Annotated in this window: 438 protein-coding genes, 3 tRNA genes, 2 other RNA genes, 7 pseudogenes and 4 riboswitches (1 of these 454 only partly in view); of the genes and pseudogenes, 372 read left to right on the plus strand and 78 right to left on the minus strand. The window is 41.2% G+C overall.

The features are described 5' to 3' along the window. The 8 genes from ATE34_RS00005 to recA form a co-directional block, all read left to right on the plus strand. Positions 1–845: Cna B-type domain-containing protein (locus ATE34_RS00005; protein WP_084910493.1), on the plus strand; the 845-nt coding region annotated here is incomplete at its 5' end. A gap of 352 nt (positions 846–1,197) precedes the next feature. Continuing rightward, positions 1,198–1,617: a nucleoside-diphosphate kinase gene (gene ndk, locus ATE34_RS00010; protein WP_000438307.1), complete on the plus strand. Its 420-nt coding sequence runs from the start codon at positions 1,198–1,200 to the stop codon at positions 1,615–1,617. Between the two features lie 136 nt (positions 1,618–1,753). Next, positions 1,754–2,377 carry a hypothetical protein gene (locus ATE34_RS00015; RefSeq protein ID WP_084910495.1) on the plus strand — a complete coding sequence of 208 codons (624 nt, stop codon included), beginning with the start codon at positions 1,754–1,756 and terminating at the stop codon, positions 2,375–2,377. A gap of 85 nt (positions 2,378–2,462) precedes the next feature. Next, the gene (tsaE, locus tag ATE34_RS00020) at positions 2,463–2,906 is read left to right on the plus strand and encodes a tRNA (adenosine(37)-N6)-threonylcarbamoyltransferase complex ATPase subunit type 1 TsaE (RefSeq protein WP_000288252.1); all 444 of its coding nucleotides are present in this window, start codon (positions 2,463–2,465) and stop codon (positions 2,904–2,906) included. Beyond that, the gene (locus tag ATE34_RS00025) at positions 2,896–3,417 is read left to right on the plus strand and encodes a GNAT family N-acetyltransferase (protein ID WP_000455522.1); all 522 of its coding nucleotides are present in this window, start codon (positions 2,896–2,898) and stop codon (positions 3,415–3,417) included. Before tsaE ends, ATE34_RS00025 begins: the two co-directional genes overlap by 11 nt. Positions 3,418–3,421: 4 nt before the next feature. Continuing rightward, complete coding sequence (gene lytR / locus ATE34_RS00030) at positions 3,422–4,462, plus strand: glycopolymer--peptidoglycan transferase LytR (protein ID WP_000592173.1); 1,041 nt, start codon at positions 3,422–3,424, stop codon at positions 4,460–4,462. 73 nt (positions 4,463–4,535) lie between these two features. Continuing rightward, positions 4,536–5,792: a competence/damage-inducible protein A gene (locus ATE34_RS00035; protein WP_084910497.1), complete on the plus strand. Its 1,257-nt coding sequence runs from the start codon at positions 4,536–4,538 to the stop codon at positions 5,790–5,792. A gap of 54 nt (positions 5,793–5,846) precedes the next feature. Next, complete coding sequence (gene recA, locus ATE34_RS00040; protein ID WP_084910499.1) at positions 5,847–6,995, plus strand: recombinase RecA; 1,149 nt, start codon at positions 5,847–5,849, stop codon at positions 6,993–6,995. Between the two features lie 56 nt (positions 6,996–7,051). On the opposite strand, the gene ATE34_RS00045 is transcribed toward recA, so the two are convergent. After that, positions 7,052–7,606, minus strand: a complete 555-nt coding sequence (locus tag ATE34_RS00045; protein WP_084910501.1) for a GNAT family N-acetyltransferase — start codon at positions 7,604–7,606, stop codon at positions 7,052–7,054. A 109-nt stretch (positions 7,607–7,715) separates the two neighbouring features. Between ATE34_RS00045 and ATE34_RS00050 the strand changes: the two genes are divergently transcribed. Both ATE34_RS00050 and ATE34_RS00055 read left to right on the plus strand, forming a co-directional pair. Next, on the plus strand, positions 7,716–9,086 hold the full coding sequence (locus ATE34_RS00050) for an MATE family efflux transporter (RefSeq protein ID WP_084910503.1): 1,371 nt from the start codon (positions 7,716–7,718) through the stop codon (positions 9,084–9,086). A 96-nt stretch (positions 9,087–9,182) separates the two neighbouring features. Beyond that, positions 9,183–9,899 (plus strand): YebC/PmpR family DNA-binding transcriptional regulator, encoded by a 717-nt coding sequence (locus tag ATE34_RS00055; protein WP_084910505.1) that lies wholly within the window; start codon positions 9,183–9,185, stop codon positions 9,897–9,899. A 47-nt stretch (positions 9,900–9,946) separates the two neighbouring features. Here the strand turns inward: ATE34_RS00055 and ATE34_RS00060 are convergent, their stop codons facing one another. Beyond that, entirely contained in the window at positions 9,947–10,636 is a 690-nt protein-coding gene (locus ATE34_RS00060; protein ID WP_084910507.1) for a DUF308 domain-containing protein, read from the minus strand. Positions 10,637–10,829: 193 nt separating this feature from the next. Between ATE34_RS00060 and ATE34_RS00065 the strand changes: the two genes are divergently transcribed. The 37 genes from ATE34_RS00065 (at position 10,830) to mobP2 (ending at position 38,259) form a co-directional block, all read left to right on the plus strand. After that, complete coding sequence (locus tag ATE34_RS00065; protein WP_084910509.1) at positions 10,830–11,291, plus strand: MarR family winged helix-turn-helix transcriptional regulator; 462 nt, start codon at positions 10,830–10,832, stop codon at positions 11,289–11,291. Beyond that, positions 11,275–13,044 (plus strand): ABC transporter ATP-binding protein, encoded by a 1,770-nt coding sequence (locus ATE34_RS00070; protein WP_084910511.1) that lies wholly within the window; start codon positions 11,275–11,277, stop codon positions 13,042–13,044. The genes ATE34_RS00065 and ATE34_RS00070 overlap by 17 nt, the downstream gene beginning before the upstream one ends. Beyond that, on the plus strand, positions 13,034–14,794 hold the full coding sequence (locus tag ATE34_RS00075) for an ABC transporter ATP-binding protein (protein WP_084875929.1): 1,761 nt from the start codon (positions 13,034–13,036) through the stop codon (positions 14,792–14,794). The genes ATE34_RS00070 and ATE34_RS00075 overlap by 11 nt, the downstream gene beginning before the upstream one ends. A 97-nt stretch (positions 14,795–14,891) precedes the next feature. Continuing rightward, positions 14,892–15,395 (plus strand): phosphatase PAP2 family protein, encoded by a 504-nt coding sequence (locus tag ATE34_RS00080; protein WP_084875927.1) that lies wholly within the window; start codon positions 14,892–14,894, stop codon positions 15,393–15,395. 113 nt (positions 15,396–15,508) lie between these two features. Then, positions 15,509–15,955 carry a LytTR family DNA-binding domain-containing protein gene (locus ATE34_RS00085; protein WP_000776582.1) on the plus strand — a complete coding sequence of 149 codons (447 nt, stop codon included), beginning with the start codon at positions 15,509–15,511 and terminating at the stop codon, positions 15,953–15,955. A gap of 5 nt (positions 15,956–15,960) precedes the next feature. Next, positions 15,961–16,635 (plus strand): LiaF transmembrane domain-containing protein, encoded by a 675-nt coding sequence (locus ATE34_RS00090; RefSeq protein ID WP_084910514.1) that lies wholly within the window; start codon positions 15,961–15,963, stop codon positions 16,633–16,635. A gap of 104 nt (positions 16,636–16,739) precedes the next feature. Further along, entirely contained in the window at positions 16,740–16,928 is a 189-nt protein-coding gene (rpmB, locus tag ATE34_RS00095) for a 50S ribosomal protein L28 (protein ID WP_001140948.1), read from the plus strand. Between the two features lie 258 nt (positions 16,929–17,186). Beyond that, entirely contained in the window at positions 17,187–17,552 is a 366-nt protein-coding gene (locus tag ATE34_RS00100; protein ID WP_000216435.1) for an Asp23/Gls24 family envelope stress response protein, read from the plus strand. A gap of 2 nt (positions 17,553–17,554) precedes the next feature. After that, positions 17,555–19,222: a DAK2 domain-containing protein gene (locus tag ATE34_RS00105; RefSeq protein ID WP_084910516.1), complete on the plus strand. Its 1,668-nt coding sequence runs from the start codon at positions 17,555–17,557 to the stop codon at positions 19,220–19,222. Between the two features lie 123 nt (positions 19,223–19,345). Further along, the gene (locus tag ATE34_RS00110) at positions 19,346–19,552 is read left to right on the plus strand and encodes a hypothetical protein (RefSeq protein ID WP_084910518.1); all 207 of its coding nucleotides are present in this window, start codon (positions 19,346–19,348) and stop codon (positions 19,550–19,552) included. Continuing rightward, positions 19,549–19,743 (plus strand): hypothetical protein, encoded by a 195-nt coding sequence (locus tag ATE34_RS00115; RefSeq protein ID WP_084910520.1) that lies wholly within the window; start codon positions 19,549–19,551, stop codon positions 19,741–19,743. The genes ATE34_RS00110 and ATE34_RS00115 overlap by 4 nt, the downstream gene beginning before the upstream one ends. Further along, the gene (locus tag ATE34_RS00120) at positions 19,730–20,605 is read left to right on the plus strand and encodes an ABC transporter ATP-binding protein (RefSeq protein WP_084910522.1); all 876 of its coding nucleotides are present in this window, start codon (positions 19,730–19,732) and stop codon (positions 20,603–20,605) included. Before ATE34_RS00115 ends, ATE34_RS00120 begins: the two co-directional genes overlap by 14 nt. Before the next feature lie 12 nt (positions 20,606–20,617). Then, a complete protein-coding gene (locus ATE34_RS00125; RefSeq protein ID WP_000794227.1) occupies positions 20,618–21,352 on the plus strand; it encodes an ABC transporter permease in 735 nt (244 codons plus the stop codon). A gap of 4 nt (positions 21,353–21,356) precedes the next feature. After that, positions 21,357–22,454: a sensor histidine kinase gene (locus tag ATE34_RS00130; RefSeq protein ID WP_084910524.1), complete on the plus strand. Its 1,098-nt coding sequence runs from the start codon at positions 21,357–21,359 to the stop codon at positions 22,452–22,454. A gap of 1 nt (position 22,455) precedes the next feature. Next, the gene (locus ATE34_RS00135; protein ID WP_084910526.1) at positions 22,456–23,055 is read left to right on the plus strand and encodes a response regulator transcription factor; all 600 of its coding nucleotides are present in this window, start codon (positions 22,456–22,458) and stop codon (positions 23,053–23,055) included. A gap of 412 nt (positions 23,056–23,467) precedes the next feature. After that, the gene (locus ATE34_RS00140; RefSeq protein WP_084910528.1) at positions 23,468–23,968 is read left to right on the plus strand and encodes a modification methylase Sau96I; all 501 of its coding nucleotides are present in this window, start codon (positions 23,468–23,470) and stop codon (positions 23,966–23,968) included. A 3-nt stretch (positions 23,969–23,971) separates the two neighbouring features. After that, positions 23,972–24,433, plus strand: coding sequence for a hypothetical protein (locus ATE34_RS00145; protein WP_084910530.1), 462 nt, complete (start codon positions 23,972–23,974; stop codon positions 24,431–24,433). Position 24,434: 1 nt separating this feature from the next. After that, complete coding sequence (locus ATE34_RS00150) at positions 24,435–25,106, plus strand: DUF2786 domain-containing protein (protein ID WP_025172836.1); 672 nt, start codon at positions 24,435–24,437, stop codon at positions 25,104–25,106. Between the two features lie 24 nt (positions 25,107–25,130). Beyond that, complete coding sequence (locus ATE34_RS00155) at positions 25,131–25,430, plus strand: hypothetical protein (protein ID WP_084910532.1); 300 nt, start codon at positions 25,131–25,133, stop codon at positions 25,428–25,430. Between the two features lie 302 nt (positions 25,431–25,732). After that, complete coding sequence (locus ATE34_RS00165; RefSeq protein WP_084910536.1) at positions 25,733–26,851, plus strand: hypothetical protein; 1,119 nt, start codon at positions 25,733–25,735, stop codon at positions 26,849–26,851. A gap of 94 nt (positions 26,852–26,945) precedes the next feature. Continuing rightward, complete coding sequence (locus ATE34_RS00170; RefSeq protein ID WP_084911136.1) at positions 26,946–28,448, plus strand: primase C-terminal domain-containing protein; 1,503 nt, start codon at positions 26,946–26,948, stop codon at positions 28,446–28,448. An 88-nt stretch (positions 28,449–28,536) separates the two neighbouring features. After that, positions 28,537–28,698, plus strand: coding sequence for a hypothetical protein (locus ATE34_RS11040; RefSeq protein WP_180382655.1), 162 nt, complete (start codon positions 28,537–28,539; stop codon positions 28,696–28,698). 8 nt (positions 28,699–28,706) lie between these two features. Next, positions 28,707–28,910 (plus strand): hypothetical protein, encoded by a 204-nt coding sequence (locus ATE34_RS00175; protein ID WP_000878299.1) that lies wholly within the window; start codon positions 28,707–28,709, stop codon positions 28,908–28,910. Between the two features lie 15 nt (positions 28,911–28,925). Then, positions 28,926–29,348 carry a hypothetical protein gene (locus ATE34_RS00180; protein ID WP_001292118.1) on the plus strand — a complete coding sequence of 141 codons (423 nt, stop codon included), beginning with the start codon at positions 28,926–28,928 and terminating at the stop codon, positions 29,346–29,348. Continuing rightward, positions 29,345–29,791 (plus strand): thioredoxin domain-containing protein, encoded by a 447-nt coding sequence (locus ATE34_RS00185; protein ID WP_084910538.1) that lies wholly within the window; start codon positions 29,345–29,347, stop codon positions 29,789–29,791. The genes ATE34_RS00180 and ATE34_RS00185 overlap by 4 nt, the downstream gene beginning before the upstream one ends. Next, positions 29,784–30,014 carry a hypothetical protein gene (locus ATE34_RS00190; RefSeq protein WP_000167064.1) on the plus strand — a complete coding sequence of 77 codons (231 nt, stop codon included), beginning with the start codon at positions 29,784–29,786 and terminating at the stop codon, positions 30,012–30,014. The genes ATE34_RS00185 and ATE34_RS00190 overlap by 8 nt, the downstream gene beginning before the upstream one ends. A gap of 9 nt (positions 30,015–30,023) precedes the next feature. Beyond that, a complete protein-coding gene (locus tag ATE34_RS00195; RefSeq protein WP_000284343.1) occupies positions 30,024–30,245 on the plus strand; it encodes a hypothetical protein in 222 nt (73 codons plus the stop codon). Beyond that, entirely contained in the window at positions 30,232–30,717 is a 486-nt protein-coding gene (locus ATE34_RS00200) for a hypothetical protein (protein WP_084910540.1), read from the plus strand. Before ATE34_RS00195 ends, ATE34_RS00200 begins: the two co-directional genes overlap by 14 nt. Before the next feature lies 1 nt (position 30,718). Continuing rightward, positions 30,719–31,729, plus strand: coding sequence for a hypothetical protein (locus tag ATE34_RS00205; protein WP_084910542.1), 1,011 nt, complete (start codon positions 30,719–30,721; stop codon positions 31,727–31,729). Between the two features lie 16 nt (positions 31,730–31,745). Next, positions 31,746–32,570 carry a hypothetical protein gene (locus tag ATE34_RS00210; RefSeq protein ID WP_084850971.1) on the plus strand — a complete coding sequence of 275 codons (825 nt, stop codon included), beginning with the start codon at positions 31,746–31,748 and terminating at the stop codon, positions 32,568–32,570. A 121-nt stretch (positions 32,571–32,691) separates the two neighbouring features. After that, positions 32,692–32,979, plus strand: coding sequence for a hypothetical protein (locus tag ATE34_RS00215; protein ID WP_084850974.1), 288 nt, complete (start codon positions 32,692–32,694; stop codon positions 32,977–32,979). 412 nt (positions 32,980–33,391) lie between these two features. Beyond that, on the plus strand, positions 33,392–33,709 hold the full coding sequence (locus ATE34_RS00220) for a hypothetical protein (RefSeq protein ID WP_084910545.1): 318 nt from the start codon (positions 33,392–33,394) through the stop codon (positions 33,707–33,709). Continuing rightward, positions 33,702–34,049: a hypothetical protein gene (locus ATE34_RS00225; RefSeq protein WP_084910547.1), complete on the plus strand. Its 348-nt coding sequence runs from the start codon at positions 33,702–33,704 to the stop codon at positions 34,047–34,049. The genes ATE34_RS00220 and ATE34_RS00225 overlap by 8 nt, the downstream gene beginning before the upstream one ends. A gap of 2 nt (positions 34,050–34,051) precedes the next feature. Continuing rightward, positions 34,052–34,840 carry a DNA/RNA non-specific endonuclease gene (locus ATE34_RS00230; RefSeq protein WP_084910549.1) on the plus strand — a complete coding sequence of 263 codons (789 nt, stop codon included), beginning with the start codon at positions 34,052–34,054 and terminating at the stop codon, positions 34,838–34,840. A 10-nt stretch (positions 34,841–34,850) separates the two neighbouring features. Next, positions 34,851–35,300: a hypothetical protein gene (locus tag ATE34_RS00235; protein WP_084910552.1), complete on the plus strand. Its 450-nt coding sequence runs from the start codon at positions 34,851–34,853 to the stop codon at positions 35,298–35,300. Between the two features lie 10 nt (positions 35,301–35,310). Continuing rightward, positions 35,311–35,871, plus strand: a complete 561-nt coding sequence (locus ATE34_RS00240) for a hypothetical protein (protein WP_084910554.1) — start codon at positions 35,311–35,313, stop codon at positions 35,869–35,871. Between the two features lie 18 nt (positions 35,872–35,889). After that, complete coding sequence (gene mobP2, locus ATE34_RS00245) at positions 35,890–38,259, plus strand: MobP2 family relaxase (protein WP_084910556.1); 2,370 nt, start codon at positions 35,890–35,892, stop codon at positions 38,257–38,259. A gap of 49 nt (positions 38,260–38,308) precedes the next feature. On the opposite strand, the gene ATE34_RS00250 is transcribed toward mobP2, so the two are convergent. Genes ATE34_RS00250 through ATE34_RS00265 form a run of 4 tightly spaced genes read right to left on the minus strand, consistent with a single transcriptional unit; the run spans position 38,309 to position 39,556 of the window. After that, positions 38,309–38,728: a hypothetical protein gene (locus tag ATE34_RS00250; protein ID WP_084910558.1), complete on the minus strand. Its 420-nt coding sequence runs from the start codon at positions 38,726–38,728 to the stop codon at positions 38,309–38,311. After that, entirely contained in the window at positions 38,718–38,921 is a 204-nt protein-coding gene (locus tag ATE34_RS00255; RefSeq protein WP_084910560.1) for a hypothetical protein, read from the minus strand. The genes ATE34_RS00250 and ATE34_RS00255 overlap by 11 nt, the downstream gene beginning before the upstream one ends. 27 nt (positions 38,922–38,948) lie before the next feature. Continuing rightward, positions 38,949–39,221, minus strand: coding sequence for a hypothetical protein (locus ATE34_RS00260; protein ID WP_042902900.1), 273 nt, complete (start codon positions 39,219–39,221; stop codon positions 38,949–38,951). A gap of 41 nt (positions 39,222–39,262) precedes the next feature. Further along, entirely contained in the window at positions 39,263–39,556 is a 294-nt protein-coding gene (locus tag ATE34_RS00265; protein WP_084910563.1) for a hypothetical protein, read from the minus strand. A 195-nt stretch (positions 39,557–39,751) separates the two neighbouring features. Here ATE34_RS00265 and ATE34_RS00270 point away from each other — a divergent pair, with 195 nt between their 5' ends. The 34 genes and pseudogenes from ATE34_RS00270 to ATE34_RS00445 all read left to right on the plus strand — a co-directional run bounded on the left by ATE34_RS00270 (position 39,752) and on the right by ATE34_RS00445 (position 81,889). Beyond that, positions 39,752–40,012, plus strand: a complete 261-nt coding sequence (locus tag ATE34_RS00270) for a hypothetical protein (protein WP_000770569.1) — start codon at positions 39,752–39,754, stop codon at positions 40,010–40,012. An 11-nt stretch (positions 40,013–40,023) separates the two neighbouring features. Further along, the gene (locus tag ATE34_RS11195) at positions 40,024–45,903 is read left to right on the plus strand and encodes a PBECR4 domain-containing protein (RefSeq protein WP_241500520.1); all 5,880 of its coding nucleotides are present in this window, start codon (positions 40,024–40,026) and stop codon (positions 45,901–45,903) included. Between the two features lie 162 nt (positions 45,904–46,065). Continuing rightward, a complete protein-coding gene (locus ATE34_RS00285) occupies positions 46,066–47,811 on the plus strand; it encodes a type IA DNA topoisomerase (RefSeq protein WP_084910564.1) in 1,746 nt (581 codons plus the stop codon). 2 nt (positions 47,812–47,813) lie between these two features. Next, positions 47,814–49,664 (plus strand): AAA family ATPase, encoded by a 1,851-nt coding sequence (locus tag ATE34_RS00290; RefSeq protein ID WP_084910566.1) that lies wholly within the window; start codon positions 47,814–47,816, stop codon positions 49,662–49,664. 92 nt (positions 49,665–49,756) lie between these two features. Then, complete coding sequence (locus ATE34_RS00295; protein ID WP_061409490.1) at positions 49,757–50,095, plus strand: hypothetical protein; 339 nt, start codon at positions 49,757–49,759, stop codon at positions 50,093–50,095. 13 nt (positions 50,096–50,108) lie between these two features. Continuing rightward, positions 50,109–51,182: a hypothetical protein gene (locus ATE34_RS00300; protein ID WP_084910568.1), complete on the plus strand. Its 1,074-nt coding sequence runs from the start codon at positions 50,109–50,111 to the stop codon at positions 51,180–51,182. A 16-nt stretch (positions 51,183–51,198) separates the two neighbouring features. Beyond that, positions 51,199–52,014, plus strand: coding sequence for an LPXTG cell wall anchor domain-containing protein (locus ATE34_RS00305; protein WP_061409494.1), 816 nt, complete (start codon positions 51,199–51,201; stop codon positions 52,012–52,014). Between the two features lie 21 nt (positions 52,015–52,035). Then, complete coding sequence (locus ATE34_RS00310) at positions 52,036–55,740, plus strand: SspB-related isopeptide-forming adhesin (RefSeq protein ID WP_084910570.1); 3,705 nt, start codon at positions 52,036–52,038, stop codon at positions 55,738–55,740. Positions 55,741–55,816: 76 nt separating this feature from the next. After that, positions 55,817–56,254, plus strand: a complete 438-nt coding sequence (locus ATE34_RS00315; protein WP_084910572.1) for a single-stranded DNA-binding protein — start codon at positions 55,817–55,819, stop codon at positions 56,252–56,254. Positions 56,255–56,413: 159 nt separating this feature from the next. Further along, a complete protein-coding gene (locus ATE34_RS00320; protein ID WP_000113750.1) occupies positions 56,414–56,659 on the plus strand; it encodes a hypothetical protein in 246 nt (81 codons plus the stop codon). Between the two features lie 4 nt (positions 56,660–56,663). Further along, positions 56,664–59,792 carry a VirD4-like conjugal transfer protein, CD1115 family gene (locus ATE34_RS00325; protein WP_084910574.1) on the plus strand — a complete coding sequence of 1,043 codons (3,129 nt, stop codon included), beginning with the start codon at positions 56,664–56,666 and terminating at the stop codon, positions 59,790–59,792. 83 nt (positions 59,793–59,875) lie between these two features. Continuing rightward, the gene (locus tag ATE34_RS00330) at positions 59,876–60,376 is read left to right on the plus strand and encodes a hypothetical protein (protein WP_084910576.1); all 501 of its coding nucleotides are present in this window, start codon (positions 59,876–59,878) and stop codon (positions 60,374–60,376) included. A gap of 123 nt (positions 60,377–60,499) precedes the next feature. Further along, positions 60,500–62,536 carry a pLS20_p028 family conjugation system transmembrane protein gene (locus tag ATE34_RS00335; RefSeq protein WP_084910578.1) on the plus strand — a complete coding sequence of 679 codons (2,037 nt, stop codon included), beginning with the start codon at positions 60,500–60,502 and terminating at the stop codon, positions 62,534–62,536. Positions 62,537–62,544: 8 nt separating this feature from the next. Beyond that, positions 62,545–62,826 (plus strand): BRCT domain-containing protein, encoded by a 282-nt coding sequence (locus ATE34_RS00340; RefSeq protein WP_009730726.1) that lies wholly within the window; start codon positions 62,545–62,547, stop codon positions 62,824–62,826. A 147-nt stretch (positions 62,827–62,973) separates the two neighbouring features. Next, positions 62,974–63,282, plus strand: coding sequence for a DUF5592 family protein (locus ATE34_RS00345; RefSeq protein ID WP_084910580.1), 309 nt, complete (start codon positions 62,974–62,976; stop codon positions 63,280–63,282). Then, a complete protein-coding gene (locus ATE34_RS00350) occupies positions 63,282–63,929 on the plus strand; it encodes a hypothetical protein (RefSeq protein WP_084910582.1) in 648 nt (215 codons plus the stop codon). The genes ATE34_RS00345 and ATE34_RS00350 overlap by 1 nt, the downstream gene beginning before the upstream one ends. Before the next feature lie 10 nt (positions 63,930–63,939). After that, entirely contained in the window at positions 63,940–65,886 is a 1,947-nt protein-coding gene (locus tag ATE34_RS00355) for a virulence factor (protein ID WP_084910584.1), read from the plus strand. 19 nt (positions 65,887–65,905) lie between these two features. Then, positions 65,906–66,157: a hypothetical protein gene (locus tag ATE34_RS00360; protein WP_001107251.1), complete on the plus strand. Its 252-nt coding sequence runs from the start codon at positions 65,906–65,908 to the stop codon at positions 66,155–66,157. Positions 66,158–66,172: 15 nt separating this feature from the next. Then, positions 66,173–67,513, plus strand: a complete 1,341-nt coding sequence (locus ATE34_RS00365) for a CHAP domain-containing protein (RefSeq protein WP_084910586.1) — start codon at positions 66,173–66,175, stop codon at positions 67,511–67,513. 14 nt (positions 67,514–67,527) lie between these two features. After that, positions 67,528–68,118, plus strand: coding sequence for a hypothetical protein (locus ATE34_RS00370; protein ID WP_006154511.1), 591 nt, complete (start codon positions 67,528–67,530; stop codon positions 68,116–68,118). A gap of 123 nt (positions 68,119–68,241) precedes the next feature. Next, positions 68,242–69,060: a ParA family protein gene (locus ATE34_RS00375; RefSeq protein ID WP_000701737.1), complete on the plus strand. Its 819-nt coding sequence runs from the start codon at positions 68,242–68,244 to the stop codon at positions 69,058–69,060. After that, the gene (locus tag ATE34_RS00380; RefSeq protein ID WP_061865052.1) at positions 69,057–69,329 is read left to right on the plus strand and encodes a hypothetical protein; all 273 of its coding nucleotides are present in this window, start codon (positions 69,057–69,059) and stop codon (positions 69,327–69,329) included. The genes ATE34_RS00375 and ATE34_RS00380 overlap by 4 nt, the downstream gene beginning before the upstream one ends. Before the next feature lie 25 nt (positions 69,330–69,354). Beyond that, positions 69,355–70,086 (plus strand): hypothetical protein, encoded by a 732-nt coding sequence (locus ATE34_RS00385; protein WP_084910588.1) that lies wholly within the window; start codon positions 69,355–69,357, stop codon positions 70,084–70,086. A 28-nt stretch (positions 70,087–70,114) separates the two neighbouring features. Beyond that, positions 70,115–70,444: a hypothetical protein gene (locus ATE34_RS00390; RefSeq protein WP_000972579.1), complete on the plus strand. Its 330-nt coding sequence runs from the start codon at positions 70,115–70,117 to the stop codon at positions 70,442–70,444. A 109-nt stretch (positions 70,445–70,553) separates the two neighbouring features. Next, a pseudogene (locus tag ATE34_RS00395) lies at positions 70,554–71,891 on the plus strand (ISLre2 family transposase). 521 nt (positions 71,892–72,412) lie between these two features. Continuing rightward, positions 72,413–72,826: a 30S ribosomal protein S12 gene (rpsL, locus tag ATE34_RS00405; protein WP_001142332.1), complete on the plus strand. Its 414-nt coding sequence runs from the start codon at positions 72,413–72,415 to the stop codon at positions 72,824–72,826. A gap of 19 nt (positions 72,827–72,845) precedes the next feature. Beyond that, positions 72,846–73,316 (plus strand): 30S ribosomal protein S7, encoded by a 471-nt coding sequence (gene rpsG, locus ATE34_RS00410; RefSeq protein WP_000087873.1) that lies wholly within the window; start codon positions 72,846–72,848, stop codon positions 73,314–73,316. A 279-nt stretch (positions 73,317–73,595) separates the two neighbouring features. Continuing rightward, positions 73,596–75,677, plus strand: coding sequence for an elongation factor G (gene fusA, locus ATE34_RS00415; RefSeq protein ID WP_000090342.1), 2,082 nt, complete (start codon positions 73,596–73,598; stop codon positions 75,675–75,677). Positions 75,678–76,000: 323 nt separating this feature from the next. After that, on the plus strand, positions 76,001–77,701 hold the full coding sequence (locus ATE34_RS00420) for an acetolactate synthase large subunit (RefSeq protein WP_061598048.1): 1,701 nt from the start codon (positions 76,001–76,003) through the stop codon (positions 77,699–77,701). Next, complete coding sequence (ilvN, locus tag ATE34_RS00425; RefSeq protein ID WP_001253806.1) at positions 77,694–78,170, plus strand: acetolactate synthase small subunit; 477 nt, start codon at positions 77,694–77,696, stop codon at positions 78,168–78,170. The genes ATE34_RS00420 and ilvN overlap by 8 nt, the downstream gene beginning before the upstream one ends. Before the next feature lie 65 nt (positions 78,171–78,235). After that, positions 78,236–79,258 carry a ketol-acid reductoisomerase gene (gene ilvC, locus ATE34_RS00430; RefSeq protein WP_000290683.1) on the plus strand — a complete coding sequence of 341 codons (1,023 nt, stop codon included), beginning with the start codon at positions 78,236–78,238 and terminating at the stop codon, positions 79,256–79,258. 79 nt (positions 79,259–79,337) lie between these two features. Then, complete coding sequence (gene ilvA, locus ATE34_RS00435; RefSeq protein ID WP_061598047.1) at positions 79,338–80,588, plus strand: threonine ammonia-lyase IlvA; 1,251 nt, start codon at positions 79,338–79,340, stop codon at positions 80,586–80,588. Between the two features lie 82 nt (positions 80,589–80,670). After that, positions 80,671–81,567 (plus strand): SPFH domain-containing protein, encoded by an 897-nt coding sequence (locus tag ATE34_RS00440; protein WP_061598046.1) that lies wholly within the window; start codon positions 80,671–80,673, stop codon positions 81,565–81,567. A 106-nt stretch (positions 81,568–81,673) separates the two neighbouring features. Then, entirely contained in the window at positions 81,674–81,889 is a 216-nt protein-coding gene (locus tag ATE34_RS00445) for a capsule biosynthesis transcriptional regulator (RefSeq protein WP_000241003.1), read from the plus strand. A gap of 92 nt (positions 81,890–81,981) precedes the next feature. On the opposite strand, the gene ATE34_RS00450 is transcribed toward ATE34_RS00445, so the two are convergent. Further along, entirely contained in the window at positions 81,982–82,722 is a 741-nt protein-coding gene (locus tag ATE34_RS00450) for an amino acid ABC transporter ATP-binding protein (protein ID WP_000193353.1), read from the minus strand. Then, positions 82,719–84,287 carry an ABC transporter substrate-binding protein/permease gene (locus tag ATE34_RS00455; RefSeq protein ID WP_061598045.1) on the minus strand — a complete coding sequence of 523 codons (1,569 nt, stop codon included), beginning with the start codon at positions 84,285–84,287 and terminating at the stop codon, positions 82,719–82,721. Before ATE34_RS00455 ends, ATE34_RS00450 begins: the two co-directional genes overlap by 4 nt. A 134-nt stretch (positions 84,288–84,421) precedes the next feature. On the opposite strand from ATE34_RS00455, the gene ATE34_RS00460 reads away from it, so the two are divergent. Next, positions 84,422–86,311 carry a DUF2207 domain-containing protein gene (locus ATE34_RS00460; protein ID WP_084910590.1) on the plus strand — a complete coding sequence of 630 codons (1,890 nt, stop codon included), beginning with the start codon at positions 84,422–84,424 and terminating at the stop codon, positions 86,309–86,311. A gap of 59 nt (positions 86,312–86,370) precedes the next feature. Continuing rightward, a complete protein-coding gene (locus tag ATE34_RS00465; RefSeq protein WP_061598043.1) occupies positions 86,371–87,216 on the plus strand; it encodes an undecaprenyl-diphosphate phosphatase in 846 nt (281 codons plus the stop codon). 33 nt (positions 87,217–87,249) lie between these two features. Here the strand turns inward: ATE34_RS00465 and dinB are convergent, their stop codons facing one another. Continuing rightward, positions 87,250–88,311, minus strand: coding sequence for a DNA polymerase IV (gene dinB / locus ATE34_RS00470; protein WP_084910592.1), 1,062 nt, complete (start codon positions 88,309–88,311; stop codon positions 87,250–87,252). A gap of 236 nt (positions 88,312–88,547) precedes the next feature. On the opposite strand from dinB, the gene pflB reads away from it, so the two are divergent. Beyond that, entirely contained in the window at positions 88,548–90,863 is a 2,316-nt protein-coding gene (gene pflB / locus ATE34_RS00475) for a formate C-acetyltransferase (RefSeq protein ID WP_033583856.1), read from the plus strand. A gap of 394 nt (positions 90,864–91,257) precedes the next feature. Continuing rightward, complete coding sequence (locus ATE34_RS00480) at positions 91,258–93,363, plus strand: ATP-dependent Clp protease ATP-binding subunit (protein ID WP_084910594.1); 2,106 nt, start codon at positions 91,258–91,260, stop codon at positions 93,361–93,363. Between the two features lie 59 nt (positions 93,364–93,422). Here the strand turns inward: ATE34_RS00480 and ATE34_RS00485 are convergent, their stop codons facing one another. Continuing rightward, positions 93,423–93,905, minus strand: coding sequence for an S-ribosylhomocysteine lyase (locus ATE34_RS00485; protein ID WP_000032556.1), 483 nt, complete (start codon positions 93,903–93,905; stop codon positions 93,423–93,425). A 286-nt stretch (positions 93,906–94,191) separates the two neighbouring features. On the opposite strand from ATE34_RS00485, the gene ATE34_RS00490 reads away from it, so the two are divergent. The 5 genes from ATE34_RS00490 to ATE34_RS00510 are packed head-to-tail and all read left to right on the plus strand — an operon-like array spanning position 94,192 to position 98,120. Next, positions 94,192–94,899, plus strand: coding sequence for an ABC transporter ATP-binding protein (locus ATE34_RS00490; protein ID WP_084910596.1), 708 nt, complete (start codon positions 94,192–94,194; stop codon positions 94,897–94,899). A gap of 1 nt (position 94,900) precedes the next feature. After that, positions 94,901–95,689: an ABC transporter permease gene (locus tag ATE34_RS00495; protein ID WP_084910598.1), complete on the plus strand. Its 789-nt coding sequence runs from the start codon at positions 94,901–94,903 to the stop codon at positions 95,687–95,689. Next, complete coding sequence (locus ATE34_RS00500; RefSeq protein ID WP_084910600.1) at positions 95,689–96,411, plus strand: lantibiotic ABC transporter permease; 723 nt, start codon at positions 95,689–95,691, stop codon at positions 96,409–96,411. The genes ATE34_RS00495 and ATE34_RS00500 overlap by 1 nt, the downstream gene beginning before the upstream one ends. 12 nt (positions 96,412–96,423) lie before the next feature. Then, positions 96,424–97,122 (plus strand): response regulator transcription factor, encoded by a 699-nt coding sequence (locus tag ATE34_RS00505; protein WP_084910602.1) that lies wholly within the window; start codon positions 96,424–96,426, stop codon positions 97,120–97,122. Continuing rightward, the gene (locus tag ATE34_RS00510) at positions 97,089–98,120 is read left to right on the plus strand and encodes a sensor histidine kinase (RefSeq protein ID WP_084910604.1); all 1,032 of its coding nucleotides are present in this window, start codon (positions 97,089–97,091) and stop codon (positions 98,118–98,120) included. The genes ATE34_RS00505 and ATE34_RS00510 overlap by 34 nt, the downstream gene beginning before the upstream one ends. 134 nt (positions 98,121–98,254) lie before the next feature. Here the strand turns inward: ATE34_RS00510 and ATE34_RS00515 are convergent, their stop codons facing one another. Further along, the gene (locus tag ATE34_RS00515) at positions 98,255–99,739 is read right to left on the minus strand and encodes a DUF1846 domain-containing protein (protein WP_084910606.1); all 1,485 of its coding nucleotides are present in this window, start codon (positions 99,737–99,739) and stop codon (positions 98,255–98,257) included. 152 nt (positions 99,740–99,891) lie between these two features. Here ATE34_RS00515 and ATE34_RS00520 point away from each other — a divergent pair, with 152 nt between their 5' ends. The 21 genes from ATE34_RS00520 to rfbB all read left to right on the plus strand — a co-directional run bounded on the left by ATE34_RS00520 (position 99,892) and on the right by rfbB (position 125,379). Continuing rightward, positions 99,892–101,502 (plus strand): glycoside hydrolase family 13 protein, encoded by a 1,611-nt coding sequence (locus tag ATE34_RS00520; protein WP_084910608.1) that lies wholly within the window; start codon positions 99,892–99,894, stop codon positions 101,500–101,502. A gap of 169 nt (positions 101,503–101,671) precedes the next feature. Continuing rightward, positions 101,672–103,639, plus strand: coding sequence for a peptide ABC transporter substrate-binding protein (locus ATE34_RS00525; RefSeq protein ID WP_084910610.1), 1,968 nt, complete (start codon positions 101,672–101,674; stop codon positions 103,637–103,639). A 149-nt stretch (positions 103,640–103,788) separates the two neighbouring features. Further along, positions 103,789–105,750, plus strand: a complete 1,962-nt coding sequence (locus ATE34_RS00530; RefSeq protein ID WP_084910612.1) for a peptide ABC transporter substrate-binding protein — start codon at positions 103,789–103,791, stop codon at positions 105,748–105,750. Between the two features lie 191 nt (positions 105,751–105,941). Further along, the gene (gene cpsA, locus ATE34_RS00535) at positions 105,942–107,387 is read left to right on the plus strand and encodes an LCP family glycopolymer transferase CpsA (RefSeq protein ID WP_084910614.1); all 1,446 of its coding nucleotides are present in this window, start codon (positions 105,942–105,944) and stop codon (positions 107,385–107,387) included. 1 nt (position 107,388) lies between these two features. Next, positions 107,389–108,120: a capsular polysaccharide biosynthesis protein Cps4B gene (gene cps4B, locus ATE34_RS00540; protein ID WP_084910616.1), complete on the plus strand. Its 732-nt coding sequence runs from the start codon at positions 107,389–107,391 to the stop codon at positions 108,118–108,120. Positions 108,121–108,128: 8 nt separating this feature from the next. Beyond that, positions 108,129–108,821, plus strand: coding sequence for a capsular polysaccharide biosynthesis protein CpsC (gene cpsC, locus ATE34_RS00545; RefSeq protein ID WP_084910618.1), 693 nt, complete (start codon positions 108,129–108,131; stop codon positions 108,819–108,821). Positions 108,822–108,830: 9 nt separating this feature from the next. Further along, positions 108,831–109,514: a tyrosine-protein kinase gene (locus tag ATE34_RS00550; protein WP_084910620.1), complete on the plus strand. Its 684-nt coding sequence runs from the start codon at positions 108,831–108,833 to the stop codon at positions 109,512–109,514. A 22-nt stretch (positions 109,515–109,536) separates the two neighbouring features. Beyond that, positions 109,537–110,904 (plus strand): sugar transferase, encoded by a 1,368-nt coding sequence (locus tag ATE34_RS00555; RefSeq protein WP_084910622.1) that lies wholly within the window; start codon positions 109,537–109,539, stop codon positions 110,902–110,904. A 30-nt stretch (positions 110,905–110,934) separates the two neighbouring features. Next, on the plus strand, positions 110,935–112,107 hold the full coding sequence (gene cps2T / locus ATE34_RS00560; protein WP_084910624.1) for a beta 1-4 rhamnosyltransferase Cps2T: 1,173 nt from the start codon (positions 110,935–110,937) through the stop codon (positions 112,105–112,107). Then, positions 112,104–113,369, plus strand: coding sequence for a glycosyltransferase (locus ATE34_RS00565; protein ID WP_084910626.1), 1,266 nt, complete (start codon positions 112,104–112,106; stop codon positions 113,367–113,369). Before cps2T ends, ATE34_RS00565 begins: the two co-directional genes overlap by 4 nt. A gap of 167 nt (positions 113,370–113,536) precedes the next feature. Next, positions 113,537–114,535, plus strand: coding sequence for a Stealth CR1 domain-containing protein (locus tag ATE34_RS00570; protein ID WP_084910628.1), 999 nt, complete (start codon positions 113,537–113,539; stop codon positions 114,533–114,535). A gap of 15 nt (positions 114,536–114,550) precedes the next feature. Beyond that, positions 114,551–115,528, plus strand: coding sequence for a glycosyltransferase family 2 protein (locus ATE34_RS00575; RefSeq protein ID WP_084910630.1), 978 nt, complete (start codon positions 114,551–114,553; stop codon positions 115,526–115,528). 13 nt (positions 115,529–115,541) lie between these two features. Next, positions 115,542–116,570 (plus strand): glycosyltransferase family 2 protein, encoded by a 1,029-nt coding sequence (locus ATE34_RS00580; RefSeq protein WP_084910633.1) that lies wholly within the window; start codon positions 115,542–115,544, stop codon positions 116,568–116,570. Positions 116,571–116,694: 124 nt separating this feature from the next. Further along, on the plus strand, positions 116,695–117,861 hold the full coding sequence (locus ATE34_RS00585) for a polymerase (RefSeq protein ID WP_084910635.1): 1,167 nt from the start codon (positions 116,695–116,697) through the stop codon (positions 117,859–117,861). A gap of 51 nt (positions 117,862–117,912) precedes the next feature. Then, positions 117,913–119,328 carry a flippase gene (locus tag ATE34_RS00590; protein ID WP_084910636.1) on the plus strand — a complete coding sequence of 472 codons (1,416 nt, stop codon included), beginning with the start codon at positions 117,913–117,915 and terminating at the stop codon, positions 119,326–119,328. Between the two features lies 1 nt (position 119,329). Continuing rightward, entirely contained in the window at positions 119,330–120,328 is a 999-nt protein-coding gene (locus ATE34_RS00595; RefSeq protein ID WP_084910638.1) for an acyltransferase, read from the plus strand. Between the two features lie 13 nt (positions 120,329–120,341). After that, positions 120,342–121,442: a UDP-galactopyranose mutase gene (gene glf, locus ATE34_RS00600; RefSeq protein ID WP_084910641.1), complete on the plus strand. Its 1,101-nt coding sequence runs from the start codon at positions 120,342–120,344 to the stop codon at positions 121,440–121,442. 27 nt (positions 121,443–121,469) lie between these two features. Then, positions 121,470–122,339 (plus strand): glucose-1-phosphate thymidylyltransferase RfbA, encoded by an 870-nt coding sequence (gene rfbA, locus ATE34_RS00605; RefSeq protein ID WP_084910643.1) that lies wholly within the window; start codon positions 121,470–121,472, stop codon positions 122,337–122,339. Then, on the plus strand, positions 122,340–122,933 hold the full coding sequence (locus tag ATE34_RS00610) for a dTDP-4-dehydrorhamnose 3,5-epimerase family protein (protein ID WP_084910645.1): 594 nt from the start codon (positions 122,340–122,342) through the stop codon (positions 122,931–122,933). Between the two features lie 3 nt (positions 122,934–122,936). Then, on the plus strand, positions 122,937–124,262 hold the full coding sequence (locus ATE34_RS00615) for a hypothetical protein (protein WP_084910647.1): 1,326 nt from the start codon (positions 122,937–122,939) through the stop codon (positions 124,260–124,262). A 70-nt stretch (positions 124,263–124,332) separates the two neighbouring features. Continuing rightward, a complete protein-coding gene (rfbB, locus tag ATE34_RS00620) occupies positions 124,333–125,379 on the plus strand; it encodes a dTDP-glucose 4,6-dehydratase (RefSeq protein ID WP_084910649.1) in 1,047 nt (348 codons plus the stop codon). A 60-nt stretch (positions 125,380–125,439) separates the two neighbouring features. Here rfbB and rfbD read toward each other — a convergent pair whose 3' ends face one another. Further along, entirely contained in the window at positions 125,440–126,294 is an 855-nt protein-coding gene (rfbD, locus tag ATE34_RS00625; RefSeq protein ID WP_084852694.1) for a dTDP-4-dehydrorhamnose reductase, read from the minus strand. Positions 126,295–126,543: 249 nt separating this feature from the next. Between rfbD and ATE34_RS00630 the strand changes: the two genes are divergently transcribed. The 3 genes from ATE34_RS00630 to ATE34_RS00640 all read left to right on the plus strand — a co-directional run bounded on the left by ATE34_RS00630 (position 126,544) and on the right by ATE34_RS00640 (position 143,653). Continuing rightward, positions 126,544–128,526, plus strand: a complete 1,983-nt coding sequence (locus ATE34_RS00630) for a peptide ABC transporter substrate-binding protein (protein WP_000842598.1) — start codon at positions 126,544–126,546, stop codon at positions 128,524–128,526. 269 nt (positions 128,527–128,795) lie between these two features. Continuing rightward, entirely contained in the window at positions 128,796–135,263 is a 6,468-nt protein-coding gene (locus tag ATE34_RS00635) for a SpGH101 family endo-alpha-N-acetylgalactosaminidase (RefSeq protein WP_000360686.1), read from the plus strand. A gap of 140 nt (positions 135,264–135,403) precedes the next feature. Further along, positions 135,404–143,653 (plus strand): SIALI-17 repeat-containing surface protein, encoded by an 8,250-nt coding sequence (locus tag ATE34_RS00640; protein ID WP_084910651.1) that lies wholly within the window; start codon positions 135,404–135,406, stop codon positions 143,651–143,653. A gap of 167 nt (positions 143,654–143,820) precedes the next feature. Here ATE34_RS00640 and pbp1a read toward each other — a convergent pair whose 3' ends face one another. After that, positions 143,821–145,995 carry a penicillin-binding protein PBP1A gene (pbp1a, locus tag ATE34_RS00645; protein WP_001041851.1) on the minus strand — a complete coding sequence of 725 codons (2,175 nt, stop codon included), beginning with the start codon at positions 145,993–145,995 and terminating at the stop codon, positions 143,821–143,823. Continuing rightward, positions 145,992–146,588 (minus strand): Holliday junction resolvase RecU, encoded by a 597-nt coding sequence (recU, locus tag ATE34_RS00650; RefSeq protein ID WP_000248754.1) that lies wholly within the window; start codon positions 146,586–146,588, stop codon positions 145,992–145,994. Before recU ends, pbp1a begins: the two co-directional genes overlap by 4 nt. A gap of 66 nt (positions 146,589–146,654) precedes the next feature. On the opposite strand from recU, the gene ATE34_RS00655 reads away from it, so the two are divergent. The 17 genes from ATE34_RS00655 (at position 146,655) to tig (ending at position 162,391) form a co-directional block, all read left to right on the plus strand. Beyond that, positions 146,655–147,182, plus strand: coding sequence for an SLOG family protein (locus tag ATE34_RS00655; protein ID WP_084910653.1), 528 nt, complete (start codon positions 146,655–146,657; stop codon positions 147,180–147,182). Between the two features lie 69 nt (positions 147,183–147,251). Then, positions 147,252–147,578, plus strand: a complete 327-nt coding sequence (gene gpsB / locus ATE34_RS00660; protein ID WP_000146528.1) for a cell division regulator GpsB — start codon at positions 147,252–147,254, stop codon at positions 147,576–147,578. A 23-nt stretch (positions 147,579–147,601) separates the two neighbouring features. Next, positions 147,602–147,983, plus strand: an RNA gene (rnpB, locus tag ATE34_RS00665) — RNase P RNA component class B. 83 nt (positions 147,984–148,066) lie between these two features. Further along, a complete protein-coding gene (locus ATE34_RS00670) occupies positions 148,067–149,224 on the plus strand; it encodes a THUMP domain-containing class I SAM-dependent RNA methyltransferase (RefSeq protein WP_000662903.1) in 1,158 nt (385 codons plus the stop codon). A 12-nt stretch (positions 149,225–149,236) separates the two neighbouring features. Further along, positions 149,237–150,661 carry a cell division site-positioning protein MapZ gene (gene mapZ / locus ATE34_RS00675; protein WP_000039113.1) on the plus strand — a complete coding sequence of 475 codons (1,425 nt, stop codon included), beginning with the start codon at positions 149,237–149,239 and terminating at the stop codon, positions 150,659–150,661. A gap of 75 nt (positions 150,662–150,736) precedes the next feature. Beyond that, on the plus strand, positions 150,737–152,161 hold the full coding sequence (gndA, locus tag ATE34_RS00680; protein WP_000158772.1) for an NADP-dependent phosphogluconate dehydrogenase: 1,425 nt from the start codon (positions 150,737–150,739) through the stop codon (positions 152,159–152,161). A gap of 11 nt (positions 152,162–152,172) precedes the next feature. Next, a complete protein-coding gene (locus ATE34_RS00685) occupies positions 152,173–152,862 on the plus strand; it encodes a response regulator transcription factor (RefSeq protein ID WP_000518005.1) in 690 nt (229 codons plus the stop codon). A 98-nt stretch (positions 152,863–152,960) separates the two neighbouring features. Next, on the plus strand, positions 152,961–153,998 hold the full coding sequence (gene cbpF / locus ATE34_RS00690) for a choline-binding protein CbpF (protein WP_000713619.1): 1,038 nt from the start codon (positions 152,961–152,963) through the stop codon (positions 153,996–153,998). Positions 153,999–154,114: 116 nt separating this feature from the next. Further along, on the plus strand, positions 154,115–154,993 hold the full coding sequence (gene mvk / locus ATE34_RS00695) for a mevalonate kinase (protein WP_000163309.1): 879 nt from the start codon (positions 154,115–154,117) through the stop codon (positions 154,991–154,993). Beyond that, entirely contained in the window at positions 154,975–155,928 is a 954-nt protein-coding gene (gene mvaD / locus ATE34_RS00700) for a diphosphomevalonate decarboxylase (protein WP_084910655.1), read from the plus strand. The genes mvk and mvaD overlap by 19 nt, the downstream gene beginning before the upstream one ends. Continuing rightward, entirely contained in the window at positions 155,915–156,922 is a 1,008-nt protein-coding gene (locus tag ATE34_RS00705; protein ID WP_084910657.1) for a phosphomevalonate kinase, read from the plus strand. The genes mvaD and ATE34_RS00705 overlap by 14 nt, the downstream gene beginning before the upstream one ends. Continuing rightward, entirely contained in the window at positions 156,906–157,907 is a 1,002-nt protein-coding gene (fni, locus tag ATE34_RS00710; protein ID WP_084910660.1) for a type 2 isopentenyl-diphosphate Delta-isomerase, read from the plus strand. The genes ATE34_RS00705 and fni overlap by 17 nt, the downstream gene beginning before the upstream one ends. 116 nt (positions 157,908–158,023) lie before the next feature. Next, a complete protein-coding gene (gene liaF, locus ATE34_RS00715) occupies positions 158,024–158,722 on the plus strand; it encodes a cell wall-active antibiotics response protein LiaF (RefSeq protein ID WP_084910662.1) in 699 nt (232 codons plus the stop codon). Next, a complete protein-coding gene (locus ATE34_RS00720; protein ID WP_084910664.1) occupies positions 158,719–159,717 on the plus strand; it encodes an envelope stress sensor histidine kinase LiaS in 999 nt (332 codons plus the stop codon). The genes liaF and ATE34_RS00720 overlap by 4 nt, the downstream gene beginning before the upstream one ends. A gap of 10 nt (positions 159,718–159,727) precedes the next feature. Further along, positions 159,728–160,360, plus strand: a complete 633-nt coding sequence (locus tag ATE34_RS00725) for a response regulator transcription factor (RefSeq protein WP_084910666.1) — start codon at positions 159,728–159,730, stop codon at positions 160,358–160,360. Then, positions 160,361–161,017, plus strand: coding sequence for a DNA alkylation repair protein (locus tag ATE34_RS00730; protein WP_084910668.1), 657 nt, complete (start codon positions 160,361–160,363; stop codon positions 161,015–161,017). A gap of 90 nt (positions 161,018–161,107) precedes the next feature. Further along, positions 161,108–162,391 carry a trigger factor gene (gene tig / locus ATE34_RS00735; protein WP_084910670.1) on the plus strand — a complete coding sequence of 428 codons (1,284 nt, stop codon included), beginning with the start codon at positions 161,108–161,110 and terminating at the stop codon, positions 162,389–162,391. Between the two features lie 47 nt (positions 162,392–162,438). Here the strand turns inward: tig and recD2 are convergent, their stop codons facing one another. The 3 genes from recD2 to rnhC form a co-directional block, all read right to left on the minus strand. Continuing rightward, positions 162,439–164,808 carry an SF1B family DNA helicase RecD2 gene (gene recD2, locus ATE34_RS00740; RefSeq protein ID WP_084910672.1) on the minus strand — a complete coding sequence of 790 codons (2,370 nt, stop codon included), beginning with the start codon at positions 164,806–164,808 and terminating at the stop codon, positions 162,439–162,441. A gap of 128 nt (positions 164,809–164,936) precedes the next feature. Next, positions 164,937–165,551, minus strand: a complete 615-nt coding sequence (gene lepB, locus ATE34_RS00745; RefSeq protein ID WP_001083994.1) for a signal peptidase I — start codon at positions 165,549–165,551, stop codon at positions 164,937–164,939. Between the two features lie 3 nt (positions 165,552–165,554). Next, complete coding sequence (gene rnhC, locus ATE34_RS00750) at positions 165,555–166,436, minus strand: ribonuclease HIII (RefSeq protein WP_084910674.1); 882 nt, start codon at positions 166,434–166,436, stop codon at positions 165,555–165,557. Positions 166,437–166,522: 86 nt separating this feature from the next. Between rnhC and zapA the strand changes: the two genes are divergently transcribed. The 6 genes from zapA to ATE34_RS00780 all read left to right on the plus strand — a co-directional run bounded on the left by zapA (position 166,523) and on the right by ATE34_RS00780 (position 173,178). Next, the gene (zapA, locus tag ATE34_RS00755) at positions 166,523–166,825 is read left to right on the plus strand and encodes a cell division protein ZapA (RefSeq protein ID WP_000002028.1); all 303 of its coding nucleotides are present in this window, start codon (positions 166,523–166,525) and stop codon (positions 166,823–166,825) included. Continuing rightward, a complete protein-coding gene (locus ATE34_RS00760) occupies positions 166,822–167,370 on the plus strand; it encodes a CvpA family protein (RefSeq protein WP_084910676.1) in 549 nt (182 codons plus the stop codon). Before zapA ends, ATE34_RS00760 begins: the two co-directional genes overlap by 4 nt. A 113-nt stretch (positions 167,371–167,483) precedes the next feature. Beyond that, complete coding sequence (locus ATE34_RS00765) at positions 167,484–169,820, plus strand: endonuclease MutS2 (RefSeq protein WP_084910678.1); 2,337 nt, start codon at positions 167,484–167,486, stop codon at positions 169,818–169,820. Between the two features lie 168 nt (positions 169,821–169,988). Beyond that, positions 169,989–170,077, plus strand: a riboswitch (glycine riboswitch). A gap of 89 nt (positions 170,078–170,166) precedes the next feature. After that, positions 170,167–171,489 carry an alanine/glycine:cation symporter family protein gene (locus ATE34_RS00770; protein ID WP_061597993.1) on the plus strand — a complete coding sequence of 441 codons (1,323 nt, stop codon included), beginning with the start codon at positions 170,167–170,169 and terminating at the stop codon, positions 171,487–171,489. A gap of 131 nt (positions 171,490–171,620) precedes the next feature. Then, a complete protein-coding gene (locus ATE34_RS00775) occupies positions 171,621–172,169 on the plus strand; it encodes a carboxymuconolactone decarboxylase family protein (RefSeq protein WP_061597992.1) in 549 nt (182 codons plus the stop codon). A gap of 109 nt (positions 172,170–172,278) precedes the next feature. After that, a complete protein-coding gene (locus tag ATE34_RS00780) occupies positions 172,279–173,178 on the plus strand; it encodes a TDT family transporter (protein WP_061597991.1) in 900 nt (299 codons plus the stop codon). A 23-nt stretch (positions 173,179–173,201) separates the two neighbouring features. On the opposite strand, the gene serS is transcribed toward ATE34_RS00780, so the two are convergent. From serS to ATE34_RS00795, 3 genes are all read right to left on the minus strand, one after another. Continuing rightward, positions 173,202–174,476 carry a serine--tRNA ligase gene (gene serS, locus ATE34_RS00785; protein WP_061597990.1) on the minus strand — a complete coding sequence of 425 codons (1,275 nt, stop codon included), beginning with the start codon at positions 174,474–174,476 and terminating at the stop codon, positions 173,202–173,204. A gap of 213 nt (positions 174,477–174,689) precedes the next feature. Next, complete coding sequence (locus ATE34_RS00790; RefSeq protein WP_061597989.1) at positions 174,690–175,061, minus strand: DUF956 family protein; 372 nt, start codon at positions 175,059–175,061, stop codon at positions 174,690–174,692. A gap of 2 nt (positions 175,062–175,063) precedes the next feature. Further along, positions 175,064–176,428, minus strand: coding sequence for an aspartate kinase (locus tag ATE34_RS00795; protein WP_061597988.1), 1,365 nt, complete (start codon positions 176,426–176,428; stop codon positions 175,064–175,066). A 282-nt stretch (positions 176,429–176,710) separates the two neighbouring features. Here ATE34_RS00795 and ATE34_RS00800 point away from each other — a divergent pair, with 282 nt between their 5' ends. The 15 genes from ATE34_RS00800 (at position 176,711) to ATE34_RS00870 (ending at position 188,358) form a co-directional block, all read left to right on the plus strand. Beyond that, positions 176,711–177,496: an enoyl-CoA hydratase gene (locus ATE34_RS00800; protein ID WP_001015589.1), complete on the plus strand. Its 786-nt coding sequence runs from the start codon at positions 176,711–176,713 to the stop codon at positions 177,494–177,496. Positions 177,497–177,586: 90 nt separating this feature from the next. Further along, on the plus strand, positions 177,587–178,021 hold the full coding sequence (fabT, locus tag ATE34_RS00805; protein ID WP_049484270.1) for a fatty acid biosynthesis transcriptional regulator FabT: 435 nt from the start codon (positions 177,587–177,589) through the stop codon (positions 178,019–178,021). Continuing rightward, positions 178,021–178,995, plus strand: coding sequence for a beta-ketoacyl-ACP synthase III (locus ATE34_RS00810; RefSeq protein ID WP_061597987.1), 975 nt, complete (start codon positions 178,021–178,023; stop codon positions 178,993–178,995). The genes fabT and ATE34_RS00810 overlap by 1 nt, the downstream gene beginning before the upstream one ends. A gap of 56 nt (positions 178,996–179,051) precedes the next feature. Beyond that, a complete protein-coding gene (locus ATE34_RS00815; RefSeq protein WP_000257840.1) occupies positions 179,052–179,276 on the plus strand; it encodes an acyl carrier protein in 225 nt (74 codons plus the stop codon). Between the two features lie 117 nt (positions 179,277–179,393). Then, complete coding sequence (gene fabK / locus ATE34_RS00820; protein WP_061597986.1) at positions 179,394–180,368, plus strand: enoyl-[acyl-carrier-protein] reductase FabK; 975 nt, start codon at positions 179,394–179,396, stop codon at positions 180,366–180,368. Then, on the plus strand, positions 180,361–181,281 hold the full coding sequence (fabD, locus tag ATE34_RS00825; RefSeq protein ID WP_084910680.1) for an ACP S-malonyltransferase: 921 nt from the start codon (positions 180,361–180,363) through the stop codon (positions 181,279–181,281). The genes fabK and fabD overlap by 8 nt, the downstream gene beginning before the upstream one ends. Positions 181,282–181,327: 46 nt before the next feature. Beyond that, positions 181,328–182,059 (plus strand): 3-oxoacyl-[acyl-carrier-protein] reductase, encoded by a 732-nt coding sequence (gene fabG / locus ATE34_RS00830; protein ID WP_061597984.1) that lies wholly within the window; start codon positions 181,328–181,330, stop codon positions 182,057–182,059. 25 nt (positions 182,060–182,084) lie between these two features. After that, positions 182,085–183,320 carry a beta-ketoacyl-ACP synthase II gene (gene fabF, locus ATE34_RS00835; protein WP_061597983.1) on the plus strand — a complete coding sequence of 412 codons (1,236 nt, stop codon included), beginning with the start codon at positions 182,085–182,087 and terminating at the stop codon, positions 183,318–183,320. Between the two features lie 2 nt (positions 183,321–183,322). Beyond that, complete coding sequence (gene accB / locus ATE34_RS00840) at positions 183,323–183,811, plus strand: acetyl-CoA carboxylase biotin carboxyl carrier protein (protein ID WP_061597982.1); 489 nt, start codon at positions 183,323–183,325, stop codon at positions 183,809–183,811. After that, positions 183,808–184,230 carry a 3-hydroxyacyl-ACP dehydratase FabZ gene (gene fabZ, locus ATE34_RS00845; protein ID WP_000565515.1) on the plus strand — a complete coding sequence of 141 codons (423 nt, stop codon included), beginning with the start codon at positions 183,808–183,810 and terminating at the stop codon, positions 184,228–184,230. Before accB ends, fabZ begins: the two co-directional genes overlap by 4 nt. An 11-nt stretch (positions 184,231–184,241) precedes the next feature. Then, positions 184,242–185,609, plus strand: a complete 1,368-nt coding sequence (gene accC, locus ATE34_RS00850; protein ID WP_061597981.1) for an acetyl-CoA carboxylase biotin carboxylase subunit — start codon at positions 184,242–184,244, stop codon at positions 185,607–185,609. Between the two features lie 35 nt (positions 185,610–185,644). Next, positions 185,645–186,511, plus strand: coding sequence for an acetyl-CoA carboxylase, carboxyltransferase subunit beta (accD, locus tag ATE34_RS00855; protein ID WP_001173374.1), 867 nt, complete (start codon positions 185,645–185,647; stop codon positions 186,509–186,511). Further along, positions 186,508–187,275 (plus strand): acetyl-CoA carboxylase carboxyl transferase subunit alpha, encoded by a 768-nt coding sequence (locus ATE34_RS00860; RefSeq protein WP_061597980.1) that lies wholly within the window; start codon positions 186,508–186,510, stop codon positions 187,273–187,275. The genes accD and ATE34_RS00860 overlap by 4 nt, the downstream gene beginning before the upstream one ends. Before the next feature lie 156 nt (positions 187,276–187,431). Continuing rightward, positions 187,432–187,617, plus strand: coding sequence for a biofilm-regulating peptide BriC (gene briC, locus ATE34_RS00865; protein ID WP_061598073.1), 186 nt, complete (start codon positions 187,432–187,434; stop codon positions 187,615–187,617). Between the two features lie 18 nt (positions 187,618–187,635). Further along, positions 187,636–188,358 carry a CPBP family intramembrane glutamic endopeptidase gene (locus tag ATE34_RS00870; RefSeq protein WP_061597979.1) on the plus strand — a complete coding sequence of 241 codons (723 nt, stop codon included), beginning with the start codon at positions 187,636–187,638 and terminating at the stop codon, positions 188,356–188,358. A 49-nt stretch (positions 188,359–188,407) separates the two neighbouring features. Here ATE34_RS00870 and nusB read toward each other — a convergent pair whose 3' ends face one another. The 9 genes from nusB to gatC form a co-directional block, all read right to left on the minus strand. Next, a complete protein-coding gene (nusB, locus tag ATE34_RS00875; RefSeq protein ID WP_000203656.1) occupies positions 188,408–188,830 on the minus strand; it encodes a transcription antitermination factor NusB in 423 nt (140 codons plus the stop codon). Next, positions 188,823–189,212, minus strand: coding sequence for an Asp23/Gls24 family envelope stress response protein (locus ATE34_RS00880; protein ID WP_084910682.1), 390 nt, complete (start codon positions 189,210–189,212; stop codon positions 188,823–188,825). Before ATE34_RS00880 ends, nusB begins: the two co-directional genes overlap by 8 nt. Positions 189,213–189,233: 21 nt before the next feature. Further along, positions 189,234–189,794 (minus strand): elongation factor P, encoded by a 561-nt coding sequence (gene efp / locus ATE34_RS00885; protein ID WP_000568640.1) that lies wholly within the window; start codon positions 189,792–189,794, stop codon positions 189,234–189,236. Between the two features lie 81 nt (positions 189,795–189,875). Then, on the minus strand, positions 189,876–191,003 hold the full coding sequence (locus tag ATE34_RS00890; protein ID WP_084910684.1) for an SPFH domain-containing protein: 1,128 nt from the start codon (positions 191,001–191,003) through the stop codon (positions 189,876–189,878). Positions 191,004–191,011: 8 nt separating this feature from the next. Then, positions 191,012–191,968 carry a zinc-ribbon domain-containing transport protein gene (locus ATE34_RS00895; RefSeq protein WP_061597976.1) on the minus strand — a complete coding sequence of 319 codons (957 nt, stop codon included), beginning with the start codon at positions 191,966–191,968 and terminating at the stop codon, positions 191,012–191,014. Positions 191,969–192,090: 122 nt separating this feature from the next. Then, a complete protein-coding gene (locus ATE34_RS00900; RefSeq protein ID WP_061597975.1) occupies positions 192,091–192,471 on the minus strand; it encodes an Asp23/Gls24 family envelope stress response protein in 381 nt (126 codons plus the stop codon). Between the two features lie 58 nt (positions 192,472–192,529). Beyond that, positions 192,530–193,975 (minus strand): Asp-tRNA(Asn)/Glu-tRNA(Gln) amidotransferase subunit GatB, encoded by a 1,446-nt coding sequence (gatB, locus tag ATE34_RS00905; RefSeq protein WP_061597974.1) that lies wholly within the window; start codon positions 193,973–193,975, stop codon positions 192,530–192,532. Then, positions 193,975–195,441 carry an Asp-tRNA(Asn)/Glu-tRNA(Gln) amidotransferase subunit GatA gene (gatA, locus tag ATE34_RS00910; RefSeq protein ID WP_061597973.1) on the minus strand — a complete coding sequence of 489 codons (1,467 nt, stop codon included), beginning with the start codon at positions 195,439–195,441 and terminating at the stop codon, positions 193,975–193,977. The genes gatB and gatA overlap by 1 nt, the downstream gene beginning before the upstream one ends. Next, on the minus strand, positions 195,441–195,743 hold the full coding sequence (gene gatC, locus ATE34_RS00915) for an Asp-tRNA(Asn)/Glu-tRNA(Gln) amidotransferase subunit GatC (protein WP_000705420.1): 303 nt from the start codon (positions 195,741–195,743) through the stop codon (positions 195,441–195,443). The genes gatA and gatC overlap by 1 nt, the downstream gene beginning before the upstream one ends. 165 nt (positions 195,744–195,908) lie before the next feature. Here gatC and ATE34_RS00920 point away from each other — a divergent pair, with 165 nt between their 5' ends. From ATE34_RS00920 to ATE34_RS10920, 3 genes are all read left to right on the plus strand, one after another. Next, positions 195,909–196,601, plus strand: coding sequence for a YwaF family protein (locus tag ATE34_RS00920; RefSeq protein WP_084910688.1), 693 nt, complete (start codon positions 195,909–195,911; stop codon positions 196,599–196,601). Between the two features lie 143 nt (positions 196,602–196,744). After that, entirely contained in the window at positions 196,745–198,289 is a 1,545-nt protein-coding gene (locus tag ATE34_RS00925) for a peptide chain release factor 3 (protein ID WP_000155103.1), read from the plus strand. Between the two features lie 10 nt (positions 198,290–198,299). Continuing rightward, complete coding sequence (locus tag ATE34_RS10920) at positions 198,300–198,503, plus strand: hypothetical protein (protein ID WP_142357475.1); 204 nt, start codon at positions 198,300–198,302, stop codon at positions 198,501–198,503. A gap of 190 nt (positions 198,504–198,693) precedes the next feature. Here ATE34_RS10920 and ATE34_RS00930 read toward each other — a convergent pair whose 3' ends face one another. Further along, positions 198,694–199,647 carry an aromatic acid exporter family protein gene (locus ATE34_RS00930; protein ID WP_084910690.1) on the minus strand — a complete coding sequence of 318 codons (954 nt, stop codon included), beginning with the start codon at positions 199,645–199,647 and terminating at the stop codon, positions 198,694–198,696. A 49-nt stretch (positions 199,648–199,696) separates the two neighbouring features. After that, positions 199,697–200,908, minus strand: a complete 1,212-nt coding sequence (gene sstT / locus ATE34_RS00935) for a serine/threonine transporter SstT (RefSeq protein ID WP_084910692.1) — start codon at positions 200,906–200,908, stop codon at positions 199,697–199,699. 150 nt (positions 200,909–201,058) lie between these two features. Between sstT and ATE34_RS00940 the strand changes: the two genes are divergently transcribed. The 29 genes and pseudogenes from ATE34_RS00940 (at position 201,059) to ATE34_RS01080 (ending at position 225,422) form a co-directional block, all read left to right on the plus strand. Then, positions 201,059–201,619, plus strand: a complete 561-nt coding sequence (locus ATE34_RS00940) for a mechanosensitive ion channel family protein (RefSeq protein WP_084910694.1) — start codon at positions 201,059–201,061, stop codon at positions 201,617–201,619. A 57-nt stretch (positions 201,620–201,676) separates the two neighbouring features. Continuing rightward, entirely contained in the window at positions 201,677–202,585 is a 909-nt protein-coding gene (locus tag ATE34_RS00945; protein ID WP_000899718.1) for a magnesium transporter CorA family protein, read from the plus strand. Positions 202,586–202,602: 17 nt separating this feature from the next. Continuing rightward, positions 202,603–203,130, plus strand: a complete 528-nt coding sequence (locus tag ATE34_RS00950) for a YqeG family HAD IIIA-type phosphatase (RefSeq protein ID WP_084910696.1) — start codon at positions 202,603–202,605, stop codon at positions 203,128–203,130. Between the two features lie 2 nt (positions 203,131–203,132). Continuing rightward, the gene (yqeH, locus tag ATE34_RS00955) at positions 203,133–204,239 is read left to right on the plus strand and encodes a ribosome biogenesis GTPase YqeH (protein ID WP_061597969.1); all 1,107 of its coding nucleotides are present in this window, start codon (positions 203,133–203,135) and stop codon (positions 204,237–204,239) included. 211 nt (positions 204,240–204,450) lie between these two features. Beyond that, positions 204,451–204,762, plus strand: a complete 312-nt coding sequence (gene yhbY / locus ATE34_RS00960; RefSeq protein WP_061597968.1) for a ribosome assembly RNA-binding protein YhbY — start codon at positions 204,451–204,453, stop codon at positions 204,760–204,762. A gap of 52 nt (positions 204,763–204,814) precedes the next feature. Beyond that, on the plus strand, positions 204,815–205,444 hold the full coding sequence (locus ATE34_RS00965) for a nicotinate-nucleotide adenylyltransferase (protein WP_061597967.1): 630 nt from the start codon (positions 204,815–204,817) through the stop codon (positions 205,442–205,444). After that, the gene (gene yqeK, locus ATE34_RS00970; RefSeq protein WP_084910698.1) at positions 205,444–206,037 is read left to right on the plus strand and encodes a bis(5'-nucleosyl)-tetraphosphatase (symmetrical) YqeK; all 594 of its coding nucleotides are present in this window, start codon (positions 205,444–205,446) and stop codon (positions 206,035–206,037) included. Before ATE34_RS00965 ends, yqeK begins: the two co-directional genes overlap by 1 nt. Beyond that, the gene (locus tag ATE34_RS00975) at positions 206,038–206,538 is read left to right on the plus strand and encodes a cysteine hydrolase family protein (RefSeq protein WP_061597965.1); all 501 of its coding nucleotides are present in this window, start codon (positions 206,038–206,040) and stop codon (positions 206,536–206,538) included. Between the two features lie 12 nt (positions 206,539–206,550). Further along, positions 206,551–206,904, plus strand: a complete 354-nt coding sequence (rsfS, locus tag ATE34_RS00980; RefSeq protein ID WP_001003021.1) for a ribosome silencing factor — start codon at positions 206,551–206,553, stop codon at positions 206,902–206,904. 111 nt (positions 206,905–207,015) lie between these two features. Then, positions 207,016–207,756, plus strand: a complete 741-nt coding sequence (locus tag ATE34_RS00985; RefSeq protein ID WP_084910700.1) for a class I SAM-dependent DNA methyltransferase — start codon at positions 207,016–207,018, stop codon at positions 207,754–207,756. 9 nt (positions 207,757–207,765) lie between these two features. Beyond that, positions 207,766–208,863, plus strand: coding sequence for a nucleotidyltransferase (locus ATE34_RS00990; RefSeq protein WP_084910702.1), 1,098 nt, complete (start codon positions 207,766–207,768; stop codon positions 208,861–208,863). Positions 208,864–208,995: 132 nt separating this feature from the next. Next, positions 208,996–209,250, plus strand: a complete 255-nt coding sequence (locus ATE34_RS00995) for a type II toxin-antitoxin system Phd/YefM family antitoxin (protein WP_000388572.1) — start codon at positions 208,996–208,998, stop codon at positions 209,248–209,250. A gap of 3 nt (positions 209,251–209,253) precedes the next feature. After that, positions 209,254–209,508: a Txe/YoeB family addiction module toxin gene (locus ATE34_RS01000; RefSeq protein ID WP_084910704.1), complete on the plus strand. Its 255-nt coding sequence runs from the start codon at positions 209,254–209,256 to the stop codon at positions 209,506–209,508. Between the two features lie 209 nt (positions 209,509–209,717). Then, positions 209,718–209,852, plus strand: coding sequence for a type I restriction endonuclease (locus ATE34_RS01005; RefSeq protein WP_001815749.1), 135 nt, complete (start codon positions 209,718–209,720; stop codon positions 209,850–209,852). Then, positions 209,849–210,139, plus strand: a pseudogene (locus ATE34_RS10925) (KilA-N domain-containing protein); the annotation flags it as partial. The gene ATE34_RS01005 and the pseudogene ATE34_RS10925, both read left to right, overlap by 4 nt. A gap of 109 nt (positions 210,140–210,248) precedes the next feature. After that, positions 210,249–211,013, plus strand: coding sequence for a DUF6994 family protein (locus ATE34_RS01015; RefSeq protein WP_084910706.1), 765 nt, complete (start codon positions 210,249–210,251; stop codon positions 211,011–211,013). Positions 211,014–211,163: 150 nt separating this feature from the next. After that, positions 211,164–211,412, plus strand: a pseudogene (locus ATE34_RS01020) (recombinase family protein); the annotation flags it as partial. 81 nt (positions 211,413–211,493) lie between these two features. Continuing rightward, the gene (locus ATE34_RS01025) at positions 211,494–213,107 is read left to right on the plus strand and encodes a ribonuclease Y (RefSeq protein ID WP_084910710.1); all 1,614 of its coding nucleotides are present in this window, start codon (positions 211,494–211,496) and stop codon (positions 213,105–213,107) included. 134 nt (positions 213,108–213,241) lie between these two features. After that, positions 213,242–213,868 carry a guanylate kinase gene (gene gmk / locus ATE34_RS01030; RefSeq protein ID WP_000775041.1) on the plus strand — a complete coding sequence of 209 codons (627 nt, stop codon included), beginning with the start codon at positions 213,242–213,244 and terminating at the stop codon, positions 213,866–213,868. A gap of 24 nt (positions 213,869–213,892) precedes the next feature. Further along, positions 213,893–214,207, plus strand: a complete 315-nt coding sequence (gene rpoZ, locus ATE34_RS01035; RefSeq protein WP_002874282.1) for a DNA-directed RNA polymerase subunit omega — start codon at positions 213,893–213,895, stop codon at positions 214,205–214,207. Positions 214,208–214,272: 65 nt separating this feature from the next. Continuing rightward, positions 214,273–216,669, plus strand: a complete 2,397-nt coding sequence (locus ATE34_RS01040) for a primosomal protein N' (RefSeq protein ID WP_084910712.1) — start codon at positions 214,273–214,275, stop codon at positions 216,667–216,669. A 12-nt stretch (positions 216,670–216,681) separates the two neighbouring features. Further along, positions 216,682–217,617 carry a methionyl-tRNA formyltransferase gene (fmt, locus tag ATE34_RS01045; protein WP_061597960.1) on the plus strand — a complete coding sequence of 312 codons (936 nt, stop codon included), beginning with the start codon at positions 216,682–216,684 and terminating at the stop codon, positions 217,615–217,617. Next, entirely contained in the window at positions 217,610–218,923 is a 1,314-nt protein-coding gene (rsmB, locus tag ATE34_RS01050; RefSeq protein WP_009729849.1) for a 16S rRNA (cytosine(967)-C(5))-methyltransferase RsmB, read from the plus strand. Before fmt ends, rsmB begins: the two co-directional genes overlap by 8 nt. A 15-nt stretch (positions 218,924–218,938) precedes the next feature. Beyond that, a complete protein-coding gene (locus tag ATE34_RS01055) occupies positions 218,939–219,679 on the plus strand; it encodes a Stp1/IreP family PP2C-type Ser/Thr phosphatase (RefSeq protein WP_084910714.1) in 741 nt (246 codons plus the stop codon). Then, positions 219,676–221,556, plus strand: coding sequence for a Stk1 family PASTA domain-containing Ser/Thr kinase (pknB, locus tag ATE34_RS01060; protein ID WP_084910716.1), 1,881 nt, complete (start codon positions 219,676–219,678; stop codon positions 221,554–221,556). The genes ATE34_RS01055 and pknB overlap by 4 nt, the downstream gene beginning before the upstream one ends. Positions 221,557–221,641: 85 nt before the next feature. Then, the gene (locus ATE34_RS01065) at positions 221,642–222,400 is read left to right on the plus strand and encodes a threonine/serine exporter family protein (RefSeq protein ID WP_000344546.1); all 759 of its coding nucleotides are present in this window, start codon (positions 221,642–221,644) and stop codon (positions 222,398–222,400) included. Position 222,401: 1 nt separating this feature from the next. Next, positions 222,402–222,857 carry a threonine/serine exporter family protein gene (locus ATE34_RS01070; RefSeq protein ID WP_000176910.1) on the plus strand — a complete coding sequence of 152 codons (456 nt, stop codon included), beginning with the start codon at positions 222,402–222,404 and terminating at the stop codon, positions 222,855–222,857. A 118-nt stretch (positions 222,858–222,975) separates the two neighbouring features. Continuing rightward, positions 222,976–224,148, plus strand: coding sequence for a hydroxymethylglutaryl-CoA synthase (locus ATE34_RS01075; RefSeq protein ID WP_180382656.1), 1,173 nt, complete (start codon positions 222,976–222,978; stop codon positions 224,146–224,148). Then, positions 224,148–225,422, plus strand: a complete 1,275-nt coding sequence (locus ATE34_RS01080; RefSeq protein WP_084910721.1) for a hydroxymethylglutaryl-CoA reductase, degradative — start codon at positions 224,148–224,150, stop codon at positions 225,420–225,422. Before ATE34_RS01075 ends, ATE34_RS01080 begins: the two co-directional genes overlap by 1 nt. Positions 225,423–225,610: 188 nt before the next feature. Here the strand turns inward: ATE34_RS01080 and ATE34_RS01090 are convergent, their stop codons facing one another. Then, on the minus strand, positions 225,611–226,576 hold the full coding sequence (locus ATE34_RS01090) for a LacI family DNA-binding transcriptional regulator (RefSeq protein WP_000225986.1): 966 nt from the start codon (positions 226,574–226,576) through the stop codon (positions 225,611–225,613). Beyond that, the gene (locus ATE34_RS01095; RefSeq protein WP_084910723.1) at positions 226,557–228,011 is read right to left on the minus strand and encodes a sucrose-6-phosphate hydrolase; all 1,455 of its coding nucleotides are present in this window, start codon (positions 228,009–228,011) and stop codon (positions 226,557–226,559) included. The genes ATE34_RS01090 and ATE34_RS01095 overlap by 20 nt, the downstream gene beginning before the upstream one ends. Before the next feature lie 376 nt (positions 228,012–228,387). Between ATE34_RS01095 and ATE34_RS01100 the strand changes: the two genes are divergently transcribed. Further along, entirely contained in the window at positions 228,388–230,325 is a 1,938-nt protein-coding gene (locus tag ATE34_RS01100; protein ID WP_084910725.1) for a sucrose-specific PTS transporter subunit IIBC, read from the plus strand. Between the two features lie 157 nt (positions 230,326–230,482). Next, positions 230,483–231,370 carry a fructokinase ScrK gene (gene scrK / locus ATE34_RS01105; protein WP_061597954.1) on the plus strand — a complete coding sequence of 296 codons (888 nt, stop codon included), beginning with the start codon at positions 230,483–230,485 and terminating at the stop codon, positions 231,368–231,370. Positions 231,371–231,416: 46 nt separating this feature from the next. Here the strand turns inward: scrK and ATE34_RS01110 are convergent, their stop codons facing one another. Further along, positions 231,417–232,034, minus strand: a complete 618-nt coding sequence (locus ATE34_RS01110) for a TVP38/TMEM64 family protein (RefSeq protein WP_084910727.1) — start codon at positions 232,032–232,034, stop codon at positions 231,417–231,419. A gap of 132 nt (positions 232,035–232,166) precedes the next feature. Here ATE34_RS01110 and ATE34_RS01115 point away from each other — a divergent pair, with 132 nt between their 5' ends. The 23 genes from ATE34_RS01115 (at position 232,167) to dtd (ending at position 260,712) form a co-directional block, all read left to right on the plus strand. After that, a complete protein-coding gene (locus ATE34_RS01115; protein ID WP_084910729.1) occupies positions 232,167–234,800 on the plus strand; it encodes a DEAD/DEAH box helicase family protein in 2,634 nt (877 codons plus the stop codon). A 130-nt stretch (positions 234,801–234,930) separates the two neighbouring features. Next, positions 234,931–237,993 carry a type I restriction endonuclease gene (locus ATE34_RS01120; RefSeq protein ID WP_061597951.1) on the plus strand — a complete coding sequence of 1,021 codons (3,063 nt, stop codon included), beginning with the start codon at positions 234,931–234,933 and terminating at the stop codon, positions 237,991–237,993. Continuing rightward, positions 237,993–239,597 carry an HsdM family class I SAM-dependent methyltransferase gene (locus ATE34_RS01125; RefSeq protein ID WP_061597950.1) on the plus strand — a complete coding sequence of 535 codons (1,605 nt, stop codon included), beginning with the start codon at positions 237,993–237,995 and terminating at the stop codon, positions 239,595–239,597. Before ATE34_RS01120 ends, ATE34_RS01125 begins: the two co-directional genes overlap by 1 nt. Then, positions 239,590–240,852 carry a restriction endonuclease subunit S gene (locus tag ATE34_RS01130; RefSeq protein WP_061597949.1) on the plus strand — a complete coding sequence of 421 codons (1,263 nt, stop codon included), beginning with the start codon at positions 239,590–239,592 and terminating at the stop codon, positions 240,850–240,852. The genes ATE34_RS01125 and ATE34_RS01130 overlap by 8 nt, the downstream gene beginning before the upstream one ends. A gap of 20 nt (positions 240,853–240,872) precedes the next feature. Then, positions 240,873–241,502, plus strand: coding sequence for a hypothetical protein (locus tag ATE34_RS01135; protein ID WP_061597948.1), 630 nt, complete (start codon positions 240,873–240,875; stop codon positions 241,500–241,502). Next, positions 241,489–242,496 carry a hypothetical protein gene (locus ATE34_RS01140; RefSeq protein ID WP_084910731.1) on the plus strand — a complete coding sequence of 336 codons (1,008 nt, stop codon included), beginning with the start codon at positions 241,489–241,491 and terminating at the stop codon, positions 242,494–242,496. The genes ATE34_RS01135 and ATE34_RS01140 overlap by 14 nt, the downstream gene beginning before the upstream one ends. 135 nt (positions 242,497–242,631) lie before the next feature. Further along, complete coding sequence (locus tag ATE34_RS01145; protein ID WP_061597946.1) at positions 242,632–242,970, plus strand: type II toxin-antitoxin system RelE/ParE family toxin; 339 nt, start codon at positions 242,632–242,634, stop codon at positions 242,968–242,970. Continuing rightward, complete coding sequence (locus tag ATE34_RS01150; protein WP_061597945.1) at positions 242,963–244,048, plus strand: HigA family addiction module antitoxin; 1,086 nt, start codon at positions 242,963–242,965, stop codon at positions 244,046–244,048. Before ATE34_RS01145 ends, ATE34_RS01150 begins: the two co-directional genes overlap by 8 nt. A gap of 142 nt (positions 244,049–244,190) precedes the next feature. Beyond that, positions 244,191–244,595, plus strand: coding sequence for a YbgA family protein (locus ATE34_RS01155; protein ID WP_061597944.1), 405 nt, complete (start codon positions 244,191–244,193; stop codon positions 244,593–244,595). After that, a complete protein-coding gene (locus ATE34_RS01160) occupies positions 244,579–244,944 on the plus strand; it encodes a TIGR02328 family protein (RefSeq protein WP_061597943.1) in 366 nt (121 codons plus the stop codon). Before ATE34_RS01155 ends, ATE34_RS01160 begins: the two co-directional genes overlap by 17 nt. A 188-nt stretch (positions 244,945–245,132) precedes the next feature. Next, positions 245,133–245,426, plus strand: a complete 294-nt coding sequence (locus tag ATE34_RS01165; protein ID WP_061597942.1) for a helix-turn-helix domain-containing protein — start codon at positions 245,133–245,135, stop codon at positions 245,424–245,426. A gap of 259 nt (positions 245,427–245,685) precedes the next feature. Then, the gene (metE, locus tag ATE34_RS01170) at positions 245,686–247,935 is read left to right on the plus strand and encodes a 5-methyltetrahydropteroyltriglutamate--homocysteine S-methyltransferase (protein ID WP_061597941.1); all 2,250 of its coding nucleotides are present in this window, start codon (positions 245,686–245,688) and stop codon (positions 247,933–247,935) included. 93 nt (positions 247,936–248,028) lie between these two features. Then, complete coding sequence (gene metF, locus ATE34_RS01175; RefSeq protein WP_025168823.1) at positions 248,029–248,895, plus strand: methylenetetrahydrofolate reductase [NAD(P)H]; 867 nt, start codon at positions 248,029–248,031, stop codon at positions 248,893–248,895. A gap of 609 nt (positions 248,896–249,504) precedes the next feature. Next, a complete protein-coding gene (gene pnp, locus ATE34_RS01185; protein ID WP_061597940.1) occupies positions 249,505–251,718 on the plus strand; it encodes a polyribonucleotide nucleotidyltransferase in 2,214 nt (737 codons plus the stop codon). Positions 251,719–251,733: 15 nt separating this feature from the next. Beyond that, entirely contained in the window at positions 251,734–252,351 is a 618-nt protein-coding gene (gene cysE, locus ATE34_RS01190) for a serine O-acetyltransferase (RefSeq protein WP_061597939.1), read from the plus strand. A gap of 11 nt (positions 252,352–252,362) precedes the next feature. Further along, complete coding sequence (locus ATE34_RS01195) at positions 252,363–253,229, plus strand: GNAT family N-acetyltransferase (protein WP_061597938.1); 867 nt, start codon at positions 252,363–252,365, stop codon at positions 253,227–253,229. A 4-nt stretch (positions 253,230–253,233) separates the two neighbouring features. After that, the gene (locus ATE34_RS01200) at positions 253,234–253,995 is read left to right on the plus strand and encodes a nucleoside phosphorylase (RefSeq protein WP_084910733.1); all 762 of its coding nucleotides are present in this window, start codon (positions 253,234–253,236) and stop codon (positions 253,993–253,995) included. Between the two features lie 43 nt (positions 253,996–254,038). Beyond that, entirely contained in the window at positions 254,039–255,382 is a 1,344-nt protein-coding gene (cysS, locus tag ATE34_RS01205) for a cysteine--tRNA ligase (protein WP_084910735.1), read from the plus strand. Beyond that, on the plus strand, positions 255,375–255,761 hold the full coding sequence (locus ATE34_RS01210; RefSeq protein ID WP_061597935.1) for a Mini-ribonuclease 3: 387 nt from the start codon (positions 255,375–255,377) through the stop codon (positions 255,759–255,761). Before cysS ends, ATE34_RS01210 begins: the two co-directional genes overlap by 8 nt. 3 nt (positions 255,762–255,764) lie before the next feature. Beyond that, positions 255,765–256,634: a helix-turn-helix domain-containing protein gene (locus ATE34_RS01215; RefSeq protein ID WP_061597934.1), complete on the plus strand. Its 870-nt coding sequence runs from the start codon at positions 255,765–255,767 to the stop codon at positions 256,632–256,634. A gap of 113 nt (positions 256,635–256,747) precedes the next feature. After that, positions 256,748–257,878, plus strand: a complete 1,131-nt coding sequence (locus tag ATE34_RS01220) for an ABC transporter ATP-binding protein (RefSeq protein WP_084910736.1) — start codon at positions 256,748–256,750, stop codon at positions 257,876–257,878. A 144-nt stretch (positions 257,879–258,022) separates the two neighbouring features. Next, a complete protein-coding gene (locus tag ATE34_RS01225; protein ID WP_084910737.1) occupies positions 258,023–260,239 on the plus strand; it encodes a RelA/SpoT family protein in 2,217 nt (738 codons plus the stop codon). Between the two features lie 29 nt (positions 260,240–260,268). Beyond that, positions 260,269–260,712 carry a D-aminoacyl-tRNA deacylase gene (gene dtd / locus ATE34_RS01230; protein ID WP_061597931.1) on the plus strand — a complete coding sequence of 148 codons (444 nt, stop codon included), beginning with the start codon at positions 260,269–260,271 and terminating at the stop codon, positions 260,710–260,712. A gap of 30 nt (positions 260,713–260,742) precedes the next feature. On the opposite strand, the gene ATE34_RS01235 is transcribed toward dtd, so the two are convergent. From ATE34_RS01235 to ATE34_RS01265, 6 genes are all read right to left on the minus strand, one after another. Further along, positions 260,743–261,156, minus strand: a complete 414-nt coding sequence (locus ATE34_RS01235) for a hypothetical protein (protein ID WP_061597930.1) — start codon at positions 261,154–261,156, stop codon at positions 260,743–260,745. Between the two features lie 107 nt (positions 261,157–261,263). Further along, the gene (locus tag ATE34_RS01240; protein WP_033583450.1) at positions 261,264–261,914 is read right to left on the minus strand and encodes a metal-dependent transcriptional regulator; all 651 of its coding nucleotides are present in this window, start codon (positions 261,912–261,914) and stop codon (positions 261,264–261,266) included. Between the two features lie 83 nt (positions 261,915–261,997). After that, positions 261,998–262,492 (minus strand): thiol peroxidase, encoded by a 495-nt coding sequence (gene tpx, locus ATE34_RS01245; protein WP_061597928.1) that lies wholly within the window; start codon positions 262,490–262,492, stop codon positions 261,998–262,000. 229 nt (positions 262,493–262,721) lie between these two features. Beyond that, on the minus strand, positions 262,722–263,651 hold the full coding sequence (locus ATE34_RS01255; RefSeq protein WP_084910739.1) for a metal ABC transporter substrate-binding protein: 930 nt from the start codon (positions 263,649–263,651) through the stop codon (positions 262,722–262,724). Positions 263,652–263,677: 26 nt separating this feature from the next. Next, on the minus strand, positions 263,678–264,526 hold the full coding sequence (locus ATE34_RS01260; RefSeq protein WP_000559800.1) for a metal ABC transporter permease: 849 nt from the start codon (positions 264,524–264,526) through the stop codon (positions 263,678–263,680). After that, positions 264,523–265,245, minus strand: a complete 723-nt coding sequence (locus ATE34_RS01265) for a metal ABC transporter ATP-binding protein (protein ID WP_000618098.1) — start codon at positions 265,243–265,245, stop codon at positions 264,523–264,525. Before ATE34_RS01265 ends, ATE34_RS01260 begins: the two co-directional genes overlap by 4 nt. A gap of 178 nt (positions 265,246–265,423) precedes the next feature. Here ATE34_RS01265 and ATE34_RS01270 point away from each other — a divergent pair, with 178 nt between their 5' ends. Then, on the plus strand, positions 265,424–267,316 hold the full coding sequence (locus tag ATE34_RS01270) for a M13 family metallopeptidase (RefSeq protein ID WP_084911137.1): 1,893 nt from the start codon (positions 265,424–265,426) through the stop codon (positions 267,314–267,316). Between the two features lie 38 nt (positions 267,317–267,354). Here the strand turns inward: ATE34_RS01270 and ATE34_RS01275 are convergent, their stop codons facing one another. After that, entirely contained in the window at positions 267,355–267,984 is a 630-nt protein-coding gene (locus tag ATE34_RS01275; protein WP_084910741.1) for an MBL fold metallo-hydrolase, read from the minus strand. Positions 267,985–268,047: 63 nt separating this feature from the next. Beyond that, positions 268,048–269,142: a DUF2974 domain-containing protein gene (locus tag ATE34_RS01280; RefSeq protein WP_001273846.1), complete on the minus strand. Its 1,095-nt coding sequence runs from the start codon at positions 269,140–269,142 to the stop codon at positions 268,048–268,050. A gap of 156 nt (positions 269,143–269,298) precedes the next feature. Here ATE34_RS01280 and ATE34_RS01285 point away from each other — a divergent pair, with 156 nt between their 5' ends. The 4 genes and pseudogenes from ATE34_RS01285 to ATE34_RS01300 all read left to right on the plus strand — a co-directional run bounded on the left by ATE34_RS01285 (position 269,299) and on the right by ATE34_RS01300 (position 272,490). Then, on the plus strand, positions 269,299–269,976 hold the full coding sequence (locus ATE34_RS01285; protein ID WP_000548986.1) for a response regulator transcription factor: 678 nt from the start codon (positions 269,299–269,301) through the stop codon (positions 269,974–269,976). Beyond that, on the plus strand, positions 269,969–270,943 hold the full coding sequence (locus ATE34_RS01290) for a sensor histidine kinase (RefSeq protein ID WP_000887936.1): 975 nt from the start codon (positions 269,969–269,971) through the stop codon (positions 270,941–270,943). The genes ATE34_RS01285 and ATE34_RS01290 overlap by 8 nt, the downstream gene beginning before the upstream one ends. A gap of 75 nt (positions 270,944–271,018) precedes the next feature. Then, positions 271,019–271,297, plus strand: a pseudogene (locus tag ATE34_RS01295) (ABC transporter permease); the annotation flags it as partial. Between the two features lie 143 nt (positions 271,298–271,440). Then, positions 271,441–272,490, plus strand: a complete 1,050-nt coding sequence (locus ATE34_RS01300) for a DUF389 domain-containing protein (RefSeq protein WP_084910743.1) — start codon at positions 271,441–271,443, stop codon at positions 272,488–272,490. 214 nt (positions 272,491–272,704) lie between these two features. Here the strand turns inward: ATE34_RS01300 and thrS are convergent, their stop codons facing one another. From thrS to ATE34_RS11045, 3 genes and pseudogenes are all read right to left on the minus strand, one after another. Beyond that, complete coding sequence (thrS, locus tag ATE34_RS01305) at positions 272,705–274,648, minus strand: threonine--tRNA ligase (RefSeq protein WP_084910746.1); 1,944 nt, start codon at positions 274,646–274,648, stop codon at positions 272,705–272,707. 10 nt (positions 274,649–274,658) lie between these two features. Next, a pseudogene (locus ATE34_RS01310) lies at positions 274,659–275,260 on the minus strand (AAA family ATPase). Between the two features lie 262 nt (positions 275,261–275,522). Then, entirely contained in the window at positions 275,523–275,897 is a 375-nt protein-coding gene (locus ATE34_RS11045) for a hypothetical protein (protein ID WP_084910747.1), read from the minus strand. 197 nt (positions 275,898–276,094) lie between these two features. On the opposite strand from ATE34_RS11045, the gene ATE34_RS01320 reads away from it, so the two are divergent. From ATE34_RS01320 to ATE34_RS01330, 3 genes are all read left to right on the plus strand, one after another. After that, positions 276,095–276,937 (plus strand): metallophosphoesterase family protein, encoded by an 843-nt coding sequence (locus tag ATE34_RS01320; RefSeq protein ID WP_084910749.1) that lies wholly within the window; start codon positions 276,095–276,097, stop codon positions 276,935–276,937. Between the two features lie 72 nt (positions 276,938–277,009). Next, the gene (locus ATE34_RS01325) at positions 277,010–277,447 is read left to right on the plus strand and encodes an Rrf2 family transcriptional regulator (protein ID WP_084910752.1); all 438 of its coding nucleotides are present in this window, start codon (positions 277,010–277,012) and stop codon (positions 277,445–277,447) included. A gap of 67 nt (positions 277,448–277,514) precedes the next feature. Next, entirely contained in the window at positions 277,515–278,537 is a 1,023-nt protein-coding gene (locus tag ATE34_RS01330) for a YdcF family protein (protein WP_084910755.1), read from the plus strand. Between the two features lie 288 nt (positions 278,538–278,825). Here the strand turns inward: ATE34_RS01330 and ATE34_RS01335 are convergent, their stop codons facing one another. From ATE34_RS01335 to ATE34_RS01355, 5 genes are all read right to left on the minus strand, one after another. Continuing rightward, positions 278,826–279,608 carry a DUF4037 domain-containing protein gene (locus ATE34_RS01335; protein ID WP_084910758.1) on the minus strand — a complete coding sequence of 261 codons (783 nt, stop codon included), beginning with the start codon at positions 279,606–279,608 and terminating at the stop codon, positions 278,826–278,828. Between the two features lie 129 nt (positions 279,609–279,737). Next, positions 279,738–280,397: an amino acid ABC transporter permease gene (locus ATE34_RS01340; RefSeq protein WP_084910760.1), complete on the minus strand. Its 660-nt coding sequence runs from the start codon at positions 280,395–280,397 to the stop codon at positions 279,738–279,740. Between the two features lie 9 nt (positions 280,398–280,406). Continuing rightward, the gene (locus ATE34_RS01345; RefSeq protein WP_042902756.1) at positions 280,407–281,084 is read right to left on the minus strand and encodes an amino acid ABC transporter permease; all 678 of its coding nucleotides are present in this window, start codon (positions 281,082–281,084) and stop codon (positions 280,407–280,409) included. A 12-nt stretch (positions 281,085–281,096) separates the two neighbouring features. Next, positions 281,097–281,891, minus strand: a complete 795-nt coding sequence (locus ATE34_RS01350; RefSeq protein ID WP_084910763.1) for a transporter substrate-binding domain-containing protein — start codon at positions 281,889–281,891, stop codon at positions 281,097–281,099. A gap of 10 nt (positions 281,892–281,901) precedes the next feature. After that, complete coding sequence (locus tag ATE34_RS01355; protein ID WP_001229577.1) at positions 281,902–282,660, minus strand: amino acid ABC transporter ATP-binding protein; 759 nt, start codon at positions 282,658–282,660, stop codon at positions 281,902–281,904. 176 nt (positions 282,661–282,836) lie between these two features. On the opposite strand from ATE34_RS01355, the gene recJ reads away from it, so the two are divergent. The 32 genes from recJ to ATE34_RS01520 all read left to right on the plus strand — a co-directional run bounded on the left by recJ (position 282,837) and on the right by ATE34_RS01520 (position 313,824). Further along, positions 282,837–285,059 (plus strand): single-stranded-DNA-specific exonuclease RecJ, encoded by a 2,223-nt coding sequence (recJ, locus tag ATE34_RS01360; protein WP_180382657.1) that lies wholly within the window; start codon positions 282,837–282,839, stop codon positions 285,057–285,059. Between the two features lie 173 nt (positions 285,060–285,232). Next, the gene (locus ATE34_RS01365) at positions 285,233–286,894 is read left to right on the plus strand and encodes a ribonuclease J (protein WP_061597914.1); all 1,662 of its coding nucleotides are present in this window, start codon (positions 285,233–285,235) and stop codon (positions 286,892–286,894) included. 68 nt (positions 286,895–286,962) lie between these two features. Beyond that, on the plus strand, positions 286,963–287,742 hold the full coding sequence (locus ATE34_RS01370; RefSeq protein ID WP_084910769.1) for an alpha/beta hydrolase: 780 nt from the start codon (positions 286,963–286,965) through the stop codon (positions 287,740–287,742). 106 nt (positions 287,743–287,848) lie between these two features. Next, positions 287,849–288,550, plus strand: coding sequence for a M57 family metalloprotease (locus ATE34_RS01375; protein ID WP_061597912.1), 702 nt, complete (start codon positions 287,849–287,851; stop codon positions 288,548–288,550). Between the two features lie 101 nt (positions 288,551–288,651). Continuing rightward, the gene (gene uvrC / locus ATE34_RS01380) at positions 288,652–290,475 is read left to right on the plus strand and encodes an excinuclease ABC subunit UvrC (RefSeq protein ID WP_061597911.1); all 1,824 of its coding nucleotides are present in this window, start codon (positions 288,652–288,654) and stop codon (positions 290,473–290,475) included. Positions 290,476–290,499: 24 nt separating this feature from the next. Further along, positions 290,500–291,105, plus strand: a complete 606-nt coding sequence (locus tag ATE34_RS01385) for a hypothetical protein (RefSeq protein WP_084910771.1) — start codon at positions 290,500–290,502, stop codon at positions 291,103–291,105. Beyond that, on the plus strand, positions 291,102–291,941 hold the full coding sequence (locus tag ATE34_RS01390) for a metallophosphoesterase family protein (protein WP_084910773.1): 840 nt from the start codon (positions 291,102–291,104) through the stop codon (positions 291,939–291,941). The genes ATE34_RS01385 and ATE34_RS01390 overlap by 4 nt, the downstream gene beginning before the upstream one ends. A 158-nt stretch (positions 291,942–292,099) precedes the next feature. Beyond that, complete coding sequence (locus tag ATE34_RS01395; protein ID WP_000720912.1) at positions 292,100–292,624, plus strand: hypothetical protein; 525 nt, start codon at positions 292,100–292,102, stop codon at positions 292,622–292,624. A gap of 185 nt (positions 292,625–292,809) precedes the next feature. Beyond that, positions 292,810–293,415, plus strand: coding sequence for a nitroreductase family protein (locus ATE34_RS01400; protein WP_000670154.1), 606 nt, complete (start codon positions 292,810–292,812; stop codon positions 293,413–293,415). A gap of 13 nt (positions 293,416–293,428) precedes the next feature. Next, complete coding sequence (gene pepV / locus ATE34_RS01405; protein ID WP_084910775.1) at positions 293,429–294,829, plus strand: dipeptidase PepV; 1,401 nt, start codon at positions 293,429–293,431, stop codon at positions 294,827–294,829. 53 nt (positions 294,830–294,882) lie between these two features. After that, positions 294,883–295,461 carry a uracil-DNA glycosylase family protein gene (locus ATE34_RS01410; protein ID WP_084910777.1) on the plus strand — a complete coding sequence of 193 codons (579 nt, stop codon included), beginning with the start codon at positions 294,883–294,885 and terminating at the stop codon, positions 295,459–295,461. Positions 295,462–295,575: 114 nt separating this feature from the next. Further along, entirely contained in the window at positions 295,576–295,863 is a 288-nt protein-coding gene (locus ATE34_RS01420; RefSeq protein WP_084910779.1) for a rhodanese-like domain-containing protein, read from the plus strand. Positions 295,864–296,034: 171 nt separating this feature from the next. Then, a complete protein-coding gene (brnQ, locus tag ATE34_RS01425) occupies positions 296,035–297,360 on the plus strand; it encodes a branched-chain amino acid transport system II carrier protein (RefSeq protein ID WP_061597903.1) in 1,326 nt (441 codons plus the stop codon). A 101-nt stretch (positions 297,361–297,461) separates the two neighbouring features. Further along, complete coding sequence (locus ATE34_RS01430) at positions 297,462–298,499, plus strand: M42 family metallopeptidase (protein WP_061597902.1); 1,038 nt, start codon at positions 297,462–297,464, stop codon at positions 298,497–298,499. 1 nt (position 298,500) lies between these two features. Next, positions 298,501–298,962 carry an HIT family protein gene (locus ATE34_RS01435; RefSeq protein ID WP_061597901.1) on the plus strand — a complete coding sequence of 154 codons (462 nt, stop codon included), beginning with the start codon at positions 298,501–298,503 and terminating at the stop codon, positions 298,960–298,962. Positions 298,963–298,977: 15 nt separating this feature from the next. Next, complete coding sequence (ldcB, locus tag ATE34_RS01440) at positions 298,978–299,694, plus strand: LD-carboxypeptidase LdcB/DacB (RefSeq protein ID WP_061597900.1); 717 nt, start codon at positions 298,978–298,980, stop codon at positions 299,692–299,694. Between the two features lie 122 nt (positions 299,695–299,816). Further along, the gene (gene rplK, locus ATE34_RS01445) at positions 299,817–300,242 is read left to right on the plus strand and encodes a 50S ribosomal protein L11 (RefSeq protein WP_001085808.1); all 426 of its coding nucleotides are present in this window, start codon (positions 299,817–299,819) and stop codon (positions 300,240–300,242) included. Positions 300,243–300,449: 207 nt separating this feature from the next. Beyond that, positions 300,450–301,139: a 50S ribosomal protein L1 gene (gene rplA, locus ATE34_RS01450; protein WP_084910781.1), complete on the plus strand. Its 690-nt coding sequence runs from the start codon at positions 300,450–300,452 to the stop codon at positions 301,137–301,139. Positions 301,140–301,212: 73 nt separating this feature from the next. After that, positions 301,213–301,650 carry a GNAT family N-acetyltransferase gene (locus tag ATE34_RS01455; RefSeq protein WP_084910783.1) on the plus strand — a complete coding sequence of 146 codons (438 nt, stop codon included), beginning with the start codon at positions 301,213–301,215 and terminating at the stop codon, positions 301,648–301,650. 118 nt (positions 301,651–301,768) lie between these two features. Beyond that, positions 301,769–302,281 (plus strand): adenine phosphoribosyltransferase, encoded by a 513-nt coding sequence (locus ATE34_RS01460; RefSeq protein ID WP_001049316.1) that lies wholly within the window; start codon positions 301,769–301,771, stop codon positions 302,279–302,281. A 181-nt stretch (positions 302,282–302,462) separates the two neighbouring features. After that, positions 302,463–303,407 (plus strand): homoserine O-acetyltransferase MetA, encoded by a 945-nt coding sequence (gene metA, locus ATE34_RS01465; RefSeq protein WP_061597898.1) that lies wholly within the window; start codon positions 302,463–302,465, stop codon positions 303,405–303,407. Positions 303,408–303,415: 8 nt separating this feature from the next. After that, entirely contained in the window at positions 303,416–304,093 is a 678-nt protein-coding gene (locus ATE34_RS01470) for a DnaD domain-containing protein (RefSeq protein WP_084910785.1), read from the plus strand. Between the two features lie 96 nt (positions 304,094–304,189). After that, positions 304,190–304,948, plus strand: a complete 759-nt coding sequence (gene tpiA / locus ATE34_RS01475) for a triose-phosphate isomerase (RefSeq protein WP_000087900.1) — start codon at positions 304,190–304,192, stop codon at positions 304,946–304,948. A gap of 180 nt (positions 304,949–305,128) precedes the next feature. Beyond that, on the plus strand, positions 305,129–306,865 hold the full coding sequence (locus ATE34_RS01480; RefSeq protein WP_084910787.1) for an ABC transporter ATP-binding protein: 1,737 nt from the start codon (positions 305,129–305,131) through the stop codon (positions 306,863–306,865). Between the two features lie 8 nt (positions 306,866–306,873). Then, positions 306,874–308,655, plus strand: coding sequence for an ABC transporter ATP-binding protein (locus tag ATE34_RS01485; RefSeq protein WP_084910789.1), 1,782 nt, complete (start codon positions 306,874–306,876; stop codon positions 308,653–308,655). 149 nt (positions 308,656–308,804) lie between these two features. Next, complete coding sequence (locus ATE34_RS01490; protein ID WP_084910791.1) at positions 308,805–309,335, plus strand: Dps family protein; 531 nt, start codon at positions 308,805–308,807, stop codon at positions 309,333–309,335. Between the two features lie 209 nt (positions 309,336–309,544). Further along, positions 309,545–309,883 (plus strand): zinc ribbon domain-containing protein YjdM, encoded by a 339-nt coding sequence (locus ATE34_RS01495; protein ID WP_001061598.1) that lies wholly within the window; start codon positions 309,545–309,547, stop codon positions 309,881–309,883. A gap of 2 nt (positions 309,884–309,885) precedes the next feature. Next, a complete protein-coding gene (locus tag ATE34_RS01500; protein ID WP_084910792.1) occupies positions 309,886–310,509 on the plus strand; it encodes a Pr6Pr family membrane protein in 624 nt (207 codons plus the stop codon). 112 nt (positions 310,510–310,621) lie between these two features. Further along, positions 310,622–311,773, plus strand: a complete 1,152-nt coding sequence (locus ATE34_RS01505; RefSeq protein WP_084910794.1) for an MFS transporter — start codon at positions 310,622–310,624, stop codon at positions 311,771–311,773. A 99-nt stretch (positions 311,774–311,872) separates the two neighbouring features. Next, positions 311,873–312,622: a tRNA pseudouridine(38-40) synthase TruA gene (gene truA, locus ATE34_RS01510; protein WP_084910796.1), complete on the plus strand. Its 750-nt coding sequence runs from the start codon at positions 311,873–311,875 to the stop codon at positions 312,620–312,622. Next, positions 312,612–313,361 carry a bifunctional hydroxymethylpyrimidine kinase/phosphomethylpyrimidine kinase gene (locus tag ATE34_RS01515; RefSeq protein ID WP_061597890.1) on the plus strand — a complete coding sequence of 250 codons (750 nt, stop codon included), beginning with the start codon at positions 312,612–312,614 and terminating at the stop codon, positions 313,359–313,361. Before truA ends, ATE34_RS01515 begins: the two co-directional genes overlap by 11 nt. Before the next feature lies 1 nt (position 313,362). Beyond that, complete coding sequence (locus ATE34_RS01520; RefSeq protein ID WP_084910798.1) at positions 313,363–313,824, plus strand: ECF transporter S component; 462 nt, start codon at positions 313,363–313,365, stop codon at positions 313,822–313,824. Between the two features lie 206 nt (positions 313,825–314,030). Here ATE34_RS01520 and ATE34_RS01530 read toward each other — a convergent pair whose 3' ends face one another. The 5 genes from ATE34_RS01530 to ATE34_RS01550 form a co-directional block, all read right to left on the minus strand. Continuing rightward, positions 314,031–315,113, minus strand: a complete 1,083-nt coding sequence (locus ATE34_RS01530; RefSeq protein WP_084910800.1) for a M24 family metallopeptidase — start codon at positions 315,111–315,113, stop codon at positions 314,031–314,033. 127 nt (positions 315,114–315,240) lie between these two features. Continuing rightward, the gene (gene gatD, locus ATE34_RS01535) at positions 315,241–316,023 is read right to left on the minus strand and encodes a lipid II isoglutaminyl synthase subunit GatD (protein ID WP_061597887.1); all 783 of its coding nucleotides are present in this window, start codon (positions 316,021–316,023) and stop codon (positions 315,241–315,243) included. Continuing rightward, positions 316,023–317,366: a lipid II isoglutaminyl synthase subunit MurT gene (gene murT / locus ATE34_RS01540; RefSeq protein ID WP_084910802.1), complete on the minus strand. Its 1,344-nt coding sequence runs from the start codon at positions 317,364–317,366 to the stop codon at positions 316,023–316,025. Before murT ends, gatD begins: the two co-directional genes overlap by 1 nt. A gap of 83 nt (positions 317,367–317,449) precedes the next feature. Further along, a complete protein-coding gene (locus tag ATE34_RS01545; RefSeq protein WP_084910804.1) occupies positions 317,450–318,655 on the minus strand; it encodes a hypothetical protein in 1,206 nt (401 codons plus the stop codon). 164 nt (positions 318,656–318,819) lie between these two features. Further along, positions 318,820–320,136: an FAD-containing oxidoreductase gene (locus ATE34_RS01550; protein ID WP_061597884.1), complete on the minus strand. Its 1,317-nt coding sequence runs from the start codon at positions 320,134–320,136 to the stop codon at positions 318,820–318,822. Positions 320,137–320,476: 340 nt separating this feature from the next. On the opposite strand from ATE34_RS01550, the gene ATE34_RS01555 reads away from it, so the two are divergent. From ATE34_RS01555 to ATE34_RS01640, 17 genes and pseudogenes are all read left to right on the plus strand, one after another. Next, positions 320,477–322,054: a DEAD/DEAH box helicase gene (locus tag ATE34_RS01555; protein ID WP_084910806.1), complete on the plus strand. Its 1,578-nt coding sequence runs from the start codon at positions 320,477–320,479 to the stop codon at positions 322,052–322,054. A 281-nt stretch (positions 322,055–322,335) separates the two neighbouring features. Continuing rightward, entirely contained in the window at positions 322,336–323,124 is a 789-nt protein-coding gene (codY, locus tag ATE34_RS01560) for a GTP-sensing pleiotropic transcriptional regulator CodY (protein ID WP_000940727.1), read from the plus strand. Beyond that, complete coding sequence (locus tag ATE34_RS01565; RefSeq protein ID WP_001029652.1) at positions 323,124–323,699, plus strand: cysteine hydrolase family protein; 576 nt, start codon at positions 323,124–323,126, stop codon at positions 323,697–323,699. The genes codY and ATE34_RS01565 overlap by 1 nt, the downstream gene beginning before the upstream one ends. Positions 323,700–323,779: 80 nt before the next feature. Next, a tRNA-Leu gene (locus ATE34_RS01570) sits at positions 323,780–323,865 on the plus strand. Positions 323,866–324,136: 271 nt separating this feature from the next. Further along, positions 324,137–324,747 (plus strand): annotated as a pseudogene (locus ATE34_RS01575) (CPBP family intramembrane glutamic endopeptidase). Between the two features lie 134 nt (positions 324,748–324,881). Beyond that, positions 324,882–326,159: an ABC transporter permease gene (locus tag ATE34_RS01580; RefSeq protein ID WP_084910808.1), complete on the plus strand. Its 1,278-nt coding sequence runs from the start codon at positions 324,882–324,884 to the stop codon at positions 326,157–326,159. Positions 326,160–326,171: 12 nt separating this feature from the next. Continuing rightward, positions 326,172–326,819, plus strand: coding sequence for an ABC transporter ATP-binding subunit Vex2 (gene vex2 / locus ATE34_RS01585; RefSeq protein ID WP_000173735.1), 648 nt, complete (start codon positions 326,172–326,174; stop codon positions 326,817–326,819). A gap of 50 nt (positions 326,820–326,869) precedes the next feature. After that, entirely contained in the window at positions 326,870–328,249 is a 1,380-nt protein-coding gene (gene vex3 / locus ATE34_RS01590) for an ABC transporter permease subunit Vex3 (protein WP_000903002.1), read from the plus strand. A 141-nt stretch (positions 328,250–328,390) separates the two neighbouring features. Next, positions 328,391–329,047, plus strand: coding sequence for a response regulator transcription factor VncR (gene vncR, locus ATE34_RS01595; RefSeq protein ID WP_084910810.1), 657 nt, complete (start codon positions 328,391–328,393; stop codon positions 329,045–329,047). Beyond that, positions 329,044–330,372: a sensor histidine kinase VncS gene (gene vncS, locus ATE34_RS01600; protein ID WP_084910812.1), complete on the plus strand. Its 1,329-nt coding sequence runs from the start codon at positions 329,044–329,046 to the stop codon at positions 330,370–330,372. Before vncR ends, vncS begins: the two co-directional genes overlap by 4 nt. A gap of 141 nt (positions 330,373–330,513) precedes the next feature. After that, positions 330,514–331,395: a class II fructose-bisphosphate aldolase gene (locus tag ATE34_RS01605; protein ID WP_001019007.1), complete on the plus strand. Its 882-nt coding sequence runs from the start codon at positions 330,514–330,516 to the stop codon at positions 331,393–331,395. A gap of 284 nt (positions 331,396–331,679) precedes the next feature. Continuing rightward, complete coding sequence (locus tag ATE34_RS01615; protein WP_084910814.1) at positions 331,680–332,672, plus strand: ABC transporter ATP-binding protein; 993 nt, start codon at positions 331,680–331,682, stop codon at positions 332,670–332,672. A gap of 1 nt (position 332,673) precedes the next feature. Next, on the plus strand, positions 332,674–333,492 hold the full coding sequence (locus ATE34_RS01620) for an ABC transporter permease (RefSeq protein WP_061597877.1): 819 nt from the start codon (positions 332,674–332,676) through the stop codon (positions 333,490–333,492). A gap of 1 nt (position 333,493) precedes the next feature. Continuing rightward, positions 333,494–334,279, plus strand: coding sequence for an ABC transporter permease (locus ATE34_RS01625; RefSeq protein ID WP_061597876.1), 786 nt, complete (start codon positions 333,494–333,496; stop codon positions 334,277–334,279). Positions 334,280–334,378: 99 nt separating this feature from the next. After that, a tRNA-Thr gene (locus tag ATE34_RS01630) sits at positions 334,379–334,451 on the plus strand. A 301-nt stretch (positions 334,452–334,752) separates the two neighbouring features. Next, positions 334,753–335,652 carry a DUF6287 domain-containing protein gene (locus ATE34_RS01635; RefSeq protein ID WP_001034435.1) on the plus strand — a complete coding sequence of 300 codons (900 nt, stop codon included), beginning with the start codon at positions 334,753–334,755 and terminating at the stop codon, positions 335,650–335,652. A 225-nt stretch (positions 335,653–335,877) separates the two neighbouring features. Further along, entirely contained in the window at positions 335,878–336,186 is a 309-nt protein-coding gene (locus ATE34_RS01640) for a hypothetical protein (RefSeq protein ID WP_084910816.1), read from the plus strand. Between the two features lie 37 nt (positions 336,187–336,223). Here ATE34_RS01640 and ATE34_RS01645 read toward each other — a convergent pair whose 3' ends face one another. Continuing rightward, positions 336,224–338,023, minus strand: a complete 1,800-nt coding sequence (locus tag ATE34_RS01645) for an N-acetylmuramoyl-L-alanine amidase (protein WP_084910818.1) — start codon at positions 338,021–338,023, stop codon at positions 336,224–336,226. A 30-nt stretch (positions 338,024–338,053) separates the two neighbouring features. Next, positions 338,054–338,962 carry a LysR family transcriptional regulator gene (locus ATE34_RS01650; RefSeq protein ID WP_061597873.1) on the minus strand — a complete coding sequence of 303 codons (909 nt, stop codon included), beginning with the start codon at positions 338,960–338,962 and terminating at the stop codon, positions 338,054–338,056. 102 nt (positions 338,963–339,064) lie between these two features. On the opposite strand from ATE34_RS01650, the gene ATE34_RS01655 reads away from it, so the two are divergent. The 3 genes from ATE34_RS01655 to ATE34_RS01665 all read left to right on the plus strand — a co-directional run bounded on the left by ATE34_RS01655 (position 339,065) and on the right by ATE34_RS01665 (position 340,022). Next, a complete protein-coding gene (locus ATE34_RS01655) occupies positions 339,065–339,298 on the plus strand; it encodes a YqgQ family protein (RefSeq protein ID WP_000646473.1) in 234 nt (77 codons plus the stop codon). Continuing rightward, complete coding sequence (locus ATE34_RS01660) at positions 339,295–339,675, plus strand: rhodanese-like domain-containing protein (protein ID WP_061597872.1); 381 nt, start codon at positions 339,295–339,297, stop codon at positions 339,673–339,675. Before ATE34_RS01655 ends, ATE34_RS01660 begins: the two co-directional genes overlap by 4 nt. Positions 339,676–339,761: 86 nt before the next feature. Continuing rightward, positions 339,762–340,022, plus strand: coding sequence for a hypothetical protein (locus ATE34_RS01665; protein WP_001088136.1), 261 nt, complete (start codon positions 339,762–339,764; stop codon positions 340,020–340,022). A gap of 40 nt (positions 340,023–340,062) precedes the next feature. Here ATE34_RS01665 and ATE34_RS01670 read toward each other — a convergent pair whose 3' ends face one another. Further along, positions 340,063–340,788, minus strand: a complete 726-nt coding sequence (locus tag ATE34_RS01670) for a 16S rRNA pseudouridine(516) synthase (protein ID WP_084910821.1) — start codon at positions 340,786–340,788, stop codon at positions 340,063–340,065. Positions 340,789–340,948: 160 nt separating this feature from the next. Here ATE34_RS01670 and typA point away from each other — a divergent pair, with 160 nt between their 5' ends. The 7 genes from typA to pyrE all read left to right on the plus strand — a co-directional run bounded on the left by typA (position 340,949) and on the right by pyrE (position 348,371). Next, positions 340,949–342,790 carry a translational GTPase TypA gene (gene typA / locus ATE34_RS01675; protein WP_084910823.1) on the plus strand — a complete coding sequence of 614 codons (1,842 nt, stop codon included), beginning with the start codon at positions 340,949–340,951 and terminating at the stop codon, positions 342,788–342,790. Between the two features lie 19 nt (positions 342,791–342,809). After that, entirely contained in the window at positions 342,810–343,064 is a 255-nt protein-coding gene (locus tag ATE34_RS01680) for a DUF3165 family protein (protein WP_000262662.1), read from the plus strand. 117 nt (positions 343,065–343,181) lie between these two features. Continuing rightward, positions 343,182–344,534 (plus strand): UDP-N-acetylmuramoyl-L-alanine--D-glutamate ligase, encoded by a 1,353-nt coding sequence (murD, locus tag ATE34_RS01685; protein WP_084910825.1) that lies wholly within the window; start codon positions 343,182–343,184, stop codon positions 344,532–344,534. Position 344,535: 1 nt separating this feature from the next. Beyond that, the gene (locus ATE34_RS01690) at positions 344,536–345,594 is read left to right on the plus strand and encodes a UDP-N-acetylglucosamine--N-acetylmuramyl-(pentapeptide) pyrophosphoryl-undecaprenol N-acetylglucosamine transferase (protein WP_000724793.1); all 1,059 of its coding nucleotides are present in this window, start codon (positions 344,536–344,538) and stop codon (positions 345,592–345,594) included. A 9-nt stretch (positions 345,595–345,603) separates the two neighbouring features. Continuing rightward, on the plus strand, positions 345,604–346,758 hold the full coding sequence (locus tag ATE34_RS01695) for a cell division protein FtsQ/DivIB (protein ID WP_084910827.1): 1,155 nt from the start codon (positions 345,604–345,606) through the stop codon (positions 346,756–346,758). Between the two features lie 245 nt (positions 346,759–347,003). Further along, entirely contained in the window at positions 347,004–347,705 is a 702-nt protein-coding gene (gene pyrF, locus ATE34_RS01700; RefSeq protein ID WP_084910828.1) for an orotidine-5'-phosphate decarboxylase, read from the plus strand. Between the two features lie 33 nt (positions 347,706–347,738). Beyond that, a complete protein-coding gene (pyrE, locus tag ATE34_RS01705; RefSeq protein ID WP_061597863.1) occupies positions 347,739–348,371 on the plus strand; it encodes an orotate phosphoribosyltransferase in 633 nt (210 codons plus the stop codon). 50 nt (positions 348,372–348,421) lie between these two features. Here pyrE and ATE34_RS01710 read toward each other — a convergent pair whose 3' ends face one another. Beyond that, the gene (locus ATE34_RS01710) at positions 348,422–349,045 is read right to left on the minus strand and encodes a cysteine hydrolase family protein (protein WP_033605931.1); all 624 of its coding nucleotides are present in this window, start codon (positions 349,043–349,045) and stop codon (positions 348,422–348,424) included. A gap of 252 nt (positions 349,046–349,297) precedes the next feature. On the opposite strand from ATE34_RS01710, the gene ATE34_RS01715 reads away from it, so the two are divergent. The 14 genes from ATE34_RS01715 (at position 349,298) to thiE (ATE34_RS01780) (ending at position 360,349) form a co-directional block, all read left to right on the plus strand. Beyond that, positions 349,298–349,858, plus strand: a complete 561-nt coding sequence (locus ATE34_RS01715; protein WP_033605930.1) for a TetR/AcrR family transcriptional regulator — start codon at positions 349,298–349,300, stop codon at positions 349,856–349,858. Between the two features lie 197 nt (positions 349,859–350,055). After that, positions 350,056–350,346, plus strand: a complete 291-nt coding sequence (locus ATE34_RS11285) for a hypothetical protein (RefSeq protein WP_258010505.1) — start codon at positions 350,056–350,058, stop codon at positions 350,344–350,346. A gap of 20 nt (positions 350,347–350,366) precedes the next feature. Further along, a complete protein-coding gene (locus tag ATE34_RS11290) occupies positions 350,367–350,672 on the plus strand; it encodes a hypothetical protein (protein ID WP_162838149.1) in 306 nt (101 codons plus the stop codon). 160 nt (positions 350,673–350,832) lie between these two features. After that, the gene (gene lctO / locus ATE34_RS01730) at positions 350,833–351,969 is read left to right on the plus strand and encodes an L-lactate oxidase (RefSeq protein WP_000120723.1); all 1,137 of its coding nucleotides are present in this window, start codon (positions 350,833–350,835) and stop codon (positions 351,967–351,969) included. A 148-nt stretch (positions 351,970–352,117) separates the two neighbouring features. Then, positions 352,118–352,206, plus strand: a riboswitch (TPP riboswitch). Between the two features lie 215 nt (positions 352,207–352,421). After that, entirely contained in the window at positions 352,422–353,090 is a 669-nt protein-coding gene (locus ATE34_RS01735) for a TenA family protein (protein WP_033605928.1), read from the plus strand. Positions 353,091–353,217: 127 nt separating this feature from the next. Then, on the plus strand, positions 353,218–354,000 hold the full coding sequence (thiM, locus tag ATE34_RS01740) for a hydroxyethylthiazole kinase (protein ID WP_033605927.1): 783 nt from the start codon (positions 353,218–353,220) through the stop codon (positions 353,998–354,000). A gap of 1 nt (position 354,001) precedes the next feature. Next, on the plus strand, positions 354,002–354,631 hold the full coding sequence (thiE, locus tag ATE34_RS01745) for a thiamine phosphate synthase (protein WP_033605926.1): 630 nt from the start codon (positions 354,002–354,004) through the stop codon (positions 354,629–354,631). Between the two features lie 213 nt (positions 354,632–354,844). After that, a riboswitch (TPP riboswitch) is annotated at positions 354,845–354,933 on the plus strand. Positions 354,934–355,091: 158 nt separating this feature from the next. Then, on the plus strand, positions 355,092–355,652 hold the full coding sequence (locus ATE34_RS01750) for an ECF transporter S component (RefSeq protein WP_000915272.1): 561 nt from the start codon (positions 355,092–355,094) through the stop codon (positions 355,650–355,652). Beyond that, entirely contained in the window at positions 355,653–357,038 is a 1,386-nt protein-coding gene (locus ATE34_RS01755; RefSeq protein WP_084910830.1) for an ATP-binding cassette domain-containing protein, read from the plus strand. It abuts the gene before it with no gap. Position 357,039: 1 nt separating this feature from the next. Beyond that, the gene (locus tag ATE34_RS01760; RefSeq protein ID WP_084910832.1) at positions 357,040–357,690 is read left to right on the plus strand and encodes an energy-coupling factor transporter transmembrane component T; all 651 of its coding nucleotides are present in this window, start codon (positions 357,040–357,042) and stop codon (positions 357,688–357,690) included. 10 nt (positions 357,691–357,700) lie between these two features. Next, positions 357,701–358,393 (plus strand): thiaminase II, encoded by a 693-nt coding sequence (tenA, locus tag ATE34_RS01765; protein WP_084910833.1) that lies wholly within the window; start codon positions 357,701–357,703, stop codon positions 358,391–358,393. Between the two features lie 3 nt (positions 358,394–358,396). Further along, positions 358,397–358,921, plus strand: coding sequence for an energy coupling factor transporter S component ThiW (gene thiW, locus ATE34_RS01770; protein ID WP_001244057.1), 525 nt, complete (start codon positions 358,397–358,399; stop codon positions 358,919–358,921). Next, complete coding sequence (gene thiM, locus ATE34_RS01775) at positions 358,921–359,724, plus strand: hydroxyethylthiazole kinase (RefSeq protein ID WP_033588965.1); 804 nt, start codon at positions 358,921–358,923, stop codon at positions 359,722–359,724. Before thiW ends, thiM (ATE34_RS01775) begins: the two co-directional genes overlap by 1 nt. Next, the gene (gene thiE / locus ATE34_RS01780; protein WP_084910835.1) at positions 359,717–360,349 is read left to right on the plus strand and encodes a thiamine phosphate synthase; all 633 of its coding nucleotides are present in this window, start codon (positions 359,717–359,719) and stop codon (positions 360,347–360,349) included. The genes thiM (ATE34_RS01775) and thiE (ATE34_RS01780) overlap by 8 nt, the downstream gene beginning before the upstream one ends. 47 nt (positions 360,350–360,396) lie before the next feature. Here the strand turns inward: thiE (ATE34_RS01780) and thiD are convergent, their stop codons facing one another. Continuing rightward, positions 360,397–361,188 carry a bifunctional hydroxymethylpyrimidine kinase/phosphomethylpyrimidine kinase gene (thiD, locus tag ATE34_RS01785; protein WP_084910837.1) on the minus strand — a complete coding sequence of 264 codons (792 nt, stop codon included), beginning with the start codon at positions 361,186–361,188 and terminating at the stop codon, positions 360,397–360,399. An 84-nt stretch (positions 361,189–361,272) separates the two neighbouring features. Beyond that, positions 361,273–361,371: riboswitch (TPP riboswitch) on the minus strand. Positions 361,372–361,554: 183 nt separating this feature from the next. Here thiD and ATE34_RS01790 point away from each other — a divergent pair. The 9 genes from ATE34_RS01790 (at position 361,555) to ATE34_RS01830 (ending at position 371,065) form a co-directional block, all read left to right on the plus strand. Next, positions 361,555–361,950, plus strand: a complete 396-nt coding sequence (locus ATE34_RS01790) for a CopY/TcrY family copper transport repressor (RefSeq protein WP_001167184.1) — start codon at positions 361,555–361,557, stop codon at positions 361,948–361,950. A gap of 10 nt (positions 361,951–361,960) precedes the next feature. Next, positions 361,961–362,332: a cupredoxin domain-containing protein gene (locus ATE34_RS01795; protein WP_000935075.1), complete on the plus strand. Its 372-nt coding sequence runs from the start codon at positions 361,961–361,963 to the stop codon at positions 362,330–362,332. Positions 362,333–362,341: 9 nt separating this feature from the next. Next, positions 362,342–364,585 carry a heavy metal translocating P-type ATPase gene (locus ATE34_RS01800; protein ID WP_084910839.1) on the plus strand — a complete coding sequence of 748 codons (2,244 nt, stop codon included), beginning with the start codon at positions 362,342–362,344 and terminating at the stop codon, positions 364,583–364,585. Positions 364,586–364,797: 212 nt separating this feature from the next. Then, on the plus strand, positions 364,798–366,573 hold the full coding sequence (gene spxB, locus ATE34_RS01805; RefSeq protein WP_084910841.1) for a pyruvate oxidase: 1,776 nt from the start codon (positions 364,798–364,800) through the stop codon (positions 366,571–366,573). Positions 366,574–366,683: 110 nt separating this feature from the next. Continuing rightward, positions 366,684–367,031, plus strand: a complete 348-nt coding sequence (locus tag ATE34_RS01810; protein WP_084910843.1) for a VOC family protein — start codon at positions 366,684–366,686, stop codon at positions 367,029–367,031. A 204-nt stretch (positions 367,032–367,235) separates the two neighbouring features. Next, positions 367,236–367,496 carry a SemiSWEET family transporter gene (locus tag ATE34_RS01815; protein ID WP_084910845.1) on the plus strand — a complete coding sequence of 87 codons (261 nt, stop codon included), beginning with the start codon at positions 367,236–367,238 and terminating at the stop codon, positions 367,494–367,496. A gap of 130 nt (positions 367,497–367,626) precedes the next feature. Continuing rightward, positions 367,627–369,066: a 6-phospho-beta-glucosidase gene (locus tag ATE34_RS01820; protein ID WP_084910847.1), complete on the plus strand. Its 1,440-nt coding sequence runs from the start codon at positions 367,627–367,629 to the stop codon at positions 369,064–369,066. A 119-nt stretch (positions 369,067–369,185) separates the two neighbouring features. Beyond that, entirely contained in the window at positions 369,186–370,130 is a 945-nt protein-coding gene (gene manA, locus ATE34_RS01825) for a mannose-6-phosphate isomerase, class I (RefSeq protein WP_084910849.1), read from the plus strand. Between the two features lie 194 nt (positions 370,131–370,324). Then, complete coding sequence (locus tag ATE34_RS01830; RefSeq protein ID WP_061597850.1) at positions 370,325–371,065, plus strand: MerR family transcriptional regulator; 741 nt, start codon at positions 370,325–370,327, stop codon at positions 371,063–371,065. Positions 371,066–371,099: 34 nt separating this feature from the next. On the opposite strand, the gene ATE34_RS01835 is transcribed toward ATE34_RS01830, so the two are convergent. The 3 genes from ATE34_RS01835 to ATE34_RS01845 are packed head-to-tail and all read right to left on the minus strand — an operon-like array spanning position 371,100 to position 373,653. Beyond that, positions 371,100–371,555, minus strand: coding sequence for an 8-oxo-dGTP diphosphatase (locus tag ATE34_RS01835; protein ID WP_061597849.1), 456 nt, complete (start codon positions 371,553–371,555; stop codon positions 371,100–371,102). Between the two features lie 19 nt (positions 371,556–371,574). Next, positions 371,575–372,750: a BaiN/RdsA family NAD(P)/FAD-dependent oxidoreductase gene (locus ATE34_RS01840; RefSeq protein ID WP_061598067.1), complete on the minus strand. Its 1,176-nt coding sequence runs from the start codon at positions 372,748–372,750 to the stop codon at positions 371,575–371,577. A 57-nt stretch (positions 372,751–372,807) separates the two neighbouring features. Further along, a complete protein-coding gene (locus tag ATE34_RS01845) occupies positions 372,808–373,653 on the minus strand; it encodes a DegV family protein (protein ID WP_061597848.1) in 846 nt (281 codons plus the stop codon). A gap of 124 nt (positions 373,654–373,777) precedes the next feature. Between ATE34_RS01845 and ATE34_RS01850 the strand changes: the two genes are divergently transcribed. The 19 genes from ATE34_RS01850 (at position 373,778) to metK (ending at position 391,673) form a co-directional block, all read left to right on the plus strand. Next, positions 373,778–374,335 carry a TetR/AcrR family transcriptional regulator gene (locus ATE34_RS01850; protein WP_084910851.1) on the plus strand — a complete coding sequence of 186 codons (558 nt, stop codon included), beginning with the start codon at positions 373,778–373,780 and terminating at the stop codon, positions 374,333–374,335. Between the two features lie 18 nt (positions 374,336–374,353). Then, positions 374,354–374,821 (plus strand): deoxycytidylate deaminase, encoded by a 468-nt coding sequence (locus ATE34_RS01855; RefSeq protein WP_061597846.1) that lies wholly within the window; start codon positions 374,354–374,356, stop codon positions 374,819–374,821. Positions 374,822–374,909: 88 nt separating this feature from the next. Next, positions 374,910–375,539 carry a uracil phosphoribosyltransferase gene (gene upp, locus ATE34_RS01860; RefSeq protein ID WP_000515974.1) on the plus strand — a complete coding sequence of 210 codons (630 nt, stop codon included), beginning with the start codon at positions 374,910–374,912 and terminating at the stop codon, positions 375,537–375,539. 23 nt (positions 375,540–375,562) lie between these two features. Beyond that, positions 375,563–375,883, plus strand: a complete 321-nt coding sequence (locus ATE34_RS01865) for a hypothetical protein (protein WP_049518960.1) — start codon at positions 375,563–375,565, stop codon at positions 375,881–375,883. A gap of 120 nt (positions 375,884–376,003) precedes the next feature. After that, complete coding sequence (gene clpP / locus ATE34_RS01870) at positions 376,004–376,594, plus strand: ATP-dependent Clp protease proteolytic subunit ClpP (protein WP_061597845.1); 591 nt, start codon at positions 376,004–376,006, stop codon at positions 376,592–376,594. A gap of 79 nt (positions 376,595–376,673) precedes the next feature. Continuing rightward, positions 376,674–376,943 carry a YlbG family protein gene (locus ATE34_RS01875; RefSeq protein ID WP_061597844.1) on the plus strand — a complete coding sequence of 90 codons (270 nt, stop codon included), beginning with the start codon at positions 376,674–376,676 and terminating at the stop codon, positions 376,941–376,943. Between the two features lie 87 nt (positions 376,944–377,030). Continuing rightward, positions 377,031–378,191 (plus strand): ABC transporter substrate-binding protein, encoded by a 1,161-nt coding sequence (locus tag ATE34_RS01880; protein WP_061597843.1) that lies wholly within the window; start codon positions 377,031–377,033, stop codon positions 378,189–378,191. A 120-nt stretch (positions 378,192–378,311) separates the two neighbouring features. Beyond that, entirely contained in the window at positions 378,312–379,181 is an 870-nt protein-coding gene (locus ATE34_RS01885; RefSeq protein ID WP_084910853.1) for a branched-chain amino acid ABC transporter permease, read from the plus strand. Positions 379,182–379,184: 3 nt separating this feature from the next. Continuing rightward, positions 379,185–380,141 carry a branched-chain amino acid ABC transporter permease gene (locus tag ATE34_RS01890; protein ID WP_000856262.1) on the plus strand — a complete coding sequence of 319 codons (957 nt, stop codon included), beginning with the start codon at positions 379,185–379,187 and terminating at the stop codon, positions 380,139–380,141. Beyond that, entirely contained in the window at positions 380,141–380,905 is a 765-nt protein-coding gene (locus tag ATE34_RS01895; protein ID WP_001186016.1) for an ABC transporter ATP-binding protein, read from the plus strand. Before ATE34_RS01890 ends, ATE34_RS01895 begins: the two co-directional genes overlap by 1 nt. Next, positions 380,905–381,615 carry an ABC transporter ATP-binding protein gene (locus ATE34_RS01900; protein ID WP_000062209.1) on the plus strand — a complete coding sequence of 237 codons (711 nt, stop codon included), beginning with the start codon at positions 380,905–380,907 and terminating at the stop codon, positions 381,613–381,615. The genes ATE34_RS01895 and ATE34_RS01900 overlap by 1 nt, the downstream gene beginning before the upstream one ends. Positions 381,616–382,060: 445 nt before the next feature. After that, positions 382,061–382,717, plus strand: coding sequence for a CBS domain-containing protein (locus ATE34_RS01905; RefSeq protein WP_084910855.1), 657 nt, complete (start codon positions 382,061–382,063; stop codon positions 382,715–382,717). A 110-nt stretch (positions 382,718–382,827) separates the two neighbouring features. Further along, positions 382,828–383,923, plus strand: a protein-coding gene (gene prfB, locus ATE34_RS01915; RefSeq protein WP_142357476.1) for a peptide chain release factor 2 whose coding sequence is annotated in 2 segments (ribosomal slippage) — positions 382,828–382,899 and positions 382,901–383,923 — 1,095 coding nt in all. Because the reading frame shifts where the segments join, the coding sequence is not laid out codon by codon here. 17 nt (positions 383,924–383,940) lie between these two features. Continuing rightward, positions 383,941–384,633 (plus strand): cell division ATP-binding protein FtsE, encoded by a 693-nt coding sequence (gene ftsE, locus ATE34_RS01920; RefSeq protein ID WP_000022271.1) that lies wholly within the window; start codon positions 383,941–383,943, stop codon positions 384,631–384,633. Next, positions 384,626–385,552 carry a permease-like cell division protein FtsX gene (gene ftsX / locus ATE34_RS01925; RefSeq protein ID WP_000625557.1) on the plus strand — a complete coding sequence of 309 codons (927 nt, stop codon included), beginning with the start codon at positions 384,626–384,628 and terminating at the stop codon, positions 385,550–385,552. Before ftsE ends, ftsX begins: the two co-directional genes overlap by 8 nt. A 218-nt stretch (positions 385,553–385,770) precedes the next feature. Continuing rightward, positions 385,771–387,957: a PTS transporter subunit IIBC gene (locus ATE34_RS01930; RefSeq protein ID WP_000974084.1), complete on the plus strand. Its 2,187-nt coding sequence runs from the start codon at positions 385,771–385,773 to the stop codon at positions 387,955–387,957. A gap of 51 nt (positions 387,958–388,008) precedes the next feature. Further along, the gene (locus tag ATE34_RS01935; protein WP_000670866.1) at positions 388,009–388,824 is read left to right on the plus strand and encodes an endonuclease/exonuclease/phosphatase family protein; all 816 of its coding nucleotides are present in this window, start codon (positions 388,009–388,011) and stop codon (positions 388,822–388,824) included. 131 nt (positions 388,825–388,955) lie between these two features. Further along, entirely contained in the window at positions 388,956–390,299 is a 1,344-nt protein-coding gene (locus ATE34_RS01940; protein WP_084910859.1) for a DEAD/DEAH box helicase, read from the plus strand. 180 nt (positions 390,300–390,479) lie between these two features. After that, a complete protein-coding gene (gene metK / locus ATE34_RS01945; RefSeq protein ID WP_084910861.1) occupies positions 390,480–391,673 on the plus strand; it encodes a methionine adenosyltransferase in 1,194 nt (397 codons plus the stop codon). Between the two features lie 108 nt (positions 391,674–391,781). Here the strand turns inward: metK and ATE34_RS01950 are convergent, their stop codons facing one another. The 4 genes from ATE34_RS01950 to ATE34_RS01965 form a co-directional block, all read right to left on the minus strand. Beyond that, positions 391,782–392,081 (minus strand): DUF1827 family protein, encoded by a 300-nt coding sequence (locus ATE34_RS01950; RefSeq protein WP_000767205.1) that lies wholly within the window; start codon positions 392,079–392,081, stop codon positions 391,782–391,784. A 58-nt stretch (positions 392,082–392,139) separates the two neighbouring features. Continuing rightward, the gene (locus ATE34_RS01955) at positions 392,140–392,592 is read right to left on the minus strand and encodes an NUDIX hydrolase (RefSeq protein WP_084910863.1); all 453 of its coding nucleotides are present in this window, start codon (positions 392,590–392,592) and stop codon (positions 392,140–392,142) included. A 130-nt stretch (positions 392,593–392,722) separates the two neighbouring features. Then, positions 392,723–394,984 carry an ATP-dependent Clp protease ATP-binding subunit gene (locus ATE34_RS01960; protein WP_084910865.1) on the minus strand — a complete coding sequence of 754 codons (2,262 nt, stop codon included), beginning with the start codon at positions 394,982–394,984 and terminating at the stop codon, positions 392,723–392,725. 238 nt (positions 394,985–395,222) lie between these two features. Then, positions 395,223–395,453 carry a DUF1797 family protein gene (locus ATE34_RS01965; RefSeq protein ID WP_000443577.1) on the minus strand — a complete coding sequence of 77 codons (231 nt, stop codon included), beginning with the start codon at positions 395,451–395,453 and terminating at the stop codon, positions 395,223–395,225. Positions 395,454–395,644: 191 nt separating this feature from the next. Here ATE34_RS01965 and ATE34_RS01970 point away from each other — a divergent pair, with 191 nt between their 5' ends. The 21 genes from ATE34_RS01970 (at position 395,645) to ATE34_RS02070 (ending at position 423,023) form a co-directional block, all read left to right on the plus strand. Continuing rightward, positions 395,645–396,328 (plus strand): amino acid ABC transporter permease, encoded by a 684-nt coding sequence (locus tag ATE34_RS01970; RefSeq protein WP_061597838.1) that lies wholly within the window; start codon positions 395,645–395,647, stop codon positions 396,326–396,328. Then, positions 396,328–397,062 (plus strand): amino acid ABC transporter ATP-binding protein, encoded by a 735-nt coding sequence (locus ATE34_RS01975; RefSeq protein ID WP_084860136.1) that lies wholly within the window; start codon positions 396,328–396,330, stop codon positions 397,060–397,062. Before ATE34_RS01970 ends, ATE34_RS01975 begins: the two co-directional genes overlap by 1 nt. A gap of 33 nt (positions 397,063–397,095) precedes the next feature. Then, positions 397,096–397,416, plus strand: coding sequence for a TfoX/Sxy family protein (locus tag ATE34_RS01980; RefSeq protein ID WP_084910867.1), 321 nt, complete (start codon positions 397,096–397,098; stop codon positions 397,414–397,416). A 149-nt stretch (positions 397,417–397,565) separates the two neighbouring features. Beyond that, positions 397,566–398,423, plus strand: a complete 858-nt coding sequence (locus tag ATE34_RS01985) for a bifunctional methylenetetrahydrofolate dehydrogenase/methenyltetrahydrofolate cyclohydrolase (protein ID WP_142357477.1) — start codon at positions 397,566–397,568, stop codon at positions 398,421–398,423. A 4-nt stretch (positions 398,424–398,427) separates the two neighbouring features. Continuing rightward, positions 398,428–399,201 carry an HAD hydrolase family protein gene (locus ATE34_RS01990; protein WP_061597834.1) on the plus strand — a complete coding sequence of 258 codons (774 nt, stop codon included), beginning with the start codon at positions 398,428–398,430 and terminating at the stop codon, positions 399,199–399,201. A gap of 53 nt (positions 399,202–399,254) precedes the next feature. Then, the gene (locus ATE34_RS01995) at positions 399,255–400,076 is read left to right on the plus strand and encodes a hypothetical protein (RefSeq protein WP_061597833.1); all 822 of its coding nucleotides are present in this window, start codon (positions 399,255–399,257) and stop codon (positions 400,074–400,076) included. 14 nt (positions 400,077–400,090) lie between these two features. Continuing rightward, entirely contained in the window at positions 400,091–400,942 is an 852-nt protein-coding gene (locus ATE34_RS02000; RefSeq protein ID WP_084910871.1) for an NAD(P)H-hydrate dehydratase, read from the plus strand. A 199-nt stretch (positions 400,943–401,141) separates the two neighbouring features. Next, positions 401,142–403,631 carry a bifunctional DnaQ family exonuclease/ATP-dependent helicase gene (locus ATE34_RS02005; RefSeq protein WP_394335036.1) on the plus strand — a complete coding sequence of 830 codons (2,490 nt, stop codon included), beginning with the start codon at positions 401,142–401,144 and terminating at the stop codon, positions 403,629–403,631. Positions 403,632–403,636: 5 nt separating this feature from the next. Further along, on the plus strand, positions 403,637–404,860 hold the full coding sequence (locus ATE34_RS02010; protein ID WP_084910875.1) for an FtsW/RodA/SpoVE family cell cycle protein: 1,224 nt from the start codon (positions 403,637–403,639) through the stop codon (positions 404,858–404,860). Between the two features lie 10 nt (positions 404,861–404,870). Beyond that, on the plus strand, positions 404,871–405,425 hold the full coding sequence (locus tag ATE34_RS02015) for a DJ-1 family glyoxalase III (RefSeq protein WP_084910877.1): 555 nt from the start codon (positions 404,871–404,873) through the stop codon (positions 405,423–405,425). Positions 405,426–405,508: 83 nt separating this feature from the next. Then, positions 405,509–406,072: an HAD-IA family hydrolase gene (locus ATE34_RS02020; RefSeq protein ID WP_318836558.1), complete on the plus strand. Its 564-nt coding sequence runs from the start codon at positions 405,509–405,511 to the stop codon at positions 406,070–406,072. Between the two features lie 13 nt (positions 406,073–406,085). Next, positions 406,086–408,032 carry a DNA topoisomerase (ATP-hydrolyzing) subunit B gene (gene gyrB, locus ATE34_RS02025; protein WP_084875527.1) on the plus strand — a complete coding sequence of 649 codons (1,947 nt, stop codon included), beginning with the start codon at positions 406,086–406,088 and terminating at the stop codon, positions 408,030–408,032. An 80-nt stretch (positions 408,033–408,112) separates the two neighbouring features. Then, the gene (ezrA, locus tag ATE34_RS02030; protein WP_084910881.1) at positions 408,113–409,840 is read left to right on the plus strand and encodes a septation ring formation regulator EzrA; all 1,728 of its coding nucleotides are present in this window, start codon (positions 408,113–408,115) and stop codon (positions 409,838–409,840) included. Positions 409,841–409,944: 104 nt separating this feature from the next. Then, positions 409,945–411,333: a peptidoglycan-N-acetylglucosamine deacetylase PgdA gene (gene pgdA, locus ATE34_RS02035; protein ID WP_084910883.1), complete on the plus strand. Its 1,389-nt coding sequence runs from the start codon at positions 409,945–409,947 to the stop codon at positions 411,331–411,333. Positions 411,334–411,414: 81 nt separating this feature from the next. Beyond that, positions 411,415–412,257, plus strand: a complete 843-nt coding sequence (locus ATE34_RS02040; RefSeq protein ID WP_084910885.1) for an aldo/keto reductase — start codon at positions 411,415–411,417, stop codon at positions 412,255–412,257. A 288-nt stretch (positions 412,258–412,545) separates the two neighbouring features. Continuing rightward, positions 412,546–417,057: a S8 family serine peptidase gene (locus tag ATE34_RS02045; protein WP_084910887.1), complete on the plus strand. Its 4,512-nt coding sequence runs from the start codon at positions 412,546–412,548 to the stop codon at positions 417,055–417,057. Between the two features lie 302 nt (positions 417,058–417,359). Then, the gene (locus ATE34_RS02050) at positions 417,360–418,553 is read left to right on the plus strand and encodes an AAA family ATPase (protein ID WP_061587564.1); all 1,194 of its coding nucleotides are present in this window, start codon (positions 417,360–417,362) and stop codon (positions 418,551–418,553) included. Then, a complete protein-coding gene (locus ATE34_RS02055) occupies positions 418,553–419,242 on the plus strand; it encodes a hypothetical protein (RefSeq protein ID WP_061587565.1) in 690 nt (229 codons plus the stop codon). Before ATE34_RS02050 ends, ATE34_RS02055 begins: the two co-directional genes overlap by 1 nt. Positions 419,243–419,555: 313 nt before the next feature. Then, positions 419,556–420,473 (plus strand): glycine--tRNA ligase subunit alpha, encoded by a 918-nt coding sequence (gene glyQ / locus ATE34_RS02060; protein ID WP_000038733.1) that lies wholly within the window; start codon positions 419,556–419,558, stop codon positions 420,471–420,473. Between the two features lie 211 nt (positions 420,474–420,684). Further along, a complete protein-coding gene (glyS, locus tag ATE34_RS02065) occupies positions 420,685–422,721 on the plus strand; it encodes a glycine--tRNA ligase subunit beta (protein WP_084910888.1) in 2,037 nt (678 codons plus the stop codon). A gap of 44 nt (positions 422,722–422,765) precedes the next feature. After that, positions 422,766–423,023, plus strand: coding sequence for a DUF896 family protein (locus tag ATE34_RS02070; RefSeq protein ID WP_000377481.1), 258 nt, complete (start codon positions 422,766–422,768; stop codon positions 423,021–423,023). 82 nt (positions 423,024–423,105) lie between these two features. Here ATE34_RS02070 and ATE34_RS02075 read toward each other — a convergent pair whose 3' ends face one another. Genes ATE34_RS02075 through ATE34_RS02085 form a run of 3 tightly spaced genes read right to left on the minus strand, consistent with a single transcriptional unit; the run spans position 423,106 to position 425,921 of the window. Then, entirely contained in the window at positions 423,106–424,350 is a 1,245-nt protein-coding gene (locus ATE34_RS02075; protein ID WP_000673667.1) for an NAD(P)H-dependent oxidoreductase, read from the minus strand. 17 nt (positions 424,351–424,367) lie between these two features. Beyond that, positions 424,368–424,973, minus strand: coding sequence for an NADPH-dependent FMN reductase (locus ATE34_RS02080; RefSeq protein WP_000915933.1), 606 nt, complete (start codon positions 424,971–424,973; stop codon positions 424,368–424,370). An 18-nt stretch (positions 424,974–424,991) separates the two neighbouring features. Beyond that, positions 424,992–425,921, minus strand: coding sequence for an FAD:protein FMN transferase (locus ATE34_RS02085; protein WP_084911138.1), 930 nt, complete (start codon positions 425,919–425,921; stop codon positions 424,992–424,994). A gap of 306 nt (positions 425,922–426,227) precedes the next feature. Between ATE34_RS02085 and nox the strand changes: the two genes are divergently transcribed. From nox to pdxT, 3 genes are all read left to right on the plus strand, one after another. Further along, the gene (gene nox / locus ATE34_RS02090) at positions 426,228–427,607 is read left to right on the plus strand and encodes a H2O-forming NADH oxidase (protein ID WP_084851628.1); all 1,380 of its coding nucleotides are present in this window, start codon (positions 426,228–426,230) and stop codon (positions 427,605–427,607) included. A 152-nt stretch (positions 427,608–427,759) separates the two neighbouring features. Further along, positions 427,760–428,635, plus strand: coding sequence for a pyridoxal 5'-phosphate synthase lyase subunit PdxS (pdxS, locus tag ATE34_RS02095; RefSeq protein ID WP_084910890.1), 876 nt, complete (start codon positions 427,760–427,762; stop codon positions 428,633–428,635). Then, a complete protein-coding gene (gene pdxT / locus ATE34_RS02100) occupies positions 428,636–429,217 on the plus strand; it encodes a pyridoxal 5'-phosphate synthase glutaminase subunit PdxT (protein WP_084910892.1) in 582 nt (193 codons plus the stop codon). A gap of 19 nt (positions 429,218–429,236) precedes the next feature. On the opposite strand, the gene trhA is transcribed toward pdxT, so the two are convergent. Further along, on the minus strand, positions 429,237–429,884 hold the full coding sequence (gene trhA / locus ATE34_RS02105; RefSeq protein ID WP_001097972.1) for a PAQR family membrane homeostasis protein TrhA: 648 nt from the start codon (positions 429,882–429,884) through the stop codon (positions 429,237–429,239). Beyond that, positions 429,881–430,327: a DUF1836 domain-containing protein gene (locus tag ATE34_RS02110; RefSeq protein WP_061597824.1), complete on the minus strand. Its 447-nt coding sequence runs from the start codon at positions 430,325–430,327 to the stop codon at positions 429,881–429,883. Before ATE34_RS02110 ends, trhA begins: the two co-directional genes overlap by 4 nt. Before the next feature lie 134 nt (positions 430,328–430,461). Here ATE34_RS02110 and ATE34_RS02115 point away from each other — a divergent pair, with 134 nt between their 5' ends. The 7 genes from ATE34_RS02115 (at position 430,462) to trxB (ending at position 434,816) form a co-directional block, all read left to right on the plus strand. After that, entirely contained in the window at positions 430,462–430,956 is a 495-nt protein-coding gene (locus tag ATE34_RS02115) for a GNAT family N-acetyltransferase (protein ID WP_061597823.1), read from the plus strand. Next, positions 430,953–431,468 (plus strand): methylated-DNA--[protein]-cysteine S-methyltransferase, encoded by a 516-nt coding sequence (locus ATE34_RS02120; protein WP_061597822.1) that lies wholly within the window; start codon positions 430,953–430,955, stop codon positions 431,466–431,468. Before ATE34_RS02115 ends, ATE34_RS02120 begins: the two co-directional genes overlap by 4 nt. A 12-nt stretch (positions 431,469–431,480) precedes the next feature. Then, positions 431,481–431,837 (plus strand): arsenate reductase family protein, encoded by a 357-nt coding sequence (locus ATE34_RS02125; protein ID WP_061597821.1) that lies wholly within the window; start codon positions 431,481–431,483, stop codon positions 431,835–431,837. A 156-nt stretch (positions 431,838–431,993) separates the two neighbouring features. Then, positions 431,994–432,794 carry an amino acid ABC transporter permease gene (locus tag ATE34_RS02130; RefSeq protein ID WP_061597820.1) on the plus strand — a complete coding sequence of 267 codons (801 nt, stop codon included), beginning with the start codon at positions 431,994–431,996 and terminating at the stop codon, positions 432,792–432,794. Further along, positions 432,794–433,537: an amino acid ABC transporter ATP-binding protein gene (locus ATE34_RS02135; protein WP_061597819.1), complete on the plus strand. Its 744-nt coding sequence runs from the start codon at positions 432,794–432,796 to the stop codon at positions 433,535–433,537. Before ATE34_RS02130 ends, ATE34_RS02135 begins: the two co-directional genes overlap by 1 nt. 77 nt (positions 433,538–433,614) lie before the next feature. Then, positions 433,615–433,839 (plus strand): DUF4059 family protein, encoded by a 225-nt coding sequence (locus ATE34_RS02140; protein WP_000926603.1) that lies wholly within the window; start codon positions 433,615–433,617, stop codon positions 433,837–433,839. A gap of 65 nt (positions 433,840–433,904) precedes the next feature. Further along, a complete protein-coding gene (trxB, locus tag ATE34_RS02145; RefSeq protein ID WP_061597818.1) occupies positions 433,905–434,816 on the plus strand; it encodes a thioredoxin-disulfide reductase in 912 nt (303 codons plus the stop codon). A gap of 36 nt (positions 434,817–434,852) precedes the next feature. Here the strand turns inward: trxB and rlmB are convergent, their stop codons facing one another. After that, the gene (gene rlmB / locus ATE34_RS02150; RefSeq protein WP_000855723.1) at positions 434,853–435,581 is read right to left on the minus strand and encodes a 23S rRNA (guanosine(2251)-2'-O)-methyltransferase RlmB; all 729 of its coding nucleotides are present in this window, start codon (positions 435,579–435,581) and stop codon (positions 434,853–434,855) included. Positions 435,582–435,625: 44 nt separating this feature from the next. After that, positions 435,626–436,237 (minus strand): peptide deformylase, encoded by a 612-nt coding sequence (def, locus tag ATE34_RS02155; protein WP_084910894.1) that lies wholly within the window; start codon positions 436,235–436,237, stop codon positions 435,626–435,628. Between the two features lie 155 nt (positions 436,238–436,392). On the opposite strand from def, the gene ATE34_RS02160 reads away from it, so the two are divergent. From ATE34_RS02160 to ssrA, 4 genes are all read left to right on the plus strand, one after another. After that, positions 436,393–437,700, plus strand: a complete 1,308-nt coding sequence (locus tag ATE34_RS02160; RefSeq protein ID WP_084910896.1) for a CapA family protein — start codon at positions 436,393–436,395, stop codon at positions 437,698–437,700. Positions 437,701–437,723: 23 nt separating this feature from the next. After that, positions 437,724–438,551, plus strand: a complete 828-nt coding sequence (locus tag ATE34_RS02165) for a Cof-type HAD-IIB family hydrolase (protein ID WP_061597816.1) — start codon at positions 437,724–437,726, stop codon at positions 438,549–438,551. A gap of 1 nt (position 438,552) precedes the next feature. Continuing rightward, the gene (locus ATE34_RS02170; protein WP_061597815.1) at positions 438,553–439,188 is read left to right on the plus strand and encodes an SGNH/GDSL hydrolase family protein; all 636 of its coding nucleotides are present in this window, start codon (positions 438,553–438,555) and stop codon (positions 439,186–439,188) included. Between the two features lie 60 nt (positions 439,189–439,248). Next, positions 439,249–439,596: a transfer-messenger RNA gene (gene ssrA, locus ATE34_RS02175) on the plus strand. A gap of 144 nt (positions 439,597–439,740) precedes the next feature. Here ssrA and ATE34_RS02180 read toward each other — a convergent pair. Beyond that, positions 439,741–439,828: transfer RNA gene (locus ATE34_RS02180), tRNA-Ser, on the minus strand. Between the two features lie 161 nt (positions 439,829–439,989). Between ATE34_RS02180 and ATE34_RS02185 the strand changes: the two genes are divergently transcribed. The 5 genes from ATE34_RS02185 to ATE34_RS02205 all read left to right on the plus strand — a co-directional run bounded on the left by ATE34_RS02185 (position 439,990) and on the right by ATE34_RS02205 (position 446,977). Beyond that, positions 439,990–440,730, plus strand: a complete 741-nt coding sequence (locus tag ATE34_RS02185; protein ID WP_084910898.1) for a DeoR/GlpR family DNA-binding transcription regulator — start codon at positions 439,990–439,992, stop codon at positions 440,728–440,730. After that, entirely contained in the window at positions 440,727–441,638 is a 912-nt protein-coding gene (gene pfkB, locus ATE34_RS02190) for a 1-phosphofructokinase (RefSeq protein WP_084910901.1), read from the plus strand. The genes ATE34_RS02185 and pfkB overlap by 4 nt, the downstream gene beginning before the upstream one ends. Continuing rightward, the gene (locus ATE34_RS02195; protein ID WP_084910903.1) at positions 441,635–443,590 is read left to right on the plus strand and encodes a PTS fructose transporter subunit IIABC; all 1,956 of its coding nucleotides are present in this window, start codon (positions 441,635–441,637) and stop codon (positions 443,588–443,590) included. The genes pfkB and ATE34_RS02195 overlap by 4 nt, the downstream gene beginning before the upstream one ends. 160 nt (positions 443,591–443,750) lie before the next feature. Continuing rightward, positions 443,751–444,539 carry a HEAT repeat domain-containing protein gene (locus ATE34_RS02200; RefSeq protein WP_061597812.1) on the plus strand — a complete coding sequence of 263 codons (789 nt, stop codon included), beginning with the start codon at positions 443,751–443,753 and terminating at the stop codon, positions 444,537–444,539. A 131-nt stretch (positions 444,540–444,670) separates the two neighbouring features. Continuing rightward, the gene (locus ATE34_RS02205; RefSeq protein ID WP_084910905.1) at positions 444,671–446,977 is read left to right on the plus strand and encodes a DNA translocase FtsK; all 2,307 of its coding nucleotides are present in this window, start codon (positions 444,671–444,673) and stop codon (positions 446,975–446,977) included. Between the two features lie 44 nt (positions 446,978–447,021). Here ATE34_RS02205 and ATE34_RS02210 read toward each other — a convergent pair whose 3' ends face one another. Then, positions 447,022–447,447: a DUF6556 family protein gene (locus ATE34_RS02210; RefSeq protein ID WP_000073837.1), complete on the minus strand. Its 426-nt coding sequence runs from the start codon at positions 447,445–447,447 to the stop codon at positions 447,022–447,024. Between the two features lie 137 nt (positions 447,448–447,584). On the opposite strand from ATE34_RS02210, the gene ATE34_RS02215 reads away from it, so the two are divergent. The 9 genes from ATE34_RS02215 (at position 447,585) to ATE34_RS02255 (ending at position 456,572) form a co-directional block, all read left to right on the plus strand. Continuing rightward, positions 447,585–448,727, plus strand: a complete 1,143-nt coding sequence (locus ATE34_RS02215; protein ID WP_084910907.1) for a cysteine desulfurase family protein — start codon at positions 447,585–447,587, stop codon at positions 448,725–448,727. Between the two features lie 8 nt (positions 448,728–448,735). Continuing rightward, positions 448,736–449,950, plus strand: a complete 1,215-nt coding sequence (gene thiI / locus ATE34_RS02220) for a tRNA uracil 4-sulfurtransferase ThiI (protein WP_084910909.1) — start codon at positions 448,736–448,738, stop codon at positions 449,948–449,950. A 135-nt stretch (positions 449,951–450,085) separates the two neighbouring features. Then, on the plus strand, positions 450,086–450,910 hold the full coding sequence (locus tag ATE34_RS02225; RefSeq protein WP_001016815.1) for an alpha/beta hydrolase: 825 nt from the start codon (positions 450,086–450,088) through the stop codon (positions 450,908–450,910). A gap of 20 nt (positions 450,911–450,930) precedes the next feature. Next, positions 450,931–451,671: an esterase family protein gene (locus tag ATE34_RS02230; RefSeq protein ID WP_084910910.1), complete on the plus strand. Its 741-nt coding sequence runs from the start codon at positions 450,931–450,933 to the stop codon at positions 451,669–451,671. 12 nt (positions 451,672–451,683) lie between these two features. Beyond that, on the plus strand, positions 451,684–452,850 hold the full coding sequence (locus tag ATE34_RS02235; RefSeq protein ID WP_084910912.1) for an ATP-grasp domain-containing protein: 1,167 nt from the start codon (positions 451,684–451,686) through the stop codon (positions 452,848–452,850). A gap of 158 nt (positions 452,851–453,008) precedes the next feature. Further along, positions 453,009–453,878, plus strand: a complete 870-nt coding sequence (gla, locus tag ATE34_RS02240) for an aquaglyceroporin Gla (protein WP_084910914.1) — start codon at positions 453,009–453,011, stop codon at positions 453,876–453,878. Between the two features lie 122 nt (positions 453,879–454,000). Next, on the plus strand, positions 454,001–454,726 hold the full coding sequence (locus ATE34_RS02245; protein ID WP_084910917.1) for a CppA N-terminal domain-containing protein: 726 nt from the start codon (positions 454,001–454,003) through the stop codon (positions 454,724–454,726). Then, a complete protein-coding gene (locus ATE34_RS02250) occupies positions 454,723–455,658 on the plus strand; it encodes a serine hydrolase domain-containing protein (RefSeq protein ID WP_084910919.1) in 936 nt (311 codons plus the stop codon). Before ATE34_RS02245 ends, ATE34_RS02250 begins: the two co-directional genes overlap by 4 nt. Positions 455,659–455,666: 8 nt before the next feature. Then, a complete protein-coding gene (locus ATE34_RS02255; protein WP_084910921.1) occupies positions 455,667–456,572 on the plus strand; it encodes a DMT family transporter in 906 nt (301 codons plus the stop codon). Positions 456,573–456,616: 44 nt separating this feature from the next. On the opposite strand, the gene ATE34_RS02260 is transcribed toward ATE34_RS02255, so the two are convergent. Both ATE34_RS02260 and rsmG read right to left on the minus strand, forming a co-directional pair. Beyond that, on the minus strand, positions 456,617–457,900 hold the full coding sequence (locus ATE34_RS02260; protein WP_162279571.1) for a uracil-xanthine permease family protein: 1,284 nt from the start codon (positions 457,898–457,900) through the stop codon (positions 456,617–456,619). 271 nt (positions 457,901–458,171) lie between these two features. Beyond that, a complete protein-coding gene (gene rsmG, locus ATE34_RS02265; RefSeq protein WP_000801951.1) occupies positions 458,172–458,885 on the minus strand; it encodes a 16S rRNA (guanine(527)-N(7))-methyltransferase RsmG in 714 nt (237 codons plus the stop codon). Between the two features lie 93 nt (positions 458,886–458,978). On the opposite strand from rsmG, the gene ATE34_RS02270 reads away from it, so the two are divergent. The 5 genes and pseudogenes from ATE34_RS02270 to ATE34_RS02290 form a co-directional block, all read left to right on the plus strand. Further along, entirely contained in the window at positions 458,979–459,539 is a 561-nt protein-coding gene (locus ATE34_RS02270; RefSeq protein ID WP_084910925.1) for a LemA family protein, read from the plus strand. Between the two features lies 1 nt (position 459,540). Then, on the plus strand, positions 459,541–460,440 hold the full coding sequence (htpX, locus tag ATE34_RS02275; RefSeq protein WP_084910927.1) for a zinc metalloprotease HtpX: 900 nt from the start codon (positions 459,541–459,543) through the stop codon (positions 460,438–460,440). Between the two features lie 60 nt (positions 460,441–460,500). Continuing rightward, a pseudogene (locus ATE34_RS02280) lies at positions 460,501–460,862 on the plus strand (RNA polymerase sigma factor). Positions 460,863–460,977: 115 nt separating this feature from the next. After that, the gene (locus ATE34_RS02285; RefSeq protein ID WP_001025497.1) at positions 460,978–461,358 is read left to right on the plus strand and encodes a GntR family transcriptional regulator; all 381 of its coding nucleotides are present in this window, start codon (positions 460,978–460,980) and stop codon (positions 461,356–461,358) included. Beyond that, positions 461,351–461,373, plus strand: partial view of an ABC transporter ATP-binding protein gene (locus ATE34_RS02290; protein WP_000049613.1) — the 5' portion only. The gene runs 826 nt beyond the window's last position; 23 of the gene's 849 nt are visible here — the first part of the coding sequence; it begins with the start codon at positions 461,351–461,353; its stop codon lies beyond the right edge, outside the window. The genes ATE34_RS02285 and ATE34_RS02290 overlap by 8 nt, the downstream gene beginning before the upstream one ends.

Consider the following 461,373-nt stretch of genomic DNA (forward strand, 5'->3'; position numbering starts at 1 on the left):
GAGATGTCAAGGTAACAAAAGAATGGGAAGATTCAGCTGGTAACGATGTATCTGCGCCTGTAGATAGTGTCAAAGTAGAACTCTACAAAGACGGCGTAGCCACAGGTCAGGTACAAGAGTTGAAGTCAGCCAATAACTGGACAGCCACCTTTGAGCAATTACCAGTATCCGCGACTTTGGGTGGAGCAGCTCATGAGTACACCATCAAAGAAGTTGGCGAAACGTTAAACAACATTTCACTTGCAGGCAAGTGGTATGGAGTCGGTTACGCAGGAAGCATGAAAGAAGGCTTCACGATCGCCAATAAGGAAAAGACTCCATGGGCTCCAATGATTCCACCAACCCGAGATGTTAAGGTAACAAAAGAATGGAAAGATTCAGCTGGTAACGATGTATCTGCGCCTGTAGATAGTGTCAAAGTAGAACTCTACAAAGACGGCGTAGCCACAGGTCAGGTACAAGAGTTGAAGTCAGCCAATAACTGGACAGCCACCTTTGAGCAATTACCAGTATCCGCGACTTTGGGTGGAGAAGCCCATCAGTACACCATCAAAGAAGTTGGCGAAATTTCAAACAACATTCAGCTTGCAGGCAAATGGTATGGCGTCCGTTATGAGGGAAGCATGAAAGAAGGCTTCACGATCACCAACCAAGAAAAGACTCCAACAAAACCTTCTACACCAAATAATCCAGAATCGAATAAACCAGAGGTACCAAATACAAGTAATAACAAGACATTACCTAATACAGGAGATGGAAGCAACGTATCCCAATATGTATGGATAATGTTAACCTCAGGAGTATTACTGATGCTAATAGGATATAGACGTAAAAATCAAGGATAGTAGAAATAAGGAATAACTTCACTACTGTAAAGGATAGTGCTTAGAAGTCATGGGCAACTGTAGTGGGGAACATATAACTAAGTACGAGAGAGAATCAGATTGGTTCTCTCTTTTTGATATTCAAAGCAATGAGAATTCTAGTTTTAAAGTTGTCAAAGTTCTTCAAGTTTTGTGTCAGGTTATGGATGAAACTTAACGTTAAGGCTCTTATTATCGGCAGGCTTCTTCAGGCAATTTGAATATTAAGATTTACCTACTTTAGAAATGATAGAGCTTGCTAATTTCAGAAAATTTCCCCACTTTTTCATAAAGTGTGGTAGAATAGAAGAACTAAAATGACAAGGGGATTTATATGGAACAAACATTCTTTATCATTAAGCCAGATGGTGTGAAGAGAGGTCTAGTTGGCGAGGTTTTGAAAAGAATTGAGCGACGTGGTTTCAAACTCGAAAAATTAGAGTTACGTTCAACAGTTTCAGAAGATTTGATTGACCAACACTATCGCGACTTAGTTGGAAAAAGTTTTTATCCTCCTATCCGCCAATTTATGACCTCAGGTCCAATAATTGTGGGAATCATTTCAGGTCCCAAGGTAATTGAAAGCTGGCGTGACATGATGGGAGCTACTCGTCCAGAAGAGGCTCTTTCGGGGACAATCCGGGGAGATTTTGCTAAGGCGGCAGGAGAAAATCAAGCCATTCAAAACGTCGTACATGGATCAGATTCAGAAGAGTCAGCTAAACGAGAAATCGCCCTATGGTTTAAGGATTAGATTAGAAGAGAACAGTTCTGTGAATGACGGAACTGTTTTTTGTACCGTTCAGCGTCCTAATGTGACATTTCGGAAGTCATTTATCATTTTCTAATCCTGTCAGAGTATAATTTCTTATACGGAGGAAGAAAAGGAAATGATGAAATCAATTCGTGTTTTATTATTATTAGCTGTCGCTCAAATTTTATTTGGAAGTTGTTTATTGTGGGAGGAATCATTTTTATCCTTAAGAGAAGGAAATGTCTATTTTTTAATTCTCATAGTGGGAGTTTCTGGCTTTTGTGCTGGGATTAATTATTTCCATACCTTGGGTCAGAAAAGTCATAGTATTTTGCATTCTGCAGAGAAAGTAAAGCTTATCCATAATCTTCTTTTAATCATCAATCTTTTAGCCAGCTGTTTCATTTTATCAGAAAGTATCCAAGTTGGTACTGAGCTTCAGCAGGATCTAGTTGACCTCTTTTTGCCTTCATTCTTTTTCTTGCTGGGAGTAGATCTATGGATTTTCTTACCTTTTGATAAATATATTCGGGATATGGACAACCATCTCAACAAGAAGAGAACGGTTGTGATTTCCGTTTTAGGCACGATTATTTTCTTGAGAAATCCCGTAACGATCTCCTCCATTCTCCTTTATATCGGTCTCGGTTTTTTATGTGCGCGTTTCCTCTTTCCAAAATCCGTGCAAAGGGAAATTTCATTTTACGGACATGTGATTCGCGATGTTTTATTTGTTATTTGTATTTTTACCTTTTTCTGAGAAAGGCAAGGAGAACTATAAATTTAGAATAGTAAGTCTATAAAGAAAATTCACACAAAAGAAAACTTTTTGGTATAATAGTAACATGTACACAAAAAATGAAGAAGAGCTTCGAGCTCTCGGAGAAAGATTAGGTCATTTGCTTCAAAAAGACGATGTTCTGATCTTGACGGGAGAGTTGGGTGCGGGTAAAACAACCTTTACAAAAGGCCTTGCCAAGGGTTTGGATATCCGTCAGATGATTAAAAGTCCAACTTATACTATCGTGAGAGAGTATGAAGGGCGTCTGCCACTTTACCACTTGGATGTCTACCGTATCGAAGGAGACGCTGATTCTATTGACTTGGATGAGTTTCTCTTTGGTGGCGGTGTGACTGTTATTGAGTGGGGGCATCTTTTGGGTGAGGATTTACCAGATTCCTATTTGGAATTGGAAATTTTGAAAGAAGCAGAGGGTCGTTGTCTTCATTTTACGGCTCATGGCCCTCGGGCTGAACAACTCATCAAGGAGCTTCATGATGGAGTATGAGTTGTGCATTCGTGAGGCAGAGACTTCAGATGCTACAGCTTTGATTGCATTTTTAGATTGTGTCGGTCAAGAGACAGACCTCACTAGCCTAGATGAAAATGGTATCATGATGACAGCGTCTGAAATGGCTCTTTTTATCGAAAAACAAGCTGCATCGGAGAATCAAATTACTCTTCTCGCCTTACTGAATGATGAGATTGCAGGTATCTTAAATATCACAGCGGATCAACATTTAAGAGTTCGGCATATTGGAGATGTTTTTCTAGCAGTTCGCAAGAAATTTTGGAACCAAGGCTTGGCGACAATACTCCTAGAAGAAGGCATCGAGTGGGCTAAAGCCAGTGGTGTCTTGCGCCGTTTGCAACTTAGTGTACAAAAACGAAATGAGGCTGCTATCCACCTCTATTCAAAAATGGGATTTATCATAGAAGGCTTGCAAGAAAGAGGAGCCTATTTAGCAGAAGGGATATTTTTAGATGTTTGTCTGATGGGCAAATTGATAGATGAATAACAAGATGATTAAAAAATTAATTGGAATGGTTCTAGGTTTCCTAGCAGTAACAGTTTTAGGTGTAGCGGTTTATGGCTATACCATCTACCAACAGGGAACAGAAACCCTAAGTAAAAAGACTTACAAAAAAATCGGGGAAGAAACCAACGTTATCGAAGCGACGGAGCCACTGACTATCCTCTTGATGGGGGTAGATACGGGAAATTCGGAACGTACAGATCCGTGGGCAGGGAATAGTGATTCTATGATACTCCTGACGGTTAATCCCAAAACAAAGAAAACCACTATGATGAGTTTGGAACGGGATATTTTGACTAAGATCGAGAATGAAAATGGCCAAGTTCAGGAAGCCAAACTCAATGCGGCCTATGCTAATGGTGGTGCGGAACTTGCAATTTCTACTATTCAAAAGATGATGAATATCCACATTGACCGCTATGTAATGGTCAACATGCAAGGCCTTCAACAATTGGTGGATGCAGTTGGTGGGATCACCGTCAACAATACACTTGGTTTTCCAATTTCTATCACTGACCAAGAAGAGTTTAATAAGATTTCCATTGGTGTTGGGGAACAAAACTTGAATGGTGAGGAAGCCTTGGTGTATTCGCGGATGCGTTACCAAGACCCTGAAGGAGACTACGGCCGTCAAAAGCGTCAACGTGAAGTCATTCAAAAAATCGTTGAGAAGGTTTTGAGCCTAAACAGTGTGAGTCATTATCAAGGTATCCTCAAAGCTTTGAGTGATAACATGCAGACCAATGTGGACTTATCAGCTAAGAGCATTCCACAATTGCTCGGCTATCAAGATTCTTTCAAGAATATCGAAACGCATCAATTGCGTGGGGAAGATGCTGAGCTGCAAGGAATCTCCTATCAGATTGTCACTTCAGAACATATGCTCGAGATGCAGAATCTCTTGCGTAGTTCACTGGGTAAAGAGCCAGTGACAGAATTGGAAACCAATGCGGTACTGTACGAAACAGCCTTTGGCCGGACAGCGCCTTCAACCAGTACTAGTGTTTCAAACGAAGAGGTAGAATAAAACAAAGAATCAAATCGTAGGAAATTTCCTGCGATTTTTTCAAAAAAATTCGAATAGATAAATAGGAGGAAAAATGAAAGCAGAAATTATTGCTGTCGGAACAGAAATTTTAACAGGGCAGATCGTCAATACCAATGCTCAGTTTTTATCAGAGAAGTTAGCCGAAATCGGGGTAGATGTTTATTTTCAAACAGCTGTCGGAGACAATGAAGCTCGTCTCATGTCCTTGCTAGAGATTGCGAGCTCGCGTAGCAGTCTAGTCATTTTGACAGGGGGTTTAGGGCCAACTGAGGATGATTTAACCAAACAAACTCTGGCAAAATTTTTTGGGAAAGCCTTGGTGTTTGATCCTCAAGCTCAGGAAAAACTTGATCACTTTTTTGCTCAAAGGCCAGACTATGCTCGGACACCGAATAATGAGCGCCAAGCCCAAATTGTAGAAGGGGCGACTCCACTGCCAAATGAGACAGGCTTAGCGGTAGGAGGGGTATCGGAAGTAGATGGCGTGACCTACGTAGTCCTCCCAGGACCGCCAAGTGAGTTGAAACCTATGGTCTTAAATCAGCTCTTACCTAAGTTAATGACTGGTGCCAAGTTGTACTCACGAGTGCTCCGTTTCTTTGGGATTGGTGAAAGTCAGTTGGTGACCATTTTGGCGGATTTGATTAACAATCAAACAGATCCGACCTTAGCTCCTTATGCCAAAACGGGAGAGGTGACCTTGCGCTTGTCTACAAAAGCAGTCAGTCAAGAAAAGGCTGATCAAGCATTGGACATCTTGGAAAATCAAATCTTAGATTGCCAGACTTTCGAGGAACTTTCTCTGCGAGACATCTGTTATGGATATGGGGAGGAGACCAGCCTAGCAAGTGTCGTTGTAGAAGAGCTAAAGAAGAGACAGAAAAGCATTACTGCAGCAGAGAGCTTGACGGCAGGCCTTTTTCAAGCGACATTAGCAGACTTTTCAGGCGTTTCTGCCATTTTTAATGGCGGTTTTGTCACATACAGTTTAGAAGAAAAGTCCAAGATGCTGGATATTTCCGAGCAAGAGCTGAAAGAACACGGGGTCGTTTCAGAGTTTACGGCTAAAAAAATGGCAGAGCAGGCACGGCTCAAGACTCAGTCTGACTACGGAGTTAGTTTGACAGGTGTGGCTGGGCCAGATAGCCTAGAGGGTCATCCAGCTGGGACAGTCTTTATCGGCTTGGCACATGCAAAAGGGACAGAAGTTATCAAGGCTAATATCGCAGGGCGGAGCCGAGCAGATGTTCGTCAGATTGCGGTCATGCATGCCTTTAACCTAGTTCGCAAGGCTTTATTAAGTGACTAACTTTTGATATAATAGTAGATAGGTCTTAGGACTATTAGAATACAGGAGAATAGAATGGCGAAAAAACCAAAAAAATTAGATGAAATTTCAAAAAAATTTGGAGCGGATCGTGAAAAAGCCTTGAACGATGCTCTTAAACTGATTGAAAAAGACTTCGGTAAAGGCTCAATCATGCGTTTGGGCGAGCGTGCGGAGCAAAAAGTGCAAGTCATGAGTTCAGGGTCCTTGGCTCTTGACATTGCTCTTGGTTCAGGTGGTTATCCTAAGGGACGTATCATCGAAATCTACGGACCAGAGTCTTCTGGTAAGACAACGGTTGCCCTTCACGCTGTCGCACAGGCACAAAAAGAAGGTGGTATTGCAGCCTTTATCGATGCGGAACATGCTCTTGACCCAGCCTATGCTGCGGCCCTTGGTGTAAACATTGATGAGTTGCTCTTGTCACAACCAGACTCAGGTGAGCAAGGTCTTGAAATTGCAGGGAAATTGATTGACTCAGGTGCAGTTGACCTCGTCGTTATCGACTCAGTTGCAGCCCTTGTACCTCGTGCGGAAATTGATGGAGATATCGGAGATAGCCACGTTGGTTTGCAGGCTCGTATGATGAGCCAGGCCATGCGTAAACTTGGTGCTTCTATCAATAAAACCAAAACAATTGCCATCTTCATCAACCAATTGCGTGAAAAAGTTGGGGTCATGTTTGGAAATCCAGAAACAACACCTGGTGGGCGTGCTCTGAAATTCTACGCTTCAGTCCGTTTGGATGTTCGTGGAAGCACACAAATCAAAGGAACTGGTGACCAAAAAGATACCAATGTTGGTAAGGAAACCAAGATCAAGGTTGTTAAAAATAAGGTGGCTCCACCGTTCAAGGAGGCCTTTGTTGAAATCATGTATGGAGAAGGGATTTCTAAAACTGGTGAGCTCTTGAAGATTGCAAGTGACCTTGATATCATCCAAAAAGCAGGAGCATGGTACTCTTACAAGGGTGAAAAAATCGGGCAAGGATCTGAGAATGCTAAGAAATACTTGGCAGATCATCCGGAAATCTTTGATGCTATTGACCATCAGGTTCGTGTTCAATACGGTTTGATTGAAGATGAAGAAGGAACAACTCCTACTTCTGTCGTTGAAGATCTAGCACCTAACCAAGAAGTGACACTTGACCTAGGCGATGGACTTGAAATCGAAATTGAAGAATAACATAAAAAGTAGCAGATAGGAACTGCTACTTTTTATGTTTATTTCAGATGAAAGAACTAATGATCACTAAAACGACGGTATTCGATGTGAAAGTCAAAATAATGTTCATCCTGTAACTTTTGGAAGATGTCGCGATAGGCTTCTTCGTCAAAATGGTCGCCACGGTAGAGAATTTCAAAACTCAAACCATCGTACTCTAGAAAAGCGTTGGCTGTTTTAAAGCCATTTTGGCGATAGAAATCCATGCGAGCCTTTCTCTGCTCCAAATTATCGCATTCTTCATCCAATCGCTCGACTTCCAGCAACATGGTTCGCTGGTAAAAATCAGTCAGCTTTTCGATGATTTCCTTTCCGTACCCGTGGCTTCTCAGGTGGGGCATGATGGCAAAAAAGCTGATATAAAAGGCTTTTTGATTGGAGATGGAGAAGGCAAAGCCGACAAACTCTTCTTGGTTATAAAAGGCAAAGAAGTGGGCGTCATCACGGTCCTGATAGCGCAAAAATTCAGAAAGAGGGACCCTCTCTTCCTCGGGGAAAGCTTCGTTATTTAGCTTTTCAACTTTATCAAGATCTGGAAACACATCGGTTATTAATTGACTGGTCAAACTCATAAATGACCTCCTTTTCTTGATTATAGCAAATTGTCTCTCTGTAAGCAATTGATTTCAGGATTCGTTAAAGAATCTTGTCGGTCCCCTGGAAAGCTGATATAATATCTTTATGAATAAAAAACGAACAGTGGACCTGATTCATGGCTCCATTCTTCCCTCACTTTTGAGCTTCGCCCTTCCAATTCTGTTGTCCAATATCTTCCAACAACTATATAATACAGCTGACGTCTTGATTGTAGGGCGGTTCCTTGGACAAAAATCCCTAGCAGCAGTAGGAGCAACGACGGCTATCTTTGATCTGATTATCGGCTTTGCCCTCGGAGTTGGAAATGGGATGGGAGTTGTCATCGCTCGTCTTTACGGTGCTCGTAATTTTGCTAAGATTAAAGAAGCTGTTGCAGCAACTTGGATTCTGGGTGCCATCCTGAGTGCTCTTGTCATGCTGATAGGCTTCTTCGGTCTTTATCCACTCTTGCAATATTTAGAGACACCTGTAGAAATCCTTCCTCAATCCTATGAGTACATCTCCATGATTGTTACCTGTGTAGGGGTTAGTTTTGCTTACAATCTTTTTGCAGGCTTACTGCGCTCGATTGGCGATAGCCTTGCGGCTCTTGCATTTCTTATCTTTTCAGCTATCGTTAATGTGATCTTGGATTTGTATTTTATTACGCAACTGCATCTGGGAGTTCAGTCTGCGGGTCTTGCAACCATTATCTCGCAGGGTTTGTCAGCAATCCTCTGTTATTTTTATATTCGTAAGAGTGTTCCAGAACTTCTTCCGGGTCTCAAACATTTCAAATGGAATAAGGCTCTCTATGTGGATCTCTTGGAGCAGGGACTAGCCATGGGTCTGATGGGGTCAATCGTCTCTATCGGAAGTGTCATTTTGCAATCCTCTGTCAATAGTTTTGGTGCAGTCATTATCAGTGCTCAAACGGCAGCACGGCGAATCATGGCCTTTGCCTTATTACCAATGACAGCTATTTCAGCATCGATGACGACTTTTATCTCTCAAAACTTTGGAGCGAAACGTCCCGAACGTATTGTTCAAGGTCTTCGTTTAGGGAGCTATTTGAGTATGTCTTGGGCAGCCCTTGCCTGTATTTTCCTATTTTTTGCCAGTCCTAGCCTAGTTTCTTTCCTAGCAAGTTCGACAGACAGCTACTTGGTAGAAAACGGGACCTTGTACTTACGTATCAGTTCTGTATTTTATCCATTTTTAAGTCTTTTATTGATTTATAGAAATAGCTTGCAGGGACTAGGCCAAAAACTTTTGCCCCTCGTATCTAGCTTTATCGAGTTGTTTGGAAAAATTATTTTCGTAGCTTGGATTATTCCTTGGACAGGCTACACAGGTGTTATTCTCTGTGAACCGCTACTCTGGGTTGTGATGACTGTCCAACTTTACTTCTCCCTTTCCCGACACCCTTGGATAAAAGAAGGCAAGAAAATCGTGGCAGTCGGAGGGAAATCCTAGCTTGCTTTGCAAAAGAAAATCCATTTCCTCTAGTGAAAATCAGCTAGACTTGTGTTATAATAAGAAAGATTAAAATGTGAAAAAAGGAGATTCCTAATGGGACGTAAATGGGCCAATATCGTAGCCAAGAAAACGGCTAAAGATGGAGCTAACTCTAAAGTATATGCAAAATTTGGTGTAGAAATCTATGTAGCAGCTAAAAAAGGGGAACCAGATCCAGAATCAAACACTGCTTTGAAATTCGTTATCGATCGTGCTAAACAAGCGCAGGTGCCGAAACACGTTATCGATAAAGCGATTGATAAAGCAAAAGGAAACACAGACGAAACCTTTACAGAAGGACGTTACGAAGGATTTGGACCAAATGGTTCTATGCTGATTGTGGATACCTTGACTTCAAACGTCAACCGTACCGCAGCTAATGTTCGTGCAGCTTTTGGAAAAAACGGCGGAAACATGGGTGCTTCAGGTTCGGTTTCATACCTCTTTGACAATAAGGGTGTTATCGTATTTGCAGGTGAAGATGCGGATGCTATCTTTGAGCTTTTGCTTGAAGCAGACATTGATGTGGATGATGTAGAAGCAGAAGAAGGAACAATCACTGTTTACACAGCTCCAACTGACCTTCACAAGGCTATCGTTGCCCTTCGTGAGTCAGGTATCCAAGAATTCCAAGTGACTGAATTGGAAATGATTCCTCAGTCTGAAGTAGAATTGTCAGGTGAAGATTTGGAAACCTTTGAAAAACTTTACAGCGTTCTTGAGGATGATGAGGACGTCCAAAAGATCTACACAAATGTCGATGGATTCTAATAAAAAAGCGAACAGACTTGCTAGCTGTTCGCTTTTTATATTTGAGATTAGATTCTGGAACCAGAATCTCTTTGCTGCTGGCTTTTTCCTAGGCCTACAGCTATTTTATGAACTAGTAAGAGTTGACCATTATCCTGTTTTACAAAGGTTAGAGTAACGGTCTTGATTCTATCATCAATGCCAATATAGGTAATTTTCTTTGTGTCGTAGCCCTCAATAGTGGAATCAAACTCGGAGTCTGGCAGTCCGTGTTTTTTGATAATATCCTTGTAGTTGGTACCACCTTTTCCTTTGTTATCAAGGTCACCTTCAATTAAAGCGTCGAACTGTTCTTGTGTCCAAGTGAAGGTATCGTCTTCTTCCTCATCTTCGGGGAGTGAATCAATGGTATCATCTGTCAAGTCGCGTTCCATTGAGGAGCTAGCTTCTCTATAGGAACGGTTAAACTCTCTGATAAAATCTTTGTAGACATTAGCGTACAGTATCTGGGTCGTAAAGAAAAGTACAACAGAAGCAACTGCGAGAGATGTTCCGATAATGGCCATTGTTTTCCGTTTTTTGAGATTGGCAATAAGTCCGATAATACCTAAGATCAACGCGACAATAGCGATGAAAAACGATAGATAGTTAATAAACGGGATCCAGGACCCTAAAAGTGCGATGGCTCCAAAAATGGTTGCTAAAATCCCTAAAACTTTTTGTTCTTCTGGTTTCATTTGAACGTTTTCTCCCTTCATCAAGTGAATGGATTCCTATCCACAGTAGCTAGTGCTTATTATAGAGAAAAAATTCTCCAATGTCAATTCAGACTAAAATAGTTCTCTAGGAAACTTTTTTCTTGACATCTCTTCTGAAAGTGATAAAATAGTTCTCATGGAAACTTAATTAGTTCTCCTGAGAACTATATTCAATCGTGAGAAAGGAGCAATCATGGACAAGCCGATGTTGATGTTTAAACGCTTTGGGCACCAGGTTCACCTGATGGTACAGAAAGAAGCCAAGCGTTGTGGCATTGAATTTATGGGTGGACCGCAAGGGCAAGTTCTGCGTTTTTTAGATCATTGTGAGCAAAAAGAGGAACTGGTCTTGATTAAGGATATCGAGCAGGAACTCAATATTACTAAATCTGTGGCGAGTAATTTAGTCAAGCGCATGGTACAAAATGGTTTGGTTGAGCTAGAGGCCAGCCCGAGCGATAAGCGGGCAAAGTTTGTTCGCTTGACGGAGAAATCGCGTTCGCAGATGCAAGAAGTTAAGGCTTTTTTTGATCGGATTGATCAGAGTCTGCTAGACGGGGTTTCAAAGTCAGACTTGGCAATTTTTGAAAAGGTTCTCGGTCAGTTGCAAGAAAATGTTGAGAAGATAGGAGGAGAGGATGAAGAAACTCGCTAAACGTATTACAGGAAAAGAGTGGGGGATGATCGTTCTTACGATTCTATTCACTTGTTTCTCGGTCTATCTCGAGTTAGAGGTGCCGACCTATATTTCACAAATTACAGAATTACTCGGAACGCCCGGAACGCAATTGGGTGAGCTCTGGTCACCAGCTGCGAAGATGATTGGTTTGTCTTTATTGGCTTTCTTTTCATCTGTTATGGTTGGTTTCTTTGCCGCTCGCGTTGCAGCATCCTATACAACCCATCTACGCACTGATGTATTTCATCAGGTTTTGGATTTTTCGCAGACAGAGATCAAACGTTTTTCAATCCCAAGTCTTTTGACTCGGACGACCAATGATATCACTCAGATTCAAATGCTTTTTACTATGGGACTCCAGGTGGTCACACGTGGACCTATCATGGCTATTTGGGCCATCGGTAAAATCCTTGGCAAGTCGGAATACTGGCTCTGGGCAGTCGTTGTGGCTGTTATTGTGAATGTCTTGATGACCACTATTCTCATGACTCTGGCCTTTCCAAAACAATCTGTCATCCAAAAATTGACAGATAAACTCAATAGCATCACTCGTGAAAGCTTGACTGGGATTCGAGTTGTTCGTGCATACAATGCGGAAGATTACCAAGATGAAAAATTTGAAGCAGCCAATGATGAAGTGACGCGTCTCAATCTCTTTGTCAATCGATTGATGGCGATTATGAACCCGATCATGATGGCCATTTCAAGTGGACTAAGTTTAGCCATTTACTGGATTGGTGCCTATATCATCAACGACGCAAGTTTGGCAGAACGTTTGCCACTCTTTAGTGATATGGTGGTCTTCATGTCCTATGCTATGCAGGTCGTGATGGGCTTCCTTCTCATGGGAGCACTCTTTATCGTTCTTCCTCGTACCTTGGTTTCGGCAGGACGTATCAATCAAGTATTGGATCTGCATCCTTCTATTGAAAATCCTAGTCATGCACAGACGGCGGATCCTTTAATTCAAGGACAAGTGGAATTCCGTGATGTGACTTTCCGCTACTCTAAAAATTCTGAAGCAGTCGTGGAACATGTCACTTTCAAAGCAGAAGCGGGTCAAACCGTAGCCTTCATTGGATCGACTGGATCAGGTAAGTCCACCCTAGTCAACCTCTTACCTCGTTTTTACGACGTTTCAGATGGAGAAATCCTAGTGGACGAAGTTAATGTTCAAGACTATGACTTGGAAGATTTGCGCAACAAGGTTGGTTATATTCCTCAAAAAGCTGTGCTCTTTTCTGGAGATGTCAAGGAGAACTTAGATTTTGGTAAGAGCAAAGAAACTCCTCTAAGCGAAGCTACTATGTGGCAAGCCCTTGAATTGGCCCAGTCTAAAAGCTTCATAGAGGATAAGGAAGCAGGTCTTGCATCAGAAGTAGCCCAAGGTGGAACCAACTTCTCAGGAGGTCAAAGACAGCGTTTGGCCATTGCGCGTGCCTTGGCTCGTAAACCAGAGATTCTCATCTTTGATGACTCTTTCTCAGCCTTGGACTACAAGACAGATCGTGTCCTTCGCCAAGAGCTAGCTGAGAAAACAAAATCCATGACCAAGCTCATCGTAGCGCAACGGATTTCTACTATTATGGACGCCGACCTGATCTTAGTTTTGGATCAAGGTAAAGTCGTGGGACAAGGCACCCACAAGGAACTTCTTGCAACCAACGAAGTCTACCAAGAAATTGCCTACTCACAACTATCGAAGGAGGAATTGGAACATGGAAAATAAAAAAGTTTCGGTCTGGAAACAGTGCAAACCTTATATGGCAGGCCTCCAACTCCCTCTCCTAATAGCAGTTGTGGCTGCAGTCATTTCAAGTATCATTACCGTTTATGGTCCAACTAAGATTAAAGAAATTACTAACTTGATTTCAGATGGCTTGATGACAGGAATTGATTTAGAGGCTGTGTCAAGTATTGCTAGCTTTTTAGTGATTCTCTATGTATTTGGCGCCATCCTTAACTATACACAGGCCTATATCTTTTCAACGAGTATCCAACATTTTTCAAAACGCTTGCGGACGGCTATCGCTGAAAAGATTAATCGTTTGCCACTTGGCTATTTTGACCGTCATTCACAAGGAGATACCCTTTCGCGCGTGACCAATGATGTGGATACAGCAGCGCAATCTCTCAACCAAAGTCTAGGGACAGTTCTTTCAGCTAGTTTCTTGTTGATTGCTGTCTTGGTGACCATGTTTGGGATGAACTGGATTTTGGCATTGGTAACCGTTGTATCAACCCTTGTTGGTTTTGCAGCGGTTTCCGTAATCATGGCCAAGTCACAGGGTTATTTTAAAGCTCAACAAAATAATCTAGCAGCCGTCAATGGTTATGTGGAAGAGATGTACTCTGGACACAATGTAGTGACCAGCTACAACGCAGTAGATACCTCCAAAGCGAGATTTGCTGGTTTAAACCAAGACTTGCATGACAGTATCTGGAAATCTCAATTTATCTCTGGTATCATGATGCCAGCCATGATTTTTGTTGGGAACTTTAGTTATGTATTAGTCATCATCGTTGGGGCCGCGCTGGCGTTAGAAGGGCATATCACTATAGGGATTATCGTAGCCTTTATGATTTACGTACGGACCTTCTCTCAACCTCTGTCACAGATTGCCCAAGGGATTACGAGCTTGCAACAAGCGAGTGCAGCCATGACTCGTGTATTAGAATTTTTGGCTGAAGCAGAGATGCAAGATGAATCTCATAAGGAAAGACAATTGAGCAACATGAAAGGGGAAGTAGTCTTTGATCACGTGTCCTTTGGCTATACACCAGAGCGCACCATCATCCATGACTTTTCTGCGACAGCTCATGCAGGTCAAAAGGTCGCAATCGTTGGACCGACTGGAGCTGGTAAGACAACCATTGTCAATCTTTTGATGAAGTTCTATGAGATTGATGAGGGAAGCATCCGTATTGATGGTGTTGATACCAAGGACATGAAGCGCTCGGAAGTACACGATGCCTTTTCTATGGTCTTGCAAGACACTTGGCTCTTTGAGGGAACGATTCGAGAGAACCTGATCTATAATCAGACAGACATCAGTGATGAGCGGATGATGGAAGCCAGCAAGGCTGTGGGAATCCACCACTTTATCATGACCTTGCCAGACGGTTACGACACTATCTTGGACGATACCGTGACCTTGTCTGTCGGACAAAAACAACTCTTAACCATTGCTCGTGCTTTGTTGAAAGATGCACCGCTCTTGATTTTGGATGAAGCGACATCCTCAGTCGACACACGTACAGAGGAGTTGATTCAAAAAGCTATGGACCGTTTGATGGAGGGTCGAACTTCCTTTGTCATCGCCCACCGCTTGTCAACTATTCGTAATGCCGACTTGATTCTTGTCATGAAAGATGGCAATATCATTGAGCAAGGAAACCATGAGGAGTTGATGGCGCAAGGTGGCTTCTACGCTGACTTGTACAATAGTCAATTTACAGAAGACGAAGCAGAAGAATAAATCTAAAGAAGGCTTGACGGCCTTCTTTTTCTGCACTATACTAGAAGACAAATGCCTCACCGGTAGACAAAAACAAGGTAATGAATGAGAAGTATAAATGAAAAATTATCAAGAATGGTATCGAAATATCAGCTCCAGGCTCACCAGTCATCCCACCCTTCTATTTCTGTTACGCAGTTTTAATCGCTTGATGACAGTCACCATGCCCCTGGTCTATCTGATTTTGCTAGTCACCACTTACCTGAAACTAGGACTGGGTCAGCAAGTTGGGATTTATTTGTTTATCCCTGCCTCGGGCTTTGTGATTTTGTCTCTTTTTCGTAAGAAAATCAACCACCCGCGACCTTATGAAACTTGGGACATCAGTCCTCTGCTTGAAAAGGATAGTTCGGGACAGTCGATGCCCAGTCGCCATGTCTTTTCGGCAACTATTATCTCCATGGCCTGTCTGCATGCTAGTCTACCTGTTGGCTTAGCATGCCTGCTCTTTTCAGCTTTGCTGGGATTGGTGAGGGTTTTAGGGGGTGTGCATTATCCAAAGGACGTCTTGGTTGGCTATATTTGCGGTCTGGTGTGGGGGTTCCTTTTCTTCCCATTCTGACATGTAAGTTAAGCTAGTCCTACAACCACTTACTGCTTCATATTGACCACTTGCTTTTTTACCCTTGTATTCCTAACTTAGCTTTGATATAGTAGAGTCAGAAAGGAGATGTGATGAAGTTACGAATTGAGATTGACGGCAATTTAGAGGAGACTGAAATTGTCATCAAGACCCCTGCTTTGACAGATGAAATTGCAGACTTGCAACGGCTCTTGCAAGAGTCAAAGGCTCCGAGGTTAACTTTTTACAAGGGAACAGGTGAATATTATCTAGACCTGTCAGAAATTCTCTTCTTTGAAACAGAAGGGAGCAAGATCTACGCTCATAACCAGAAGGAAGCTTATGAGGTTCGCCTCAAGCTCTATGAGTTGGAGTCTATCTTGCCTCGCTATTTCAGTCGGGTATCCAAGTCGACCATTGCAAACATCCGTCAGATTTACTCAGTGGACAAGTCCTTTTCAGGAACGGGCACCATTTCCTTTTATCAGACGCACAAGGAGGTTCATGTCTCACGACATTACCAGTCCCTCCTAAAAGAAAATCTAAGAAACATGAGGTAAAAAACATGAAAAAGAAAGCATTTGGTATTGTTTTATTGGTTTTAGCAGCTTGGATCTTGCTGCAAGGAAATTTTGGCATTCCTTCTTTGGATGGTAAGATATGGCCTTTGCTAGGAATTGTTTTTTTTGCTTATAAGTCCATTGAGTCCATCCTTAGACGCCATCTAACTGCGGCAGTTTTTACAGGTTTACTGGCACTCATCATTGCAAATTACGCTTATGACTTGTTGCCAGTTACAAATCATTCTCTCATCTGGGCTAGCATCTTAGTGGTACTCGGTGTTGGTTATCTGACACATTCAAGTAAGTTCTGGTATGGCAAAAAATGGTGGTACAACGGTGAACGAACAGTCGTCACGGATAAGGAAGTCGCTTTTGGTAGTGGAACCTTTTATAAACAAGATCAAGATCTTGTAGACGACCAAGTGGAAGTCGCTTTTGGGGACGCTAAAATCTACTATGATAATGCGGAGATGTTAGGTGATTTTGCAACTTTAAATATTGAAGTGGCCTTCGGGAATGCAACCGTCTATGTTCCACAACACTGGCGTGTCGATTTGAAAGTAGAAACCTCCTTTGGTGCAGCTAAGGCAGATGCTCCTGTAGCGCCAACAAACAAAACCTTGATTATCCGTGGGGAAGTCGCTTTTGGTAAACTTGGAGTTGTTTACGTTAAATAAAAAAATAGTTTAGGCCCTTGATAAATTCGAGAAAGTGTGATAACATAGTACGGTATGTGGTGCTAGCACATCCGCTATATTAGATCTAATAGGAGGAAAACACAATGGCTAAAGTATGTTACTTTACAGGTCGTAAGACTGTATCAGGAAACAACCGTTCACACGCGATGAACCAAACAAAACGTGCCGTAAAACCAAACCTTCAAAAAGTTACTGTTCTTATCGATGGTAAACCTAAAAAAGTTTGGGCTTCAGCTCGTGCTTTGAAATCAGGTAAAGTTGAACGCGTTTAATAAAAATGAAAAGACCGCTTAGGTCTTTTTCTTTTGCTCTAGAGATAAAACCATTTGAAAAATAGAGCAGTACTCTTCGAAAATCAAATTCAAACTACGTCAGCTTCGCCTTGCTGTACTCAAGTACTGTCTGTGGCTAGCTTCCTAGTTTGCTTTTTGATTTTCATTGAGTATAAATATCCGCCGATACAGCATTCTGCTTTTACACTTGGGCTGAAATATGATAAAATAGAGTATCAACTAGTTGAGGTAAAAAAAATGACTGTAAAAATTAATACAAAAGATGGTCAAATCGAACTGACAGATGAAGTGATTGCAACCGTAGTAGGTGGTGCCGCAACTGAGATTTTTGGAGTGGTCGGTATGGCTAGTAAAAATGCCCTCAAAGACAATTTCCAAGCCCTCCTTGGTAAGGAAAATTATTCTAAGGGTGTTGTCGTGAAGGCAGCCGAAGATGGTAGCATCGCAGTTGATGTTTATACCGTGTTGAGCTACGGAATAAAGATAAGCGAAGTGTCAAAAAACATTCAAGAGCGTGTTCGTTTTAGTCTAGAAAATCAACTAGGAATTACTGCTCAGACTGTGAATGTCTACATTCAAAATATCAAAGTTGTAGGAGAATAATCGTGTCAAAAATTACTACCAGTTTATTCCAAGAGATGGTGCAGGCTGCATCAACTCGTTTGAATAAGCAAGCAGAATATGTCAATTCATTGAACGTCTTTCCAGTTCCAGATGGAGATACTGGGACAAACATGGGAATGACCATTGAAAATGGTGCGAAAGAAGTAGCAGACAAGCCTGCTTCTACAGTTGGAGAAGTAGCGAGCATTCTTGCCAAAGGGCTCTTGATGGGGGCGCGTGGGAACTCAGGGGTTATCACTTCTCAGCTCTTCCGTGGCTTCTCCCAAGCTATCAAGGGAAAGGATGAATTAACAGGTCAAGACTTGGCTCTTGCCTTCCAATCTGGTGTCGAAGTAGCTTATAAAGCGGTTATGAAACCAGTTGAAGGAACTATTTTGACTGTTTCTCGCGGAGCAGCTATTGGGGCTAAGAAAAAAGCCGAGGAGACAGATGATGCTGTTGAGGTCATGCGTGCAGCCTTGGAAGGCGCAAAAGCAGCTTTGGCTAAGACACCAGAAATGCTTCCAGTCCTTAAGGAAGTTGGTGTGGTAGACTCAGGTGGTCAAGGTTTGGTCTTCATCTACGAAGGATTCCTTTCAGCTCTTACTGGTGAATACAGTGCTTCTGAAGACTTTGTAGCGACTCCTGCCAACATGAGTGAAATGATCAATGCAGAGCACCACAAGTCTGTAGCAGGTCATGTGGCAACTGAGGATATTACCTTCGGTTACTGTACGGAGATTATGGTAGCTCTCAAACAAGGTCCAACTTATTCTAAGGACTTTGACTACGATGAATTCCGTAACTACTTGAATGAACTCGGTGACTCGCTCCTTGTTGTCAATGATGATGAAATCGTCAAAGTTCACGTCCATACAGAAGATCCAGGTCTTGTCATGCAAGAAGGTCTCAAATATGGTAGCTTGATCAAGGTAAAAGTGGACAACATGCGTAACCAACACGAAGCGCAAGTTGAAAAAGAAGCAACTCAAGGCAACAAGCCTGCTGAAACAAAAGAGTATGCCCTTATCGCAGTAGTAGCTGGTCAAGGTTTAGCAGATATCTTCCGTGCCCAAGGTGTGGATTATGTCATCGAAGGTGGTCAAACAATGAACCCTTCAACAGAAGACTTTATCAAGGCTGTTGAACAGGTCAATGCTCGCAACATTATCTTCTTGCCAAACAACAAAAATATCTTTATGGCAGCTCAATCTGCGGCTGAAGTGCTTGAACAACCTGCTGTTGTGGTAGAAGCACGCACAATTCCTCAAGGTTTGACCAGTCTTCTTGCCTTTGATCCAAGCAAATCAATCGAAGAAAACAAAGAACGTATGACTGCAGCCCTCGGTGATGTTATCAGCGGTAGTGTAACAACAGCCGTTCGTGATACAACTATCGATGGATTAGCAATTCATGAAAATGACAATCTTGGTATGGTAGATGGGAAAATCCTCGTGTCAAATCCTGACATGCATCAAACCTTGACAGAAACCTTGAAACATATGTTGGACGAAGATAGTGAAATCGTGACTTTCTATGTCGGTGAAGATGGAAGCGAAGAACTTGCCAATGAAATTGCCCAAGAAATCGCAGAAGAATTTGAAGATGTTGAAGTAGAGATTCACCAAGGTCAACAACCTGTATATCCATATCTTTTCAGTGTGGAATAAAATTTAATAGATAAAAAAGAAAGTTGATTTTGCAACTTTCTTTTTTTATGACATTTGTCATATTTCCTAGTGACAGAAGCATCTAGCTCCGTTAACTTCAAAGGACTATAATTGAAGTATGAAATGGAGGAAGAAGAAATGAAAAATAAAATGATTGTCGCAGTGAGTTTAGTAGCAGCAGGAGTTATGACCTATCTCATGTTTTCAGGATTGGACGCGGGTTTCTATCATTTTCCTTGGGAGCTATTTGCTGGCTTTGGAATGATGTCTTGGCTTGTCAGAGAAGGTTTGAAATTATTCAGAGATGTGAAAAAGGAGTTTGAGGAATGAAAAAAGCAATCATCTATTTCTTTATCGGCCTGTCACTCTTGGTATGGTTAGTGGAAATGTTTACTGGTTGGTTTGACCAAACCTTGCTTCGCCAATGCATTCGTGGTGCTTGGGGTTTTGGATTTATGGTTTTCGTTGTTTTCCCTTTGGGAATGAAGTGGTTGAAAGGAGAATCTCATGACTGTGATTAAGGTTGAGAAATTGAGTAAGAAAATAAAAGACAAGGAAATCCTGCGGAACATCTCCTTTGAAATCAACGATGGTGAATGTGTCGCCTTGATCGGGCCTAACGGAGCAGGAAAAACAACCTTGATTGATTGCCTCTTGGGCGACAAGTTCATGAGCTCAGGTCAGGTCGCCATTCAAGGGTTTGCACCAACAGATCCTCGATTAAAGCAGCTTATGTCTGTCTTACCCCAAGAAAATGCAGTTGTCGAAAGCTTGAAAGTGAAAGAACTTCTATCATTTTTCAAGTCACTTTATCCCGACAGTCTTTCAGACAAAGAAATTGATGACTTGCTTAGATTCTCATACAAGCAGAAAAATCAGCTAGCGGGCAAGTTGTCTGGTGGGCAAAAACGCTTGTTCTCTTTTGTGTTGGCACTAATAGGTCGTCCGAAAATTCTATTTTTAGATGAGCCAACTGCTGCCATGGATACCTCGACACGTCAGCATTTTTGGGAAATTGTTAATCAGTTAAAGAAAAATGGTGTCACCATTGTCTATTCTTCTCACTATATCGAAGAGGTAGAGCATACGGCTGACCGCATTTTGGTGCTCCACAAGGGAGAATTGATTCGCGATACGACGCCTTATGCCATGCGTGGTGAAGAACAAGAAAAACACTTTACTGTACCTTTAATTTATCAGGAAGTTATCAGCACTTTGGACCAGATTCAAGGGCTTGAAATCAAGCAAAATGCTCTTTCCTTCACAACCAAAGAAGCCAGCCAGGTATGGAAAGTCTTGCAAGAACAGGGCTGCATGATCGAAGAAATTGAAGTTCGCAATCGAACTCTCTTAGACAGTATCTTCGAAACGACTCAAGACTAAAGGAGATTGACGATGAAAAATATGACAAGTCTCATGAAAGTGGAAATCATTCTGATGAAACGGCAAGCAGTCTACTACTTGCTATCCATCGGACTTCCAAGTGTGTTTTACCTTATCTTTTCTGGTATGATGTCAGGGTCAGATATTCCAGAAATTGCTCTTCAAGCCTATCTTTTTGCCATGACGCTCTTTAGTATCATGTCAAGTGCTTTTTTCAGTATCCCAAGCACACTCGAGTCTGATAAGACAAACAACTGGCAAAAATTGATTCAACATTCTCCCGTATCTATGGTAGAATATTATGTATCAAAACTGTTCAGTACCCTACTGACTTTCTTGTTATCAATTACAGTTGTCTTTTCAGTTGGTCATTTTGTCCGTGGAGTGACTCTGCCTTGGCTTGACTGGATGGTAATTGGTGCTATTTTGCTGATCGGAAGCGTGGTCTTTATCAGCATGGGGGTCTTGGTGAGCTTGCTACCCAGTGCTCAACTGATGACGGTTGTTGGAAATATTGCCTATATCGCTTTGGCTGTTCTAGGTGGACTGTGGTTCCCCTTGGATTCCTTCCCAGAATGGCTCCAATCTATTGGAAAGCTGACTCCAACCTATCAACTGATGCAGGTCGTCTCTACTTATTTGGAACACCATGAATTTAATATTCTTTCTGCCTTGGTTGTGCTAGGCTATACAGTTTTCTTTGGTGTACTGGTAATCCAGCTGAAAAAAAGGATTGAGGTAAAATAAATCTATGTTGGAAAAATTTAAAAACATTCATTATATGTTTCATATTTCAATTGTGTTTATCATCTTTCCTATAGCGGGTGTCATCGTTGGAGATTACCCGCTTTTAACCTTGCTATGGACTTTACTATTTGTCCTAGCTTTTTATTCGGTTTTAGTCAGTCAAAATCGCACTGTGCAGTGGTTAGCTTGGTGGATCTTGCTTGCCTACATTTTTTACAGTTCCATCTGGCTGAATGGGAGCTTCGCTTGGTTTATCTTTTATTTATCCAATCTTCTTATTTACCAACTGGATGAGATATCTTTTCACTCTTGGCGTTTTGTTAGTTTTATTGTCTTGCAACCGTTGATTTTGACAGGGATCTATATGGTCGATCAAGTTAGTCCCTGGCAACTGCTCTTTTTCTTGGTGACTTTTGTCTTTTCTGATGCCTTGACTTTTGGTCTCTATCGAATTCGGATAGCAGAAGAGTTAAAAGAAGAAAAGATGAAACAAAATGCCAAGCTTAATCTTTTCTTGGCTGAAAACGAACGCAGTCGTATCGGTCAGGATCTTCATGACAGTCTAGGCCATACCTTTGCCATGTTGAGTGTGAAGACGGACCTTGCCCTCCAGCTTCTCCAAATGCAGGCCTATCCTCAAGTGGAAAAAGAATTAAAAGAAATTCATCAGATCAGTAAAGAATCCATGAATGAAGTTCGTACAATTATCGAAAATCTTAAAACAAGAACCCTTGCTTCCGAATTTGCGACTGTTAAAAAAATGCTGGAAATTGCAGGAATTGAAACGGAAGTCGATCACCAACTAGATACAGCTAGCCTAACTCAGGAGTTAGAATCAACGGCCTCCATGATTTTACTTGAGTTAGTGACCAACATCATCAAACATGCCAAAGCATCGAAAGCTTACTTGAAATTAGAACGAACTGAGAAAGAACTCATTCTAACAGTGAGAGACGATGGCTGTGGCTTTGCTTCTCTAAAAGGGGATGAGCTCCATACCGTTCGAGACCGTGTCCTTCCTTTTTCAGGAGAAGTAAAAGTGATCAGTCAGAAACATCCGACTGAAGTGCAGGTTCGACTACCTTATAAGGAGAGAAACTAAGATGAAACTACTTGTTGCAGAAGATCAAAGTATGTTGCGAGATGCCATGTGCCAGTTGCTTACCTTTCAACCAGATGTAGAGTCTGTCCTACAAGCCAAGGATGGCCAAGAAGCAATCCAACTTTTAGAAAAAGAGTCTGTCCATATCGCCATTCTTGATGTAGAAATGCCTGTTAAGACAGGCCTCGAAGTCTTGGAGTGGATACGAGCAGAAAAGCCAGAAACAAAGGTGGTTGTGGTGACGACCTTCAAACGCCCTGGCTATTTTGAACGTGCGGTCAAGGCTGGAGTGAATGCTTATGTCTTAAAAGAAAGAAGCATTGCAGACCTCATGCAGACCTTGCACACTGTTCTCGAAGGACGCAAGGAATATTCGCCTGAATTGATGGAAGTGGTGATGACGCACCCCAATCCGTTAACAGAGCAAGAAATCGCTGTTTTAAAGGGAATCGCTCAGGGCTTGTCTAATCAAGAAATCGCAGATCAGCTTTATCTATCAAATGGAACCGTCCGAAACTATGTCACCAATATTCTTTCGAAACTAGATGCTGGTAATCGAACAGAGGCAGCCAACATTGCAAAAGAATCTGGTTGGCTTTGATAAGAAGGGTTAAAAAATTCCGAAACGATAACTTGAATCGAAGGAAATCCATACTAGAAAGGAGGAGGCAAATTGCCTCCTTTTCTGGTTTAGAAAAGCGGTGAAAGCTAGTGTCAAAGAGTTAAAAGATCAGAATAAAAATGAAGTAAGTGGTAAGAGTTTTTAGAAAATCAAATAATTCAATATTTTTAGGAGAACAGAGAAATCTGTTCTCTTTTTTGTTCGCTTAAAATTCTATTTGAAAGGAGTTCAACGATGGTAGGATTAGAGATTGTAATGAATTTAGACACGTTAGAAATCTTTGACGTTATCGATCATGATAAGAATGGAAACAGCGAACAAGCACCTACAACCATCCAGTTAAGCTTATTTGACTCAATGACGTGCATTTGACAGAAGGAGATACATTAGGATGGACAGAGAAGCGCTATACAATGAATTAATTCAAAGCGAACCATTAGGTTTCATTGAACCCTTTTCTGACCTTGGCGAATTCGATCCTCTTCAGCTGAAATTTAAACAACCCGTAAAGGATTTAGTGAATCGATATTCAGGGCAGCCTTACAGTTTGGCCTGGCAACATAAAATTATGGAAATGCGGAAGTTGTTTATTGATTATCAGATAGCATTAAATGAAGAAGATAAGCAGATTAACTTTCAGCGAAGAACAAGAAGCGAAGAGTCCAAAGAACATGCTACAACTATTGTAACAACCTACTTGAAATTGGGATTTAGTTTTAAAGAGATTGAGAAGCGTGTTTCTTTATCTTACAAACAACTTCGTCGAGGATGGAAAAGAAGTGATCACATAATGACACATCCTCCTGAATTTTATAGTAAAGGAGACTTATCTGAAGGTTACTGTTTACCGAGTAAAAAGTTACCTAAAAGTATGAGAATAAACGAGGGATAGAAAATGGAAACTGGGATTTGTAGAAGATGTGGTTGTAAGTGGAATACAGCCTGCGTTGATGAAATGTATGGTTCTTGTTGGTGGGTAGATAAAAATAGAACGCTGTGTAGTCACTGTTTTTATGGTTTTAATGATGAATCTTGTCAGACAAAAGTTTATTACAGACCAGGGCATGATTGGCTTGAGAGAGATTGGGAATTTGCTTGGGAAATACTGACAAATTCAAGAAGTCATTGGGTATATGATATGGAACATGATGTGTTGTGTGTTGTTGGTTTAGGAGATCATATTGGAGCCGTTAGATTTATTGTAAGGAACTTTTATGGACTTAATCGCATTTATCGTGAGGATATTCCTAAATGGCAAGAAATTATTGGGAATAATATGATTTTTTATAATGCAAAGGTCAATGATTCAAAACATTACGCTAGTTGTTTGCCTAGAAAGTATAAAAATGAGGATTGAAATGAACAGTAAAATTATTGACAAGATACAAAATCTTTTAGAGTTAGCTTATGATGCACCAAACGATGAAGAGGGACAGACTGCCCTTCTGATGGCTCAAAGACTTATGGTGAAGCATAATCTTTCTATGAATGATTTAACGAATAGTACAACTCATAAAGATATTGGTGAAACAATAGGAACATGGGAATATAGACTTCCATGGTGGCAAGAAAAGTTGGCTGCTATTTTAGGTGAAAATTTTAGATGTAAAACGATAAGAAGACGACTTCCTGAAGATGGCATCACACAGATAATTTTCTTTGGATATCAATCCGATGCTGAACTTTGTAGTAAGGTTTACGAAGGTGCACTCTTATACCTTAAATATCGGCTGAAACGACTTTTCCCTACAGTCTCCAGGGCAAGATGGAAAGACTATAAGAAATCGTACTTACTCGGTTTCTTAAACGGAGTAGATCAACGTTTTCAGGAACAGGTTCAATCATCAGAAGAATTTGGTTTGATGGTAAAAATCCCAGCAGAAGTTTTGGAAGAACAACGACTTCGTATGGGGAAATTAGAAAGTAGAAGCCTAAAAATCGAAATTGAAGTTGATTATGAGGCTTATATTGCTGGTTTTGAACACGCAAAAGAGACCAGGTTGTTATCAGAAGAATTGTTGAATAAATGAGGATGAACATAGGAGGAAAGAAATATGAAAAATGCAGAAACAAATAAAGATTTTACGAATTTTGATTTTAAAAGCGTGGAAAGCGCTTTTGGGATGCCGATGCGTTACGCAAACAATTCATCGCATTTGGTAGCTTGCTTGGAGAAAAGTAAGCTGATGTTAGATGACATTTTTCAAGAGAAAATAAATTTTCTCTTAAACGGTCTGTTTTACGCAGACGGAGAGGTGAAAAAGAGCTTGTTTATCGAAGAAAATATGAGCGTTTTTTTCGAGTTGAAAAAGTGTGTTTATGATGCACACATTAAGAGCTTAAATAAAATTTAAGTGTTAAAATAAAAAACCTCAGAAGAGGGTAGGAGGAAATTATATGATTTTGTTGTTTATTGTATTGTTTGTTGTAGGAGTGTGCATTTCGTTCAGTGGAGTACTTATCATAGCTAAAAATACAGACATCAGACTTGACTTCAGTGGTAGGAAAGATTTCTTTTTGTCTCTAAGTCCTGGGGAATGGATGTTAAGTATATTTTTAATTTTGGTAGGAGGGATAATGATTTACTTCTCATCTATTGAGTTAACGCCATATATTATAAGTACATTTGAGTTGAAGTTGAAATAGGAGGTATAGTATGACAGTATTAAATCTACATAAAAAGGAGTGCCTAGAGATTGCTAAAAGGATTTTGGATTGGAATTTTATCAATCCAATTTTAGTCAAAACAAACTCACGCAGTCACATGGATACTCTAATGATTATAGACGGAAAAAAACTAGCTGAAAATCTAGAGTTGGAAATCAAGAGCAGTCTGGAAAGGAGTGACTTATCGAATAGCTATCTTGTAGAGTTTGATTTTGATAACCCAAATTTACAAAGCGATAGCTTATTCTTTGAGAAAATAATTGAATCAGCAGTTTTTTATCAAGTTCCAGAAAGTATTTCTGAAGCTAATAAGGATTTACAATGGTTCAAAAAAGTTATCTATGAGAACGGATATTCTAAAGAGGAATTGAGGAAAGAGTTTGGAATTGGTGAAGTCAACCCAAAATTGAACATGGAATTTTTAGACTTAACAATCGCATCACCGATTGGAGTGGAAACTGTTTTCCTAAGACAGACAACAGGAACTGAGGTTGGGCGATTTCAGCAGTATATATTACCACATGAAAGAGGTTTTGAACCATCTGTCGAAATTAGAAAACATTATATAACAAAACAGTTTGAGCAAAAACTCCCAGTTCAAATTCTTTCAACAAAAACAATTACAACAAAAAAGATGTTATCTAATGGATACACTTCCAATAACTTTATTGTCAAGGCGATCCTTGAACGTATTTTAAAGGAAATCGAGAACACTATTGAATATCAGACAATGGCTGGATTGACTGAAGAGCAATACGACTTTGTGAATTGGGCAATGCAGATTACAAAAACAGTAGATGAACGTATCCGTCAGTTTGATAATTTGTGTTATACGAAGGAAGAGCTAAAGGATATGACCGATATAACTAGTAGCATGATAGATAAAGTAGAATATGTTTATATGATTGAGTTTGACGGTATCTACAATCGCTTAGTAAAAGCTGAACGCTTGCAGAAAATCCTTGCTGACGGTAGCCTTTTAGGTCAAAAAGAAGAGATTGAACTGAAAGAAACAAGCACTGGTCTGGAAGTGAAAGATACAGACATTGAACGCTTAGAACTATCTTATCAAGCCTTGACTATCAACGCAGTACCACTCTATCACTAGAATAATAACAGATTAGCGCTTCTGGAAAAATATTTTATAAGTGTATTTGACTTCAAACTATAACTAGTGAAGGAATATGAGAGACCTAAAAATCATGAAAAAGATTGATTTATTAAAATGCTTATCCATCATCACAAAAGACGGATTAAGAACACAAAAATTTAAGAATAGTCATCTACAGCTCATCTCTTCAGCTGAAGAAGGAAGACGAGGATCTGTATTTGCATATCGTTCAAAAGCAAATATGGTGAAGGCACGTGGTGTTGTTTTAACCTCTGTCGAATCATTGCTGGAGAACCAGGATCAATTTACACACTGGACTCCTAACGTCTATTGCTATGGAAGCTATAGTGATGCTGGTCGACGGTTTACACGTGGCCACTCTGAAGATAATCTTAGACAGATTAACACCTTCTACATTGACTTTGATATTACCTCTTCAGCTGAAGAAATGACGACAGGAGATATTTTAACTGCTTCCTTGGAGTTAGGTTTTATGCCGACGTTGATCCTAAAATCAGATAAAGGATTTCAAGCCTATTTTGTCCTCTCAGAATCAGCCTATGTTACAGCTCATTCTCAATTTCGAGTGGTGAAGGTGGCCAAAGCTATCTCTCAAAATTTGAGAAATTACTTTGCTCAAACTTTACCAGTAGACTTGACTTGTAACCATTTTGGGATTGCTCGGATTCCTCGAACTGATAATGTTGAATTCTTTGATGCTGACTATACCTATTCGTTCCAGGAGTGGTTAGATTGGTCGATGAAGCAATCAGATTTTCCCTTCCTAAGTAAAAAGCCCAATTTGACGGTTATTTCAGGTTCTGAAGGGGTGAAACAGATTGATGAACCTTGGTATCAATTGCTGATGAGAGAGGGAAATATCAAAGGTGGAAAAGCCTTGATGGGAAGAAACAACGTTCTTTTCACGCTGGCTTTAGCCAACTTCTCTTCAGGAATCGATCAGGAAGAGTGTGAGGAGGTTCTTTCTAACTTTAATGCAAGTTTAGACGAACCACTCTCTTCATCCGAATATCATAAGATTATCACAAGCGCTTATTCAGGAAAATATGAAGCTGCTAGTCGTGACTATGTAATGACTTTATGTAGAGCGTGGGTCAATCAGGAACTCAAGGCTTCAGATCTCTTTGTGAAGCAACGTTGGTACAAGTTTAAGAAGAAACGTGCGGACAGAAAGAATAGTCATCTCTATGAATGGAAAACAGACGTAATGGCCTATTTAGAAGGTTTCTATCAATCCGAGGATCCATTTATCCAGACGACGAAAAAAGAGATACGAGAGAAGTTGAACATCCCTGAGCGCTCATTGGATAAAGTATTGAAAGTTCTCAAAGCAGAACAAAAGATCTTCTTCACAGTCAAACACGGCCGTGGAGGAGGCATCAGATTAGCCTCTATCAAAGCAATCTTGCTTTCCCTTATCAAGGTGAAGAAAGAACGTCAGGAGGCTTATATGGCCAATATTGCTGCTTTCTTTGAAGAAAGTATAGAGTTCACTCAGAGAGTGATAGAAAGGGTTAAAGATGGCTTTAAACAAACACAACAACTATCTCTATTTGAGCTTGATATTGGATAATTTTTAAAACCCGCAGACTGCCTTACATTTATATCTACGATTAATACTAAGATATAAATGTATATAAAATAAACTATGGAGGAATGATATGATTTTGATTTTAGCTGGAGTATTTAGTCTTATATTTGTTGGAGGATCTTTATTAGTTTTCTCACTTATAGGGATTCGTCAACGAGTTCGTTTAGAAAACGGATATGATTTTGAATTAGAGACAGATCTGTTGGCAATGGTTGGCGAAAATAGAAAGTGAGAAGAAGAATGAAGTATGTAATTTTCAGTTTTGAATTAGGTGATTATATTTGTAATGGTGAGAATAAAGTTTTAGTTTTTGATACTTTGGGACTAGCGTTTCAGTATCTTCAAAAACATTATCGAAAACCACTTCCTGAACAAAGAAAAAAGAGATTGATTCACTATCCTGATGTGTATCAAGCTCCGTTTAGACTTCTAAAAGTTTGTTAGGAAGGAGACAGGTCGATGTCAGAGTTATTCAAAATTATCCGTGGATACTACCTAACAGGAGTTGGACAGGAACCATTGGCTTATTATTTTAAACTTTCATCGGATAACTTAAAATTTGAGTCTGTTTCTGCGGGGGATGTAGCTTTAACTTTTTATCAAAACGAGGAGAGTATTTCTAGCATTCCAGCGATTATTAGAGTAGATAGTGTTATCTCGAATGATAAAATGATTTCAGATTACCTGCAGGAGGAGCTGAGAGATCATTATCCAATGTTACCAATTGTCCGTGTATTGGATTCCGAGGAATTTGATCCTTTGCTTTTTCAAGAAGTGATGACAACGTTCACTAACTTGAAATCAGAAATAAAAGAATTAGCCAAGATTGATTATGTTCAAGGATCCATATTTGATTTTATGGATGAGGAGGAAATAGGATGAGAGAGCTTTTAAGACACATTAAGTTAGCTTTAGGGGCTATTCTTGTCATTTTAGTTGTGAGTCTCGCAGTTCTAGGGGGGTATAGGGTGTATAAAGATCATTTTATCTTAGATTATGATCCTCACCTTACTCAGAAGGAATACCAGAATACTGTACTTGATCAAAATGTAAATCTAGTATTTTATAAAAAAGATTGTCCTTACTGTCAGGTTGGAAAAAGTGTAGTTGTAGATGCAGCCAATAAAGGTTCTTATCCTACATTTTACATTGACACTCAGACAGAAGAAGGTCAAAAGTTGGTAGAAAAATACCAGGTTGAAAAAGCTGCAACTATCATCAAAATTCGTAAGGGAAAAATAAAGAAATATCTATATGCTTCGAGGGATTCAGAGGAAAAGATTGTAGCAGATGAGAAAAGTATCCAGGAGGCCATAAATGACTAAAAGGGTAAAGCTAAGTAAATGGGCCGAGACAGCTTTTCAAAATGATTGGGAACTGTGGCGTACTAGGACAAATGAAGGAATGGTTGTTTTAGGAAAATTATCAGATGGAACGTTTACCCTACATCGTTTTAATGATGAGGGAGGACAACTAACGCATATTTCGCATGATGAAGCTCTTTGGCTAACATTGGATTTGGCACCTGAAAAGTTAGGCTGTATTTAAGGAGGTAGTATGTATCAAATTTTAAATGCCATTGCGCATGGCGTGGTTGGAACTGTCTTGATTGCGATCTGGTTCGTACCGCTCTTCAGGATAACCATATGTGATAACTTTGGAAATGAAATCAAAACGAAAAGGCTGCCATTAGCGTTCTTAATGTTACTAAAAAGTGTTTGGCCGAAAAGTAAGGTTTCATTTATTTGGAAAGGATATAAGAAGCATGAGAAGAACTAAATCATCTACTTTGAAGCAGAAAAGAGCTAACAAACATTTAAGAGGTATAAAAGATTACACGCTATCGAGTGAACAAAAAAGTTTCGACGATGTATCAACTTTTGATATGTTGTTTGCAACAAATGTGAGGTATCGAGTTTTTGCAATTTTAGGAGGCGTATCTGGTTTTATTTCGCTAGTTTTAGTATCAGTAAATCTCTTTTTAGGATTTAATGCGTATGTAATTGTAAATTTAGTTAATATGAGTCCAACTTTTCTAAAATTAGTAGGTGCAAAAGAAGTTTCTTTTATGACAGTATTTGAATTATTTTATTTTGGAAGTGTCGAGTTAATGAGAGATATGTTTGCAACTATTTTTGTAGCTATTATAGTTTTTTCTTTATCATTATTTATAATTTGGGCTACTGAAAAAAAGACAGATATAAACTCTTTAACAAATCAGTTTTATGAAAAAATCAGGAAGGAGAAATAAAATGTCTACTTTAATTGAAATATTCAAACGCTGGATTGAAAAGATAAAATCTAGCCCAATTTTGAAACCATTTATTAAGATTAAAGTTTGGTTTCAAGAGAATATTATTAAGAGAAAACTAGTCATTTTCTCAATGTTGTTTGTGACTTGGTTAAGTCTCTTGATGGGAGCGATTTTCTCACCACAAAGACAAACATATACTTCAGAACAACTTAAAACAAAGCAGATTTTTGCGAATGGCAGTGGTGAGATGAAACTGGTCAGCCAGGAATATTCACCAGATACTGGAATTATTGTTTTACAATTTGAGACGAAAGATGCTACGACTTCGATAGATCGGGGTATCGATGCCAAACGATTGAAATGGAAACTCTATGCGCAACATAAAGACTCAAAAATAGAGATGGATGTTGTGCCAATCATTGATAATAAAGTATCAGTTATTATTAAAGGAGTTCCGAAAAATTTTGGTGCATTTGCGATCGATGTGACGAATCAGACAGTCTCTTCTAGCTCAATTGATGTGAATATTTCATCGCCATCCAGTGATTCTAAAAAGGTTTCTCAGAAGAAATCTGGAGAAGAGGACACTGTACAATTCTTTGTAACTCCTCAAAATCCTCAGCTTGAAATCAAAGCTATTGAAGTTGTCTCCAGAGAAGAGTTTACTCTTCAGGAAATCGAAAAAGAGATCAATTTCCAGAATGAACAGTCTCAAAAATTGACAACATCAATTTCTCAATTGAAGGAATCTATTGAAGATGATAACTCACGAAAAGCGAGTCTTCAAGCAGAAGCAAAATATCTAACAGGTGATGATCTCGAAGCCAATCAAAAGAATATTGCTACGCTGGATACAAACATTGAAACGAAGAATAGAACCATCGAAACAGCCTATAAAAACATTGAAAAGTTGAAGGCTAAATTGGAGTCTTTGGACAAGAAAAAAGAAGCTGTTAAAGATGGAACATTTGAATTTTCAAACCCTATTGAAACTGTAGAAATGAATTAAAGTGAGGTAAAATAAAATGAAAAATTTAATTAAAATGGTAAAAGAAACTGATAAATTGGGATATAAATTATCTGCAATTTGTGGAGTGAATTGGCTTATTAGACAAGCCTTTAAATGGCAATCTTTAGTATTTGAAATGATAGCGTGTGCCGTTCTGATTAGAAAAATTTCAGCAGTACTTGAAATTAGTCCAAATTATTTAGGATTTTTGATGTTTATTTTTATCTTAGCCGTTCCTTTTTCAAAATTGCGTTTTGGTGTTGAGAGATTTATTTTTTCATTTTTTGAAAGTGTTGTGTTAGGCTTGATTTTTTCAATCGCAGTGGATTTTCCATTTCAAGAAAATGAATCATTGTTCTGGCTTTTAGCCACAATCTTTAGTATTGGTATTTATTATTTCATGAAGTGGTTTCAAGCAAAACTTTTTCAGCGTTATCTGTTCAAAAATATCTTAAACAAGGACTACCTTGGAATCCGAAAATTAAAAGATGAGTTACCTCCTAAAATCAATCTTTTTACGGATGCTGATGAAGGTGATGCAAACCAACGAATGATTACGATTAATCAGCGAGCAGTGAAAAAGGATTATCAAGATATTGTAGAATTAAGTTTTTTGAATAGAGAAAAACAGACAGGTATTTCCTATTACAGAAATGCATGGAATGGCTCTGAAGCTCCTCTTGAAAGAAAATTTATAGATTTTGAAGAATCTTATCATCCAGTATTTAGTGTCTTCCCGTTTGGGAAAAATCATGATTTTTATTTCAAGTTGATTCAATTTGATGTAAGTAAAAAGGATGCGTTTACTATGAAAGGTGAGTTTACGTTTACCAACAAATAGCAGTCAAAAATCTCCTTAATTTTTGAATTAAGGGGATTTATTTTTTATGATTGTCCCTTTAAAAAATAATTTGAAATTTTCGATTACAATTGGATTAATTAAATAAAAAGGAGAAGTAATCATGGCTAAAAATGATTTAAAAAAAATTGATAATCAACTTGAAGAGGCAAGGAAAAAAGTTGCCCTTTTGGAACAGGAACGTAAAGAAGCAGAAGAGAATCTTCAAAAACAAATTGGTAAAATTTATGTTCAAATTCAATTGAAGAAAAATAAGAATCAGTCGTATGAATCGATTTTTGAAGAGTTAAAAATGGAATTAAACCTCATCAAAGAAGATGAAAAAGAACAACGTTTAGCAGCTAAGAAAAATCGTGAAGAAGGAAACTTCCCAGCTGAAAATCAGTCTTAATTTTTGAGTTTTGAATTTCCAAACAAAACCAAAAACGGTGTAAGTAAAAGTATGTAAAGAAGAAAAACAGTGTAAGTATAACACCTATAAAGTGTGTAAAGGTAAGTATAGTATGTATGTGTAAGTAGGTGAAACCGAGAAAATTGATATCATTGGAAACGTTGATACTATCAACATATCACGGCACGTGATATCAGTTTCCCTTATGCTCTTTTCTACCACAACACACCTAAAAAGGACCTTAGTCCCTCTGTGTGTGTTAGTGTGTTGAAAAACCGCAAAAATAGAACCGTGATGGTTCGTGATGTTGCGAGGTTGAAGTTTTCTTTTTTGCTTCTTTTTGCTTTTGCTTCGACAAAAGAAAAAAGAAGTCCTGCTTTTGGGACAATAAATAATAAGATGGAGGATACAGATGAACCTTCTCATTAGAGGATTAACACAGGAAGAGGTTAGCTATCTAAAAGCTCTTGCAAAAAAAAATAAAGCCAAATCATTAAATGATTTTCTGCTCTCAATCTGTCGTGAAAAAATTGAGTACGGAAAATTTAATCGTGCTCAAGATTTGTATGTGGCTCATTTAGAAAATATGAAATTAGCTTCTGACCATGTTCTGGAACAAATGAAAAAACAGACAAGCATACTCTCAGAACTTGAAGAAAAAATGGATTGTTATGGCGATCATATTTCACGTTGGTTAGAGTATCAGGGGGAGGTGGAAAGTGATGACTAAAAATTTTTTAATTAGAAATGTTCCTGATGATATGTTTGAACAACTTCAGGCTATTTCAAAAAAATATAACTATCCAAGTTTTAATGAGTTTATGTTATCGCAAGTTCAAAATATCGTAATGAATGACGGATTGAATTTGTACAATAATCAATTTGCGGAAACATTATCCGATATCAAAAAGCAACAAAGTCAGATTTTAGAATTGATGTTGAAGAATGACATTTCTCTTTCTGCTTTAAATGTTAAACAAGATATTGTAAATGAACTAACCACAAATTGGTTACATTTTATGGATGATGTATCTGCACTTGAAGCTGAACGACGGTCAGGTGGTGTTTGAAAATGAAGAAGAATAAATCTCTGTTCATCATTCTCATTTTTCTTGCGATCTTTATCGTACAACCTAACAATTTTAATGCTATCAAATCTGGCTTGACACAAAATGATATTCCGAATCAATTGAACATAGCCGATTCAGCTGAAGAAAAAAATCCCAACTCAAATTTGAATTCTACTCTAAAAAATGATGATTTGAAATCGAAGGAGTATGATGGAAAAAATCAAGTGATTGTTGTCAATGAAAAATCACAATTTACAAAAAGCGAATTGAGTTTAGAAAATGGCAGCTGGGAAAAATATTCTGATCTAGATTTTTTAAATCGTGTAGGAATTGCTGAAGCAATGTTGGGAAAAGAATTGATGCCAACGGAAGATAGAGAATCTATTTCGTCTATCACACCAACAGGATGGAAAAATAAAAAAATAATTTTCAACGGGAAAGAAGATTATTTATATAATCGTTCTCACTTAATCGGTTTTCAATTAAGTGGAGAGAATGCGAATGCTAAAAATTTATTTACAGGTACACGTGCTTTAAATGCAAATTTTGAAGATGAACAATCATCAATGGTTTACTATGAAAATAAGATTGCTAACTACATAAAAAATACGAACCATCATGTTCGCTATCGAGTAACTCCCATTTTTAGAAATGTGGAGTTAGTTGCTAGAGGAGTTCGTATGGAAGCACAGAGTATTGAAGATGATGAGATCTCATTTGATGTATATATCTTTAATATTCAACCAGGATATAAAATCAATTATTTGACAGGATCATCTCAGAAAAATTGAGGAGGGAAAAATGAATCCAAGACTTAGCTTATATTTTAGCGAAGAAACACATGAAAAATTTAAGGAAATAAAATCCTACTTGAAAGAATCGTCTGCTTTGCAGAAACAGTATCGAAATAATTCGGCAACGCTCGTCACTTTGATTGAAGTTTTTTATAAACTTTTTATTGAATTAGGAGAAGGAAAAAATTTCTATGAGCGACTGACTCAGCTGGAAAAAAATTGGGGGGATGCCTTTGATTCTGGAAATGACAATAAGGCAATTCATCGTCAACTTGATCAAATTCTTTATCTAGCATTGACTAACTTTCATGCTATTACGAAAGATGATTTTGATGTTCAAGAATTGGAATCTATTCATTCACGATTGGATCCTACACAGCATGAATTAATGGCAAGAATTAATGATGTCATTCAAGAAGATATTGCACGTGGTCAAACAATCAAACATTCTCATTGAGGTACAGTAAATGGTAGATGTTGTTGAGATCTATTTAGAAACAGGAGATTTTCATGAAGCGGTGAGACAGTCAGGGTTGCCTACTCATATAGCTCATTTGAAATTGATTAAGAGTGGTTGTCTGAAAATTCAAGATAAAATTCAGTATGGTTCTAGGACAGCTAAGCTCGGGGGAATGGCCGAGGAGCTTTTTCAAAAGTATGTTCCAGATGCAACGGATGCGAATAAGTATTTCAAGAAAAATAATCCAGTATATGATTTTTGGCTAGATGGTCTAACGATTGATGTAAAATACAGCTCATTGTATAAAAGGAAAAACGGGAACTCCCATCACTGGCAATTGAGAACAAAAGGAAATCAAGATTTTATTGTCGCCTTTTTAGAACGAGAAAGTGGTTCAGAGTTAGAAAAACCAAATATCTTATTGATTCCCATGCAATTTATTGAAGAGCAAAAAGAATTACATATTTCTCAATCAGGACGGTGGATCAATGATTTTCAAGTTGAACCTGAAGAATTACAACCGTTATTAAAAGACTATGCTCTTTTAAGAAAAAATGGACTATTTTAATTCAAAGAGAGGGGAATAATGAACGTATCTTCTAGTCCAAGTATTACCTTCATGCTGCAATATACAGAAGCAAATAGTGGGTTTGTAGACTACACAAATAGAGACGAAGCTGTCGAGGTTGATAATGAATTAAATTTAGAAACACACAGACAAAATATTGAGTCTCTAACTGAAGATGAACTACAAAAAATCCAAGCTGAAGTCCCAGAAACAAAACTTAATTTCCAGGAGTACATCGATTATATGAATCGTTCTTATGCTACTGAAAATCAAAGTGAAGAGATGACAGCGATTTTTACAAAAGAGGCCAATTACTTGCAGCGTAGCAAAGTAACTGAATTGAAAAGTAAGTTAGAACAGGCTTATCAAAATGGCTCTCTTCTATGGCAGGGTGTTATCTCTTTTGATAATGATTTTTTGGCCAAAGAGGGATTATATGATCTGGAAACTGGGAAAGTCGATCAGCAAGCTATCAAGTCTGTCATACGTGAAGCATTGCCAAGGTTGATTGAAAAAGAAGGCTTATCTGATTCATCATTTTGGTGGGCTAACATTCACTTGAACACGGACAATATTCATGTGCATTTTGGTTTATCTGAAGTTGAATCTGCAAGAGATAAATTTTTCTATCGACCTCGTGGAAGAATGGAATATAGAGGTAACTTTTCCCAGAAAACCATTGAGCGTTTTAAAAGTGATGTTTTTCATGGTCTGTTGAATGAACAGACTAGAGGAATGATTGTTCGACGAGAACAAATCTTGGCGAATATCAGAAGTGAGTTGATCAATTCTGTATTTAGAGATCAGAAGGTTCGTTCTTCGGCTGAAAAAAATTTTTTGGAGCAGGCTTACAACCATTTGCCTATGGATAAAAAATGGCGCTATGGCTCAAATGCAAGAGATTTTGCAGTCAGTAAATTCTTCATTGATCGCTATCTGGATTCCTATTTAGAAAATGATGGGAAAGAGCTCTATCAAGAATTCCTGAAAGAAACGAAGGACTTCCTAGAAACCTATAGAGGAGCTTATTCGGCTGGAAAAAAATCAACCTACGAAAAGATTCGGAAACTTGATGGTCGTGTTGAGAAAACACAACAGGAGGCTGCAGGCTATCATCTGCAGCAATTAATAGCAAATCGAGAGAAGGAGTTGAGAGAACGATTAGCAAATAGAATCTTGCACCTATTTCGTGAGAATGCTCCTGAAATAGCTGACGTTCGGCTGGAAAAAAATTTGGCCAATTTCTCAGTAAAGAATCAAAAATTAATTTTAGCCCAGGATCCTAACGCAAGTGTCATCAAAACACTAGATGCCTGGAAAAAACTGGGTTATGATTTGAAAGATGGAGCAAAATCTATTGAAATCACAAAACCAGTCTATGCTGCTTATGATAAACACGGAACAGGTTTGGGACGTCCTGAATATGTTAGGGAATTAGTTTATGATGTAAGTCAAATGAAAGAAGACTTACTGGAGAAGCAACTTAGTTTAAGAGACTTGTCGCTATTTTCTTCAGCTGATTTGAAGGATCTTGTAGAAGCGGCGAAAAAGAAAAGTGATCGATCATTAAAAGATCGTCAAGAGTTGGGAACGTTTCGCTATGCTTTAAAATTGAGTTTATTGGAGGAAAAACAGAGTAGCTTATTAGTTCGTAAAACTCTTTTTGATCAAATTCAACCACTTGAAACCGATAAGCCATTTGTTGAATTGAAAAAGAAAGAAATTCAACAAAGACTGAAGCTGACTGAATTGCAACTGACTCCAAATTATAAACTAAGTGAAGCAGACCAATCTCTAAAACAATCTCTTGCTAACCAGTTTGAAGATAGTGTTTCCTTTTCAGTAGAAAAGGCTGATTCATTAGCAATTCAATCACCTATCAAACGTTTGAAGGGAGAATTAGAGACAGTTCAACCTCTTCAAGATGAAGGAGTCCTGACTATTCTAAAGGGATATCATGTGACGAAAGATAGCTATATAGAAGAGCTACAGACCCATATCTCAATTTTTCAGCTGAAACATCAGATTTACAGTCGAAATAAGGAAATTTCACAAACGACTGATCAAGCGACTATTCAAAAATTAAAACAGGAGAATGCGAAAGGATTTTCTGAACTCAAATCACTCTATCAAAAAATATTGCCAGAGGAAGAAAGCAATCAGAAAAGTCAGTTAGCTCAAGCTGTTTCACATAAAATGCAAGAAAGGAAAAACCTGCAAAGAAAAAACGCCCAACAATCTCAAGGTAAAGCAATCATCAATACAGATTTCATGAGAAATCTGACCAATTCTCTTCAAAGGGCTCAACGTGCAAATAAAAAAGCCCTTATGGAACGTGAGAGAAGCGATGAGAGACAAGAACTTGAAGAAAAAGGACACAGTATATAAAGGGATGTGTTTGGAGCCAAAAAAAAGCCGTGATTTTTTCACGGCTTTTTTACAATTCATTATCTGCTTTCATTTCAGCAAGCACTGAGCTAGTCAAGACTTTTTCTGCAAGATCTCCCTGCTCAATCTCTTCAGCAGTATAGTAGTAGTCAATGATAGGACATTTTTCTAGCAATTCAATATAGTCTCCTCTCACGATATAGAGATATTCGTCTGTTGATCCCTCTAGCATGTCATTTTCTAGTTCCTGGATCAGATCGCTGTAATCATAGCTAAAACGATAGTTACCAGCATCTATCCATGCTTGAACCCTCATAGCGACCTCAAGACTTAACTTATTAAAGTCTTTCTTGCCATTTCTCAAGAGAGAAATAGAACTCTCTTGGATATCTATTTCTTTGCTCAAACGATAGGCTGAGACAGCCTTGTTCATCAAGACCGCCTCAACTTGTGATGTGTTAATACGCATATATCACCCCGTTATCTACGTGACCTACTTCTTTAACCCCTTCGACTGGTTTCATTCCACGGGCCTCTATTAAAATTCTATCATCTTTATCAACCCAAAAGTCCAGACGGTCAGCAAATTCTTCAAAAGTTGTTTCTTCTTTGAACTCTTCGTAGAGGTCAACAAGAGCTTCTTTTAATTGTTCTTCAGTCATTTTTATTACCTCTTTCTATTTATATTTTTATTTTACGCTTGCCATAATTTCGGCAAGTTCTCTAACTTTTTTAGCTTCATCAATATGATGTTGAACATTTTCTGGTTCAATTTTAATGATTGTGCTTTCTTCATACTTGCGACCAAATTTTTGGATGATTTTATAAACATCTCCGGTTGAAATTCTCACAAGGTCTGTTGCTAGTTTTTCTGCTTTATCCGAAAATACTTCGTTGCGGATAGCTTGCGCTTGTTCTTTTTGTTTTCTCAACGCTTCTTTATGTTCTTTGTAAGTTGCCATTTTGTTTTACCATAAGAGTTTTTTGCTCTCTCTTTCTTTTTTTATTTGCTTTCTTGTGCTTTCTTTAAATCTTCGATAGCTTTAGTGACCTCATCCCAAGTGGCATCCCAATTCGCATCTCCATCAGTGAAATCAAATTCGATGTCTAGTTCTTCGAGGATGCCCTCATAAAAACTGCGGTCAAAGTCATCCCAAAAATTTGAGTTCTCTACTAACTCATATTTTTCCAGAAGTGTCGGTTCTCTGAAACCTTCAGGCCAATCCCTCCCTTCTGTCCCTACAACTTCTAATTCTAAAAGCGGTTTATCCGCGTCTTCGATATAATAACGCATCATTTTGTTTTACCGTGAGAACTTTGTTCTCCCTTTCTTTATCTTGATTATATTATATCAAAATACTTGACGAACGTCAAGGGTTTTAGTGAAGATAATTGCTTTTTTTGTTTAAAAATGGAATTGTATTGTCCCTTTAACTGGAATTTCTTGGATATTGCATAGAATAGAAAGATAAAAAGAGAAAGGAGAAGAAAAATGAAGCTATTATTTCCAGATGTCGCAGTTGAAGACTTTGATTTCTCAGCCGAATGGTTAATTACGGCAATGAATGCTGATAGCAAGCAAGTGCATTTTGAGGGTCAAGGAAGAAATTCTGATTTAGAAATGGTTCTAGATTTTAAGGAAAATTCTGAGCTATTTGAATCTTTTTCAGTAGGGGAATTGGTTCACTTAGATCCAGAAACGTTTCTACAAGCAGAGAAAGAGCCGTATAAACCACAGTATGAAGGATTTTAAGGAGATTTTATATGACAGAACAAGAATCAAGACGTGGGAAAACTCGTAGAGAACGTGTTGAATTTGCACGTTCTAGAGATATTTTGGATGTTGCAAACGAGCTCCAGATGGAGCTGGTTCGATCTGGACGAGACTATCGATGGAAAGAACATGATAGCCTAGTTATATCGCCTGATAAGAATTTATGGAAATGGTTCTCCAGAAATACAGGAGGAGATGCGATTTCTTTAGTTGAAACGATAAAGGAAGTGGATTTTAACCAATCTGTAGATTTTTTAAATGATGGAAATTTTAAAGAGTTTCAAATGGTTGAAAGAGCTCAAGAAGATTTTAAATACTATCTTGAAAAATATGAGCAGCCGTTTTCAGCTGGAAGAGATTATCTACGGAATCAACGTGGGCTATCAGACGAAACGATAGATTATTTTTTGGAACAGGGTGTTTTAGCCCAAGCTAATGCCAAACTTGACTACTTTGTGGAAGGTAATGGCGGAAATTCAACAAATGCGATTGAACCAGTTATTGTATTCAAGTCCCTTTCTTCTTCAGGTGAAGTTGTTGGAGCCTCTTTACAAGGAATCCAGGAGAATTGGGAGAAGTGGCCAAAACATGGATATGCTAAAGTGATTATGAAAAACTCCGATCCTATGACTGGTATTCATGTTGATATTGGCAGTCCAAAACGATTGATTTTTACTGAGAGTCCAATTGATTTAATGTCCTACTATGAATTGCACAAAGATAGTCTTCAGGACGTCAGATTAGTTTCTATGGATGGTTTGAAAGAATCAACTATAGGCCGTCATCTATCTCAAATTCAAGCTGAAATATCAGGAAAACAGCTAAGATGGACACCTGAACAATTAGCGGACGGACTTCAAGTAGCTATTGATCATCACTTTTTTGAAGATGGGAAAAATGCGGATTTGATTACTCTAGCTTTAGATAATGATGAAGCAGGTAGAACATTCATTCAAGAATTGGAGGCAAAAGGAGCTGTTATCAATTCAGATCTACCAGAACTAAAACCAGGACAAGATAAAACGGACTGGAATGATGTTCTAAAGAATCAACAGGAAGAAAAGCCTGACAACAGTCGTCTTGCCCAGGCACGTCGAAAATTGGAACGACTAAGGGGTGAACAAGACGAGGCTATTTCAAGGGCTTATTCCCACCAAGCGCTAACAAATGGGCAACCCATGAATGATAAGCGAGGAGGTGCTAGCTTTAAACGTAAGCAAGAACAAATAGAAGATCAAGTCTTTTCAAAGATGGATGAGATTAGGCAACAGGAAGAGCGAGTAGAGCGCCTGGAGCACCAACAACATTTGAAAGAAATGGGGTTGAATCGTCAGGGAAGTGGTCTGGAGATGAGTGTTCAAAATATACCTAGAATCCGTGAAGAGTTAGAAAAAGCTAAACGTGGGGAGTCGTTCTTTACCAAAGCTACTCTCAAACGCTATCAAGAAGAGTTGACTAGACTTGAAGCCATATCTGAACAAATGGGTAAAACGAGCATTCAACCAGCAACTCAAGCCTTAATTGATGAGGGGCTAGTGAACCAGTGGCAAAAACAACCAAATACGTATTTTGTAAAAGGGTTACGAAGAGTTGCCCTGGAGTTGACTGAAGAAGGAGAGTTTCAATTATCTTCACAAACTAAGTATCATCCGAAAACAGATGAGGAAAGACTGAAGGTGGATGAATTACTTGCCAAACAAGGGCAAGAAAATGTAGGATTAACGCCCTCGAATCAGGAAAAAACAATCTCACCACAACCAGAGCCTATTGAAAAAAATCAAGGCGAAGCAGGGTGGTTAGAAAAAAATTGGGACAATCTCACGTTTTCGATAGAAAATAAAAAAACAGTCGTCATTGATCCGACTAGTATAGATGAGATGGTTGAAGAAAAACAAACTCCAGAAAATCAAGAATCTATTGTCAATACAGAGGAGAATGCTGTGAGATTGATGAGCTATGAAGAGGTAAAACAGGAAAACGAAGCATTAACAAAGAGTTTAAATAATCGGATTCAATCTGGAGAATTATCAATTGAATTTGCCCCAGATTTCTATCTATATGATGTCTTTGCGAAGTTAGGAAATAGCCATCCTACTAAATACCTCAACGCTAAACGAATGGAAGTGTTGTCTCCTATTCATTCACTTTTGACCTCTCTTGATGATCAAACGACTGATTTATACAAGAAAAAAGGGACTCCTGAGCAAGATTCCTTGTATCAAGCATTGAAACCTCATCAGAGAACTTTGGGAGTAGATATTTCAACCCGATTTATTGGTGAACTTGCAATAGCAGCCTACAATACTAACAAGCAGATAGAAAGCCTTTCTAGTAACAGTTTTGGCGTCTATTATGATGAAAGAACCCTTGATAATCTATCACAATCGATTGAGCGAATGCTGGAGTATCCATTGATTGAATCGGGTAAAAGAGACTTTACCTATGGTTTTGTGACAACACCAAATACACTGTACCACTATCTGGAAGAACAAGAGGGAGAAGTGGTTTTAAACCGTGAATTATTGGATAACTTGATGTCACGTCTTGAGACTCATCCTATTAAGATAATGGAGGATTCAGAAGAAGTGGAGCCAGTTAGACCAGTGATTGTTCTAAAACAAGATGAGCTATACAGCGATTATTGGCGTGTTTATCAAAGCGACGGTGAGCTTGAATTCTATTTATTTGAGGATGGTCAGTTTGGCTATCGCCAATATGGTTCACTTAGCCAGAAAGAAGATAATATTGTTTTTAAATACCATTCAGAACCAGGTAAAACGGAGTTTCTAGCTACTCAAATGGGTTATGATAGTTTAAAATACATTGTTGTTAAAGATTGGGAGTCTCTTTTTGATGAAAATAAAGCGTTACTGCGAGAAAACTACGTTTTTGACGACTTAGAGAACTTCTTGAAAAAGTCGAATTATTTTGAACTAGATTACTGGACTTTCAATAGTGGATTGAAAGAAGATGAAGAGTTTTTAAACGAGATTACAAAAAAAGCTCATGATCAAAATCAAGAGCTTTCTAATAACACTGGGGGCGAACTATTGAATCGCAATTCCAGTTTTTTAGGAGTGGAAACTCCAGGGACAGCACCGCAGCCCGTTGAGAAAAATTCTCAACCTGATTTTCCTGCCAATGTTCATCTTCATTTTACCATCGATGAGGATCGAATGTCAAATAAAATATTCAGAAAAAACATGCGGACGTTAAATTTATACGCAAACGCAATGAGAGACTCGGCTCAATGGTATCTAAAAGAAATGTCAGGGACAAGTATCCATTATGTTTATAAGAATCCAGAAGAAAAGCAATTCCAAATTCTAAATGTTAAATTTGACAAGAAAAATTGGATGCACTTAACTGGAGTAACACCTGTATATAATGAGTGGGTAGAACATTTGTCTGAGTCATTTGTTGAAGATGTTGCAGCTGGAAAAGGGCATTTCAAAGATTTAAAATTTGCGCAGGGAATGTCGGATAAACTAAAAGTTTTGAACTTATTACCTGAGGTGATAGAGTCAGACTCCTTTGTGTTTAACGATCTTTCATCTGTAAAGAAATTTAATAATCTGGATCTTTCAAAAGCAATTAGACCAGAAGATACTGATTTGTTATTATTATTCAAAGAAAAGGAATTTACTCATGTCCCTGCATCTTTAATGAGAGTGAAGGGTGATTTAAGTAAGCAACTGGAAGATATAGATACTGGCACAATTCTCGGTGTCTATAGAGAAAGAGATGGTCACATTGAGCAACTGTCAATTAATGAGGAATATGTTAAAGATGGTGGCGAGGAAATGTTATCTGTCTTAAAAAATAAACAGTATGAGGAGGTTTCTGAAGAACCTGAACCACCAGCTCCAGAGAATACACTGAATAAAACCTCACTTGATTCAGCTACCTTTACTCAAGTCTTAGATACTGTCTATAATTTAGGTGTGCCTAGTGATATCTCAAAAACGCCAGACGAATTTCATCAAGCCTGGAATCAATATCTTGACTATGCGAAGAAATACAATGATGAATTTGATCAGATTGTCACAGCAGCTGGAGAAGATCATCTTCTAAATACAAATTCAGATTTTTATAAAGAATGGCAACAAGATCATATCTATAAGGAAAACTACCATGTACGTCTCCAATGGTCTGAGAATCGCCCAGGTGGGCCGAAATTGCCATTTAAAGAGACCGAGCTGATATCTTATCAAGATTTCGCTAGGGAGCTATATAAGGCCAATCAGGACTTTTATCCAATTCATCAAGAAGGAATGAAACAAGTAACTGCAGGCAATACTGAAGACTATATCCCTCCTACCAAAATTAAGTTTGATGTCTATGCTCCAGGTGGTGAAGTGATTAAGGAGGGAATTCGTTATGATATTGGAGATGAGACTACACCAATTTCACAAATGCTAGGGTTAGGATATCGTCGACTCAATGGTCAATCTGAACTAGCATCGATGGATGAAGAAATTCTTTCTCAGCTGGAAAATAGAGTGGTGAATAAGGAAATTTCCCAGGAAGCAAATGAATCGTCTCGATTGATAGAAGAAGGAGAAGGTCAAACTCCTGACACTAGAAAAACGGTAGCTTTTCAATCTTCTAAGCAAGAAACTAAAACTAATTTGCTTCAGCGTGTAGAGGAGATTCTGAAAGAGGAACCTATTTCGGATTTGGAGACTCCTGAAGTAAATTCAAGTAGTATTGATTATGCTAGTTTAACACCGCATGAATTGAGTGAGGTTGCTTTTCAAAAAGTGAGAGAGTACACAGAAACACCAGAACGGTTAGAAGAGTATCTGAATTTTATGAGTAAGTTTCCAGAGCTGTCACCTAGAAATGTAGCGTTGATTCAGGAACAGTGGCCAGGAGCGAATGCAGTCGCAACCTATAATCAATGGCAATCGATGGGGGAAGTTCTTGGGATTACTTCAGATCAGGTATTTGAAACTAGAAATACCTATATCAATAAAAAAACAGGTCGAACAAGAGAAGTTGTTCATAACAATCTTTCGGTTAAGACAGGAGAAAAATCACATATTACCTTGTTTAGACCTATGATGGTTGAAATGATTCCTGTATTGGATGAAAATGGGAACCAGGTAAAAAATGGAAAAGGTAATCCAAAATATAAAAGACTTTCTGAAGCGACACCTGAAGAAAAAGCTTTAAAGAAGGAAGGGAAATTGAAATCTCGCTTCTTCCAGGAAAGAGATTCAAATACAGGCTTAGCTAAATTCGCTACGTATAAAGTATTTGAGTTATCCCAAACAACCTTGAAGCCTGAATTTTATCCAAAAGCGATGCCAAATCGTCACTATGATTTTAATTTGGATCATGTTCGTACGAAAGAGGTGCTTGAAGGACTTTCCGATTATGCAAATAGTATCGGTGTAACCATCTATCAAGATGATGCAAAAGAGTTGAGAAGTGCGAAAGGATCTTTTTATCCAGATGAACAAAAGATACTTTTGAATCCAGATAATACTCCTGGAGAAGTCATTGCAACCACCATTCACGAGTTGGCGCATGCTAGTCTACATAATCCTAAATTTGCTAACTCGTATAAGGAGGATGTCTCAAAAGATCGTAGAGAACTTGAAGCTGAGATGACAAGTTATCTCGTTTCTAAGCATTTTGGGTTAGATACCTCTGAGAAAGCCATTCGCTATATGGCAATTTGGACTGATAATTTGACCTCTCTTGACGATCAACAACTAGCGCAATCTATGAAACGGATTCATGGAACAGTATCTAAGATTGTAAAAAGTGTTGAACAACATACAAAGCCTTACCAGTTAAACAGACAGGTGGTACAAAATCAAAATTTTATCCAAAGCCCAAAGAAGGGGCTTAAAGTCTAGAAAGAGTGCTCTTTAAGAGCCTCTTTTTTTGTATATAAAGTTATATAACTTTTTGTGCTTTTTTTTGATATCAACTCACTCTATTCTTTGTCGATGTCCCTTTACAAAAGATTTTTTAATTATAGCTTACAATGACAGAAAATGAAGTAGAAGGAGAATGATATGGTTATAGTTATTCTGGCTGAAAAAGAGAAACAGGCAGAAGCTTATGCTACAGCTTTGGGACAATTTAGTAAAAAGAAAGGTGTCTATGTCATTAGGCAGTCACTCTATTTTCCAGCTGAAGTACATGTGGTGGCTGCTGAAGGGCACCTATTTGAATACAGTGAACCAGACAACTGGTCACTTGATAAATTACCCCTAACAAATGTTTCATTTAAGCAACATCTGAAAGAGGACAAGGATTCGAGAGAAAAATTTAAGAGAATCTATGATGAAGTGGTAGCAGCGGATCAAGTGATTATTGGGACGGATGCTGATAGAGAAGGAGAGCGAATTGCGTATTCTATTTTATCGCATATACCAGGAGGGAAGGAGAAAATTTGGAAACGTCTTTGGGGAAGCTCCATGACAAAGAAAGCTCTTCAAAAAGCTTTTCAGGAATTGAAGGAACCTTCAGAGACCTATAATTACTATTTGGAAGCTGAAGCACGTGCACAAAGTGATTGGTTGGTAGGAATGAACTTATCACCTCTTGCAACACTTGATCTTCAAGCAAGAGGACAACTCCCTCGAACAAAAGGTAGCAGTCTATCGGTTGGCCGAGTGCAAACACCAGCGGTCAGACTAGTTTGTGAGAATGATTTAGAGATTCGCAACTTTACTCCAGAAAAATATTGGAAGCTTCAGCTGGAGGATAAGAAAAATGGGGTATTCTTTACTACCAAAGATAAAACTAAAGATAGTGAGGCTATTTTAGCCTCTTCAAGGGAGTTATCAACCACTTCTGTTATTTCTTCAGTTGAGGTAGAAAATCAACAGAAATCCGCTCCACAACTATTTACCTTGTCTGCATTACAAAGTTTTGCAGCAAGTACCTGGAAATTTGACTCAGATAAAACAGAGAGCATTGTTGAGGGACTGTATTTGGAAGGATTTCTCTCCTATCCACGACCAGATTCAGAATACATCAATCAATTTGAGTTTGACGATTTAAAAGAAAATCTATCTGCCTATCAAAAAGCTATTAATTGTCATTTTGAGCCAGCGTTTTTGGAGCCTAGAGAAGATTATGTCAATGATGAAAAAGTGTCTGGTACGAGCCACTCAGCCTTGATTCCGACTGAAAGAATTCCAAACCTTTCAAATTTAAAAACTGACCAACGATTGATTTATGAAGCAGTTGTGAAGCAGGCAATCTTGATGTTTGCGGATGATTGTTATTATTCAACCAAAACAATTGAAGTAGAAAATAATGGTCTTGTTTTTAAAACAAAGGGTAGAACGCTTCATAAATTAGGATGGGCTGAATGGAGTTCTCGAAAGGTACGAGGTTCTGTTGAAGTTCCTGATTATCAAGTAGGAGATAGAATTGAGACACAAGTCCAGATTGTAGGGGGTGAAACAAAACCACCTAAAAGACTAACTGAAAGCCAATTGATTGGCCAAATATTTCCTAAATATGGCTTAGGAACACAAGCCACTAGAGGAGAAATCATTAAAAAAATTCAGAGCAAGGGCTATGTTGTCAAAGATAAAAAAACAGGCCAACTAACTCCTACCAACAAGGCCTATCTACTGATCAATTATCTCTATGACAATGAGTTCTCTGATCCAGAGACAACAGGAGGCTGGGAAATGTTTCTATCTCAGATTGGAGAAGGGACAATCAATCCACGAGAATTTGTGGATGCGATAAAAGATAAGCTCACTCTTCAAATCAAGGAAGTAAAAGAAAGAGGTGATTAAGTGTGACTACTGAAGAAAAGAAAAAAACACCCTATTTAGATCGTTATACAGATAATTTGACAGAAAAAGTTTCAAAAAAAGCGGAAGATTATCAGGTGTACGGACGTGATAAAGAAGTAGAAGCTGTTCAGACCACTCTTCTCAGACGAACTAAGAATAATCCCATTTTGGTAGGAGAAGCTGGAGTTGGAAAAACAGCTATTGTTGAAGGATTTGCTTTAGCCATTTTAAGAAACCAGGTATCTCCCAAATTAAAAAACTTGACCGTGCGCTCTCTGGAACTATCTAGTTTAATGTCAGATGAGGATGGAGGATTTATTGTTAAGTTTAAAAAAATTATTGAGGAGATGGTAGAAACCAAAGGAGAGAATCTTCTCTTTATTGATGAATTTCATACTATTGTTGGTGCTGGTGGTTCAGATAAGGGCGCTTTGGATGCTGGAAATATTATTAAACCAGTTTTGTCACGTGGTGAGATGCAATTGATTGGCGCAACTACTTTAGATGAATTTCATGAATATATTGAAACGGACCGAGCGCTTGAGCGAAGGATGCAGCCAATTAGGGTTTCTGAACCAACAACTACTCAAGCGATTGAAATTCTTGAGCAAGCTAAAACTATTTACGAAAATTTTCACCAGGTGTCTATTAGTTCTGATGCTGTAAAACAAGCTGTACTTCTATCTGTCCGCTACATACCTGATCAATTTTTACCTGATAAAGCCTTTGACTTAATAGATGAAGCAGCAACAATTTGTTCTACAAATGGATTAGGCGATGTCAGGAAGCAAGAAATTGCAGAGGTGCTGAAAAATAAAACAGGTATTCCTGTCACGACGATTTTGAAAGGTAACAAGGAAAGACTAGATGGTTTAAAAGAAAAGCTGTCACGACGTGTTAAAGGCCAAGATGAGGCTGTAGATGCTGTTGTGGATTCTATAACTGTTGCACAAGCTGGTTTACAGGATCAAAGAAAGCCTCTATCCTCCTTTATGTTTCTAGGAACTTCTGGGGTTGGAAAAACAGAGCTTGCCTTGGCACTAGCAGAGGGAATATTTGATGATGAAGAGGCAATCATTCGCTTTGATATGTCTGAGTATAAACAAAAGGGAGATATCACAAAGCTGATTGGCGATCGCCAAACTAGAACGAAAGGACAATTGACTGAGAAAGTTAAACAAAAACCTTATAGCGTTATTTTGATCGATGAGGTGGAGAAAGCACACTCAGAAGTTGTAGATTTATTTTTGCAGGTGCTTGATGCAGGGCGCTTGACTGATTCAACTGGAAGGCAAGTAAGTTTTAAGAATACGATTGTCATTATTACTACGAATATTGGTTCGCAAAAAATTATTAATCAGTATGAATTGAAAGGAAATTTTAAAAAACTAACAGATAGGGATAAAGTACAGTTTGAAAAGAGCATGACGTTGGAGTTAGAGACTAAATTTCGACCAGAATTTCTCAATCGAATTGAATATAAATTGATTTTTAACATGTTAGACGAGGAAGTGAATAAGGAAATTATTGTCAAACAACTATCAGAAATTCAAGAAAGAATGAAGAATCAACAGTTGACTCTCTCTTATGAAGAAAGTTTGGTTACTTATTTATTGGATGTAGGAACCAATATAAAGGATGGGGCACGGCCACTGGAAAGAGTGATTAAACATAAAGTTCTCCCTTTAATTTCTAAAGAGTTTTTGAACTTATCTGATCACAATCAAGAGTATCATTTTCATCTTTGGGTAGAAGGTGATGCACCAGATGAGAATCACCGTGAAGATAAAAGAAAAATATTATTCGATGTTGAAACTGAAAAGACGTCATTTGGTGAAGCATTATTTTCTTAAAATTCACCTTAAAAAAAATGATTGTCCCTTTAAAAAATTTTTTTCAATTATCTATTATACTAACGTTGTCAAAAAAACAAAGGAGGATTTCTATGAAAAATTATTTGACAAGACAACTTCAGCAAGTAAAAACAAAATCACAGATGTTTTTATTGAGCCTTTCCCTGTTTCTAACAGGATCTACAGCCTATGCGGACGATCCATTTGCTAAGTCGGATAACTTGGCGAAACAAGGAATTACAAAAGTTCAGTTAGTCAGTGTTGCGCTATTTGGTCTAGCTGCCGTTGTCACTTCGCTCATTTATGCATTTGGTGGACGAGAGTTAAAAGCCTCAATGAAAAAAAATTGGATTTCAATTGCAATTGCAATTATTGGTGTTTCTGCAGGTCCAAGTATCATTGAATGGATTTTTGATTTTGTGAAAAATTAAGGGGTGGTGATATATGGCTTTTGCGCTCTTTAATAAAGGTCGCTGTACGATTACAGATGACTTATTTCTAGAAATCACCTGGGAAGATGGAAGAGGTCCAGAGGATGATAGTGAGTTGTTTGATATCCTCGAGGGATTGGATCATCTTTCTGATTTTTCTCAGCCGATTGCAAAAAGTTTGCCCTACCTAACATTTCAACAAGCCGAATTGTTATTTAAAGAGTTAAAACAGGCGTATGGTCAGTTTCAGCTGAAAAAAGTAGCAATTGCCCATCTGGAAGGAAAAAGCGTGGTGACAGAAGGGGAGGTTTATGCTAGTCCGTTCCTTATTACTGAAGACTATGAAAACCTCTTGCTTCCCCTCATTCAATCGATACTTACTCGCTCTGAATTTGGGAATTACAGCTATCAAGAAAAAAGGGAGTATTTTGAGAACCAGATTTATCCTGTATATAAACAAAGTTTGGGATTATCCGATTCTTCTCTTCCGCTTTTTCCAGCTGAAGGTGAGACAGAGGCTGTTTCACAACCAAATCGCTTGCCGCCTGTTCCAAATGCAAGGGATCAAACAGATGTTGCGGCTCCCGTATCTCAAAAGCGGTCAACTTCTCTGAAGAAATTTTATCTATTTTTAGGTGTTTTTGGAGTGTTGTCAGTAATAAATATCATTTGCATATTTTTTACTTTCGCTCAACTATCAAACCAGTCAGAAAAAGTAAATTTCTTATATCAGGAACAAAAAAATACTCAACTTATCATTTCAACGAAAAATGAAGTTGATGTATTTAGCCGTTATTTCTTACCTTCTTATTACTCGGGCAAAAAAGAAAACCTAGTAGATTTTCTTTCTGAAGGTGATGCAAAATTTACCAAACCAAAAGAAGGTATTTTACAGTCCGTTATTTTAGAGAAATTGAATTATGATTCAGAAACTCAAAAATATACGGTTTCCTATATCCTGTCTGTCAAAAGAGGGGATAAATCATCTAGCGTTAGATTAACTTTTGATATAAAAGCTTCTGATTCTTCAAAATATGGATTTGTTGTAGAAACAGAACCAAAGGAATCAAATTATCTTAAAAATTAGAAAAGGAAAAATCAAAATGAACAAGAACAAAAACCAAGTATTAGCTACACTCGCGCTATCAACACTCGTACTTTTACAAGCTGGCGGATTTGCATCGGCAGACGAACTTGCGCCAATTGATTCCTCTGCTCCAACAACGGAAGTGGTTACGCCAACAGCGCCAAGTGCTTCAACAGAAACAGAGGCTCCAGCAAATAAGTCAACAGAGCCTTCAGTTACTCCAGTTGATCCAACAGCTCCATCAGACAAGGATAACGCAGGAAGCCTTGACGGAGTGCCAGCTGATAAACCAGCACCTTCAGATAAGGCGCAAGACAAGGATAATGCAGGTAGTCTCGATGGTGTTCCGACACCATCAGATAAACCACAAGACAAAGACAACGCAGGAAGTCTTGACGGAGTGCCAGCTGATAAACCAGCACCTTCAGATAAGGCGCAAGACAAGGATAATGCAGGAAGCCTCGATGGTGTTCCAGATGAACAGCCAAAAACTACTGATCAAGCGAACCAACAAGGGAAGTCACAAATTGGAACCACTTCAAGCTCAACAGGACAAGTCGTCCATGATGTGACAAAAGCACCTGTTCAAACCAGCACAGGTGATTCCATTGTCAGCACTCAAAACGGAAATCTTGTCCTTGAAGATGGTTCTGTAGTTGCTCCTGAAGCACTTGGAGCTGTTACAAATGAAGACAAGACTATCAGTGTTTCGACTGCGGATGGTAAAATGGTAACTTTGCCAAACACAGGAACAAAACAAAGTTTCCTAGCTGTAATCGGTGGCATGTTGTTTACTGCGGTTGGCTACTTCTACAAGAAGAAATTATTTTAATTAAGTGAAGGAGAAAGAAATATGACAGAAAAAACAAAAGGACACGGATATTTCCGTAAGAAAAAATGGGCTAAAGGTTTAGCATCATGTATTGCAATCGCAGGTTTTGTAGCCTTCTCTGCAGGTTCAGCATTTGCGGATGAAGCAGTACAGCCTGAAAGCAAAAACGACAACAACGCATACGCTACACAGGCTGGTAAAACAACAGGAAGCCAGTCTGTAGCGATTGATAATGGAGCAGTGACAAAGGCAGCTGACAAGGCTAAAAAAGCTGGAGTAGTTGTATCTGAAACACCAAGCATTGATAAGGGGACAGATACCACTGCTCCAAAACTTGAACAGTCTAAGTCTGAGATTAAACAAGATCAGGATAAACAAGTTCAGGAACTTGAAGCCACAACTACAAAACAAGTTCAAAACAACGAAGCTTTCAAGGAAGCACAGGAAGCTATTCACGCTAACAATCAATTTGTAGCTGATGAAAAAGCCAAGCATGAAGGGGCAACAACTGTCACAGTGACGAATGACGGTTCGACTGCCACAGATGGGACAGCAGACCAAAACAAGAAAGCTACTCAAACAGCTAAACAGGTCTTGTCAGAGAACCAACAAGCTGTCTCAACCTACCTGGAAGAAAAAGGGAAGTACGAAGCTACTGTCAAACAAGCTACAATTTTGAATCAGGCTGTAGAAGCCGCTACTACAGACTTGAAGAAACAGGGCGTAACGGTTGATGCAGTGACACGTACAGTTTCTTCAGTCGCAGAAGTAGAAGCATTGAAGAAAGCAAATGACCAGGCTATTGCGGCCGCAAAAAGAAAAGTTGTGCTCAACAAGGCTCTTCTTGATGCCTACTCAGAAAGCCAAACTGCTAGTCAAGAAGTCAATCAAGATGCTGATCGCAAATCAACTGAACTGAAAAACTCTGGTGTACTTTTAACTTCTAAAACACAGGAAGTTTCTTCAGCTGATGAAGCGAAGCAAATTGGGAAACAAAACCAAGCGTCTTATGATCAAGCTAAGAAAGCCCAAGCAGACTGGCAGAAGAAGTACGATGAGCTTCGAGCTAAGACAAGCACGGAGGGATATACCAAAGAAGTGGTCTTGCAAGCCCTCAGCGTTGCGACCGCAAATCCTGAGGCAACAGTGGAGTCCTCTGCTTCAGGAGCGCAGGTAACTACTAAAGATTACATTGCTTCATCAAATGGAACATCAGGCTATACTCGTGTTCTTGACTCGACTAAAGTCTTGAAATACAAGGATGTTGGCACTGGATGGAAAACGGAGGTTGACTACACAAATCTGAAAGGTTTGACTGTTTCAACTGCAGATGGTAAAAAGCATGATATTTCTCGTATCCATCGAAAATTCGAGATTCTTAATCAAGGGAAGACAGGGTTAAACGATGTATATGTATTGAATGATCCGACTGAGGGCTTTGTAGTCGCTCGTAACGATGGAGCTGGTGGAGCTGCAGACTACATGAATTTCTTGGTTACGGATACCTACTACTACAATGTGGATGGGAAAGAAGTAGCCTTCCAAGCAAGTGAAAAAACTCCTGCTACACTAACCTATTCTTCACTCAATCACAATCGTATTGGTTGGGAAGGTGCGAAAGCCATTAACGGAACTCATGTTGAAATTAATGGCTCCACTGTTACAGAAAACAAAGATTATGGCTATGTCTATGCAGAAGACTATAACCGTCAGGAAGATGTGGGGCATCTTTGGGATACATCTGATTCACCTTACCAATACAAGGGCGCTGCACTTGGTGTCTTTAAGGAAGGGACAGCCTTCACAACCGAATTTATTCAATGGGATGGACCAGAAAGTCCAAATGGCCAAACCTATTGGTTCGCTTTGAATACAAAGGTTGTAACGCCAGTCGTTGAAGTTCCAGCTACTGCAACTATCACAAAAACAACTGTGAAACCTGTCAAACCTGATTCAATCAGTGCTAACCTGGTCAATGCGAAAAATCCAGCAAAACCAACTTTAGAGCTTAAAACTATTTCTGAGACGAAAAATCAGAAATTATCAGCAAGTTATCACGGCTACAAGTTACAATATAAGCCAGTTGTCAGCAAATCTGTAGCAGATACAGACAAGACCAATACAAACGGTCAAACAGTTGCTAAAAACGCTACGCAGCTCTACACATTGACCCATGACAATATCTATGCGAACCTGAAAAAAGGGGACAAGATTACCATCATTGATCCACTCGAAGCTGGAGCAGTTCCTGATGTGGCTGTGACGAAAGCAGCTGCAGAGAAAGCTGGATGGGGCGTTGCTTACGATGCAGGAAAGAATACTTACACCTTTACTGCAACCTACGAAGGGAAGCGCTTGGAAGCTCCTGTGATTACCTGGAAGCCAATCTATGATAAGGGCTTCTATGACAACACTTATAAAGTGTTAGTGAATAACTACGAGGTTTACTCTAATCCAGTCACAAACTACACACCACCAGCCCCAAAACCAGTTAAAGCGGTTCTAGATCGTGCTGGTAAGGACATCAATGGTGCTACAACATTTGATCGCAACGTGACCTTCCGCTTGATGACTGACTACAGTCCTTATACCAAAACACTTGCTTCAAAACAAGCGATTGGTAAGAAGTTTGGAATCTTTGATGATGTTCAAGACAAAGCCTTCACAGTTGACCACAGTAAGATCAAGATGACTGCTGCAGGTAAAGATGTAAAAGACTTGTTTGACATGTATCACGTCCTTTCAGACAAAGGGCGTACAGATGCAATCAATAAGATTCTGAAAGAATTGAACTTGAATCCTAAAGGTGAGTTTTATCTTTGGGTAGCGAAGGATTCTAAGAGTTTTTATTACAACTATGTGAAGCAAAATAAAAAGGTGACGATTGATCTCCCAGCTAAGCTCCTGGTTAAAGCAGGGGAGAAAGTCGAAAACGATCTAAAACAAATCGACTTTGGCAATGGATATCAATCAAACCTTGTCACTATCTCGGTTCCTGATGTGAATCCAGAGAAACACGTCTTGGATCAAAAGGATAATAAAAAAGTCTTGGACGGCCAAGAAGTACAGATTGGTCAATACATCCGCTATCTACTTGACGGTGTAACCGTTCCTACTAAACACGACAGCCTCTTCCAATATGATGGTAGTGATCAGTTGGATGTGGTTCATGATCGATTCACAGGTAAGTGGTCAGGGATTTTCAAGGGAACGGAATACACAGCTGAGAAAGACTTGGTTCTTCCTCATGACGTCATCCTGAAGGATGGAAAAGTAGTCAAAGCTGGTGAGAAGGTCGTCAAAGGTACACCTTATGCCTTCTTGTTTGAAGTGAACCAAGATACGGATCCTAACTTCCTTAAGAAAATTGTGACCGTTAAATGGAACGAAAAGGAAGGCAAATGGTCGTATGTTATTAACCAGGATTTCCTAAATTCTTTAGGTGTAAAAGGCACGTTCGATGCAGACTTCTATCTAGAAGTCGAACGCATCAAGGCTGGTAAGGTTGAAAATACCTTTATCAATACAGTCAATTTACAAGAGATGACGGCTAAAGTTACAACAACAACGCCGGAACCTCCAAAACCAGAGCCTAAAGAACCAGGCAAGCCACAACCTCAGCCGTCACTACCAAACACAGGAACAGCAGCAAGCATGCTTCCAGTTGTGGGAATGATTTTGGGATTGTTGAGTCTTGTAGGTCTTCGTAAGTCGAAAGAAAACTAAATTGACGAACTAAAATGAAATGATGACCACAAGTTGAATAAAGACTCTCTTGTGGTCTTTATTGAAAGGAGAAAAAATGCAAGTATTTATCGCTACTGGACGTGTTGCATTCATCCCAAGTGATGCAGTAGGTCAAACTAAAAATGGTCATGCCAGTTTCAAATTTGAGTTTGTTTGTGATTCTAGTATGACTGATGATACAAATAAACCAATTTCTAGTTTCTTCCATGTGCAAGTATACGGAAAACAAGCAGAATTGATGGCTCAGAGCCTATCTAAAGGCTCTCCAATCCTCTTAAAAGGAGAAATTATCCAACGTCCTTATAATGATGAACAAGGTCAACGTCGGACGTATCAGTTTATTTCCCCAAATCAACAAGGAGGAATTACTTTCCTTGAAAATAAGGAAGCATCTAACCGACGTAAGCAGGAACAACAGGGCTTTTCTCAGCCGATACCAAGTTCTATTCCTCCATCTTATCCTGAACCAATGGATGTAGAATCCCCATTCTAAAGGGATTGAAAGCATACAAGAACACTTGTGTGCTTTTTTGTTGTACAAAAAGTTATATAACTTATGATATAACAATATCTTTTGTCCCTTTAACAAAGAATTTGATATTATCCCTTAGAATAGAGGGGAATTAAGAAATAATAAGAAAGGAGTGCAACAATGGCAAGACAAAAATACAATTATCTGTCTGATGAATTGATTGCAGAATCTCTTCAGGTGACCAATTACTTAGAACAAAGTCGATCTAGTCGATTGAATGTTCTTCAGTTGGATGGGGAGAAATGGTTAGAAAATTACTTTAACCGTTATGAGAAAGCCTCTCCAAGGCTACAGTTTCACATATTTCTCTTTTCGAGCTTCTATACTCGAAAAATGGAATGGTTCTTGGAAGGTGTAAGGGGGTAGTCGTTTGTTTGAGTTATTTGAAGTAGTATTTTATACCCTTATCCAACTGATTCGAGCCAGTTGGCTCAATACCTTCCTTTTTCTAGGGGTAGCAGGTTATTACCTATTCAAACTCTTCCAGCCGTATTTTTTAAGAAGCTATCAAAGGTTATTAGCAGGAAAGAGTAGTCTAAGGCAAGCAATAAAAAGAGGTTGGAAAAATCGTAAAGGAATTGATTGGAAACAAGTATGGTTCAAATCAGTTAGAGGGCTGCTCAATGGAATGACGTCATTCTTACCTAAAATCTTTGCGCTTGTCTCTCTCATTCTTTGGAATGTTTTCTTCAGGATATTCTATACCCTCCCTTTTGTTAAACGAGAACGGAAACGTTTTGATAAAGAAATGAAACCCATTCTTTATTTTAAAAGTTACCGCAGCTTCGTTTATATGGGATTAGGTTTTAGCTTTATTGCTTTTATCTTAACCAATTACCTGGTTACCGTTTTGAGATCTACAATCCGCTTTCTCTATTTTAGTATTTGGTCGTTTAAAGATGCTAGTAAGGCCGTAAACTTTGACTTAAACAGCCTCTTGTTTCAAAGTTTATTGAATGTAAAAGTCTTTTGGATTGCCCCGATTTTAGCTTTTCCTCTCTTTCTGATGGGTCTATTCCTTGCTTGGAAATCTGCTTGGATCAACTTTGAGCAGTTTCGTGACTACAACCATAATGAGGAGGGGGATGACCGTTTTGTGACAGTTGATGAAATTCGTCGTCAATACAAAAAGATTCCTAATAAAGCTTTAACTTATCCAGGTGAAGGTGGGGCTCCAGTATTTCATGAACTGACTCATGATTTGGCAGGGCAAACACTTCGAACGCAAATGTTATGGCAAAATAAGACAATCAGTCGATACGTGACCAATGCGGAGCGCATTTTGGGCATGCAATCTTTTCCTTCGGGATATTATTACATTGAAGATAAGCCGACGAATTTGTTAGGGATTGGGATGACTCGTTCAGGTAAGGGGGAAGGTCAGATCACGACAACGATTGATATCAACAGTCGTGCGGAGTTGCAGCCATCGCTGGTTCTGGGAGACCCGAAAGGAGAACACTACCAAGCCTCTTACAAAATGATGAGGCAACGTGGCTATGAAGTTGATGTGCTTTCTTTCCAAAATATGGATTGGTCTATGTCCTACAATCCTTTGGCTCTAGCTATTGCAGCCGCCAAGAAAGGTTACTATGAGAAAACGCAAACCTATGTCAACGCAGTCGCAGAATCCATTTTTCCCAAACAAAAAGGTGGTGAGAAGGGGAATGCGGAATATTTTCGTAAGTCTTCTATATCCTTGTTTAACGCCCTTACAATGGCTTTGATGGATCGGGCTAATGAAACCGTTCAAAATGGTGAAGAGGATGCCTGGGATACCATTACAATCCCTAACGTTGCGAAATTCTTGGCGACAATGGGATCAGAAGAAGTCTTTGTGGATGGTGCTGGAGAAATCGTCGAAAATCCAAGCAGAGAACAACAAGTGTCGAAGAAGTCAAAAATTACAGTCTATTTTGATAATTTGAGACAGGTCAATCAAAAACAATTCTCAAAATTTAGACAAATGGCGGATATCGAATTTCGTGCTTCAGACTTTGGTGGTGATGAGACTAAAGGGAATGTCTACTCTAGCATGATGACAGGAATCAACCTGTTCTTGCAAGACAACGTAGCGAAGCTCACTTCCAAAAACTCGATTGATTTAGAGTCTTTTGCCTTCCCACGTCGATTGTCTGTTAAGTTTAGATCAAGCACCAACAGTCAATTAAAAAATGAGTTCAAGCATAAGACTGCTAAAGTAACTATTACAGGCTTGAAGAAATGGGGCAAAGTTGAAAAGCAAGTCGACTATGTGAAGCAAGCGACAGCTCTTATTGATGGAGAAGGCTATCTGACTTATGCCATCGAACCTAAACTTCCAGATCAGTTTACGGTTACGATTGATTTTAATCATAAGAAAAATGGTAAGTCTCCAGTTCGGGATCGGGTCTTCCAATTCTCAGCTGAGAAAGTCTATCGAAAAGATGGAGATAATCTAGAACTCGATGAGTATACCAAGAAACCGATTTTAGATCATATCGATATCACCGTCTTAAAGAATAAAGAAGATACCCAAAATCTTCTTCAGGAGTCGGATATTGAACTGATTTATTCAGATAAACCCAAGGTCATCTACCTGGTAACACCGCCAAACCGAACAGAGTATAATGGGATTGTTTCTTTGTTCTTGGATCAGTTGTACAATGCCAACTATGATCTTGCCCTATCAAATGGGCGGAAATGTATCAATCGTATTCTCCATATCTTGGATGAGTTTACAAATATTCCAGCTATTCCTCACATGGATACGAAAATTTCTATCGGATTGGGGCAAAATATTCTCTATTATCTTTGGGTTCAAAACTTGGAACAATTGGTTAATGTCTATGGTGAAAATGTTGCGCAAACGATTCTGGATAACTGTTCATTGAAAGTTTACGTCAAAACGACGTCTCCAGATACCAATAAGAGATTTAGTGGAGAGCTGGGTACACGTACCATCACCAGAAGACGGCGCTCCAGCAATATCCTGGACGAAGCCAATCCAAATGTAGCTGTCGAGAATCCAAAACAAGAGTTGTTGACACCAACGCAATTGGCCAAACTTCAGGAGGGAGAAGCGGTTATCTTACGTGGGGTTAAAGGACGGGATAATGTTGGACGTAAGGTTACAACGGATCCAATCTTCGCACATGATAAGAACAGCTTCCCTTACAAGTACATGTTTTTACAAGAGGAGTTTGATACATCGATGACTCTTGCGGATATTCCAGTCGAAAGTGCACACCGTGAGCTAGAGCTTCAAGAAATAGCAGTTGATGCAGGTACAGCCTTCAACAACATCATAGACTGGAGGCAACGTTTGACCATGCCTCTCCTCAGCAACAATGGCGAAACTCCTAAACTATCAGGCCGTCACAGTAAAGGGCAAAAGGTACAATCCCAATCCTTCACTTCCACAGATGAATTATTCCAGGCAGCTGCAGCTAGTGTTATTCACGGTGACTATGATTATTATGATGACGGAGACGACTTCTTTGCGGATGAAGTTATCTAAAAAGATGTACAATAAGTTATATAAACACTTGCAAGAAAAAATGATGTTTGTTATAATGAGGTAAATAATGATTAGGAGAAAAAATGATGAAAGCAAAGCACTTTTTAAGAATTGTTTTAGTAGGGTTAGCCTTGATTTTACTAGGGGCATGTGGTCAAAAATCACCTGAAAGTCTCTCTAAAAATGTGTTAAAAGATAGCTATACGGGCTTTTCACCAGAACATGGTTATGAGAGTAGTGATTTTAAGGGTGGAGTAGGAACTACCTTAAAGTTTGATAAAGAAAAACGAACCATCTCAAATAACGACGGTGAAAGCATCAATTATAGTGTTCTTTCAGAAGAACAAGTGAAGAGAATCCCAGCTGATTTCAGAGGCACTCTAGTTAGTCTAGAGAGTCAGCTGAAAGGAAAGGATAACTTTACAATCGCTGTTGACTATAAAGATATAGATAAACCTGAAGAAGCTCGCTCTTATTATCAAGTCGTCTTGACCGAGGGTGGTAAAAAAATCCGAATCATTGAACTCCGCCGTGGCTATAAAGAAGACAATGCTTTCTATGATTTCAACGGAACCGCAGATTAACTTACAAAAGTCTCAATTACTTGAGGCTTTTTTTTGTTGTCAGAATTTCATTGTCCCTTTAAAAACGATTTTGCCATTATCGAATATGATAGGGGTATCTTAAAAAGAAAGAAGGTATCTTTAGTGCACTATCAAACCTTTTCAGATTTGGTGAATGAGATCAAGAATCTTGATGGTGAGATTACAGGCGAGAATGCAAAAAAGCTGGCAGAGTTTTATTCCTATTGGAATAACTATTTAGAACCGACTCCTGCATTTATGGCATTTCTCACCTATTTACCAGGAGGGATTGCCAAGGCTCTTTATCAAATCACTTCCAGCCTAGAACATGTTTTTAATAATATGTTCAAGCTCTTTGGTCTCTTCGGTTATCTAGGCGACCAGAAGACGATTATAGGCCAGTTCTTTTACTGGTTTCAGCTATTGGGGACGTCCTTGTTCACCCTGATTTTGGTCGTGTCGGCCGTCGCAGGAGTTTTTACAAAGCCAGTCAAATACAAAGGAGTCATCACGAATTTCCTTTTGGTAACGGCTGTAACTGCCGTATTGCCACTAGCTTTGACCACTATATCAACAGCAGTAGCACAGGATGCCATGTCTATCCAGACAGTCTCCAGTGAAGCGCCATCTGGCAGTCAACCGACTTCCTCCCTGGCTCTTCAACCCATGAAAAATAATGTGGTAGACTTAAAAGTCTTGATCTACAAGGATTTTTCTACGGAGTTGTTTCCAATGGATGATTATGGCTTTATCAAGCCTGTTCAAGAGGGATCTACCCCTGTCAATAATATCACGGATAGTCCTGAACAGCGGGACACGACTGATTTTGCGACCAAGATTGATTTTGGGGCAAACTATGGTACAACGAATCCAAAAATGATACAGGATATAGAGAAACATGATAAAATACCAGGGATTAAAGGCTTGTTCCTCCATAAGTTGAATTCCAATAATACTGGAGTTGAAAGCATTACAGAACACCGAGTCATTAATCAATTGAGTGCTTTTGAATCAGTTTACATGCGCTATAAAGTCAACTGGATAGGGATGTTCCTCCAGTATATTATCCTGATTGTTCTTTTGGTTAGCATGATCATTAAGCTCGTTAAATCAATCTTTGATATTCTGATTGAAGCAATGATTTCTCCAATTCTTGGTTATAGCTCTCTATCAAACTCAAAGAAATATAAGGAGCTGCTAAGAACGATTGGCGGTGCTTTAGCAGGAATCTTCTTTGAAGTCATCATTATGCGTGTAACGCTTGAGATTTTCAGAGATTTACCAATCCTTTCTGTTTCAGCTGTATCTAAGCTTTCTGGCGGATTCTTTGATGGACTCAATATGTGGGAACAGTGTCTCGCAGCTGCCTTTGTCTATGTTGGAGTATTCTTTGCAGCCATGCAAGGAGTAGCCATGATCGAGCGCTGGCTTGGAGTCTCAACAGGTCATAGTGAAACAGCTCAACAACTGCTGGGTGCTATGATGATGGGGAATGCCTTTGCGGCTGGAGCAGGCGGTCTCTTTAATGGCAGTATGGCACTTGGTCAATTTGGTATGGATATGGCTAAAAAAGCTCCAGATGCCTTGTCTAAAGGAAGTCAGATTCTAGGAAATAGCCTAGCCAGAACTGGAGGAGGTATTCAAGGTGCTTTGAACTCTGTAAAAGACCAGGGCTTGATGAATGCGGCCAAAGGTGGTGTAAGCAATATGGTTGATTTGGCAGAATGGAAAGCTTTTGAAGCCATGCAAAATACGAAAGGGGCAGTTGGTAGCGCTTTAGATAAGCTGGATGATAAGGCTGTCTCTGCTCAAAATGCGACCTACAACGCTCTGAAAAATAATGCTGTTCCTGGAATTGATCAGCCTGGACCAATTGACATTCCTGAGCCTCCAGTTGATCCAGGAACAACCGAAGCACCTATTGTCGATCCAACTTCTTCAGCTGAAGGAGTGGAGTCCCCAATTCAAGATCCAAATCCACCTGCAGATGCACCAGTTTCAGAATCACAACCACCAGCACAGCCTGATTCTTCTCAACAAAAATTTCAAAAGAGCATGAATCAAATGAATTACATGAACCAACAAATGCAACAAGCAGGACAGCGTATGCAGGGAGGTCGTCATATCACAGGTGCTGAGAGTGAGGACGAAGAAGAATAGGCTGAACTATGGATTTAACAGGAAAGAACATTGTTATCACAGGAAGTCTACGTCCTCTAACTCGAGAAGAAGCCATACGCTTTTTAGAAAGTAAAGGAGCTGTCGTTCAAAACTATATATCTTCAAGGACAGATATATTGGTTTTAGGACACAAGCAGTTGAATCTTTTTGATCTAGATAAAAGGTCTAAAAAGCATGATGAAGCGCTTAGACGAATATCAGACGGTCAATTCATCACTTTCCTTTCTGAAGAATCATTCTTTGATCTAGTTAAGAAGTCTCAAGATTGAGGCTTCTTTTATTGTTCAAAAAAGTATATAACTTTTTATACAATTCTTTCCTGAAAGACAATGGCAAAAATGCTATTGTCCCTTTAAAAGATATTTTCGATTATTCATTATAATGTGAGTGTCAAAACAAATGTAAAGGAGAAACTAATGTACAGTGAAAAATACGGTGTACCTAGAGATATCTATGCCAAAATCAAGATTATAGGCCTTCTTATCCTAGATATTGTTTTTGTAGGAATTACTGGAGTAATCGCTTTGAGCGTTGGCCTAAAGATCTTTCCTAAAAGCCAGTGGATACAGATGTTCGCATTCATTTTGTTGACACCAGTTATGAGTTTATATCTGGTGTTACCAGCTAACGGTGGCAAAAAGAATTGGCACAGCATGTTTCTTTTCTTCAGACGAAGAAGAAAACGTTATATCAGCTTGAACTATATCAGAAGGAGAAAACCATAATGGCGATTAAACAAACTAAATCCCCCAAAAATGAGAAACGTCCGCTGGGACGTATTCAAGAAACGAAGAAACAAACGCAGGAATATTTTGATTTGCATTCTTGCGTTGAGTTGTTAGATGTAAAATCAATTATTCCAAACAGCCAGGCTTATATCCAGTTAGTTGATTATGGCTACTTGCAGCTGATGGAGATACCAGGTAAAGATTTAGGATCGATGTCTTATAACGAAGTTATGAGAACCATTGAAAATTTTGAAACCTGGTTGACTAGATTTGGACCGAATATCCAAGTGGAGACGACCACTTTGCCAACAAATACAGATACGCAAATTTCTGACTTGCGCCATCATTTGGATTTAGTGCGACAAGATATGTCTAAGTTATCAGTAAACGATAGACGTTTTTTACAACTCAAGGATCGTGAAATTTGGCTTCAAAGCCAAATTAAGGTTGAAGAAAGCATCCGACAAGAAGTCTATAATACAGAGTTCATTCTGTGGCTATTTGCGCCTACAACAACCGAATTGGACGAATTGGTTCGGAAGGCTAAAACCTATGGAAATAATGATTTTGTTCCACAAGATATCAGCTACAGGAAGAAAATTCAGATTATAAAGCAATACAACAATATGAATGAGAAAGTGTAGGAGAGATAGCATGCCTGATTTATCAAAACGTAGACAAAGACAATTAAAGAATGAAGGATATGACCTTGCTTTCCTTAGCCAGATTCAACCGCAAGGAAATATTGATTTTAAAAAGGATGATCGTTTCTGGATAAGTGGAGATGGATGCCATACGGTCTTACACTATTATGAGTATCCAACTGAAGGAATGGATCGTTTTTGGCTTTCTGAATTGTTGTTGCTTCCTGGAACACGTTCCTTCCTGTCACTGTACAAGGAGGATAATAGACAGCTTCAAAAAGAGATTGAGGACTCTATTGAAGAGAAGTCAACACGGATTACAAACAATAGCAAACTAACCAATAATCGGAAAGAACTAGATGAGATTGATAATCTTAATAAACTAAGCCGTGAAATTGATAAGCGGAATATAGCTATGTATGGGATGTATATTCGTGTCTTTGTGTTTGCATCAATCAAAGAAGAATTATTCAAGAAGGTTGAAGAGGTCAAAGACAAAACGTCGAAATTCAAATCCACTATTCTGTCTGGAGAATTAGATTTTGAATACCATGCTCCATTTATTCCAGCCGAATATCAGATTGATTTGCCCAATCATCGAAGAGGAATACCGACTCCAGCTCACTCAATAGCTGGTGGATATTTCTTTAATCATACGAAACTAGAAGATGAGAAGGGTTTTTATCTGGGTTGGACTCCAACAAATGGAGCGGTAAATTTCAATTTTCTAGAACGTGACGAGAAAAGAACACGCTCCTTTATGATCCTATCTGGAAATCCAAAGATGGGACAGCGATCTTTTCTTATGAAACACACAGACGGTCTCTATGCGAAGGGGCATTATATTCGTAACTTTGATGCTACTGGCCAGTTTCTTGATCAGACACGAAAACAACATGGATTGATTCTTGATTTATCAGGTGAGGCTAACCGTATCAATATCTTCCAGGTATTTCCAACAGTGACCAATGAAGCAGGAACTGAAATCGATAAGAAAAAATCTTACAACCTTCATATCGAAAAACTGAAGAGTATCTATAAACTTCTGAATAATGAAGTGACAGGAGACGATTTAATCACATTTGGAACCCTCTTGAATGAGTTCTATATTGAAGAAGAATTGTGGGCTCGAAATCCTTCATTGAATCCAGAAAAACTGAAAGCGACGGATATTGTGAAGGAAGAGTATCCTATTCTGTCTGATTTTATTTTGTTTGTTGATGCCTACAAACGTCGACTGGAACAAACTAGTGCGGATAAAGCCGAACACAAGGCTGTTAAGCGTATTTACAATACGTTTAACGAACTATTGACAACAAACGCAGAAATTTTCGAGGGAACAACCGAATTTCAAGATATTTCTTCAGAGCAAGTTGTAACATTTGACTTCTCAGGGTTGAAGAACGCCCCTCATTTGTTAAATGTTCAGATATTCTCTGTTCTTTCACTTGTCTCAGCTGATATTGTCAATAACGGAAAACGCTGTAAGCAATTACTGAAGAGACGTCCTGACTTAACGGAGATGGATATGCAGCACTATATTGTCAATATTAGTGGGGCACAGACACTCATTGACCCTAAGCATGAAAGTAGTGTCAACCTTCTGGCTGATATGATTGATACAATGGGCGAAAACTTTGCTGGTGTTGTATTGTCTGTTAATTCACTACGAGGGATTCTGTTTGAGACAGGGATTGGCACTCATAAGGATCCGTACGTAACGGCAGTCCAGAGGATTTTTGGTCTGATGCAATATAGAGTTTTTGCTCAGACGGACGAAACCAGTGTTCCTCTACTAGCTAACGCCTTATCTGGATCAATGAACCAGTCTGAACTAGAGACTTTGCCTCGTCTGGCGAAAGGACAGTTATTCATGAATATTGCAGGGGTAGGAAATCTGGTCTTTAACCAACAGCTGTTAGCCCCTGAAGTTGAGCGCTATGGCGGTATTGAGTAAGAAAGGAAGGTAAACCAGAATGGCCAAAAACAAACTAGGAATGATTGCCAGGACTAAGCAGAGATTTGATCAATACGTATTGATTCGTAAATATCGCATGCAACAAGAAAGAGATTATTTCGCTTCAGAGGGAGAATCTGATCCAAAACGCCTGGAAGCACAAAAAGAACGAGATAAGGAGTTTTTGAACGGTCTCAAGAAGATTGGAATAGGATTTATTGTATTTTTAGTTTTTTATGGAATTTTGCGAACAATATTAGGATTATGGTAAATAAGCGAGGTATCCATGAAAAAAATATTTAAACTGAAGATCCTCATTCCTTTTGTGGCTCTCCTATTAATTATCAATGTTGGGATAACCATGTTAGTTGGGATAATGGGAGCTGTAACCAATAATGGAAGAAATGATTGTGGTGCTGTAGAAACAACATCTTCAACTGGCGACTCCACAGTTTCTTCAGCTGATGGTTCCATCGATGACTTTGTAAAAAAGCACAAGGAAGCCTATATCCTGTCTTGGAAGGCAGGAGGTTTCCTACCTTCAGCTTCTATCACTCAAACGATGATAGAGAATGGGTTCAATTTTACGAATCCTAATGGTACTTCCTTCTGGAAAGCTCACAATATGGGAGGTGTTAAAACCTCTAGTAAAAGTAATTTTCCAGTTACTCTTGCGACGTATGGTGAAGATAGTGTTGATTTAAGTGGGACAAAGCCTGGAGCGAATGTCGGAGACGGTACAGGAGGAGCTTATACTTGGTTCTCTAGCTACGATGCAGGGATCGTAGGGAAAGCTGAGTTTATGGCTCACCAGACACTCTATAAAGGGGCTATAAACAATACAAATGGTATTGCTAGCCTATCCGCTATAGCAGATGGTGGATGGGCCACAGATGGCACTTATAAGAGCAAACTAACTGATATGTACCAAAAACTAGGTACGAAGTATCAGTGGCTTGATAAGGAAGCTATTGCTGCTCATGGTGAGAAGCCATATGAAGGATCCAGTACACAAGATGTCAGTTCTTCGGATAGTGCGGTGTCTTCTTCAGCTGAAAAAAGTGGATGTGGTGAGTCAGGTAGCAGCACCGATGGAACGGGAACTGTCCCTTCAGATGCGACTGCATGGGGGTATAAACCAGAAGACTTACCAGATAGCTTGAAACCATTCATTATTGATCCTAAGAGCTTAGGCATGGATTATGCCAAGTCTACAGGATGGTATAATCCTGGAAGTGACGAGTATGCTGGACAATGTGTGAATCTTACAATTAGCATGGGAAATCACTTATGGGGCCATTCTGGCTCAGTACAGGGAGATGGGAAAGATCAGGCAGCAGCTTGGGCTGCAATATTTGGAAATTCAGTTAAGACTACACCCAAAAGAGGCGCTATTTTTTCTTCACAGGTAGGAGGCGGAGGATATGGTCATACTGGAATTGTATGTCATGTTTTCGAGAATGGCTCTATCTTATTTGTAGAACAAAATACACCTCTGAGTGGTTGGGATCAGTTCAAAACCCCATATACATGGAATTATCGTATTTGGACTAAATCACAACAACAAGAACAGGTAATCTCTTTTGCTTATCCAGATGACAGAGAAGCTAAATTAAGTTCAAATTAAAAGGAGGATATAAGATGATTGATTGGATAAAAGAGAATATGGTTGTATCGATTGTAGTAGGTATTCTATTGATTTTGGCAGGAATAGGGATTGTATCGAGTTTCAGGCCATCTCAACAAACTAAAATAGAAGAAGCTGCCCAGGTGAGTTCTTCAGGAACCACTCAAAACGAGCCGTCTTCCAAAGAGGAAACAGCAGACGAGAAGAATTATCGCACAGCTAAGCTAAAACTAGAACGCCCCTATGTAGAGGCAAGCTCAGAAGACAAAAAAGAAGTGTTAAAAGCCTTTGAAGAAGCAGTAGCAGATATAAAAAAGACGAATTTTCTGCCAAATGTCAAGGGAACAATCGAGAATCATTTATCTATGACACAGAATGCGATGGTTCAAACCTTTGCGATGGCTCTTCTGACGAATCAGTATGATTTTCAACCTAAACAATTGGAAGTGATGCCAACTGAATCAGATGACGTGATTCAATTTTTAGTTGTTCTAACTAAAAACGGAGAAGAGAACAGCTATTTCGTTGGAAATTTCAATACTACGGTTCAACAAATCCAGCTAAAAGCCTATGTTGGCGGAAATATAGGTGGTACATACGGATAACAAGTTGCACAAAAAGTTATATAACTTTTTGTGCTTTTATATTGACAAATAAAATTGTTTTAGGTATAATTAAGTATATAAAAAGTTATATAACAAAATATACAATTATCCAAGGAGGGAATCATGAAGATTCAGACTACAAACTTAGGAAAAGGTGGCGGTGGAAAGACTACAGATACCTTTAATGAAGGGGATTGGTTGGCACGTGTTAAGGGACTTAGAACACTACTCATTGATGGAGCTTGGGAATGTAATTTGACAAGAACATTTGATGTAAAATGTGAGAAAACTGTCTATGATATATTTACGACTGGAGAGTATGAAATTGTTCCAATATCAGAAAATCTTAGTTTGATTTGTGGTGATGAGCGTTTGACAGATGAGCAGTTAGATCTTGCTAGTCGAAACAACAAATATCTCCAGTTGTTTATGTGGTTTAGCGAACATTACGAAGAGTTAGAAGCGCAATTTGATGTCATTCTAATTGATACGCACAATGATGAGAGTTTAGTTACAGCAAATTTTATAGCTGTATCAGATATTGTCTTGGCTGTTTCTGATGCCTCTCTTAATGGTTTTCGTGCCTGGTTATCTTTGAAAAATTTTGTAGATTTCATTAAGAGCGAAGCTATCGAAGTTATTACTAAGAAAAGCTATGTTAAAGCAGAACCTTATCTTATTGGAAATAAGATTAAGTACGTTGGAAACAATGTAACAGACACCTGTAAACAATTTTTAGAAGTTGTTGAAGAAGATCAGGCTTACCTGGGATCTATCCAGGAGAAAGAGCTCATGGCCAAGAGTCTTGTGATCAGTCAGAGTGTCTTTGAGCAGCATGAAGAGATGACAGCTAACCAACAAGAGACACATCAAAAGTTTTATGATAATATAAACTACGTATATGAAAATATTTTGAGTGTGTTAGAAGGAGAGGTAGCATGACAGAGAATCGATTCGCACAAGTAAAACAAACATTCCAAAGTACACCAAAGAGAGAAAAGACTTCTTCATCTAGGAAACAAAACCAGGAGGCTAGAAAGTCTCCTGAAAGCTATAACAAAAAGCAACGTTTTCCTTTTTCTCTACATCATAATGTTCGATATGATATGTTAGATTCTTTAGTAGAGTATCACGGTGAAAAATCAGCTTCATCTTATATTGAGAATCTGATTATAAGAGAATGGGAAAAGATGGAGCGAAAGAAAAAATAGCGTTCCATAAGAAAGGAAATGTAGCATGGTTTTTACAGGGATGCCGTATTCTAGTTGGAAAAGACAATCACAATATAACGAAGAACAGGAGCGGATTTTTTGGGAAAAAGAGTCAATGAAGAGAAAGCGAGAAAATGATTTCATCCAAGAGCGTATAAAGTGTGATTTAGAGTTTGCAAAGAAACACTATCAGACAACTGGGAATATTACTTATAGTATTCCTGTTAATGATTTACCAAAAGATTTCAATACTCTTGAAGTGATTATTGAAGTGAATCTGTACGACCTCGTTCATTATATTTATTCTGATAATTTGAGATTTTTTTATAAGACATCTCAAATTAGTTTCATTCCAAATTTGGAGGATGTTCTTAATATTCCTGAAGATATTGCTTTACAAGTCTGTTCTTTGTTGTCAGACGAAGAGTATATTTTTAAATCACTTCACGAAAGTTGGTTTAGATTATATGAATTATATGAGTATAACAAACTATTCAAATCCAAATATGGATCTTACGCCCCATTTTATAAGATGGCTAACAATTCCCTTTTGGGAGAAATTGAAAAGTTGAAATCAAAGAGTAGTTTTATAAAAAGCTGGAGGAATAATCGTTTTTGGAAAAAGAAAGGATTATCTCGAAAAAGTATTTCAAAATTGTACTCGCTTGTAGGTTTTTTCTACTTAGAACATGATTGGGATAGAGTGTCTTATCAAAAATTATTTGGTATCCAGACACGAGGAGACAATAAATTTTAAAATATTACTGATGAAGTAGGAGGAATCTATGATGATTTTCATTGATATTAAAAGACTTGTTCAACTGTTCTTTATTTTTATCGGAGCTATAGCAATCTATGTGTTCTATAAAACATTTGGACTTAGTATGGTGTTTATAATTGTTTTAGGGTTGGCCGTTTTAAAATTCGCTCCAGCTTTCCTTCCAGTTGTATTATTACTGTATTTGGGACTTCACTTTACAGGTGGTTTTTCCTTTATTGCAGATGGAATTGTGACGGTTTTATGGAGTATTATTTTGATTCCTATGGGGATAGCTACTATTGAAATGAGCAAATCCTATTTTAGTAAGAAAGAGAAACCCTGGTATGATAAGTAAGAGTTTATCTGAAAAGATAGGCTCTTTTTTTGTCAGAACAAAGGATTATTTGAACATTCAGGTCAAAATTTATTAAAATAAGCGTAATTTTAATAAGGGAGGATTCTGAATGGCTTTCTTTGATGAGAGAGAACTAAAAAATAAATTGCTGTTTCAAAATGCAAAAGAATTTTATAACTTTGTTTCTAGGTATGATGAGGAGATGATTCCAGTCATGAAAGCAAAGGGCTATACCTGTATTCATTCAATGGAGCGAACCGTCGCTTTTACATTTGGAGAGTTTACTTTCAGAAGAAGACGTTGGAAAAAGGGAGATCATTGGGTCATTCCAGTAGATGAAAAGTTAGGGCTTCAGAAGAACGTCCGCTTCTCCTGGGAATTTATGTATCAGGTGGCCAAATTATCTACTTTAATGCCATATGATAAAGTAACTCAGGTGATCCAATTGACTTATCACATCTCTATCACAAAACCAATTGTAGTAAAAGCCGTAAAAATTTGTGAGAAGTTATTGGAGGAAAGAGAAGGCTATTGATATTATGAGGAGAATAAAGAAGTTAGCAAAAGAAAAGCCCAGGTTATTTATATTGAGGGTGATGGTGTGATGGTTAAAGCACGTGACACACAAAAGGATAATAAACATTATGATTTATCCCATTTTGTAGTCCATACGGGAAGCCAGAAAGTTGGCAGCAATCGATTTGAACTCCAGGATAAAAAAGAATTTATTGGCCTTGACAACCGCTTAGTGAGGGAGCAGGTGATCGATTATTTGTTCAATAATTACGAAATTACGAATCAGACTTTATTGATTACGAACTCTGATGGAGGTCATGGATATACACCCTATGTTTTCAAAGAGATTGCGAAGGTTTTGCGAATTAAACGCCACGAACATTTCTGGGATGAGTATCATGTAAATAAGGAGTTGAAGAATTATTTAAAATTTTACTCTGAGGATCTATTAGAGAGAGCTTTCCAGGCGATTAAGCAACATGATAAGCAGTTAATGAGAACTGTCCTAGATACGACCGAAAGTTATATCGATACAGAAGAAGAACAAGAGTTGTTTGAGAAGTTCAAGAGTAAAATATTGAGAAATTTCCAATATACCAAACCAGCCGAACAGAGAGGATTCAGTCATGCAGGAATCGGGATAATGGAGAGTCAGCATCGTAAGGTCACTTATAGAATGAAAAAAAGAGGAATGTATTGGACTCTTGCTGGAGCCGAAACGATGAGTCGAATTATTGTTTTGAATTATGAGGATTCCTTGAGAGAATTATTCTTTGGGAACTGGAGAGAGGATTATGAAAAATTTATTTCTTTAGAGGAAGTTTCTGCTTATACCATTAAAAAAAGAATGAGTAAAACGGAAAAAGAAAATACATCTAGATATCAATGTTACCCTGATAGTAAAAGATTATCCTACTTCCGAAAACAATAGAGGTACATAATAAAGTATATAAAAAGTTATATAACAATAACCTTTGTAAAAGAAGGTCTTTTTGTGCTACAATTAAACATAAAATGCTTGCACGGTATGTAAAAATGTGTTATAATTTACTTAAATTAATCGAATAAAAAAAGACGAAAAGTGCGCTAACACTTCTCGCCTTACCGAGTAAGAACTCGTCCTTCTTACTCAGTCTTTAATTAATGATACCTGATAAGTGTATCAATGTCAAGACTGAGCAAGAAATTTGTTCAGTCTTTTTTTAAAACTCGGTGATGTTCTCCTAAAAATTGTATGAATTTAGGCGTTCTAAAAAATTCTACCGCATACAAAAATGAAAAATATCTTGACAATGAAGGAAAAATTGTGTTACAATAATAGGCGGTACTTTTTACTTTTGGTCTCTCAAAAGTGTACAGGGACGTGCTGACAAATGTTGCAAAAGTACACACAGATGGTAGCTGTCACCAAGTGTATCATCACCAAAAATAAAAAAACACAGGAGAATGTAGATGCCTACAATTAACCAATTGGTTCGCAAACCGCGTAAATCAAAAGTAGAAAAATCTAAATCACCAGCTTTGAACGTTGGTTACAACAGTCATAAAAAAGTTCAAACAAACGTTTCTTCACCACAAAAACGTGGTGTTGCAACTCGTGTTGGAACAATGACACCTAAAAAACCTAACTCAGCCCTTCGTAAATTCGCTCGTGTACGTTTGAGCAACCTTATCGAAGTTACTGCCTACATCCCAGGTATCGGACACAACTTGCAAGAGCACAGCGTGGTGCTTCTTCGTGGTGGACGTGTAAAAGACCTTCCAGGGGTACGTTACCATATCGTCCGTGGTGCACTTGATACTGCAGGTGTTAACGATCGTAAACAAGGCCGTTCTAAATACGGTACTAAACGTCCAAAAGCATAAGGAAAGGGGATAAAGAGAAATGAGTCGTAAAAATAGAGCTCCAAAACGTGACGTATTGCCAGATCCGCTTTACAATTCACAACTAGTTACTCGTCTTATCAACCGCGTTATGCTTGATGGTAAACGTGGTACAGCTGCTTCAATCGTTTACGGTGCTTTTGAGCAAATCAAAGAAGCTACTGGCAACGATGCACTTGAAGTATTTGAAACAGCAATGGAAAACATCATGCCTGTACTTGAAGTACGTGCACGTCGTGTTGGTGGATCTAACTACCAAGTCCCAGTTGAAGTTCGCCCAGAACGTCGTACAACACTTGGACTTCGTTGGTTGGTAACAATCGCTCGTCTTCGTGGTGAACACACAATGCAAGACCGTCTTGCAAAAGAAATCTTGGATGCTGCGAACAACACTGGTGCAGCAGTTAAGAAACGTGAAGACACTCACCGTATGGCTGAAGCTAACCGTGCATTCGCACACTTCCGTTGGTAATAAAATGATACTAAGAGCGGCAAAGGCACAAGGCAAAAATAGGAAACTGATGCAGTGTTCCGTGAACACAAAGCAGTTTATCTTTTTTGCACCGGGCCTCGCTCGGATTCAAATCAGCTAACTTGAGCTTTTAGCCCGAGTTCAATTCAACTTGTCTACAAGTTGAAACCAACAAAAACAAGATAAACATTGAGAACGGGTAGGTCCTGCCTATCCGTTTTTATTAAAATCGTGTTATAATAGAATAGAAATTAAAAATAAATAGGAGAAACAAACCTCATGGCACGCGAATTTTCACTTGAAAAAACTCGTAATATCGGTATCATGGCTCACGTCGATGCCGGTAAAACAACAACTACTGAGCGTATTCTTTACTACACTGGTAAAATCCACAAAATCGGTGAAACTCACGAAGGTGCGTCACAAATGGACTGGATGGAGCAAGAGCAAGAACGTGGTATCACTATCACATCTGCTGCGACAACAGCTCAATGGAACAACCACCGCGTAAACATCATCGACACACCAGGGCACGTGGACTTCACAATCGAAGTACAACGTTCTCTTCGTGTATTGGACGGTGCGGTTACCGTTCTTGACTCACAATCAGGTGTTGAGCCTCAAACTGAAACAGTTTGGCGTCAAGCAACTGAGTACGGAGTTCCACGTATCGTATTTGCCAACAAGATGGACAAAATCGGTGCTGACTTCCTTTACTCAGTAAGCACACTTCATGACCGTCTTCAAGCAAATGCACACCCAATCCAATTGCCAATCGGTGCTGAAGATGATTTCCGTGGTATCATCGACTTGATCAAGATGAAAGCTGAAATCTATACAAACGACCTTGGTACAGATATCCTTGAAGAGGATATTCCAGCTGAATATCTTGAACAAGCACAAGAATACCGTGAAAAATTGATCGAAGCAGTTGCTGAAACTGATGAAGATTTGATGATGAAATACCTCGAAGGTGAAGAAATCACTAACGAAGAATTGAAAGCGGGTATCCGTAAAGCTACTATCAATGTTGAATTCTTCCCAGTATTGTGTGGTTCTGCCTTCAAAAACAAAGGTGTTCAATTGATGCTTGATGCGGTTATCGACTACCTTCCAAGCCCACTTGACATCCCAGCAATCAAAGGTGTTAACCCAGATACAGATGAAGAAGAAACTCGTCCAGCATCTGATGAAGAGCCATTTGCAGCTCTTGCCTTCAAGATCATGACAGACCCATTCGTAGGTCGTTTGACATTCTTCCGTGTTTACTCAGGTGTTCTTCAATCAGGTTCATACGTATTGAATACTTCTAAAGGTAAACGTGAACGTATCGGACGTATCCTTCAAATGCACGCTAACAGCCGTAAAGAAATCGACACTGTTTACTCAGGTGATATCGCTGCTGCCGTTGGTTTGAAAGATACGACAACTGGTGACTCATTGACTGATGAAAAAGCTAAAATCATCCTTGAATCAATCGACGTTCCAGAACCAGTTATCCAATTGATGGTTGAGCCAAAATCTAAAGCAGACCAAGACAAGATGGGTATCGCTCTTCAAAAATTGGCTGAAGAAGATCCAACATTCCGTGTTGAAACAAACGTTGAAACTGGTGAAACAGTTATCTCTGGTATGGGTGAGCTTCACCTTGATGTCCTTGTTGACCGTATGCGTCGTGAGTTCAAAGTTGAAGCGAACGTAGGTGCTCCTCAAGTATCTTACCGTGAAACATTCCGCGCTTCTACTCAAGCACGTGGATTCTTCAAACGTCAGTCTGGTGGTAAAGGTCAATTTGGTGATGTATGGATTGAATTTACTCCAAACGAAGAAGGTAAAGGATTCGAATTCGAAAACGCAATCGTCGGTGGTGTGGTTCCTCGTGAATTTATCCCAGCGGTTGAAAAAGGACTTGTAGAAGCAATGGCTAACGGTGTCCTTGCAGGTTACCCAATTGTTGACGTTAAAGCTAAACTTTACGATGGTTCATACCACGATGTAGACTCATCTGAAACTGCCTTCAAGATTGCTGCATCTCTTGCACTTAAAGAAGCTGCTAAGACTGCACAACCAGCTATCCTTGAACCAATGATGCTTGTAACCATCACTGTTCCAGAAGAAAACCTTGGTGATGTTATGGGTCACGTAACTGCTCGTCGTGGACGTGTAGATGGTATGGAAGCACACGGTAACAGCCAAATCGTTCGTGCTTACGTTCCACTTGCTGAAATGTTCGGTTACGCAACAGTTCTTCGTTCTGCATCTCAAGGACGTGGTACATTCATGATGGTATTTGACCACTACGAAGATGTACCTAAGTCAGTACAAGAAGAAATCATTAAGAAAAACAAAGGTGAAGAATAATCTGTCTTCGCAATAGAAGGAAGTCACTTGGTGGCTTCCTTTTTTTGTCTTTAACTATTCATTTTTGCTGAATATAGTATACAAATTTGGTCGCTAAGTGAGAGAGTTACTAATTTTATCCAGAAAGAAAATATTCTAATTTGATAAATTAAAGTAAATAAAGGTTCCTAATTCCGTAGAAAAGTTAATAAAAATTAGAAAAACATTCATAAATACACTCTTAGATAGAAAATTCAGAAAATTGATACTTTTGCCTTGAAAATATTTGAAAAAATGGTATGATAGTAACAAGCTATTTTTTTAAGAGAAGAGAAAGGGGAACAATGGAGAAAATCAGTTTAGAATCTCCTAAGACGGGGTCGGACCTGGTTTTGGAAACACTTCGAGACTTAGGGATTGATACCATTTTTGGTTATCCTGGTGGTGCAGTCTTACCTTTGTATGATGCGATATACAATTTTAAAGGTATTCGCCACATCTTGGGTCGTCATGAGCAAGGTTGTTTGCACGAAGCTGAAGGTTATGCCAAATCAACTGGAAAGTTGGGTGTCGCAGTCGTCACAAGTGGACCGGGAGCTACAAATGCCATTACAGGGATTGCAGATGCCATGAGTGATAGCGTTCCCCTTTTGGTCTTTACAGGTCAGGTGGCGCGTGCAGGGATTGGGAAGGATGCCTTTCAGGAGGCAGACATCGTGGGCATTACCATGCCAATCACTAAGTACAATTACCAAGTTCGTGAGACGGCAGATATTCCTCGCATCATTACGGAAGCTGTCCATATCGCAACGACAGGTCGTCCAGGGCCCGTCGTGATTGACCTACCAAAAGACGTATCTGCCTTAGAGACAGATTTCATCTATTCACCCGAAGTGAATTTGCCAAGTTATCAACCGACTCTAGAGCCAAATGACATGCAAATCAAGAAAATCTTGAAGCAATTGTCAAAAGCCAAGAAACCTGTTTTATTGGCAGGTGGTGGAGTTAGTTATGCAGAAGCAGCTACAGAACTCAATGAGTTTGCTGAACGTTACCAAATTCCAGTCGTGACCAGTCTTTTAGGGCAAGGTACGATTGCGACGAGTCATCCGCTCTTTCTTGGAATGGGAGGCATGCACGGGTCTTTCGCAGCTAATATTGCCATGACGGAAGCCGACTTTATGATTAGTATTGGTTGTCGTTTCGATGACCGCTTGACTGGAAATCCTAAGACCTTTGCTAAAAATGCCAAGGTTGCTCATATCGACATTGATCCAGCCGAGATTGGTAAGATTATCAGTACAGATATTCCAGTGGTGGGCGATGCTAAGAAAGCCTTGCAGATGCTACTAGCAGAACCAACTGTTCATAACAATACTGAAAAGTGGATTGAAAAAGTCACCAAGGACAAGAATCGAGTTCGTTCTTATGATAAGAAAGAACGTGTGGTTCAGCCTCAGGCCGTTATTGAACGCATCGGTGAGTTGACGAATGGAGATGCCATTGTTGTCACAGACGTAGGTCAACACCAAATGTGGACAGCTCAGTATTATCCTTACCAAAATGAGCGTCAGTTAGTCACTTCAGGTGGTTTGGGTACCATGGGCTTCGGAGTTCCTGCAGCAATCGGTGCTAAAATTGCAAACCCAGACAAAGAAGTTATCCTTTTTGTCGGTGATGGTGGCTTCCAGATGACCAACCAGGAACTAGCTATTTTGAACATTTACAAGGTACCGATTAAGGTAGTCATGCTGAATAACCACTCACTAGGAATGGTTCGTCAGTGGCAGGAGTCCTTCTATGAGGGTAGAACTTCAGAGTCAGTCTTTGACACTCTTCCTGACTTCCAGCTGATGGCACAGGCCTACGGCATCAAAAACTATAAATTTGATAATCCAGAGACGATAGAGAAGGATCTAGAAGTTATTCTGGAGAATGTGCCGATGTTTATCGAGGTGGATATTTCTCGTAAGGAACAGGTTTTACCAATGGTACCAGCTGGTAAGAGTAATCATGAGATGTTGGGGGTGAAGTTCCATGCGTAGAATGTTAACGGCAAAACTACAAAATCGTTCAGGAGTCCTCAATCGCTTTACAGGTGTCCTTTCTCGTCGTCAGGTCAATATAGAGAGTATCTCAGTTGGTGCGACGGAGAATCCTGATGTATCACGGATTACTATCATTATTGATGTAGCTTCACATGATGAAGTGGAACAAATTATCAAGCAACTCAACCGTCAGATCGATGTGATTCGCATTCGGGATATTACAGATAAGCCACACTTGGAAAGAGAAGTTATCTTGGTGAAGGTATCTGCTCCTGCTGAAAAGCGTGCAGAAATCTTGGCTATTATTCAACCTTTCCGTGCAACGGTGGTGGATGTGGCTCCAAGCTCGATTACGATCCAGATGACTGGGAATGCTGAAAAGAGTGAGGCTTTATTGCGAGTGATTCGACCATACGGTATTAAAAATATCGCTCGTACGGGTGCGACTGGATTTACCCGCGATTAAAAATCCAACTTAAATTTGTTAAACCAGCCTAAAAGGCAATAAATAATAGAAAAGAGAGAAAAACTATGGCAGTACAAATGGAATACGAAAAAGATGTAAAAGTAGCAGCGCTTGACGGCAAAAAAATCGCCGTAATCGGTTATGGTTCACAAGGACATGCGCATGCGCAAAACTTGCGTGACTCAGGTCGTGATGTCATCATTGGTGTACGTCCTGGTAAGTCTTTTGACAAAGCAAAAGAAGATGGTTTTGACACATACACAGTAGCAGAAGCGACTAAATTGGCTGATGTGATCATGATCTTGGCTCCAGACGAAATCCAACAAGAATTGTACGAGGCAGAAATTGCTCCAAACTTGGAAGCTGGAAATGCAGTTGGATTTGCTCATGGTTTCAATATCCACTTTGAATTTATCAAAGTACCTGCGGATGTAGATGTCTTCATGTGTGCTCCTAAGGGACCAGGACACTTGGTACGTCGTACTTACGAAGAAGGATTTGGTGTTCCAGCTCTTTATGCAGTTTACCAAGATGCTACAGGAAATGCGAAAAACATTGCTATGGACTGGTGTAAAGGTGTTGGAGCAGCTCGTGTTGGTTTGCTTGAAACAACTTACAAAGAAGAAACTGAAGAAGATTTGTTTGGTGAACAAGCCGTACTTTGTGGTGGTTTGACTGCCCTTATCGAAGCAGGTTTTGAAGTCTTGACAGAAGCAGGCTATGCCCCAGAATTGGCTTACTTTGAAGTTCTTCATGAAATGAAATTGATCGTTGACTTGATCTATGAAGGTGGATTCAAGAAAATGCGTCAATCTATTTCAAACACTGCTGAATATGGTGACTATGTATCAGGTCCACGCGTGATTACGGAGCAAGTTAAAGAAAATATGAAAGCTGTTTTGGCAGACATTCAAAATGGTAAATTTGCCAATGACTTTGTAAATGACTACAAAGCTGGTCGTCCAAAATTAACTGCTTACCGTGAACAAGCAGCTAACCTTGAAATTGAAAAAGTTGGTGCTGAATTGCGTAAAGCAATGCCTTTCGTTGGTAAAAACGACGATGACGCATTCAAAATCTACAACTAATTCTTGTGAAGAAAAACAGAAGGCGAGTTGGGGGTACCTAACTCGCTTTTTATCTTAAAAAGTATTTGAGGAGGAGACAATGCTAAGTGCAAAAGACGTGGTGAAAGCCCACAAAGTATTGAGTGGTGTAGTAGTCAATACTCCACTTGATTATGATCATTATTTATCGGAGAAGTATGGTGCTAAGATTTATTTGAAGAAGGAGAATGCCCAGCGTGTTCGTTCCTTTAAGATTCGCGGAGCCTATTATGCCATTTCTCAATTAACAAAAGAAGAACGTGAGCGTGGTGTAGTCTGTGCCTCTGCAGGAAATCACGCCCAAGGTGTCGCCTATACTTGTAATGAGATGAAAATTCCTGCAACCATCTTTATGCCCATCACAACACCGCAACAAAAGATTGGACAGGTCCGCTTTTTTGGTGGTGATTTTGTGACAATTAAGTTAGTTGGGGATACCTTTGATGCTTCTGCTAAGGCAGCACAAGAATTTACAGTTTCTGAAAACCGCACCTTCATTGATCCTTTTGATGATGCGCATGTTCAGGCTGGTCAAGGGACTGTCGCTTATGAGATTCTTGAAGAAGCCCGTAAAGAGTCTATTGATTTTGATACAGTACTTGTACCAGTAGGCGGTGGTGGATTGATTGCCGGTGTTTCAACTTACATCAAGGAAACCAACCCGACTATTGAAGTGATTGGGGTAGAAGCCAATGGAGCCCGCTCTATGAAAGCTGCCTTTGAGGCTGGGGGACCAGTTAAACTCAAAGAAATTGATAAGTTTGCTGATGGGATAGCTGTACAGAAGGTTGGACAGTTGACCTATGAAGCGACTCGTAAGAATGTTGAAACGCTGATTGGAGTGGATGAGGGCTTGATTTCTGAAACCTTGATTGATCTCTACTCCAAACAAGGAATAGTAGCAGAACCAGCCGGGGCTGCTAGTGTTGCAGCCTTGGAAGTTTTATCAGACTATATCAAAGGCAAGACGATTTGTTGCATCATTTCTGGAGGAAATAACGATATCAACCGTATGCCAGAGATGGAAGAACGTGCCTTGATTTACGATGGAATCAAGCATTACTTTGTAGTGAATTTCCCACAACGTCCAGGAGCTCTACGAGAGTTTGTAAATGATATTTTGGGGCCAAATGATGACATCACTCGTTTTGAATACATCAAACGAGCAAGCAAGGGGACGGGCCCTGTATTGATTGGGGTAGCCCTTGCCAATAAGCATGACTATGCTGGATTGATTCATCGTATGGAAAAGTTTGACCCGTCTTATATTAATTTGAATGGAAACGAAACATTGTATAACATGTTAGTTTAAACTAAAATAAAATTATTATCATATTATTTGCGTAATGATAACGATGGTGTTATAATGAGGGTGATGAAAGGGGGAGATTCCCATGGTTTTACGAATTTTATTTGTTGTATTGATTTTAGTGGTGATTGCATCAGTGATTACGATTAGTTCTGTATATGTGGTACGACAACAATCTGTCGCTATCATAGAACGCTTTGGTAAATACCAAAAGTTGAGCAATAGTGGTATTCATTTGCGGGCTCCCTTTGGGATTGATAGAATTGCAGCAAGAGTACAACTACGTTTGTTGCAGAGTGAAATCGTTGTAGAGACAAAGACGCAAGATAATGTATTTGTGACGATGAATGTAGCGACTCAGTATCGAGTAAATGAAAACAATGTCACAGATGCCTATTATAAATTGATGCGTCCAGAAGCCCAAATTAAATCCTATATTGAAGATGCTTTGCGTTCATCTGTACCAAAGCTAACCCTAGATGAGTTGTTTGAGAAGAAGGATGAAATCGCCTTAGAAGTTCAAAAACAAGTGGCTGAAGAAATGTCTACGTATGGGTATATCATTGTCAAAACGCTGATTACTAAAGTTGAACCTGATGCTGAAGTAAAACAATCAATGAATGAAATCAATGCAGCTCAACGTAAGAGAGTTGCAGCGCAAGAACTTGCTGAAGCAGATAAGATTAAGATCGTGACCGCGGCAGAAGCAGAAGCAGAAAAAGATCGCCTACATGGTGTAGGGATTGCAGAACAGCGTAAAGCGATTGTTGACGGACTGGCTGATTCTATCAAAGAGTTAAAGGGAGCTAATGTTGAGCTAACTGAAGAACAAATCATGTCTATCCTATTAACGAACCAGTATTTAGACACATTGAATAATTTTGCAGAAAAAGAAGGAAATAATACAATCTTCCTACCAGCAAATCCTAATGGAGTTGAAGATATAAGAACTCATATATTATCGGCTTTAAAAGCCAAATAAAAATATGCAGAATAATATAGTTGTGACGAATATATGTTTTTTTATTGACAGATAAAATAAAAACGTATACAATTAGGAATTGTAAAGAATAATTCAGGAGAAGAACATGGTTAAGTCAAACTTTGAAAAGGTAGAAGCAGTTGTTGGCTGGGTTCGTGATAAGAAGATCACAGGTTACCGTATCTCTAAAGAAACGAATGCGCGTGAAATGTCTATCATTGCCCTAGCGCAAGGACGCGCAAAAGTTAAAAATATTTCATTTGAAACAGCTCTTAGTTTAATCGATTTCTATGAAAAAAATCATGAAAAATTTGAAGATTGAACTGTGGTTACAGGCAGATTTCTGAATCGAGTCTGCCTTTCCTTTACAATTACAAACTAAAAAGACTGCATTCTGTATGCAGTCTTTATTTATTAATTGAGATAACGCTGAAGGAATTCTTTTGTCCGTTCTTCTTTAGGGTTCGTGAAGAGTTCTTCAGGTTTACCTTCTTCTGCAATGATTCCCTTGTCCATGAAGATGACACGATGGGAGACGTCGCGAGCAAATTCCATTTCGTGGGTTACAACAATCATGGTCAAGCCTTCTTGAGCTAGGTCCTGCATAATTTTGAGGACTTCTCCGACCATTTCGGGGTCAAGGGCAGATGTTGGTTCGTCGAAGAGAATGGCGTCAGGATTCATGGAGAGTGCACGAGCGATAGCTACACGTTGCTTTTGTCCACCTGAAAGTTGCTTCGGCTTGGCTTGCCAGTAACGTTCTCCCATACCAACTTTTTCAAGATTCTCTTTGGCAATTTTTTCAGCTTCAGAGTGGTCACGTTTGAGTACTGTCGTTTGGGCGACGATGGTATTTTCGAGGACATTCAGATTTTCAAAGAGATTGAAAGATTGGAAAACCATACCGAGCTTTTCACGATAATGGGTGAGGTTATAGCCTTTTTCCAGGACATTTTCTCCGCGATAGAGAATCTCTCCTCCTGTAGGTGTTTCTAGTAAATTAATCGAACGAAGGAAGGTTGATTTTCCGCTTCCCGAGCTTCCGATGATGGAAATAACCTCTCCTTTATGGACGGTGAGAGAAATGTCTTTTAGCACTTCATTTTGTCCATAGGATTTTTTTAGGTGTTTGATTTCAAGGATTGGTTGTGTCATTTTTTCAAATCCCCCGTTTGCATTTGGTTAGCACCTGTAGTGTAAGTGTCCATGTCCATATAGCGTTCGATAAAACGTAGGACACGGGTCACAGTGAAGGTGAGGACAAAGTAAATCACTGCAATGATGGTAAAGGTCTGGAAGTATTGATAGGTTTGAGTCGCTACAGTATTTCCTGAGAAATAAAGCTCGACAACTGAAATAACGTTCAATACAGAGGTATCTTTGATATTGATGACAAACTCATTACCAGTAGCAGGTAGAATATTACGGACAACCTGAGGAAGGACAATCTTACGCATGGTTTGATTGTGGGTCATACCAAGAGCAGTTGCAGCTTCGAACTGTCCCTTGTCAACTGCTAGAATACCACCACGAACGATTTCTGTCATGTAGGCACCCGTGTTGATTGAGACGATAAAGATAGCAGCCAGTGTCCGGTCGAGATTGATACCGAAAGCTTGAGCAGTCCCATAGTAGATAACCATGGATTGAACAATCATCGGTGTACCACGGAAGATTTCAATATAGACATTGAGAATCCAACCGACTAGTTTTTGTAGGCCGTAAATGGCTTTGTTTTCAGAGAGAGGAGCCGTACGGAAGACACCAATGGCAAGACCGATAATGAGACCTACGATAGTTCCGATGATTGAGATTAAAAGAGTGACCCCTGCACCACGCAAGAGCTGTTGCCAGTTTTCAGAAAGAATTTTAGCAACTTGGCTGAAGAAATTACTGCTACTTTCTTCAGTTGCTGTGGCTTCGGCAGGTTGCTCCTGAATCATACGATCCATCAGTGCAACTTGTTCATCTTTGGAGATGGTTTCAATACTAGCATTAATTTGGCTGATACGACTGTCATCTTTACGAAGTCCAATGGCAATAGCAGTATCTTCTTCTCCAGTCTTGAAACCTGGTTCTACTTGGACCATCTGAAACTTAGAGTTAGCGGCTTCGGCAGTCAGTGCTTCAGGGCGTTCCGAAACATAGGCATCAATAACACCAGCCTCAAGAGCTTGGCGCATTTGGGCAAAGTCGCCCATAGCTGTTTCTTTCTTGACACCAGGGATTTGGGAAATCAAATCATAAAGGTAAACACCTTGTTGAGAAGTGATTTTTGCTCCGCTAAAGTCCTCTAAAGATTTGGCATTGGCATAGGCAGAGTCTTTTTTGACCAATAGAACTGGCTCGCTAGTATAGTAACTGCTTGAAAAAGCAATTTCTTGTTTGCGTTCAGCGGTTGGGCTCATACCGGCAATGATCATATCGATTTTGCCAGAAGTAAGGGCTGGAACAAGTCCTTCCCACTTGGTTTTCACGACCAAAGGTTCCTTACCCAGATCTTTGGCAATCTTTTTAGCGATTTGAACATCATAGCCGTTGGCATATTGGTTGGTACCGTCGATTTTGACAGCACCATTACTATCATCGTCTTGGGTCCAGTTGAAGGGAGCGTAAGCTGCCTCCATTCCGATGCGTAAATATTCGTCGGCTTGGACTTGGCTAGCTAGTCCTAATGTAAGGGCTAGGCTAGCAAGAATAGATAAGCATAATTTTTTCATGTTTTCTCCTATTTCTAGTCTAAAAAATGACTTCTCTCTATTGTATCTAAAAATGGTGAGATTTTCAATACGAATAAGCCTTTACTTATAAAAAATGATATAATGATAGCAAAGATAAAAAGGGGGATTGTGTTGTGAAAAAGACTTTTTTCGTGCTTTTATTTAGCTTGTTTTGTATTTTACCACTCTCTGTTTTTGCGGTTGATTTTAAGATTCGCTCTTATCAAGGTGATTTGTATATTCATGCAGATAATACGGCAGAATTTAGGGAGAAAGTAGTCTATTATTTTGATGAAGACTTTAATGGACAACTAGTAGGACTTGGCCGTTCTGGTAAGATGCCAAAGGGCTTTGAAATAGATCCCAGTCCGAAGGTTCAGGTATGGAAAAATGCTAGCGCCATTGAGAATGTCAATAGTGAAGTGATAGAAGAATCGGAAGGTTATACTGTAAAAGTGTATAATCCAGGCCAAGAAGGGGATACCGTTGAAGTGGTAATCACATGGCAACTAAAAAACCTCCTATTTCTATATGATGATATCGCGGAACTTAATTGGCAACCCTTGACAGATAGTTCAGAACCTATCGAAAATTTTGCGTTTCGGGTAACAGGCTTTAATGGAGCTGAAAAACTTTTCTTTCATACAGGGAAACTCTTTACAGAGGGCAAGGTAGAGAAGACAGGTGGTGATTATCGTGTTCATTTGCAGAACCTACCTCGTCAGCGTGGGGTTGAATTGCATGCCTATTGGCCTAGAAAAGATTTTGGAACTGATTTGGATCAGGGATTGAAGGGCAATCGTTTAGCAGAATTTGAAAAAATAGAGGAGTCCATTGTTGCTGAAAAAGCTCAAAGCAAAGCTCTGGTTACGTGGGTTATCCCTTTTCTACTCTCGCTTTCTTTAGTCTTTAGTGTCATTTTCTATCGCATTTACCGAAGAAAAACCTCCCCATCGAAGAAACATGCTAAAAATCACCGTCTCTACGAACCGCCAATGGACTTAGAACCGATGGTTTTATCGGAATCTGTTTACTCCACTTCTTTAGAGGAAGTCAGCCCCTTGACCAAGGGAGGAGGGAAGTTCACCTTTGACCAACTCGTTCAGGCAACCTTGTTGGATGTGATTGACCGTGGAAATGTTTCAATCATCTCAAATGGAGATGAGGTCCGTCTAAAAGTCGTAAAAGAAAAAGGATTAGCCAGTTTTGAAAAGGATTGCCTTAATTTGGCCTTTTCAGGAAGAGAAGAAGTGCTTGTTTCAGATTTGTTTGCAGATTACCAAGTGTCAACTAGTCTTTACCAAGGTGCAAAAGCAGCTGATGAAAAACGAATTCAGAAAACAGGACGTAAACTTAAGTCGTCTTTTGAGCAAGCTCTGAAGCAGATGCAGGATGGAGTGAGAAAGCGGGTTTCCTCTTTGCAACTTCCAGATTATTATCGTCCACTGAGTAATGGCGAAAAAATCTTGCGATTGACGATAGGTGTCTCTACGCTTCTACCTGCTTTCGTTGGTTTTGGCTGGTTCTTGTACAGTTTGGATGCTCACGGGTATCTTTCCCTGCCACTTCCTATCCTTGGGTTTGTGAGCTTGATGTTAGCTGCCGTCTATTATTGGACAACCCGATTTGATACTCGTGATGGTGTTTTAAACGAAGAAGGACTAGAAGCGTACTATCTCTGGACTAGTTTTGAAAACATGCTTCGCGATATCGCCCATCTAGACAAGGCAGAATTAGAGAGTATTGTTCTTTGGAATCGCCTCCTTGTCTATGCTACTTTATTTGGTTATGCGGACAAGGTGAGTCATTTGATGAAATCTTATCAGATTCAAGTTGAGAATCCAGATATCAATCTTTATGTAGCTTATGGCTGGCACAGCATGTTTTATCATTCAACTGCTCAAATGAGTCACTATGCTAGTATTGCAAACACAGCAAGTACCTACTCCGTCTCTTCTGGAAGTGGTTCTTCAGGTGGAGGATTCTCAGGAGGCGGAGGTGGTGGTAGCATCGGTGCCTTCTAAAAAACCTATCGCAGAATCCGAAATTATGCTATAATAGAGGACAGAAAAAGGAGTAATACATGTATCTTATTGAAATTTTGAAGTCGATCTTTTTTGGGATTGTTGAAGGAATTACAGAATGGTTGCCCATTTCAAGTACGGGTCACTTGATCTTGGTTGAAGAATTTGTACAATACAAGGACCAAAATGAAGCCTTCATGTCCATGTTTAATGTTGTCATTCAGCTCGGTGCTATCTTAGCGGTTATGGTGATTTACTTTAACAAGCTCAATCCCTTCAAACCTGGTAAAAATAAGGTGGAAGTCCGTCGAACTTGGCAATTGTGGTCAAAAGTCCTCGTTGCGACCTTGCCTTTATTGTTAGTCTTTAAGCTGGATGATTGGTTTGACACTCATTTTCATAATATGGTATCAGTTGCTATTATGTTGATTATCTATGGGGTTGCCTTTATCTATCTCGAAAAACGAAATAAGGCGCAAGCCATTGAACCAATAGTAACAGAGCTAGACAAGTTGCCTTATAAAACAGCTCTTTACATCGGACTCTTCCAAGTCCTCGCCCTCTTCCCAGGAACGAGCCGTTCTGGTGCAACTATCGTTGGTGGTTTGTTAAATGGAACGAGTCGCTCTGTCGTAACAGAGTTTACCTTCTATCTCGGAATTCCTGTTATGTTTGGGGCTAGTGCTTTAAAGATTTTCAAATTTATAAAAGCAGGTCAACTCTTGAGTTTTGGACAACTGTTCTTGCTTTTGGTTGCTATGGGAGTAGCCTTCGCGGTCAGCATGGTTGCTATTCGCTTCTTGACTGGCTATGTGAAGAAGCACGACTTTACCCTCTTTGGTAAATACCGTATCGTACTCGGTAGTGTCTTGTTGCTCTATAGTTTTGTGCGTTTATTTGTATAAGAAAAAGCTTGAGGGAATCTTCCTTCAAGCTTTTTAAAATCCTGTTACTGTGACTCCTAGCAAACGAATGCCTTTTTCTTTTTCAGCTAGTTCTTCGTAGAGTTGAAGGGCAGTTTGAGAAATCTGACTAGTATCCTGTGTTGCTTGTGGGAGGCTTTTTCGTCTAGTTAGAGTAGAGAAGTCAGCATATCGTATTTTTAGGATAATGATTTTTCCAGCTTTGCCTTGTTGGCTGAGATTGTGAGCTACCTTTTCTGAGAGAAGAGTCAGCTCTTTTTTGATGTCTTCTTCTACTTGCAGGATTTTTCCGTAGGTTTTTTCCTTGCCAATGGACTTGCGAATACGATTGGCCTTGACCGGTGAATTATGAATGCCCCTAGCCTTTCGATAAAGATCAAAACCGAGTCTGCCAAACCGATCGATTAAAGTGACTTCAGAAACAGCCAATAAGTCTTCACCAGTATAAATGCTCATTTCATGAAGGCGTTCAACTGTTTTTTTGCCCACACCGTGAAATTTAGCAATGTCCATTTGTTTGAGAAAATCCTCAGCCTGATCTGGGAGGATAACTGTCAAACCATGTGGCTTTTGATAGTCACTAGCCATTTTAGCTAAGAATTTGTTATAAGAGACGCCTGCAGAAGCAGTCAGGTGTAGTTCCTGCCAGATATCCTCTTGGATAAGGCGGGCTATTTTGACGGCTGACTTGATACCGAGTTTATTTTCCGTTACATCCAAGTATGCCTCGTCAATACTCATAGGTTCGATCAAATCAGTGTAGCGTTTAAAAATAGCACGAATCTCAAGTCCCACAGTTTTGTATTTTTCATAATTTCCGGAGATAAAGATGGCTTGAGGACAACGCTCATAAGCTTCTTTAGAACTCATGGCAGAGTGAATGCCAAAGGCTCGCGCCTCGTAGCTACAGGTAGAAACGACACCACGCCCACCTGTTTGTCTGGGGTCGCTCCCAATGATGACAGGTTTTCCTTTTAACTTAGGATTGTCTCTTATTTCCACCGCAGCAAAAAAGGCATCCATGTCGATATGGATGATTTTTCTGGACAAATCATTTATCAATGGAAATATGAGCATTCCAATCCCTTTCTAGAGTCATTTTCTATTTATTATACCCTTTTTTCTGAAAAAATGGGAAAGTTCAACCTGACTTTCAAAAATATAATACAGATTAGAGCAAAAAAGGGGCTGTAGTATAAAAGAAAGCGCCTAAAATGCCGGTTTTCTCTTGTTGAAATCGGTTACTGTGTGGTATACTTGATTTATGAATGTAACAGATAGTTGTTACTAGAAAGAAAAATGAGGACATTAACATGGTTGTTAAGACAGTTGTTGAAGCGCAAGATATTTTTGATAAAGCTTGGGAAGGCTTCAAAGGCGTAGATTGGAAAGAAAAAGCAAGTATTTCTCGCTTCGTTCAAGCTAACTACACACCTTACGATGGAGATGAAAGCTTCCTTGCTGGACCAACAGAACGTTCACTTCACATCAAAAAGATTGTAGAAGAAACAAAAGCACACTACGAAGAAACTCGTTTCCCAATGGACACTCGTCCAACATCTATTGCTGATATTCCTGCTGGATTTATCGACAAAGAAAACGAATTGATCTTTGGTATCCAAAACGATGAACTCTTCAAATTGAACTTCATGCCAAAAGGTGGTATCCGTATGGCTGAAACGACTTTGAAAGAAAATGGATACGAACCAGATCCAGCTGTTCACGAAATCTTCACTAAATATGTAACAACAGTTAACGACGGTATCTTCCGTGCTTACACTTCAAACATCCGTCGTGCTCGTCACGCTCACACTGTAACTGGTCTTCCAGATGCTTACTCACGTGGACGTATCATCGGTGTTTACGCACGTCTTGCTCTTTACGGTGCAGACTACTTGATGCAAGAAAAAGTAAACGACTGGAATGCAATTAAAGAAATTGATGAAGAAACAATCCGTCTTCGCGAAGAAGTAAACCTTCAATACCAAGCATTGCAACAAGTTGTTCGCTTGGGTGACCTTTACGGTGTTGACGTTCGCAAACCAGCGATGAACGTCAAAGAAGCTATCCAATGGGTGAACATCGCCTTCATGGCTGTCTGCCGTGTTATCAACGGTGCTGCTACATCTCTAGGTCGTGTACCAATCGTGCTTGACATCTTTGCAGAACGTGACCTTGCTCGGGGTACATTTACTGAATCAGAAATCCAAGAATTCGTTGATGATTTCGTTATGAAACTTCGTACAGTTAAATTTGCTCGTACAAAAGCTTATGACCAATTGTACTCAGGTGACCCAACCTTCATCACAACTTCTATGGCTGGTATGGGTAACGACGGTCGTCACCGTGTTACTAAGATGGACTACCGTTTCTTGAACACTCTTGACAACATCGGTAACTCTCCAGAGCCAAACTTGACAGTTCTTTGGACTGACAAATTACCTTATAGCTTCCGTCGCTACTGTATGCACATGAGCCATAAACACTCTTCTATCCAATACGAAGGTGTAACAACAATGGCTAAAGACGGATATGGTGAAATGAGCTGTATTTCATGCTGTGTGTCACCACTTGACCCAGAAAATGAAGAACAACGTCACAATATCCAGTACTTCGGTGCTCGTGTTAACGTATTGAAAGCCCTTCTTACTGGTTTGAACGGTGGTTACGACGATGTTCACAAAGACTACAAGGTATTTGACATAGAACCAATCCGTGACGAAGTTCTTGAATTCGAATCAGTTAAAGCGAACTTTGAAAAATCTCTTGACTGGTTGACTGACACTTACGTAGATGCTTTGAACATCATCCACTACATGACTGATAAGTACAACTACGAAGCTGTTCAAATGGCCTTCTTGCCAACTAAACAACGTGCAAACATGGGATTCGGTATCTGTGGATTTGCTAACACTGTTGATACATTGTCAGCGATTAAATACGCTACCGTTAAACCAATCCGTGATGAAGATGGCTACATCTACGATTATGAAACAATCGGTGAATACCCACGTTGGGGTGAAGATGACCCACGTTCAAACGAATTGGCAGAATGGTTGATCGAAGCTTACACAACTCGTCTACGTAGCCACAAACTCTACAAGAACGCAGAAGCTACAGTATCACTTTTGACTATCACATCTAACGTTGCTTACTCTAAACAAACTGGTAACTCACCAGTCCACAAAGGTGTATACCTCAACGAAGATGGTTCTGTGAACTTGTCTAAACTTGAATTCTTCTCACCAGGTGCTAACCCATCTAACAAAGCTAAAGGTGGATGGTTGCAAAACTTGAACTCACTTGCTAGCCTTGACTTTGGTTATGCAGCTGATGGTATCTCATTGACAACTCAAGTTTCACCTCGTGCTCTTGGTAAAACTCGTGACGAACAAGTGGATAACTTAGTAACAATCCTTGATGGTTACTTCGAAAACGGTGGACAACACTGTAACTTGAACGTAATGGACTTGAAAGATGTTTATGACAAGATTATGAATGGCGAAGATGTCATCGTTCGTATCTCAGGATACTGTGTAAACACCAAATACCTCACTCCAGAGCAAAAAACTGAATTGACACAACGTGTCTTCCACGAAGTTCTTTCAATGGATGATGCCTTGAGCTAATATTCAATTAGAATAGAAAGAAAGCCAGTTAATCTAACTGGTTTTCTTGTGTTTTAAAAACTTTTTAAAAAATAGTCAAATTTGGTCAAAAAAGTTATTGACTTTTACTGACCAAAGTGATATAGTAGAAACATAAGGAAAATGAATTCCTTAAAAAGCTCATTTTCAACGAATTAGTCTTTGAGAATGAGGTATAGAATCCCGAGAAAGGGGTGAGGCCTATGTTGAATCTAACAGACCTTGAAAAGAAGATTATAGAAGGCTCATTTAAGAAAGAAAAACCAGAAATTATACGTAGGGTAGCTAGTTAGCTAGTCTAAAATTTTTAAAACAAAGGTCAAAGATAGTCAATATCAGATATCGCAAATAATTAACAATAAACGAGGTAAAGAATATGAACAACAACTTTAATAACTTTAACAACATGGATGATTTATTTAACCAATTGATGGGTGGTATGCGAGGATATAGTTCTGAAAACCGTCGCTACTTGATTAATGGACGAGAAGTGACACCTGAGGAATTTGCTCATTATCGTGCAACTGGTCAATTACCAGGAAATGCAGAATCTGATGCGCAAATGCAACAACACGCTTCAGGTATGAAACAAGACGGTGTCCTTGCTAAGCTAGGTCGTAACTTGACGGCGGAAGCTCGTGAGGGCAAGTTGGATCCTGTTATCGGACGAAATAAGGAAATTCAAGAAACATCTGAAATCCTCTCACGTCGTACCAAGAACAATCCTGTACTTGTCGGAGATGCAGGTGTTGGTAAGACAGCCGTTGTCGAAGGTCTAGCACAAGCTATTGTGAACGGAGATGTTCCAGCTGCTATTAAGAACAAGGAAATCATTTCTATTGATATCTCAGGTCTTGAGGCTGGTACTCAATACCGTGGTAGCTTTGAAGAAAATGTTCAAAACTTGGTCAATGAAGTAAAAGAGGCAGGAAATATTATCCTCTTCTTTGATGAAATCCACCAAATCCTTGGTGCTGGTAGCACTGGTGGAGACAGTGGTTCTAAGGGGCTTGCGGACATTCTCAAGCCAGCCCTCTCTCGTGGTGAATTGACCGTTATTGGAGCGACAACTCAGGATGAATACCGTAACACCATCTTGAAAAATGCAGCTCTTGCTCGTCGTTTCAACGAAGTGAAGGTCAATGCTCCTTCAGCAGAGGATACCTTTAAAATCCTTCAAGGGATTCGTGACCTCTATCAACAACACCACAATGTCATCTTGCCAGACGAAGTCTTGAAAGCAGCAGTGGATTATTCTGTCCAATACATTCCTCAACGCAGCTTGCCAGATAAGGCTATTGATCTTGTCGATGTAACGGCAGCTCACTTGGCAGCTCAACATCCAGTAACAGATGTTCATGCTGTCGAACGGGAAATCGAGGCAGAAAAGGACAAGCAAGAAAAAGCAGTTGAGGCAGAAGATTTCGAAGCAGCTCTTAATGCTAAAACACGTATTGCAGAATTAGAGAAAAAAGTCGAAAACCACACAGAAGATATGAAGGTGACTGCAAGTGTCAACGATGTGGCTGAATCTGTGGAACGAATGACAGGTATTCCAGTGTCTCAAATGGGAGCATCTGATATCGAACGTTTGAAGGATATGGCTCATCGCTTGGAACACAAGGTTATCGGCCAAGATAAGGCAGTAGAAGCTGTAGCTCGTGCTATCCGTCGTAACCGAGCAGGATTTGATGAAGGCAATCGCCCAATCGGTAGCTTCCTCTTTGTAGGGCCTACTGGGGTTGGTAAGACAGAGCTTGCTAAGCAATTGGCATTGGATATGTTTGGAACCAAGGATGCGATTATCCGTTTGGATATGTCTGAATACAGTGACCGCACAGCCGTTTCTAAGCTAATCGGTACAACAGCAGGTTATGTGGGGTATGATGATAATAGCAATACCTTGACAGAACGTGTTCGTCGCAATCCTTACTCTATCATTCTCTTGGACGAAATTGAAAAGGCTGATCCTCAAGTAATCACCCTTCTCCTCCAAGTTTTGGATGATGGTCGTTTGACTGATGGTCAAGGAAATACAGTGAACTTCAAGAACACTGTCATTATCGCAACATCAAATGCTGGATTTGGCTATGAAGCTAACTTGACAGAAGATGCGGATAAACCAGAATTGATGGATCGTTTGAAACCCTTCTTCCGTCCAGAATTCCTTAACCGCTTTAACGCAGTTATCGAGTTTTCACACTTGAATAAGGAAGACCTTTCTAAGATTGTGGACTTGATGTTGGCTGAAGTTAACCAAACCTTGGCTAAGAAAGACATTGATTTGGAAGTTAGCCAAGCAGCTAAGGACTTTATCACAGAAGAAGGCTATGACGAAGTTATGGGTGTTCGTCCGCTCCGTCGCGTGGTGGAACAACAAATCCGTGATAAGGTGACGGACTTCCACTTGGATCATCTAGATGCTAAACATTTGGAAGCAGATATGGAAGATGGCGTTTTGGTTATTCGTGAAAAAGCCTAACTCAAGATTTTGAGAATAAAAAAAGAAGGAACTAGCTAAAAAGCTAGTTCCTTTTGTGTTTAGATGATATGGCGCTCAAAGGCATCGTCTGAGATTCCTTGTTCCAGGATGAGTTTCGCCCATTCTTTGGCAGAAAAGAGGCTGTGGTCCTTGTAGTTTCCGCAAGATTCGATGGTTGTTCCAGGGACATCTTCCCAAGTAGTGGTTTCAGCAATTTCTTTGAGCGAATCCTTGATAACGGCCGCAATTTCAGCGCTAGTATGGCGTCCCCACATAATCATGTGGAAGCCTGTGCGGCAACCAAATGGTGAGCAGTCAATCATGCCGTCAATGCGGGTACGGATGAGTTTTGCCAAGAGGTGTTCGATAGTGTGAAGGCCAGCGGTAGGGATAGAGTCCTCATTTGGCTGTACCAAGCGAATATCAAAGTTGGAGATGACATCTCCCTTTGGCCCTGTTTCTTCCCCAATCAAGCGAACATAGGGTGCTTTAACAATAGTGTGGTCAAGTTCAAAACTTTCAACAATAACTTCTTTTGACATGGTAGTTCCTTTCAGTTTTCTTTTTTCATTATATCATAAAGGGTGCTGTTGATGGAGTTTGATAAATAACTTTTTGAGACTAGAATGATAATAAAGTCTCTATACATAAACCTCAGAATTATAAAAAAGAATGGAGTAAAGGAAAAGAAAAACTGAGTTCTTTCTAATGAAGCTAGAGCGACTTTTGAAAAGTGGATCAACTTTTTCTGAAATTTCTGTTTAATCTCTGAACTAATTCTGAACTAGATTGGGTATACTGGAGAAAATAAAGATAAAGGAGTTCAGTATGGAACATATGGTGAAAATAGAAGGCGTCTGCAAAAAGCATGGCAGCAAGCAGATTTTAGAAGATATTTCTTTTACAGCTAGAAGCGGTCGGATTACAGCTTTTCTAGGCCCAAATGGTGCGGGGAAAAGTTCGACCTTGAGGATTCTCTTGGGGTTAGATTGGGCGACAGCAGGGACTGCAACTTTTGATGGGCAAACCTATCAATCAATGACCTATCCGCTCAGAACGGTAGGTGCAGCCTTTGATGGCATTGGCGGTCTGCCAAATCGAAAGGTCTATGACCACTTGAGGATTATTGCGGCAAGTAATGCTATTCCCAAGTCTCGGATCGATGAGGTTTTGGAGATGACTGGAATCGCTCATAAGAGGAAGGATCTCTTGTCAAGCCTGTCTCTGGGGGAAGGTCAACGCTTAGGTTTGGCAGCAGCTTTGCTGGGTGATCCTCAGTTTCTTATATTAGATGAACCGACCAATGGGCTGGATCCAAGTGGGATTAAGTGGTTTAGAAAGTTCATCCGTCAGCAGGCTGATTTAGGGAAAACGGTACTTCTATCTTCCCATATCCTATCAGAGGTGCAAATGGTGACAGATGATGTAGTCTTGATTCATCATGGGCGAATTATTGAGCAAGGACGATTGGAAGAGGTGCTGCAAGATTCAGAAAGTCTAGAAGATCTCTTCTTTGATTTGACAGAGGAGGTTTAAGATGAAAGAAACGATGTCTTTATTGCATTCAGAATGGTTGAAAATCCGATCAATCAAGGCTTTCAAAGTGAGTGTGGCCTTCATGCTACTATTGGTGCCTGTCGTATCTTGGCTGGAGGGTAGACAGTATTTGTCTATCGGCTTGGATGCTACACCTGAGACGGTTCCTAATCTGATAAACGCCATTGATCCGCTGGAATATCTAGGTCTCAACGGGGCTTCTATGGCGGTCATGGTTTTGGTCATTTTAGCTGGAATTTTGGGAGCTATGGAATTTCAGTCTCATAGCTTGAGAACCAGTCTCTTGACCTGTAATAACCGCCTGAAGTTGCTTGTGGGGAAACTCATGACCTTTGCTTGCTTTTCTCTTGCCACTAGCTTTTTATCAATCTACTTTAGTTATATGGTCATGCATCTGGCTTTAGGAAAGGAAGGGCTTGATCCGATTTTGCTCAATCAGGCAGCTTGGAGTTTGATTTTGTGGAAAACCTTATCTCTAACCTTATTAGGAATCCTTTCATTTTTGTTAGGTTTATTGGCTCGGACCATGCTAGTTCCTCTGCTTTTTCTCGTACCCCAAATCTATAATTTAGGAAACTACCTAGCTGCTCACACGAGTTGGGGGACTTATTTGCCACAGCCAGCAGGAGAGTTGTTTGCTGCAACGCCAACTTCCCAATATGCTAACAATCCCTTGCAAGGGCTGTTGATACTTGGTGCATGGTTGCTAGTCATCGGCGGCATGGCTTCTCTGCGCTTTTTGAAGACGGATTTAGGAGGGCGATACTGATGATAAAAGCTCTGCTTAGAAGTGAATGGATTAAGTTTCGTTCTTACTATCTCGTTCTTGGTGCCGCCTTGGTGGCTCTGGTAGTCGTTCCTTTTTTTCTGATGAATCTTGACTATAGTCAGACAGCAGTTGGCCAGACAAAGGCTCTGAGTGAGGCTTTACATGCTCTCTATCTGGCACAGCCTGTTGTCGTTATCTTCACTTCTCTCTATTTTGCCCAGGAGTTTGTCAAGTCTGGGATGCGAACGAATTTTCTAACTGTATCAAATAGAAAGGCTTGGTTGGCTGGGAAAATCCTTTTTCTGGTCTTACTGCTCTTGGCTCTCTACAGTGTCATGGTAGGCAGCTGTTTCTTTGTTATGCTGGCTCGTTTTGACCTAAGCTTTAGCTGGTCCTTACTGGGGAAATTCCTCTATTACAGCTCTTTTGGTCTTCTCAGCAATATTTTTCTGGCTTTTTTAACTGCTGGCCTCGCTTTGCTCTTTCAATCTTGGGTTGTGCCGGTGTCGGTGCTCTTTCCTCTCTTGATTGGTCTCAGCCGTTTATTGGCAACGTTCATCAAGGAGGCAAAGTACCTGCCCGATCTGGCTACGCTAAATCTTTTTGAGTATGAAGGGCTTCAGCATTCAATAGATCTCTCAGGGCTGGGAATACAGCTGTTATGGTTAACTTTGGTTTGGAGCTCTGCTATATTTTTAACCTTGAAACGAGATGTTCGCTAGAGGTATGCTATAATGGAACTCATGAGACAGTATCGTATTTTGGTGGTTGATGACGACCAGAGCATTTTGAAGCTGGTGAAAAACGTCCTAGAGCTAGATGCTTATGATGTGACGACGCTTGATCGGATAGAAGACCTAGAGCTGACGTATTTTGTCGGATATGACTTGATTCTGCTGGATGTGATGATGGAGCCTGTTAATGGTTTTGAGCTGTGTTCCTATATTCGTCCTCATCTTTCGTGTCCAATCATCTTTCTGACGGCTAAGGAGTTGGAGGCGGACAAGGTGGAAGGGCTCTTTCGCGGAGCAGATGACTATATTGTCAAGCCTTTTGGGACCAAAGAATTGCTGGCGCGTGTCAGAGCTCATCTTCGGCGGGAGGAAAGACGTGAGGAGCGATACTCTGAAATTGCTTCTTGTCAATTTTATCCAGAGCGCTATGAAGTTGCCTGTTTTGGTAAAGTCTTGAAATTTTCAGAGCGAGAGTTTAAGTTGCTACATTTACTAGCTAGTAATCCCAAGCAGACCTTTTCAGCTGAACGCCTGCATACCTTGCTTTACCCAGAAAGCTCAGAAACACAGCTTCGCTCTATCTCAGAATACGTATATCAGATTCGCCAAAAATGCAAACAAGAAGGGCTGCAAGCAATCGCAACAGTTAGAGGAGTAGGCTATAGATGGCAATTAGAACCCGAAATTTCAAAAGCCTAGTCTGGACAACTAGCTTGAAAATCGTCTTTTTCCATGTTTTGATTTTTGTGCTTATAGGTTATGAATTTACGCAAGGAAGTGATCACGTTCTTTTCGCCTTGTTCTTCTGGGCAGGGAGCTTGCTGCTGATTACTTTTTATCATATTTTGAAATTGCTCCGAAAAATCGACAGGGAAATAAAAATGCTAACGAGCGAGAAGTTTTTAGAAGAAAATCAAAGCCAGCTTTTTCGGATTGAGGAAATGCTAGAAGTCTATAGCGATTTACGGAGCAGCCACCAAGAAAATGCTCGTCTTCTAGAAAAAGAGCAGCAGCATAATCAGGAGTTGATTTTACAGCTATCAGCGACATCGCACGATTTGAAGACGCCCCTAACTGTGATTAAGGGAAATGCTGAGCTCTTGGAGTTGGCGCAGTTGGGCCAGCCACAGGCAGACTATGCTGCTGAGATTTTGCAGGCTTGTCACAAGATGGAAGAGTATTGTGGCTCTTTGATTGATTACGCTAAGACTTTTCAGATTGATTCTAATCAGTTCAGTCAGCTTTCCTTAGGGGACTTTTTGGCTTATCTCCAGGACGACTGGGCACTGTTCAGTAAACAGGAAAGCTATCGTTTTTATCTCCAAGAAGATTGTGATCTTAGTCTGATTTTGTCGATTCATTTGGACTATCTTAAACGGGCTTTGCTCAATATTTTACTGAATGCGCTTGAACATGCAGACCAGGATCAAAAGGAAGTCAAGCTAACGGTATCAGTGCAGCAGGACCAGTTGGTTTTTGCTATCTGGAACAACGGCCCTTCATTTTCAGAGGAGATGCTGCTGGGAGCGGAACGGCTCTTTTACCAGAGTGACCAAAGTCGCAATTCAACTAATCCCCATCATGGTATCGGCTTAGCCTTTTCTAAGCAGGTAGCTCTCTTGCACGGTGGTCGTCTGACCCTGCTCAATCCAGCCCAAGGAGGAGCTTGTGTTGAGTTGACAATTTCATTGAAATAAATGAGAATGGAAAATCATAAAAACGCATAATACCAAGTGTCCAAAAGACTTGATATTATGCGTTTGATTTTTTTATTATGTAAAGATTTACTGGATTTTTCTCTCAAATTGAGTTTTTGTCCAGCCTTGTTTATTTACTTCCGATACAAGCGGTCGTATTGGTAGTATGGGTCAAAGGTTACGTTGATGCCTAGTTTGCGAAGGACATTCTTGTCTTCATCGGTCAAGATGATGGTAGAGTGTGCTTCGCTACCTTTGAGGTTACCAAGTTCTTCCATGGCACGCGCAGCATCAGGATTTTCCATAGCTGTGATTGCAAGGGCAATCAGGATTTCATTTGAATGCAGGCGTGGATTGCGACTACCGAGATGGTTGATTTTAAGGCCTTGGATTGGTTTGACGACTTCAGGCTCGATTAGTTTTACTTCTTTAGCGATATCAGCTGATTTCTTAATGGCGTTGATCAAGGCGGCAGCTGTAGGGCCAAAGAGTTCTGAGTTTTTACCAGTGACAATGTCACCAGATGGCAATTCGAGAGCAAGGGCAGGCCCACCGGTTTCTTCTGCCTTTTGGCGTGCTGCGACAGCAACCTTACGGTCTGCAGGTGTGATACCGAGGTCGTTCATGAGCAACTCGATTTTCTTGACAGCAGATTCCCCGACTTTTTCAGCCTTGAAGTCAAGAACTGTTTGATAGTAACGGCGGATGATTTCTTGTTTAGAGGCTTCGATAGCAGCTTCATCATCTGTAATAGCGAAACCAACCATGTTGACACCCATGTCTGTTGGTGAAGCGTATGGAGATTCACCGAGAATGCGTTCCAGCATACGTTTGAGCACTGGGAAGATTTCGATATCACGGTTGTAATTGACAGTGGTTTCTCCGTAGGTTTGGAGATGGAAAGGGTCAATCATGTTGACATCATCTAGGTCTGCTGTAGCAGCCTCGTAGGCCAAGTTGACAGGGTGATGAAGGGGCAGATTCCAGACTGGGAAGGTTTCAAATTTAGCGTAGCCAGACTTGATACCATTGATTTGGTCATGGTACATGTTTGACATACAAGTTGCCAATTTTCCAGAACCAGGTCCAGGAGCGGTTACGACAATCAAGTTGCGACTAGTTTTGATGTAGTCATTTTTCCCCATACCTTCAGGAGAAATAATGTGGTCCATATCCGTCGGATATCCTTTGATTGGATAATGAAGGTAAGAATCAATCCCGTTTTTCTCAAGCTGGTTGCGGAAAGCATCTGCAGCGGGTTGACCAGCGTATTGTGTGATAACAACGGAGCCGACAAAAATCCCCAATTCATTGAATTTATCAATCAAACGAAGAACTTCTTGGTCATAAGAAATGCCTAGGTCGCCACGTGCTTTGGAATGTTCGATGTTGTTAGCATTAATGGCAATCACAACCTCAACCTGCTCTTTCAATTCTTGCAAGAGCTTGATTTTATTGTCAGGCTCATAACCAGGAAGTACACGAGCAGCGTGGAAATCTTCTAACATTTTGCCACCAAACTCCAAATAGAGCTTGCCATCAAATTGGTTAATGCGCTCCAAAATGTGGTCGCGCTGTAGATTCAGATATTGTTCAGAACTAAAAGCTTGTTTTTTCATTTTTTTACCTCTGACCTCTATTATAATAAAAAATTGGAAGTTAGGAAACTACGGAGCTAAAAAAGAAATTAAAAAGATTAAGCAAACGCTTGCACAAAATTTTAAAAAGCGCTATCATAGACTATAGATTATTAAAATAATGAGGTAAACAGATGCAAGAAAAATGGTGGCACAATGCCGTAGTCTATCAAGTCTATCCAAAGAGTTTCATGGACAGTAACGGAGATGGAATTGGCGATTTGCCAGGAATTACTAGTAAGTTGGACTATCTAGCCAAGTTAGGAATCACAGCGATTTGGCTTTCTCCCGTTTATGACAGTCCTATGGATGATAATGGCTATGATATTGCTGATTATCAAGCGATTGCAGCTATTTTCGGGACTATGGAGAACATGAACCAACTCATCGCAGAAGCTAAGAAGCGGGATATTCGAATTATCATGGACTTGGTGGTCAATCATACCTCGGATGAGCATGCTTGGTTTGTCGAGGCCTGTGAAAATCCTGGCAGCCCCGAGCGAGACTACTATATCTGGCGGGATGAGCCCAATGATTTGGAGTCTATCTTTAGTGGGTCTGCCTGGGAATACGATGAAAAATCGGGTCAGTACTATCTCCACTTTTTCAGCAAGAAACAGCCTGATCTCAACTGGGAGAATGAAAAACTTCGCCAGAAAATCTATGAGATGATGAACTTCTGGATTGATAAGGGCATCGGTGGTTTCCGTATGGATGTCATTGACATGATTGGCAAGATTCCTGATGAGAAAGTAGTCAATAATGGTCCCATGCTCCATCCCTATCTCAAGGAGATGAACCAAGCAACCTTTGGAGATAAGAATCTCTTGACAGTAGGAGAGACCTGGGGAGCAACGCCAGAGATTGCTAAACTGTACTCTGATCCCAAGGGACAAGAATTGTCTATGGTCTTCCAGTTTGAGCACATTTGTCTTCAATATCAGGAAGGGCAACCTAAATGGCACTATCAAAAAGAGCTGAATATCAGTAAGTTAAAAGAAATCTTCAACAAATGGCAGACAGAGTTAGGAGTTGAAGACGGCTGGAATTCCCTCTTCTGGAACAACCATGACCTTCCTCGTATCGTCTCTATCTGGGGAAATGACCAAGAATACCGTGAGAAATCTGCCAAAGCCTTTGCAATCCTACTTCATCTTATGAGAGGGACTCCTTATATCTACCAAGGTGAGGAGATTGGGATGACCAACTATCCATTTGAAACACTGGACCAAGTAGAAGATATTGAATCCCTCAACTATGCGCGTGAAGCTCTTGAGAAAGGCGTTTCTATAGAGGAAATCATGGACAGCATCCGTGTCATCGGTCGTGATAATGCCCGTACCCCGATGCAATGGGATGAAAGCAAAAATGCTGGTTTCTCAACAGGTCAACCTTGGTTGGCAGTTAATCCAAACTACGAAGAAATCAACGTTCAAGAAGCACTGGCAAATCCAGATTCTATTTTCTATACCTATCAGAAGTTGGTTCAAATCCGTAAGGAGAACAGCTGGCTGATTCGAGCTGACTTTGAATTGCTTGATACAGCTGACAAGATCTTTGCTTATATCCGTAAGGACGGTGACCGTCGTTTCTTAGTTGTGGCTAACTTGTCCAATGAAAAACAAAACTTTTCAGTAGAAGGAAAAGTTAAATCTGTCTTGATTGAAAACACTACTGCTAAAAAAGCAGTTGAGAAACAGACCTTGGCACCATGGGATGCTTTCTGTGTTGAAATGACTGATTAAAATAAGTGAACCTCAAGCCTTTGATGCTTGAGGTTCTTTTACTAAAAAATATGTAGAAAAGTCTTTAAAAAATATTTGTTAGAATTTTCTAAAAAATCTGGCGAAAGTCCTTGCTTTTATGAGAAAATAGGGTATAATGGTGAAAACACTATCTTTAAGGAGATTACTTATGAGATCGAAAAAGTGGCTCTTAGGAGCAGGTGCCGTCCTGAGCACAGCCCTTCTTTTGACTGCTTGTGGGCAAAGTGAAAAGAAGGCTGATGCACCCAAGACATTCTCTTATGTCTATGCTATGGATCCATCATCTTTGGACTACAGTGTGACGAGCAAGAGTTCAACTTCTGACGTTATAGCGAACGTTGTCGATGGCCTTTTGGAAAATGATAAGTATGGAAACTTAATTCCATCACTTGCAGAAGACTGGTCCGTTTCTAAAGATGGTTTGACTTACACCTACAAACTTCGTAAGGGTGTAAAATGGTATACTTCTGAGGGAGAAGAGTATGCTGAAGTCAAGGCTCAGGATTTTGTTACTGGTCTAAAACACGCAGCTGATGGAAAATCAGATGGTCTTACTTTGATTCAAGATTCTATCAAAGGATTGGCTGCCTACATCAGTGGAGAAAGCAATGACTTTTCTACAGTAGGAGTCAAGGCTGTTGACGATTACACAGTAGAATATACGCTCAACAAGCCAGAAAGTTTCTGGAACTCTAAAGTCACAACTGCGACCATGCTTCCAGTAAATGAAGAGTTTTTGAATTCTAAAGGGAGCGACTACGGTGCGCCAACACCATCAAGTATTCTTTATAACGGTCCTTATTTCTTGAAATCATTGACTTCAAAATCAGTCATCGAATATGAAAAGAATCCGAACTACTGGGATAAGGACAATGTTAAGATTGACAACATTAAACTAACTTTCTACGATGGATCAGACCAAGAATCTTTGATTCGTAGTTTTACGCAGGGTGCTTATACAACAGCTCGTCTCTTCCCAACAAGCTCAAATTTTGAGTCAACTAAAAAAGAATACGGCGATAAGATTGTCTACAGTCCACAAGAAGCAACAAGCTACTACCTCACTGTTAACGTAAATCGCCAGTCTTACAATAAAACAGCTAAAACAGACGAAGCTCAAAAAACATCAACAAAAGAAGCTCTTCTTAATAAGAACTTCCGTCAGGCGCTGAACTTTGCCCTTGACCGTCATTCTTACACTGCTCAGTTGAATGGTGAAGAAGGTGCGGACAAAATTATCCGTAACAGTCTAGTGCCTCATGACTACGTTCAAGTAGGTGAAAAAACTTTTGGAGAATTGGCACAGGCGGAGCTCGTTTCGTATGGAGACCAGTGGAAAGATGTAGCCCTTACAGATGGCAAGGATACGATTTACAGTCCTGCAAAAGCTAAGGCAGCCTTTGCTAAAGCTAAGGAAGAATTGCAGGCCAAGGGTGTTACTTTCCCAATCCATTTGGATATCCCAGTTGAACAAACAGATGTAATCGCCGTTCAGCAAACCAATTCACTCAAGCAGTCAATCGAATCATCACTTGGTACTGAAAATGTCATTGTCGATGTCCTTCAAATGACCGATAATGAAAAAATGAGCATCACGTCTCAAGCCAAGGTGCCATCCCAAAAAGATTATGACTTGAACGGAACTGGTTGGGGACCAGACTATCAAGACCCAGCTACCTACCTCAACATCCTTGATGCCAAGAAGGGTTCAGCCCTTAAACACTTGGGGATCACTCGCGGAAAAGATCCAGAAGTGATGGCTCAAGTTGGTCTGGATGAATACAAGAAACTCTTGGATGATGCTGCATCTGAAACAAGCGACCTCAATAAGCGTTATGAGAAATATGCTAAAGCTCAAGCTTGGGTGTCTGATAGCTCACTCTTAATCCCAGTTGCTTCTTCAGGTGGTTCTCCAACTGTTAGCCGTACTGTACCATTCACCAAAGCCTACTCTCAAGTCGGAATCAAGGGAGACCCATTTGTGTTCAAAGGATTGGAGTTGCAAAATGATGTTGTGACTGCAAAAGAATACGAAGAAGCCTTCAAGAAATGGCAACAAGAAAAAATCGAAACAAATGCCAAATACCAAAAAGAACTTGAAAAACATGTCAAGTAATCTATAAACAGAAAAGGGAAGTTGCAGGAAACTGTGCTTCCTTTTTTTGTTTTGAGACACCAGTTGTCATAAAAGCAGTAACTTTACATTTTTGAATAAATTTGATAAAATATGGTTATGTTATAAAAGGTGACATAAAGGAGTGAATGATGATCAAAATGAAAAAAAGACTAATCGAGACAGGTCTTGTCTTAGCGACAGGGATTTTGCTTTCGGCGTGTGGACAGTTCAACACAAATACTAGCACTTATTCATCAACATTTAGTGCGAATCCAACAACTTTTAACTATCTTCTAGATTATTATGCAGATAATACTGCCGTTATTACCAATCTCGTAGATGGTTTGCTAGAAAATGATAGCTATGGCAACCTAACGCCAGCTCTAGCTGAGGATTGGTCTGTTTCAGCAGATGGTTTGACCTATACCTACAAGCTTAGAAAGGATGCCAAGTGGTACACGGCTGATGGTGAGGAATATGCTTCAGTCAAGGCTCAGGATTTTGTCACTGGGATCAAATATGCCGCTGACAACAAGGGGCAAGCCATGGATCTGATCCAAAATTCAATCAAGGGATTGAATGACTATGTGACGGGTGTGACCAATGACTTTTCGACTGTTGGTGTCAAAGCCTTGGATGATTACACAGTCGAGTACACTTTGACTCGACCAGAACCGTATTGGAATTCAAAGACAACCAATAGTATCCTTTTTCCAGTCAACGAAGAGTTCTTGAAATCAAAGGATAAAGATTTCGGTACCTTGACGCCAGACAGCATCCTTTATAATGGTCCATATTTGTTAAAAGATTTCACATCAAAATCTTCGATCGAGTATGTGAAGAATCCACACTATTATGACCATGATAAAGTGACCATTGAAAAAGTTAAGTTAGCCTACTTTGATGGGTCAGATCAGGAGATGACGATTCGAAACTTTGAAAGTGGTGCCTACTCACTTGCGGGAGTCTATCCAAATAGTTCGAACTATACTAAGACAAAAGAAAAATACCAAGACAATATCGTTTATAGCTTACAAGACAAGACATCTTGGTACTTTAACTTTAACGTCAACCGTAAGACCTATAATCATACTGCTAAAACAACGGACGAACAAAAGAAATCAACTCAAACAGCTATTTTAAATAAAAACTTCCGTCAGGCTATCAACTTTGGTATTGTTCGAACAGCCTACTCTGCTCAATCTAATGGTGAAGAAGCAGCAAGCAAGACCCTTCGTAATACTCTAGTTCCACCAACATTTGTCCAGGTGGGAGATAAGACCTTTGGAGAAGTAACAGCTTCTAAGCTTGTGAACTACGGGACTGAGTGGTCAGGCATCAATTTGGCAGACGCTCAAGATGCCTACTTTAACAAGGAAAAGGCCCAAGCAAAATTTGCAGAAGCTAAAAAGGAATTGGAAGCCCAAGGCGTGACTTTCCCAATTCATTTGGATGTTACTGTTGATCAGACGAATAAAAATGCGGTTTCTGGTATGAACTCGGTTAAACAAACCCTTGAAACAGTACTAGGTTCTGACAATATCGTCATTGATGTTCAACAGCTTTCTACAGATGACTTTGGAAATGTTGCCTTCCTAGCACCAAATCCAGCAGCTCGTGACTACGACCTAAACTTTGATGGTTGGGTTGGTGATTACCAGGATCCATCAACTTATCTAGACCCCTTCAATGCTGAAACCGGCTTCTATCTCAAGATTTTTGGCCTTGATGCCAAGGAAGACCAAGAACTCATTAAGAGTCTAGGGTTAGATACCTATACACAACTACTGAAAGAAGCAGATGCCGAGAACAAAGATGTCGCTAAGCGTTATGAAAAATACGCTGAAGCTCAAGCTTGGATGATTGACAATTCTCTAGTCATGTCTGCTATGTCAAATGGTGGTACAGCCTCTGTAACTAAAGTAACTCCGTTTACACGTGCCTACTCCCTAGTAGGTATCAAGGGTGACGGAAATAATTACAAGTACATGAGATTGCAAAAAGACCCTGTTACCAAGAAACAATTTGATGAAGCCAAGGCTAAGTGGGAAGCAGAAAGTAAAAAGGCTATTGAAAAGAGCCAAAAAGAGTTTGAAAATCATATCAAATAAAAACAGAAATGGGGCCTCATAATAAGGGGCCTTGTTTTTGTTTTATCAAGGATTCCGTTAATGGAAGTCATAAATTCAAAATATAGCTAAGAAAAAATGAATGAAAACGCTGATAATAGCAGGAATGGATGGAATTTCTTTCATGATTGTGATATAATAATTATAATTATTAACGTGTATAGGGGATTACCATGAGTAGACGTTCAAAGAGAAATCGTTCAGGAAATGTGAAGCGAAGTATTAATATAGCTTTATTAGCCATTTATTTATTATTGAGTGGCTCTTTGTTGTTCTTAATTTTTAGACATAATATCCTAGCCTTTAGGCATCTCAATATCTTAGCTACAGTTGTAGTTTTACTATCTGCTATCGCAGCTCTACTTTTGATAGTATATAAGAAAGCCGAAAAGTTCACGATTTTCTTTTTGGTACTTGCGGTGTTGACTAGTTCGGTTTCGCTATTTGCTTTGCACCAATTTGTGGGTTTGACCAATCACATCAATGCGACATCAAATTACTCAGAGTATTCGATGAGTGTTGTGGTTTTAAAAGATAGTGAAATCAACAACGTTACCCAGTTGGATAGTGTGACAGGTCCGACTGAAACGGATAATGACAATATCCAAAAATTGATAGCGGATATTAAGACGACTCAGAGCAAAGACTTGGCGGTTGAACAAAGTGTATCTTACTTAGCAGCCTATAAGAGCTTGATTTCAGGTGATGCGAAAGCGATTGTCTTGAACAGTGTCTTTGAAAACATCATTGAAGCAGAGTATCCAGATTATGCTTCGAAGATTAAGAAAATCTATACGAAAAAACTAACCAAGGATGTTGCGGCACCAAAGGTATCTAAAAATCAATCCTTTAATATTTATATCAGTGGTATTGATACTTACGGACCCATCAGTTCAGTTTCACGTTCAGACGTCAACATCTTGATGACTGTAAATCGAGATACTAAGAAAATCCTTCTCACCACAACACCTCGAGATTCTTATGTTCCGATCGCGGACGGAGGAAATAATCAAAAGGATAAATTGACTCACGCGGGGATTTATGGGGTGGACTCATCGATTCATACCTTGGAAAACCTATATGGAGTTGATATTAACTACTATGTTCGTTTGAATTTTACCTCTTTCTTGAAATTGATTGACCTTCTAGGTGGTGTGGATGTTTATAATGACCAAGATTTCACTTCTTTGCATGGGCAGTACCATTTTCCTGTTGGGAATGTCCATCTAGACTCTGAAAAAGCCCTTGGTTTTGTCCGCGAACGCTACTCTCTAGCAGATGGAGACCGCGACCGCGGTCGGAACCAGCAAAAAGTCATTGTTGCCATCATTCAGAAGTTAACATCAACAGATGCTTTAAAGAATTATGACAATATTATTCAAGGATTGCAAGATTCTCTTCAAACCAATATGCCTTTGGAAACCATGATGGACTTGGTTAATACACAGTTGGATAGTGGCGGTCAGTATAAGGTCAATTCCCAAGACTTAAAAGGAACTGGTAGAACGGATCTTCCATCCTACGCTATGCCAGATAGCAACCTCTATATGATGGAAATTGATGAAAGTAGCTTGGCTGCAGCCAAGGCAGCTATCAAAGATGTGATGGAGGGCAAGTAGCATGATAGACATCCATTCACACATCGTTTTTGATGTGGATGATGGTCCAAAGTCGATAGAGGAGAGTAAAAACCTTTTAAGAGAAGCCTATAGTCAAGGGGTTAGGACCATTGTTTCCACGTCTCATCGTCGGAAAGGGATGTTTGAGACACCAGAAGAGAAGATAGCAACTAACTTTTTGAAAGTTCGCGAAATGGCCAAGGAAGTTGCTGATGACCTAATCATTGCCTATGGGGCTGAAATCTACTATACGCCGGATGTCGTTGAGAAGTTAGAAAAGAAATTAATTCCCACGCTCAACGATAGTCGCTATGCTTTGATTGAGTTTAGCATGAATACACCTTATCGAGATATACATAAGGGATTGAGTGATATTCTAATGCTGGGTATTACTCCAGTCATTGCCCATATTGAACGCTATGATGCTTTAGAAAATAATGAAAAGCGCGTGCAAGAGCTGATTGACATGGGATGTTATACTCAAGTCAATAGTTCTCATGTCTTGAAACCGAAACTCTTCGGAGAAACTTATAAATTCATGAAAAAGAGAGCTCAGTATTTTTTAGATCGTGACCTCGTTCATGTAATCGCTAGTGATATGCACAACTTGGATCGTAGACCTCCTCATATGGAAGAAGCCTATGATATTATTGCCAAAAAATATGGTGAAAACAAGGCCAAGGAACTCTTTAAAGAGAACCCAAGAAAAATCATAATGGATCAACTAATTTAGGAGAAACAATGAAAGAACAAAATATGATGGAAATTGATGTATTTCAATTACTTAAAATCCTTTGGAAACGAAAAGTTCTGATTGCATTGGTAGCAATCGTAACAGGGGTAGTAGCCTTTGCCTACAGTAGCTTTATCGTAAAACCTGAATATACCAGTACGACACGTATCTATGTAGTTAATCGTAATCAGGGAGATAAGCCTGGATTGACAAACCAAGATTTACAAGCGGGATCTTACTTGGTTAAAGACTATCGTGAAATTATTCTTTCGCAAGACGTTTTGGAGAAGGTCACAACGGATTTGAAACTGGATCTTCCTTCAAAAGGTTTGGCTAGTAAAATCAAAGTGACCGTACCGGCTGATACACGTATCGTATCTATCTCTGTTACAGATCGTGCGCCTGAAGAAGCAAGTCGTATCGCCAACTCATTGAGAGAGGTTGCAGCTCAAAAGATTATCAGTGTTACACGGGTTTCGGATGTGACAACACTCGAAGAGGCTCGTCCAGCAACATCACCATCTTCACCAAACATTCGTCGTAATACCATGATTGGATTTCTCGCTGGAGCGGTTGTGATGATTGTCACGGTTCTCCTCATTGAACTCCTAGACACACGCGTTAAACGACCAGAAGACGTTGAGGATGTTATGCAAATTGCATTATTAGGAGTTGTTCCAAATTTGGATAAGTTAAAATAGGAGAGAAAAATGCCAACGTTAGAAATCACACATAAAAAATTGGATCCGGCAATAAAAGCAGAGGAATATTACAATGCGCTTCGTACCAATATACAATTGAGCGGAAATAACTTAAAAGTTATTTCGATTACATCAGTAAAACCAGGGGAAGGGAAGTCAACTACTTCTACTAATATTGCTTGGGCTTTTGCGCGTGCAGGTTATAAGACCTTGTTAGTAGATGCTGATATTCGTAATTCTGTCATGTCAGGTGTTTTTAAGTCGCGTGAAAAGATTACGGGATTAACAGAATTCTTATCTGGGACAACAGATTTATCACAAGGGCTATGTGATACCAATGTTGAAAACTTGTTTGTTATTCAAGCGGGTTCTGTATCACCAAACCCAACAGCTTTGCTGCAAAGTGAAAATTTTGCAACCATGCTTGATACCTTGCGCAAGTACTTTGATTATATTATTGTGGACACCGCTCCTATCGGAGTTGTGATTGATGCGGCTATCATCACTCAGAAATGTGATGCTTCGATTCTGGTGACTGCAGCTGGTGAAACAAATCGCCGTGATATCCAAAAAGCCAAAGAACAATTGGAACAAACAAGTAAACCATTCTTGGGGATTGTATTAAATAAGTTGAATACCTCGGTTGAAAAATATGGATCATATGGAGCTTATGGCTCTTACGGGAAAAAATAAGAGATAGCTTAGGAAAGATATTATGGAAGAAAAAGGATTGAAGATTACTTTGGCGGTAATCCAGAGTTTTCTTGTCATTATGTTAGCTTATTTACTTAGTTTTGTTAAGGAAACAGAGATTGTAAATACTTCTGTTATCATCTTGTTCATTCTGCATTTTGTTGTTTTTAACATTAGTGATTATGAGCGTGATTTTTTTAAAAGGGGTTATTTGACTGAGTTTATCAGCACTACAAAATATATCGTTTTCTTTGCTTTAGCCATCAGTATTTCAAACTTCTTTTTAGAAGATCGTTTTAGTATCTCTAGACGAGGCATGATTTATTTTTTGACAATACACTCCATTCTGTTGTATTTGTTGAATCTGTGCATTAAACGCTATAAGAGACGTATCTTTCCAAATTTGAAGGGGAGTAAAAAGATATTCTTGATAACAGCTACTTCCAGAGTTGAGAAAGTTGTAGATAGACTGATAGAGTCGGGAGATATTTTTTGGGAATTGGTGGCGGTCAGTGTTTTGGATCAGCCTAATTTTCAGCATGCATCCGTAACCGTTGTACCTGCAGAGAACATCTTAGACTTTGCTACCCATGAAGTTGTTGATGAAGTTTTTATCAATTTACCAAGTGAAGAGTATGACATCGGGGAGTTCATCTCTCTTTTTGAAACAATGGGAATTGACGTGACAGTTAACCTGAATGCTTTCAATAACTATCTAGGTAGCGATAAAAAGATTCGCGGAATGGCAGGCTTGAATGTCATTACGTTTTCTACAAAATTTTATAAGACAAGCCATGTAATTGCTAAACGCTTCATTGATATCATAGGTTCGATTATCGGATTGTTTATTTGTGGATTGGTCAGTATTGTTTTGGTTCCGGTGATTCGAAAAGATGGTGGACCCGCTATTTTTTCTCAAACTCGTATCGGAAAAAATGGTCGACATTTCACTTTTTATAAATTTAGATCTATGTGCGTGGATGCTGAGAAAAAGAAACAAGAGCTCCTTGCACAAAATACCATGCAAGGTGGAATGTTTAAGGTGGATGATGACCCACGTATCACGAAAGTTGGTCGTTTTATAAGGAAGACTAGCTTGGACGAGTTGCCACAATTTTACAATGTTCTAAAGGGAGATATGAGTTTAGTTGGTACACGACCACCAACAGTGGACGAGTATGAACAATATACACCTGAGCAGAAACGTCGTCTTAGCTTCCGACCAGGAATCACAGGTCTCTGGCAAGTTAGTGGACGAAGTGAAATAACGAATTTCGATGATGTGGTCAAACTTGACGTAGAGTATATTGATGACTGGACAATCTGGAAAGATATTGAAATTTTATTGAAGACCGTTAAAGTAGTATTTATGAGAGATGGGGCAAAGTAATTTCTGCCCCTCAGTCTTGTTAGGAGAGAAATGAAACAGTCAGTTTATATCATTGGTTCAAAGGGGATTCCTGCCAAGTATGGAGGATTTGAAACCTTTGTTGAAAAATTAACCGAATACCAAAAAGACAGCAACATACAATACTATGTTGCTTGTATGCGTGAAAACTCAGCTAAATCTGGTATCACGGATGATCAGTTTGAGCACAATGGCGCCATTTGTTTCAACATTGATGTGCCTAATATTGGCCCGGCTCGTGCTATTGCTTACGATATTGCAGCGGTCAATAAGGCTATTGAATTGGCTAAGGAAAACAAGGACGAGGCTCCCATTTTTTACATTTTAGCTTGTCGCATTGGGCCCTTTATTTCTGGACTCAAGAAAAAAATTCGTGCGATCGGTGGCCGGATGCTGGTAAATCCAGATGGACATGAATGGCTACGAGCAAAATGGAGCTTACCAGTTCGTAAGTACTGGAAATTCTCAGAGAAACTCATGGTCAAGCATGCCGATTTATTGGTATGTGATAGCAAAAATATCGAACAATATATCCAAGAGGACTATAAGCAGTATCAACCAAAGACCACCTATATTGCCTATGGGACAGATACTGCTCCTTCAAGCCTGAAGGCAGAAGATACCAAGGTCCGGAACTGGTATCATGAAAAAGGTGTTAGCGAAAATGGCTATTATCTAGTGGTGGGACGATTCGTCCCTGAAAACAACTACGAAACCATGATTCGTGAATTTATCAAGTCTAAGTCCAAGAAAGACTTTGTACTTATTACAAATGTGGAGCAGAATAAATTTTACGACCAGTTGTTACAGGATACTGGTTTTGACAAAGATCCTAGGGTTAAATTTGTTGGTACGGTCTATGACCAAGAATTGCTCAAGTACATTCGTGAAAATGCTTTTGCCTATTTCCATGGGCATGAGGTTGGGGGAACCAACCCCTCTTTACTAGAAGCCCTTGCCTCAACAAAACTAAATTTGTTACTGGATGTTGGTTTTAACCGTGAAGTTGGTGAGGATGGAGCCATTTACTGGAAAAAAGAAGAGTTAGCGCATGTAATCGAAGAAGTGGAACGATTTGATGAAGATGCTATTTCGGAATTAGACGAAAAGTCTAGCCAACGAATTGTAGATGCATTTACGTGGGAAAAGATTGTGTCGGATTATGAGGAAGTGTTCATTGTATGAAAATTTTGCATTATACTTTAGGCTTTCAACCATCACGTACAGGTGGTCTTGTCAAGTACGCTGAGGATTTGATGACTCAGCAAGCTATAGATGGACATGAAGTAATTGCATTATATCCAGGAGAAATCTCTTTTATATTTAGGCAAGTTAGAATAAAAAAAGCAGAGAATCGAAAATTCCAATGCTACAAAATAATAAATAGCTTGCCCTTGGCTCTATTTGGTGGTATTTCAGAACCAGATAAATTTATGAAGAGCTGTGATAAAGTTTCTTATAGGAAATTTTTGAAAAGCATCAAGGTAGATGTGATTCATATTCACTCGCTTATAGGCTTACATAAGGAATTTCTTGAAGTTGCAAAAGAATTAGGGATTAAAACTGTATTTACAAGCCATGATTATTATGGTTTGGCGCCAGTTCCGCATTTCTATTTTAACGGAGTAGATTATAGTAGTAATAATACTAATTTAGCATGGAATGTTATGTCCTCCAACGCTCTCAGTGTAAAGAAACTTCGACTCTTTCAAGTCCCTTTTTACCCAACAATTCGGAAATTGCTGAAAATACTTGGGAAAAATCCAAAATCCAAGAAAAACTTAGTAATTCGTGAGGTCACAGAGGCTATTGACTACAGTGGTCTCCGTTCATATTATAAAGCAATGTTTAGGTTGATAGATGCTTACCTTTTCAATAGTCAGTTAGCTAAGGAAGTTTATGAAGCTAATCAGATAACCCCTAAAAATAATAGCATAGTTTCCATTTCTAACAGCTCAATAACTAAGCATAATATTCTTTCTAATTCTCGGGAGAAAACAGTGGTAGCTTATATTGGGCCTGATGAGGAATATAAGGGGTATTTTGATTTTCTAAATATAGTTGATGATTTAGATCTGGAAAAGTATGATATTAAAACATATGGGCATTTTCCAAATGAAGATTGCCCATCCTATATCCAACAGAATGGTTATTTTACAAAAGAAACTATCGATAGGATATACGCTGATATAGATATTCTTATCGTACCTAGTAAATGGAAGGAGACATTTGGTTTCATCACGATGGAGGCGTTATCTTATGGTGTTAATGTATTTGTTAGTGAAAATGTGGGTTCAAAAGACTTAGTTTCTCAAAATCATATATTTTATGACAAACAAGACCTACTTGATAAATTGAATAGTGTCCAGCGTGAGACAGTTAAACTTAAAACTTTGAAAGATCACGTAATAGAGATTATAGAATATTATTCAAGAGTTAGAATGTAAGAAACAATGCTAATTAGATGAATTAATATCAGTTGTTTTGCACTTGGTCATTAAGGATAAACAATTGCAATTTGGTAGACATCTATAATACGGCAGGTAGAATTATTTTTGGATAGTTATATTAAGAACTTCTTGGAATTATATAAAATAGATAGAAAAGATTAGTTATGAATAAAATAGATTTTGTTGTTACTTGGGTAGATGGTGGAGATCCTATTTGGCAAGCCAAGAAGGCTAAATATTCTGGAGCTGTGGATACTTCTAAAAACAGTATGAATTCTGTGAAAGCCTACCGTGATTGGGGAACCTTTAAATACTGGTTTAGAGGGGTTGAAAAGTTTGCCCCTTGGGTCAATAAGGTCTACCTCGTGACCGACCAGCAAAAGCCAAGCTGGTTAGATATAAACAGTGAAAAATTGGTCTTGGTAGATCACACAGAGATTATATGCAATGACTACCTACCAGTTTTTTCTTCTAATGCAATTGAAGCAAATCTTCATAAGATTTCTGGTTTAAGTGAGCACTTTGTGGTTTTCAATGACGATATGTATTTGACGGCTCCAGTTGAACCAACAGATTTTTTCTCAGAGGATGGTTTGCCCAAATATAATACGGCACTTTCACCGATTATTCCTGAAAGATATGGAACAGGAAATTTTCAGATAAATGACATGGAGATTGTCACCAGCTATTTCAGTCGAAATGAAATTTTGAAAAATGGCCAATTCTTTGATCCGAAGCAGGGATTAAAAAGTATTGTTAAGTCGCTATTATACAGAAATAGTCAATTTATCTGTGGTTTCTGGGAGAGTCACCTGCCCTACCCCCTATTAAAATCAACGATGAACTTGGTATGGGAAAAGGAAAAAGCAGTCTTGGAGAGAACATCAGCGAGTCGTTTCAGGAATCCCTCTGATACCAATGTTTGGCTTTTTAAATATTGGCAAATTGCCAGTGGTCAATACGCTATCGGAAATCCTAAGTTAGGAGGCCTCTTTTCTTTGGATAATGCTGGACCAGATTTTTGGAAGCTACTGAATTCTGGCAAATACCAAATTATGTGTATCAATGATGGATTTGATATCAATGATGAAGAGAAAGTGATGCATGAATTTATTACGACAATGGAAAAGTTGTTACCTGAGAAAAGTGTATTTGAATTATAAAAAAGGAGTGAGACTATGCCAACTGTTTGTGCTCTAGTTGTTACATACAATCGTTCAAAATATCTTCAAAAGGCTTTAGAAGGTATTTTAAATCAACAGCAGGAAATTTCAGGAGTTTTAATTTATAACAATAATGCTACAGATAATACTGAAGAAACTCTTATTAAATTAGGTTATGTTGACTCAAAAGGTGATAAGATAAAAGAAAATTATCTTTATTCGACCGAAAAAGATGGAAAGCACTTTTACTATTACCATAATGACGAAAACCTAGGAGGTGCTGGGGGCTTTGCAAATGGAATTCGATTAATTTCAGAGCTTAATTATGATTATGTTTGGATTATGGATGATGATGTCTATCCGGAACCTAATTGTTTAGCTGAAATCATGAAACAAATGGGTGCCCAGAATGTACAGGTAGGTATTCCAAATCGTACGGATGAAAATTTTGATGATCGCGCTATTATCGGTTTTGATTTTGATGATTATCATAAGTTTTGGACAGAAATGAGGAAGACAGTAACTTATGGTCCGTTTAATGATGATGCTATAAAAGTTGTTGATATGCCATTCGAAGGTCCAGTTGTTGAAATGTCGTTACTTCGTAAAGTTGGTATACCTGATAGTGGTTTTTTTATTGAATATGATGATTCAGATTTTGCACAACGTCTACAAAAATATTCAGAAATTATTTTTGTTACAAAGGCGCAGTTGCATAGACAACTTGCTGTAAAGGTTGATCCTTCTGTTGTAAAAAAGGAAGAGCCATATAATTGGCGAAATTACTATAAAATTAGAAATAACATTATTTTTGATAAGCGTTATGGAAAAAATTGGAAAGTTCGTCAACTTAGTCCTATAATTTTAATTGCTCACCATATTGTCTTAGCAAATCGTCGGGGTCATTTAAAACAAAATCTCCCGATTATATGGAAAGCTTTTTGGGATGGGGTTTTCCAACGTATGGGGAAACGTGTAGACCCTAATTATTAGTAAGGAGAGAAAAATGTCTGAATTGCTGTTGAGTTTTATAATGCCGACATATAATTCCTCACTATACATTGAGGAAACATTAGACAGTCTTTTTAGATCCATAGGCGACTACTCTGATATTACTGAAGTTATTTGTGTTGATGATGGCTCCTCGGATAATACGATTGAGATAATTGAACGTTATCAGAGATTATTTCCAAATTTATATTTATTTAAAAATTCTCACGGTGGAGTGAGTTCTGCTAGAAATACTGCATTAGAACAGGTGAGTGGTAAGTTTTTAACTTTTGTAGATAGTGATGATTTGTTCTCAAGTGATTTTGTTGAATATTTTATGAACTTAGAACAAAATTTTGATTTGTTATTTACAGATGTGAAAAATACAGGAGGGGTTGTCAGTTATACTTCCGTGTCCCCAAATGATAAACTTGGTATATTTAAAGCTAATTTTGGAATTGGTAAGTATACAATACATCCCGGAATTGCTGGAAAATTTTTCAGAAGTCAATTTGTTCAAGATAACCAAATTAGATTTAATGAAAAGCTGTCGTTTGCTGAGGATATTCTATTTAATTTTTCGGCATTAACTATAGCTAACAATGTTCTACTTGATGATAAAGAATTCTATTATGTTAATGGTACTCATAGTTTGATGTACTACAATGAAAAAAATCTTACTGGTCAGCTTGAATTTGTTAAGGAAATTCGTTTACTTTTGAAACAATATCCAGAGAGTGACTCTAAAGATTTAATTGAAAGAATGGTTGTTCTTAAGGCAATGACAGTTTATATTGACCGTTACTTTGGTCCACTATGGTTAAATGGAACGTATACCTTAAACGAGGCTTCAGAACAACTTAAAGACGTAATTGAGAAACATCATTTTCAAAAAGTTTTCAAATTTAGGGATTTAGATAGTCAAATTGGAAAACGTTATGTTGTGTTTAGGAAATTATTGAGATTCAAACAATATAAGTTATGCCTGATATATAATCGGGTAATGGATAAAATTAAGGGATATGAGAGGTTTAGGAAACATTGATTGGTGATTTCTGTTTACAAAAATTATAGAAATAACATGTCTAATAGATATTATTACTATATATCTCTGTCAAAATTATTTTGCTTCATTTTAACACAACAATCGAAAGGTATGGTGAGTACTTGTGAATAACAATCGCTCTATTTCAGAAAAAATCTATTTATCTACTCTTTTTTTGTGGGTTATTGTCACTTCACTAGTAACAACCACTTATTTTGTTCGATTAGATGGTTTTCTATTCTTGTATAGGATGCTTCTCTATTTTACTATTATCATGATTTTGATAAAAGAGTTTATCACTCTTCCGAAGACCTTGTATTACTTTAGGTTTCACTGGAAATCGCTGTTAATAGCACTTGCATTCCTCTTTTCGATGTTGATAGTTTCAAAAAATCGTGATGGTTTACTTGACATAAACGTTTTATTATTAGTTTTTTCAGCTAGAGATATTGATTTTAGGAAATTGTTAGGAACGTTTTCTTTAGCGACATTCCTGGTACTTTGTTTGACAATTTATGCCAGTCAAAAAGGTATGATTGACAATATGTTTATGAATGCAGATGGTGGCTACCGTTTTAGTCTAGGATTTAACTATGTATCCTTTGCGTCACAGAGACTGTTTTTTGCCCTGTGTACTTATCTGATGTTTCGGGGCAAAAGAATTTCTTACCTTGAATTGTTGGGCCTACTCTTGGCTACCATTTATATGTATCAACAGACTTCGACATCTAGTCCGTTTTACTTAAGCATTTTGATACTAACCTATGCTTTGTTGAGTATTAAAATCTTTAAAAAAGAGTTTATCATTGGAAACTTCTGGACAAAGACACTTGTGCACTACGGTTTTATTTTAGCTTTAGTGATTATCTTGTATTTTTGTTTTTATTCATCTGGGAATTTATTTCACTTAGTCGATCAATTTACGCATAATCGCTTGCGTCTCAGTGTCAATGGTTTTCAAAATTTTGGAGTATCTTGGTTAGGGCAACCAATTTCCTTTACAACTCTTGATATATTTGGAAATTTCACTAGTAATTACAATTATATTGATAGCTCTTTTGTTCAATTATTGGTTATTGATGGCTTGATTGTCAGTGCATTTATGTTGTTTGCATTGACAAAAGTGATGCGTTATTTTGTGTCCATTCAAAAAGATATCGTACTGGCTTGCTTAGGGATTATGATTATCCATGGTATGTTTGATCCTCAGATGTTAGTTCTTCGTTATTCTCCATTAATCTTATTTATTAGTCGCCTATTTATTGTGAATGAGGATGCGAAAATTGAATAAAGAAGAGTATTCGTCAAATTCAAAGGAAGGCTAAAACAAGTTATTGTACTTATGAAAGTTTTAAAAAATTACGCCTATAATCTTTCCTACCAGCTGCTGGTGATTATTCTACCGATTATCACCACCCCGTATGTCACTCGGGTATTTAGCTCTGAAGATTTAGGAACTTACGGCTATTTCAACTCCATTATCACTTATTTTATCCTCCTAGCAACGCTAGGAGTTGCCAACTATGGTACCAAAGTCATTTCAGGACATCGCAAGGAAATTGAAAAAAACTTTTGGGGAATCTACTCTCTGCAATTAGGTGCAACAGTTCTTTCTCTGTCCTTGTATGCTCTTCTTTGTCTGAATCTTCCCTTTATGCAAAATCCGGTAGCCTACATTCTAGGCTTGAGTTTAGTTTCAAAAGGTTTAGACATTTCCTGGCTTTTTCAAGGGTTGGAGGATTTTCGAAAGATTACTGTTCGAAATATCACGGTCAAGCTCGTTGGAGTCATTTCAATCTTCCTCTTTGTCAAATCTGCAAATGACCTATATCTCTATGTTTTTTTGCTAACCATATTTGAACTTTTGGGGCAATTAAGTTTGTGGTTACCTGCTAGGGAGTTTATCGGCAGACCGCATTTTGATATAAAATATGCTAGGCATCATTTGAAGCCTGTCATATTATTATTCCTTCCGCAAGTGGCAATTTCCTTGTATGTTACGTTAGATCGTACCATGCTTGGAGCACTGGCTTCTACAAAAGATGTCGGGATTTACGACCAGGCATTAAAACTCGTCAATATTTTGTTGACCTTGGTGACGTCTCTGGGAAGTGTCATGTTGCCTCGTGTATCTAGTCTTTTGTCCTCTGGAGACCACAAGGCTGTCAACAAGATGCACCAAATGTCCTTTTTGATTTATAATTTGGTCATTTTCCCCATCATTGCTGGCATGCTGATTGTCAATGACGATTTTGTTCAGTTTTTCCTTGGTCAAGATTTTCAGGATGCACGTTATGCAATCGCCATTATGATTTTCCGTATGTTCTTTATCGGTTGGACTAATATTATGGGGATTCAAATATTGATTCCACACAATAAGAATAAGGAATTTATGATATCAACAACAGCTCCCGCAATTATCAGTGTAGGTTTGAATTTACTATTCCTTCCCAAACTTGGATATATCGGAGCAGCCATTGTTTCTGTATTGACAGAGGCGTTAGTATGGGCGATACAATTATACTTTACTCGCAGATATCTAAAAGAAGTTCCTGTTATCGGATCTATGACAAAAATTGTTCTAGCATCAGCTATCATGTACGGCATTCTGCTAGGTTCAAAAACAGTTATACATTTTTCACCAACTATGAATGTTCTAGCCTTTGCAGTGCTTGGTGGAATCATTTATCTTTTTGCAATTCTATCTCTGAAAGTGGTAGATGTAAAAGAATTAAAACAAATGATTAGGAAAAATTAGAATGCGCAAATATCGAAATATTAACTTAGATCTACTAAAAGTACTTGCATGTGTTGGGGTTGTTCTACTCCATACAGCGATGGGTGGATTTAAAGAGACAGGTTCATTGAATTTTTCGACATATTTATACTACTTAGGAACCTATTCTATCCCTTTATTTTTTATGGTTAATGGTTATTTATTGTTAGGAAAGAGAGAGATTACCTATTCCTATATACTGCAGAAAGTAAAATGGATTCTAATAACAGTATCGTCATGGTCCGTAATCATTTGGCTTTTTAAACGAGATTTTACAGTTAATCCAATTAAAAAAATTGTAGGTTCTTTGATACAAAAGGGGTATTTCTTCCAGTTTTGGTTTTTTGGTGCACTCATAATTATTTATATATGTTTGCCTGTTTTGAAAAAATTCCTTAATTCAAAAAGAAGTTATTTATACATCCTATCTGTATTGCTAGTTGTTGGTTTGATTTTTGAGTTGGCCAATATTGTACTTCAAATGCCAATTCAAACATATGTTATACAAACTTTTAGATTATGGACATGGTTATTCTATTATCTTTTAGGTGGTTTTATAGCTCAATTTGATAAAGATATTATCAAAAATAGGTTTAAGAGATGGATGAAAGCAGTTGTGGTACTGTTGTTATTGATTTCACCGGTAATATTATTTTTCATAGCGAAGACCACTTATCATAATCTTTTTGCTGAATATTTTTATGATACTTTATTTGTAAAAGTTGTAAGCTTGGGAATTTTTCTAACTATACTCACGCTTACTTTGAATGAAAAACGGAGCGAGTGTATTGTTTCCCTTTCTAATCAAACTATGGGAGTTTTTATAATACACACATATATTATGAAGGTATGGGAAAAATTATTTGGTTTTAGTTTCGTAGGATCATATTTACTTTTTGCTATATTTACTTTAAGTGTTAGTTTTATTATTGTTGGAATATTAATGAAACTTCCTTATTTCAATCGAATTGTCAAATTATAAGAAGGAGAATGATATGTACGACTATCTAATCGTCGGAGCTGGTTTATCTGGAGCGATTTTTGCTCATGAGGCAACCAAGCGTGGTAAAAAGGTAAAAGTGATTGATAAACGTGATCACATCGGTGGGAACATCTACTGTGAGAATGTAGAAGGTATCAATGTTCATAAATATGGTGCCCATATCTTTCATACCTCTAATAAAAAAGTTTGGGACTATATCAATCAATTCGCTGAATTTAACAACTATATCAACTCACCTGTCGCAAACTATAAGGGAAGTCTTTATAATCTTCCTTTCAATATGAATACCTTCTATGCTATGTGGGGCACAAAAACTCCACAGGAAGTAAAAGATAAGATTGCTGAGCAGACAGCTGATATGAAGGATGTTGAGCCGAAAAATCTTGAAGAGCAAGCTATCAAGTTGATTGGTCCAGATATCTACGAAAAGTTGATTAAGGGTTATACTGAAAAGCAGTGGGGGCGCTCAGCAACGGAACTTCCTCCATTTATCATTAAACGCCTTCCAGTTCGTCTAACATTTGATAATAACTATTTTAATGACCGTTACCAAGGGATTCCTATTGGTGGTTACAATGTCATTATTGAAAATATGCTTAAAGACGTTGAAGTTGAGCTTGGTGTTGATTTCTTTGCTCACCGTGAAGAGTTAGAAGCATCAGCTGAAAAAGTTGTCTTCACAGGAATGATCGACCAATATTTTGACTACAAACACGGAGAGTTAGAATACCGTAGCCTTCGCTTTGAGCATGAAATTTTGGACGAGGAAAATTATCAAGGGAATGCTGTGGTGAACTATACAGAGCGTGAGATCCCTTATACTCGTATCATCGAACACAAACATTTTGAATATGGAACGCAGCCAAAGACAGTTATCACGCGTGAATATCCAGCTGACTGGAAGCGTGGGGACGAGCCTTACTATCCGATCAACGATGAGAAAAATAATGCTATGTTTGCTAAGTACCAAGAGGAAGCTTCAAAGAATGATAAGGTTATTTTCTGTGGGCGCTTAGCAGATTATAAATATTACGATATGCATGTGGTGATTGAACGAGCGCTTGAGGTTGTGGAGAAAGAATTTAGTAATTGAAAAACAACGAAGAAAGGTTGCTTCACTATGAAAGGTATTATTCTTGCAGGTGGTTCGGGGACACGTTTGTATCCTTTGACTCGGGCTGCGTCAAAACAGCTGATGCCGGTTTATGATAAACCCATGATTTACTACCCTTTGTCAACCCTGATGTTGGCTGGGATTAAGGATATTTTGATTATCTCAACACCACAGGATTTACCCCGCTTTAAGGATCTGCTCTTGGATGGTTCCGAATTTGGGATTAAACTTTCTTATGCGGAACAGCCAAGTCCAGATGGACTTGCTCAGGCTTTTCTTATTGGTGAAGAATTTATCGGTGACGATAGTGTTGCCTTGATTTTAGGCGATAATATCTATCATGGACCTGGTTTGAGCAGAATGCTTCAAAAGGCAGCCAAGAAAGAGAAGGGTGCGACTGTTTTTGGTTATCAAGTGAAGGACCCAGAGCGTTTTGGTGTGGTCGAGTTTGATGAAGACATGAATGCCATTTCCATAGAAGAAAAACCGGAGCATCCTCGCTCCAACTATGCTGTGACGGGTCTTTATTTCTATGATAATGATGTTGTCGAAATTGCCAAGAGTATCAAACCAAGTCCTCGTGGCGAGTTGGAAATCACAGATGTTAACAATGCTTATTTGAAACGTGGGGATTTGTCTGTTGAGGTTATGGGGCGTGGTTTCGCCTGGTTAGATACAGGGACGCATGAGAGTCTATTAGAGGCTTCCCAATATATCGAAACGGTTCAACGGATGCAAAATGTTCAGGTTGCTAATCTGGAAGAAATTGCCTACCGAATGGGTTATATCAGCCGTGAAGATGTGCTGAAGTTGGCGCAACCTCTCAAGAAGAATGAATACGGGCAATACTTGCTCCGTTTGATTGGAGAAATCTAGATGACAGATAATTTTTTCGGCAAAACACTTGCAGTGCACAAGATTGATGCCATTCCAGGTTTGTTAGAGTTTGACATTCCGGTTCATGGTGACAATCGTGGCTGGTTTAAGGAAAATTTTCAGAAGGAAAAGATGCTACCACTTGGCTTCCCTGAAAGCTTCTTTGCTGAAGGGAAACTACAAAACAACGTCAGCTTTTCTCGTAAAAATGTTCTTAGAGGACTCCATGCTGAGCCTTGGGACAAGTATATCTCAGTAGCAGATGGTGGTAAGGTGCTAGGATCTTGGGTAGACCTGCGTGAAGGTGAGACCTTTGGCAACACTTACCAGACGGTGATTGATGCCAGCAAGGGGATTTTTGTGCCACGTGGCGTCGCCAATGGTTTCCAAGTCCTCTCGGATACAGTTTCCTATAGCTATCTGGTCAATGACTACTGGGCACTTGAACTCAAGCCTAAATATGCTTTTGTCAACTATGCAGACCCAGCCTTGGGAATTGAGTGGGACAATCTTGCAGAAGCAGAGGTCTCAGAAGCAGATAAACACCATCCATTACTTAAGGATGTAAAACCTTTGAAAAAAGAGGATTTATAAAGTATGAAGTATTCGTTATTTGATATTAATCAGATTGAAAATTTAGAAATTAGAAGTTATTTTTGTGAAGTAATCAGTTGTTATGAAAATCAGAATTATCGTGCTGCTATCCAAGTACTATATACTGTCGTACTTTACGATTTAACCTATAAACTTGAAGAACTGCGAGATGAGTATGAGGATTCAAATGCAAAGCAACTATTAGAAGAAGTTCGTAATAAAATGAATTCCTCAGGTGACAAGAGTTCATGGGAAAATTTTTTATTAGATAAATTGCATGAGATTAAGGATTTCGAAATTGTTGATGATAATTTGTGGTCGACTATTCAAGCAGTAAAATTAAAAAGAAATTTGAGCGCTCATCCGTCATTTGATATAGAACAACAAATTTATCAACCTACAAGAGAATTGACACTTGGGTTTATAAAGGAAATTTATGAAACTTTATTAACTAAATCAGCGCATTTCATGTCTCGTGGACTTGAACGAGTTTTTGAGTCTTTTGACGAAAAGAAATCGCATTTTAGTATTCGTAATTTTTATGAGAATAGTGAGGATAATAATTATGAATATAATTACTTTTATAATCGTTTTTATTCACGAATGAGTATGCCACTAAAAAAGAAATTCTTTAAAAATGTTTGGGCGTTGACTTTTGAAAAGAATAATGAAGAGCTGGAAAATAATTATTTAAATCTATTCGTTATAATCAAAGTTTTAGAACAAGATGAACAACTTTTCAAAGATTTTATTGAGGGTAAACTAAAGTCAGATAAGATTAAAGATATTATTGATTTAGATATTCCTATCAATAAATTTATCTTATTTTTAAACTTTTATCCTCATTATTACAACTATCTGTATCCAGATGTTCAGGAAAGAATAGAGAAAAAATTTAAAGAAATCAATCATTACCTCTATATCTGGTATACAAAGGAGAATATACCAGAGTATATAGAGATGATTATGGCTGATGATATAGAAGATTTAGACGGAATATCGTCCGACCAAATTAAACTCTTTAATTTTATTTGTAAAGAAAAAGGAATTATTGAAGTATTTAATAAATTTATATTAAAAATACTAGAGAAGTATGTTCCTTATTGGTCTGGATTTGATGACGCGAACATAATTATGAATAAATTTATTATACCTTATTTAAATGACTTTAAAGAAGGGGATTATTTTGAGTATGCCCGAATTAGAAAGGCAAACAATCAAATTTACGCTAGAGATAGAGATTCAGAGGACAATCGTATTTTAATTAGTAAAATGCAAGAACAGGAATTAGACTATCATGAGTTTGAAGAACTATTAAAATTTAAATAAAATAGACTGATTTAATTATTCTTGTAATATTCTTTACAATAGAATATTATCTAACAAAGGAAGATTTAATATGACTGAATACAAAAATATCATCGTGACAGGTGGAGCTGGTTTTATCGGTTCTAACTTTGTCCACTATGTTTATAATAACTTTCCAGATGTTCATGTTACAGTGCTGGACAAACTGACTTATGCAGGTAATCGTGCTAATATTGAAGAAATTTTAGGCGACCGCGTTGAGTTGGTTGTTGGAGATATTGCTGATGCAGTCTTGGTAGACAAGCTGGCAGCTGAAGCGGATGCGATCGTTCACTATGCGGCAGAAAGTCATAATGACAACTCGCTCAATGACCCGAGCCCCTTTATCTACACTAACTTCATCGGGACCTACACTCTATTGGAAGCAGCTCGTAAATATGATCTTCGTTTCCACCATGTGTCGACTGACGAAGTCTATGGGGATCTGCCTCTGCGTGAAGATTTGCCAGGTCATGGAGAAGGTCCAGGTGAGAAGTTTACAGCTGAAACCAAGTACAATCCAAGCTCGCCTTACTCATCAACAAAGGCAGCTTCAGACTTGATTGTCAAAGCATGGGTGCGCTCTTTTGGTGTGAAAGCGACGATTTCTAACTGTTCAAACAACTATGGTCCTTACCAGCATATTGAGAAGTTCATTCCGCGCCAAATCACCAATATCTTGAGTGGAATCAAGCCAAAACTCTATGGTGAAGGTAAGAATGTCCGTGACTGGATCCATACCAATGACCATTCTTCAGGTGTTTGGACAATTTTGACAAAGGGTCAAATTGGCGAAACTTACTTGATTGGTGCGGATGGCGAGAAGAACAATAAAGAAGTGCTGGAACTCATTCTCAAGGAAATGGGACAGCCAGCTGACGCTTATGATCATGTGACCGACCGTGCTGGCCACGACTTGCGTTATGCTATTGATGCCAGCAAACTTCGTGATGAGCTAGGCTGGAAGCCAGAGTTCACCAACTTTGAAGCAGGTCTCAAAGAGACCATCAAGTGGTACACGGATAACCAAGACTGGTGGAAATCAGAAAAAGAAGCAGTCGAAGCTAACTATGCTAAGACACAACAAGTGATTAAATAAATGCATACAAAAAAGCAAGAGAACTCAAAGTCTCTTGCTTTTTATGTATGTCGTAATCTTTTATTTTCTTACTTCTTGTTTATAAAATTCTTTGAGGGCATCTTGCCATGTTGGAATGACGAAACCTGTTGCCTTCGCTTTGGCTAAACTCATGGTTGAGTTGAGGGGACGTTTAGCCTTAGCAGGGAACTTGCTGGAGTCTACTGGTACTACTTCAACATCACTGTCCTTAAGAATTTCGACAGCAAAGTCATACCAAGTGGTATCTTCAGTGGAGTCATTTGATAAGTGGTAGTAGCCAAATTCTTTTTGATTTTCAGTCAAGTAGGTCATGAACTCAGCCAAGGTACGTGTCCAAGTTGGGCGACCGTGTTGGTCGTTAACTACAGTGAGAGTTTTATGGGTTTTGGCAAGATTTTTCATGGTAAAGACAAAGTTTTTGCCATAATTTCCAAAGACCCAAGCAGTACGGATGATATAATGTTGTGACGTAAGATTTTCAACGAGTTCTTCACCCATTCGCTTGGTACGCCCGTACTCTGTCTGCGGATCAGGTAGATCACCGACTTCCCATTCTTGTCCAACGGGTTTTTTCCCATCAAAGACATAGTCTGTCGAGATATAGACAAGGGTAGCTCCGTATTTCTCAGAGGCCTTGGCTACATTTTCCGTTCCAGTTACGTTTATGGCAAAATCCAGTTCTTTCCCCTCGTCTTCAGCCGCATCCACAGCAGTGTAGGCTGCACAATGATAGACTAGAGTTGGCTTGACCTCAGCAAAGACTTTCTCAACCATTTCAGCATTAGTGATATCCATTTCGGCCACATCCACTGCAACATAGTCCACATTTCGTTCATCTAGTAAATAACGCAGTTCGGTACCGAGCTGACCATTCGCACCTGTAATTAATATCATTGTCTCCTCCTCAGCTTTTCTTCTATGTTAATCATAGCAAAAAAATGATAAAAAATCTGATTTTTACCTTTGGTTTGACCGTTTGTATTTTGGAAATCGTAAGTTATACAAATTGGAATTTAATACTATGGCTATCTATCAAAAAAATTTTTTCAGAAAATGCTAAAATCATTCAAAAATTCTGAAAATTCTGTTGACAACTTTCTGAAAAGGGTCTATAATGGGATGTAAATTTTAAAGGAGAAAATGATGAAAAGTTCAAAATTACTTGCCCTTGCGGGTGTGACATTATTGGCAGCTGGTACTCTGGCTGCGTGCTCTGGATCAAGTTCAAGTGCTAAAGGTGAGAAGACATTCTCATACATTTATGAAACGGATCCTGATAACCTAAACTATTTGACAACTGGTAAGGCAGCTACAGCAAATATTACGAGCAACGTTATCGATGGCTTGCTCGAAAATGACCGCTATGGTAACTTTGTACCATCTATGGCTGAGGATTGGTCTGTATCTAAGGACGGCTTGACTTACACATATACGCTTCGTAAGGATGCAAAATGGTATACCTCTGAAGGTGAGGAATACGCAGAAGTCAAAGCTCAAGACTTTGTAACAGGACTTAAATATGCTGCTGATAAAAAATCTGATGGTCTTTATTTAGTTCAAGAATCAATCAAAGGATTGGACGCCTATGTGAAAGGAGAAATTACAGACTTCTCTCAAGTAGGAATCAAGGCACTTGATGATTATACAGTTCAGTACACATTGAACAAGCCAGAAAGCTTCTGGAATTCTAAGACAACGATGGGAGTTTTGGCTCCAGTAAATGAAGAGTTCTTGAACTCTAAAGGGGATGACTTCGCTAAGGGAACTGATTCAAGCAGTATTCTCTACAATGGTCCGTTCTTACTCAAATCAATTGTTGCTAAATCTTCTGTCGAATTTGCGAAAAATCCTAACTACTGGGATAAGGACAATGTCCATATCGATAAGGTTAAATTATCATTCTGGGATGGACAAGATACCAACAAACCAACTGAAGCTTTCAAAGACGGTAGCTTTACAATGGCTCGTCTCTTCCCAACAAGCGCTAGCTACACAGAGACTGAAAAGGCATTTAAAGACAATATCGTTTATACACAACAAGACTCTACTACTTATTTAGTCGGTACGAATATCGATCGTCAGTCTTATAAGTACACTTCTAAGACAACCGATGAAGAAAAAACATCAACCAAGAAAGCTCTTCTAAACAAGGACTTCCGTCAAGCTCTTGCTTTTGGTTTCGATAGAACGGCCTATGCTTCTCAAGTAAATGGTGCAAGCGGGGCAACTAAACTGCTTCGTAACTTGTTTGTTCCTCCTACATTTGTACAGGCAGATGGAAAGAACTTTGGCGAAATGGTCAAAGAAAAATTGGTGACTTATGGTGACGAGTGGAGCAACGTGAACTTGGATGATGCTCAAGATGGACTCTACAACCCAGATAAGGCCAAAGCAGAGTTTGCTAAAGCTAAGACAGCTCTTCAAGCGGAAGGTGTGAAATTCCCAATCCACTTGGATATGCCTGTAGACCAAACCAATACAACAAAAGTTCAACGTGTCCAATCTTTTAAACAGTCAGTTGAAGAAAACTTAGGATCTGATAATGTGGTTGTCGATATCCAACAACTTCAAAAAGACGATGTCTTGAACATCACTTACTTTGCTGAAACTGCGGCTGGAGAAGACTGGGATATCTCAGATAACGTGGGTTGGTCTCCAGACTTTGCAGACCCTTCTACCTACCTTGATATTATCAAACCATCTGTAGGGGAAAATACAAAGACTTACCTAGGATTTGACTCAGGAACAAACAACGCTGCTGCCAAGCAAGTTGGTTTGGAAGACTACGAAAAAATGGTTGTGGAAGCTGGGGAAGAAACTACTGACGTTTCAAAACGTTATGAAAAATATGCTGCTGCCCAAGCTTGGTTGACAGACAGTGCCTTGCTCATCCCAACAACTTCTCAAACTGGTCGTCCAATGTTGTCTAAGATGGTACCATTTACACTTCCGTTTGCATACTCTGGTAACAAGGGTATGAGCGAAGCCCTCTTGTATAAATACCTAGATGTACAAGATAAGGCGGTAACAACAGAAGAGTACCAAAAAGCTCAAGAAAACTGGTTGAAAGAAAAAGAAGAGTCTAATAAGAAGGCTCAAGAAGACCTCGCAAACCATGTGAAATAAATTTTACAGGATATGAGAAAGGATTTAGTATTCCTCTTGGATGCTAAGTCCTTTTTATATCTTTAAAGCGAGCTTTTAAATTTGGGGTGTCTTGAGAAATTTTTGCGAATTTTCCTTTTTCCTATTGCTTTCTTAGATATTATTTGTTATATTAAAAGCATAATTATTTTTTTATTTATGACAGTTAAGCACGGTACTTTCAAAGAAAGGAGTATTTTTAAAAAAAGAAATGTAAACGCTTACTGTTAAGTGAAAGGATTAAGGAGTTTATGGATAAACAATTTTTTGAAAAACGCTGTAAGTTTAGTATTCGTAAGTTTACGCTTGGGGTAGCTTCGGTGATGATTGGAGCGACTTTCTTTGCGACTGCCCCAGTATTGGCTGATCAAGCAAGGGTTGGTTCAACAGATAATTTGCCAAGTGAATTGGCTGATTTGGATAAGAAGGCTAGTGATGAGGGGCACGATTTCGACAAGGAAGCTGCCGCTCAGAATCCTGGTTCAGCTGAAACCACTGAAGGCCCTCAAACAGAAGAAGAGTTGTTGGCTCAAGAAAAAGAAAAGTCTGAAAAGCCAAGCAATTTGCCAAAAGAATTAGAAGATAAGTTGGAGAAAGCTGAAGACAATGGGCGCGAAGTTGACAAGGATCAGTTGGCCCAAGATACTGGGAAACTCGTCCCAGAAGATGTGGCTAAGACTACCAATGGGGAATTAAACTACGGCGCGACTGTTAAGATTAAGACGCCATCAGGAGAAGGTAGCGGTATTGTCGTTGCTAAAGACCTTGTCTTGACGGTGTCTCATAACTTTATCAAGGACAGCCAAGACGGCAATATCCGTAAGGTTGTGGATAATGACCAAGGGGATGGAGATATCTATAGCATCTCATATCCAGGATTACCAGATGTCAAGTTTAGCAAGAAAGATATCATTCATTGGGATCGTGAAGGCTACCTGAAGGGCTTCAAAAATGATTTGGCCCTAGTGAGATTGCGTACAGTTCTCGAAAATACTCCTGTTGAAGTAACCAAAAAGCCAGTAGTTAAGAAAATCGGAGATAAACTCCATGTCTTTGGTTATCCAGAAGGGAAATTGAATCCGATTGTCAATACTACAGTTGATTTTGCGGAACCATACGGAGAAGGTGCCCAAGGGATTGGTTACCAAGGAGGGAAACCAGGCGCTAGTGGTGGCGGTATCTTTGATACAGAAGGCAAACTAGTCGGTGTTCACCAAAATGGTGTAGTTGGAAAACGGAGCGGAGGCATTCTCTTCTCACCAGCTCAACTAAAATGGATCCAAGACCACATGCAGGGGATTTCAAGTGTGAAACCAGCAGACTTGGAAGAGAAAGAAAAACCGGCTGAAGAAAAACCAAAAGAGGATAAACCTGCAGCTGCTAAACCTGAAACACCTAAGACAGTAACCCCTGAATGGCAAACAGTAGCGAATAAAGAACAACAGGGAACAGTTACGGTTCGTGAAGAAAAAGGTGTCCGCTACAATCAATTGTCTTCAACTGCACAGAACGACAATGGCGATAAACCAGCCTTGTTTGAAAAACAAGGATTGACAGTTGATGCTAATGGAAATGCGACGGTTGATTTAACCTTCAAAGATGATTCTGAAAAGGGCAAATCACGCTTTGGTGTCTTCTTGAAATTTAAAGATACCAAGAACAATGTTTTTGTTGGTTATGACAAAGATGGCTGGTTCTGGGAGTATAAATCTCCAACCGATAGCACCTGGTATAAGGGGGGGCGTGTAGCGGCGCCTGAGACAGGATCAATTAACCGCCTATCAATTACCCTCAAGTCAGATGGACAACTCAATGCAACGAATAATGATGAGAAACTCTTTGATACGGTCACTTTGCCAGCAGCTGTTAATGAAACTCTCAAAAATGAGAAGAAAATCGTCCTAAAAGCTGGTTCCTATGGCAATGAGCGTACAGTTGTCAGCGTTAAAACAGACAATCAAGAAGGCGTGAAAGCAGATGATACTCCTGCCCAGAAAGAAACAGGTCCAGTTGTTGACGATAGCAAGGTGACTTATGATACGATTCAGTCTAAGGTCCTCAAGGCAGTAATCGACCAAGCCTTCCCACGTATTAAAGAATATAGTTTGAATGGTCATACTTTGCCAGGACAGGTGCAACAGTTCAATAAAGTATTTATCAACAAACACGAAGTCACCCCTGAAGTTACCTACAAAAAAATCAATGAGACAACAGCAGAGTACTTGATGAAGCTTCGCGATGATGCTAATCTTATCAATGCGGAAATGACAGTACGCTTGCAAGTTGTGGACAATCAATTGCACTTTGATGTGACCAAGATTGTCAACCACAATCAAGTCACTCCAGGTCAAAAGATTGATGATGAAAGAAAACTGCTTTCTTCCATTAGTTTCCTTGGCAATGCTTTAGTGTCTGTTTCGAGTGATCAAGCTGGGGCTAAGTTTGACGGGGCAACCATGTCAAACAATACCCATGTCAGCGGAGATGATCATATCGATGTAACCAATCCAATGAAGGATTTGGCTAAGGGTTACATGTATGGATTTGTTTCTACAGATAAGCTTGCTGCAGGTGTTTGGAGCAACTCTCAAAACAGCTACGGTGGTGGTTCGTATGATTGGACTCGTTTGACAGCCTATAAAGAAACAGTCGGAAATGCCAACTATGTCGGAATTCATAGCTCTGAATGGCAATGGGAAAAGGCATATAAGGGCATTGTCTTCCCAGAATACACGAAGGAACTTCCAAGTGCCAAGGTTGTTATCACCGAAGATGCCAATGCTGACAACAAAGTCGACTGGCAAGATGGTGCCATTGCTTATCGTAGCATCATGAACAACCCTCAAGGTTGGGAAAAGGTTAAGGATATCACAGCTTATCGTATCGCGATGAACTTTGGTTCACAAGCCCAAAACCCATTCCTCATGACCTTGGATGGTATCAAGAAGATCAATCTCCACACAGATGGTCTTGGGCAAGGTGTTCTCCTTAAAGGATATGGTAGTGAAGGTCATGACTCTGGTCACTTGAACTATGCTGATATTGGTAAACGTATCGGTGGTGTTGAAGACTTCAAGACCTTGATTGCGAAAGCGAAGAAATATGGAGCTCATCTAGGTATCCACGTTAACGCTTCTGAAACTTATCCTGAGTCTAAGTACTTCAATGAAAAAATCCTCCGTAAGAATCCAGATGGTAGCTACAGCTATGGTTGGAACTGGCTGGACCAAGGTATCAACATTGATGCTGCTTATGACCTAGCACATGGACGCTTGGCTCGCTGGGAAGACTTGAAGAAAAAACTTGGTGAAGGTCTCGACTTTATCTATGTGGACGTTTGGGGCAATGGTCAATCTGGTGATAACGGTGCCTGGGCTACCCACGTTCTTGCAAAAGAAATCAACAAACAAGGCTGGCGCTTTGCGATTGAGTGGGGCCATGGTGGTGAGTACGACTCTACCTTCCATCACTGGGCAGCTGACTTGACCTATGGTGGCTACACCAATAAAGGTATCAACAGTGCCATCACGCGCTTTATCCGCAACCATCAAAAAGATGCTTGGGTAGGGGACTATAGAAGTTATGGTGGTGCAGCAGATTACCCACTTCTAGGTGGCTACAGCATGAAAGATTTTGAAGGATGGCAAGGACGGAGTGATTACAATGGCTATGTAACCAACTTATTTGCCCATGACGTCATGACTAAGTACTTCCAACACTTCACTGTAAGTAAATGGGAAAATGGTACGCCAGTTACCATGACCGATAATGGTAGCACCTATAAATGGACTCCAGAAATGAAGGTTGAGCTAGTCGATGCAGCAGGTAACAAGGTTGTTGTGACTCGTAAGTCAAATGATGTCAATAGCCCGCAATATCGCGAACGTACAGTAACGCTCAATGGACGTGTCATCCAAGATGGCTCAGCTTACTTGACTCCTTGGAACTGGGATGCAAATGGTAAGAAACTTCCTACTGATAAGGAAAAAATGTACTACTTCAATACGCAAGCTGGTGCAACAACTTGGACACTTCCAAGCGATTGGGCAAATAGCAAGGTTTACCTTTACAAGCTAACTGACCAAGGTAAGACAGAAGAGCAAGAACTAACTGTAAAAGATGGCAAGATTACCCTAGACCTTCTAGCAAATCAACCATACGTTCTCTACCGTTCAAAACAAACCAATCCTGAAATGTCATGGAGCGAAGGCATGCACATCTATGACCAGGGATTTAACAGCGGTACCTTGAAACACTGGACCATTTCTGGTGATGCTTCTAAGGCAGAAATTGTCAAATCACAAGGCGCAAATGAAATGCTTCGTATCCAAGGCAATAAGAGCAAGGTCAGCCTTACTCAGAAACTGACTGGCTTGAAACCAAATACCAAGTATGCGGTTTATGTCGGTGTTGATAACCGTAGTAATGCTAAGGCAAGTATCACAGTGAATACTGGCGAAAAAGAAGTGACTACTTATACCAATAAGTCACTCGCTCTCAACTATATCAAAGCTTATGCTCATAACAATCGTCGTGAAAATGCTACAGTTGACGATACAAGTTATTTCCAAAATATGTACGCCTTCTTTACAACTGGATCGGACGTATCAAATGTTACTTTGACATTGAGTCGTGAAGCTGGTGATGAAGCAACTTACTTTGATGAAATTCGTACCTTTGAAAACAATTCAAGCATGTACGGAGACAAGCATGATACAGGTCAAGGAACCTTCAAACAAGACTTTGAAAATGTAGCTCAAGGAATCTTCCCATTTGTAGTGGGCGGTGTCGAAGGTGTCGAAGACAACCGCACTCACTTGTCTGAAAAACACGATCCATATACACAGCGTGGTTGGAATGGTAAGAAAGTCGATGATGTTATCGAAGGAAATTGGTCATTGAAGACAAATGGACTAGTGAGCCGTCGTAACTTGGTTTACCAAACTATTCCGCAAAACTTCCGTTTTGAAGCTGGTAAGACTTACCGTGTAACCTTTGAATACGAAGCAGGCTCTGACAATACCTATGCCTTTGTAGTCGGTAAGGGAGAATTCCAGTCAGGTCGTCGTGGTACTCAAGCTAGCGACTTGGAAATGCATGAATTGCCAAATACTTGGACGGATTCTAAGAAAGCCAAGAAGGCAACCTTCCTCGTGACAGGTGCAGAAACAGGCGATACTTGGGTAGGTATCTACTCAACTGGAAACGCAAGCAATACTCGTGGAGATTCTGGCGGAAATGCCAACTTCCGTGGTTACAACGACTTCATGATGGACAATCTTCACATCGAGGAAATTACGCTAACAGGTAAGATGTTGACAGAAAATGCTCTCAAGAACTACTTGCCAACGGTTGCCATGACCAACTACACGAAAGAGTCTATGGATGCTTTGAAAGAGGCGGTCTTTAACCTCAGTCAGGCAGATGATGACATTAGCGTGGAAGAAGCGCGTGCTGAAATTGCCAAGATTGAAGCTCTGAAGAATGCTTTGGTTCAAAAGAAGACAGCCTTGGTAGCAGAAGACTTTGAAAGTTTGGATGCGCCAGCTCAACCAGGTGAAGGTATTGAGAATGTCTTTGATGGCAATGTGTCTAGTCTATGGCATACATCTTGGAATGGTGGAGATGTAGGCAAGCCTGCAACCATGGTCTTGAAAGAACCAACTGAAATCACTGGACTTCGCTATGTTCCACGTGGCTCAGGATCGAATGGTAACTTGCGTGATGTGAAACTGGTTGTCACAGATGAGTCTGGTAAAGAACATACCTTCACCGTGACAGATTGGCCAGATAACAACAAGCCAAAAGACATTGACTTTGGCAAGACAATCAAGGCTAAGAAAATTGTCCTTACAGGTACCAAGACTTACGGAGATGGTGGCGATAAATACCAATCTGCAGCGGAACTCATCTTTACCCGTCCACAGGTAGCAGAAACACCGCTTGACATGTCTGGCTATGAAGCAGCTTTGGCTAAGGCGCAGAAATTAACAGACAAGGACAATCAAGAGGAAGTGGCTAGCGTTCAGGCGAGCATGAAATATGCGACGGATAACCATCTCTTGACGGAAAGAATGGTGGCCTACTTCGCAGACTATCTCAACCAATTAAAAGATTCTGCTACGAAACCAGACGCTCCAACAAGTAGCAAGGGGGAAGAACAACCACCAGTTCTTGATGTACCTGAGTTCAAAGGCGGCGTCAATGCAGCAGAAGCAGCTGTCAATGAAGTCCCAGAGTTTAAGGGCGGTGTTAATGCAGCAGAAGCAGCTGTACATGAGGTTCCAGAATACAAAGGTGGCATCAATGCAGCAGAAGCAGCTGTACATGAAGTTCCTGAGTTCAAGGGAGGAGTTAATGCGGCAGAGGCAGCTGTACATGAAGTCCCTGAGTTCAAGGGTGGGGTTAATGCAGTTGAAGCAGCTGTCAATGAAGCCCCAGAGTTTAAGGGCGGCGTCAATGCGGTTCAAGCCTTGGTAAACGAGAAACCAGCCTACACAGGTGTATTGGCTACCGCTGGAGATCAAGCAGCTCCAACAGTTGAAAAACCTGAGTACCCGCTCACTCCAAGCCCAGTATCTGATACCCAAACTCTGGAAGATAAAGAAGAGAAACTTCCTGCTACAGGAGAACATGGTTCAGAAGCTGCCCTCTTCTTAGCAAGTGTGAGTATCGCTTTATCTGCTGCGGTCCTTGCGTCAAAACGTAAAGAAGATTAATGGGATTTGATTTCAGCTGTTCAAAGCAACTCGAATCAAAAAGGAACAAACAGCCGGAGAGGACCTCTTGGTTCTCTCCTTTTTCAAAGGAGAAATGATACCGCTTACCCATGTATGCGGATGAAAGGAATAGGAGAAAGATGGATAGACATTTTTTTGAGAAACGCTGTCACTATAGTATAAGAAAATTTGCAATCGGTGCAGCCTCCGTTATGATTGGTGCTAGTATCTTTGGCGCCAATATGGTTCAGGCGGCAGAAACAGCAACACCTTCAGAGACAGAGGGAAGTATTACTCATGTTCAAGCCTTGGATAAGTTACCAGATGATTTAGCCGCTGCGCTTGAAAAGGCGGATGCAGAAGCTACAACAGAAACAAGTCATGAAGAAACTCCAGCGACTGATGAGGGAACCAATCCTGCAGCAAGTGAAGAGGCAAAACCAGAGACAAGTCCTGCAAGTCCCAAGCCAGCAGAAACGCCCAAACCGGTTGAAACACCAAAGGCAGACAATCAACCTGCGGAAACCACTACACCAGCAGAAAAACCAGCTGAAAAGACAATCGAAGATAGAGAAGATGTCAACCATCTCGAGGGTGCTACTGCCCAGGTGAGCAACCATGAGACTGGGACAAACTTTACTGCAGATAAGGCCATTGATGGAGATGACAATACTCGTTGGGCAACAGATAGAGATGTACCAAAACCAACCTTCGAATTAACTCTTCCAAAAACTACCCTCATCAAGCATGTAGAAATAGACTGGGATCGTCGTCTTCGTAATGGGCAAAATGATCCCAATATCAAATCTTGGAGTCTCTACTACGCAGGTCAAGAAGACGTGGGCGCTAACGGAGAAAAACAATGGAAACTCGCTCATACCAAAACCGGAGAACCTGTTTTAGACGAGAAAGTTGACCTAGCTGACAGTATCCAAGCTAAGTACCTCAAATTGGAGGTCAATGATTACCAAGCTGGCACAATGGGTTGGAGAAATGTTGGAATCCAAGAAATTCGAGCTTATTCAAACGTTCCGGACCATAGTAAGGTAACGGATATCCGCCAAGTAACCGAACTAACAGTAGCAGAAGACGGACAGTCGCTTGTTCTACCAACTTTACCAGGGAAAGTTAGCCTTATAGGAAGCAACAAGCAAGGTGTGATTGACCTTCAAAATCACATCTATAAGCCTTTGACAGACCAACGCGTTAAGGTTATGGTGCAGCAAATCAAAGACAGCCATACTTTCACTAAGGAATTTGAAGTAGTCATCAAGGGTCTACATCAGGACGAGGGTGTAGGTGTCAAACCAAAAGTAGCACCAGCTGTTCAACAATGGTATGGGAAAGAAGGCCAATCTTCTATCACTTCAGATACAGTCCTTGCGACAGGAGATTCAGGATTTGATCAGGCAGCAACCTTCTACCAGTCAGACCTTGCCAGCCGTGGATTGGAACTAGCAACAGGTGACAAGCAAGCTCAAAAACGAATCGAATTTAAAAAGGTTGAAAACAAGGGTTATGGTAAAGAAGGGTATGGCATCACTATCCAAAATGATGTGATTACCATCGAAGCTGCCACAAACACAGGAGCCTTCTACGCCACTCGTACTCTTCTTCAAATGGGAGAAAGTAACCTCCAAAATGGCGAAATTCGTGATTTCCCAAGCTTCAGTCACCGTGGCTTTATGCTAGATACAGGTCGTAAATTTATCCCTTATGACACCCTTGTAGACATCATGCTCAACATGGCTTACTACAAGATGAATGACTTGCAGTTGCACCTCAACGATAACTATATCTTCCTAAAGGAACACTTGGCAGGTAAGAATCTAACACAAGAAGAAGAGCTTAAGTATGTTCTAGAACATGCTAAGACAGGTTTCCGTGTGGAGACAGACATTGTCGGTAAGAATGGACAAAAACTGACATCAGACGAGCATTATACCAAGGAAGAAATGCAAAATCTGATTAAACTTGCTAAGGCCTTGCATATCAACCTAGTTCCAGAAATTGACACGCCAGGTCATGCTTTATCATTTGTCAAAGTCCGTCCAGATCTCATGTATCAAGGTAGTCTGAGCGATTACAGAGGTAAACATAACGTAGAACGCGTAGCCATGCTCGACCTAGATAATAAATACGATGAAACGCTAGCTTTTGTCAAATCAGTTTATGACAAACTCCTCGATGGTCCAGATGCACCACTTCATGGGGTATCCACTGTTCATATCGGAACGGATGAATACTATGGCAGCAGAGAAAGTTATCGTCGCTATGTCAATGACCTTATCAAATACATTAAAGGAAAAGGCTATACCCCTCGTATCTGGGGTTCGCTCAGTGCGAAACGAGGGAACACCCCTGTTGATTGGAACGGAGTAGAAGTTGATATCTGGAGCATCGGATGGCAACGACCAAATGAAGCCATTGCTCAGGGAGCTAAGATTATCAATATCACGGATGTACCGACCTATAGTGTGCCAAGTGGAAGCAATAGTCAAGCAGCCTACGGGGACTATGCTAACTACGAACGTCAGTACAATAGCTGGACACCAAATGATTTTAGAACAGGTGGAGGTCCACTTCTACCAGCTTCTCATCCAAGTATCCTTGGTGGTGGTCACGCAGTTTGGAATGATAATATCGACCTTCATGAGACAGGTTTGACCTCTTATGATATCTTCAAACGCTTCTTCAAGAGCATGCAAACCACTGCAGAACGCACCTGGGGATCTGACCGTGCAGCTGCGACCTTTGCAGAACGCACCCTACCAACGAGCCCTTATGCGCCACAGTCAAATCCTGATAAAGAGATTGATCAAAGCGACTTGTTTACCATCAATTCTGAAACAGTCAAGAACTATGCAAGTAAGAAAGTGAAGGCAAGCGAACAGGGATTGGCTTTTGAGAAAGATAGCAGTATCGAAGGCTTGGCTGGTGATGTTGGTCCAAGTCACGTCTTGAAGTTTGATGTAACTGTCACTGGAGACGGGGAACAAACCTTCTCAACAAGTGGGGACAATCGTATCTATCTAGCTGATAAAGATGGTTATCTTGCTTATCAATTTGAACAGTTCCATATTCAATTCAATAAAAAACTTGAAAAGAACAAACGTTATCAAATCTCTATCGTGACCAAACCACAATCAACCGAAGTCTATGTGGATGGTGAAAAGATTGAGCGTATTGCAAATCCAGCCCACCCTCGCTTTGCCCACAATAGCTTGGTACTACCGCTTGAAAGCATCGGTGGTTTCAAAGGAATCTTGCATAATGCAGAGTTGTCAGACAAACCATTTGTAAATCCTCGTTTGATTTCAAATGATAAGATTACAGCAACCGCAAGCAGTCAGCAACTTCCAGGAAGCGCGACTGAAGGCGCTGTTGAAAAGGCCTTTGACAATGATCCAAATACCTTCTGGCATACTAAATGGACTGGTGACACTGCGCCATACACTCTTACTATGACCTTGAAAGAAGCAGAAAAAGTCAATGGCTTGACTTATCTCCCACGCCCAGGTGGTGGAAATGGTGTTGTGACGCGCTACGAAATCTACGCACAAAAAGATGGCCAAATGGTCAAGGTTTCAGAAGGAAACTGGGACAACAACGCCCAAGAAAAAACAGTCAACTTTGCGGCGGTAGATACCAATAAGATTGAGTTGAAAGTATTGGAAGGCGTTGGTGGTTTTGCAAGTGCAGCTGAAGTTCATCTATTAAAACCTGTGAAAGAAGAGCAAGAAACGCCTGCACCAAGTCAACCAGAAAAACCAACTACACCTGAAAAACCAAATGTAGACCAAACTGGTGATGGAACAGTTGAATTGGCAGCTCAATTCACTGCAAGTAAACCAGCTAGCGAAGACAGCATTGTGGCTGCCAGCAAGAGCGCAGACTATCTCAAGAAAGAGTACAAGGTCTTCCCAACTCCACAAAAAGTAACCTATGGCGAAGGTGTTACAGCCCTTCGCAAGCAAGTCAATCTGGTCATGGGCGATCAACTCGATATCTATACTCGCAATCGCTTGAAGAGTGTCTTGCAGGACAATCAAGTATCTTATACAACTGGTAAGGCAGCAATCGCTGGTGCAACCAATATCTATCTTGGAGTGCACGGACAAGGTTCACAAGCAGAGCAAAACTTGTCCAATGTTTCAGCAGGTCTCTTTGACAAGATTGACGCCTATGTCTTGAGCATCAAGGATAACTCGATTTCCATCGTCGGAAAAGATACAGATGCGGTCTTCTATGGTTTGACAACCTTGAAACACATGCTCAAGGAAAGCCAAGTGCCAGTCCTTCGCAATGTGACAGTAGAAGATTACGCAGAGCTCAAGAACCGTGGTTTCATAGAAGGTTACTATGGAAATCCATGGTCGAATGCCGATCGTGCAGAGCTCATGCGTTACGGCGGCGATTTGAAATTGAACCAATACTTCTTTGCACCAAAAGATGATCCATACCACAACAAGAAATGGCGTGAACTCTATCCAGAAGAAAAACTAGCTGAAATCCGTGAACTTGCTCGTGTCGGAAATCAAAGTAAAACTCGCTATGTCTGGACTATCCATCCATTCATGAACAACCGCATCCGCTTTGGCAATGAAGCGCATTACCAAGAAGATTTGGCAACCATCAAGGCTAAATTTACCCAGTTGATGAAAGTGGGTGTCCGCGAATTTGGTATCCTTGCAGATGATGCTCCAAGCCCAGTCGGAGGCTACAATAGCTACAACCGCTTGATGCAAGATATGACCAAGTGGTTGACTGAAATGCAGGGAACTTACAGCGGTCTTCGTAAAGAAATGATCTTTGTTCCTGGCCAGTATTGGGGTAATGGACGTGAGGATGAGTTGAAATCCCTCAATGAAAATCTCCCAAGTTCAACATCTATGACCTTGACGGGTGGTAAGATTTGGGGTGAAGTCTCTGAAAGCTTCCTTTCAACTCTCAAGAACAATCTATCCGCAGGTGGCAAGACTTATCGCCCAGTTTCACTTTGGATTAACTGGCCTGTAACAGATAACTCTAAACAACACTTGATTCTAGGTGGTGGTGAGAAATTCCTTCATCCAAATGTAGATCCAAGCTTGCTATCTGGTATCATGTTGAACCCAATGCAACAGTCTGAACCATCTAAGATTGCCCTCTTTTCAGGAGCTCAATACTCGTGGAAACAGTGGAAATCAGAAGAAGAAGCTAAGAAAATCAATGACATTGCCTTCAACTTTGTAGAAAATGGTCATTTTGAAGATAGCAAGGTATCAGCAGCCTTCCGCGAACTTGGTAAGCACATGATCAATCAAAACATGGATAATCGTGTCGTCAAACTGGAAGAATCAGTTGAATTGGCTCCAAAATTGACAGACTTCATGACCAAGCTCAAAGCAGGTAAGGATGTGACTGCCGAACGTACAGCCTTGCGTGCAGAATTTGCCAAGATTAAAGAAGCAGCCGAACTCTATAAAGCATCAGGCGATAAAAAAATGGTCGCCCAAATCCATTATTGGTTGGATAATGCAATCGATCAAATGAATGCTCTCGATGCCTTCCTTACAGGAACTGAAGCCATGGCTACAAACGATGCAGCCAAACTTTGGGATAGCTACTATAAAGGTTTGAAATTGTACGAACAGTCTCAAACTCACACTTTCCATTATGTAGACCATATGGAAAAAGCTGAATTGGGTGTTCAACATATTCGTCCATTTATCCTATCCTTGAAAGAAGTTCTAGCGTCTGAAGTTCAAAAAGTCTTGCATCCAGACCAAATCATCAGCACCTTTATCACCAATCGAACAGGTGTAGAAGGTGGTTTGGCAGAAGTGACGGATGGCGACTTGGCAACCCATGCGATTATTAAATCACCAAACAGTATCAAGACAGGTGATTATATCGGTATGAAATTCAACAAGCCGGTATCAATCCAAACCTTGACCTTTGCAATGGGAACGCAGGCAAATCCACGTGATACCTTTAGTAAGGCAGAAGTGCAGTATCAAGATGAAAATGACAATTGGGTAACCTTGAAAGAGCCAAGTTATGTCGGAAATGAATCCCTTCTTAAGTTTGAAAATCTCAATATCAAGGCTAAGGCAGTTCGCATGATTGCGACAGAGAATCGCGAGAACACCTGGTTTGCAGTTCAGGAAATTGCAGTTAACCGTCCAGTTGAAAAAGCTCGTAGCCAACAAGCAACGACAGTTAGTCTAAGCTCAAACTTAGTTTACAAACTAAATACCTCAGCCCGTCAAATCACTGATGGCAAGGACAATACAGAAGCCATGATGGCAAACGCTGACGGTAGCAATACCACTCCAGTAGATGCTTGGGCACAACTTGACCTCGGTGAAGTCAAGTCAGTCACTAAAGTTCGCCTTCGCCAAGGAACGGGTGATAAGCTTGCTGCAGGTGTACTTGAGTACTCTACAGATGGAACTGCATGGCAAGAGTTGGATCGCCTATCAGGAGAGCAAACCAAGGAAGTGACCAGAGCGATCAATGCTCGTTACATCCGAGTCCGCAATACCAAGGCTCTCGACCTCTGGTGGCGTATCCAGAACTTCTCTGTTGAGACACGCTCTGGAAATAGTGAGTTAACAGACACCAACGTGGAATCATTGAAGGAAACGCCGGTAGTGGATAGCTTAGGCAGTTACGAGCTTCAAATTCCAGCTGGAACCAAACTCCCTGCTCATAGCTATCTAGGTATGAAGCTTGACCGTATCCATCAGATCAAGAGCATCCAGCACCAAGGCCAAGTCAATCCAGCTCTTAGCCTTGAGTACTCTGCAAATGCGCAAGAATGGACGCCGGCTAGCCAGTTGACAGACAGAACTGTCGCAACCCACTTGGTTCGTTATGTGCGTCTGGTCAATAAAACAGATCAGGAACAAGCTGTGACAGCCACTTCTTTCCTTGTGACAACCAAAGAAGTGCAACCGACCAAACTAGAATCTACAACTATGGGAATTCACCCAACATACGGAAGCAATGATGTTCGTAAACTGAACAACCTAGATCAACTATTTGACGGTGTTTACAACAACTTCGTTGAGTTTTCAGACTACGCCCATAAAGATGGTCACGTAACCTTGAAACTTGGTAGCGAACGTACCATCAAGAAGATTAGAGCTTACATCCAAGACGGAACTCAAAACTATCTTCGTGATGGTAAGATTCAAGTCAGCCAAGATGGTAAAACTTGGACAGATGTCGTGACAGTAGGAGATGGTGTGGCCAATAGCCAACACGATGATTCATTGACAGATGGTTGGACACATGATTCTAAGATGCCAGGAAATCGCTACATCGAAGGTGAATTGACGACACCAGTCAAAGCTAACTATCTCCGTGTCCTCTATACGGCAGACTATGATGCCCGTTTTGTAGGTTTTACAGAATTGGTCATCAACGATGGTGAATTTGTCAAACCAAACAATGATCCAACAGTAGAAGGAAGTAGTGGAGAAAGCCAAGGCAACCTTTATAATAATCTTGTAGACGGCAAAGTCTTGACCAGCTACAAGTCTGAAAAAGACAAGGGCGAATTGGTGTATCACTTGTCTGAGCCAACTAATGCCAACCATCTTCGTCTTGTCTCTAGTCTTCCTGAAGGAGCGAAAGCACGCATTCTTGCTAGAACACTCAAGGATGGTCAAGACAGCTGGACAGACCTTGGTGCCATTACATCTAGTCTCCAAACCTTCGCTATCCGAAATGGTGGCTCTCTTCTAGACGTCAAATTAGCCTGGGAAGGTGGCAAGGCCGAGTTTTATGAATTGGCGAGCTTCTATCAAGAATTAACAGAAGAACCGGTTCAATCAAGTAAGGGTGAAGAGCCAGCACCCGTTCTTGAGGTTCCTGAATTCACAGGTGGTGTGAATGCGGTTGAAGCGGCAGTGCATGAGGTACCAGAATACACAGGCCCACTTGGAACAGCCGGAGACCAAGCCGCTCCAACTGTAGAGAAACCTGAGTTCAAGGGCGGTGTCAATGCAGTTCAAGCCTTGGTACATGAGCTTCCAGAGTACACGGACCCAGTAGCAACAGTAGGCGACCAACCCGCTCCGACAGTAGAGAAGCCTGAGTTTAAGGGTGGTGTCAATGCAGCTGAAGCCTTGGTACATGAGCTTCCAGAGTACACAGGACCATTATCGACAGTAGGCGATCAAGCCGCTCCAACTGTAGAGAAACCTGAGTTTAAACTTAGCTCTTTAGCTTCCGATCAAGGTAAGACGCCAGATTATAAGCAAGAAATAGCTAGACCAGAAACAGCTGAACAAATCTTGCCAGCAACTGGTGAGAGTCAATCTGATTCGGCCCTCTTCCTAGCAGGTGTTAGCCTAGCCCTATCCGCTCTCTTTGTAGCAAAAACAAAGAAAGACTAGTATTCAACAAAACCTCTTAACAAGATTACAAAATCAGTTTCTCATCTTTTCCAATGAGGTTTATAGTACGCAGAAAGCCTGAGAAGATTTCTTCTCAGGCTTTTGCTAATCATATAAATACGATACTGCTATGAAAAAATCACCCAGAATACTCTGGGTAATAAATGTTATGGTTGTGCTGGTTGCGGATTCTGGTTTTGTTGGCCAGGGGTTGTATTTGATTGTTGCGTATTATTGTTAGGATTGGTAGTCGTACTATTATTTGTGCTTGTATTTGTGCTTGGAGTAGTTGAGCTTGACTGAGAAGTCGAGCTCTCAGATGTTGAGCTAGAACTTTCAGGTGTTGGGGCTTGCTGTGGAGCAGGTGTAGTCCATGTAGAACGAGCACCATTTTTAAAGACAAATTCTCCACCTCTGTAGAGTCCTTCTGGCATAGTCCAGTCACCAGGATGATCATCTTCAGATAGATAAGTTATCATCGAACGGTAAACCTTAGCAGCAACATAGAAGCCATCACCAACGATAGGAGTAAGGCGGTTCGAGTAACCAGTCCAAACGGCCATTGAATATTTACGAGTATAGCCAACGAACATTTCGTCCGGAGCTACATAACCCGTATTTTTAATGTAGTTTTCAATCTCATCATCTGTATAGTTTGACGTACCAGTTTTACCAGCTTGTGGTAGCCAAGGGAGGTAGGCTCCTCGACCAGTTCCGTATGCCAAAACGGTTTTCATCATATCTGTCATCATATAGGCTGTCGTTTCTTTCATAGCACGTGTACCAGAATCAGAGAATTCTTTTGAACTGCCATCACTAAAGACAATCTTATTGATATACATAGGTTTGCGGTAGATACCGCCATTGGCAAAAGCAGCATAAGCCGCAGCCATCTTCTCGCTGCTTGCTCCATACTTTTTGTCAGATTCGGTTGTATTACTTGAAATAGCATTAGCATAGTGTATGCTTGGGTAGTCAATACCGAGTCCATTTAGAAACGTCTTGGCACGATCGAGCCCTACTTTCTCTAGCGTTTCTACAGCCGGTACATTCCGTGATTGCTGGAGAGCATACTGGAGTGTTATGTTTCCAAAGTAACTCTTATCCCAGTCATAGACAGGGGTAGAGGTTCCGGGGTAATTATAAGGACTATCGTGAACAATCGAAGCAGTTGAATCATAAACGCCGTATTCCAAAGCAGGAGCATAGTCTGTAATAGGCTTCATGGTAGAACCCCAGTCACGGTTAGTTTCTACAGCCTGGTTTATTCCAAAGGAAACGTTACTTGATTGGTGGCGAGCACCTAATTGGGCAATGACTTTCCCGTTTGTGACATCAACGATAGTAGAGGCCACCTGTAACTCATCATCTGGATAGTTGACATACTCGTCCGTATTGTAAATATCCCAGAGACGTTGTTGGACCTTAGAATCAACGTTTGTGTAGACTTCCATACCCGTAGTTAAAAGGTTGTAACCTGTTTCCTGTTCAACTTGGTCAATCACCTCTTTGAGGTAATTATCCATGTATGGAGGATAACTGTTAGCTGATTTTAGGCTTTGAAGTCCATCTGTAATCGGAGTATTAATCGCTTTTTCGTATTGTTCGGCTGTAATGTAACCTTGCCCCTTCATCTCAGAGAGGACGAGATTACGGCGTTCTTGGGCGGCTTCCGGATGCGAGTATGGATCATACTGGTTTGGAGCCTGAGGCATTCCGGCAAGGAGGGCCAATTGAGGGATACTCAAATCTTTGAGGTCTTTGCCATAGTAACTTTGAGCAGCCGTTTGCATTCCGTAGTTCCCGTTTGACATGTAAACCTTGTTGATGTAGTAGGTCAAGATTTCTTGTTTAGTCGCTTTTTGTTCTAGCTGGACGGCGAGCCATGCTTCCTGAGCCTTACGAGAAAGGGTTTGGTCAGAAGTTGACGTAGAGAAATAGGTTAACTTGATCAACTGCTGCGTCAAAGTTGAAGCTCCTTGAAGGCCTCCGCCACCACGAAGATTTCGTAGGGTAGCACCTAGGATACGGATAGTATCGATTCCTCGGTGATTAAAGAAGCGATGGTCTTCAATCGAAACAATAGCGTTGACCAAATCGGTCGGTATTTCGTTTGCTTGCGCATTGACTCGACGTTCTGATCCAAGATCAGCGATGAGTTCATCGTTATTGTCATAAATTTTGCTGGACGTTGTAGCGACCAGTTTACTTTCAGATAGGGCTGGAGCATTGCTAACATAGTAGAGAAAGAGACCTCCGCCCAGCATAATAGCTGCGATAAATACAGTTAAGAAGCAGATACTGATATATTTAGCTATTCGCAGGATAGTTTGTTTGTTCATCTTGTTTTACCACCTAGTAAATGTTCTTTGATAATATCGAGATAGGGAATCTGGGGAAAGGCACCCAGCTCAATCCTGTATCCATTTTCTCGAATATATCCAAGTGGCATTGACTTTTGTCCCTTATCTTGATGATAGAAACGAATCAGGTCAACAGCCGGCAATAAATAAGTTTCTTGCTGAGAAGCAAAGTGAAGAAGGACAAAGCAGATTCCTCGCTGGGCAAGGACCTGTTCCATATGCTGAATCTGATGGTGATGGAAATTCTTCATCGGAATCGCATGTTTTTGCCTAGTTTCCTTTGCTTCAAAGTCGATGTAATATCCATCATAAACCCCTGAATAGTCTGTGGTTGAAGCTTGTCTGAAGTAGGCTTCAACGATCTTGGCTCGACTTCGTTGGGGATAATCGACACGTACGATTTGGATGGGAGTCGGTTTCTTGTGAATCACTGCTAACCCATGCGACAAGTAATAATCGTTCGTAGCATTAATCATCTTTTCAAAAGACATTCCCCGATTTGCGAAATTTTTAGTTTGTGACGGGGGAGCTAGTCTCTTCTGTGATGAAATTTTATGTGGATAGTTGACCATAATTCTCCTTATTGGTACAATAACATCACTCTATTATATCATAAATTTACAAAGAAAGGGTTAAAAATGACAACAGCCTTGATTTCAGGTTATTCTGCCTTCGACCTTGGTCTCTTTAATGACAAGGATATTCGCGTTGATATTATCAAAACAGCTATTCGGAGAGACCTGGAGCGTCTAGCAGAGGAAGGGGTGACCTGGCTTGTCTTTACTGGGGCTCTGGGCTTTGAGTACGGGGTACTTCAGGTGGCGAAAGACATGAAAATAGACTATGGATTTCAGCTGGCGACCATTTTTGATTTTGAAACCCATGGTAGTAACTGGAATGAAGCCAATCAAGTGAAGTTGAGCGAATTCAAGCAAGTTGATTTTGTTAAATATGCCTATCCACAATATGAACACAAGGGACAACTACGTGATTATCAGAAATTTTTACTGGAGAACACAGATATTTGCTATCTTTTTTATGATGAAGAAAACAAAACTAAGTTACAATATTTTTACCAAATGATGAAAAATCAAGCGGACTATGTTACAAGGCAATTAACATTTGAGGACTTGAATGAACTAGCAGAAAATTTTTCTGAAAAGTAACCCTTTGACCTTGATTTTTACTTGTCTTTTTTTATATAATAATACTAGTAACCCAGAATGGAGAGAGACATGGCAAGTATTATATTTTCAGCGAAAGATATTTTTGAACAAGAATTTGGACGTGAAGTACGTGGATACAGCAAAGCAGAGGTAGATGAATTCCTCGATGATGTGATTAAGGATTATGAAACCTACGCAGCTTTGGTCAAATCCCTTCGTCAAGAGATTGCCGATTTGAAGGAAGAATTATCTCGTAAACCACAGGTGGCTCCAACTCAACCAGACTCTATTGAAGTAACAGCTTCTACTTCAATGACAAACTTTGATATTTTGAAACGCTTAAATCGTCTCGAAAAAGAAGTATTTGGTAAGCAAATCTTAGACAACCAAGATTGATAATTGACTAAGGAATGAGTGCAATTTTTGGATAATCGCGTGAAGAGGTTCTCTTTTCATGAGGAAAGTCCATGCTAGCACAGGCTGTGATGCCTGTAGTGTTTGTGCTAGGCGAATCCATAAGCCTAGGGACGAGTGATCGTTACGGCAGTCGAAATGGCTAAGTCTTCGGATAGGTCAGAATAGGCTTGAAAGTGCCACAGTGACGGAGTCTTTCTGGAAACGGAGAGAGTGGAACGCGGTAAACCCCTCAAGCTAGCAACCCAAATTTTGGTCGGGGCATGGAGTGCACGGAAACGAACGTAGTACTCTGACTGCTGGCAGCTTCATGCTGTTAGCGGTAGACAGATGATTATCGAAGGAAGTGGTCCTAGTCACTTCTGGAACAAAACATGGCTTATAGAAAATTGCATATAGGTTGGGGCTGAGAAATCTTTCTCAACCTCATTTTTTAAAGTGAACAAGAGAAAGGTCTTGCAAGACTAGAAATGAAAGAACAATTTAATTTAATCGCAACTGCTGCGGCGGGTCTTGAGGCTGTCGTTGGACGTGAGGTGCGAGATCTTGGTTATGATTGTCAGGTTGAAAATGGGCGTGTCCGCTTCCAAGGAGATGTGAAGGCAATCATTGAGACCAATCTTTGGCTTCGCGCAGCGGATCGCATCAAGATTGTAGTCGGAAGTTTTCCAGCTAAGACTTTTGAAGAGCTTTTTCAAGGCGTTTTTGCTCTAGATTGGGAAAACTATCTCCCGTTAGGAGCACGTTTCCCGATTTCAAAGGCCAAATGTGTTAAGTCTAAACTTCATAACGAGCCCAGTGTTCAGGCTATTTCTAAGAAAGCTGTCGTGAAGAAATTACAAAAACACTATGCCCGCCCAGAAGGAATTCCCTTGATGGAAACTGGTCCTGAGTTTAAGATTGAGGTATCTATTCTGAAAGATGTGGCAACTGTCATGATTGACACGACAGGTTCTAGCCTTTTTAAACGAGGTTATCGTACGGAAAAGGGTGGAGCGCCAATCAAGGAAAATATGGCAGCGGCCATTTTACAACTATCTAACTGGTATCCAGACAAGCCCTTGATTGATCCGACCTGTGGTTCAGGAACTTTCTGTATCGAGGCGGCTATGATTGCCAGAAAGATGGCACCAGGCCTTCGCTGTTCCTTTGCTTTTGAGGAATGGAACTGGGTCAGCAATCGGTTAATCCAAGAGGTCCGTACTGATGCTGCTAAGAAAATTAATTGTGAGATAGAACTGGATATCATGGGCTGTGATATTGATGCTCGTATGGTAGAAATTGCCAAGGCAAATGCCCAAGCAGCAGGTGTTGCAGGAGATATCACCTTTAAACAAATGCGGGTACAAGATTTGCGCACTGACAAGATCAATGGCGTTATCATTTCCAATCCACCATATGGGGAGCGTTTGTCCGATGATGCAGGAGTTACGAAACTTTATGCTGAGATGGGACAGGTCTTTGCACCACTGAAAACCTGGAGTAAGTTTATCCTGACGAGTGATGAAGCTTTTGAAAGTAAGTACGGAAGTCCAGCGGATAAAAAGCGAAAACTCTATAACGGGACCTTAAAAGTAGATTTGTATCAATACTTTGGTCAGCGTGTGAAACGCCAAGAGGTAAAATAGAAAGGTAAAGTCATGAGCAAGAAAAGACATGATCGTCATAAAAAAGAACAGCAAGAGCCACAATTCGACTTTGACGAAGCAAAAGATTTGACTGTTGGTCAAGCAATTCGTAAGAATGAGGAGGTTGAGGCTGGAGTATTGCCTGAAGACAATATCTTGGACAAATACATCAAACAGCACCGCGAAGAGATCGAGGCAGATAAGTTCGAAACTCGTCAGTTTGAAAAAGAAGAGTTGGCTTCTACTCAAAACTTAGAGGAATTGATCCAAGAAGTTCGTGAAACAAGTGAACTTTCTGGAGAGGTAGAAGAGTCAGATGTAGTTATTGAGAAATCTATTGAAGAGATAGACAATGAAGAAACTACTCAGTTTGTTCCCCCACTTCAAGATGAAGAAAGTGCTGAAATAGAGCCTCTTATTTTAACAGAAACAGCATCCAAGGAAATGAATGAGGAAAATGAGGAACAAGAAGAAACCTATACTTCCCTATCACGATCAGTACAGACGGAACCTGAAACAGGCCCTAAAAAGAAACGTGTGATTACCATCGTTTCTGTGGTAGCTGCAATTCTTGTTCTTGCTGGGACGTATTATGTTTACCGTCAGGTATCTCGTTCGAACCAAGAAATCCAGTCTTCTCAATCATCCTCAGGAAATCAAGAATCGCAAGAGTTCAATACGCTTTATGATTCCTTCTATACGGATGCCAATAAGACTGCTTTAAAAAATAGCCAGTTCGATAAGTTGAGCCAGCTAAAAATCTTGCTAGATAAGTTAGAAGGTAGCCGTGATTACACACTAGCTAAGTCAAAATACGATAGCCTAGCAACTCAAATCAAGGCCATTCAAGATGTCAATGCCCTCTTTGAAAGTCCAGCTATTACTGATGGTGTCTTGGATACCAATGCTAAAGCCAAGGCGGATGCTAAGTTCACGGAAGTTAAAACGGGAAATACAGAGCTTGATAAACTGTTAGCTCAGGCGATTAGCCTTGGTAAGAGTCAACAAACAGCTCCTTCAAGTTCTAGCACGAGTCAAGCAAGCTCAAGTTCAGCTACAGAAAGCAGTGCAAGTAGTACGACACCTTCAACAAGTACCACAGCACCAGCTAGAGATACAAATGGTGGTTTATCTGGCGATGGGGTTAATCTTCAAAGAAGTGTTAGTCGTGTACCCTACAACCAATCAGCTGTAGACGATAGCAATAACCCTGCTTGGACGTTTGCAGATGGTGTATTGGAACAAATCCTAGCAACCTCACGTGCTCGTGGCTATATCACTGGCAACCAATACATTCTCGAACGTGTCAATATTGTAAACGGAAACGGCTATTACAACCTTTACAAACCAGATGGAACCTATCTTTTCACTCTTAACTGTAAGACTGGATACTTTGTCGGTAATGGAGCTGGTCACGCAGATGATTTGGATTACTAGGAGTCCGTTACAAAATTCTTTCCTTTCATAGGTAAAAATGATAAAATAAAACATATTAAACAAGAGGAGTGTCACATGACAAAAGCTAACTTTGGTGTCGTTGGTATGGCCGTAATGGGTCGTAACCTTGCCCTAAATATCGAATCTCGTGGTTATACAGTTGCCATTTACAACCGTAGTAAAGAAAAAACAGAAGACGTAATTGCCTGCCATCCTGAAAAGAACTTTGTGCCAAGCTATGACGTTGAAAGCTTTGTAAACTCAATCGAAAAACCTCGTCGTATCATGCTGATGGTTCAAGCTGGACCTGGTACAGATGCAACTATCCAAGCTCTTCTTCCACACCTTGATAAGGGTGATATCTTGATTGATGGAGGAAACACTTTCTACAAAGATACCATCCGTCGTAATGAAGAACTAGCAAACTCAGGGATCAACTTTATCGGTACTGGAGTTTCTGGTGGTGAAAAAGGTGCCCTTGAAGGTCCTTCTATCATGCCTGGTGGACAAAAAGAAGCCTACGAATTGGTTGCGGATGTTCTTGAAGAAATCTCAGCTAAAGCACCAGAAGATGGCAAACCATGTGTGACTTACATCGGTCCTGATGGAGCTGGTCACTATGTGAAAATGGTCCACAACGGTATCGAGTATGGTGACATGCAATTGATCGCAGAAAGCTATGACTTGATGCAACACTTGCTTGGCCTTTCTGCAGAAGACATGGCTGAAATCTTTACTGAGTGGAACAAAGGTGAATTGGACAGCTACTTGATCGAAATCACAGCTGATATCTTGAGCCGTAAAGATGATGAAGGTCAAGATGGACCAATCGTAGACTATATCCTTGATGCTGCAGGAAACAAAGGAACTGGTAAATGGACTAGCCAATCAGCACTTGACCTTGGTGTGCCATTGTCACTGATCACTGAGTCAGTATTTGCCCGCTACATCTCTACATACAAAGAAGAGCGTGTACATGCTAGCAAGGTCCTTCCAAAACCAGCTGCCTTCAAGTTTGAAGGTGACAAGGCGGAGTTGATCGAAAAGATCCGTCAAGCCCTTTACTTCTCAAAAATCATCTCATACGCACAAGGTTTCGCCCAATTGCGTGTAGCTTCTAAAGAAAATAACTGGAACTTGCCATTTGCGGACATCGCATCTATCTGGCGTGATGGCTGTATCATCCGTTCTCGTTTCTTGCAAAAGATCACAGACGCCTACAACCGTGATGCAGACCTTGCAAACCTTCTCTTGGATGAGTACTTCTTGGATGTTACTGCTAAGTACCAACAAGCAGTGCGTGATATCGTAGCTCTTGCTGTTCAAGCAGGTGTACCAGTGCCAACCTTCTCAGCAGCCATCACTTACTTTGATAGCTACCGTTCAGCTGACCTTCCTGCTAACTTGATCCAAGCACAACGTGACTACTTTGGTGCCCACACTTACCAACGTAAAGACAAAGAAGGAACATTCCACTACTCTTGGTATGACGAAAAATAAGTAGGTCTGCCATGGGGAAACGGATTTTATTACTTGAGAAAGAACGAAATCTAGCTCATTTTCTCAGTCTGGAACTTCAAAAAGAGCAATACCGAGTCGATTTGGTAGAGGAGGGGCAAAAAGCCCTCTCCATGGCTCTCCAGACAGATTATGACTTGATTTTACTGAATGCTCGTCTGGGGGATATGACAGCCCAGGATTTTGCAGAGAGGCTTAGTCGGACAAAACCAGCCTCAGTGATCATGGTCTTGGACCATCGCGAAGAATTGCAAGACCAGATTGAGACAATCCAGCGCTTCGCCGTTTCTTACATCTATAAGCCAGTGATTATTGATCAGCTGGTGGCTCGTATTTCAGCGATTTTCCGAGGTCGGGACTTCATTGACCAACACTGTAGTCAGATGAAGGTCCCAACGTCTTACCGCAATTTGCGTATGGATGTAGAACATCATACCGTTTATCGTGGCGAGGAGATGATTGCTCTGACGCGCCGTGAGTATGACCTTTTGGCCACTCTCATGGGAAGCAAGAAGGTCTTGACTCGTGAGCAGTTGTTGGAAAGTGTTTGGAAGTACGAAAGTGCGACAGAGACCAATATCGTGGATGTTTATATCCGTTATCTACGTAGCAAGCTTGATGTAAAAGGTCAAAAAAGCTACATTAAAACCGTGCGTGGTGTCGGTTACACCATGCAAGAATAGAAAGCAGTTGCAGTTTTGTAACTGCTTTTTTTGAGAAGTTTCTATATATTGACATACAATAAAGTCTTTGCTACAATCAGTTATGGAGGAAAGATCTAATGAAAAAATTTAAAATAATGATGCAAGTTGGACTAGCCGTCTTTTTCTTTGCTTTGCTGGCGACAAGCACAGTATTGGCGGATGATGCTTATTCAGAAGGCTGGCAATTTGTCCAAGAAAATGGTAGAACCTACTACAAGAAGGGGGAACTCAAAGAAACCTACTGGCGAGTGATTGATGGTAAGACCTATTATTTCGATCATGTATCAGGAGAGATGGTTGTCGGCTGGCAATATATCCCGTTTCCATCTAAAGGTAGTACAATTGGTCCTTACCCAAATGGTTTAAGATTAGAATATATGCCAATGCCAAAATGGTATTACTTTGGTCAAGATGGGGTACTACAAGAATTTGTTGGCAAGCAAGTTTTAGAAGCAAAAACTGCTACAAATACCAACAAACATCATGGGGAACAATATGATAGTCCAGCAGAGAAACGAGTCTATTATTTTGAAGATCAGCGTAGCTATCACACTTTAAAAACCGGTTGGATTTATGACGAGGGTCATTGGTATTATTTACAGAAGAGTGGTGGCTTTGATGCTCGTATCAACAGTTTAACGGTTGGGGAGCCAGTGCGTGGTTGGGCCAAGGATTATTCTCTTCTATATGATGAAGAGGAAATAAAAGCGGCTCCATGGTACTACCTAGACCCAGAAACTGGCATTATGCAAACGGGTTGGAAACAACTTGGCAATAAGTGGTACTACCTCCGTTCATCAGGAGCCATGGCAACTGGTTGGTACCAGGAAGGCTCAACTTGGTATTATTTAGACGAGCCAAATGGCGATATGAAAACGGGCTGGCAATACCTTGGGAACAAGTGGTACTATCTCCGTTCATCAGGATCTATGGCAACTGGTTGGTATCAGGAAGGTTCGACTTGGTACTACTTACATGCAAGTAATGGAGATATGAAGACAGGCTGGTTCCAGGTCAATGGCAAATGGTACTACGCTTACAGCTCAGGTGCTTTAGCAGTGAATACGACCGTAGAAGGCTATTCGGTCAACTATAATGGCGAGTGGGTTCAATAATGAAAGAGGCGATTGTGAAGGAAACAATCGCTTTTTTTGTGAAAATATAATAAAATAGATAGGAGAAATACTACTGTATGAAATGAGACGGTCTTTTCGTCTGGTTAAAGGAAAACATGACAAAAAAAGTTGGTGTCGGTCAGGCACATAGTAAGATTATTTTAATAGGGGAGCATGCGGTCGTATACGGCTATCCTGCCATTTCCCTGCCTCTCTTAGAGGTGGAGGTGACATGTAAGGTGGTCCCTGCTGAAAGTCCGTGGCGTCTCTATGAGGAGGATACCTTGTCCATGGCGGTTTATGCTTCGCTGGAGTATTTGGATATCAAAGAAGCCTGCATTCGATGTGTGATTGACTCGGCTATCCCTGAAAAACGGGGAATGGGTTCGTCAGCGGCTATCAGCATAGCAGCCATTCGAGCTGTTTTTGACTACTATCAAGCCGACCTGCCTCATGATGTACTAGAAATCTTGGTCAATCGGGCTGAGATGATTGCCCATATGAATCCAAGCGGTTTGGATGCTAAGACCTGTCTCAGTGACCAGCCCATTCGCTTTATCAAGAATGTTGGTTTTACAGAACTTGAGATGAACCTATCTGCCTATTTGGTGATTGCAGATACAGGTGTGTATGGTCATACTCGTGAAGCCATCCAAGTGGTTCAAAGCAAGGGGAAGGATGCTCTGCCGTTTTTGCATGCCCTGGGAGAATTGACCCAGCAGGCAGAAGAGGCAATTAGACGAAAAGATGCTGAGGGACTGGGACAAATCTTCAGTCAAGCGCATTTACATTTAAAAGAAATTGGTGTTAGTAGCCCTGAGGCAGACTCCCTCGTTGAAACGGCTCTGAGCCAGGGTGCTCTAGGTGCCAAGATGAGTGGTGGTGGGCTAGGAGGCTGTATCATAGCCTTGGCAACCAATTTGACTCAAGCTCAAGAACTAGCAGAAAGATTAGAAGAGAAAGGAGCTGTTCAGACATGGATCGAAAGCCTGTAACAGTACGTTCCTACGCAAATATTGCCATTGTCAAATATTGGGGAAAGAAAAAAGAAAAAGAGATGGTTCCTGCTACTAGCAGTATCTCTTTGACTTTGGAAAATATGTACACAGAGACGACTTTGTCGCCTTTACCGACGGATGCGACTGCTGATGCCTTTTATATCAATGGTCAACTTCAGAGTGAGGATGAGCATGCCAAAATGAGCAAAATCATTGACCGTTACCGCCCAGAAGGTGAGGGCTTTGTCCGTATTGATACCCAAAACAACATGCCGACCGCAGCGGGCTTTTCCTCAAGTTCTAGCGGTTTGTCCGCCTTAGTTAAGGCTTGCAATGCCTATTTCAAACTTGGATTGGATAGAAGCCAGTTAGCACAGGAGGCTAAGTTTGCTTCAGGTTCTTCCTCTCGTAGTTTTTATGGACCACTGGGTGCCTGGGACAAGGATAGTGGGGAAATTTACCCCGTTGAGACAGACTTGAAACTAGCTATGATCATGTTGGTGCTAGAAGACAAGAAAAAACCAATCTCTAGCCGAGATGGAATGAAACTTTGTGTGGAAACATCGACGACTTTTGACGACTGGGTGCGTCAGTCTGAGAAGGATTATCAGGAGATGCTGGTTTATCTCAAAGAGAATAACTTTGCCAAGGTTGGGGAATTAACGGAGAGAAATGCCCTTGCTATGCACGCTACGACCAAGACTGCTAGTCCAGCCTTTTCTTATCTAACGGATGCGACTTATGAAGCTATGGACTTTGTCCGCCAGCTTCGTGAGCAAGGGGAAGCCTGCTACTTTACCATGGATGCTGGTCCCAATGTCAAGGTCCTCTGTCAAGAGGAAGACTTGGAGCATTTATCAGAAATCTTCGGTCAACGTTATCGCTTGATTGTGTCGAAAACAAAGGATTTGAGTCAAGATGATTGCTGTTAAAACTTGCGGAAAACTCTATTGGGCGGGTGAGTATGCTATTTTAGAACCAGGTCAGTTGGCCTTAATAAAGGCCATTCCCATCTATATGAGGGGAGAGATTGCCTTTTCTGATAGCTACCGTATTTACTCAGATATGTTTGATTTCGCAGTGGACTTGACGCCAAATCCTGCCTACAGTTTGATTCAAGAAACAATTGCTTTGGTGAATGACTTCCTCGCCGATCGTGGTCAGACTTTGCGACCTTTTTCCCTAGAAATTCATGGCAAAATGGAACGAGAAGGGAAAAAGTTTGGTCTAGGCTCTAGTGGCAGCGTCGTTGTCTTGGTTGTCAAGGCTCTGCTGGCTCTGTATCATCTTTCAATTGATCAGGATCTCTTGTTCAAGCTGGCTAGCGCGGTCTTGCTCAAGCGAGGAGACAATGGCTCTATGGGAGACCTTGCCTGTATTGTGGCGGAGGATTTGGTTCTCTACCAGTCTTTTAATCGCCAGAAGGTGACTATGTGGTTGAAAGAAGAAAACGTGGCGACAGTTTTAGAGCGTGATTGGGGCTTTTCTATCTCGCAAGTGCAACCAGCTCTAGAATGTGATTTCCTAGTGGGATGGACCAAGGAAGTGGCTGTATCAAGTCAAATGGTCCAGCAAATCAAGCAAAACATAGACCAGAATTTTTTAGCTTCCTCAAAAGCAACGGTGTCTGCTTTGGTAGAAGCCTTGGAGCAGGGGAATGCAGAAGAAATCATCAAGCAGGTAGAAACAGCCAGTCAACTTTTAGAAGGTTTGAGCCCAGATATTTACACGCCTTCGCTGAGAGAGTTAAAAATGGCCAGCCAAGGTTTGCAGGCTGTTGCTAAGAGTAGCGGTGCTGGTGGTGGTGACTGTGGTATTGCCTTGAGTTTTGATGAGCAATCAACTGAAACCTTAAAAAACCGTTGGGCCGATCTGGGGATTGAGCTCTTATACCAAGAAAGGATAGGACATGACGACAAATCGTAAGGACGAGCATATCCGCTATGCCCTTGAGCAAAAAAGTTCCTATAATAGCTTTGATGAGGTGGAGTTGATTCATTCTTCCCTGCCTCTTTATGACCTGGATGAGATTGATTTGTCTACAGAATTTGCAGGTCGAAAGTGGGACTTTCCTTTTTATATCAATGCCATGACGGGTGGGAGCGAAAAAGGTAAAGAAATCAATCAAAAACTGGCTCAGGTGGCAGAAGCCTGTGGGATTTTATTTGTGACGGGATCTTATAGCGCAGCCCTCAAAGATCCAACAGATGACTCTTTTTCTGTCAAATCTAGCCATCCAAATCTCCTCCTAGGAACCAATATTGGCTTGGACAAGCCTGTTGAGTTGGGACTTCAGACTGTAGAAGCGATGAATCCTCTTCTCCTCCAAGTGCATGTTAATGTCATGCAGGAATTACTCATGCCTGAGGGAGAAAGGAAGTTCAGAAGTTGGTATTCGCATCTGGCAGACTACAGCAAGCAAATCCCTGTTCCCATTGTCTTAAAAGAAGTAGGCTTTGGAATGGATGTAAAGACCATCGAGAGAGCCTATGAACTGGGTGTTCGAACGGTTGACCTGTCAGGTCGTGGTGGCACCAGCTTTGCCTATATTGAAAACCGTCGCAGTGGCCAGCGTGATTACCTCAATCAATGGGGCCAGTCCACCATGCAAGCCCTCCTCAATGCCCAAGACTGGAAAGACAAGGTCGAACTCTTAGTCAGTGGAGGTGTTCGGAACCCGCTTGATATGATTAAGTGCCTGGTCTTTGGAGCCAAGGCTGTGGGACTGTCACGTACCGTTCTAGAGTTGATTGAAACCTACTCCGTCGAGGAAGTGATTAGCATCATCCAAGGCTGGAAAGAAGATCTACGTTTGATCATGTGTGCCCTTAATTGTGCTACCATAGCTGATCTGAAAAACGTAGACTACATTTTATATGGAAAACTCAAAGAAGCTAAAGATCAGATGTAGAGATGTCGGGACAAGAATTCCGACCTTTTTTGTATCTCTTTGTCAACCACTTTTTTCCACCCTCAGACCGAGGTGACTTTTTTGAATTGTGATAAAATAGAAAAGAGAGGATGCCTATGAAAAAATTTCAAATCTTTTTATTTATTGAAGCCTGTCTATTGACGGGAGCTCTGATTTTGATGGTATCAGAGCATTTTTCGCGTTTTCTGCTGATTCTATTCCTCTTTTTGCTCTTGCTCCGCTATTATACAGGTAAAGAGGGCAACAACGTTTTCCTCCTTGTGGCGACCATTCTTTTCTTTTTCATCGTCATGCTCAATCCCTTTGTGATATTAGCTATCTTTGTAGCAGTTATCTATAGTCTCTTTCTTCTCTATCCGATGATGAATCAAGAAAGAGAGGAGACGGACTTGGTCTTTGAAGAGGTGGTAACGGTTAAAAATGAACACAATCCTTGGTTTTGCAATCTCCATCATTTCTCTAGTCACCAGATCTGCCAATTTGACGATATCAACCTCTTTCGCCTCATGGGCAAGGACACCATTCATCTAGAAAGAGTTATCCTAACCAATCATGACAATGTCATTATCCTTAGAAAGATGGTGGGAACGACTAGGATTATCGTACCTGTAGATGTGGAAATCAGCCTCAGTGTCAACTGCCTCTATGGAGATCTAACTTTCCTCAATCAACCCAAGCGAGCCCTTCGCAATGAACACTATCATCAGGAAACCAGAGACTATCTCAAGAGTAACAAGAGCGTCAAGATTTTCCTAACTACTATGGTTGGCGATGTGGAGGTGGTCAGAGGATGAAAAAGCAATCGTATCTGTTAATCGGTCTGACTTCTTTCCTCTTTATCCTCTTTTTGACTAATAGTCTACTTGATATTTTTGAACTGGATTGGTCCTATTTGATACAAGATATTGAGAAAACAGAAAAGTTAATCTTCTTAGTCTTGGTCTTTAGCCTTTCCATGACCTTCTTTTTTGTCCTCTTTTGGCGCGTGATAGAAGAAATTTCACGCAGAAAAATGCAGATTAATCTCAAGCGACTGCTAGCAGGAAAAGAGGTGGTTGCCTTTGCAGATCCAGACTTGGATGCCAGTTTTAAGTCCTTGTCTGGCAAGCTCAACCTCTTGACAGAAGCTGTTCAAAAGGCTGAAAATCAAAGTCTAGTTAAGGAAGAAGCAATCATCGAAAAAGAACGGAAGCGGATAGCACGTGACTTACATGATACAGTTAGTCAGGAGTTGTTTGCGGCCCATATGATTTTATCAGGTGTCAGCCAGCAGGTTTTGAGGCTTGATAGAGAAAAGATGCAGATCCAGTTGCAAAGTGTCGCAGCCATCCTTGAAACGGCCCAGAAAGATTTGCGGGTCTTGCTCCTACATTTGCGACCTGTTGAGTTGGAAGAGAAGAGTTTGGTTGAGGGGATTCAAATCCTCTTAAAAGAGCTTGAGGACAAGAGTGATCTCAAGGTTAGTCTCAAGCAGAATGTGTCTAAATTGCCTAAAAAGATTGAAGAACATATCTTCCGTATTCTTCAGGAGTTGATCAGCAATACCCTCCGCCATGCCCAGGCATCTTGCCTAGATGTCTACCTCTATCAGACAGATGTTGAATTGCAGCTAAAGGTAGTGGACAATGGGATTGGTTTCCAGTTAGGGAGCTTAGACGACTTGAGTTATGGACTGAGAAATATTAAGGAGCGGGTCGAAGATATGGCAGGTACTGTTCAACTCTTGACAGCACCTAAGCAAGGACTAGCGGTTGATATCCGTATTCCCTTGCTAGATAAGGAATTATAAAGGAGTAGAGATGAAAATTTTACTGGTAGATGACCATGAAATGGTCCGATTGGGCTTGAAAAGCTACTTTGACCTCCAAGACGATGTAGAAGTTGTGGGCGAGGCGGCCAATGGGGCTCAAGGTATTGAGTTGGCCTTGGAACTGCGCCCAGATGTCATTGTCATGGATATTGTCATGCCTGAGATGAATGGGATTGATGCTACCTTAGCCATCCTCAAAGAATGGCCTGAAGCCAAGATTTTGATTGTGACCTCTTACTTGGACAATGAAAAAATCATGCCGGTATTGAACGCTGGTGCCAAAGGCTATATGCTCAAGACTTCTAGTGCAGACGAGCTGCTCCACGCTGTCCGTAAGGTCGCAGCTGGTGAACTTGCCATTGAACAAGAGGTCAGCAAGAAAGTCGAATACCACCGCAATCATATCGAGCTTCATGAGGACTTGACTGCGCGTGAACGAGATGTGCTTCAACTCATTGCCAAGGGCTACGAAAATCAACGGATCGCAGATGAACTCTTCATCTCTCTCAAGACGGTCAAGACCCACGTGTCCAACATCCTTGCCAAGCTTGAGGTTAGCGATCGCACCCAGGCAGCGGTCTATGCCTTTCAGCACCACTTGGTCGGGCAGGAGGACCTTTAGATGAGTCTTGCAGATTTACTTGAGGAGCTAGAAGCAGCAAAAGACCCTGAGAAAGCGGGACCTATGGAAGCCTATATGCGTCATCAATTTTCCTTTCTAGGTATTGCGGCGCCAGAAAGAAATGCGCTCTATAGAAAATTCTTTCCAAGCGCGAAAAAAACAAAGATTATCGATTGGGATTTTGTAGACACTTGCTGGGAAAAGGAGCCTAGAGAATACCAATATGTGGCTGCCAACTATTTGAAAGCTATGCAGTTTTATCTAACGAAGGATGATTTGCCTAAGCTTGAGCGTCTGGTCGTGATCAAGTCTTGGTGGGACACGGTAGATATTCTAGATCGAGTAGTTGAGAGTTTGGTGGCCGACCATCCGGAACTTGAAGAAGTGCTTTTAAAATGGAGCCTATCAGACAATATCTGGCTGAGACGAGTCGCTATTGACCACCAGTTGTTAAGAAAAGAGAAAACAAATGTCCAACTGATGGAAAAGATCCTGCTCAACAATCTGGACCAGACAGAATTTTTTATCAACAAAGCCATCGGCTGGGCTCTAAGAGACTACTCTAAAACCAATCCCGAATGGGTAGCACGTTTCATTGAAAAAAATAAGAAACGAATGGCTGAACTTAGTATCAAGGAAGCGAGCAAGTACCTCTAGCATCATTGAAAAGCGCATTCATTACTTGAAAAAAGTCGCTATTATATGGTATAATGGACTGTATTAAAAATTTTAAGGAGAAATGACAGAATGTCTGTATCATTTGAAAACAAAGAAACAAACCGTGGTGTCTTGACTTTCACTATCTCTCAAGACCAAATCAAACCAGAATTGGATCGTGTATTTAACTCAGTAAAGAAAACTCTTAACGTTCCAGGTTTCCGTAAAGGTCACCTTCCACGCCCTATCTTCGACCAAAAATTTGGTGAAGAAGCTCTTTATCAAGATGCAATGAACGCACTTTTGCCAAATGCTTATGAAGCTGCGGTAAAAGAAGCTGGTCTTGAAGTAGTTGCACAACCAAAAATCGATGTGACTTCAATGGAAAAAGGTCAAGACTGGGTCATCACTGCTGAAGTTGTGACAAAACCTGAAGTAAAATTGGGCAACTACAAAAACCTTGAAGTATCAGTTGATGTAGAAAAAGAAGTAACTGACGCTGACGTTGAAGAACGTATCGAACGCGAACGCAACAACTTGGCTGAATTGGTTATCAAAGACGGCGCTGCTGAAAATGGCGACACTGTTGTCATCGACTTCGTTGGTTCTATCGATGGTGTTGAGTTCGACGGTGGAAAAGGTGAAAACTTCTCACTTGGACTTGGATCAGGTCAATTCATCCCTGGTTTTGAAGACCAATTGGTAGGGCACTCAGCTGGCGAAACTGTTGACGTTGTCGTAACATTCCCAGAAGACTACCAAGCAGAAGACCTTGCAGGTAAAGAAGCTAAATTCGTGACAACTATTCACGAAGTAAAAGCTAAAGAAGTTCCAGCTCTTGACGATGAACTTGCAAAAGATATCGACGAAGAAGTAGAAACTCTTGACGAATTGAAAGAAAAATACCGCAAAGAATTGACTGCTGCGAAAGAAGAAGCATACAAAGATGCCGTTGAAGGTGCAGCAATCGATAAAGCTGTAGAAAACGCTGAAATCGTAGAACTTCCAGAAGAAATGATCCACGAAGAAGTTCACCGTTCAGTAAATGAATTCCTTGGAAACTTGCAACGTCAAGGGATCAACCCTGACATGTACTTCCAAATCACTGGAACTACTCAAGAAGACCTTCACAAACAATACGAGGGAGAAGCTGAGTCACGTACTAAGACTAACCTTGTTATCGAAGCAGTTGCCAAAGCTGAAGGATTTGACGCTTCAGAAGAAGAAATCCAAAAAGAAATCGAGCAATTGGCTGCAGATTACAACATGGAAGTGGCCCAAGTTCAAAACTTGCTTTCAGCTGACATGTTGAAACACGATATCGCAATCAAAAAAGCTGTTGAATTGATCACAAATACAGCAACAGTAAAATAATCTTGAAAGAGAAAAAGCCCACCTGATTAGGTGGGCTTTCTTATGATCTATTTTCCAAAAATCTCTTTGAGGTCTGCATCTGTAATCCCGATCATTGCTGGGATGCTAGACCAGTTTTCCTCAGTGAGGATGTAGAAGTGTTCAGAGTCACTTGCTGTGGCAGTTTCAGAGAAGGCTTGTTTACTTTCTTCAATATTATTTTCAATTAAATCACTGAAGCGTTCAATCAGATAGGTCTTGCGAGCAGTCCCGATATGCTTGACTGCATAGTCAAAGGCCTGTAACTCGCCAAGAAGGATGAGCTTGCTCTTGGCCCGTGTGATAGCTGTGTAGATGAGATTGCGTTCCAGCATGCGCTTGCTAGCACTAGTAATGGGCAGGATGACAACAGGAAACTCACTTCCCTGAGACTTATGGATACTCATAGCATAGGCTAGTCGAATCTTGTACCATTCGTTACGTGGGTAAACGACTTCATTGCCATCAAAATCAATGACAATCTCGTCTTGTTTGGACTCGGTGTATTTTCCAGGAATCAGGTCTGTGATGTAACCTAGATCTCCGTTAAAGACATTGACTTCGGCGTCGTTGACTAGGTGAATGACCTTGTCCCCTGTTCGATAGTGACACTGAGTTGCTTCAAAGCTCACTTGTCCTTTTTGAAGAGGATTGAGCAGGTCTTGCATAAGTTGGTTGATGGCGTCAATACCAGCAGTTCCTCGATACATAGGAGCTAGCACCTGAATATCACGAGCCGGAATGCCACTTCTGAGGGCAGCACCAAGAATTTTCTCAATCGTAGCTGGGATATGGCCACTAGCGATTTCAAAGTAGGAACGGTCAGCTTTTTTCTGGGTAAAGTCAGCTGGCAAGATGCCTTGTCGAATTTGACTCGCCAAGGTAACGATAGTTGATTCTTCGCTCTGACGGTAAATCCGTTCCAAGCGAGTCTGCGGAATCAGTTGAATCTGGAGTAGGTCAGCTAAGACTTGTCCAGGACTGACAGAAGGTAACTGGTCGCTATCACCCACGATGAGAATTTTACTATTTGAGGAGATATTGGAGAAGAGTTGGTTAGCTAGCCAAGTGTCCACCATAGAAAACTCATCCACGATGATGAAGTCGGCATCCAGATAATCTTCCAGATGGCTGGTATCATCATCTCCCGTCATTCCCAAATGGCGGTGTATGGTAGCACTTGGCAATCCTGTCAATTCATTCATGCGCCGAGCGGCTCGACCAGTTGGGGCAGCGAGAAGAATAGGTAAGTTGCTCTTTTTCTTGAGATTGAGTCCTTCAAGCAGGGCATAGACAGCGATAATCCCATTGATAACAGTGGTTTTACCTGTACCAGGTCCACCTGTCAGGATAAAGACCTTGTTCTGGATGGCGTCACAGATAGCTTGCTTTTGGATACTATCGTATTGGATACCCAGTTCTTCCTCAACACTAGCGATATGCTTTTGAATGGCTTCCAAATCATGACTCTTTTGCTTTCCTTTTTCGAGGATACGAACCAAGTTATTGCGGATGCCTTCTTCGGCGAAAAAGAGGCTGTTATCAAAGATTTTGGTATCTACCTGTTGGATTTTATCTTCTTCGATCAAATGAGCTAATTCCTGAGCTACTTGGCTGGGATCGAGTTCCACGGGACGGGAAGACTCGAGGAGGGTAAGTGTCTGTTCCAGCAAATCTCGAGCCTCCATATAGGTATCGCCCGTATCCATACAACCTTGAAAGAGACTGTGGACAAGGCCAGCACGGAAGCGTTCAGGAGCTTGACTTTCGATGCCTAGTTCGGTAGCTAATTGGTCGGCGATGGTAAAACCCAAGCCTTTGATATCCTCGACCAGCTGGTAGGGATATTTTTCAACCACATCAAGAGTTTCCTCCTTGTAAAAGTCTTGAATCTGAAAGGCTAGTTTATTGGGAATGCCGTAGTTGGCAAGTTTAGCCAAGACCATTTCTGTCCCATAGTTGAGACGGAGGGTGGAGACAAAAGCCTCACGGTTTTTGGTAGAGAGTCCAGCAATGCTTTCCAGCTTTTCAGGATGCTCCAGAATTTCGTCTATGGTATTGTCACCATAGCTATCCACGATTTTTTTGGCCGTTTTGAGACCAATCCCCTTGAAATGGCTACTGGAAAAGTACTTGACCAGCCCATTTTTGGTTGGTTTTGCCCGCTCATAACGGCTGATCTGAAGCTGTTCCCCATACTTGGAGTGCTGAACAATTTGCCCCCAAAAAGTGTAGTCTTCCCCTTCAATCACGTCCGCCATGGTTCCTGTAACGATGATTTCAAAATCGTCAAAGTCCTCCACATCGGTATCTTCGATATCTAAGAGGAGGATGCGATAAAAATTACTGGGATTTTCAAAAATAATGCGTTCAATGGTGCCTGAAAAATAAACTTCCATAGGTTTCCTTTACATGAGTTCGTGAGAATTGGTCTCTTGGCCACTTTGAAAAGCTAGATGACGAAAAGGCCTTCTTCTCGCAATAGAAAAAGAGACTGAGACTTAGCATTCTCGGCCTCTTCCTTATCTTAAAAAGTTCCGATACGGTTAAGTGGCCAGAAACGGAATTTTGCTTCGCCTTTGATATCGCTGGCCTTGAAGGTGCCGACATGGCGGCTGTCGCTAGAGACTAGACGATCGTCACCAAGGAGAAGGTACTCGCCTTGAGGGACAGTAAAGCTGAAGCTAGTGTTGGAATTAACATCGACCGTAAAGGCTTGTGCTTTTTGAGCAAGTTCTCTAAAGTAAACTCCCTTATTGCCTTCAAATCCTTTGCCAGTATAGGTATTTTGCAACTTTTCTGTTTTGAACAAGTTGAGGTATTCAGCTAGGTAAGGTTCATCCGTTTCTTCACCGTTGATAAAAAGTTTATCATTTTCGTAGCGGATGGTATCTCCAGGCATACCGATAACCCTTTTGACAATGTCTTTATTTCCTTCTTCCTCATGCGCAACCACGATGTCGAAGCGGTCAATTGGGAGGTGTTTGACGACGAAGAGAACCTCTCCGTCAGCTAGGGTAGGGTCCATCGAGTGTCCTTCCACGCGGACATTGCTCCAAAGAAAGATACGGCTAAGACCTACCAGTGCGATAATCAGGAAGAAAACTCCCCATTCTTTTAGAAATGTTTTAAACGAATTCATAACTCACCTTTCTAGAAGTGCTTTGGCTTTTTCAGTGTTTTTAAAATGCAGTTTGGCGCAGAAATGAAGTCCCTTCATACCATAGGCTTGCAGGATTTTGCTAGCAACCTTATCAGATGCAGTTCCAGCGCCACTTGGCAGTTGATAGCCTAGTTCTCGTCCAAGATTTTCCAAGTTTTCGAGGAAGAGATCCCGCGCGATGATAGAGCTAACTGCAACAGCCAGGTATTTGCCCTCAGCTTTTTCTTCCAAAGTGATCTTGTTTGGAAAATGATTGGCTTCTTGCGCCAAGTACTTGTCATAGTTTTTAGCACTTGTAAAAGCATCAATGACGATTTTTTCTGGCTGGACTCCTTTTTGAAGCAGGAGAAAAATAGCCTGATTGTGAAGGGCAACTTTTACAGAAACAGCATTGTAACGCTCTCCGATAACTTCGTTGTACTTGCTCGGTGAAAGGAGAAGCGCTTGGTGCTGGATTTTTTCCTTGAGAATAGGGGCAATTTGACGAATCTTTTGATCTGTCAGAGTCTTAGAATCCCCCACACCGAGTTTTCGTAAGAAGTCGTGCTGATCAGGTGTCACGAAGGAAGCCACGACAGCCAGACCACCAAAGTAGGAACCATTTCCCACCTCATCAGTCCCAATCATAGGAAAATCTTGTCCACTGTTTTCTTGTTGAACCTCATAGCCAAAGAAACTGGCGTACTGCTCAGCAGCTTCGCCCTGCAGGAGGACTTTTCCAGAAGTATAGATGGAAACCGTTGCCTGAGGCAGTCGCAAAAAATAGCGAATATAAGGATTTTTACTAGGACTGAGAGCCTTCTGATACTGACTTAAAAAGCTCTGAATTTCCTGTTCACTTGGTGTGAGTGTGATACTTGCCATAGTCTCTATTGTACCACAAAAGCAGGAGAATTGGTAAAAACTGACAAAGTTAGCAAAATTTGGTATAATATCGTGAGGTGAATTTTATGGCAAATCTAAATCGATATAAGTTTACATTCGGAAAAAAGACATTAACCTTAACAACCGAGCATGACAACCTCTTTATGGAGGAAATTGCCAAGGTTGCGACTGAAAAATACCAAGCAATTAAAGAACAAATGCCTGGAGCAGATGATGAAACCATTGCGCTTCTTTTAGCGGTCAATTGTCTGTCTACACAGCTCAATCGTGAGATTGAATTTGATGACAAGGAGCAAGAGTTGTTAGAACTCCGCCACAAGTTGATTGCTGTTAAACAAGAACAGAGCAAGATTGAGGATTCCCTATGATTTCAATCCTACTCTTACTGGTTCTGGCTTGGGGTTTTTACATTGGCTACCGTAGAGGCTTGGTTCTGCAAGTTTATTATTTCCTCCTTGCAGTGATTTCAGCCTTTGTTGCGGGACAGTTTTATAAATCGCTGGGAGAACACTTCCACTTGCTTGTCCCTTATGCCAATCCTCAGGAAGGACAGGGAACTTTTTTCTTCCCTTCAGACCAGCTTTTTCAGCTAGACAAGGTCTTTTATGCGGGTCTAGCCTACCTTTTAGTTTTCGGAATTTGTTACAGTATCGGACGTTTTATCGGTTTGTTCCTACACTTGATTCCAACTAAAAAGCTCAATGTCAAATGGTTGCGTATCGGATCAGGCCTTTTATCTCTATTGGTAACCTTATTTGTCTTGCAAATGGCTCTGACCATCCTTGCAACAGTGCCTCTGGCAGTCATTCAAAATTCACTCGAAAAAAGTACAGTAGCCAAACACATCATCCAAAGTGTCCCTTTTACGACAAACTTTATCAAACAACTCTGGGTGACAAATTTAATCGGATAAAAAGGGCGGGATTTTTCCTAGCCCTTTGTTTACAGATTGGACGACTAGGGTTAGGTAAAGTCCAAAAATCTCTAGGCGCTACGATCTTGTAAACAAGCATACAAGGAAAGAATATGAATACAAAAATACTAGAAACCTTAGAATTCAATAAAATCAAGGCCTTGTTTGAACCGCATCTCCTGACAGAACAAGGCCTAGAGGAGCTAAAAGGCTTGGCTCCAACTGCAAAGGCGGATAAGATTAAACAAGCCTTTACAGAGATGGAGGAAATGCAAGCCCTTTTTGTGGAGCAACCCCACTTTACCATCCTAGCGACGCGTGAGATATCAGCTGTTTGCAAGCGTCTGGAGATGGGGGCGGATCTCAATATTGAGGAGTTCCTGCTCCTCAAACGGATCTTGCTTGCTAGCAGAGAGTTACAAGGTTTTTATGCCAATCTTGAAAATGTACGTTTGGAGCAGTTGGCGAGATGGTTTGAAAAACTACATGATTTTCCACACTTGCAAGGGAGTCTTCAAGCCCTAAATGATGCAGGATTTATTGAAAATTTCGCCAGTGAAGAGCTAGCACGCATACGTCGGAAAATCCATGATAGCGAGAGTCAAGTTCGAGATGTCTTGCAAGACTTGCTCAAGCAAAAAGCGCAGATGTTGACAGAAAGCATAATCGCTAGCAGAAATGGCCGTCAAGTCTTACCTGTCAAAAACACCTATCGCAATAAGATTGCAGGTGTTGTCCATGACATCTCTGCCAGTGGAAACACGGTCTACATCGAGCCGCGTGAGGTCGTGAAACTGAGCGAAGAAATCGCGAGCCTGCGAGCTGATGAGCGCTATGAGATGATTCGTATCCTTCAGGAGCTCTCGGAACGGGTCCGTCCTCATGCTGCTGAGATTGCTAATGACGCTTGGATTATCGGCCATCTGGATCTGATTCGTGCTAAGGTGCGTTTCATCCAAGAAAGACAAGCAGTTGTTCCTCAACTTTCAGAGAACCAAGAGATTCAACTCCTTCATGTTCGCCATCCTTTGGTCAAAAATGCTGTCGCAAACGATGTACACTTTGGTAAGGAATTAACGGCCATTGTCATTACAGGTCCCAATACTGGTGGGAAGACCATCATGCTCAAAACCTTGGGTTTGACGCAACTTATGGCCCAGTCAGGCTTGCCCATTTTAGCTGATAAGGGGAGCCGTGTCGGTATTTTCGAAGAAATCTTCGCAGATATCGGAGATGAGCAGTCTATCGAACAAAGCTTGTCTACCTTCTCGAGCCACATGACCAATATCGTAGATATTCTTGGCAAGGTCAACCAACATTCACTCTTACTCTTGGATGAGTTGGGGGCTGGTACAGATCCTCAAGAGGGAGCTGCCCTTGCTATGGCTATTTTAGAGGATCTTCGCCTGCGTCAGGTCAAAACTATGGCGACGACCCACTATCCAGAACTCAAGGCCTACGGTATTGAGACAGCCTTTGTGCAAAATGCCAGCATGGAGTTTGATACAGACAGTCTGCGTCCGACCTATCGCTTTATGCAGGGAGTTCCTGGCCGAAGCAATGCCTTTGAAATTGCCAAACGTCTAGGCTTGTCAGATGTCATCGTTGGGGATGCCAGCCAGCAGGTCAACCAAGATAATGACGTCAACCGCATTATTGAGCAATTGGAAGAGCAAACGCTTGAAAGTCGCAAACGCTTGGACAATATCCGTGAGGTGGAGCAAGAAAACCTCAAGATGAATCGAGCACTCAAAAAACTTTACAACGAACTCAATCGGGAAAAGGAAACGGAGCTCAACAAGGCGCGTGAACAAGCTGCTGAAATTGTGGAACTAGCGCTAAGTGAGAGTGACCAGATTCTTAAGAACCTCCACAGTAAGTCTCAACTCAAACCCCACGAAATCATTGAAGCCAAGGCTGAGTTGAAAAAACTGGCTCCTGAAAAAGTCGACTTGTCTAAAAACAAGGTCCTTCAAAAAGCCAAGAAAAAACGAGCTCCAAAGGTGGGAGATGACATCGTGGTTCTAAGTTATGGCCAACGCGGAACATTGACGAATCAGCTCAAGGATGGCCGTTGGGAAGCCCAAGTTGGTTTGATCAAGATGACCTTGGAAGAGAGAGAATTTGACCTTGTTCAGGCTCAGCAAGAAGCCTCAGTCAAGAAAAAACAAGTCAATGTCGTCAAACGTGCTTCTGGTCGTGGTCCGCAAGCGAGACTGGATCTCCGAGGCAAACGGTACGAAGAGGCCATGAATGAGCTGGACGCCTTTATTGACCAAGCCCTGCTCAATAACATGGCGCAAGTCGACATCATCCATGGTATCGGAACAGGTGTCATTCGTGAGGGCGTCACTAAATACCTACAAAGAAACAAGCATGTCAAGAGTTTCGGCTATGCTCCACAAAATGCTGGAGGCAGTGGCGCTACCATTGTGACCTTTAAAGGATAGAGAGAAGAAGGATTCGCTCTTTCTGAAAAAAGAAATGAAAAGTCAAAAATTTTCATAGAAAATATTGACAAAGGCTAACTTTTCTTGTAGAATAATAAAAAATTAAATACCAACACCGAATGAAGTTTAATAGAAGTGGAGAAAGGTTTGTTTTCCATGACTGTAAATGGACGGAACTCTGGAGAGACCGTGAAGGCACCGAAGGGGCAAGGCAGGCAACTGCTCAAACTCTCAGGTAAAAGGACAGAGCTAGGATAGACCACTTTTTGGCATTTATCTAAGCATTCCAGAGTACATGTATCTTGCATGTGCTCTTTCTTTTGGGGTTGAAAGATAGGAGTAGGACATGTTAGAATTGCTAAAAGCGCTTGATGCTTTCGTTTGGGGACCTCCCCTCTTACTGTTATTGGTCGGAACGGGAATCTACTTGACCATCCGACTAGGACTTTTACAGTTAGCTTGTCTCCCCAAGGCCTTTCAGTTGATCTTTACCAAGGACAAGGGACATGGCGATGTGTCGAGCTTTGCAGCTCTTTGTACAGCTCTAGCTGCCACCGTTGGTACGGGAAATATCATAGGAGTCGCGACGGCCATTAAGGTTGGGGGACCAGGGGCGCTCTTTTGGATGTGGATGGCAGCCTTTTTTGGGATGGCGACCAAGTATGCCGAAGGCTTGCTGGCTATCAAATACCGTAGCAAGGATGCAAACGGCGCTGTAGCTGGAGGGCCCATGCACTACATCCTTTTGGGGATGGGAGAAAAGTGGCGCCCCCTTGCTATCTTCTTTGCCCTAGCGGGTGTATTGGTTGCCCTTCTGGGGATTGGTACCTTTACCCAAGTCAATTCAATTACAGAATCCATTCAAAATACGGCTCAAGTGGAACCAGCTATCACGACTCTGATTTTATCCATTTTTGTAGGGATTGCAGTCTTTGGTGGCCTCAAATCCATATCAAAAGTTTCGACAGCAGTTGTTCCATTTATGGCTATTGTCTATATTTTGGGAACTCTTACAGTTATTCTCTTTAATATCGAGAAAATCCCAGCCACGCTTGCCCTCATCTTTACTTCAGCCTTTAGTCCAGCTGCTGCGGTAGGTGGTTTTGCAGGTGCCAGCATTCGGATGGCTATCCAAAATGGTGTGGCGCGAGGAGTCTTCTCTAACGAATCTGGTCTTGGTTCTGCTCCCATTGCGGCGGCTGCAGCTAAGACAAATGAGCCTGTCGAGCAAGGCTTGATTTCCATGACAGGAACCTTTATTGATACTTTGATTATCTGTACTTTGACTGGTTTAACAATCTTGGTAACTGGGGTTTGGAGTGGTGAATTGAATGGAGTTGCCTTGACCCAGTCAGCATTTTCTATGGTCTTTTCAGATTTTGGCTCAATTGTCCTAACAATCTTCTTGGTACTCTTTGCCTTTACGACAATCCTAGGTTGGAACTACTACGGAGAGCGCTGTTTTGAGTTTCTCTTTGGTGTTCGTTTTATCTGGCTTTACCGTGTAGTCTTTGTAGTCATGGTCTTGTTGGGAGGTTTTATCGAGTTGGATATGGTCTGGATTATTGCAGATATCGTCAATGCCTTGATGGCTCTACCAAACTTGATTGCCCTTTTGGTCTTGTCCCCAGTAGTTGTTGCTGAGACCAAAAAGTATTTTAAGCACTAACCCAATCACACTTTTAGTGTGATTTTTTTCATTTCATAGACATTTCCTATCAAGGCGATTGAAAATATATATTATCCAAGGGGGAAATTCTATGATAGACTAAATGACAATAAAATGAAAAGAGGTTTCTTATGACAACATTTACCATCCACACAGTAGAATCAGCACCAGCAGAAGTGAAAGAAGTCCTTGAAACAGTACAAAAAGACAACAATGGCTATATTCCCAATCTGATTGGTCTCTTGGCCAATGCTCCTACTGCTCTTGAAGCCTACCGAACTGTCGGAGCCATCAACCGTCGCAATAGCCTGACACCAGTGGAACGCGAAGTAGTGCAAATCACAGCTGCCGTAACCAATGGTTGTGCTTTCTGCGTCGCAGGTCATACTGCCTTTTCGATCAAACAAATCCAGATGAATGATGATCTTCTCCAAGCCCTCCGCAACCGTACTCCAATCGAGACAGATCTAAAACTAGATACTCTAGCTAAGTTTACCTTGGCGGTTATCAATACCAAAGGGCGTGTGGGAGATGAAGCCTTGACTGAATTTTTGGAAGCTGGCTACACGCAACAAAATGCCTTGGATGTGGTTCTCGGTGTTAGTCTTGCTAGCCTCTGCAACTATGCCAACAACCTAGCCAATACGCCTATTAACCCAGAATTGCAACCGTATGCTTAATTCATATCTGAGAAAAAATGAAGTCTGAAATAATCGAACTTCATTTTTTAAGTCCTTATTTAAGCGCCTTTATGCTATACTAATAATAACATGATTATTGGAGGCTCGGATGAAAAAGCTCCCCTTGGTATTCTCTGGCTGTTTATTAGGCTTAGCAGGTGCAGGAAATCTGATTGCAGATACTTGGCCTGTTCTGTCGCATTTATTGAGTCTGATTGGTCTAGTGTTGTGGAATTTCTTTCTGATTTTTCATCTGCTTAATTGGAAAGAAACCAAACAAGAATTGACCAAGCCCCCTCTTTTATCTGGGATGGCTACTTTTCCTATGGCTGGGATGATTTTATCGACCTATGTCTTTCGTGTATTCCCTGCTTTTCCTATAGTAGCACAAGGAATCTGGTGGTTTTCCTTTCTCTTGGATTTGGCTTTGATTGCTACTTTTACCATCAAATTTGCCTGCCCAGGTCGGAAGACTAATGCGACTCCTAGCTGGACGGTGCTCTATGTGGGGATAGCAGTAGCAGCCTTGACCTATCCTCTGGTAGGTATCATTGAAATTGCCTATGCGACCTTGAGTTTTGGTTTTGTCTTGACCTTCTATCTCTATCCGCTTATTTATAGGGATTTAAAGAAAACTCCACTCCCAGCGGCCTTGCTTGGACAGGAAGGAATCTACTGTGCTCCCTTTTCTCTACTTCTGGCATCCCTAGTTCGAGTTGGAGGAGCAGGTTTACCGACTTGGCTCTTGATCGTCATGATTTTGGCATCTCAGTCCTTCTTTTTCTTTGTTTTAACTCGCTTGCCTAATATTTTAAAACAAGGCTTTCAACCAGCCTTCTCAGCCCTCACTTTTCCAACAATTATCACAGCTACTTCGCTCAAGATGGCTCAGGGAATTTTGAAACTTCCATTTCTGGATTATCTGGTGTTGTCTGAAACTGTTCTATGCCTAACTATTTTATTCTTTGTATTGGGTGCTTATCTGATTTGGTTACGAAAAAAGGTCTAGCTAGAAATAGCTAGGCCTTATTGTTATGGTTTGATAACTTCAGCTCCACCCATATATGGACGAAGAACTTCTGGAATGGTCACAGAACCATCTGCGTTTTGGTAGTTTTCAAGAATTGCAGCCACTGTACGTCCAACTGCAAGTCCAGAACCGTTCAAAGTGTGAAGGAGTTTTACCTTGCCATCGGCTTCATCTCGGTAACGGATTTGAGCACGACGGGCTTGGAAATCTTCTGTATTTGAACAGCTTGAGATTTCACGGTAGGTATTTTGGGCTGGAATCCAAACTTCCAAGTCGTAAGTTTTGGCAGCTGAGAAGCCCATGTCCCCAGTAGAGAGGGCAACGACACGGTATGGAAGGTTGAGTTTTTGAAGGATGTTTTCAGCGTTGGCTGTCATTTTTTCTAATTCTTCATAAGATTCTTCTGGTTTGGCAAATTTGACCATTTCAACCTTGTGGAATTGGTGCAGACGAATCAAACCACGAGTATCACGACCAGCAGAACCAGCCTCAGAACGGAATGATGGGCTCATAGCAGTGAAGTAGATTGGTAGGTCTTTTCCGTCAAGGATTTCATCGCGATAGTAGTTTGTCAAAGGCACTTCGGCGGTAGGAATAAGGACATAATTAGTGTCTTTCAATTCAAAAGTGTCTTCCTTGAATTTTGGATATTGACCAGTACCAAACATAGAATCATGGTTAACCATGTATGGTGTGATGACTTCAGTATAGCCCTCTTTTCCATGTTCATCCAACATAAAGTTGTAGATAGCACGTTCCAAACGAGCACCAAGCCCTTTATAGAAGAGGAAGCGAGCACCAGTAACTTTTGCTCCACGTTCCCAGTCAAGGATACCCAAGTCTTCACCAAGATCCCAGTGAGCTTTTGGTTCAAAGTCAAACTCGCGTGGAGTCCCCCAACGGCGAACTTCCACATTGTCATCTTCATCAGCCCCAACAGGAACGCTGTCAGCTGGGATGTTTGGAAGAGTAGTGGTAAATTCTGTCAATTTAGCATCAATGTCCGCCAATTCAGCATCCAAGGCTTTGACTTCAGCAGATAGGGTTTGCATTGCTGCAATCTTGTCATCGGCATTTTCCTTGTTTCGCTTGGCTTGGGCAATCTCTGCAGAAACAGTGTTACGTTCTGCTTTTAAAGTTTCAACCTTGACCAAGATGTCACGACGTTTAGTATCGATTTCTTTCATCTCATTCAAGATAGCAGCATCTACACCACGTGTAGCCAATTTTTCTGCGACAACATCAAAATCTGTGCGAATACGTTTAATATCTAACATAAGAACTCCTTTATGAAAAAAACACACCTGACAAAGCGTTGGAGTGGCAGGGCCACGGTTCCATCCAACTTCACAGGTGTGCACTTGATTGTGTATGTAATTGTTACTAACGGTAGAATTTCACCTACCCCTCCTATCTGCTCGCAGCACCCGCAGACTTTCTGAAAGAAGGAGATAACCTACTTATCCGTTGCTATGATTATACTAAAGTTTCTACTTTTTTGCAAATAGATTTTTGAATTTTTGACCAATGGTTTGGAGTAAAGTAGGAAGTTTCACAACCTTGTCATTGCCAAGTTTTTGCCGAGCGATTTTGAGAATAGCTCCAGAGTCTTTGGAAGCAAAGAGGAATTTTCCTTGATCAGTGAAGACTTCAAAGTGGCGACTGATTTTGCGACCAGTTACGTTGGCTCCGATTTGATTGACGCTAGACCAGGGGATTTGGATATATTGTTCGACATTGACATCAGGATAAAACTCTAAGGCTTGATCCCCAACTAGAAATTTTCCGACTTTTCCAGAGATGGAGAGATAGGATGTTCCAGTGGTTTGTAGGTCAATGACTTTATTGAGTGATTGGGCCATGATTAATCTTCCTTATTTTCATCGAAAAAGGCATGATAGAGAGCCTTGATAGCTGCCTTTTCTTGCTCTTTATTGACAACAAACATGATGGAAACTTCACTTGAGCCTTGGGACATCATCTGGATGTTGATCTTGTTTTCAGACAGAGCACGTGTTGCAGTAGCTGTTACACCAATGTGGCTCTTCATCTTTTCTCCGACAATCATAATGATTGAAAGGTCGTGTTCGATTTCAGCATGGTCCACTTCGGCTTTTTGAACTAACTGACGCAGAATTTCTTCCTCCTTGATAGGAGTCAATTCACGGGAACGAAGGATGATTGAAAGATCGTCGATACCTGTTGGCATATGTTCCCAACCAATGTTAAGATCTTCAAGGATCTGAAGAATCTTACGACCAAATCCAACCTCGCGGTTCATAAGGTATTTTGACATGTTGATGCTGACGAATCCAGAATCACCAGCGATTCCAACGACTGGGAATTTATCGCTACTGTGTTTCAGAACGATACGAGTTCCTGGATGATCAGGATTGTTGGTATTCTTGATGACAAGAGGGATTTTCCCGCGGTAGGCAGGTAGAAGGGCTTCATCATGAAGAACAGAAAATCCAGCGTAAGCCAATTCACGCATTTCACGGTAGGTTAATTCAGGAATGGAGTGTGGTTGATGAATAATACCAGGGTGGGCAGCAAAGATACCGTCTACGTCTGTAAAGTTTTCATAGAGATCAGCCTTGACTCCAGCTGCGATAATGGAACCAGTAATATCTGAACCTCCACGTGAGAAGGTACAGATTTGATTTTCCTTAGTTACGCCAAAGAAACCAGGGATGACAAGGACTTCATTGCTATCAGCCAAGCCCTCAATCTTGTCATAACTAGATGGGATGATACGTGCGTTTCCTGGTTCACTTGTAACAATGATTCCAGCTTCTCTTGGATGAACATAGCGTGCGTCAATGCCGTTTTGGTTAAAGTAGGCTGCAATGAGTTTGGCATTGTTATTTTCTCCAGCCGCTAGGAAGGTATCATAGAGAAATTCATTGTCTTCTATAGGAAGAGTTACCAAGGCCCGAATGCTTTTAGAAATCTTTTCTAAAACGGCAGGTTTTAGGCCTAGTTCACTAACCATAGCGGCATAACGATCAATGATCCAGCTTTGGCTAGAGTTGATATCATTTCCCGCCACATAGTCGCGATAGTATTTAATCAAGGCATCGGTTACCTTCGTATCTTCAGCATTGCGTTTTCCGGGTGCAGAAACGACTACAAAACGGCGTTCCTTATCACTTTTAACGATGTTTAAAACTTTTTCTAACTGACCAGCAGAGGCAAGCGAACTTCCACCAAATTTTACAACCTTCATAAGGACTCCTCAAGTAAGTATTTTATACGATTATAGCAGAAAGAGGGGCATTTTTCAATGAAGAAAATAGTTCCCTATTATAATAGAAGTAAATGCTAACTTATTCTGAAAAGCGACAACAGCTTAAAAGTAAGTGTGTAAAATTTCTCTCACATTCATAATGAATGGGAAAATAATCAGCTGAGACACTTTCCTTTAGTTTTTCCTTGCCTCTTTATCTAAAAAAAGGTATACTTTGAAAATAAAATAATTTCATTGCCTTACAAAAGAAAAGGAGAAGCTATGAATCATATCTTATATCAGATCGTAGATGATCTTGCTATCATCACTTTGAATCGTCCCGAAGTGGCAAATGGTTTCCATATCCCAATGTGTGAGGAAATTTTAGAAGCTTTGACCCTAGCAGAGCAGGATCAAGCTGTGCAGTTCATCTTGATTAATGCTAATGGGAAGGTTTTTTCAGTTGGGGGAGACTTGGTTGAGATGAAACGAGCAGTAGACGAAGATGATATCCCTTCTTTGAATAAGATTGCAGAATTAGTCAATACAATTTCTTTTAAAATCAAGCAAATTCCAAAACCTGTTTTGATGGAGGTAGATGGAGCGGTTGCTGGTGCTGCAGCAAATATGGCAGTAGCAGTCGATTTTTGTTTGGCGACTGACAAGGCAAAATTTATTCAAGCCTTTGTCGGAGTTGGCTTGGCGCCAGACGCTGGTGGGATTCATCTCTTGAGTCGTAGTATCGGGGTAACACGAGCTGCACAACTTGCCATGACAGGAGAAGCCTTAACTGCGGAAAAAGCGCAAGAATGGGGCGTGGTTTACCGTGTTTGTGAAGCTGATAAATTAGAAAAAACAAGAGAACAAGTTCTGAAAAAATTAAGACGAGGTTCAGCAAACTCATACGCAGCGATTAAAAAGTTAGTTTGGGAAAGTCAATTTAAAGATTGGCAAGATTATGCCGAATTGGAATTGAAACTACAAGAATCGTTATCTTTAACTGAAGATTTTAAAGAAGGGGTTCGAGCACATTCTGAAAGAAGAAGACCAAAATTTTCAGGAAAATAAAAAAATACTTGCACAAATCTTTGAAGTTTGTTATACTTTTTCTATCAAATGTTTTGATTGTGAAAGTTTTTTGAGGAGGAGGGAAAAAGTTTGGACTACCAACAAGTAAATGATTATTTAACATCTATTTTCAATAACGTCCTTGTGATTGAGGAGGTTAGCTTACGAGGTAGTCGATTCAAAGACATCTCCATCAAAGAAATGCACACGATTGATGTGATTGGGAAGTTTCCTGAGGCGACGCCTAGTAAGGTTTCCAAAGAACTGATGGTGACCCTGGGAACAGTTACGACGAGCTTGAATAACCTAGAAAGAAAGGGTTACATTGAGCGTATTCGTTCTGACCAAGACCGTCGTGTGGTCTATCTGCATTTGACAAAGAAAGGTCGTTTGCTTCACCGCCTTCACAAACGATTCCACAAGGCTATGGTCGAAAAAATTATTGATGGCATGAGTCCCGAGGAAAAAGAAGTCATGGGCAGAGGCTTAACGAACCTTTATCAATTTTTGGAGGATTTGAAATAATGGCTTTTGCAAAGATAAGCCAGGTTGCTCATTATGTTCCAGAGCAAGTGGTCACTAATCATGACTTAGCCCAAATCATGGATACAAGCGATGAGTGGATTTCAAGTCGGACAGGAATTAAACAGAGACATATCTCAAAAACAGAGTCTACAAGTGACTTGGCGACAGAAGTTGCCAAGAGTTTGCTGGCTAAAGGGAGCTTAACAGCAGATCAGATTGATTTTATCATTGTAGCGACGATTACTCCCGACTCGATGATGCCTTCTACGGCGGCTCGGGTTCAGGCAAATATCGGAGCTCATAGAGCTTTCGCCTTTGATTTGACAGCAGCTTGCAGTGGCTTTGTATTCGCTCTCTCAACAGCTGAAAAGTTTTTAAGCTCTGGACAGTTCAAGAAAGGAATTGTTATCGGGGCTGAGACCTTATCCAAGGCAGTTGATTGGTCTGATCGTTCGACAGCTGTTCTCTTTGGAGATGGTGCTGGTGGGGTTCTCTTGGAAGCGAGTGAAACACGACACTTCCTCGTTGAAAGTCTCTATACAGATGGCTCTCGGAGCGAGTGTTTGACTTATGGTCAAACGGCTTTAACTTCGCCCTTCTCAGAACAAGAAGCAGTTCCTGCTTTTTTGAAGATGGATGGACGAGCAGTTTTCGATTTTGCAAATCGAGATGTTGCTAAATCAATCAAAGAGACCATTGAAAATGGTCCAATCGCAGCATCGGAATTGGATTATCTCTTGCTTCATCAGGCAAATATCCGTATTTTGGATAAGATGGCTAAGAAAATCGGTGTAGACCGAGACAAGCTTCCTGCCAATATGATGGAGTATGGAAATACCAGTGCTGCAAGCATCCCGATTTTGCTCTCAGAGTGTGTGGAGAATGGCATGATTCGTTTAGATAGTAGCCAGACGATTCTCCTATCAGGCTTCGGCGGAGGTTTGACATGGGGCACACTCATTCTTACAATCTAGGTAATCATGTGGTAAACACATAGTTATAAAATTTTATATTTTAAAGGAGTCCTATCATGGCAGTATTTGAAAAAGTACAAGAAATTATCGTTGAAGAACTTGGGAAAGACGCATCAGAAGTAACACTTGAATCTACTTTTGATGATTTGGATGCAGATTCATTGGACTTGTTCCAAGTAATCTCTGAAATCGAAGATGCTTTTGATATCCAAATCGAAGCAGAAGATAACTTGAAAACAGTTGGTGACTTGGTTGCCTACGTTGAAGAGCAAACAAAATAATTAACATATTACTAGAAGGAGTAGGGGAGACCCACTCCCTCTTGTTTAGGTAATAGTTTGAAATTCAAATGATAAACTTATCGAACTATTACGTAAGCAAGGAATGATGGAGGCACTATGAAAACACGTATTACAGAATTATTGAACATTGATTATCCTATTTTTCAAGGAGGAATGGCCTGGGTTGCTGATGGTGACTTGGCTGGTGCGGTATCAAAAGCTGGTGGTTTGGGGATCATCGGTGGTGGAAATGCACCCAAAGAGGTCGTAAAGGCTAATATCGATAAAATCAAATCACTTACGGATAAACCTTTTGGTGTCAACATCATGCTCTTGTCACCTTTTGTAGAAGACATCGTTGATCTCGTGATTGAAGAAGGGGTTAAGGTGGTTACAACTGGTGCTGGAAATCCAAGTAAATACATGAACCGTTTCCATGATGCAGGAATTACAGTGATTCCAGTTGTTCCTAGTGTTGCTTTGGCAAAACGCATGGAAAAAATTGGTGCGGATGCCGTCATTGCAGAAGGTATGGAAGCTGGTGGGCATATTGGGAAATTAACAACTATGACCTTGGTTCGTCAAGTTGCTGCAGCTGTTTCAATTCCAGTTATTGCTGCTGGTGGTATTGCAGATGGTGAAGGGGCAGCAGCTGGGTTTATGCTTGGCGCAGAAGCCGTTCAAGTAGGAACTCGTTTTGTAGTTGCCAGAGAATCTAATGCTCATCCAAATTATAAAGCTAAAATTTTAAAAGCTCGTGATATTGATACAACGATTTCAGCACAACATTTTGGACATGCAGTTCGTGCCATTAAAAACCAGTTGACTCGTGATTTTGAGCAGGCTGAAAAGGATGCCTTTAAACAAGAAAATCCAGATTTAGAAATCTTTGAGCAAATGGGTGCAGGAGCTTTAGCTAAAGCTGTTGTCCATGGTGATGTGGATGGCGGTTCAGTGATGGCCGGCCAAATTGCAGGTTTGATTTCTAAAGAAGAAACTGTTGAAGAAATCTTAAAAGATATCTACTACGGTGCAGCTGAAAAAATTCAAGAAGAAGCTGCTCGTTGGGCAGGAGTTACAAGAAATGACTAAAACAGCCTTTCTATTTGCGGGCCAAGGTGCTCAGTATATAGGGATGGGACGTGATCTCTATGACCACTATCCTATCGTCAAGGAAACAATTGACCAAGCTAGCCAAGTCTTAGGGTATGACCTCCGTGACTTGATTGACAATGATGAAGCAAAGTTAAATCAGACTCGTTACACGCAACCAGCTATTCTAGCTACATCCGTTGCTATTTACCGACTATTGAAAGAAAAGGGCTATCTGCCAGATATGGTTGCAGGCTTATCCCTTGGCGAATATTCGGCTCTTGTAGCAAGTGGTGCCTTGGACTTTGAGGATGCAGTTGCCTTGGTTGCTAAACGTGGTGCTTATATGGAAGAGGCTGCACCTGCAGGCTCTGGAAAGATGGTTGCCGTTCTTAATACTCCAGTTGAAGTGATTGAGGAAACTTGCAAAAATGCTTCTGAAGTTGGAGTAGTGACTCCAGCCAACTACAACACCCCAAGCCAGATTGTTATTGGTGGTGATGTGGCTGCGGTTGACCGTGCAGTTGAACTCTTGCAGGAAGCAGGAGCAAAACGATTGATTCCTTTAAATGTATCTGGTCCTTTCCATACAGCCCTTCTTGAGCCAGCCAGTCGGCAACTAGCTGGAGCTCTTGAGGAAGTGAGTTTCTCTGATTTTACTTGCCCACTAGTCGGCAATACGGAAGCTGCTGTTATGGAAAAAGATCGAATCCAAGAGCTTTTGACGCGTCAGGTCAAAGAACCTGTTCGTTTTTATGAAAGTATTGCTGTGATGCAGGATGCTGGGGTAAGCAACTTTATTGAAATTGGTCCTGGTAAGGTCCTATCAGGCTTTGTCAAAAAAATCGATAAAACAGCTCAGCTAGCTAATGTTGAAGACCAAGCAAGCTTGGATGCTTTGTTAGGAAACTAATGATCCCTTCTCCCACAAAATACAACAGGAAACCAGGAGAAATAGAATGCAACTTATAAACAAAAATGTCTTTGTAACAGGTTCAAGTCGTGGTATCGGACTTGCCATTGCTCACAAATTTGCCAAACTAGGTGCGAATGTAGTTTTGAATAGTCGTGGGACAATCTCAGAAGACTTGCTGGCTGAGTTTTCAAACTACGGCGTCAAAGTAGTACCAATCTCAGGTGATGTTTCAGACTTTGCAGATGCCAAGCGTATGGTAAATCAAGCGATTGCAGAACTCGGTTCTGTCGATGTCTTGGTCAACAATGCTGGAATCACTCAAGATACGCTTATGCTCAAGATGACCGAAGAAGACTTTGAAAAGGTGATTAAGATTAACTTGACAGGTGCCTTCAACATGACCCAAGTAGTCTTGAAACAGATGATAAAGGCGCGTGAAGGTGCTATCATCAATATGTCCAGTGTGGTCGGTTTGATGGGAAATATCGGGCAGGCCAACTATGCAGCTTCTAAAGCAGGTTTGATTGGGTTTACCAAGTCAGTAGCACGTGAGGTTGCCAATCGCAATGTGCGAGTAAATGCTCTTGCACCAGGGATGATCGAATCGGATATGACTGCTGTTTTGTCTGATAAGGTCAAGGAAGCGACATTGGCCCAAATCCCAATGAAGCGTTTTGGACAAGCAGAACATATCGCAGATGCTACAGTGTTCCTGGCTGGACAGGATTATTTGACTGGACAAGTTCTCGCTGTTGATGGCGGACTTAGCATGTAAAAAAAGAAAGATATAGGTAAGACAGATGAAACTAAATCGAGTTGTAGTAACAGGTTACGGATTGACCTCTCCTATCGGAAATACTCCAGAAGAATTTTGGAACAGTTTGCAAACTGGGAAAATTGGAATTGGAAAAATCACTAAGTTTGACCACAGCGAATTTGCTGTGCACAATGCGGCAGAAGTCCAAGATTTTCCATTTGATAAATACTTTGTCAAAAAAGATACCAACCGTTTTGATAACTATTCTTTGTATGCCCTGTATGCAGCTCAAGAAGCGGTGACACATGCTAATCTTGATGTAGAAGCAATCGATAAAGATCGTTTTGGTGTCATCGTTGCTTCAGGTATTGGAGGTATCAAAGAAATCGAAGATCAGGTTATTCGTCTTCATGAAAAAGGTCCAAAACGCGTTAAACCAATGACACTTCCAAAAGCCTTGCCAAATATGGCTTCAGGAAATGTTGCGATGCGTTTCGGAGCAAACGGTATCTGTAAATCAATCAATACAGCCTGTGCCTCATCAAATGATGCCATTGGCGATGCCTTCCGCTCTATCAAGTTTGGCTTCCAAGATGTCATGTTAGTTGGAGGATCAGAAGCTTCTATCACTCCTTTTGCTATCGCTGGTTTCCAAGCATTGACTGCCCTATCAACTACAGAAGATCCAACTCGTGCTTCTATTCCATTTGACAAAGACCGTAACGGTTTTGTCATGGGAGAAGGTTCTGGAATGCTGGTTCTTGAGAGTCTTGAACATGCTGAAAAACGTGGAGCGACCATCTTGGCTGAAGTAGTTGGTTATGGAAATACCTGTGATGCTTACCATATGACTTCACCTCATCCAGAAGGTCAAGGTGCCATCAAGGCAATTAAATTAGCTTTGGAAGAAGCAGAAATTTCTCCAGAGCAAGTGGCCTATGTCAATGCTCACGGAACATCAACTCCTGCTAATGAAAAAGGAGAAAGTGGTGCTATCGTAGCTGTTCTTGGTAAAGAAGTACCTGTATCTTCAACCAAGTCCTTTACAGGACACTTGCTTGGTGCTGCAGGGGCAGTAGAAGCCATCGCTACAATCGAAGCCATGCGTCATAACTATGTACCAATGACAGCTGGAACAAGTGAGTTATCAGACTATATCGAAGCGAATGTCGTTTATGGACAAGGCTTGGAGCAAGAAATCCCTTATGCTATTTCAAACACTTTTGGTTTTGGTGGACACAATGCGGTTCTTGCTTTCAAACGTTGGGAGAATAAATAATTATGAATTTAAATGAGATCAAGGACTTGATGGCTCAATTTGACCAATCAAGTTTGAGAGAATTTTCTTATAAAAACGGAGCGGACGAATTGCAGTTCAGTAAGAATGAAGCAAGAATGGCTTCTGAAGCTCCAGCTCAAGTTGTTCCAGCACCAACTGCAGTAGCGGCAAGTCCAGTAGTTTCTACCCCTTCAACTCCAGTAGAGAGTGCAGTGGAAGAAGCTCCAGTACCAGCTGAAACGACGGTTGCTCCGGAGGGTGATGTTGTTGAAAGCCCACTTGTAGGGGTGGCTTACTTGGCCGCTGGACCAGATAAACCTGCCTTTGTCACAGTCGGAGACAGTGTCAAAAAAGGTCAAACTTTGGTGATCATCGAAGCCATGAAAGTCATGAATGAGATTCCTGCACCTAAGGATGGTGTGGTGACAGAAATTCTCGTTTCAAATGAAGAAATGGTTGAGTTCGGTAAAGGATTGGTACGTATCAAATGATCGATATTCAAGGAATCAAAGAAGCTCTACCCCATCGTTACCCTATGCTCCTAGTGGATCGTGTCTTGGAAGTGAGCGAGGATACCATTGTTGCCATTAAAAATGTGACCATCAACGAACCTTTCTTCAATGGTCATTTTCCTCAATACCCAGTTATGCCAGGTGTTCTTATCATGGAAGCCTTGGCTCAGACTGCTGGTGTCTTGGAATTGTCCAAACCTGAAAATAAAGGGAAACTGGTCTTCTACGCTGGAATGGACAAGGTTAAGTTCAAGAAGCAAGTTGTACCAGGTGACCAATTAGTCATGACGGCTACTTTTGTTAAACGTCGTGGTACAATTGCTGTGGTTGAAGCAAAGGCTGAAGTAGATGGTAAGCTTGCAGCGAGTGGTACTCTTACCTTTGCAATTGGAAACTAAGGAGGTTCTCCATGTTTCGTAAAATTTTGATTGCCAACCGTGGTGAGATTGCGGTTCGCATTATTCGAGCTGCGCGTGAATTGGGCATTGCGACCGTAGCAGTTTATTCAACTGCTGATAAGGAAGCCCTTCACACACTCCTAGCGGATGAAGCTATCTGTATCGGACCTGGTAAGGCGACAGAATCTTATCTCAATATCAACGCTATTTTATCTGCTGCAGTCTTGACAGAAGCAGAAGCCATCCACCCAGGTTTTGGTTTCCTTAGCGAAAACTCCAAGTTTGCCACTATGTGTGATGAAGTAGGGATTAAGTTCATCGGTCCTTCTGGGGCTGTAATGGATACCATGGGAGATAAGATCAATGCGCGTGAGCAAATGATCAAGGCTGGGGTTCCAGTTATCCCAGGATCTGATGGTGAAGTTCACACGGCTGAAGAGGCACTTGCGGTTGCAGAAAAAATTGGCTATCCAGTTATGCTTAAGGCATCAGCAGGTGGTGGTGGAAAAGGGATTCGTAAGGTTGAAAAGGCAGAAGACTTGGTCGCAGCCTTTGAAACAGCATCCAGTGAAGCCAAGGCCAATTTTGGAAATGGCGCAATGTATCTTGAGCGTGTGATTTATCCAGCTCGTCATATCGAGGTCCAAATCCTTGCTGACCAAGAGGGTCATGTTGTCCATCTAGGAGAACGGGACTGTTCTCTTCAACGAAATAACCAAAAGGTCTTAGAAGAAAGCCCATCCATTGCGATTGGCAAAACCCTTCGTCATGAAATTGGTGCTGCAGCCGTTCGTGCAGCAGAGTCTGTAGGCTATGAAAATGCAGGTACGATTGAATTTCTTCTCGATGAAGCGAGTGGCAATTTCTACTTCATGGAAATGAATACTCGTGTGCAAGTTGAACACCCAGTCACAGAGTTTGTTTCAGGTGTTGATATTGTGAAGGAACAGATTCTCATTGCGGCCGGGCAACCCTTACCTTTCAAACAAGAAGATATCGTCTTACGAGGTCATGCTATCGAGTGTCGGATCAATGCGGAAAATCCAGCATTTAACTTTGCTCCAAGCCCAGGTAAAATTACCAATCTATATCTACCAAGTGGTGGAGTTGGCTTGCGCGTGGACTCAGCAGTTTATCCAGGTTATACCATTCCCCCTTACTATGATAGTATGATTGCTAAAATCATTGTTCATGGGGAGAATCGTTTTGATGCTCTTATGAAGATGCAACGGGCACTTTATGAACTTGATATTGAAGGAGTGCAAACCAATGCAGACTTCCAGTTGGATCTGATTTCAGACCACCGAGTTATCGCTGGTGACTACGATACTTCCTTCTTGATGGAAACTTTCTTGCCAAAATACCAAGAAAAAGAATAGACTTTCAAACAGTATGAGAACTAAAAGGGGGAGTTATGGCTCTATTTAGTAAAAAGGATAAGTATATTCGGATCAATCCTAACCGTTCCGTAAGGCAGAAACCACAAGCCAAGCCTGAGGTTCCGGATGAACTCTTCTCCCAGTGTCCTGGTTGTAAACACACCATTTATCAAAAGGACCTTGGGAGTGAGCGCATTTGTCCCCATTGTAGCTATACTTTCCGTATTTCAGCTCAGGAACGCTTGGATTTGACGATTGATTCTGACAGCTTTGTGGAGATGTTTACGGGTATTGAAACTCAAGATCCATTAAACTTTCCTGGCTACCAGAAAAAATTGGCTACTATGCGTGAAAAGACAGGTTTGGATGAAGCAGTACTGACTGGTACAGCTAGTATCAAGGGACAAAAAGTTGCCCTTGGGATCATGGATTCAAATTTTATCATGGCTTCTATGGGAACCGTTGTGGGTGAAAAAATCACGCGCTTGTTTGAGTATGCAACGGTAGAAAACTTGCCAGTCGTTCTCTTCACAGCTTCTGGTGGAGCCCGTATGCAAGAAGGAATCATGAGTTTGATGCAGATGGCTAAAATTTCTGCGGCAGTTCAACGTCATTCCAAGGCAGGACTTTTTTACCTAACTATCTTAACCGATCCGACAACAGGTGGGGTGACTGCTTCTTTTGCTATGGAAGGTGATATTATCCTAGCGGAGCCACAGAGTTTGGTTGGGTTTGCTGGACGTCGTGTTATCGAAAATACAGTTCGTGAGACCTTGCCGGATGACTTCCAAAAGGCAGAATTTCTACTTGAACATGGATTTGTTGATGCAATTGTTAAACGGAGAGAATTGCCTGAAACAATTGCTAAATTAGTGAGATTGCATGGAGGAAGTCGCGGATGAATATTGCAAAAATAGTCAGAGAGGCACGCGAGCAGAGTCGCTTGACTGCACTTGATTTTGCCAATGGAATCTTTGACGAGTTTATCGAATTGCATGGAGATCGCTCTTTCCGTGATGATGGTGCGGTTATCGGTGGAATTGGCTGGTTAGGTGAACAGGCAGTAACTGTCGTTGGTATCCAAAAGGGAAAAAGTCTTCATGACAACCTCAAACGAAATTTTGGGCAACCTCATCCAGAAGGCTATCGTAAGGCTTTGCGCCTAATGAAACAGGCAGAAAAGTTTGGTCGTCCAGTTGTGACCTTTATCAATACGGCGGGTGCTTACCCAGGTGTTGGAGCCGAGGAACGTGGACAAGGTGAAGCAATCGCCCGAAACCTGATGGAAATGAGTGACCTCAAGGTTCCAATCATCGCGATTATTATCGGTGAAGGTGGATCTGGTGGGGCCCTAGCTCTAGCTGTAGCTAACCGTGTCTGGATGTTAGAAAACTCAATCTACGCAGTACTTAGCCCTGAAGGATTTGCCTCTATCCTTTGGAAGGATGGAAGTCGTGCTATGGAAGCAGCGGAGCTGATGAAAATCACTTCGCATGAACTTCTAGAAATGGGAATCGTAGACAAGGTAATCTCAGAGGCAGGGTTGTCAAGTAAAGAACTACTAGGTTGCGTTAAAAATGAATTGTGTGCAGAACTAGATAGGTTACAAGAACTATCACTCGACCAACTTATCGAAGAACGTTACCAACGCTTTAGAAAATACTAAGAATGACTAAATGAGACTAGAAAGGTCTCATTTTTTATTGAAAATGCTATTCAGAGTGAAAAATTGACAGTTGAGGAGATAGACTATAAAATAGACAAAAAAGATGTATACTATAAATGTGAGCCTACAACAATCTATTTTAAGAAGGTACTTGCAATGACAGGTACAGAAACATTTACAGTTCTTTCAACTGAGGACTTAGAGCAAACTTCAGGTGGTCTTGCTGCTTGGGAAGATGGATATGGTAGATGCTTATATTATAGAGAATTTGCTTCCTATATGGGGCAAGGGGCACTTAGTTCTTATAGAGATGCTTGGAAGTACGGCTTCCGAGCAGGATAATCTTTCAAAAAAAGTACGATGAGAAACACAAAGAAACTAGGACAATTTGGAATATTTTTGCTTATTATTTTACTATCTACCTATTTACCACAAACAATTGGATTGTATGTGACGATCATTTTAGGGTTAGGTGCTGATGTCTATTCTCTTATTTTAACAATAGGATTAGTAGGAAGTTTACTTCTATTAATTTGGTGGTTAAAAAAGCAAAAGATGCTCTTTATCTTTGAGAAAAAGAGCTGGAACTGGTCATTTGTCTTCTACTTATTTGCAACTTATGTGGTTTATCAGATTCTCGGTAATTTTTGGACACGCTATGCTCATTTGATTAATCATAGGAATATTCATGGTGAGTATTTTACCGTGGTTCTTTCAAATGGACAACCAACTTTTCTATCTACAGTTCTTAGTTTTATCTTAACAGTCGTTATTGGTCCTATTTTGGAAGAGACGCTTGATCGTGGGTATTTTATGAACACCTTCTTTCCTAAGTCAAAGTACTATTTAGATGTCATCTTATCAGGCCTTATCTTTGGACTCAGTCATTTGATACTATCTCATCAGGACCCAATTAGTTTATTATATTATAGTCTGATTGGTCTCTTTTTCGCCCTTGTTTATCGTTCTACCGACAATCTGAGATTAACGATTCTCTGCCATAGTTTTTTTAACTTTCTCAATTATGCAAAACCTATCTGGATTTTTGTTTATAATTTTATCTATTATCATTTTTTTAGATAGTAGGAAGTAAAGAAAAAAGTGTTTGATAATTGTCAAACACTTTTTCTGTTTACTGTTCTTCTGTTACAAACTGGCTGAGCAGTCCGTTGATAAAACGGGCAGACTTTTGATCTGAGAAGTCCTTTGCAAGCTCGATAGCTTCATTAACAGCAACTAACTGAGGAGTGTCGAATGAAGTGATTTCAAAGACTCCCAAGCGAAGGAGGTTTCTCTCCACGAGCGTTAAGCGTTCAATGGTCCAACCTGCTTTTAAATGCTGTGTGATTTGCTTGTCTAGTTCTTCCTTTTTAGCTTGAACACCAGAAACGAGGTCTGTCAAAAAGGCTGGAAGTTGTACATCCGTATCTTCACGATCATGAGTATAGGCGAAACGACAAGCAGTTTCGACATCCGTACCGAACTCAAGGCTCATGAGAGCTTGAAAAGCGCATTTACGGAGTTGGCGTCTAGATTCTAATAGTGGACTAGTCATTGAGGAAGTCCTCGTCAAATAGATCTTTCAATTCTGGTTTTGGTGTTTTATCTGGAACGATACCTGCAACGTGAATATTGATAGCAGCGAGTTCTACATCAGCCATGTTGCGGACTGCATCTTTGACAGCTTTCTGGATAGCAACCGCTACCTTAGGAACTTTTACTCCGTACTCAAGGTAGAGATAGATATCTGCTGTGAGTTCTTCGCCTACGTTTTTAAGATAAACACCACGGCCAAGAGAAAGTTTTGAAAGGGTGTCAGATACTGATTTGTTTGAAAAAGAGTGAACACCCTCTACTTTTGCAGTAGCAATAGCAATGATTTTTTCAAGTACACGTGGGGCGATAACGATTTCGCCAAGTTGTTCTTCAATTCCCATAGAATGACCTCTTTCTAGAGATTAGGCACGAGAAACGTAAGTTCCTTCTGCAGTGTTGATAACGAGCTTTTGTCCTGCTTCGATGAAGTCTGGAACGTTTACGACAAGTCCAGTTTCCATCGTTGCTGGTTTACCAGAACCTGTAACAGTAGCACCTTTGATAGATGGTTGAGTTTCTGCAACTGTCAATTCAACAGTAGTAGGAACGGTAACACCAATCACTTCAGTTCCGTAGAATTGGATTTTCACATCAGAGTTTTCAAGGATGTAAAGCAATTCGTTTTCAACATTGACTACAGGGATTTCGTACTGGTCGTAAGTTTCTGTATTCATGAAGTATGCTGTGTCATCCATTTTGTACAAGTATTGAGCTGGGACAGTCTCGATGATGGCTTGTTCAAATTTTTCCTCTGGACGGTAGCTTGTGTCAAATGTAGAACCAGTACGGACATCGCGCAATTTCATACGCATGATGGTGTTTCCTTTACCTGGTTTGTGGTGGCTAGCTTCCAAAACGCGGATCAATTTTCCGTCAGCTGTTTCAAAGGTCATACCAGCCTTTAATTTACTTGCTTCAATCATGTTTTTACCTCTTTAATAAAATAATTTACTCTTTATTGTACCATAAAAGACAACATTACTCAAATGTCAAAAGGAGCTTAATTAGTTGACTGGTACGATATTTCCATCTTCGTCTTTGGTAACGAGAACGTATTTTCCATCAACTTCGATATAAAAATTCTTGCTAGTAGCTTGCCCAGCATTTTGAGCTGGTGCTTGCGTTTGGGCTTGTTGGCTAAGTTGACCACCTAGAGTTTGGCCAAGATTCATTCCCATAAACATGTTCATTCCATTGCCATTCCCTTCATTTGCGGCTGCAGCAATGAGAGCTTCGTTACGCGCACGGCGTTCTTCAATCTCAATCGTGTTGTACTTCATAGCAGCGAGCTCACTGTCAAGTTTGCGAACGATTGCAAGACTTTCTTGGTCGTAGCTGAGGTCTTCAAGCAAGATATTGGTTGCTTCAATCCCGTAGAGACCTGTCCAAACCTTGTTGACCTCTTGTTTAGCGAGTTCGTTAAAGGTATCTTGATTGGCATTGAGGCTATAGATATCAACCTTGTTTTCGTTGGTGTATTTGGCAATGGCAATCGCGATTTTTGGTGCGATGTTTTGACGGAGCGTTCCTTGAGCAACATCCTGAAGAGTATATGGTTGGCTATCTGTAATTTGCTGACTAACAGAGCTCACATAGAAGAGAACTGGATCCGCGATTTTTACATCAAACAAGCCATAGAAACGGATGTTGAGCAGTTGTTGGTAACGTTCACTGAAATATTCGACCGCATTTTGTGTGCCGAACTTGTTGCCCGCGATGGGTTGCATGCGGATAAAGATAATTTCTTGTTGGGTGATGACTTGTCCACCAAAAGAGAAACGGTTTTTAAAGTTTTCCCAAGTGCCTTTTAAACCACCTTTTTCAAGGAGCCAGGCATTATCACCAGCTTGCCATTCGTGGCTACCAGCTTCGAGGACTTCACCAAGGAAGGTACCATTGTTTACCAAAACAGCGGTATAACCTTGAGGAACGATAACCACACTGCCGTCCGACAAGAGGCCTGTGTTTTGATTGCTGTGACGAGAACGTCCATCTGGGTCTTTTGTGAGCAATTGCCCCTTGATGGCCAAGGCGTCGCCAGAGACATTATCTGGAAGGACAATGGCTTCCTTGAATTTACTATCATTAAAACTATTTAAGCCTGCTGATAAGGCTGCACGTATAAATCCCATAATTCCTCCTAATTATAAAGCTCGTCTTCATCCACAACATCATAGGTATCAAGTACCCATTGGTTTGGACTGCGAGAGAGATTGGCACCACAGTAGTCACACTCGCTAACTGCAGAGATTTTTAATGGGGCGCCACAGTTTGGACAGTGGTCGCTCACAACTTGGTCTGGATTGACTGCTTGCGTTTGGCTACCATGTTGACGGATAAAGTTCAATTGATACACGGTGAAGAGATCTTTTTTAGGATCTCCTTCGAGGACACGACGAGTCTCATCGTCAATGACATAGTCCCGCAAGGTAGATGACAGAATCACCACTAAGGTATCGTTTCCGTCAGGATTTTCAATGAACTCCTTGATGCGAACATTTTCGATACAAACTTTCTCTAAAACATTAGTTGTTTTAGCTCGAATATGGTCCTCAAGTTGGGTACTATGTTGAGAGTAGAGACTGGTACTTTCCAAAGCGCGGACAGAGTTCCAATTTTTCTCAGTCCAGGCAACCTGCAATTTAAGGTAGACTTCCTTAACCCAAGATGTGAAGGCCTCAGCGTCAAAGTTTGGATCCCCGTATTTCACACGGTTAATGGCCAGTGTGTTGTGTTCAACTCGACGATGGAGCGTCTGATAATCATTACTAGTGTAGGTTGAACTCGAATCTCCAGACTTACTCTGCAAGGATTTGACGATAACAACTAGTATGATTCCTCCGACTAATATGAACATAAATCCTAGATAGGGAGAGCTAGTAGAACTGTCAGAGGATGATCCGTATCCAGAGCGGTAGTAGTGATAGGATGAGCCGCCAGAACGACTTCCACCTCCACTTGAGCGGCTACTACTTCTGGAGCTACTGCGGCTGCTCCCTCCACTTCTGGAATGTCCAACACCCGCATCAACGATTTGAGGCACGGATAGAAAAACAAGTAATAAACAGGTCATTAAGAGAGCGTAAAACTTTTTCATGTGTCTCCTAACTATATGATTGAAAAGGTAGAATTCTGAATTTGAATGATTATTAAACTATTTAATAACCTTTAAAAATCATCTAAGATATACTAGGTGTTATTTACTAGCATTTAGCTTCTTTATGGAATGGCGCTCGATGAGCCATCCCACAATCCATCAATCCATCCTATTGCTAGCAAGTAATTTTCAAAAGCACCGATAGCATTTACAGGAGAGTGATACTCCATATAATTGAGTAAGTGATTTGTTCCTATTCCAATTCCGCCAATAATGAGAGCAAGAAGTGCGATTCGTAGATAGAACCAATCGTATTTAATATTGATAGCGAGAATAATAATCAATACAGCTAAATTCCATATTCCAATTTCTCGTTGCCAACCAGCAGATATTCCGTACCCGGAGTGACTTCCCATGTATGATGGAAAGAAAATTTGTAGTATAGAAGCGCCTACCATTGCAAGGACGACAAAAGCAAATAAGAATTTTAAAAACTTATTCATAGGTTCTCCTTATCTAAGTTTGTTTTCCAGTAGAAAAGGCTATTTATCTAAGTATACTTTATTCGTTATCTTTCAACTTAGCTAATTCCTGGGCAAGTAGCTTGAGGGCGACTTGTGGATTCGCTTGTCCTTTAGTAGCTTTCATGAGGAATCCTGTGAAGGCCTTGTCTGCGTTGCGTTTGCCTGACTTGAAGTCGGCAACAGCAGCTTCGTTATCCGCAAAGACTTGGTGGATGATTGGAATCAGAACATCTGGATCTGAGATTTGCACCAAGCCTGCTTTTTCCACGTATTCACGCGCGCCACCACCATTTTTAGCTAGGTGGACAAAGACTTTCTTGGCAATCTTAGAAGAAATCGTACCATCTTCGATGATGGCAATCATTTCTACCAAGTTTTCTGGTGTTAATTCGATTTGTTCCAGTGTCTTACCTTCAGCGTTCAAGAACTGAGCGACTTCGCCTTGGAGCCAGTTAGAGACTTGTTTGGCATCGCCACCGAGGGCAACAGCTTTTTCAAAGAAGTCAGAAGTGACTTTGTTTGCAGTCAACTGGCTAGCATCGTAGTCTGACAAGCCAAGATTAGATACGTAGCGCGCACGGCGTTCTTTTGGAAACTCTGGCAATTCTGTACGCATTTCCTCAATCCACTCATCTGAGATTTCAAAGAGTGGTAGGTCAGGTTCTGGGAAGTAGCGGTAGTCTGCAGCACCTTCTTTGACACGCATGAGGATGGTTGCTTTGTTAGCTTCATCGTAACGACGTGTTTCTTGGCGAATTTGACCACCTGAGCGAAGGATTTCAGCTTGGCGTTGGACTTCGTATTCAAGCCCCTTACGGACGTTAGAGAAGGAGTTGAGGTTTTTCAACTCAGTCTTGGTACCGAATTTCTCTTGACCATAAGGGCGAAGGGAGATATTAGCATCCACACGCATCGAACCTTCTTCCATCTTAACGTCAGAAATACCAGCGTACTGGATAACTTCCTTGAGGGCAGTTAGATAAGCATAGGCTTCTTCTGGCGAGCGCATGTCAGCCTCAGATACAATCTCAATCAAAGGCACCCCTTGGCGGTTGAGGTCAACATAGGAGTAGCCATCTGTACCGTGGGTGTTTTTACCAGCGTCTTCTTCTAGGTGAGCACGTTCGATACCGATTTTCTTGGTCGTACCGTCTTCGAGCTCCACTTCAATCCAACCATTATAACCGATAGGTTCATCAAACTGAGAAATTTGGTAGGCTTTTGGATTGTCAGGGTAGAAATAGTTCTTGCGGTCAAAGTGCATCTTTTTGTGGATGTCCATGTTGAGGGCAAGAGCTGCCTTGATACCGGCATCGACAACACCTTTATTGAGAACTGGCAGAACTCCTGGGAAAGACCAGTCAATCACGTTGGTGTTGGCGTTTTGGTCATTTCCGAAGTGGGCAGAAGTTGGTGAGAAGATTTTTGAATTGGTGTTGAGCTCTACGTGGACTTCAAGTCCAATGACTGTTTCAAAGTTCATTAGTTATCACCTCCAAAAATCACGGGTTGTTGTTTGTGGTAGTCTGTTGTCGCTTCAAAAGCAGCAGCAACTTGGTAAATGGTTTCTTCTGAGTATTTAGGACCGATCAATTGGAGACCGACAGGGAGACCTTGAGAGAATCCAGCAGGAATCGAAATTCCTGGTAGACCTGCCAAGTTGACTGGGATGGTCAAAAGGTCAGCCAAGTACATGGCAACGGGGTCATGGTTGAGGGAATCCAAGTCATAGGCAACACTTGGAGCAGTTGGTCCCAAAATCAAGTCGTAATCTGCAAAGACTTTTTCGAAATCTTGGATGATGAGGGTACGGACTTGTCCAGCTTTTTTATAGTAGGCATCATAGTAACCTGATGAAAGGCTAAAGGTACCCAGCATGATCCGGCGTTTCACCTCTTCACCGAAACCTTGACTACGGCTGTTTACATAGATTTCATCAAGGTTGCTTGCATCTTCTGCGCGGTAGCCGTAACGGATACCGTCAAAACGTTGCAAGTTTGATGAAGCTTCTGATGAAGCGATGATGTAGTAAACGGCAACACCGTATTTAGAGTGAGGAAGACTCACTTCTTCAACGATAGCCCCAAGTTTCTCAAAGTGTTTGGCTGCGTTGATGATGGTTTCTTTAACTTCTGGGTCAATTCCTTCACCGAGGTATTCCTTAGGCAAAGCGATTTTCATGCCCTTGATATCTTGCCCGATTTTTGAAGTAAAGTCGGCAATGCGGACAGGAGCAGAAGTAGAATCTTTGGCATCTTCGCTGGCAATAGCGTTGAGCAAGAGGGCATTTTCTTTAACAGTTGGTGCGAAAGGTCCGATTTGATCTAGTGAGCTACCGAAAGCAATGAGACCGAAACGTGAAATCGTTCCGTAGGTTGGTTTGAGACCAACGATCCCGTTAAAGGCAGCAGGTTGGCGGATGGAACCACCAGTATCAGAACCAAGTGACAAGCGAACTTGGCCTGAAGCTACAGAAGCAGCAGAACCACTTGATGATCCACCAGGAACCTTGCTGTGGTCCCAAGCATTTTTAGTCGCACCGTAGTGAGAAGTCTCACCTGAACCACCCATGGCAAACTCGTCCATGTTGGTTTTCCCAACGACAATCATGCCCTTGGCTTTGGCATTGGCAACGGCTGTCGCATCAAAGATAGGCTCGTAGTTGTAGAGCATTTTTGAGGCTGCAGTTGTGAGGATACCGTCTGTAGAGATATTATCCTTAACAGCCAATGGAATTCCTGAAAGGACATTGTCCGCGTCAATTCCAGCTTCATCAATAGCCTTAGCTTGTGCAAGGGCTTGCTCCTCAGCGATGGTTACAAAAGCGTTGATAGCTTTCTCGCGAGACTGGATATCTTCAAGAGTTGCTTGGGTCAATTCAGTTGCAGAAATTTCCTTAGAGACAAGGAGGCTGTGCAAGTCTTCAATAGTTTTGTTATTAAAAGTCATTAGGCATCTCCTCCATCATCTAGGATAGCTGGTACCTTGATATAGTAGTTTTCTTTTTCAGGTACGTTTTTAAACAGGCGGTCACGGTCTGTTCCTTCTTCAGCCACATCAGGGCGGAGTACAGTCTTGCGGTCAGCCATGGTCGTAGTAGGTGCGACACCAGTTGTGTCGACTTCGCCTAGCAATTCAACCATATCAACAATCTTAGACAAGGTTGTCGCAAAGGCAGCAGTTTCTTCTTCAGAGAATCTTAATTTTGAAAGATTGGCAACGTGTGTTACCTCTTCTTGCGTAATTTTCATCTTGCATCCTTTCGTGAAATGATGATTTTTAGTCTGTTCTATTTTACCATATTTTCCTATAAATAAGGGAGCCAAACTGAAAAGAAATAGAAATTGAAAAATCGCTTTTAATTCGCTATAATGGTTAAACTAGAGAATAGAGAAAATAAGAGTTAGGATAAAAATATGTTCCATCAATTTATCACCAGATCTCAGACGGTTCCTCCTCCTATTCCACTCTTTTGGTATGGGGCTATGATGCTTCTTTTAGTGCTTTGTATTTATGGGGCACTTGCTTATCACAAAAATCCGAAATTTGTCCGCTTGTTTAAGTGGATTCAGATTCTCCAGTTGCTGGCCCTATATAGTTGGTATGTTGGTTTTGGGATTCCATTTTCTAATAGCCTTCCATTTTATCATTGTCGTTTGGCTATGTTTGCGGTGATTTTCTTGCCTGATAAATGGCGGAGCAAGCAATATTTTTCCCTCTTAGGAGCAAGTGGAGCTGTCTTTGCCTTGGTTTACCCCGTTTTTGATCCCTATGATTTTCCCCATATCACCAGTTTTTCATTTTTGATTGGGCACTATGCCCTTTTGGTGAATTCCTTGGTTTACTTGATGAATCACTATGATAAGACCTTGCTCAAGAAATATATGATTGTAGCCTATACCTTTATCCTCAATCTCTTTCTAGTTGGGGTTAATCAGGTGACGGGTGGAAATTATGGTCTCTTAAGAGATACACCGTTTATCTCGAATGCTCCTCTATGGCTAAAGTACCTCCTTGTGTCGGCCATCCTTTCACTGGCTCTTGTTCTCTTTGATATCTTGTTCAAGAAACGGTGGAAAAAGAGAAATCAGGCGCAATCTGTGCTCTAGCTTGCCTTTTCATCGGATGAGCAATTGAAAAACTCCCCAAAATCCGATATAATGGAGAGTTGAAAGGAATAGTAAAATCCAATGTAAAAATCATTCTTAACTACTGAAACAACTAAAAATAGAACATCAAAGAAAGAGAACTTATGACTATTCAAGAAGAAATTAAGAAACGCCGTACCTTTGCCATCATCTCCCACCCGGACGCGGGGAAGACAACCATCACTGAGCAGTTGCTCTACTTCGGAGGCGAGATTCGTGAGGCCGGTACTGTAAAAGGAAAGAAAACAGGAACTTTTGCCAAGTCTGACTGGATGGATATCGAGAAACAACGTGGGATTTCGGTCACTTCATCTGTTATGCAATTTGACTACGACGGAAAACGTGTCAATATCCTAGATACGCCAGGGCACGAGGACTTCTCAGAAGATACCTATCGTACCTTGATGGCGGTGGATGCTGCGGTCATGGTCGTGGACTCTGCCAAGGGTATCGAGGCCCAAACCAAAAAATTGTTTGAGGTTGTGAAACACCGTGGCATTCCCGTTTTTACCTTTATGAACAAGCTGGACCGTGATGGTCGTGAACCACTAGATCTCTTGCAAGAACTAGAAGAAGTCTTGGGTATTGCAAGTTATCCAATGAACTGGCCAATCGGGATGGGGAAAGCTTTTGAGGGCTTGTATGACCTCTATAACCAACGTTTAGAACTTTATAAAGGTGATGAGCGTTTTGCTAGTCTAGAAGAAGGGGACAAGCTCTTTGGAAGCAATCCTTTCTACGCTCAGGTTAAGGACGACATCGAACTTTTGCAAGAAGCGGGAAATGAATTTTCAGAAGAAGCTATTCTGGCTGGAGAATTAACACCTGTATTCTTTGGATCAGCTCTTACTAACTTTGGTGTGCAGACCTTCCTTGAGACCTTCCTTAAGTTTGCCCCTGAACCACATGGACACAAGAAAACAGATGGCGAAATTGTGGATCCTTATGACAAGGATTTCTCAGGATTCGTTTTTAAAATCCAAGCCAACATGGATCCTCGTCACCGTGACCGTATTGCCTTTGTTCGTATCGTATCGGGCGAATTTGAGCGTGGGATGAGTGTTAACCTTCCTCGTACTGGTAAGGGAGCTAAGCTGTCGAATGTTACCCAGTTTATGGCTGAAAGTCGTGAGAATGTAACCAATGCTGTTGCAGGAGATATCATCGGGGTTTACGATACCGGTACTTATCAGGTTGGAGACACTTTGACGGTTGGAAAAAATAAGTTTGAATTTGAACCACTGCCAACCTTTACTCCTGAGATTTTTATGAAAGTTTCTGCTAAGAACGTCATGAAACAAAAATCCTTCCACAAGGGGATTGAGCAATTGGTGCAAGAGGGAGCCATTCAGCTTTACAAGAATTACCAAACAGGCGAGTATATGCTGGGTGCTGTCGGACAACTCCAGTTTGAAGTCTTTAAGCACCGCATGGAAGGCGAGTACAATGCAGAAGTGGTCATGAGCCCAATGGGTAAAAAGACTGTTCGTTGGATCAAGCCTGAGGACTTGGATGAACGGATGTCATCAAGCCGCAATATCTTGGCTAAGGACCGCTTTGACCAACCAGTCTTCCTCTTTGAAAATGACTTTGCCCTCCGCTGGTTTGCGGATAAATATCCAGACGTAGAGTTGGAGGAAAAAATGTAAATCGTTACAAATGACTAGCAACATAAAGTTGCTGTCATTTGACGGTAACCGCTATGGCGGTCTACCTAAACGCTTCACTAGTAAAAATCCACGAATATTATCGATTCGTGGATTTTTCCGTCGTAATGGTAAGGAATTGAACTACCTAACTGCCTCACTAACTGAGTTTTACAAATCGATTCCATTTGTAAAACTCAGTGTCGTAGCTCAGTAAATTTATTTGAATGTGTAACAATCTAAGTAATTAACGCCAAGTTTCTATGGACTTGGCTAGGCGCTCCACTAGTAAAGTTTTACGAATATTATCGATTCATGGATTTTTTCATATAGTAAAGGTAATTGAAGTCAAAGGTAAATTAAAAACCCCAGAGAAATCATGTTACATGAATTCTTCTGAGGTTTTTCTAGTTTCCATATTTTTGGTAAAAATCGACCTTGACCTGGATAAAGGTTTCGGCTTCGCGTAGTAGCTGTAGGAGAGTGGCACGGGTCTCAAACTCCTCACGTGTTTTAGGGAGACTCCGATTGCGGAAGACTTGCAGATAGCGTTCGATGTCATCAAGTAGGCCATGAGCAGGATTGGTCTGACTTAGCTGGGCAGCAATCTTAGAAAAGAGCTGGGCCAAAATCAAACTCTCACTTGCGGCCAGATGACAGGTATTAATCTGCTGGGCCATATTTCGCAGGATGCGACTTTGTCGCTGTCTCATCTCAAAGTAGTGGATGTGGTAGTCCGTTTGGTGAAAGAGATGATCTGAGTGGTCCAAATAGACCAGCTTGAGGGCTTCCTCAAGAAGGCTATCTAATTGGTCAACGAGTTGGGCTTGATTGCGTCCGTCTCCTCTTGACAGATAGTATTTAAAGCGAAGCAGGATGTCTTTTAACTTTTCTTCGACCTGAAGGTGGTAGCTTTGGATGGCTTTTTCGCGAGAAGGCATGTAAAGGTTGACCAACAGAGCAAAGCTTGTCCCGATGAGAAAGAGGAGCACTTCATTGAGCAAGAGAGCTGGAGAAGTAGACTCCTGTACCAAGAGATGACCAACTAAGACACTGCTAGGTGTGATGCCGATTTCCCAACCCATTTTATAGGCTAGAGGCACATAGAGAGCCAGATAGAGGCCTAGGCTCCATATGTGAAAGCCCGTAAGCTGAAAGGCTAGAACGCCGATAGCGAGCGCTAGGAGCATGGGAAAGAGGCGGTTTCGAGCCAATTTCAGCGTACTTCTGCGCGTGTCGGAAAGGCTTAAGAGGGCGATAATGCCAGCTGAAACAGCTGATGATAAATCTAAAAAATAAGCGAGAAAACAAGCGAGACAGGTCGCTAAGATCAGTTTTGTCGTGCGTTGAGTGAGGGACATGAAAATTTCCTAAACTAATAGAATCAAGTATTTAATGAGAAATCAGAGACTAGGGGCGAAGTTTTCGGTTTGTAGCATACTCAGCAACCGCTGTAAAGAGGACATCTGTTGAAGAGTTCAGAGCTGTTTCGCAGGAGTCTTGCACGACTCCGATCACAAATCCGACTCCGACAACCTGCATAGCCAAGTCGTTGGAAATCCCAAAGAGGCTACAAGCGACAGGAATGAGGAGAAGCGATCCCCCAGCAATTCCAGATGCCCCGCAGGCAGAAATGGCAGCCACTACACTGAGTACAAATGCTGTCCCAAAGTCTACCGAGATTCCGAGTGTATTGACAGCAGCCAGGGTCAGGACATTTATGGTAACGGCAGCGCCAGCCATATTGATGGTCGAACCAAGCGGGATGGAAACAGAGTAGGTGTCAGGACTCAGCCCCAAGTCTTGGCAGAGTTTCATATTGACAGGGATATTTGCAGCAGAGCTACGAGTGAAAAAGGCTGTAATACCACTGACACGTAGGCATTTCAAAACAAGGGGATAGGGATTTTTCCTCATAAAGAGAAAGGCGATGAGAGGATTGACGATGAGAGCAACAAAGGCCATGGTAGCAATCAAGAGTCCTAGGAGGACACCGTAGTTAGCCAGACTGGCAATGCCTTTGTCGGAAATCGTCTTGAAAACCAAACCTAAAATCCCAAAGGGTGCTAGATTGATAATCCATTCCACGATTTTAGAGGTGACATCCGCCATGGTTTTCAGCAATTCTTTACTGTGTTTACTTGCTTCTCTCATAGCCAAGCCAAAGATGACTGCCCAAGAGAGAATCCCGATATAGTTGGCTTGGACAATAGCATTTAAGGGATTGTCCACCAGTTTGAGCAAGAGATTGCTGAGGACTTGACCGATACCGTCAGGAGCAGCAACTTCTGTATTTGCACTGGTCAGGGTGATTTGCACAGGCAGTAAGAAGCTAGCTAGAACGGCTACCAAAGCAGCAGCAAAGGTTCCAAGCAAGTATAGGAAAATAACAGTCTTCATATTAGTATTTTGCCCCTTTTGGTGTTGGGAAAGGGCATTGGCAACAAGGGCAAAAACCAAAATAGGAGCGATGGCTTTCAGTCCGCCTACAAAGAGATCTCCAAGTAGACCAATTCCTGTAAGGTTTGGGAAGAGCATCCCTAATGTAGCTCCCAAAATCATTCCAATAAGGATTCGTTTGATGAGGCTTGCCTTGGTCCAGGCTCTAATGATTCGTTTCATAGCAGTCTCCTTCAAAATGTATTGTTTATAATTATAGTATAAATATGCTATAGAGGCAAGTGATATTTTGAAAACAGGAACGATAATTGAATAATTATGAAAGAAAAGAGAACGGCGATTTTATGGTATAATAGGGAAAAGGAGTTTTATATGCAAGATTTTTTTCAACGTTATTTTGATAAACTTGATTTGACAACCATGTTAGAGAATCTCTTGACTAAGGTGATTTCTCTTTTGATTTTGTTTTTACTATTTTATATAGCTAAAAAGATGCTTCATGCGACTGTACGAAAGATTGTCAAGCCCTCACTTAAATTTTCAAATCGGGATGCAGGAAGACAAAAGACCATTTCTCGTTTGCTGGAGAATGTCTTTAACTACATTCTTTATTTCTTTTTGCTCTACTGTATCCTGTCTATTTTAGGACTGCCAGTTTCTAGCCTCCTTGCTGGTGCGGGGATTGCCGGGGTGGCCATTGGTATGGGGGCACAAGGTTTTCTATCTGATGTTATTAATGGTTTCTTCATCCTCTTTGAACGCCAGCTTGATGTGGGTGATGAAGTGGTCCTCACAAATGGACCGATTACCGTCTCTGGAAAGGTCGTTAGTGTAGGAATACGTACAACACAACTGCGCGGTGATGATCAAGCTCTTCACTTTGTTCCTAACCGCAATATTATCGTTGTTAGTAATTTATCCCGTACTGAATAGTCCGACTATTTTAGCAGATTTGTGGTACAATAGAAGGAGTTTGGTAAAGGAGAGAGTATGCTATTTGTAGAGAAAAAACTAGGTCACGATCGTACTTGGATAGACCTTGATGTGGATAAGATTAAAAATATGGAAGATCTTTCTGATATCTATGGATTGGACAAGGAAACCATCGAGTATGCTCTGGATAGAAATGAACGAGCCCACATGGATTATAACCGTGAAACGGAGACGGTAACCTTTATTTATAATGTTCTCGATTTAGAAAAAGACAAAGAATATTATGAAGCGATTCCGATGACCTTTATCGTTGAAAAACAACGGCTGATTACTATCAGCAATCACAAGAATACTTATGTGATTAAACGCATGGCAACCTACCTTGAAAGCCATGAAATTATTTCAATCTACAAATTTCTTTTTGCCAGTTTAGAGATTATTAGCAATGCTTACTATCCAGTTATTGAAGAGATGGATAAAAGTAAGGATGAAATCAGTGCACTTCTTCGTCAAAAAACAACTAAAAAAAATCTTTTCGCCCTCTCTGACTTGGAAACTGGTATGGTTTACCTGACAGCAGCTGCTAAACAAAATCGTCTCCTCTTGGAACACATCCAAGGGCATGCTCTTTATCGTAATCTTAATGAGGTAGAAAGAGAGCAGTTTGACGATGCTATGATTGAAGCCCATCAGTTGGTTTCAATGACAGACTTAATATCTCAAGTCTTACAACAACTCTCAGCCTCTTACAACAACATCCTAAATAATAATCTGAATGATAATTTGACAACTTTGACAATTATCTCAGTCTTGCTAGCTATCCTTGCGGTTATTACAGGATTTTTCGGAATGAATGTTCCCTTACCGTTTACAGATGAACCAAATGCTTGGATTTATATTTTGATAGCTAGTCTCATTTTATGGGCAGTCTTAGCTCAATGTTTAAAGAAAATTGCTAGAAATTAAAAAGAAAAGGAGCCGGAATGGCGATTGAAAATTACATGCCAGATTTTGCTGTGGAAGCAGTCTATGATCTGACAGTCCCAAGCTTGCAGGCGCAGGGGATCAAGGCTGTTTTGGTCGATTTGGACAATACCCTCATTGCTTGGAATAACCCTGATGGGACGCTAGAGATGAAGCAATGGTTACATGACCTTCGGGATGCAGGTATTCGCATCATCGTGGTCTCAAATAACACCAAAAAACGGGTCCAACGTGCAGTTGAGAAATTTGGAATTGATTACGTTTATTGGGCCTTGAAGCCTTTCACATTTGGGATTGACCGTGCTATGAAGGAATTCCACTATGAGAAAAGTGAAGTGGTCATGGTCGGCGACCAACTCATGACGGATATACGAGCAGCCCACCGTGCAGGGATTCGCTCAATCTTGGTCAAACCCTTGGTCCAACATGACTCCATCAAAACGCAAATCAACCGAGCTCGTGAGCGTCGTGTCATGAAGCAAATTACTGAAAAGTACGGACCGATTACATATAAAAAAGGAATTTAACTATGGAAGAAATTCTCTGTATTGGTTGTGGAGCAACCATTCAGACGACAGACAAGGCTGGTCTGGGATTTACACCCCAATCGGCACTTGAAAAAGGGTTGGAGACTGGCGAAGTCTATTGCCAACGCTGTTTCCGTCTCCGTCATTACAATGAAATCACAGATGTCCAGTTGACGGACGATGATTTCCTCAAGCTCTTGCATGAGGTGGGAGACAGTGATGCCTTAGTGGTCAATGTCATTGATATCTTTGACTTTAATGGCTCTGTCATCCCAGGCTTGCCACGTTTTGTATCAGGCAATGATGTTCTCTTGGTTGGAAATAAAAAAGATATCCTGCCCAAGTCAGTTAAACCGGGCAAGATTAGCCAATGGCTCATGGAGCGTGCCCACGAAGAAGGTCTTCGCCCTGTGGATGTCATCCTGACTTCAGCACAGAATAAGCATGCTATCAAGGAAGTCATTGACAAGATTGAACACTACCGTAAGGGCCGCGATGTCTATGTCGTTGGCGTGACCAACGTTGGAAAGTCAACCCTTATCAACGCTATTATCCAAGAAATCACGGGCAACCAGAATGTCATCACGACTTCACGCTTCCCAGGGACAACCTTGGACAAGATTGAGATTCCTCTTGACGACGGATCTTATATCTACGATACACCAGGGATTATCCACCGTCACCAGATGGCCCACTACTTGACGGTTAAAAACCTCAAGTATGTCAGCCCTAAAAAGGAAATCAAGCCCAAAACCTATCAGCTCAATCCTGAACAAACCCTGTTTTTAGGTGGTTTGGGACGCTTTGACTTCATTGCAGGTGAGAAGCAAGGTTTCACAGCCTTCTTTGACAATGAACTCAAACTCCATCGTACCAAGCTTGAAGGCGCTAGTACCTTTTATGACAAGCACCTTGGAACTCTTCTGACACCACCAAATACTAAGGAAAAAGAAGATTTTCCAAAACTAGTCCAACATGTCTTTACCATCAAGGACAAAACCGACCTAGTCATCTCAGGCCTAGGCTGGATCCGCGTAACAGGCACCGCCAAAGTCGCCGTCTGGGCACCAGAAGGCGTCGCCGTCGTCACACGAAAAGCCATTATTTAAAATAAAATAGCTGAGCGAACAAAGTGAGCTCATAAAAAGATAGTTATTGTCATGGTGTGATTGCCAATCGTTAGATTGGCAAGGGGCACAATTGAGATCTAGGCTCAATTGTGAGGTCAGGAAATCCATTTTTCAAAGATGAAGTCTTTGAAAAATTAGTTCCGACCGTCCCCCCCCACCTAAAATAACTATCAAAAAAGGAAGAAAGATCATGTCATTAACATCGAAACAACGTGCCTTCCTCAACAGCCAGGCACACACCCTCAAACCCATCATACAAATCGGAAAAAATGGACTCAACGACCAAATAAAAACCAGCGTTCGTCAAGCTCTTGATGCCCGTGAATTAATCAAGGTAACGCTCTTGCAAAACACAGATGAAAACATCCATGAAGTAGCTGAAATCTTGGAAGAAGAAATTGGTGTAGATACTGTCCAAAAAATCGGACGCATCTTGATCTTGTTTAAACAATCCAACAAGAAAGAAAATCGCAAGATTTCCAAGAAAGTCAAAGAAATCTAAGACTGAAACTCCAAGAAACTGTTTTTACAGAGAATTAAAGGAAGATGAGCCTATGGCAATCGAATTATTGACTCCCTTTACTAAGGTAGAGTTGGAACCAGAAATCAAGGAGAAAAAACGCAAACAAGTTGGGATTTTAGGGGGGAATTTTAATCCCGTTCACCATGCCCATCTTGTTGTGGCGGACCAAGTACGACAACAGTTAGGACTGGATCAGGTCCTGCTTATGCCTGAATACCAACCTCCTCACGTGGACAAAAAAGAAACCATCCCTGAGCACCATCGTCTTAAAATGCTTAAGTTAGCGATTGAGGGGATTGAAGGTCTAGCCATTGAAACAATCGAGCTAGAGCGCAAGGGCATTTCTTACACCTACGACACCATGAAGATTTTGACAGAGCAACATCCAGATACGGATTATTACTTCATTATCGGTGCTGATATGGTGGACTATCTGCCTAAGTGGTACCGAATTGATGAGTTGGTCGACATGGTTCAGTTTGTAGGGGTTCAGCGCCCACGCTACAAGGCTGGGACTTCCTATCCAGTTATCTGGGTGGATGTGCCTCTCATGGACATCTCGTCCAGCATGGTGCGTGACTTCATTGCCCAAGGTCGGAAACCTAACTTTCTCCTGCCTCAGCCAGTTCTAGACTACATCGAGAAGGAGGGGCTCTACTGATGGCATATCAAGACTATATCAACTGCTCCCGTGAGGCTTTGTTGGAAAAAATGGCAGAGCTTCTACCTGAAAAACGCTTAACCCACTGTCTAGGTGTGGAGCGTGCAGCTATAGAACTGGCTCAGCGATTTGGAGTCGATGCCGAGAAAGCCGGTCTAGCAGGCCTCCTTCATGACTATGCTAAAAAGTTATCAAATCAGGAATTTCTAGACTTGATTGACCGTTATCAGCTAGACCCTGACCTCAAAAACTGGGGCAATAATGTTTGGCATGGGATGGTTGGCATCTACAAAATCAAGGAAGATTTGGATTTGCATGTTCCAGAAATCCTGCGAGCTATCGAAATCCATACAGTTGGGGCTGGTCAGATGAGCGACCTAGATAAAGTTGTCTACGTCGCAGATTATATCGAACACAATCGTGCCTTTCCTGGAGTGGATGTGGCGCGTGAAATTGCGGAGCTATCTCTCAATAAGGCAGTGGCCTACGAAACAGCGCGAACTGTGGAGCATTTAGCTCATCAGGGATTTCCTATCTATCCCCAAACCCTTGCAACCTATAACGCCTATGTGCACTATTTGAAAGAGGACTAAATGAAGACAGCTTTTATAATCATTGATGTTCAGAATATTTTAGTGGAAACTGGGTTTCAGGCAAAAGGTCTATTGGAAAAAATTTCTTATTTACAAAACCAAGCTAGAAGTAAGAATATCGAAATTATCTATGTTCAACGTATTGAGAATCCTGAAGCCCAAACATCAGAAGATTGGCAGTTATCTACGCTTTTAAATCGAAAACCTGATGAAAAGGTCTTTCAGAAGAAGTATAATAGTATTTTCAAAGAAACTGGCTTAAAAGAATACTTGGATAAACAGGGAATTGAAAAATTAGTTTTATGTGGCATGCAGACAGAATATTGTGTGGATACCTCTGTCAAGGTTGCCTTTGAATATGGCTATAAGCTTATTATTCCAGAAGGAACTTGCACAACGTTTGATGGTGATGACATTCCAGCAGAAACGATAAATGAATTTTATGAGGACATTTGGGAGGGGCGCTTTGCAGATGTCCTAGATTACAAACATATTTTCTAGAAAGAGGACTAAATGAACGAAAAAGAATTACTAGAACTAGTCGTGAAAGCGGCTGATGAGAAACGTGCGGAGGATATCCTCGCACTTGATGTACAAGATTTGACCAGTGTTACAGACTACTTTGTCATCACGAGCTCGATGAATAGCCGTCAGTTAGACGCTATCGCTGATAATATCCGTGAAAAAGTAGCTCAAGCTGGTGTTAAAGGCAGCCATGTCGAAGGTGATGCAGCTGGAGGCTGGGTCTTGCTGGACCTTGGCGGTGTCGTTGTGCATATCTTCTCAGAAGAAATGCGTGCCCACTATAACCTAGAAAAACTATGGCATGAGGCGAATTCAGTAGATTTATCTGAAACTTTGGCGTAGAAGATGAACTCAGTTGTAGTCAACTGGGTTTATTTGCTTATTTTAGAAGAAAATTGATGGAAAGGTGAGGGCGAGTGGTGTTTGCCATGGAGGCTCTTGGTATCATGTTTTATGGCGACATATGAAACTTTTGCGGCTGTTTACGATGCTGTGATGGATGATAGTTTATACGATAAATGGACGGATTTTTCCCTCCGTCATTTGCCAAAGACTAAGGGGAGAAAGAAACTCTTGGAGCTGGCTTGTGGGACAGGCATCCAGTCAGTGCGCTTTTCTCAGGCTGGTTTTGATGTAACTGGACTTGATTTGAGTGCTGATATGTTGAAGATTGCGGAGAAGAGAGCGACTTCAGCCAAGCAAAAGATTGATTTTATTGAAGGCAACATGCTGGATTTGTCCAAGGCAGGGAAATATGATTTTGTCACGTGTTATTCGGACTCTATCTGCTACATGCAGGATGAGGTGGAAGTAGGGGATGTCTTTAAGGAAGTCTATAATGCCCTCAATGAAGATGGTGTCTTTATTTTTGATGTGCATTCGACTTACCAGACAGATGAAGTTTTTCCAGGCTATTCTTACCATGAAAATGCGGAAGATTTTGCCATGCTTTGGGACACCTATGAGGACGAAGCACCTCACTCCATCGTGCATGAGTTGACCTTCTTTATCAAGGAGGCTGACGGTTCCTTTAGTCGCCACGATGAAGTTCATGAGGAGCGAACCTATGAGGTTTTGACCTATGATATTTTGCTGGAACAGGCTGGTTTCAAGTCTTTCAAACTCTATGCGGACTTTGAGGACAAGGAGCCGACAGCAACCAGCACCCGTTGGTTTTTTGTTGCGCAGAAGTAGGAGAACATCATGACCATCACAGGTATTATCGCGGAATTCAATCCCTTTCATAATGGGCACAAATACTTGCTGGATCAAGCAGAGGGACTGAAAATCGTAGCCATGTCAGGGAATTTCATGCAGCGTGGAGAGCCTGCTATCGTGGACAAGTGGGCACGGGCTCAGATGGCGCTTGAAAATGGCGCAGATTTAGTAGTGGAATTGCCCTTTTTAGTCAGTGTTCAGGCGGCGGATTTCTTCGGTCAAGGGGCTGTGGATATCTTGGCTCGGTTAGGCATTGATAGCCTAGCTTTTGGGACAGAGGAAGTTCTGGATTACCAGAAAATTTCTGACTTATACACAGAGCAAGGTGCTAAGATGGAGAAATTTGTGGAAAATCTGTCTGATTCCCTCTCTTATCCCCAGAAAACCCAAGCTATGTGGAAGGAATTTGCAGGTCTTGATTTTTCTGGCCATACCCCCAATCATGTTCTGGCTTTGGCCTATGCCAAGGCGGTTGCAGGACGAAACATCAAGCTTGAGCCGATTCAGCGTCAGGGGGCTGGTTACCATTCTGTGGATAAGAATGTGGACTTTGCCTCGGCGACAGCCCTCCGTCAGCATCAATCAGACCAAGGTTTCTTAGAACGCTTTATGCCTTCGGTTGCCCTCTTTGAGCAGACCAGTAAGGTGAGCTGGGAAGACTATTTTCCCTTGCTCCGCTATCAAATTTTGTCAAATCCCGACCTTACCACCATCTATCAGGTCAATCAAGAAATGGCTGTGCGCATCAAGGAAGCTATCAAAACAGCCCAGTCTGTTGACGAATTGGTCGAGGCAGTTGCGACCAAACGCTACACCAAGGCGCGTGTCAGACGCCTCTTGACTTATATCTTGGTGCAGGCCAGAGAAAGCGACTTGCCAGAAGGCATCCATGTCCTTGGCTTTACTGAAAAAGGCAGACAGCACCTCAAGTCTCTGAAAGAGCAGCTCCATCTAGTCAGCCGAATTGGAAAAGAACCTTGGGATACCATAACACAAAAGGCAGACCAGATTTACCAACTAGGACAGCCAAGTATAGCAGAGCAGAATTTCGGAAGAGCGCCGATTAGAATAGAAACAAACTAAGTCTACTGAAAGGTAGGCTTTTTTAGAAGATTTTCGAATAAATAGATAGAAAAGAAGAATCTTGTACAAGTTCCTGACAATTTCTTTCTTTTTGTGTATAATAGTGGAAAAGAGGTAAAATGAGGTATGGTTATGGAAGCAGTTCTTTACTCAACATTCCGAAATCATTTAAAGGACTACATGAAAAAGGTAAACGATGAATTTGAGCCTTTAACAGTGGTCAATAAAAATCCAGATGAGGATATTGTAGTCCTTTCAAAGAGCGAGTGGGATAGTATTCAGGAAACCCTGAGAATCGCTCAAAATAAGGAACTTTCTGACAAGGTCTTGCGAGGAATGGCTCAAGTTCGTGCTGGAAGCACTCAGGTCCATGTTATTGAGGAGTGAGAAATGCTGCTCAAGTTTACAGAAGATGCCTGGGCGGATTATTGCTATTGGCAAAACCAAGATAAGAAAACATTAAAAAGAATCAATAAATTAATCAAGGATATTCAACGCGATCCTTTTATAGGAATGGGGAAACCAGAACCACTCAAGTATGACTACCAAGGAGCCTGGTCACGTCGTATTGATGCAGAAAATCGCTTGATTTATATGATGGATGGGGATAACATCGTTTTCTTGTCCTTCAAAGATCACTACTAAGTCTACTGAAAGGTAGGCTTTTTTATTTTAGAAATTTTAGTTAGCAGATTGAAGATAAAATTTTTGGAAAATGACAGATTTCCTAAGTTAGAAAATCAGTGAAAAATTTTAGTATAATAACTAGATTCTTGTCCCTTGAATCCGCTTAATAACTCTTATTTTGTGGTATAATGAAGAGAATTATTAATAATAAAAACAGGGGGGAGCAAATGTCTAATTTTAAAGAAAAACTACCGATATTCCAGTCGAACGATGTTCAGATTTCAAATGTAGTCAATGCAGTTTGGTCGATTGCGAACACCTTACGTGGAGCTTATCGTTCGGATAAGTATCGAGTGATGTAATTAAAAATTGGATGAGAAGAAAAGATACAATTGAGTTTCTTGGTTTATGGAAAAGCTTAAACAACATGAATTTTAATTCGGTCGAATTCGACCGAATTAAATCGGAAGCTGGATATAATTCATTTACATTGTCTCCTAAGAAATGGGTAGAGAAAACTGGAGCAATCAAAGAATATCTCTTAAAAGATCTTACCAACGAACAGTTGTCTTACAAGTATGTAAGTGAAGCAGATATGATCAATGTTGTTTTATTTAACAAAAGAGCTAAACAGTGGCGTGAAGAAAATAGGAACAATTAGTACAACACTTGTAGTAGTTACGGGAGTAAGTGCGAGTGTGCTTGGAGGAAAATTTGACTTTAAATTGCCTAAAAAGATTTAATGGAGAATAATAAATATGAAGTTTAAAAATTATCTATTTGATTTATATCCTTATTTTCCCAAAGGTTTTTCATTAGATTATGATTATAGAAAGGATCCTGATGTATGTAGTAAGGCGTTGTACGATGATTTATGTGAGATGTTTTTTGATGATGATTCAAAAGAAAAACTTAAAATAACATCTGTATGTAATAAATGCCAAAACTTTGGAAAAGGAGATTTTTATACTTTATTTATTGATAAGGATAAGTATTTATTATCAAGTGATTATATAGGAGCTTCTATTTATTGGGCAAAAGAGGCAGGATTAAACGACAGAATAATTTTAGATCATTTGAAAATTTCAAGAACAATAGGTGGACACATTCTTTTCCCTAGAGGTGGTGGAAAAGAAACCGTTAATCAGGCTAGAGGTGGAAAAAACGGATATTATGATCGTTTTGATTTAACACTATATGCTATAAAAGAATGGTTTGTGAGAAATAATAATTCAAAAATAGATTATGCTATAGAGAATTACCATGAATGGTTTGAACTATTTATTGATGATGATAATTGTAAAAATGGATTTAAGAACTTTGTCGAGTTTTTCAAGTTAGAAGGATTTATATATGAGCAAAATAAAATTATAGATTTAATTAAATCAGATTTAGAGAACAATCAGGTTGTCTTTTTAGATAAAGAAGATATTTCGATTGCTAGCACAGAAGAAGAATATATAAGATATATGAAAAATCTTAATATCATTATTCTAGAAAGAACTAAAAAAATATTATTATAAAGATTTCAGCACCAGTTAAATAAAATGTGCGTTTTCTTTATCAAAAAAATTAATAAAAGAGGTTACCAAGAGGGATAAATTTTCACTATTAAAGTGTAGGGGGAATTTATCCTTTTTGCTTTTGAGGTAGAAGAGAAATCTATTGAATTATCCTATGAATATGTAGATGATGGATATAGTGGTTCTAATTTTGAGCGACCAAATTTTAAGAATATGATTGATGACCTGAATAAAGGAAAGTTTTCTATCATTATGGTAAAAGATTTATCTCGTTTCGGCAGAGATTATATCGAGTCAGGAAAGTACTTACAAAAGATATTTCCTGAAAAAGGTATTCGCTTTATATCTGTAAATGATAACTATGATAGTGATAATGCGGATGTTAGCGATATCCATTTAAGGTTTGTTTAAATTCTTTTTTTATGATAGAATATTAAGGAATGTATGTCATTCGATAAACAAATTTAATGAGGTAAAAACATGGAAATCATGACACTTGCGATTGCTGTTTTTGCCGTCATCATTGGTTTAGTCATTGGATATGTCAGCATCTCAGCTAAGATGAAATCATCTCAAGAGGCTGCAGAGTTGATGCTTCTAAATGCTGAACAAGAAGCAACTAATTTACGAGGACAAGCTGAGCGCGAAGCGGATTTATTGCTAAATGAAGCCAAGAGCGAAAGCAAGTCTCTTAAAAAAGAAGCACTATTGGAGGCCAAAGAGGAAGCCAGAAAATACCGTGAAGAAGTGGACGCTGAATTTAAGTCAGAACGTCAGGAGCTCAAGCAAATTGAAAGTCGTTTGACGGAGAGAGCTACGAGCCTTGACCGTAAAGATGACAATTTGACGGACAAAGAAAAAACACTTGAACAAAAAGAACAAAGTATTTCTGATAGAGCAAAAAACCTTGATGCACGTGAAGAGCAATTAGAGGAAGTCGAAAGACAAAAAGAAGCTGAACTTGAACGTATCGGTTCCCTTTCCCAAACTGAGGCTCGAGATATTATCTTGGCTCAGACAGAGGAAAACTTGACCAAGGAAATTGCTAGCCGCATTCGTGAGGCTGAGCAAGAAGTCAAGGAACGTTCAGACAAGATTGCGAAAGATATCTTGGTTCAGGCTATGCAGCGTATCGCTGGTGACTATGTAGCAGAGTCAACAAACTCAACAGTTCACCTACCAGATGATACCATGAAGGGACGCATTATCGGACGCGAAGGTCGAAATATTCGTACCTTTGAAAGTTTGACAGGGGTCGATGTGCTTATCGACGATACACCGGAAGTGGTGACCTTGTCAGGATTTGATCCGATTCGTCGTGAAATTGCTCGTATGACCATGGAAATGTTGCTCAAAGATGGCCGTATCCACCCAGCTCGTATCGAGGAGTTGGTGGAGAAAAACCGTCAGGAGATTGACAATAAGATCCGCGAATACGGTGAGGCTGCTGCCTATGAGATTGGTGCGCCAAACCTCCATCCAGACTTGATGAAGATTATGGGACGCTTGCAGTTCCGTACTTCTTATGGACAAAATGTCTTGCGTCATTCGATTGAAGTTGCTAAGCTATCTGGTATCATCGCCAGTGAACTTGGTGAAAATGTAGCTCTTGCACGTCGTGCTGGATTCCTTCATGACATCGGAAAAGCTATTGACCGCGAGGTTGAAGGTAGTCACGTTGAGATTGGTACAGAGTTGGCTCGTAAGTACAAGGAACACCCAGTTGTGGTGAATACCATTGCTAGCCACCACGGCGATGTGGAAGCCGAAAGCGTCATTGCAGTGATCGTTGCTGCAGCAGATGCCTTGAGTGCAGCGCGTCCAGGTGCTCGTAGTGAATCTCTTGAAAGCTACATCAAGCGTCTCCATGATTTGGAAGAAATCGCCAATGGCTTTGAAGGAGTGCAAAATAGCTTTGCCCTTCAAGCAGGACGTGAAATCCGTATCATGGTTAATCCAGGACAAATCAAGGACGACAAAGTCACAATCTTGGCTCACAAAGTTCGTGAGAAAATTGAAAACAATCTCGATTACCCAGGAAATATCAAGGTAACCGTGATCCGCGAACTTCGTGCAGTAGATTATGCTAAATAAATAAGAAAGAGCAGTTGAAAAATTACTGCTTTTTTGTTACACTAGATAGAAAGACTGTAGAAGGATAACTGACGCTATCATCAGTATCCGAGAGAAATTTTACTTTATTTCACAGACTAACTAAAGGAGACATAATGGCAGACCGAGGCTTGCTAATCGTTTTTTCTGGTCCTTCAGGAGTTGGGAAAGGAACGGTTAGAAGAGAGATTTTTGAGAGTTCTGAGAATCAATTTCAATACTCTGTATCGATGACGACGCGCGCGCAACGTCCTGGTGAAGTGGACGGAGTGGACTATTTCTTCCGTACTCGTGAAGAGTTTGAAGAGCTGATCCGTCAAGGTCAGATGTTGGAATATGCAGAATATGTCGGTAACTACTATGGAACTCCTCTGACCTATGTCAACGAAACCCTAGATAAGGGAATCGATGTCTTTCTTGAGATTGAAGTTCAGGGAGCTCTTCAGGTTAAGAAAAAGGTTCCAGATGCTGTCTTTATCTTTTTAACGCCACCAGACTTGGATGAATTGCAAGATCGTTTGGTAGGTCGTGGAACAGATAGCGCTGAAGTGATTGCCCAACGAATCGAAAAAGCTAAGGAAGAAATTGCCCTCATGCGTGAGTATGATTATGCCATTGTCAACGATCAGGTGCCCCTCGCTGCTGAACGTGTCAAGCGTGTGATCGAAGCTGAACACTTCCGTGTGGACCGTGTCATTGGTCACTACCAGGAGATGTTGCCAAAATCTCCAACTACTCGATAAACTATAGGAAACAGGTACAAGCAAATGATGTTAAAACCCTCTATTGATACCTTGCTCGACAAGGTGCCATCAAAATATTCACTCGTAATCTTGGAAGCAAAACGTGCCCACGAACTAGAAGCAGGTGCGCCAGCAACTCAAGAGTTTAAGTCTGAAAAATCAACTCTTCGTGCTTTGGAAGAAATCGAGTCAGGCAATGTAACCATTCACCCAGATCCAGAAGGAAAACGTGAAGCGGTTCGTCTCCGTATCGAAGAAGAAAAACGCCGCAAAGAAGAAGAAGAAAAGAAAATCAAAGAGCAAATTGCTAAAGAAAAAGAAGATGGTGAAAAAATTTAAGGTTGGGGGGACTCAATCTTATTTTTTCTATTGCAAGAATTTATTGACAAGGAGGAGGTGAGAAGATGGCAATCGCAAAGATTATTGTGGATGTTCCCCTGATGCAGACGGACCAGCCCTATAGTTATAAGGTCCCAGAGGAATTTGTAGAGATGCTGGAAGCCGGTATGCGGGTTCATGTCCCCTTCGGTAAGGGCAATCGTTTGATCCAAGGGATTGTGTTGGGCTTGGAGTCCCAGTCGGATGAAGAAGTGGCAGATCAGGACTTGAAAGAGATTGCAGAAGTTCTAGACTTTTCTCCCGTCTTGACCCAGGAGCAACTCTGGCTGGCTGAGGAGCTTCGTAAGTCAGTCTTTTCTTACAAGATCTCCATTCTAAAAGCCATGCTTCCAGGATTTTTAAACTCCAGTTATGATAAGATTCTCTATCCTCTAGAAGGTCTGAGTCAGGAGGACCGAGAGCGCTTGTTTGGTTCAGAAAATTCGCTAGCCTTTTCTTCTCTAGATTTGGCCAAGCAGGCAGAAATGATGCGATTGACCAGGAAAGGTCTGCTCCGCTTAGAATACCAGGCAGTCGATCAAAAGAAGGTCAAGACTCAGTCTTGGTATGTGGTTAATGCTAATCGACTAGAGCAGATTGAGATTTCTGCGCGTGCCAAGAAAAAGTTAGAATTGAGAGACTATCTGCTGTCTCATCCTGAAAGTGCTCCTCTGGCTAGCTTGTTAGAATTCTACTCGCGCGAGCAAGCCAACTTCTTTGTGGAGCAAGGAGCTGTGTCCATAGTCCAAAAGGAAGTGCAACGCTCAGCTGCTTATTTTGAAGGCATTGAAGCTAGTACACCTTTGGAATTGAATCCTGAACAAAGACAGGCGCGTGATACGGTTGTCAGTGCTATTGGCAGTCAACAGCCTCCATTCCTCCTTCAAGGGATTACAGGAAGTGGGAAAACTGAGGTTTACTTGCAGATTATCCAAGGAGCCTTGGACAAGGGTAAGACGGCTATTTTGCTGGTACCTGAGATTTCTCTGACGCCACAAATGACGGAGCGTTTCATTGCTCGTTTTGGCGAGAAAGTGGCCATTCTTCACTCAGGCCTGTCCAATGGTGAAAAGTACGACGAATGGCGCAAGGTTGAGCGTGGCGATGCTCAGGTAGTGGTTGGGGCCAGATCAGCTATCTTTGCTCCACTGAAAAATTTGGGTGTCATGATTATCGATGAGGAACATGAGGCTAGCTATAAACAAGACAGCAATCCCCGTTATCATGCTAGAGAGGTCGCCATTTTACGGGCCCGGTACAATCAAGCAGCCCTAGTCCTTGGTTCGGCAACACCGAGCTTAGAGAGCCGTGCACGGGCTGGAAAAGGTGTCTATCAACACTTACGACTAACCCAACGAGCTAATCCTTTAGCCACGATTCCTGAGGTTCAAGTGATTGACTTTCGAGACTATATCGGACAGAATGAGACATCAAACTTTACCCCTCCTTTGCTAGAGGCCATCCAAGACCATTTGGATAAAAAAGAACAGGTAGTCCTCATGCTCAACCGTCGAGGTTATTCTAGCTTTGTTATGTGTCGGGAGTGTGGGACCGTGGATACTTGTCCCAACTGTGACATTTCTCTGACTCTCCACATGGATACCAAGACCATGAACTGCCATTACTGTGGCTTTTCTAAGGGAATTCCTCATGTCTGTCCCAACTGTCAGAGCCGCAGTATTCGTTACTATGGGACGGGGACTCAGAAAGCCTACGATGAGCTAGCAGAGCTTTTTCCTCAGGCCCGCATTCTGCGGATGGATGTGGATACGACCCGTAAGAAAGGCAGCCACCAAGCTCTTCTTGACCAGTTTGGGCGAGGGGAAGCAGATATCTTGCTGGGAACTCAGATGATTGCCAAGGGCTTGGATTTTCCAAATGTGACCCTAGTCGGAGTGCTCAATGCGGATACGGCCTTGAATCTACCTGATTTTCGCTCTTCTGAGAGAACCTTCCAACTCTTAACTCAGGTGGCTGGTCGTGCAGGTCGTGCGGAAAAGGCTGGGCAGGTCTTGATCCAGTCATACAATCCTGAGCACTATGCTATTCGTTTTGCAAAAGATCAGGATTATGAAGGTTTTTATGCCTATGAAATGAGTATTAGGCGCCAACTCGGCTATCCGCCTTATTATTTCACTATTGGGATTACCCTCTCTCACAAGAAAGAAGAAGAGGTTGTCAAACGTGCCTATGAAGTTATGGGAATTTTGCGATCAGGTTTATCGGAAACTAGTAAAATCCTTGGACCGACACCAAAACCCATTGCCCGTACCCACAACCTTTATCATTACCAGATTTTGATTAAATACCGTTTAGAAGATGAGCTGGGTCCAACCCTCAACCAGGTCTTGGCCTTGACTCAAGAACGTGAAAATAGCGAGCTTCGTCTCAGCATTGACCATGAGCCGCAGCAATTTTTATAAGAAGGAGAAGAAATGACAAAACTAATCTTTATGGGGACACCTGATTTTTCAGCGACTGTCTTGAAGGGGCTATTGACAGATGATCGTTACGAGATTTTAGCTGTTGTGACCCAGCCAGACCGCGCTGTCGGCCGTAAAAAAGTCATCCAAGAAACCCCAGTCAAGCAGGCTGCCAAAGAAGCAGGTCTTCCTATCTACCAACCTGAAAAATTATCTGGAAGTCCAGAGATGGAAGACATTATGAAGCTAGGAGCTGATGGGATTATCACTGCTGCTTTTGGGCAATTTCTCCCAAGTAAACTCCTTGATAGCATGGACTTTGCGGTCAATGTTCACGCCTCCCTTCTTCCCAAACACCGTGGTGGTGCTCCCATTCATTATGCCTTGATTCAAGGGGATGAGGAAGCTGGTGTGACTATCATGGAAATGGTCAAGGAGATGGATGCAGGTGATATGATTTCCCGTCGCAATATTCCCATCACAGATGAGGACAATGTCGGCACCTTGTTTGAAAAATTAGCGATTGTTGGTCGGGACTTGCTTTTGGATACGCTACCTGGCTACTTAGCAGGAGAAATCCAACCTGAACCACAAGATCCTAGTCAAGTCACTTTCTCGCCAAATATTAAGCCAGAAGAAGAGAAACTCGATTGGACTAAAACCAATCGCCAACTCTTCAACCAAATCCGTGGGATGAATCCATGGCCTGTTGCTCATACTTTTCTCAAAGGCGACCGCTTTAAGATCTATGAAGCCCTACCAGTAGAAGGTCAGGGAAATCCAGGTGAGATCCTCTCTATTGGCAAGAAAGAATTGATCGTCGCAACGGCCGAAGGAGCTCTATCTCTCAAGCAAGTGCAGCCAGCTGGTAAACCTAAGATGGACATTGCTTCCTTCCTCAACGGAGTTGGACGGACATTGACTGTAGGAGAACGATTTGGTGACTAAAGTAGAAACGGCTAGAAGTCTAGCTCTAACAGTGTTAGAGGATGTTTTTGTCAACCAAGCCTACTCAAATATTGCCTTAAACAAACACCTCAAGGGCAGTCAACTCTCAGCAGCAGACAAGGGTTTGGTGACAGAGATTGTTTACGGAACGGTAGCCCGCAAACTCACCTTAGAATGGTATTTGTCCCACTTTATCCAAGACCGAGACAAGCTAGATAACTGGCTCTATATCCTACTCCTTATGAGCGCCTATCAAGTCCGTTATCTGGATAAGGTGCCTGACCATGCTGTAGTCAATGAAGCAGTGGAACTAGCCAAAGCCCGTAAAAAAGGCAGTGAAAAATTGGTCAACGCTGTCCTTCGTCGTATTTTGCGAGAAGGCTGGCCGGATATTGCCAGTATTAAGCGAAAAAATAAGCGTGATTCCATTGCCTATTCTCTCCCAGTTTGGCTAGTATCTAAGCTCAAGGAAGAATACGGCGAAGAGCGAGCCCAAGCTATTTTTGAAAGCCTATTGGTGCGCAACAAAGCCAGCATTAGAGTGACTGACTTGAGCCGAAAAGAGGAAATCAAGGCCGTGTTAAAGGCGAGTGATTCACCTTTGGCCGCTTCTGGTTTGGTCAAGGAGCAAGGCCACTTTGCAGGACATGATTTGTTCGCAGAAGGGGCCATAACCATCCAAGATGAGTCCAGTCAACTGGTTGCTCCCACTCTTGATTTACAAGGCCATGAACAGGTCCTAGATGCCTGTGCCGCTCCGGGTGGGAAAACAGCCCATATGGCCTCTTACCTCACATCTGGTAAGGTGACAGCTTTGGACTTGTATGACCATAAGTTGGACTTAATCCAAGAAAATGCCCAACGTCTGAGTGTGGCAGATCGAGTGCAAACGCAAAAATTGGATGCCAGAAAAGTGCATGAGTTTTTCGGTCGGGACTCTTTTGATAAGATTTTGGTAGATGCTCCCTGTTCTGGTATTGGGCTCTTACGTCGCAAACCAGACATCAAATACAATAAAGAAACAGCAGATTTCACGTTCCTACAGGAAATTCAGCTGGAAATATTAGGTAGTGTTTGTCAAACACTACGAAAAGGTGGTATAATAACGTATAGTACCTGTACTATTGTCTCTGAGGAGAACTTTCAAGTCGTTGAGGCATTTTTAGAAAGTCATCCCGAGTTTGAGCAGGTTAAACTAGAACACGAATGTAAAGATATCCTGAAAGATGGCTGCATCCTGATTACTCCTGAATTGTATGGAAGTGATGGATTCTTTATTAGCCAATTTCGCAAGATATCAGAATAGGAAGGAACTGACACAATGGAAATAGCATTATTAACAGATGTTGGTCAGAAACGTACAAATAATCAGGACTATGTCAATCACTTTGTCAACCGAGCAGGACGCACTATGATCATCTTGGCTGACGGGATGGGAGGACACCGTGCAGGAAATATCGCTAGTGAGATGGCAGTCACAGACCTCGGTGTGGATTGGGTGGATACCCAAATTAACTCAGTCAATGAAGTTCGTGAGTGGTTTGCCCACTACCTGGAGATTGAAAATCAAAAAATTCATCAACTAGGTCAGGACGAAGCATACAGAGGCATGGGGACAACGCTTGAAGCGGTAGCTATTATTGGTAATCAGGCTATCTATGCTCATATCGGCGATTCTCGTATCGGTTTGATCCGTGGAGAAGAATACCACCAGTTGACGAGTGACCATTCCTTGGTTAATGAATTGCTCAAGGCTGGTCAATTGACTTCAGAAGAGGCAGAAACTCACCCTCAAAAGAATATCATCACACAGTCTATCGGACAAAAAGATGAAATCCAGCCTGATTTTGGGATGATTACACTGGAGTTAGGAGATTATCTCTTGCTCAATAGTGACGGTTTGACCAATATGATTTCGGCAAGCGAAATTTATGATATTGTAACCAGTGATATTTCCCTAGCAGACAAGGCGGCCACTCTCATTCGTTTCGCTAACAATGCAGGAGGTTTAGACAACATTACGGTTGCCCTTGTTTACATGAACGAGGAGGCTGCAGAATGATCCAAATCGGCAAGATTTTTGCCGGGCGGTATCGGATTGTCAAGCAGATTGGTCGAGGAGGCATGGCAGATGTTTACTTGGCCAAGGATTTGATCCTAGATGGGGAAGAGGTGGCAGTTAAGGTCCTGAGGACCAACTACCAGACGGACCCGATTGCTGTGGCACGTTTTCAACGTGAAGCGAGAGCCATGGCGGATTTGGACCATCCTCATATCGTTCGGATAACAGATATTGGTGAGGAAGACGGTCAGCAGTATCTGGCTATGGAGTATGTGGCAGGACTGGACCTCAAACGTTATATTAAGGAACACTCTCCACTCTCAAATGAAGAAGCGGTTCGGATTATGGGACAGATTCTTTTGGCTATGCGTTTAGCTCATGCTAGAGGAATTGTTCACCGAGATTTGAAACCTCAAAATATCCTCTTGACACCAGATGGAACTGCTAAAGTTACTGACTTTGGGATTGCAGTGGCCTTTGCAGAGACGAGTCTGACCCAGACCAACTCGATGCTGGGTTCGGTTCATTATTTGTCACCTGAGCAAGCGCGTGGTTCAAAAGCGACCTTCCAGAGTGATATCTATGCAATGGGGATTATTTTCTATGAAATGCTGACGGGACATATCCCTTATGATGGGGATAGTGCGGTTACGATTGCCCTTCAGCATTTCCAGAAGCCACTTCCGTCCGTTATTGCTGAGAACCCATCTGTCCCTCAGGCTTTGGAAAATGTTGTCATCAAGGCAACTGCTAAGAAATTGTCTGATCGCTATCAGTCTGTTTCAGAAATGTATATGGACTTGTCAACTAGCTTGTCTTATAATCGTCGGAATGAACCAAAACTGGTCTTTGACGATGCGAGTAAGGCGGATACGAAGACTTTACCTAAAGTCCCACAAAGTACATTGACCTCGATTCCAAAAGCTCCGGCGCAGGAAGAACGTCCTCAGTCAAAGAAATTAACCCCAGAGCAAGCACCTACGCAAAAGCCAACTAAAAAACGGAAGTTTAAGGCTCGCTATATGATTCTTTTGGCTAGTCTTCTATTAGTTGCAGCCTCTTTGGTCTGGATTTTGTCAAGAACACCTGCAACGATTGCTATTCCTGACGTAACTGGACAAACTGTTGCAGAGGCTAAGGAAGCTCTTAAAAAATCCAAGTTTGAAGCTGGTGAAGAAAAGTCAGAAGCTAGCGATACCGTAGCAGAAGGACGTGTTATTCGAACGGATCCAGAAGCTGGTAGCGGCCGAAAAGAAGGAACTAAGGTCAATTTGATTGTTTCTTCTGGGAAGCAATCCTTCCAATTGAGCAATTACGTCGGACACAAGTATACGGATGTCGTAGCCGAACTCAAGGAGAAGAAGGTTCCTGAGAATCTAATCAAGATGGAAGAGGAAGAATCCAGCGAAAGCGAACCTGGAATTATTCTCAGACAAAGTCCTGCGGCAGGTACGACTTATGATCTTTCAAAAGCCAGCACAATTACTTTAACGGTTGCTAAGAAAGTAACAAGTGTTTCTATGCCAAGTTATATTGGTTCAAGTCTCGAATTTACAAAGAATAATTTGACTCAGATTATCGGTGTAAAAGAGGCCAATATTGAGGTTGTCGAGGTTTCGACTGCTCCTGAAGGGACAGCAGAAGGTACAGTTGTAGATCAAACACCAAAAGCGGGTGAACAGGTTGACCTTGCTAGCACGCGTATCAAACTTTCCATCTACAAACCGAAAACACCACCATCAACTTCATCTTCTAGTTCTGCACAACGTGGGAACCAAGGTTCTTCTACAACTCCAAATCAGGGGAACCAACAAGGAAACACTCCTTCAACTAGTCAATCAAATAGTGAAGGAACCCGTGAAAGTTCTCGAGATTAAACGAATCTTTGTCATGATTTCATGACAAAGATTTTTTTTCATTGATTTTTGTGATAAAATATAGGAAGCAGAAAAGGAGGAGAAAATGGACGAATCGAGAGAGTTGAATGCCGTCATTGATGTGATTATGCTAGCTGGAACCATTCTCTTAAAAAGCGGTTCGGAGATTTATCGGGTGGAGGACACCATGATCCGTATCGCTCATTCACAGGGAATAGTGGATTGCAACGTTCTTGCCATGCCAGCAGCTATTTTCTTTTCTATTGAGAATACCAATATTTCTCGTATGAAACGGGTAACTTCTTCCTCCTACAACATCGAAAAAGTCTGCGATGTGAACCAAGTATCACGGGAGCTTGTCGGAGGGCAGATCGATCTCTCTACGGCTTTTGAAAGGCTAAAGGAAATCAGAAATCAAGCTCTTCCTTATACCAAGTTCCAAGTGACTATTGCAGCAACCCTCAGTGCCCCTTTTTTCTCGATTATGTTCGGGGGGAATACCTATGATGCTTTTGGTGCAGCCATTGCGACCTTACTTGGTTTTGCTTTTTCTCTCTATGTAGAGAAGTTTGTCCGCATTCCTTTTGTAACCGCCTTTGCGGGTGCCTTTGTTTTTGGATTGATTGCCCAGTTCTGGGCCCGCTATACAGGATTTCCTTCAACGGCAGACTTGATCATAGCGGGAGCCGTCATGCCTTTTGTTCCAGGGATTGCTCTGACAAATGCGGTTCGGGATATCATGACCAACCATATCAACTCTGGTATGAGCAAGATGTTTGAATCCTTGCTCATTACCCTCGCTTTAGGGGCCGGCACCTCCGTCGCCCTGGTTTTGATGACATAAGATGACTCTAACAAGTATTTTACTCCAAGCAGTGGCGAGTTTACTCGCCATTATCACCTTTCTAATCGTACTAAATGTTCAGCGCTCCATGCTCCTACCTGGTGGTGTTCTGGGAATGGGTGTCTGGCTCCTCTACCTCGTGCTCAAAGAACCAACCAATGTTATTGTTGCGACCTTTATTGCGGCAGTGGTTGGTTCTTGTATCAGCCAAATTTTAAGTATTGTATATAAGACGCCAGCAGTGGTCTTTGTCTTGGCCATTCTTGCCCCCTTGGTGCCCGGTTATCTATCCTATCGAACGACAGCCTTCTTTGTGACAGGCGATTACAGTCATGCCCTTACCAGTGCAACACTAGTAGTTATGTTGGCCCTGGTCATTTCTATCGGGATGGCAAGTGGAACAGTGATTCTGAAACTTTATTACTATATCCGAAAACAGCGAGGCATATCCTCCTAATGCTGTCAAAGCAAAGACTTGATTTGTTGAATCAAGTCTTTTTTCTCTCATTTGTTCCTATTTGTGATAAAATAGAATAGAACGATTTTTTACAATGAATGAAAAAACAGAGGTAAATATGACAATCGGTATTGATAAGATTGGTTTTGCGACCAGTCAATATGTCTTGAAATTACAAGACCTAGCAGAAACAAGAGGAGTTGATCCGGATAAATATAGTAAGGGTCTCTTGTTAAACGAAATTAGCATTGCACCATTGACTGAGGATGTTGTCACCTTAGCTGCCAGTGCAAGCAACTCTATCCTCACAGATAAAGAAAAAGAAGAAATCGATATGGTCATCGTGGCGACCGAGTCAGGAATTGACCAGAGTAAGGCGGCGGCGGTCTTTGTTCACGGTCTATTAGGTATCCAGCCGTTCGCTCGCAGTTTTGAAATCAAAGAAGCTTGTTACGGAGCAACAGCTGCCCTCCATTATGCCAAGTTGCATGTGGAAAATTCTCCAAAGTCCAAGGTCTTGGTCATCGCCAGCGATATTGCCAAGTATGGTGTAGCGACTCCAGGTGAACCAACTCAGGGAGCTGGGAGTGTGGCGATGTTGATTACGCAAAATCCGCGTACCATGGCCTTTAACAATGATAATGTTACCCAAACGCGTGATATTATGGATTTCTGGCGTCCGAACTATTCAACCACTCCTTATGTAAACGGTTTGTACTCAACCCAGCAATATCTTGACAGTCTTACGACGACTTGGGATGAATACAAGAAACGTTATGATTGGACTATGGATGACTTTGCGGCTATCTGCTTCCACTTACCTTACCCTAAGTTGGCCCTAAAAGGCTTGCGCAAGATGATGGATAAGACTTTGTCTCAGGAAAAAAAGGATAGTCTGCAAGAAAACTTTGATAAGTCCATTCTCTACAGTCAGATGATTGGGAATATCTACACAGGTTCCCTCTTCCTTGGGCTTCTCTCCCTTTTGGAAAATGCAGAAAATTTGAAGGCTGGAGATAAAATTGTCCTCTACAGTTACGGAAGTGGAGCGGTTTCAGAGTTCTTTAGTGGAGAACTGGTAGAAGGTTATGAAACTTACCTTGATAAGGATCGCTTGAGCAAACTCAAGCAACGTACAGCATTGTCTGTTGCAGACTATGAAAAAGTCTTCTTCGAAGAGGTAGAGTTGGATGAATCTGGTTCAGCCCAGTTTGCAGGTTTTGAAAATCAAGACTATGCCTTGGTTGAAATTCTCGACCACCAACGTCGTTATAGCAAGGTTGAAAAATAATGAAGAGAAGTTGGAATGGATTTTCTAAAAAGTCATACCATGAGCGCCTTGAGTTACTGAAAGCTCAGGCGCTCCTTAGTCCTGAAAAGCAAACCAGTCTGGAGCAGGATGAACAAGTTAGCTTGGCAGTTGCAGATCAGCTGAGTGAGAATGTAGTGGGAACTTTTTCTCTGCCTTATTCTATCATTCCAGAGCTTTTGGTGAACGGTCAGGACTACACAGTTCCCTATGTGACAGAAGAACCCTCAGTGGTTGCTGCGGCCAGCTATGCAAGTAAAATCATCAAGCGAGCAGGTGGCTTTACTGCTCAAGTACATGAGCGCCAGATGATTGGTCAGGTAGCCCTTTATCAAGTTGCTAATCCAGATCTAGCGCAAGAGAAGATTGCCAGCAAGAAAGCGGAGCTCTTAGAACTTGCCAATCAAGCCTATCCGTCCATCGTTAAACGTGGTGGCGGGGCGCGTGATTTGCATGTAGAGCAGATCAAAGGTGAAACAGACTTTCTCGTTGTTTATCTCCATGTCGATACTCAGGAAGCCATGGGAGCCAATATGCTTAACACCATGCTGGAAGCCTTGAAACCAGTCTTAGAAGAACTCAGTCAGGGACAGAGTCTTATGGGAATTTTGTCCAACTACGCGACCGATTCTCTGGTGACTGCAAGCTGTCGTATCGCCTTTCACTACTTGAGTCCCCAAAGGGACCAAGGACGAGAAATTGCGGAGAAAATAGCTTTGGCTAGCCAGTTTGCACAGGCTGATCCCTACCGAGCAGCTACTCACAATAAAGGGATTTTTAATGGTATTGATGCCATTTTGATTGCCACTGGTAATGACTGGCGTGCCATCGAAGCTGGGGCCCATGCCTTTGCCAGTCGAGATGGACGCTATCAAGGTCTTAGTCAATGGACACTGGACATGGAAAGAGAAGAATTGGTCGGTGAGATGACCCTACCCATGCCGGTAGCGACCAAGGGTGGCTCAATCGGTCTCAACCCGCGTGTAGCCCTCAGTCATGAACTACTGGGAAATCCTTCTGCCAAAGAATTAGCTCAGATTATCGTGTCTATCGGTCTCGCCCAAAACTTTGCGGCCCTCAAAGCCTTGGTAAGTACGGGCATCCAGCAAGGCCACATGAAATTGCAGGCCAAATCCTTAGCTCTCCTAGCAGGTGCTAGTGAGTCCGAAGTTGCTCCCCTCGTTGAGCGCCTCATCGCAGATAAAACCTTTAACTTAGAGACAGCCCAGCGTTATCTCGAAAACTTAAGATCATAAAAAACTCAGACAAATCAGTCTGAGTTTTCTTGTGCTTATAGTCAATGAAAATCAAAAAGAAAACTAGGAAGCTAGCTGCAGGCTGCTCAAAGCACTGCTTTGAGGTTGTAGATAAGACTGACGAAGTCAGTTACATATATCTACGGTAAGGCGACGCTGACGCGGTTTGAAGAGATTTGCGAAGAGTATTAAATACTTTTTCCTGGTAATAGGGTGACTGGTAAGAAATAACCAGTTGTCGCGACTTCCTTACCTTCAATCTTCTGCAAGAGGAGATCAACAGTGAGGTGGGCAATCTCTTTCATAGGTTGCTTAATCGTTGTCAAATGAGGATAGTAGTTCTCGATAAAGTAGGTCCCATCATAGCCGATGACCTTGAGCTCTTCAGGAACAGAAATTCCCAGCTCCTGAGCGATTTTGATCACCAGAATAGCTGTCAAATCATCCGAAGCAAAAATCGCATCTGGTTTCTGATGGGTCAAGATATTCTTGATTTCCATTTCTTTTCTGACGGGAGAAAAGTCACTCGAAACATTGATAATAGGCGCTTTCGGGAGGATAGAGGCAAAGCCAGCATGGCGCAGTCCAGTTGGTGAGTTAGAGTTGTCATTTCCTGTAATCATGATGATAGACTGGGCGCCTGTCTTGACCAGAGTTTGGGCTGCGAGGACCCCGCCACCGTAGTTATCAGAGGAGACGACAGGGATGTCTGGCGATAGGTTTCGGTCAAAGGAAATGATCGGTGCCGTCACACGATTGTAGTCTTCAATTCCCAAGTTGTGACTTCCAGAAATGATACCGTCTACCTGATTGGCCTCCAGCATTTCAATGTACTCCCGTTCTTTTTCAGAGTCATGTTCGCTGTTACAGATGATGGTCTTGTAGCCATTCTTAAAGAGTTGGTGTTCCAACTTATCAATCAACTCCGCATAAAAGACATGACTGATGTTTGGAAAAATGAGTCCAATCAACTTGGCAGATTTTCCTTGGAGACTTCGAGCCAGATTGTTGGGCTTGTAGCCTAGTTCTCGCATGGCTTCATTAACCTTTTGAATGGTTTTCTCAGATAGATACCCCTTTTTATTGATGACCCGTGAGACGGTAGTAGGGCTGACGCCTGCAAGTTTTGCGACATCAGTTAGTTTTGCGACCATAATCTAATTCATAGTAAGTTCCGGTTGGATTTCCAGATTTGATGAGGATCCCATTTTGGTCCGCATGTGGGAAGACACGACCAGAAAATACTTTTTCTCCTTTATTGATGAAAATTTCAAAGACTGACTTGTCGATGAAGATAGTGGCAGTAGTAGCTTGGTTATTGATAGGGCAAGAACGAGTTGTACCAAATTCTTGGGCATACTGCTCACCAGCCTGACTACGATCTACTGTCACTTGACCGTTTACAAGGTCAAAGTTGATGGAAAGTCCCTTGCCTTCTTGATCAGCAAGTAAGATAATCTCGCTCTGGCTATTGGCCTCCAAGTTGAGCTCGAGTTCATAGGTGTTGTTGGTTTGAGTACGATTTGAGAAGACCTCTTCAGAAGAACGAAGTTCTTTGATAGCTGCGATAGGGTATTGGTAGAGTTTACCATCTTTGATGGTCAGTTCCTTAACCAGTGAGAGGGCACCTTGATAATCAAATCGATCAGATGGGTAGGCTACATCTGGTAACCCAAGCCAACTTACTGCTAGTGCACGTCCGTCAGGAGCGTTGAAGGCTTGAGTTGCATAGGCTTCGAAACCATAGTCTAGATTATGAAGTTGAGACACATCTACCATTTTAGCGTTTTTAGGATCAAAGGAAACCCCGATTTTGTACATATTTGGAAAGATATTATCGTAGTCTAGAACTTTTTTATCCAATCCTTGTGGACAGTAGAGAAGGACAGGTTGCTCCCCTACAAAGACCAGATTTGGGCATTCCATCATGTAGGCAGTGCGATCGTTAGCGAAGTCAAGGTCGCCAACTGCTTGCCAGTTTGTGTAGTCGTTGTCAACAGCCTTGTAGAGACGGACGAAGCCTTTTTTCTCCAAATCCTGTCCACCGACGATAGCATAGTATTGACCTTTGAAGTTAAAAATTTGCGGGTCGCGGAAGTGGTCAGTAGAGTCAGATGGTTGGCCAATCAAGATTTTGTCAATTTTCGTAATCTTACCATCTTTATCCATCAAAGCACCAATCTGGTAAGGGTGACGAATCCAGTTTTCATCACGGACATTTCCTGTATAAAACAAGAACAAGTTATCGCCAAATTGCATGGCAGAACCAGAGTAGGCACCGTGACTATCCAATGGAGTATCTGGCAAAACTTTGACTCCAGTTTCTGTGAAGTGCACTAAATCATCACTTTCTAGCTGTGCCCAAGATTTTAAACCGTGGGCTGCACCAAAGGGGAAGTTTTGGTAAAAGAGGATCCACTTGCCATCAAAGTAAGAAAAGCCATTTGGGTCGTTGAGAAGTCCTGTTTTTGGCTCAACATGGTAATGAGTATGCCAGGGAGATTGTGCCATCTTTTCCTTTATATGTTGAATTTCTTCTTGCGTCCAATCTTCATAGGGTCTATAACGACGCTCAGTTGTCCATTCCATTTTATCTTTCCTCCATAAGTTCTATTCTATTATTAATAGTAAACGTTTTCGGCAAAAAAAGCAAGTCTTTTATGTTAAAAAAAAGAAAAATATGTCAAACGATTACTAGAAATCAAACAAAGGGAATCTGGTAAATTTTCACGAAAAAATGAAAGAAAATGTAAATAAAAGCCTTGATTCCTCAAATATAAAGATATTTTTTTGAGGAAAAAGAAAATTTCCTCAAAAACGAGCAAAAATAATCAGAGAAAAAATAAAGGAAATAAAAAGTTCTGCAAAACGCTTGACATATTTTAGAAACGTGATAAAATAATAGTCGTAGGGCGAATAAAATCGCTTTCAAATAAGAACAAAATTTTATAAGGAGATTTTTGCTATGGATTATAGTAAAGTTGCTGCCGAGGTCATTGAGGCTGTCGGCAAAGAGAATCTTGTAGCTGCAGCACATTGTGCGACCCGCCTTCGTCTGGTATTAAAAGATGAAACAAAAGTAAACCAAGCAGCTTTAGATAACAATGCTGATGTTAAAGGTACATTTAGCACAAACGGACAATACCAAATTATTATTGGTCCCGGAGACGTTAACTTTGTATATGCAGAAATCATCAAAAAAACAGGTTTGAAAGAAGCTTCCACAGATGATTTAAAAGAGATTGTGAATAGAGACAAAAAATTTAATCCATTGATGGATTTGATTAAGCTTTTGTCAGATATCTTCGTTCCAATCATTCCTGCATTGGTTGCGGGTGGTCTTTTGATGGCATTACGTAACTTCTTGACATCACCAGACTTATTTGGACCTCAATCGATTGAAGATATGTACCCTGCTATCAAAGGGATTTCAGCGATGATTCAATTGATGTCTGCTGCTCCATTTATGTTCTTACCTGTTTTAGTAGGGATTTCAGCGGCTAAACGCTTTGGAGCAAACCAATTTCTTGGTGCAGCTATCGGTATGATTATGACCACTCCAGATTTGGGTGGTAAAGAAGCCTTCTGGGATATTTTAGGTTACCATGTTACACAAACAAACTATGCTTATCAAGTTATCCCCGTTCTTGTGGCTGTCTGGTTATTGGCGACTCTGGAAAAATTCTTCCACAAGAAATTGCCATCTGCAGTTGACTTTACTTTCACACCGCTCTTGTCGGTTATGATTACAGGATTCCTAACTTTTACAGTTATCGGTCCTGTGATGTTGGTGGTATCTGATGCGATTACCAATGCGATTGTATGGCTATACAATACTACAGGTGCCTTTGGTATGGGGCTCTTTGGTGGAACCTACTCATTGATCGTTATGACTGGTCTTCACCAATCATTCCCTGCGATTGAAACACAGTTGCTATCAGCCTACAATAATAACGGTACTGGATTTGGTGACTATATCTTTGTTGTTGCTTCAATGGCAAACGTGGCGCAAGGTGCAGCCACACTTGCTATCTACTTCTTGACTAAAAATGCTAAAACTAAAGGCTTGTCAAGTTCAGCAGCTGTTTCAGCCTTCCTTGGTATTACTGAGCCTGCTCTCTTTGGGGTAAACTTGAAATACAAATTCCCATTCTTCTGTGCTCTTGCTGGTTCAGCAGTTGGTGCCTTTGTGGCAGGATTGACTCATGTCATTGCAGTTTCTTTGGGAGCAGCCGGTTTTATCGGATTCCTTTCTATTAAGGCAGGATCAATTCCTATGTATGTTATTGCAGAATTAATTTCGTTTGCCGCTGCCTTTGCTTTGACTTATTTCTATGGTAAAACAAAAGCAGCAGGTGTCTTTGCTGATGAGGCCGCAGCAGCAACTGCAGAAACAGTTACTGAAACTACAGTAGAAGCACCAGTAGTGGAAGAGTCTGATACTCCTCAAAACGAAACCATCCTTACTCCAATTGTTGGGGAAGTTGTTGCACTTGCTGACGTGAATGATCCAGTTTTCTCAAGCGGAGCTATGGGACAAGGGATTGCTGTCAAACCTAGTCAAGGTGTAGTTTATGCGCCAGCTGATGCAGAAGTATCTATCGCCTTTGCAACAGGACATGCTTATGGTTTGAAAACTGAAAATGGTGCTGAAATCCTTATCCACGTTGGTATTGATACAGTGTCTATGGACGGCGAAGGATTTGACAAAAAAGTTGCCCAAGGTGATAAAGTTAAGGCTGGAGATGTTCTTGGAACTTTTGACTCTGCTAAAATTGCTGCAGCGGGTCTCGACGATACGACAATGGTTATCGTAACCAACACAGCAGACTACGCTTCTGTGACACCAGTTGCAACTGGTTCAGTTGTCAAGGGTGATGCTATCATCGAAGTGAAAGCCTAGTCTTCTTCGAAAATCAGATCTAAAAACAAAACGAACAAATGCCAGCTTTGTTCGTTTTTATTAGATGGTAAGATATACAGAGGAAAATCTAAAATATAGAGAAATTTAGGTTTTCAAAATGTGCTATAATAGAGAAAATAAAAATAAGAGGTTTATCATGACAAAATTATACGGAAGCTTAGAAGCAGGCGGTACAAAGTTTGTCTGTGCTGTCGGAGATGAAAACTTTAATGTTGTGGAAAAAATACAATTTCCTACAACAACTCCTATCGAGACCATCGATAAAACCATTGAGTTCTTTTCAAAATTCGATAACCTTGCTGGTCTTGCTGTCGGATCATTTGGTCCGATCGATATCGACAAAAACTCAAAAACTTATGGCTTTATCACAACAACTCCAAAACCACATTGGGCAAATGTAGACTTGCTTGGTGCTCTCCGTCGCGCCCTCAACGTACCCATGTATTTCACTACAGACGTAAACAGCTCTGCTTATGGTGAAGTGGTTGCCCGTAACAATGCTGGCGGTCATATCGAAAACTTGGTCTACTACACGATCGGTACAGGGATTGGTGCAGGTGTTATCCAACGTGGTGAGTTTATCGGTGGTGTAGGTCACCCTGAAATGGGGCACTACTATGTAGCCAAACACCCAATGGATATTGAAAAAGAATTCAACGGTGTTTGTCCTTTCCACAAAGGCTGTTTAGAAGGCTTCGCGGCTGGACCAAGTCTGGAAGCTCGTACAGGTGTTCGTGGTGAAAACATCGAACTCAATAATTCTGTCTGGGATGTTCAAGCCTACTATATCGCTCAAGCTGCGGTCAATGCTACAGTGACTTTCCGCCCAGATGTGATCGTCTTTGGTGGTGGCGTCATGGCACAGCAACACATGCTGGACCGTGTACGTGAGAAATTCACAGCTCTTCTCAACGGCTATCTACCAGTACCAGACGTGCGTGACTATATCGTGACTCCAGCGGTCGCAGGCAATGGTTCCGCCACACTTGGGAACTTTGTCCTTGCTAAGAGTGTCGCAAAATAAAACAAACAGAAAATCCGCTTGGGCAACCAAACGGATTTTTCTATTCTCAAAACATTTGCCAGAAGAAATCAATAATATAGGTCAAACCATAAGTGTAAACCACTAGGGTAAAGGGCTTGGTAAAAATGATAATAATCATATAGCGCTTGAAGGTCATCTTGGTCAGGGCAGCCAGCATACAGAGAAAGTCAGCTGGGCTAACTGGCCAGATCATCATAAAGATAAAGAAACGATCGAATCGATTGCCCTTATCTAGCCAGCCGATGTATTTGTCATAGGTGCGCTTGCTGACGACGGACTGGACAAAGGCAGCTCCGTAGAGGCGCACGAGGTAAAAGATAATGGCACAGCCAATCACGATGCCGATATAGTTATAGATGGTTCCGATGATGTGGCCGTAAATAAAGACCCCAGCCACTGAGGTCAAAGCTCCCGGAATGATCGGAACAACGGTTTGTAGGATCTGTAAAAAGATAAAGAGTGGTGGCCCCCAAATTCCAGCTTGCTGGATAAAGGCCGATAGAGTTTCCTTGGACTGTAACACTCCCGCCTGATAGGCCCAAATACAGAAAATCAAGGTGCCGACTCCCCCGACGATAGATGAGATATTGATGACTTGCTGCAGAAGGGGAGAAACAGCTTTCATTTGCTTATCCTGTGACATGTAAACTCCTCATAGATAGTATGATACTACTATATCATATTTTGGGAAGAAAAACTATCTGGATTATCGGACTGGTGAAATAAGTGTGGTAAAATGAGAATAAGAAAAAAACGGTATAGAATGAGGGGGATCATGTTAGGTTTAAACTTTAAAGGAAGCTGGCGCCAATACCAAAAACAGGTCTTGGATTGTTTTCAGGACTATCAAGCAGACGGTCATGTTCATCTAGTGGCTGCTCCAGGGTCTGGAAAGACAACCATTGGTATCGAGCTAATCGCTCGTTTTGGCAACCCAGCCCTTGTTTTAGTTCCGACTGTCACCATTCGTGAACAATGGGTGGACAGGATTCAAACAGCCTTTTTAGAGAACGAACAGAAGATTTCAGACCTCGTTTCCCAAAACTTAAAGGAGATGAAAGCATTAACGATTGTGACCTATCAGGCTTTTCATAGTGCCATGAACCAACTGCAATCACAAGAAGATGGTGAAGCAGAGGATTTTGTGGGATTTGATTTGCTTGCAAGTCTAAGAACTCAGAAAGTTGCGACTCTTTGTTTGGACGAATGCCACCACCTGCGCAATGAATGGTGGAAAAGTCTGGAAGCCTTTCGCAAGCAGTATGAACCGCTGCAAGTCATCTCCCTGACAGCGACACCACCTTATGACAGCGAGCCTGAACTCTGGGAACGCTATATCCGTATGTGTGGGGAGATCGATCAAGAAATCACGGTACCTGAACTAGTAAAGGAAGACACTCTTTGCCCTCATCAGGATTTTGTCTATATGTGTTCACCAACAGCTGAAGAGGCGGAACGTCTCAAACAGTTTGAGGAGACTAAGTGGGACTATATTCATCACCTTATAGTCGATCCTAATTTTCAAACATTTGTAGCAGGGTCTAAGGTCCTCAAAGGGGATATTTCATCTGATTTGCTCTTAGAAGATCCCAAGTACTTGTCTGCTATGTTGATTTATATGCATTCTCAGGGGTTAACGATTCCTCCCTCTTTACAAAATTTACTGGGAACCCAGAAGCTTCCAGCATTGACCTCCTACTGGTTGGAGACGCTGTTGCAGAGCATACTCTATCAGACACCAGATTGGTATGAGGATCCAGATGGATATAGGAAAAAGTTAGAGGCTGACTTGAAGGCGCGTGGGTTGGTGGAAAAACGTCAGGTTTATCTAGTTAAGTCCAAGGCTTCTGACCAGCTTTTAACCCAATCTCTGGGGAAGTTGTCTGCCATTGCCGATATCTTTTTGACGGAGTATGAGAGCCTAGGTCAGGAACTGAGACAGTTAGTACTAGCTGACTATATTCGCAAGGATTTTGCCACCTATCTGGGAGATAATCAGGCAACCATTTCTCAGTTGGGGATTCTCCCTTATTTTGAAAGCATTCGTCGAAAAGCTCAGGAGCAAGAAATACCTGTGTCTTTGGCTGTCTTGTCAGGTAGTGTCGTTATTTTGCCTACCGATGTGGCAGCAGAGTTGAAGGAGCTCTTGCCTCAGGTTCCTCTTAGTTTTTCGCCTATTGGTCGCTTGAATCCAAAAGATTATGTGCAGGTCGGTTTTCCAAGCTCAGCTAAGGGAATCGTAGCGACAGTGACGGAGCTTTTTCAACGAGGGCAGATTCAAGTCCTAGTCGGAACCAAATCTCTCCTCGGAGAGGGTTGGGATGCTCCTTGTGTTAATTCTCTAATCCTCGGAAGTTTTGTGGGGAGCTTTATGTTGAGTAACCAGATGCGCGGGCGTGCCATTCGTATCTGGCCGGGACATCCAGAAAAGACCAGCAACATCTGGCATCTGGTAGCCGTTCAAGCGCAAGCACTTATCACTCTTCCTGGTGAGGAGCCTAGACCAGAGAGCAATCAGGATCTGCAGACCTTGTCGCGACGGATGGAGCATTTTCTTGGCTTGGCCTATAATCAGGAGAGTATTGAGACCGGTTTGGATCGTTTGGATTTTCCAAAGCCCCCTTTTAAGAAAAAACAAATTAGTGAGTACAATGAGCGAGTTAAGAGTCTCTCCAAGGATCGAGCAGGCTTGAGACTAAAATGGCAGGAAGCTCTTGTCGTAGCGGATCAGTTCGAGATAGTTACAGAAGTCGCAACCCAAAAACAGAAGGTCCCAGTCATGCTCTTGCTTGATGCATTAAAATGGGTTCGCATGTCATTGCTCTTGTTGGCAGTGGATTTGTTGGTCTTGCTATTTAGACTGAGATTGATAGGTGTTTGGTGGCTTACGACAGCATGTCTCCTCTTTTTGGTCTTTGCCTCTTGGCGCTATCTCCGCTATAAGAGTCCCTATAAACGCTTGCAGTCTCTGGGTGAGCAGATCCGAAAGGCTCTGCTAGATTCGGGGCATCTAACGGATGATCAATCCCGTGTTCAGGTAGAGGAGGACAAGGAAAACTACATGGTCTTTGCCTATCTCAAGGGAGGAAGCATGAGGGACAAGGAGCTGTTTGCACAGACTGTGGGAGAGTTCTTTGCTCCAGTGGACAACCAGCGCTATCTCTTGAAGGCAGAGAAAGTCCGACAAGGTCAGTCGCCTTACTATGTCGTGCCTAGTCTTTTTGACAAGCGCAAGGAAGAAGCGCAGAAATTCCTCGACTTTCTGACTTCGACTATCGGACATTATCACCTCGTTTACACACGAACAGAGGCCGGACGGAAAACTCTTCTCGAAGCTCGTATCAAAGCTCTCTCTAACAAAAACGACCGTATCTTGACTAAGAAGAAGGTTAAAAGCCAGTTGGAGTAGAGGCGTATGGGAAAATCCATCTGAAACATGATATAATAATAGAGAAAATAATTTTTAATAGTTGAAACAGTTGAATAGAATGAAGAGTTTAGAATAAACTATTCTTACAAAGCATAAGAAAGGTTTTTTGATGGCAAAGAAAAAAGATTTTTCTGAATTAACCAGGGTACAAATTCCAGCAGCTCTACACCTTATGAGACTGGGCTATACCTATCTTCCCCGTAATGGGAAGGAGATTGCAGAACGAGATCCAGATACCAATATCCTCGTATCTGTTTTTAAGGAGCAATTTTTAAAATTTAACAACTACCTGACAGAGGAAGACTTTGAGAGAGAACTGGCCAATATCAAGTTGGAACTAGATCAAAATGACTTGGGACGTTCTTTCTTTAGACGCCTGCAAGGTCAGGAAGATACCGTTTATATTGACTGGGAAAACCCTGAAGCCAATACTTTTCATCTAGCGCTTGAAGTCACTTGTAAAAATGGCCAGGATGAATTCCGTCCTGACATTGTCGTATTTATCAATGGTCTGCCTCTTTCTTATATCGAAGTGAAACAGCCAAATGCGATTCGAGATGGGAAAACAGGAATTCAGTCGGAGCAAGACAGAACTAGACAACGTTTTGAAAATCGCAAGTTCCGCCGCTTTAACAATATCACCCAGTTGATAGCTCTGTCTGACAACTTGCCCTATATCAGTGGACAAGGTCAACAAAAACAGGGCTCTTACTACGGTTCAAATGCCTATTCAAAAACCAAGTTTAATGCTTTCAAGGAAGAAAGAGAAGAAGATTTTCTTCATTCCTTAGCAACCTTAACAGAGGACCAAATCGACTTTGTTTTAGATGACATGAACCACTTTGCCCTCAAGTCCCAGCCAGAATTCAAAACAAACCTAAACCCTGACACACCTTGCAATGCCTTTCTGTCCTCCTTGTATCAGAAAGGACGCCTGCTCTTTATGCTTCGTTTTGGACTAGTCTATGTAGAGGAAGAGAGCAAGGATAGTCAGATGCAACTGCAGAAGCATGTCATGCGCTACCCTCAGTATTTTGCGACACGTGCCATCGAAGAAACAATTGCAAGAGGTGTTAAGAAGGGCGTTATCTGGCATACACAAGGTTCAGGGAAGACAGCCTTGGCTTTCTTCAATATTCGCTATCTGACCAATTATTTCTCAAAACAGGGAATTGTCCCTCAGTTTTACTTTGTCGTGGATCGTTTGGATCTGGCAGACCAAGCCTTTAAAGAATTTACCAAACGAGGGCTCAAGGTTAAGCGTATCAACAGCCCTCAAGAGCTCAATCAAAAACAAGATGGCTATGATGTCGCTGTGGTCAATATCCAGAAGTTCAAGGATAATTCAGACTTGACTGACCGCTCTGGTTATGACCTCCATCGTCAAAATATCTATTTTATCGATGAAGCCCATCGCTCTTATAATGAACGCGGTTCCTACCTACCAAATCTCTATCAGGCAGACACCAATGCAATCAAGATTGCTTTGACGGGGACCCCATTGATTACCTATAAGAAAGATGTCAAGACCAAGGAAAATCATGCGACCACACGTGATATTTTTGGGGACTATATCCACAAATACTACTACAACCAGTCTATAGATGATGGCTTTACCCTACGTTTGATGCGAGAAGATATCGAGACTTCTTATAAAGACAATCTCAGATCCATCAATGAAGAGATCCAACGTGGAGACTTGTCCAAGGAGGATATCTTTGCTCACCCTCGTTATGTAGAACCTATGTTAGACTTTATCATTGAGGACTTTAATCGTGCACGTGATGTAATTTTTGATGATCAGACGATTGGTGGAATGATCGTCTGTGACTCGTCAAAGCAGGCGCGTGAGCTTGAAAAGCAATTAGAAAAACGTCGTAAAGCTGGAACAATCAACTTGACATCTGCATTGATTCTGCATGATGAGGGAGATAAGGAAGAAAAGAAAGACAAGGTAGATGCTTACAAAGAAGGCAAAATTGACCTTATCATCGTCTACTCCATGCTCTTGACAGGTTTTGATGCCCCTCGTCTCAAACGTCTCTACCTAGGGCGTAAAATCAAGGCTCATAATCTTTTACAAACTCTAACCCGTGTCAATCGACCTTACAAGGACTATCTCTTTGGTTATGTCATTGATTTCGCGGATATTTCTAAGGAGTTTGACAGGACCAATCGTGCCTATCTGGAAGAACTCAATCAAGAGTATGATACGGCCTTGACTGGGGAAAATGGAGAGGATGTTTTTGGCTCGCTCTTTGTCCCTGCAGACGAGATTTCGCATGAATTAAGCAAGACTGAGTTAATCTTGCTTGACTATCCAACGGATAATCTGGAATACTTTTCACAAGCTATCAATGATATCAAGGATAGAAAGCAGTTAATCGATCTACGAAAAGCTTTGGAGTCTATCAAGCAGTATTACAATATTGCTCGTCTCCTTGGTTACCATCAATTGATCGAGCAGATTGACATTGCTCAGGTCGCAACCTTGCTCAATATCCTCTCTAGACGGATGCTGACACTGTCCTTGATTGATAAACCAGCTGACTTTTCTAGTCAAACGCTCTTAAATTTAGCGATGTCTGAGACCAGTTTTAGTTTTGTCAAGATTGCAGAGGAAGAACTTCGCCTAGCAGCTAATGATCTGGAGGATTGGAGACGTCGGGTAGCTGGTAAGATTAAAAAACAGCGTGATGAAAAGGATCCTGAGTGGGTTTCTCTCTACGAAGAATTCCAACGTATCATGCAAAAACATTTTATCTATGGCCAAGAAGGCTATACAATGGAAAATATCAAGGAAACACAAAAAGACTATGAAGAACTCTTTAAGTCAGTGGAGGATTATTATACTCGTATGAGACGTTTGACCATGAACTTTAACGGAGATGAAATGGCTGCTCGTTCATACAAGCATGTGACCAACTCTACTACGGTCAGTGAATTTCCAGCTATTTACCATGTTATCAAAGGTTCTAAGGTTAAATTAGACCATAGAATCGGTCAAAATCAAGGGGTTCTAGATAATGATGAATATCTAAAGCGAATGATTCGCGAGCAAGCCCGAAAAGAAATGAAGAAAAACCAATCAGCTAGCAAAATGGCCAAACAAGATTTTGATAGATTGGTTGAATCGCTATTTGAAGAATATGAACAGGAATACCAACACTAATGAATGAAACGTACAAGGTCCAAGTCCAAGACTTGGTAGATGATTTGAAATCCGTCTTTACCCATGCAGGACTAGGAGGGGAAGCGGGGGAGTATAAACTCCTCACCCAGTCCTTCCTCTACAAATTTTTAAATGATAAGTTTTTATATCAGGCAAAGTGCCTAGATGAAGTTAATACCTATGAGCACTTGTTGACCTTGAGTGAAGATGACTATGACTGGCTATTGGAGGATATCGGTACCAGTACGGCATGGCTCAAGCCAGACCAGTTGATCGAAACCCTCCACCGTCAGCAAAATGAAGCGACTTTCTACGAGACTTTTGAAAATACTCTCAACCAGATTGCCATTGACAATAATGATATTTTCTCTGTTCATACAGACGGAGATACGGCTATTCGTCTTTTTGACGAGCGTCTGATTACCGATACCATCTCAGATAGCAGTAAGCGCAACGAGGTCGCAAAATCCATCATCAATCTCCTTGCGCGTGTTAAGTTTGATGAGACCATTTTCTCACAAGGTTTCGACTTTTTCTCTACCCTCTTTGAGTACATGATCAAGGACTACAACAAAGACGGCGGTGGCAAGTACGCTGAGTACTACACGCCTCACTCTGTGGCTAAGATTATCGCTGATATCCTTGTGGGGAATGATCAACCATCAAACGTGCGCATCTATGACCCTTCTGCTGGTTCTGGAACTTTGCTGATGAACCTGGCTAGTCGTATCGGTGTGGATAAGGCCACTGTCTATAGTCAGGATATCTCGCAAAAATCATCCAATCTCCTCCGTCTCAACCTCATCTTGAATGGACTACAGCATTCCATTCATAATATCGTACAGGGAAATACCATTATCGCTAATCGCCATCCTGAAAAGATGGACTATATCGTGTCAAACCCTCCTTTCAAGCTGGACTTTTCAGAGTGGCGTGACCGAGTGGAAAGTTTGCCAGAAGCCAGTGAGCGTTTCTTTGCAGGAGTACCAAAGGTTCCAGCCAAATCTAAGGATAAGATGGCGATTTACGAGCTCTTTGTCCAGCATATCATCTACTCACTAAAGCCTGATGGCCAAGCAGCCGTTGTCTTGCCGACAGGATTTATCACTGCCCAGTCAGGGATTGATAAGGCTATCCGTCAACACTTGGTGGACAATCAAATGCTGGCGGGTGTCGTTTCCATGCCGTCCAATATCTTTGCGACGACAGGTACCAACGTCTCCATCCTCTTTATCGATAAGAAAAACAAGGGCGATGTCGTCCTCATTGATGCTTCAAATCTCGGAACCAAGGTCAAGGAAGGCAAGAACCAAAAGACCGTGCTCTCTCCTGAGGAAGAGCAGAAGATCGTCGAAACCTTTATCAAGAAAGAAGCCATCGAGGACTTTTCTGTCACCGTCTCTTATGAGGACATTAAGGAGAAAAACTACTCTCTCAGCGCAGGTCAATACTTTGACATCAAGATCGACTATGTAGATATCACAGCAGAAGAGTTTGAAGCCAAGATGACCGCTTTTCAAGACAAACTCTCAGACCTCTTCCAGCAATCGCATGCATTGGAACAGGAGATTGAAGAGCAAATGAAGGGGTTGAAGTATGAGTGAGTGGAAAAAATATAAATTATCGGAACTTTATGAAATGAGTTCGGGAATTTCTTCAACTAAAGATCAAGCGGGACACGGTTCACCATTTCTTTCATTCTCTGTTGTTTTTAACAATTATTTTTTGCCAGATAGTTTAATTGATTTAATGGATACGACAGTTGGCGAGAAGCAAAAATACTCAATAAATGAGGGTGATATATTTTTAACACGCACTAGTGAAACAGTTGATGAATTGGCTATGTCTTCAGTTGCTTTGAAGGATTATCCTGAAGCTAGTTTCAGTGGATTTTTGAAAAGACTTAGGCCTGTTGATAAAACAATTGTTTATCCTAAATTCATGGCTTTTTATTTAAGAAGTCCTTTGTTTAGAAGAACAATAATAAATAATACTGTAATGACACTAAGAGCTAGTTTCAATGAGGCAATGTTTTCATATCTTGAAATTATGCTACCAGATTTTGATACTCAAAAGAAAATTGGTGATTTCCTTTATTCGTTAGAAAAGAAAAAACAAATCAACAACCAAATCAACCAAGAGTTGGAAGCCATGGCTAAGACCCTCTATGACTACTGGTTTGTGCAATTTGATTTCCCAGACCAGAATGGCAAACCCTACAAATCATCAGGCGGAAAGATGGTCTATAACCCAGAACTCAAACGCGAAATCCCAGAGGGGTGGGGAGTGGAGACTCTTGTAGATAATACTTTGTCGAAAGTAATAAAACCTGGTATTGATCACTTCACGCAAAAAACATATCTAGCTACGGGTGATGTCGTAAATACTTCGATTAAAGATGGACGATTAATTACCTTTGAGAATCGCGAAACTCGTGCCAACATGCAACCATCTGTAAATTCAGTATGGTTTGCAAAAATGAAGTCCAGCAATAAGCATCTCTTTTTATCCCATTCTATGAAAGAATTGATAGATTCAACGATTTTATCTACCGGTTTCATGGGGTTGCAGTGCAAAGAGGAATCATTTGAGTATATAGCATCTTTTATTAGTGATCCGAACTTCGAAATTTTTAAGGATACATTATCTCATGGAGCAACACAAGAGGCGGTTAATATCGATGATTTAAGATCTGTGCCCGTAATCATTCCTGATGACTACATTCTGCGTGAGTTTCATAGAATAGCGAAGTCAATATTTTTAAACTTAGGAAGGAATATGATCGAAGATAAAACTTTAAGCTCTCTTCGCGATTGGCTCTTGCCAATGCTGATGAATGGACAGGTGAAGGTGGAGTAGAGGGAATAGGAGGTAGTTAAATGTTTAATGATAATGTCAGTAGGAAATTCAAACGTGCATATTTTGTCTCATCATTTTTATTAAGCTACCTATTTTTAATTATAATTATGTATGCTCAATATGTAGAGACAAATGGAAAATTTTTTCCTGATTTTCAAATATTAGTAACTACAAAAAAGGTAGCCTTCATTATTCTAATTATATTATCTTTGTACTCATTAAGTTCATTATTCTATGTAAAGCGTAAGATTTCAGAGAGCAGGGGCTATTTGAGAATTAACTCAGAAGAAGGCCGGTTAGGCTACTCTTATAATAATGGAAGTAGGGAATTTATTTTAGGAGTTTTATTACCTGTGGTTACGACAATTTCAGTTCCAGAAGCTCCTATAACAGGAATTATTGGAGTTTTACTGATTCAAATAATTTTGGGTTATTTTTTCTGGAACTCAAATGAACTATTTGTTAATGTTCCCCTAATGCTCTTTGGTTATTCGTTAGTTGTAGGAAAGAAAGATAATCAAGATTTACTACTATTTATTCAAAAACAAGATTTAAAAAAATTATTAGGTAAAAATATAAATTTTGTTTATTTAGGAAGAGTTAAAGATAGTAATCTAGGTATTGTTGGTGAGGAAATTGGAAGAGAGTAAAATTTTAAAAAGAGTTGTTTTAGCTCAAGTAATTGAAGATGAAATTGTTGTGAAGTATTTAAATACTGCAGATAAAGAATTAGAGAATATACAGAAGAATATAAAATTTCCAAGTAATGATAAATTAAAAGAAATAAGTGATTTAGGAACTTTTGATAATCCGAAGAGTTTTTCAATAGAAAAATTGACTATAGAAAGTCCTTATTATAAACTGGTTGAGCTTTTTAATATTAATTACTCAGAGCCAGAACGCAGATTGAAGAGTATTGATGATATTGATTTTTCAAATTCTCAAAATGGATTCAAGCCAAATCTTGTTTTATATTATTATTTGGAGAATGAAGAAGAAATCATTTTAATTGCGCCTTTAAATTTAAATAAATTACTGGTGAAAGATAAATTATTTTTAGGCTTAAAGAAGCATACTGGTGTTAATAATGGAATTGATATGATTACTCATGAAATTAAAGATAGCATAGAATTACCTATGTCAAGTTTTATTTGTATGATTTCTAAAAAAAATACCACTATTTCGATTAATGTTTATGATACTTTTAGAGTTGATAAGCAATTTCAACTCTATGATCATATAAATGACTATGCTAAAAAAGTTTTAAAACGATTTAACAGCAGTGATCAAAATAAATTTTTGTTAACAACTGATAAAATTGTAGTTCAAATTGATAATATTGATTCAATAATGAATGTTGTTACTGATAATGAGGCTTTATCTAAATCACTATCATTTTATAGTGGTCATGGTAACAAAATGATTAATCAAATAACTGGTGAGAAATTATTGTTGGCTATAAATAATTTGAAAGACCATGCTGAAGATGAAAATAACAAATATACTTTGGAAGATATTCCAAAATATGAAAATGATAAACTTACCGTCTCAGGAAACCAGATTAGAATTTTTGTGGCTTTGCTAAATAACCAGATAGTAGAAAAAATTCTCAATAACCAGATTGAACTTCCGTATTTTGATTGATTTTTAAATCTATATTAGTAGAGATTTTTCTATCAAATTAATCCCAGCCAAATCAACTTTTGGCTGGTTTTTATTGTCTAAAGATGGTATAATTAAATTACCTAAAAGGTAATTTAATTTAACGGAAAGGGATTTATGAAGCTTATCTATACAAACAAAACTGTTGAAAAGCAGTGCACAGAGCTGAGGAGAGCGAAAAAAGATTTTTCGGATAAGGTTGCTGTAAAATTGCATCAGTTGATTACTTTTTTGGAAGCAGCGGATTCTTTGGCTAGTGTGACAGCATTTCCTAAGTATCACTTTCACCAACTCAAGGGAAAGAGACAAGGACAGTTTGCTTTGGATATAGATGGTCGAAGGAGTTCCTATCGGTTGATTGTGGGTTTTCGGGAAGAGGATCTAGAAAAGGTATTTTCCAGTCCCATTGAAATCGAAATCCTAAAAATAGAGGAGGTCAGCAATCACTATGAGTAATAAAATTGTTGAGTACAAAGACCTGATTGCTTTTCATCCAGGTCAGTATGTTGAAGAGTTGATTGAAGATTATAACGTAACTCAGAAAGAATTTGCGGAGCGTTTGGGAGTTTCAGCAAAGACTGTCAGCAAGCTTGTCAATGCGGAGGAGTCCATCAGTAAAGAGACGGCTCATAAGTTAGCCAAGTTAAGCGGAGTTTCCATGCAAACTTGGCTCAATCTTCAAAATACTTATGATGTAAAAGTGGCTGAGATTGCAGAGGAAAGAGAGCTTGAAGAAGGTAGCGAGAAAGAAATCTGTAAAATGATTGATTTCAAGTATTTTAAGGAAGAAGGCTATGTGTCAGACAAACGCTATAGCTTGAAGGAAAAGATTATCGAACTTCGCAAGATTCTAGGTGTTGCAAGTTTAGAAAACCTTACACATTTTAACCATCTAGTCAGCTATCGGAATACGCGTGAGTTCACGACTAAAAGTATAGTGAACTCCAATATTATGTTGGAGTTGGCGTCTAAAAAAGCACGTGATACAACAACTACCAAGCTCAATCGTAAAAAGTTAGAGAAAAGCTTGCCTGCCTTGAGAGAGTTGACCAGGCAGGACCCAGAAGCCTTTCCTCAACGTTTGTACGATATCTTATTAGACTGTGGTATTGTCCTAGTAGGTTTACCTGTGTTACCAAATGCTAATCTGAATGGAGCGACTAAAAAATTCAGTAACGGTAGTGCCTTGCTTTTACTGACGGATCGAAACAAAGCGTCAGACATTTTCTGGTTCTCACTATTTCATGAGATTGGGCATATTTTACAGAACGATTTTTCATCAGATGATGGAAATAGCGAATCTTACCGACGTTCTGAGGAAGAGGCTGACCAGTTTGCAAAAGATTTCTTGATTAGACCAGAAGACTATCAAGTTTTTGTCAAAAAAGGGAACTTTGCGAAGTCTGATATTCTCCGCTTTTCTGAGGAGATAGATATTCATCCTAGCGTCGTTTTGGGTAGACTACAAAATGAGGGCATTCTCAGTTTTGACCGTTTCAGAGAACTAAAAGAAAATTATTACTTTGTTTCTTGAAACTATGGAAATTTGTAGAAGATGAAAAAAGCTTCATACGGTTAGTAATTATTATTTCTTTATTCCGCTCATAATTCGCTCATTTTTAGGATACAACTTTGTTTCCATGTTTCCTGGAAACGGATAGAAAGTAAGGAGAAACATGGAACAAATTAACCAAAAATCCCAGTGTCAGCAACTCTGGGCTAGAAACAAATACCTCGTTTTGAGCCATTCCAGCAATATTTACAATGAGATTCGCCAATACTTGAAGAATGAGCAGGTGGAGGTAAGTCATGTTCAAGAACTAATCGACCGTGCTTGCAAAATCCCTGAGCATAGAGGTCAAGTATGCAATGCCTTCCAGCATATTTGGGGTTATTTCAAAAAGAAAGCGACAGATGTTGAGCGCAAAGACTATATGCTTTTGCTGGATCGCTATCGCTTTGGTCAGGCTTCTAAGGAAGACTTGATTGCTAAGTCTCGAGACTTGCTTGATCGCTATCCAAATACCTACTTGCAACATTCGACATTACTGAAAGGAGACGCCCATGAGACTTTGGCATGAGGCTTTGATTTCACAACTTCCCCGTCCTCAACTCTTGGGGCAGCATCGAGAATGTTGCGCCCTACGTGGCAATGGCTGGGGCAGAAAGCATGCGACGGTTGATTATGTCTTTACTCACTCGCCCTATCGTCTCTATGCCTATCATCGCTTGATCATGGAGGAGATGGCTAACCGTGGCTACAATGTCAGTCCAGAATGGCTGGATAAGAACTACCGTGGAAAGACCTGTTATCCTTATCAAGACTTGCCTGAGGAAAAGTTGGACAATCCCATCTATAGTGAGCATGACGCAGAATACTATGAAGATTGTCTGGCTAATCTTCGTGAGAAAGGGATTGAGCTGGAGTAAGAGTCAGGATTGGCTCCACATTATAACTCTTCTCGTAATTTTTTCGAATAATAAAAATGAGACCTTTAGAATGATTCTAAGGTCTTCTTTTTATGGGTATTAGAATTTACTTTTAATAACTTTTGAGTTATAATTTATTTAAAAAGCCAAGCGTGAACTGAAGGACTTAAAAGAAAGAGGGTTAAGTGATGAAGAATAGTGCCATTGGAAGTAATTGGAAGGATGTCCGGTCAGAACTTTTTACTAAGGAGGAAATCCTTGAAAGTGATATGCGAGTGGCTATCATGAGTGAGTTGATTGAGGCTAGACATGAGCAAGGAATCAGTCAAAAAAAGCTAGAAGAACTTAGTGGAGTAAGTCAGCCCGTCATAGCTAGGATGGAGACAGGAAAGACTAGTCCTCAGTTGGATACGGTTTTGAAAGTTTTAGCCAGTTTAGGCAAGACACTAGCAGTCGTCTCACTTGAACAGGAAAAAAATTGATTAAATTGACCTATAGTCTTTTCTAATAACAAGCCATAGTCACTTATAAGAATTGCCAATAGCTAGTTTGAGTATTTTAACTAAAAAATATCATAAAGCAAGCTATACAAAGGATTTGAGGCACTGTTCTCAAGTCCTTTTCTTTTGTCTAAAAGAATGGTATAGTTTCAAACTATATCAAAGCCTAATTTTTTACAATTATACAGGCGCTTTCTTTTCTGTTAAGATAGTTTCAACAACAAATTTTGGAGGACACATCATGTCAACTACAATCATCGGTTTCCCTCGTTTGGGCGAATTCCGCGAATTAAAATTTACAACTGAAAAATATTTTAGAAAAGAAATCTCAGAAGAAGAACTCCTTGCAGCAGCAAAAGAATTGCGCGCGAAACACTGGAACATCGTCAAAGAAAAAGGCATCACTGAAATCCCATCAAACGACTTTTCTCACTATGACAACTTCCTAGATGCAGCTTTCCTCTTCAACGTGGTGCCAGCTTCTGTTCAAAACTTGGACTTGTCTGACCTTGAGCGCTACTTTGCTTTGGCGCGTGGTTACCAAGGTGAAAAAGGGGATGTGCGCGCCCTTCCAATGAAGAAATGGTTCAACACCAACTACCACTACATCGTTCCTAAATTTGAAAAAGACACTCAAGTCAAATTGGCTGGTCACAAGATTTTTGATGAGTTCCAAGAAGCCAAAGAACTTGGTCTCAACACTCGTCCTGTTCTTGTAGGTCCATTCACTTTCCTCCAATTGTCAGACTTTGAAGAAGGCGTAAAAGCAGAAGACTTCGTAGATAGCTTAGTAGCTGCCTACCAAGAAGTTTTTGCAAAATTGGCTGAACTTGGTGCGACTCGCATCCAGTTGGACGAAGCGGCTCTTGTCAAAGATTTGACAGCTGAAGAAAAAGCTCTCTTCTTGAACCTCTACAACAAACTTTTGGCTGATAAAAAAGGTCTTGAAGTCTTGCTTCAAACTTATTTTGGTGATGTTCGTGATGTCTACACTGATCTTGTAAACTTGCCAGTTGATGCCATCGGTCTTGACTTCGTTGAAGGTAAGAAAACACTTGAACTCGTTAAAGGTGGCTTCCCAGCTGACAAGACTCTTTATGCAGGTATTGTCAATGGTAAGAACATTTGGCGCAACAACTACGAAAAGAGCTTGGCTGTTCTTGAGCAAATCCCAGCTGAAAATATTGTATTGACAAGCTCATGCTCACTTCTTCATGTGCCATTTACAACTGCTAACGAAGAATTTGAGCCAGTTATCTTGAACCACTTTGCCTTTGCGGTTGAAAAATTGGAAGAACTTCGTGACTTGGATGCTATCCGCAACGGTCAAGGTGCAGAAGCTCTTGCAGCTAACAAAGAGCTCTTTGCGACTGAGCGTGTGGGTGTAAATGCGGAACTTCGTGCACGCATCGCTGGATTGACAGACGCTGACTACACTCGTTTGCCAGCCTTTGCAGAACGTGAAGCTATCCAAGAAGAGGCTTTCAAACTTCCAGCTCTTCCAACAACAACCATCGGTTCATTCCCTCAAACCAAGGAAGTCCGTGCCAAACGTTTGGCCTTCCGTAAGGGTGAATTGACTCAAGAAGAATACGATGCCTTCCTTGCTGAAACCATCGATGAATGGATCAAATGGCAAGAAGAAGTTGGATTTGACGTGCTTGTACACGGTGAGTTCGAGCGTAATGACATGGTTGAGTACTTCGGTCAAAACTTGTCAGGTTACCTCTTCTCTAAGAATGGTTGGGTACAATCATACGGTATGCGTGGGGTGAAACCACCAATCATCTGGGGCGATGTCACTCGTCTCAACCCAATCACTGTCAAATGGTCTAGCTACGCACAAAGCCGTACAGACAAACCTGTCAAAGGTATGTTGACTGGACCTGTTACCATCCTTAACTGGTCATTCCCACGTGAAGACATCTCTATTAAGGATTCGACTCTTCAAATCGCCCTTGCTATCAAGGATGAAGTTCTTGACCTTGAAGCCGCAGGCGTGAAAATCATCCAAATCGATGAGGCTGCTCTTCGTGAGAAATTGCCACTCCGTCGTAGCGACTGGTACGAAGACTACCTTGACTGGGCAATTCCAGCCTTCCGCTTGGTACACTCTACAGTAGCGCCAGACACACAAATCCACACTCACATGTGTTACTCAGAATTTACAGATATTATCCCAGCTATTGACAACATGGATGCGGACGTTATTTCCTTTGAAGCAAGCCGTTCAAACCTTGAAATCTTGGACGAACTCAAAGCGAAAAACTTCCAAACAGAAGTGGGACCTGGGGTTTACGATATCCACTCTCCTCGTGTGCCAAACGAAGGCGAAATCGACCACACAATCGATGCTATTCTTGCTAAAGTTCCAAGCAAGAAAGTTTGGATCAACCCTGACTGTGGTTTGAAAACACGTGGTATTCCAGAAACAAAAGAAAGCTTGATCCGCCTTGTAGAAGCAGCTAAAGCTGCGCGTGAGAAATTGTAAGATAGGATTTCTCGCTTGATACTGACTGATCAAGGGACTGCTTGGCCCTAGCTGCTCAGCAATCATGAAATCAAAAAGAAAAGGATAAGGACTATGTCACGCCAAACGCCATCACTTTCATTTGAAGTGTTCCCTCCAAACCCAGCTGTGGGTAATGATAAAATTATTTCAGCCTTGCAGGATATGCGGGAGCTGACACCGCACTTTATCAGTGTGACCGCCAGCAATAATAAATTTAATATCAAGGAAACAACGGTTCGTTTGGCTGACTTTATCCAGAATGACTTGGCGATTCCAACCATTGCCCACTTGCCAGCTATCTATCTGACCAAGGAAAAGGTTGCTGAAACCATTGCGGACTTGGATAAGGTTGGGGTACAGAAAATCTTGGCCTTGCGTGGGGATATTATCCCTGATGTGGAACCACAAAAGGATTTCCGCTATGCAACGGACTTGATCGAGTTCATCAAGGAACAAGCCCCTCACTTTGATATTGTTGGTGCTTGCTATCCAGAGGGACACCCTGACTCGCCAAACCAGATCTCAGATATCCAAAATCTCAAGAAGAAAGTAGATGCAGGCTGTTCAAGCCTTGTAACGCAGCTTTTCTTTGACAATGAGCGTTTCTATGATTTCCAAGACAAGTGTACCTTGGCAGGGATTGATGTTCCTATTCATGCGGGGATTATGCCAATTCTGAACCGTAATCAAGCCCTTCGTCTCTTGAAAACTTGTGAGAATATCCACCTTCCACGTAAATTTAAGGCTATCTTGGACAAATATGAGCACGATCCTGAGTCGCTCAGAGCAGCAGGACTTGCCTATGCAGTGGATCAAATCGTGGACTTGGTAACCCAGGATGTCGCAGGTGTGCATCTCTACACCATGAACAATGCTGAAACAGCAAAATACATCCACCAAGCAACCCATGCCTTGTTTAATCATCAGTCTTTAGGATAATAAAAAGCAAACCATTCTTCTCAGGTGAGGGGAATGGTTCCTTTTTAATAGAAAAGCCCGCACTTTTTAAGAAAAATATGATAAAATAGACTCTGTACGTACTTGATACAAAGATGAGGGTATTTAAGTTTTAAAGGCTTTGTCGATTCTCAATTTTATGATAGAAATTTTTTCATAATTTGTTCTTTTCAGTATTTAGTTTGAGCGACACGAACGAGTCAAATCGATGTTATTTGACGAGAGAGTTAGTAAAGCATTTAGCTAATCGCCTAATAGCGATTAGCGTGAAAGGATTAGATGCTTTAGCATCAAACCTTTCTAATGATTTGTATCCTGTGTAACTGAACACGCCTACAACTCTGTGGAAAAAGATAAATCTACCTAGGAGCAGTCGCTCCGTCGTTCGATTTCCTATTTTCCTTTGAGTTGCTTAACGGCTTAGTATCTTGTGTAATTGAACCCGGCCGAAAAGCTGTGTAAAAAAGATAAACTGTCTTGTCTTCATCGAAGACTTCGCCAGTTTCCTATTTTTACTTTGCTTTTTGCGACCTTAGTATCTTGATCTTTGTAGGCAAGGCGTATAATTTCATCAATCCAAAGGGGATTAAAATGACAAAACAAGTGTTTCAAACGACTTTTGCGGGTCGTGAGTTAATTGTAGAGACTGGCCAGGTTGCTAAGCAAGCAAATGGCTCTGTTGTTGTGCGTTACGGTGAGTCAACTGTCTTGACTGCTGCCGTTATGTCTAAGAAAATGGCAACTGGGGATTTCTTCCCTCTTCAAGTCAACTACGAAGAAAAAATGTATGCGGCTGGGAAGTTTCCTGGTGGCTTTATGAAACGTGAGGGACGTCCTTCAACAGATGCGACTTTGACAGCGCGTTTGATTGACCGTCCAATCCGTCCGATGTTTGCGGAAGGTTTCCGTAACGAAGTGCAAGTGATTAATACGGTCCTTTCTTATGATGAAAATGCCTCTGCTCCAATGGCAGCCATGTTCGGTTCATCTTTGGCGCTTTCTATCTCAGATATTCCGTTTGACGGACCAATTGCTGGGGTACAAGTAGGTTATGTAGATGGTGAGATTATCATCAACCCTAGTCAAGAACAAGCAGAACGCTCGCTGCTTGAATTGACAGTAGCTGGTACCAAGCACGCTATCAACATGGTAGAGTCTGGTGCCAAAGAATTGTCAGAAGAAATCATGTTGGAAGCCCTTCTCAAAGGGCACGAAGCAGTCAAAGAATTGATTGCCTTCCAAGAAGAAATCGTCGCTGTGGTTGGTAAGGAAAAAGCAGAAGTGGAATTGCTTCATGTGGATGCGGACTTGCAAGCTGAAATCGTCGCAGCCTATAACAGTGACCTTCAAAAAGCGGTTCAAGTAGAAGAAAAATTGGCTCGTGAAGCTGCAACTCAAGCAGTTAAAGACCAAGTGACTGCTGTTTACGAAGAAAAATATGCAGACCATGAAGAGTTTGACCGTATCATGCGTGATGTGGCTGAAATCTTGGAACAAATGGAACATGCTGAAGTGCGCCGTTTGATTACAGAAGATAAGGTACGTCCTGACGGTCGTAAGGTCGATGAAATCCGTCCTTTAGATGCGCAGGTTGACTATCTTCCTCGTGTACATGGTTCCGGTCTTTTCACTCGTGGACAAACTCAAGCTCTTTCAGTCTTGACCTTGGCTCCGATGGGAGAAACTCAAATCATCGATGGTTTGGATCCAGAGTACAAGAAACGCTTTATGCACCACTATAACTTCCCTCAATACTCAGTAGGGGAAACTGGTCGTTACGGTGCGCCTGGTCGTCGTGAAATTGGTCATGGGGCTCTCGGTGAACGTGCCCTTGCTCAAGTCTTGCCTAGTTTGGAAGAATTTCCATACGCGATCCGCTTGGTAGCTGAAGTATTAGAATCAAACGGTTCATCTTCTCAAGCCTCTATCTGTGCGGGAACTCTTGCTCTTATGGCTGGTGGTGTGCCAATCAAGGCGCCAGTGGCAGGGATTGCTATGGGGCTCATCTCAGATGGAAATAACTACACAGTATTGACAGATATCCAAGGTTTGGAAGACCACTTTGGAGATATGGACTTCAAGGTTGCAGGTACTCGTGACGGGATTACAGCTCTCCAAATGGATATCAAGATCCAAGGAATTACTGCAGAAATCTTGACTGAGGCCCTTGCTCAAGCCAAGAAAGCTCGTTTTGAAATCCTTGATGTGATTGAAGCAACCATTCCAGAAGTTCGTCCAGAATTGGCTCCAACTGCACCGAAAATTGATACCATCAAGATTGATGTGGACAAGATTAAGATTGTCATCGGTAAGGGTGGAGAAACCATCGATAAGATCATTGCTGAAACAGGCGTTAAGATTGATATCGATGAAGAAGGAAATGTATCTATCTACTCTAGCGACCAAGATGCCATTAACCGTACCAAAGAAATCATCGCTGGCTTGGTTCGCGAAGCCAAAGTGGATGAAGTTTACCATGCTAAGGTTGTTCGTATCGAGAAATTTGGTGCCTTTGTCAACCTCTTTGATAAGACAGATGCACTTGTGCACATTTCGGAAATGGCTTGGACTCGTACCAACCGTGTGGAAGACTTGGTAGCTATCGGCGATGAAGTCGATGTTAAGGTTATCAAGATTGATGAAAAAGGCCGTATCGATGCCTCTATGAAAGCTCTTCTTCCTCGTCCTCCAAAATCTGAGCATGATGAAAAGGGCGAAAAGTCTGAGCGACCTCACCGTCCACGTCATCACAAGGACCACAAACTTAAGAAAGAAGTTACAGAAACACCAAAAGATTCAGAATAAGAAAAGGAGAAATGTATGGGATGGTGGCGCGAAACCATTGATATTGTAAAAGAAAATGATCCAGCGGCACGCAACAGTTTGGAGGTCCTACTGACCTATCCAGGTGTCAAGGCCTTAGCTGCCCACCGTCTCTCGCATTTTCTCTGGAAGCACGGCTTCAAACTCCTGGCTCGGATGCACAGTCAGTTTTGGCGTTTTTGGACCCAAATCGAGATTCATCCGGGTGCCCAGATTGACTCAGGTGTTTTTATCGACCACGGTTCAGGATTGGTAATTGGAGAGACAGCGATTGTTGAAAAAGGCGTTCTTCTCTATCACGGAGTGACTCTTGGTGGAACAGGGAAGGATGTTGGCAAACGCCATCCGACTGTGCGTAAAGGAGCTCTCATATCAGCCCATGCCCAAGTCATCGGACCGGTAGAAATCGGTGAAAATGCCAAGGTTGGTGCAGCTGCAGTAGTCGTGGCAGACGTACCTAGTGATGTAACAGTTGTCGGTATTCCGGCTAAGATCGTCCGAGTTCATGGACAGAAGGATGAGCCGGTCATTCACGAAGTCGAAGAAAAACGGGAGTACTACGTCAATAAACTCGAGCAGGCTAAAGAAGCCAGCCACAGATCGTCTGGTTTGTAGAGGATACCTATATGATTCAAGCAAGAAATAAGTTGAGCCAAGAAGAGTTATTTGAAGCGAAAAAACTAATTGACTGTTGCCAAGCCTATGATGGAACTTATCGTGATCCCTATCTTTCTAATATGCTTAATTTTGACCCCAACATGCCCGCCTTTTTCCTTTATTATGAAAAAGGCGAACTTGTTGGTCTATTAACTGTCTATGCTGATGACCAAGATGTGGAAGTGACGATACTGGTTCATCCAAATCATCGCCGTCAGGGAATTGCGCGTGCTTTGTTTACGAGTTTTGAGAAAGAAACGGCTTCTTTTCCTATTCGTTCAGTTACTTTTCAGACAGAACGTATTTTTCTAGAGCGTCATCCTGATTTTGTCAGCAACTGGGGATTGGTCGAGGATGAAAATACAGAAATCTGGTTAGGTAAGGATAGAAGACCTTATCCGTTAGCAAAACTTTCCAATCTTGAAGTTTTGTTAGCAGATAGTTCATATCAGGAGCAAATTAGTCAGTTAAAATTTCAGGCATTTTCAGAGGAGCATGAATCGAGAGAAGTTGCGGATAGATATGTTGCTGAAGCTCTAAAAGATCCAGAAAGTCGCCTATATATTTTATTAAAAAACGGTCAGGTTATTGGAACTTGCACGGTAGATTTATCGACTAATACGAATTACCTCTATGGTTTGGCAATATCGGAACCTGAACGTGGCAAAGGCTATGGAAGCTACTTAGCAAAATCCCTAGTCAACCAACTGATTGAGCAAAATGATAAGGAATTTCAGATTGCAGTAGAGGACAGCAACGTAGGTGCCAAGCGCTTGTATGAAAAAATCGGCTTTGTCAAACAGACACAGGTAGTTTATCTGAATGAGAAAGAGTAGAAAAATGCTATTAGAAGAATTCGAAAATGTACCTGCTGTTATCGAACCAACTGATCGAAGTATTTGTGGTAGTGGAGAAATCTGTGACACGATTATTTTATCTTTTAATGGAGAAATCGTTGAACGAGTAAAGAAGTTTGAAGATGTTTACGAAGGTGGCTATCTAACCAATCTAAATGGCAGACTTCCATGGTATATCTATGAAAAAGATGGGAGTAAGGTAGCAGTTGCTATAGCTACGATTGGAGCCCCGATGGTTGTTGGACTCTTAGAAGAACTCAAAGCAAGAGGATTTAAGAACTTTATTGTGTTGGGTTCTTGCGGAGTTCTAGATCAGTCTATTCAGGCAGATAAGATTATCCTACCAAGTTCAGCTCTACGTGATGAAGGTACAAGTTACCATTACGCTCCTGCAAGTGATGAGATAGCTTATGACGAAACTTTGCTTTTAACCATGGAAGAAACTTTGAACAAATCTTGCATTGAGCACATTCGAACAAAGATTTGGACCACAGATGCTTTCTATCGTGAAACAGCCGATAAGGTCAAACGTAGATTAGCAGCAGGTGCGACTGTTGTGGATATGGAAGCTTCTGCAATCATGGCTTGGACACAATTTCGACAAGCAAAAGTCTATCAATTTTTTTATACGGCTGATTATGTTGACCATCACAATCATGAGTGGGATGCAAGACATGAAGAAAGAAAAGCAGATGCTATGACTTTCTTTGAGATAGCCTTAGTAATTGCTAGAGAGTTGGATTGAAATGACTCTTTACGATAAACAAGAAACAGAAAGGAGACAGTGAGTGATTAAAATCTATGACACCATGTCTCGTGATTTGCGAGAATTTGTACCTATTGAGGACGGCAAGGTTAAGATGTATGTCTGTGGGCCAACCGTGTACAACTATATCCACGTTGGGAATGCTCGTTCAACGGTAGCCTTTGATACCATTCGTCGCTACTTTGAATATCGTGGCTACGAAGTTGCCTATATTTCCAATTTTACGGATGTGGATGATAAGATTATCAACCGTGCTAAGGAAGAAGACATTACGCCTCAGGAGGTTGCGGACAAGTACATCGCTGCCTTTCGTGAGGATGTGACAGCCTTGGGCGTCAAACCTGCGACTCGCCATCCACGTGTAGTAGAGTTTATGGCTGATATCATTCGTTTTGTGGAAGACTTGATCGAGAAAGGCTTTGCCTATGAGAGTCAAGGGGATGTTTACTTCCGTGTGGAAAAATCCCACAACTATGCTAAGTTGGCCAATAAAACCTTGGAAGATTTGGAGCTAGGTGCATCAGGTCGTACCGATGAAGAAACGGCTCGCAAGGAAAATCCTGTAGACTTTGCTCTATGGAAAGCTACCAAATCAGGCGAGATTTCTTGGGACAGTCCTTGGGGACCTGGTCGTCCGGGTTGGCACATCGAGTGTTCGGTCATGTCGACAGAGATTTTGGGCGATACCATTGATATTCACGGTGGTGGAGCCGACCTTGAGTTTCCGCATCATACCAACGAAATTGCCCAGTCAGAAGCCAAAACAGGCAAGACTTTTGCGAACTACTGGATGCATAATGGCTTTGTCAATATCGACAATGTCAAGATGTCTAAGTCCTTGGGCAACTTTATAACCGTACACGATGCCCTTAAAACTCTTGATGGGCAAGTGTTGCGTTTCTTCTTTGCGACTCAGCATTACCGTAAACCAATCAACTTTACTGAAAAGGCAGTGCGTGATGCAGAGACCAATCTCAAATATCTGAAGAACACTTACGAGCAACTATTTTCTGGGACTGTAGATGCTCAAGAGTTACAGGACTTTAAAGAAAAGTTTATAGCAGCTATGGATGAGGACTTTAACTCTGCCAATGGTATCACAGTCATCTTTGAAATGGCCAAATGGATTAACTCAGGAAACTATGATGCAAGTGTCAAGCAAGCTTTTGCGGATATGTTAGAAGTCTTTGGGATTGTCTTTGTCGAGGAAGTTTTAGATGCAGACATTGAAGCCCTGATCCAAAAACGTCAAGAAGCGCGTGCTAATCGTGACTTTGCGACAGCGGACCAAATCCGTGACCAATTGGCGGCTCAAGGAATTAAGCTCCTTGACACCAAGGATGGAGTGAGGTGGACTCGTGATTGATGTCAATCTCATTAACGGGATTGCGCTGGCTTTTGAGGGAGATGCAGTGTATTCTATGTATATTCGCCGCCACCTCATCCTCAAAGGCATGACCAAACCCAATAAACTCCACCAAGAGGCGACCAAGTATGTGTCAGCTAGGGCTCAAGCTCGCCTGATTGCCCTCATGTTGGAGGAGCAAGTCTTGACGGAAAAAGAAGAAGAAATCTACAAACGAGGTCGCAATACCAATAGTCACACAAAGGCTAAAAATGCTGATGTGGTGACTTACCGTATGTCCACGGGATTTGAAGCGGTGATGGGCTATCTCCATTTGACTGAAAACCTGGAGCGGCTAGAAACCTTAATTGCTTGGTGCATCCAAAAAGTGGAGGGCTAGAATATGATTGCAAAGGAATTACAAGACTGGTTTCCTGAAGCTCAGATTTCAGATCAGCCGATTGAGAGACCAGGCTATCTTACTCTTCCTTTAGCCTCTCAGCAGTGGATTTTACTAGAGGAAGCTGGGCTCAGCGAGCGTGAAAAGCAGCTGGTTGCCCTTTTGACCCAGCAGGAGCAGGCTCGTTCGCTCAATCCTTGGTATCCCTATCTGATTGAGGGAAAGGGGCAGGCACCGCAAGCTTTCAAAAAGATTCAATTGGTTTATTTCCATCTGTCTTATTACCAACAGGAAAATCTGGCCTCTTGGCTGGATATGATGCGGACTCTTTTTCCCAACTGTCAGACGGTGCTGCAGGTTGGAGCTCAGGATTATGTTTTCGTGCTGCAACAAGATAAGTACACTTCTGTACGTTCAATCTTATCTGATACGATTGAAGCGGTAGAGTATGACTTTGGTCTTCGTCTGTCTATCATGTTGGGGCAGGTTTGGTCTCAGACAGGCCATCAAGCCCTATCAGACTTAATCAAAGCAGAGCGAGATTTGTTTAAGACATGGTGGCGTCAGGGGCATCAAGGTGTTCATACCTTTTCACAGCTCTATCTTTGGAGTATGGGAGAAAGACTAGTGGACCTGAGAGTCATTAAAGAATGCTTGCACCAGATGATTTTGGATCAGGACCAGATTCAGGAAATCATTCTCTCCCTTTGGGAAAATAGTGCTGTCCTAACTAAAACAGCCCAGCAACTCTATCTGCACCGCAACTCTCTCCAATACAAGATTGATAGATGGGAAGAATTGACAGGGCTTCAGTTGAAGGAGTTGACGGATCTCACCCTTTGTTATCAGTTGATTTTACCAGATATTCTCTAAAGTTTTGTGCAAGTTGCACAGAACTTTTTTGTTTTTTTGGTCACCTTGCCATAGAAAAGTAAAGCGTTTTCATCTATAATAAAACTATCAAAAGACAAAAGGAGTTCACCTCGATGGTAGAATTAAATCTTAAAAACATTTACAAAAAATATCCAAACAGCGAACACTACTCAGTTGAAGACTTCAACTTGGACATCAAAGACAAAGAATTTATCGTTTTCGTAGGTCCTTCAGGATGTGGTAAATCAACGACTCTTCGTATGATTGCTGGTCTTGAAGACATCACAGAAGGTACTGCATCTATCGATGGCGTGGTTGTCAACGACGTAGCTCCAAAAGACCGTGACATCGCCATGGTATTCCAAAACTACGCTCTTTACCCACACATGACTGTATATGACAACATGGCTTTCGGTTTGAAATTGCGTAAATACAGCAAGGAAGACATCGACAAACGTGTACAAGAAGCAGCAGCAATCCTTGGTTTGAAAGAATTCTTGGATCGTAAACCTGCTGACCTCTCAGGTGGTCAACGTCAACGTGTTGCCATGGGTCGTGCCATCGTCCGTGATGCAAAAGTGTTCTTGATGGACGAACCTTTGTCAAACTTGGATGCCAAACTTCGTGTATCTATGCGTGCTGAAATTGCGAAGATTCACCGTCGTATCGGAGCTACAACTATCTACGTAACCCACGACCAAACAGAAGCGATGACACTTGCTGACCGTATCGTTATCATGTCAGCAACTAAAAACCCTGCTGGTACAGGTACTATCGGACGTGTAGAACAAATCGGTACTCCTCAAGAAGTTTACAAAAACCCAGTTAACAAGTTCGTAGCAGGATTTATCGGAAGCCCAGCTATGAACTTCATCAATGTGAAATTAGAAGGCAATGAAATTGTTTCTGATGGTTTCCGCTTGAAAGTTCCAGAAGGTGCTTTGAAAGTGCTTCGTGACAAAGGCTACGAAGGAAAAGACTTGATCTTCGGTATTCGTCCAGAAGATGTGAATGCAGAACCTGCTTTCCTTGAAACATTCCCAGAATCAGTGGTTAAAGCAACCATCTCTGTATCAGAATTGCTTGGTTCAGAATCTCACCTTTACTGCCAAGTTGGTAAAGATGAGTTTGTTGCCAAAGTGGATGCTCGTGACTACTTGCAAACAGGTGCAACAGTTGAACTTGGATTTGACTTGAACAAAGCACACTTCTTTGATGTAGAAACTGAAAAAACAGTCTACTAAGATAAATAGAATAGCAAAGCACTGCAGAGTTTCTCTTGCAGTGTTTTTTCTTTTAAATGCACAGGCTCGGCATGAAAACAGGCTTTTCTAGTTTTAATATTCTTAAAAAAGTGATAAAATGGTAGGAAGAATTGGAGAGTATAGATGCCGAAAGAAGTGAATTTGACGGGCGATCAGGTAGTCGCTTTAACGAGAGAATATTTAACAAAGGAAGACGTTGCTTTTGTACAAAAAGCATTGATTTACGCAGTTGATTGTCATAGTGGTCAATACCGAAAATCAGGTGAGCCCTATATTATCCATCCTATCCAAGTGGCAGGAATTCTGGCTAAGCTCAAACTGGATGCCGTAACTGTTGCCTGTGGTTTTTTGCATGATGTAGTTGAGGACACAGATGCGACACTGGATGATTTGGAGCGTGAGTTTGGTCATGATGTTCGGATTATCGTTGATGGAGTGACCAAGCTTGGTAAGGTTGAGTACAAATCACTCGAGGAACAATTGGCTGAAAATCACCGCAAGATGCTCATGGCCATGTCTGAAGATATCCGTGTTATTTTGGTCAAACTATCGGACCGTTTGCACAATATGCGGACTCTCAAACACCTGCGAAAGGACAAGCAAGAACGTATCTCCAGAGAAACCATGGAAATTTACGCACCACTAGCTCATCGTCTAGGGATTTCCAGTGTCAAGTGGGAGTTGGAAGATTTATCTTTCCGTTACCTCAATCCAACTGAGTTTTACAAGATTACTCACATGATGAAGGAGAAACGCAGAGAACGTGAGGCTTTGGTCGATGAAGTCGTAACCAAGTTGGAGGACTATGCTACCGAACGCAATCTCAAAGGGAAAATCTATGGTCGTCCTAAGCATATCTATTCTATCTATCGCAAGATGCAGGATAAGAAGAAACGCTTTGAGGAGATTTATGACCTGATTGCCATTCGCTGTATCTTAGATACCCAGAGTGATGTCTATGCCATGCTGGGTTATGTGCATGAACTTTGGAAACCCATGCCAGGCCGCTTCAAAGACTATATCGCTAATCGTAAGGCCAATGGATACCAGTCTATCCATACGACCGTTTATGGACCAAAAGGGCCGATTGAATTCCAGATTCGGACCAAGGAAATGCACGAAGTGGCTGAGTACGGGGTAGCAGCTCACTGGGCCTATAAGAAAGGCATTAAAGGGCAGGTCAACAGCAAGGAATCTGCTATTGGGATGAACTGGATCAAGGAGATGATGGAGCTCCAAGACCAGGCTGATGATGCCAAGGAATTTGTGGACTCTGTTAAAGAAAACTATCTGGCGGAGGAGATTTATGTCTTTACTCCCGATGGTGCGGTTCGCTCCCTTCCAAAAGATTCAGGACCGATTGATTTTGCCTATGAAATCCATACCAAAGTCGGTGAAAAAGCGACTGGTGCCAAGGTCAATGGCCGTATGGTTCCACTGACAACCAAGCTCAAGACAGGGGATCAGGTTGAAATTATCACCAACCCCAACTCCTTTGGTCCGAGTCGTGACTGGCTCAACATGGTCAAGACCAGCAAGGCACGCAACAAGATTCGTCAGTTCTTTAAAAATCAAGACAAGGAATTATCCGTTAACAAGGGCCGTGAGATGCTGATGGCCCAGTTCCAAGAAAACGGCTATATAGCCAATAAATTTATGGACAAGCGTCACATGGACGAGGTCCTTCAAAAGACCAGCTACAAGACAGAGGAAGCCCTCTATGCAGCCATTGGTTTTGGAGAAATTGGCGCTATTACCGTCTTTAACCGTTTGACTGAAAAGGAACGTCGTGAGGAAGAACGCGCTAAGGCCAAGGCGGAAGCAGAAGAGCTTGTCAAAGGTGGCGAAGTTAAGGTCGAAAACAAAGAAACCCTCAAGGTCAAGCATGAGGGTGGTGTGGTCATTGAAGGTGCCTCAGGTCTCCTAGTTCGGATTGCCAAGTGTTGCAATCCAGTGCCAGGTGACGACATTGTCGGCTACATTACCAAGGGTCGCGGTGTAGCTATTCACCGTGTGGACTGTATGAACCTTCGCGCCCAAGAAAACTACGAGCAACGTCTCCTTGATGTGGAATGGGAAGATCAATTCTCAAGCAAGGAATACACTGCCCACATCGATATATATGGTCTCAACCGTACAGGGCTTTTGAACGATGTTTTACAAGTTCTCTCCAACACGACCAAGAATATCTCAACCGTTAATGCTCAGCCAACCAAGGATATGAAATTTGCTAATATCCATGTCTCCTTTGGTATTTCCAACCTCTCTACACTGACCACAGTTGTGGACAAGATTAAGAGTGTGCCAGAGGTCTACTCTGTCAAACGGACCAACGGCTAATTGTCCCTTCAGTTACTAGAAAGGCTATTATGAAAATCATTATCCAACGAGTTAAGAAAGCCCAAGTGAGTATCGAAGGTCAGGTTCATGGAAAAATTAATCAGGGACTCTTATTGCTAGCCGGTGTTGGCCCAGAGGACCAAGAGGAAGATCTGGACTATGCTGTGAGAAAGCTTGTCAATATGCGGATTTTTTCAGACGCAGAAGGCAAGATGAACCTGTCTGTCAAGGATATTGAAGGGGAAATTCTCTCTATTTCTCAGTTTACTCTTTTTGCGGATACCAAGAAGGGTAATCGTCCCGCTTTTACAGGTGCAGCCAAGCCGGATATGGCAGCTGCCTTCTATGAGGCTTTCAACCAAAAGCTAGCTCAGGAAGTGCCCGTTCAGACAGGCATCTTTGGAGCGGATATGCAGGTGGAGTTGGTAAATGATGGGCCAGTTACCATCATTCTTGATACTAAAAATAGATAAGAAAACCAAGCCAGCTGGCTTGGTTTTTGTTTATAGACACTCCCATAAAGAGGTATGTTTGTTGTAAAAGTCTGGATAGTTTTCTCTTAGGTGGCTAGCCGTTATATAATATAAAGTAGAATGACAGGAAGTAAAGACTGGAGTAAGAGAGTAGAAATATTGAGGGCCAGTGATGGCTAAAAAGAGAAATAATAGAAGGTCAACAGAGAGAATCGCTAAGTAATAAAGGCGAATTTTTTTGTTCATCTGAGGATAAATCTCAGAGAAATGTTTTTTGAGTCGGAAGACCAAGCGAGACAGCAGTAGTCCCTGAGCGAGGATGAAAATGAAGCAAAAAATCAGACCTCTCTCCAAAGAAAGTTCGTATCGGGGTCTGAAAGTTACCAACAGTAGCAAATCGCTGACTGCAATGGCTGCAAAATGGATTCTAAAGAGCTTTTTCATAGGAAGACCTCCCTCTTTTATCTAGCTTCATTCTACACCAAACGAATGGGGATTACAACTTAAATGATAAAAAATCCCTGAAAGGAACCTCTTTCAGGGATAAGGTCTTAACTGATTTTTTCGACATAGAGTTGTTTGGCGATATCGATGCTAACTTGGAGATCTTCACCTCTGTTGACCAGTGTAAAGGTATTGGAAAAATTATCAAATTGCTTGACCTGGACTTGGTCATCGATATGAATTTCATGCTTTTCTAGATATTTGAGTAGATCAAAGCTATCATGAACGCGAGTCAGGAGATAGGTGCCGGCTTCTTTGGCATCTGCTAGAGGTAGGTTGTTGATTTCAACCAAGAGCTCTCCCTTAGCTGGGATGGTTCCTCCGTGGGGGCAGGTTTTAGGGAAGCCAAGCAGTTTATCCAGTCTCTCTACGAAGAGGTCGGATACAGTGTGCTCTAGGACTTCAGCTTCCTCGTGGATTTGATCGCTGGTATAGTCGAGATGGTGAACTAGAAAGACCTCAATCAACCGGTGTTTGCGATAGAGCTCGGAGACTAGTTTGAGCCCAATATCTGTCAATAGATAGCCATTCTCCTTATCCTTGAGGATGAGATTTTCACTTTTCATGCGTTTGATCATCTCTGTTACGGCAGGTGGAGAGACTTGCATACGGGCAGCAATTTCTTTATTGGTGATTTTCTGCATCTCCGTACCGATTTCATAAATACATTTTAGATAGTCTTCTTTATTTGGCGTCATTCGTTTCCTCTTGTCTTTTCTCTCCATCTAGTATATCAAAAAAAGCTAGATTTCTCTAGCCTTCTGCCCTAATGGCTTTGATTTTAGTCCAGTTCTTTCACTGCAGCAATGGCAGCTTCAAAGTCTGGTTCCGTGTTGATGTTGTCAACGTATTCTACGTAACGGATGACATTGTCAGTATCGAGAACAAAGACGGCACGTGCAAGGAGATGCCATTCGTTGATCAAAAGGGCATAATCGCGTCCGAAAGAATGGTCAAAGTAGTCTGAGAGCATGATGGCATTGTCAAGGCCTTCAGCCCCACACCAGCGTCCTTGGGCAAATGGTAGGTCCATAGAAACAGTAAGAACGATGGTGTTGTCAAGGTTGGCAAGTTCTTGGTTGAATCGACGTGTTTGCGTTGAGCAGACACCAGTATCGATAGAAGGGACAACACTCAAGACTTTTTTCTTTCCATCAAAGTCAGCTAGCGTTTTTTTAGAGAGATCGGTTGTCGTAAGAGAAAAGTCAAGTGCCTTGTCTCCGACTTGCAGTTGTTTACCTGTAAAAGTTACAGGATTTCCGAGAAAAGTGGTCATGAAACTACTCCATTCTTTTTTTCTTTCATTTTACCGAGAATTGTCAGATTTTTCCAATGATTTGACTGAAAAATGAAAGATAAAAAAACGCCAATTCCCGTGAGAACGACGTTTTTCAGAGGCTTATACTCAATGAAAATCAAAGAGCAAACTAGGAAGCTAGCCGCAGGCTGTACTGGAGTACGGCAAGGCTAAGCTGACACGGTTTGAATTTGATTTTCGAAGAGTATTATTTTGCTAATCCTTCAGCAATCTTATCAAGGTTGTATTTCATCATGCTGTAGTAGCTGTCGCCTTCTTTGCCTTCTTCAGCGATTGAGTCAGTAAAGATTTGTGCGTAGATTGGGATGTTTGTGTCTTGTGAAACAGTCTTCATTGGACGGTCATCGACACTTGATTCAACAAAGAGTGATGGAACTTTTGTTTGGCGAAGTTTTTCAACCAAGGTTTTGATTTGTTCAGGAGTACCTTCTTCTTCCGTGTTGATTTCCCAGATGTAGGCACTTGGAACACCGTAGGCTTTAGAGAAGTATTTGAAGCATCCTTCGCTGGTTACGATGAGTTTCTTCTCAGCAGGGATATTGTTAAATTTCTCTTTGGCTTCCTTGTCCAGTTTGTCTAGCTTTTCAGTATAGTCTTTGAGATTTTTTTCGTAGAATTCCTTGTTGCTAGGGTCTTTTGCAATCAGTTGTTTAGCGATATTTTTAGCATAAATCATCCCATTTTCAAGGTTGAGCCAAGCATGTGGGTCTTCTTTGCCTTTCTCGTTTTGGCCCTCAAGGTAGATGATGTCTACACCGTCGCTAACTGCAAAGTAGTCTTTGTTTTCAGTTTTCTTGGCATTTTCGACCAATTTGGTAAACCAAGCATTGCCACCTGTTTCAAGGTTGATACCGTTATAGAAAATCAAGTCAGCTTGAGAGGTTTTCTTAACGTCTTCAGGAAGTGGTTCGTATTCGTGTGGGTCTTGACCAACAGGAACGATACTATGAAGATCAATCTTGTCACCAGCGATATTTTTGGTAATATCAGCGATGATTGAGTTTGTAGCAACAACTTTCAGTTTTTGACCAGAAGCTGCATCTTTTTTTCCGCTAGCACATGCTACAAGTGCAATGACGGAAAGAAAGAGTACAAGCAATGTACCTAATTTTTTCATTAGATTCCTCCAGAAGGGTTTCCCCGTTATTTAATGATTTTTTTGTTTTTCAGTTTCAAGTATCGTTGCTTAGGAGAGATAAAGAAACTGATTAGAAAGAAGCTGGCGGATGTGAGCACGATGCTCGATCCTGCTGCGAGATTGAAACTATAGCCGATAAAGAGTCCCACAACAGAAGCGGTTGCCCCTAGGGTTGATGAAAGGAAAATCATACTCTTTAGGCTATTAGCATAAAGGTAAGCCGTCGCGGCTGGAGTGATTAGCATGGCCACGATAAGAATGGTTCCAACACTTTGCATTGCGGTGACAGACACAAGGGTCAAGAGCACCATGAGCAGATAGTGGTAGAAATTAACGGGCATTCCCATGGCCTTAGCCAGAAGCTCGTCAAAGGATGTAATCAATAGTTGTTTAAAGAAAATCCCGATAATCAAGAGAATGACTGCGCCCACACCAATGGTAATCCACATGTCCGTATCTTGGACAGCGAGGATATTCCCAAAAAGGATATGAAAGAGGTCTGTCGAACTCTTGGCAACACTAATCAAGATGACACCTAAGGCTAAGAAAGATGAAAAGGTAATACCAATGGCAGTGTCACTCTTGATAATAGAGTTTCCCTTGATGTAGGTAATGATGATGGAAGCCATCAAGCCAAAGATGATGGCTCCAATAAAGAAATCAATTCCCAGGATAAAGGAAAGGGCTACGCCGGGCAAAACTGCGTGAGAGATGGCATCCCCCATGAGAGACATCCCACGTAGGATGATAAAACATCCCACAGCTCCAGCAACAACTCCGATGACAATAGCTGTTATCAAGGCGTTTTGTAGGAAATGGAAATTTTGCAATCCATTGATAAATTCTGCTATCATAGGTCACCTCCATTGAAAAAGAGTTTGCTACCGTAGGCCTTTTTGAGATTGACCTCGGTAAAGGTTTCTTCGGTCGGACCAAGGTCTATTAATTCTCGATTGAGAAGCAAAACTTGGTCGAAATAATGGGGGACTTTGCTGAGGTCATGATGGACGATGAGAACTGTTTTACCAGATTTTTTTAGGTCTCTCAGCGTATTCATGATAATCTCTTCACTGATCGAGTCAATCCCGACAAAAGGCTCATCTAGAAAGATGTAGTCAGCTTCCTGCACTAGGCAGCGGGCAATCAAAACACGTTGGAATTGTCCTCCTGAGAGCTGGCTGATTTGGCGATCAGCATAGTCTGAGAGTCCAACGATTTCAAGTGCTTCTGCCACTTTTTTCCAGTGGCTGGCCTTTAAAGTGTGGAAGAGCGGGATGGATGGATAGAGTCCCAGAGAGACACATTCCTTGACCTTGATAGGGAAATTGTAGTCGATATGGATTTTTTGCTCGACATAGGCAACTCGATTTAAAGATTTCTTGACTTCTTTGTCGTCGAGAAAGGCCTGACCTTCATGTGGGATAATTCCTAACATACCTTTTAATAAAGTTGATTTTCCAGCACCATTTGGACCAATAATTCCGGTAATAGTTGGTCCGTGGAGCACTAGTGAGATATCCTTTAGTGCCAGCGTTTCTTTGTAGGAGACGCTGAGGTGTTCAATACGTATCATAACAAATTCCTCCCTCCCGTATTTAATATACATTAAAAAAAAAATTAAGTCAAGTTAATTTTTAAAAAATTTAATAAAACAACAATAAAATGAAAGATACAAGAAATTTATTTTTAATTGCATTCTCCTGTGTTTTTTGCTAAGCTAGGAATAAGTGAAAAATGAAAGCGAGAACAAGATGACACGTTATCAAGACGATTTTTATGATGCAATTAATGGCGAATGGGAAAAAACAGCTGTCATTCCAGCTGACAAATCTCGAACAGGTGGTTTTATTGACCTTGACGAGGAAATTGAAGAGTTGATGCTGGCGACTACGGACAAGTGGTTGGCGGGTGAAGAGGTCCCAGAGGATGCTATCCTCGCAAACTTTGTTAAGTACCATCGTATGGTACGTGATTTTGATAAGAGGGAAGCTGATGGGATTAAGCCTGTCCTTCCTCTACTCAAGGAATACCAGGATTTGGAGAGTTTTGCAGATTTTACCAGCAAACTAGCAGAATTTGAACTAGCTGGTAAACCAAATTTTCTTCCTTTTGGTGTTTCGCCAGACTTTATGGATGCCAGAACAAATGTTCTCTGGGCAAGTGCACCAGGAACAATCTTGCCAGATACAACCTACTACGCTGAAGACCATCCTCAGCGTGAGGAACTCTTGACTCTTTGGAAGGAAAGTACCACGAATCTTCTCAAAGCCTATGATTTTTCAGATGAGGAAATCGCAGACTTACTAGAGAAGAGATTGGAATTGGACCGTCGTATCGCAGCGGTGGTTCTTTCTAACGAAGAAAGTTCAGAATATGCCAAACTTTACCATCCATATGCCTTTGAAGATTTCAAGAAATTTGCCCCTGCCCTACCTCTGGATGATTTCTTCCAAGCAGTGATTGGACAAACTCCAGATAAGGTTATCGTAGACGAGGAACGTTTCTGGCAAGCAGCAGACCAATTCTATAGTGAAGAAGCGTGGCCTCTACTTAAAGCAACCTTGATTTTGGGCGTTGTCAATCTTTCAACAAGCTATCTCACAGACGAGATTCGTGTCTTGTCAGGTGCTTATGGTCGTGCTCTTTCAGGTGTTCCAGAAGCTCAGGACAAGGTCAAGGCAGCTTATCACTTGGCTCAAGGTCCTTTCAAGCAAGCCCTTGGTCTCTGGTACGCGCATGAAAAATTCTCTCCAGAAGCTAAGGCAGACGTAGAGAAAAAAGTAGCGACTATGATTGATGTTTATAAGGAACGCTTGGCTAAGAACAACTGGCTCACACCTGAAACGCGTGACAAGGCCATTGTCAAACTTAATGTCATCAAACCTTATATCGGTTATCCCGAGGAATTGCCAGCCCGCTACAAGGACAAGGTGGTGGATGAAACTGCCAGTCTCTTTGAGAATGCCTTAGCCTTTGCGCGTGTGGAAATCAAGCACAGCTGGAGCAAGTGGAACCAACCAGTTGACTACAAGGAGTGGGGTATGCCAGCTCACATGGTCAATGCCTACTACAATCCTCAGAAGAACCTGATTGTCTTCCCGGCTGCTATTTTACAGGCTCCATTCTATGATTTGCATCAGTCGTCTTCTGCTAACTACGGTGGTATTGGTGCTGTTATTGCCCATGAGATTTCTCATGCCTTTGATACAAATGGTGCTTCCTTTGATGAAAATGGTAGTCTCAAAGACTGGTGGACAGAAAGCGACTATGCAGCCTTTAAAGAAAAAACGCAGAAGGTCATTGACCAGTTTGACGGGCAAGAGTCTTACGGTGCCACTATCAATGGGAAACTAACCGTATCAGAAAATGTTGCCGACTTAGGAGGGATCGCTGCAGCCCTTGAAGCTGCCAAGAGAGAACCAGACTTCTCTGCTGAAGAATTCTTCCACAACTTTGCTCGTATCTGGCGTATGAAAGGCCGTCCGGAGTTGATGAAACTCATGGCCAGTGTCGATGTACACGCGCCAGCTAAGCTCCGTGTCAATGTCCAAGTGCCAAACTTTGATGACTTCTTTACAACTTACGATGTCAAAGAAGGCGACGGTATGTGGCGTTCACCAGAGGACCGTGTGATTATTTGGTAAAACAAAAACCAAGGATAGTATCCTTGGTTTTTTGCTTGCTAGAAAAAGGGATTAAAAGTCTTTTCGTGAGCGATAGTCGTAGCTGGACCATGCCCGGGATAGACATCGTAGTTAGGAAGAGTGAAGAGTTGCGTCTGAATGCTATGGAGAAGTTGTTCCGTACTACCTGTAGGAAGGTCTGTCCGTCCGATGGTTTCTCGGAATAGAGCATCTCCGGTCAAGACTAGATGAGCATCAGGAAAGACGATAGAAACGCCGCCGATAGAGTGCCCTGGGGTTGGTAGAACTGTAAAACGAAATTCCTTAAGCTGGTATTCTTCATGAAAGGCAAAGGGGTGTTCTGCTGGTTTTGCGACCACATCTGCCATATCGTCGTGACGAGGGAGACCAGAGAGATTATCTACAGGTGTATAAAGCCAGCTAGCTTCACTCTCTGCTACATAAACTGGAGGATTTCCAAAAGTCTCACGAACCAAGTCTAGACTCATAATATGGTCGTAGTGGGTGTGTGTCAGGAGAATCGCGCAGACTGGTTTGTTGATTTTTTCAATAGTCTTGCGAATAGCTTCCCAATGGCTACCTGGGTCAACCACAATCAGGTGTTGGTCTCCTTCCAGATAATAAGTGTTTTCATAAGCAACGGGATTCACGGTTTTATGGACTTTCATAAATCTTCCTCTCTCAAAGAATGTACTAAACTAAGTATAGCATAGAAGAGGATACTTAGGGTATCAAAAAGTCTTTTTCGTGCTTTGACGATTTTTCCAAGCTTGATAGCGGGTGTCAATCAAGAGTTGGGTTAAGCGCCCCATGGTTTCTCTTTCTTCGGGAGTGAGGGATTGAGCTTGTACAAAGAGTTGATGAATGTGTTCAATGGCATTGAAGGAAGAAAGATCGTTGATAGAGGAGATGCCTGCATCGAGAATGATTCCAAAAAAGAGGTCAAAGTAGAGCTGCAGTTCTTCGTCAGGAACTGTTTCAACCCATTCCTTGAAGGTTGTATCGACTTGCTGACTATCACTATTGGTCTCGTCTAGTTGGACAAAGTGTTTGTCTTCAATCTGCCAACTAAAGGTGTCGTGCTGGGCAAGGCCACCTAAGGCGGTGCTTCGAACGACGATTTTTTTATCCGGAATTTCCAGCATCATCCCGATGATAGACCCTTGTGGGATAAATACTTTCGTTCTTTCCATCATGTTTTGATAGCCAGGTGTTTCGGTTAGTTCCTTGTGAAGCCCAGGGGCATCAAAAGTGTAGACAGCGACAATGTTTTTCTGTAAGTTTGGATCAAGTTGACTGGCAGCATAGACAGCTAGATTGCCCCCTTTTGAATGCCCTGCTAGGACGATCTTTTGATTGGGATGTTGGGCAAAAAAGTCCTCTAAATACTGGAGGGCATGTTTTTGAGCAGGGATTTCCTTCATATAGGTCATATGGAAATCTTCTTTCCAACCAATGATGCTGTCATCTGTCCCGCGAAAAACAAGCAAATAGGTATCGAGACTGATACGATAAGTCATAGCCGCAAACTGTTTTTGCAATTCAGGATCAATATCATTGATAAAGTTTGAGAGCTTGCAATTTTTAAAGCGTTTGTGTTGAGCGAGCTGATCCAACAACTGGAGACGGTTTTTATTGGTCAACATCGTCGTGTCTCTAGGGATTTGAGGTGCTAGATCTATGAGGCGCTTTGGTTCTTGGGTGATTACATTATCAAAAGCAAGGTAGGTCAACTCAGTCAAGGCAAGAACATCTAACTCATTCACGGGGAGGTCATAAAAGGAATCGTATGCTACATCATTGAGGTAGTCAAAAATATTGGCCATAAAAGCTCCTTTCTCTATGTTTATCCTATCACATTTACCAAGAATTAGCTAGTGGGCTTACTAGATTTTGCTATACTACTAGCTAACTGGTTTAAATACAGGTTTGCGTTTTATCCATAGGGAAAATCTGTTATAATAAGAACAAAGGAGGAGCGCATGCACAAGATTTTACTAGTAGAAGATGACCAAGTCATTCGACAACAAGTGGGGAAACTGCTTTCTGAGTGGGGCTTTGAGGTTGTTTTGGTAGAAGATTTTATGGAAGTATTGAGCCTTTTTGTTCAGTCAGAACCTCATTTAGTCCTCATGGATATTGGTCTGCCTCTTTTTAATGGTTACCACTGGTGTCAGGAGATTCGTAAGATTTCTCAGGTACCTATCATGTTTCTGTCTTCGAGAGATCAGGCGATGGATATTGTCATGGCGATCAATATGGGTGCGGATGACTTTGTGACCAAGCCTTTTGACCAGCAGGTCCTCCTTGCCAAGGTTCAGGGCTTGTTGCGCCGTTCCTATGAGTTTGGCCGAGATGAAAGTCTGCTGGAGTATGCGGGTGTGATCCTCAATACCAAGTCTATGGACCTGCACTATCAGGGGGAAGTATTGAGTTTAACCAAGAATGAATTTCAGATTTTGCGGATTTTGTTTGAACATGCGGGTAATATCGTGGCGCGTGATGACCTGATGCGGGAACTCTGGAATAGCGATTTTTTCATCGATGACAATACCTTGTCTGTCAACGTTGCTCGCTTGCGCAAAAAGTTGGAGGAGCAAGGCTTGGCAGGATTTATCGAAACCAAGAAGGGAATAGGGTACGGACTGAAACATGCTTGATTGGAAACTATTTTTTCTGGCCTATCTGCGTTCTCGCAGTCGTCTTTTTGTCTATATTTTTTCATTGGGTTTTCTTGTTTTTCTCTTTCAGTTTTTATTCGCTAGTATAGGATTTTATTTCTTCTATTTTTTCCTCCTCAGTAGCTTTTTGACCCTTTTATTTTTGGTTTGGGATATTTTTGCAGAAGCTCAGGTTTACCGGCAGGAAGTACTCTATGCTGAAAGAGATCCCAAGTCCCCTCTGGAATGTGCGCTGGCAGAGAAACTCGAAGAGCGAGAGTCTGAATTGTATCAAAAGAAGTCGGAAGCCCAAAGCAAGCTGACGGATTTGCTTGATTACTATACCTTGTGGGTTCACCAGATCAAGACCCCCATTGCTGCTAGTCGCCTTTTGGTAGCAGAAGTCTCTGATCGGGAGGTCAAACAACAGCTGGAACAGGAAATTTTCAAGATTGACTCCTATACCAATCTGGTTTTGCAGTACCTGCGTTTAGAGAGTTTTCACGATGACTTGGTCTTTGAAAAGGTTCAAGTGGAGGACTTGGTCAAGGAGATGGTTCGTAAGTACGCTCTTTTCTTTATCCAAAAGGGACTGACAGTCAATCTACATGACTTAGACAAAACCATCGTGACCGATAAGAAGTGGTTGTTGGTCGTCATTGAACAAATCCTCTCAAACAGCCTCAAATACACCAAGCAAGGTGGTTTGGAGATCTATATGGAAGATCAGGAACTCTGTATCAAGGATACGGGGATTGGGATTAAAAACAGTGATGTACTCCGAGTCTTTGAACGTGGTTTTTCAGGCTACAATGGGCGTTTGACCCAGCAGTCGTCTGGACTTGGCCTCTACCTATCCAAGAAAATTTCTGAAGAACTGGGTCACCAGATTCGTATCGAGCCTGAGGTCGGAAAAGGAACGATAGTGCGGATTCAGTTTGCTCAAGTGAACTTAGTCCTTGAGTGAGAAGAGTAGATAAGAGCCCAGGATAAGACAACTGGGCTTTTCTATCTTTAACTGTGTATCCTAGTAAATTATTTTATCTACTATAAACAAATCTCTGAGGGATATGAAGACCACGAACGAAAAGGTAGGTCTAGATCAAAAGCAGATTAAGCAAACCATTAACAAGCAAATCTTGACAGTTTTCTTCCTTCCTGTAATTTTTGCATTTCTCCATTGGCCTTTGCTTATCATATGCTTAGTTTAGTTCTCGAGGTCATTGAAGTAGTCGATGATACCATGAGGTTGACGATAACTTTCTCTATCTGTTCAATTGATAGATTTCTTCAGATAAAGACTGTAAAATTTTTGATATAATGTTAAGGATGGACTGACGGATATTTAAAGGATAATTTTCAAAAGAATAACAGGTGAGAATTAAAAATATGTAAGATTGGACAGAAGTTTCTCTACCATCATCCATGCAGAAACAAGATTATATGAAATAAAAGGAGTAACCAATGACCGGAAACTATTCAACACGTGAATACCGTGAGAAATTATATGATGATCTTCATGTTCGATTAAGAGATACAGTGATTTTGATGTGTGCGATTTTTATTGCCTCTATCGGCCTAAATATGAATTCAACAGCTGTCATTATTGGAGCCATGCTGATTTCCCCTCTTATGACATCGATTGTTGGGCTGGGGTTTGGTTTAGCTATTTTTGATACGCGTTTAATCAAGCAATCTCTAGAGGTTTTATTTACTCAAGTATTGGTTAGCTTGCTTGTCTCGGCTCTGTATTTCTGGATTTCTCCCTTATCTTATGAAAGTAGTGAATTGATTGCACGAACCTCTCCAACCATTTGGGATGTTCTCATTGCTATTGCTGGTGGGATAGCAGGTGTAATTGGGTCAAGGAAAAAAGAAGCAAACAATATCGTGCCAGGAGTAGCCATTGCAACAGCTCTGATGCCACCTATCTGTACTGCAGGCTATGGTTTAGCTAATGGAAATGTACGATTTTTATTTGGAGCTCTCTATCTTTTCTTGATCAATTGTGTCTTTATCATGCTAACTAATATTGTTGGAACAAGAATTTTGATGAGGAAATCTCCCTTAAGTTCATTTAAAGAGCTAAATATTAAAATGAAAATTGGCTTGACATCCTTGATTGTATTATTGGTTCTTCCAGCCAGCTATTCAGCAGTCACTCTGACGATAGATCAAGCGCGAAAAGAAGGAATCAAACAGTTTGTAGGAAAAGAGTTCGCCAATCATACGGTCATTAATCAAGTCTACAAGTCAAGGAACAATGAATTGGTCTTGACGGTTGTTGGAGATCCGATTTCAGAAGAAGAATTAGAAACGCTCCATCAAAAACAAGCCTCTTACGGTATTCAATCTGTTCAATTAAAAGTCAATCAAGTTCATAATTCGACAAAATTAGACAGTGATACGACCAAGGAATTTTATGAAACCATTAACAAGTATATCGATCAAAAACTCTCTGAAAAGGATTCACAAAAAGAGCTCGTAAAAGAAAATGAAGCAGACAAGGATTGAGGATAGTCAACTTATCTAACTCATCGAAGCAAGTTTTAGGAGAATATCCTATATCCAGCAGTTAGTGGATAGAAAGGATTGTTTATGAGGATACCATTTGTGGTGGTTTAACCAATCACTACTAGCTCAGGTTAAATAAAATATAAAAAAGCAACAGCTGAAATAGTTGTTGCTTTTTCTGGCTCTGAAAAATGTTTCTCAGACTGTGATTGTTTTATTTCTCAACGCGTGATTTGTTGGCGATATCAGCCAGGATAGATTCAACAAAGTCATCAACTGAGACAGTGTGTGTTTCTTTTTGGCCGTAGCGGCGAACGTTGACTGTTCCGTCTTCCATTTCCTTGTCCCCAACAATCAATTGGTAAGGAATTTTGCTAGTTTGTGAAGCACGAATCTTGAACTGCATTTTTTCATTACGTTCATCCACATCTGCACGGACACCGCGGTCACGGAGTTTCTTAGCCACTTCCCATGCGTAGTCCACGTGTTTTTCGTTCGATACTGGGATGAGGGTCACTTGGTGTGGTGCAAGCCATGTTGGGAAGGCACCTTTGTAGTTCTCAATCAAGATAGCTGTGAAGCGTTCCATGGTTGAAATAACCCCACGGTGGATCATGACTGGACGGTGTTCTTCCCCGTCAGCTCCGATATATTTGAGGTCGAAACGTTCTGGAAGCAAGAAGTCAAGCTGGATAGTAGAAAGGGTTTCTTCTTTACCGAGGGCAGTTTTAACTTGGATATCCAATTTTGGTCCGTAGAAGGCTGCTTCACCTTCAGCTTCAAAGTAGTCCAGTTCCATATCATCCATAGCTGCTTTCAACATGCGTTGTGCATTTTCCCACATCTCATCGTTGTCAAAGTATTTGTGTTTATCTTCTGGGTCACGATAAGACAAGCGGAAACGGTAATCTGTCAAATTAAAGTCTTCATACACGTCGATAATCAATTGAAGAATTTTCTTGAATTCTTCCTCAATTTGTTCTGGAGCTACAAAAGTATGACCATCATTTAGGGACATTTCACGTACACGTTGAAGGCCTGTAAGGGCGCCAGATTTTTCATATCGGTGCATCATGCCAATCTCAGCGATACGGATTGGTAATTCACGGTATGAGTGTACATGGTGTTTATAAACTTCGATATGGTGAGGACAGTTCATTGGGCGGAGGACAAACTCTTCACCGTCCCCCATGTCCATAGTTGGGAACATATCTTCACGGTAGTGATCCCAGTGACCAGAAGTTTTATAGAGTTCCACTGAGGCAATTGGTGGAGTGTAAACATGTTGGTAGCCTGCAGCGATTTCCTTGTCAACAATGTAGCGTTCCAATTCACGACGGATAGTTGCTCCGTTTGGTAACCAGAATGGTAAACCTTGTCCGACTTCTTGTGAAATCATGAAGAGATCAAGCTCTTTACCGAGTTTACGGTGGTCACGTTCCTTGGCTTCTTCACGCATTTGAAGGTAGTTCTTCAAGTCTTTTTTGTCAAACCAAGCTGTACCGTAGATTCGTTGCATCATCGCGTTGTCGCTATTTCCACGCCAGTAGGCACCAGCTACGTTGAGCAGGTGGAAGATTTGGATACGACCTGTTGATGGGACGTGAGGACCACGGCAGAGGTCCACGTATTCGCCCTGATGGTAGATAGTCAAACCGCCTTCGTCTTCTGAGTGTTCTTCAATCAATTCCAATTTGTAAGGGTCGTTCTTGAAGATTTCACGGGCCTCGTCCTTAGTCACTTCTTCACGGATTGATGGGAAGTTTTCTTTAACGATTTTCTTCATTTCTTCTTCGATACGAGGCAGGTCCTCGTTAGAGATTTGACCAGCCGTATTGTCTGTATCGTAGTAGAAGCCATCTTCGATAGCTGGACCGACACCCAAATGAATGTCTGGGAAGAGGCGACGAGCTGCTTGGGCAAACAAGTGAGCAGCTGAGTGGCGCAAGATTGGCAGAGCATCTTCGTGATCAGGCGTCACGATTTCGATGCTTCCATCATCAGTGATAGCACGAGTCGTGTCGATGAGTTTGCCGTTGAATTTACCAGCCAAGGCTTTTTTTGCTAGGGAATTGCTGATAGATTGGGCAATTTCAAAAGTAGTAACGCCGGATTCGAATTCACGAACAGCACCATCTGGGAAAGTAATCTTAATCATGGTTTTCTCCTTAAATATTTATTCTATTTTTGTTGGACAATTTTAAGAGCCGAGCAACTTCTTCCGCAGTCTGATTTTCTGGTTGACTACCATCTGTTACGAGACTAGGATAGCCTAATTTCATCGCTTCCTTACGAACCATTTGAGCAAAAAGAATATCTCGTTGCATCCAGTTTTCAAAAGCTTGCTCAGGGTTGGTTGTACCCTCTAAGACATAAGGAACCCATTCTCTCTGTGTATAATGCTTTTTTTGAAAATCGGCTGTTGGAGTCAAGCATAGATAGGAAGACGTTGGACATTCAAGCTCCTTTACCAAGTGAGGCAAAAGTCCAGCTCTCTCCACCAAGAGAGGTCTGTTTTGATTTTTTATTAAGTGAGATTTTACATAAGGAAAAATCTCACTTAATAAAAGCGCCATTCTTCATCTGCCATCTCTTCTGGATTTCTATCCTGCCTAAGAAGGCAAATCGGCTGTGAGTCTGCACTTGCTTGACTCATCATCTCTTCTATCAAATCATCCAGTTTGATATGAAGTAGTTGATATTGTCTAGCAAGAAGTGAGGCAATTGTTGACTTTCCACTGCAAGGTGATCCGCCAATCATATAAAGCATCGTTCTTCTTCCTTCTGATAAAACAAAAAGCGACATCCTTAAAAGGACGTCGCAACGTGGTTCCACCTTCATTTATGTTCCTCAAAAAAGAGGGACACCTCAGATTGGCTTTAACGTAGCCACCGTTTTATGTTTGCATAAAAGTCAGTAGAGTAGTATCAGTTTAGGCTTTCTATGCGTTTCCAGCAACCACGCACTCTCTAGTAGAAAGGGACTAAGTGACTTGTCTCTATGCATTATTATAGCATGATTGCGAGATTTTTCAAGGATTTTGTGAAAGTTTTTTATTTTTTCCTCGCTGTAGCATGTATTTAATACCCGAACCTGAAGCCATACCAAGTAGGGCAAAGAGTTCATAAGCTAGGAAATAAACGAGAATGAATTCATTAAAAGTGATGATGGTAAAGCAATAGAGCAATCCGACACCAAGCAGCCACCACAGTGAGAATTGGAAACGGTAGCTATAAAGAAGGGACACGATGAAGGTTGCCAAAGGTGAAAAGAGGAGAATGTTGTAAATGTACAGTCCCTTCAGTGTATATGAGTCAGTGATGAGTAGTGAGAATAGCTCATAGAGAGGCCAGTAAAAGAAGAATATGACAAGGTAGTATGGGATATACTTAAGATATTTCCGCATGGCAATAGTCCTCCAATCTGCAAAAATAGAGAGATGTTGAAGACCACATAATCCTAAATGAAGGGGAGCTCTCTACCTATATTATAGCACGATTTGGAAGCTCTTACAAGTTGATCAGGTAAGTAGTGATAGTGATTTTTTGCAGTATTTTCTGCTATAATACTAACAGAAGAAGTAAGAGGAAAAGAGGAGAAAGGATGACGAAAATAGCAGTTCTTTCAGACATACATGGGAATACGACAGCCTTGGAAGCTGTACTGGCTGATGCTAAAAAGGCAAAGGTAGATGAGTACTGGCTTTTGGGGGATATTCTTATGCCGGGAACGGGACGTAGAAGGATATTGAATCTTTTAGCGACTTTGCCTATTACTGTAAGAGTTCTTGGTAATTGGGAGAATAGTCTCTGGAGAGGTTTGCATCGTAAGCTAGATCCTACAAAAGCGAGTCATCGCTACCTCCTACGTCAATGCCAGTATATATTAGAAGAAATCAGCCCTGAAGAAATCGAAGACCTCCACAATCAACCCATGCAAGTTCATCGTCAGTTTGGTGATTTGATGGTGGGAATCACTCACCATCTCCCTGATAAAAACTGGGGTAGGGAGTTGATTCATACGGGAAAACAAGAAGATTTTGATAGATTAGTGACGGAACCGCATGCCTCCATCGCAGTATATGGTCATATCCACCAACAGTTGCTTCGTTATGGAAGTGATGGACAGTTGATTCTTAATCCAGGGTCCATTGGACAACCCTTCTTTCTAGATGCGAAGTTGCGTAAGGACCTGCGGGCCCAGTATATGATCTTAGAGTTTGATGAAGCAGGTTTGGCTGATGTTGATTTTCGTCGAGTGGATTATGATGTAGAAGCCGAATTGCAGTTGGCCAAAGATTTAAAGCTCCCCTATTTCCAGGTCTATTATGAAAGTTTGGTAAATGGGATTCACCACACTCATAACCAGGAACTTCTGTATGAGATTGCTCAAAAACAGGGGCATGATATTGAGTTGGATGAATGGTTAGATAGTAGTAATGATTGACATGACATCAAAAAGGGGTATAATGAGTATGAGAAGAGAGATGATGAAAATCTCAGGTGAAAGGGGAACAAAATGCAAATTTCAAGTCGATTTACCATTGCGACCCATATGCTAATTATCATTGCTATAAAGGGCCGGGAAAGCAAGGTGACCAGTGATTTTCTCGCAGCTAGCGTTGGAGTTAATCCAGTCATTATCCGTAAGACTTTGTCGCAACTCAAAAAAGCAGGATTGATTTCAGTTGCGCGTGGGACGGGCGGTACCGAGATTATAAAGGACCTCCAAGATATTAGCCTTTTTGATGTGTATCAGGCTGTCGAATGTCTAGGAAAATCTGGCAAACTCTTTAGTTTCCATGACAATCCCAATCCTAACTGTCCAGTAGGGGCTAATATTCATAAGGTCTTGGATCAGAAATTGCTGGATATCCAAGTAGCTATGGAGAATCAACTTCGTCAGATGAGTCTGGTTCAGGTTGTGGCAGATGCAGAAGCAAGAATAGTAAAATAAGAGGGCTAGGCTCCTCTTTTTCTATTGCCACAATTATGGTACAATGTAGTCATCAAAGGAGGAGACTATGTACTTTATCACAGGATTTTTTGTCCTACTTTTTCTCGTTTCGTTTTTAAGGGACAATCGCAGTCTCTGGAATCCAGCTCTCTTGCTTTTGTCTCTGCTCTTTTCTTATATGTCCATTGCCAATCTTTTTTACGAAGCTGGACAGAAAGAAGTGCACATGGTTTTCTTTGCAGGGATTTTTCTCCTGCTGCCTCTTTTAGTTTTTCTAAGTGGTTTTTTCCTTATTTATAATGGATTTGTGTTATTGAAAAAAGAAGGAAAATCCAAGGCAAATTATTTGTCTCTAGGATTAGGTTGTGTGATTCTATTCTTTTTTGTGATCATGGCGATTCGAGTGAGCGATACCAAGGGCTTGTTTTACACCAATCATCTAGTGAATATTATCTTTTTCTTTTTGATTTATTCGTATTTGATTTTTGGTTTTGCCTTTGCAGGATTTCTGCTTTATTCTATCCTGTATCTTTTTATTCCTAAGAAAAAATATTATGATTTTATTATCATTCACGGAGCAGGCTTGTTGAATGGAGAAAAAGTGACTCCCTTACTGAAGAGTCGTATTGATAAGGCAGTAGAAGCTTATCACCAGTCTCTCAATCCCAATGTTAAAATCATCGCAAGTGGTGGTCGAGGTGGGGATGAAAAGATTTCCGAAGCTCAGGCAATTTGTAATTATTTGCTGGAAGAGACGGATGTTCCGAGAGAAGCAATTCTCCTAGAGGAAGATTCAACGACAACCTATGAGAATCTTCTCTTCTCAAAAGAAATGGGAGAGAAGCTGGTGGCTAGTCCACGTTTTCTTTTTGTAACCAATGATTATCATGTTTTTCGTACTAGTACCTATGCTCGCCGTATTGGGATGAAGGGAGATGGCCTTGGTTGCCGTACAGCCGCCTACTATATTCCATCGGCCTTTATCAGAGAATATATTGCTCTATGTGTGAAGATGAGATGGCTTTTTATCGCCTTCTATATTTTATTAATTTTAGCTCTTATTTTCTCCTATAGAGGTGTTCTATGGTAATATGTAAAATTCATATTGTAATTCTTGTTAGAATCTCTAAAAAATCTTGTAGTAACCCTAAGGGAAAAATTGTTACTAGTAATGAAAGAGCAGGGTAAGTGATTGTGAGTGCGGTTTTTGGAACGGCTTCATGATTGCTCGTCAATCAATTGAACAATTTCTAACCTAGTTACAGATTTTCAGAGAGAGAGCCAAAAATAGGCAACTGAATATGAGTAGACTAGAATTTTACAGTCAACGACAAATAAAAATGTGAACAACAACAGAGGTTCACATTTTCTTTTTGGTCTATGGCAAAATGGCTTTTAGTTCCTTCAGGATAGTTTGCAAGGTTACGATAGCTTGTTCTCCTTGTTGTGGTTGATAGAGTAGTTGGAAATACTTGCGAATAGTTTCTTCAAATTGTTTAGGGAGGAGAGTACAATTGGTATTTGCGTACTCCAACATTCGTTTTTCACCAGGATGGGTTTGCTCATTGAGCGCAAATAACAAGTCAAAGTAGGAAGCAAAAAATTCACTTGTACGATGATTCATACTGAGAAAATCTTGGCGTTTGATAGCTTTTTCTATTTGGTGAGAGAAGGCAGGCATGGCTTGTTCTAGCAAAAGGAGTTGCCTTTCAATGATATGCTTTTTGAGTTCCTGTGGATAGGGAATCTGGTAGGCTCTTTGGAGCGAAGCATAGTTTCCATTCGGATCGTATAGAATCTTGCTGTGGAGTAGATTATGCCACATGCAAGTTGTATAAGCATTTTGAGCTTTGTGTTGAAAAACGGTTGAGTTCAATTCTTGTTCAAACGACTCCAGCGAACGATAAATCAACTCGATTTGGATACCGTTGTTTAGTACACAGTCATCCTCTAATTCCCAAAACTGGTTTCCAATTTCCATATAGGAGCAATAGTTACTAAGAATGATTTGACGAGTTTTCTCGTCAATAGGTGAGTTAAGATAGACATAGACATCATAGTCAGAATTTTGATCGTAGTCTTGTCCTGCACGTGAACCACCAAGAGCGATAGCTTCTACTTGTTCCAGTTGAGAGAATTCTTTGTAAAGGTCTTGAATCATTGTTTTTCTCCTTGCTTTATGCTTTTAAAGTCATTTTACCAAAAAGTAAAACGTTTGCATAGCATTGAGTTGCCCTTTTTCATTTATAGCAAAAAATGTGAACCCTTGTTTTGAGTTCACATTTCTTTTTTATTCCGCAGCTTGTTGCCAATGTTTGGCTAGAATGCGAGATAGACTTGAAATTGCTAGGTTAAAGCTGAAATAGATCAAGGCAATCAGGATATAAAGACTGAAGACCTGCTCTGGCTCGAAATAGCGTCCCATGAGAATTTGGCTGGCTCCAAAGAGTTCTTGTAGGGCGATAACAGAGTAGAGAAGACTGGTATCCTTAATCACAGTTACAAACTGAGAAATGATGGCTGGCAACATTTTACGGATAGCTTGTGGGAGAATGATGTAGTAGAGGATTTGGGCTGAAGTGAATCCTTGCGACATTCCCGCTTCGTACTGACCCTTGTCCACGGCATTGAGACCACCTCGGATAATCTCAGCCAAGGCTGCTGAGGTAAAAAGGGTAAAGGCAGTAATACCTGCTGGTGTGGACTTCATCTTAAACACCAAAAAAATGGTGAAAATCCAGAGGAGGTTGGGAACGTTACGTACAAACTCGATATAAATGCTGGAGATGATCCGTAAGATAGGATTTTTCCCATTTCTCATGACAGCTAGTACTGTTCCGATAAGGGTCGAGAGGACGATAGCAATCAGAGAAATGTAGAGGGTCAAGCCAAATCCTTTAAAGATAAAGATTAGGTTATCTGGGGTCAAAACTTCTAAAATAGATTCCATAGTAACCTCCTAAAGTGAATAGGCTTTTTTGTTGGCTTGCTCCATCTTGCGACCAAACTGGGCAACAGGGAAGCATAGGGCAAAGTAGAGAAGAGCAGCACCTAAAAAGGCTGGGATATAATTTCCGTTGAGAGCCGACCAAGATTTGGTCACAAACATCAAGTCCACTCCAGAGATGATAGCAACAGTTGAAGTATTCTTGATGAGGTTAACGATTTGGTTGGTCAAAGGAGGAAGGATGATACGGAAGGCCTGAGGCAAGATAATCAAGCGCATGGCACTGATATAGGTAAAACCTTGCGACAAGGCGGCCTCCATCTGACCGCTAGGAATAGACTGAATCCCTGAACGAATAACCTCAGCGATATAGGCGCCGTGATAGAGTCCCACGCAGAGAACAGCTGTCCAATAAATCGGAATCATGATGGTGTGTTCACTGATAAGAGGCAAACCATAAAAGACGATGACAAACTGCACCAAGAGGGGAGTATTTTGGTAAAATTCGACAAAGATACGAGCCAAAACACGTAAGAATGGGCGTTTACTAGTTGACATGGCCCCGAAGAAGATGCCCAAAACCATGGCGAGGATAAAGGATCCAATAGCTAAGGCAAGGGTGAAGAGGAAACCATTGAAAAATTGTCCAAAATCCTGAAAATAGGATGTCCAAGATGATAAATCTGTCATAGGGTGTCCTCCTTAATCTGCTGTGTGGCTAGATGGTTTGAGCTTGTATCGGTCATAGAGTTTCTGCAAACTACCATCCTTGCTCCATTTGGTGACCAAGTTATCAAGATAATCGTTGAACTCGGTGTTTGATTTTTTCGTAACAATACCGTAGTCAGATGGCTTGAAACTATTATCTAGTAGTTCTGTCCGTTTACTAATGTAGCCAGACAGGATAGAGCGGTCCACGGAAAAGGCATCAATACGGTGAGCGTGAAGGGAAGTAATCAATTCTGGGTAGGAACCAAGTTCTACAAACTTAAACTTCAGACCTTTCTTTTTACCCAGTTCGGTAATCAGGCGTTGGGTGATGGAACCTTGGGCAACTCCGATGGTTTTGCCATTCAGGTCTTCAACACTTTTGATGTTGGCAGATTTATTGACCAAAAAGCCAGAAGCGTCCGTATAGTAGGGACTGGTGAAGTTGTAGAGTTTTTTACGTTCTTCTGTGATGGTAAAGGTCGCGATATCCAAATCGACCTGTTCATTGTCAAGAAGTGGGCCACGGGTTTGAGCGGTAACAGGAACGTAGCGAACCTTGACCTTGAGCTCGTCCGCAATCATCTTGGCAAGGTCAGTTTCGATACCAGAATAAGTCCCTGTCTTGGGATTCTTGTAGCCAAAATTGGGAACGTCTTGTTTCACACCGACAACTAGCTCGCCTCTCTTTTGAATGTCTGCGACGCTAGTATCGGCCTGGACTGGTTTGGCAGCAACAAGGCTGAAAAGGCTAATCAATAATGCGGATAAAAAGAATTTCTTTTTCATAGGCGCCTCCTTATTTGACTTTGTCACTTTCGTGGTTTATAATTTTGCTGAGAAATTGTTGAGCACGAGGTTCGCTTGGATTGTCAAAAAAGTCATCAACATCTGTCGTGTCTACTAAAACCTCTCCGTCGGCCATAAAGATAATGCGGTCCGCAACTTCACGGGCAAAGCCCATTTCGTGGGTAACGATGATCATATTCATCCCATCATGTGCCAGTTTTTGCATAACTGCTAGAACATCTCCGATGGTTTCAGGGTCAAGGGCAGATGTTGGTTCATCAAAGAGGAGGAGTTCCGGATGCATGGCAAGACCACGTGCGATGGCGATCCGCTGTTTTTGTCCACCAGACAGCATAGCTGGGTAGGAATCTTTCTTGTCCCACATGTTTACAAATTCCAGATATTTTTGGGCTGTTTTTTCAGCTTCTTTTTTATCAATTCCTAGAACTTTTATGGGTGCGAGTGTTACATTTTCTAACACTGTTTTGTGTGGATAAAGGTTAAAATGCTGGAAAACCATGCCAACTTCCTTACGAAGAGGAACTAAATCTTTCTGGCTAGCACCTGCTACTTGGTGTCCATTGACTAGGAGACTTCCTTTGTCAACAGCCTCCAAACCATTGATCGTACGGATAAGAGTGGACTTCCCAGAACCGGAAGGTCCAAGCAGGACAACAACTTGTCCTTTTTCAAAACGGAGATTGATATCGCGGAGTGCGTGGTAGTCTCCGTAATATTTTTCGACGTGTTTAAATTCTACTAAAGCCATGAGAGATCTCCTTTGTGTTAGATTTTATAACATGATTTTACACCAAAAAAATTGCCTTGTCAAATCATATCTGAAAAAATTACCTAAAATTTTATAAAAAAACAATCTGGATAGTGAAAAAGCCTAAATCATGTTATAATGAAACGATAGAATTCTTAGAAAGAGTGGATGTTTTTTTGATAACTCCTACTTATGAATGGCAGTTTGCCCCGCAGGTTGAAGATGCGGATTTTACAAAGATAGCCAAGAAGGCTGGACTGGGTCCTGAGGTGGCTCGGTTATTATTTGAGAGAGGGATTCAGGATGAAGAAAGTCTAAAGAAGTTTTTAGAACCTTCTTTAGAGGACTTACATGATCCCTATCTGCTCCATGATATGGATAAGGCAGTAGAACGGATTCGTCAGGCCATTGAAGAAGGGGAAAATATTCTCATCTATGGAGACTACGATGCGGATGGTATGACTTCAGCTTCTATTGTTAAGGAAAGTTTGGAACAGCTTGGCGCCGAGTGCCGTGTTTATTTGCCAAATCGCTTTACCGATGGCTATGGTCCCAATGCCAGTGTCTATAAATACTTTATCGAGCAAGAGGGAATTTCCTTGATTGTGACAGTGGACAATGGGGTTGCAGGTCACGAGGCCATTGAACTAGCTCAGTCTATGGGAGTGGATGTCATTGTGACTGACCACCATTCCATGCCTGAAACCTTACCAGATGCCTATGCGATTGTTCACCCTGAGCATCCGGATGCGGACTATCCCTTCAAACAGTTGGCTGGTTGCGGAGTGGCTTTCAAGTTGGCTTGTGCTCTTTTGGAAGAAGTGCAAGTGGAACTGCTTGATTTGGTCGCTATCGGAACTATTGCGGATATGGTGAGTCTAACGGATGAAAACCGTATCTTGGTTCAATATGGTCTGGAAATGTTGGGGCATACTCAGCGCATCGGTTTGCAAGAAATGCTGGACATGGCTGGAATTGCTGCTAACGAAGTGACAGAAGAAACGGTTGGTTTTCAGATTGCCCCTCGTTTGAATGCCCTAGGTCGCTTAGACGATCCTAATCCAGCTATTGATTTGCTGACTGGATTTGACGACGAGGAAGCGCATGAGATTGCCCTCATGATTCATCAGAAAAACGAAGAACGTAAGGAAATCGTCCAATCTATCTATGAAGAAGCTAAGACCATGGTGGATCCTGAAAAGAAGGTCCAAGTTTTGGCCAAGGAAGGCTGGAATCCTGGCGTTCTGGGTATCGTTGCTGGTCGTTTGTTGGAAGAACTAGGGCAGACAGTCATCGTTCTTAATATAGAGGACGGTCGCGCCAAGGGCAGTGCTCGTAGTGTGGAAGCTGTCGATATTTTTGAGGCTCTGGATCCCCATCGAGACCTCTTTATCGCCTTAGGTGGCCATGCTGGTGCAGCAGGAATGACGCTGGAAGTTGAGAAACTCTCAGATTTATCTCAGGTTTTGGAAGACTATGTCTGTGAAAAAGGCGCAGATGCTAGCGGCAAGAATAAGTTAAATCTAGATGAAGAGCTAGACTTGGAGACGCTTAGCTTGGAAACGGTCAAAAGTTTTGAACGCTTGGCACCTTTTGGAATGGACAATCAGAAACCTGTCTTTTATATCAAGGATTTTCAGGTCGAAAGTGTTCGTACAATGGGAGCAGGCAATGCCCATCTCAAACTAAAGATCTCCAAGGGTGAGGCGAGTTTTGAAGTGGTAGCCTTCGGACAAGGTAGATGGGCGACGGAGTTTGCTCAAACCAAGAATCTAGAATTGGCAGTCACCCTGTCTGTCAACCAATGGAATGGCCAAACCGCTCTCCAGTTGATGATGGTGGATGCGCGAGTGGAAGGCGTTCAACTCTTTAATATTCGTGGGAAGAACGCAGCCTTGCCAGAAGGGGTTCCAGTCTTGGACTTCGCTGGAGAGGTGCCAGATTTAGCGACTAGTGATGCTGTGGTTGTGAAAAACATTCCTGAGGATATTACCTTGCTGAAGGCCATTTTTCAGGAACAGCATTTCTCTGCTGTCTATTTCAAAAATGACATTGACAAGGCCTACTATCTGACAGGTTATGGAACTAGAGAGCAGTTTGCCAAATTGTACAAGACCATTTACCAGTTCCCAGAGTTTGATATTCGCTACAAGCTCAAAGATTTGGCGGTTTATCTCAATATCCAACAAATCTTGCTGGTCAAGATGATCCAAGTATTTGAGGAGCTGGGCTTTGTGACGATCAAAGATGGTGTCATGACAGTCAATAAAGAAGCGCCGAAAAGGGAAATTGCTGAAAGTCAGATTTACCAAAATCTCAAACAGACTGTCAAAGACCAAGAAATGATGGCGCTGGGTACGGTGCAAGATATCTATGACTTTTTAATGGAAAAAGAATAGAAGTTAGGAAAGAGTTGGGTAACCAGCTCTTTTTTGAAAACAAATCTTCATTTTGAAAATCATCAAAAAAATGGTATAATGGTAGGAAAAGATTCGGCTGAGAGTTTGAGAACTTTTAGAATAAGAGGGTGAACCTACCCTATAATCAAGATAAATTAAGTTTCGGAGGGAAAATGAGTAATATCAGTTTAACAACACTAGGTGGTGTACGAGAAAATGGGAAAAATATGTACATTGCTGAAATCGATGAATCTATCTTTGTTTTGGATGCAGGGCTTAAATACCCTGAAAATGAACAACTAGGGGTTGATGTCGTCATTCCAAACATGGACTACCTTTTTGAAAATAGCGACCGTATCGCAGGGGTCTTCTTGACTCACGGGCATGCGGATGCCATTGGTGCCCTGCCTTATCTCTTGGCAGAGGCTAAGGTGCCTGTGTTTGGTTCTGAGTTGACCATTGAGTTGGCGAAACTCTTTGTCAAAGGAAATGATACGGTTAAGAAATTCAATGACTTCCATGTGATTGATGAAAACACGGAGATTGACTTTGGGGGAACGGTGGTTTCCTTCTTCCGTACGACTCACTCTATCCCAGAAAGTCTGGGAGTTGTGTTAAAAACACCAAAAGGGAACATTGTTTACACAGGCGACTTCAAATTTGACCAGACGGCTAGTGAATCCTATGCGACGGATTTTGCGCGTTTAGCCGAAATCGGTCGTGATGGTGTCTTGGCTCTTCTTAGTGATTCGGCGAATGCGGACAGCAATATCCAGGTAGCGAGTGAGAGTGAAGTTGGGGATGAAATTACCCAAACCATCGCTGACTGGGACGGCCGTATCATCGTTGCAGCGGTTGCCAGCAACCTTTCTCGTATCCAGCAGGTTTTTGATGCGGCTGCGGAGACTGGCCGCCGAGTCGTTTTGACTGGATTTGATGTTGAAAATATCGTTCGTACAGCGATTCGTCTCAAAAAATTGTCTCTAGCTAATGAAAGCCTTTTGATTAAACCAAAAGAAATGTCTCGTTTTGAAGACCATGAGTTGATTATCCTAGAGACAGGTCGTATGGGTGAACCCATCAATGGACTTCGCAAGATGTCTATCGGACGCCACCGTTATGTGGAAATCAAAGATGGGGATCTGGTCTATATCGTAACGACTCCATCTATCGCCAAAGAAGCTGTCATGGCGCGTGTGGAAAATATGATCTACCAAGCTGGTGGTGTGGTTAAACTCATTACCCAAAGCTTGCGAGTATCTGGACACGGGAATGCGCGTGATTTGCAGTTGATGATCAATCTTTTGCAACCAAACTACCTCTTCCCTATTCAAGGGGAATACCGTGAGTTGGATGCGCATGCCAAGGCTGCCATGGCAGTTGGAATGTTGCCAGAACGCATTTTCATCCCTAAAAAGGGAACGACCATGTCCTATGAACATGGAGACTTTGTTCCTGCTGGCGGAGTTTCTGCAGGTGATGTCTTGATTGATGGAAATGCCATCGGTGATGTTGGGAATGTCGTTCTTCGCGACCGTAAGGTCTTGTCAGAGGATGGAATCTTTATCGTGGCCATCACTGTTAACCGTCGTGAGAAGAAGATTGTGGCTAAGGCTCGTGTTCATACGCGTGGATTTATCTACCTTAAGAAGAGTCGCGACATTCTCCGTGAAAGTTCCGAATTGATTAACCAAACGGTAGAAGAGTATCTTCAAGGTGACGACTTTGATTGGGCAGATCTCAAAGGCAAGGTTCGTGACAATCTGACCAAGTACCTCTTTGATCAAACCAAGCGTCGCCCAGCAATCTTGCCAGTCGTGATGGAAGCAAAATAATAAGCAGAATACCTACAGAAAAAGTCGAAACTCGGCTTTTTCTTATAGAATAGTAAAAGGAGAGATTCATGGCAGTTATGAATATTGAGTATTACTCAGAAGTTTTGGATATGGAGTGGGGTGTTACCGTACTCTATCCAGATGGCAGTCGGGTGACTGAACCAGATTGCACAGATATTCCTGTCCTTTATCTTTTGCACGGAATGTCAGGAAACCAAAATAGCTGGTTCAAACGTACCAATGTCGAACGCTTGTTGCGCGGGACCAATCTCATTGTTATCATGCCCAATACAAACAATGGCTGGTACACAGATACTCAGTATGGTTTTAACTACTTTACTGCTCTAGCAGAAGAGTTGCCTCAGGTTATGAAACGTTTCTTCCCCAATATGACCAGCAAGCGAGAAAAGACCTTCATAGCAGGTCTGTCCATGGGTGGCTATGGTTCCTTCAAACTCGCTCTAGCGACAAATCGTTTTTCTCATGCGGCTAGTTTTTCTGGTGCGCTCAGTTTTCAAGAATTTTCTCCTGAAAGTCAAGATCTGGGGTCACTTGCCTACTGGAGAGGAGTTTTTGGAGAGATTAAAGACTGGACAGCTAGTCCTCATTCGCTGGAAACTATCGCTGCGAAATCGGATAAAAAGACCAAACTATGGGCTTGGTGTGGGGAGCAAGACTATCTATACTCTGCCAATAATCTCGCAGTGAAAAACCTCAAAAAACTTGGTTTTGAAGTGACCTATAGTCACAGTCTAGGCAAGCACGAGTGGTACTACTGGGAAAAACAATTGGAGCGTTTTTTGGCTACTCTACCAATTGACTTTGCCTTGGAAGAGCGCTTATCTTAGTTTTAGGTTTCTTTCAGCTTTCTTCAGTAAAATAGAGAATCTATCTTGATTATGGGAGACCATCGATTTCAAGATAGGTTCTTATTTTTATGAAAGGTGGAGCGTCATGTTCTGGATTATTCGATTATTCTTCCGATTTCTTTTGGGAATTTGGCGTTTCTTCTGGCGTCTGGTTTGGACCGTGGTCATTCTACTGCTCATTGCTTTTGGAGTGGTTTGGTATCTGTCTGGTGATTTTCATTCTGCGGTCAATCAGGTTGAAAAAATGAGCAAGATTGGTCAAGGTGGCTGGAATCAATGGAAGGAGACGGGAACGCTAGAAGTCTTGTCTCAGACAGACAGTCACCAACATGCAGAAGGCAAGTGGGCTCAGGCCTCAGCTCGCATCTATATTGAGCCTCAAATGGATGAGACCTTCCAAGGTGCCTATGCAGAAGCTATAAAAAACTGGAATCAAACGGGAGCCTTTACCTTTGAGGTGGTTGCGGATCCTAGCCAGACAGATATTGTGGCAAGTGAGATGAATGATGGATCGACCGCTGTAGCTGGTCAAGCCGAGAGTCAAACCAATTTGTTAACCAATCAATTAATATCTGTAACGGTTCGCCTGAATCACTATTATCTATCCAATCCAAACTATGGATATTCTTATGAACGGATTGTGCACACGGCGGAGCACGAGCTGGGGCATGCCATCGGATTGGATCATACCAACGAAACTTCTGTCATGAAGCCAGCAGGTTCCTACTATGGGATTCAGCCTCGGGATGTGAAAGCCGTTCAAGAACTCTATACCAGTAGCGACTAGATGAAGTCGGTGCAACCTGAAATGAAATCAAAGCTCCTCCATCAAGCGATTGGTGGGGCTTTTTGTTCGTCCTGTTACAGGCTTTTTGCTATAATGGAACTATGAATAACTTGATCAAATCAAAACTGGAGCTCTTGCCGACTAGTCCTGGATGCTACATTCACAAGGATAAAAATGGCACCATTATCTATGTAGGAAAGGCTAAAAATCTGCGCAATCGCGTGCGTTCCTATTTCCGTGGAAGTCATGATACCAAGACGGAGGCTCTGGTATCTGAGATTGTAGATTTTGAATTTATCGTTACCGAGTCTAATATCGAGGCCCTTCTGCTGGAAATCAACCTCATCAAGGAAAACAAGCCCAAGTACAATATCATGCTCAAGGATGATAAGTCCTATCCTTTTATCAAAATCACCAATGAGCGCTATCCACGGCTTATTATCACCCGTCAGGTCAAAAAGGACGGTGGTCTTTATTTTGGCCCTTATCCAGATGTGGGGGCAGCTAATGAAATCAAGCGACTGCTGGATCGGATTTTCCCTTTTCGTAAGTGTACTAATCCACCGTCTAAGGTCTGTTTTTACTACCATATCGGCCAATGTATGGCTCACACCATCTGTAAGAAGGGTGAGGCCTATTTCAAGTCCATGGCTCAGGAGGTTTCTGATTTCCTAAAAGGACAGGATGACAAAATCATCAATGACCTCAAGGGTAAGATGGCAAAGGCAGCTCAAAGTATGGAATTTGAACGTGCGGCGGAATACCGAGACCTGATTCAGGCTATTGGAACGCTTCGGACTAAGCAACGGGTTATGGCCAAGGATCTCCAAAATCGGGATGTATTTGGCTACTATGTGGACAAGGGTTGGATGTGTGTTCAGGTTTTCTTTGTCCGTCAAGGAAAACTCATCGAGCGGGATGTCAATCTTTTCCCCTACTACAATGATCCGGATGAGGACTTCTTGACCTATGTGGGACAATTCTATCAAGAAAAATCTCACCTGGTTCCCAATGAAGTATTGATTCCGCAGGATATTGACCAAGAAGCAGTCAAGGCCTTGGTGGATACTAAGATTGTCAAACCCCAGCGTGGAGAGAAAAAACAGCTGGTCAATCTAGCCATAAAAAATGCCCGTGTTAGTCTGGAGCAGAAGTTCAATCTGCTAGAAAAATCTGTCGAAAAGACACAAGGAGCTATTGAAAATCTAGGACGCTTGCTTCAAATACCAACTCCGGTTCGCATTGAGTCTTTTGACAACTCCAACATCATGGGGACCAGTCCGGTGTCTGCTATGGTGGTCTTTGTCAATGGCAAACCGAGTAAAAAAGACTACCGAAAGTACAAGATAAAAACGGTTGTCGGTCCAGATGATTATGCCAGTATGCGTGAAGTCATTCGCAGACGTTATGGTCGAGTTCAACGAGAAGGTTTGACCCCACCAGATTTGATTGTCATTGATGGGGGACAGGGTCAGGTCAATATCGCTAAGCAAGTCATCCAAGAAGAGCTAGGTTTGGATATTCCAATTGCAGGTCTGCAAAAGAATGACAAGCATCAAACCCATGAACTGCTCTTTGGAGATCCACTGGAAGTGGTAGAGTTATCTCGCAATTCTCAGGAATTTTTCCTGCTCCAACGCATCCAAGATGAGGTTCACCGCTTTGCTATCACCTTCCACCGGCAACTGCGCTCCAAAAACTCCTTTTCATCACAATTGGATGGGATTGAAGGATTGGGACCTAAACGCAAGCAGAATCTCATGAAGCATTTCAAGTCTCTCACTAAAATCAAGGAAGCTAGTGTGGATGAGATTGTCGGAGTTGGTGTGCCAAGAGCAGTCGCAGAAGCAGTTCAGAGGAAGTTGAACCCTCAGGAAGAAGTAGAATTGGCTCAAGTGGCGGAACCATTAAAAGAATTGAAATAAGTATCTAGATAGAAAGTAGAAGAAATGAATAGGATTGAGATTGACAGAGATATACTCCTTTTTTTACGATTTGCTTACTTTGGGAATTCAAAAGATTTATTTTTGGCTGCAACTACTCGAGCCTATCTTGATTTTAATCGAACCTTGCGATTTCATGGCATGTCAGATGAACAGCGCTTGGAAATGAGAAATCAAGCTTCTAAGTGTATCAAAGAAGCGATTTTAAATCTCTTGAATCGGGACAAGCTGTGTCAAACTGATTTTGATAGTTGGCATCATAGGACTTGTGATGTTCTGATAGATTGCTATCGCTCAAATGGGATTCGATTCACTTATGGTCATGCTCAAAAGTGGATTAATATGACGTTCAAGTATCTGTATATGCTTGAAGCTGTAACCCTAGACTCCGTTTTTCCTTTTTTACACGTACCGATAGATAATATCGTGTTAGAGAGGGCAAACAAACAGTTGTGTATCCCAAGACCTTCTCAAGTGTGGAGTGGTTGGGGAGATTACGCTTTCTATCTTCAATATCAAGGTTATTTGAGACAAAGAATAGGCAAGGAAGATCCTCTTCGTTGGGAGTTTCACAATTGGCTAGATGAAATAGAAAAAGGAAAATCATCATGAACCATAAAATCGCAATTTTATCAGATATTCATGGCAATGCAACGGCACTAGAAGCAGTGATTGTAGATGCTAAAACTCAAGGAGTCAGTGAATATTGGCTTCTGGGAGATATTTTTCTACCTGGTCCAGGTGCAAATGATCTTGTTGCTCTGCTAAAGAATCTTCCTATCACGGCAAGTGTTCGAGGCAATTGGGATGATTGTGTCTTAGAGGCTTTAGATGGGCAATATGGCTTAGAAGACCCACAGGAAGTCCAGCTCATGCGATTAACCCAGTTTTTGATGGAGCGAATGGATCCTGCAACGATTGTCTGGCTACGAAGCTTGCCTTTGCTGGAAAAGAAAGAAGTTGACGGACTGCGCTTTTCTCTTTCTCATAATTTACCTGAAAAAAACTATGGTGGGGACTTGTCTGTTGGGAATGATACAGATAAATTTGACCAACTCCTAGATGCGGAAACGGACGTGGCAGTCTATGGTCATGTTCACAAGCAGTTGCTTCGTTATGGAAGTCAAGGGCAACAAATCATCAATCCAGGTACGATTGGCATGCCTTATTTTGATTGGCAAGCACTGAAAAATCACCGTGCCCAGTATGCTGTGATAGAAGTCGAAAATGGGGAATTGATAAATATCCTGTTTCGTAAAGTCGCTTATGATTATGAAGCGGAGTTAGAATTGGCTAAGTCTCAGGGCCTTCCCTTTATCGAAATGTATGAAGAACTACGTCGTGAAGATAACTATCAGGGGCACAATTTGGAACTTTTGGCTAGTTTAATCGAAAAGCACGGGTATGTAGAGGATGTAAAAGATTATTTTGATTTTCTGCAAAGTTAGAAATAAAGCGGGTAGCCCATATTTTGAAGTGAGGTTTGTAGTCGAATCGCTTAGAAAAGAGTCAGACGATGAGGAAGAAAAGATGCCTTAGCTAAAGTTTGACATTGAAATTATTTTGTTATACAATGAACTCAATTCTTAATAAAAAGGAGAACATTATGAAGAAAATTATTACAGCCAGTATGGCTCTTTTATCTGTTGTTGTTTTAGCAGCATGTTCAGGGAAAACAACGTCTGATTCTTCGACTAAGGCTTCAAGCTCTGTAGAACAAACTTCTTCTTCAGAGACTTCATCAACAACGTCTAGTTCAAAGACAGAAAATAATGAGGTTGTTTTGATCACCGATGAAGAAATTGACAATGCTAAAACTGTTGGAGATGTGAAGAAAGTCTTTGGTAAACTAGTCGACAATTATAAAAAGCATGCAGTTGAAATTGGGGAAAAAATTCCAGAGAGTGGAAAAGAAGCATATAACGCCCAAGTTGAACCAGCGCTTAAGTCTATGGAGACTGTAAGAGAGTCATTTAACGAAAGCCTTTCAAGTATTGGTTCTGATGATACAGTAGTGCCAGAACAAACGCGTACTCTATTTGTTCAACAGTTGAAAACTGGACGTGACACAATGAAGAAAGCGCTGGAAGCGGCTTATAAAGCAGTTGCTCCATACACATCTGGTCAATAATATGAGAAAGTAGGTGAGTTATCACCTGCTTTTTGATTTGTTTAAATCCAAAACGATACCTACTTAAAGAGCTACAAGTGAATAGTAGAGAGTTTGAAAGAAGTACTAACTCTATGAAAAATCTCTGCAAGCTCTTTCAAAATATGGTAAAATGGAAGCAGTAGAATTAGAAAAGGAAATCGATCATGAAATTTCTTGAATTAAATAAAAAACGTCATGCAACCAAACATTTCACTGATAAGCCGGTGGATCCCAAAGATGTACGTACGGCTATTGAAATCGCAACCTTAGCTCCAAGTGCCCATAACAGCCAGCCATGGAAGTTTGTAGTCGTTCGTGAGAAAAATGCTGAATTGGCAAAATTGGCATACGGTTCGAACTTTGAGCAGGTGTCATCAGCACCTGTAACCATTGCCTTGTTTACAGATACGGACCTTGCTAAACGTGCTCGCAAGATTGCCCGTGTTGGTGGTGCAAAGAATTTCTCAGAAGAGCAACTTCAATACTTTATGAAAAATTTGCCTGCTGAATTTGCACGTTACAGTGAACAACAGGTCAGCGACTACCTAGCACTCAATGCAGGTTTGGTTGCCATGAATTTGGTTTTGGCTCTTACAGACCAAGGAATCGGTTCTAACATTATCCTTGGTTTTGATAAATCAAAAGCCAATGAGGTTTTGAACATCGAAGACCGTTTCCGCCCAGAACTCTTGATTACAGTGGGTTACACAGACGAAAAATTGGAACCAAGCTACCGCTTGCCAGTAGATGAAATCATCGAGAAAAGATAGAAGGAAGAAAAAAATGACAGCAATTGATTTTACAGCAGAAGTAGAAAAACGCAAAGAAGACCTCTTGGCTGACTTGTTTAGCCTTTTGGAAATCAACTCAGAACGTGACGACAGCAAGGCTGACGCTCAGCATCCATTTGGATCTGGTCCAGTAAAAGCCTTAGAAAAATTCCTTGAGATCGCAGACCGCGATGGCTATCCAACTCAAAATGTTGATAACTACGCAGGACATTTTGAGTTTGGTGAAGGGGAAGAAGTTCTCGGAATCTTTGCCCATATGGACGTGGTACCAGCTGGTAGCGGTTGGGATACAGACCCTTATACACCAACTATCAAAGACGGTCGCCTCTATGCGCGTGGAGCATCTGACGACAAGGGCCCTACAACAGCTTGCTATTATGGTTTGAAAATCATCAAAGAACTGGGCCTTCCAACTTCTAAAAAAGTTCGTTTCATCGTCGGAACAGACGAAGAATCTGGCTGGGCAGACATGGACTACTACTTTGAACATGTAGGGCTTGCGAAACCAGACTTTGGTTTCTCTCCAGATGCTGAATTCCCTATCATCAACGGTGAAAAAGGAAATATCACAGAATATCTTCACTTTGCGGGTGAAAATACTGGTGCTGCCCGTCTTCACAGTTTTACAGGTGGTTTACGTGAAAACATGGTACCTGAATCAGCGACAGCAGTTGTTTCAGGTGACCTGGCTGACTTGCAAGCTAAATTAGATGCCTTTGTTGAAGAGTACAAACTCAGAGGAGAAATCAAAGAAGAAAACGGTCAGTACAAGGTGACTGTGATTGGTAAATCAGCTCATGGTGCTATGCCTGCTTCAGGTGTCAATGGAGCTACCTACCTAGCACTCTTCCTCAGCCAATTTGACTTTGCTGGACTAGCCAAAGACTACCTCGACATCGCTGGTAAGATTCTCTTGAATGATCATGAGGGTGAAAATCTCAAGGTTGCTCATGTTGATGAAAAGATGGGTGCCCTTTCTATGAATGCGGGTGTTTTCCGCTTTGACGAAGCAAGTACTGATAATACCATTGCCCTCAACTTCCGTTATCCAAAAGGAACAAGTCCAGAGCAAATCAAATCAGTTCTTGAAAGCTTGCCAGTTGCTTCTGTTAGTCTTTCTGAACACGGTCACACCCCTCACTATGTGCCAATGGAAGATCCACTCGTTCAAACCTTGTTGAATGTCTATGAAAAACAAACTGGTCTTAAAGGTCACGAGCAAGTCATTGGTGGTGGAACCTTCGGCCGTTTGCTAGAACGTGGTGTTGCCTACGGTGCTATGTTCCCAGATTCTATTGATACCATGCACCAAGCCAATGAATTCATCGCCTTGGACGATCTCTTCCGAGCAGCAGCAATCTATGCAGAAGCTATCTATGAATTAATCAAATAAAACGATAGAAGTCTGAGATTTTATGCTTAGACTTCTTTTTGGAGGGAAAACAGATGTCTCAAATCGAAAGAATCAAGCAAGCCATTATGGCGGATCCACAGAATACCAGCTATACAGAACGCGGAATCGAACCTCTCTTTGCAGCGCCAACAACTGCTCGTATCAATATTGTCGGTCAAGCTCCGGGCTTTAAAACGCAAGAAGCTGGAATTTATTGGAAGGATAAGAGTGGTGATCGTCTGCGTGAGTGGCTAGGTGTTGATGAAGACACCTTTTACAATTCGGGGTTGTTTGCAGTTATTCCCATGGACTTTTATTTCCCAGGACATGGAAAATCAGGCGACCTTCCACCTCGTAAAGGCTTTGCCGAAAAATGGCACCCACAACTCCTCAAGGAATGTCCAAATATTGAATTGACCCTTTTGATTGGGCAATATGCCCAAGCCTATTATTTACAGGAGAAGATCAGTGGCAAGGTGACAGAAAGGGTAAAACATTACAAAGACTATTTGCCTAAGTATTTCCCCCTAGTTCACCCTTCTCCTCGTAATCAAATCTGGATGGCTAAGAATCCTTGGTTTGAGTCTGAAGTGGTGCCAGAGTTGCAAAGAAGAATTAAAACGATTTTATAGTCAATGAAAATCAAAGAGCAAACTAGGAAGCTAGCCGCAGGCTGTACTTGAGTACGGTAAGGCAACGCTGACGTGGTTTGAATTTGATTTTCGAAGAGTATTAGGAGAAAAAGAATGAAAGAAATAGCCTTCGATGAATTTTACCAGCTTTACCAAAATGGTCAGCTTTCTCTAGTGGACGTGAGAGAAATAGAAGAGTTCAGGATGCTTCATTTAGAAGGCACCCACAACTTACCGCTTAGTCAACTGGCTGATACTTATGAGCAGTTGGACAAGGAGCAGTTACATTATGTTATTTGTAAATCTGGGATGAGATCAGCTCGTGCTTGCCAGTTTTTAGAGGAGCATGGATATAAGATCATCAATGTTCAAGGTGGCATGACGGCCTTTGAAAATCTTTAAAATTTTGCATTTCTCCTACTTGGTGTGTACTAGGTAGGAGGATTTTGTTTTTAGATAATTCTTATTTTTAAAAATATTGAAAACATTCAATATTTACTTCGTGATGCTTTTTTCATACTCTTATTCGTGATATACTAGGTCAGTATTTTAGAAATATGAAGGAGATTCTTTATGGCTAAAAAAGGTGCCCTAACAGGTTTGCTCCTGTTTGGAATATTTTTTGGTGCGGGGAACTTGATTTTTCCGCCTTCTCTAGGTGCCCTATCTGGAGAACATTTTCTTCCTGCCATTGCAGGTTTTGTCTTTTCAGGCGTCGGTATCGCCGTTTTGACTCTCATTATTGGAACTCTCAATCCTAAGGGATACATTTATGAGATTTCTAAGAAAATCTCACCTTGGTTTGCGACGCTTTATCTCGCAGTCCTCTATTTATCGATTGGTCCCTTCTTTGCCATTCCACGTACAGCCACAACAGCTTACGAAGTCGGGATTAGCCCCCTTTTATCAGATGCGAATAAAGGACTTGGATTGATTGTCTTTACCGTACTATATTTTGCAGCGGCTTATTTGATTTCACTCAATCCATCAAAGATTTTGGATCGGATCGGACGTATCTTGACACCAGTCTTTGCTTTGTTGATCGTTATCTTGGTTGTACTAGGTGCCTTCAAGTATGGTGGAACAAGTCCTCAAGCGGCCTCAGAAGCCTATCAATCCTCTGCTTTTGGGACAGGTTTCCTAGAAGGGTATAATACCTTGGATGCTCTTGCTTCAGTCGCCTTTAGTGTAATCGCTGTTCAAACCTTGAAACAACTTGGATTCTCAAGTAAGAAAGAGTACATTTCAACTATTTGGGTGGTTGGTATCGTTGTAGCTCTTGCCTTTAGCGCTCTTTACATCGGTTTAGGATTCCTTGGAAATCACTTCCCGGTACTAGCAGAAGCAATGAAGGGTGGAACACCAGGCGTTTATATCTTGTCGCAAGCTACTCAGGAAATCTTTGGTTCAACAGCTCAACTCTTCCTTGCTGTTATGGTAACTGTAACCTGCTTCACAACGACAGTTGGCTTGATTGTGTCTACAGCTGAGTTCTTTAATGGACGTTTCCCACAAATCAGCTACAAGGTCTATGCAACTGCCTTTACCTTGATTGGATTTGCTATTGCAAATCTTGGTCTTGATGCAATCATTAAGTATTCAGTTCCAGTACTGGTAATCTTGTACCCAATCACCATCGCCATTGTGATGATTGTGATTGTTAATAAGTTTGTCGCCCTATCAAAACCAGGTATGCAGTTAACTATTGGGCTTGTTACAGCGATTGCTCTTGCAAGCGTCCTTGGAAGTTCTTTTAAGATTGAGTTTCTAGCAAATCTCGTCAATGCTCTTCCGTTTGCAGCTGCCTCTCTACCATGGCTAGTGCCAGCTATTATCGGAATCTTGCTTTCACTGGTTCTACCAAACAAGCAAGAGAGTGATGTTTTTGAGATGGAATAAAAAAATAGAAATCACTTTTGTAAGTCAACTTTACAGGAGTGATTTTTCTTTTTTCCTCTCTACTGAAATATGCTATAATAGGTAGCAAAAGAGGTGAAGAAATGAATCAAACTGTAAACTATATCAAAGAATTAACCGCTATTGCATCTCCAACAGGCTTTACTCGTGAGATTTCAGACTACCTAGTCCATACTCTAGAAGAGCTTGGTTACCAGCCGGTTCGTACAGCCAAGGGCGGTGTCAATGTGACCATTAAAGGTCAAAAAGATAAGCAACAACGTTATGTGACTGCCCATGTGGATACGCTAGGAGCTATTGTTCGTGCAGTCAAACCAGACGGTCGTCTCAAAATGGACCGTGTCGGTGGTTTCCCTTGGAACATGATTGAAGGGGAGAACTGTACGGTTCATGTGGCTAGCACAGGTAAAAAGGTATCTGGAACCATCCTCATCCACCAGACTTCTTGTCATGTCTACAAGGATGCAGGAACTGCAGAACGCACACAGGACAATATGGAAGTGCGTTTGGATGCAAAAGTGACCAATGAAAAAGAAACTCGTGCTCTTGGAATTGAGGTCGGTGATTTTATCAGCTTTGACCCGCGAACTGTCGTGACAGAGACTGGTTTTATCAAGTCCCGTCACTTGGATGATAAAGTCAGCGCAGCGATTTTGCTCAATCTTCTTCGTGTTTATAAGGAAGAGGGGATTGCATTGCCAGTAACAACTCATTTTGCTTTTTCAGTCTTTGAAGAGGTGGGCCACGGTGCCAACTCCAATATTCCAGCTCAGGTAGTAGAATATCTGGCTGTCGATATGGGAGCTATGGGCGATGACCAGCAGACGGATGAGTATACAGTGTCTATCTGTGTCAAGGATGCTTCGGGTCCCTATCACTACGACTTCCGTCAACATTTAGTGGCTTTGGCAAAGGAGCAAGATATTCCATTTAAGCTCGATATTTATCCATTTTACGGTTCGGATGCTTCCGCAGCTATGTCAGCAGGAGCAGAGGTCAAGCATGCCCTCCTTGGAGCTGGTATTGAGTCCAGTCACTCTTACGAACGAACACATATTGATTCGGTCGTGGCGACTGAGCGTATGGTCGATGCTTACCTTAAGAGTGCATTGGTAGACTAATATGTGCTTGATTTGTCAAAGAATTGAATGGATAAAGGTAGGGAAGAATCCCTACTTTGTAAAAGAACTAGAAACAGGCTATGTTGTTATTGGAGACCACCAATACTTTAAGGGCTATACCTTATTTCTGGCAAAAGAGCATGTCACAGAACTCCATCAGATGGAGACTTCTAAAAAACTTCGTTTTCTAGAGGAAATGAGTTTGGTCCAAGAAGCAGTCGCCAAAGCGTTTAAAGCTGAAAAGATGAACATCGAACTTCTAGGAAATGGAGATGCCCACGTTCACTGGCACCTCTTTCCAAGACGATCAGGTGATATGAGGGGTCGTGGATTGAATGGCCGTGGTCCAGTCTGGTGGGTGCCCTGGGAAGAAATGGCGGCAGAAGATTGCCAAGTGCAATTCCATGAGTTGGAACAAATGATTAAAACCTTATCCGATGAATTAGAGAAGCATGTGATTTAAGAGAGGAAGAAAAAAATGAAAAAAAGATACATCGTTTTATCCGGTTTGCTAGCAGTAACCCTAGCAGCATGTTCTCAAGAAACACCTAAAAATGAAGAAAATACTCAAAAAACGGAACAGACTAGCCAATCTGAAGGGACTGTAGGAAGCAAATCTCAAGATTCTAGTCAGAAAAAGGCAGAAGTTGTCAATAAGGGAGATCACTATAGTATACAAGGGAAATACGATGAAATCGTCGTAGCTAATAAGCACTATCCTTTGTCAAAAGACTATAATCCAGGCGAAAATCCAACAGCTAAGGCAGAGTTGGTCAAACTCATTGCAGCAATGCAAGCAGCTGGCTACCCAATCAGCGATCATTACAGTGGTTTTAGAAGTTATGAAACTCAAACCAAACTTTATCAAGACTATGTGAATCAAGACGGTAAGGAAGCAGCAGATCGCTACTCAGCTCGCCCTGGATACAGTGAACACCAAACAGGTCTTGCTTTTGATTTGATTGGGACTAATGGAGAATTAGTGACAGAGGAGAAGGCGGCTCAGTGGCTCTTGGATCATGCAGCTGACTATGGCTTTGTTGTTCGCTATCTCAAAGGCAAGGAAAAAGAGACTGGCTACATGGCGGAAGAATGGCATCTTCGCTACGTTGGAAAAGAAGCCAAAGAAATTGCTGCAAGTGGTCTCAGTTTGGAAGAGTACTATGGCTTTGAGGGCGGAGATTACGTCGATTAAAAAAGAAATTTTTCTCTTGCATTTTTAGATAAATAGTGTATAATAGATGGGTATGTGTAAAGCGTACTTGTGGGAGGTAAAAATCTTACATTACCGCCAAAACCACAAAGGAGGATTTAAAAATGGCTAAAAAAGTCGAAAAACTTGTAAAATTGCAAATCCCAGCTGGTAAAGCTACACCAGCTCCACCGGTTGGACCTGCTCTTGGTCAAGCTGGTATCAACATCATGGGATTCACAAAAGAGTTCAACGCTCGTACAGCTGACCAAGCTGGTATGATCATTCCAGTTGTTATCTCAGTATACGAAGACAAATCATTTACTTTCGTTACAAAAACACCACCAGCTGCTGTTCTTTTGAAAAAAGCTGCAGGTGTTGAAAAAGGATCAGGTACGCCTAACAAAACTAAAGTTGCTACAGTTACTCGTGCACAAGTACAAGAAATTGCAGAAACTAAGATGCCAGATTTGAACGCAGCAAACATTGAGTCTGCAATGCGTATGATCGAAGGTACTGCTCGTTCTATGGGATTCACTGTTGTTGACTAATCAATAACACAGTAGAAAATCTCACAGCAGTCTATTAGTTGCTTTTCATACTAGGCAAGTGACTGAGGCTTGTACTTAGGTACAGTAAAGGAACTGAACGAAGTAGGAAAAGGAAAATAATAGGCTGAAAACCCGCAAGACTTCATCATTTCGAGAAGTGACGTGGGAGATGAAAATCGATTGAACCACTTACAAAGAGAATAGAAAATGGCTAAAAAAAGCAAACAACTTCGTGCTGCTCTTGAGAAAATTGACAGCACAAAAGCATACAGTGTAGAAGAAGCTGTAGCACTTGCAAAAGAAACTAACTTTGCAAAATTTGACGCAACTGTAGAAGTTGCTTACAACTTGAACATCGACGTTAAAAAAGCTGACCAACAAATCCGTGGAGCAATGGTATTGCCAAACGGAACTGGTAAAACTTCACGCGTTCTTGTTTTCGCACGTGGTGCAAAAGCTGAAGAAGCAAAAGCTGCTGGTGCAGACTTTGTTGGTGAAGATGACCTTGTTGCAAAAATCAACGACGGTTGGTTGGACTTCGACGTAGTTATCGCTACACCTGACATGATGGCTCTTGTTGGACGTCTTGGACGTGTCCTTGGACCACGTAACTTGATGCCAAACCCTAAAACTGGTACTGTAACAATGGATGTTGCTAAAGCAGTTGAAGAGTCTAAAGGTGGTAAGATTACTTACCGTGCTGACCGTGCAGGTAAGGTTCAAGCAATCATCGGTAAAGTATCATTTGAAGCTGAAAAATTGGTTGAAAACTTCAAAGCTTTCAACGAAACAATCCAAAAAGCAAAACCAGCTACAGCTAAAGGAACTTACGTAACAAACTTGACTATCACAACTACTCAAGGTGTTGGTATCAAGGTTGACGTAAACTCACTTTAATTAACTAGAATCTCTGGCTTCGGTCAGAGTTTTTTTATTCAAATCTATTAACAAAGGATTGGAGGAAATAAAATTGTTGAGAGAAGCTGTACAGGAGGATTTATTTGAGTTATTAAATCTCTATCTGTCCTTACATGAGAAAGATATCCCAGAAGATAGTCTTCATTTGCAGCAAGTATGGAGTGAGATGATTTCTGACCAGCGCCATCATGTTATCGTGAAAGAGGTGGAAGGAAGAATAGTCTCCTCCTGTATTTGTGTCATTATTCCCAATTTGACGAGAGGTGTGAGACCCTATGCTTTGATAGAAAATGTGGTGACTCGAGAAGAAGATAGAGGGAAAGGGTATGCAAGTGCCTGTCTTGAATATGCTAAACAAATAGCTAAAGAGGGAAATTGTTATAAGATGATGCTCCTGACAGGTTCTAAAAATGCCAGTACTCAGAATTTTTATAAGGGAGCTGGTTATAATAGTGAAGATAAAACAGCCTATATTCAGTGGTTGGATTAAAACTTGAATCTTAAATCAGCAGGACGAAATCTTGGATTAGCAAATAAAAATCTTCTATTTCTTCTTTCACAGAAAATATGGTATAATAGAGAGTAAAAACTTTGAAAGAAAGAAAAAGATGAATTTAAAAGATTATATCGCAACGATTGAAAATTATCCTAAGGAAGGTATTACCTTCCGTGATATCAGCCCTTTGATGGCAGATGGAAATGCTTATAGCTATGCTGTTCGTGAAATCGTTCAGTATGCAACAGACAAGAAGATCGACATGATCGTGGGTCCAGAAGCTCGTGGATTTATTGTCGGCTGTCCCGTTGCCTTTGAGTTGGGGATTGGATTTGCTCCTGTTCGTAAACCAGGGAAATTGCCACGTGAAGTGATTTCTGCTGACTATGAAAAAGAGTACGGTATTGATACCTTGACCATGCACGCTGATGCGATCAAGCCAGGTCAACGCGTTCTCATTGTAGATGACCTCTTGGCGACAGGTGGAACTGTCAAGGCAACCATTGAAATGATCGAAAGACTTGGTGGAGTTGTGGCAGGTTGTGCTTTCTTGATTGAACTGGATGAACTTAAAGGCCGCGAAAAAATCGGTGATTACGATTACAAGGTACTTATGCATTATTAATGAAAAACAGTCCTTGGGGCTGTTTTCTCTTCATCTGCTATATAAACAAACTATAGCTAGTTAGAGAAAAACTATAATTGAAAACTATATCTTCTTGCAGTATAATAAAAGGACTAAGTGTTTGAGATTTGACTTCAAACACATTCAATTATTTCTAAAAGAGTACAGTTAGGAGAAGGTTATGCCGATTAGAATTGATAAAAAATTACCAGCTGTTGAGATTTTAAGGACAGAAAATATCTTTGTGATGGACGACCAACGGGCCGCTCATCAGGATATTCGCCCCTTGAGGATTTTGATTTTAAATCTCATGCCCCAAAAGATGGTAACAGAAACGCAACTTTTGCGGCATTTGGCTAATACACCGTTGCAATTAGATATTGATTTCTTATATATGGAAACGCATCATTCCAAGACAACCCGTGCCGAACATATGGAAACTTTCTATAAGACCTTTCCAGAGGTCAAGGATGACTTCTTTGATGGAATGATTATCACGGGAGCACCAGTGGAGCATTTGCCTTTTGAGGAGGTGGATTACTGGGAAGAATTCAAGCAGGTTATCGAATGGTCCAAGACGCATGTTTTTTCAACCCTGCATATCTGTTGGGGTGCACAAGCAGGTCTTTATGTTCGCTATGGCGTTGAAAAGCACCAGATGGATCGGAAACTATCAGGTATTTACCCACAGGATACTTTAAAAGAGGGGCACCTTCTTTTTAGAGGTTTTGATGATCGCTATGTAGCTCCTCATTCTCGTCATACTGAGATTTTAAAAGAAGAGATCTTAAACAAGACCAATCTTGAGATTCTATCAGAAGGTCCTGAGGTTGGGGTTTCTATCTTAGCTAGTCGAGATTTGCGTGAGATTTATAGTTTTGGTCATTTGGAGTATGATCGTGACACTTTGGCAAGAGAGTATTTTCGTGATTATGAGGCGGGACTCGATCCTCATATCCCAGAGAACTACTTTAAAAATGATGATGTAAATGAGACGCCCTGTCTTTGTTGGTCTTCATCAGCTGCCCTCTTTTTCAGCAATTGGGTAAACTATGCAGTTTATCAAGAAACCCCTTTTGACTGGAGAAAGGTAGAGGATGATGCGGCTGCATTTGGATATTTATAAGAGGAATTATGACATATTTTGACGCTTTTAAATCAGGGAACTTGGTTTTACCAAGTGCCCTGCTCTTGCATTTTAAGGAACTCTTTCCTTCCAGCGAAGATTTTCTCGTCTGGCAATTTTTCTATTTACAAAATACCACAGCCTTAGGAGATGTTTCGCCTAGCCAAATAGCTGAAATCATTGGGAAAGAAGTGGCAGATGTCAACCAATCCATTTCGAATTTGACTGAAAATGGTTTGCTACAATATCGGACCATTGAACTAAATGGGGAAATTGAGCTGATTTTTGATGCTAGTCTGGCTTTTGAACGCTTGGATAGCTTGCTAGATACCCAAGCTCCAGCTACAACTGCCCCAAACTCCAAAAATCAATTGAAGGATCTGGTTGAAACCTTTCAGCAGGAATTGGGGCGCTTGTTAACACCATTTGAAATCGAAGATCTTTCCAAGACTGTCAAAGAAGATGGAATCAAGGCGGATTTGATCAAGGAAGCTCTCCGAGAGGCGGTTTTTAATGGCAAACCAAACTGGAAGTACATTCAGGCAATCCTTCGTAACTGGCGCCATGAAGGTATCCAGTCTGTGGCTCAGGTGGAGGCCAAACGAGCAGAGCGAGAAGCGAACAATCCCAAACAAGTTCAGGCTTCAGCTGATTTCCTCGATGCTATGAATTTGTGGCAAGATTAGTTGCTTGAAAAATCTTGAAAATTAGAGTAAGGTTTGCAAGCTCCTTATAAATATGATAGAATAATAGTGAATAAAATGAAAAAAGAGGTATGTGAAATGTCACGTAAACCATTTATCGCTGGTAACTGGAAAATGAACAAAAATCCAGAAGAAGCAAAAGCATTCGTTGAAGCCGTTGCATCAAAACTTCCTTCATCAGACCTTGTTGAAGCAGGTATCGCAGCTCCTGCAGTTGATTTGACAGCTGTTCTTGCTGCTGCTAAAGGTTCAAACCTTAAAGTTGCTGCTCAAAACTGCTACTTTGAAAATGCAGGTGCGTTCACTGGTGAAACTAGCCCACAAGTTTTGAAAGAAATCGGTACAGACTACGTTGTGATCGGTCACTCAGAACGTCGTGACTACTTCCATGAAACTGACGAAGATATCAACAAAAAAGCAAAAGCAATCTTTGCAAACGGTATGCTTCCAATCATCTGTTGTGGTGAGTCACTTGAAACTTACGAAGCTGGTAAAGCGGCTGAATTCGTAGGTGCTCAAGTATCTGCTGCATTGGCTGGCTTGACAGCTGAACAAGTTGCTTCAACAGTTATCGCTTACGAGCCAATCTGGGCTATCGGTACTGGTAAATCAGCTTCACAAGACGATGCACAAAAAATGTGTAAAGTTGTTCGTGACGTTGTAGCTGCCGACTTCGGTCAAGAAGTTGCGGACAAAGTTCGTGTTCAATACGGTGGTTCTGTTAAACCTGAAAACGTTGCTTCATACATGGCTTGCCCAGACGTTGACGGTGCCCTTGTTGGTGGTGCGTCACTTGAAGCTGAAAGCTTCTTGGCATTGCTTGATTTTGTAAAATAATCTAGCTCATTCTAGACAGACAGTTAAAAGTACTGAGTGACTTTGACTGCCTGTCTTATTTTTACTTGGAGCATTCTTGTGAAAGAGGGATTTTTCTAGACTAGGAAAGTTCCTTAGGGAAAGAAAGGCGTGCAGATGCGCGCTCTTTTCTATATCAAAAGGTTATGAAAGGGGGGAGTTATGCTCTATATTTGGTCTTATTTGAAAAAATATCCCAAGTGGTTATTCTTGGATTTCTTTGGAGCGGTTTTCTTTGTTATTGTCAATCTTGGGCTGCCAACTGTTCTGGCTCGGATGATTGATGAAGGTGTGAATAAAGGGAATGAACAGCAATTGTATGTTTGGGCTGCAATTATGCTGGTGATTATCCTATGTGGAACCTTGGGGCGTATAGTCTTAGCCTACGCTGCTAGTAAGCTGACGACCAATATGGTCAAGGATATGAGGGATGATCTCTATGCCAAATTACAAGAGTATTCTCATCACGAATATGAAAAGATTGGAGTGTCTTCACTGGTTACTCGCATTACCAGTGATGCCTTTGTTCTCATGCAGTTTGCAGAACAGACCTTAAAACTGGGTGTCATCACCCCCATGATGATGCTGTCTAGTATCTTAATGATCTTCCTGACCAGTCCGTCATTAGCCTGGATAGTGGCCTTTGCAGTACCTTTCTTAGCCGTGGTGGTCATTTATGTAGCGGTCAAGACTCGACCATTATCAGAGAAACAGCAGGCTACCTTAGATAAGATAAACCAATATGCCAGGGAAAATCTGATGGGACTCCGTGTCATTCGTGCCTTTGCCCGTGAGGAGTTTCAAGAGGAACGTTTTGCAGGACAAAATGCAGTCTATGCAGCTAATTCCAATCGTCTGTTTAAACTAACTGGCTTGACAGAACCCTTGTTTGTTCAAATTATCATTGCCATGATTGTAGCCATTGTCTGGTTTGCTCTGGACCCTATCAAACAAGGAAGCTTGCAAATTGGGGACCTAGTAGCCTTTATCGAATATAGTTTCCACGCCCTCTTGTCCTTCCTTTTCCTATCCAATCTCTTCACCATGTATCCTCGTACAGCCGTTTCGAGTGAACGTTTGAAAGAAGTCATGGATATGCCGATTTCTATTGATCCCAATGAAGGAGGAGTCAGAGAGACAGCAACCCACGGATATTTGGAATTTGAAAATGTCACCTTTGCCTATCCTGGCGAGACGGAAAATCCTGTTTTGCATAACATTTCTTTCAGCGCTAAACCAGGTGAAACCATTGCCTTTATCGGATCAACCGGGTCGGGCAAGTCCTCTCTTGTACAATTGATTCCTCGTTTTTACGATGTCACGCTTGGGAAAATCAAGGTTGATGGTGTCGATGTGAGGGATTATCGCCTCAAGTCTCTTCGTCAAAAGATTGGTTTTATCCCGCAGAAGGCCTTGCTCTTTACAGGAACTATCGCTGAAAATATCCGCTATGGGAAGGAAGATGCTAGTCACAAAGACCTACATCAGGCAGCGGATGTGGCGCAAGCCAAAGATTTTATCGAAAGCCGAGAAGAAGGCTTTGCGACCCATCTAGCTGAAGGTGGGAGCAACCTTTCTGGAGGACAGAAACAACGTCTCTCAATTGCAAGAGCGGTTATAAAGAATCCTGATATCTATATTTTTGACGATTCTTTCTCAGCCTTGGATTATCGTACGGATGCCATTTTGCGCCGTCGTCTCAAGGAAGTAACACAGAATGCAACGGTTTTAATTGTTGCTCAACGTGTCGGAACCATCATGGATGCGGACCAGATCATCGTTCTGGATAAGGGTGAAATCGTGGGTCGTGGTCGACATGAAGAATTGATGGAGACCAATGCCATCTATCGTGAGATTGCTGAGTCGCAGTTGAAAAATGCATCTCTAACAGAGGAATAGGAGGAAATATGAAAACACAATCTAGTTTGGCTCGTTTGAGGAGCTATTTGAAAGCCTACCGTTTTTCTGTCTTTTTTGCGGTTTTTCTAAAAGTTTTAAGCGTAGTCATGAGTGTCTTGGAGCCTTTTGTCTTGGGGTTAGCCATTACGGAGTTGACAAAGAATCTCTTAGATATGGCTAATGGCCTTTCAGGTGCTAGCATCAATACTGGCTACATCGGAACTGTTTTAATCATTTACCTTTTTAGAGGTCTCTTGTATGAACTTGGTTCTTATTATTCCAACTATTTCATGACCAATGCGGTCCAGTCTATGACCCAGGATCTGCGAAATGAAATGACCGAGAAAATCAATCGTATCCCAGTATCTTTCTTTGACAAACACCAATTTGGTGATTTGTTGGGGCGCTTTACCAGTGACGTTGAGACAGTGTCTAATGCTCTTCAACAGTCTTTTCTCCAAATTGTAAATGCCGTTTTGACGATTGTTCTCGTCATGGGAATGGTTTTATACTTGAACTTTCAACTGGCTATAGTGGTGATTCTATCCATTCCAGTGACCTATTTCGGTGCAAGAAGTATCCTGAAACGTTCTCAGCCTTATTTTAAAGAACAGGCAGCTATTTTAGGACGGATGAATGGCTATGTGCAGGAAAATCTCACAGGTTTTAATGTCTTGAAGCTCTATGGTCGTGAGGAAACTTCTCATAAAGAATTTTCTAAGATTACAGACGACCTCCAACGTGTTGGCTTTAAAGCCAGCTTTATCTCTGGGCTCATGATGCCAGCCCTTCATGCTGTATCGGACTTGACCTATCTGATCGTTGCAGTTCTTGGTGGTTTGCAAGTGATTGCGGGTCGCTTGACAGTGGGGAATATGCAGGCCTTTGTTCAGTACGTTTGGCAGGTCAGCCAGCCTATCCAAAACATCACACAACTTGCGGGTCAAATGCAAAGTGCCAAGTCTTCGCTAGACCGCATCTTCGATATCTTGGATGAGACAGAGGAAGTCAAGGGAGAAGAACTCGAAATCCTTGAACCCTTAACAGGTCAGGTGACCTTCCAACATGTTGACTTCCAGTATGTTGAAAACAAACCATTGATTCGAGACTTTAATCTAGAAGTTCAACCGGGAGAGATGGTGGCGATTGTTGGTCCTACTGGAGCTGGTAAGACGACCTTGATCAATCTGCTTATGCGCTTTTACGATGTCACAGCAGGTGCAATCTTGGTTGACGGGCAGGATATTCGCCAGTTGTCACGTCAAGACTATCGCCGGCAGTTTGGGATGGTCTTGCAGGATGCTTGGCTATATGAAGGTACGATCAAAGAAAACCTACGTTTTGGAAATCTTGACGCCAGTGACGAGGAAATAATAGAAGCTGCCAAAGCAGCAAATGTAGACCACTTTATCCGAACTCTTCCTGGTGGTTACAACATGGAGATGAACCAAGAGTCGAGCAATATTTCCCTCGGGCAAAAACAACTCTTGACCATCGCGCGTGCTCTCCTAGCCAATCCTAAAATTCTCATTCTGGATGAAGCGACTTCCTCTGTTGACACCCGTTTGGAACTCTTGATTCAAAAAGCTATGAAACGCTTGATGAAGGGAAGAACCAGCTTTGTCATCGCCCACCGTCTCTCTACCATTCAAGAAGCAGATAAGATTCTCGTTCTTAAGGATGGACAGATTATTGAGCAGGGAAATCATGAAAGCTTGCTCCAAGCAAAAGGTTTTTATTATGACCTGTATCAAAGCCAATTTTCGAGCAAATCTGATCAAGTCAGCTAAGAAAATTAAGCTAAATTTTCTTAAATTATCAGTCTATTGCAACTTTTCTCAGATAGTACACTTTTCTTGCTATCGTTTTATGGTAGTAGTATACTTATATTGTAACCATTAATAGGATGGTTACAAAAAAATGAAAAGAGGTAAGAAATATGGTTGAATTGAAAAAAGAAGCAGTAAAAGAAGCAGTAAAAGACGTTACAACATTATCTAAAGTAGCGCCAGTGGCATTGGCAAAAACAAAGGAAGTATTGAATCAAGCAGTAGCGGACTTGTATGTGGCTCACATTGCCCTTCACCAAGTTCACTGGTATATGCGTGGTCGTGGCTTCCTCGTTTGGCATCCAAAAATGGATGAATACATGGACAGTCTTGATGGCTATCTTGACGAAATCAGTGAACGTTTGATCACCCTTGGTGGAAAACCTTACTCAACTTTGACAGAGTTCCTTCAACACAGTGAAATCGAAGAAGAAGAAGGAGAATTCCGTAACGTTGAAGATAGCTTGGAACGTGTTCTAGCGATTTATCGCTACCTCATCACTCTTTTCCAAAAAGCTTTGGATGTAACTGACGAAGAAGGTGATGATGTTACAAACGATATCTTTGTTGGGGCTAAGGCTGAACTTGAGAAAACAGTTTGGATGCTTGCAGCAGAACTTGGACAAGCTCCTGGTTTGTAAGATATAGTTGCTACCCCTTTTATCATGTGGTGCTAGATTTGTACCCATGACCAATCATCTTTTAAAAGTCATGTAACTGTGAAAAGTTGCATGATTTTTTATTTGCTGGACTTAGGATTCATTGTCAAATGTAGGATTTTACGGTATAATAGTTGCTGTTCGAGAAATTTTGATTTTCAAAGAATAGTGAAATGTTATAAGGAGAACCTATGAACAACTTACCAAATTGCCCAAAATGTAATTCAGAATATGTCTACGAAGATGGAAATCTCTTGGTCTGCCCAGAGTGTGCCTATGAATGGAATCCTGCAGAAGTTGCAGAAGTAGAAGAAGGTGTAGTTGCTATCGATGCCAATGGAAATAAACTGGCTGACGGCGATACTGTGACCCTTATCAAGGACTTGAAAGTAAAAGGTGCACCAAAGGATTTGAAACAAGGAACTCGTGTTAAAAATATCCGTATCGTAGAAGGTGACCACAACATCGACTGTAAGATTGATGGTTTTGGAGCTATGAAATTGAAGTCAGAGTTTGTTAAGAAAATCTAGCTATGAAAACGAACTACAAATTTATCTTTTATAGTCGTGTGCTCTTGTTCTTAGCGGCATTTACAGGAGTTTATTTAGAGATCACCAAGCATGGTGGTTTTGGTATGCTCCTTTACTACACAGTATTGTCCAATCTTTTGGTAACGATTTTCACGGGCTATCTGCTCCGTGTGATGAGCCGTTCAGGTGAAAATTGGCAAAGTCCGACCTTGCTTCGTCTCAAGGGTGGCGTTACCATGAGTATCATGATTACCTGTGTGATTTACCATTTTATGCTTGCTCCGATCGCGACAGACTTTTACCGTGTGGAAAATTTCCTTTGCCACTATATCGTTCCACTCTGGTTTTTAGCCGACACCCTCTTCTTTGATAAACGGGGTCAATACAAGATCTGGGATCCAGTCTTGTGGACCATCTTGCCCTTAGTTTATATGATTTTTGCCTTGTTTAACGGCCTGGTCTTAAAACTCAATATTCCGAATTCCAAGGACAATCCCTTCCCTTATTTCTTTTTAAATGTGAACAAGGGTTGGGACGTGGTTATCAAATGGTGTTTGATCATTTTTGCGGCGTATATGGTTGCAGGCTTTATCTTCTATCTGATCAAGCAAATCAAGCGAAAATAGTCTTCCTATTAGGAAAGTTAGGACGGAGTCTTTAGTTCAATCGGGCTCCTTCTTTTCTTGCCATCTTCCTTTTAAAAGGATCAACAGTGAGAAATATACAGAAAGAAAATTCATGAAACAATTTTTAGAACGGGCTAGTATTTTGGCCCTCTCCCTCGTTTTGATTACCTCCTTTTCCATCTCAAGTGCTCTGCCAGCCATGTTTGACTACTATCAAGGCTACCCCAAAGAACAAATCGAGCTCCTGATCAGTCTCCCTTCTTTTGGAATCATGATTATGCTGGTTTTAAATGGGTTTTTGGAGCGTTTGCTTCCTGAGCGTCTTCAGATTAGTCTGGGACTTCTCATCCTCTCTATCGGTGGAACAGCTCCCTTCTGGTATCAGGATTATAATTTTGTCTTTGCTATGCGGATTTTATTTGGCTTGGGTGTTGGGATGATCAATGCCAAGGCTATTTCCATCATCAGCGAACGCTATCATGGAAAGACACGGATCCAGATGCTGGGTCTCCGCGGATCAGCGGAAGTTGTCGGGGCGTCGATTTTGACTCTAGTGGTAGGTCAACTCTTATCCTTGGGATGGACAGTGACCTTCTTGGCCTACAGTGCGGGATTTTTAGTATTGATCCTTTATCTGCTCTTTGTCCCTTATGGAAAAGAAAAGAAAGAAACAAAGAAAAAAGAGGCTGAAACAACTCGTTTGACAGGACAGATGAAAGGCTTAATTTTTCTATTGGCTGTCGAAGCAGCAGTTGTTGTCTGTACCAACACAGCTATCACCATTCGTATTCCTAGTCTGATGGTGGAAAGAGGTCTAGGGGATGCCCAGTTATCGAGTTTGGTTTTAAGTATCATGCAGTTGATTGGTATCTTGGCAGGTGTGAGTTTTTCTTTCTTTATCTCTCTGTTTAAAGAAAGGTTGCTCCTTTGGTCAGGTATCACCTTTGGATTGGGGCAGATTGTGATTGCCTTGTCTCCGTTATTGGGTGTGATGGTAGTTGGAAGTGTTGTGGCAGGTTTTTCTTACAGTGTGGCCTTGACCACTGTCTTTCAGCTTCTTTCTGAAAGAATCCCAGCCAAGCTCCTTAATCAGGCAACATCTTTTGCAGTGCTAGGATGCAGCTTTGGAGCCTTTACAACACCTTTCATTCTTGGGGCGATTGGCTTTGTTACTCAAAACGGTATGTTGGTCTTCACCATTCTAGGATGCTGGTTGATTGTCACTTCTATCTTTGTTATGTACGCACTTCAAAAGAGAGCTTAGGATTGGTTTCCTAAGCTTTTCTTTTTTGGAATTTTGTACCCAGACAATTATCGGTTTTTAAACTTGTTTACACTTTTATTTCCTGATAAAATAGAAGTTATGACAAGATATAAAGCAATCATTTCCTATGACGGGTATGCCTTTGCTGGTTTTCAGCGCCAGCCTCATGCGCGGAGCGTTCAAGAGGAAATCGAAAAAACCTTAACGAGACTCAATAAGGGGCAAGCCATCATTGTTCACGGTGCTGGTAGAACGGATAGTGGGGTTCATGCTCTGGGACAGGTCATTCATTTTGATTTGCCCTATCAGATGGATGAGGAAAAACTCCGTTTTGCTCTGGATACCCAGTCTCCTGAAGATATCGATGTGATTTCAATGGAGCTTGTGGCGGATGACTTTCATTGTCGTTACGCCAAGCATAGCAAGACCTATGAGTTTATCGTGGATAGAGGGCGGCCTAAGAATCCTATGCGTCGTCACTATGCTACTCACTTTCCCTATCCCCTCGATGTGGAACGGATGCAGATGGCAATCAAAAAGCTAGAGGGAACCCACGATTTCACCGGTTTTACAGCATCTGGAACCAGTGTAGAGAACAAGATTCGGACCATTACAGAAGCGAGTTTAACAGTCGATGAGACAGGCCAATTTTTGACCTTTAGCTTTTCAGGAAATGGTTTCTTGTATAAGCAGATTCGCAATATGGTGGGGACGCTGCTCAAAATCGGAAATAATCGAATGCCAGTTGAGCAGATTGACTTGATCTTGGAAAAAAAAGACAGACAGCTTGCAGGTCCAACGGCTGCACCAAATGGCTTGTATTTAAAGGAGATTCGATATGAAGAATAATCGTATTTTAGCCCTTTCTGGGAATGATATTTTTAGTGGAGGTGGTCTATCAGCCGATCTTGCTACCTATACCTTGAATGGCTTGCATGGCTTTGTAGCTGTAACTTGTCTGACGGCCTTGACCGAAAAGGGTTTTGAGGTCTTCCCAACAGACGACGTTATTTTTCAACATGAGTTGAATAGCTTGCGTGATGTCGAGTTTGCAGGGATTAAGATTGGTCTTTTGCCGACTGTTAGCGTTGCGGAGAAGGCACTTGACTTTATCAAGCGACGAACGGGAGTGCCTGTGGTATTGGACCCCGTCTTGGTCTGCAAGGAAACGCATGATGTAGCGGTCAGCCAACTCTGTCAAGAGTTGATTCGCTTTTTCCCTCATGTCAGTGTGATTACGCCTAATCTCCCAGAAGCAGAATTATTAGCGGGTCAAGAGATCAAAACCTTGGAAGATATGAAAGTTGCAGCACAGAAATTGCATGATTTAGGAGCACCAGCAGTCATTATCAAGGGAGGCAATCGCCTTAGTCAGGACAAGGCTGTAGATGTCTTTTATGATGGGCAAAATTTTACAGTTCTAGAAAATCCAGTCATTCAAGGCCAAAATGCTGGCGCAGGTTGTACCTTTGCTTCAAGCATTGCCAGTCACTTGGTTAAAGGGGATGAACTTTTACCAGCAGTAGAAAGTTCTAAAGCTTTCGTTTACCGTGCTATTGCACAAGCAGATCAATATGGAGTAAGATAATATGAAGCAAACAAAAACAAATAAAATCGCCCTTGTATCTCTATTAACCGCCCTTTCTGTGGTTCTAGGTTATTTCTTAAAGATTCCAACACCAACAGGTATTCTAACTCTATTAGATGCGGGTATCTTCTTTGCAGCCTTCTACTTTGGCAGTAAAGAGGGGGCTGTCGTTGGAGGACTAGCAGGTTTCTTGATTGACCTCTTATCAGGCTATCCACAGTGGATGTTCTTTAGCCTGATCAACCATGGCTTGCAGGGATTTTTCGCAGGATTTAAAGGAAAATGGCAATGGCTAGGCCTTATCTTAGCTACTATTGCGATGGTAGGAGGCTACGCCTTGGGTTCAACTTTGATGAATGGATGGTCAGCAGCCCTACCAGAAATTCTACCAAACTTCCTGCAAAATATCGTGGGAATGGTTGTAGGGTTTGTGCTTAGTCAAAGTATTAAGAAAATTAAGTAAAGCGGCTGGAGAAAAGTTCTAAAAATCAGAAAAACGCATAATATCAAGTGTTGAAAGCTTGATACTATGCGTTTTATTGTGGGAAAATTTTATACTCTTCGAAAATCAAATTCAAACCGCGTCAACGTCGCCTTGCCGTACTCAAGTACAGCCTGCGGCTAGTTTCCTAGTTTGCTCTTTGATTTTCATTGAGTATTAGATGAATATTAATCAAAATAAAGCAAGTCTTTGCTAGTGCTTGTAAAGAGGTCAAAGCCATCCTTGGTAACAACACCGCAGTCTTCGATACGAACGCCGACTTTACCAGGGATATAGATACCTGGTTCAACAGAGAAGCACATGCCTTCTTCGATGACCATGTCGTTTCCTTCCATGATAGATGGGAATTCGTGGACATCCATACCGATACCGTGACCGAGACGGTGGTTGAAGTACTCACCGTAACCAGCTTTTTCGATGACTTCACGGGCAGTGCGGTCTACTTCATGAGCAGTCACACCAGGTTTGATAAAGTCAAGAGCAGCTTGTTGGGCTTCAAGGGTCAAGTTGTAAATATCTTTCTTGAATTGGTCTGGTTTGCCAACAGCGACTGTACGAGTCATATCTGATGCGTAGCCATTGACCATAACACCGAGGTCAAAGAGGAGAAGGGCGTCTTTTTCGACCTTGTTTGCACCAGGAATTCCGTGTGGATTTGCAGCATTGTCACCAGTCAAGACCATGGTATCAAAACTCATTTCATAGCCTTCACGTTTTAAGGCGAAGTCGATTTGGGCGATGATATCTGTCTCTGTTTTATCAAGAGAGATATTGTCAAAACCAACTTTTACAGCTTTATCAGCATAGAGACCTGCAACCATCATTTTTTGCACTTCATCAGCTGATTTGATGAGGCGCATGCGTTGGATGCGAGGAGTGAGGTTTTCAAACTCAGCAGTTTCAAAGACTGCTTTCAAACCATGGTATTTGGTTAAGATGAGATTGTCAAACTCAACAGCAACACGTTTGAAGTCGTGCTGTGGCAAGGCATTTTTGATTTTTTGCCATGGATTTTCAGAATCCACATAGCCCACTACTGGGAAGGAAACAGTGCTGCTTGCACGCTCCACTTCGAGGGCTGGGACAAAAAGGAGAGGTTCCCGGTCCGCTAGGACAAAGAGGAACATTTGGCGTTCATGGGGATCACTGTAAAAACCAGTGAGGTAATTAATAGTGACGGGGTCAGATACGACAGCGACGTCTAGTTTTTCTGATTCAAGATATGTTACGATTTGTTGTAATTTAGACATATGCTACCTTCTTTCTACCTCTCTATTTTGGCAAAAAAAGAGAGAAAATGCAAGAGAGAAGGGTAAAAGAACAGGCAAAAAGAACTCCGACAAGATAGTGGAGTTCTTTTATCTAATTTTCCTTAGTTTAAGAAAAGTCAGCCTTGCTTTTCACGTCGCTGTATTCTTCAGCGATTTCTTGACTGAGAATATCCTCATAGGCAGGGAGTTGGATGTCCTGACCGTATTTTTTCTTGAGAGCAGTAGTGACTAGGCGATAAGCAAGATTGGCATTACGAGAGAGGATAGGTCCGTGGAAGTAGGAACCAAAGACATTCTTATAATGAACCCCTTCGCCGACCTTTTCTTCGTTGTTTCCATTTCCATAGACAACCTGACCCAGTGGTTTTTGGTCATCTGAGAGGAAGGTACGTCCCTGGTGATTTTCAAAGCCATAGTAGGTCTCATCGAATTCGTCATTGTGAATCTTGATGTCGCCGATAAAGCGGTTATTGGTCTGGTTGAGGGTGTAGTGACCCATGACCCCTAGACCTTGGATGCGCTTGCCTGAGGCTTCAACATAATATTGCCCCAATAGTTGGAAACCACCGCAGATAGCCAGAACTACACCGTCGTTTTGAATGTAGTTGTCAATGCTCTCTTTTTTAGCAGGTAGGTCTCCTGCGATAATACTTTGTTCAAAGTCTTGACCGCCACCGAAAAAGGCGATATCGTAGTGATTTTCGTCAAAGACATCATGGAGAGAAACGATGTCAACCGTTACATGAGCCCCCAGCTTTTCAGCCACATACTTGAGCATAAGGATGTTTCCATTGTCTCCATAGGTATTCATGAGGTTTCCATAGAGGTGGGCGATGTTGAGCTGATAAGGGTAGTTGCCAGCTTTTGAGGAAAGTGAAGTATAAACCATTAGTTCATCTCCTTTCTAACAATCTGACGACTAGCCAGCAGTTCGCGGAATTCCAGCATAGCAGTATAGGTAGCCAGGATATAGGCATGTTTGCAGTCTTGGTTCTCAATGGTCTTGATAACTTGCTCCAGATTGCTTGTTTCAGTGATTTTCTCAGCTGGATAGCCAGTCACCCGAAGGCGACGTGCGATTTCAGAATGACGAACACCGCCAGCGTTGATTTCAGGAATGTCCATGTCAGTGATTTGTTCAAAGTCAGCATCCCAGATCCAGCTAGTATCTATTCCGTCAGCATAGTTGGCATTGAGAAGGACAGATAGGCTAAATGGATAAGGCGCTAGTTTGATCATCTCGATAGCTTGAGTTGCACCGACTGGATTTTTAATCAAGACAAGGGTGCATTCCTTATCACCGATTTGGAAGGTTTCTTGGCGTCCAAAGACAGCGCGACTCTTGTCAAATCCTTGTTTGATCCGTTGTGAATCTGCACCGAGGAATCGAGCAATGGCAACCGCAGCTAGCGCATTGTAGATGTTGTAAAGTCCACCGATTTGAATACTGTATTCTTGGCCGTCGATGACAAAGCGAGAGCGATTGTTGGTCAACTCAACCAAGTCTGTCAGACGGTAGTCCAAGTCAGGACGTTTGCAACCACAATTTTCACAGATATAGGCCCCCAAGTTGGCATAGGTATTGTGTTCATATTTGAGGATGCCTTGACAGTCGGGGCAGAGAATACCTTCGGTATTGTAGTGAGCCAGTTTGGCTGGCCCTTTTTCTAAGTCAAAACCAAAATACTGTACTGGGTTTGGAATAGCTGGCTTGTAGAAAAGTGGACTGTCACCATTGAGGAGAACAGTAGCCGTAGGCACCTTACGAATGGCATCCAAAATCATCTTATAAGTCGTGTAAATCTCACCATAGCGGTCCATCTGGTCACGGAAGATATTAGTGATGACAAAAAGGCTAGGATGGATATAGTCACAGATACGAGAAAGACTGGCTTCGTCAATTTCAAGGACTGCAATATTTTTTCCAGTTTTAGAGGATTTGGCCGTCAAGAAGGTTGTCGTAATCCCTGTAATCATATTGGCACCGCTTTGATTAGTCAGAACCCGACCATAAACCTCTTTTAAAATGCCGACAGTGAGGGCAGTTGTCAGGGTTTTCCCGTTGGTTCCAGTGACCACGACAATCTCGTAGTTCTTAGCTAGGTTTTGTAAAATATCTTTATCGAATTGAAGGGCGAGTTTTCCTGGGAGCGTACTTCCTCGGCCAAGACGGCTCAAGATGAAGTGAGAAGAACGCCCAGCTAGGAGGCCCAAAGTAGTTTTTAATTTCATGTTTCTATTATATCATAAAAGAGAGAAAAGATAGATTTGAGATTTCGCAGAAACAAAAACAGCCCAAAGAGGGCTGTGAGTGATTAGTTCTGAAACCAAGTTGCGATTGGGAAGTCGTTTTGTTTCAGTTCCAGTTTTGTTTTAGTTAGAAGTTGGCCATTTTCTAAAGAATACAATAACAAATGTTGATTGGTTACGACCAATATCTTGTTTGTCAAACTTGTATCGATGTGTATTATCTCTTCTGTAGAATCAGGCAAATCTTTTCTGACATTAATCAGATAGCTAGATTCATCAGAGAGATTGACAATAGATAAGGCACAGCGATCATTTCCATCCGCCTCATGTTTTACAATCAATCGGTCTTCTTTCGGTGTTTTATAAAGAAGATTTGGGTTGTCCTCTGGTAGCTTGATGAAGTGCTTTTCCTTACTAGACAAGTTCATGACAAGTATGCGATTGTCTGGATCTTTGGAGAAAGTTTCTGTATTTCGAGTATAAGCAACGCTACTGTAATAATTGTCACCGATTAATTCAGAAGAAGTCAACATTTCAACGATCTTTCCTTCGCTTGTCAGAGGTGTGCGAGACAATTCCTTTAGTTGGTCATTTTCGTCCAATTCAACTAAATATCCATCAAACACTAAAGCGGGTCGTTGACGAGACTCATCGTGAAATCCCAGACCGAGGTAGAGGCGATTCCTTCTTCCATGAAACTGGATTGGAAAGGAAGTGGATTCGGAGAATGTTTTCTGAGTAATCAGCTTTCCTGATATGTCAAACATACTGAGCACTCCATCCTCAGTTGTAGTTTGGCCTGTGTAGAAGAACTTGTCTGATACTCCAGCTCCCGAATAAGCATAGAAGGGAGTTGAAGTTTTCCGGATGTCCCCTGTCTGAAAGTCAAGGGATACGATGTTCTGAGTGGATGCTTTCCCTCTGGTATTTCCAGATGAAAAGACGAGATAGCGATTGTCAAACCGTCCCTGAGGAAACCAGAAATTGACATCTTCTGCAATGGAGACGTCCTCAGTTTTCATGAGCTGAAACTGATCGTTTTGCAACTGATAACTTTGAATGGATTTCGAATTAACAAGGTAAAAATCAGCAGCTTGATTGACTGTGAATTGCTGTTTTTGAGGTGAAATCAAGCGAAAAAGCATCCAGAAAAGTAGGAGAAAAATGAAGACTGTACTAACACAGAAAACCAGTGTTTTCATAGCCGTACTTTTTCCTTTGGCTAGAAAGGAAAAAGGAGAGTGTTTTGGTGATTTAACTTGCTTTCCCATGTGACTAGCCTCCTTTTTGAACAGAAAATGAAGACAACATCCTACACCTATATTATAAGCTTTTACAGCTAAAAGCACAAATAATCTTGTAAGGAAACTATGGACTGGATAGAAAAAGACAAGCACCAAAATGGATACTTGTCTTGTGTAGAATATTTGAAATCTTAAATCGCAAACAAGTCATTCAAGTTCTCAGCCAAGGTTGGGTGAGTGAAGATTTGTTTTGTGAAGTAAGTGTAAGGGATCTTGTTGTCCATCGCAACAGTGATGATGTTGATGATTTCTTGAGAGCCTTCTGAGAAGATGCTTGCTCCGAGAATTTCTTTTGTTTCAGTATTGACAACAGCTTTGAAGGCTCCGCGAAGGTCGCCATTTACGTGACCACGAGGCATTGCTGCAACAGGAATTTCCTTCACAGCGTATGGAAGTTTCAAATCAGCTGCTTGGCTTTCTGTCAAACCAACTTGTGAAAGTGCAGGTGTGATGAACATGGTGTTTGGTACATTGAGACGGTCTTCAAGAGTGTAGCTGCCATCTCCAGCAAGATAGCTGTAGACAACACGGAAGTCATCAAGTGAAATGTAGGTAAATTGAGGTCCACCGTTGACGTCTCCAACTGCAAAGACACCAGGAACGTTTGTTTGACAGTGTTTGTCTACTTTAATAGCACCGCGTTCAGTTAGTTGAATATCGGTATTTTCAAGTTGAAGTGGTTCTACGTTTGGCTTACGTCCAGTTGCGTAGAGAAGGGCGTCGAAACGGTAGGTTTCATTTTCAGTTACGACAAGAACTTGGTCACCGTCGTTTTTGATTTCAGTAGTACGGATGTTTTGAAGCAATTCAATGCCGTCTTCTTCCATATATTGTTTAGCAAGAGCTGCAATGGAAGGCTCTGCACGAGGTAGGAAAGTATCCAAGGCATCTAGGACTGTGACTTTGCTACCAAGTTTGTTGTAGAGTCCAGCAAATTCAAGACCGATGTTTCCACCACCAAGGACTCCAAGTTTTTCAGGCAATTTGTCCAAGTTTTGGATACCTGTTGAGTCAAAGACATTTTTACTTGTAGCAAGTCCAGGAATTGGCAAGACGTTTGAAACAGCGCCAGTGTTGATGACGATTGTTTCAGCAGTCATTTCTTGTTTTTCGTCACCAGCCTGGATCTCGATCACCTTATTTGACACGAAATGTGCCTCTGCATCAATGACATCAACGCCATTATCGGCCAACATTTTATAATTTTTAGCGTTAAGACGACCAGTCACCGCACCACGCTCTTTCATGGTATCGTCAAATGACCAGCCCTTTTCAGCCGCTACAATCATAGTCTTGGTTGGGATACAAGCAATATTAATGCAAGTACCACCATACATCGCTTTACTGCGCTCGATGACAGCAACTTTTTTTCCAGCCGCATTCATCTTAGCAGCCAAAGTCTTACCGGCTTTACCAAATCCAATGACAATTAAATCGTATGTTAACATTTTTAAATCCTCCTATTTGATTTAATTCTAGCACAAGAAAAAAACTTTTGCACAAATCTGCTACGGGAAAAAATATTGGACTAAAATAGTCTAACGAAAGCTTTCGGGAATCAAGTTCAAAAAATAGAAAAATCGTTTACATGATTTTCCTTAAAGATTCTACTATCTTTTGCCCCGCTCTTGTGTTATACTAGATAGGTTGCAAAGAAACCAGTACTTTTCTTTCGTGGAAAAGAAGCAACACGGTATCTCGTTTTTGTTGAAGATACGTCATGAAAAGAAAAGTATAAACTAAAGCCCTATAGGGTGGCTTCGCACCACCTTTAGAAAGAAGAAAAACGTGAAATTTAATGAATTTAACTTGTCTGCTGAATTGCTAGCAGAGATTGAAAAAGCTGGATTTGTAGAAGCAAGTCCCATCCAAGAACAGACCATTCCATTGGCTCTTGAGGGGAAAGACGTTATCGGTCAAGCCCAGACTGGTACAGGGAAAACCGCGGCCTTTGGCTTACCAACCCTTGAAAAAATCCGTACAGAAGAAGCAACTATTCAAGCCTTGGTCATCGCTCCAACTCGTGAACTCGCTGTTCAAAGTCAAGAAGAACTCTTCCGCTTTGGTCGTAGCAAGGGAGTGAAAGTTCGCTCAGTTTACGGTGGTTCAAGCATTGAAAAACAAATCAAAGCCCTTAAGTCGGGTGCTCATATCGTTGTAGGAACACCAGGTCGTCTCTTGGACTTGATCAAACGCAAGGCTTTGAAATTGCACGATATTGAAACCCTCATCCTTGATGAAGCGGACGAAATGCTCAACATGGGCTTTCTTGAAGACATCGAAGCTATTATCTCTCGTGTCCCTGAAAGTCGTCAAACCTTACTCTTTTCAGCAACCATGCCAGATGCTATCAAACGTATCGGTGTTCAGTTTATGAAAGAACCTGAGCATGTGAAGATTGCTGCCAAAGAATTGACAACAGAGCTGGTGGACCAGTACTATATCCGTGTCAAGGAACAAGAGAAATTTGATACCATGACACGTCTTATGGATGTGGAACAACCAGAACTTGCTATCGTATTTGGTCGTACCAAACGCCGTGTAGATGAATTGACTCGTGGACTGAAAATTCGTGGCTTCCGTGCAGAAGGAATTCATGGTGATTTGGACCAAAATAAACGCCTTCGTGTCCTTCGTGATTTTAAAAATGGGAATCTTGATGTTCTAGTTGCGACAGACGTGGCAGCACGTGGTTTGGATATCTCAGGTGTGACCCATGTCTACAACTACGATATTCCACAAGATCCTGAAAGTTATGTTCACCGTATCGGTCGTACAGGTCGTGCTGGTAAGTCAGGTCAGTCTATTACTTTCGTATCACCAAATGAAATGGGCTACCTCCAAATCATTGAAAACTTAACTAAGAAACGCATGAAAGGTCTCAAACCTGCAAGTGCAGAAGAAGCCTTCCAAGCAAAAAAACACGTAGCTCTCAAGAAAATCGAACGCGATTTTGCAGACGAAGCAATCCGTGGGAACTTTGAGAAATTTGCTAAGGATGCTCGTAAGTTAGCTGCCGAATTTAGTCCAGAAGAATTGGCAATGTATATCTTGAGTCTGACAGTCCAAGATCCAGACAGCCTTCCTGAAGTGGAGATTGCGCGTGAAAAACCACTGCCATTTAAACCATCAGGTAATGGCTTTGGTGGCAAAGGCAAGGGAGGTCGAGGAGGTCGTCGTGGAGACGACCGTCGAGATCGTGATCGCCGTGGCAATGGTCGCCGTGATGACTTCAAGAAAGGCAACCGCGGAAACGATCGTTTTGATAAAGACAGACGTTACCGTAATAAAGACAATAAAAAACCTCACAACACTTCAAGTGAAAAGAAAACCGGCTTTGTTATTCGTAACAAAGGAGACAAATAGAAAAAAGCGATTCACACTGTGAATCGCTTTTATATATAAGGAGACCGATAGTAAAAGAAGATGGTGATAGTAAAGGATAGGTGAAACGGAAAGGGATTTACCATGTCATCTTCTTATAATGTTATAATATCAAAAATAAAATAGGATGTCAATAAAAAAATCGCTTTTTTCTAAAATATTTTTGCTGTTCAAAATTGCAATTAAATAAGCAATTTTCAGATAATAATTGAAAATTCACGCTCTTTATGTTATAATGGTAGCGATTAAATGCGAGGTAAAAAATGGCACACTTATTAGAAAAAACAAGAAAAATTACTTCTATTTTGAAACGCTCAGAGGAGCAACTTCAAGATGAACTTCCTTACAATGCGATTACACGCCAGTTGGCAGATATTATTGATTGTAACGCTTGTATTGTGAATAGCAAGGGACGCCTTTTAGGCTACTTCATGCGTTATAAAACGAATACAGATCGTGTAGAGCAGTTTTTTCAAACTAAGATTTTTCCAGATGATTATATTCAAGGTGCAAACATGATCTATGATACGGAAGCCAACCTTCCTGTTGAACATGATTTGACCATTTTCCCTGTAGAGAGCCGTGCGGATTTTCCAGATGGTTTGACGACCATTGCTCCGATTCATGTGTCAGGGATTCGCCTAGGTTCGTTGATCATTTGGCGCAATGATAAGAAATTTGAAGATGAAGATTTGATCCTTGTCGAGATTGCGAGCACGGTGGTAGGGATTCAACTGTTGAACTTCCAACGTGAAGAGGATGAGAAAAATATTCGCCGTCGTACTGCTGTTACCATGGCGGTTAATACCCTTTCCTATTCAGAACTTCGTGCCGTATCAGCTATTTTAGCTGAATTGGATGGAAATGAAGGGCAGCTGACTGCATCAGTTATTGCAGATCGTATTGGCATTACGCGCTCAGTGATTGTCAATGCGCTTCGTAAATTGGAGTCGGCTGGAATTATTGAGAGCCGTTCACTCGGAATGAAGGGGACTTATCTCAAAGTTCTAATTGGTGATATTTTTGAGGAAGTGAAAAAGAGGGACTACTAATGGCAAAGGCTTTAATCTCGATTGACTATACAGAGGATTTCGTAGCAGACCATGGAAAGCTAACTGCTGGAGCACCTGCTCAAGCAATATCAAAAGCCATTGATCAGGTAACCAGACTGGCTTTTGAACGTGGGGACTATATCTTTTTCACCATTGATGCCCATGAGGAGAAGGATACATTCCACCCAGAAAGCAAGCTCTTTCCACCGCACAACATCATCGGAACTAGTGGTCGTAATCTCTATGGTCCCCTAGCTGACTTTTATGCTGAGCATGAGGCGGATAATCGCGTCTTTTGGATGGACAAGCGTCACTATTCAGCATTTTCAGGAACGGATCTTGATATTCGTTTGCGGGAACGTCGGGTTGATACTGTTATCTTAACAGGTGTTTTGACGGATATTTGTGTTCTTCATACGGCTATTGATGCTTATAATCTAGGTTATCAAATCGAGGTTGTCAAGCCTGCGGTTGCCTCTATCTGGCCAGAAAATCATCAGTTTGCTCTTGGACATTTTAAGAACACTCTGGGAGCCAAATTGTTGGATGAAAACCTGTCTGAAATTAAAGAATGATTCCCTTGGAAAAATGAAAAAAATCTGAAAAAAGTGTTGACAAAGATTTTGAAAGTTGATATACTAGTTAGGTAATCGACGCGGGGATGGCGGAATTGGCAGACGCGCAGGACTAAGGATCCTGTGACCGCTTTAGGTCGTGAGGGTTCAAGTCCCTCTCTCCGCATAGGGTAAGAGTTGGCTTTTGCTAGCTCTTTTTTGTTAGTGTGCATAGTGATTATTCAACAAGTGAGGTCTGCCTTTCTTGTTTTTTTCTTTTCTTTTAAATGGTGCTATAATATAGATAGAAAGTAACTGCAAAAACTCTTATACGAAAGATAATAGAGTAATGGATACTAATAGGTTTAGTTAAAGCGGATATATAAGTTAGGAAAGGAGGAGTAGATAGTCGTTTGGTATTTGAAATGAGTATTTCAAAAGTGTAAAGGAGGATTACGATGGGTAATGAACTTCAACGAATAATGAGCGCCTTTATTCAAATTCTCTTTATTATTTTACTACCTTCTATCTGGTGGTTTCTGACTGTGAGGGGGAAGGTCCCATTTATGGAATGGATGGGGCTAAAAGCTATCAAAAGAGTAAAAACTTTACAACTGATTTTATGGATAGTGGGGGGATTTTCCTTATTTACTATTTTTCTATCCTTATCTTTCCTCTTACTCGTGGTCTAGCAACAGCCACTTCGGCTTTTTCTGCTATGGGTTCTAAGGCTTTACCAAGTATTCTAATTTACAGTATTTTGCAAACATCTTTACCAGAGGAGCTATTATTTAGAGGTTTTCTACTGAAACGAATGGCAAATCACATGCCGTTTGTCTTTGCAAATACCATACAGGCCTTCGCTTTTGGATTGCTTCATGGAGTATTGTTTGCTTCAGTAGTAAGTTTGGAAGTCACTTTTTTCATTGTATTTTTTACTGGAGCAATAGCGGCTTATCTTGGTTTTGTTAATGAAAAGAAAGCAGGAGGATCAATTATACCAAGTTGGCTAATGCATGCCACAGCCAACATCCTCTCTGGTTTAGTTTCTGCATTTTCTTTGCTTTGAGTGGATAAAGTTATAAAAATGGAGCTGGTAGAAATACCAGCTTTTTTTCAAAAAATAAATCAAAAAGTTTTTTCGATTTCATAAACATTTCATATTTGGATTTTATAATAGTCTTACAAATATGGAGGTGACAAATGAATCCAATCCAAAGAGCTTGGGCTTATGTCAGCAGAAAACGACTGAGAAGTTTTATTTTATTTCTGATTTTATTTGTCCTTTTAGCAGGAATTTCAGCCTGTTTGACTCTGATGAAGTCCAACAAAACAGTAGAAAGCAATCTTTACAAATCACTCAATACTTCTTTTTCTATCAAAAAGATCGAAAATGGACAGACCTTCAAGTTGTCTGACCTTGCATCCGTGAGCAAGATTAAGGGACTGGAGAATGTCTCTCCTGAACTCGAAACGGTCGCAAAACTGAAAGACAAGGAAGCGGTGAGTGGTGAGCAGAGCGTAGAACGTGATGATTTGTCAGCTGCAGACAAGAACTTGGTTAGCTTAACGGCTCTCGAGGATTCATCCAAGGATGTCACCTTTACCAGTTCGGCTTTCAATCTAAAAGAAGGGCGACACCTTCAAAAAGGGGACTCCAAGAAAATCCTCATCCACGAAGAGTTGGCCAAGAAGAATGGTCTTTCGCTTCACGACAAGATTGGCTTGGATGCTGGTCAGTCCGAAGCTGGAAAGGGGCAAACAGTAGAGTTTGAAATTGTCGGCATCTTTTCTGGTAAAAAACAAGAGAAATTCACAGGCTTGTCTTCCGACTTCAGTGAAAACCAGGTCTTTACAGACTATGAAAGTAGCCAAACCCTTCTGGGAAATAGTGAACCGCAGGTCAGTGCAGCGCGCTTCTATGTAGAAAATCCTAAGGAAATGGACGGACTCATGAAGCAGGTGGAAAACTTGGCTTTGGAAAGTCAAGGCTACCAAGTCGAGAAGGAAAACAAGGCCTTTGAGCAAATCAAAGACTCAGTGGCAACCTTCCAAACCTTCCTCACCATCTTCCTTTATGGGATGTTGATAGCAGGAGCAGGAGCCTTAATTTTGGTCTTGTCCCTCTGGTTGAGAGAAAGGGTCTACGAAGTGGGGATTCTACTCGCACTTGGAAAAAGCAAGATCTCAATCTTCCTCCAGTTCTGTTTAGAGGTAGTTTTGGTATCTCTTGGAGCTTTGCTTCCAGCATTTGTTGCAGGAAATGCCATCACATCCTATCTACTCCAAACTGTACTAGCCAGTGGAGATCAGGCAACCTTACAGGACACGCTGGCCAAAGCAAGTGGTCTATCAACCAGTCTCCTATCCTTTGCAGAATCCTATGTCTTTCTGCTCCTGATTGGTTGCTTATCAGTAGCCCTTTGTTTCCTATTCTTATTTAGAAAATCGCCGAAAGAAATTTTATCATCTATTAGTTAAGAAGGAGAAATCATGACTTTATTACAATTGCAAGATGTTACCTACCGTTATAAGAACACTGCTGAAGCAGTTTTATATCAGATCAAGTATAATTTTGAACCCGGAAAATTTTATAGTATCATTGGTGAGTCAGGAGCAGGAAAATCCACTCTCTTGTCCCTACTGGCTGGTCTAGATAGTCCTGTTGAAGGTTCTATCCTTTTCCAAGGAGAGGACATTCGGAACAAGGGGTATTCATACCATCGCATGCACCATATTTCCCTGGTCTTTCAAAATTATAACTTGATAGATTATCTTTCTCCGCTGGAAAATATCCGCTTGGTCAACAAAAAAGCAAGCAAGGATACACTTCTTGAGCTTGGTTTGGATGAAAGTCAGATCAAGCGGAACGTTCTCCAGTTATCAGGTGGTCAACAGCAACGTGTAGCCATCGCTCGCAGTTTAGTCTCAGAAGCTCCAGTTATTCTAGCTGATGAGCCAACAGGAAATCTGGACCCTAAAACTGCTGGAGATATTATCGAACTGCTCAAATCACTTGCCGAGAAAACAGGTAAATGTGTGATCGTCGTCACCCACAGTAAAGAAGTGGCACAAGCGTCAGATATTACACTTGAATTGAAGGACAAGAAACTGACTGAAACTCGCAATACAACAAAATAAGATGAGCTTGTTTTGATAGAATTATTAAATCAAATCTAGAAAGGGAACCTATGTTACACAACGCATTTGCCTATGTTACAAGGAAGTTTTTCAAATCGATTGTTATCTTCCTGATTATTCTCCTCATGGCGAGCTTGAGTTTGGTCGGCTTATCGATCAAGGGAGCTACTGCCAAGGCTTCTCAGGAGACCTTTAAAAATATCACCAATAGCTTCTCCATGCAAATCAATCGTCGCGTCAATCAAGGAACGCCACGTGGTTCTGGGAATATCAAGGGTGAGGATATCAAAAAAATCACCGAAAATAAGGCCATCGAGTCTTATGTTAAACGCATCAACGCTATCGGAGATTTGACTGGATATGACCTCATTGAAACGCCAGAAACCAAGAAAAATCTTACTGCTGACCGAGCAAAACGGTTTGGAAGCAGCTTGATGATTACAGGTGTCAATGACTCCTCAAAAGAAGATAAGTTTGTCTCTGGCTCATATAAGCTGGTTGAAGGTGAGCACCTAACCAACGACGACAAAGACAAGATTCTTATGCACAAGGACTTGGCAGCTAAACACGGCTGGAAAGTCGGTGATAAGGTCAAATTGGACTCCAATATCTATGATGCAGACAATGAAAAAGGAGCCAAGGAAACAGTTGAAGTGACAATCAAGGGACTCTTTGATGGTCACAATAAGTCGGCAGTAACCTATTCGCAAGAACTCTATGAAAACACAGCTATCACAGACATTCACACTGCTGCAAAACTTTATGGATACACAGAAGACACAGCTATTTATGGGGACGCAACCTTCTTTGTAACAGCGGACAAGAACTTAGATGACGTCATGAAAGAGTTGAATGGTATCAGTGGTATCAACTGGAAGAGCTACACACTTGTGAAGAGCTCCTCTAACTACCCAGCTCTAGAGCAATCCATCTCTGGTATGTACAAGATGGCCAATCTCCTCTTCTGGGGTAGCTTGAGCTTCTCAGTCCTTCTCCTTGCACTCTTGCTCAGTCTTTGGATCAACGCCCGTCGCAAGGAAGTGGGAATTCTCCTCTCTATCGGTCTCAAGCAGGCAAGTATCTTGGGGCAATTCATCACCGAATCTATCCTGATTGCCATCCCTGCTCTCGTTTCTGCTTACTTCCTAGCCAACTATACAGCTCGTGCAATCGGAAACACCGTCCTTGCCAATGTTACTTCAGGTGTTGCCAAGCAAGCCAGCAAGGCTGCTCAAGCCTCTAACCTTGGTGGTGGTGCTGAAGTAGATGGCTTTAGCAAGACCTTGTCGAGTTTAGACATTTCTATTCAGACATCAGACTTTATCATCGTCTTTGTCCTTGCCTTGGTTCTAGTGGTTCTCGTTATGGCACTTGCCTCAAGCAATCTCCTCAGAAAACAACCAAAAGAGCTCTTGCTCGATAGCGAATAACAAACTTGCTACCTATTCTCCCCTAAATGGGGTATAATATAGGTAGCATTTTTATCTATTTTGCCTTGATAGGAAGAGGTCTTATTAAGGCAAAATAGAAAGATTAACAAGAAATTTAAAGGAATGTGAAACGTTTTTTCTATGAAAATTTTGATTGTAGAGGATGAAGAGATGATCCGTGAGGGGATCAGTGACTATTTGACGGATTGTGGTTATGAAACCATTGAGGCAGCAGACGGTCAGGAAGCTCTGGAAAAATTTTCCAGCTATGAAGTTGCTCTGGTACTGCTGGATATCCAGATGCCCAAGCTTAATGGCCTCGAAGTCCTAGCTGAGATTCGTAAAACCAGTCAGGTTCCTGTCTTGATGCTGACCGCCTTTCAGGATGAGGAATACAAGATGAGTGCCTTTGCCTCTCTGGCAGATGGTTATCTGGAAAAGCCCTTCTCTCTCTCCCTTCTAAAAGTGAGGGTAGATGCAATTTTCAAGCGCTACTACGATACGGGACGAACCTTTTCCTATAAGGATACCAAGGTGGACTTTGAGAGTTATAGTGCAAGCCTAGCAGGAGAAGAAGTGGCTATCAATGCCAAAGAGTTGGAAATTCTGGACTATCTGGTGAAAAATGAAGGACGGGCCTTGACTCGTTCTCAGATAATTGATGCCGTCTGGAAGGTGACAGATGAGGTTCCCTTTGACCGTGTTATTGATGTCTATATCAAAGAACTGCGGAAAAAGCTAGACTTGGATTGTATCCTCACTGTACGCAATGTTGGTTATAAATTGGAGCGAAAATGAAACGAACAGGTCTATTTACTAAAATATTTATCTATACCTTCTCGATTTTTAGTGTTCTGGTTATTTGTCTTCATTTAGCCATTTATTTTCTCTTTCCATCAACTTATCTAAGCCATCGTCAGGAAACCATAGGTCAGAAAGCGACAGCCATTGCCCAGTCCCTAGAAGGAAAGGATAGGCAGAGTATCGAGCAAGTGTTAGATTTGTATTCCCAGAGCAGTGATATCAAAGGAGCTGTTAAGGGAGAAATGACTGAGGACAAGTTAGAGGTCAAGGATAATCTTCCACTAGACGCGAATCGCCAGACTACTTCCCTCTTTATTGAAGAACGCGAGGTAAAAACGCAAGATGGTGGAACTATGACTCTCCAGTTTCTAGCGTCCATGGATTTGCAAAAGGAAGCAGAGCAGATTAGTCTTCAGTTTCTCCCCTATACCTTGTTGGCATCCTTTCTGATTTCCCTCTTGGTGGCCTACATCTATGCTCGGACCATTGTTGCCCCGATTTTGGAAATCAAGCGGGTGACCCGTCGGATGATGGATTTGGATGCCCAAGTGCGATTGCGCGTGGATTCTAAGGATGAGATAGGTGATCTCAAGGAACAAATCAATAGCCTCTACCAGCACCTTTTGACAGTTATTGCGGACTTGCATGAGAAGAATGAAGCTATTCTCCAGCTGGAGAAGATGAAGGTCGAATTTCTACGAGGGGCTTCTCATGAATTGAAAACTCCTCTGGCTAGTTTGAAAATCCTAATCGAAAATATGAAAGAAAATATCGGTCGTTATAAGGATAGAGACCACTATCTTGGAGTTGCCTTGGGGATTGTGGATGACCTCAGTCACCATGTTCTCCAGATATTGTCTCTTTCCTCTGTTCAGGAATTGCGAGAGGAGAAGGAGAACATTGACCTAGTCCAGATGACGCAAAATCTAGTCAAGGATTATGCTTTGCTCGCCAAGGAGAAAGAACTTCAGATAGACAATCGCTTGACCCATCAGCAGGCTTACATAAACCCATCTGTCATGAAACTAATCCTATCGAATCTCATCAGTAATGCTATCAAGCACTCCACTCTAGGCGGCTTGATCCGTATCGGAGAAAGAGAAGGGGAACTCTTTATCGAGAATAGCTGTAGTCCTGAAGAACAAGAAAAATTGGCCCAGTCTTTTTCTGAAAATGCCAGTCGCAAGGCCAAGGGTTCGGGGATGGGACTCTTTGTGGTCAAAAGTTTATTAGAACACGAGAAATTACCTTATCATTTTGAGATGCAAGATGAGCGTTTGACCTTCTTCATGCGTTATCCTAAAGTCGTGCAAGACTAGGGGGAAGAAAGGGTTTACATTAATCGGATTAGAAGAAATTCAATCTAAAGCATGGGAAAAACTAGCTTTTTTTATCAAAAAGTGATAAAATGAACAATGTAAATGGGTTGACCCATAAAAATATACAGGAGGCCTGATAAAATGGCAATCGTTTCAGCAGAAAAATTTGTCCAAGCAGCTCGTGACAACGGTTATGCAGTTGGTGGATTTAACACAAACAACCTTGAGTGGACTCAAGCTATCTTGCGCGCAGCAGAAGCTAAAAAAGCTCCAGTTTTGATCCAAACTTCTATGGGTGCTGCGAAATACATGGGTGGTTACAAAGTATGTAAACTTCTCATCGAAAACCTTGTAGAATCAATGGGAATTACTGTACCAGTTGCTATTCACCTTGACCATGGTCATTATGAAGATGCACTTGAATGTATCCGAGTTGGTTATACTTCAGTTATGTTTGACGGTTCACACCTTCCAGTTGAAGAAAACCTTGAAAAAGCTCGTAAAGTTGTAGAATTTGCCCATGCAAACGGCGTATCAGTAGAAGCTGAAGTTGGTACTATCGGTGGTGAAGAAGACGGAATCATTGGTGATGGCGAATTGGCTCCAATTGAAGATGCTAAAGCAATGGTTGCAACTGGTATTGACTTCTTGGCAGCTGGTATCGGTAACATCCACGGTCCTTACCCAGCAAACTGGAAAGGTCTTCACCTTGATCACTTGCAAAAATTGACAGAAGCAGTTCCAGGCTTCCCAATCGTATTGCATGGTGGTTCAGGTATTCCTGATGACCAAATCCAAGCAGCTATCAAACTTGGTGTTGCGAAAGTTAACGTTAATACTGAATGCCAAATCGCATTTGCTAACGCAACTCGTAAATTTGTTGCTGAATACGAAGCAAACGAAGCAGAATACGATAAGAAGAAACTCTTTGACCCACGTAAATTCTTGAAACCAGGTTTCGAAGCAATTACAGAAGCTGTTGAAGAACGTATCGACGTATTCGGTTCAGAAGGTAAAGCTTAATCTAGCTGAACAATACATACAGAACCTGCCCATTGGGTGGGTTTTTTTGGTGTTCTAGGGAAATTATCAAACCAGAATTTTTGATTTAAAAGTATTAGTTTAAGAGAGAAATCTCTAATTTCATAACCCATAAGCAAACGCTTGCATTCTAGTTTTTATTGGATTATAATAGGTTGGTATAAAGCCTTCTGTAGTAATAAAATGTAGAAGTTGTAGAAAGTAAGGATTTAGATATTTGTAGTTAAAAATACAATGTTGCTATTCCTTGCTATAGGGAGAGATTTATGGCAATGATAGAAGTGGAACATCTTCAGAAAAATTTTGTGAAGACAGTAAAGGAGCCGGGGTTAAAGGGGGCTTTGCGCTCTTTTATTCACCCTGAAAAGCAAACCTTTGAAGCGGTTAAAGATTTGACCTTTGAAGTTCCAAAAGGCCAAATTTTAGGCTTTATCGGAGCTAATGGTGCTGGAAAGTCGACAACCATCAAAATGCTGACAGGAATTTTAAAACCGACATCTGGTTTTTGTCGGATTAATGGCAAGATTCCACAGGACAATCGCCAAGACTATGTCAAGGATATTGGGGTTGTCTTTGGACAACGCACCCAGCTATGGTGGGATTTGGCACTGCAAGAGACCTACACGGTTTTGAAAGAGATATACGATGTGCCAGACTCGCTCTTTCATAAGCGCATGGACTTTTTAAATGAAGTCTTGGATTTGAAGGAATTTATCAAGGACCCCGTGCGCACTCTTTCACTGGGTCAACGGATGCGGGCGGATATTGCGGCTTCCTTACTTCATAATCCCAAGGTTCTCTTTTTAGATGAACCGACCATTGGTTTGGATGTGTCGGTCAAGGACAATATTCGTCGGGCAATTACTCAGATCAATCAAGAGGAAGAAACAACCATTCTCTTGACCACTCACGACCTGAGCGACATTGAGCAACTTTGTGATCGGATTTTCATGATTGACAAGGGGCAAGAGATTTTTGATGGAACGGTTAGCCAGCTCAAGGAGACCTTTGGCAAGATAAAGACTCTTTCTTTTGAACTGGTACCAGGTCAAAGTCATCTCCTTTCTCACTATGAAGGTTTTTCGGATATGACCATTGATAGACAAGGAAACAGCCTCAATATTGAATTCGATAGTTCCCGCTACCAGTCGGCTGATATTATCAAGCAAACCCTGTCTGATTTTGAAGTCCGTGATTTGAAGATGATGGATACAGATATCGAGGATATTATCCGTCGCTTCTATCGAAAGGAGCTCTAAGATGGTCAAATTGTGGAGACGTTATAAACCCTTTATCAATGCAGGGATTCAGGAGTTGATCACCTATCGAGTCAACTTTATTCTCTATCGGATTGGCGATGTCATGGGGGCTTTTGTGGCTTTTTATCTCTGGAAGGCTGTCTTTGATTCTTCGCAAGAGTCTTTGATTCAGGGCTTTAGTATGGCAGATATCACCCTCTACATCATTATGAGTTTTGTGACCAATCTTCTGACTAGGTCAGATTCGTCCTTTATGATTGGGGAGGAGGTCAAGGATGGTTCCATTATCATGCGCTTGTTGAGACCAGTGCATTTTGCGGCTTCTTACCTCTTTACCGAGCTTGGGTCCAAGTGGTTGATTTTCATCTCTGTTGGGCTGCCATTTTTAAGTGTCATTGTGTTGATGAAAATCTTATCTGGGCAAGGGGGTATAGAAGTACTGGGATTAACTATCCTTTACCTCTTTAGCTTAACCCTAGCCTACTTGATCAATTTTTTCTTTAATATCTGCTTTGGATTTTCAGCCTTTGTGTTTAAGAATCTATGGGGTTCCAATCTACTCAAGACTTCCATAGTGGCCTTTATGTCTGGAAGTCTGATTCCCTTGGCTTTCTTTCCTAAAATCGTTTCAGATATTCTGTCCTTCTTGCCTTTTTCATCCTTGATTTATACTCCGGTCATGATTATTGTTGGGAAATACGATGCCAGTCAGATTCTTCAGGCGCTTTTGCTACAGTTCTTCTGGCTCATAGTGATGGTGGGCTTGTCTCAGTTGATTTGGAAACGAGTCCAGTCATTTATCACCATTCAGGGAGGTTAGTATGAAAAAGTATCAACGCATGCATCTGATTTTTATCAGACAATACATCAAGCAAATCATGGAATACAAGGTGGATTTTGTGGTGGGCGTGTTAGGAGTTTTTCTGACTCAAGGGTTAAACCTCTTGTTTCTCAATGTACTTTTTCAACACATCCCCTCGCTAGAAGGCTGGACCTTTCAAGAGATTGCCTTTATCTATGGATTTTCCTTGATTCCCAAGGGATTGGACCATCTCTTTTTTGACAATCTCTGGGCTCTAGGGCAACGCCTAGTCCGAAAAGGGGAGTTTGACAAGTATCTGACGCGTCCTATCAATCCTCTCTTTCATATTCTAGTTGAGACCTTTCAGATTGATGCCTTGGGCGAACTCTTGGTCGGTGGTATCCTACTGGGAACAACAGTGACTAGCATTGCTTGGACTCTTCCAAAATTCCTGATTTTTCTAGTCTGCATTCCTTTTGCGACCTTGATCTATACTTCCTTGAAAATCGCGACTGCCAGCATCGCTTTTTGGACCAAGCAGTCAGGAGCCATGATTTACATTTTTTATATGTTTAATGACTTTGCCAAGTATCCGATTTCCATTTACAATTCGCTCCTTCGTTGGTTGATTAGCTTTATCATCCCCTTTGCCTTTACAGCCTACTATCCTGCCAGCTATTTCTTGCAGGATAAGGATGTCTTCTTTAATATCGGTGGTTTGATTCTGATTTCCCTTGTCTTCTTTATCATTTCTTTGAAACTATGGGACAGGGGGTTGGACGCCTATGAAAGTGCGGGTTCGTAAAAGGAAGAAACTCAAAGCCTCGTCTCAGGACAGGCTTTTTTAATGGTGATGAAAATTTCTTGACATCTATTCTCAGAGTGCTATACTAAAAGGGTAATCGCCGATTTAGCTCAGTTGGTAGAGCAACGCACTCGTAACGCGTAGGTCACAGGTTCAAGCCCTGCAATCGGCAGAATCAAGAAGCCCATTAGGGCTTCTTTTTTGTAAACACAGAAAAGGTGAAATATTTGAGATGTCTTCTGTTTAAAAAACATATCCTCGGCTTATAAAAAAATAATTACAAACAGTAGTTTATATTTTGTGGTATAATATATTTTAATAAGCACTTGTTTTCGTTCCGTTATAGAGGACTATAGGCTGTTAGTCATTCTAGAATTTTTTGTATAGGTTTTCTAAAAATTATAAAAATCCATGGATAATAACGAATGAAGTCTCGCAAGCTTGGCTGAATATAAATCAAAAAGGAGAAAATTATGAATAAGAAAGAATGGGTAAAACAATTTGAGGAGGCGAATGGCCGCAAGCCGACTGCATCAGAATTAGCAGAGGCGCAGTCAACTAAAAAGTTTGCGAGAGGAACTAGAAACATTAAAATCTATATTGGGTTAGTCCTCGGTATTTTGGTTGCTCTAATCCTAGTAAGTGTTTTCTCGCATTCTTTGATTGGAAAGAAAGAGTCAAATCAAGCATCGTCTGCTGTTTCAACTACAGAGTCAACAAGTCAATCGTCTACAAGCCAAGGAAAAACAGATGAGACTGATAAGGATAAACAAGAGGAAATTCAGAAACTCAAGAATCAACTGACTGCTTTAGATACCAAAATTACTGAAGCAGAAGCACTTGTTAGCAAGTTGAAGAAAGAAACTACCGTTCCAAAACTAGATATTGAAGCAATCAAGAACAATGATCTGTCTAGTTTAGAAGGTACTTGGCGTAGTCAATCTGGTAATGAATACATTATTAATGATTCTGGAGAAGTACGTGCGACTTGGTTTGCAAATGATCAAAAGTACGAATCTGTAGTTGGATTAAAGGTATCAAAAGGACAAGATAGTCGTAACCCTGAGACAGCGTCTATCAGTGCATGGGTAAAAGATTCTGTTGCTGGAGGATTTGTAGTAGTAGCTGTGCCAAGTGGAGTTGTTATGCAACCTGCTGATGACGGAAAGATTACAGATAAAAGCAATCATGCTGAGGAAAGACTACTTTCTGGGCAAGAGTATGGAGCGATGTTAATGAAACCAGAAGATGTTTATTATCGTGTGAAACCAGATACCAGTAAACTTGAGGAAGCAGAAAAGAACTTAGCTAAACTACAAGCAGATCGTGAATCAATCAAATCTTCTCTAGAGTCAAAGGAAAAGAAAAACTAGATTGTATTCGTTCAAAAATACTGTTACAATCGGCAGAATCAAGAAGCCTAATGAAGGCTTCTTTTTTGTTGTCGATAATATTCAACCACTTAGACTGAGATAGAGACCAGATAGGCAAAAGAGGTTGTTCTGGGGGAAACCCTCTGCTATAATGAATTTTGTAAGGGACGTGAAGAGTTGGTGTCAGACAACTCAAGTTCCCAAAAAAGAAAATGGAGACAAAAAATGAAAAAATTATTGGGACTTGTATTTTTAGTAGCAGCAGCGCTAGTATTGTATTTTGGTTCTATTGGATGGCCAAGTTTGGATATCAACCTCTGGTCACTCATTCCGGTAGGATTGTTCCTCTATTTTACGCTGGAAAACTTTTTGAAAAAAGACTACAAGTCCAGTCTTATGTGCTTGATCATTGCCTTTATCATTGCAAATGCTATTTTTGATCTCTTGCCAATTTCAAGTGGTTTGGTAATTGCTGCCGGTGTGCTAGCATGTGTAGGACTTGGCTACCTCTTTCCTGATAAAGATAAACAATAAGATAGATAAAAAGTCTCGAGATTTCTCGAGACTTTTTTTACTGACCAGCGTAATATTTTTGGATCCCCTTTACGATGCCTGCGACCAGTTTATCTTGGTAGTGGCTATCTCTGATTTGTTGGTTTTCGGAGAAATTATCCATATAACCAAGCTCTAGGAGAACGGCTGGTTTTGCTGTTTCGCGTAGGACAGCAAAGCTACTCTCCAACAGACCAGCATCCTTAGCTCCTGTTTCTGCCAGAAGAGAGGAGTGGATGGCAGCGGCGAGGCGTTTGCTTTCACTCATACGATCAGGGTGATTGTGCCAGTATTGATTAATCTTACTTGGATAATCAGGTTCATCTCTATAGGAGTAGGTTTGAATACCGCTCGCTTTTGAGTAGGGATTACCAGTAGCGTTGAAGTGAATACTGATAAAAATATCAGAGTTGGTCTTATTAACCATACGAGAACGTTCGGTAACAAAATCAACGTCAATATCACTATCACGAGAGGTGAGGACCTTGTAGCCCAGTTCTTCTAACTTAGCACGAAGTTTACGGTAAATCTGCATGTTGAGATCTTTTTCAGCGACATTGTAGTAAAAAGCACCGGAATCTCGACCACCATGCCCAGGATCTAGGAAAATGGTATTGCTGTATTGACCTTTTACAAATCCACCTTCTGTTGAAACTTCAGAAATCCATTGGCCGTATTTTTGGAACAAATGTTCCTTTCCGTCTATCTTGTAGGTCCCTGATACATAATGTCCGCTATCGTCCAAATAGTAACGAGCCTTGTAATAGTCGTCATAAATCCACTCATTCTTGGCCATATAGCCACCAAACTTGAGATAGTAGGCTCCAATCCACTCCTGATTTGCATAACGGCCATCAGCTTTTAGATAGAACCAGCTATTGTAGGATTTATCAAAAATCCACTCTTTTTCCGCCATGGCTCCACTGGCTTTGAGGTAGTAGCTTTCTTTCCATTTATTGGAAAGCATGACTCCATTTTGTTCAAAAGCATACCAAGAACCATTGATTTTCTCCCATTTGTCTTGGCTATATTTCCCATATGCATTAGCGTAATACCAATTTTCATTGATTCTCACCCAAGAGTTTTCTGCCATGGCTCCGCTACTGTCAAGCAGGTAGGCACCAATTGTTGTCTGGCTGAGCATCACGCCGCTTTTGTCAAAATAATACCAAGCACCGTTTACTTTTTCCCATTTGTCTTGCGAGATTCTGCTAGATGGTGTGACATAATACCAATTTTGGTCTAATTTAGTCCAGCCCTTTTCTGCCATAGCTCCGCTTTTTGTGAGCAGATAGCCGTCGACGGCAGTGTTGCTGAACATGCTTCCAGTTTGGTCAAAATAGTACCAAGAGCCGTTAATTTTTTTCCAACTGTTCTGAGCTAGTCGTCCAGAAGAATCAGCATAGTACCATTGATTGTCCAGTTTGGTCCAACTATTTTCTATCATGACACCATCTTGGTCAAAGGCATAACCTTTGTAGACAGTAGAATGAAGACGATTACCATCTTGATCGAAGTAGTACCATTTGCCTTGGATTTGTTTCCAGTTCAAAGCAGGTTTATCATCTTGGTAAAAACGCCAGTGGTGATTTTCTTGGTACCACCCTTCTTTTTTTGTCTTGTCTTCTTGCACATCTACTTTCGGAAGAACTTCTGATTTAGAGTTTTCCTCAACACTCGACTCTTTCTTTTCTTCTTTGGCAATTGCTTCCTTGACAGCAGATGTGGATTGAGTTGTGTTTTCTTCTCCTAAGACGGATGCGGGTGCCAATCCTGCGATTGAAAGGATTAAAGCACTAGTCAGTAGTAACTTTTTCACTTTCTATTTCCTAACTTTTTCTTTTTCCTATTAATTATCGAATTGAACTTCTTCTATTAAGTATTCGATAAAGCGTTCGCCCATCTTAGACAGGCTGGTTTTTTCATGTTGGATATAGACTAGTTCAATCGGGTCGTCAATGTCCAGCGGAATGGAAACGATATTGTCTCCGTTGAGGTTACTGTTCAAAATCCCTGTTGCAATGGTGTAACCATCCAAACCAATCAAAAGATTAAAGAGGGTTGCTCGGTCACTGACTACGATGGATTTCTTGTGGTGCTCTTGTGAAAGAATCTCCTCTGAAAAGTAGAAGGAGTTGTGCGTCCCCTGGTCATAACTCAGATAAGGGAAGTCTTCCAAATCAGCCAGTTTGACCTTGTCTTTTTTAGCTAGAGGGTTGGTCTTGCTGACAAAGATATGAGGTTGCGCAGTAAAGAGGTGGTGGGCTAAGAGGTGATTGTCATCCAGCATTTTCGTTAAAACATCGCGGTTGTAGCTGTTTAAAAAGAGGACACCGACCTCGCTACGGAAGTTCTTGACGTCATCGATAATCTCCCAAGTCCGAGTTTCACGAAGGAAGAGCTCGTATTTTTCCATATCACTTTTCTTGAGCAAAGAAACAAAGGCATTGACTACAAAGGCATAGTGCTGAGAGGAAACGCTGAAAAGTTCGCGGTGGGCGATAGGATTTTTATAACGTTCCTCAAGAAGCTGCGTTTGCTCAACGACCTGACGGGCATAGGAGAGAAACTCCATCCCATCACGAGTCAAGGTAATGCCCTTGGGATTGCGGATAAAGATTTCAATGCCCATTTCATTTTCCAAGTCTCGAACGGCATTAGAGAGACTGGGTTGAGTGATAAAGAGTTGCTTGGCTGCTTCATTCATAGAGCCAGTTTCGACGATTTTGATAATATAGTGTAGTTGTTGAATTCTCATGTTTTTATTGTACCACACTTGCGGAAGAATGGGCAATGAAGACGAAGAAAATAGGGGGAAAGAGCCGGTCCAGTATTGAAAAAAAGTCTAAAATCTGTTAGAATGAAAGCTATGAAAACATTCTATGATGTGCAGCAATTTCTCAAACAGTTTGGCATTATTGTTTACATGGGGAAGCGCTTGTATGATATTGAACTGATGAAGCTTGAACTCTCTCGGATCTATGATGCCGGTCTGATGGACAAGCTAGATTACCTAGAAGCGGAAGCTGTTCTCCGCAGGGAGCACAAGATAGAATTAGACTACATAGAGAAAAATGGAGATAAGAACTTATGACAATTTGGATTGTTTGGGGAATCGTATTGGCAATGGTGGCATGGATGGGTTATAACTACCTTCGTATTCGTCGTGCGGCTAAGATTGTGGATAATGCTGAATTTGAAGCCTTGATTCGGAAAGGGCAATTGATTGATGTCCGTGAACCAGCAGAATTTCACAGAAAACATATCCTCGGAGCTCGCAATATTCCTTCAAATCAGTTGAAGTCAAGCCTTGCAGCCCTTCGCAAGGATAAACCTGTCCTTCTCTACGAAAACCAACGTGGACAACGAGTGACCAATGCAGCACTTTATCTGAAAAAACAAGGTTTTTCTGAGATTTATATCCTTTCTTATGGGTTGGATTCTTGGAAAGGGAAAGTGAAGACTAGCTAAGATTCTTTAAAAAACTGTCGAATGATAGATAAAGCTAGTATCTTAAGGTATCATCATTTATAATAAATTTAAGGAGATTTTATAATATGAATTCACAACAAAAGAAAAAACCTTCACTTATTTTAGGTATCTTATCTATCGTCCTTGGTTTGCTATTTCCAATAGTAGGTCTGATTTTGGGGATTATAGGATTGGTCTTGGCTTTTTCATACCAAAAAGAATCTGGACTGGACTATAAAACAGAAAAAATTCTCAATATCGTAGGACTTGTGGTTTCTGTACTTAACTGGATTGTAACTGTCGCAGTATTTTTTAGAATTGTAGCTGTCGCAGTATTTTTTAGATAAGCAATAAACAAAAAAGCTTTAAATTTAAAGCTTTTTTATTTTATCGACTCATCTCTAAGTAGTTTTTTATGATTTCCAATTCCTCTGGATTTAAGGGACGGTATTGCCCTTCTGATAGCTCTGAATTTAATGTAAAATCGCCGAACTGGACTCTTTTTAAGGCAGTCACCTTGACACCAACTGAGAGGAACATTTTTTTAACCTGATGAAATTTTCCTTCTGAGATGGTAATAGAGGCATGGCTCTCTGTTGGGCTTGCGGATAGAATTTCTAGTTTGGCTGGTTTGCAAGTGGTCCCATCTAAAAAGACGATTCCATCCTTGAATTTTTGGATATGATCTGACGTGAGCGGTCCGTTTACTACCACTTGATAGGATTTATCGACATGGTACTGGGGATGAAGGAGTTGAAAACCAAGAGGTCCATTGTCTGTCAAAAGGAGCAGTCCCGTCGTATCACGGTCTAATCTGCCGACAGCATAGAGCTGGTCAGACTGGATGTCAGGTGGAAGGAGGTCCATGATGGTTGGGAGTTTCTTATCCTGACTGGCTGTCACCACTCCACCTGGTTTATGAAGCATGAGGTAGCTGTGCTCGTAACCTTGGATTTGCCGTCCTTGAAAGACTAATTTTTGTAATCCAGTGTCAACATTTTGAGCGAGGGAGCTGGCTGGACAATTGTCCACTAGGATTTCTTTTTTCAAAAGTGCCTGTTTCATAGCCTTGCGACTGACCTTTTCTTGGGCTAATAATCTATCTAAACGCATACCAGCTTATCTTATCATAAGTCTCTAACTTTGAAAAGAGTTGCCTTGACTAGAAAAGCAGAGTGAAAACATTTACACTTAGCTGAACTGTGATTTTTGAATGAGACTGTGGTATAATTGTTCAGTTAGAAATAAAAATTTAAATATTATAGAGGAAATCATGACAAAATTAAGAGAAGATATCCGTAACGTAGCCATTATTGCCCACGTTGACCACGGGAAAACAACCCTCGTTGATGAATTATTGAAACAATCAGAAACGCTTGATGCACGTACTGAATTGGCAGAGCGCGCTATGGACTCAAACGATATCGAAAAAGAGCGTGGAATTACCATCCTTGCTAAAAATACAGCCGTTGCCTACAACGGAACTCGTATCAATATCATGGACACACCAGGACACGCGGACTTCGGTGGAGAAGTTGAGCGTATCATGAAAATGGTTGACGGTGTTGTCTTGGTCGTAGATGCCTACGAAGGAACCATGCCACAGACTCGTTTCGTATTGAAAAAAGCCTTGGAACAAGACCTTGTTCCAATCGTGGTTGTCAACAAAATCGACAAACCATCAGCTCGTCCAGCAGAAGTAGTGGACGAAGTTTTGGAACTCTTCATCGAGCTTGGTGCAGATGATGACCAGCTTGATTTCCCAGTGGTGTATGCTTCAGCGATTAACGGAACATCTTCCTTGTCAGATGATCCAGCTGATCAAGAAAAAACAATGGCGCCAATCTTTGACACCATCATCGACCATATCCCGGCTCCAGTGGATAACTCAGATGAGCCTTTGCAGTTCCAAGTGTCACTTTTGGACTACAATGACTTCGTAGGTCGTATCGGTATCGGACGTATTTTCCGTGGTAGTGTGAAAGTTGGGGACCAAGTTACCCTTTCTAAGCTAGATGGTACAACGAAGAACTTCCGTGTAACAAAACTCTTCGGTTTCTTTGGTTTGGAACGTCGTGAAATCCAAGAAGCTAAAGCAGGTGACTTGATTGCCGTATCCGGTATGGAAGATATCTTTGTTGGTGAAACTATTACTCCGACGGATGCCATTGAACCTCTTCCAATCCTACATATCGATGAACCAACCCTTCAAATGACCTTCTTGGTAAATAATTCACCATTTGCAGGTCGTGAAGGGAAATGGGTGACTTCTCGTAAGGTAGAAGAACGCTTGCAAGCAGAATTGCAAACAGACGTTTCCCTTCGTGTTGACCCAACGGACTCACCAGATAAATGGACTGTTTCAGGACGTGGAGAATTGCACTTGTCAATCCTGATTGAAACCATGCGCCGTGAGGGTTATGAACTTCAAGTATCTCGTCCAGAAGTTATCGTAAAAGAAATTGACGGTGTTAAATGTGAACCATTTGAACGTGTTCAAATCGATACTCCAGAAGAATACCAAGGATCTGTTATCCAAAGCCTTTCTGAACGTAAGGGTGAAATGTTGGATATGATTTCAACTGGTAATGGTCAAACTCGTTTGGTCTTCCTTGTTCCAGCGCGTGGTTTGATTGGATATTCAACTGAGTTCTTGTCAATGACTCGTGGTTACGGTATCATGAACCATACCTTCGACCAATACTTGCCATTGATTCCGGGTGAAATTGGTGGACGTCACCGTGGTGCCCTTGTTTCTATCGATGCTGGTAAGGCTACAACATACTCAATCATGTCTATCGAAGAACGTGGAACTATCTTTGTCAACCCAGGTACTGAGGTTTATGAAGGAATGATCATCGGTGAAAACTCTCGTGAAAATGACTTGACAGTTAACATCACAAAGGCCAAACAAATGACCAATGTTCGTTCAGCTACCAAGGACCAAACAGCGGTTATCAAGACACCTCGTATCTTGACCCTGGAAGAGTCTCTTGAATTCTTGAACGATGATGAGTACATGGAAGTAACGCCTGAGTCTATCCGTTTGCGTAAGCAAATCCTCAACAAGGCAGAGCGCGAGAAAGCCAACAAAAAGAAAAAATCAGCTGAATAAGAGCTAGAAAGAGATAAAGATGGTTTATTTAATCATAGGGATACTCTTATTACTACTCTATGTATTTGCGACACCTCAAAGTATCAAAGGAACAGTCAACATCGTTATCTTGGTCTTTGTAGTTGTTGCACTCCTGATTTTGCTGATGTTGTCCATCTTGCAAATCTTCCAATTACCGACAGAATTCTTTGTCACAATCGCCATGCTGGCTCTAGCTTATTTTAGCTTGAGAGACATTACGCTCATGTCTGAAAAAAAGAGCAAAAGAAGATAAATTGAAAGAGAGCTTCGGCTCTCTTTTTCAATGTCAGAATGAGGACTAGAGCATTTTCGCTTAGTATTATTTCCATAAAAATGGTAAAATAGTAGGAGTAGAAATGGAGTTTGAGACATGAAAGTAATCGATCAATTTAAAAATAAGAAAGTACTTGTTTTAGGTTTGGCTAAGTCTGGTGAGTCTGCAGCCCGTTTGTTGGACAAGCTAGGTGCCATTGTGACAGTAAATGACGGCAAGCCTTTTGAGGAAAATCCTGCTGCTCAAAGCTTGCTAGAAGAGGGAATCAAGGTTGTCACTGGTGGGCATCCTTTGGAATTGTTGGATGAAGATTTCGCTCTGATGGTAAAAAATCCAGGTATTCCGTATAGCAATCCCATGATTGAAAAGGCATTGGCAAAGGGAATTCCAGTCTGGACTGAGGTGGAGTTGGCTTACTTGATCTCGGAAGCGCCAATTATCGGTATCACAGGTTCAAATGGGAAAACAACCACAACGACTATGATTGGGGAAGTTTTGACTGCTGCCGGTCAACATGGTCTCTTGTCAGGGAACATCGGCTATCCTGCCAGTCAAGTGGCTCAAACTGCAACAGCCAAGGACACACTTGTCATGGAACTTTCTTCTTTCCAACTGATGGGTGTTCAAGAATTTCATCCTGAGATTGCGGTTATTACCAACCTCATGCCCACTCATATCGACTACCATGGTTCTTTTGAGGCCTATTTGGCAGCTAAGTGGAATATCCAAAATAATATGACAGCAGCTGATTTCCTTGTCTTGAACTTTAACCAAGACTTGGCAAAAGAATTGGCTACCAAAACACAGGCTACTGTTGTACCATTTTCAACAAAGGAAAAGGTTGATGGGGCCTATTTGGAAAATGGTCAACTCTACTTCCGTGGGGAAGTGGTCATGACAGCTAGTGAAATCGGTGTTCCAGGTAGCCACAATGTAGAAAATGCCCTTGCGACCATTGCAGTAGCCAAGCTACGTGGTGTAGATAACCAAATCATCAAGGAAACTCTTTCAGCCTTTGGTGGTGTCAAGCACCGTCTCCAGTTTGTGGATGAAATCAAGGGGGTCAAATTCTATAACGATAGCAAGTCAACCAATATCTTGGCTACTCAAAAAGCCTTGTCAGGATTTGACAATAGTAAGGTCATCTTAATTGCAGGTGGTTTGGACCGTGGGAATGAGTTTGATGAATTGGTTCCAGATATTACTGGGCTCAAGAAGATGATCATCCTCGGTCAGTCTTCAGAACGTGTCAAACGGGCAGCAGAGAAGGCTGGTGTGACTTATGTAGATGCGACAGATATTGCAGATGCGACCCGCAAGGCCTATGAGCTTGCGACTCAAGGAGATGTAGTCCTTCTCAGTCCTGCCAATGCTAGCTGGGATATGTATGCTAACTTTGAAGTACGTGGCGACCTCTTTATCGACACAGTAGCGGAGTTAAAGGAATAATATGAAAAAAATTGTCTTTACAGGTGGGGGGACGGTTGGACATGTCACCCTCAATCTTTTGTTAATGCCTAAGTTCATCGAAGACGGCTGGGAAGTTCACTATATTGGTGATAAACACGGAATCGAACACCAAGAAATCCTCAAGTCAGGTTTGGATGTTACTTTCCATTCTATTGCGACTGGGAAGTTGCGTCGCTATTTTTCTTGGCAAAATATGCTGGACGTGTTTAAAGTTGGTTGGGGAATTGTCCAATCGCTCTTTATCATGTTACGACTGCGTCCACAGGCTCTTTTTTCTAAGGGAGGATTTGTGTCTGTGCCACCGGTTATCGCAGCGCGTGTGTCAGGGGTACCTGTCTTTATTCACGAATCGGACCTATCTATGGGTTTGGCTAATAAAATTGCCTACAAATTCGCAACCAAGATGTATTCAACATTTGAGCAGGCTGCTGGTCTCGCAAAAGTCGAGCATGTGGGAGCAGTAACAAAGGTTTCGGAGCAAAAAACTTCAGAACCAGATGAATTGGTCGATATCCAAACCCACTTTGATCTTAAATTGCCAACCGTATTGTTTGTTGGTGGTTCTGCAGGAGCTCGTGTTTTTAACCAATTGGTGACTGACCATAAGAAAGAACTGACAGAGCGCTACAACATTATTAATCTCACTGGAGATTCAAGCCTCAATGAATTGAGTCAAAATCTCTTTCGTGTTGACTATGTGACGGATCTCTATCAACCCTTGATGGAGATGGCAGATGTGGTGGTGACGCGTGGCGGTGCCAATACGATTTTTGAGCTCTTAGCCATGGCGAAACTCCATCTCATCGTACCATTGGGTCGTGAAGCAAGTCGAGGAGACCAGATTGAAAATGCAGCCTACTTTGTTAAGAAAGGCTATGCAGAAGAACTTCAAGAAAGTGACTTGACCTTGGAAAGCTTGGAGGCGAAACTCAGTCACTTGCTTAGTCACAAGGATCAGTACCAAGCTAGCATGAAAGCTTCGACTGAATTGAAATCTCTTGCAGATTTTTACGATCTACTAAGAAAAGACCTATCATAAGGAATATCAATGTCAAAGGATAAGAAAAAAGAATCAAACCAGAAGCAAGAATTGTCTGAATGGCAGAAACGAAACCAGGAATACCTGAAAAAAAAAGCTGAGGAAGAAGCTGCCCTAGCTGAGGAGAAGGAAAAGGAAAAACAAGCTCGAATGGGGAAAAACTCTAAGTCGTTAGAGGAAAGTAAGAAGTCATCAAGTGATTCCGACCAGAACGAAACTGTTCCAGACGAAGAATCATCCGAAAAAGAAGAAAAATCTAAAAAAGATGATCCTAAAGTCAAAGAAGAAAAAGAAAAGAAGAAAAAAGAAAAACCCGAGAAACCAGCCAAACCTAAAATTGCGCCTGTTCATATTTGGCGAGCTGTGAGTATCTTAGTGCCAAGTATTCTGGTACTTCTTCTCTCAGTCTATCTGTTGACTCCGCTATCGACCATCAAAAATATCGAGGTTAAGGGAAATAGGAACACCCAGGCGGACGACATTAAACAGGCTTCTGGAATTCAAGATAGCGACTATACTTTAGCCCTATTGTTGGATAAGGAAAGATACGCCGAGCGTATCAAGTCCAACCATTGGATAGAATCAGCGAAGATTGACTATCAATTTCCAACTAACTTTACGATTGAGGTCAAGGAATTCGATATTGTCGGTTATTATGTGTCTGGTGAAGAACATTATCCTATTCTGTCTAGTGGGACAGTAGAGTCAACTCCTGTTGATCGCTTAAACTTACCTGAGACTTATCTGACAGTTACCTTTAATGACGAGCAGCAGGTGAAAGAACTGATCACAGGATTATCTACCATCAGTGAGGATATCAAGAGTCAAATCCAGAAAATCGAATTAGCGCCAAGCAAGGCAACAGCAGATCTTTTAAAAATTACTATGCTGGACACAGATGAGATTTTGGTTCCCTTGTCAGAATTGAGCAAGAAATTGCCTTATTACAGCAAAATCAAGCCACAATTGACAGAACCGAGTGTAGTCGATATGGAGGCTGGAGTATACAGCTATACGATAGCGGATAAACTGATAGAAGAAGCAGAGGAAAAAGCCAAAAAAGAGGCCCAGGAAGCTGAGAAGAAAAAACAGGAAGAAGAAAAGAAAAAACAAGAAGAACAGGGAAGTCAAAGTCAAACGAGCCAGCAATCACAGAGTCGTTAGACTAACTTTTCCTCTTGATTTTGAAAGGTATAGAAGTCCAGATTCGAGTTTTTGCTTGACAAGTCCTACTATAAATAATAGAATAGAAAAAAACCTTTAAAGCAGTCCGGAGAGGCAGCTAAGGTTAGACGGTGAAAGGGTGGAGACTACCCATTTTTCGTGGAACCTTGCTGTTGGCAGGTTCCTTTTTTCGTGGTTTGTTTTTAACCATACTCTCTTGCTCGTAAAGGTAAAAGGAGAAAGGTATGCGTGAACATCGTCCAGTTATTGCTCTTGATTTTCCTAGTTTTGAGGCAGTCAAGGAATTTTTATCTCTTTTCCCAGTAGAAGAAAGTCTTTATCTAAAAGTGGGAATGGAGCTTTATTATGCGGAGGGTCCAGAAGTTGTCCGCTATTTGAAATCATTGGGACATAGTGTCTTTCTGGATCTCAAGCTACATGACATTCCAAATACAGTAAAATCTGCCATGAAGGTCTTATCTCAGCTTGGTGTAGACATGACCAATGTTCATGCTGCTGGTGGTGTAGAGATGATGAAGGCTGCGCGTGAAGGTCTTGGGACACAAGCTAAATTGATCGCTGTGACCCAGCTTACATCAACGTCGGAAAGTCAGATGCAGGATTTTCAAAATATCCAAACCAGTCTGCAAGAGTCTGTGATTCACTATGCCAAGAAGACAGCTGAAGCAGGCTTGGATGGTGTCGTTTGCTCGGCTCAGGAAGTGCAAGTCATCAAGCAGGCCACCAATCCAGATTTTATCTGTCTGACACCTGGTATTCGTCCAGCGGGAGCTGCGGTAGGAGACCAAAAACGTGTCATGACACCTGCTGACGCCTATCAAATCGGTAGTGACTATATCGTAGTGGGACGTCCCATTACCCAAGCTGAAGATCCTGTTGCAGCTTATCATGCTATCAAGGATGAATGGAACCAAGACAGAAATTAAAGAAATAGATTATAAAAATAAAAGGAGAATACCATGACACTTGCTAAAGATATCGCTAGCCACCTCTTGAAAATCCAAGCCGTTTACCTCAAACCAGAGGAGCCTTTCACTTGGGCATCTGGTATCAAGTCACCGATTTACACTGATAATCGTGTGACATTAGCCTATCCAGAAACTCGTACCCTAATTGAAAATGGCTTTGTGGAAGCTATCAAAGAAACTTTTCCTGAGGTAGAAGTGATTGCAGGAACTGCGACAGCAGGGATTCCACACGGAGCTATCATTGCTGATAAGATGAACTTGCCTTTTGCCTACATCCGTAGCAAACCAAAAGACCACGGAGCTGGTAATCAAATTGAAGGCCGTGTAGCTCAAGGGCAAAAAATGGTAGTGGTTGAAGACCTTATTTCAACAGGTGGTTCTGTTCTTGAAGCCGTAGCAACCGCTAAACGCGAAGGAGCCGATGTGCTTGGAGTTGTAGCGATTTTCAGTTATCAATTGCCAAAAGCAGATAAGAACTTCTCAGATGCAGGTGTCAAACTTGTGACGCTTTCGAACTACAGTGAACTCATTCACCTAGCCCAAGAAGAAGGATATATCACACCAGAAGGACTCGACCTTCTAAAACGCTTTAAAGAAGACCAAGAAAATTGGCAAAACGCTTAAAACATAGAAAATCAGGTAGTCGCTAGGATTACCTGATTTTGTTTTTAATACTAAAGTTGAGCGATAACTTCCTCAGTTGTCAAAACTTGGTTGGCAATGTAGCCATAGTTTGTCAGGGCAGCTTGGTAGGCTTCTTCACCTGGAGCACCGACAGCATCGTTAACAACAATGACATTGTAGCCTAATTCTATGAGTTCACGCATATGTGAATCCACGCAGAGATTAGCATTCATACCAGCCAAGATGACGGTGTCGATACCATTTTTGCGGAGTTGAAGGTTAAGGTCGTTGCTTTCTGGGCCAAAGATTTTATGTCCGTTGACAACAATAGTATCTTCATCCAAAAATGGTTTAATCTCTTCAATCATATCTGCTCCAGAGCCTTCTGGAATTGCTGAATACTGGCTATCACGCCAAAACATTTCGTTTTCAATCATCATCGTTTCACCAGCAGCTTTAAATTGCCACTTGTGATCGTGTGGATAGAAGTAGTGCGGTGAGATAAAACGCTTGTAGCCACGCTCTTGAGCAAGAGCGAAAAGCTTTGTCAGATTTTCAATAGTATTAACTTTTTCAAGAACGTCTTTAGTTGCTCCGAATCCTTTACCAGTATGTTTTAGGAATTCAACTTGTGGGTCTGTGATAACAAATGCGACATTTTTCTGATTGAACATGAGGTTCCTCCTAATATGATTTGATTAACAGCCAATAGGAATTTAGACTGTTAGTTTGATGATTTTCCAAATGGTAGTTTTAGTTATATACTGACCATTCGGTACAATTATAATAACATCTAAAATTGAATTTGTAAATTAATTTGCTCAGAACAAAAATTTTAATGATAAAACAGTGGCAAAAGGAGGTGGTTTCAATTGTTTGGTTTCAGGCTCTGAATCTGCTATAATAGGAAAAAGAGAGGTGAGCAGATGAGTGTTAAAGAGCGTATTTTACAAAGTGCTGAGAAATTGATTTATCAGAAGGGATATGTGGCCACCTCCATCAGTGACATCATGGAGGCAGCTGATGTTGGCAAGGGGCAGCTTTATTATTATTTCAAATCTAAGAAGGAAATTGGTTTGACGGTCATTCAAGATATTTTAGCAAATTGGCGAAAAGAGCTTTTTGAAGATATTTTTGAAGCAGACAAGTCTGACAGTGACAAGTTTTCGGATATGATTGACTGGGTTTGTCAATTTCATGAAAGTCAGACGGTCTTTTATGGTTGCCCAATTGGTAATCTGATTGTGGAATTGTCCACAGAAGATGAGAACTTCCGCTTTCCTCTCAATGATTTTATGACCCAGTGGACAGAGAAGTTAGCCAGCCTCTTGCAAGACCTGCATGCTGACTGGTCAGAAGAGCGGGCGCAGTTGCAGGCCCGTCAAGTCATCTCCAGTATTCAAGGAAGCATTGTCATTCTCAAAGTCAGCCAAGACATCCAAGTTTTGGAAAATAATATGACGGATTTGAAAAAGAATTATTGTTAATTTTTAGCCGAAGAATTAAAAGTATGTTAATTTATGGATTGTGGTTAAGAGGTAAGAATGACAACAGATATTAAAACTGAAATTGGTCATAGAGTAAGACAGGAACATGAACGTCACAAATTGACGAGAGAAGAGGTCTGTGGACAGAAGCTGACTTAATAATCAAACAGCTGATGCGTACTGAGCTTGGGCAATCCTTGCCAACAATTACTAAGTTACAATATTTATCTAAGCGATTAGAAGTTCCGATAGATACTTTTCTTGAAAATAAAGAACTAGCTCTTCCTGAGGAAGAGTTGCTGAGTCTAGACTTGATTGAAAGAATATTAGACTTGATAAGGACAGGGACAGGTAGTTTCGCTGAAGATATTTTTGATGATTATTTTAAGCAAGTAACACTAAAGCAAGTTTACACATTCAATGATTTACTATTAATTGATTATTTTGCTATGCAATGTCAAGACTTGATTTATAGAAGAGAGCATTAGATGATTTTCGGATTAAGTTGTTGAAACAGCAATTAGTTAGTGATGAAATGTATAATGTAGAGCTACTATCAGTTCTTTGTGCCATAGCGGGTGTTTATGTTGTTCATAGTGACTATAAGCATATGATATCTCTAGTAAAAAAGATGAATGAAATTTTATCAGTAACAATGTTGCAAGTCTATAAATCTGGAATTTCAGTATTTGAAGCTAAGTGCTATCTTTATTTTGAAAATGATAAAAATAAAGCAAAGGAACTTTATCACTCAGCAACTATACTAGCTGAACAATTTGATGATAAAGTATTAGAAAATGAAAAGATTATTTGAATTTCCATAACTTAAGAAAGTTCATCATTTTTAATTATCTCTGTAAAATGATTGAAAGCATGAAATTTCCAAACAAAATATTTGAAAAATTTTGAAAAAAGAGTTAGAATATTTTTTGTAATATACAAAGTAAACGCTTACTTATCAAGGAGGACATTTTATGTCATACAAAACAAGCAATGCAGAAGGTCATGTAGATTTCATCAATACCTATGATTTGGAGCCAATGGCGCAACAAGTTATTCCTAAAGCAGCATTTGGCTATATCGCTAGTGGGGCGGAGGATACTTTCACTTTGCGTGAGAATATTCGTGCCTTTAACCACAAACTCATCGTTCCTCATACACTTTGCAATGTAGAAAATCCAAGTACAGAGATTGAATTTGCAGGCGAAAAATTGTCTTCACCAATCATTATGGCGCCTGTTGCGGCTCATAAATTGGCAAATGAACAGGGTGAAGTGGCGACTGCGCGTGGTGTGCATGAGTTTGGTTCTCTCTATACAACCAGCTCTTACTCTACTGTCGACCTTCCAGAAATTACGGAAGCCCTTCAAGGGACACCTCATTGGTTCCAGTTTTACTTTAGTAAAGATGATGGTATCAATCGCCACATCATGGACCGTGTGAAGGCTGAAGGTTATAAAGCGATTGTCTTGACGGCTGATGCTACGGTAGGGGGCAATCGTGAGGTCGATAAGCGTAATGGTTTTGTCTTCCCAGTTGGCATGCCGATTGTTGAAGAATACCTGCCAGAAGGTGCTGGTAAATCAATGGACTTTGTTTACAAATCAGCTAAACAGCGCCTATCTCCACGAGATGTAGAATTTATCGCTGAATACTCAGGACTTCCTGTTTATGTCAAGGGGCCACAATGCCGTGAGGACGTTGAACGTTCGCTTGCTGCTGGAGCTTCTGGTATCTGGGTAACCAACCATGGTGGCCGTCAAATCGACGGTGGGCCAGCTGCCTTTGACTCACTTCAAGAAGTAGCAGAAGCAGTTGACAAACGCGTACCAATTGTCTTTGACTCTGGTATTCGTCGTGGCCAACACGTCTTTAAAGCCTTGGCTTCAGGAGCAGACTTGGTAGCTATTGGCCGCCCGGTTATCTATGGCTTGGCTCTCGGCGGTAGTGTTGGTGTGCGTCAAGTCTTTGAACACTTGAATGCAGAATTGAAGACAGTTATGCAGTTATCTGGAACTCAGACTATTGAAGATGTCAAACACTTCAAACTCCGTCACAACCCATACAATCCAACCTTCCCAGTTGACCCTCGTGACTTAAAATTGTATTGATAAAATAGCTTGCCTCCACTTGATGTGGAGGTTTTTCTTCGTCTATAGGAAGAATAAATCACCATTGAAATCTATATAAATATATTTTTCAGTCAAATATCTTGCTAGGGCTTTCATTTTTTGCTATACTGGTGCAGTAATTAAATAATAAAGACATTTGGGGTGCTTTAGGCTGAGATGATACCCATTGAACCTGATACAGTTAAGACTGGCGAAGGGAAATGTGAAACGTTTTTTCGTATGGCGAAATGAACGATCTAATCTTGTAAGCTAAACTCTAATTCTTGATTGTAATTGGAGTTTTTTTGTTTATATAAACTGGATGAAGGTGATACAAAGCATTTAGGTAGCTTTTCTTGAACGCCCTTGATTTTCTTTAAAAAGGTCAAGTAAAACTAGGATTTTCTTGATGTTTTGTTGATTACGAACGAGTAAAGAGAGGAAAAGTAAATATGGAAAGACAAGACTATGCATTTCAGCCAGGTTTGACTGTTGGAGAATTATTAAAAAGCAGTCAGAAGGATTGGCAGGCTGCAATCAATCATCGTTTTGTTAAGGAACTTTTTGCGGGGACAATTGAGAATAAGGTCTTAAAAGACTACCTAATTCAAGATTATCACTTCTTTGATGCCTTCTTATCCATGCTGGGTGCTTGCGTAGCCCACGCAGACCAGCTTGAATCCAAGCTTCGTTTTGCCAAGCAACTAGGCTTTCTTGAAGCAGATGAAGACGGTTATTTCCAAAAAGCTTTCAAAGATTTAAAAGTATCTGAGAATGACTATCTGGAAGTGACCTTGCATCCTGTAACAAAAGCCTTTCAGGAGCTTATGTATTCTGCTGTATCATCATCAGACTATGCCCATCTTTTAGTCATGCTGGTCATTGCAGAAGGTCTCTATTTAGACTGGGGTTCTAAAGATTTGGCTCTACCTGAAGCCTATATTCATTCGGAATGGATTAATCTCCACAGAGGTCCTTTCTTTGCAGAGTGGGTTCAATTTCTGGTTGACGAACTCAATCGTGTCGGAAAAGGTCGAGAAGATTTGACAGAACTTAAGCAACGCTGGAACCAAGCAGTCGCTTTAGAATTAGCCTTTTTTGATATTGGTTATGATGCTTAGGGAAAGTTCAGGATACTGACAAATTTGATGAGGTAAATCATTCAATGTAACTGAAAAATTTCTTAACGAAAGATAGAGATAAATCGAAATCAGTAGATCGTATAAAGTGAAAAGGAAGGATTTCAATATGACAAGTTTAAAATTATTAAAAGAAAAAGCACCATTAGTAATCTGTATCACCAATGATGTTGTAAAAAACTTTACAGCAAATGGATTAGTAGCACTGGGTGCCTCACCAGCTATGAGCGAGTACCCAGCAGACTTAGAAGATCTATTAAAATATGCTGGAGGATTATTGATTAACATTGGGACTTTAACGGATAATAATTGGAAGCTGTACCAAGAGGCACTAAAAATTGCTGAAAAATATAATGTTCCTGCAGTTTTAGATCCTGTAGCCTGTGGAGCAGGAGAATATAGAAAAAAAGTAGCAGATGATCTAATCAATAATTACAAACTGGCAGCGATTAGGGGAAATGCTGGCGAGATTGCCTCTTTAGTAGGAATAAATGTGGCATCTAAAGGAGTAGATAGTGCAGGCGTAGATAATATTGATGAAATTGCTCTAGCAGCAAATAAAAAGTTCAATATTCCAATAGTAGTAACAGGTGAAGTGGATGCCATTGCGGTTAATGGAGAAGTTGTAACGATTCATAATGGTAGTGCCATGATGCCAAAAGTTATTGGGACAGGATGCTTATTAGGTGCTGTAGTAGCAAGCTTTATCGGACTTGAAAAAGGTCAAGAATTGAAATCATTAGAAACAGCAATGTTGGTTTACAATATCGCTGGAGAAATGGCAGAAAAACGTCCAAATGGGCATCTTCCTGGAACATTTAAAGTTGAATTTATAAATGCCTTATACGAGATTACAGACGAAGATGTAAAGGAATTCAAAAGAGTGAAGTAAGATGTTTCATAAAGAATTACTAAAACTATATTTTATTTGTGGAACGACTACTTGCCAAGGAAAAGATATATATAGAGTCGTTGAGGAAGCCTTAAAAGGTGGTATAACCTTATTTCAATTCCGTGAAAAAGGTGAGGGAGCCTTAGAAGGTAAAGAAAAAGTCGAATTAGCAATTAAACTACAGGATCTTTGTAAAAAATACAATGTTCCGTTTATTGTTAATGATGATATTGATTTGGCAATGGAAATTGATGCTGATGGTGTACATGTAGGACAGGATGATCTTGGTGTTGATGAAATTAGAAAATTGATGCCAGATAAAATAATTGGTCTTTCTATAAAAAACGAGGAAGAATTTCAACAATCAAAAGTTGAATATGTAGATTATGTTGGTGTTGGTCCTGTATTTGATACCCAGTCAAAAGATGATGCTGGTGGTGCTATAGGTTATGAAGGTCTTAAATTGATGAGAAAACTATTGCCACAAATTCCCTTAGTTGCAATTGGTGGGATACAGACGCAACATATTAAAGATATTATGAAGACCAATGTTGACGGCGTTTCAATCATTTCAGCAATATCGTATGCAAAAAATATAGAAAAAACTGTTCGGGAAATGAGTGAACAATAGGCATCAATTTTTCCTTGGATTCTGAGGGAGTAGGATTTTCTTTTTTCTAAAAAGATATGTCCAGATTCAGTTCAAATAGCTAATCCATCAAATAAGTCATTTATTTTTTGCAAAAGAAAGATCTGCTGTCTTTTTGAGTACAAGGCTGTATTTCCAGTTCAATTCCTTGAACTAGAATAAATCGTCTGTTAAAATAATTATATAATTAAATAATAAAGACATTTGGGGTGCTTTAGGCTGAGATGATACCCATTGAACCTGATACAGTTAGTACTGTCGAAGGGAAATGTGAAAAGGTTTTTTTCGTATGTCGAAAAGAACTGTCTAATCTTGTAAGGTAAACTCTAATTCTCGTTTGTAATTGGAGTTTTTTTGTTTATCAAAAGAGGATAGGCTGGACGTTAAGCCTTTCGGTAGCTCACCTTGAATACCCCACTTTTCTTTAAAAAAGGAGTTTTTTATGTTGAAAAAATGGCAGTTAAAAGATGTTATCTTGCTTGCTTTCTTGTCTATCTTTTTTGGTGGCGTTTTTGTGGGTTCCGGCTATCTGTTTGATATCCTCACCTTGATCTTGGCCCCTCTTGGTTTGCAGGCCTTTGCCAATGAAATCCTCTTTGGTCTCTGGTGTATGGCTGCGCCCATTGCGGCTATCTTTGTTCCAAGAGTCGGAAGTGCAACGATTGGAGAAGTGCTTGCTGCACTTGCTGAAGTCCTTTATGGTAGCCAATTCGGTCTAGGCGCTCTTTTGTCCGGCTTGGTTCAAGGTTTGGGAAGTGAATTTGGCTTTCTTGTGACCAAGAATCGCTATGAAAGTTGGCTCTCTCTAACTGCCAATAGTATTGGGATTACACTTTTTAGCTTTGTCTATGAATACATTAAGTTAGGTTACTACGCCTTCTCCCTTCCTTTTGTCCTTTCCTTGCTTGTGGTGCGTTTTATTTCCGTCTTTTTCTTCTGTACCATCTTGGTTCGTGCCATTGTCAAACTCTATCATCAGTTTGCAGCTGGAGGAAAGGCGTAGATGGGGCTGGAACTACGGGGGATTCAGTCCCCAATCTTTTCGGAGCCGATTGATTTTACTTTTCATGCGCAAGCCTTTACCTTGTTAGTTGGGAGCAGTGGTTCAGGAAAATCCAGTCTCTTTCAAATTATTGCTCAAGTCAGTTCTCTTCCCTATAGTGGTCAAGTCCTGATAGATGGGAGCGAGGTTAGTCAGCTTTCTACCGTTGAACGTGTTCAGACGGTTGGTATTCTCTTTCAAAATTCCAATCATCAGTTCACCATGGAGAACTTGTTTGAGGAGCTGATTTTTACCTTGGAGAATATCGGCCATCCTGTTCAAGAGATTGATGCTAAAATAGCAGAGGTGGTCCGGCAATGTCGTTGCGAGGTAATCTTGAACCGTCCCATTCATCACTTATCAGGTGGGGAAAAGCAGAAGGCTGCGCTAGCTGTTCTCTTTGCTATGAATCCTAGGGTCTATCTTTTGGATGAGCCCTTCGCTTCTATTGATCGAAAGAGTAGGCTGGAAATCTTGGAGATTCTAAAAGAGCTGGTCTCTAATGGGAAGACAGTCATCCTGTGCGACCATGATTTATCAGACTATGGAGCCTACATTGACCATATGGTTGAGTTAAGAGACGGACAGCTAAGGGAAGTGTTTCAAATCCCTTGCTCTGAGATGATACAGGTTTCTTCAAAGGAAGTTGCTTCTAGTCCAGAACTATTCCATATGGATCGTGTGACTTGTGAGCTGGGGAATCGCCCTCTCTTTTCGCTTGCGGATTTCACATTTTACCAAGGGATTTCCTGTATCTTGGGTGACAATGGTGTCGGGAAATCAACCCTCTTTCGGTCTATTCTTCAATTTCAAAAGTATAAGGGGCGCATTACTTGGAAGAGTTGTGTTCTAAAAGAGAAAAAAAGTTTGTATCGCGATCTGACTGGTGTTGTTCAGGAAGCTGAGAAGCAGTTTATCCGAGGCAGTCTGAGAGAGGAACTGCAACTAGATAGCCCAGACTCTGAAAGAAATCAGCGGATTCTCCAAGCTTTAGGATATTTTGATCTGGAGCAGGCGCTTGATAGGAGTCCCTATCAATTAAGTGGTGGTCAGCAAAAGATACTTCAGCTTTTGTCCATCTTGACCAGCAAGGCTTCTGTGGTCTTGCTAGATGAGCCATTTGCTGGTTTGGATGATAGAGCCTGCCATTATTTTTGTCAGTGGATGTTGGAGGATAGAAATCAAGGAAGAAGTTTTTTGATCATTAGCCATCGTTTAGATCCCTTGATCTCTGTGGTTGATTATTGGATTGAGATGACTAGTCAGGGTCTTAGTCATGTGAAAGAAGTGACCATCAGCAAACCTCTCCCATCTCTGAAAAATGATACTCTAGGGGAGGTGAGGTAGTATGACCAAAGTAGCAACTAAGACACCGGTTATCAGTCTCTTCTTTCTAGTTTTATCCTTGGAAACATCTTTCATTCCTTCGATTAGTCTTAATCTTTCGGTAGTCGCATTTTGCATACTCTTTTTACTCTATTACCGTCGATTTAAAATATTGGCTTGGATGATTTTGCTCGCCATTTTACCTTCTTTCGCCAACTACTGGGCGGTTCAGTTACATGGGGATGCTTCGCAGGCAGTGATGCTTGGAACGAGAGCCTTTGTGACAGTTTGTATCGGCCTTGTCTTTGTTTCCTCTATTTCCCTAAAAGAGCTTCTCTTGTACTTGGGTCAAAAGGGGGTATCACGTTCTTGGGCTTATGCCTTGATTGTGGTATTCAATTCCTTTCCCCTCATTCAGCAGGAAATCAAGTCCCTCAAGGAAGCTTGTTTATTGCGCGGTCAAAAATTGCATGTTTGGTCTCCCCTGATATACAGTAAGGTTCTGATGACGGTTTTTAGGTGGCGCCATCTCTACTTGAGAGCTTTGTCTGCACATGGATATGACGAACATGCGCAGTTGGAGAATCGCTATCGGACTTTTTATATTTCTAAAAAAACAAAATTAATCTACCTACTTTTCTTTTTATTGCTTCAAACCAGTTTATTTCTATAAAGGAGTTATTATGGAATTTACAGATATTGCGATGGAATTATCCAGGGAAGTTTGGCAGGCTTCCTTTCACCATCCCTTTGTTTTACAGTTACAAGAGGGAAATTTAGAACCTTCTATTTTCCGCTATTACCTGATTCAGGATGCCTACTATCTGAAGTCTTTTTCAGAAGCCTATCACCTCTTGGCTGATAAGACTTCAAACGAGGAGATGAAAAGACTCTTGAAACAAAATGCCCAGAGTCTAGTGGAGGGTGAATTGTTTATCCGTCAACAATTTTTCAAGGAATTAGGAATCAACGACCAGGAAATGGAGCAACATCCAATCGCTCCAACCTGTTATCATTACATTTCGCATATTTATCGACAGTTTGCAGAGTCAAACTTGGGCATTGCTTTTGCTAGTTTGCTTCCATGTCCTTGGTTATACCATGATTTGGGCAAGGCACTTAATCGCAAACCATCCCCGAATCCTCTTTATCAACAGTGGATTGAAACCTATATCACCGATGAGTTAGAACAGCAGATTAAAGAGGAAGAAGCCATGGTCAATCAGCTCTATCAAGAAAGTGACGAGACGGACAAACAAAAAATGCTAGAGGCCTTCCATCGAAGTGTCCATATGGAAGCCAAGTTTTGGGAGATGGCTTACCAACATCAAACCTGGACAAGTGATTTGCAGTCCTTAGAAAAAGAGAAGAAATAGAAAATGAGAAACCACCAACTACAAGTTCACAAATTAACCATTTTATCCATGATGATTGCTCTTGACGTAGTTCTTACACCCATCTTTCGAATTGAAGGGATGGCACCGATGTCCAGTGTAGTCAACATTCTTGCAGGAATTTTGATGGGACCTGTTTATGCCTTGGTCATGGCTACAGTCACAGCCTTTATCCGTATGTCTACTCAAGGCATTCCGCCTTTGGCCCTAACAGGAGCTACCTTTGGAGCCCTCCTTGCAGGTCTCTTTTATAAGTACGGTAGAAAATTTTACTTTTCTGCCCTAGGAGAAATCTTGGGAACGGGGATAATCGGTTCCATTGTTTCCTATCCTGTCATGGTTCTCTTTACCGGATCTGCGGCCAAGCTCAGCTGGTTTATCTACACCCCTCGATTTTTCGGAGCAACCTTGATCGGTACAGCCATAGCTTTCCTCGCCTTTCGATTTTTGATCAAGCAGGAATTCTTTAAAAAAGTGCAGGGATATTTCTTTGGAGAAAGGATAGAATGATGCAGAAATTGACAAATCCTTTCCCTCTGGCAACCAGTTCCTTGATTCACTGTATTACCAATGAGATTTCTTGTGAGATGCTGGCCAACGGCATTTTGGCTCTGGGATCTAAACCAGTCATGGCAGATGACCCTCGTGAGGTTCTTGATTTTACTAAGCAAAGTCAGGCTCTCTTCATCAATTTGGGGCATTTGTCAGCTGAGAAGGAAAAAGCAATCCGTATGGCAGCTACTTATGCAAACCAAGCTTCTCTCCCAATGGTAGTAGATGCGGTTGGCGTTGCGGCTTCCCCCATTCGTAAGGGACTAGTCAGAGATCTTTTTGAATACAAGCCCACGGTCCTTAAAGGAAATATGTCAGAAATCCGAAGCCTTGTTGGTTTAAAGCACCACGGAGTTGGGGTTGATGCTAGTGCTAAAGATCAAGAAACTGAGGATCTGCTTCAAGTCTTGAAAGACTGGTGTCAGACCTATCCTGGTATGTCGTTCCTAGTCACTGGCCCCAAGGATCTCATCGTTTCGGAGAACCAGGTTGCTGTATTGAGGAATGGCTGTGCAGAATTGGACTGGATAACAGGGACAGGAGACCTGGTCGGAGCCTTGACAGCCGTTTTTCTCAGCCAAGGAAAGACTGCTTTTGAAGCTTCTTGCCTAGCAGTTTCTTATCTCAATATCGCTGCTGAGAGAATAGTTGTTCAAGGAATGGGATTGGAAGATTTTCGATATCAAGTTCTCAATCAACTCTCTCTCCTAAAAAGAGACGAAAATTGGCTAGAAGCCATCAAAGGAGACTTTTATGAATAGAGAAGCACTTAGACTGTATCTAGTAACCAATCGCTACCAAGATTCCTTGGAAAGCTTTCTTGAAAAAGTCGAGACGGCCTGCCGTTCAGGTGTTACCATCATCCAATTACGAGAAAAAAATCTCACCACCAATCAATACTATCAACTGGCAAAACAAGTCAAGGAAATAACAGATGCCTACCAAGTACCCTTAATTATCGATGATCGGTTGGATATCTGTCTTGCAGTCGATGCTGCAGGTTTGCATATTGGCGACGATGAACTACCAGTTTCGGTTGCCCGCAAAGTCTTGGGTCCTGAAAAAATCCTCGGTGTCACTGCTAAAACGGTTAAAAGAGCTCTCGAAGCAGAAACATCGGGTGCGGATTACTTGGGAACAGGAGCCATTTTTCCGACTACGACCAAGGAAAATGCGCCTATCACCTTGATTTCAACCTTGAAAACAATTTGCCAAACGGTCGCCATTCCAGTAGTTGCTATCGGAGGCCTGACGTCAGAGAATATTGACCAACTTATCGGCACGGGTATAGCTGGAGTAGCTGTCGTACGTGATCTGATGCAGACAGAAGATATTGAAGTAAAAGCGCACGCCTTTTTAACAAAGCTGGATGACATGATTTCCTAATCAAAAACTCTCTAATTCCCTTAAAGTAGGAACTAGAGAGTTTTTTCTTAATCTTTAAAAGTTGTATGGTTGACTGGGCCAGAACCATGTCCGAGTTGAGGAGCGTCTTGGATGGCTTTTGTGATAAAGGCCTTGGCCTTATCAACTGCCTGATAAAGACTTCTGCCCTTGGCTAGTTCAGCCGTGATCACAGCAGCAAAGGTACATCCGGTACCATGGGTGTGACAGGTTTGAATTCGTGGACTTTCCCAGACAAATTGCTCATCCTTGGTAAAGAGGAAATCCTTGGCACCACCTTCAAGATGGCCACCTTTGATAACAACAGACTGAGGACCAAATTCTTTTAAAATCAGGCGACCAGCACGCTGCATGTCTTCTGGATCATGAATCGAAAAACCAACAATCTCTTCTGCCTCAGGAAGATTCGGAGTGATAATGGTTGCAAGGGGAAGCAGATTTGTCTTTAGGTAGTCTCTGGCACTAGAATCAATCAGGGTATCCCCACTCGTAGCGACCATAACAGGGTCCAGCACATAGGGACAGTCCAGCTTTTTAAGATAGGGTTGGATGATCTCCATGATCTCAGTAGTTGCCAACATCCCTGTTTTTACAGCCTGAGGCTTGATATCCGAAAAGACACTATCCAATTGAGCTTCCAGCATTTGGTTGGAGACGTGTTCGATTAATTGAACGCCTCTGGTATTTTGAGCGACAAGACTGGTCACAACGGCCATTCCATAGACATCTCTAGCTTGGAATGACTTTAAATCAGCCATAATGCCAGCACCGCCACTAGGGTCAGTCCCTGCAATAGTTAGAGCAACGGGTAAATAAGTCATCTAAAACCTCCCAACCAACTGAAGTTTGTATTCTTAAGAACAAGCTAGTCTGTTTCAGGAAAGCAATAGAAGACCAGCTAGTCCTCATTATCATTTCCACTTCCATCAGCTAGCATTACCTAGATTGAGTCAAAGGGATCTAACAGTCGTTAATCTCAGCTTTACGCCCCCCTAGTGGTTGTTTTCTTTTTTCTACAGTATAGCATATTTTTATAGTTTATATAGTGAAATTTGACTGCAAATCTCTCATCAAATGCTTAAAATTCTATTTTTCAAAGAAAAGATTAATTTTATAATTGACAAATGTAGATTTTCGGAGTATACTAATAACTGTAATCGACAAATGTAGATTTAGGAGGTGTGATTATGCAGATTTCAGATGCAGAATGGCAGGTCATGAAGATTATTTGGATGCAGGGGGAGCAGACCAGTAGGGATTTGATCAGGGTTTTGGCGGAGCGGTTTGACTGGTCCAAGTCCACGGTTCAGACTCTTTTGGCTCGCTTAGTAGAGAAAGAGTGCCTGACTAGGAAAAAAGAGGGCAAGTCCTTTGTCTATTCAGCCCTTTTAACTTTAGACCAAAGCCGAGACCTGCTTGTCCGAGATATCAAGGACAAGGTTTGTTCTCGTAGGATGAAGCAGTTGGTGGCTGACTTGATTGCGGAATGTGATTTCACTCAGGCTGATTTGGCAGACTTGGAAGCTGTGATTTCTGAGAAAAAAGCTAGTGCAGTTGCTGAAGTAAAATGTAATTGTATGTAAAGGAGACGTCATGTTAAATAGTATTGTAACCATTGTTTGTATTGCCCTTATCGCGTTTATCTTGTTTTGGTTTTTTAAAAAGCCTGAAAAATCTGGACAAAAGGCCCAGCAAAAAAAGGGCTATCAAGAGATTCGAGTGGAAGTCATGGGAGGCTATACTCCTGAGTTGATTATCCTCAAGAAATCAGTGCCAGCACGTATTGTCTTTGACCGCAAGGATCCTTCACCCTGTCTGGACCAAATTGTTTTTCCAGACTTCGGTGTGCATGCTGACCTGCCAATGGGGGAAGAGTATGTAGTGGAAATCACGCCTGAGCAAGCTGGAGAGTTTGGCTTTGCTTGTGGTATGAACATGATGCACGGCAAGATGATTGTAGAGTAGGAGAACATTATGACAGAAATTGTGAAAGCAAGCCTGGAAAATGGCATTCAAAAAATCCATATCACAGCTGAAAAAGGATATCATCCAGCCCATATCCAGCTTCAGAAAGGGATTCCGGCGGAAATTACCTTTCACCGTGCCACCCCTTCAAACTGTTACAAGGAAATTCTTTTTGAAGAAGAAGGAATCTTGGAACCAATCGGAGTAGACGAGGAAAAGGTGATTCGTTTTACACCTCAAGAGTTGGGTGAGCATGAATTCTCATGTGGAATGAAAATGCAAAAGGGCAGTTATACAGTTGTTGAGAAGACTCGAAAATCTTTATCACTTTTACAGCGTTTTTGGATTACTAGTATCTTTACTGTGCCTCTTGTGATTCTCATGATTGGGATGTTGACAGGTAGTATCAGTCACCAAGTCATGCATTGGGGAACCTTTCTAGCCACAACGCCTATTATGTTAGTAGCAGGTGGTCCTTATATCCAGAGTGCTTGGGCCAGCTTTAAAAAACACAATGCCAACATGGATACCTTGGTTGCTTTGGGAACTCTAGTGGCCTATTTCTATAGTTTAGTTGCCCTCTTCGCTGGGCTCCCTGTCTACTTTGAAAGTGCTGGATTTATCCTCTTCTTCGTTCTTTTGGGGGCAGTTTTTGAAGAGAAAATGAGGAAAAATACTTCCCAAGCTGTGGAGAAACTACTGGATTTGCAGGCTAAAACAGCGGAAGTCTTGCGTGATGATAGCTATGTTCAAGTTCCCTTGGACCAAGTCAAGGTAGGCGACCTGGTTCGAGTGCGTCCAGGTGAAAAGATTGCAGTTGATGGTGTCGTAGTGGAAGGTGTGTCCAGCATAGATGAATCCATGGTGACAGGTGAGAGCCTGCCAGTGGACAAGACAGTTGGAGATACTGTCATTGGCTCAACTATCAATAATAGCGGAACGCTTATTTTTAGGGCAGAAAAGGTTGGCTCAGAGACTGTTTTGGCACAGATTGTAGACTTTGTAAAGAAAGCTCAGACTAGCCGCGCACCGATTCAGGACTTGACGGATAAGATTTCAGGGATTTTTGTCCCAGCAGTTGTCATTTTAGGAATCGTGACCTTTTGGGTTTGGTTCGTTTTGCTCAGGGATAGTGTAGTCGTGCTTGGAGCTAGCTTTGTGTCTTCTCTTCTCTATGGAGTTGCGGTTTTGATTATTGCCTGCCCTTGTGCCTTGGGTCTTGCAACACCGACAGCTCTTATGGTAGGGACAGGACGCAGTGCCAAAATGGGGGTTCTTCTCAAAAATGGAACAGTCTTACAGGAAATTCAGAAAGTCCAAACTATTGTGTTTGATAAGACAGGGACTTTGACGGAAGGAAAACCAGTGGTCACTGATATCATTGGCGATGAGACAGAAGTGCTCGGCTTAGCTGCCTCCTTGGAAGAAGCTTCTCAACACCCACTGGCTGAGGCTGTTGTCAAGAGAGCAAGTGAAGCTGGACTTGAGTTTCAAACTGTCGAAAATTTCCAAGCCTTGCACGGAAAAGGTGTTTCAGGGCAAATAGCTGGGAAACAAGTCTTACTTGGAAATGCTAAAATGCTAGATAGTATGGATATTTCCAGCGCTTATCAGGAAAAACTAGAAGAACTAGGAAAAGAAGCTAAGACAGTTGTTTTCTTGGCTGTTGATAATGAAATCAAAGGCTTGCTTGCTTTGCAAGATATTCCCAAGGAAAATGCTAAGCTAGCCATCAGTCAGTTGAAAAAACGTGGTCTTAAAACAGTCATGCTGACAGGAGATAATGCTGGTGTGGCGCGTGCTATTGCAGATCAAATCGGAATCGAAGAGGTCATTGCAGGCGTCCTACCAGAAGAAAAAGCCCATGAAATCCATAAACTACAAGCAGCTGGGAAAGTAGCCTTTGTTGGTGATGGCATCAATGATGCTCCTGCCCTCAGTGTAGCAGATGTGGGGATTGCTATGGGAGCTGGAACGGATATCGCCATCGAGTCAGCAGATTTAGTGTTGACAACTAATAACCTCCTAGGAGTGGTTCGTGCCTTTGACATGAGTAAGAAAACCTTTAACCGTATTCTGCTCAATCTTTTCTGGGCCTTTATCTACAATGTCGTCGGAATTCCGATTGCAGCAGGAATCTTTTCTGGTGTTGGATTGGCCCTCAATCCAGAACTGGCAGGTCTAGCCATGGCCTTTAGTTCTGTATCTGTTCTGACCAGTTCACTCTTACTAAACTTTAGTAAAATAGACTAAAAGCGAGCTTGCTCGCTTTTTATTATAAAACAGTCACATAAAACATTTTCAAACTGTACTGCAATAGAGTATAAAAACTTCTGAGCAGATTCTTAGTAAAGTCAAAATAATTGTGATAAATTAGTAGAGTAAAAATTTGCTGAAACGTTTCCAAATAATATATGAAAACGGATGAATCAAGTTTTAAAAATATTTGAAGGAGAGTTATCATTATGACTCAAGGAAAAATTACTGCATCTGCAGCAATGCTTAATGTATTGAAAACATGGGGCGTAGACACAATCTACGGTATCCCATCAGGAACACTCAGCTCATTGATGGACGCTTTGGCTGAAGACAAAGATATCCGCTTCTTGCAAGTTCGCCACGAAGAAACAGGTGCTCTTGCAGCGGTTATGCAAGCTAAATTTGGTGGCTCAATCGGGGTTGCAGTTGGTTCAGGTGGTCCAGGTGCGACTCACTTGATTAACGGTGTTTACGATGCAGCTATGGATAACACTCCATTCCTAGCGATCCTTGGATCACGTCCAGTTAACGAACTCAACATGGATGCCTTCCAAGAATTGAACCAAAATCCAATGTACAACGGTATCGCTGTCTACAACAAACGTGTAGCTTACGCTGAGCAATTGCCAAAAGTAATCGACGAAGCTTGCCGCGCTGCAGTTTCTAAAAAAGGTCCAGCTGTTGTTGAAATTCCAGTAAACTTCGGTTTCCAAGAAATCGACGAAAACTCATACTACGGTTCAGGTTCATACGAACGTTCATTCATCGCTCCTGCCTTGAACGAAGTTGAAATTGACAAAGCAGTTGAAATCTTGAACAATGCTGAACGTCCAGTTATCTATGCTGGTTACGGTGGTGTGAAAGCAGGTGAAGTGATTACTGAATTGTCACGTAAAATCAAAGCACCAATCATCACAACTGGTAAAAACTTTGAAGCCTTTGAATGGAACTACGAAGGGTTGACAGGTTCTGCTTACCGTGTTGGTTGGAAGCCAGCCAACGAAGTGGTCTTTGAAGCAGACACCGTTCTTTTCCTTGGTTCAAACTTCCCATTTGCTGAAGTTTACGAAGCCTTCAAGAACACTGAAAAATTCATCCAAGTTGATATTGACCCTTACAAACTTGGTAAACGTCATGCCCTTGACGCTTCTATCCTTGGTGATGCAGGTCAAGCAGCTAAAGCAATCCTTGACAAAGTAAACCCAGTAGAATCTACTCCATGGTGGCGTGCAAACGTGAAGAACAACCAAAACTGGCGCGATTACATGAACAAACTCGAAGGTAAAACTGAGGGTGAATTGCAATTGTACCAAGTTTACAATGCTATTAATAAACATGCTGACCAAGACGCTATCTACTCAATCGACGTAGGTAACTCAACTCAAACATCAACTCGTCACCTTCACATGACACCTAAGAACATGTGGCGTACATCTCCACTCTTTGCGACAATGGGTATCGCCCTTCCTGGTGGTATCGCTGCTAAGAAAGACAATCCAGATCGCCAAGTATGGAACATCATGGGTGATGGTGCATTCAACATGTGCTACCCAGATGTGATCACAAACGTTCAATACGACCTTCCAGTTATCAACGTTGTCTTCTCAAACGCTGAGTATGCCTTCATCAAGAACAAATACGAAGACACAAACAAACACTTGTTTGGTGTTGACTTCCCTAACGCTGACTACGCTAAAATTGCTGAAGCACAAGGTGCTGTTGGATTTACAGTAGACCGTATCGAAGACATTGACGCAGTCGTTGCAGAAGCTGTGAAACTCAACAAAGAAGGTAAAACTGTTGTCATTGATGCCCGCATCACGCAACACCGTCCACTTCCAGTAGAAGTACTTGAATTGGATCCAAAACTTCACTCAGAAGAAGCGATCAAAGCCTTCAAGGAAAAATACGAAGCAGAAGAACTCGTACCATTCCGCCTCTTCTTGGAAGAAGAAGGATTGCAATCACGCGCAATCAAATAATTCCTCTCATCGAAAATCAAAGGTAAACTTTGCAGATTTTATTCTTTGATTTTCTTAGATCAGAACTTAAAAAGATAGGAGTAATCCGGTCTTTTTATGGAGGATAGTAAATGAATTTAAATCAATTAGATATCATCGTTTCAGATGTTCCTCAAGTCTGTGCTGACTTGGAGCGTATTTTGGATAAAAAGGCAGACTATGTTGATGACGGTTTTGCTCAGTTTACGATTGGCAGTCATTGTCTTATGTTGTCCCAAAATCATTTGATTCCTTTGGAAGATTTTCAGTCAGGAATCATTCTTCACATCGAGGTTGAGGATGTAGAGCAGAACTACCAACGATTGAAAGAGCTTGGTACCGAGATTTTACACGGTCCAGCTGTAACTGATTGGGGAACGGAATCGCTACTAGTTAAAGGCCCTGCTGGTCTAGTGATTGATTTTTATCGTATGAAATAGGGCGCTTAATCATTTAAAGCTAACCATAATTATTCTTAATACAGAATGTGAGAATATGCACTATTGAAAGATCGGAGAAATCCGGTCTTTTTCTTATCACAAGATTGTGATAGTTTACATCTTCATAACAAAAGCTTCAAAGTCTTGATTGTTTTGAAAAAAGATTATAAAATATGATTCATAAAAATGAAAGAGGTTTTGAAAATGTCTGAAAAACAAATGAAAGTTTTGGGTTGGGTAGCGACCTTCATGTCTGTTATGATGTACGTGTCTTACTTCCCACAAATTATGAACAACCTGGCTGGTCAAAAAGGGAACTTTATCCAGCCCTTGGTTGCAGCCATCAACTGTAGTCTCTGGGTTTACTACGGTCTTTTCAAGAAAGAAAGAGATATTCCCCTTGCGGCAGCGAATGCACCAGGTATCGTTTTTGGCCTGATAACGGCTATTACGGCATTGATATAAAAAGAAGACTGGTTTCAGTCTTTTTTCGTATATATAAAAGTAAGTTTAGTGCTATCATTATCCAGAGAGTTCAAAACTTTTTGCCTCCTTTTTAGTATAATAGAAGTAATAAATCAATCGAGGTAAAGTGATGATAGAAATACTACAATTTCCAGAAGGATTTCTCTGGGGTGGTGCAACGGCGGCTAATCAATGTGAGGGTGCTTATAATCAGGACGGTCGTGGTCTTGCTAATGTGGATGTGGTGCCGATTGGTCCAGACCGTGAAGCCATTATCACAGGTCAGAAAAAGATGTTTTCTTTTGAGGAGGGCTATTTTTACCCAGCAAAAGAAGCTATTGATATGTACCATCATTACAAGGAAGATATCGCTCTTTTTGCAGAAATGGGATTTAAAACCTATCGACTTTCCATTGCTTGGACTCGGATTTTTCCTCAAGGTGACGAAGCAGAGCCAAATGAAGCTGGTCTATCCTTTTATGAGAATTTGTTTAAGGAGTGCCACAAGTATGGGATTGAGCCTCTGGTGACCATCACGCATTTCGATTGCCCCATGCACTTAATTAGGGAGTACGGTGGTTGGCGCAATCGTCGCATGTTGGACTTTTACGCAAATCTCTGTCGCACCCTCTTTACCCGTTACAAGGGCTTGGTCAAGTACTGGCTCACCTTCAACGAAATCAATATGATTCTGCATGCCCCCTTTTTAGGAGCTGGGATCTGTTTTGAAGAGGGGGAAAATCAAGAGCAAGTCAAATACCAAGCAGCTCACCATGAGCTGGTAGCCTCGGCTATGGCGACTAAAATTGCCCACGAAATTGACCCAGAAAACAAGGTGGGATGTATGTTGGCAGCAGGGCAATATTATCCTAACACAGCCCATCCGAGAGACTACTGGGCAGCCATGGAAGAAGACCGTAAGAGTTACTTTTTCATTGATGTTCAAGCGCGTGGGGAATACCCAAACTATGCCAAGAAGCAGTGGGAGCGTGAGGGGATAGAAATTGAAATGACGATAGAAGATTTGGACTTGCTAAAGAATCACACTGTTGACTTTGTTTCCTTCTCTTATTATGCGAGCCGAGTGGCTTCGGGCGATCCAGAAGTGACAAACCTGACTGCTGGAAATGTCTTTGCCTCTATCAAAAACCCTTATCTGGAATTCTCAGAATGGGGTTGGCAGATTGACCCACTGGGGCTTCGTATCACTCTTAATGCCATCTGGGATCGTTATCAAAAACCCATGTTCATCGTAGAAAATGGACTCGGCGCTATGGATACGCCAGATGAAAATGGCTATGTAGCGGATGACTATCGGATTGCTTACTTAGAGGCCCACATCAAGGCTATGCGAGATGCTATTTACCAAGATGGCGTTGAATTGCTTGGTTATACGACTTGGGGTTGTATAGATCTGGTTTCAGCTGGAACAGGCGAAATGAACAAGCGCTATGGTTTTATCTATGTGGATCGTGATAATGCAGGTCAAGGAAGTCTCAAACGGAGCAAGAAGAAATCCTTCTACTGGTACAAGGATGTCATTGCCAGCAATGGTGCAAGTATTAAGTAGAGCACATTTATTCACTATTTTTATAAAATCTTCTCCCTACTTTATAAGATGTGAAAAAGAGTTCAATTAGATCTAGCTTTTTGCTATAATGAGGTGAGAAAAACAGACAGGAGAATAAGATGTCAGAACCATTATTTTTACAATCAGTTATGCAAGAAAAAATCTGGGGTGGAACCAAGCTACGTGATGAGTTTGGCTACGATATCCCAAGTGAAAAAATCGGAGAATACTGGGCTATCTCAGCACACCCAAATGGTGTTTCAAAGGTCGCTAATGGGCGCTTTGAGGGTACAGACCTGGCTACATTGTATGCAGAACACCGTGAATTGTTTGGCAACCGTCCAGAGCCTGTGTTTCCGCTATTGACCAAGATTCTCGATGCCAACGATTGGCTCAGTGTCCAAGTTCACCCAGACGATACCTATGGACTAGAGCACGAAGGTGAGCTCGGAAAAACAGAGTGCTGGTACATCATCGCAGCAGACGAAGGTTCAGAGATTATCTATGGCCATAATGCCAAGTCTAAAGAAGAACTTCGCCAGCAAATCGAAGATAAAAACTGGGATACCTTGCTGACAAAAGTTCCAGTTAAAGCAGGAGATTTCTTCTATGTACCAAGTGGTACCATGCACGCTATCGGGGCGGGTATCTTGATTCTTGAAACCCAGCAGTCTAGCGATACCACCTACCGTGTTTATGACTTTGACCGCAAGGACGACAAGGGCAACTTGCGTGAACTTCACCTTGAAAAATCTATCGATGTTTTGAACATTGGTGAGCCTGCCAATAGCCGTCCTGTAACTATCAAAGCTGATGATTTGCGTTCAACTCTTCTTGTGTCCAATGATTTCTTTGCGGTTTATAAGTGGGAAATCACTGGAAAAGTTGATTTTGAAAAGACAGCTGACTACAGCTTGTTGAGTGTCTTGGCTGGTCAGGGTCAACTGACTGTTGACGGGAAAAACTATCCAATCCAAAAAGGTAGTCACTTTATCCTACCAAGTGATGTTGAAGCTTGGACCCTAGAAGGGCAAGGCTTGGAATTGATTGTTAGTCATCCATAAAAAGAAAGGACTTGAGGTTGATTCTCAAGTCTTTTTACTATGAGTGATGCTAGTTGTCATATAGTAAGTCTGATAGCTTTAAAGGCAGATTAGTGCTTAGGCTGGTTATCCTGTCTTGGTTTAAAATTTTTTAAAAAAAACACTTGACTCCGACCTAAGGGAAGGGTTTATACTATCCATGTAAGGAGGAAATCATGTATCATATCAAAGAAGCTGCGCAGCTTTCAGGAGTCTCTGTCAAGACCCTGCACCACTACGATAAAATCGGACTTTTAGTCCCTTTAAAGTCGGAAAACGGCTATCGATCCTATAGTCAGGAAGATTTGGAGCGCCTACAAGTTATTCTCTACTATAAGTATCTTGGTTTTTCTTTGGAGAAAATAGCAGAGCTACTAAAAGAAGAAAAGTCAGACTTGTTACCTCATTTGACTAGACAATTGGACTATCTGACTCGAGAAAGAGAACGATTGGATACCTTGATTTCCACCTTGCAAAAAACCATTCAAGATCAAAAAGGAGAAATAAATATGACCCTTCAGGAAAAATTCACTGGATTCAGCTATCAAGACAATCAAAAATACCACCAAGAAGCGGTAGAGAAATATGGTCAAGAAGTCATGGATCAAGCCCTCGAGCGTCAAGAAGGTCGCGAAGATGAGTCTACGGCTACTTTTAACCAAGTCTTTCAAACTTTGGCACAAAATCTTCAAGCTAGTTTGCCAGTAACAGCAGCCGAAAACCAAGAAGAAGCTGGCAAGCTCTTACAAGCTATCCGAACTTATGGATTTGACTGTTCCTTAGAAGTGTTTGGACATATCGGTCAAGGCTATGTCTATAATCCAGAGTTTAAGGAAAACATTGACAAATTTGGGCCTGGTACAGCCCAATACACAGCAGATGTGATTGCTCACTATGTTGAAAAACAGAGAAAATAAAATAATCGGCAGAGAACTCTCTGCCGATTTTCTGTTACTTCAAATCATAAAGCCAGTCTTCGCCGTCTTTGTAGTAAAAGAATTCACTGAGATCTTCCTCTACAAATACACGAAGCATATCGGACATATCATCGGTTGCCAGTTTTAGACGAGATAGATTTTCAAAATCTTCCCACCATACCTTTCCTTCGTCTGAAGATTGGAGCTCACCAGTAAAGTGTTCGGTCTTGTAAAATAGAACGACGTAACGGTAATCCTCGTCGTCATACCAGTCTTTAATACCACAGAGTTGGGGTTTGGAAATGGTCAGACCAGTTTCTTCTTTCACTTCACGAATGACAGCATCGACAAAGGATTCGCCACGTTCAACATGCCCGCCAGGAAAAGTAATACCAGGCCAGTCGGGACTAACTCGATCTTGAACCAGAACCTTGTCTCCGTTTTGAATCATACACATGTTGACAAATTCGACTGTTTCTCTTCTGTTCATTTTTCACAACCTTTGATCTTTAATCATAATGCAGACTTCCTGCCACCCAGCCAGTACAGAGGGCAGAAGTAATGTTAAAGCCGCCTGTGTGGGCATTGATATCCAGTACCTCGCCAGCAAAGTGGAGGCCAGGAACGAGTTTGCTTTCCAGAGTTTTAGGATTTATTTCTTTGAGACTGACACCGCCTTTGGTGACAAAGGACTTAGCAAGGGACATTTTGCCAGTCACAGGAATTTTGAGGGCTTTGATGGACTGGAGAAGTTGTTCGCGTTCCTTTTCAGTTAGCTGTTTAACTTTGTCAGGATATTCTTGAACAAAAAATTCTGCCAAGCGTTCTGGCAACAAGGTTTTTAAAGCATTTTTCAAGGATTTTTCCCGATTTTTTTCTAGAAATGCAGCCAAGTCTTTCTCAGAAAGTTGAGGCAAAACATCCAGTGAGAGAACTTCCCCACCCTTGACAAAACTAGACATGCGTAGGGCAGCAGGTCCTGACAAACCAAAGTGGGTAAAGAGCAGATCGTGGGTGATGACATGCTTACCATAACTTAAGGTCACATCGTCAAGCGAAATCCCCTGAAGCGCTTTGTGTGGAAAATCAGTCAACAAAGGACTCTCAGCAGCTTCAAGCTCGGTAATGGTATGTTTGAAATGACGGGCGATTTCATGTCCAAAACCAGTCGAACCAGTAGAAGGATAGGATTTACCACCTGTTGTGACAATCAGTTTATCACAAGTGAAGCTTTGGTCTGCGGACTTGAGGATAAACTGGTCGTCTATCTTTTTAACCGAAACAATTTCCGTTTGAGTAGCAACTTGACCACCGAGCTCAGTGATTTTCTTTTCTAGCGTCTCGATAATGGTCCGAGACTTGTCACTAGCAGGAAAGACGCGTCCGTGGTCCTCGACCTTAAGTTTAACACCATTTTCTGCAAAAAAATTGATGATATCGTGGTTATCAAACTGGGAAAATACACTGTATAAAAAGCGCCCGTTACCAGGAATTCCAGACATTAGGTCATCTAAAGTTCCATTGTTGGTCACATTACAACGACCGCCGCCTGTACCAGCCAATTTTTTACCCAGTTTCCGATTTTTTTCGATGAGAAGAGTTTTCTGACCATAAAAGCTACTGGAAATCGTAGCCATCATGCCAGCAGGACCTCCACCGATTACAATAGTATCAAAATGTTTCATAGCTCTATTGTACCACAAAAAACAAGAGATGCTTGGCATCTCTTGTTGCTCATGATCTTAGTTGATTTCATATCCCATCAACAAACCGCCATCTTCTGCATAGAAACTGCAGAGACCAGATGTTGGAATGATTTTGATATTGGCTTGAGGGAAGGTTTCCAGCAAGCGTTCCGACAATTGCTGACAGAATTTTTCATTGCTGCGATGAGCCATGACAATTCGACCACCAGCATAGCCAGCCTTGATGAGCTCTTCATAGGCTGCTTGAAGGGATTTTTTTGGTCCACGCGCTTTCTGGAGCAGTTCTAAGGTTCCAGTTTCACTTGCTTCCCCGACCATACGAATGTTGAGAAGGCCAACGACTGTACCGATCAGCTTACTCAAACGGCCATTTTTTACCAAGTTATCGACCTTAGCAAGGACAAAGAGCAACTTGGTTTTTTCTTGGTAAGCTGTAATAGCTTCAACAATTTCCTCAAAAGAAAGTCCTTGATCAATCAAGTCATTGATTTTTTCTACAATTAGGTCAACTTCCCCACCAGCAGATAAACTATCAATCACATGAATCTGAGTGTCAGGGTGTTCTTCAAGGTAGATATTCTTAGCGAGCTGTGCACTATTATGGCTACCTGAAAGAGTACCAGTGATAGTAACGACAAAGATATGCTTAGCACCTTCAAATGCACGCAAGTAGTCATCAGGGCTAGGACAAGCTGATTTTGAAGCCTCAGAAGTTGCATACATAGTTTGCATCATGTGGTCAATGTCAAGATTGGCATCATCGATAAAGACCTGATCAGCTACTTGAATGGTTAAAGGAACACTAACAAATTCAGTATCAATAGCAGGAGTTGCCAGTTGACGATAATCACAACCCGAGTCAGCTACAATCTTCCAAGTCATAGAAATTCTCCATCTTTGTCACTTATACATTGACAAAGATTCTGTCTTTTTTTACAATTATATCATGAAAGCCCTTGAAACAAAAGTACCACCTCTCTGTTGTCACAAGTAGAAAGAAATTGTTATGTCTGAACGTAGAATGTCTGAAAAATCTCTTGAAAATCTCAGAAAATCAAATCAAGAATCCAATTTTTTAACCAGAGAAGCAATCGAGACGGCTCTTTTGCAACTTCTAGAAAAAAAAGATTTGGCTAAGATCAGCATTTCGGAGCTGGTCAAAAGGGCGGGAGTCTCTCGTGCCGCCTTCTATCGCAACTATGACTCCAAAGAAGAGATTTTGGAAAGCGTTTTTAAACGCAGTGTCCATAACATTATGGAACAGTTGAGCCACTACGATGTCAAAACCGATCTTTATCTGGTCTGGGTACACCTTTTCCGCGCAGCCAAGAAAGAAGCCAGGGTTATCCAACTTGCTCTGGACTACCACTTGGAAAAGATTCTCGTCCAAGCCATGCAGGAATTTCTGGAAAAATACCACGGAAAATCAAAAGGCGTTAGCAGCTACCTTCATGCCTTTTGGAGTTCTGCCATCGTATCGGTTTTGCTCAAATGGATCAAGGATGGCATGAAGGTTCCAGCTGAAAAGATTGCTGATCTACGCTTGCCATTTTTCAAAAAATAAAAGACGAGGAGAAGAATTATGAAAGAAAAAAGACTGGCTTGGGATGAGTACTTTGCAGCCCAGGCCCTATTAATTGCCAATCGTTCTACCTGCAAACGTGCCAAGGTGGGAGCTGTCCTAGTCAAGGATAATAAGGTGATTTCAACAGGCTACAATGGTTCCGTATCAGGAACAGAGCACTGTATCGATCACGAATGTTTAGTCATTGAAGGTCACTGTGTCCGTACCCTTCACGCTGAGGTCAATGCTATTCTCCAGGGGGCTGAACGAGGGGTTCCTAGAGGATTTACAGCCTATGTGACCCATTTCCCTTGTCTCAACTGCACCAAACAACTGCTTCAAGTTGGTTGCAAGCGCGTGGTTTATATCAACCAGTACCGAATGGATGACTATGCCCAGTACCTCTATCAAGAAAAAGGGACCGAGTTGACCCATTTACCATTAGAGACTGTTCAGACAGCTCTTCAAGAGGCAGATTTGATTTAAAAATTAATAAAAATAAATGGTTTAGAAAGCTTTTTAAACCGTTTTTTGATATAATAAGAAGAATAAATTGAAAGAAGGAACTCAGAAAATGGGAAAAATTGAAGTCATTAATCATCCACTCATTCAACACAAATTGTCAATCTTGCGACGTACAGATACTTCTACAAAAGCTTTTCGTGAGCTAGTAGATGAGATTGCAATGTTGATGGGATATGAAGTACTTCGTGATCTTCCACTTGAAGACGTGGAAATCGAAACACCTATCACAAAGACCGTTCAAAAACAATTGGCTGGTAAAAAATTGGCGATTGTCCCAATCTTGCGTGCAGGTATCGGGATGGTAGATGGGCTCTTGAGCTTGGTTCCAGCAGCAAAAGTTGGCCATATCGGTATGTACCGTGATGAAGAAACACTTCAACCAGTTGAGTATTTGGTGAAATTGCCTGAAGATATTGACCAACGTCAAATCTTTGTCGTCGATCCAATGTTGGCAACGGGTGGTTCAGCAATCTTGGCAGTAGATTCACTTAAAAAACGAGGCGCTTCAAATATCAAGTTTGTCTGCCTAGTATCTGCTCCAGAAGGAGTGAAAGCCCTCCAAGAAGCACACCCGGATGTAGAAATCTTTACAGCAGCCTTGGATGAACGCTTGAACGAACACGGTTATATCGTTCCAGGTCTTGGAGATGCTGGAGACCGCTTGTTCGGTACGAAATAACCTAGAGAAGAGAGAAATTTAATATGGGATTTGATTGGGAAGAAATTTTAGGTGAGGAAGAAAATATTGCCGAAGCCTATGATGAACTAGTAAATAAAGCTATGGAAGATAATGATGACCTGTATGTATCTGGTGATTGGAATGGGGAGAATGTTCGTTTTAAACGTAAATGGTGTAATCATGAATTTTCTGAACAAGAAATAAATGATTTATTAAGTGGTAAAGAGATTCGTTTTCGATGTACTGTGACTAAAAATGAGCAGGATGTTATTGGGAAATTAGAGCATTTAGAATACAAGGGAACTAAGTACGTAGGTTTTTCTCCTTCTAATTGGAAAAAGTGATTTTTGATACTAAATTTAATGTTTGTTATAAATTAAATTTGACCTTTTTTGACCAAAAAGATATAATAGTTCTGTATTGAGTCGTAAGACTAAGAAAATTCAACATAAAAGGAGAAATGAATGATTCCTGTAGTTATTGAACAAACAAGCCGTGGAGAACGTTCCTATGACATATACTCTCGTCTTCTGAAAGATCGCATCATCATGCTAACAGGTCCGGTTGAAGATAACATGGCTAACTCCGTTATCGCCCAGTTGCTCTTCTTGGATGCCCAAGACAGCACAAAGGATATTTACCTTTATGTCAACACACCTGGAGGCTCTGTTTCAGCTGGTTTGGCAATCGTTGATACCATGAACTTTATCAAGGCAGATGTCCAAACAATCGTTATGGGGATGGCTGCATCCATGGGGACTGTCATTGCATCAAGTGGCGCAAAAGGCAAACGTTTCATGCTTCCAAATGCAGAGTACATGATTCACCAACCAATGGGTGGCACAGGTGGTGGTACCCAACAAACAGATATGGCAATTGCTGCAGAACACTTGCTCAAAACTCGTAAGACTTTGGAGCAAATTCTTGCAGATAACTCTGGTAAAACAGTTGAGCAAATTCATGCAGATGCAGAACGTGATTACTGGATGAGTGCCCAAGAAACGCTCGAATATGGCTTCATTGATGAAATCATGGCTAACAATTCTTTGAGCTAAGCAACCTAGAAAGCAAACTCGACGGAGTTTGCTTTTTTTGATATAATTAGGAGAAGATTTCTTAGAAAGAGGATTCACCATGTTTGAAAAGGTCAATCGTTCAGGATTAATCATCTATCTTTACTATAATCGAGATGCAAAAAAACTTCAGGAATACGGTGATATCTGTTACCATTCCAAAAAACATCGTTACTTGCAGCTCTATGTTCCAACTGAGGAGCTAGATGACTTAGTTGAGAGATTAGGTAAGGAAAGATATATCAAGAAAATTAGACGGTGTCACATTCAAGAGTTAGAAACTCCTTTTGTTGGCAATCTCTATCGAAATGAAGAAAACGTTATCATTTAAAAAAGTGAATAAAAAGGTTGACAATTTTCTGATAATTCGGTATATTCTTAACATACTATTTTTGAAACAACTATAAGGAGATTAAAAATGAAGAAAAAATTTGCCCTATCTTTTGTGGCTCTTGCTAGCGTAGCTCTTCTCGCTGCCTGTGGAGAGGTCAAGTCAGGAGCGTCAAATACAACTGGTAACCCAGTAGACGAAAAGACTATCAAAATCGGTTTTAACTTTGAAGAAACAGGTGCTGTAGCTGCCTATGGTACTTCTGAACAAAAAGGGGCCCAACTTGCCGTTGATGAAATCAATGCAGCAGGTGGTATCGATGGAAAACAAATCGAAGTTGTAGACAAAGACAACAAGTCAGAAACTGCCGAAGCAGCTTCTGTTACAACGAACCTTGTAACCCAATCAAAAGTGGCAGCTATTGTAGGACCTGCGACATCTGGTGCAACTGCTGCAGCTGTAGCTAACGCTACCAAAGCAGGAGTGCCATTGATCTCACCAAGTGCTACTCAAGATGGATTGACTAAAGGTCAAGATTACCTATTTATCGGAACATTCCAAGATAGCTTCCAAGGGAAGATTATTTCAAACTATGTGACAAACAAATTGAATGCTAAGAAGGTTGTTCTTTATACTGACAATGCTAGTGACTATGCTAAAGGTATTGCTAAATCTTTCCGTGAAACCTACAAGGGTGAGATTGTAGCAGATGAAACGTTTGTAGCAGGTGATACAGACTTCCAAGCAGCCCTTACTAAAATGAAAGGGAAAGAGTTTGACGCTATCGTTGTCCCAGGCTACTACACAGAAGCAGGTAAAATCGTAAATCAAGCCCGTGGTATGGGAATTGATAAACCAATCGTTGGTGGTGATGGATTTAACGGTGAAGAATTTGTTCAACAAGCAACAGCTGAAAAAGCATCAAACATTTACTTCATCTCAGGATTCTCAACTACAGTTGATGTTTCTGAAAAAGCTAAAGCCTTCCTTGAAGCATACCGTGCTAAATACAATGAAGAGCCTTCAACCTTCTCAGCCTTGGCCTATGACTCAGTTTACCTAGTAGCAAATGCTGCAAAAGGTGCTAAAAACTCAGGTGAAATCAAGGACAACCTTGCTAAAACCAAAGATTTTGATGGTGTAACTGGTCAAACAAGCTTTGATGCTGACCACAATACAGTGAAAACTGCTTACATGATGACTATGAACAATGGTAAAGTAGAAGCAGCAGAAGTTGTAAAACCATAACATTAGAATAGTAGTTGAAATAGGGAATGAGCCTTTGACTCACTCCCTGTTTCGGTGTTTATGAACTTGTGAAAATGATGAAAATTTTCTAAAAAATAACGATAGAAAAGAGTGAATGCTATGCTCCAACAACTTGTGAATGGTTTAATTCTGGGTAGTGTTTATGCACTTTTGGCCTTGGGTTATACCATGGTTTATGGAATTATCAAACTCATCAACTTCGCCCACGGTGATATCTATATGATAGGTGCCTTTATTGGTTACTTTTTGATTAATTCCTTCCAAATGGATTTCTTTTTAGCTTTGATTATTTCAATGGCAGGAACCGCACTACTTGGTGTTGTGATTGAATTTCTTACCTACCGTCCTTTGCGACACTCTACACGCATTGCTGTATTGATTACTGCCATCGGAGTGTCTTTCCTACTGGAATACGGAATGGTTTATCTAGTAGGTGCCAATACTCGTGCCTTCCCTCAAGCAATTGAAACAGTCCGCTTTGACTTGGGGCCAATTAGCTTGACAAATGTTCAATTGATGATTTTAGCAGTTTCTGTACTATTGATGGTTTTATTACAATTGATTGTCCAAAAAACAAAAATGGGGAAAGCCATGCGTGCGGTATCAGTTGATAGTGACGCAGCTCAATTGATGGGAATTAATGTAAATCGTACAATCAGCTTTACCTTTGCTTTGGGTTCAGCCCTTGCCGGTGCGGCAGGTGTCCTCATTGCCCTTTACTACAACTCTCTTGAACCTTTGATGGGCGTGACTCCAGGTCTAAAATCATTCGTTGCGGCCGTACTTGGTGGTATCGGGATTATTCCTGGTGCAGCTCTAGGGGGATTTGTAATTGGTTTGTTGGAAACATTTGCTACTGCCTTCGGTATGTCTGATTTCCGTGATGCTATCGTATATGGAATCTTGCTTTTGATTCTGATTATTCGTCCTGCAGGTATCCTTGGTAAGAATGTGAAAGAGAAGGTGTAAACAATGAAGACAAATCTTAAAGTAAATATTCTCTGGTTATTCCTTCTGTTAGCGGGTTATGGATTGATTAGTGTACTGGTTTCTGCTGGTGTTCTCAATCTATTCCATGTTCAAATTTTAGAACAAATTGGGATTAATATCATCCTTGCAGTAGGTCTGAACTTAATCGTTGGTTTTTCAGGACAATTCTCACTCGGTCATGCAGGTTTTATGGCGATTGGGGCTTATGCAGCAGCGATTATTGGTTCAAAATCACCAACCTATGGTGCCTTCTTTGGAGCAATGGTCTTGGGTGCCTTGATTTCTGGTGCAGTTGCTTTGCTTGTTGGGATTCCAACTCTACGCTTGAAGGGTGACTATCTGGCTGTTGCAACACTAGGTGTTTCAGAAATCATCCGTATCTTTATCATTAATGGTGGCAGTTTGACCAATGGTGCCGCTGGTATCTTGGGTATTCCAAACTTTACCAACTGGCAAATGGTTTATCTATTTGTGGTGATCACAACTATTGCAACTCTCAACTTCCTACGTAGTCCAATCGGACGCTCTACTCTATCTGTTCGTGAGGATGAGATTGCTGCAGAATCCGTTGGGGTAAACACTACAAAGATCAAGATTATCGCTTTTGTCTTTGGGGCCATTACAGCAAGTATTGCTGGTTCACTTCAGGCTGGTTTTATCGGATCTGTTGTGCCAAAAGATTACACCTTTATTAATTCCATCAATGTGTTGATTATCGTTGTATTTGGTGGACTTGGATCGATTACTGGTACCATCGTTTCAGCGATTGTTTTAGGAATTTTAAATATGCTCCTTCAAGATGTTGCTAGCGTACGTATGATTATCTACGCCTTGGCTCTTGTATTGGTCATGATTTTCAGACCAGGTGGACTTCTTGGGACATGGGAATTGAGTCTATCACGTTTCTTTAAAAAATCTAAGAAGGAGGGACAAAACTAATGGCACTACTTGAAGTTAAACAGTTAACCAAACATTTTGGCGGTCTAACAGCTGTTGGAGATGTCACTCTTGAATTGAACGAGGGAGAATTGGTTGGTCTGATTGGACCAAACGGGGCAGGTAAAACAACCCTTTTCAATCTCTTGACCGGTGTTTATGAACCAAGCGAAGGTACTGTGACACTAGATGGTCACCTCCTAAATGGGAAAACTCCCTATAAGATTGCTTCACTTGGTCTCAGTCGTACCTTCCAAAATATTCGTTTGTTCAAAGACTTGACAGTTTTGGAAAATGTTTTGATTGCGTTTAGCAATCATCATAAACAGCATGTCCTAGCTAGTTTCTTACGCTTACCTGCTTTCTATAAGAATGAGGAAGAATTAAAAAGCAAAGCTTTAGACTTGCTGAAGATTTTTGATTTGGATGGTGACGCAGATACTCTTGCCAAGAATCTGGCCTATGGCCAACAACGTCGATTAGAAATCGTTCGTGCTCTGGCAACTGAACCTAAGATCCTCTTTTTGGATGAACCTGCAGCTGGGATGAATCCTCAAGAAACAGCTGAATTGACAGAATTGATCCGTCGTATCAAAGATGAATTTAAAATTACCATCATGCTCATCGAACACGACATGAATTTAGTTATGGAAGTCACTGAGCGTATCTATGTTCTTGAATATGGTCGTTTGATTGCTCAGGGAACTCCTGACGAAATTAAGACGAATAAACGTGTTATCGAAGCTTATCTAGGAGGTGAAGCCTAATGTCTATGTTAAAAGTTGAAAACCTCTCTGTGCATTACGGTATGATCCAAGCAGTTCGTGATGTAAGTTTCGAGGTTAATGAAGGTGAAGTTGTTTCCTTGATTGGTGCCAATGGTGCTGGTAAAACAACCATTCTTCGTACCCTTTCAGGTTTAGTTCGTCCAAGTGCTGGTAAAATTCAGTTTTTAGGAAAAGAAATTCAAAAGTTGCCAGCTCAAAAAATTGTTGCAGGTGGCCTTTCACAAGTTCCTGAGGGACGCCATGTTTTTCCAGGTTTGACTGTTATGGAAAACTTGGAAATGGGAGCCTTTTTAAAGAAAAATCGTGAAGAAAATCAAGCCAACTTGAAAAAAGTCTTTTCACGTTTCCCTCGTCTGGAAGAACGCAAAAACCAAGATGCGGCAACTCTTTCAGGCGGTGAACAGCAGATGCTGGCTATGGGACGCGCTCTCATGTCTACACCTAAGCTCCTCCTCTTGGATGAGCCGTCAATGGGACTTGCCCCTATCTTTATACAAGAAATTTTTGATATCATTCAAGATATTCAGAAGCAAGGAACAACAGTTCTTCTAATTGAACAGAACGCTAACAAGGCCCTCGCTATCTCTGACCGTGGTTATGTCCTTGAAACAGGAAAGATTGTCCTATCAGGAACAGGAAAAGAACTCGCCTCATCAGAAGAAGTCAGAAAAGCATATCTAGGTGGCTAAAAAGGTCCGGGGGACCTTTTTAGTCGGCAGATAAGGATTGCGTAAGCAATTCTCCTCTAGTCTGGGAGACTAGTTTAGGTTGCAGATGGAGATTACGAAGTAATCATCATTATAGTCCAGTGGATTGTTTTAGTCGGCAGATAAGGATTGCGCAAGCAATTCCCTTATAGTCCGGGGGACCTTTTTAGTCGGCAGATAGAGATTGCGTAGCAATCATCAGAACCAGTAGATTGTTTTAGTCGGCGGATAAAGATTGCGTAGCAATTTCCTAAGTGATGAAATAAAACCGAATGAGGATTATTAAAGCCTCATTCACAGAGCTCGAAATCAGACCTCTTTTTTGTAAGAGGTTAGCTTTTTTAGAATCTTTAAAAGATCTGAAAGCGTTTGATAGATTTTCTAAGAAAGTGTATAATAAAAGTAGCAATATAGAAGGAGAAGTCCCATGGCAGTTAAAGATTTCATGACCCGTAAGGTAGTTTATATCAGTCCAGATACGACTGTAGCACACGCAGCAGATTTGATGCGCGAGCAAGGTTTGCACCGTTTACCTGTTATCGAAAACGATCAATTAGTCGGATTGGTAACAGAAGGAACCATTGCGGAAGCCAGCCCATCTAAAGCAACCAGTCTTTCTATCTATGAGATGAATTATCTTCTGAATAAAACCAAAGTAAAAGATGTAATGATTCGAGATGTCGTGACTGTTTCTGGCTATGCAAGTCTAGAAGATGCGACCTACCTGATGCTGAAAAATAAAATTGGGATATTACCAGTCGTAGACAATCATCAGGTCTACGGCGTAATTACAGATCGCGATGTTTTTCAGGCTTTCTTGGAAATCGCCGGGTACGGAGAAGAGGGTATTCGTGTTCGTTTCATTACAGAAAATAAAGTCGGAGTACTGGGGAAAATTGTAGCTCTAATTGTAGAAGAGAATTTAAATATTTCCCATACTGTTAACATTCCACGTAAGGATGGCAAGGTCGTCATCGAAGTTCAAATTGATGGAAAAATCGATTTGACTTCATTAAAGGATAAGTTTGAAAAAGAAGGAATTCAAGTGGAGGAGATTACTCATACCTCTGCTAAAGTCCTTTAAACAAGAGGCTTTATAGCCTCTTTTCTTCTGCCATCAAAAGCGGTGAAAAGCAAAATATGGAAAGAAATGAGAGATTATGGTATAATAAAACGATATGAAAAGGAGTATCTATGGACATTTCAGAAATTCGTCAAAAAATTGACGCAAATCGTGAAAAATTAGCTTCTTTTAGGGGGTCTCTTTGACCTCGAAGGCTTAGAGGAAGAGATTGCCATCTTGGAAAACAAGATGACAGAACCTGATTTTTGGAACGATAATATCGCGGCCCAAAAAACGTCGCAAGAATTAAATGAATTAAAACACACCTACAACACCTTCCGTAAAATGGAAGAGTTGCAGGATGAAGTTGAGATTTTGTTGGACTTTTTAGCAGAAGACGAGTCAGTCCATGATGAACTGGTCGAACAGTTGACAGAACTGGATAAGATGATGACCAACTACGAGATGACTCTTCTCTTGTCAGAACCTTATGACCATAATAATGCCATCTTGGAAATTCATCCAGGATCTGGTGGTACTGAGGCTCAGGACTGGGGCGATATGTTGCTCAGGATGTACACTCGTTATGGAAATGCCAAAGGCTTTAAAGTAGAAGTCTTGGATTACCAGGCTGGTGATGAAGCGGGTATCAAATCTGTGACCTTGTCTTTTGAAGGTCCCAATGCATACGGCCTACTTAAATCAGAAATGGGTGTTCACCGTTTGGTCCGTATTTCACCATTTGACTCTGCCAAACGTCGCCATACTTCATTTACATCCGTAGAGGTTATGCCTGAGCTGGATGATACTATCGAAGTGGAAATTCGTGAAGATGATATCAAAATGGATACCTTCCGTTCAGGTGGTGCTGGTGGACAAAACGTCAATAAAGTTTCAACAGGTGTGCGTTTGACACACATTCCTACGGGAACTGTCGTCCAATCAACGGTCGATCGTACCCAGTATGGAAATAGAGATCGTGCCATGAAGATGTTGCAGGCTAAACTCTATCAGATGGAGCAAGAAAAGAAAGCTGCGGAAGTTGATTCCCTCAAAGGTGAGAAAAAAGAAATTACATGGGGAAGTCAGATTCGTTCTTATGTCTTCACACCTTATACTATGGTAAAAGATCACCGTACAAGCTTTGAAGTTTCCCAAGTAGATAAGGTTATGGATGGAGACCTTGATGGTTTCATCGATGCCTACCTCAAGTGGCGAATTAGCTAAGAAAGAAAGGAACTCATATGTCAATCATTGAAATGAGAGATGTTGTCAAAAAGTATGACAATGGAACGACTGCCCTGCGTGGTGTCTCTGTTACCATTGAACCAGGAGAGTTTGCCTATATCGTAGGACCTTCTGGGGCAGGTAAGTCAACCTTTATTCGAGCTTTATACCGAGAAGTAAAGATCGAAAAAGGAAGCCTATCAGTTGCAGGCTTTAATCTAGTTAAAATCAAGAAGAAAGATATCCCGCTTCTACGTCGTAGTGTCGGGGTTGTCTTTCAAGATTACAAACTCTTGCCTAAGAAAACGGTTTATGAGAATATTGCCTACGCAATGGAAGTTATCGGAGAGAATCGCCGTAACATCAAAAAACGTGTTATGGAAGTATTGGACCTAGTAGGTTTAAAACACAAGGTTCGTTCTTTCCCGAATGAACTCTCAGGTGGAGAACAGCAACGGATTGCGATTGCCCGTGCGATTGTAAACAATCCTAAAGTATTGATTGCTGATGAACCAACAGGAAACTTGGACCCAGATAATTCGTGGGAAATTATGAATCTGTTGGAACGCATCAATCTTCAAGGTACAACTGTTTTGATGGCGACCCACAACAGCCAAATCGTAAATACCTTGCGCCACCGTGTCATTGCCATTGAAAATGGCCGTGTCGTTCGTGACGAAGCTAAAGGAGAATATGGATACGATGATTAGTAGATTTTTTCGCCATTTATTTGAATCATTAAAAAGTTTAAAACGAAATGGCTGGATGACAGTAGCAGCAGTGAGTTCGGTTATGATTACCTTAACACTCGTTGCCTTGTTTGCATCTGTAATTTTTAATACAGCAAAACTGGCTACCGATATTGAAAACAACGTTCGTGTTATGGTCTACATTCGTAAGGATGTAGCAGATAACAGTGAAACGATTGAAAAAGAAGGTCAGACAGTTACCAATAATGACTACCACAAGGTCTATGATGCTTTGAAGGCGATGCCTGCTGTAAAAAGTGTTACCTTCTCAAGTAAAGAAGAACAATACGAGAAACTGACGGAAACCATGGGTGACGATTGGAAGGTCTTTGAAGGGGATGCAAATCCTCTCTATGATGCCTATATCGTCGATACAAATTCTCCAAGTGATGTTAAAACAGTAGCTGAAGAAGCGAAGAAAATTGAGGGAGTATCAGAAGTTCAAGATGGTGGAGCCAACACTCAACGACTTTTCGAACTGGCTTCCTTTATCCGTGTTTGGGGATTGGTTATTGCAGGACTCTTGATTTTTATCGCAGTCTTCCTCATTTCCAATACCATCCGTATTACCATTATTTCACGTAGTCGTGAGATTCAGATCATGCGTCTTGTTGGAGCGAGAAATGGTTATATCCGTGGCCCATTCTTGCTAGAAGGTGCTTTTATTGGCTTGCTTGGCGCAGCGATTCCCTCAGTTCTTGTATTCTTTGTTTACAATATCGTTTATCAATCGGTCAATAAATCCTTGGTAGGTCAAAACTTATCAATGATTACGCCAGATGTGTTTGTCCCTTTGATGACAGTTCTACTATTTGTAATCGGAATTTTCATTGGTTCAATTGGTTCAGGAATTTCGATGCGTCGATTCTTGAAAATCTAATTGGATATAAATGCAAATTGCAGAACAAATCAGAAAAATGATACATTTTTAAAAGAGAAGTTTTCGTAAACTTCTCTTTTTTCTTCTAAAAATTAAAAAAAGTAGACAATTTTTTTATAAAAGCCTTTACAAAAAAAAATAAAGTGGTATAATTGAATTATAAATAAGTGCAAACGTTTTCGTAAAACGTTTGCCTAAAAAATATAAAGGAGATTTGAATGATGAAAGATACATTCAAAAATGTCTTGTCTTTCGAATTTTGGCAAAAATTCGGTAAGGCATTGATGGTGGTTATCGCTGTTATGCCAGCGGCTGGATTGATGATTTCAATCGGTAAGTCGCTTGCATTGATTGACCCAAATCTTGCCCCACTTGTTATTACAGGTGGAATTCTTGAGCAAATCGGTTGGGGAGTTATCGGTAACCTTCATATTTTGTTTGCTCTTGCTATCGGTGGTAGCTGGGCTAAAGAACGTGCAGGCGGTGCATTTGCAGCAGGACTTGCCTTTATCTTAATCAACCGTATCACTGGTACTATCTTTGGAGTTACAAGTGATATGCTGAAAAACCCTGAGGCTATGGTCACTACCCTCTTTGGAGGCTCAATCAAAGTTTCTGATTACTTCATCAGTGTTCTTGAAGCACCAGCATTGAACATGGGTGTTTTTGTAGGGATTATCTCTGGTTTTGTAGGGGCAACTGCCTTTAACAAATACTACAACTACCGTAAACTTCCTGATGCGCTTTCATTCTTCAATGGGAAACGCTTCGTACCATTCGTTGTCATCCTTCGTTCAGCTATTGCAGCAATTGTACTTGCAGCTTTCTGGCCAGTTGTTCAAACAGGTATCAACAACTTTGGTATCTGGATTGCCAATTCACAAGAAACAGCACCTGTTCTTGCACCATTCTTGTATGGTACTTTGGAACGTTTGCTCTTGCCATTTGGTCTTCACCACATGTTGACTATCCCAATGAACTATACAGCTCTTGGTGGTACTTATGACATTTTAACTGGTGCAGCTAAAGGTACTCAAGTATTCGGTCAAGACCCACTATGGCTTGCATGGGTAACAGACCTTGTAAACCTTAAAGGTACTGATGCTAGTCAATACCAACACTTGTTAGATACTGTTCACCCAGCTCGTTTCAAAGTTGGTCAAATGATCGGTTCATTCGGTATCTTGATGGGTGTCATCGTTGCTATCTACCGCAATGTTGAAGCAGACAAGAAACACCAATACAAAGGAATGATGATTGCAACAGCTCTTGCAACTTTCTTGACAGGGGTTACTGAACCAATCGAATACATGTTCATGTTTGTTGCAACACCTCTTTATCTTGTATATTCTGTTGTTCAAGGTGCTGCCTTCGCTATGGCTGATATTGTTCACCTTCGTGTGCACTCATTCGGTTCAATTGAATTCTTGACTCGTACTCCGCTAGCTATCAACGCTGGTCTTGGTATGGATATCATTAACTTTATCTGGGTAACTGTCCTCTTTGCAGTCATCATGTACTTCATTGCCAACTTCATGATTAAGAAATTCAACTATGCAACTCCAGGACGTAACGGAAACTATGAAACTGCTGAAGGAGCATCAGAAGATGCAACTCCAGGAGAAACAAAAGTTGCAGCAGCTTCTCAAGCTGTAAATATCATTAACCTTCTTGGTGGTCGTGCAAACATCGTAGATGTAGATGCATGTATGACTCGTCTTCGTGTAACTGTTAAGGATGCAGATCGTGTTGGTACTGAGGAACAATGGAAAGCAGAAGGCGCTATGGGTCTTGTCATGAAAGGACAAGGTGTCCAAGCTATCTACGGACCAAAAGCTGACGTATTGAAATCTGATATCCAAGACATCCTTGACTCAGGTGAAGTAATTCCTGAAACTCTTCCAAGCCAAATGACAGAAGCTCAAAAAAATACTGTACATTTTAAAGGTGTAACTGAGGAAGTTTACTCAGTAGCTGACGGTCAAGTTATTGCCTTGGAACAAGTGAAAGATCCAGTCTTTGCTCAAAAAATGATGGGTGATGGTTTTGCAGTAGAACCAGCAAATGGAAACATTGTATCTCCAGTTACAGGTACTGTATCAAGTATCTTCCCAACAAAACATGCACTTGGACTTGTTACTGAATCAGGTCTTGAAGTACTTGTTCATATTGGTTTGGATACTGTAAGCCTTGAAGGAAAACCATTTACTGTTCACGTTTCTGAAGGACAAAAGGTTGCAGCAGGTGATCTTCTTGTTACAGCTGACTTGGATGCTATCCGTGCAGCAGGTCGTGAAACATCAACAGTGGTTGTCTTTACAAATGGTGATGCTATCAAATCAGTTAAATTAGAACAAACAGGTTCTCTTGCAGCTAAAACAGCAGTTGCTAAAGTAGAATTGTAATATACTCGAGGTTGGAAGCTGTTTTCCAACCTCTTGTTTTAGGAGAAAAGCATGAAATTTTTAACACTCAATACTCATAGTTGGATGGAAAAAGAAGCAGAGGAAAAATTCCAGCTCTTGCTCCAAGATATTCTTGACAAAGATTATGATTTGATCTGTTTTCAAGAAATTAATCAAGAAATGACTTCGCCGGAGGTAGAGGTTAACAATCACTATCAAGCTTTGCCATCAGCAGAACCTATTCATCAGGATCACTATGTACGACTTCTGGTTGAAAAATTGGCTGAGAAAGGGAAAAACTACTACTGGACTTGGGCTTATAATCATATTGGCTATGACCGCTACCATGAAGGTGTAGCTATCTTATCCAAAACACCTATTAAGGCGCGTGAGATTTTAGTATCAGATGTAGATGATCCAACGGACTACCATACTCGCCGTGTTGTCTTAACTGAGACAGAGGTTGAAGGCAAGGAACTTGCTCTTGCAAGTGTCCATCTCTCTTGGTGGGATAAAGGTTTCCAAGAAGAATGGGCACGATTTGAGGCTGTATTAAAAGAGTTAAACAAACCTCTGATTTTAGCTGGAGATTTCAACAACCCAGCTGGTCAGGAAGGCTATCAAGCGATTTTAGCTAGCCCATTAGGATTACAAGACGCGTTTGAAGTTGCGAAAGAAAGAAGTGGTAGCTATACCGTTCCACCAGAAATTGATGGCTGGAAAGGCAATACCGAATCACTACGAATCGACTATGTCTTTACGACAAAAGACTTAGAAGTGGAAAGTTTGCATGTAGTTTTTGATGGCCAAAATGGTCCACAAGTCAGTGACCACTATGGTTTGAATGCTGTATTGACCTGGAAATAATGAAAGAGGTTGGAATCAGAGGTTCCAACCTTTTAAGCTACTTGAATCTTTAATACAGGACTGAGATTCAAATGAAGCTACTGAAATAGGACAAAATATGGTATAATTGAAAGTATAGAATCGAGGATAGTATGTCATTTAAGAAATTTCAATTTAAAAATTATATAGCAGAAGCCTTGGAGGAGTTGAAGTTTACGACTCCTACCGAAGTTCAGGAAAAGTTGATTCCTATTGTCTTGGCAGGTCGTGACTTGGTGGGCGAGTCAAAAACAGGTTCAGGAAAGACCCACACTTTCTTACTACCCATTTTTCAGCAATTAGATGAAACTAGCGATAGTGTGCAGGCGGTCATTACTGCACCAAGTCGTGAGTTGGCTACTCAAATTTACCAAGCAGCTCGTCAGATTGCAGCTCACTCAGATGTCGAAGTTCGTGTGGTTAATTATGTGGGTGGTACGGATAAGGCGCGTCAGATTGAAAAACTGGCCAGCAACCAACCACATATCGTTATCGGAACGCCAGGTCGCATCTATGACTTGGTCAAATCTGGTGATTTGGCTATTCACAAGGCTAAGACATTTGTAGTTGATGAAGCCGATATGACCTTGGATATGGGATTCTTGGAGACAGTCGATAAGATTGCAGGGAGCCTTCCAAAAGACTTGCAATTCATGGTCTTTTCAGCGACCATTCCACAAAAATTGCAACCGTTCTTGAAAAAATACTTGTCAAATCCTGTCATGGAAAAAATCAAGACCAAGACAGTCATCTCAGATACCATTGATAACTGGTTGATTTCGACCAAGGGTCGCGACAAGAATGCTCAAATTTATCAGTTGACTCAGTTGATGCAACCGTATTTGGCAATGATTTTTGTTAACACTAAAACGCGTGCTGATGAATTGCATGCATATTTGACTGCTCAAGGCTTGAAGGTAGCAAAGATTCATGGAGATATTGCTCCTCGTGAACGCAAGCGGATCATGAATCAGGTGAAAAATCTGGATTTTGAGTACATTGTCGCAACGGACTTGGCAGCGCGTGGAATTGATATTGAAGGTGTTAGTCATGTCATCAATGATGCCATTCCGCAAGACTTGTCCTTCTTTGTACACCGTGTTGGACGAACTGGACGCAATGGTCTACTTGGTACAGCTATTACCCTTTACCAGCCAAGTGATGATTCGGATATCCGTGAGTTGGAGAAATTAGGAATCAAGTTTACTCCTAAGATGGTCAAAGACGGAGAGTTTCAAGATACCTATGACCGTGATCGTCGTGCCAATCGTGAAAAGAAGCAGGACAAGCTTGATATTGAAATGATTGGCTTGGTTAAAAAGAAAAAGAAAAAAGTCAAACCAGGCTACAAGAAGAAGATTAAATGGGCGGTGGATGAAAAACGTCGCAAAACCAAGCGTGCTGAAAATCGTGCTCGTGGCCGTGCAGAGCGGAAAGCCAAACGCCAAACATTTTAAGAACAAAATTGGAGCTGAATGGCTCCTTTTTGTACCTTCGTTTTATAAATTTTCGAAAAGAATGCAAAAATGAGTAAAAAGTGGTATAATGATAAGGTTATATAGTCCCGATAAGATGGTAGAAATTTCTATCAGTACTTTGTAACTCTATAACAATATTTTTTAAGGGGGGACATTTTTATGTCAGAACGTAAATTATTCACGTCTGAATCTGTATCTGAGGGGCATCCGGATAAGATTGCAGACCAAATTTCAGATGCGATTTTGGATGCTATTTTAGCAAAGGATCCAGAGGCGCACGTTGCTGCTGAGACAGCTGTATACACTGGTTCTGTCCATGTTTTTGGTGAAATTTCTACAAATGCTTATGTGGATATCAACCGTGTGGTTCGTGATACCATTGCAGAGATTGGTTATACGAATGCAGAATATGGTTTTTCTGCGGAAACAGTTGGAGTTCATCCATCGCTTGTTGAGCAGTCGCCGGATATCGCCCAAGGTGTTAACGAAGCCTTGGAAGTCCGTGGAAGTGCAGATCAAGATCCGCTTGACTTGATTGGTGCTGGTGACCAAGGTCTCATGTTTGGATTTGCAGTGGATGAGACAGAAGAACTCATGCCATTGCCAATCTCACTCAGCCACAAGTTGGTTCGTCGTTTGGCAGAACTTCGTAAGTCTGGTGAAATCAGCTATCTTCGTCCTGATGCTAAATCACAAGTTACAGTTGAGTATGATGAAAATGACCGTCCGGTACGTGTGGACACAGTCGTTATTTCAACTCAGCACGACCCAGAAGCTACTAATAAACAAATCCACAAAGATGTGATTGACAAGGTCATCAAAGAAGTTATTCCAGCTTCTTACTTGGATGAGCAAACAAAATTCTTCATTAATCCGACTGGCCGCTTTGTAATTGGTGGACCTCAAGGAGACTCAGGTTTGACTGGTCGTAAGATCATCGTGGATACCTATGGTGGCTATTCTCGTCATGGTGGCGGTGCCTTCTCTGGTAAGGATGCGACGAAGGTGGACCGTTCAGCCTCTTATGCGGCTCGCTACATTGCCAAGAATATCGTGGCAGCAGGTCTTGCTAAGAAAGTAGAAGTGCAATTGGCCTATGCTATCGGTGTGGCGCAGCCTGTCTCTGTTCGTATCGATACTTTCGGTACAGGAACAGTAGCTGAAAGCAAACTTGAAAAAGCAGCGCGTCAAATCTTTGATCTTCGCCCTGCAGGAATTATCCGAATGCTGGATCTTAAACGTCCAATTTATCGTCAAACAGCGGCCTATGGACATATGGGACGTACAGATATTGACCTTCCATGGGAACGTTTGGATAAGGTAGATACTTTGAAAGAAGCTGTGAAATCATAACCACCCGTTAGGTGCGAGACGGACTAATAGTCACATAATAAAAAAGATTGGTAGTTGTGTACTACCAATCTTTTTTGTAAGTGAAAACCAGCTTTTAAGCTGGTCTTCTTATTTTATAGGGATTGAAATCTCAATCAATTTATCCGAATAGAGGGTTTTGATATTGGCTTCATCGATGCTTCCTTTGTCAATTTTACGTTTCAAGAAGAAGTCTTGGATGGTTTCAATTTCGGGTTCACGAATAGCACGGTGTTTGTTGGAAATGAGGATTTCATAGTGAAGCGGGGCTTGTGTGAAAACCACATCTGTATTTCCGGCCGAATAGACCTCGACAAGAGTTGCATCAGTACTTTCTAATTGGCTTTTAACAAGTTGCGAGTGTGAATTAGTCGTGTTGATAAGCTTCATAACAGTTCCTCCGATTTTCTAACTCTATTATAGCACTTTTTGGATAAAATCGTGTATTTTAGCCAATTCCATGCTGGATTTTCCAAGCTTCTATTCCCCATTTATGGCTACCACGTTTGAGTTTTTCAATTGCTTCATCAATAGGAAACCAAGCAATATGATTAAAATCTTCCAATGGCTTTTGTACTTCTTGGAAAGAAATAGCTTCATAGAGATAAGCTGGGTTATAGTAGTAGGTATCACGGTGGCGAGAGTAGAAATACTCGTCAGCTTGCCCATAATAGGTTCCAATCTCAGCTGTAAAGCCAAGTTCTTCGATTAGTTCTCTCTTCAGTGCTTCTTGATGAGCCTCGCCTGCTTCAATCTCTCCACCTGGCAAGAACCAAGCACCATTGGGAGCTTGAACTAAGACAATTTGTTTTTTTTCTTCATCAGGAATAACTGCGTACACACTGTAGCGGGGCTGGTAGGTCACATTCTCTTTTTTTTCACCAAAAGTTGGGTTTACCATTGCATTTTCCTCATTCTCTAGTATCTTTATTATTATCATAATGGACGAGGGGCAAGCTGTCAAGAATTTACAGTTATTTTAGTAAAAAAGGTGCAGAAAATGATAGACTTCCTGCACCTGTTAGATCGTTTTATTCTTCTTTTTCAGAAGCAATCTCTTCTATTTTTTCAGTTTTTTTGGCAGATTTGATTTGAATCTTACCATTGCTTGTCATGACTGCCTTGAGGGCTTTCTCACTTGGATTTTCAAGGTAGAAGTCAGTGATGGCATCCTCGATATGGTCTTGAATGGTGCGACGGAGTGGACGAGCTCCCATTTTTGGCTCATATCCTAGGTCAACTAATTTTTCTTTGACCTTGTCTGTTACATCAAGATGGATGTTGTTGCTAGAGAGGCGTTTGTTGACATCTGCTAGCATGAGTTCGACGATTTGGAGAAGGTTGTCCTTGCTGAGAGGTTTAAATTCGATGATGCCGTCAAAACGGTTCATAAACTCAGGACTAAAGAAGTTGCCGAGTTCACCGAGAACAGAGTTGGTTCGACCTTCACGAGCAGCTCCAAAACCAACGCTGGCTTCGGCCTTACCAGTACCCGCATTTGAGGTCATGATAATGATGGCATCCTTAAAGCTAACTGTTCGTCCTTGCCCATCAGTCAAACGACCATCGTCCAAGACTTGGAGGAACATGTGCATCACATCTGGATGGGCTTTCTCGACCTCATCGAGAAGGATGAGTGAGTAAGGATTGCGACGAACTTTTTCCGTTAACTGACCCGCTTCATCGTAGCCAACATAACCTGGAGGGGCTCCGACTAATTTAGCCACACTGTGTTTTTCCATGTATTCACTCATATCAAAGCGAATCATGCTGTCAGCAGAACCAAAGAGTTCAATGGCTAGTTGTTTGGACAGTTCTGTCTTACCGACACCAGTTGGTCCGACAAAGAGGAAACTTCCGATTGGGCGGTTAGGAGTTCCAAGACCAACACGATTACGACGGATGGCTTTGGCAATCTTATCGACAGCTTCATCTTGACCAATGACATGAGCTTTGAGGTCGTCTGCTAGATGGATAAGCTGAGACTGTTCTTTTTCTTTGAGTTCTCCGACAGGAATATTGGTTTTCTGCTCAATGATATGCTCAATGGTTTTCTCGCTAATGATAGGAGTATCCTGGTCAGTCACCTTGTTTTTCTGCATTTCCTTGTACTTGGCAATCTGATCGCGGAAATAGGCAGCCTTTTCAAAGTCTTCCTCTCGAGTAGCTTGAGCCTTGAGATTCTCAGCTTCAATTAAACGCTGATCAATCACTTTAGGATCAACAAAGTTCAGCGTCAAATTCATCTTAGAACCAGCTTCATCTAACAGGTCAATAGCCTTGTCTGGCAAGAAGCGGTCTTGGATATAGCGATTGGAAAGATTTGCAGCAGCTTCGATAGCAGCGTCTGTGTACTTGACGTGATGGTAGTCTTCGTATTTCTTTTGAACCCCTTTGAGGATGGTAATGGTTTCTTCAACAGTTGGTTCATCTACCTTGACAGGTTGCATACGGCGTTCGAGGGCAGCATCTTTTTCAATGATACGGTATTCATTGAGAGTAGTGGCGCCGACCAGTTGCAATTCACCACGGGCAAGGGCTGGTTTCAGGATATTGCCTGCATCCATATTGCCATCACCTGCTGACCCTGCACCAACAATTTCATGGATTTCGTCGATAAAGAGGATGATGTCCTCGCGTTTGCGAATTTCTTCCATGAGCTTTTGCATACGTTCTTCAAATTGGCCTCGAATCCCTGTTCCTTGAACTAGACTGACCACATCCAGACGGATGACCTGTTTGCCTTGGAGTTTATGGGGAACATCGCCATCGACAATCTTCTGAGCTAAACCTTCGACAACAGCTGTTTTACCAACACCTGGTTCTCCGATAAGGACAGGATTGTTTTTGGTTCGACGGTTGAGAATTTCGATAACGCGGATAATCTCCTCGTCTCGGCCGATAACAGGGTCAATATCTCCCCGACGAGCTATTTCAGTCACGTTGATACCATATTCCTCTAGGAGCCCTCTTTCTTGGCTAGGAGGAGGTGTTTGAACAGGTCCGCGGTTTTGAGGTCCGTATCCCCCATTGCCTCCGTATCCCCCACCGGATTGAGTTGGAGGGACGTTATTTGAAGAAGCCCTGAAATTGTTCAAATCATTGAAAAAGTCTCCGAAAGGATCAAAGTCATGATTGTTTAAGTCAGTCATTCCTTTAAAGAGGGTATTATTTGGATCTGTTTTGATAATTTTATAGCAATTTTGACAGAGATCAATTTGCTTTTGCTGCCCATTGATATTGGTATACAGATGAATTGTTGAGTCGTTAATTTTACAGTTTTGACAGAGCATAACATCTACCTCATTTCATTCTTATTCTTGGCCTAAGAAAAAGGTCAAGAATAGTCAAAGTTTTATACTCTCATTATAGCATGATTAAGGTGTAAAGCAAGTAAAAAGATTGGGAAGTGGTCGTTTTTAAAAGAAGGATTTATGGAGAATCCAGCGACATTGAAGGTAAGAAAAAATCCCATTTGTGGTGACAAAAAGGATTCTCATTCATCGGGCCTTACTGCCCGTTGTTTTTATATTAGTAAAGGAGTTCGTAGATTTCCATTGCAATCAAATCAATGCTATCAAAAGTATAAGTTTCACGAGCCTCTACATCGCGAAGGGTGAAGAGTGATCCGTTTTCTTCGTCGTGGCTGTATGCAACTTCTGCGACAACAACACCTTCACGTTCAAAATTACGTTTTAGATTTCCACCATCTTTTGTCATTGCTTCTAGGCGGTTAATGATTCTAACCAAATGTGATTCCATTTTGATTCTCCTCCATTTCTTATCGTTTCTATTTTACCATAAACAAGAGGTAGTTGACTAGAAAAAAACTGTGATTTCTCTCTATTTCTCTATTCTATCAAGTTAATTGTCAAAATCAGAGAAAAAGAATTGCATTTTAATTCAATTTGTGTTATAATCATACAATCTAATACATAGAAAGTTGATTGAATATGAATTTTTCTTTTTTACCAAAGTATTTACCTTATTTTAATTATGGTGCTCTGATTACCGTATTGATTTCCATCCTTGTTGTTTGCTTAGGGACCATTATAGGTGTGTTACTGGCCTTTGCCCAACGTTCACGCTTTAAACCGCTCGTTTGGTTTGCAAATGTGTATGTTTGGATCTTCCGTGGAACTCCAATGATGGTTCAGATTATGATTGCCTTTGCTCTTATGCATATCAATGCTCCGACTATCCAAGTGGGAATTTTAGGAGTTGATCTTTCTCGTTTGATTCCTGGTATTCTGATTATTTCTATGAATAGTGGAGCTTACGTTTCGGAAACTGTTCGTGCGGGGATTAATGCGGTTCCTAAAGGGCAGTTAGAGGCAGCTTATTCCTTAGGTATTCGTCCCAAAAATGCTATGCGTTATGTTATTTTGCCACAGGCAATTAAGAATATTCTGCCAGCATTGGGAAATGAATTTATCACCATTATCAAGGATAGTTCCCTCTTGTCAGCGATTGGGGTGATGGAGTTGTGGAATGGTGCAACGACAGTAGCAACAACAACTTATTTACCCTTGACTCCCCTTTTATTTGCGGCCTTTTACTACTTGATTATGACCTCTGTTTTGACAGTGGCGTTGAAAGCATTTGAAAAACATATTGGACAAGGAGACAACAAATAATGACAGAAACCTTGATTAAAATTGAAGAACTACATAAGTCTTTTGGGAAAAATGAAGTTTTAAAAGGCATCAACCTTGAGATTAAACGAGGAGAAGTTGTGGTCATTATCGGTCCGTCAGGTAGTGGGAAGTCAACTCTACTTCGTTCGATGAATCTCCTTGAAGAAGCAAGTAAAGGTAAGGTTATCTTTGAAGGAGTTGATATCACTGATAAGAAAAATGACCTTTTTGCTATGCGTGAAAAGATGGGCATGGTATTCCAACAATTCAACCTCTTTCCTAATATGACGGTTATGGAAAATATTACTTTGTCCCCGATCAAAACTAAAGGTGAAAGCAAGGAAGTTGCGGAGAAAAGAGCACAGGAACTGTTAGAAAAAGTTGGTTTGCCAGATAAGGCAACGGCCTATCCACAGAGTTTGTCAGGTGGTCAGCAACAACGGATTGCCATTGCACGTGGACTTGCTATGGAACCAGATGTTTTGCTCTTTGATGAGCCGACTTCAGCTCTAGACCCTGAGATGGTTGGAGAAGTCCTAGCTGTGATGCAAGACCTCGCTAAATCAGGGATGACTATGGTGATTGTGACGCATGAAATGGGCTTTGCGCGTGAGGTAGCAGACCGTGTTATCTTTATGGCAGATGGAGTTGTTGTCGAAGATGGAACGCCTGAGGAAATTTTCGATCAAACAAAAGAACAACGGACCAAGGAATTTTTGAGTAAGATTTTGTAAGACCTCATTTTTAGAAGAAATGGAGTAGGCATCATGGCTTCCAGTAAAGAATATTTAGATTTTGTTCTTGAACAGCTATCAGAGCTAGAGGAGATGAGTTATCGTCCAATGATGGGAGAGTATATCCTTTATTATCGTGGGAATATTATTGGGGGAATCTATGATAATCGTCTGTTACTGAAGCCTGTGAAGCTGGTCATGGATCAACTGGGACAGACTAGGCTCGAACGTCCTTATGAAGGAGCCAAAGAGATGATTTTACTAGAAGACCTTGAAGATAAGTCATTTCTAGCGAGACTAATCAGGGATATGTATGAAGTCTTACCGGCTCCAAAAGTTAAAAAGAAAGCATGACAGATTTACCTAATATCAATAGGCACTAAAAGCTCGACAAGAGCTTTTTCTTATAGTTTCAAACTATAAGGTTTATTAGTCAAGAAGTGTTAGAATGGCAAGGTATTTTTTGATATAATAAAGGATATTTGATAGAAAAGAGAAGAGGTATGGCACAGATTATTGATGGGAAGGCTCTTGCAGCTAAGTTACAAGGACAGTTGGCTGAAAAGACTGCCAAACTAAAAGAAGAAACAGGTTTAGTTCCAGGCTTGGTGGTGATTTTGGTTGGGGACAATCCAGCCAGCCAAGTCTACGTTCGCAACAAGGAACGGTCGGCTCTTGCTGCAGGATTCCATAGTGAAGTAGTGCGAGTTCCTGAAACTATTACACAAGCGGAATTGTTAGACTTGATTGCCAAATACAATCAAGATCCAGCTTGGCATGGGATTTTGGTTCAGTTACCATTACCTAAACATATTGACGAAGAGGCTGTTTTGTTTGCCATTGATCCAGAAAAGGATGTGGATGGTTTTCATCCGCTAAACATGGGACGCCTCTGGTCTGGTCATCCAGTTATGATTCCTTCGACACCTGCAGGAATTATGGAAATGTTTCATGAATATGGGATTGATCTAGAAGGTAAAAATGCGGTTGTTATCGGTCGTTCCAATATCGTTGGGAAACCAATGGCTCAGCTTCTTTTGGCTAAGAATGCAACAGTGACCTTGACTCACTCACGCACCCATCATCTTGCCAAGGTGGCTGCTAAGGCAGATATTCTGGTGGTTGCAATCGGTCGTGCTAAGTTTGTGACTCCTGACTTTGTCAAACCAGGAGCGGTTGTCATTGACGTTGGGATGAACCGAGATGAAAATGGCAAACTTTGTGGAGATGTTGATTATGATGCCGTTGCACCACTTGCTAGTCACATCACACCTGTACCTGGTGGAGTTGGTCCTATGACTATTACCATGCTGATGGAGCAAACCTATCAGGCAGCGCTTCGAACACTAAACAAGGACTAGGAAGATGAAATTCGTATTTGACCTGGATGGGACGCTGTCTTTCGACTATATGACCATAGATGAGGAGATTCAGCAGGTTCTTTTAAAGGCTGAAGATTATGGGCATGAGCTTGTATTTGCCTCAGCTCGCTCATATCGGGATTGTTTGGGCTTATTAGGTACCGATCTCAGTCAGCGCTTGGTTATAGGTTTGAATGGTGGTGTAGCCTATTATCTGGGGAAAGCCATCTATGAGAGAAATCTCGATGCTAGAGTTTATCAGGCGCTAGTGGATTATTGCCAGACCTATAATCTCCCTTTCTTTGTAGATGATTGCTTTGACTATAGTGGTCAGATTGTGGAGAAGATTCCATTTATTTCCAGTGTGGATCCCCTGAAGGTAGCTTGTCATCAGAAACTCGAGGACTTGGGGGCTCCGATTAAGGTAGTCGTTTATATGGGCGACCATGAGGAGTTGCTTGATGATCTGCTTGGTCAGCTAGAAAGACTAGGACAGGCTCATCTCTCCTATCATGCGCATGAAAAGTGCCTTTATGTTAATCCCTTGGATACTCATAAGGCAACAACTGTTGAAAAGTTATGTGGGGAGAACTTCATCGCTTTTGGAAATGACCAAAACGATATTGAACTGTTTAAGACATCTCTTTATTCAGTTCAGATAGGAGATTTTGCTGGCCTTACTCCATATGCAGATGACACGTTAGAGCTAAAAGGAGCACCTTCTCCAGCAGTGGCAGCTAAAATCTTACAGACTTTTGCGGAATTTAAGGGAAAATAGTGTAGAAGGAGGTTCGAGCCTCCTTTTGTAGTATAATGGAGTGAGGTGATTAGATGATTTTAAAAATTTATAATGGAGAATATAGTTTACAATGGGATGGAATATACTACTTAGCACTAATTGATTATCCAAATATTCAAGAGTGGGAATTAGAAAAAATTGCTAAATTTATAGCTTACGAAAAACTTCATAAACGTCAAACAAGTATCGAGTGTGCTGATTCTTGTTTAAAAAAAGAGATTTTAGATTACATCTGTCAGCATCCCTTTCTTCCACCATTTACCCCTACAGACAAAAGAGTAGCTTCGACTTATGATCTACATAAGAGGCTAGTGACTTCAGACTACTGTAGCCATACTACGACTATAGATGCAGCGATTTCTATTTTTAAAACAGGTCAGCTCTTATCTGCTGTGAAAGCCTTTAGGCGAGATGCTGAGGAGTTGGTTTTGGATAGTCGAAATGCTGCATCTGATCCGAAAGATTATTTTGACTATGTCATGTTAGGATGGTCAAATACAAGTTCTGGTTATCGATTGGCGATGGAGCGTTTATTAGGTCGAGCTCCTTCAGAGAAAGAATTACAAGATAAGTTTATTCCTGGAGTAAGTTTTCATTTTATCTATACAGATTTGATTAAAGTTCCTGGTTATATTTTTGATGGTTACCATGCTGTAAAAATTAAGGACATGCTTAATTTATTAAGTGAGTTGTATATTTGCATTATTCCAACTCATAATAAGTGCCAATTTGAAAATATTATTCCAACTAAAATACAAGATAGGGTGCATTATCTTGACTATGATGGAGAAGACTTAGAAGAGTGGACTAAGAAAGTCTATCAAGTTGTTTTAAAACAATCAGATAAAGGATAGTTGAGGAAAAAACGATGAAAGTGATTGATCAAACTTTATTAGAAAAAGTCATTATTGAACGTTCTCGTACCAGTCATAAAGGAGACTATGGCCGTCTGCTCTTGCTTGGTGGGACCTATCCTTATGGTGGAGCCATCATCATGGCTGCCTTGGCAGCTGTCAAAAGTGGTGCAGGGTTGGTGACTGTTGGCACGGATAAGGAGAACATTCCGGCTCTGCACAGTCATTTACCTGAGGCCATGGCATTTTCTCTTCAAGACCAGCAATTGTTAAAAGAACAGTTAGAAAAGGCAGAGGTTGTCTTGTTAGGTCCGGGTTTGCGAGAGGATGCATTCGGAGAAGAACTCGTAAAATGGGTTTTTAACAACCTCAGAAGTGACCAGATTTTGATTGTAGATGGTGGTGCTTTGGGCATCTTAGCAAAAGGCCAGTTACCACTTCCTTCCAGTCAGCTCATCCTAACTCCCCACCAAAAGGAATGGGAAAGACTGTCTGGTATAGTTCTTGACCATCAAAATACAGAGGCGACTGCCAGAGCTCTTTCTGCTTTTCCTCAAGGAACGATTCTTGTCGAGAAAGGTCCAGCGACTCGTATCTGGCAAGCTGGTCAGTCTGAATATTATCAGTTACAGGTTGGAGGACCCTATCAAGCAACTGGTGGGATGGGAGATACTCTGGCTGGGATGATTGCAGGTTTTGCAGGTCAGTTTGACCAAGTCAGTCTCTATGAGAGAGTGGTGGTAGCAACCCACCTTCATTCAGCTATCGCGCAAGAACTTGCTCAAGAAAACTACCTTGTCTTGCCAACAGAAATTAGCAAGCTACTTCCGAAAGCAATGAAAAAAATATCTCAAAAAGACAACTAATACCTTGGTTGTCTTTTTATGTTGATGTAGGTTTGTTGATAAGGTTTTCAAATACCTCAGAACCAGTGACCAACTGCTGAACTTGTGTGAAATTCTCACTTTTAAGGTCTTGATTTTTACTCAAACTCGCAAGAAAAGCGAGATTGTTATCAAAGTTGAGGGGTGTCAAATCATGCTTTTTTTGATATAATTTTTAATGATGAATGCAAGAAATGATCGGTATGTGGTCGTTGATTTAGAGGCGACCAGCACCGGAAGCAAGGCAAAAATTATTCAAGTTGGCATTGTGGTGATTGAGAATGGTGAAATCATCGATCAGTATGCGACCGATGTCAATCCCCACGAACCCTTGGATTCTCATATCAAAGAATTAACAGGTCTGACCGATCAGCGTTTGGCTGCAGCGCCAGAGTTTTCTCAGGTGGCTGGAAAAATTTTTGAATTGGTTAAGGACGGTATTTTTGTTGCGCACAATGTACAGTTTGATGCTAACCTTCTTGCAGAATTCCTCTTTTTTGAAGGATATGAATTGCGCACACCGCGGGTGGATACAGTTGAGCTTGCTCAAGTTCTATATCCTCAGTTTGAAAAGTATAACTTAGGTATCCTTTGTCAAGAGTTGGGCATTGAGCTGGAACATGCCCATACTGCCCTGTCAGATGCTCAGGCAACAGCAGAACTCTTGCTTTACATGCGTCAAAAACTTTTTGAGTTACCAAAAGGGCTCTTAGAAAGCTTATTAAACCTTGCAGACAACCTTCTCTATGAAAGTTATCTGGTGATTGAGGAGGTCTATCAGCAACAATCTCTCTTGTCTTTACCGGACTTGATGGAGCTTCATGGACTTTTCCTCAGAAAGGAAAGCAAAGGCTTAGTCCCACGAAAGTTATCCAAAGATTTTGCTAAAAATATTTCTTTATTGGGGCTGGAGGAGCGTCCGCAACAGTTGGAATTTGCGGAGAAGGTTGAGCACTTATTGGAAGAACACCAGACTTCCTTCATCCAAGCTCAAACAGGACTGGGCAAGACTTATGGTTATCTCCTCCCAGCTTTGAACTTGGAGAGTCAAGCAGGTGTCCTAGTGAGTGTTCCGACCAAAATTCTTCAAAATCAAATCATGCAAGAAGAAGGTCAGCGCTTAAAAGAGGTCTTCCATCTGGAAATTCATAGTCTCAAGGGGCCTAAAAATTATTTAAAACTGGATGCCTTTCACCGAGTTCTCCATCGACCGGAGTCCAATCGCCTTTTCACACGCTTTAAAATGCAACTGCTCATCTGGCTAACAGAGACAGAGACTGGCGACTTGGACGAAATCGGGCAACTTTATCGCTATCAGCACTTTCTGCCTGAACTAGTCCACGATGGTAAGCTTTCAAAGAAAAGCCTATTTGCTACAGAGGATTTTTGGAAACGAGGGCAGGAAAAGGCCAAGACCAGTCGTGTTCTCTTGACCAATCATGCCTATCTGATCACTCGTTTGGAAGACAATCCAGAGTTTGTCGACAACCGTTTGCTGATCTTGGATGAAGCTCAAAAAATGCTACTAGCTCTCGAAAATTTAGCCCAGCAGGCTTATCGCCTTGAGGAACTTGTAACCCAGCTTGATAAGTCCTTGGAGACAGATGAAGATTTGGTTCAGAAACGCTTGCTTGAGAGTATCGGCTTTGAATGTCGTTACTTGATGGAGCACTATCAGTCGGGCCTTAGGAATGGAAAGTGGTTGGATTCTCTTGAACAGTTGCGCCAGCATTTTTCGGAGCTAGCTCTCCCAGAGTATAGAGAGCTTGCAAACTTTTTCACCTCGGACCGTGAATTTTGGCTTGCTACAGCAGAGAAATCTAGCAAGGATGTCTTGATTTGTTCAAGCAAAAAAGGTCGCTTTATACTAGCAGACTTATTGCCAGAAGATTGTAGGCTCCTAGGAGTATCAGCTACTCTTGAAATCAGCAATCGAGTTTCCCTAGCAGATTTATTGGGCTTTCCAGATGCTCCGCTTGTTAGGCTTGATGTAGCAAAACAGGAGCAACAAGAAGTCTTTCTAATTGATGACTTTCCTCTTGTGACGGAAGTTTCACCTTTTGACTATGCTAGTGAAGTGGCTTCTGTTATCCGAGGTTTACAAGCCTTCCAAGAACCTTTATTGGTTTTGTTTACCTCAAAAGAAATGTTGCTGGCAGTTTCGGACCTGCTCGACCAACCGCATCTAGCTCAGTATAAAAATGGGGAACCAAGTCAACTGAAAAAACGTTTTGAAAAGGGTGAACGCCAGATCTTGCTTGGAACAGGCAGTTTCTGGGAAGGAGTTGATTTTTCAACCCATCCTTGCGTGATTCAAGTGATTCCGAGATTGCCTTTCCAAAATCCCCAAGAGCCGTTAACCAAAAAGTTAAACCAAGAACTGCGTCAAGAAGGGAAAAATCCTTTCTATGATTATCAGTTACCGATGGCGATCATTCGGCTAAAACAAGCCCTTGGTCGTACTGTTAGACGGCCCAACCAAGGTTCGGTTGCTGTAATCTTAGACAGTCGTGTTGTCAGCAAGCGTTATGGTAAACAAATCGCCCAGACCTTGTCAAAAGAAAGGGCTGTTCAAGTTCTTTCTAGAGAACAGTTAGAGCCTGCTGTAGCAGATTTTCTCCAATCCCGTCGCAATAGAATGAAAGAAAAATCCAAGAAAGAGAAAAGGTAAAAAATATGAAACGTTCCTTCGACTCTCGAGTCGACTATAGCCTCCTTCTGCCAGTGTTTTGCTTACTGGTGATTGGAGTAGTAGCCATTTATATAGCAGTTAGCCATGACTATCCAAATAATATATTTCCAATTCTAGGCCAGCAAATCGCTTGGATTTCCTTGGGCCTTGTCATTGGTTTTGTGGTCATGTTCTTTAATACCGAGTTTTTATGGAAGATGACTCCTTATCTCTATGGTTTAGGTCTAGCCTTGATGGTCCTCCCTCTTGTTTTCTACAATCCAAATCTTGTAGCGTCAACAGGTGCTAAAAACTGGGTGTCGATTGGGGGAACGACGCTCTTTCAACCATCTGAGTTCATGAAGATTTCCTATATCTTGATATTGGCTCGAGTCATTGTACAATTCACTCAAAAGCACAAGGAGTGGCTCCGAACCATCCCTTTGGATTTCCTGCTGATTATTTGGATGATTGGCTTTACTATTCCGGTGCTGGTTCTTTTAGCCCTACAAAGTGACTTAGGAACTGCCTTGGTCTTTGTAGCTATTTTTTCCGGTATGGTTCTTCTTTCAGGTGTTTCGTGGAAGATTATCATTCCAGTTTTTGCGACAGGAGTGACTGCAGTTGTAGGCTTCATGGTCATCTTTATAAGCAAGGATGGACGTGCCTTCTTGCATCAGATTGGGATGCCGACCTACCAGATCAACCGCATCTTGGCTTGGCTCAATCCCTTTGACTTCGCGCAAACAACAACTTACCAACAGGCGCAAGGGCAAATTGCGATTGGAAGTGGTGGCTTGTTTGGACAAGGGTTCAATGTGTCCAATCTCCTCATTCCAGTACGTGAGAGTGATATGATTTTCACTGTGATTGCTGAAGATTTTGGCTTCATTGGTTCAGTCTTTGTGGTTGCCCTGTACTTGCTTCTTATTTACCGGATGTTGAAGATTACGATCAGGTCAAATAACCAGTTCTACACCTACATTTCGACTGGGTTTATCATGATGTTGCTCTTCCATATCTTTGAAAATATCGGTGCCGTGACAGGCTTACTTCCTTTGACAGGGATTCCTCTGCCTTTCATTTCTCAAGGGGGCTCCGCAATTATTAGTAACCTCATCGGAGTTGGTCTCCTCTTATCTATGAGTTACCAGACCAATCTTGCAGAAGAAAAGAGCGGAAAAATTCCATTCAAACGAAAGAAAGTCGTCTTAAAACAAATCAAATAAGGAGGTCACTATGGCAAAAGTTGCAGTTATCTTAGCAAATGGCTTTGAAGAAATCGAAGCCTTGACAGTGGTCGATGTCTTGCGTCGAGCAAACATTTCCTGTGATATGGTAGGATTTGAGGAGCAGGTGACAGGATCACATGACATTCAAGTAAAAGCCGATCGTGTCTTTGATGGTGATTTATCTGACTATGACTTGCTCGTTCTTCCAGGTGGCATGCCTGGATCAGCAAATCTACGGTATAATCAAGCTCTTATTTCTGAGATTCATGCCTTTAACCAAGAGGGAAAGAAGATCTCGGCTATCTGTGCAGCCCCAATCGTCCTCCATCAAGCAGGTGTCCTGAAAGACAAGTGCTTTACCTGTTATGACGGTGTTCAGGAAAACATCAGTGATGGAATTTATCAAAAACAAACAGTGGTTGTGGATGGCAATCTAACAACCAGCCGAGGACCGTCAACCGCACTTGCCTTTGCCTATGAGTTGGTAGAGCAATTGGGAGGAGATGCTGAAAGTTTACGAGACGGCATGCTCTATCGAGATGTCTTTGGAAATCAACAGTAAGACGAGAGTTCGGCTCTCGTTTTTGCTTGGAAAAATCTAGGAAATCATCGCTTTTTTCATAAAAAAATGGTATAATGAAGGGTATGAAATATCACGACTATATATGGGATTTAGGTGGTACCCTATTGGATAATTATGAGACTTCTACAGCAGCCTTTGTAGAGACCTTAGCCCAATACGGAATAGAGCAAGAACACGACCGTGTTTACGAAGCCTTGAAGGTTTCGACAGCTTTTGCCATTGAGAAGTTTGCCCCAGCCATCGAGAATTTTTTAGAAAACTACAAAGAGAATGAAGCGCGTGAGCTAGAGTACCCAGTTTTGTTTGAGGGAATTCCAGAGTTACTAAAAGACATCTCTGACAAGGGTGGCCGTCATTTCTTAGTCTCTCATCGAAATGACCAAGTGCTAGAACTTCTTGCAAAGACTCAGATAGCTGACTATTTCACAGAAGTCGTTACTGCCAGTTCTGGTTTCAAACGGAAACCAGATCCAGAGTCTATGATTTATTTACGTGATAAATATCATATCTCATCCGGTTTGGTCATTGGAGACAGAAATATTGATGTAGAAGCAGGTAAAGCTGCCGGCTTAGATGCCTATCTTTTTAAAAACGTTGCGACATTGAGACAAGCAATAGACATGTAAGAAAAGGGAAAAAATGACAGAAGAAATCAAAAATCAACAGGCACAGGATTATGATGCCAGTCAAATTCAAGTTTTGGAGGGGCTGGAAGCTGTTCGTATGCGTCCAGGTATGTATATTGGATCGACTTCAAAAGAAGGTCTTCACCATCTAGTATGGGAAATCGTTGATAACTCAATTGACGAAGCCCTAGCTGGATTTGCCAGTCATATCCAAGTCCTTATTGAGCCAGATAATTCCATCACCGTTGTGGATGATGGACGTGGTATCCCTGTTGACATTCAGGAAAAGACAGGACGTCCTGCTGTTGAGACCGTCTTTACTGTTCTTCACGCTGGAGGAAAGTTCGGCGGTGGCGGATATAAGGTATCAGGTGGATTGCACGGTGTGGGTTCATCAGTAGTAAATGCCCTCTCAACTCAACTAGATGTTCGGGTTCATAAAAACGGAAAGATTTATTATCAAGAATACCACCGTGGGAATGTCGTTGCTGATCTTGAGGTGATTGGAGATACGGATAGAACCGGAACAACAGTTCACTTCACACCGGATCCAGAGATTTTTACAGAAACAACGACCTTTGATTTTGACAAATTGAATAAACGTATTCAAGAACTAGCTTTTTTGAACCGAGGTCTTCGAATCTCCATCACAGATAAGCGTGAAGGTCTCGAACAGACTAAACATTACCACTATGAGGGCGGAATTGCTAGCTATGTTGAATATATCAACGAGAACAAGGATGTGATCTTTGACACACCAATCTACACAGACGGTGAGATGGATGATATTACTGTTGAAGTAGCCATGCAGTACACAACCGGTTACCACGAAAATGTCATGAGTTTCGCCAATAACATTCACACCCATGAAGGTGGAACGCATGAGCAAGGTTTCCGTACAGCACTGACGCGTGTTATCAACGATTATGCTCGTAAAAATAAATTACTAAAAGACAATGAAGACAACCTAACAGGGGAAGATGTTCGTGAAGGCTTAACTGCAGTTATCTCTGTCAAGCATCCAAATCCGCAGTTTGAAGGGCAAACCAAGACAAAGCTGGGCAATAGTGAAGTAGTTAAGATTACCAATCGCCTCTTCAGCGATGCCTTCTCTGATTTTCTCATGGAAAATCCACAGATCGCCAAGCGTATCGTGGAAAAAGGGATTTTGGCTGCCAAGGCTCGTGTAGCTGCCAAACGTGCGCGTGAAGTCACTCGTAAAAAATCTGGTTTGGAAATTTCCAATTTGCCAGGAAAACTAGCAGACTGTTCTTCAAACAACCCAGCCGAAACAGAACTCTTCATCGTCGAAGGAGACTCAGCTGGTGGATCAGCTAAATCTGGTCGTAACCGTGAGTTCCAAGCTATCTTACCAATTCGTGGTAAAATCTTGAACGTTGAAAAGGCTAGCATGGATAAAATTCTTGCTAACGAAGAAATTCGGAGTCTCTTCACAGCCATGGGGACAGGATTTGGCGCAGAATTTGATGTTACTAAGGCTCGTTACCAAAAACTCGTTTTGATGACCGATGCCGATGTCGATGGTGCCCACATTCGAACTCTCTTGCTAACCTTGATTTACCGCTACATGAAACCAATCCTAGAAGCTGGTTATGTTTATATTGCCCAACCACCGATTTATGGTGTTAAAGTTGGAAGTGAGATTAAAGAATACATCCAGCCAGGTACAGATCAAGAAATTAAACTCCAAGAAGCCTTAGCACGTCATAGTGAAGGGCGCTCAAAGCCAACCATCCAACGTTATAAGGGATTAGGAGAAATGGATGATCACCAATTGTGGGAAACAACCATGGATCCAGAACATCGCTTGATGGCGCGTGTTTCGGTAGACGATGCTGCCGAAGCAGATAGAATCTTTGATATGTTGATGGGAGATCGGGTAGAACCTCGTCGCGAATTTATCGAAGAAAACGCTGTTTACAGTACACTTGACGTCTAAAAAATGTGGGAAATAGTTCCCTTGGTTTAAAAAATATGATATAATCATTACGATTGTTTCTAGTATAAAAGGAGTTTGATATGTCTAATGGACAACTAATTTATCTAATGGTTGCGATTGCGGTCATTTTGATTTTAGCTTATGTAACAGCCATTTTCCTACGTAAGCGTAATGTAAGCAGATTAACGGCGCTTGAAGAAAGAAAAGAAGAACTCTACAATCTTCCTGTAAATGATGAGGTTGAAGCCGTTAAAAATATGCACTTGATTGGTCAAAGTCAGGTAACCTTTCGTGAATGGAATCAAAAATGGGTTGATTTATCTCTGAACTCATTTGCAGACATCGAAAATCACCTCTTTGAAGCTGAAAACTACAATAATTCTTTCCGTTTCTTTAAAGCGGCTCACAAGATTGATCAAATTGAAAGCCAGATTAGTTTGATTGAAGAGGATATTGCAGCTATTCGCAATGCCCTTTCTGAACTCGAAAAGCAAGAGTCTAAGAACAGTGGTCGCGTCCTACATGCTTTGGACTTGTTTGAAACCCTTCAACATACGGTTGCAGAGGACTCAGAGAAATATGGGAAAGCTCTTCCTGAGATTGAGAAACAATTGGAAAATATCCAATCGGAATTCTCTCAATTCGTTACCCTTAACTCATCTGGTGACCCAGTTGAAGCTGCAGCAATCCTAGATGATACTGAAAATCATATTCTTGCTCTAACGCATATTGTTGATCGTATTCCAGCTCTTGTTGAAACCTTGACAAAGGAATTACCAGACCAATTAGCAGATTTGGAAGAGGGCTATCGTAAGCTGTTGGATGCCAAATACCACTTTATTGAAACAGATATTGAGTCACGTTTCCAACTTTTGCATGAATCTTTGAAGAATAATCAAGAAAACATTCGTCAGTTGGAGTTGGACAATGCAGAGTATGAAAATAATCGCATTCAAGAAGAAATCAATGCACTTTATGATATTTTCACTCATGAAATTGAGGCTCAAAAAGTCGTTGAGAATCTCCTCTCAACACTTCCAACCTATCTCAACCACTTGAAGGAAAATAACCAGGTGCTTGTTCAGGATCTTGAACGCCTAAATAAAACTTATCTTCTTCCAGAAAGTGATGGGAATCATGTCCGCCGTCTTCAAAAAGAATTAGCTGCACTTGATACCGCTATTTTAGAAGTAACAGAGGACCAAAGAGAATCTGCTCAAGCCTATTCTGTTCTTGAAGAACAGTTGGAAATGCTTCAAAGCAATCTCAAAGATATTGAAGATGAGCAAATTTCTGTGAGCGAACGACTTGCGCAAATTGAAAAAGATGACCTCAATGCTCGCCAAAAAGCAAATGTCTATGTGAATCGTTTGCACACCATCAAACGGTACATGGAGAAGCGAAACTTACCAGGAATCCCTCAAAGTTTCTTGAAACTCTTCTTTACTGCAAGTCATAACACTGAAGATTTGATGGCGGAGCTAGAACAACCGCAGGTTAATATTGAATCTGTTAAGCGAATTCTTGAAATTGCAACGAATGATATAGCAGTACTTGAGACAGAAACATATGACATTGTTCAGTATGCAACTTTGACAGAGCAACTTCTCCAATACTCAAATCGCTACCGTTCATTTGATGAACGCATCCAAGAGGCTTTCAACGAAGCACTTGAAATTTTTGAGAAAGAGTTTGACTATCGGGCATCATTTGAGAAGATTTCTCAAGCCTTGGAAGTTGCAGAACCAGGAGTTACAAATCGTTTTGTGACTTCATATGAAAAAACACGTGAAGCAATTCGCTTTTAAAATAGAAGCTTAGAGAATTCTAAGCTTTTTCTTTATTTTTTGAAATGGAGCTAGATTATCTGTTTATCATTGAAATAATAGCTTTGATTTGATATGATGGAAATATGAAGAAAAATATGAACCGTGTTTCTCACGATAAAAAGAGAAGTATATTGCTTTCCTTTGTTGGAATCTTAGGAATCGCTATGATTCTTTTGGGAAGTGCCATTGGCTACAAGGTTCTACAAAAGCAATCTTATGAACAAAAAATTGAAGCGTTAAAAAGCGAAAAGGACCAGCAATTCAACTCAGGTAGTCAGAAGGACCATTTCCGAAAAGGGCAAGCTGAGGTGATTGCCTACTACCCTCTGCAAGGAGAGGAGGTCATTGCGTCTATTAGAGAAAAAATCAACCAAGATATCAAAGAAAATATAGAAGATAAAGAGGATCTGGTCTTTTATTATACTGAGCAGCTGGATCCTGTCCTTAAGGGAGTTGTTGCTCGTAATATCAGTAAGCAAGTCTACGATTTGTCTGCAGCAAAGGTTGAAGAAAAAGAAAAGACTTCCTTAGGGAAAATTTTCTTGACAGAAGATGGGAAAGCTTTTGACCTCAGTAAACTCTTCAAAGATGCAAGCAAGGCTAAGGAACTCTTACTGAGTCAAATCAAATCAACTCTAGAAGATAAGAAACTTGACCAGGCAAAAATTGATCAAGTTATAAAGAGCTTCACAGATCAGGATTTGGCATCTTGGAGTTTTGATTATAAAGATAGTCAAATCATCCTTTATCCTGCTAATTCTGGAGAGGCTGTTGAGGAAATTGCTTTACCAATATCCAGTTTCTTTGATGTCATTGAGTCCTCTTATCTGTTAGAAAAGGATGCGGAACTCTACCAATCTTACTTTGCTAAGAAAAATAAAAAGGTTGTAGCCTTGACCTTTGATGATGGTCCAAATCCGACTACAACTCCACAAGCTTTGGATACCTTGGCTAAGTACGGTGTAAAGGCAACCTTCTTTGTACTTGGAAAAAACATAGCAGGAAATGAAGATCTTCTGAAACGAATGAAATCGGAAGGTCATGTTGTGGGAAATCATAGCTGGGATCATCCTGTCCTTTCTAAATTATCTCTCGAAGATGCTAAAAAGCAAATCACTGATACAGAAGATTTGTTAACTCAAGTTTTAGGATCAAGCTCTAAACTGATGCGCCCACCTTATGGTGCCATCACTGATGATATTCGAAATAGCCTTGACTTGAGTTTTATCATGTGGGATGTGGATAGTTTAGACTGGAAGAGTAAGAATGAAGCTGCTATTTTGACAGAAATTCAACACCAAGTTCGTAATGGTTCTATCATTCTCATGCATGATATCCATGGTCCTTCTGTTAATTCTCTACCAAGTGTCATTGAGTATTTAAAGGGTGAGGGTTATACATTTGTAACTGTTCCCGAATTGCTCAATTCTCGTTTGAAGGCTCACGAGATCTATTACGACCGTGATCAATAATTGTTAAAATCTAAAGGAGCAAGTGTCCTGATAATCAGGATTTTGTTTCTTTAGATTTTCTTCACATAGAAAGGAAAAAGGATGAAATCATATACCCTTAATAATGGAGTTTCAATTCCTGTTCTAGGATTTGGAACATGGAAAGCTGAAAATGGAGAGGTGGCCTACCAAGCTGTTTTAGAAGCTTTAAAGGCTGGTTATCGTCATATCGATACTGCAGCTATCTATAAAAATGAGGAAAGTGTTGGTCGTGCTATACGAGATAGCGGTATTCCACGACAAGAAATCTTTGTAACGACTAAACTTTGGAATACCATTCACAGCTATGATGAAACTCGCCATGCATTTGAAGAATCAATGGAAAAACTGGGATTGGATTATCTAGATTTGTACCTTATTCATTGGCCAAATCCAAAACCACTAAGAGAAAATGACGAATGGAAAATTCGCAATGCTGAAGTCTGGCGAGCGATGGAGGATCTTTACAAAGAAGGCAAAATCCGTGCTATCGGCGTTAGTAATTTCCTTCCCCATCATTTGGATGTTTTGCTTGAGACAGTAAGAGTCATTCCGGCGGTCAATCAGGTACGCTTGGCACCAGGAGTTTATCAAGAGGAAGTGGTTGACTACTGTAGAGAGAAAGGAATTCTCCTAGAGGCTTGGGGGCCTTTTGGGCAAGGGGAGTTGTTTGAACAGAAAGAAGTCCAAGAAATTGCTGCTAAGTATGGGAAATCAGTGGCTCAAATTGCCTTGGCTTGGAGTTTGGCAGAAGGTTTTTTACCTCTACCTAAGTCAGTGACAGCCTCTCGTATCCAGAGCAATCTTGATTGTTTTGGAATTGAACTCAGCAAAGACGAGCGAGAAGTCTTAAAGACAATTTCAGTGACTTCTGGTGCACCACGTGTGGATGAGATGGATTTTTAGTTTGTGAAATCTATTTATATCGAAATGATGAAGACTAGGAATTTTTAATCCTAGTCTTTTTGTGTATAAAAGTCTAGATTGTTTGTATAATAAAATAGTTTTATAAATTGAAATAAATGAATAAATCTAAAAGATGTTGCTTTGATAGAGCAAATAACACGAACAATAAAACTAAATAAGAACATTACATACGCAAATATTACATTTTTGTGACAATTCAGATTTTTATGAAAATTTTTGATTATTTGCGTTATAATGGGTATACTTTAAAGAAAAAGGAGATTATTTATGGATAGACGACAACGTTTTTCATTACGGAAATACAAATTTGGTCTTGCTTCAGTTTTGCTGGGGACTGCTTTGGTTTTTGGAGCAAGTCAAGTTAATGCCAATGAGCAGAGTACAGGTGAAAATCAAGCTCAAACTCAGGAAATCAAGACAGAGTTAAAAGATGATAAACACTCAAACTCTGCGACTGACTTAACTACCGCTAATGGGATAGCTCCAGTAGTTGGAGAGAAACAAGAAGCTGAAACTTCTAAAGAGGATGCTAGTAAACAAGATGCTAGGGTAGAAGCCCCAGTTGATAAAACTGTCGAATCTCAAGAATCAGGAAAAGATAGCGCAGTTGCAAAAGAAGAAAATCAAGGTATCGTTCAGAAAGAAACAACAGTAGATACCAGTCCAGCGCCTGCTACTGAGAAGGCTTCTGACTTGGAGGAAAAAGAGGCTCAAGTAACGACAGCTCCGAAAACTACTGGCGAGACAGCAACTACTGAAAAGGAAAAACAAAATGCTGAATCTGCAAAACCCAATAGTATTTCAAGTAATGATATCATCACAGTACCGAAAACTTGGAAGGCTGGTTACAAGGGGACAGGGACCGTTGTTGCCATTATTGACTCAGGGCTTGATTTGAATCATGAGGTTCTTCGAATTTCGGATCCGTCAAAAGCAAAATTTAAAAACAAGGAAGCCATCGAAGCAGCTAAAAAGGCTGCTGGAATCGATTACGGTAAATGGTATAGCGATAAGGTTGTCTATGCCTATGACTACTTTGACGGAACGGATAAGATCAAAGAAGCAGAAAGAACTTCTCATGGGATGCACGTAACAGGGATTGCTGCTGGAAACCCTGATAAAGAAGCACCAAATGGTGAAAAGGTCTATGGTGTGGCGCCAGAAGCTCAAGTTATGTTTATGCGTGTCTTTTCAGACCGCCAAAAAACGACCAGTTCTGCCCTTTATGTAAAGGCGATTGATGACGCAGTTGCCTTGGGAGCAGATGCCATTAATATGAGTTTGGGATCTAGCACAGGTTCTATGGTGGATGCTGGTTCTGATATTGTGGATGCCATCAAACGGGCTCGTGCCAAGGGAGTTTCTGTTCTTATCTCAGCAGGAAATAGCAATACATTCGGAAATGGTTATTCAAAACCGCTAGCCGAAAACCCAGACTATGGCTTGGTTGGAAATCCATCCACTGTTGAAGACTCAATTTCAGTTGCTTCTGTCAACAATAAAACATTGACAACAGCCGTTTTTGAAGTTAAAGGTCTAGAGGGAAATGCCGGCCTTCATAACGGCAAATTTGATTATAATCAACCTGAGGCAGATAAGGATTTTGAAAAAGGAAAAGAGTACGAATACGTCGAAGCAGGGTTAGGTCGTGAAGAAGACTTTGCGAAGTTGGATTTAACTGGGAAACTTGCCCTCATTCAGCGAGGAGCTATGAACTTTTCAGAGAAGATCAAAAATGCACGAAAACACGGTGCAGTTGGTGCATTGATCTACAATAATGTAGAAGGTGCAAACATCAATATGTCTATTGATGATGAAGCAAAGAAAATTCCTTCTGTATTTATTTCTAAACAGTATGGTGAAGCCTTAAAATCAGGAAACTACAAGATTGTTTTTAATGGTAAGATGGATAATCGCCCATCTGATGTAGCCAATCAGCTATCTGACTTTTCAAGTTGGGGAGTGACCACCGATGGACAATTGAAACCGGATGTGACAGCTCCTGGTGGCAATATCTACTCATCCTTTAACGACAATACCTATGGTAGTATCAGCGGAACCAGTATGGCGGCTCCTCATGTTACGGGTGTTGCAGTTCTGGTTAAAGAATACCTCCAAAAACACCATCCAGAATTGACTCCTGAGCAAGTATCAGAGACTGTCAAGGCCTTGATTATGTCAACTGCAAAACCACATGTTCATAAGGACACAGGCACTTATACCTCTCCTCGTCAGCAAGGTTCTGGTATTGTGGATACAGCTGCTGCAGTGTCAACAGACCTCTATGTAACGGGTGAAAATGGTTATCCAAGTGTAACTTTAGGAAATGTTGGAGACCAATTTACTTTTAAGGTCACTGTACACAACATTTCAGATACTGACCGTACTCTCAAGATGGTAGTGAATACCAATACAGACGAGGTCCAAGATGGAAAATTCACCCTTCGACCTCGAAAACTAACGGAGACAGTCTGGCCTGAAGTGACGGTCAAAGCCCACAGCAGTCAAACAGTCACTGTAAAAGTGGATGCTCGAAAATTTGCTGCTGAACTCAGCAAACAAATGCCAAATGGCTATTTCCTTGAAGGTTTTGTTCGCTTTGTAGATCCGGCAGATGATGGGGATATTGTGAGTCTTGCATTTATGGGCTTCCGAGGTGAATTCCAAAATCTCCCCGCTGTCGAAAAACCAATTTACAACCTTATTCGAGAAGGGAAAAATGGATTTTACACGGAAGTAGACAAGGAAAATCCTGCCGTTAACTACTCTAATGATGCCACCTATCTCGCAACCTTGCAAAATGACCTTCTAGTTTCTCAAGGTCAACGCCAAGGACGCCGAATTACTGTTCTTGGGATCGAACAAAATGCTGAAGGTAAGCATGTTCTTCAGTTGGACGAAAAAGGGAATGTCCGTATTGCTATTTCTCCAAACGATGATGGAAACAAAGATCTGGTTGAATACAAAACGGTTGCTTTGAGAAATCTTGTAAATCTTCGGGCTACAGTTTATGCTGCTACGGATACCAAGCATGAACATCCTATTTGGGAGGGCGATGCAAAGGATCTCCGTAAGAACTATTTTGATGGTGACAGTAGAAATCTGAAGAGTTATATTCTAGATAATACTGCTTGGAGAGGTCAGGATTTTGATGGCAATACTGTTGCGGATGGTTTATATGACTATGTTATTAGTTACACACCAGACGTTCCAGGAGCCAAAGAACAATACACGACCTTTAAAATTCAAATTGATACTCAAAAACCTGTCATCACAAGTGGTTATATTCGCTTTAAAGATGGAAACCAAGAATTCGTAGCTCGCAAACCAAAAGATGTGGGTCAAGGCGGTATCCTTTCAGAAAAAGTCTTCTACCTCACACCATTTGACCAGAAAGGGACCATGGTTCTAACTGGGAAAGACCAGTCTGGAACGCGTGCGCTTGAGAACACCCATCTGATTAAGGCCAATGCTTATGGTAGTTATACACTTCCTAAGGATGTTGACAAGGCTAATATTTACTATCTTGTAGAGGACTATGCAGGGAATGTAGACTATATCTCGCTTGCTGAACTTGTGCGCGATCAAAATAGTGGTCGAGTGAAAATCGCCTTGAAGGATGCGAAAACAAACCAAGATATTGATACCCTATACGTCTATCGAATCAAAAATAGCAAGGGACAATATGTCGATGTCGACAAGTCAAAAGCGATTCATTTCTTACAGTTTGGTCATTATACGGCAGAAATTTTCAGTTATGACCGAACAGAATTGAAGTTTATCAGTGCCTTGTCCCAAGAGTTTGACCTGACGGAAGAAAATAGTTTCCAAACCATTACCTTCCTAGCAAATCTCCTAGAGTATGCTCCGGTATCTGTTTCTTTCAATCAAGCCGTTCCAAAGACGACTACAGTGGTTCTGAAAGGAGAAGATGGTACAAGGATCGCTCTTCCTGCTGAAAAATATGGTCAATACGCCTTCGGCAAGAAAGTTGCTATAGGTCGTTATACTGTAGAGATCGGCTTACCGACTGGATATGAACTCCTTGAAGATCTCGTTTCCTTGCTCGTTCATCCAGGTCGAAATAATGCTTTGCGCCTATCTGTCGTGTCTAAGTTGGCCTTGATTGCTGCGGTAAATCAACAAAAAGAACTGGTAGAAACATCTCGTTACTTTAATAGTAGTGCAGATAAGAGAAGAGCTTATGACCAAGCTTTCCAAGTGGCACAGTCAGCCTTGTCAAGCAAGTTGAAACAAGAATTGATTGATGGAGTTCTCGCTAGTCTTGAAGCTGCTGGTAAGGATTTGGATGGAAAAGATTCGAACGTGGCAGCCTTGAAAGAAGCTATGAAAGCTTACTATGCAACGACTAAAACGGGACGATATGCTAATGCCAAGGAAAAAGTACGTAGAGCTTATGATCGTGCCTTCCAAGAAATCGCCTTACTTGCTGTGGATCCTAAAGTCAAACAGGATCAAATTGACCAATCTCTCATTGCCCTTGCAACAGCTAAAAGTAAACTGAATGGCAAAGCTACTGACTTCTCTAGTCTGAAGAAACTGGTCAAGGATGAACGCCTTTTCCAAGAAAAGAATGCGAGATTTATCTATGCAGACAAGAAAGAAAAAGCAGCTTATCTTTTAGCCTTTAAAGAAGCTCAGGAACTCCTTAATGATCCAGGAGCGAGCCAAGAAGATGTCAAAGATGCCATTACAGTCTTGAAACAAGCCAAGAGAAATCTGCATGGCAAAAAACCAAAAGCAAGAAGACATCCTTAAACAGGAGTTTCTGAAGCTTTACTGATAAATGAGTCTGAAACTTTGTTTTCAGACTCATTTTTGGTTTACACTAGCTAGGAAATCTGCTATAATACTAGCTAGGAAAGAAAGTCTTATGGCGTTCTTCAAGCGAGCTTGGGATAGTGGGAGCCAAGTAGGACAAGGTAAGAAACTGGCGCTTTCTGTCGTATTTTAAAAAACAATGAAGTAATAAATTAGGGTGGAACCGCGTTTCTGACGCCCCTAGGTCACAGACTTAGGAGTAAAGACACGGTTCTTTTTCGTGTTTACGGAGATATAGAATGGATATAACATATAAATTTTTAGATAATCCAAAAGAAATTAACCTTTCTATTGAAGGGTTTTCAGTCCTTTATGGTGATAATGGTGTTGGAAAAACTAGAATATTAAGAACATTAAGTTCAATTGCAAATTTAAAGAAAATAAGTTCAAGTGTTTTAGAATTATTAGAAAAAAATAATTTAGAATATATAAAAATTAATAATGAATCAATATTGAGCATATTTGATGGCGAGAATAGAGAAAATAAATTAGCTGATAACTTATATGATAATTTTATTAATGATCATTCAGATGCATTTAAAGATTTGTGTATTGTATTCTCTGAAATTATTAACCAAAATAGATTTGTGCCTTTTTTTCCAATTTCAAAATTTGTTGGATATAGCAGGAGATTAGAGAGAATATTAGAAAGAGGAACTAGAAGGAATCTATATCAGGAAATCAGCATGTTAATAAATGGGATTACACATTTATTACGAGAAATTGAAAGGTCTGTTAGAAATATAGATATTGATGTTGAATTTGATATGGAATTGATTAATCTATCTAAAGATATCTTAGAGTATATCAGTTGGAATTTTGATAATTATAAATTTAAAAATAGTTTTAGAAGTGAAATCAGTGAGTCTCTAAATGAAAATTTCTTCTCTGAACCTTTATTTCAAAATAAAAATTCAAAATATATTTCTCCTGAATTGAGTGAGTTTAAAGCCGCGGAATCTCTTATGACACAAGAGCTTTTAATTGCCAAACAAAATTGTGCTAATTATAAATTAAAGTGTTCTTATGATGCTGAGGCCACAGAATATATCAAAGATATCGCATATTATATAGAAAGATTAGCGTTACTTAATGACTTTTTGGCTAGATACTCTAACATTAAACTAGAAGTGAATATGGAAAATTACTCTAGTTTAATTGCAAAGAAAAACGGGGATGAAATTGAGTTGAGTTTTTTATCATCTGGAGAACAACGATTAATTACCCTACTAGCTAATTGTATTTTTAGTGATGAGAAGATTATTTTGATTGATGAACCGGAAATATCTCTTTCAATAAAAAATCAAAGTAAATTAATGCTTGATATGAGTAATATATTAAAGAAGGCTAATAAAACATTGATAATCGCTACTCATGCACCATATATATTTAAGGCGTGTAAAGAATTAGGATTTAATAGGGTTGAACTATAATGAGAAAAGATTCAAATATAGATATTAGCTTAGATACGATTATTGATCCGGAAATAGAGAATGAGTTAAGTACAAATTCTATTGTTATTTATGCTGAAGATCCAGAATTCTATAGATATTATGTGTCTCCAAGTTCGATGGTTAGCATGGAAAAGTTAGATTGTATTGAGGTCCGTAAGTTAGTTAAAAGAGCTACAAGTGGAGTGATAGGTATTGTGGATGGAGATTTTGATGATAGTTTTGAACATGAAAATTTATTTAAACTAGATTATTATTCTATTGAAAATGTGGTGTTAATTTACCATAAAGGAGTACAAAAATTAAAAGAAAAAACACTAGTTTATTTAGAGAATAATTTAGAAAAAAAATTTAGAATCGATCATACGAGTGATGGTGAAAATATCACAATTAGAAAATCTTCCAGAATAGATTCAAGATTTGATGATTATGTGAGAAGAAAAATAATAGATAAAGATAGTTATATTAGATATATGGACTTGAAAAATTTTGTTAATGGTTTTAGTAGTAAAAATTATCAAAGCACTCTACCAACACAAGTAAAATTTGAAGAATTGTTTTCACAAGACTCGTTCGAAAGATTTGTTGAAGTTTTTACTAAATTTTGTGGAGATACTGATGATATAATTATGGATTATCCGCAAATATTTGATTTTTCTTTTCGTACATAGTTATAATTAAAGAAATTTTTATTAATTAGCGTAAAAAAATTTCAACAGTTTCTTTGAAATTAGTAATTCATTCTTGTCTAGTATGATTGACTAGGCAGACTCGTGTCGCAAGTAATTTATAGAAAAAGGAGTAAACAATGTCTAAAAAATTGACTTTCCACTGCGTCAGTGGCAGAGACCTCCTTACAGTCGGACTGCCCCACGCTCAGCACTAGAGTGCCTGAGCTAGACGCAGTACTAACTCGTCTTGCCTCGTATAATCGACAAGGCAGACTCGTGTCGCAAAAAATCATTTTTTATTAAGGAGTATTCAATGTCTAAGAAATTAACATTTCAAGAAATTATTTTGACTTTGCAACAATTTTGGAATGACCAAGGTTGTATGCTTATGCAGGCTTATGACAATGAAAAAGGTGCAGGTACAATGAGTCCTTACACCTTCCTTCGTGCTATCGGTCCTGAGCCATGGAATGCGGCTTATGTGGAGCCATCACGTCGTCCTGCTGACGGTCGTTACGGAGAAAACCCTAACCGTCTTTACCAACACCACCAATTCCAAGTGGTTATGAAGCCTTCTCCATCAAATATCCAAGAGCTTTACCTTGAGTCTTTGGAAAAATTGGGAATCAATCCTTTGGAGCACGATATTCGTTTCGTTGAGGACAACTGGGAAAACCCTTCTACTGGTTCAGCTGGTCTTGGATGGGAAGTTTGGCTTGATGGTATGGAAATCACTCAGTTCACCTATTTCCAACAAGTTGGTGGATTGGCAACTGGTCCTGTGACTGCGGAAGTTACCTATGGCTTGGAGCGCTTGGCTTCTTACATCCAAGAAGTAGACTCTGTTTATGATATCGAGTGGGCTGATGGTGTAAAATACGGAGAAATCTTTATTCAGCCTGAGTACGAGCATTCAAAATATTCGTTTGAAATTTCGGACCAAGAAATGTTGCTTGAAAACTTTGATAAGTTCGAAAAAGAAGCTGGTCGTGCCTTGGAAGAAGGCTTAGTTCACCCTGCCTATGACTATGTTCTCAAATGTTCACACACCTTTAATCTGCTTGACGCGCGTGGTGCCGTATCTGTAACCGAGCGTGCAGGCTATATCGCTCGTATCCGTAACTTAGCCCGTGTCGTAGCCAAAACCTTTGTCGCAGAACGCAAACGCCTAGGATACCCACTTTTGGATGAAGCAACACGAGCTAAACTCTTAGCTGAAGACGCAGAATAAAGAGAGTGACAGTTTACGAAAATGGGCGAACAGAGTGAGCCTTGAGCCAGTTGCCGTAGTGATGAAGGTATCCTTGGTGAAGCTAAGGATACTAGGCAAAATTGGAGACTTTCGGCTCCAATTTTAGCAATGAAACAACGAAGTTGGTTGCTTGCGTGCCAATCACATAAGGCAAACTGGAAAATAAAAAGATACTTTTCGGAGAAAAAACATGACAAAAAACTTATTAGTAGAACTCGGTCTTGAAGAGTTACCAGCCTACGTAGTAACTCCAAGTGAAAAACAACTAGGTGAAAAAATGGCAGCCTTCCTCAAGGAAAACCGCCTGTCCTTTGAAGCCATTCAAACCTTCTCAACACCACGTCGTTTGGCTGTTCGTGTGACTGGGCTTGCAGACAAACAGTCTGATTTGACAGAAGATTTCAAGGGGCCAGCAAAGAAAATTGCCTTGGATGGTGATGGAAACTTCACCAAAGCAGCTCAAGGATTTGTCCGTGGGAAAGGCCTGACGGTTGAAGATATTGAATTCCGTGAAATCAAGGGTGAAGAATATGTCTATGTTACCAAGGAAGAAGTGGGTCAACCAGTTGAATCTATTGTTCCAGGTGTTGTGGATGTCTTGAAGTCAATGACTTTCCCTGTCAGCATGCACTGGGCTAACAACACTTTTGAATACATCCGCCCTGTACACACTTTGACAGTTCTCTTGGACGAGCAAGAATTTGATTTGGATTTCCTTGATATTAAGGGTGGTCGTGTGGGCCGTGGTCATCGTTTCTTGGGACAAGAAACCAAGATTCAGTCAGCATTGAGCTATGAAGAAGACCTTCGTGCACAGTTTGTAATCGTGGATCCTCGTGAACGTGAGCAAATGATTGTTGACCAAATCAAAGAAATCGAGGCAAAACATAGTGTACGTATCGAAATTGATGCGGACTTGCTGAACGAAGTCTTGAACTTGGTTGAATACCCAACTGCCTTTATGGGAAGTTTTGATGCTAAATACCTTGAAGTTCCAGAAGAAGTCTTGGTGACTTCGATGAAGGAACACCAACGTTACTTTGTTGTTCGTGATCAGGATGGTAAACTCTTGCCAAACTTCATTTCTGTTCGTAATGGAAATGCAGAGTATTTGGAAAATGTCATCAAGGGTAACGAAAAAGTTTTAGTTGCCCGCTTGGAAGACGGAGAATTCTTCTGGCGTGAAGACCAAAAATTGGTCATTTCAGATCTTGTTGAAAAATTGAACCAGGTGACCTTCCATGAAAAGATTGGTTCCCTTCGTGAACACATGATTCGTACAGGTCAGATTGCCGTCCTTTTAGCGGAAAAAGCTGGTTTATCAGTGGATGAAACGATTGATCTTGCCCGCGCAGCATCCATTTATAAGTTTGACTTGTTGACAGGGATGGTTGGTGAGTTTGATGAACTCCAAGGAATTATGGGTGAGAAATATGCCCTTCTTGCTAGGGAAGCTCCAGCAGTTGCGGCTGCCATTCGTGAACACTACATGCCTACATCAGCGGACGGAGCTCTCCCAGAGAGCAAGATTGGAGCCATTCTAGCCATTGCAGACAAATTGGATACGATTTTGAGTTTCTTCTCAGTAGGCTTGATTCCATCAGGTTCTAACGATCCTTATGCCCTTCGTCGTGCAACGCAAGGTGTAGTTCGTATCTTGGATGCTTTTGGTTGGCACATTGCTATGGATGAGTTGATTGATAGCCTTTATGCTTTGAAATTTGACAGCTTGACTTATGGAAATAAAGCAGAGGTCATGGACTTTATCAAGGCTCGTGTTGATAAGATGATGGGTTCTACTCCAAAAGACATTAAGGAAGCGGTCCTTGCAAGTTCGAACTTTGTCGTGGCGGATATGTTGGAAGCAGCAAGTGCTCTCGTCGAAGCAAGCAAGGAAGAAAACTTCAAACCGTCTGTAGAATCTCTTTCACGTGCTTTCAACTTGGCTGAGAAAGCAGAAGGATCTGAAACAGTTGATCCTGCTCTCTTTGAAAATGAAGAAGAGAAAGCCTTGGCGGAAGCAGTAGAATCACTCGTTTTATCAGGGACTGCAAGTCAGCAATTAGAACAACTCTTTGCGCTTAGTCCAGTTATTGATGCTTTCTTTGAGAATACTATGGTAATGACCGATGATCAAGATATTCGTCAAAATCGATTGGCTGTTTTGTCGCAATTAACCAAGAAAGCAGCTAAACTTGCACGCTTTAACCAAATCAATACCAAGTAGACTCTCTATTAAACGAACTGTATCTTTTTACAAAGGAGATAAACATGGATTCAAAAAAAATCGCTCGTATCAACGAGCTCGCTAAAAAGAAAAAAACAGAAGGCTTAACTTCTGCTGAAAAAGTAGAACAAGCTAAACTTCGTGAGGAATACATCGAAGGCTATCGTCGTGCTGTTCGTCACCATATTGAAGGAATTAAGATTGTTGATGAAGAGGGAAATGACGTCACACCAGAAAAACTACGCCAAGTGCAACGTGAAAAAGGTTTACACGGTCGCAGTTTAGATGATCCTAACTCATAAAATGAAAGGGGGCTGTAGATGATTTACAAGCCCTTTTTCTGTTGTAATAACAAAAGGAGCCAAATGGCTCCTTTTTGGTTTCTTAGTTGCTTGCACCAGAAGTAGCGTCTGCGCCACCACCGTGGCCTCCAGCATCACCTGAATCAGAAGCGCCAGAAGTAGCATCAGCGTCTCCATGACCTCCAGCAGCAGGAGCAAATGGTCCGCTACCACCTACCAAACGTTGACCCGTTTCTTTTAGGTACCAGTCAAGCCATGGTTGGAAGTTAAAGACAATTTCATTGATACCAGCGTATGATCCGTCAGGATAGTACATCGCTTGGTAGTTGTGAGTATTGATGACGCCTGCAGGAGAACCTGGAACGATCGTACGGACGTATTCTTGGTTTCCGTTACGAAGTGTTCCGATAACCCACTCTACATTCTTCATACGTGCTGGTGGAAGAGAATTGTGAACAGTCGACATACGGTTACCTGATTGAGGTGGTACACGTTTGGCAAACATGGTGTCTGGATCTTGGTGAGCGTTGTTGTAGTAGAGGAATTGGTTGTTGTCATCAGCGTATGTCAATTCAAATGGCATAGCTTTCAAGAACATATCAATTTGGTTAACCGTCAAGATACCGTGGTCCAATTTGACATAGGTATCACCAGAAACAGCTCCAGTGATTGCAGCAACTTTTTCTACCCATTCTGGATCGTCAGGATCAACTTCTGTAATGGTTGTAGCGATTGGTTTTCCACAATCCAAGTCTTCTGGTTCAATTGGTTTTGGTTTTTTCAATTTTGAAACGACTCCTACGTATTTTACAAAGTTATCTAAGCAAGTTTCAAGGAATTTAACAGTTCCTTCATTAGTGATATTTCCGTCGTTATCAAAAGCTTCCTTAGCTTTACCAAGAAGGAATTCATTACCTGGAAGCGTGTAGGCATTAACACCTGGAGCGTCAAGGATTTTACGAAGGTGAACTTGGGCACGTGATGTTCCTTGGTCATAGTATGATGCACCCACAATCATAACAGGCTTGTTTTCAAATGGATGAACTTCGTATGAAAGCCATTCGAGTACAGATTTGAGTGAAGCTGAGATAGTGTGGTTGTGCTCAGGAGTAGCGATAATGACACCATCAGCACGTGTAATCTTGTTATACAAGAAACGCAATTGGAAGCTTTCGTCCCATTTTTCGTCTTGGTTAAACATTGGAACTTCGTCAATTTCAAGAACTTCTAATTCAAATTTGAATTTGAAATTACGACGGATAAATTCCAAGAGTTTGCGGTTATATGATTGATCGTAGTTTGATCCAACAAGTCCAACAAATTTCATTCTTTCGGTCTCCTATCTTACAAATTTTCCCAGTCAAATTCTTCTGCATCTTTGCGAAGCAATTCTTGTGCATTGCGCAATTTTTCAGTAATCTTCACAAAGATACGGAAGTCATCAAAGATGGCATCCAATTTTTTGATGACATCAAGGTCAACCAAGTCACCACTTGGGTTAAATGCTTGAAGAGAGTGTGAGAGCAAGAATTCATCTGGAAGAACATTTGCCTTGATTTCAGGAGCATTCAAGATTTGACGAAGTTGCAATTGGGCACGAGATGAACCAAGTGTACCATAGGAAGCACCAGTGATCATGATTGGTTTGTTCAAAAGTGGGTAGATACCGTAAGATAGCCAAGCAAGAGCGCTCATCAAAACTGCAGGGATAGAGTGGTCGTACTCAGGAGTACCGATAATCACACCGTCAGATGCTTCAATTTTAGCAGCAATCTCAAGAATTTCAGCTGGAAGTTGCTTATCTGCTGGTTTGTTGAAAACAGGGATATCCTTGATTTCAACGAGTTCAATTTCAGCTTTATCCGCAAAGTGTTTTTGCATGTATTGGAGCAATTGGCGGTTTGTAGAACGTTTAGAGTTCGTTCCAACAATGGCAATAAGTTTTAGCATGAGATTTCCTTTCTCTTTTTACATAATACAATTTTGAAGGCCTGAAGAACATGCAAGGCGTCCCTCCTTGTCGATGAGAATGGCTTCGATACCATCTAAACTTTCGACTTGCCAGAGGATAGAAGCGCTACGTTCTCCAAATAGGCGGGTTGTCCAAATCTCACCATCAACGGATTTATCAGAGATAATCGTTAGGCTAGCAAGATCGGTTTCGACAGGGAATCCTGTCTCACTATCAAAGATATGGTGATAGTCTTTTCCATCTACTGTCAGGTGGCGTTCATAGATACCTGAAGTGACAACGGATTTGTTAGAAGCAGGAATGGTTAGGAGATGGTTGCCACGAGGATTTCGCGGATCTTGAATCCCAATCTGCCAGGCTTTCCCTTCTTTGGCTTGGTTATCCCCGATGGTGAGGATATTTCCTCCGAGATTGATCAGTGCAGAGGTGACACCGTGTTCTTTCAAATACTGGGCAACCTTATCTGCACTATAGCCCTTGGCTAAACAACCTAAATCAAGCTTCATTCCTTTCTTCTTTAAAAAAACAGTAGAGTTAGTCGGATCCAACTTGATAAAATGCGGGTCAATTAGAGGCAAGACAGCTTCGATTTCTTTAGAGTCTGGAAGCCGTGCATCTGCAAATCCGATTCGCCAGGTTTGAATCAAGGGACCAATACTGATATTTAGATGGCTAGACGGAGCTAGGCTATGCTTAAGTCCAAGAGCAATCAGTTCAAACAGGTCAGGATGAACCTTAACAGGTGCGATTCCAGCCTGGTAGTTGATTTCCATCAGTTCGGATTCTTGACTATTGGCGTTGAAGCGGTATTCGAGCTCCTTGAGCAAATCAAAGACTCCTTGAAGTAGGCAATCAGCCTGTTCATCTACTAATGAAATCGTGATAGTTGTTCCCATTAGCCGTTCCGAACGTGAATGAAGAGGCAAGCTACCAGCTCCTTTCTCTTTATAGGAAATCATTTAATATAAGTTGGTTAAAGAAAAATTAAACCCCTTACATTTTCTTTCCATGTATCTAGCATATCATAAAGTCAGCGTTTTCACAAATGAATTTTGACAAAAAGTCAAGAAATATGCTCAAAATTAGCATGAAAACGATAGAAAAATAATGTTTGTTAATATTAAGTGTATTTTTTCTGAAAAAAAGAGAATTCTGAGCAAATACCTTGTAAACGCTAACAGTAAATGATATACTAGAAAAGTAAATCAAAAATTAAAGGTAGGAATTTTTCTATGAGTAAAATTGTTGTAGTTGGTGCTAACCATGCTGGTACAGCTTGTATTAATACGATGTTGGATAACTTTGGTCATGAGAACGAAATCGTAGTATTTGACCAAAACTCAAATATTTCATTCCTTGGTTGTGGAATGGCGCTTTGGATCGGGAAACAAATTGATGGCCCAGAAGGTCTCTTCTACTCTGATAAAGAAAAATTGGAAGCAAAAGGTGCTAAAATTTACATGAACTCACCAGTTCTTTCAATTGACTACGATAACAAAGTTGTGACTGCAGAAGTTGAAGGAAAAGAGCACAAAGAGTCTTATGACAAATTAATCTTTGCAACTGGTTCAACTCCAATCTTGCCTCCAATCGAAGGTGTAGAAATCGTTAAGGGCAACCGCGAATTCAAAGCGACTCTTGAAAATGTTCAATTTGTTAAGTTGTACCAAAATGCAGAAGAAGTAATCGAAAAACTTGCTGACAAGAGCAAACACCTTGAGCGCATTGCCGTTGTTGGTGGTGGTTACATCGGTGTTGAGCTGGCTGAAGCTTTCGAACGTCTTGGAAAAGACGTGGTGCTTGTTGATATCGTAGACACTGTTTTGAACGGCTACTATGACAAAGACTTTACCCAAATGATGGCGAAGAACTTGGAAGACCACAACATCCGCTTGGCGCTTGGTCAAACAGTTAAAGCCATCCAAGGTGACGGTAAAGTTGAACGCTTGGTAACAGACAAAGAAACATTTGATGTGGATATGGTGGTTCTTGCAGTTGGTTTCCGTCCAAACACAGCTCTTGCTGACGGTAAGATTGAACTCTTCCGTAACGGTGCCTTCCTTGTAGACAAGAAACAAGAAACATCTATCCCAGGTGTATACGCTGTTGGTGACTGTGCGACTGTTTATGACAATGCTCGTAAAGACACTAGCTACATCGCTCTTGCATCTAACGCTGTACGTACTGGTATCGTTGGTGCTTACAATGCTTGTGGACATGAATTGGAAGGAATCGGTGTGCAAGGATCAAACGGTATTTCAATCTATGGTCTTCACATGGTTTCAACTGGTTTGACTCTTGAAAAAGCCAAAGCTGCAGGCTATAATGCAACTGAAACTGGCTTTAACGATCTTCAAAAACCAGAATTTATGAAGCATGACAACCACGAAGTTGCCATCAAGATTGTCTTTGATAAAGACAGTCGCGAAATCCTTGGTGCACAAATGGTTTCACATGATGCTGCAATTAGTATGGGAATCCACATGTTCTCACTTGCTATCCAAGAGCATGTGACAATTGATAAATTGGCTTTGACAGACCTATTCTTCTTGCCACATTTTAACAAACCATACAACTACATTACAATGGCTGCACTTACAGCTGAAAAATAACAATAGCTGAGCTATCTGGCCTTAAGTTAAGGTCAGATAGTTTTTTTAATCCATCTGTACCCAGACAATTATTATTTTTCTATCTTGTACTTCATTCTAATCTGGCTTAAAATGAAATGGTAGCTACCAATACAAATGATGAGGATTAAGAAATGACTGAAAATCGTTATGAACTAAATAAAAACTTGGCACAGATGCTCAAAGGTGGGGTTATCATGGACGTTCAGAACCCTGAACAGGCTCGTATCGCAGAGGCTGCTGGTGCGGCAGCTGTTATGGCCTTGGAGCGGATTCCAGCTGATATTCGTGCAGCTGGTGGAGTTTCTCGTATGAGTGATCCAAAGATGATTAAGGAAATCCAAGAAGCGGTCAGTATTCCAGTGATGGCCAAGGTCAGAATCGGGCATTTTGTTGAAGCTCAGATTTTAGAGGCTATTGAGATTGACTATATCGATGAGAGTGAAGTGCTGTCTCCAGCAGACGATCGTTTCCATGTGGACAAGAAAGAATTCCAAGTTCCTTTTGTCTGTGGAGCTAAGGATTTGGGTGAAGCCTTGCGTCGTATCGCTGAGGGAGCTTCCATGATTCGGACAAAAGGAGAACCGGGTACAGGAGATGTCGTCCAAGCCGTTCGCCATATGCGTATGATGAATCAAGAAATTCGCCGCATTCAAAACCTCCGTGAAGATGAGCTCTATGTGGCTGCCAAGGACTTGCAAGTCCCTGTTGAATTAGTCCAATACGTCCACCAACATGGAAAATTACCAGTTGTCAACTTCGCAGCCGGAGGTGTGGCAACACCAGCAGATGCTGCGCTGATGATGCAATTGGGAGCAGAGGGTGTCTTTGTCGGTTCAGGTATTTTCAAATCAGGAGACCCTGTTAAACGAGCAAGTGCTATTGTTAAAGCCGTAACCAACTACCAAAATCCTCAAATTTTGGCTCAAATCTCTGAAGACCTAGGGGAAGCCATGGTTGGAATCAATGAGAATGAAATCCAAATTCTCATGGCTGAGCGAGGAAAATAGATGAAAATTGGAATATTGGCCTTGCAAGGCGCCTTTGAAGAGCATGCAAAAGTGCTAGAAAAGTTAGGTGTTGCTAGTGTCGAAATCAGAAATTTAGAGGATTTTCAACACCATCAGAGTGACTTGTCCGGTTTGATATTACCTGGCGGTGAGTCTACAACAATGAGCAAGCTCTTGCGTGACCAGCAGATGTTGATTCCCGTCCGAGAAGCCATTCTTTCTGGACTACCAGTCTTTGGAACTTGTGCGGGCTTAATTTTGCTGGCTAAGGAAATCATTTCTCAGGAAGAAAGTCATCTAGCGACTATGGACATAGTAGTTGAGCGCAACGCCTATGGGCGCCAACTAGGAAGTTTTTATACAGAAGCAGAATGTAAGGGAGTTGGTCAGATTCCCATGACCTTTATCCGTGGACCGATTATCAGCAGTGTTGGAGAGGGTGTAGAAATTCTAGCAACAGCTGATGATCAAATCGTTGCTGCGCAAGAAAAAAATATGCTGGTAACCTCTTTTCATCCTGAGTTAACAGATGATGCTCGCTTGCACCAGTATTTTATCAATATGTGTAAAGAAAAAAGTTGAGAAAAGATTCTCAACTTTTTTACATGTAATAAACAATAGCGATGTACTGAAGTGCAGATGCTGCTAGGATAAAGAGATGCCAAATCATGTGGAAATAAGGTTTTTTCTTAGCGTAAAATCCAGCTCCAACTGTATAACAGAGTCCACCAGTTACCATGAGACTCCAGAAAATTGGCGTTGTTTGACTGATAATGGCTGGAATGATAGCCAGAACCAACCAGCCCATGATCAAATAAAGAGCAAGGCTGAATTTCTCATTGACCTTTTTAGCAAAGATTTTATAGAGGATGCCAAAGATGGTCGTTCCCCACTGAATGGCAATAATCAGATAGCCAAACCAGTTATTCATCAAAGTTAATACGACTGGTGTATAAGAGCCCGCTATGGCCACATAAATCATAGAGTGATCGATGATTCGCAAAACGTATTTGTGGGTCGAACCATAGGCCATAGAATGGTAAATGGTTGACGAAAGGAACATGAGAAATAGACTGATAACAAAGATAGAAACACCAAAAGATGATAAAAACCCATGTGCTTCGTAACTATAGGTGGATGAAATGGGGAGTAAGATGAGCATGATAACTGCACCCACAGCATGGGTCACACTATTGGCGATTTCTTCTCCAAAACTGAGTTTTTTACTGAGTTTTAAGCTGGTATTCATTGGATTTCCTCCTCTTCTTTGATAAGGATTAAGTCTAGAGTTTGATGATAGAGTTTAACCGTTTGACAGCTAGTTTGGATAATAGGATTTTCTGGATCAATCCCATGATTCATGTAGTCCACAAAAGCATCGTAGAGCTGGTCTGAGTTCGCTTGAGTTTGTAGAGTATTAAGTGTTTGAGCGATTTCTTGGATCGAAAAGACAGACTTGAGAGTGGTGATGGCAATCAAACGAGCAATCTGTTTGCGTTGGTATTTCTTCTTGTCAGGCTTTGTCAGGTAACCATGTTTGACATAGTTATTGACCATAGATGCGGTCAGGCCCTTTTCTTTATCTGGAGAGATGGGGGCGCAGACTTGATTGACATAAAGCAAAACCTGATCCAGATAGAGGTCAATGTTTGGGATGTCTTCCCATTTTGGGTAGGAAAAGTTAGAATTCATTTCCAACTCCTTTTTATCTAGTTTTAATAACTAGATTATAAAATAATAAAAAACAAAAGTCAAGTTTCAACTGCTTGTAGAAAGCTTTAAATTATGCTATGATGAGAGAAAATAGTTAGAAATGAGGAGAAAAGATGGAGATTCGTTTAGCTTTTCCAAACGAAGTAGATGCAATTATGCAGGTGATGGAGGATGCTAAAAAGTGCTTAGCTGAGTCTGGTAGCGACCAGTGGCAAAATGGCTATCCAAATGCTGACATCATTATTGACGATATCATCTCAGGCCAAGCCTATGTTTCCTTGGAAGAAGGAGAACTGCTAGCCTATGCTGCTGTGACCAAGAGCCCAGAGGAAGCCTATGAAGCCATTTATGAAGGAAGTTGGCAGGGGGGAGAGTCAGAATATCTGGTCTTTCACCGTATCGCTGTGGCAGCAGATGTCCAAGGACAAGGTGTTGCTCAGACTTTCCTAGAAGGCTTGATTGAAGGTTTTGATTATCTAGATTTTCGTTCAGATACACATGAAGAAAACAAGGCCATGCAGCATATTTTTGAAAAGCTAGGATTTCAGCAGGTCGGAAAAGTTCCAGTTGATGGGGAACGTTTGGCCTATCAGAAATTAAAAAAATGAAGCAGAAAAAGTACGCAAAAATGCTCTACCCGTCGCCAATTGGAACCTTATCCTTAGTTGCTGACGAGCAATATCTGTATGGAATTTGGGTACAGGGCCAAACTCATTTTGAAAGGGGATTAGGAGACGAAACGATAGAAGAAGTTGCTAGCCATCCTGTATTAGAGCAAGTTATTTCCTATTTAGATACCTATTTCGAAGGCAGTGTTCAGGATCTATCTGACTTACCCTTGGCTCCCATTGGAACAGATTTTGAAAAGCGAGTCTGGGCTTACTTACAGGACATTCCTTATGGTCAAACAGTAACTTACGGACAAATAGCTCAAGACCTGCAAGTGGCTTCTGCCCAAGCGATTGGCGGAGCAGTGGGGCGTAATCCTTGGTCCATCCTCGTACCCTGCCACCGTGTGCTGGGATCAGGCAATCGTCTGACAGGCTATGCATCTGGAGTCGAAAAGAAAGCCTGGCTCTTGCAACATGAAGGTGTAGCATTTCAAGAAAATAAAAAATAGAAAGAAAAGAAGATGTTAGAATTTATCGAATACCCAAAATGTTCAACTTGTAAGAAAGCAAAAAATGAATTGGATAAACTTGGACTGGAATACCAAAATATCCACATCGTAGAAGAAACCCCAAGTGAAGACGTGATTTTGAACTGGTTGGAAACTTCTGGTTTTGAAGTGAAACAATTTTTCAATACTAGCGGGATCAAATACCGTGAACTGGGCTTGAAAGATAAGGTGGGAAGTTTGTCAAAACAAGAAGTAGCCAAGCTTCTAGCGAGTGATGGCATGTTATTGAAACGTCCAATTTTGGTGGAGAATGGTGCTGTTAAACAAATCGGCTATAGAAAAACCTATGAGGACTTAGGTTTGAGATAGTTTTTATTTATCTCCTTGATAGGTAAAATATATAGCCTCCCTGTTTTAAAGTGTGATAAACTAGAAGATAGACAAAGTCTGATCAGCCCGTAGCAAATAATTTGCTTGCGAGCAGAAGTATGATAGAATGAATCATTATCAGGAGAGGATGTTTTTATGACTGTTACAACATTTTTAGCATCAGATTGGTACCAAAGTTTGATGCAGCTCATTCCGGATGGTAAGCTCTTTAGCTTGCGTTCGGTTTTTGATGGAATTCCAAGGATTGTCCAACAACTGCCTACAACCTTGATGTTGACGCTTGGAGGTGCGATTTTTGGCTTGGTGCTGGCCTTGGTTTTCGCCATTGTTAAAATCAATCGTGTTAAGATTCTATATCCCTTGCAGGCCTTTTTTGTCAGCTTCTTAAAAGGCACCCCAATCCTAGTCCAACTTATGTTGACCTACTACGGGATTCCACTTGCTCTGAAAGCACTCAATCAACAATGGGGAACTGGTTTTAATATCAATGCGATTCCAGCGGCGTTTTTTGCGATTGTGGCCTTTGCTTTTAATGAGGCGGCTTATGCAAGTGAAACGATTCGTGCAGCCATCCTTTCTGTTAACCCAGGTGAAATTGAGGCGGCGCGTAGTCTGGGTATGACTCGTGCTCAAGTTTATCGTCGTGTGATTATTCCCAATGCAGCGGTGGTAGCGACACCGACTTTGATTAACTCTCTTATCGGTTTGACCAAGGGAACTTCTCTAGCCTTTAGTGCGGGGGTTGTGGAAGTCTTTGCCCAGGCTCAAATTTTGGGTGGAGCAGATTATCGTTACTTTGAGCGTTTCATCTCCGTAGCCCTTGTTTATTGGGTAGTCAATATCGGAATTGAAAGCCTCGGTCGTTTCATCGAGAGAAAAATGGCTATTTCAGCGCCGGGTGCAGTATCTACAGATGTGAAAGGGGACCTTCGTTAATGATTAAGATTTCAAATTTAAGCAAATCCTTTTCAGGACAGACAGTCTTGAATCATCTAAACTTAGATATCCAAAAAGGTGAGGTAGTGGCTTTGATTGGTTCATCTGGAGCTGGGAAATCAACCTTTCTTCGTAGTTTGAACTACCTTGAAACTCCAGATAGTGGAACGATTCAGATTGACAATTTTAAAGTTGATTTTTCTCAGATTAGCCAAGAAGAAATCCTAACCCTTCGTCGCAAGTTGTCTATGGTTTTCCAACAGTTTAATTTGTTTGAGCGCCGAACTGCTCTTGACAATGTCAAGGAAGGTTTGGTTGTTGTTAAGAAATTATCGGACGAGGAAGCAACCAAAATCGCTAAGGAAGAGTTGGCCAAGGTTGGTCTTTCTGACCGTGAAAACCATTATCCTCGCCACTTATCAGGTGGACAGAAGCAACGGGTTGCCCTCGCGCGTGCGCTTGCTATGAAACCAGATGTCTTGCTCTTGGACGAACCCACTTCAGCCCTCGACCCAGAATTGGTCGGTGAGGTAGAAAAGTCTATTGCAGATGCTGCCAAGTCAGGTCAGACCATGATTTTGGTTAGTCATGACATGTCTTTTGTAGCCCAAGTTGCAGATAAGATTTTGTTCCTAGATAAGGGGAAAATCATCGAGTCTGGCACACCGGATGAAATCATCAATCATCCGAAAGAAGAACGAACAAAAGAATTCTTCGCTAGTTACAAACGGACTTATATTTGATATAATAGAAAAAGGAAAACTCAGTTAGTTGGACTAGCTGAGTTTACTCTTTAAAAAAGATAGAAACGAGAGAGATCATGCTGCTGCAACTGTTTTCTTTATATTTCGAGAGTTTGATCTTAACGACCATCCTGGTTGTAATTTTTTTGGGGATTTGGATTGGATTGAGAGCCATGTCTGGTGTGGACAAGACAGCCAAGGCTCGTCAAGCTCATCTCTATGATATGATTATGATTGGAGTTTTGGTCGTTCCGGTGTTATCCTTTGCCGTCATGAGTTTGCTCTTGGTTTTCAAGGCATAATCCTTGCGTGATCAGCAAGAATGAGTTAGAATAAAGATAGTTACAACAAGAAAGAAGGAATCAAAATGTACGATACGATTATTATCGGTGCTGGGCCTGCGGGAATGACGGCTGCCTTATATGCTGCCCGAAGCAATCTGAAAGTGGCTTTGATTGAAGGTGGTCTGCCGGGCGGGCAAATGAACAATACATCTGATATTGAAAACTATCCAGGTTATGCCAACATCAGTGGCCCTGAATTGGCTGAAAAAATGTTTGAACCACTTGAAAACCTTGGAGTGGAGCATCTTTATGGCTATGTTGAAAATATTGAAGACCAGGGGGACTATAAGAAGGTAATCACTGATGATCAAGTTTACGAAACCCGTACTGTCATCGTGGCAACTGGGTCAAAACACCGTCTCTTGGGTGTTCCCGGAGAAGAAGAACTGAATAGTCGTGGTGTTTCTTACTGCGCAGTCTGTGATGGAGCTTTCTTCCGTGACCAAGACTTGCTCGTAGTCGGTGGTGGAGATTCAGCGGTAGAAGAAGCTCTCTTCTTGACTCGCTTTGCCAAGACTGTTACTATCGTTCACCGTCGTGACCAACTTCGTGCTCAAAAGGTCTTGCAAGACCGTGCTTTTGCAAATGAGAAAGTCAACTTTATCTGGGACTCTGTAGTTAAGGAAATCAAGGGTGAAAACCGAGTAGAATCTGTCGTATTTGAAAATGTGAAAACAGGTCAAGTAACAGAGCAAGCCTTTGGAGGTGTCTTTATCTATGTTGGTTTGGATCCTGTTAGCGATTTTGTTAAAGAATTGAATATTCAAGACCAGTCAGGCTGGATTGTGACAGACAATCACATGAAGACTGCTGTTGACGGTATCTTTGCGGTTGGAGATGTTCGCCAGAAAGACCTTCGCCAAGTGACAACAGCAGTTGGAGATGGGGCGATTGCTGGTCAAGAAGCCTATAAATTTATCACAGAACATAGTTAAGCAAAAAAGTTTCCAATCAAGTGATTGGAAACTTTTTTATAGTCGATTTCGGAAAACTTCGTACATGAGAATGGCTGCAGCCACACTTGCATTGAGACTTTGAACATGTCCATTCATGGGAATGGTAATCATCTCATCGACCTGTTTTTTGATGTTGCTAGAGATGCCTTTTCCTTCATTTCCGATGATGAGGGCGATTTTCCCTTTTGTATTCCACTTGTGGCAAGGAGTACCGTTCATATCCGTTCCAAAGGTCCAGAATCCTTCATCCTTGAGTTTTTCTAGGGTTTGACTGAGGTTGGTCACTCGGGCAATCGGTACATGCTCAATAGCACCTGTGGCCGTTTTGGCAACGACAGGAGTCACTCCGACAGCACGGTGCTTGGGAATGATGACACCTGAAACATTGGTCGCATCAGCAGTTCTTAAGATAGAACCTAGATTATGGGGGTCAGTTAGACCATCCAGAATCAATAGAAGTGGATTTTCCTCTTGACGTGTTTTTGCAAGGATGTGATCCAACTCGCTATAGGCAAATTCGGACACTCGTAGAACAAAACCTTGGTGGACGGCACCTTCGGTCATTTCAGAGAGAGATTTTTTTGAAGTCCAAGAAATGGATACCTTCTTTTCTGTAGCCAGTTCCTTGATTTTTTCAACATTTTTGCCTCTGAGATCATCTTGGAGGTAGAGTTTGTTTCCTGTATTTGCAAGGAGGGCTTCTGTAACGGCGTGGACGCCATAGACAATATCATTTGTTTTCATGCCTCTATTATAACACAAAACCCCGTCTTGCAACGGGATTTTCTTTATTCGAGGATGAGGAGTCCATCTTTGACAGCAAATGGGTCTTTTTCATTGATACGATCGTAGAACATGATTCCGTTGATGTGGTCAATTTCATGTTGGACAACGATAGAGTTGTATCCTTTAAGCTTGATGCGGTGTTTTTCTCCGTCCTTGTCAAAGTAATCAACAGTGACGCGGGCATGACGAACAACATAGCCTGGAACTACACGGTCGACAGATAGGCACCCTTCTCCTTCACCGAGGGCGGCGTCCTGAACAGAGTGAGAGACGATTTTTGGATTGTACATAACAGCTTGCAGGTCGTAGGCTCCCTGTGGAGTTTCACCTTCTTCCACAATATTTGGCACTAAAACAGCGATAATGCGTTTTGAGATATCTAACTGAGGAGCGGCCAATCCAACCCCACCGCGGAGCCCCATCTTTTCAGCCATAACAGGATCCTGAGAATTTTTGAGGAATTGCATCATCTTTTCTCCAAGGATGATTTCCTGGTCAGACAGTGGGAAAGTGACCTCCTCAGCAACTGCGCGTAAAGTTGGGTTCCCCTCGCGGATAATATCGTTCATATTAATTAAATGAGCAGCTTTTGTAATACGTTCTATAGCAGACATTTTCTCTCCTTTCATTACCTCTACATGATAACACAAAATAGGCGAGAAAGAAAGTCACAGAAGTTCCTAAAAAAAAATATAATAAACGGTATTCCTCTTTTGTCTGTGGTATAATAAAAGAAAAGACTTGCAGTAAAAGCAAGGGGGGAATAAAGATGGAAAAGCGACAAGATAGACGGTCTCATGATTCTCTTTATGAGGTGTGGAAGACTTGTGTTGATTTTTTTCGGAATTATAAATCTTGGACCAATGCCCAGTTTATTATTGTGTTATTGCTTGCAGTTACCTTATCTATGGGATTGAACTTGCTGGTTCGAACAGTACAAGGCAGCAAGGAAACAAGCCCTAACAGTCAGACTATGGCGTCTAGTCAGTCCAAGGAAAATGAATCTGGCGAAACGACGGCGCGTATCATGGCAAATGGTGACCTTCTCTACCATATTCCTATCTACCGAACAGCTCTGAAAGAAGACGGTAGCTACGATTTCCACGAAAATTTTGAATATGTAAAACCATGGCTCAAGCAAGCGGATTTAGTGCTTGGTGACTTTGAAGGAACGGTGAACAAGGATCACTATTTGGCAGGTTATCCTCTCTTTAATGCACCTGGAGAAGTCATGGATGCGATCAAGGATGCAGGCTATCAAGTTCTAGACTTGGCTCACAATCACATCTTGGATTCTCAGATAGAGGGAGTGGTTTCGACAGCAGAAGCTATCGAAAAGGCAGGGATGACACCCATAGGGGTCTACACACATGAATCCCGTGACCAAGCTCCACTAGTTATCAAGGAAGTCAATGGTATCAAGGTAGCTCTTTTGGCCTATTCTTACGGTTTTAATGGCATTGAGCAGTATATCTCACAAGAGGACTATAATCGCTATCTTTCTGACCTGAATGAAGATAAGATGAAGGCGGAAATCGAACGAGCTGAGCAAGAGGCGGATATCACTGTCATCATGCCTCAGATGGGAATTGAGTACCAGCTAGAACCGACGGAAGAACAGAAAACACTGTACCACAAGATGATTGACTGGGGAGCTGATATTATCTTTGGAGGGCACCCTCACGTCGTTGAACCTGCTGAGACAGTTGAAAAAGATGGTGACAAAAAACTGATCATCTATTCCATGGGGAATTTCCTCTCAAATCAGCGCATTGAAACCATGCAAGACGAGGAAAATGCCAAGTGGACGGAGCGCGGTGTTCTCATGGATGTGACCATTAAGAAAAAAGATGGCAAGACTAGGATTGAAACTGCCAAAGCGCATCCTACTTGGGTCAATCGAACACCCAAAGGGACTTACTCTCCAGAAGGTTATCCGCTCTTCCTCTATCAGACCTATATCCTAGAGGACTTCATCGAGGGAGGCAGTTACCGTGACAAGTTGGATGAGGCGACCAAGGAACGCATTGACACGGCCTATAAAGAAATGAATGAACATGTAGGGTTGAAGTGGTAGGTGCTCACCCTAAAGGAGATATGATGACGATTAAATTAATTGCAACAGACATGGATGGAACCTTGCTAGACTCGAGAGGTCAGCTAGATCTGCCCCGCTTGGAAAAGATTTTAGATCAGTTGGATCAAAGGGATATCCGTTTTGTCATTGCGACGGGGAATGAAGTTCATCGTATGAGAGAACTATTGGGACACTTGGCTGAACGAGTGATCCTAGTAGTTGCCAATGGGGCGCGTATTTTTGAAAACAATAAACTGATTCAAGCTCAGACCTGGGATGATGCTATGGTTGACAAGGCTCTCCTTCATTTTAAAGGGAGGGAGTGTCGAGATCAGTTCGTCGTCACTAGTATGAATGGGAGTTTTGTCAAGGAAGGAACTGTTTTTACAGACCTAGAAAAATTTATGACTCCAGAGATGATTGAAAAACTTTACCAAAGGACCAATTTTGTGTATGAGCTAAACTCAGACCTCTTTGGAGGAGTTCTAAAGATGAGCATGGTCGTTGGTGAAGAACGTTCTAGTTCAGTTTTGCAGGAAATCAATGACCTCTTTGATGGTCGTGTAAGAGCTGTTTCTAGCGGTTATGGCTGTATTGATATCCTGCAAGCTGGTGTTCACAAGGCTTGGGGATTGGAAGAATTACTCAAGCGCTGGGATTTGACATCAGAACAAATTATGGCTTTTGGTGACAGTGAAAATGATGTCGAGATGTTGGAGATGGCTGGTATTGCTTATGCGATGGAAAATGCAGATGATGAGGCCAAGGCAGTTGCGACTGCCCTAGCACCAGCTAACAGCCAGGCTGGTGTTTATCAAGTTCTAGAAAATTGGTTAGAGAAAGAGGGATAAGGTGGCAGTACAGTTATTAGAAAATTGGCTCCTAAAAGAGCAGGAGAAGATTCAAACCAAGTATCGTGAATTGAATCAAGTTTCTGTTCTAGAGCCAGATGTAATTTTTATCGGCGATTCGATTGTAGAATACTACCCATTGCAAGAGTTGTTTGGGACTGCAAAGAAGATTGTTAATCGTGGCATCCGAGGCTACCAGACGAAACTGTTATTAGAGAATCTAGATGCCCATCTTTATGGTGATGCTGTGGATCAAATTGTTCTCCTAATTGGGACAAATGATATCGGAAAAGATATTCCTATAAATGAAGCCTTGGATAATCTTGAGCGAGTGATCCAATCAATTGCCCGAGATTATCCGTTGTCACAAATAAAGCTCCTATCCATTTTGCCAGTCAATGAGGGAGAGAAATACAAGCAGACTGTTTATATCCGAACCAATGAAAAGATTAGAGAATGGAATCAAGCCTATGAGGCTCTAGTATCCGCCTATATGCAGGTAGATTTTGTGCCGATTTATGATAGTTTGACAGATTCAGAAGGGCAACTCAAAAAAGACTATACAACAGATGGCCTCCATCTAAGTGTAGCCGGTTATCAAGCCTTATCGGAAGCCTTAAAAGAGTATCTTTTCTAAAGAGGTGGCTTGATTTTGCATTTTTTATGAAGATAGGTTATAATGGTTCTATTGTCTTTTGGGGTCGTTACGGATTCGACAGGCATTATGAGGCATATTTTGCAACCCGTGTGGCGACGTAAACGCTCAGTTAAATATAACTGCAAAAAATAACACTTCTTACGCTTTAGCTGCCTAAAAACCAGCAGGCGTGACCTGATTTGGATTGCTCGTGTTCAATGACAGGTCTTATGATTAGCGAGATACGATCAAGCCTTGTCTAGTGGTTTGATAAGAGATTAATAGACTCGCAGTTCCTAGGCTTGAGTTATGTGTCGAGGGACTGTTAAAACAATACATAACCTATGGTTGTAGACAAATATGTTGGCAGATGTTTGGACGTGGGTTCGACTCCCACCGGCTCCATGATTCTTTCACCAACCTTGGAAAAACGTTGTTAAATCAACGTTTTTTATTTTTTCCTTTGGTATTCCTTGGTATTCTTTTTTTAAAAAGGGATACAAAAAAAGATACAACATTTGTTGTATCTAAAAAAATAATTTTTCTTTTCTACGGAAGACATGGGATTCGAACCCACGCACGCTGTTACACGCCTACCGCGTTTCCAACACGGCCTCTTAAGCCTCTTGAGTAATCTTCCAATACTTACTCAAATAGTCTACCATAAAGCCACTTATCTTGCAATAAAAATTTTGGAAATGAGAAAAATGATAGATTTTGAAAGAAAATGATAAAAAATGCTTGACTTTGGTAGAGATTGTGCTAGAATGAATAGTGTAAACGATAACAGGAGGTGATTTGGTGTTAAAAACTGAACGGAAGCAACTGATTTTAGAGGAGTTAAATCAACATCATGTAGTTTCCCTAGAAAAATTGGTTAGTCTATTAGAAACATCAGAATCGACAGTACGAAGGGATTTGGATGAGTTGGAGGCGGAAAATAAACTTCGTCGTGTGCATGGTGGAGCAGAATTGCCCCACTCCTTGCAGGAAGAAGAAACCATTCAAGAAAAATCTGTCAAAAACCTTCAAGAGAAGAAGTTACTGGCTCAGAAAGCAGCCTCTCTCATTAAAGAAAAAGATGTCATCTTTATCGATGCTGGAACAACAACTGCTTTTTTGATTCATGAATTGGTCAATAAGAATGTTACAGTTGTGACCAACTCAATTCACCATGCTGCTCAGTTGGTTGAAAAGCAGATTCCAACTGTCATGGTTGGAGGTAGTGTCAAGATGACGACAGATGCATGTATTGGTGGGGTTGCTCTTAACCAGATTAACCAATTGCACTTTGACCGTGCCTTTATAGGGATGAACGGTGTAGATGAAAACTACTACACAACGCCAGACATGGAGGAGGGAGCTGTTAAGCGTGCTATTTTGGAGAATGCCAAACAAACCTATGTCTTGGTGGATTCGTCTAAAATTGGACAAACTTGCTTTGCCAAAGTAGCACCACTCAAACGCGCTATCGTTATCACAAGTCAAGGGCATGAGCTCTTGCAAGCCATTAAAGAAAAAACGGAGGTAATAGAAGTATGATTTATACAGTCACACTCAATCCATCCATTGACTATATCGTTCGTTTGGACCAAGTCCAAGTTGGTAGTGTCAATCGTATGGACAGTGATGATAAGTTTGCTGGTGGGAAAGGAATCAATGTCAGTCGTATTTTGAAACGGTTAGACATTCCAAATACAGCTACCGGGTTTATCGGAGGGTTTACTGGTAAATTTATCACAGATACCTTGGCAAAAGAAGAAATCGAGACTCGTTTTGTCCAAGTAGCAGAAGATACTCGCATCAATGTTAAGATTAAGGCCGATCAAGAAACAGAAATCAACGGAACAGGTCCCAATGTTGAACCTGCTCAGTTGGAGGAGTTGAAAGCTGTTTTATCTAGTCTGACAGCAGATGATACGGTTGTGTTTGCAGGTTCAAGTGCTAAAAATCTAGGTAATATTATCTATAAGGATTTGATTGCCTTGACCCGTCAGACTGGTGCACAAGTAGTTTGTGACTTTGAGGGTCAGACCTTGATTGATAGTTTGGACTATCAGCCACTTTTGGTTAAACCAAATAATCATGAACTTGGAGCGATTTTTGGGGTTAAACTCGAAAGTTTGGTTGAAATTGAGAAGTACGCTCGTGAGTTGCTGGCTAAAGGTGCTCAAAACGTGATCATCTCTATGGCTGGGGACGGTGCCCTTCTGGTCACATCTGAGGGAGCTTACTTCGCTAAACCTATCAAGGGAACAGTGAAAAACTCTGTCGGAGCTGGTGACTCTATGGTTGCTGGATTTACAGGTGAATTTGTCAAATCAAAAGACGCAATAGAAGCCTTCAAATGGGGAGTGGCTTGTGGAACAGCAACCACCTTCTCAGATGACTTGGCAACAGCGGACTTTATTAAAGAAACATATGAAAAAGTTGAGGTAGAAAAACGATGAAAATTCAAGACCTATTGAGAAAAGATGTTATGTTGCTGGATTTGCAGGCAACTGAAAAAACAGCAGTTATTGAAGAAATGATTAATAGTCTAGTAGAGCATGGCTATGTGACAGATTTTGAAACCTTTAAAGAAGGAATTTTGGCACGTGAAGCTCTAACTTCCACTGGTTTGGGTGACGGAATTGCTATGCCTCACAGCAAGAACTCTGCTGTAAAAGAAGCGACCGTTCTTTTTGCAAAGTCAAACAAGGGTGTTGACTATGAGAGTTTGGATGGGCAACCAACTGATCTCTTCTTCATGATTGCGGCTCCAGAAGGTGCCAATGATACTCACTTGGCTGCCTTAGCCGAATTGTCTCAATACTTGATGAAAGACGGTTTTGCTGACAAACTTCGCCAAGTAACATCAGCTGACCAAGTTATCGAACTCTTTGACCAAGCTTCAGAAAAAGCTGAGGAGACTGTCCAAGCACCTGTAAATGAATCTGGTGACTTTATCGTTGCTGTTACAGCTTGTACAACAGGAATCGCCCACACTTACATGGCCCAAGAAGCCCTTCAAAAAGTGGCTGCTGAAATGGGTGTTGGCATTAAGGTTGAAACGAATGGTGCTAGCGGAGTCGGTAACCAACTAACTGCAGAAGATATCCGCAAGGCTAAAGCTGTGATTATCGCAGCAGACAAGGCCGTTGAGATGGATCGTTTCGATGGCAAACCTTTGGTTAACCGTCCAGTTGCTGACGGTATCCGTAAGACGGAAGAGTTGATTAACTTGGCTCTTTCAGGAGACGCTGAAGTTTATCGTGCTGCCAATGGAGCAAAAGCTGCAACAGCAAGCAATGAAAAACAAAGTATCGGTGGAGCTTTCTACAAACACTTGATGAGTGGTGTATCCCAAATGTTGCCATTCGTTATCGGTGGTGGGATTATGATTGCCCTTGCCTTCTTGATTGATGGTGCTATGGGTGTGCCAAATGATAGCCTTGGAAATCTTGGTTCCTACCATGAGCTAGCTTCTATGTTCATGAAAATCGGTGGCGCTGCCTTTGGTTTGATGCTCCCAGTCTTTGCAGGATACGTAGCCTACTCTATCGCTGAAAAACCAGGTTTAGTAGCAGGTTTTGTGGCTGGTGCTATTGCCAAAGAAGGTTTTGCATTTGGTAAAATCCCTTATGCCGCAGGTGGAGAAGCAACTTCAACACTTGCAGGTGTCTCATCTGGTTTCCTAGGTGCTCTTGTTGGTGGATTTATCGCAGGTGCCTTGGTTCTTGCTATCAAGAAATACGTTAAAGTTCCTCGTTCACTTGAGGGTGCTAAATCAATCCTTCTCTTGCCACTTTTTGGAACAATTCTGACAGGATTTGTCATGCTGGCTGTCAACATTCCAATGGCAGCAATCAACACTGCTATGAATGACTTCCTTGGCGGTCTTGGAGGAGGTTCAGCTGTCCTTCTCGGTATCGTTCTTGGTGGAATGATGGCTGTTGACATGGGTGGACCTGTCAACAAAGCAGCCTATGTCTTTGGTACAGGTACGCTTGCAGCGACTGTTTCCTCAGGTGGTTCTGTAGCCATGGCAGCAGTTATGGCGGGAGGAATGGTGCCACCACTTGCTATCTTTGTCGCAACCCTCCTCTTTAAAAATAAATTCACCAAAGAAGAACGTAACTCTGGTTTGACAAACATCATCATGGGCTTGTCATTTATCACCGAGGGAGCGATTCCGTTTGGTGCAGCAGACCCAGCTCGTGCGATTCCAAGCTTTATCCTTGGCTCTGCAGTGGCAGGCGGACTCGTTGGTCTTGCAGGAATCAAACTCATGGCGCCACACGGAGGAATCTTCGTCATCGCCCTTACTTCAAATGCTCTTCTTTATCTTGCCTGTGTCTTGGTAGGCGCAATTGTAAGTGGTGTGGTTTATGGTTACCTTCGTAAACCATTAGAAAAATAATCACAAATACTCAAATGACTGAACACGAAAGTGGGCAGTCATTTTTTGATGATGGAGTTAGGGAGAACGGTCTTCAAAGTGATATAATAGAGGTAAATCTTAGAGAATTTAAATGCTAGAATGCTGAAGTTCTACAAATATCTTAGAGGAGATAAGTGTCATGAGTGATTCTAGAAAAGAAGGAATCGACAAACTAGAAAAGGAACAGTTCGGTCACAAAAGTCTTACCAAAGAAGCGTTACAAGGAACCTATGCCAGCTTGGTGGAGGAAGATTTTCCTGATTCTAAACGAATTCATTTTATAGCTGATTTAGGTAGGAGTCCAGAAATTGCCTTTCATTTTGAACTCATTTGCAACGATTGGGAGGAAGGAACTGACCTAAATTTTGAAGCAAGTTTTGACCAGCATGGGCAGGAGGGAATAGACTATCTTTTGGAAACTCTCAATCAAGAGGAAGATGAGAGTCAACGCATTTTGATTGTTTATTTCCTAGCGAAAATCCTTTCCAAAGTAAGACATAGAGATTTTTATGCACCTTCTTGCAAGCAAGTACTTCCTGTTCTAATCTCTCTTTTACCTAGTTCAGAAGCTTCGAATCGTAGAAAGCTAATCGTTGCCCTAGGTTGGATTGGTTCAATAAGTGAGATAGAAATCTTAGGGCAACATCTCTTGACTGACCAAGATGCACTTTGTCGTGCCTGGTCTGCCAGTAGTTTGATGCAATTATCTTTTCATCAAGTTGAAAAAGAAGTCTTGATGGAGAAAACGAAGGATTTGTTTCGAGAGGCGATTCCAGAAGAAAAGGACTTTCGGGCTTGTGCTCTGATGATAGAAGCAGCTCAAGTTTTATTTGGGAAAAAATGGATTCCTACATCTGCTGTAGAGAAGTTGGAAATCGAGAAGATTGAGAAGGCAAGAAAATCAGCAATTAGATTTTTGAAGAAGTAGTGAGACAAGGTTGTTGAAAAATCATATAGAATAGAAAATTCAGAAATATCAACGAAAGATGATTGTGTCTAGTAGATGCAGTCATTTTTTTGATTTCTCTAGATGTTTCTGAAATATGGTATAATAGAAGCATGGCAAACAAAAATACAAGTAAAACAAGACGGAGACCGTCTAAAGCAGAACTCGAAAGAAAACAGGCTATCCAGAGGATGTTGATTTCTTTAGGAATTGCCTTATTGTTGATTATTGCAGCCCTCAAACTCGGTGCAGCTGGTATCACTCTTTACAATCTCATTCGACTGTTAGTCGGAAGTTTAGCTTATGTGGCTATAGGTGGCCTCCTCATTTATCTTTTTCTATTTAAATGGATCCGTAAGCAAGAGGGGCTTCTGTCAGGATTTCTCTGTATCTTCGCTGGCTTGCTCTTGATTTTTGAGGCCTATCTTGTCTGGAAGTTTGGTTTGGAGCAGTCAGTTCTAAAAGGGACCTTGGCTCAAGTTATGACGGACCTTACTGGTATCCGGGTGACTAGCTTTGCTGGTGGAGGTCTGCTAGGTGTTGGACTTTATATCCCCATATCCTTTCTTTTCTCCAATATCGGATCGTACTTTATTGGAGTTCTTTTGATTCTAGTTGGGGCTCTCTTGGTCAGTCCTTGGTCTATTTATGATGTTGCAGCCTTTATTGGAGCTCAGTTCAGATCCTTCATGGAAAAACAGGAACAGAGAAAACAGGAACGCTTCATCAAGAGAGAAGAAGAGAAGGCTCGTCAAGAAGCTGAAGAAGCTGCCAGAATCAAGAGAGAACAAGAAGAACAGGATGCACTACCGCTTCCTCCTGTAGATCCTGAAACGGGAGAAATCTTATCAGAAGTTCCAGACGATGATCTTCCACCAATTTCTGAAAAAGAATGGAGTGAACCGGAGATTATCCTGCCTCAAGCTGAATTTGAAGTTCCAGATGAGGAAGAAGATTTTGAGGATGAAGAGGTGCAGGTTGATTTTTCGGCCAAAGAAGCCCTTGAATACAAGCTACCAAACTTGCAACTCTTTGCGCCAGATAAACCCAAAGACCAGTCCAAGGAAAAGAAGATTGTTCGAGAAAATATCAAAATCTTAGAAGAAACCTTTGCCAGCTTTGGTATCAAGGTAACGGTTGAACGGGCTGAAATCGGCCCATCAGTAACCAAGTATGAAGTCAAGCCAGCAGTTGGTGTGCGGGTCAACCGCATTTCCAATCTGGCAGATGACCTCGCTCTAGCTCTGGCGGCCAAGGATGTCCGGATTGAGGCTCCAATCCCTGGTAAATCCTTAGTCGGGATTGAGGTTCCTAACTCTGAAATTGCGACCGTTTCCTTCCGTGAGCTCTGGGAACAGTCACAGACTAAACCAGAAAATCTCCTCGAAATTCCTCTAGGTAAGGCTGTCAATGGAACTGCTCGCACCTTTGACCTTTCCAAGATGCCCCACCTACTGGTTGCAGGTTCGACAGGATCAGGAAAATCAGTCGCAGTTAACGGTATTATCGCTAGCATTCTGATGAAAGCAAGACCAGACCAGGTCAAGTTTATGATGGTGGATCCAAAGATGGTTGAGCTATCGGTTTACAACGACATTCCTCATCTCTTGATCCCAGTTGTGACCAATCCACGCAAGGCCAGCAAGGCTCTCCAAAAGGTCGTGGATGAGATGGAAAACCGTTATGAACTCTTCGCTAAGGTTGGTGTACGAAATATCGCTGGTTACAATGCCAAGGTCGAAGAATTCAATGCTCAGTCTGAGTACAAACAAGTACCCCTGCCTTTGATTGTTGTCATTGTGGACGAGTTGGCTGACCTTATGATGGTAGCCAGCAAGGAAGTGGAAGACGCCATCATTCGTCTCGGACAGAAGGCGCGTGCTGCAGGGATTCACATGATTCTCGCAACGCAACGTCCATCAGTTGATGTCATTTCTGGTCTCATCAAGGCCAATGTCCCATCTCGTGTGGCTTTTGCAGTTTCATCGGGCACAGATTCACGAACCATCTTGGATGAGAATGGAGCAGAAAAATTGCTTGGTCGAGGAGACATGCTCTTTAAACCAATCGATGAAAATCACCCAGTCCGTCTGCAAGGATCCTTTATCTCGGATGATGATGTTGAACGCATCGTAAACTTCATCAAGGCTCAGGCGGATGCGGACTACGATGAGAGTTTTGACCCAGGTGAGGTTTCTGAAAATGAAGGAGAATTTTCAGATGGTGAAGCTGGTGGCGATCCGCTTTTTGAAGAAGCTAAGGCTCTGGTTATCGAGACGCAGAAAGCCAGTGCCTCTATGATTCAGCGTCGTTTGTCGGTTGGATTTAACCGTGCGACCCGCCTTATGGAAGAACTCGAAATGGCGGGTGTTATCGGTCCAGCTGAAGGAACCAAACCACGAAAAGTATTGCAACAATAAAAAAATAGCTTCTTTCCAAAGCTGGAAGGAAGCTATTTTAGTGGTTATTGATTGCTTTTGTTTTCGGAACTAGTCGTTTTGGACGAGTTTCCACTATCAGTTGTTTCTTTTGTTGAGGAAGGTGTTGAAGAATCCTGAGTTGTTGTTTTCTTCTCTTCTTTTTGCTCTTCCTTCTTATTGGATTGAGGAGTTTCTTCCTGCGGGGTATTTTCTTTAGTAGAAGTGTTGTCCTTGTTAGGTGTAGTATTTTCCTGAGGGGATTCCTTTTGAATCTCCTTGACAACAGTTGTTTGAGTTGTCGTTGGTTCTTTTTTGTTGTTTTTGTTATTATCCATAGCGTTCATGATGGTAATAGTAGCGGTAATTAGGCCAAGGATACTACCGATGGTAGCAATCGTTTTTTGAAAGACAGTAAATCCCTTTTTGATGTGTTCTGTTTTTGGTTTTGAAGTTCTATGATAGTTAGACATGATACTCTCCTTTAATTATGATTTATTATACCTCATTTCTTTAAAAAAATCTTAAAAAAAGAGGACTTGCCCTTTCTTGTCGCAAGCTTCGTTTCATGATACAATAGAAGGAGTGATTTTAGAAAGCGTGAGAAAACATGATCTACTTTGATAATTCGGCAACGACCAAGCCTTATCCTGAAGCACTTGAAACTTATACTCAGGTCGCTTCGAAAATTGTAGGAAATCCATCCAGTCTCCATCGTTTGGGAGATCAGGCAACACGAATTTTAGATGCTTCCCGTCAGCAAATTGCAGATTTGATTGGCAAGAAGAGTGATGAAATCTTCTTTACCTCTGGTGGAACAGAAGGAGATAACTGGGTCATCAAAGGTGTGGCCTTTGAAAAAGCCCAGTTTGGCAAGCACATCATCGTATCAGCCATTGAACATCCAGCAGTTAAGGAATCAGCCCTCTGGCTGAAAAGTCAAGGTTTTGAGGTGGATTTTGCTCCAGTTGATGAGAAAGGGTTTGTGGATGTTGAGACTCTAGGAGCTTTGATACGACCTGATACGACCCTCGTTTCCATTATGGCAGTAAACAATGAAATTGGGTCTATTCAGCCTATTGAGGCTATCTCAGAACTTTTGGAAGACAAGCCAACTATTTCCTTCCATGTTGATGCAGTTCAGGCACTCGCTAAGATTACGACTGAAAAATATCTGACAGATCGAGTGGATTTTGCGACCTTTTCGAGTCATAAGTTTCATGGTGTCAGAGGTGTTGGCTTTGTCTATATCAAGTCTGGTAAGAAAATTACGCCTCTGTTGACTGGTGGTGGTCAGGAGCGAGACTATCGTTCGACAACTGAAAATGTGGCAGGGATTGCAGCGACAGCCAAATCTCTCCGTTTATCTATGGAAAAGTTAGATATCTTTACTAATAAGATAGGGCAGATGAAGGAAGTTATTCGCCAAGCTCTTTTAGATTATCCAGATATATTTGTCTTTTCAGATGAGGAAGACTTTGCACCTCATATCCTGACTTTTGGAATCAAAGGTGTTCGTGGTGAAGTCATCGTTCACGCATTTGAAGACTATGATATTTTCATTTCCACAACCTCGGCTTGTTCGTCCAAGGCTGGAAAACCTGCGGGGACCCTGATTGCTATGGGAGTGGACAAAGATAAGGCCCAGTCAGCTGTGCGTCTAAGCTTAGACCTGGAAAATGACATGAGTCAGGTCGAGCAATTTTTGACCAAGCTAAAATTAATCTACAATCAAACTAGAAAAGTAAGATAGGAGCATTCATGCAGTATTCAGAAATTATGATTCGCTACGGAGAGTTGTCAACCAAGGGTAAAAATCGTATGCGTTTCATCAATAAACTTCGTAATAATATTTCAGATGTTTTGTCCATCTATCCCCAAGTTAAGGTAACCGCTGATCGCGACCGTGCTCACGTTTACCTGAATGGAGCTGACTACACAGCAGTAGCAGAATCTCTCAAACAAGTCTTCGGAATTCAAAATTTTTCTCCAGTATATAAGGTTGAAAAGTCAGTTGTAAGGCTTAAGGCTGCTGTCCAAGAGATTATGCAGGACATCTACAAGGAGGGCATGACCTTTAAAATCTCTAGTAGACGTAGTGACCACAACTTTGAACTCGACAGTCGTGAACTCAACCAAACGCTTGGTGAAGCTGTTTTCGACGTAATCCCAACTATTCAAGCCCAGATGAAAAATCCTGATATCACTCTTCAGGTGGAGATTCGTGAGGAGGCGGCCTATCTTTCTTATGAAACTATTCGGGGAGCAGGTGGATTGCCAGTGGGAACTTCCGGTAAGGGTATGCTCATGTTGTCAGGAGGGATTGACTCACCTGTAGCAGGTTATCTAGCTCTTAAACGTGGGGTGGATATTGAAGCCGTTCACTTTGCCAGCCCACCATACACTAGCCCTGGAGCTCTCAAGAAGGCCCAAGATTTGACCCGTAAATTGACCAAGTTTGGTGGCAATATCCAGTTTATCGAAGTACCTTTCACTGAGATTCAAGAAGAAATCAAGGCCAAGGCGCCAGAAGCCTACCTCATGACCTTGACACGTCGCTTTATGATGCGCATTACTGACCGTATCCGTGAAGTGAGAAAGGGTCTGGTCATTATCAATGGAGAAAGCCTTGGTCAAGTAGCTAGCCAAACCTTGGAGAGCATGCAGGCTATCAACGCTGTGACCAACACTCCTATCATCCGCCCTGTGGTTACTATGGACAAATTGGAAATCATTGACATTGCTCAGGAAATTGATACCTTTGAAATTTCAATCCAGCCTTTTGAAGACTGCTGTACTATTTTTGCGCCTGACCGTCCTAAGACAAATCCTAAGATAGAGAATGCAGAGCAGTATGAAAAACGGATGGATGTCGAAGGTTTGGTTGAGCGAGCAGTGGCTGGAATTATGATCACTAAGATCACGCCTCAGGCTGAAAAAGATGCTGTCGATGAGTTAATTGACAACCTCCTCTAATCAGAAAATCCAGAAGAATTCAGAAAAATAAATGAAAAAGTTAGTTTTTAATCCAAAAAAGGGAGCAAAACTGACTTTTTTTCTATTTTTATGGTATAATGAGATAAAATTTTGAATATAGAGAGTTTTCTGACAATGAATCATTCCTACTTTTACTTAAAAATGAAAGAACACAAACTCAAGGTTCCTTATACAGGAAAAGAGCGTCGTGTGCGTGTTCTCCTGCCAAAGGATTATGAGAAAGATACAGACCGTTTTTACCCTGTTGTTTACTTTCATGATGGGCAAAATGTCTTTTACAGCAAGGAGTCTTATATCGGGCACTCTTGGAAGATTATTCCGGCTATTAAGAGAAATCCTGACATCAGTCGCATGATTGTTGTTGCTATTGATAATGATGGAATGGGACGGATGAATGAGTATGCAGCTTGGAAGTTTCAAGAATCTCCTATTCCGGGCCAGCAGTTTGGCGGTAAGGGTGTGGAGTATGCTGAGTTTGTCATGGAAGTGGTCAAGCCTTTTATCGATGAAACCTATCGTACCAAAGCTGATCGCCAGCATACTGCTATGATTGGTTCGTCTCTAGGAGGCAATATTACCCAGTTTATCGGACTGGAATACCAAGACCGAATTGGTTGTCTAGGAGTCTTTTCATCTGCCAACTGGCTCCACCAAGAAGCCTTTAACCGCTACATCGAGCGTAAGAAATTGTCGCCTGAACAGCGCATTTTCATTTATGTAGGAACAGAAGAAGCAGACGATACGGACAAGACCTTGATGGCTGGCAATATCAAGCAAGCCTATATCGACTCGTCGCTTCGCTATTACCATGATTTAATTGCAGGTGGAGTACACTTGGGTAATCTTGTCTTGAAAGTTCAGTCTGGTGCCATCCATAGTGAGATTCCATGGTCGGAAAATTTACCAGACTGTCTCCGATTTTTTGCAGAGAAATGGTAAGTTAAGAAAGGAGAAAGCCAATGCATATTGAAAACCTCAGCCACTGGAGTGGTCACCTCAACCGTGAAATGTACCTTAACCGTTATGGACACGCTGGGATTCCAGTTGTTGTTTTTGCTTCATCTGGTGGTAGTCACAACGAATACTATGATTTTGGCATGATTGATTCCTGTGCTTCCTTTATCGAAGAAGGCCGTGTTCAGTTCTTTACTCTCTCCAGCGTTGATAGTGAGAGCTGGTTGGCTACTTGGAAAAATGGTCATGACCAGGCGGAGATGCATCGCGCTTACGAACGCTATGTGATTGAGGAAGCCATTCCTTTTATCAAACATAAAACTGGTTGGTTTGACGGTATGATGACGACGGGTTGTTCGATGGGCGCCTACCATGCGCTCAACTTTTTCCTCCAACATCCAGATGTCTTTACCAAGGTGATTGCTCTCAGTGGTGTTTACGACGCGCGTTTCTTCGTTGGAGATTACTACAATGACGATGCCATTTATCAAAACTCACCAGTTGACTATATATGGAACCAGAATGATGCTTGGTTTATCGACCGCTACCGTCAGGCAGAAATTATAGTTTGTACCGGACTTGGTGCTTGGGAACACGATGGTTTGCCATCGTATTATAAGCTAAAAGAAGCCTTTGATCAAAAACAAATCCCTGCTTGGTTTGCAGAGTGGGGACATGATGTTGCCCATGACTGGGATTGGTGGCGCAAACAAATGCCCTACTTCCTCGGTCACCTGAATCTATAAAAGGAGTTGCCTATGAATTACCTTGTTATCTCTCCCTACTATCCACAAAATTTTCAGCAGTTTACGATTGAGCTAGCAAATAAGGGGATTACGGTGCTGGGTATCGGTCAAGAGCCCTATGAACAATTAGACGAGCCCTTGCGCAATAGCCTGACTGAGTACTTCCGTGTAGACAATCTTGAAAATTTGGACGAAGTCAAACGTGCGGTTGCTTTTCTTATTTACAAGCATGGTCCTATCGACCGTATCGAATCGCACAATGAATACTGGCTAGAGCTAGACGCAGCCCTACGGGAGCAGTTCAATGTCTTTGGTGCCAAACCCGATGACCTCAAAAAGACCAAGTTTAAATCTGAAATGAAGAAACATTTCCAAAAGGCAGGGGTACCTGTTGTTCCGGGAGCTGTGATTAAGACAGAAAATGATGTAGACCAGGCTGTGGAAACAATCGGTTTGCCATTGATTGCCAAACCAGATAATGGTGTGGGAGCAGCAGCAACCTTTAAACTTGAAGACCAAGCAGATGTGGATCGTTTCAAAGCAGAGTGGGATCATTCAACCGTTTATTTCTTTGAGAAATTTGTCACTTCCAGCGAAATCTGTACCTTTGATGGACTAGTGGACAAGGATGGTCAGATCGTATTTTCAACGACTTTCGATTATGCCCACACACCACTGGATCTCATGCTTTACAAGATGGATAATGCCTATTATGTCCTTAAGGATATGGATCCAAAATTGCGCAAGTACGGCGAAGCTATCGTCAAGGAATTTGGCATGAGGGAGCGTTTCTTCCATATCGAGTTCTTCCGTGAGGGAGACGATTATATCGCTATTGAGTATAATAACCGTCCGGCGGGTGGCTTTACGATTGATGTTTACAATTATGCCCACTCCTTTGATCTCTACCGAGGTTATGCAGCTATCGTAGCAGGAGAGCCCTTCCCTGTCTCTCAATTTGAACCTCTCTATTGCTTGGCGACGGCTCGACGTTTAAGTTCTCATTATGTTTACTCAGAAGAGGAGTTACTAGCTAAATATCAAGGAGGTTTTAAGGCTAGAAAAATCATGCCTGAAGCCTTTGCGGAGTTACAAGGAGATATCCTCTACATGCTGACGACTCCAAATCGCGAAGAATTGGATCAGATGTTAGCTGACTTTGGCCAACGTCAAGAATAAAATAAAAGGGTAAAAGGAGTTGCACTTCTTTTACCCTTTTCTTAAACATAAGTTAAATAAAGCGTTTTCCATAGATTCTTTTAGAAAATCTGTTGCTAAAAGGTCTAAAAATTGATAGAATAAGGATTGTCTAAAAAAATTGAAGGAGAATCTATCAAATGGATTTTACATGGGCTATTAAATATGCCACTGAATTTTTGGGAACTGCTATTTTGATCATTCTTGGTAATGGTGCAGTTGCTAACGTTGAACTTAAAGGTACGAAAGGTCACCAAAGTGGCTGGCTCGTTATCGCGGTTGGTTACGGTATGGGGGTTATGATCCCAGCCTTGATGTTCGGTAATGTATCTGGTAACCACATCAACCCAGCATTCACTCTTGGTCTTGCAGTTAGCGGACTTTTCCCTTGGGCTCAAGTAGTGCCATACATTATCGCACAAGTTTTGGGAGCAATCTTCGGACAAGCTTTGGTTGTTGCAACTCATCGTCCTTACTACTTGAAAACAGAGAATCCAAATAATATCTTGGGAACTTTCTCAACTATTTCTAATGTTGACCAAGGAACAAAAGAATCACGTTTCGCAGCAAGTGTAAATGGTTTTATCAATGAGTTTGTCGGTTCGTTTGTTCTGTTCTTTGCAGCCCTAGGAATGACTAAAAACTTTTTTGGTGCGGAAGTAATGCAATACATGAAGCAAATGGCAACGCAGGCTAATCAAACAGTTGACTTTTCTGAATTAGCTATTAAGGCTCAAATAGCACCACACACAGCAGCAGGTCTTTCAGTTGCTCATTTAGGACTTGGTTTCCTAGTAATGGCCTTGGTAACATCTCTTGGTGGTCCTACAGGACCAGGTTTGAACCCAGCCCGTGACTTGGGACCACGTCTCCTTCACGCTGTTCTTCCAAAATCAGTTCTTGGTCAACACAAGGGTGATTCAAAATGGTGGTATGCATGGGTACCAGTTGTAGCTCCAATCGCAGCGGGTATTGCAGCAGTAGCAGTATTCAAACTACTTTATCTATAATAAAAGAAACTGGGGAAACCCAGTTTTTTTACTGGAAATTTTTGCAAAAAATTCTAGAATTTAAGTAGAATAGCTTGTAAAAAATCTTAAAATCCTTTAAAATAAAAGAGTTGGAGGAATTTATGAGTGTGAATGAGATTGTTCGGATCATTCCGACTGTGAAAGTTAATAACCGAAAATTAAATGAAAAATTTTACATTGAAACCCTAGGGATGAAACCCTTGTTAGAAGAGTCGGCCTTTCTTTCCTTGGGAGACCAGACAGGTACGGAGAGGTTGATTCTAGAAGAAGCTCCGAGCATGCGAACACGCAGAGTTGAAGGAGTTAAGAAGTTAGCTAGACTCTTGGTAAAAGTTGAGAATCCTTCTGAAATCGAGGACCTTCTTTCACAGATGAAGTCCCTTCCTCGCCTATTTAAAGGAAGCTGTGGTTATGCTTTTGAGATTGTTTCTCCTGAACAGGATGTGATCCTTGTTCATGCGGAAAATCATATTGAAGACTTAGTTCCGCTAGATACGATTCCTGAATTTTATTCAAATAAAAGTATAAAATACTTGAGTCAATTTGAGGTTTCTATGGAGTTGCGTTTGCCTGAGGGGACAGAGAGCTTACTTGATCCTGAAGGAGTAGCGCAAGCAGTCACCTTTACTAAAGGGCAAGGGCCAGATTTGGCTGTTGAAAACAATGTCACTTGGGACCTGACGATGTTGAAATTTTTAGTAAGAAATTTTGATCTAACCAGTCTTCGTCAGAAATTTGAAAAGACAGGCTACTTTGTCCCTAAGTCTGAAAAATTCTTCCTGGGTAAAGATACTAATAACATTGAATTGTGGTTTGAAGAAGCATGAAGTTGGAAAAAATTCTAAGAAAAATAGAAAATCAAATCGAGGCAGGGGTCTATCCCGGGGCCTCTTTTGTGTATTATAAGGATGGTGAATGGAGAGAGTCTTATCTGGGCTTGAGTGATCCTGAGAAAGGTTTGAAAACAGAGTCAGGGTTAGTCTATGACTTAGCCAGTGTGAGTAAGGTTGTGGGAGTAGGGACAGTCTTTACCTTCTTGTGGCAGCAGGGCAAATTCGATATTGATCGACCGGTGACGGATTTTTTACCGGAGTGTGATTATCCTGATATCACTATACGGCAACTTCTGACCCATGCCACAGACTTAGACCCCTTTATTCCAAATCGGGATCTCTTGACTGCCCCTGAATTAAAAGAAGCCATGTTTCACCTCAACAGACGAAATCAGCCAGTCTTCTTATACTCGGATGTCCACTTTTTACTCTTGGGTTTTCTTTTGGAAACAGTCTTTAACCAAGACCTGAATCAGATTATAGAAGAGCAAGTTTTGGAACCATGGGGAATGAAGGAAACCATGTTTGGCCCCGTTGAGCGAGCTGTTCCAACAGTGAGAGGAGTAGAGGCTGGAAAGATCCACGATCCCAAAGCCCGTCTTTTAGGCAAACATGCTGGGAGTGCAGGTCTGTTTTCAACTGTTAAGGATTTGCAAATCTTTCTGGAACATTACTTGAAAGATGATTTTGCAGCAGATTTGAGCCGAAATTTCTCTCCTTTAGATGATAAGGAGCGTTCCCTAGCCTGGAATCTGGAAGGAGCTTGGCTCGACCATACGGGTTATACAGGTACCTTTATTATGTGGAATCGGGAGAAGCAGGAAGCTGCCATCTTTCTGTCCAATCGAACGTATGAAAAGGATGAGCGTGCCCAGTGGATAGTTGACCGAAATCAAGTGATGGAAATGATTCGTCAAGAGGAGTAGGGAGAAGCATGTCAAAAACCGTAAAAGGAACTCTGTATACAGTAGTGGCAGGGATTGCTTGGGGTTTGTCTGGAACCAGTGGCCAATACCTGATGGCACACGGGATTTCTGCTCTAGTCTTGACCAATCTGCGGCTTATCATTGCAGGTTTGGCACTGGTAGTCTTATCCTATATGACTGCAAAGGATAAACTCTATGCTTTTTTAAAAGACAGAAAAAGTCTTTTATCTATGCTGTTGTTTGCCTTGTTTGGACTTTTCTTAAACCAGTTTGCCTATCTTTCTGCCATTCAGGAAACCAATGCTGGCACGGCGACAGTTCTCCAGTATGTATGCCCCGTTGGGATCTTGGTTTATACTTGTATCAAGGACAAGGTGGCGCCTACTCTGGCTGAGATTATTTCGATTGGTTTAGCAATTGGAGGAACGTTTCTTATCGCGACGCATGGGGAACTTGACCAGTTGTCTGTCACACCTGCTGGTCTTTTCTGGGGCCTCTTTTCTGCCCTAACCTATGCCCTCTATATTATCCTTCCCATCGCTTTGATTAAGAAGTGGGGCAGTATTTTGGTGATTGGTGTCGGGATGGTTATTTCTGGTGTAGTGGCTATTCCTTTCACAGGAGTCTTACAGGCCAGCATACCGACCAGCTTGGATTTTCTCTTTGCATTTGCTGGGATTATCATCATCGGAACTGTCTTTGCTTATACAGCTTTTCTAAAAGGAGCTAGTCTGATAGGCCCTGTTAAGTCTAGTTTATTAGCTTCCATAGAGCCAATTTCTGCCGTTTTCTTTGCCTTTCTGATTATGAAGGAACAGTTTTATGCGATTGATTTTGTCGGCATGGCCATGATTTTACTAGCCGTGACCATTATTTCTTTGAAAGATTTACTGCTGGAAATAAAGAGTAAGTAATTAAAAAATCCACTCAATCGAGTGGATTTTGTGTGTATAGATGATTAGTCTTTATTTTCGTGTGGCAAAATCAAGTTTAAGATAATTCCTGTCATGGCTGATAGAGCAGTACCTGAAAGTGTAACTGGGCCAAGTTTGAGGATGGCTCCACCAAGTCCAAGTACCAACATGGCACTAGCAATGATGAGGTTACGCATTTGACTGAAGTCAACGCGCTCTTTAATCAAAACTTTTAGACCGTTGCTGGCGATAACTCCGTAGAGAAGGATGGACATGCCACCAAGCACAGCACTTGGGATTGTTGAGATCAAGGCAGTGAATTTACCAAGGAAGCTAAGTGCAATGGCGATGAAGGCCGCGTTACGGATAACAGAGACAGAAGCGATACGAGTCATCCCGATAACCCCTGTATTTTCGCCGTAGGTCGTATTAGCTGGTCCACCGAGGAAGGCTGATACAGATGTCGCGATACCGTCACCGAGAAGAGTACGGTGAAGTCCTGGTTCTTTCAGGAATTGACGGCCACAGATTTGGCTCAAAACTGTGTGGTCTCCGATGTGTTCTGAAATTGTTACAATAGCGATTGGCAAGATGGCGATTGTTTCAGGACCGAAGTACAAGTTGTACTCTTTAAAGGCTCCACCTGTACTAAATGGCAAGTAGAAACCAGGAATTTCAAACCAGTTGGCTTGAAGGACTGGGGTAAAGTCAACCAAACCAAGAAGCATTGCGAAAATGTACCCACCAATGATGGCGAAGAGGAAAGGAATGATACGAAGGAAACCTTTTCCTTTTGTATTGATAAAGGCTGCAATCAAGAACGTAACAACGGCTACAAGGGCATTTTTCCAGTTTCCATCTGCTACAAGTCCAGCATTCGTTACAGCAGAACCAGCAAGACCAAGACCGATAACGATAATCATAGGTCCGATAATGATTGGGGGCAAGAGTTTGTCAATCCATTTCGTACCTGCAAAACGAACACTTGTCGCTACAAGAACATAGACTAAACCAGTCAGGATAACCCCAGTTTGAGCGGCAGATACATCGCCTCCCATTTCTTTCATGGCTAAAGACATAGCTGTGATAAAGGCGAATGAAGAACCTAGATAAACTGGAACCTTAAAGCCAGTAGAAATCATGTAGATAAGTGTTCCAATACCGGAAGCAAAGAGAGCAACCGACACGGGCATTCCCAAAATTAAGGGAACGAGAATGGTTGCACCAAACATGGCAAACACGTGCTGGAAGCTTAGAAGAATACCTTTACCAGCAGAAGGACGTTGATCAACGTCTAGTAACAAGTCAACAGTTGATTCCTGTTTCATAAAAACCTCACTTTTGGGCACCAAAAAAGAGCCCATTATTTTGCAGCAATAGGCCCTCAGAGTAAGACTTTTTAAAAAATAGCTATCTTTTAAAAATTTATATAAATCTGCGCCTTCGTCACCTCACAGGATGACATTAAAAACCTTTGCTTAGGATAGTATAGCAGAAAAAATTCGTTTTGTAAACGAATTTTTCCCGAGCCCATAAATGCGAGAGAGAGGCAGATTTTGTAAATTGTTTTATGAACTTTAAACAAGGGCACACCATTGTTTAAAGCGGGCGTTTATTGGGCATGCCAGGCTTTCTTGGGTACTTGTTAGGCGTCTCCTTTTTCTTTTCGACCACAGTGATGTAGCGCGGATCTCCATTTGGTAGGGCATAGCTGAGGTTGTCCTCTACCTTGCTAAAGAGGAGATTGAGGGCATTCTTGGCTTCTAGCAATTCTTCAGGAGCATTGCTGGCCTTGAGTGCCAAGAGTTTTCCGCCGACTTTAAGATAAGGAATGGTCAGCTCAGACAAAACCTGCATACGGGCAACCGCACGAGCCGTCACCACATCAAACTGGGCACGGAAGTTCTTGTCTTGAGCAAAGTCTTCTGCCCGTCCATGGTAGAAGTGAACTCCGTCCAAATTCAGCTCTTGAGCCAATAGTTGGAGGAAGTTGATGCGCTTATTTAGCGAATCAATGATGGTCACATCTAACTGAGGATAGAGGATTTTCATAGGAAGACTAGGAAATCCTGCCCCAGCTCCGATATCAAGAAGTTTGATATTCTCATTTTGGATCAAGCCTTGCAGAATAGGTGCAATCGAATCATAAAAATGTTTGAGATAAACTTCTTCTTTATCTGTAATAGCGGTCAGGTTAATCTTTTCATTCCACTCGACTAAGAGTTCAAAATAGCGTTCAAATTGATTCTTTTGCTGGTCCGAAAGTGGAAGATTTTGCTCAGCTAGTAGGCTGTAAAATGTTTCTGGTTTCATAGTAGTTTCCTTCTCTAGTATCATCTTATTTTACCATATTCGTTAAAATTTTGATATACTGGTAGTAATCTAAAAGCAGAAAGGAATAAGATTATGACTTGGATTATTCTTGGAGTTTTGGCTCTGATTGTTATTTTTGTGATTGTTAGCTATAACGGTTTGGTTAAAAATCGTATGCAGACCAAGGAGGCTTGGAGCCAGATAGATGTTCAGTTGAAGCGTCGTAATGATCTCCTCCCAAACTTGATTGAAACAGTCAAAGGCTATGCGAAATATGAAGGTTCTACCTTGGAAAAAGTGACAGAACTTCGTAGACAAGTAGCCGCAGCAACTTCACCGGCAGAAGCTATGGAGGCCAGTGATGCCCTTACCCGCCAGATTTCTGGTATCTTTGCAGTAGCAGAGAATTACCCAGACTTGAAAGCTAGTGCTAACTTTATCAAATTGCAAGAAGAGTTGACCAATACAGAAAATAAAATTTCATACTCACGCCAACTCTACAACAGTGTTGTCAGCAACTACAATGTAAAACTTGAAAGTTTCCCAAGTAACATCATCGCAGGACTATTTGGCTTTAAAGCTGCAGACTTCCTTCAAACACCTGAAGAGGAAAAGGCAGTTCCTAAAGTTGACTTTAGCGGATTAGGTGACTAAGATGTTGTTTGATCAAATTGCGAGCAATAAACGAAAAACTTGGATTTTGTTGCTGGTTTTCTTCCTACTCTTGGCCTTGGTTGGTTATGCGGTTGGCTATCTCTTCATGCGCTCAGGTATTGGGGGCATGATTATTGCCTTGATTATTGGTCTTATCTACGCTCTGACCATGATCTTTCAATCGACAGAGATTGTCATGTCTATGAATGGGGCGCGTGAGGTTGATGAGCAAACAGCTCCAGACCTCTACCATGTAGTAGAAGATATGGCTATGGTGGCTCAGATTCCCATGCCGCGTGTTTTCATCATTGAGGATTCATCTTTAAATGCCTTTGCAACAGGTTCAAACCCGCAGAATGCAGCAGTCGCAGCCACTTCGGGTCTCTTAGCTATCATGAATCGTGAGGAGTTAGAAGCTGTTATGGGCCATGAAGTCAGTCATATCCGGAACTACGATATCCGCATTTCGACTATTGCTGTAGCGCTTGCTAGTGCCATTACCCTTCTGTCTAGTATGGCAGGACGGATGATGTGGTGGGGTGGCGCTGGTCGCAGACGGAGCGATAATGATCGTGATGGAAATGGTTTGGAGATTATCATGCTTGTTATCTCTCTCTTAGCCATTGTTCTAGCACCTCTCGCAGCAACCTTGGTGCAATTAGCCATTTCCCGTCAGAGGGAATTTTTGGCGGATGCATCCAGTGTGGAGCTGACTCGCAATCCTCAAGGGATGATCAATGCTTTGCGCAAGTTGGACAATAGCGAGCCAATGCATCACCATGTAGATGATGCCAGCAGCGCTCTGTATATCAATGATCCCAAGAAAGGTGGCGGACTCCAAAAACTATTTTACACCCACCCACCTATCTCAGAACGAATTGAGCGTTTGAAACATATGTAGAAAAAATGGCTCTTTGTCAACTGTAGTGGGTTGAAGAAAAGCTAAAATAAGCTCCATAATATCCATAGGGGATTTACCCACTACAAATATTATAGAGCCGAAAAATATTTGAAGCAGGTGGATAGAAGAAATCACCTGCTTTTTTCTCGTCTTTTGAAAATGATGGACATTTTGAGGATAGTATAGTTGATGAGGGTTTTGATGTAGATAAAAACGTTCAGACACAGAGGATGATTGAGGCAGTGCGAGATGCACTATCAAAATTAAATGATGAAGAAAGAGAAATCATTGATAGACTTTATTTCAATGATGAAACTATTCGTTTGGTGGCTGAAATGAAAAAAATATCTCATCCAGCTCTCATAAAGAGAAGAAATAAGATATTGGAAAAGCTAAGAGAGTTGCTGAAAGAATTTAGATAGTAATGAGAAGAAGCGGGAAAAAATTTTTGTCTGCTTCTTTTTAGATATTGCAATGTTTTAACTGTTATGCTATAATAATAACAGTTAAAACACAAATAACAGTAGGGGGTTGATGATGAATATACAGATAAATAATTCCAGTGATGAACCAATATATCTGCAAATAAAAAATCAAATTAAAGCACAAATCATTTCTGGAGATTTGAAAGTGGGAGAACAACTACCTTCGATAAGATTCTTAGCGAAAGAAATAAGAGTAAGTATGTTAACTGCAAAAAGAGCTTTTGATGAATTAGAGTTAGACGGGTTTATAAATTCGGTACAAGGAAAAGGTAATTTTGTTGCAGCACAAAATAAAGAACTAATTCGAGAAGAATACTTAAAGAAAATTGAATCGAAGCTTCAAGAAGTAGTTGAACTTTCAGAAATTGCAGATGTATCCAGTGATGAATTGATAAAAATGTTAAAGAGTTATGTGGAGGGTGAATATGAGTAAATATGCTATTGAAAT

Origin of the sequence: Streptococcus oralis subsp. tigurinus, from assembly GCF_002093545.1 — a bacterium.
Classification (GTDB): domain Bacteria; phylum Bacillota; class Bacilli; order Lactobacillales; family Streptococcaceae; genus Streptococcus; species Streptococcus oralis_C.

What these genes read in the sequence shown, in the direction of transcription:
- ATE34_RS01490 (WP_084910791.1), top strand. Translation starts at nt 308,805, where the DNA reads ATGGTTGAATTGAAAAAAGAAGCAGTAAAAGAAGCAGTAAAAGACGTT.
- ATE34_RS00725 (WP_084910666.1), top strand. Translation starts at nt 159,728, where the DNA reads ATGAAAATTTTACTGGTAGATGACCATGAAATGGTCCGATTGGGCTTG.
- ATE34_RS11045 (WP_084910747.1), bottom strand. Translation starts at nt 275,897, where the DNA reads ATGCGGAAATATCTTAAGTATATCCCATACTACCTTGTCATATTCTTC.
- ATE34_RS02135 (WP_061597819.1), top strand. Translation starts at nt 432,794, where the DNA reads ATGATTAAGATTTCAAATTTAAGCAAATCCTTTTCAGGACAGACAGTC.
- ATE34_RS01355 (WP_001229577.1), bottom strand. Translation starts at nt 282,660, where the DNA reads ATGGCTTTAGTAGAATTTAAACACGTCGAAAAATATTACGGAGACTAC.
- ATE34_RS01885 (WP_084910853.1), top strand. Translation starts at nt 378,312, where the DNA reads ATGCTCCAACAACTTGTGAATGGTTTAATTCTGGGTAGTGTTTATGCA.
- ATE34_RS00110 (WP_084910518.1), top strand. Translation starts at nt 19,346, where the DNA reads ATGGAGGAAGAAGAAATGAAAAATAAAATGATTGTCGCAGTGAGTTTA.
- tenA (WP_084910833.1), top strand. Translation starts at nt 357,701, where the DNA reads ATGGAATTTACAGATATTGCGATGGAATTATCCAGGGAAGTTTGGCAG.
- ATE34_RS01905 (WP_084910855.1), top strand. Translation starts at nt 382,061, where the DNA reads ATGGCAGTTAAAGATTTCATGACCCGTAAGGTAGTTTATATCAGTCCA.
- ATE34_RS00045 (WP_084910501.1), bottom strand. Translation starts at nt 7,606, where the DNA reads ATGAGTTTGACCAGTCAATTAATAACCGATGTGTTTCCAGATCTTGAT.
- ATE34_RS01410 (WP_084910777.1), top strand. Translation starts at nt 294,883, where the DNA reads ATGTCTCAAATCGAAAGAATCAAGCAAGCCATTATGGCGGATCCACAG.
- rplK (WP_001085808.1), top strand. Translation starts at nt 299,817, where the DNA reads ATGGCTAAAAAAGTCGAAAAACTTGTAAAATTGCAAATCCCAGCTGGT.
- ldcB (WP_061597900.1), top strand. Translation starts at nt 298,978, where the DNA reads ATGAAAAAAAGATACATCGTTTTATCCGGTTTGCTAGCAGTAACCCTA.
- cpsA (WP_084910614.1), top strand. Translation starts at nt 105,942, where the DNA reads ATGAGTAGACGTTCAAAGAGAAATCGTTCAGGAAATGTGAAGCGAAGT.
- ATE34_RS00565 (WP_084910626.1), top strand. Translation starts at nt 112,104, where the DNA reads ATGAAAATTTTGCATTATACTTTAGGCTTTCAACCATCACGTACAGGT.
- htpX (WP_084910927.1), top strand. Translation starts at nt 459,541, where the DNA reads ATGTTGTTTGATCAAATTGCGAGCAATAAACGAAAAACTTGGATTTTG.
- ATE34_RS01480 (WP_084910787.1), top strand. Translation starts at nt 305,129, where the DNA reads ATGCTCTATATTTGGTCTTATTTGAAAAAATATCCCAAGTGGTTATTC.
- ATE34_RS01990 (WP_061597834.1), top strand. Translation starts at nt 398,428, where the DNA reads ATGAAATTCGTATTTGACCTGGATGGGACGCTGTCTTTCGACTATATG.
- dinB (WP_084910592.1), bottom strand. Translation starts at nt 88,311, where the DNA reads ATGCTCATATTTCCATTGATAAATGATTTGTCCAGAAAAATCATCCAT.
- thiM (WP_033605927.1), top strand. Translation starts at nt 353,218, where the DNA reads ATGACAAGTTTAAAATTATTAAAAGAAAAAGCACCATTAGTAATCTGT.
- rpmB (WP_001140948.1), top strand. Translation starts at nt 16,740, where the DNA reads ATGGCTAAAGTATGTTACTTTACAGGTCGTAAGACTGTATCAGGAAAC.
- ATE34_RS00480 (WP_084910594.1), top strand. Translation starts at nt 91,258, where the DNA reads ATGAACAACAACTTTAATAACTTTAACAACATGGATGATTTATTTAAC.
- fabF (WP_061597983.1), top strand. Translation starts at nt 182,085, where the DNA reads ATGAAACTAAATCGAGTTGTAGTAACAGGTTACGGATTGACCTCTCCT.
- fusA (WP_000090342.1), top strand. Translation starts at nt 73,596, where the DNA reads ATGGCACGCGAATTTTCACTTGAAAAAACTCGTAATATCGGTATCATG.
- uvrC (WP_061597911.1), top strand. Translation starts at nt 288,652, where the DNA reads ATGAATAACTTGATCAAATCAAAACTGGAGCTCTTGCCGACTAGTCCT.
- ATE34_RS01285 (WP_000548986.1), top strand. Translation starts at nt 269,299, where the DNA reads ATGCACAAGATTTTACTAGTAGAAGATGACCAAGTCATTCGACAACAA.
- ATE34_RS01070 (WP_000176910.1), top strand. Translation starts at nt 222,402, where the DNA reads ATGACTCTAACAAGTATTTTACTCCAAGCAGTGGCGAGTTTACTCGCC.
- ATE34_RS01370 (WP_084910769.1), top strand. Translation starts at nt 286,963, where the DNA reads ATGGCAGTTATGAATATTGAGTATTACTCAGAAGTTTTGGATATGGAG.
- ATE34_RS00260 (WP_042902900.1), bottom strand. Translation starts at nt 39,221, where the DNA reads ATGGCAACTTACAAAGAACATAAAGAAGCGTTGAGAAAACAAAAAGAA.
- ATE34_RS01390 (WP_084910773.1), top strand. Translation starts at nt 291,102, where the DNA reads ATGAACCATAAAATCGCAATTTTATCAGATATTCATGGCAATGCAACG.
- ATE34_RS01470 (WP_084910785.1), top strand. Translation starts at nt 303,416, where the DNA reads ATGACATATTTTGACGCTTTTAAATCAGGGAACTTGGTTTTACCAAGT.
- ATE34_RS01015 (WP_084910706.1), top strand. Translation starts at nt 210,249, where the DNA reads ATGAAGTTTAAAAATTATCTATTTGATTTATATCCTTATTTTCCCAAA.
- ATE34_RS02040 (WP_084910885.1), top strand. Translation starts at nt 411,415, where the DNA reads ATGAAATCATATACCCTTAATAATGGAGTTTCAATTCCTGTTCTAGGA.
- ATE34_RS00440 (WP_061598046.1), top strand. Translation starts at nt 80,671, where the DNA reads ATGGTTTTACGAATTTTATTTGTTGTATTGATTTTAGTGGTGATTGCA.
- mapZ (WP_000039113.1), top strand. Translation starts at nt 149,237, where the DNA reads ATGAGCAAGAAAAGACATGATCGTCATAAAAAAGAACAGCAAGAGCCA.
- ATE34_RS00215 (WP_084850974.1), top strand. Translation starts at nt 32,692, where the DNA reads ATGGCTAAAAATGATTTAAAAAAAATTGATAATCAACTTGAAGAGGCA.
- ATE34_RS02205 (WP_084910905.1), top strand. Translation starts at nt 444,671, where the DNA reads ATGGCAAACAAAAATACAAGTAAAACAAGACGGAGACCGTCTAAAGCA.
- ATE34_RS01815 (WP_084910845.1), top strand. Translation starts at nt 367,236, where the DNA reads ATGTCTGAAAAACAAATGAAAGTTTTGGGTTGGGTAGCGACCTTCATG.
- gmk (WP_000775041.1), top strand. Translation starts at nt 213,242, where the DNA reads ATGGCAGACCGAGGCTTGCTAATCGTTTTTTCTGGTCCTTCAGGAGTT.
- ATE34_RS00730 (WP_084910668.1), top strand. Translation starts at nt 160,361, where the DNA reads ATGAGTCTTGCAGATTTACTTGAGGAGCTAGAAGCAGCAAAAGACCCT.
- metK (WP_084910861.1), top strand. Translation starts at nt 390,480, where the DNA reads ATGTCAGAACGTAAATTATTCACGTCTGAATCTGTATCTGAGGGGCAT.
- ATE34_RS01760 (WP_084910832.1), top strand. Translation starts at nt 357,040, where the DNA reads ATGACCAAAGTAGCAACTAAGACACCGGTTATCAGTCTCTTCTTTCTA.
- upp (WP_000515974.1), top strand. Translation starts at nt 374,910, where the DNA reads ATGGGAAAAATTGAAGTCATTAATCATCCACTCATTCAACACAAATTG.
- ATE34_RS00640 (WP_084910651.1), top strand. Translation starts at nt 135,404, where the DNA reads ATGGATAGACATTTTTTTGAGAAACGCTGTCACTATAGTATAAGAAAA.
- ATE34_RS00930 (WP_084910690.1), bottom strand. Translation starts at nt 199,647, where the DNA reads ATGTCCCTCACTCAACGCACGACAAAACTGATCTTAGCGACCTGTCTC.
- thiI (WP_084910909.1), top strand. Translation starts at nt 448,736, where the DNA reads ATGCAGTATTCAGAAATTATGATTCGCTACGGAGAGTTGTCAACCAAG.
- glyQ (WP_000038733.1), top strand. Translation starts at nt 419,556, where the DNA reads ATGTCTAAGAAATTAACATTTCAAGAAATTATTTTGACTTTGCAACAA.
- ATE34_RS01505 (WP_084910794.1), top strand. Translation starts at nt 310,622, where the DNA reads ATGAAACAATTTTTAGAACGGGCTAGTATTTTGGCCCTCTCCCTCGTT.
- ATE34_RS00310 (WP_084910570.1), top strand. Translation starts at nt 52,036, where the DNA reads ATGACAGAAAAAACAAAAGGACACGGATATTTCCGTAAGAAAAAATGG.
- ATE34_RS00155 (WP_084910532.1), top strand. Translation starts at nt 25,131, where the DNA reads ATGAAAAATGCAGAAACAAATAAAGATTTTACGAATTTTGATTTTAAA.
- ATE34_RS01500 (WP_084910792.1), top strand. Translation starts at nt 309,886, where the DNA reads ATGAAAACGAACTACAAATTTATCTTTTATAGTCGTGTGCTCTTGTTC.
- ATE34_RS02270 (WP_084910925.1), top strand. Translation starts at nt 458,979, where the DNA reads ATGACTTGGATTATTCTTGGAGTTTTGGCTCTGATTGTTATTTTTGTG.
- ATE34_RS00330 (WP_084910576.1), top strand. Translation starts at nt 59,876, where the DNA reads ATGATGAAAGCAAAGCACTTTTTAAGAATTGTTTTAGTAGGGTTAGCC.
- gyrB (WP_084875527.1), top strand. Translation starts at nt 406,086, where the DNA reads ATGACAGAAGAAATCAAAAATCAACAGGCACAGGATTATGATGCCAGT.
- ATE34_RS01615 (WP_084910814.1), top strand. Translation starts at nt 331,680, where the DNA reads ATGGCAATGATAGAAGTGGAACATCTTCAGAAAAATTTTGTGAAGACA.
- tpiA (WP_000087900.1), top strand. Translation starts at nt 304,190, where the DNA reads ATGTCACGTAAACCATTTATCGCTGGTAACTGGAAAATGAACAAAAAT.
- rfbA (WP_084910643.1), top strand. Translation starts at nt 121,470, where the DNA reads ATGAAAGGTATTATTCTTGCAGGTGGTTCGGGGACACGTTTGTATCCT.
- ATE34_RS01795 (WP_000935075.1), top strand. Translation starts at nt 361,961, where the DNA reads ATGTTAAATAGTATTGTAACCATTGTTTGTATTGCCCTTATCGCGTTT.
- ATE34_RS02250 (WP_084910919.1), top strand. Translation starts at nt 454,723, where the DNA reads ATGAAGTTGGAAAAAATTCTAAGAAAAATAGAAAATCAAATCGAGGCA.
- typA (WP_084910823.1), top strand. Translation starts at nt 340,949, where the DNA reads ATGACAAAATTAAGAGAAGATATCCGTAACGTAGCCATTATTGCCCAC.
- glyS (WP_084910888.1), top strand. Translation starts at nt 420,685, where the DNA reads ATGACAAAAAACTTATTAGTAGAACTCGGTCTTGAAGAGTTACCAGCC.
- ATE34_RS00320 (WP_000113750.1), top strand. Translation starts at nt 56,414, where the DNA reads ATGGCAAGACAAAAATACAATTATCTGTCTGATGAATTGATTGCAGAA.
- ATE34_RS01265 (WP_000618098.1), bottom strand. Translation starts at nt 265,245, where the DNA reads ATGATACGTATTGAACACCTCAGCGTCTCCTACAAAGAAACGCTGGCA.
- ATE34_RS01135 (WP_061597948.1), top strand. Translation starts at nt 240,873, where the DNA reads ATGTTTAATGATAATGTCAGTAGGAAATTCAAACGTGCATATTTTGTC.
- ATE34_RS00465 (WP_061598043.1), top strand. Translation starts at nt 86,371, where the DNA reads ATGTATCTTATTGAAATTTTGAAGTCGATCTTTTTTGGGATTGTTGAA.
- ATE34_RS00090 (WP_084910514.1), top strand. Translation starts at nt 15,961, where the DNA reads ATGAAAAAGAAAGCATTTGGTATTGTTTTATTGGTTTTAGCAGCTTGG.
- ATE34_RS01000 (WP_084910704.1), top strand. Translation starts at nt 209,254, where the DNA reads ATGCTGCTCAAGTTTACAGAAGATGCCTGGGCGGATTATTGCTATTGG.
- ATE34_RS01385 (WP_084910771.1), top strand. Translation starts at nt 290,500, where the DNA reads ATGAATAGGATTGAGATTGACAGAGATATACTCCTTTTTTTACGATTT.
- vex2 (WP_000173735.1), top strand. Translation starts at nt 326,172, where the DNA reads ATGACTTTATTACAATTGCAAGATGTTACCTACCGTTATAAGAACACT.
- ATE34_RS02110 (WP_061597824.1), bottom strand. Translation starts at nt 430,327, where the DNA reads ATGAATTCTAACTTTTCCTACCCAAAATGGGAAGACATCCCAAACATT.
- ATE34_RS00900 (WP_061597975.1), bottom strand. Translation starts at nt 192,471, where the DNA reads ATGAATAAGTTTTTAAAATTCTTATTTGCTTTTGTCGTCCTTGCAATG.
- gatB (WP_061597974.1), bottom strand. Translation starts at nt 193,975, where the DNA reads ATGAACTTTGAAACAGTCATTGGACTTGAAGTCCACGTAGAGCTCAAC.
- ATE34_RS00065 (WP_084910509.1), top strand. Translation starts at nt 10,830, where the DNA reads ATGGACAAGCCGATGTTGATGTTTAAACGCTTTGGGCACCAGGTTCAC.
- ATE34_RS00525 (WP_084910610.1), top strand. Translation starts at nt 101,672, where the DNA reads ATGAGATCGAAAAAGTGGCTCTTAGGAGCAGGTGCCGTCCTGAGCACA.
- ATE34_RS01040 (WP_084910712.1), top strand. Translation starts at nt 214,273, where the DNA reads ATGGCAATCGCAAAGATTATTGTGGATGTTCCCCTGATGCAGACGGAC.
- ATE34_RS02055 (WP_061587565.1), top strand. Translation starts at nt 418,553, where the DNA reads ATGAGAAAAGATTCAAATATAGATATTAGCTTAGATACGATTATTGAT.
- ATE34_RS02160 (WP_084910896.1), top strand. Translation starts at nt 436,393, where the DNA reads ATGGAAAAGCGACAAGATAGACGGTCTCATGATTCTCTTTATGAGGTG.
- ATE34_RS00060 (WP_084910507.1), bottom strand. Translation starts at nt 10,636, where the DNA reads ATGAAGGGAGAAAACGTTCAAATGAAACCAGAAGAACAAAAAGTTTTA.
- ATE34_RS00615 (WP_084910647.1), top strand. Translation starts at nt 122,937, where the DNA reads ATGAAGTATTCGTTATTTGATATTAATCAGATTGAAAATTTAGAAATT.
- ATE34_RS01840 (WP_061598067.1), bottom strand. Translation starts at nt 372,750, where the DNA reads ATGAAACATTTTGATACTATTGTAATCGGTGGAGGTCCTGCTGGCATG.
- ATE34_RS00150 (WP_025172836.1), top strand. Translation starts at nt 24,435, where the DNA reads ATGAACAGTAAAATTATTGACAAGATACAAAATCTTTTAGAGTTAGCT.
- rpoZ (WP_002874282.1), top strand. Translation starts at nt 213,893, where the DNA reads ATGATGTTAAAACCCTCTATTGATACCTTGCTCGACAAGGTGCCATCA.
- yqeK (WP_084910698.1), top strand. Translation starts at nt 205,444, where the DNA reads ATGGCATATCAAGACTATATCAACTGCTCCCGTGAGGCTTTGTTGGAA.
- ATE34_RS01270 (WP_084911137.1), top strand. Translation starts at nt 265,424, where the DNA reads ATGACACGTTATCAAGACGATTTTTATGATGCAATTAATGGCGAATGG.
- ATE34_RS02045 (WP_084910887.1), top strand. Translation starts at nt 412,546, where the DNA reads ATGGATAGACGACAACGTTTTTCATTACGGAAATACAAATTTGGTCTT.
- gatD (WP_061597887.1), bottom strand. Translation starts at nt 316,023, where the DNA reads ATGGTTTATACTTCACTTTCCTCAAAAGCTGGCAACTACCCTTATCAG.
- ATE34_RS01055 (WP_084910714.1), top strand. Translation starts at nt 218,939, where the DNA reads ATGGAAATAGCATTATTAACAGATGTTGGTCAGAAACGTACAAATAAT.
- ATE34_RS01340 (WP_084910760.1), bottom strand. Translation starts at nt 280,397, where the DNA reads ATGGAATCTATTTTAGAAGTTTTGACCCCAGATAACCTAATCTTTATC.
- ATE34_RS00370 (WP_006154511.1), top strand. Translation starts at nt 67,528, where the DNA reads ATGATTGATTGGATAAAAGAGAATATGGTTGTATCGATTGTAGTAGGT.
- rpsG (WP_000087873.1), top strand. Translation starts at nt 72,846, where the DNA reads ATGAGTCGTAAAAATAGAGCTCCAAAACGTGACGTATTGCCAGATCCG.
- accD (WP_001173374.1), top strand. Translation starts at nt 185,645, where the DNA reads ATGGCTCTATTTAGTAAAAAGGATAAGTATATTCGGATCAATCCTAAC.
- ATE34_RS01660 (WP_061597872.1), top strand. Translation starts at nt 339,295, where the DNA reads ATGACAATTTGGATTGTTTGGGGAATCGTATTGGCAATGGTGGCATGG.
- ezrA (WP_084910881.1), top strand. Translation starts at nt 408,113, where the DNA reads ATGTCTAATGGACAACTAATTTATCTAATGGTTGCGATTGCGGTCATT.
- ATE34_RS00580 (WP_084910633.1), top strand. Translation starts at nt 115,542, where the DNA reads ATGTCTGAATTGCTGTTGAGTTTTATAATGCCGACATATAATTCCTCA.
- ATE34_RS00165 (WP_084910536.1), top strand. Translation starts at nt 25,733, where the DNA reads ATGACAGTATTAAATCTACATAAAAAGGAGTGCCTAGAGATTGCTAAA.
- ATE34_RS02195 (WP_084910903.1), top strand. Translation starts at nt 441,635, where the DNA reads ATGAAAATTCAAGACCTATTGAGAAAAGATGTTATGTTGCTGGATTTG.
- ATE34_RS00590 (WP_084910636.1), top strand. Translation starts at nt 117,913, where the DNA reads ATGAAAGTTTTAAAAAATTACGCCTATAATCTTTCCTACCAGCTGCTG.
- ATE34_RS00390 (WP_000972579.1), top strand. Translation starts at nt 70,115, where the DNA reads ATGATGATTTTCATTGATATTAAAAGACTTGTTCAACTGTTCTTTATT.
- ATE34_RS00265 (WP_084910563.1), bottom strand. Translation starts at nt 39,556, where the DNA reads ATGATGCGTTATTATATCGAAGACGCGGATAAACCGCTTTTAGAATTA.
- ATE34_RS00035 (WP_084910497.1), top strand. Translation starts at nt 4,536, where the DNA reads ATGAAAGCAGAAATTATTGCTGTCGGAACAGAAATTTTAACAGGGCAG.
- ATE34_RS01195 (WP_061597938.1), top strand. Translation starts at nt 252,363, where the DNA reads ATGATTCAAGCAAGAAATAAGTTGAGCCAAGAAGAGTTATTTGAAGCG.
- fmt (WP_061597960.1), top strand. Translation starts at nt 216,682, where the DNA reads ATGACAAAACTAATCTTTATGGGGACACCTGATTTTTCAGCGACTGTC.
- ATE34_RS01215 (WP_061597934.1), top strand. Translation starts at nt 255,765, where the DNA reads ATGATTGCAAAGGAATTACAAGACTGGTTTCCTGAAGCTCAGATTTCA.
- ATE34_RS01880 (WP_061597843.1), top strand. Translation starts at nt 377,031, where the DNA reads ATGAAGAAAAAATTTGCCCTATCTTTTGTGGCTCTTGCTAGCGTAGCT.
- ATE34_RS00705 (WP_084910657.1), top strand. Translation starts at nt 155,915, where the DNA reads ATGATTGCTGTTAAAACTTGCGGAAAACTCTATTGGGCGGGTGAGTAT.
- ATE34_RS01940 (WP_084910859.1), top strand. Translation starts at nt 388,956, where the DNA reads ATGTCATTTAAGAAATTTCAATTTAAAAATTATATAGCAGAAGCCTTG.
- ATE34_RS00990 (WP_084910702.1), top strand. Translation starts at nt 207,766, where the DNA reads ATGACCATCACAGGTATTATCGCGGAATTCAATCCCTTTCATAATGGG.
- liaF (WP_084910662.1), top strand. Translation starts at nt 158,024, where the DNA reads ATGAAAAAATTTCAAATCTTTTTATTTATTGAAGCCTGTCTATTGACG.
- ATE34_RS00770 (WP_061597993.1), top strand. Translation starts at nt 170,167, where the DNA reads ATGTTAGAATTGCTAAAAGCGCTTGATGCTTTCGTTTGGGGACCTCCC.
- ATE34_RS00185 (WP_084910538.1), top strand. Translation starts at nt 29,345, where the DNA reads ATGAGAGAGCTTTTAAGACACATTAAGTTAGCTTTAGGGGCTATTCTT.
- ATE34_RS01690 (WP_000724793.1), top strand. Translation starts at nt 344,536, where the DNA reads ATGAAAAAAATTGTCTTTACAGGTGGGGGGACGGTTGGACATGTCACC.
- ATE34_RS00610 (WP_084910645.1), top strand. Translation starts at nt 122,340, where the DNA reads ATGACAGATAATTTTTTCGGCAAAACACTTGCAGTGCACAAGATTGAT.
- ATE34_RS00285 (WP_084910564.1), top strand. Translation starts at nt 46,066, where the DNA reads ATGGTTATAGTTATTCTGGCTGAAAAAGAGAAACAGGCAGAAGCTTAT.
- fabG (WP_061597984.1), top strand. Translation starts at nt 181,328, where the DNA reads ATGCAACTTATAAACAAAAATGTCTTTGTAACAGGTTCAAGTCGTGGT.
- ATE34_RS01980 (WP_084910867.1), top strand. Translation starts at nt 397,096, where the DNA reads ATGGCTTCCAGTAAAGAATATTTAGATTTTGTTCTTGAACAGCTATCA.
- ATE34_RS00350 (WP_084910582.1), top strand. Translation starts at nt 63,282, where the DNA reads ATGGCGATTAAACAAACTAAATCCCCCAAAAATGAGAAACGTCCGCTG.
- ATE34_RS01960 (WP_084910865.1), bottom strand. Translation starts at nt 394,984, where the DNA reads ATGCTCTGTCAAAACTGTAAAATTAACGACTCAACAATTCATCTGTAT.
- ATE34_RS00385 (WP_084910588.1), top strand. Translation starts at nt 69,355, where the DNA reads ATGGTTTTTACAGGGATGCCGTATTCTAGTTGGAAAAGACAATCACAA.
- ATE34_RS02215 (WP_084910907.1), top strand. Translation starts at nt 447,585, where the DNA reads ATGATCTACTTTGATAATTCGGCAACGACCAAGCCTTATCCTGAAGCA.
- ATE34_RS01950 (WP_000767205.1), bottom strand. Translation starts at nt 392,081, where the DNA reads ATGAAGCTTATCAACACGACTAATTCACACTCGCAACTTGTTAAAAGC.
- ATE34_RS01435 (WP_061597901.1), top strand. Translation starts at nt 298,501, where the DNA reads ATGTGCTTGATTTGTCAAAGAATTGAATGGATAAAGGTAGGGAAGAAT.
- ATE34_RS01330 (WP_084910755.1), top strand. Translation starts at nt 277,515, where the DNA reads ATGTACTTTATCACAGGATTTTTTGTCCTACTTTTTCTCGTTTCGTTT.
- gpsB (WP_000146528.1), top strand. Translation starts at nt 147,252, where the DNA reads ATGGCAAGTATTATATTTTCAGCGAAAGATATTTTTGAACAAGAATTT.
- ATE34_RS01100 (WP_084910725.1), top strand. Translation starts at nt 228,388, where the DNA reads ATGGATTATAGTAAAGTTGCTGCCGAGGTCATTGAGGCTGTCGGCAAA.
- pnp (WP_061597940.1), top strand. Translation starts at nt 249,505, where the DNA reads ATGACAAAACAAGTGTTTCAAACGACTTTTGCGGGTCGTGAGTTAATT.
- yqeH (WP_061597969.1), top strand. Translation starts at nt 203,133, where the DNA reads ATGGAAGAAATTCTCTGTATTGGTTGTGGAGCAACCATTCAGACGACA.
- gndA (WP_000158772.1), top strand. Translation starts at nt 150,737, where the DNA reads ATGACAAAAGCTAACTTTGGTGTCGTTGGTATGGCCGTAATGGGTCGT.
- mvk (WP_000163309.1), top strand. Translation starts at nt 154,115, where the DNA reads ATGACAAAAAAAGTTGGTGTCGGTCAGGCACATAGTAAGATTATTTTA.
- thiW (WP_001244057.1), top strand. Translation starts at nt 358,397, where the DNA reads ATGAGAAACCACCAACTACAAGTTCACAAATTAACCATTTTATCCATG.
- ATE34_RS00485 (WP_000032556.1), bottom strand. Translation starts at nt 93,905, where the DNA reads ATGTCAAAAGAAGTTATTGTTGAAAGTTTTGAACTTGACCACACTATT.
- recU (WP_000248754.1), bottom strand. Translation starts at nt 146,588, where the DNA reads ATGGTCAACTATCCACATAAAATTTCATCACAGAAGAGACTAGCTCCC.
- ATE34_RS00780 (WP_061597991.1), top strand. Translation starts at nt 172,279, where the DNA reads ATGAAAAAGCTCCCCTTGGTATTCTCTGGCTGTTTATTAGGCTTAGCA.
- murD (WP_084910825.1), top strand. Translation starts at nt 343,182, where the DNA reads ATGAAAGTAATCGATCAATTTAAAAATAAGAAAGTACTTGTTTTAGGT.
- ATE34_RS00250 (WP_084910558.1), bottom strand. Translation starts at nt 38,728, where the DNA reads ATGCGTATTAACACATCACAAGTTGAGGCGGTCTTGATGAACAAGGCT.
- ATE34_RS00890 (WP_084910684.1), bottom strand. Translation starts at nt 191,003, where the DNA reads ATGGGATTTATACGTGCAGCCTTATCAGCAGGCTTAAATAGTTTTAAT.
- ATE34_RS00210 (WP_084850971.1), top strand. Translation starts at nt 31,746, where the DNA reads ATGAAAAATTTAATTAAAATGGTAAAAGAAACTGATAAATTGGGATAT.
- ATE34_RS00795 (WP_061597988.1), bottom strand. Translation starts at nt 176,428, where the DNA reads ATGAAGGTTGTAAAATTTGGTGGAAGTTCGCTTGCCTCTGCTGGTCAG.
- lepB (WP_001083994.1), bottom strand. Translation starts at nt 165,551, where the DNA reads ATGAATTCGTTTAAAACATTTCTAAAAGAATGGGGAGTTTTCTTCCTG.
- ATE34_RS00500 (WP_084910600.1), top strand. Translation starts at nt 95,689, where the DNA reads ATGATAAAAGCTCTGCTTAGAAGTGAATGGATTAAGTTTCGTTCTTAC.
- ATE34_RS00530 (WP_084910612.1), top strand. Translation starts at nt 103,789, where the DNA reads ATGATCAAAATGAAAAAAAGACTAATCGAGACAGGTCTTGTCTTAGCG.
- ATE34_RS01165 (WP_061597942.1), top strand. Translation starts at nt 245,133, where the DNA reads ATGAAGAATAGTGCCATTGGAAGTAATTGGAAGGATGTCCGGTCAGAA.
- ATE34_RS11040 (WP_180382655.1), top strand. Translation starts at nt 28,537, where the DNA reads ATGATTTTGATTTTAGCTGGAGTATTTAGTCTTATATTTGTTGGAGGA.
- ATE34_RS01075 (WP_180382656.1), top strand. Translation starts at nt 222,976, where the DNA reads ATGACAATCGGTATTGATAAGATTGGTTTTGCGACCAGTCAATATGTC.
- ATE34_RS01695 (WP_084910827.1), top strand. Translation starts at nt 345,604, where the DNA reads ATGTCAAAGGATAAGAAAAAAGAATCAAACCAGAAGCAAGAATTGTCT.
- ATE34_RS10920 (WP_142357475.1), top strand. Translation starts at nt 198,300, where the DNA reads ATGACTAGCAACATAAAGTTGCTGTCATTTGACGGTAACCGCTATGGC.
- ATE34_RS01025 (WP_084910710.1), top strand. Translation starts at nt 211,494, where the DNA reads ATGGAAATCATGACACTTGCGATTGCTGTTTTTGCCGTCATCATTGGT.
- metE (WP_061597941.1), top strand. Translation starts at nt 245,686, where the DNA reads ATGTCAACTACAATCATCGGTTTCCCTCGTTTGGGCGAATTCCGCGAA.
- efp (WP_000568640.1), bottom strand. Translation starts at nt 189,794, where the DNA reads ATGATTGAAGCAAGTAAATTAAAGGCTGGTATGACCTTTGAAACAGCT.
- ATE34_RS00085 (WP_000776582.1), top strand. Translation starts at nt 15,509, where the DNA reads ATGAAGTTACGAATTGAGATTGACGGCAATTTAGAGGAGACTGAAATT.
- fabD (WP_084910680.1), top strand. Translation starts at nt 180,361, where the DNA reads ATGACTAAAACAGCCTTTCTATTTGCGGGCCAAGGTGCTCAGTATATA.
- ATE34_RS01365 (WP_061597914.1), top strand. Translation starts at nt 285,233, where the DNA reads ATGAGTAATATCAGTTTAACAACACTAGGTGGTGTACGAGAAAATGGG.
- ATE34_RS01400 (WP_000670154.1), top strand. Translation starts at nt 292,810, where the DNA reads ATGAAATTTCTTGAATTAAATAAAAAACGTCATGCAACCAAACATTTC.
- ATE34_RS00870 (WP_061597979.1), top strand. Translation starts at nt 187,636, where the DNA reads ATGAGAAACACAAAGAAACTAGGACAATTTGGAATATTTTTGCTTATT.
- ATE34_RS00925 (WP_000155103.1), top strand. Translation starts at nt 196,745, where the DNA reads ATGACTATTCAAGAAGAAATTAAGAAACGCCGTACCTTTGCCATCATC.
- rsfS (WP_001003021.1), top strand. Translation starts at nt 206,551, where the DNA reads ATGAACGAAAAAGAATTACTAGAACTAGTCGTGAAAGCGGCTGATGAG.
- ATE34_RS00125 (WP_000794227.1), top strand. Translation starts at nt 20,618, where the DNA reads ATGAAAAATATGACAAGTCTCATGAAAGTGGAAATCATTCTGATGAAA.
- ATE34_RS02015 (WP_084910877.1), top strand. Translation starts at nt 404,871, where the DNA reads ATGGCAAAAGTTGCAGTTATCTTAGCAAATGGCTTTGAAGAAATCGAA.
- ATE34_RS00630 (WP_000842598.1), top strand. Translation starts at nt 126,544, where the DNA reads ATGAAAAGTTCAAAATTACTTGCCCTTGCGGGTGTGACATTATTGGCA.
- ATE34_RS01895 (WP_001186016.1), top strand. Translation starts at nt 380,141, where the DNA reads ATGGCACTACTTGAAGTTAAACAGTTAACCAAACATTTTGGCGGTCTA.
- pfkB (WP_084910901.1), top strand. Translation starts at nt 440,727, where the DNA reads ATGATTTATACAGTCACACTCAATCCATCCATTGACTATATCGTTCGT.
- murT (WP_084910802.1), bottom strand. Translation starts at nt 317,366, where the DNA reads ATGAAATTAAAAACTACTTTGGGCCTCCTAGCTGGGCGTTCTTCTCAC.
- nusB (WP_000203656.1), bottom strand. Translation starts at nt 188,830, where the DNA reads ATGACTAGTCCACTATTAGAATCTAGACGCCAACTCCGTAAATGCGCT.
- ATE34_RS01875 (WP_061597844.1), top strand. Translation starts at nt 376,674, where the DNA reads ATGTTTGAAAAGGTCAATCGTTCAGGATTAATCATCTATCTTTACTAT.
- ATE34_RS00190 (WP_000167064.1), top strand. Translation starts at nt 29,784, where the DNA reads ATGACTAAAAGGGTAAAGCTAAGTAAATGGGCCGAGACAGCTTTTCAA.
- ATE34_RS02260 (WP_162279571.1), bottom strand. Translation starts at nt 457,900, where the DNA reads ATGAAACAGGAATCAACTGTTGACTTGTTACTAGACGTTGATCAACGT.
- recA (WP_084910499.1), top strand. Translation starts at nt 5,847, where the DNA reads ATGGCGAAAAAACCAAAAAAATTAGATGAAATTTCAAAAAAATTTGGA.
- ATE34_RS00075 (WP_084875929.1), top strand. Translation starts at nt 13,034, where the DNA reads ATGGAAAATAAAAAAGTTTCGGTCTGGAAACAGTGCAAACCTTATATG.
- ATE34_RS01145 (WP_061597946.1), top strand. Translation starts at nt 242,632, where the DNA reads ATGAAGCTTATCTATACAAACAAAACTGTTGAAAAGCAGTGCACAGAG.
- rpsL (WP_001142332.1), top strand. Translation starts at nt 72,413, where the DNA reads ATGCCTACAATTAACCAATTGGTTCGCAAACCGCGTAAATCAAAAGTA.
- ATE34_RS00240 (WP_084910554.1), top strand. Translation starts at nt 35,311, where the DNA reads ATGGTAGATGTTGTTGAGATCTATTTAGAAACAGGAGATTTTCATGAA.
- serS (WP_061597990.1), bottom strand. Translation starts at nt 174,476, where the DNA reads ATGTTAGATATTAAACGTATTCGCACAGATTTTGATGTTGTCGCAGAA.
- ATE34_RS01625 (WP_061597876.1), top strand. Translation starts at nt 333,494, where the DNA reads ATGAAAAAGTATCAACGCATGCATCTGATTTTTATCAGACAATACATC.
- ATE34_RS02225 (WP_001016815.1), top strand. Translation starts at nt 450,086, where the DNA reads ATGAATCATTCCTACTTTTACTTAAAAATGAAAGAACACAAACTCAAG.
- cysE (WP_061597939.1), top strand. Translation starts at nt 251,734, where the DNA reads ATGGGATGGTGGCGCGAAACCATTGATATTGTAAAAGAAAATGATCCA.
- ATE34_RS00880 (WP_084910682.1), bottom strand. Translation starts at nt 189,212, where the DNA reads ATGGGAATTGAAGAACAACTTGGCGAAATCGTTATCGCCCCACGTGTA.
- ATE34_RS00995 (WP_000388572.1), top strand. Translation starts at nt 208,996, where the DNA reads ATGGAAGCAGTTCTTTACTCAACATTCCGAAATCATTTAAAGGACTAC.
- pgdA (WP_084910883.1), top strand. Translation starts at nt 409,945, where the DNA reads ATGAAGAAAAATATGAACCGTGTTTCTCACGATAAAAAGAGAAGTATA.
- ATE34_RS00375 (WP_000701737.1), top strand. Translation starts at nt 68,242, where the DNA reads ATGAAGATTCAGACTACAAACTTAGGAAAAGGTGGCGGTGGAAAGACT.
- ATE34_RS01485 (WP_084910789.1), top strand. Translation starts at nt 306,874, where the DNA reads ATGAAAACACAATCTAGTTTGGCTCGTTTGAGGAGCTATTTGAAAGCC.
- ATE34_RS00345 (WP_084910580.1), top strand. Translation starts at nt 62,974, where the DNA reads ATGTACAGTGAAAAATACGGTGTACCTAGAGATATCTATGCCAAAATC.
- mobP2 (WP_084910556.1), top strand. Translation starts at nt 35,890, where the DNA reads ATGAACGTATCTTCTAGTCCAAGTATTACCTTCATGCTGCAATATACA.
- ATE34_RS00015 (WP_084910495.1), top strand. Translation starts at nt 1,754, where the DNA reads ATGATGAAATCAATTCGTGTTTTATTATTATTAGCTGTCGCTCAAATT.
- ATE34_RS00495 (WP_084910598.1), top strand. Translation starts at nt 94,901, where the DNA reads ATGAAAGAAACGATGTCTTTATTGCATTCAGAATGGTTGAAAATCCGA.
- ATE34_RS01965 (WP_000443577.1), bottom strand. Translation starts at nt 395,453, where the DNA reads ATGGAATCACATTTGGTTAGAATCATTAACCGCCTAGAAGCAATGACA.
- ATE34_RS01545 (WP_084910804.1), bottom strand. Translation starts at nt 318,655, where the DNA reads ATGGGAAAGCAAGTTAAATCACCAAAACACTCTCCTTTTTCCTTTCTA.
- ilvA (WP_061598047.1), top strand. Translation starts at nt 79,338, where the DNA reads ATGCTAAGTGCAAAAGACGTGGTGAAAGCCCACAAAGTATTGAGTGGT.
- ATE34_RS01820 (WP_084910847.1), top strand. Translation starts at nt 367,627, where the DNA reads ATGATAGAAATACTACAATTTCCAGAAGGATTTCTCTGGGGTGGTGCA.
- ATE34_RS01155 (WP_061597944.1), top strand. Translation starts at nt 244,191, where the DNA reads ATGGAACAAATTAACCAAAAATCCCAGTGTCAGCAACTCTGGGCTAGA.
- ATE34_RS01620 (WP_061597877.1), top strand. Translation starts at nt 332,674, where the DNA reads ATGGTCAAATTGTGGAGACGTTATAAACCCTTTATCAATGCAGGGATT.
- fni (WP_084910660.1), top strand. Translation starts at nt 156,906, where the DNA reads ATGACGACAAATCGTAAGGACGAGCATATCCGCTATGCCCTTGAGCAA.
- ATE34_RS01110 (WP_084910727.1), bottom strand. Translation starts at nt 232,034, where the DNA reads ATGTCACAGGATAAGCAAATGAAAGCTGTTTCTCCCCTTCTGCAGCAA.
- ATE34_RS00815 (WP_000257840.1), top strand. Translation starts at nt 179,052, where the DNA reads ATGGCAGTATTTGAAAAAGTACAAGAAATTATCGTTGAAGAACTTGGG.
- mvaD (WP_084910655.1), top strand. Translation starts at nt 154,975, where the DNA reads ATGGATCGAAAGCCTGTAACAGTACGTTCCTACGCAAATATTGCCATT.
- ATE34_RS01810 (WP_084910843.1), top strand. Translation starts at nt 366,684, where the DNA reads ATGAATTTAAATCAATTAGATATCATCGTTTCAGATGTTCCTCAAGTC.
- ATE34_RS01670 (WP_084910821.1), bottom strand. Translation starts at nt 340,788, where the DNA reads ATGCGTTTAGATAGATTATTAGCCCAAGAAAAGGTCAGTCGCAAGGCT.
- ATE34_RS02075 (WP_000673667.1), bottom strand. Translation starts at nt 424,350, where the DNA reads ATGAAATTTGTTGGACTTGTTGGATCAAACTACGATCAATCATATAAC.
- ATE34_RS01345 (WP_042902756.1), bottom strand. Translation starts at nt 281,084, where the DNA reads ATGACAGATTTATCATCTTGGACATCCTATTTTCAGGATTTTGGACAA.
- ATE34_RS00170 (WP_084911136.1), top strand. Translation starts at nt 26,946, where the DNA reads ATGAAAAAGATTGATTTATTAAAATGCTTATCCATCATCACAAAAGAC.
- ATE34_RS01530 (WP_084910800.1), bottom strand. Translation starts at nt 315,113, where the DNA reads ATGTCTAAATTACAACAAATCGTAACATATCTTGAATCAGAAAAACTA.
- cpsC (WP_084910618.1), top strand. Translation starts at nt 108,129, where the DNA reads ATGAAAGAACAAAATATGATGGAAATTGATGTATTTCAATTACTTAAA.
- ATE34_RS01200 (WP_084910733.1), top strand. Translation starts at nt 253,234, where the DNA reads ATGCTATTAGAAGAATTCGAAAATGTACCTGCTGTTATCGAACCAACT.
- truA (WP_084910796.1), top strand. Translation starts at nt 311,873, where the DNA reads ATGACAAGATATAAAGCAATCATTTCCTATGACGGGTATGCCTTTGCT.
- ATE34_RS01975 (WP_084860136.1), top strand. Translation starts at nt 396,328, where the DNA reads ATGACAGAAACCTTGATTAAAATTGAAGAACTACATAAGTCTTTTGGG.
- yhbY (WP_061597968.1), top strand. Translation starts at nt 204,451, where the DNA reads ATGTCATTAACATCGAAACAACGTGCCTTCCTCAACAGCCAGGCACAC.
- ATE34_RS00300 (WP_084910568.1), top strand. Translation starts at nt 50,109, where the DNA reads ATGGCTTTTGCGCTCTTTAATAAAGGTCGCTGTACGATTACAGATGAC.
- rnhC (WP_084910674.1), bottom strand. Translation starts at nt 166,436, where the DNA reads ATGGCAAGTATCACACTCACACCAAGTGAACAGGAAATTCAGAGCTTT.
- ATE34_RS00505 (WP_084910602.1), top strand. Translation starts at nt 96,424, where the DNA reads ATGGAACTCATGAGACAGTATCGTATTTTGGTGGTTGATGACGACCAG.
- pdxT (WP_084910892.1), top strand. Translation starts at nt 428,636, where the DNA reads ATGAAAATTGGAATATTGGCCTTGCAAGGCGCCTTTGAAGAGCATGCA.
- ATE34_RS00975 (WP_061597965.1), top strand. Translation starts at nt 206,038, where the DNA reads ATGAAGACAGCTTTTATAATCATTGATGTTCAGAATATTTTAGTGGAA.
- fabZ (WP_000565515.1), top strand. Translation starts at nt 183,808, where the DNA reads ATGATCGATATTCAAGGAATCAAAGAAGCTCTACCCCATCGTTACCCT.
- ATE34_RS01065 (WP_000344546.1), top strand. Translation starts at nt 221,642, where the DNA reads ATGGACGAATCGAGAGAGTTGAATGCCGTCATTGATGTGATTATGCTA.
- ATE34_RS00670 (WP_000662903.1), top strand. Translation starts at nt 148,067, where the DNA reads ATGAAAGAACAATTTAATTTAATCGCAACTGCTGCGGCGGGTCTTGAG.
- cps2T (WP_084910624.1), top strand. Translation starts at nt 110,935, where the DNA reads ATGAAACAGTCAGTTTATATCATTGGTTCAAAGGGGATTCCTGCCAAG.
- ATE34_RS01495 (WP_001061598.1), top strand. Translation starts at nt 309,545, where the DNA reads ATGAACAACTTACCAAATTGCCCAAAATGTAATTCAGAATATGTCTAC.
- ATE34_RS00450 (WP_000193353.1), bottom strand. Translation starts at nt 82,722, where the DNA reads ATGACACAACCAATCCTTGAAATCAAACACCTAAAAAAATCCTATGGA.
- ATE34_RS00120 (WP_084910522.1), top strand. Translation starts at nt 19,730, where the DNA reads ATGACTGTGATTAAGGTTGAGAAATTGAGTAAGAAAATAAAAGACAAG.
- ATE34_RS00140 (WP_084910528.1), top strand. Translation starts at nt 23,468, where the DNA reads ATGGACAGAGAAGCGCTATACAATGAATTAATTCAAAGCGAACCATTA.
- ATE34_RS02005 (WP_394335036.1), top strand. Translation starts at nt 401,142, where the DNA reads ATGAATGCAAGAAATGATCGGTATGTGGTCGTTGATTTAGAGGCGACC.
- ATE34_RS01290 (WP_000887936.1), top strand. Translation starts at nt 269,969, where the DNA reads ATGCTTGATTGGAAACTATTTTTTCTGGCCTATCTGCGTTCTCGCAGT.
- sstT (WP_084910692.1), bottom strand. Translation starts at nt 200,908, where the DNA reads ATGAAACGAATCATTAGAGCCTGGACCAAGGCAAGCCTCATCAAACGA.
- rlmB (WP_000855723.1), bottom strand. Translation starts at nt 435,581, where the DNA reads ATGAAAACAAATGATATTGTCTATGGCGTCCACGCCGTTACAGAAGCC.
- ATE34_RS01710 (WP_033605931.1), bottom strand. Translation starts at nt 349,045, where the DNA reads ATGTTCAATCAGAAAAATGTCGCATTTGTTATCACAGACCCACAAGTT.
- ATE34_RS00115 (WP_084910520.1), top strand. Translation starts at nt 19,549, where the DNA reads ATGAAAAAAGCAATCATCTATTTCTTTATCGGCCTGTCACTCTTGGTA.
- ATE34_RS01255 (WP_084910739.1), bottom strand. Translation starts at nt 263,651, where the DNA reads ATGAAAAAATTAGGTACATTGCTTGTACTCTTTCTTTCCGTCATTGCA.
- rsmG (WP_000801951.1), bottom strand. Translation starts at nt 458,885, where the DNA reads ATGAAACCAGAAACATTTTACAGCCTACTAGCTGAGCAAAATCTTCCA.
- recD2 (WP_084910672.1), bottom strand. Translation starts at nt 164,808, where the DNA reads ATGGAAGTTTATTTTTCAGGCACCATTGAACGCATTATTTTTGAAAAT.
- ATE34_RS01395 (WP_000720912.1), top strand. Translation starts at nt 292,100, where the DNA reads ATGAAGAAAATTATTACAGCCAGTATGGCTCTTTTATCTGTTGTTGTT.
- ATE34_RS00515 (WP_084910606.1), bottom strand. Translation starts at nt 99,739, where the DNA reads ATGAAAAAACAAGCTTTTAGTTCTGAACAATATCTGAATCTACAGCGC.
- ATE34_RS00940 (WP_084910694.1), top strand. Translation starts at nt 201,059, where the DNA reads ATGCAAGATTTTTTTCAACGTTATTTTGATAAACTTGATTTGACAACC.
- thrS (WP_084910746.1), bottom strand. Translation starts at nt 274,648, where the DNA reads ATGATTAAGATTACTTTCCCAGATGGTGCTGTTCGTGAATTCGAATCC.
- ATE34_RS11195 (WP_241500520.1), top strand. Translation starts at nt 40,024, where the DNA reads ATGACAGAACAAGAATCAAGACGTGGGAAAACTCGTAGAGAACGTGTT.
- rplA (WP_084910781.1), top strand. Translation starts at nt 300,450, where the DNA reads ATGGCTAAAAAAAGCAAACAACTTCGTGCTGCTCTTGAGAAAATTGAC.
- ATE34_RS00635 (WP_000360686.1), top strand. Translation starts at nt 128,796, where the DNA reads ATGGATAAACAATTTTTTGAAAAACGCTGTAAGTTTAGTATTCGTAAG.
- ATE34_RS00200 (WP_084910540.1), top strand. Translation starts at nt 30,232, where the DNA reads ATGAGAAGAACTAAATCATCTACTTTGAAGCAGAAAAGAGCTAACAAA.
- ATE34_RS01850 (WP_084910851.1), top strand. Translation starts at nt 373,778, where the DNA reads ATGTCTGAACGTAGAATGTCTGAAAAATCTCTTGAAAATCTCAGAAAA.
- manA (WP_084910849.1), top strand. Translation starts at nt 369,186, where the DNA reads ATGTCAGAACCATTATTTTTACAATCAGTTATGCAAGAAAAAATCTGG.
- ATE34_RS01680 (WP_000262662.1), top strand. Translation starts at nt 342,810, where the DNA reads ATGGTTTATTTAATCATAGGGATACTCTTATTACTACTCTATGTATTT.
- ATE34_RS00655 (WP_084910653.1), top strand. Translation starts at nt 146,655, where the DNA reads ATGACAACAGCCTTGATTTCAGGTTATTCTGCCTTCGACCTTGGTCTC.
- ATE34_RS02000 (WP_084910871.1), top strand. Translation starts at nt 400,091, where the DNA reads ATGAAAGTGATTGATCAAACTTTATTAGAAAAAGTCATTATTGAACGT.
- ATE34_RS00315 (WP_084910572.1), top strand. Translation starts at nt 55,817, where the DNA reads ATGCAAGTATTTATCGCTACTGGACGTGTTGCATTCATCCCAAGTGAT.
- fabK (WP_061597986.1), top strand. Translation starts at nt 179,394, where the DNA reads ATGAAAACACGTATTACAGAATTATTGAACATTGATTATCCTATTTTT.
- ATE34_RS00135 (WP_084910526.1), top strand. Translation starts at nt 22,456, where the DNA reads ATGAAACTACTTGTTGCAGAAGATCAAAGTATGTTGCGAGATGCCATG.
- thiE (WP_033605926.1), top strand. Translation starts at nt 354,002, where the DNA reads ATGTTTCATAAAGAATTACTAAAACTATATTTTATTTGTGGAACGACT.
- cbpF (WP_000713619.1), top strand. Translation starts at nt 152,961, where the DNA reads ATGAAAAAATTTAAAATAATGATGCAAGTTGGACTAGCCGTCTTTTTC.
- ATE34_RS01565 (WP_001029652.1), top strand. Translation starts at nt 323,124, where the DNA reads ATGGCAAAGGCTTTAATCTCGATTGACTATACAGAGGATTTCGTAGCA.
- ATE34_RS02245 (WP_084910917.1), top strand. Translation starts at nt 454,001, where the DNA reads ATGAGTGTGAATGAGATTGTTCGGATCATTCCGACTGTGAAAGTTAAT.
- ATE34_RS00550 (WP_084910620.1), top strand. Translation starts at nt 108,831, where the DNA reads ATGCCAACGTTAGAAATCACACATAAAAAATTGGATCCGGCAATAAAA.
- accC (WP_061597981.1), top strand. Translation starts at nt 184,242, where the DNA reads ATGTTTCGTAAAATTTTGATTGCCAACCGTGGTGAGATTGCGGTTCGC.
- ATE34_RS01890 (WP_000856262.1), top strand. Translation starts at nt 379,185, where the DNA reads ATGAAGACAAATCTTAAAGTAAATATTCTCTGGTTATTCCTTCTGTTA.
- ATE34_RS00920 (WP_084910688.1), top strand. Translation starts at nt 195,909, where the DNA reads ATGTTCCATCAATTTATCACCAGATCTCAGACGGTTCCTCCTCCTATT.
- ATE34_RS01430 (WP_061597902.1), top strand. Translation starts at nt 297,462, where the DNA reads ATGAATCAAACTGTAAACTATATCAAAGAATTAACCGCTATTGCATCT.
- ATE34_RS02210 (WP_000073837.1), bottom strand. Translation starts at nt 447,447, where the DNA reads ATGTCTAACTATCATAGAACTTCAAAACCAAAAACAGAACACATCAAA.
- ATE34_RS00050 (WP_084910503.1), top strand. Translation starts at nt 7,716, where the DNA reads ATGAATAAAAAACGAACAGTGGACCTGATTCATGGCTCCATTCTTCCC.
- ATE34_RS00080 (WP_084875927.1), top strand. Translation starts at nt 14,892, where the DNA reads ATGAAAAATTATCAAGAATGGTATCGAAATATCAGCTCCAGGCTCACC.
- ATE34_RS00220 (WP_084910545.1), top strand. Translation starts at nt 33,392, where the DNA reads ATGAACCTTCTCATTAGAGGATTAACACAGGAAGAGGTTAGCTATCTA.
- vex3 (WP_000903002.1), top strand. Translation starts at nt 326,870, where the DNA reads ATGTTACACAACGCATTTGCCTATGTTACAAGGAAGTTTTTCAAATCG.
- ATE34_RS01300 (WP_084910743.1), top strand. Translation starts at nt 271,441, where the DNA reads ATGACCGGAAACTATTCAACACGTGAATACCGTGAGAAATTATATGAT.
- ATE34_RS02130 (WP_061597820.1), top strand. Translation starts at nt 431,994, where the DNA reads ATGACTGTTACAACATTTTTAGCATCAGATTGGTACCAAAGTTTGATG.
- trxB (WP_061597818.1), top strand. Translation starts at nt 433,905, where the DNA reads ATGTACGATACGATTATTATCGGTGCTGGGCCTGCGGGAATGACGGCT.
- clpP (WP_061597845.1), top strand. Translation starts at nt 376,004, where the DNA reads ATGATTCCTGTAGTTATTGAACAAACAAGCCGTGGAGAACGTTCCTAT.
- ATE34_RS01735 (WP_033605928.1), top strand. Translation starts at nt 352,422, where the DNA reads ATGGAAAGACAAGACTATGCATTTCAGCCAGGTTTGACTGTTGGAGAA.
- spxB (WP_084910841.1), top strand. Translation starts at nt 364,798, where the DNA reads ATGACTCAAGGAAAAATTACTGCATCTGCAGCAATGCTTAATGTATTG.
- ATE34_RS02080 (WP_000915933.1), bottom strand. Translation starts at nt 424,973, where the DNA reads ATGCTAAAACTTATTGCCATTGTTGGAACGAACTCTAAACGTTCTACA.
- ATE34_RS01080 (WP_084910721.1), top strand. Translation starts at nt 224,148, where the DNA reads ATGAAGAGAAGTTGGAATGGATTTTCTAAAAAGTCATACCATGAGCGC.
- ATE34_RS00765 (WP_084910678.1), top strand. Translation starts at nt 167,484, where the DNA reads ATGAATACAAAAATACTAGAAACCTTAGAATTCAATAAAATCAAGGCC.
- ATE34_RS00180 (WP_001292118.1), top strand. Translation starts at nt 28,926, where the DNA reads ATGTCAGAGTTATTCAAAATTATCCGTGGATACTACCTAACAGGAGTT.
- ATE34_RS02235 (WP_084910912.1), top strand. Translation starts at nt 451,684, where the DNA reads ATGAATTACCTTGTTATCTCTCCCTACTATCCACAAAATTTTCAGCAG.
- ATE34_RS02165 (WP_061597816.1), top strand. Translation starts at nt 437,724, where the DNA reads ATGACGATTAAATTAATTGCAACAGACATGGATGGAACCTTGCTAGAC.
- ATE34_RS00455 (WP_061598045.1), bottom strand. Translation starts at nt 84,287, where the DNA reads ATGAAAAAATTATGCTTATCTATTCTTGCTAGCCTAGCCCTTACATTA.
- ATE34_RS00025 (WP_000455522.1), top strand. Translation starts at nt 2,896, where the DNA reads ATGGAGTATGAGTTGTGCATTCGTGAGGCAGAGACTTCAGATGCTACA.
- ilvC (WP_000290683.1), top strand. Translation starts at nt 78,236, where the DNA reads ATGGCAGTACAAATGGAATACGAAAAAGATGTAAAAGTAGCAGCGCTT.
- tpx (WP_061597928.1), bottom strand. Translation starts at nt 262,492, where the DNA reads ATGACCACTTTTCTCGGAAATCCTGTAACTTTTACAGGTAAACAACTG.
- ATE34_RS01635 (WP_001034435.1), top strand. Translation starts at nt 334,753, where the DNA reads ATGAATAAGAAAGAATGGGTAAAACAATTTGAGGAGGCGAATGGCCGC.
- ATE34_RS02070 (WP_000377481.1), top strand. Translation starts at nt 422,766, where the DNA reads ATGGATTCAAAAAAAATCGCTCGTATCAACGAGCTCGCTAAAAAGAAA.
- ATE34_RS02125 (WP_061597821.1), top strand. Translation starts at nt 431,481, where the DNA reads ATGTTAGAATTTATCGAATACCCAAAATGTTCAACTTGTAAGAAAGCA.
- ATE34_RS00070 (WP_084910511.1), top strand. Translation starts at nt 11,275, where the DNA reads ATGAAGAAACTCGCTAAACGTATTACAGGAAAAGAGTGGGGGATGATC.
- ATE34_RS01550 (WP_061597884.1), bottom strand. Translation starts at nt 320,136, where the DNA reads ATGTTAACATACGATTTAATTGTCATTGGATTTGGTAAAGCCGGTAAG.
- rfbB (WP_084910649.1), top strand. Translation starts at nt 124,333, where the DNA reads ATGACTGAATACAAAAATATCATCGTGACAGGTGGAGCTGGTTTTATC.
- ATE34_RS01655 (WP_000646473.1), top strand. Translation starts at nt 339,065, where the DNA reads ATGAAAGCTATGAAAACATTCTATGATGTGCAGCAATTTCTCAAACAG.
- ATE34_RS02050 (WP_061587564.1), top strand. Translation starts at nt 417,360, where the DNA reads ATGGATATAACATATAAATTTTTAGATAATCCAAAAGAAATTAACCTT.
- ATE34_RS01225 (WP_084910737.1), top strand. Translation starts at nt 258,023, where the DNA reads ATGCCGAAAGAAGTGAATTTGACGGGCGATCAGGTAGTCGCTTTAACG.
- ilvN (WP_001253806.1), top strand. Translation starts at nt 77,694, where the DNA reads ATGCGTAGAATGTTAACGGCAAAACTACAAAATCGTTCAGGAGTCCTC.
- ATE34_RS00175 (WP_000878299.1), top strand. Translation starts at nt 28,707, where the DNA reads ATGAAGTATGTAATTTTCAGTTTTGAATTAGGTGATTATATTTGTAAT.
- ATE34_RS02010 (WP_084910875.1), top strand. Translation starts at nt 403,637, where the DNA reads ATGAAACGTTCCTTCGACTCTCGAGTCGACTATAGCCTCCTTCTGCCA.
- ATE34_RS00195 (WP_000284343.1), top strand. Translation starts at nt 30,024, where the DNA reads ATGTATCAAATTTTAAATGCCATTGCGCATGGCGTGGTTGGAACTGTC.
- ATE34_RS01235 (WP_061597930.1), bottom strand. Translation starts at nt 261,156, where the DNA reads ATGAAAAAGCTCTTTAGAATCCATTTTGCAGCCATTGCAGTCAGCGAT.
- ATE34_RS01325 (WP_084910752.1), top strand. Translation starts at nt 277,010, where the DNA reads ATGCAAATTTCAAGTCGATTTACCATTGCGACCCATATGCTAATTATC.
- ATE34_RS00145 (WP_084910530.1), top strand. Translation starts at nt 23,972, where the DNA reads ATGGAAACTGGGATTTGTAGAAGATGTGGTTGTAAGTGGAATACAGCC.
- dtd (WP_061597931.1), top strand. Translation starts at nt 260,269, where the DNA reads ATGAAAATCATTATCCAACGAGTTAAGAAAGCCCAAGTGAGTATCGAA.
- ATE34_RS00295 (WP_061409490.1), top strand. Translation starts at nt 49,757, where the DNA reads ATGAAAAATTATTTGACAAGACAACTTCAGCAAGTAAAAACAAAATCA.
- ATE34_RS01220 (WP_084910736.1), top strand. Translation starts at nt 256,748, where the DNA reads ATGGTAGAATTAAATCTTAAAAACATTTACAAAAAATATCCAAACAGC.
- ATE34_RS01375 (WP_061597912.1), top strand. Translation starts at nt 287,849, where the DNA reads ATGTTCTGGATTATTCGATTATTCTTCCGATTTCTTTTGGGAATTTGG.
- ATE34_RS00685 (WP_000518005.1), top strand. Translation starts at nt 152,173, where the DNA reads ATGGGGAAACGGATTTTATTACTTGAGAAAGAACGAAATCTAGCTCAT.
- tig (WP_084910670.1), top strand. Translation starts at nt 161,108, where the DNA reads ATGTCTGTATCATTTGAAAACAAAGAAACAAACCGTGGTGTCTTGACT.
- ATE34_RS00230 (WP_084910549.1), top strand. Translation starts at nt 34,052, where the DNA reads ATGAAGAAGAATAAATCTCTGTTCATCATTCTCATTTTTCTTGCGATC.
- ATE34_RS00360 (WP_001107251.1), top strand. Translation starts at nt 65,906, where the DNA reads ATGGCCAAAAACAAACTAGGAATGATTGCCAGGACTAAGCAGAGATTT.
- ATE34_RS00800 (WP_001015589.1), top strand. Translation starts at nt 176,711, where the DNA reads ATGAATCATATCTTATATCAGATCGTAGATGATCTTGCTATCATCACT.
- ATE34_RS00895 (WP_061597976.1), bottom strand. Translation starts at nt 191,968, where the DNA reads ATGAAAAAGTTTTACGCTCTCTTAATGACCTGTTTATTACTTGTTTTT.
- ATE34_RS00810 (WP_061597987.1), top strand. Translation starts at nt 178,021, where the DNA reads ATGGCTTTTGCAAAGATAAGCCAGGTTGCTCATTATGTTCCAGAGCAA.
- ATE34_RS02020 (WP_318836558.1), top strand. Translation starts at nt 405,509, where the DNA reads ATGAAATATCACGACTATATATGGGATTTAGGTGGTACCCTATTGGAT.
- ftsX (WP_000625557.1), top strand. Translation starts at nt 384,626, where the DNA reads ATGATTAGTAGATTTTTTCGCCATTTATTTGAATCATTAAAAAGTTTA.
- ATE34_RS00365 (WP_084910586.1), top strand. Translation starts at nt 66,173, where the DNA reads ATGAAAAAAATATTTAAACTGAAGATCCTCATTCCTTTTGTGGCTCTC.
- accB (WP_061597982.1), top strand. Translation starts at nt 183,323, where the DNA reads ATGAATTTAAATGAGATCAAGGACTTGATGGCTCAATTTGACCAATCA.
- def (WP_084910894.1), bottom strand. Translation starts at nt 436,237, where the DNA reads ATGTCTGCTATAGAACGTATTACAAAAGCTGCTCATTTAATTAATATG.
- ATE34_RS00570 (WP_084910628.1), top strand. Translation starts at nt 113,537, where the DNA reads ATGAATAAAATAGATTTTGTTGTTACTTGGGTAGATGGTGGAGATCCT.
- ATE34_RS01160 (WP_061597943.1), top strand. Translation starts at nt 244,579, where the DNA reads ATGAGACTTTGGCATGAGGCTTTGATTTCACAACTTCCCCGTCCTCAA.
- ATE34_RS02285 (WP_001025497.1), top strand. Translation starts at nt 460,978, where the DNA reads ATGAATATACAGATAAATAATTCCAGTGATGAACCAATATATCTGCAA.
- vncS (WP_084910812.1), top strand. Translation starts at nt 329,044, where the DNA reads ATGAAACGAACAGGTCTATTTACTAAAATATTTATCTATACCTTCTCG.
- ATE34_RS00950 (WP_084910696.1), top strand. Translation starts at nt 202,603, where the DNA reads ATGGCGATTGAAAATTACATGCCAGATTTTGCTGTGGAAGCAGTCTAT.
- ATE34_RS00355 (WP_084910584.1), top strand. Translation starts at nt 63,940, where the DNA reads ATGCCTGATTTATCAAAACGTAGACAAAGACAATTAAAGAATGAAGGA.
- ATE34_RS00595 (WP_084910638.1), top strand. Translation starts at nt 119,330, where the DNA reads ATGCGCAAATATCGAAATATTAACTTAGATCTACTAAAAGTACTTGCA.
- ATE34_RS00965 (WP_061597967.1), top strand. Translation starts at nt 204,815, where the DNA reads ATGGCAATCGAATTATTGACTCCCTTTACTAAGGTAGAGTTGGAACCA.
- ATE34_RS00205 (WP_084910542.1), top strand. Translation starts at nt 30,719, where the DNA reads ATGTCTACTTTAATTGAAATATTCAAACGCTGGATTGAAAAGATAAAA.
- ATE34_RS00860 (WP_061597980.1), top strand. Translation starts at nt 186,508, where the DNA reads ATGAATATTGCAAAAATAGTCAGAGAGGCACGCGAGCAGAGTCGCTTG.
- ATE34_RS01755 (WP_084910830.1), top strand. Translation starts at nt 355,653, where the DNA reads ATGGGGCTGGAACTACGGGGGATTCAGTCCCCAATCTTTTCGGAGCCG.
- ATE34_RS01935 (WP_000670866.1), top strand. Translation starts at nt 388,009, where the DNA reads ATGAAATTTTTAACACTCAATACTCATAGTTGGATGGAAAAAGAAGCA.
- ftsE (WP_000022271.1), top strand. Translation starts at nt 383,941, where the DNA reads ATGTCAATCATTGAAATGAGAGATGTTGTCAAAAAGTATGACAATGGA.
- ATE34_RS00790 (WP_061597989.1), bottom strand. Translation starts at nt 175,061, where the DNA reads ATGGCCCAATCACTCAATAAAGTCATTGACCTACAAACCACTGGAACA.
- ATE34_RS01830 (WP_061597850.1), top strand. Translation starts at nt 370,325, where the DNA reads ATGTATCATATCAAAGAAGCTGCGCAGCTTTCAGGAGTCTCTGTCAAG.
- ATE34_RS00305 (WP_061409494.1), top strand. Translation starts at nt 51,199, where the DNA reads ATGAACAAGAACAAAAACCAAGTATTAGCTACACTCGCGCTATCAACA.
- ATE34_RS00490 (WP_084910596.1), top strand. Translation starts at nt 94,192, where the DNA reads ATGGAACATATGGTGAAAATAGAAGGCGTCTGCAAAAAGCATGGCAGC.
- ATE34_RS01640 (WP_084910816.1), top strand. Translation starts at nt 335,878, where the DNA reads ATGAAAAAATTATTGGGACTTGTATTTTTAGTAGCAGCAGCGCTAGTA.
- ATE34_RS01090 (WP_000225986.1), bottom strand. Translation starts at nt 226,576, where the DNA reads ATGGTCGCAAAACTAACTGATGTCGCAAAACTTGCAGGCGTCAGCCCT.
- ATE34_RS01995 (WP_061597833.1), top strand. Translation starts at nt 399,255, where the DNA reads ATGATTTTAAAAATTTATAATGGAGAATATAGTTTACAATGGGATGGA.
- ATE34_RS01750 (WP_000915272.1), top strand. Translation starts at nt 355,092, where the DNA reads ATGTTGAAAAAATGGCAGTTAAAAGATGTTATCTTGCTTGCTTTCTTG.
- cps4B (WP_084910616.1), top strand. Translation starts at nt 107,389, where the DNA reads ATGATAGACATCCATTCACACATCGTTTTTGATGTGGATGATGGTCCA.
- ATE34_RS01275 (WP_084910741.1), bottom strand. Translation starts at nt 267,984, where the DNA reads ATGAAAGTCCATAAAACCGTGAATCCCGTTGCTTATGAAAACACTTAT.
- ATE34_RS01335 (WP_084910758.1), bottom strand. Translation starts at nt 279,608, where the DNA reads ATGATTCAAGACCTTTACAAAGAATTCTCTCAACTGGAACAAGTAGAA.
- trhA (WP_001097972.1), bottom strand. Translation starts at nt 429,884, where the DNA reads ATGAATACCAGCTTAAAACTCAGTAAAAAACTCAGTTTTGGAGAAGAA.
- ATE34_RS02120 (WP_061597822.1), top strand. Translation starts at nt 430,953, where the DNA reads ATGAAGCAGAAAAAGTACGCAAAAATGCTCTACCCGTCGCCAATTGGA.
- ATE34_RS00775 (WP_061597992.1), top strand. Translation starts at nt 171,621, where the DNA reads ATGACAACATTTACCATCCACACAGTAGAATCAGCACCAGCAGAAGTG.
- zapA (WP_000002028.1), top strand. Translation starts at nt 166,523, where the DNA reads ATGGCAAATCTAAATCGATATAAGTTTACATTCGGAAAAAAGACATTA.
- ATE34_RS01835 (WP_061597849.1), bottom strand. Translation starts at nt 371,555, where the DNA reads ATGAACAGAAGAGAAACAGTCGAATTTGTCAACATGTGTATGATTCAA.
- tsaE (WP_000288252.1), top strand. Translation starts at nt 2,463, where the DNA reads ATGTACACAAAAAATGAAGAAGAGCTTCGAGCTCTCGGAGAAAGATTA.
- pepV (WP_084910775.1), top strand. Translation starts at nt 293,429, where the DNA reads ATGACAGCAATTGATTTTACAGCAGAAGTAGAAAAACGCAAAGAAGAC.
- ATE34_RS00985 (WP_084910700.1), top strand. Translation starts at nt 207,016, where the DNA reads ATGGCGACATATGAAACTTTTGCGGCTGTTTACGATGCTGTGATGGAT.
- ATE34_RS01115 (WP_084910729.1), top strand. Translation starts at nt 232,167, where the DNA reads ATGTTAGGTTTAAACTTTAAAGGAAGCTGGCGCCAATACCAAAAACAG.
- ATE34_RS01605 (WP_001019007.1), top strand. Translation starts at nt 330,514, where the DNA reads ATGGCAATCGTTTCAGCAGAAAAATTTGTCCAAGCAGCTCGTGACAAC.
- ATE34_RS01865 (WP_049518960.1), top strand. Translation starts at nt 375,563, where the DNA reads ATGGGATTTGATTGGGAAGAAATTTTAGGTGAGGAAGAAAATATTGCC.
- ATE34_RS00100 (WP_000216435.1), top strand. Translation starts at nt 17,187, where the DNA reads ATGACTGTAAAAATTAATACAAAAGATGGTCAAATCGAACTGACAGAT.
- gatA (WP_061597973.1), bottom strand. Translation starts at nt 195,441, where the DNA reads ATGACTTTTAATAACAAAACTATTGAAGACTTGCACAGCCTCCTTGTC.
- pyrE (WP_061597863.1), top strand. Translation starts at nt 347,739, where the DNA reads ATGACACTTGCTAAAGATATCGCTAGCCACCTCTTGAAAATCCAAGCC.
- ATE34_RS01005 (WP_001815749.1), top strand. Translation starts at nt 209,718, where the DNA reads ATGTCTAATTTTAAAGAAAAACTACCGATATTCCAGTCGAACGATGTT.
- ATE34_RS02230 (WP_084910910.1), top strand. Translation starts at nt 450,931, where the DNA reads ATGCATATTGAAAACCTCAGCCACTGGAGTGGTCACCTCAACCGTGAA.
- pbp1a (WP_001041851.1), bottom strand. Translation starts at nt 145,995, where the DNA reads ATGAACAAACAAACTATCCTGCGAATAGCTAAATATATCAGTATCTGC.
- ATE34_RS01350 (WP_084910763.1), bottom strand. Translation starts at nt 281,891, where the DNA reads ATGAAAAAGAAATTCTTTTTATCCGCATTATTGATTAGCCTTTTCAGC.
- ATE34_RS00945 (WP_000899718.1), top strand. Translation starts at nt 201,677, where the DNA reads ATGCTATTTGTAGAGAAAAAACTAGGTCACGATCGTACTTGGATAGAC.
- ATE34_RS01845 (WP_061597848.1), bottom strand. Translation starts at nt 373,653, where the DNA reads ATGACTTGGAAGATTGTAGCTGACTCGGGTTGTGATTATCGTCAACTG.
- thiD (WP_084910837.1), bottom strand. Translation starts at nt 361,188, where the DNA reads ATGACTTATTTACCCGTTGCTCTAACTATTGCAGGGACTGACCCTAGT.
- ATE34_RS01900 (WP_000062209.1), top strand. Translation starts at nt 380,905, where the DNA reads ATGTCTATGTTAAAAGTTGAAAACCTCTCTGTGCATTACGGTATGATC.
- ATE34_RS00510 (WP_084910604.1), top strand. Translation starts at nt 97,089, where the DNA reads ATGGCAATTAGAACCCGAAATTTCAAAAGCCTAGTCTGGACAACTAGC.
- ATE34_RS00420 (WP_061598048.1), top strand. Translation starts at nt 76,001, where the DNA reads ATGGAGAAAATCAGTTTAGAATCTCCTAAGACGGGGTCGGACCTGGTT.
- ATE34_RS01970 (WP_061597838.1), top strand. Translation starts at nt 395,645, where the DNA reads ATGAATTTTTCTTTTTTACCAAAGTATTTACCTTATTTTAATTATGGT.
- ATE34_RS02140 (WP_000926603.1), top strand. Translation starts at nt 433,615, where the DNA reads ATGCTGCTGCAACTGTTTTCTTTATATTTCGAGAGTTTGATCTTAACG.
- ATE34_RS00255 (WP_084910560.1), bottom strand. Translation starts at nt 38,921, where the DNA reads ATGACTGAAGAACAATTAAAAGAAGCTCTTGTTGACCTCTACGAAGAG.
- ATE34_RS01650 (WP_061597873.1), bottom strand. Translation starts at nt 338,962, where the DNA reads ATGAGAATTCAACAACTACACTATATTATCAAAATCGTCGAAACTGGC.
- metF (WP_025168823.1), top strand. Translation starts at nt 248,029, where the DNA reads ATGTCACGCCAAACGCCATCACTTTCATTTGAAGTGTTCCCTCCAAAC.
- ATE34_RS01460 (WP_001049316.1), top strand. Translation starts at nt 301,769, where the DNA reads ATGAATTTAAAAGATTATATCGCAACGATTGAAAATTATCCTAAGGAA.
- ATE34_RS00520 (WP_084910608.1), top strand. Translation starts at nt 99,892, where the DNA reads ATGCAAGAAAAATGGTGGCACAATGCCGTAGTCTATCAAGTCTATCCA.
- pyrF (WP_084910828.1), top strand. Translation starts at nt 347,004, where the DNA reads ATGCGTGAACATCGTCCAGTTATTGCTCTTGATTTTCCTAGTTTTGAG.
- ATE34_RS00720 (WP_084910664.1), top strand. Translation starts at nt 158,719, where the DNA reads ATGAAAAAGCAATCGTATCTGTTAATCGGTCTGACTTCTTTCCTCTTT.
- ATE34_RS01095 (WP_084910723.1), bottom strand. Translation starts at nt 228,011, where the DNA reads ATGGAATGGACAACTGAGCGTCGTTATAGACCCTATGAAGATTGGACG.
- ATE34_RS01715 (WP_033605930.1), top strand. Translation starts at nt 349,298, where the DNA reads ATGAGTGTTAAAGAGCGTATTTTACAAAGTGCTGAGAAATTGATTTAT.
- ATE34_RS01985 (WP_142357477.1), top strand. Translation starts at nt 397,566, where the DNA reads ATGGCACAGATTATTGATGGGAAGGCTCTTGCAGCTAAGTTACAAGGA.
- pknB (WP_084910716.1), top strand. Translation starts at nt 219,676, where the DNA reads ATGATCCAAATCGGCAAGATTTTTGCCGGGCGGTATCGGATTGTCAAG.
- ATE34_RS01260 (WP_000559800.1), bottom strand. Translation starts at nt 264,526, where the DNA reads ATGATAGCAGAATTTATCAATGGATTGCAAAATTTCCATTTCCTACAA.
- nox (WP_084851628.1), top strand. Translation starts at nt 426,228, where the DNA reads ATGAGTAAAATTGTTGTAGTTGGTGCTAACCATGCTGGTACAGCTTGT.
- gla (WP_084910914.1), top strand. Translation starts at nt 453,009, where the DNA reads ATGGATTTTACATGGGCTATTAAATATGCCACTGAATTTTTGGGAACT.
- ATE34_RS01955 (WP_084910863.1), bottom strand. Translation starts at nt 392,592, where the DNA reads ATGGTAAACCCAACTTTTGGTGAAAAAAAAGAGAATGTGACCTACCAG.
- ATE34_RS00760 (WP_084910676.1), top strand. Translation starts at nt 166,822, where the DNA reads ATGATTTCAATCCTACTCTTACTGGTTCTGGCTTGGGGTTTTTACATT.
- gatC (WP_000705420.1), bottom strand. Translation starts at nt 195,743, where the DNA reads ATGAAAATTACGCAAGAAGAGGTAACACACGTTGCCAATCTTTCAAAA.
- ATE34_RS00225 (WP_084910547.1), top strand. Translation starts at nt 33,702, where the DNA reads ATGACTAAAAATTTTTTAATTAGAAATGTTCCTGATGATATGTTTGAA.
- ATE34_RS01520 (WP_084910798.1), top strand. Translation starts at nt 313,363, where the DNA reads ATGAAGCAAACAAAAACAAATAAAATCGCCCTTGTATCTCTATTAACC.
- ATE34_RS01125 (WP_061597950.1), top strand. Translation starts at nt 237,993, where the DNA reads ATGAATGAAACGTACAAGGTCCAAGTCCAAGACTTGGTAGATGATTTG.
- ATE34_RS00445 (WP_000241003.1), top strand. Translation starts at nt 81,674, where the DNA reads ATGGTTAAGTCAAACTTTGAAAAGGTAGAAGCAGTTGTTGGCTGGGTT.
- brnQ (WP_061597903.1), top strand. Translation starts at nt 296,035, where the DNA reads ATGGCTAAAAAAGGTGCCCTAACAGGTTTGCTCCTGTTTGGAATATTT.
- ATE34_RS01420 (WP_084910779.1), top strand. Translation starts at nt 295,576, where the DNA reads ATGAAAGAAATAGCCTTCGATGAATTTTACCAGCTTTACCAAAATGGT.
- ATE34_RS01790 (WP_001167184.1), top strand. Translation starts at nt 361,555, where the DNA reads ATGCAGATTTCAGATGCAGAATGGCAGGTCATGAAGATTATTTGGATG.
- ATE34_RS00235 (WP_084910552.1), top strand. Translation starts at nt 34,851, where the DNA reads ATGAATCCAAGACTTAGCTTATATTTTAGCGAAGAAACACATGAAAAA.
- ATE34_RS02200 (WP_061597812.1), top strand. Translation starts at nt 443,751, where the DNA reads ATGAGTGATTCTAGAAAAGAAGGAATCGACAAACTAGAAAAGGAACAG.
- pdxS (WP_084910890.1), top strand. Translation starts at nt 427,760, where the DNA reads ATGACTGAAAATCGTTATGAACTAAATAAAAACTTGGCACAGATGCTC.
- thiM (WP_033588965.1), top strand. Translation starts at nt 358,921, where the DNA reads ATGCAGAAATTGACAAATCCTTTCCCTCTGGCAACCAGTTCCTTGATT.
- ATE34_RS00130 (WP_084910524.1), top strand. Translation starts at nt 21,357, where the DNA reads ATGTTGGAAAAATTTAAAAACATTCATTATATGTTTCATATTTCAATT.
- ATE34_RS02115 (WP_061597823.1), top strand. Translation starts at nt 430,462, where the DNA reads ATGGAGATTCGTTTAGCTTTTCCAAACGAAGTAGATGCAATTATGCAG.
- rfbD (WP_084852694.1), bottom strand. Translation starts at nt 126,294, where the DNA reads ATGATATTAATTACAGGTGCGAATGGTCAGCTCGGTACCGAACTGCGT.
- ATE34_RS01130 (WP_061597949.1), top strand. Translation starts at nt 239,590, where the DNA reads ATGAGTGAGTGGAAAAAATATAAATTATCGGAACTTTATGAAATGAGT.
- pflB (WP_033583856.1), top strand. Translation starts at nt 88,548, where the DNA reads ATGGTTGTTAAGACAGTTGTTGAAGCGCAAGATATTTTTGATAAAGCT.
- ATE34_RS01580 (WP_084910808.1), top strand. Translation starts at nt 324,882, where the DNA reads ATGAATCCAATCCAAAGAGCTTGGGCTTATGTCAGCAGAAAACGACTG.
- ATE34_RS01320 (WP_084910749.1), top strand. Translation starts at nt 276,095, where the DNA reads ATGACGAAAATAGCAGTTCTTTCAGACATACATGGGAATACGACAGCC.
- ATE34_RS01800 (WP_084910839.1), top strand. Translation starts at nt 362,342, where the DNA reads ATGACAGAAATTGTGAAAGCAAGCCTGGAAAATGGCATTCAAAAAATC.
- ATE34_RS01665 (WP_001088136.1), top strand. Translation starts at nt 339,762, where the DNA reads ATGAATTCACAACAAAAGAAAAAACCTTCACTTATTTTAGGTATCTTA.
- thiE (WP_084910835.1), top strand. Translation starts at nt 359,717, where the DNA reads ATGAATAGAGAAGCACTTAGACTGTATCTAGTAACCAATCGCTACCAA.
- vncR (WP_084910810.1), top strand. Translation starts at nt 328,391, where the DNA reads ATGAAAATTTTGATTGTAGAGGATGAAGAGATGATCCGTGAGGGGATC.
- lytR (WP_000592173.1), top strand. Translation starts at nt 3,422, where the DNA reads ATGATTAAAAAATTAATTGGAATGGTTCTAGGTTTCCTAGCAGTAACA.
- ATE34_RS00270 (WP_000770569.1), top strand. Translation starts at nt 39,752, where the DNA reads ATGAAGCTATTATTTCCAGATGTCGCAGTTGAAGACTTTGATTTCTCA.
- briC (WP_061598073.1), top strand. Translation starts at nt 187,432, where the DNA reads ATGACAGGTACAGAAACATTTACAGTTCTTTCAACTGAGGACTTAGAG.
- ndk (WP_000438307.1), top strand. Translation starts at nt 1,198, where the DNA reads ATGGAACAAACATTCTTTATCATTAAGCCAGATGGTGTGAAGAGAGGT.
- scrK (WP_061597954.1), top strand. Translation starts at nt 230,483, where the DNA reads ATGACAAAATTATACGGAAGCTTAGAAGCAGGCGGTACAAAGTTTGTC.
- ATE34_RS01150 (WP_061597945.1), top strand. Translation starts at nt 242,963, where the DNA reads ATGAGTAATAAAATTGTTGAGTACAAAGACCTGATTGCTTTTCATCCA.
- metA (WP_061597898.1), top strand. Translation starts at nt 302,463, where the DNA reads ATGCCGATTAGAATTGATAAAAAATTACCAGCTGTTGAGATTTTAAGG.
- lctO (WP_000120723.1), top strand. Translation starts at nt 350,833, where the DNA reads ATGTCATACAAAACAAGCAATGCAGAAGGTCATGTAGATTTCATCAAT.
- ATE34_RS02255 (WP_084910921.1), top strand. Translation starts at nt 455,667, where the DNA reads ATGTCAAAAACCGTAAAAGGAACTCTGTATACAGTAGTGGCAGGGATT.
- ATE34_RS00340 (WP_009730726.1), top strand. Translation starts at nt 62,545, where the DNA reads ATGGATTTAACAGGAAAGAACATTGTTATCACAGGAAGTCTACGTCCT.
- ATE34_RS01120 (WP_061597951.1), top strand. Translation starts at nt 234,931, where the DNA reads ATGGCAAAGAAAAAAGATTTTTCTGAATTAACCAGGGTACAAATTCCA.
- glf (WP_084910641.1), top strand. Translation starts at nt 120,342, where the DNA reads ATGTACGACTATCTAATCGTCGGAGCTGGTTTATCTGGAGCGATTTTT.
- ATE34_RS01240 (WP_033583450.1), bottom strand. Translation starts at nt 261,914, where the DNA reads ATGACGCCAAATAAAGAAGACTATCTAAAATGTATTTATGAAATCGGT.
- ATE34_RS01280 (WP_001273846.1), bottom strand. Translation starts at nt 269,142, where the DNA reads ATGGCCAATATTTTTGACTACCTCAATGATGTAGCATACGATTCCTTT.
- ATE34_RS00555 (WP_084910622.1), top strand. Translation starts at nt 109,537, where the DNA reads ATGGAAGAAAAAGGATTGAAGATTACTTTGGCGGTAATCCAGAGTTTT.
- ATE34_RS00055 (WP_084910505.1), top strand. Translation starts at nt 9,183, where the DNA reads ATGGGACGTAAATGGGCCAATATCGTAGCCAAGAAAACGGCTAAAGAT.
- codY (WP_000940727.1), top strand. Translation starts at nt 322,336, where the DNA reads ATGGCACACTTATTAGAAAAAACAAGAAAAATTACTTCTATTTTGAAA.
- ATE34_RS01855 (WP_061597846.1), top strand. Translation starts at nt 374,354, where the DNA reads ATGAAAGAAAAAAGACTGGCTTGGGATGAGTACTTTGCAGCCCAGGCC.
- ATE34_RS00575 (WP_084910630.1), top strand. Translation starts at nt 114,551, where the DNA reads ATGCCAACTGTTTGTGCTCTAGTTGTTACATACAATCGTTCAAAATAT.
- ATE34_RS01930 (WP_000974084.1), top strand. Translation starts at nt 385,771, where the DNA reads ATGATGAAAGATACATTCAAAAATGTCTTGTCTTTCGAATTTTGGCAA.
- ATE34_RS00380 (WP_061865052.1), top strand. Translation starts at nt 69,057, where the DNA reads ATGACAGAGAATCGATTCGCACAAGTAAAACAAACATTCCAAAGTACA.
- ATE34_RS01515 (WP_061597890.1), top strand. Translation starts at nt 312,612, where the DNA reads ATGAAGAATAATCGTATTTTAGCCCTTTCTGGGAATGATATTTTTAGT.